This is a genomic window from Paenibacillus sp. BC26 (assembly GCF_900116125.1).
Lineage (GTDB): Bacteria > Bacillota > Bacilli > Paenibacillales > Paenibacillaceae > Paenibacillus_Z > Paenibacillus_Z lignilyticus.
Map to the genome: position 1 here is coordinate 1 of NZ_FPAD01000002.1, position 461,373 is coordinate 461,373.

Annotated in this window: 408 protein-coding genes, 7 tRNA genes, 1 rRNA gene, 1 other RNA gene, 3 riboswitches and 1 other annotated feature (1 of these 421 only partly in view); of the genes, 110 read left to right on the forward strand and 307 right to left on the reverse strand. The window is 50.7% G+C overall.

Translation table 11 applies throughout. The annotated features are described in order from the left end of the window. A 16S ribosomal RNA gene (locus tag BM412_RS16400) occupies positions 1-89 on the reverse strand; the annotation flags it as partial. A 509-nt stretch (positions 90-598) separates the two neighbouring features. On the opposite strand from BM412_RS16400, the gene BM412_RS16405 reads away from it, so the two are divergent. Both BM412_RS16405 and BM412_RS16410 read left to right on the forward strand, forming a co-directional pair. After that, positions 599-949, forward strand: coding sequence for a hypothetical protein (locus BM412_RS16405; RefSeq protein WP_091220600.1), 351 nt, complete (start codon positions 599-601; stop codon positions 947-949). Positions 950-1,327: 378 nt separating this feature from the next. After that, a complete protein-coding gene (locus BM412_RS16410; protein WP_091220601.1) occupies positions 1,328-1,870 on the forward strand; it encodes a GNAT family N-acetyltransferase in 543 nt (180 codons plus the stop codon). Between the two features lie 30 nt (positions 1,871-1,900). Here the strand turns inward: BM412_RS16410 and BM412_RS16415 are convergent, their stop codons facing one another. The 6 genes from BM412_RS16415 to BM412_RS16440 are packed head-to-tail and all read right to left on the reverse strand — an operon-like array spanning position 1,901 to position 6,718. Then, positions 1,901-2,767: an urease accessory protein UreD gene (locus BM412_RS16415; protein ID WP_256256384.1), complete on the reverse strand. Its 867-nt coding sequence runs from the start codon at positions 2,765-2,767 to the stop codon at positions 1,901-1,903. Further along, positions 2,736-3,485: an urease accessory protein UreG gene (ureG, locus tag BM412_RS16420; protein WP_091220617.1), complete on the reverse strand. Its 750-nt coding sequence runs from the start codon at positions 3,483-3,485 to the stop codon at positions 2,736-2,738. Before ureG ends, BM412_RS16415 begins: the two co-directional genes overlap by 32 nt. Before the next feature lie 51 nt (positions 3,486-3,536). Continuing rightward, positions 3,537-4,256: an urease accessory protein UreF gene (locus BM412_RS16425; RefSeq protein WP_256256385.1), complete on the reverse strand. Its 720-nt coding sequence runs from the start codon at positions 4,254-4,256 to the stop codon at positions 3,537-3,539. Between the two features lie 52 nt (positions 4,257-4,308). Next, positions 4,309-6,027 (reverse strand): urease subunit alpha, encoded by a 1,719-nt coding sequence (ureC, locus tag BM412_RS16430; protein ID WP_091220623.1) that lies wholly within the window; start codon positions 6,025-6,027, stop codon positions 4,309-4,311. Next, entirely contained in the window at positions 6,020-6,391 is a 372-nt protein-coding gene (ureB, locus tag BM412_RS16435) for an urease subunit beta (RefSeq protein ID WP_091220627.1), read from the reverse strand. The genes ureC and ureB overlap by 8 nt, the downstream gene beginning before the upstream one ends. A 24-nt stretch (positions 6,392-6,415) precedes the next feature. Further along, positions 6,416-6,718 carry an urease subunit gamma gene (locus tag BM412_RS16440; protein WP_091220630.1) on the reverse strand — a complete coding sequence of 101 codons (303 nt, stop codon included), beginning with the start codon at positions 6,716-6,718 and terminating at the stop codon, positions 6,416-6,418. Between the two features lie 281 nt (positions 6,719-6,999). Between BM412_RS16440 and ilvD the strand changes: the two genes are divergently transcribed. After that, positions 7,000-8,688 carry a dihydroxy-acid dehydratase gene (gene ilvD, locus BM412_RS16445; RefSeq protein ID WP_091220633.1) on the forward strand — a complete coding sequence of 563 codons (1,689 nt, stop codon included), beginning with the start codon at positions 7,000-7,002 and terminating at the stop codon, positions 8,686-8,688. A 106-nt stretch (positions 8,689-8,794) separates the two neighbouring features. Next, positions 8,795-9,409 (forward strand): PH domain-containing protein, encoded by a 615-nt coding sequence (locus BM412_RS16450; RefSeq protein ID WP_090981675.1) that lies wholly within the window; start codon positions 8,795-8,797, stop codon positions 9,407-9,409. 73 nt (positions 9,410-9,482) lie between these two features. On the opposite strand, the gene BM412_RS16455 is transcribed toward BM412_RS16450, so the two are convergent. After that, positions 9,483-10,943 (reverse strand): polysaccharide deacetylase family protein, encoded by a 1,461-nt coding sequence (locus tag BM412_RS16455; protein ID WP_256256386.1) that lies wholly within the window; start codon positions 10,941-10,943, stop codon positions 9,483-9,485. A 226-nt stretch (positions 10,944-11,169) separates the two neighbouring features. On the opposite strand from BM412_RS16455, the gene BM412_RS16460 reads away from it, so the two are divergent. After that, entirely contained in the window at positions 11,170-12,300 is a 1,131-nt protein-coding gene (locus BM412_RS16460) for an AI-2E family transporter (RefSeq protein WP_091220640.1), read from the forward strand. Positions 12,301-12,311: 11 nt separating this feature from the next. On the opposite strand, the gene BM412_RS16465 is transcribed toward BM412_RS16460, so the two are convergent. The 3 genes from BM412_RS16465 to BM412_RS16475 all read right to left on the reverse strand — a co-directional run bounded on the left by BM412_RS16465 (position 12,312) and on the right by BM412_RS16475 (position 15,801). Beyond that, complete coding sequence (locus BM412_RS16465) at positions 12,312-14,132, reverse strand: peptidoglycan D,D-transpeptidase FtsI family protein (protein ID WP_091220643.1); 1,821 nt, start codon at positions 14,130-14,132, stop codon at positions 12,312-12,314. 108 nt (positions 14,133-14,240) lie between these two features. Next, positions 14,241-15,146, reverse strand: coding sequence for a glutamate biosynthesis transcriptional regulator GltC (locus tag BM412_RS16470; RefSeq protein WP_091220645.1), 906 nt, complete (start codon positions 15,144-15,146; stop codon positions 14,241-14,243). A 34-nt stretch (positions 15,147-15,180) separates the two neighbouring features. Then, positions 15,181-15,801 (reverse strand): rhomboid family intramembrane serine protease, encoded by a 621-nt coding sequence (locus BM412_RS16475; RefSeq protein ID WP_091220648.1) that lies wholly within the window; start codon positions 15,799-15,801, stop codon positions 15,181-15,183. Between the two features lie 96 nt (positions 15,802-15,897). On the opposite strand from BM412_RS16475, the gene tpx reads away from it, so the two are divergent. Continuing rightward, the gene (gene tpx / locus BM412_RS16480) at positions 15,898-16,416 is read left to right on the forward strand and encodes a thiol peroxidase (RefSeq protein ID WP_091220650.1); all 519 of its coding nucleotides are present in this window, start codon (positions 15,898-15,900) and stop codon (positions 16,414-16,416) included. A 65-nt stretch (positions 16,417-16,481) separates the two neighbouring features. On the opposite strand, the gene BM412_RS16485 is transcribed toward tpx, so the two are convergent. The 3 genes from BM412_RS16485 to BM412_RS16495 form a co-directional block, all read right to left on the reverse strand. After that, positions 16,482-16,877 (reverse strand): DUF1499 domain-containing protein, encoded by a 396-nt coding sequence (locus BM412_RS16485; RefSeq protein ID WP_177245889.1) that lies wholly within the window; start codon positions 16,875-16,877, stop codon positions 16,482-16,484. Positions 16,878-16,973: 96 nt separating this feature from the next. Continuing rightward, a non-coding RNA gene (gene ssrS, locus BM412_RS16490) (6S RNA) lies at positions 16,974-17,155 on the reverse strand. A 48-nt stretch (positions 17,156-17,203) separates the two neighbouring features. Further along, a complete protein-coding gene (locus BM412_RS16495; RefSeq protein ID WP_091220655.1) occupies positions 17,204-17,998 on the reverse strand; it encodes a YesL family protein in 795 nt (264 codons plus the stop codon). Positions 17,999-18,177: 179 nt separating this feature from the next. On the opposite strand from BM412_RS16495, the gene BM412_RS16500 reads away from it, so the two are divergent. Further along, positions 18,178-18,270, forward strand: coding sequence for a YjcZ family sporulation protein (locus tag BM412_RS16500; protein ID WP_091220657.1), 93 nt, complete (start codon positions 18,178-18,180; stop codon positions 18,268-18,270). A 79-nt stretch (positions 18,271-18,349) separates the two neighbouring features. Here the strand turns inward: BM412_RS16500 and BM412_RS16505 are convergent, their stop codons facing one another. Beyond that, entirely contained in the window at positions 18,350-19,960 is a 1,611-nt protein-coding gene (locus BM412_RS16505; RefSeq protein WP_091220659.1) for a degradosome RNA helicase CshA, read from the reverse strand. A 181-nt stretch (positions 19,961-20,141) separates the two neighbouring features. Here BM412_RS16505 and BM412_RS16510 point away from each other — a divergent pair, with 181 nt between their 5' ends. The 3 genes from BM412_RS16510 to BM412_RS16520 all read left to right on the forward strand — a co-directional run bounded on the left by BM412_RS16510 (position 20,142) and on the right by BM412_RS16520 (position 22,727). After that, the gene (locus BM412_RS16510; RefSeq protein WP_371264841.1) at positions 20,142-20,969 is read left to right on the forward strand and encodes a YitT family protein; all 828 of its coding nucleotides are present in this window, start codon (positions 20,142-20,144) and stop codon (positions 20,967-20,969) included. A gap of 145 nt (positions 20,970-21,114) precedes the next feature. Further along, on the forward strand, positions 21,115-21,309 hold the full coding sequence (locus tag BM412_RS16515) for a hypothetical protein (protein WP_091220662.1): 195 nt from the start codon (positions 21,115-21,117) through the stop codon (positions 21,307-21,309). Between the two features lie 173 nt (positions 21,310-21,482). Next, positions 21,483-22,727, forward strand: coding sequence for a putative glycoside hydrolase (locus BM412_RS16520; protein ID WP_091220664.1), 1,245 nt, complete (start codon positions 21,483-21,485; stop codon positions 22,725-22,727). Between the two features lie 89 nt (positions 22,728-22,816). Here BM412_RS16520 and BM412_RS16525 read toward each other — a convergent pair whose 3' ends face one another. The 5 genes from BM412_RS16525 to BM412_RS16545 all read right to left on the reverse strand — a co-directional run bounded on the left by BM412_RS16525 (position 22,817) and on the right by BM412_RS16545 (position 26,170). Next, complete coding sequence (locus BM412_RS16525) at positions 22,817-23,347, reverse strand: NADPH-dependent FMN reductase (protein WP_091220665.1); 531 nt, start codon at positions 23,345-23,347, stop codon at positions 22,817-22,819. 71 nt (positions 23,348-23,418) lie between these two features. Then, complete coding sequence (locus BM412_RS16530) at positions 23,419-23,622, reverse strand: DUF3906 family protein (protein ID WP_091220668.1); 204 nt, start codon at positions 23,620-23,622, stop codon at positions 23,419-23,421. A gap of 99 nt (positions 23,623-23,721) precedes the next feature. Continuing rightward, complete coding sequence (pfkA, locus tag BM412_RS16535; protein WP_091220670.1) at positions 23,722-24,690, reverse strand: 6-phosphofructokinase; 969 nt, start codon at positions 24,688-24,690, stop codon at positions 23,722-23,724. A 50-nt stretch (positions 24,691-24,740) separates the two neighbouring features. Then, on the reverse strand, positions 24,741-25,823 hold the full coding sequence (locus BM412_RS16540) for a tetraprenyl-beta-curcumene synthase family protein (RefSeq protein WP_091220672.1): 1,083 nt from the start codon (positions 25,821-25,823) through the stop codon (positions 24,741-24,743). Positions 25,824-25,855: 32 nt separating this feature from the next. Then, positions 25,856-26,170 carry a hypothetical protein gene (locus BM412_RS16545; RefSeq protein WP_091220675.1) on the reverse strand — a complete coding sequence of 105 codons (315 nt, stop codon included), beginning with the start codon at positions 26,168-26,170 and terminating at the stop codon, positions 25,856-25,858. Between the two features lie 113 nt (positions 26,171-26,283). On the opposite strand from BM412_RS16545, the gene BM412_RS16550 reads away from it, so the two are divergent. Further along, positions 26,284-27,615: a multi antimicrobial extrusion protein MatE gene (locus BM412_RS16550; RefSeq protein ID WP_091220678.1), complete on the forward strand. Its 1,332-nt coding sequence runs from the start codon at positions 26,284-26,286 to the stop codon at positions 27,613-27,615. After that, the gene (locus BM412_RS16555; protein ID WP_256256388.1) at positions 27,572-28,837 is read left to right on the forward strand and encodes an MFS transporter; all 1,266 of its coding nucleotides are present in this window, start codon (positions 27,572-27,574) and stop codon (positions 28,835-28,837) included. Before BM412_RS16550 ends, BM412_RS16555 begins: the two co-directional genes overlap by 44 nt. A gap of 66 nt (positions 28,838-28,903) precedes the next feature. On the opposite strand, the gene BM412_RS16560 is transcribed toward BM412_RS16555, so the two are convergent. The 3 genes from BM412_RS16560 to BM412_RS16570 all read right to left on the reverse strand — a co-directional run bounded on the left by BM412_RS16560 (position 28,904) and on the right by BM412_RS16570 (position 31,065). Continuing rightward, positions 28,904-29,629, reverse strand: a complete 726-nt coding sequence (locus tag BM412_RS16560) for a YebC/PmpR family DNA-binding transcriptional regulator (RefSeq protein ID WP_240548505.1) — start codon at positions 29,627-29,629, stop codon at positions 28,904-28,906. A gap of 172 nt (positions 29,630-29,801) precedes the next feature. Next, positions 29,802-29,999, reverse strand: a complete 198-nt coding sequence (locus tag BM412_RS16565; protein WP_090981718.1) for a cold shock domain-containing protein — start codon at positions 29,997-29,999, stop codon at positions 29,802-29,804. A 127-nt stretch (positions 30,000-30,126) separates the two neighbouring features. Then, positions 30,127-31,065, reverse strand: coding sequence for a methylenetetrahydrofolate reductase (locus BM412_RS16570; protein WP_256256389.1), 939 nt, complete (start codon positions 31,063-31,065; stop codon positions 30,127-30,129). 201 nt (positions 31,066-31,266) lie between these two features. Here BM412_RS16570 and BM412_RS16575 point away from each other — a divergent pair, with 201 nt between their 5' ends. The 3 genes from BM412_RS16575 (at position 31,267) to pepF (ending at position 33,754) form a co-directional block, all read left to right on the forward strand. Further along, a complete protein-coding gene (locus BM412_RS16575) occupies positions 31,267-31,500 on the forward strand; it encodes a hypothetical protein (RefSeq protein WP_091220683.1) in 234 nt (77 codons plus the stop codon). Positions 31,501-31,596: 96 nt separating this feature from the next. Further along, positions 31,597-31,776 carry a hypothetical protein gene (locus BM412_RS16580; protein ID WP_091220685.1) on the forward strand — a complete coding sequence of 60 codons (180 nt, stop codon included), beginning with the start codon at positions 31,597-31,599 and terminating at the stop codon, positions 31,774-31,776. A 187-nt stretch (positions 31,777-31,963) separates the two neighbouring features. Then, complete coding sequence (gene pepF / locus BM412_RS16585) at positions 31,964-33,754, forward strand: oligoendopeptidase F (RefSeq protein WP_091220687.1); 1,791 nt, start codon at positions 31,964-31,966, stop codon at positions 33,752-33,754. Positions 33,755-33,822: 68 nt separating this feature from the next. On the opposite strand, the gene ssuE is transcribed toward pepF, so the two are convergent. The 6 genes from ssuE to BM412_RS16615 all read right to left on the reverse strand — a co-directional run bounded on the left by ssuE (position 33,823) and on the right by BM412_RS16615 (position 41,166). Beyond that, the gene (ssuE, locus tag BM412_RS16590) at positions 33,823-34,383 is read right to left on the reverse strand and encodes an NADPH-dependent FMN reductase (RefSeq protein ID WP_091220690.1); all 561 of its coding nucleotides are present in this window, start codon (positions 34,381-34,383) and stop codon (positions 33,823-33,825) included. A gap of 169 nt (positions 34,384-34,552) precedes the next feature. Beyond that, a complete protein-coding gene (locus tag BM412_RS16595; protein ID WP_090981728.1) occupies positions 34,553-35,437 on the reverse strand; it encodes an ABC transporter ATP-binding protein in 885 nt (294 codons plus the stop codon). A gap of 3 nt (positions 35,438-35,440) precedes the next feature. Further along, the gene (locus BM412_RS16600) at positions 35,441-38,302 is read right to left on the reverse strand and encodes an ABC transporter permease (RefSeq protein WP_256256390.1); all 2,862 of its coding nucleotides are present in this window, start codon (positions 38,300-38,302) and stop codon (positions 35,441-35,443) included. A 47-nt stretch (positions 38,303-38,349) separates the two neighbouring features. Further along, complete coding sequence (locus tag BM412_RS16605) at positions 38,350-39,396, reverse strand: efflux RND transporter periplasmic adaptor subunit (RefSeq protein WP_177245890.1); 1,047 nt, start codon at positions 39,394-39,396, stop codon at positions 38,350-38,352. After that, positions 39,374-40,096, reverse strand: a complete 723-nt coding sequence (locus BM412_RS16610) for an ABC transporter ATP-binding protein (RefSeq protein WP_177245891.1) — start codon at positions 40,094-40,096, stop codon at positions 39,374-39,376. The genes BM412_RS16605 and BM412_RS16610 overlap by 23 nt, the downstream gene beginning before the upstream one ends. 221 nt (positions 40,097-40,317) lie before the next feature. After that, positions 40,318-41,166 (reverse strand): DUF92 domain-containing protein, encoded by an 849-nt coding sequence (locus tag BM412_RS16615; protein WP_091220697.1) that lies wholly within the window; start codon positions 41,164-41,166, stop codon positions 40,318-40,320. 124 nt (positions 41,167-41,290) lie between these two features. Here BM412_RS16615 and BM412_RS16620 point away from each other — a divergent pair, with 124 nt between their 5' ends. Then, positions 41,291-42,448, forward strand: coding sequence for an HD-GYP domain-containing protein (locus tag BM412_RS16620; protein ID WP_091220700.1), 1,158 nt, complete (start codon positions 41,291-41,293; stop codon positions 42,446-42,448). A gap of 37 nt (positions 42,449-42,485) precedes the next feature. On the opposite strand, the gene BM412_RS32915 is transcribed toward BM412_RS16620, so the two are convergent. From BM412_RS32915 to BM412_RS16640, 5 genes are all read right to left on the reverse strand, one after another. Continuing rightward, positions 42,486-42,695 carry an IS3 family transposase gene (locus BM412_RS32915; protein WP_371264825.1) on the reverse strand — a complete coding sequence of 70 codons (210 nt, stop codon included), beginning with the start codon at positions 42,693-42,695 and terminating at the stop codon, positions 42,486-42,488. Between the two features lie 185 nt (positions 42,696-42,880). Then, on the reverse strand, positions 42,881-43,615 hold the full coding sequence (locus tag BM412_RS16625; RefSeq protein ID WP_091220703.1) for a glycerophosphodiester phosphodiesterase: 735 nt from the start codon (positions 43,613-43,615) through the stop codon (positions 42,881-42,883). Between the two features lie 5 nt (positions 43,616-43,620). Continuing rightward, positions 43,621-44,919 (reverse strand): CapA family protein, encoded by a 1,299-nt coding sequence (locus BM412_RS16630; protein WP_091220704.1) that lies wholly within the window; start codon positions 44,917-44,919, stop codon positions 43,621-43,623. Positions 44,920-44,994: 75 nt separating this feature from the next. Then, on the reverse strand, positions 44,995-46,008 hold the full coding sequence (locus BM412_RS16635) for an MBL fold metallo-hydrolase (RefSeq protein ID WP_256256391.1): 1,014 nt from the start codon (positions 46,006-46,008) through the stop codon (positions 44,995-44,997). Continuing rightward, positions 46,005-46,757, reverse strand: a complete 753-nt coding sequence (locus BM412_RS16640) for a class I SAM-dependent methyltransferase (protein ID WP_091220711.1) — start codon at positions 46,755-46,757, stop codon at positions 46,005-46,007. Before BM412_RS16640 ends, BM412_RS16635 begins: the two co-directional genes overlap by 4 nt. Positions 46,758-46,927: 170 nt before the next feature. Between BM412_RS16640 and BM412_RS16645 the strand changes: the two genes are divergently transcribed. From BM412_RS16645 to BM412_RS16655, 3 genes are read left to right on the forward strand one after another with little or no spacing between them, the layout of a single operon-like run. Further along, on the forward strand, positions 46,928-48,256 hold the full coding sequence (locus BM412_RS16645; RefSeq protein WP_091220713.1) for a spore germination protein: 1,329 nt from the start codon (positions 46,928-46,930) through the stop codon (positions 48,254-48,256). Then, positions 48,253-49,362: a GerAB/ArcD/ProY family transporter gene (locus tag BM412_RS16650; RefSeq protein WP_091220716.1), complete on the forward strand. Its 1,110-nt coding sequence runs from the start codon at positions 48,253-48,255 to the stop codon at positions 49,360-49,362. The genes BM412_RS16645 and BM412_RS16650 overlap by 4 nt, the downstream gene beginning before the upstream one ends. Then, the gene (locus tag BM412_RS16655) at positions 49,359-50,459 is read left to right on the forward strand and encodes a Ger(x)C family spore germination protein (protein ID WP_091220720.1); all 1,101 of its coding nucleotides are present in this window, start codon (positions 49,359-49,361) and stop codon (positions 50,457-50,459) included. Before BM412_RS16650 ends, BM412_RS16655 begins: the two co-directional genes overlap by 4 nt. Before the next feature lie 14 nt (positions 50,460-50,473). Here BM412_RS16655 and fni read toward each other — a convergent pair whose 3' ends face one another. Beyond that, entirely contained in the window at positions 50,474-51,538 is a 1,065-nt protein-coding gene (gene fni, locus BM412_RS16660; protein WP_091220722.1) for a type 2 isopentenyl-diphosphate Delta-isomerase, read from the reverse strand. Between the two features lie 195 nt (positions 51,539-51,733). Here fni and nagB point away from each other — a divergent pair, with 195 nt between their 5' ends. Both nagB and nagA read left to right on the forward strand, forming a co-directional pair. Continuing rightward, a complete protein-coding gene (gene nagB, locus BM412_RS16665) occupies positions 51,734-52,456 on the forward strand; it encodes a glucosamine-6-phosphate deaminase (RefSeq protein WP_091220725.1) in 723 nt (240 codons plus the stop codon). 3 nt (positions 52,457-52,459) lie between these two features. Continuing rightward, complete coding sequence (gene nagA / locus BM412_RS16670; protein WP_091220728.1) at positions 52,460-53,641, forward strand: N-acetylglucosamine-6-phosphate deacetylase; 1,182 nt, start codon at positions 52,460-52,462, stop codon at positions 53,639-53,641. Between the two features lie 96 nt (positions 53,642-53,737). Here nagA and BM412_RS16675 read toward each other — a convergent pair whose 3' ends face one another. The 8 genes from BM412_RS16675 to citZ all read right to left on the reverse strand — a co-directional run bounded on the left by BM412_RS16675 (position 53,738) and on the right by citZ (position 63,134). Further along, the gene (locus tag BM412_RS16675; RefSeq protein ID WP_091220730.1) at positions 53,738-54,670 is read right to left on the reverse strand and encodes an NHL repeat-containing protein; all 933 of its coding nucleotides are present in this window, start codon (positions 54,668-54,670) and stop codon (positions 53,738-53,740) included. 167 nt (positions 54,671-54,837) lie between these two features. After that, the gene (locus tag BM412_RS16680; RefSeq protein ID WP_091220733.1) at positions 54,838-55,641 is read right to left on the reverse strand and encodes a DeoR/GlpR family DNA-binding transcription regulator; all 804 of its coding nucleotides are present in this window, start codon (positions 55,639-55,641) and stop codon (positions 54,838-54,840) included. Further along, positions 55,642-56,598, reverse strand: a complete 957-nt coding sequence (locus tag BM412_RS16685; protein WP_091220736.1) for a sugar kinase — start codon at positions 56,596-56,598, stop codon at positions 55,642-55,644. It abuts the gene before it with no gap. A 21-nt stretch (positions 56,599-56,619) separates the two neighbouring features. Then, positions 56,620-57,051, reverse strand: coding sequence for a hypothetical protein (locus BM412_RS16690; RefSeq protein ID WP_091220738.1), 432 nt, complete (start codon positions 57,049-57,051; stop codon positions 56,620-56,622). Positions 57,052-57,127: 76 nt separating this feature from the next. After that, positions 57,128-59,362, reverse strand: coding sequence for a DNA helicase RecQ (gene recQ / locus BM412_RS16695; RefSeq protein ID WP_091220742.1), 2,235 nt, complete (start codon positions 59,360-59,362; stop codon positions 57,128-57,130). A 94-nt stretch (positions 59,363-59,456) separates the two neighbouring features. After that, the gene (gene mdh, locus BM412_RS16700) at positions 59,457-60,398 is read right to left on the reverse strand and encodes a malate dehydrogenase (RefSeq protein ID WP_091220745.1); all 942 of its coding nucleotides are present in this window, start codon (positions 60,396-60,398) and stop codon (positions 59,457-59,459) included. A 139-nt stretch (positions 60,399-60,537) separates the two neighbouring features. Further along, the gene (gene icd / locus BM412_RS16705) at positions 60,538-61,830 is read right to left on the reverse strand and encodes an NADP-dependent isocitrate dehydrogenase (protein ID WP_091220747.1); all 1,293 of its coding nucleotides are present in this window, start codon (positions 61,828-61,830) and stop codon (positions 60,538-60,540) included. Positions 61,831-62,021: 191 nt separating this feature from the next. Continuing rightward, positions 62,022-63,134: a citrate synthase gene (citZ, locus tag BM412_RS16710; protein WP_091220749.1), complete on the reverse strand. Its 1,113-nt coding sequence runs from the start codon at positions 63,132-63,134 to the stop codon at positions 62,022-62,024. Between the two features lie 300 nt (positions 63,135-63,434). Here citZ and BM412_RS16715 point away from each other — a divergent pair, with 300 nt between their 5' ends. Further along, positions 63,435-64,964 (forward strand): Ppx/GppA phosphatase family protein, encoded by a 1,530-nt coding sequence (locus BM412_RS16715; protein WP_091220752.1) that lies wholly within the window; start codon positions 63,435-63,437, stop codon positions 64,962-64,964. Here BM412_RS16715 and ppk1 read toward each other — a convergent pair. Continuing rightward, positions 64,955-67,021 carry a polyphosphate kinase 1 gene (gene ppk1, locus BM412_RS16720; RefSeq protein WP_091220755.1) on the reverse strand — a complete coding sequence of 689 codons (2,067 nt, stop codon included), beginning with the start codon at positions 67,019-67,021 and terminating at the stop codon, positions 64,955-64,957. The two genes, BM412_RS16715 and ppk1, sit on opposite strands and share 10 nt — an antisense overlap. Positions 67,022-67,224: 203 nt before the next feature. Here ppk1 and ytvI point away from each other — a divergent pair, with 203 nt between their 5' ends. Next, complete coding sequence (ytvI, locus tag BM412_RS16725) at positions 67,225-68,346, forward strand: sporulation integral membrane protein YtvI (RefSeq protein ID WP_091220758.1); 1,122 nt, start codon at positions 67,225-67,227, stop codon at positions 68,344-68,346. Between the two features lie 758 nt (positions 68,347-69,104). Here the strand turns inward: ytvI and BM412_RS16730 are convergent. From BM412_RS16730 to BM412_RS16765, 8 genes are all read right to left on the reverse strand, one after another. Beyond that, positions 69,105-69,497: an FxsA family protein gene (locus tag BM412_RS16730; RefSeq protein WP_091220762.1), complete on the reverse strand. Its 393-nt coding sequence runs from the start codon at positions 69,495-69,497 to the stop codon at positions 69,105-69,107. Position 69,498: 1 nt separating this feature from the next. Next, the gene (locus tag BM412_RS16735; RefSeq protein WP_091220764.1) at positions 69,499-70,023 is read right to left on the reverse strand and encodes an acyl-CoA thioesterase; all 525 of its coding nucleotides are present in this window, start codon (positions 70,021-70,023) and stop codon (positions 69,499-69,501) included. A 177-nt stretch (positions 70,024-70,200) separates the two neighbouring features. Beyond that, on the reverse strand, positions 70,201-71,955 hold the full coding sequence (gene pyk / locus BM412_RS16740) for a pyruvate kinase (protein ID WP_091220766.1): 1,755 nt from the start codon (positions 71,953-71,955) through the stop codon (positions 70,201-70,203). A 50-nt stretch (positions 71,956-72,005) separates the two neighbouring features. Continuing rightward, the gene (locus tag BM412_RS16745; protein WP_091220769.1) at positions 72,006-73,010 is read right to left on the reverse strand and encodes an acetyl-CoA carboxylase carboxyltransferase subunit alpha; all 1,005 of its coding nucleotides are present in this window, start codon (positions 73,008-73,010) and stop codon (positions 72,006-72,008) included. Beyond that, positions 73,000-73,872 carry an acetyl-CoA carboxylase, carboxyltransferase subunit beta gene (gene accD / locus BM412_RS16750; protein WP_091220772.1) on the reverse strand — a complete coding sequence of 291 codons (873 nt, stop codon included), beginning with the start codon at positions 73,870-73,872 and terminating at the stop codon, positions 73,000-73,002. Before accD ends, BM412_RS16745 begins: the two co-directional genes overlap by 11 nt. Before the next feature lie 213 nt (positions 73,873-74,085). Beyond that, on the reverse strand, positions 74,086-74,280 hold the full coding sequence (locus BM412_RS16755; protein ID WP_090981787.1) for a glutamate decarboxylase: 195 nt from the start codon (positions 74,278-74,280) through the stop codon (positions 74,086-74,088). 178 nt (positions 74,281-74,458) lie between these two features. Further along, positions 74,459-74,941, reverse strand: a complete 483-nt coding sequence (locus tag BM412_RS16760; protein ID WP_371264826.1) for a phosphatidylglycerophosphatase A family protein — start codon at positions 74,939-74,941, stop codon at positions 74,459-74,461. A gap of 257 nt (positions 74,942-75,198) precedes the next feature. After that, positions 75,199-78,960, reverse strand: a complete 3,762-nt coding sequence (locus tag BM412_RS16765; protein ID WP_091220777.1) for a DNA polymerase III subunit alpha — start codon at positions 78,958-78,960, stop codon at positions 75,199-75,201. Between the two features lie 133 nt (positions 78,961-79,093). Between BM412_RS16765 and BM412_RS16770 the strand changes: the two genes are divergently transcribed. The 3 genes from BM412_RS16770 to BM412_RS16780 all read left to right on the forward strand — a co-directional run bounded on the left by BM412_RS16770 (position 79,094) and on the right by BM412_RS16780 (position 80,332). Beyond that, positions 79,094-79,420 carry a YtrH family sporulation protein gene (locus BM412_RS16770; protein ID WP_090981793.1) on the forward strand — a complete coding sequence of 109 codons (327 nt, stop codon included), beginning with the start codon at positions 79,094-79,096 and terminating at the stop codon, positions 79,418-79,420. Between the two features lie 3 nt (positions 79,421-79,423). Next, the gene (locus BM412_RS16775; RefSeq protein ID WP_091220780.1) at positions 79,424-79,933 is read left to right on the forward strand and encodes a sporulation membrane protein YtrI; all 510 of its coding nucleotides are present in this window, start codon (positions 79,424-79,426) and stop codon (positions 79,931-79,933) included. A gap of 102 nt (positions 79,934-80,035) precedes the next feature. Continuing rightward, entirely contained in the window at positions 80,036-80,332 is a 297-nt protein-coding gene (locus BM412_RS16780; RefSeq protein ID WP_091220782.1) for a YtpI family protein, read from the forward strand. On the opposite strand, the gene BM412_RS16785 is transcribed toward BM412_RS16780, so the two are convergent. Continuing rightward, the gene (locus tag BM412_RS16785; RefSeq protein ID WP_256256484.1) at positions 80,329-81,672 is read right to left on the reverse strand and encodes a DRTGG domain-containing protein; all 1,344 of its coding nucleotides are present in this window, start codon (positions 81,670-81,672) and stop codon (positions 80,329-80,331) included. The genes BM412_RS16780 and BM412_RS16785 overlap by 4 nt on opposite strands. Positions 81,673-81,926: 254 nt before the next feature. On the opposite strand from BM412_RS16785, the gene BM412_RS16790 reads away from it, so the two are divergent. From BM412_RS16790 to BM412_RS16815, 6 genes are all read left to right on the forward strand, one after another. Next, positions 81,927-83,294 (forward strand): YheC/YheD family endospore coat-associated protein, encoded by a 1,368-nt coding sequence (locus BM412_RS16790; protein WP_091220786.1) that lies wholly within the window; start codon positions 81,927-81,929, stop codon positions 83,292-83,294. 19 nt (positions 83,295-83,313) lie between these two features. Next, entirely contained in the window at positions 83,314-84,504 is a 1,191-nt protein-coding gene (locus BM412_RS16795; RefSeq protein ID WP_177245892.1) for a YheC/YheD family endospore coat-associated protein, read from the forward strand. Further along, on the forward strand, positions 84,501-85,877 hold the full coding sequence (locus BM412_RS16800) for a YheC/YheD family endospore coat-associated protein (protein WP_091220791.1): 1,377 nt from the start codon (positions 84,501-84,503) through the stop codon (positions 85,875-85,877). Before BM412_RS16795 ends, BM412_RS16800 begins: the two co-directional genes overlap by 4 nt. Then, positions 85,877-87,028 carry a YheC/YheD family endospore coat-associated protein gene (locus BM412_RS16805; RefSeq protein ID WP_091220793.1) on the forward strand — a complete coding sequence of 384 codons (1,152 nt, stop codon included), beginning with the start codon at positions 85,877-85,879 and terminating at the stop codon, positions 87,026-87,028. The genes BM412_RS16800 and BM412_RS16805 overlap by 1 nt, the downstream gene beginning before the upstream one ends. 16 nt (positions 87,029-87,044) lie before the next feature. Beyond that, on the forward strand, positions 87,045-87,494 hold the full coding sequence (locus BM412_RS16810) for a GNAT family N-acetyltransferase (RefSeq protein ID WP_091220796.1): 450 nt from the start codon (positions 87,045-87,047) through the stop codon (positions 87,492-87,494). Positions 87,495-87,595: 101 nt separating this feature from the next. Further along, the gene (locus BM412_RS16815) at positions 87,596-88,753 is read left to right on the forward strand and encodes a YheC/YheD family endospore coat-associated protein (protein WP_091220799.1); all 1,158 of its coding nucleotides are present in this window, start codon (positions 87,596-87,598) and stop codon (positions 88,751-88,753) included. A 680-nt stretch (positions 88,754-89,433) separates the two neighbouring features. Here BM412_RS16815 and BM412_RS16820 read toward each other — a convergent pair. From BM412_RS16820 to moaA, 12 genes are all read right to left on the reverse strand, one after another. Then, a complete protein-coding gene (locus BM412_RS16820; protein ID WP_091220801.1) occupies positions 89,434-90,114 on the reverse strand; it encodes an HAD family hydrolase in 681 nt (226 codons plus the stop codon). Positions 90,115-90,183: 69 nt separating this feature from the next. Then, a complete protein-coding gene (locus tag BM412_RS16825; protein ID WP_091220804.1) occupies positions 90,184-91,263 on the reverse strand; it encodes a phosphodiester glycosidase family protein in 1,080 nt (359 codons plus the stop codon). Between the two features lie 304 nt (positions 91,264-91,567). Beyond that, positions 91,568-92,137, reverse strand: a complete 570-nt coding sequence (locus BM412_RS16830) for a manganese catalase family protein (protein WP_091220806.1) — start codon at positions 92,135-92,137, stop codon at positions 91,568-91,570. Between the two features lie 40 nt (positions 92,138-92,177). Next, positions 92,178-92,441 (reverse strand): spore coat protein CotJB, encoded by a 264-nt coding sequence (locus BM412_RS16835; protein WP_090981814.1) that lies wholly within the window; start codon positions 92,439-92,441, stop codon positions 92,178-92,180. Then, positions 92,434-92,667, reverse strand: coding sequence for a spore coat associated protein CotJA (locus BM412_RS16840; protein ID WP_256256393.1), 234 nt, complete (start codon positions 92,665-92,667; stop codon positions 92,434-92,436). Before BM412_RS16840 ends, BM412_RS16835 begins: the two co-directional genes overlap by 8 nt. A gap of 211 nt (positions 92,668-92,878) precedes the next feature. Then, on the reverse strand, positions 92,879-94,231 hold the full coding sequence (locus BM412_RS16845; protein WP_240547872.1) for a hemolysin family protein: 1,353 nt from the start codon (positions 94,229-94,231) through the stop codon (positions 92,879-92,881). A gap of 46 nt (positions 94,232-94,277) precedes the next feature. After that, positions 94,278-95,414: a radical SAM/CxCxxxxC motif protein YfkAB gene (yfkAB, locus tag BM412_RS16850; protein WP_091220811.1), complete on the reverse strand. Its 1,137-nt coding sequence runs from the start codon at positions 95,412-95,414 to the stop codon at positions 94,278-94,280. Between the two features lie 180 nt (positions 95,415-95,594). Then, on the reverse strand, positions 95,595-96,704 hold the full coding sequence (locus BM412_RS16855; RefSeq protein ID WP_091220814.1) for an HD-GYP domain-containing protein: 1,110 nt from the start codon (positions 96,702-96,704) through the stop codon (positions 95,595-95,597). A 236-nt stretch (positions 96,705-96,940) separates the two neighbouring features. Beyond that, on the reverse strand, positions 96,941-97,786 hold the full coding sequence (locus BM412_RS16860) for an undecaprenyl-diphosphate phosphatase (protein WP_091220817.1): 846 nt from the start codon (positions 97,784-97,786) through the stop codon (positions 96,941-96,943). Positions 97,787-97,818: 32 nt separating this feature from the next. After that, positions 97,819-99,261 (reverse strand): bifunctional metallophosphatase/5'-nucleotidase, encoded by a 1,443-nt coding sequence (locus tag BM412_RS16865; RefSeq protein ID WP_091220819.1) that lies wholly within the window; start codon positions 99,259-99,261, stop codon positions 97,819-97,821. Positions 99,262-99,283: 22 nt separating this feature from the next. Next, positions 99,284-99,766: a molybdopterin-binding protein gene (locus tag BM412_RS16870; protein WP_256256395.1), complete on the reverse strand. Its 483-nt coding sequence runs from the start codon at positions 99,764-99,766 to the stop codon at positions 99,284-99,286. A gap of 31 nt (positions 99,767-99,797) precedes the next feature. Further along, complete coding sequence (gene moaA / locus BM412_RS16875; protein ID WP_091220822.1) at positions 99,798-100,799, reverse strand: GTP 3',8-cyclase MoaA; 1,002 nt, start codon at positions 100,797-100,799, stop codon at positions 99,798-99,800. 111 nt (positions 100,800-100,910) lie between these two features. On the opposite strand from moaA, the gene BM412_RS32785 reads away from it, so the two are divergent. Together BM412_RS32785 and BM412_RS16885 are read left to right on the forward strand one after the other, a co-directional pair. Then, a complete protein-coding gene (locus tag BM412_RS32785) occupies positions 100,911-101,648 on the forward strand; it encodes a molybdenum cofactor biosynthesis protein (RefSeq protein WP_091220825.1) in 738 nt (245 codons plus the stop codon). 153 nt (positions 101,649-101,801) lie between these two features. Next, on the forward strand, positions 101,802-102,854 hold the full coding sequence (locus BM412_RS16885; RefSeq protein ID WP_091220828.1) for an HD-GYP domain-containing protein: 1,053 nt from the start codon (positions 101,802-101,804) through the stop codon (positions 102,852-102,854). A 92-nt stretch (positions 102,855-102,946) separates the two neighbouring features. Here the strand turns inward: BM412_RS16885 and sufB are convergent, their stop codons facing one another. From sufB to BM412_RS16915, 6 genes are all read right to left on the reverse strand, one after another. Continuing rightward, the gene (sufB, locus tag BM412_RS16890) at positions 102,947-104,344 is read right to left on the reverse strand and encodes a Fe-S cluster assembly protein SufB (RefSeq protein ID WP_090981833.1); all 1,398 of its coding nucleotides are present in this window, start codon (positions 104,342-104,344) and stop codon (positions 102,947-102,949) included. A 35-nt stretch (positions 104,345-104,379) separates the two neighbouring features. Continuing rightward, a complete protein-coding gene (sufU, locus tag BM412_RS16895; RefSeq protein WP_090981835.1) occupies positions 104,380-104,805 on the reverse strand; it encodes a Fe-S cluster assembly sulfur transfer protein SufU in 426 nt (141 codons plus the stop codon). Further along, positions 104,792-106,018, reverse strand: coding sequence for a cysteine desulfurase (locus BM412_RS16900; RefSeq protein WP_091220830.1), 1,227 nt, complete (start codon positions 106,016-106,018; stop codon positions 104,792-104,794). The genes sufU and BM412_RS16900 overlap by 14 nt, the downstream gene beginning before the upstream one ends. Next, positions 106,015-107,322 carry a Fe-S cluster assembly protein SufD gene (gene sufD / locus BM412_RS16905; protein ID WP_091220833.1) on the reverse strand — a complete coding sequence of 436 codons (1,308 nt, stop codon included), beginning with the start codon at positions 107,320-107,322 and terminating at the stop codon, positions 106,015-106,017. The genes BM412_RS16900 and sufD overlap by 4 nt, the downstream gene beginning before the upstream one ends. 20 nt (positions 107,323-107,342) lie before the next feature. Continuing rightward, positions 107,343-108,122, reverse strand: coding sequence for a Fe-S cluster assembly ATPase SufC (gene sufC, locus BM412_RS16910; RefSeq protein WP_091220835.1), 780 nt, complete (start codon positions 108,120-108,122; stop codon positions 107,343-107,345). A gap of 194 nt (positions 108,123-108,316) precedes the next feature. Then, positions 108,317-108,916, reverse strand: coding sequence for a DUF1802 family protein (locus BM412_RS16915; protein WP_091220838.1), 600 nt, complete (start codon positions 108,914-108,916; stop codon positions 108,317-108,319). A 156-nt stretch (positions 108,917-109,072) separates the two neighbouring features. Between BM412_RS16915 and mtnK the strand changes: the two genes are divergently transcribed. Beyond that, positions 109,073-110,293 carry an S-methyl-5-thioribose kinase gene (gene mtnK / locus BM412_RS16920; RefSeq protein WP_091220841.1) on the forward strand — a complete coding sequence of 407 codons (1,221 nt, stop codon included), beginning with the start codon at positions 109,073-109,075 and terminating at the stop codon, positions 110,291-110,293. A 21-nt stretch (positions 110,294-110,314) separates the two neighbouring features. Continuing rightward, positions 110,315-111,379 carry an S-methyl-5-thioribose-1-phosphate isomerase gene (mtnA, locus tag BM412_RS16925; RefSeq protein ID WP_091220844.1) on the forward strand — a complete coding sequence of 355 codons (1,065 nt, stop codon included), beginning with the start codon at positions 110,315-110,317 and terminating at the stop codon, positions 111,377-111,379. 84 nt (positions 111,380-111,463) lie between these two features. Here mtnA and BM412_RS16930 read toward each other — a convergent pair whose 3' ends face one another. Continuing rightward, positions 111,464-111,769, reverse strand: a complete 306-nt coding sequence (locus BM412_RS16930) for a YunC family protein (RefSeq protein WP_091220847.1) — start codon at positions 111,767-111,769, stop codon at positions 111,464-111,466. A gap of 208 nt (positions 111,770-111,977) precedes the next feature. Here BM412_RS16930 and BM412_RS16935 point away from each other — a divergent pair, with 208 nt between their 5' ends. Continuing rightward, entirely contained in the window at positions 111,978-112,484 is a 507-nt protein-coding gene (locus BM412_RS16935; protein ID WP_091220849.1) for a hypothetical protein, read from the forward strand. Between the two features lie 35 nt (positions 112,485-112,519). On the opposite strand, the gene BM412_RS16940 is transcribed toward BM412_RS16935, so the two are convergent. Further along, positions 112,520-114,424 carry a putative bifunctional diguanylate cyclase/phosphodiesterase gene (locus BM412_RS16940; RefSeq protein ID WP_256256396.1) on the reverse strand — a complete coding sequence of 635 codons (1,905 nt, stop codon included), beginning with the start codon at positions 114,422-114,424 and terminating at the stop codon, positions 112,520-112,522. A 244-nt stretch (positions 114,425-114,668) separates the two neighbouring features. Then, positions 114,669-115,049 carry a DUF423 domain-containing protein gene (locus tag BM412_RS16945; RefSeq protein ID WP_091220852.1) on the reverse strand — a complete coding sequence of 127 codons (381 nt, stop codon included), beginning with the start codon at positions 115,047-115,049 and terminating at the stop codon, positions 114,669-114,671. 80 nt (positions 115,050-115,129) lie between these two features. On the opposite strand from BM412_RS16945, the gene BM412_RS16950 reads away from it, so the two are divergent. After that, on the forward strand, positions 115,130-115,576 hold the full coding sequence (locus tag BM412_RS16950) for a hypothetical protein (RefSeq protein WP_091220854.1): 447 nt from the start codon (positions 115,130-115,132) through the stop codon (positions 115,574-115,576). 77 nt (positions 115,577-115,653) lie between these two features. Here BM412_RS16950 and BM412_RS16955 read toward each other — a convergent pair whose 3' ends face one another. The 6 genes from BM412_RS16955 to BM412_RS16980 all read right to left on the reverse strand — a co-directional run bounded on the left by BM412_RS16955 (position 115,654) and on the right by BM412_RS16980 (position 123,982). Further along, positions 115,654-116,442 carry a phytanoyl-CoA dioxygenase family protein gene (locus tag BM412_RS16955; protein WP_091220857.1) on the reverse strand — a complete coding sequence of 263 codons (789 nt, stop codon included), beginning with the start codon at positions 116,440-116,442 and terminating at the stop codon, positions 115,654-115,656. Positions 116,443-116,507: 65 nt separating this feature from the next. Further along, positions 116,508-119,273, reverse strand: coding sequence for a glycoside hydrolase family 38 N-terminal domain-containing protein (locus tag BM412_RS16960; protein ID WP_091220860.1), 2,766 nt, complete (start codon positions 119,271-119,273; stop codon positions 116,508-116,510). Positions 119,274-119,320: 47 nt separating this feature from the next. Continuing rightward, the gene (locus tag BM412_RS16965; RefSeq protein WP_091220864.1) at positions 119,321-120,211 is read right to left on the reverse strand and encodes a carbohydrate ABC transporter permease; all 891 of its coding nucleotides are present in this window, start codon (positions 120,209-120,211) and stop codon (positions 119,321-119,323) included. Between the two features lie 18 nt (positions 120,212-120,229). Continuing rightward, positions 120,230-121,171, reverse strand: coding sequence for a carbohydrate ABC transporter permease (locus BM412_RS16970; RefSeq protein WP_143111643.1), 942 nt, complete (start codon positions 121,169-121,171; stop codon positions 120,230-120,232). Between the two features lie 11 nt (positions 121,172-121,182). After that, positions 121,183-122,598 carry an ABC transporter substrate-binding protein gene (locus BM412_RS16975; RefSeq protein ID WP_091220869.1) on the reverse strand — a complete coding sequence of 472 codons (1,416 nt, stop codon included), beginning with the start codon at positions 122,596-122,598 and terminating at the stop codon, positions 121,183-121,185. A 208-nt stretch (positions 122,599-122,806) separates the two neighbouring features. Next, entirely contained in the window at positions 122,807-123,982 is a 1,176-nt protein-coding gene (locus BM412_RS16980) for a GntR family transcriptional regulator (RefSeq protein WP_091220871.1), read from the reverse strand. Positions 123,983-124,195: 213 nt separating this feature from the next. Here BM412_RS16980 and BM412_RS16985 point away from each other — a divergent pair, with 213 nt between their 5' ends. The 3 genes from BM412_RS16985 (at position 124,196) to yhbH (ending at position 127,223) form a co-directional block, all read left to right on the forward strand. Continuing rightward, complete coding sequence (locus BM412_RS16985; protein WP_091220875.1) at positions 124,196-125,431, forward strand: DUF2157 domain-containing protein; 1,236 nt, start codon at positions 124,196-124,198, stop codon at positions 125,429-125,431. Then, positions 125,424-125,957, forward strand: a complete 534-nt coding sequence (locus BM412_RS16990) for a GDYXXLXY domain-containing protein (RefSeq protein WP_177245894.1) — start codon at positions 125,424-125,426, stop codon at positions 125,955-125,957. The genes BM412_RS16985 and BM412_RS16990 overlap by 8 nt, the downstream gene beginning before the upstream one ends. A gap of 105 nt (positions 125,958-126,062) precedes the next feature. Further along, a complete protein-coding gene (yhbH, locus tag BM412_RS16995; protein WP_090981871.1) occupies positions 126,063-127,223 on the forward strand; it encodes a sporulation protein YhbH in 1,161 nt (386 codons plus the stop codon). A gap of 463 nt (positions 127,224-127,686) precedes the next feature. Here the strand turns inward: yhbH and BM412_RS17000 are convergent, their stop codons facing one another. Beyond that, complete coding sequence (locus tag BM412_RS17000) at positions 127,687-128,460, reverse strand: SDR family oxidoreductase (RefSeq protein ID WP_256256397.1); 774 nt, start codon at positions 128,458-128,460, stop codon at positions 127,687-127,689. A 412-nt stretch (positions 128,461-128,872) separates the two neighbouring features. Between BM412_RS17000 and BM412_RS17005 the strand changes: the two genes are divergently transcribed. The 5 genes from BM412_RS17005 to cyoD all read left to right on the forward strand — a co-directional run bounded on the left by BM412_RS17005 (position 128,873) and on the right by cyoD (position 133,402). After that, entirely contained in the window at positions 128,873-129,124 is a 252-nt protein-coding gene (locus BM412_RS17005) for a hypothetical protein (RefSeq protein ID WP_091220883.1), read from the forward strand. Positions 129,125-129,416: 292 nt separating this feature from the next. Then, entirely contained in the window at positions 129,417-130,451 is a 1,035-nt protein-coding gene (gene cyoA / locus BM412_RS17010; protein ID WP_091220886.1) for a ubiquinol oxidase subunit II, read from the forward strand. Positions 130,452-130,468: 17 nt separating this feature from the next. Continuing rightward, positions 130,469-132,439, forward strand: coding sequence for a cbb3-type cytochrome c oxidase subunit I (locus BM412_RS17015; RefSeq protein WP_091220888.1), 1,971 nt, complete (start codon positions 130,469-130,471; stop codon positions 132,437-132,439). Continuing rightward, positions 132,439-133,065 carry a cytochrome o ubiquinol oxidase subunit III gene (cyoC, locus tag BM412_RS17020; RefSeq protein WP_091220891.1) on the forward strand — a complete coding sequence of 209 codons (627 nt, stop codon included), beginning with the start codon at positions 132,439-132,441 and terminating at the stop codon, positions 133,063-133,065. The genes BM412_RS17015 and cyoC overlap by 1 nt, the downstream gene beginning before the upstream one ends. 1 nt (position 133,066) lies before the next feature. Continuing rightward, on the forward strand, positions 133,067-133,402 hold the full coding sequence (gene cyoD, locus BM412_RS17025) for a cytochrome o ubiquinol oxidase subunit IV (protein ID WP_091220894.1): 336 nt from the start codon (positions 133,067-133,069) through the stop codon (positions 133,400-133,402). Positions 133,403-133,867: 465 nt separating this feature from the next. Here the strand turns inward: cyoD and BM412_RS17030 are convergent, their stop codons facing one another. From BM412_RS17030 to BM412_RS17095, 14 genes are all read right to left on the reverse strand, one after another. Beyond that, the gene (locus tag BM412_RS17030) at positions 133,868-135,148 is read right to left on the reverse strand and encodes a copper amine oxidase N-terminal domain-containing protein (RefSeq protein WP_091220897.1); all 1,281 of its coding nucleotides are present in this window, start codon (positions 135,146-135,148) and stop codon (positions 133,868-133,870) included. 132 nt (positions 135,149-135,280) lie between these two features. Next, positions 135,281-136,339 (reverse strand): carbohydrate ABC transporter permease, encoded by a 1,059-nt coding sequence (locus tag BM412_RS17035; protein ID WP_256256398.1) that lies wholly within the window; start codon positions 136,337-136,339, stop codon positions 135,281-135,283. An 8-nt stretch (positions 136,340-136,347) separates the two neighbouring features. Then, positions 136,348-137,283, reverse strand: a complete 936-nt coding sequence (locus tag BM412_RS17040) for a carbohydrate ABC transporter permease (RefSeq protein ID WP_256256399.1) — start codon at positions 137,281-137,283, stop codon at positions 136,348-136,350. Next, a complete protein-coding gene (locus BM412_RS17045; RefSeq protein WP_091220900.1) occupies positions 137,280-139,583 on the reverse strand; it encodes a DUF5696 domain-containing protein in 2,304 nt (767 codons plus the stop codon). Before BM412_RS17045 ends, BM412_RS17040 begins: the two co-directional genes overlap by 4 nt. Next, a complete protein-coding gene (locus tag BM412_RS17050) occupies positions 139,573-141,669 on the reverse strand; it encodes a YIP1 family protein (RefSeq protein WP_091220903.1) in 2,097 nt (698 codons plus the stop codon). The genes BM412_RS17045 and BM412_RS17050 overlap by 11 nt, the downstream gene beginning before the upstream one ends. Positions 141,670-141,686: 17 nt before the next feature. Next, entirely contained in the window at positions 141,687-142,568 is an 882-nt protein-coding gene (locus tag BM412_RS17055) for a carbohydrate ABC transporter permease (protein ID WP_091220905.1), read from the reverse strand. Continuing rightward, positions 142,565-143,536, reverse strand: a complete 972-nt coding sequence (locus tag BM412_RS17060) for a carbohydrate ABC transporter permease (RefSeq protein ID WP_143111644.1) — start codon at positions 143,534-143,536, stop codon at positions 142,565-142,567. The genes BM412_RS17055 and BM412_RS17060 overlap by 4 nt, the downstream gene beginning before the upstream one ends. Beyond that, positions 143,533-146,541 (reverse strand): extracellular solute-binding protein, encoded by a 3,009-nt coding sequence (locus tag BM412_RS17065; RefSeq protein WP_091220908.1) that lies wholly within the window; start codon positions 146,539-146,541, stop codon positions 143,533-143,535. The genes BM412_RS17060 and BM412_RS17065 overlap by 4 nt, the downstream gene beginning before the upstream one ends. Continuing rightward, complete coding sequence (locus BM412_RS17070) at positions 146,535-147,653, reverse strand: ABC transporter ATP-binding protein (protein WP_091220911.1); 1,119 nt, start codon at positions 147,651-147,653, stop codon at positions 146,535-146,537. The genes BM412_RS17065 and BM412_RS17070 overlap by 7 nt, the downstream gene beginning before the upstream one ends. Before the next feature lie 109 nt (positions 147,654-147,762). Next, positions 147,763-149,217 carry an ABC transporter substrate-binding protein gene (locus tag BM412_RS17075; RefSeq protein ID WP_091220914.1) on the reverse strand — a complete coding sequence of 485 codons (1,455 nt, stop codon included), beginning with the start codon at positions 149,215-149,217 and terminating at the stop codon, positions 147,763-147,765. 210 nt (positions 149,218-149,427) lie between these two features. After that, complete coding sequence (locus BM412_RS17080) at positions 149,428-150,561, reverse strand: GntR family transcriptional regulator (RefSeq protein WP_256256400.1); 1,134 nt, start codon at positions 150,559-150,561, stop codon at positions 149,428-149,430. Positions 150,562-150,588: 27 nt separating this feature from the next. Beyond that, positions 150,589-152,943: a family 78 glycoside hydrolase catalytic domain gene (locus BM412_RS17085; RefSeq protein WP_091220920.1), complete on the reverse strand. Its 2,355-nt coding sequence runs from the start codon at positions 152,941-152,943 to the stop codon at positions 150,589-150,591. Between the two features lie 185 nt (positions 152,944-153,128). Next, positions 153,129-154,238 (reverse strand): mandelate racemase/muconate lactonizing enzyme family protein, encoded by a 1,110-nt coding sequence (locus BM412_RS17090; RefSeq protein WP_091220922.1) that lies wholly within the window; start codon positions 154,236-154,238, stop codon positions 153,129-153,131. Between the two features lie 544 nt (positions 154,239-154,782). After that, complete coding sequence (locus BM412_RS17095) at positions 154,783-156,021, reverse strand: MFS transporter (protein WP_091220925.1); 1,239 nt, start codon at positions 156,019-156,021, stop codon at positions 154,783-154,785. Between the two features lie 172 nt (positions 156,022-156,193). Here BM412_RS17095 and BM412_RS17100 point away from each other — a divergent pair, with 172 nt between their 5' ends. Beyond that, positions 156,194-158,053, forward strand: a complete 1,860-nt coding sequence (locus BM412_RS17100) for an LTA synthase family protein (RefSeq protein WP_091220927.1) — start codon at positions 156,194-156,196, stop codon at positions 158,051-158,053. Between the two features lie 97 nt (positions 158,054-158,150). Here BM412_RS17100 and BM412_RS17105 read toward each other — a convergent pair whose 3' ends face one another. From BM412_RS17105 to BM412_RS32165, 3 genes are all read right to left on the reverse strand, one after another. Further along, positions 158,151-159,278 carry an ATP-binding protein gene (locus tag BM412_RS17105; RefSeq protein WP_177245895.1) on the reverse strand — a complete coding sequence of 376 codons (1,128 nt, stop codon included), beginning with the start codon at positions 159,276-159,278 and terminating at the stop codon, positions 158,151-158,153. A gap of 249 nt (positions 159,279-159,527) precedes the next feature. Continuing rightward, positions 159,528-161,438, reverse strand: coding sequence for a ribosomal protection-like ABC-F family protein (gene abc-f, locus BM412_RS17110; protein WP_091220932.1), 1,911 nt, complete (start codon positions 161,436-161,438; stop codon positions 159,528-159,530). A 106-nt stretch (positions 161,439-161,544) separates the two neighbouring features. After that, entirely contained in the window at positions 161,545-161,688 is a 144-nt protein-coding gene (locus BM412_RS32165; RefSeq protein WP_177245896.1) for a hypothetical protein, read from the reverse strand. A gap of 171 nt (positions 161,689-161,859) precedes the next feature. Here BM412_RS32165 and BM412_RS17115 point away from each other — a divergent pair, with 171 nt between their 5' ends. Beyond that, complete coding sequence (locus BM412_RS17115; protein WP_091220935.1) at positions 161,860-163,305, forward strand: SpoVR family protein; 1,446 nt, start codon at positions 161,860-161,862, stop codon at positions 163,303-163,305. A 150-nt stretch (positions 163,306-163,455) separates the two neighbouring features. Here BM412_RS17115 and BM412_RS17120 read toward each other — a convergent pair whose 3' ends face one another. The 5 genes from BM412_RS17120 to BM412_RS17140 all read right to left on the reverse strand — a co-directional run bounded on the left by BM412_RS17120 (position 163,456) and on the right by BM412_RS17140 (position 169,476). Next, the gene (locus BM412_RS17120) at positions 163,456-164,340 is read right to left on the reverse strand and encodes a transglutaminase family protein (RefSeq protein ID WP_091220937.1); all 885 of its coding nucleotides are present in this window, start codon (positions 164,338-164,340) and stop codon (positions 163,456-163,458) included. Next, positions 164,337-165,338, reverse strand: coding sequence for an alpha-E domain-containing protein (locus tag BM412_RS17125; RefSeq protein WP_091220940.1), 1,002 nt, complete (start codon positions 165,336-165,338; stop codon positions 164,337-164,339). The genes BM412_RS17120 and BM412_RS17125 overlap by 4 nt, the downstream gene beginning before the upstream one ends. 27 nt (positions 165,339-165,365) lie before the next feature. Beyond that, a complete protein-coding gene (locus tag BM412_RS17130) occupies positions 165,366-166,823 on the reverse strand; it encodes a circularly permuted type 2 ATP-grasp protein (protein WP_091220943.1) in 1,458 nt (485 codons plus the stop codon). A 219-nt stretch (positions 166,824-167,042) separates the two neighbouring features. Next, the gene (locus BM412_RS17135) at positions 167,043-167,417 is read right to left on the reverse strand and encodes a hypothetical protein (RefSeq protein WP_091220945.1); all 375 of its coding nucleotides are present in this window, start codon (positions 167,415-167,417) and stop codon (positions 167,043-167,045) included. A 160-nt stretch (positions 167,418-167,577) separates the two neighbouring features. Then, positions 167,578-169,476 (reverse strand): PrkA family serine protein kinase, encoded by a 1,899-nt coding sequence (locus tag BM412_RS17140; RefSeq protein WP_091220948.1) that lies wholly within the window; start codon positions 169,474-169,476, stop codon positions 167,578-167,580. A gap of 442 nt (positions 169,477-169,918) precedes the next feature. Here BM412_RS17140 and BM412_RS17145 point away from each other — a divergent pair, with 442 nt between their 5' ends. Next, positions 169,919-170,746, forward strand: a complete 828-nt coding sequence (locus tag BM412_RS17145; protein ID WP_371264829.1) for a DUF2161 family putative PD-(D/E)XK-type phosphodiesterase — start codon at positions 169,919-169,921, stop codon at positions 170,744-170,746. Next, positions 170,746-171,066, forward strand: a complete 321-nt coding sequence (locus tag BM412_RS17150) for a Rieske (2Fe-2S) protein (protein ID WP_091220951.1) — start codon at positions 170,746-170,748, stop codon at positions 171,064-171,066. Before BM412_RS17145 ends, BM412_RS17150 begins: the two co-directional genes overlap by 1 nt. Positions 171,067-171,140: 74 nt before the next feature. Here the strand turns inward: BM412_RS17150 and BM412_RS17155 are convergent, their stop codons facing one another. The 3 genes from BM412_RS17155 to trmL form a co-directional block, all read right to left on the reverse strand. Beyond that, the gene (locus tag BM412_RS17155; protein ID WP_091220952.1) at positions 171,141-172,337 is read right to left on the reverse strand and encodes an aminotransferase-like domain-containing protein; all 1,197 of its coding nucleotides are present in this window, start codon (positions 172,335-172,337) and stop codon (positions 171,141-171,143) included. A 455-nt stretch (positions 172,338-172,792) separates the two neighbouring features. Continuing rightward, positions 172,793-173,044 carry an AbrB/MazE/SpoVT family DNA-binding domain-containing protein gene (locus BM412_RS17160; protein WP_090981926.1) on the reverse strand — a complete coding sequence of 84 codons (252 nt, stop codon included), beginning with the start codon at positions 173,042-173,044 and terminating at the stop codon, positions 172,793-172,795. Between the two features lie 138 nt (positions 173,045-173,182). Continuing rightward, positions 173,183-173,647: a tRNA (uridine(34)/cytosine(34)/5-carboxymethylaminomethyluridine(34)-2'-O)-methyltransferase TrmL gene (trmL, locus tag BM412_RS17165; RefSeq protein WP_091220954.1), complete on the reverse strand. Its 465-nt coding sequence runs from the start codon at positions 173,645-173,647 to the stop codon at positions 173,183-173,185. Positions 173,648-173,761: 114 nt separating this feature from the next. Here trmL and BM412_RS17170 point away from each other — a divergent pair, with 114 nt between their 5' ends. Next, complete coding sequence (locus BM412_RS17170) at positions 173,762-174,490, forward strand: response regulator transcription factor (RefSeq protein ID WP_091220956.1); 729 nt, start codon at positions 173,762-173,764, stop codon at positions 174,488-174,490. A gap of 105 nt (positions 174,491-174,595) precedes the next feature. On the opposite strand, the gene serC is transcribed toward BM412_RS17170, so the two are convergent. The 12 genes from serC to liaF all read right to left on the reverse strand — a co-directional run bounded on the left by serC (position 174,596) and on the right by liaF (position 188,150). Continuing rightward, positions 174,596-175,684 carry a 3-phosphoserine/phosphohydroxythreonine transaminase gene (gene serC / locus BM412_RS17175; RefSeq protein WP_091220960.1) on the reverse strand — a complete coding sequence of 363 codons (1,089 nt, stop codon included), beginning with the start codon at positions 175,682-175,684 and terminating at the stop codon, positions 174,596-174,598. Between the two features lie 191 nt (positions 175,685-175,875). After that, the gene (gene glnA, locus BM412_RS17180) at positions 175,876-177,300 is read right to left on the reverse strand and encodes a type I glutamate--ammonia ligase (RefSeq protein WP_091220963.1); all 1,425 of its coding nucleotides are present in this window, start codon (positions 177,298-177,300) and stop codon (positions 175,876-175,878) included. A gap of 271 nt (positions 177,301-177,571) precedes the next feature. Continuing rightward, on the reverse strand, positions 177,572-178,633 hold the full coding sequence (aroF, locus tag BM412_RS17185; protein WP_091220966.1) for a 3-deoxy-7-phosphoheptulonate synthase: 1,062 nt from the start codon (positions 178,631-178,633) through the stop codon (positions 177,572-177,574). A gap of 144 nt (positions 178,634-178,777) precedes the next feature. After that, positions 178,778-179,290, reverse strand: a complete 513-nt coding sequence (locus tag BM412_RS17190) for a DUF2062 domain-containing protein (RefSeq protein WP_091220969.1) — start codon at positions 179,288-179,290, stop codon at positions 178,778-178,780. A gap of 20 nt (positions 179,291-179,310) precedes the next feature. After that, positions 179,311-180,261: a 4-hydroxy-3-methylbut-2-enyl diphosphate reductase gene (locus tag BM412_RS17195; RefSeq protein WP_091220973.1), complete on the reverse strand. Its 951-nt coding sequence runs from the start codon at positions 180,259-180,261 to the stop codon at positions 179,311-179,313. Between the two features lie 70 nt (positions 180,262-180,331). Beyond that, a complete protein-coding gene (locus tag BM412_RS17200) occupies positions 180,332-181,816 on the reverse strand; it encodes a sensor histidine kinase (protein WP_091220977.1) in 1,485 nt (494 codons plus the stop codon). Positions 181,817-181,820: 4 nt separating this feature from the next. Beyond that, positions 181,821-182,513 carry a response regulator transcription factor gene (locus tag BM412_RS17205; RefSeq protein WP_091220979.1) on the reverse strand — a complete coding sequence of 231 codons (693 nt, stop codon included), beginning with the start codon at positions 182,511-182,513 and terminating at the stop codon, positions 181,821-181,823. A gap of 175 nt (positions 182,514-182,688) precedes the next feature. Then, on the reverse strand, positions 182,689-184,317 hold the full coding sequence (locus tag BM412_RS17210) for a S1C family serine protease (RefSeq protein WP_091220982.1): 1,629 nt from the start codon (positions 184,315-184,317) through the stop codon (positions 182,689-182,691). A gap of 222 nt (positions 184,318-184,539) precedes the next feature. Continuing rightward, on the reverse strand, positions 184,540-184,953 hold the full coding sequence (locus BM412_RS17215; protein WP_091220985.1) for a YugN family protein: 414 nt from the start codon (positions 184,951-184,953) through the stop codon (positions 184,540-184,542). Between the two features lie 60 nt (positions 184,954-185,013). Next, on the reverse strand, positions 185,014-185,679 hold the full coding sequence (locus BM412_RS17220) for a response regulator (protein WP_091220988.1): 666 nt from the start codon (positions 185,677-185,679) through the stop codon (positions 185,014-185,016). Further along, positions 185,666-186,706 carry a sensor histidine kinase gene (locus tag BM412_RS17225; protein WP_091220991.1) on the reverse strand — a complete coding sequence of 347 codons (1,041 nt, stop codon included), beginning with the start codon at positions 186,704-186,706 and terminating at the stop codon, positions 185,666-185,668. The genes BM412_RS17220 and BM412_RS17225 overlap by 14 nt, the downstream gene beginning before the upstream one ends. Before the next feature lie 7 nt (positions 186,707-186,713). Continuing rightward, on the reverse strand, positions 186,714-188,150 hold the full coding sequence (liaF, locus tag BM412_RS17230) for a cell wall-active antibiotics response protein LiaF (protein WP_371264830.1): 1,437 nt from the start codon (positions 188,148-188,150) through the stop codon (positions 186,714-186,716). On the opposite strand from liaF, the gene BM412_RS17235 reads away from it, so the two are divergent. Continuing rightward, entirely contained in the window at positions 188,077-189,372 is a 1,296-nt protein-coding gene (locus tag BM412_RS17235; protein WP_091220993.1) for an ammonium transporter, read from the forward strand. The two genes, liaF and BM412_RS17235, sit on opposite strands and share 74 nt — an antisense overlap. A gap of 105 nt (positions 189,373-189,477) precedes the next feature. Here the strand turns inward: BM412_RS17235 and BM412_RS17240 are convergent, their stop codons facing one another. From BM412_RS17240 to metA, 11 genes are all read right to left on the reverse strand, one after another. Further along, positions 189,478-189,858, reverse strand: coding sequence for a hypothetical protein (locus BM412_RS17240; RefSeq protein WP_177245897.1), 381 nt, complete (start codon positions 189,856-189,858; stop codon positions 189,478-189,480). A gap of 100 nt (positions 189,859-189,958) precedes the next feature. Further along, positions 189,959-191,347 (reverse strand): methyl-accepting chemotaxis protein, encoded by a 1,389-nt coding sequence (locus tag BM412_RS17245; RefSeq protein ID WP_091220996.1) that lies wholly within the window; start codon positions 191,345-191,347, stop codon positions 189,959-189,961. Between the two features lie 129 nt (positions 191,348-191,476). Then, on the reverse strand, positions 191,477-191,605 hold the full coding sequence (locus BM412_RS32545; RefSeq protein ID WP_256256401.1) for a hypothetical protein: 129 nt from the start codon (positions 191,603-191,605) through the stop codon (positions 191,477-191,479). 76 nt (positions 191,606-191,681) lie between these two features. Further along, positions 191,682-192,200 (reverse strand): RNA polymerase sigma factor, encoded by a 519-nt coding sequence (locus tag BM412_RS17250; RefSeq protein ID WP_091220999.1) that lies wholly within the window; start codon positions 192,198-192,200, stop codon positions 191,682-191,684. Between the two features lie 112 nt (positions 192,201-192,312). Beyond that, on the reverse strand, positions 192,313-192,894 hold the full coding sequence (locus BM412_RS17255; protein ID WP_091222860.1) for a 3D domain-containing protein: 582 nt from the start codon (positions 192,892-192,894) through the stop codon (positions 192,313-192,315). Positions 192,895-192,986: 92 nt separating this feature from the next. Further along, positions 192,987-194,924, reverse strand: a complete 1,938-nt coding sequence (gene thrS, locus BM412_RS17260) for a threonine--tRNA ligase (protein ID WP_091221001.1) — start codon at positions 194,922-194,924, stop codon at positions 192,987-192,989. A gap of 436 nt (positions 194,925-195,360) precedes the next feature. Further along, positions 195,361-196,359 carry a putative sporulation protein YtxC gene (locus BM412_RS17265; RefSeq protein ID WP_091221004.1) on the reverse strand — a complete coding sequence of 333 codons (999 nt, stop codon included), beginning with the start codon at positions 196,357-196,359 and terminating at the stop codon, positions 195,361-195,363. A 340-nt stretch (positions 196,360-196,699) separates the two neighbouring features. Next, positions 196,700-197,836: a cyclic dehypoxanthinyl futalosine synthase gene (gene mqnC, locus BM412_RS17270; RefSeq protein WP_090981967.1), complete on the reverse strand. Its 1,137-nt coding sequence runs from the start codon at positions 197,834-197,836 to the stop codon at positions 196,700-196,702. A 224-nt stretch (positions 197,837-198,060) separates the two neighbouring features. Continuing rightward, a complete protein-coding gene (locus BM412_RS17275) occupies positions 198,061-199,248 on the reverse strand; it encodes an aminotransferase class I/II-fold pyridoxal phosphate-dependent enzyme (protein WP_091221006.1) in 1,188 nt (395 codons plus the stop codon). Positions 199,249-199,254: 6 nt separating this feature from the next. Beyond that, the gene (locus BM412_RS17280) at positions 199,255-200,415 is read right to left on the reverse strand and encodes a PLP-dependent transferase (RefSeq protein ID WP_091221009.1); all 1,161 of its coding nucleotides are present in this window, start codon (positions 200,413-200,415) and stop codon (positions 199,255-199,257) included. Positions 200,416-200,454: 39 nt separating this feature from the next. Further along, on the reverse strand, positions 200,455-201,372 hold the full coding sequence (gene metA / locus BM412_RS17285) for a homoserine O-acetyltransferase MetA (RefSeq protein ID WP_091221010.1): 918 nt from the start codon (positions 201,370-201,372) through the stop codon (positions 200,455-200,457). A gap of 94 nt (positions 201,373-201,466) precedes the next feature. After that, a riboswitch (SAM riboswitch) is annotated at positions 201,467-201,573 on the reverse strand. A gap of 477 nt (positions 201,574-202,050) precedes the next feature. Between metA and corA the strand changes: the two genes are divergently transcribed. Next, on the forward strand, positions 202,051-202,986 hold the full coding sequence (corA, locus tag BM412_RS17290; protein WP_091221013.1) for a magnesium/cobalt transporter CorA: 936 nt from the start codon (positions 202,051-202,053) through the stop codon (positions 202,984-202,986). A gap of 63 nt (positions 202,987-203,049) precedes the next feature. Here corA and BM412_RS17295 read toward each other — a convergent pair whose 3' ends face one another. Beyond that, positions 203,050-203,697 carry a metal-dependent hydrolase gene (locus BM412_RS17295; protein ID WP_091221015.1) on the reverse strand — a complete coding sequence of 216 codons (648 nt, stop codon included), beginning with the start codon at positions 203,695-203,697 and terminating at the stop codon, positions 203,050-203,052. Between the two features lie 187 nt (positions 203,698-203,884). Further along, complete coding sequence (locus BM412_RS17300) at positions 203,885-205,159, reverse strand: MFS transporter (RefSeq protein WP_091221017.1); 1,275 nt, start codon at positions 205,157-205,159, stop codon at positions 203,885-203,887. 186 nt (positions 205,160-205,345) lie between these two features. On the opposite strand from BM412_RS17300, the gene BM412_RS17305 reads away from it, so the two are divergent. The 3 genes from BM412_RS17305 (at position 205,346) to BM412_RS17315 (ending at position 208,140) form a co-directional block, all read left to right on the forward strand. Further along, positions 205,346-206,248, forward strand: coding sequence for a LysR family transcriptional regulator (locus BM412_RS17305; RefSeq protein WP_091221019.1), 903 nt, complete (start codon positions 205,346-205,348; stop codon positions 206,246-206,248). A 13-nt stretch (positions 206,249-206,261) separates the two neighbouring features. Beyond that, a complete protein-coding gene (locus tag BM412_RS17310) occupies positions 206,262-207,071 on the forward strand; it encodes a histidinol-phosphatase (protein WP_091221022.1) in 810 nt (269 codons plus the stop codon). 154 nt (positions 207,072-207,225) lie between these two features. Next, positions 207,226-208,140: an EamA family transporter gene (locus tag BM412_RS17315; protein WP_091221025.1), complete on the forward strand. Its 915-nt coding sequence runs from the start codon at positions 207,226-207,228 to the stop codon at positions 208,138-208,140. Between the two features lie 9 nt (positions 208,141-208,149). Here BM412_RS17315 and BM412_RS17320 read toward each other — a convergent pair whose 3' ends face one another. Further along, the gene (locus BM412_RS17320) at positions 208,150-208,989 is read right to left on the reverse strand and encodes a DUF695 domain-containing protein (RefSeq protein WP_091221028.1); all 840 of its coding nucleotides are present in this window, start codon (positions 208,987-208,989) and stop codon (positions 208,150-208,152) included. A 225-nt stretch (positions 208,990-209,214) separates the two neighbouring features. Between BM412_RS17320 and BM412_RS17325 the strand changes: the two genes are divergently transcribed. Further along, on the forward strand, positions 209,215-209,523 hold the full coding sequence (locus BM412_RS17325; protein WP_091221031.1) for a winged helix-turn-helix transcriptional regulator: 309 nt from the start codon (positions 209,215-209,217) through the stop codon (positions 209,521-209,523). Between the two features lie 542 nt (positions 209,524-210,065). Here BM412_RS17325 and sdhB read toward each other — a convergent pair. Genes sdhB through BM412_RS17345 form a run of 3 tightly spaced genes read right to left on the reverse strand, consistent with a single transcriptional unit; the run spans position 210,066 to position 213,291 of the window. After that, positions 210,066-210,833, reverse strand: a complete 768-nt coding sequence (sdhB, locus tag BM412_RS17335) for a succinate dehydrogenase iron-sulfur subunit (RefSeq protein ID WP_091221036.1) — start codon at positions 210,831-210,833, stop codon at positions 210,066-210,068. Positions 210,834-210,847: 14 nt separating this feature from the next. Next, positions 210,848-212,593 carry a succinate dehydrogenase flavoprotein subunit gene (sdhA, locus tag BM412_RS17340; protein ID WP_091221039.1) on the reverse strand — a complete coding sequence of 582 codons (1,746 nt, stop codon included), beginning with the start codon at positions 212,591-212,593 and terminating at the stop codon, positions 210,848-210,850. 26 nt (positions 212,594-212,619) lie between these two features. Next, positions 212,620-213,291, reverse strand: a complete 672-nt coding sequence (locus BM412_RS17345) for a succinate dehydrogenase cytochrome b558 subunit (protein ID WP_091221042.1) — start codon at positions 213,289-213,291, stop codon at positions 212,620-212,622. Positions 213,292-213,520: 229 nt separating this feature from the next. On the opposite strand from BM412_RS17345, the gene BM412_RS17350 reads away from it, so the two are divergent. Next, on the forward strand, positions 213,521-214,414 hold the full coding sequence (locus BM412_RS17350) for a LysR family transcriptional regulator (protein WP_091221044.1): 894 nt from the start codon (positions 213,521-213,523) through the stop codon (positions 214,412-214,414). Positions 214,415-215,191: 777 nt separating this feature from the next. Here the strand turns inward: BM412_RS17350 and BM412_RS17355 are convergent. Further along, positions 215,192-215,854, reverse strand: coding sequence for a potassium channel family protein (locus tag BM412_RS17355; RefSeq protein ID WP_091221046.1), 663 nt, complete (start codon positions 215,852-215,854; stop codon positions 215,192-215,194). Between the two features lie 269 nt (positions 215,855-216,123). Between BM412_RS17355 and BM412_RS17360 the strand changes: the two genes are divergently transcribed. Together BM412_RS17360 and BM412_RS17365 are read left to right on the forward strand one after the other, a co-directional pair. After that, positions 216,124-217,737, forward strand: a complete 1,614-nt coding sequence (locus BM412_RS17360) for a CPBP family intramembrane glutamic endopeptidase (protein ID WP_091221049.1) — start codon at positions 216,124-216,126, stop codon at positions 217,735-217,737. Between the two features lie 176 nt (positions 217,738-217,913). Beyond that, the gene (locus BM412_RS17365; RefSeq protein ID WP_143111646.1) at positions 217,914-218,186 is read left to right on the forward strand and encodes a hypothetical protein; all 273 of its coding nucleotides are present in this window, start codon (positions 217,914-217,916) and stop codon (positions 218,184-218,186) included. A 39-nt stretch (positions 218,187-218,225) separates the two neighbouring features. On the opposite strand, the gene BM412_RS17370 is transcribed toward BM412_RS17365, so the two are convergent. The 4 genes from BM412_RS17370 to uvrC all read right to left on the reverse strand — a co-directional run bounded on the left by BM412_RS17370 (position 218,226) and on the right by uvrC (position 222,992). Then, positions 218,226-219,203 (reverse strand): ABC transporter permease, encoded by a 978-nt coding sequence (locus BM412_RS17370; RefSeq protein ID WP_091221055.1) that lies wholly within the window; start codon positions 219,201-219,203, stop codon positions 218,226-218,228. Next, positions 219,196-220,143, reverse strand: coding sequence for an ABC transporter ATP-binding protein (locus BM412_RS17375; RefSeq protein ID WP_256256488.1), 948 nt, complete (start codon positions 220,141-220,143; stop codon positions 219,196-219,198). Before BM412_RS17375 ends, BM412_RS17370 begins: the two co-directional genes overlap by 8 nt. After that, entirely contained in the window at positions 220,143-220,949 is an 807-nt protein-coding gene (locus BM412_RS17380) for a GDSL-type esterase/lipase family protein (protein WP_091221057.1), read from the reverse strand. Before BM412_RS17380 ends, BM412_RS17375 begins: the two co-directional genes overlap by 1 nt. Before the next feature lie 87 nt (positions 220,950-221,036). Continuing rightward, on the reverse strand, positions 221,037-222,992 hold the full coding sequence (gene uvrC / locus BM412_RS17385; RefSeq protein ID WP_091221060.1) for an excinuclease ABC subunit UvrC: 1,956 nt from the start codon (positions 222,990-222,992) through the stop codon (positions 221,037-221,039). A gap of 200 nt (positions 222,993-223,192) precedes the next feature. Between uvrC and BM412_RS17390 the strand changes: the two genes are divergently transcribed. From BM412_RS17390 to BM412_RS17405, 4 genes are all read left to right on the forward strand, one after another. Beyond that, positions 223,193-223,339 (forward strand): YqzM family protein, encoded by a 147-nt coding sequence (locus BM412_RS17390; protein WP_090982007.1) that lies wholly within the window; start codon positions 223,193-223,195, stop codon positions 223,337-223,339. Positions 223,340-223,752: 413 nt separating this feature from the next. After that, a complete protein-coding gene (gene rsgA / locus BM412_RS17395; protein ID WP_091222865.1) occupies positions 223,753-224,868 on the forward strand; it encodes a ribosome small subunit-dependent GTPase A in 1,116 nt (371 codons plus the stop codon). A gap of 91 nt (positions 224,869-224,959) precedes the next feature. Beyond that, positions 224,960-225,601, forward strand: a complete 642-nt coding sequence (locus BM412_RS17400) for a TetR/AcrR family transcriptional regulator (RefSeq protein WP_091221062.1) — start codon at positions 224,960-224,962, stop codon at positions 225,599-225,601. Positions 225,602-225,679: 78 nt separating this feature from the next. After that, positions 225,680-227,935 carry an MMPL family transporter gene (locus BM412_RS17405; protein ID WP_091221065.1) on the forward strand — a complete coding sequence of 752 codons (2,256 nt, stop codon included), beginning with the start codon at positions 225,680-225,682 and terminating at the stop codon, positions 227,933-227,935. 375 nt (positions 227,936-228,310) lie between these two features. On the opposite strand, the gene BM412_RS17410 is transcribed toward BM412_RS17405, so the two are convergent. Genes BM412_RS17410 through BM412_RS17430 form a run of 5 tightly spaced genes read right to left on the reverse strand, consistent with a single transcriptional unit; the run spans position 228,311 to position 232,547 of the window. Beyond that, positions 228,311-228,544 (reverse strand): YezD family protein, encoded by a 234-nt coding sequence (locus BM412_RS17410; protein WP_091221068.1) that lies wholly within the window; start codon positions 228,542-228,544, stop codon positions 228,311-228,313. Positions 228,545-228,565: 21 nt separating this feature from the next. Then, positions 228,566-229,630 carry an ABC transporter ATP-binding protein gene (locus tag BM412_RS17415; protein ID WP_091221070.1) on the reverse strand — a complete coding sequence of 355 codons (1,065 nt, stop codon included), beginning with the start codon at positions 229,628-229,630 and terminating at the stop codon, positions 228,566-228,568. Between the two features lie 3 nt (positions 229,631-229,633). Further along, the gene (gene cysW / locus BM412_RS17420) at positions 229,634-230,515 is read right to left on the reverse strand and encodes a sulfate ABC transporter permease subunit CysW (RefSeq protein WP_091221072.1); all 882 of its coding nucleotides are present in this window, start codon (positions 230,513-230,515) and stop codon (positions 229,634-229,636) included. Between the two features lie 13 nt (positions 230,516-230,528). Further along, on the reverse strand, positions 230,529-231,377 hold the full coding sequence (gene cysT / locus BM412_RS17425) for a sulfate ABC transporter permease subunit CysT (protein ID WP_091221075.1): 849 nt from the start codon (positions 231,375-231,377) through the stop codon (positions 230,529-230,531). A gap of 27 nt (positions 231,378-231,404) precedes the next feature. Beyond that, positions 231,405-232,547, reverse strand: a complete 1,143-nt coding sequence (locus BM412_RS17430) for a sulfate ABC transporter substrate-binding protein (RefSeq protein WP_256256402.1) — start codon at positions 232,545-232,547, stop codon at positions 231,405-231,407. Positions 232,548-232,933: 386 nt separating this feature from the next. On the opposite strand from BM412_RS17430, the gene BM412_RS17435 reads away from it, so the two are divergent. From BM412_RS17435 to BM412_RS17445, 3 genes are all read left to right on the forward strand, one after another. Then, on the forward strand, positions 232,934-233,953 hold the full coding sequence (locus BM412_RS17435; protein ID WP_091221078.1) for a sulfate ABC transporter substrate-binding protein: 1,020 nt from the start codon (positions 232,934-232,936) through the stop codon (positions 233,951-233,953). Between the two features lie 153 nt (positions 233,954-234,106). Beyond that, on the forward strand, positions 234,107-238,003 hold the full coding sequence (locus BM412_RS17440; protein ID WP_256256403.1) for a bifunctional 2',3'-cyclic-nucleotide 2'-phosphodiesterase/3'-nucleotidase: 3,897 nt from the start codon (positions 234,107-234,109) through the stop codon (positions 238,001-238,003). A gap of 90 nt (positions 238,004-238,093) precedes the next feature. Beyond that, positions 238,094-239,635, forward strand: coding sequence for an S-layer homology domain-containing protein (locus BM412_RS17445; RefSeq protein ID WP_177245898.1), 1,542 nt, complete (start codon positions 238,094-238,096; stop codon positions 239,633-239,635). Between the two features lie 54 nt (positions 239,636-239,689). Here the strand turns inward: BM412_RS17445 and dnaI are convergent, their stop codons facing one another. The 4 genes from dnaI to BM412_RS17465 form a co-directional block, all read right to left on the reverse strand. Next, positions 239,690-240,646: a primosomal protein DnaI gene (gene dnaI, locus BM412_RS17450; RefSeq protein WP_091222873.1), complete on the reverse strand. Its 957-nt coding sequence runs from the start codon at positions 240,644-240,646 to the stop codon at positions 239,690-239,692. A gap of 21 nt (positions 240,647-240,667) precedes the next feature. Then, positions 240,668-242,188: a replication initiation and membrane attachment family protein gene (locus tag BM412_RS17455; protein ID WP_091221084.1), complete on the reverse strand. Its 1,521-nt coding sequence runs from the start codon at positions 242,186-242,188 to the stop codon at positions 240,668-240,670. A gap of 112 nt (positions 242,189-242,300) precedes the next feature. Then, a complete protein-coding gene (locus tag BM412_RS17460) occupies positions 242,301-243,176 on the reverse strand; it encodes an alpha/beta fold hydrolase (RefSeq protein ID WP_091221086.1) in 876 nt (291 codons plus the stop codon). An 88-nt stretch (positions 243,177-243,264) separates the two neighbouring features. Next, the gene (locus BM412_RS17465) at positions 243,265-243,570 is read right to left on the reverse strand and encodes a YuiB family protein (protein ID WP_091221087.1); all 306 of its coding nucleotides are present in this window, start codon (positions 243,568-243,570) and stop codon (positions 243,265-243,267) included. A gap of 156 nt (positions 243,571-243,726) precedes the next feature. On the opposite strand from BM412_RS17465, the gene hemQ reads away from it, so the two are divergent. Next, positions 243,727-244,473, forward strand: coding sequence for a hydrogen peroxide-dependent heme synthase (hemQ, locus tag BM412_RS17470; protein ID WP_091221090.1), 747 nt, complete (start codon positions 243,727-243,729; stop codon positions 244,471-244,473). 52 nt (positions 244,474-244,525) lie between these two features. Here the strand turns inward: hemQ and BM412_RS17475 are convergent, their stop codons facing one another. Together BM412_RS17475 and BM412_RS17480 are read right to left on the reverse strand one after the other, a co-directional pair. After that, positions 244,526-244,780, reverse strand: a complete 255-nt coding sequence (locus BM412_RS17475) for a hypothetical protein (protein ID WP_091221092.1) — start codon at positions 244,778-244,780, stop codon at positions 244,526-244,528. After that, positions 244,780-245,973 (reverse strand): NAD(P)/FAD-dependent oxidoreductase, encoded by a 1,194-nt coding sequence (locus BM412_RS17480; RefSeq protein WP_091221094.1) that lies wholly within the window; start codon positions 245,971-245,973, stop codon positions 244,780-244,782. Before BM412_RS17480 ends, BM412_RS17475 begins: the two co-directional genes overlap by 1 nt. A gap of 395 nt (positions 245,974-246,368) precedes the next feature. Here BM412_RS17480 and BM412_RS17485 point away from each other — a divergent pair, with 395 nt between their 5' ends. After that, positions 246,369-247,307 carry an NAD(P)/FAD-dependent oxidoreductase gene (locus BM412_RS17485; protein ID WP_371264842.1) on the forward strand — a complete coding sequence of 313 codons (939 nt, stop codon included), beginning with the start codon at positions 246,369-246,371 and terminating at the stop codon, positions 247,305-247,307. A 362-nt stretch (positions 247,308-247,669) separates the two neighbouring features. On the opposite strand, the gene sda is transcribed toward BM412_RS17485, so the two are convergent. The 3 genes from sda to BM412_RS17500 form a co-directional block, all read right to left on the reverse strand. Then, positions 247,670-247,813 (reverse strand): sporulation histidine kinase inhibitor Sda, encoded by a 144-nt coding sequence (sda, locus tag BM412_RS17490; protein WP_091221098.1) that lies wholly within the window; start codon positions 247,811-247,813, stop codon positions 247,670-247,672. 256 nt (positions 247,814-248,069) lie between these two features. Then, a complete protein-coding gene (locus BM412_RS17495) occupies positions 248,070-248,744 on the reverse strand; it encodes a YheC/YheD family protein (protein WP_091221101.1) in 675 nt (224 codons plus the stop codon). A gap of 246 nt (positions 248,745-248,990) precedes the next feature. Then, on the reverse strand, positions 248,991-249,521 hold the full coding sequence (locus BM412_RS17500; protein WP_091221103.1) for an accessory gene regulator B family protein: 531 nt from the start codon (positions 249,519-249,521) through the stop codon (positions 248,991-248,993). A gap of 193 nt (positions 249,522-249,714) precedes the next feature. On the opposite strand from BM412_RS17500, the gene BM412_RS17505 reads away from it, so the two are divergent. Next, a complete protein-coding gene (locus BM412_RS17505) occupies positions 249,715-250,659 on the forward strand; it encodes an aldo/keto reductase (RefSeq protein ID WP_091221106.1) in 945 nt (314 codons plus the stop codon). 83 nt (positions 250,660-250,742) lie between these two features. Here BM412_RS17505 and erpA read toward each other — a convergent pair whose 3' ends face one another. Beyond that, positions 250,743-251,105 (reverse strand): iron-sulfur cluster insertion protein ErpA, encoded by a 363-nt coding sequence (gene erpA / locus BM412_RS17510; protein ID WP_091221109.1) that lies wholly within the window; start codon positions 251,103-251,105, stop codon positions 250,743-250,745. 136 nt (positions 251,106-251,241) lie between these two features. Beyond that, positions 251,242-251,886 carry a PAQR family membrane homeostasis protein TrhA gene (locus tag BM412_RS17515; RefSeq protein ID WP_091221112.1) on the reverse strand — a complete coding sequence of 215 codons (645 nt, stop codon included), beginning with the start codon at positions 251,884-251,886 and terminating at the stop codon, positions 251,242-251,244. Between the two features lie 286 nt (positions 251,887-252,172). On the opposite strand from BM412_RS17515, the gene mqnE reads away from it, so the two are divergent. Both mqnE and BM412_RS17525 read left to right on the forward strand, forming a co-directional pair. Beyond that, positions 252,173-253,276, forward strand: coding sequence for an aminofutalosine synthase MqnE (mqnE, locus tag BM412_RS17520; protein WP_091221114.1), 1,104 nt, complete (start codon positions 252,173-252,175; stop codon positions 253,274-253,276). Between the two features lie 160 nt (positions 253,277-253,436). Continuing rightward, positions 253,437-254,504 (forward strand): NAD(P)/FAD-dependent oxidoreductase, encoded by a 1,068-nt coding sequence (locus tag BM412_RS17525; protein ID WP_091222876.1) that lies wholly within the window; start codon positions 253,437-253,439, stop codon positions 254,502-254,504. 36 nt (positions 254,505-254,540) lie between these two features. Here BM412_RS17525 and BM412_RS17530 read toward each other — a convergent pair whose 3' ends face one another. After that, positions 254,541-254,801 (reverse strand): YuzB family protein, encoded by a 261-nt coding sequence (locus BM412_RS17530; protein ID WP_256256405.1) that lies wholly within the window; start codon positions 254,799-254,801, stop codon positions 254,541-254,543. Between the two features lie 101 nt (positions 254,802-254,902). Here BM412_RS17530 and BM412_RS17535 point away from each other — a divergent pair, with 101 nt between their 5' ends. Beyond that, positions 254,903-255,148, forward strand: coding sequence for a NifU family protein (locus BM412_RS17535; RefSeq protein ID WP_090578360.1), 246 nt, complete (start codon positions 254,903-254,905; stop codon positions 255,146-255,148). 85 nt (positions 255,149-255,233) lie between these two features. On the opposite strand, the gene BM412_RS17540 is transcribed toward BM412_RS17535, so the two are convergent. From BM412_RS17540 to BM412_RS17595, 12 genes are all read right to left on the reverse strand, one after another. Continuing rightward, positions 255,234-256,022, reverse strand: coding sequence for an SDR family oxidoreductase (locus tag BM412_RS17540; RefSeq protein ID WP_091222879.1), 789 nt, complete (start codon positions 256,020-256,022; stop codon positions 255,234-255,236). Between the two features lie 27 nt (positions 256,023-256,049). Beyond that, a complete protein-coding gene (locus tag BM412_RS17545; protein WP_256256489.1) occupies positions 256,050-256,745 on the reverse strand; it encodes a Cthe_2314 family HEPN domain-containing protein in 696 nt (231 codons plus the stop codon). 53 nt (positions 256,746-256,798) lie between these two features. After that, positions 256,799-257,725, reverse strand: a complete 927-nt coding sequence (locus tag BM412_RS17550) for a COX15/CtaA family protein (protein WP_371264832.1) — start codon at positions 257,723-257,725, stop codon at positions 256,799-256,801. Between the two features lie 160 nt (positions 257,726-257,885). Beyond that, positions 257,886-258,236: a thioredoxin family protein gene (locus BM412_RS17555; protein WP_091221119.1), complete on the reverse strand. Its 351-nt coding sequence runs from the start codon at positions 258,234-258,236 to the stop codon at positions 257,886-257,888. A 66-nt stretch (positions 258,237-258,302) separates the two neighbouring features. Then, positions 258,303-259,964, reverse strand: coding sequence for a copper amine oxidase N-terminal domain-containing protein (locus tag BM412_RS17560; protein ID WP_091221121.1), 1,662 nt, complete (start codon positions 259,962-259,964; stop codon positions 258,303-258,305). A gap of 83 nt (positions 259,965-260,047) precedes the next feature. Then, positions 260,048-261,691: a putative polysaccharide biosynthesis protein gene (locus BM412_RS17565; RefSeq protein WP_091221124.1), complete on the reverse strand. Its 1,644-nt coding sequence runs from the start codon at positions 261,689-261,691 to the stop codon at positions 260,048-260,050. Between the two features lie 21 nt (positions 261,692-261,712). After that, on the reverse strand, positions 261,713-262,435 hold the full coding sequence (locus BM412_RS17570; protein ID WP_091221128.1) for a ThuA domain-containing protein: 723 nt from the start codon (positions 262,433-262,435) through the stop codon (positions 261,713-261,715). 19 nt (positions 262,436-262,454) lie between these two features. After that, positions 262,455-262,931, reverse strand: a complete 477-nt coding sequence (locus tag BM412_RS17575; RefSeq protein ID WP_091221130.1) for a DUF456 domain-containing protein — start codon at positions 262,929-262,931, stop codon at positions 262,455-262,457. 7 nt (positions 262,932-262,938) lie between these two features. Further along, positions 262,939-263,691: a Cof-type HAD-IIB family hydrolase gene (locus tag BM412_RS17580; RefSeq protein WP_091221133.1), complete on the reverse strand. Its 753-nt coding sequence runs from the start codon at positions 263,689-263,691 to the stop codon at positions 262,939-262,941. Positions 263,692-264,123: 432 nt separating this feature from the next. Beyond that, positions 264,124-266,217: a peptidoglycan D,D-transpeptidase FtsI family protein gene (locus BM412_RS17585; protein ID WP_371264833.1), complete on the reverse strand. Its 2,094-nt coding sequence runs from the start codon at positions 266,215-266,217 to the stop codon at positions 264,124-264,126. A 22-nt stretch (positions 266,218-266,239) separates the two neighbouring features. Further along, positions 266,240-267,421: a transglutaminase domain-containing protein gene (locus BM412_RS17590; protein ID WP_091221136.1), complete on the reverse strand. Its 1,182-nt coding sequence runs from the start codon at positions 267,419-267,421 to the stop codon at positions 266,240-266,242. A 57-nt stretch (positions 267,422-267,478) separates the two neighbouring features. Beyond that, complete coding sequence (locus BM412_RS17595; RefSeq protein WP_091221140.1) at positions 267,479-267,934, reverse strand: hypothetical protein; 456 nt, start codon at positions 267,932-267,934, stop codon at positions 267,479-267,481. Positions 267,935-268,118: 184 nt separating this feature from the next. On the opposite strand from BM412_RS17595, the gene BM412_RS17600 reads away from it, so the two are divergent. Next, positions 268,119-269,324, forward strand: a complete 1,206-nt coding sequence (locus tag BM412_RS17600; protein ID WP_091221145.1) for an MFS transporter — start codon at positions 268,119-268,121, stop codon at positions 269,322-269,324. Positions 269,325-269,665: 341 nt separating this feature from the next. Beyond that, a complete protein-coding gene (locus tag BM412_RS17605) occupies positions 269,666-270,070 on the forward strand; it encodes a DNA primase (protein WP_256256407.1) in 405 nt (134 codons plus the stop codon). Between the two features lie 26 nt (positions 270,071-270,096). Here BM412_RS17605 and BM412_RS17610 read toward each other — a convergent pair whose 3' ends face one another. From BM412_RS17610 to cyoE, 3 genes are read right to left on the reverse strand one after another with little or no spacing between them, the layout of a single operon-like run. Then, entirely contained in the window at positions 270,097-271,023 is a 927-nt protein-coding gene (locus tag BM412_RS17610; protein ID WP_091221150.1) for an AEC family transporter, read from the reverse strand. A gap of 1 nt (position 271,024) precedes the next feature. Continuing rightward, entirely contained in the window at positions 271,025-271,645 is a 621-nt protein-coding gene (locus BM412_RS17615) for an SCO family protein (protein WP_091221152.1), read from the reverse strand. Positions 271,646-271,656: 11 nt separating this feature from the next. After that, positions 271,657-272,517, reverse strand: a complete 861-nt coding sequence (gene cyoE, locus BM412_RS17620) for a heme o synthase (RefSeq protein WP_091221155.1) — start codon at positions 272,515-272,517, stop codon at positions 271,657-271,659. A gap of 218 nt (positions 272,518-272,735) precedes the next feature. Between cyoE and BM412_RS17625 the strand changes: the two genes are divergently transcribed. After that, on the forward strand, positions 272,736-273,158 hold the full coding sequence (locus BM412_RS17625; RefSeq protein ID WP_091221158.1) for a cell wall hydrolase: 423 nt from the start codon (positions 272,736-272,738) through the stop codon (positions 273,156-273,158). Between the two features lie 45 nt (positions 273,159-273,203). Further along, positions 273,204-273,725: a spore coat protein GerQ gene (gene gerQ, locus BM412_RS17630; protein ID WP_091221161.1), complete on the forward strand. Its 522-nt coding sequence runs from the start codon at positions 273,204-273,206 to the stop codon at positions 273,723-273,725. Here gerQ and BM412_RS17635 read toward each other — a convergent pair. Next, on the reverse strand, positions 273,697-273,999 hold the full coding sequence (locus BM412_RS17635; RefSeq protein ID WP_091221164.1) for a hypothetical protein: 303 nt from the start codon (positions 273,997-273,999) through the stop codon (positions 273,697-273,699). The two genes, gerQ and BM412_RS17635, sit on opposite strands and share 29 nt — an antisense overlap. Before the next feature lie 283 nt (positions 274,000-274,282). On the opposite strand from BM412_RS17635, the gene BM412_RS17640 reads away from it, so the two are divergent. After that, entirely contained in the window at positions 274,283-275,269 is a 987-nt protein-coding gene (locus BM412_RS17640) for a metal-dependent hydrolase (protein ID WP_091221167.1), read from the forward strand. Between the two features lie 178 nt (positions 275,270-275,447). Here the strand turns inward: BM412_RS17640 and BM412_RS17645 are convergent, their stop codons facing one another. Beyond that, complete coding sequence (locus BM412_RS17645; RefSeq protein WP_091221170.1) at positions 275,448-275,678, reverse strand: alpha/beta-type small acid-soluble spore protein; 231 nt, start codon at positions 275,676-275,678, stop codon at positions 275,448-275,450. Positions 275,679-275,795: 117 nt separating this feature from the next. Here BM412_RS17645 and BM412_RS31885 point away from each other — a divergent pair, with 117 nt between their 5' ends. Continuing rightward, positions 275,796-275,972, forward strand: a complete 177-nt coding sequence (locus BM412_RS31885; RefSeq protein WP_143111647.1) for a DUF5325 family protein — start codon at positions 275,796-275,798, stop codon at positions 275,970-275,972. A 55-nt stretch (positions 275,973-276,027) separates the two neighbouring features. On the opposite strand, the gene trpS is transcribed toward BM412_RS31885, so the two are convergent. Further along, positions 276,028-277,017, reverse strand: coding sequence for a tryptophan--tRNA ligase (gene trpS, locus BM412_RS17650; RefSeq protein WP_091221173.1), 990 nt, complete (start codon positions 277,015-277,017; stop codon positions 276,028-276,030). Positions 277,018-277,099: 82 nt separating this feature from the next. After that, positions 277,100-277,359, reverse strand: a binding site (T-box leader). A 171-nt stretch (positions 277,360-277,530) separates the two neighbouring features. On the opposite strand from trpS, the gene BM412_RS17655 reads away from it, so the two are divergent. The 3 genes from BM412_RS17655 to BM412_RS17665 all read left to right on the forward strand — a co-directional run bounded on the left by BM412_RS17655 (position 277,531) and on the right by BM412_RS17665 (position 279,117). After that, a complete protein-coding gene (locus tag BM412_RS17655; protein WP_091221176.1) occupies positions 277,531-278,454 on the forward strand; it encodes a permease in 924 nt (307 codons plus the stop codon). A gap of 12 nt (positions 278,455-278,466) precedes the next feature. Then, complete coding sequence (locus BM412_RS17660; RefSeq protein WP_091221178.1) at positions 278,467-278,793, forward strand: DUF1980 domain-containing protein; 327 nt, start codon at positions 278,467-278,469, stop codon at positions 278,791-278,793. Positions 278,794-278,895: 102 nt separating this feature from the next. Then, on the forward strand, positions 278,896-279,117 hold the full coding sequence (locus BM412_RS17665) for an alpha/beta-type small acid-soluble spore protein (RefSeq protein ID WP_091221180.1): 222 nt from the start codon (positions 278,896-278,898) through the stop codon (positions 279,115-279,117). 64 nt (positions 279,118-279,181) lie between these two features. On the opposite strand, the gene BM412_RS17670 is transcribed toward BM412_RS17665, so the two are convergent. Next, the gene (locus tag BM412_RS17670) at positions 279,182-279,592 is read right to left on the reverse strand and encodes an O-methyltransferase (protein WP_091221183.1); all 411 of its coding nucleotides are present in this window, start codon (positions 279,590-279,592) and stop codon (positions 279,182-279,184) included. A gap of 248 nt (positions 279,593-279,840) precedes the next feature. On the opposite strand from BM412_RS17670, the gene BM412_RS17675 reads away from it, so the two are divergent. Next, entirely contained in the window at positions 279,841-281,100 is a 1,260-nt protein-coding gene (locus tag BM412_RS17675; protein ID WP_091221185.1) for a methyl-accepting chemotaxis protein, read from the forward strand. Between the two features lie 90 nt (positions 281,101-281,190). On the opposite strand, the gene BM412_RS17680 is transcribed toward BM412_RS17675, so the two are convergent. Further along, positions 281,191-281,853, reverse strand: coding sequence for an SGNH/GDSL hydrolase family protein (locus BM412_RS17680; RefSeq protein WP_091221187.1), 663 nt, complete (start codon positions 281,851-281,853; stop codon positions 281,191-281,193). 13 nt (positions 281,854-281,866) lie between these two features. Further along, positions 281,867-282,826, reverse strand: a complete 960-nt coding sequence (locus BM412_RS17685) for an alpha/beta fold hydrolase (RefSeq protein ID WP_091221189.1) — start codon at positions 282,824-282,826, stop codon at positions 281,867-281,869. A 77-nt stretch (positions 282,827-282,903) separates the two neighbouring features. Here BM412_RS17685 and BM412_RS17690 point away from each other — a divergent pair, with 77 nt between their 5' ends. Further along, complete coding sequence (locus BM412_RS17690; protein WP_256256409.1) at positions 282,904-283,926, forward strand: polysaccharide deacetylase family protein; 1,023 nt, start codon at positions 282,904-282,906, stop codon at positions 283,924-283,926. Between the two features lie 43 nt (positions 283,927-283,969). On the opposite strand, the gene BM412_RS17695 is transcribed toward BM412_RS17690, so the two are convergent. The 6 genes from BM412_RS17695 to BM412_RS17720 all read right to left on the reverse strand — a co-directional run bounded on the left by BM412_RS17695 (position 283,970) and on the right by BM412_RS17720 (position 289,824). Beyond that, positions 283,970-284,761: a 3D domain-containing protein gene (locus BM412_RS17695; RefSeq protein ID WP_091221192.1), complete on the reverse strand. Its 792-nt coding sequence runs from the start codon at positions 284,759-284,761 to the stop codon at positions 283,970-283,972. Positions 284,762-284,869: 108 nt separating this feature from the next. Continuing rightward, positions 284,870-285,074, reverse strand: a riboswitch (cyclic di-AMP (ydaO/yuaA leader). 66 nt (positions 285,075-285,140) lie between these two features. Continuing rightward, on the reverse strand, positions 285,141-286,289 hold the full coding sequence (locus BM412_RS17700; protein WP_091221194.1) for an ATP-binding protein: 1,149 nt from the start codon (positions 286,287-286,289) through the stop codon (positions 285,141-285,143). A gap of 79 nt (positions 286,290-286,368) precedes the next feature. Next, complete coding sequence (locus tag BM412_RS17705; protein WP_091221196.1) at positions 286,369-286,995, reverse strand: TetR/AcrR family transcriptional regulator; 627 nt, start codon at positions 286,993-286,995, stop codon at positions 286,369-286,371. A gap of 130 nt (positions 286,996-287,125) precedes the next feature. Continuing rightward, the gene (locus BM412_RS17710) at positions 287,126-287,827 is read right to left on the reverse strand and encodes a CAP domain-containing protein (RefSeq protein ID WP_091221199.1); all 702 of its coding nucleotides are present in this window, start codon (positions 287,825-287,827) and stop codon (positions 287,126-287,128) included. 116 nt (positions 287,828-287,943) lie between these two features. Then, complete coding sequence (locus BM412_RS17715; RefSeq protein ID WP_091221201.1) at positions 287,944-288,915, reverse strand: HNH endonuclease; 972 nt, start codon at positions 288,913-288,915, stop codon at positions 287,944-287,946. Between the two features lie 27 nt (positions 288,916-288,942). Then, positions 288,943-289,824, reverse strand: a complete 882-nt coding sequence (locus BM412_RS17720; protein WP_177245899.1) for an AraC family transcriptional regulator — start codon at positions 289,822-289,824, stop codon at positions 288,943-288,945. Positions 289,825-289,923: 99 nt separating this feature from the next. Here BM412_RS17720 and BM412_RS17725 point away from each other — a divergent pair, with 99 nt between their 5' ends. After that, positions 289,924-291,954: a beta-galactosidase gene (locus BM412_RS17725; protein ID WP_091221206.1), complete on the forward strand. Its 2,031-nt coding sequence runs from the start codon at positions 289,924-289,926 to the stop codon at positions 291,952-291,954. Between the two features lie 78 nt (positions 291,955-292,032). Then, positions 292,033-292,881: a CAP domain-containing protein gene (locus BM412_RS17730; protein ID WP_256256410.1), complete on the forward strand. Its 849-nt coding sequence runs from the start codon at positions 292,033-292,035 to the stop codon at positions 292,879-292,881. A 380-nt stretch (positions 292,882-293,261) separates the two neighbouring features. Here BM412_RS17730 and BM412_RS17735 read toward each other — a convergent pair whose 3' ends face one another. Continuing rightward, positions 293,262-294,140: an AraC family transcriptional regulator gene (locus BM412_RS17735; RefSeq protein ID WP_256256411.1), complete on the reverse strand. Its 879-nt coding sequence runs from the start codon at positions 294,138-294,140 to the stop codon at positions 293,262-293,264. A gap of 161 nt (positions 294,141-294,301) precedes the next feature. Between BM412_RS17735 and BM412_RS17740 the strand changes: the two genes are divergently transcribed. Beyond that, on the forward strand, positions 294,302-295,144 hold the full coding sequence (locus BM412_RS17740) for a phytanoyl-CoA dioxygenase family protein (RefSeq protein ID WP_091221209.1): 843 nt from the start codon (positions 294,302-294,304) through the stop codon (positions 295,142-295,144). 69 nt (positions 295,145-295,213) lie between these two features. On the opposite strand, the gene BM412_RS17745 is transcribed toward BM412_RS17740, so the two are convergent. The 3 genes from BM412_RS17745 to BM412_RS17755 form a co-directional block, all read right to left on the reverse strand. Then, the gene (locus BM412_RS17745; protein WP_091221212.1) at positions 295,214-298,051 is read right to left on the reverse strand and encodes an alpha-mannosidase; all 2,838 of its coding nucleotides are present in this window, start codon (positions 298,049-298,051) and stop codon (positions 295,214-295,216) included. Between the two features lie 215 nt (positions 298,052-298,266). Then, positions 298,267-299,286 carry a Gfo/Idh/MocA family protein gene (locus tag BM412_RS17750; protein ID WP_091221214.1) on the reverse strand — a complete coding sequence of 340 codons (1,020 nt, stop codon included), beginning with the start codon at positions 299,284-299,286 and terminating at the stop codon, positions 298,267-298,269. Positions 299,287-299,314: 28 nt separating this feature from the next. Continuing rightward, the gene (locus BM412_RS17755) at positions 299,315-300,100 is read right to left on the reverse strand and encodes a sugar phosphate isomerase/epimerase family protein (protein ID WP_091221217.1); all 786 of its coding nucleotides are present in this window, start codon (positions 300,098-300,100) and stop codon (positions 299,315-299,317) included. 155 nt (positions 300,101-300,255) lie between these two features. Between BM412_RS17755 and BM412_RS17760 the strand changes: the two genes are divergently transcribed. From BM412_RS17760 to sdaAA, 3 genes are all read left to right on the forward strand, one after another. Beyond that, a complete protein-coding gene (locus tag BM412_RS17760) occupies positions 300,256-301,041 on the forward strand; it encodes an AraC family transcriptional regulator (RefSeq protein WP_256256412.1) in 786 nt (261 codons plus the stop codon). A 123-nt stretch (positions 301,042-301,164) separates the two neighbouring features. Next, positions 301,165-301,863, forward strand: a complete 699-nt coding sequence (gene sdaAB / locus BM412_RS17765; RefSeq protein WP_091221223.1) for an L-serine ammonia-lyase, iron-sulfur-dependent subunit beta — start codon at positions 301,165-301,167, stop codon at positions 301,861-301,863. Further along, positions 301,860-302,753, forward strand: coding sequence for an L-serine ammonia-lyase, iron-sulfur-dependent, subunit alpha (gene sdaAA, locus BM412_RS17770; protein ID WP_091221226.1), 894 nt, complete (start codon positions 301,860-301,862; stop codon positions 302,751-302,753). The genes sdaAB and sdaAA overlap by 4 nt, the downstream gene beginning before the upstream one ends. An 824-nt stretch (positions 302,754-303,577) precedes the next feature. On the opposite strand, the gene BM412_RS17780 is transcribed toward sdaAA, so the two are convergent. The 5 genes from BM412_RS17780 to BM412_RS17800 all read right to left on the reverse strand — a co-directional run bounded on the left by BM412_RS17780 (position 303,578) and on the right by BM412_RS17800 (position 311,880). After that, positions 303,578-305,662, reverse strand: coding sequence for a right-handed parallel beta-helix repeat-containing protein (locus BM412_RS17780; RefSeq protein ID WP_091221231.1), 2,085 nt, complete (start codon positions 305,660-305,662; stop codon positions 303,578-303,580). Between the two features lie 98 nt (positions 305,663-305,760). Further along, positions 305,761-307,341, reverse strand: coding sequence for an ABC transporter substrate-binding protein (locus tag BM412_RS17785; protein ID WP_256256490.1), 1,581 nt, complete (start codon positions 307,339-307,341; stop codon positions 305,761-305,763). A 106-nt stretch (positions 307,342-307,447) separates the two neighbouring features. Next, positions 307,448-308,338, reverse strand: coding sequence for a carbohydrate ABC transporter permease (locus BM412_RS17790; RefSeq protein WP_091221237.1), 891 nt, complete (start codon positions 308,336-308,338; stop codon positions 307,448-307,450). A 14-nt stretch (positions 308,339-308,352) separates the two neighbouring features. Further along, complete coding sequence (locus BM412_RS17795) at positions 308,353-309,300, reverse strand: ABC transporter permease (RefSeq protein ID WP_177245901.1); 948 nt, start codon at positions 309,298-309,300, stop codon at positions 308,353-308,355. A gap of 198 nt (positions 309,301-309,498) precedes the next feature. After that, positions 309,499-311,880, reverse strand: coding sequence for an AraC family transcriptional regulator (locus BM412_RS17800; RefSeq protein ID WP_091221242.1), 2,382 nt, complete (start codon positions 311,878-311,880; stop codon positions 309,499-309,501). A 153-nt stretch (positions 311,881-312,033) separates the two neighbouring features. On the opposite strand from BM412_RS17800, the gene map reads away from it, so the two are divergent. Continuing rightward, complete coding sequence (map, locus tag BM412_RS17805; RefSeq protein WP_091221245.1) at positions 312,034-312,780, forward strand: type I methionyl aminopeptidase; 747 nt, start codon at positions 312,034-312,036, stop codon at positions 312,778-312,780. Positions 312,781-312,847: 67 nt separating this feature from the next. Here map and pyrB read toward each other — a convergent pair whose 3' ends face one another. From pyrB to BM412_RS17850, 9 genes are all read right to left on the reverse strand, one after another. After that, positions 312,848-313,768 (reverse strand): aspartate carbamoyltransferase, encoded by a 921-nt coding sequence (pyrB, locus tag BM412_RS17810; protein WP_091221248.1) that lies wholly within the window; start codon positions 313,766-313,768, stop codon positions 312,848-312,850. Positions 313,769-313,850: 82 nt separating this feature from the next. Continuing rightward, positions 313,851-315,203 (reverse strand): TrkH family potassium uptake protein, encoded by a 1,353-nt coding sequence (locus BM412_RS17815; protein ID WP_177245902.1) that lies wholly within the window; start codon positions 315,201-315,203, stop codon positions 313,851-313,853. Positions 315,204-315,362: 159 nt separating this feature from the next. Further along, positions 315,363-317,333 (reverse strand): glycoside hydrolase family 127 protein, encoded by a 1,971-nt coding sequence (locus BM412_RS17820; RefSeq protein WP_091221255.1) that lies wholly within the window; start codon positions 317,331-317,333, stop codon positions 315,363-315,365. A 151-nt stretch (positions 317,334-317,484) separates the two neighbouring features. Then, complete coding sequence (locus BM412_RS17825; protein WP_091221257.1) at positions 317,485-317,850, reverse strand: hypothetical protein; 366 nt, start codon at positions 317,848-317,850, stop codon at positions 317,485-317,487. Positions 317,851-318,026: 176 nt separating this feature from the next. After that, positions 318,027-321,401, reverse strand: coding sequence for a GH36-type glycosyl hydrolase domain-containing protein (locus BM412_RS17830; protein ID WP_091221259.1), 3,375 nt, complete (start codon positions 321,399-321,401; stop codon positions 318,027-318,029). 148 nt (positions 321,402-321,549) lie between these two features. Then, a complete protein-coding gene (locus tag BM412_RS17835; RefSeq protein WP_256256413.1) occupies positions 321,550-322,200 on the reverse strand; it encodes an HAD family hydrolase in 651 nt (216 codons plus the stop codon). A gap of 123 nt (positions 322,201-322,323) precedes the next feature. Further along, positions 322,324-322,405 (reverse strand) — tRNA-Leu (locus BM412_RS17840). Between the two features lie 39 nt (positions 322,406-322,444). Continuing rightward, a tRNA-Lys gene (locus tag BM412_RS17845) sits at positions 322,445-322,517 on the reverse strand. A 5-nt stretch (positions 322,518-322,522) separates the two neighbouring features. Further along, positions 322,523-322,597, reverse strand: a tRNA-Glu gene (locus tag BM412_RS17850). Positions 322,598-322,866: 269 nt separating this feature from the next. Here BM412_RS17850 and BM412_RS17855 point away from each other — a divergent pair. Further along, positions 322,867-323,913, forward strand: a complete 1,047-nt coding sequence (locus tag BM412_RS17855) for an LLM class flavin-dependent oxidoreductase (protein ID WP_091221262.1) — start codon at positions 322,867-322,869, stop codon at positions 323,911-323,913. 2 nt (positions 323,914-323,915) lie between these two features. On the opposite strand, the gene BM412_RS17860 is transcribed toward BM412_RS17855, so the two are convergent. The 8 genes from BM412_RS17860 to BM412_RS17895 all read right to left on the reverse strand — a co-directional run bounded on the left by BM412_RS17860 (position 323,916) and on the right by BM412_RS17895 (position 334,432). Beyond that, entirely contained in the window at positions 323,916-325,577 is a 1,662-nt protein-coding gene (locus tag BM412_RS17860) for a response regulator transcription factor (protein ID WP_177245903.1), read from the reverse strand. Next, positions 325,555-327,324: a histidine kinase gene (locus BM412_RS17865; RefSeq protein WP_218163158.1), complete on the reverse strand. Its 1,770-nt coding sequence runs from the start codon at positions 327,322-327,324 to the stop codon at positions 325,555-325,557. Before BM412_RS17865 ends, BM412_RS17860 begins: the two co-directional genes overlap by 23 nt. A 116-nt stretch (positions 327,325-327,440) precedes the next feature. Continuing rightward, positions 327,441-328,280, reverse strand: coding sequence for a carbohydrate ABC transporter permease (locus BM412_RS17870; RefSeq protein ID WP_091222897.1), 840 nt, complete (start codon positions 328,278-328,280; stop codon positions 327,441-327,443). Between the two features lie 61 nt (positions 328,281-328,341). Beyond that, the gene (locus BM412_RS17875) at positions 328,342-329,199 is read right to left on the reverse strand and encodes an ABC transporter permease (RefSeq protein ID WP_091222900.1); all 858 of its coding nucleotides are present in this window, start codon (positions 329,197-329,199) and stop codon (positions 328,342-328,344) included. Positions 329,200-329,321: 122 nt separating this feature from the next. Further along, positions 329,322-330,983 carry an extracellular solute-binding protein gene (locus BM412_RS17880; RefSeq protein WP_091221270.1) on the reverse strand — a complete coding sequence of 554 codons (1,662 nt, stop codon included), beginning with the start codon at positions 330,981-330,983 and terminating at the stop codon, positions 329,322-329,324. Positions 330,984-331,088: 105 nt separating this feature from the next. Next, positions 331,089-332,393: a Gfo/Idh/MocA family protein gene (locus BM412_RS17885; RefSeq protein ID WP_091221272.1), complete on the reverse strand. Its 1,305-nt coding sequence runs from the start codon at positions 332,391-332,393 to the stop codon at positions 331,089-331,091. A 21-nt stretch (positions 332,394-332,414) separates the two neighbouring features. Next, complete coding sequence (locus tag BM412_RS17890) at positions 332,415-333,404, reverse strand: Gfo/Idh/MocA family protein (RefSeq protein WP_091221275.1); 990 nt, start codon at positions 333,402-333,404, stop codon at positions 332,415-332,417. Beyond that, entirely contained in the window at positions 333,401-334,432 is a 1,032-nt protein-coding gene (locus tag BM412_RS17895; RefSeq protein WP_256256416.1) for a Gfo/Idh/MocA family protein, read from the reverse strand. Before BM412_RS17895 ends, BM412_RS17890 begins: the two co-directional genes overlap by 4 nt. 158 nt (positions 334,433-334,590) lie before the next feature. Here BM412_RS17895 and BM412_RS17900 point away from each other — a divergent pair, with 158 nt between their 5' ends. Next, on the forward strand, positions 334,591-335,427 hold the full coding sequence (locus BM412_RS17900; protein WP_256256417.1) for a helix-turn-helix domain-containing protein: 837 nt from the start codon (positions 334,591-334,593) through the stop codon (positions 335,425-335,427). Positions 335,428-335,613: 186 nt separating this feature from the next. Here BM412_RS17900 and BM412_RS17905 read toward each other — a convergent pair. From BM412_RS17905 to BM412_RS17925, 5 genes are all read right to left on the reverse strand, one after another. Further along, positions 335,614-335,695: transfer RNA gene (locus BM412_RS17905), tRNA-Leu, on the reverse strand. Between the two features lie 36 nt (positions 335,696-335,731). Then, a tRNA-Glu gene (locus tag BM412_RS17910) sits at positions 335,732-335,806 on the reverse strand. A gap of 81 nt (positions 335,807-335,887) precedes the next feature. Further along, positions 335,888-335,978 (reverse strand) — tRNA-Ser (locus BM412_RS17915). Positions 335,979-335,986: 8 nt separating this feature from the next. Next, positions 335,987-336,062 (reverse strand) — tRNA-Asn (locus BM412_RS17920). 28 nt (positions 336,063-336,090) lie between these two features. After that, positions 336,091-336,570 carry a SprT family protein gene (locus BM412_RS17925; RefSeq protein WP_091221283.1) on the reverse strand — a complete coding sequence of 160 codons (480 nt, stop codon included), beginning with the start codon at positions 336,568-336,570 and terminating at the stop codon, positions 336,091-336,093. 98 nt (positions 336,571-336,668) lie between these two features. Between BM412_RS17925 and BM412_RS17930 the strand changes: the two genes are divergently transcribed. Continuing rightward, positions 336,669-337,022 (forward strand): hydrolase/acyltransferase, encoded by a 354-nt coding sequence (locus BM412_RS17930; RefSeq protein WP_091221286.1) that lies wholly within the window; start codon positions 336,669-336,671, stop codon positions 337,020-337,022. A 124-nt stretch (positions 337,023-337,146) separates the two neighbouring features. Continuing rightward, on the forward strand, positions 337,147-337,281 hold the full coding sequence (cmpA, locus tag BM412_RS17935; protein WP_090984639.1) for a cortex morphogenetic protein CmpA: 135 nt from the start codon (positions 337,147-337,149) through the stop codon (positions 337,279-337,281). A gap of 86 nt (positions 337,282-337,367) precedes the next feature. Here cmpA and BM412_RS17940 read toward each other — a convergent pair whose 3' ends face one another. From BM412_RS17940 to BM412_RS17955, 4 genes are all read right to left on the reverse strand, one after another. After that, entirely contained in the window at positions 337,368-339,572 is a 2,205-nt protein-coding gene (locus BM412_RS17940) for a Tex family protein (protein WP_256256491.1), read from the reverse strand. 109 nt (positions 339,573-339,681) lie between these two features. Further along, positions 339,682-340,317: an MBL fold metallo-hydrolase gene (locus BM412_RS17945; RefSeq protein ID WP_091221292.1), complete on the reverse strand. Its 636-nt coding sequence runs from the start codon at positions 340,315-340,317 to the stop codon at positions 339,682-339,684. A gap of 5 nt (positions 340,318-340,322) precedes the next feature. Continuing rightward, positions 340,323-340,889, reverse strand: a complete 567-nt coding sequence (locus tag BM412_RS17950; RefSeq protein ID WP_091221295.1) for a thioredoxin family protein — start codon at positions 340,887-340,889, stop codon at positions 340,323-340,325. A 79-nt stretch (positions 340,890-340,968) separates the two neighbouring features. Next, entirely contained in the window at positions 340,969-341,595 is a 627-nt protein-coding gene (locus BM412_RS17955; protein ID WP_091221297.1) for an undecaprenyl phosphate transporter UptA, read from the reverse strand. A 155-nt stretch (positions 341,596-341,750) separates the two neighbouring features. Between BM412_RS17955 and BM412_RS17960 the strand changes: the two genes are divergently transcribed. Both BM412_RS17960 and BM412_RS17965 read left to right on the forward strand, forming a co-directional pair. Further along, the gene (locus BM412_RS17960; RefSeq protein ID WP_091221299.1) at positions 341,751-342,197 is read left to right on the forward strand and encodes a cupredoxin domain-containing protein; all 447 of its coding nucleotides are present in this window, start codon (positions 341,751-341,753) and stop codon (positions 342,195-342,197) included. 135 nt (positions 342,198-342,332) lie between these two features. Next, the gene (locus tag BM412_RS17965; protein WP_091221302.1) at positions 342,333-342,644 is read left to right on the forward strand and encodes a dehydrogenase; all 312 of its coding nucleotides are present in this window, start codon (positions 342,333-342,335) and stop codon (positions 342,642-342,644) included. A gap of 138 nt (positions 342,645-342,782) precedes the next feature. Here the strand turns inward: BM412_RS17965 and BM412_RS17970 are convergent, their stop codons facing one another. The 14 genes from BM412_RS17970 to BM412_RS18040 all read right to left on the reverse strand — a co-directional run bounded on the left by BM412_RS17970 (position 342,783) and on the right by BM412_RS18040 (position 357,322). Continuing rightward, a complete protein-coding gene (locus BM412_RS17970) occupies positions 342,783-343,145 on the reverse strand; it encodes a hypothetical protein (protein WP_091221305.1) in 363 nt (120 codons plus the stop codon). Between the two features lie 94 nt (positions 343,146-343,239). Next, complete coding sequence (locus tag BM412_RS17975; RefSeq protein ID WP_091221308.1) at positions 343,240-343,530, reverse strand: MazG nucleotide pyrophosphohydrolase domain-containing protein; 291 nt, start codon at positions 343,528-343,530, stop codon at positions 343,240-343,242. Between the two features lie 209 nt (positions 343,531-343,739). Next, on the reverse strand, positions 343,740-345,836 hold the full coding sequence (locus tag BM412_RS17980) for an O-antigen ligase family protein (protein WP_091221311.1): 2,097 nt from the start codon (positions 345,834-345,836) through the stop codon (positions 343,740-343,742). A 156-nt stretch (positions 345,837-345,992) separates the two neighbouring features. Next, entirely contained in the window at positions 345,993-346,658 is a 666-nt protein-coding gene (locus BM412_RS17985; RefSeq protein WP_177245904.1) for a PilZ domain-containing protein, read from the reverse strand. Positions 346,659-346,836: 178 nt separating this feature from the next. Beyond that, positions 346,837-346,938: riboswitch (cyclic di-GMP riboswitch) on the reverse strand. A gap of 31 nt (positions 346,939-346,969) precedes the next feature. Further along, complete coding sequence (locus tag BM412_RS17990; RefSeq protein WP_091221316.1) at positions 346,970-348,052, reverse strand: HD-GYP domain-containing protein; 1,083 nt, start codon at positions 348,050-348,052, stop codon at positions 346,970-346,972. Positions 348,053-348,088: 36 nt separating this feature from the next. Further along, on the reverse strand, positions 348,089-348,775 hold the full coding sequence (locus BM412_RS17995; RefSeq protein ID WP_091221319.1) for a GGDEF domain-containing protein: 687 nt from the start codon (positions 348,773-348,775) through the stop codon (positions 348,089-348,091). Positions 348,776-348,788: 13 nt separating this feature from the next. Further along, positions 348,789-350,483, reverse strand: coding sequence for a histidine kinase N-terminal 7TM domain-containing diguanylate cyclase (locus tag BM412_RS18000; RefSeq protein WP_143111648.1), 1,695 nt, complete (start codon positions 350,481-350,483; stop codon positions 348,789-348,791). A 114-nt stretch (positions 350,484-350,597) separates the two neighbouring features. After that, positions 350,598-351,791 (reverse strand): class I SAM-dependent methyltransferase, encoded by a 1,194-nt coding sequence (locus BM412_RS18005; RefSeq protein ID WP_091221325.1) that lies wholly within the window; start codon positions 351,789-351,791, stop codon positions 350,598-350,600. Between the two features lie 17 nt (positions 351,792-351,808). Continuing rightward, the gene (locus tag BM412_RS18010; RefSeq protein ID WP_256256421.1) at positions 351,809-352,474 is read right to left on the reverse strand and encodes a DUF6483 family protein; all 666 of its coding nucleotides are present in this window, start codon (positions 352,472-352,474) and stop codon (positions 351,809-351,811) included. 25 nt (positions 352,475-352,499) lie between these two features. Further along, positions 352,500-353,912 carry a spore protease YyaC gene (yyaC, locus tag BM412_RS32550; RefSeq protein ID WP_256256422.1) on the reverse strand — a complete coding sequence of 471 codons (1,413 nt, stop codon included), beginning with the start codon at positions 353,910-353,912 and terminating at the stop codon, positions 352,500-352,502. Between the two features lie 97 nt (positions 353,913-354,009). Continuing rightward, complete coding sequence (locus BM412_RS18025) at positions 354,010-354,594, reverse strand: GNAT family N-acetyltransferase (protein ID WP_091221329.1); 585 nt, start codon at positions 354,592-354,594, stop codon at positions 354,010-354,012. 18 nt (positions 354,595-354,612) lie between these two features. Next, positions 354,613-355,761: a Gfo/Idh/MocA family protein gene (locus tag BM412_RS18030; RefSeq protein WP_091221332.1), complete on the reverse strand. Its 1,149-nt coding sequence runs from the start codon at positions 355,759-355,761 to the stop codon at positions 354,613-354,615. A gap of 81 nt (positions 355,762-355,842) precedes the next feature. Continuing rightward, a complete protein-coding gene (locus BM412_RS18035) occupies positions 355,843-356,601 on the reverse strand; it encodes a sugar phosphate isomerase/epimerase family protein (protein ID WP_091221335.1) in 759 nt (252 codons plus the stop codon). Positions 356,602-356,692: 91 nt separating this feature from the next. After that, entirely contained in the window at positions 356,693-357,322 is a 630-nt protein-coding gene (locus BM412_RS18040; protein ID WP_091221338.1) for a hypothetical protein, read from the reverse strand. A gap of 105 nt (positions 357,323-357,427) precedes the next feature. Here BM412_RS18040 and BM412_RS18045 point away from each other — a divergent pair, with 105 nt between their 5' ends. After that, the gene (locus BM412_RS18045) at positions 357,428-357,655 is read left to right on the forward strand and encodes a DUF1128 domain-containing protein (RefSeq protein WP_091221340.1); all 228 of its coding nucleotides are present in this window, start codon (positions 357,428-357,430) and stop codon (positions 357,653-357,655) included. Between the two features lie 72 nt (positions 357,656-357,727). Here the strand turns inward: BM412_RS18045 and BM412_RS18050 are convergent, their stop codons facing one another. The 4 genes from BM412_RS18050 to BM412_RS18065 all read right to left on the reverse strand — a co-directional run bounded on the left by BM412_RS18050 (position 357,728) and on the right by BM412_RS18065 (position 362,212). After that, positions 357,728-358,186, reverse strand: a complete 459-nt coding sequence (locus BM412_RS18050) for a hypothetical protein (RefSeq protein ID WP_091221343.1) — start codon at positions 358,184-358,186, stop codon at positions 357,728-357,730. A gap of 186 nt (positions 358,187-358,372) precedes the next feature. Then, complete coding sequence (locus tag BM412_RS18055) at positions 358,373-359,965, reverse strand: UDP-glucose--hexose-1-phosphate uridylyltransferase (RefSeq protein WP_091221345.1); 1,593 nt, start codon at positions 359,963-359,965, stop codon at positions 358,373-358,375. 32 nt (positions 359,966-359,997) lie between these two features. Then, entirely contained in the window at positions 359,998-360,987 is a 990-nt protein-coding gene (galE, locus tag BM412_RS18060) for a UDP-glucose 4-epimerase GalE (protein WP_091221348.1), read from the reverse strand. Positions 360,988-361,039: 52 nt separating this feature from the next. Continuing rightward, positions 361,040-362,212 carry a galactokinase gene (locus tag BM412_RS18065; protein ID WP_091221351.1) on the reverse strand — a complete coding sequence of 391 codons (1,173 nt, stop codon included), beginning with the start codon at positions 362,210-362,212 and terminating at the stop codon, positions 361,040-361,042. Positions 362,213-362,401: 189 nt separating this feature from the next. Here BM412_RS18065 and BM412_RS18070 point away from each other — a divergent pair, with 189 nt between their 5' ends. Further along, the gene (locus BM412_RS18070; protein ID WP_091221353.1) at positions 362,402-363,259 is read left to right on the forward strand and encodes an AraC family transcriptional regulator; all 858 of its coding nucleotides are present in this window, start codon (positions 362,402-362,404) and stop codon (positions 363,257-363,259) included. 108 nt (positions 363,260-363,367) lie between these two features. On the opposite strand, the gene BM412_RS18075 is transcribed toward BM412_RS18070, so the two are convergent. Next, positions 363,368-363,529, reverse strand: coding sequence for a DUF1328 domain-containing protein (locus BM412_RS18075; protein WP_091221356.1), 162 nt, complete (start codon positions 363,527-363,529; stop codon positions 363,368-363,370). 922 nt (positions 363,530-364,451) lie between these two features. Continuing rightward, positions 364,452-365,663 carry an asparaginase gene (locus BM412_RS18080; RefSeq protein ID WP_177245905.1) on the reverse strand — a complete coding sequence of 404 codons (1,212 nt, stop codon included), beginning with the start codon at positions 365,661-365,663 and terminating at the stop codon, positions 364,452-364,454. A 392-nt stretch (positions 365,664-366,055) separates the two neighbouring features. On the opposite strand from BM412_RS18080, the gene BM412_RS18085 reads away from it, so the two are divergent. Both BM412_RS18085 and BM412_RS18090 read left to right on the forward strand, forming a co-directional pair. Beyond that, positions 366,056-366,235 (forward strand): hypothetical protein, encoded by a 180-nt coding sequence (locus BM412_RS18085; protein WP_091221361.1) that lies wholly within the window; start codon positions 366,056-366,058, stop codon positions 366,233-366,235. 97 nt (positions 366,236-366,332) lie between these two features. Then, positions 366,333-367,565 carry an NAD(P)/FAD-dependent oxidoreductase gene (locus BM412_RS18090; RefSeq protein WP_091221364.1) on the forward strand — a complete coding sequence of 411 codons (1,233 nt, stop codon included), beginning with the start codon at positions 366,333-366,335 and terminating at the stop codon, positions 367,563-367,565. 5 nt (positions 367,566-367,570) lie between these two features. Here the strand turns inward: BM412_RS18090 and cls are convergent, their stop codons facing one another. Then, positions 367,571-368,998 carry a cardiolipin synthase gene (gene cls / locus BM412_RS18095; RefSeq protein WP_091221367.1) on the reverse strand — a complete coding sequence of 476 codons (1,428 nt, stop codon included), beginning with the start codon at positions 368,996-368,998 and terminating at the stop codon, positions 367,571-367,573. A 144-nt stretch (positions 368,999-369,142) separates the two neighbouring features. Here cls and BM412_RS18100 point away from each other — a divergent pair, with 144 nt between their 5' ends. Beyond that, positions 369,143-369,613 (forward strand): bactofilin family protein, encoded by a 471-nt coding sequence (locus BM412_RS18100; protein WP_256256424.1) that lies wholly within the window; start codon positions 369,143-369,145, stop codon positions 369,611-369,613. Positions 369,614-369,732: 119 nt separating this feature from the next. On the opposite strand, the gene BM412_RS18105 is transcribed toward BM412_RS18100, so the two are convergent. The 29 genes from BM412_RS18105 to BM412_RS18245 form a co-directional block, all read right to left on the reverse strand. Beyond that, the gene (locus tag BM412_RS18105) at positions 369,733-370,542 is read right to left on the reverse strand and encodes an ABC transporter permease (RefSeq protein WP_256256426.1); all 810 of its coding nucleotides are present in this window, start codon (positions 370,540-370,542) and stop codon (positions 369,733-369,735) included. Beyond that, a complete protein-coding gene (locus BM412_RS18110; RefSeq protein WP_091221372.1) occupies positions 370,526-371,464 on the reverse strand; it encodes an ABC transporter ATP-binding protein in 939 nt (312 codons plus the stop codon). Before BM412_RS18110 ends, BM412_RS18105 begins: the two co-directional genes overlap by 17 nt. 112 nt (positions 371,465-371,576) lie before the next feature. Continuing rightward, entirely contained in the window at positions 371,577-371,834 is a 258-nt protein-coding gene (locus BM412_RS18115) for a hypothetical protein (RefSeq protein ID WP_143111650.1), read from the reverse strand. Positions 371,835-372,067: 233 nt separating this feature from the next. After that, positions 372,068-372,520, reverse strand: a complete 453-nt coding sequence (locus BM412_RS18120) for a PilZ domain-containing protein (protein ID WP_091221379.1) — start codon at positions 372,518-372,520, stop codon at positions 372,068-372,070. Positions 372,521-372,565: 45 nt separating this feature from the next. Further along, positions 372,566-373,081, reverse strand: a complete 516-nt coding sequence (locus tag BM412_RS18125; RefSeq protein WP_091221381.1) for a DUF1854 domain-containing protein — start codon at positions 373,079-373,081, stop codon at positions 372,566-372,568. Positions 373,082-373,227: 146 nt separating this feature from the next. Beyond that, on the reverse strand, positions 373,228-375,096 hold the full coding sequence (locus BM412_RS18130; RefSeq protein ID WP_091221384.1) for a stalk domain-containing protein: 1,869 nt from the start codon (positions 375,094-375,096) through the stop codon (positions 373,228-373,230). Positions 375,097-375,141: 45 nt separating this feature from the next. Further along, positions 375,142-375,402, reverse strand: a complete 261-nt coding sequence (locus tag BM412_RS18135; RefSeq protein ID WP_091221386.1) for a hypothetical protein — start codon at positions 375,400-375,402, stop codon at positions 375,142-375,144. Then, positions 375,403-375,909, reverse strand: coding sequence for a VanZ family protein (locus BM412_RS18140; RefSeq protein ID WP_091221389.1), 507 nt, complete (start codon positions 375,907-375,909; stop codon positions 375,403-375,405). Next, positions 375,899-376,852, reverse strand: coding sequence for an LCP family glycopolymer transferase (locus BM412_RS18145; RefSeq protein WP_371264843.1), 954 nt, complete (start codon positions 376,850-376,852; stop codon positions 375,899-375,901). The genes BM412_RS18140 and BM412_RS18145 overlap by 11 nt, the downstream gene beginning before the upstream one ends. 128 nt (positions 376,853-376,980) lie before the next feature. Continuing rightward, positions 376,981-378,354, reverse strand: a complete 1,374-nt coding sequence (locus tag BM412_RS18150) for a sugar phosphate nucleotidyltransferase (RefSeq protein ID WP_091221393.1) — start codon at positions 378,352-378,354, stop codon at positions 376,981-376,983. A gap of 89 nt (positions 378,355-378,443) precedes the next feature. After that, the gene (locus tag BM412_RS18155; protein WP_091221396.1) at positions 378,444-379,475 is read right to left on the reverse strand and encodes a GDP-mannose 4,6-dehydratase; all 1,032 of its coding nucleotides are present in this window, start codon (positions 379,473-379,475) and stop codon (positions 378,444-378,446) included. Then, the gene (locus BM412_RS18160; protein WP_091221398.1) at positions 379,453-380,826 is read right to left on the reverse strand and encodes a UDP-glucose dehydrogenase family protein; all 1,374 of its coding nucleotides are present in this window, start codon (positions 380,824-380,826) and stop codon (positions 379,453-379,455) included. Before BM412_RS18160 ends, BM412_RS18155 begins: the two co-directional genes overlap by 23 nt. Before the next feature lie 49 nt (positions 380,827-380,875). Further along, on the reverse strand, positions 380,876-381,994 hold the full coding sequence (locus BM412_RS18165; protein ID WP_091221401.1) for a CapA family protein: 1,119 nt from the start codon (positions 381,992-381,994) through the stop codon (positions 380,876-380,878). 41 nt (positions 381,995-382,035) lie between these two features. Further along, the gene (locus tag BM412_RS18170; RefSeq protein ID WP_091221402.1) at positions 382,036-383,529 is read right to left on the reverse strand and encodes a lipopolysaccharide biosynthesis protein; all 1,494 of its coding nucleotides are present in this window, start codon (positions 383,527-383,529) and stop codon (positions 382,036-382,038) included. A 41-nt stretch (positions 383,530-383,570) separates the two neighbouring features. Beyond that, a complete protein-coding gene (locus BM412_RS18175) occupies positions 383,571-384,089 on the reverse strand; it encodes an acyltransferase (RefSeq protein ID WP_177245906.1) in 519 nt (172 codons plus the stop codon). A 140-nt stretch (positions 384,090-384,229) separates the two neighbouring features. Beyond that, complete coding sequence (locus BM412_RS18180) at positions 384,230-385,135, reverse strand: ATP-grasp fold amidoligase family protein (protein ID WP_091221407.1); 906 nt, start codon at positions 385,133-385,135, stop codon at positions 384,230-384,232. A gap of 80 nt (positions 385,136-385,215) precedes the next feature. Further along, a complete protein-coding gene (locus BM412_RS18185; RefSeq protein WP_091221409.1) occupies positions 385,216-386,379 on the reverse strand; it encodes a glycosyltransferase family 4 protein in 1,164 nt (387 codons plus the stop codon). 39 nt (positions 386,380-386,418) lie between these two features. Next, positions 386,419-387,738, reverse strand: coding sequence for a hypothetical protein (locus BM412_RS18190; RefSeq protein ID WP_091221411.1), 1,320 nt, complete (start codon positions 387,736-387,738; stop codon positions 386,419-386,421). A gap of 1 nt (position 387,739) precedes the next feature. Then, on the reverse strand, positions 387,740-388,834 hold the full coding sequence (locus BM412_RS18195) for a glycosyltransferase (protein ID WP_091221414.1): 1,095 nt from the start codon (positions 388,832-388,834) through the stop codon (positions 387,740-387,742). Positions 388,835-388,876: 42 nt separating this feature from the next. Further along, positions 388,877-390,082, reverse strand: coding sequence for a glycosyltransferase (locus BM412_RS18200; RefSeq protein WP_091221415.1), 1,206 nt, complete (start codon positions 390,080-390,082; stop codon positions 388,877-388,879). 4 nt (positions 390,083-390,086) lie between these two features. Further along, a complete protein-coding gene (locus BM412_RS18205; protein WP_218163159.1) occupies positions 390,087-391,187 on the reverse strand; it encodes a glycosyltransferase family 4 protein in 1,101 nt (366 codons plus the stop codon). 56 nt (positions 391,188-391,243) lie between these two features. Beyond that, entirely contained in the window at positions 391,244-392,503 is a 1,260-nt protein-coding gene (locus BM412_RS18210) for a glycosyltransferase family 4 protein (RefSeq protein ID WP_091221417.1), read from the reverse strand. A gap of 13 nt (positions 392,504-392,516) precedes the next feature. Beyond that, positions 392,517-393,278 carry a WecB/TagA/CpsF family glycosyltransferase gene (locus BM412_RS18215; protein ID WP_218163160.1) on the reverse strand — a complete coding sequence of 254 codons (762 nt, stop codon included), beginning with the start codon at positions 393,276-393,278 and terminating at the stop codon, positions 392,517-392,519. A 79-nt stretch (positions 393,279-393,357) separates the two neighbouring features. Then, positions 393,358-394,353 carry a GDP-mannose 4,6-dehydratase gene (gene gmd, locus BM412_RS18220; protein ID WP_091221419.1) on the reverse strand — a complete coding sequence of 332 codons (996 nt, stop codon included), beginning with the start codon at positions 394,351-394,353 and terminating at the stop codon, positions 393,358-393,360. Positions 394,354-394,376: 23 nt separating this feature from the next. Continuing rightward, positions 394,377-395,315, reverse strand: coding sequence for a GDP-L-fucose synthase family protein (locus BM412_RS18225; protein ID WP_091222913.1), 939 nt, complete (start codon positions 395,313-395,315; stop codon positions 394,377-394,379). 19 nt (positions 395,316-395,334) lie between these two features. Beyond that, positions 395,335-396,033 (reverse strand): sugar transferase, encoded by a 699-nt coding sequence (locus BM412_RS18230; protein WP_091221421.1) that lies wholly within the window; start codon positions 396,031-396,033, stop codon positions 395,335-395,337. 15 nt (positions 396,034-396,048) lie between these two features. Next, complete coding sequence (gene galU / locus BM412_RS18235; RefSeq protein WP_091221424.1) at positions 396,049-396,939, reverse strand: UTP--glucose-1-phosphate uridylyltransferase GalU; 891 nt, start codon at positions 396,937-396,939, stop codon at positions 396,049-396,051. 266 nt (positions 396,940-397,205) lie between these two features. Further along, entirely contained in the window at positions 397,206-397,895 is a 690-nt protein-coding gene (locus tag BM412_RS18240; RefSeq protein ID WP_091221428.1) for a CpsD/CapB family tyrosine-protein kinase, read from the reverse strand. Continuing rightward, a complete protein-coding gene (locus BM412_RS18245) occupies positions 397,876-398,625 on the reverse strand; it encodes a YveK family protein (protein ID WP_091221430.1) in 750 nt (249 codons plus the stop codon). Before BM412_RS18245 ends, BM412_RS18240 begins: the two co-directional genes overlap by 20 nt. Positions 398,626-398,966: 341 nt before the next feature. Between BM412_RS18245 and BM412_RS18250 the strand changes: the two genes are divergently transcribed. Continuing rightward, entirely contained in the window at positions 398,967-399,335 is a 369-nt protein-coding gene (locus BM412_RS18250; RefSeq protein WP_091221433.1) for a helix-turn-helix domain-containing protein, read from the forward strand. Between the two features lie 545 nt (positions 399,336-399,880). On the opposite strand, the gene BM412_RS18255 is transcribed toward BM412_RS18250, so the two are convergent. Together BM412_RS18255 and gltB are read right to left on the reverse strand one after the other, a co-directional pair. After that, a complete protein-coding gene (locus BM412_RS18255; protein ID WP_091221435.1) occupies positions 399,881-402,712 on the reverse strand; it encodes a right-handed parallel beta-helix repeat-containing protein in 2,832 nt (943 codons plus the stop codon). 197 nt (positions 402,713-402,909) lie between these two features. Further along, entirely contained in the window at positions 402,910-407,514 is a 4,605-nt protein-coding gene (gene gltB / locus BM412_RS18260) for a glutamate synthase large subunit (protein WP_091221436.1), read from the reverse strand. A 342-nt stretch (positions 407,515-407,856) separates the two neighbouring features. Here gltB and BM412_RS18265 point away from each other — a divergent pair, with 342 nt between their 5' ends. Next, positions 407,857-409,173, forward strand: a complete 1,317-nt coding sequence (locus tag BM412_RS18265; RefSeq protein WP_177245907.1) for an SGNH/GDSL hydrolase family protein — start codon at positions 407,857-407,859, stop codon at positions 409,171-409,173. Positions 409,174-409,979: 806 nt separating this feature from the next. Here BM412_RS18265 and BM412_RS18270 read toward each other — a convergent pair. The 4 genes from BM412_RS18270 to kapB form a co-directional block, all read right to left on the reverse strand. Further along, positions 409,980-411,998, reverse strand: coding sequence for a YhgE/Pip domain-containing protein (locus tag BM412_RS18270; RefSeq protein WP_091221441.1), 2,019 nt, complete (start codon positions 411,996-411,998; stop codon positions 409,980-409,982). A 275-nt stretch (positions 411,999-412,273) separates the two neighbouring features. Next, positions 412,274-412,858 carry a TetR/AcrR family transcriptional regulator gene (locus tag BM412_RS18275; RefSeq protein WP_091221443.1) on the reverse strand — a complete coding sequence of 195 codons (585 nt, stop codon included), beginning with the start codon at positions 412,856-412,858 and terminating at the stop codon, positions 412,274-412,276. 112 nt (positions 412,859-412,970) lie between these two features. Next, positions 412,971-413,537 (reverse strand): orotate phosphoribosyltransferase, encoded by a 567-nt coding sequence (pyrE, locus tag BM412_RS18280; protein WP_091221447.1) that lies wholly within the window; start codon positions 413,535-413,537, stop codon positions 412,971-412,973. Between the two features lie 77 nt (positions 413,538-413,614). Then, positions 413,615-414,007: a sporulation phosphorelay system protein KapB gene (gene kapB, locus BM412_RS18285; protein ID WP_091221448.1), complete on the reverse strand. Its 393-nt coding sequence runs from the start codon at positions 414,005-414,007 to the stop codon at positions 413,615-413,617. A 185-nt stretch (positions 414,008-414,192) separates the two neighbouring features. On the opposite strand from kapB, the gene BM412_RS18290 reads away from it, so the two are divergent. Continuing rightward, on the forward strand, positions 414,193-415,308 hold the full coding sequence (locus tag BM412_RS18290) for an MGDG synthase family glycosyltransferase (protein ID WP_091221451.1): 1,116 nt from the start codon (positions 414,193-414,195) through the stop codon (positions 415,306-415,308). Between the two features lie 67 nt (positions 415,309-415,375). Here the strand turns inward: BM412_RS18290 and BM412_RS18295 are convergent, their stop codons facing one another. From BM412_RS18295 to BM412_RS18320, 6 genes are all read right to left on the reverse strand, one after another. Then, entirely contained in the window at positions 415,376-416,362 is a 987-nt protein-coding gene (locus BM412_RS18295) for a C40 family peptidase (protein ID WP_091221453.1), read from the reverse strand. A gap of 334 nt (positions 416,363-416,696) precedes the next feature. Beyond that, positions 416,697-416,933, reverse strand: coding sequence for a hypothetical protein (locus BM412_RS18300; protein WP_091221456.1), 237 nt, complete (start codon positions 416,931-416,933; stop codon positions 416,697-416,699). A gap of 105 nt (positions 416,934-417,038) precedes the next feature. After that, positions 417,039-417,617, reverse strand: coding sequence for a class I SAM-dependent methyltransferase (locus BM412_RS18305; protein ID WP_091221459.1), 579 nt, complete (start codon positions 417,615-417,617; stop codon positions 417,039-417,041). A gap of 144 nt (positions 417,618-417,761) precedes the next feature. Beyond that, the gene (locus tag BM412_RS18310; protein WP_091221462.1) at positions 417,762-418,244 is read right to left on the reverse strand and encodes a zinc ribbon domain-containing protein; all 483 of its coding nucleotides are present in this window, start codon (positions 418,242-418,244) and stop codon (positions 417,762-417,764) included. Between the two features lie 238 nt (positions 418,245-418,482). Continuing rightward, the gene (locus BM412_RS18315; RefSeq protein WP_091221465.1) at positions 418,483-420,105 is read right to left on the reverse strand and encodes an ABC-F family ATP-binding cassette domain-containing protein; all 1,623 of its coding nucleotides are present in this window, start codon (positions 420,103-420,105) and stop codon (positions 418,483-418,485) included. A gap of 72 nt (positions 420,106-420,177) precedes the next feature. After that, complete coding sequence (locus BM412_RS18320; protein WP_256256430.1) at positions 420,178-421,104, reverse strand: MBL fold metallo-hydrolase; 927 nt, start codon at positions 421,102-421,104, stop codon at positions 420,178-420,180. A 196-nt stretch (positions 421,105-421,300) separates the two neighbouring features. On the opposite strand from BM412_RS18320, the gene BM412_RS18325 reads away from it, so the two are divergent. After that, positions 421,301-422,482 (forward strand): conserved virulence factor C family protein, encoded by a 1,182-nt coding sequence (locus BM412_RS18325; protein WP_091221467.1) that lies wholly within the window; start codon positions 421,301-421,303, stop codon positions 422,480-422,482. A gap of 221 nt (positions 422,483-422,703) precedes the next feature. On the opposite strand, the gene BM412_RS18330 is transcribed toward BM412_RS18325, so the two are convergent. From BM412_RS18330 to BM412_RS18370, 8 genes are all read right to left on the reverse strand, one after another. Further along, positions 422,704-423,486, reverse strand: a complete 783-nt coding sequence (locus tag BM412_RS18330) for a transglutaminase domain-containing protein (protein WP_177245908.1) — start codon at positions 423,484-423,486, stop codon at positions 422,704-422,706. 99 nt (positions 423,487-423,585) lie between these two features. After that, positions 423,586-425,625, reverse strand: coding sequence for an alpha-galactosidase (locus tag BM412_RS18335; RefSeq protein WP_091221472.1), 2,040 nt, complete (start codon positions 425,623-425,625; stop codon positions 423,586-423,588). 86 nt (positions 425,626-425,711) lie between these two features. Beyond that, entirely contained in the window at positions 425,712-427,007 is a 1,296-nt protein-coding gene (locus BM412_RS18340; protein WP_091221475.1) for an ABC transporter substrate-binding protein, read from the reverse strand. Between the two features lie 36 nt (positions 427,008-427,043). Further along, a complete protein-coding gene (locus BM412_RS18345) occupies positions 427,044-427,928 on the reverse strand; it encodes a carbohydrate ABC transporter permease (protein WP_091221478.1) in 885 nt (294 codons plus the stop codon). Further along, entirely contained in the window at positions 427,925-428,842 is a 918-nt protein-coding gene (locus BM412_RS18350) for a carbohydrate ABC transporter permease (protein ID WP_091221479.1), read from the reverse strand. Before BM412_RS18350 ends, BM412_RS18345 begins: the two co-directional genes overlap by 4 nt. A gap of 122 nt (positions 428,843-428,964) precedes the next feature. Next, the gene (locus BM412_RS18355) at positions 428,965-429,981 is read right to left on the reverse strand and encodes a LacI family DNA-binding transcriptional regulator (RefSeq protein WP_091221482.1); all 1,017 of its coding nucleotides are present in this window, start codon (positions 429,979-429,981) and stop codon (positions 428,965-428,967) included. A 960-nt stretch (positions 429,982-430,941) separates the two neighbouring features. Continuing rightward, positions 430,942-431,946, reverse strand: coding sequence for a zinc-binding dehydrogenase (locus tag BM412_RS18365; RefSeq protein WP_177245909.1), 1,005 nt, complete (start codon positions 431,944-431,946; stop codon positions 430,942-430,944). A gap of 1 nt (position 431,947) precedes the next feature. Then, positions 431,948-432,898, reverse strand: coding sequence for a zinc-dependent alcohol dehydrogenase (locus BM412_RS18370; RefSeq protein WP_091221489.1), 951 nt, complete (start codon positions 432,896-432,898; stop codon positions 431,948-431,950). 194 nt (positions 432,899-433,092) lie between these two features. Between BM412_RS18370 and BM412_RS18375 the strand changes: the two genes are divergently transcribed. Beyond that, entirely contained in the window at positions 433,093-433,905 is an 813-nt protein-coding gene (locus tag BM412_RS18375; RefSeq protein ID WP_091221491.1) for a helix-turn-helix transcriptional regulator, read from the forward strand. Between the two features lie 344 nt (positions 433,906-434,249). Here BM412_RS18375 and BM412_RS18380 read toward each other — a convergent pair whose 3' ends face one another. Continuing rightward, positions 434,250-435,854, reverse strand: a complete 1,605-nt coding sequence (locus BM412_RS18380; RefSeq protein ID WP_177245910.1) for a glycoside hydrolase family 140 protein — start codon at positions 435,852-435,854, stop codon at positions 434,250-434,252. A gap of 55 nt (positions 435,855-435,909) precedes the next feature. After that, entirely contained in the window at positions 435,910-436,722 is an 813-nt protein-coding gene (locus BM412_RS18385; RefSeq protein ID WP_091221497.1) for a hypothetical protein, read from the reverse strand. 234 nt (positions 436,723-436,956) lie between these two features. Between BM412_RS18385 and BM412_RS18390 the strand changes: the two genes are divergently transcribed. Continuing rightward, entirely contained in the window at positions 436,957-437,829 is an 873-nt protein-coding gene (locus BM412_RS18390) for a helix-turn-helix domain-containing protein (protein WP_091221500.1), read from the forward strand. 63 nt (positions 437,830-437,892) lie between these two features. On the opposite strand, the gene BM412_RS18395 is transcribed toward BM412_RS18390, so the two are convergent. From BM412_RS18395 to BM412_RS18445, 11 genes are all read right to left on the reverse strand, one after another. Continuing rightward, complete coding sequence (locus BM412_RS18395) at positions 437,893-438,723, reverse strand: phytanoyl-CoA dioxygenase family protein (RefSeq protein ID WP_177245911.1); 831 nt, start codon at positions 438,721-438,723, stop codon at positions 437,893-437,895. 141 nt (positions 438,724-438,864) lie between these two features. Further along, a complete protein-coding gene (locus tag BM412_RS18400; RefSeq protein WP_091221505.1) occupies positions 438,865-441,372 on the reverse strand; it encodes a GH116 family glycosyl hydrolase in 2,508 nt (835 codons plus the stop codon). 237 nt (positions 441,373-441,609) lie between these two features. After that, positions 441,610-442,662, reverse strand: coding sequence for a Gfo/Idh/MocA family protein (locus BM412_RS18405; RefSeq protein WP_091221508.1), 1,053 nt, complete (start codon positions 442,660-442,662; stop codon positions 441,610-441,612). A 26-nt stretch (positions 442,663-442,688) separates the two neighbouring features. Beyond that, on the reverse strand, positions 442,689-443,417 hold the full coding sequence (locus tag BM412_RS18410; RefSeq protein WP_091221511.1) for a ThuA domain-containing protein: 729 nt from the start codon (positions 443,415-443,417) through the stop codon (positions 442,689-442,691). A gap of 105 nt (positions 443,418-443,522) precedes the next feature. Then, complete coding sequence (locus BM412_RS18415; RefSeq protein ID WP_091221513.1) at positions 443,523-445,151, reverse strand: ABC transporter substrate-binding protein; 1,629 nt, start codon at positions 445,149-445,151, stop codon at positions 443,523-443,525. 66 nt (positions 445,152-445,217) lie between these two features. After that, a complete protein-coding gene (locus BM412_RS18420; RefSeq protein ID WP_091221516.1) occupies positions 445,218-446,102 on the reverse strand; it encodes a carbohydrate ABC transporter permease in 885 nt (294 codons plus the stop codon). Positions 446,103-446,115: 13 nt separating this feature from the next. Next, positions 446,116-447,075, reverse strand: a complete 960-nt coding sequence (locus tag BM412_RS18425; RefSeq protein WP_091222918.1) for an ABC transporter permease — start codon at positions 447,073-447,075, stop codon at positions 446,116-446,118. A 728-nt stretch (positions 447,076-447,803) separates the two neighbouring features. After that, complete coding sequence (locus BM412_RS18430; protein ID WP_256256434.1) at positions 447,804-449,489, reverse strand: helix-turn-helix domain-containing protein; 1,686 nt, start codon at positions 449,487-449,489, stop codon at positions 447,804-447,806. A gap of 8 nt (positions 449,490-449,497) precedes the next feature. Next, entirely contained in the window at positions 449,498-451,240 is a 1,743-nt protein-coding gene (locus tag BM412_RS18435) for a sensor histidine kinase (RefSeq protein WP_091221518.1), read from the reverse strand. A gap of 134 nt (positions 451,241-451,374) precedes the next feature. Then, positions 451,375-451,686, reverse strand: a complete 312-nt coding sequence (locus tag BM412_RS31890) for a hypothetical protein (RefSeq protein ID WP_218163161.1) — start codon at positions 451,684-451,686, stop codon at positions 451,375-451,377. Further along, positions 451,620-453,401, reverse strand: a complete 1,782-nt coding sequence (locus tag BM412_RS18445) for a hypothetical protein (protein ID WP_091221524.1) — start codon at positions 453,399-453,401, stop codon at positions 451,620-451,622. The genes BM412_RS31890 and BM412_RS18445 overlap by 67 nt, the downstream gene beginning before the upstream one ends. A 200-nt stretch (positions 453,402-453,601) precedes the next feature. Here BM412_RS18445 and BM412_RS18450 point away from each other — a divergent pair, with 200 nt between their 5' ends. Together BM412_RS18450 and BM412_RS18455 are read left to right on the forward strand one after the other, a co-directional pair. Continuing rightward, on the forward strand, positions 453,602-454,072 hold the full coding sequence (locus BM412_RS18450; protein ID WP_091221527.1) for a heme-degrading domain-containing protein: 471 nt from the start codon (positions 453,602-453,604) through the stop codon (positions 454,070-454,072). A gap of 25 nt (positions 454,073-454,097) precedes the next feature. Beyond that, positions 454,098-454,658, forward strand: coding sequence for a GNAT family N-acetyltransferase (locus BM412_RS18455; protein ID WP_177245912.1), 561 nt, complete (start codon positions 454,098-454,100; stop codon positions 454,656-454,658). A gap of 432 nt (positions 454,659-455,090) precedes the next feature. Here BM412_RS18455 and BM412_RS18460 read toward each other — a convergent pair whose 3' ends face one another. The 5 genes from BM412_RS18460 to BM412_RS18480 form a co-directional block, all read right to left on the reverse strand. Then, positions 455,091-456,362 (reverse strand): Gfo/Idh/MocA family protein, encoded by a 1,272-nt coding sequence (locus BM412_RS18460; RefSeq protein ID WP_091221532.1) that lies wholly within the window; start codon positions 456,360-456,362, stop codon positions 455,091-455,093. A gap of 14 nt (positions 456,363-456,376) precedes the next feature. Then, positions 456,377-457,261 carry a carbohydrate ABC transporter permease gene (locus BM412_RS18465; RefSeq protein WP_091221534.1) on the reverse strand — a complete coding sequence of 295 codons (885 nt, stop codon included), beginning with the start codon at positions 457,259-457,261 and terminating at the stop codon, positions 456,377-456,379. Positions 457,262-457,279: 18 nt separating this feature from the next. Further along, on the reverse strand, positions 457,280-458,191 hold the full coding sequence (locus BM412_RS18470; RefSeq protein WP_256256435.1) for an ABC transporter permease: 912 nt from the start codon (positions 458,189-458,191) through the stop codon (positions 457,280-457,282). A gap of 84 nt (positions 458,192-458,275) precedes the next feature. Then, positions 458,276-459,994 carry an extracellular solute-binding protein gene (locus BM412_RS18475; protein WP_091221537.1) on the reverse strand — a complete coding sequence of 573 codons (1,719 nt, stop codon included), beginning with the start codon at positions 459,992-459,994 and terminating at the stop codon, positions 458,276-458,278. A gap of 92 nt (positions 459,995-460,086) precedes the next feature. Then, positions 460,087-461,373, reverse strand: partial view of a response regulator transcription factor gene (locus BM412_RS18480; protein WP_091221540.1) — the 3' portion only. The gene runs 402 nt beyond the window's last position; only the last 1,287 of its 1,689 coding nucleotides appear in the window; the start codon falls outside the window, past its right edge — the gene reads right to left on this strand; the stop codon is at positions 460,087-460,089.

The following is a 461,373-nucleotide window of genomic DNA, read 5'->3' on the forward strand; positions in this document are numbered from 1 at the left end:
CTATCCCCGAAGGAATAACTCCGCTCGACTTGCATGTATTAGGCACGCCGCCAGCGTTCGTCCTGAGCCAGGATCAAACTCTCCATAAAAGTGGTAAGCCCGAGGGCTTGGCCATTTTTAAGAATTCGCTTGGTAGCTCATTCAAAAAACTAGCTTTGCGAAACGTTATGTTTCGCGATTTATAACCATTTGACTGGTCGCTCATTGTTCAGTTTTCAAAGAACAAATACTTGGTTTATTTCCTTCCGGCTCATGACCGGAATTAGATCTTACCATGAATCGAAACATGATTGCAAGCTTTATTTTTCAGCTTATTTTCGTTTCGATCACCGCATCCAAGTTGATGTCTCGGAGGCAGAAATAGAATATACCATGGATGCATCAGCTATCGCAACAGGTATTATTATACAAATAGATTATCCCATATTAACACCTTTATTCATTGCATTATATTTTCGCTATATAATGAAGAGAAATGATTTCGACCCCACGTCCGCAAAAAAAACATGAAAAATTTGGTTTGCGCTGTTCACAAGCCCAAAGGTTTGTGTTAAAATGAAAGCGCTAACAAATTCATCTTATTGAGGGGGATCATTACATGATGAAGGTAGTAGCAGACGATGCTCGCAACATTTACGAAAACTTTGAGGTAGAGAAGGACATTTATTACTTCAAAGTCGGTAGGCTTGGTCTGGCCAGCTTTCACGGTAGAAACTACAACATAAAGAAGAGAATTACTACCGAGCAGTTGAACAGTTACATCACATCAGGTCGTTTCATTAAAGTAAGCGCTAATTGCTATGTCAATGCAGAGAAGGTACTCTCCCTAACGGACGGTACGATCTCTTTTGACCGCAGCACTTCCGAAGCCAAACAAGTCCATGTGTCGAAGTGGCGCGCACAAAGCATCAAGAATGTGCTGACATCACGGAATCCAATGGCTATGTAACAGTTCAAAGACCATGATTGGAATGAGACCTTCATTCGAGTCATGGTCTTTTTGATTATTCTTCCACTATGCTCATATTTGGGGACAATCCTACACACAATAGGCTACATCTTACCGGAAAGGAGTGTGACCCATGGCAAAGCAGCAAGGACAAGGACGCAAGAATACAACAACGAAGTCCTCTGATAAGAAAAGCAACAGCAATGCAGAGGATTAACGATAAGCTTTACTAGTCTAACACTGTATCGCACATGAAAGCTCTTGCTCCTCCCTCTCAACAGCGGGTAAGCAAGAGCTTTTATTATATGCCGAAACACGGATGACCTCGCCTTCACCCACTGCTATAATGGAGGAAAAGTCGCTGCGAGGTGAATCGGCATGAGTATTACCTTACAGACACCCAGATTGCAACTTCGCCCCTTTGAACAAAGGGATGCGTCCACCGTACAAAAGCTAGCCGGGCAATACGAGGTCGCACGTACAACGCTATCGCTTCCACATCCCTATCCCGATGGAGCAGCCGATGCATGGATCGCATTTCGCAAAGATGCAGCCCAGCACGGACACGGTTTTACATTCGCTATAATAGAAGATAAACAACAGCAACTAATGGGATGCATCAGTTTAAACGTGACAGCCGCACATCAACGAGCTGAAATCGGTTACTGGTTAGGACAGGAATTCTGGGGACAAGGTTACGCAACAGAAGCCGCCAAACGCATTGTCCGCTTCGGCTTCGAAGTACTGAACCTGAATCGCATCATCGGCGCCGCCATGACACGTAATCCGGCATCATCCGCAGTATTAACCAAAGCCGGCCTGAAACACGAAGGGACTTTTAAACAGCATATCCGCAAATGGGATCAATTCGAGGATCTCGAATACTTCGGGATCACCAGAACAGAATACTTCCCCAAGTAAAAAGGATGGCGAGAAATCGCCATCCTTTCACTAGCTTATCGCAAAAGGCGATAACCCCAGCAGTTCCTTCCTCATTACCGCCCACACCGCAGCAAGTGTTTCTTGGATGTGCCAAGCCGTAGTTCCGGCTGCCATGACCGCAAGACCGTGCTTATAGGTAAGCGATACGCCACATTGAATCTCTCTCTGTCCACGGCTCGGCAACGATTCTAACGCAGCCCGAATTGCCTCGGCATGTTTCGCTTGGATTCGATCTGCGAAAGCATAGAATACACCGGTATGAGTCAACTTCCCCAGACAACCGGGAGCCGACAATTGCTGCGATTCCGGTATGATATTTTGCTGCTGAGCGTAGATCAGTTCATCCTCATAATAAACGCGCACCTTGTTCTTCAGATGGATATAGTCGAACAGCTCGCCGCGCAGCGTTCTGCCCGGGCAGAGTACTTCAGCTCCCATCCACACCGCACCTTCGCTCAAGCGCACCAGCGTCTCGGAATCCAGGGCAGCGTCTCGATAAAGCATTACCGGCTCCGGCATGGACTCCAATACCGATTCCTTCCCGAGCTCGAAGCTTTGCCTGATTGAAGAACCGCCAAGCAGCACGCTTGAGGGATGCACCTTCGTAAACGATTGATTCGTGACGTAAGCATGCGCACCCGGCTTTATTTGCCAATCGAATTCGTATCGATCGCCGGCCAACAACCCCGGAGACACATCCATCACGATAACACCGAGCGGGCCGTCAAGCGGAAAAGCTTTTGCGATCTTAATAGGTGCAGTATGATATTTCGAGGTCAAAACCGTTCCGCGTTCCCGCTTCTCAAATACCGCCCGAAGCTGCGATACACGCTGCCCTTCCTGATTAGGAGTGGTGGGTGCGATGTGCTGCGGCATGCTCATGTCCACTCTCATGCTTATGTTCGTGCTCGTGGTGATGCTCATGTCCATGAGCGTGGGCGAGCTCATGCTCCAGCCAAGCGACAATTCGATCCACGTTCACGCCGCCGAAGAGGTTCGAGAATACATAAGGCCGCTCTCCGCGCATGCGTTTCGTATCGGATTCCATCACTTCAAGACTGGCACCGACATGAGGGGCCAGATCGATTTTGTTAATAATCAACAAATCCGAACGCATGATGCCCGGGCCGCCTTTACGCGGAATTTTCTCGCCTTGCGCCACGTCAATAATGTAGATAAACCGATCCACCAGCTCCGGACTAAAGGCTGCCGCCAAATTATCGCCGCCGCTTTCGATAAAGATCAAATCAAGATCGTCAAACCGGCTCGTCAGCTCATCCACCGCTTCAAAGTTCATCGACGCATCCTCACGAATTGCGGTATGCGGGCATCCGCCTGTCTCCACCCCGATAATACGTTCTTCCGGCAGCACACCGGTCGCAGCCAAAATCCGCGCATCTTCTTTGGTATAAATGTCATTCGTGATGACCGCCACACTATATTTATCCTTCAGCGCACCTGCAAGACGCTCTACCAATGCCGTCTTACCCGAACCTACAGGACCGCCTATTCCGATTCGAACCGGTCTTGAACCTGCGCGATCGATTGCTGGCTGCTCCCACTCATGATGATGATGACCTTGTCCTTGACACATTGTACATTCCTCCTAGCGGGATATGAAGTTTCCATTACCGACTTTCTACTCTCAAGACATGAATAGGCGAGAATACAGATTCTCGTGGCGCATCATCGCAATTTCACTCATTGGCATGAAACTATAGGCGTCCTCCGGTGTCATCTCAGACACCGTCTTCCATGCATCCAACGTCTTCGGCGTCAGCCTCGCGATGATGGTTTGCCCTTCGGTTTGGCCAATAGACATGAGTCGAAGCGCACCGTTGATACAGTTGACGATGCTCGCATACATATATCCCTGCGCTGCTTGTTCAAGCGAAATCCCCAGACGATAGCAAGCAAATCCGAACACGAGCGGATGAGTGCCTATGCAGCTTTTCGACTTAATCCCTTCCTGCAGGGGAGCCCAATCGTAATTGGGGTATAAGGAGCCCAACAGTTGCAAAAGCCTTCGCCCCATCTTCTCGATCCCATTTCGCGTTTCTATCGCTGTGCGCTGAACGTGAACGAGCCTCTCTACGTCCCCTATGGAACGATAATTGAATGACGGCATGTCTCGATATACGGATTTGATGACCATCACATCTGCCGTTGACCAGCTCTGCATAAGCATCGATACTGTGTATTCCTCAAGCTGCTTACTTGTTTGCAGCACCTCTTCTTGAACCAGCGTCTCCAAGCCGAAGGAATGGGAGAATCCGCCGATCGGCAAAGCCGAGTCGAGCAACTGCTGAAGAGCGAGCCAAGGCAATACTACAGGCTCAGCACCTTCTTCTGAATTGTTGGCCAAGCTCCCCTCACCTCCATCCCAAACCGGAAGCAGACACTCTACATGAACGCCGCTAGAACAAAAAGTATCGCTGCGCCATCGGCAATACATCTGCCGGTTCACAGGTCGCCACAACGCCATCTACTTTTACTTCGTAGGTTTCCGGATCAACGGTAATCACCGGTGTCGCATCATTGTGGATCATATCCTTCTTCGTCACCGTTCTGCAGCCTCGCACCGGTTCGATCCGTTTAGCTAATCCAAGCTCTTCCGCAATGCCGCGATCATATGCAGCCTGCGACACGAATGTAATCGAGCTGCTGTTCTTGGCTTTGCCGAATGCGGCAAACATCGGACGGCCGAATACCGGCTGCGGCGTCGGAATCGATGCATTGGGATCCCCCATTTGCGCATAAGCAATGCTCCCGCCTTTGAGCACCAGATCCGGCTTTACGCCAAAAAACATCGGACTCCACACGACCAAATCCGCAAACTTGCCGGGCTCTATAGAACCGACCAGATGCGAAATGCCATGTGTAATCGCGGGATTGATCGTGTATTTCGCAATGTACCGCTTGATGCGGAAATTATCAGCCTCAGCGCTGGTATCAGGTGCCAGGGGGCCACGCTGTTTCTTCATCTTGTCAGCGGTTTGCCAAGTACGAATGATAACCTCCCCCACACGCCCCATTGCCTGCGAATCGGAGCTGATCATGCTGAATACGCCCATATCATGCAAAATATCTTCAGCCGCAATCGTCTCCGGACGAATCCGAGAGTCCGCGAATGCAACATCTTCCGGAATGCTGCTGTCCAAATGGTGACAGACCATGAGCATATCCAAATGTTCTTCGATCGTGTTAATCGTAAACGGACGTGTCGGGTTCGTGGAGGAAGGCAGCACATTCAATTCGCCGGCTGCCCGGATAATATCGGGAGCATGCCCGCCTCCGGCCCCTTCCGTATGATACGTATGGATAGTCCGCCCTTTAAATGCCGCCAGCGTATCTTCCAGAAAACCCGCTTCGTTCAGCGTATCCGTATGAATCGCTACCTGAACATCGTACAAATCCGCGGCTGTAAGGCAAACGTCGATGGAAGCCGGCGTCGTCCCCCAGTCTTCATGCAGCTTCAGCCCGATGGCTCCCGCTTCAATTTGTTCGATGAGCGGGCCGGTAAAGGATGAATTGCCTTTGCCGGTAAAACCCAGGTTCATCGGAAACGCTTCGGCAGCTTCCAGCATCCTGCGCATATGCCATGCCCCGGGCGTGCAAGTCGTTGCATTCGTACCGGTTGCCGGCCCCGTACCTCCGCCGATCATCGTCGTTACGCCGGATGATAGCGCCGTTTCGATCTGCTGCGGGCAAATAAAATGAATATGGCTGTCGATTCCGCCGGCCGTTACGATTTTCCCTTCGCCCGCAATCACTTCCGTACTCGCGCCGACGACCATATTCGGCATTACGCCATCCATAATATCCGGGTTACCCGCTTTGCCAATCCCAACAATGACACCGTCCCGTATCCCGATGTCGGCTTTCACGATCCCCCAGTGGTCAATGACAATCGCATTGGTAATAAGCGTATCCAGAACCCCTTCACTACGCAGCGCCCCGCTCGATTGTCCCATGCCATCTCGAATGACTTTTCCACCGCCGAACTTACACTCATCTCCGTAGACGGTGTAGTCCTTCTCGATTTGAGCCCATAACTCCGTATCCGCCAATCGAACGGCATCTCCTGTTGTCGGACCGAACATGGCCGCATAGCTGCCGCGACTCATCTTACTCATGCTTGGTTCCCTCCCACGCAGAAAGCCTGGCGCGCACTTCATCGGACATATTGCCGCGAATCGCCGGACCATTAGTCAGTGCGTTCAGTCCGAAGGAGCGTTTGCTTCCGCCGAGCTCTACAAGCTGAACCGGCTTCTCCTCGCCCGGCTCAAACCTAACCGCGGTGCCGGCCGGAATATCCAGGCGCATGCCGAATGCCGCTTCGCGATCAAACGCAAGCGCCCGGTTTACTTCGAAAAAATGAAAATGCGAACCCACCTGCACAGGCCGATCCCCCGTATTGGCAACAAGAACTTCCACTGTCTCCCGACCGGCATTCAGTTCGATGTCTCCGGCCGCCGTACGGTATTCTCCCGGTATCATGGCGATCCCCCTCTCATAGTGACGTTAAAGTATGGGATGATGAATGGTCACGAGTTTCGTTCCATCCGGAAAAGTCGCTTCCACTTGTACTTCATGGATCATATCCGCCACGCCTAACATCACTTGATCTCGGCTTAGAATGGTTGTGCCGTGTTCCATCAATTGCGCTACCGTCAGCCCATCGCGGGCGCCTTCTAAGATTTCGGAAGTAATCAGCGCGATACTTTCGGGATAGTTCAATTTCACGCCTCGATTGAGTCGTCTACGTGCCAAATCGGCAGCAATCGTAATTAGAAGCTTTTCTTTTTCCCTTTCCGTTAACTGCATACAGGCACCTCTTCCAACGTTTTCTACTATTATAGCGGTTCCACGGAACCAAGTAAATCGTTTGTGTCATGTTTAATAACATACAGTGATAGATTAACTTTAAATATTGCTATATTTTGGATTTTGGTGTCAGGTTCTGTCGAAAACGAAGAGAAAACCCTTCATCTAATACGTGATTCCCTAAGTTTCCTTGCCACCTCTTCCATAGGCGAACGTGCTAGCCATTCAATGCCCGATGTGATAGACTAAAATTTATTGAACTTACTTTGGGAGGGACAGAAATGGCGGCAAAAAAGATGCGTTCAGACACAATCAAAAAAGGATTTGACCGCGCTCCGCACCGCAGCTTGCTGCGTGCTGCCGGGGTAAAAGAGGAAGACTTCGGTAAACCGTTTATCGCGGTTTGCAACTCGTACATTGATATCATTCCAGGCCACGTTCACCTGCAGGAATTCGGAAAGCTCGTTAAAGAAGCGATCTGGGAAGCAGGCGGCGTGCCTTTCGAATTCAATACGATTGGCGTCGACGATGGAATCGCAATGGGACATATCGGTATGCGTTATTCCCTTGCGAGCCGCGAAATTATTGCGGATTCCGTTGAGACCGTTGTAAATGCTCACTGGTTTGACGGCATGGTTTGTATTCCAAACTGCGACAAAATTACACCGGGCATGATTATGGGCGCGCTTCGCGTCAACATCCCGACAATGCTTGTCAGCGGCGGACCTATGAAAGCCGGCAAAACTTCCGATGGCCGCTCGATCTCGCTCTCCAGCGTATTCGAAGGTGTCGGTGCATTCCAAGCAGGTAAAATCGACGAAGCGAGTCTTACAGAGCTTGAGCAATTCGGTTGTCCGACTTGCGGATCTTGCTCCGGTATGTTCACGGCTAACTCCATGAACTGCTTGGCAGAAGGTCTTGGACTTGCCCTTCCGGGTAACGGAACGATCCTTGCCGTATCGCCTGAGCGTAAAGAGTTCGTTAAACAAGCTGCTCGTCAACTGATGAATTTGATCGAGATGGATCTGAAGCCACGCGATATCGTGACCAAAGAATCCATCGACAATGCATTTGCACTTGATATGGCAATGGGCGGTTCCACAAACACTGTCCTTCATACGCTTGCAATCGCTCATGAAGCAGGTATCGAATACCCAATCGAGCGCATCAATGAAATTGCAGCACGCGTTCCGCATCTTGCTAAGATTGCTCCGGCTTCCGATTACCACATCGAAGACGTGCACAATGCCGGCGGCGTAAGCGCGATTATCAACGAGCTGTTCAAGAAAGAAGGCGCGCTTCACGGTGACGTGCTTACTGTAACAGGTAAGACACTTCGCGAGAATGTAGCCGGACATGATATCAAGGATACGGATGTTCTTCACACGCTGGACAACCCGCACAGCGAGCGCGGCGGACTGGCTGTTCTATTCGGAAACCTTGCACCGCGCGGTGCAATCATTAAAGTCGGCGCTGTTGATAAATCAGTCGGCGGCTACCATAAAGGTCCTGCAATCTGCTTCGATTCGCAAGATGAGGCACTGCACGGCATCGCTAACGGTAAAGTTAAAGAAGGACATGTTGTCGTCATTCGTTACGAAGGCCCTAAAGGCGGACCTGGTATGCCAGAGATGCTTGCGCCAACGTCGCAAATCGTCGGTATGGGTCTTGGAGCTAAGGTTGGTCTCGTAACGGACGGCCGTTTCTCCGGCGCATCCCGCGGAATCAGTATCGGACACGTTTCTCCGGAGGCTGCAGAAGGCGGTCCTATCGCTTTCGTAAATGACGGCGACCTCATCGAGCTTGATTTGATCAACAACGAAATGAACCTTCTGATCAGCGATGAGGAGTTCGAAGCTCGTCGTGCGAATTGGAAAGGCTTTGAGCCGAAAATCAAAAAAGGTTATTTGGCTCGTTACTCCCACCTTGTAACAAATGCAAGCACAGGCGGCGTACTAAGATTTAATTAATTCCGCCCGAAACTGAAACATAATGGAATCGCCCTGCGTATGACTAGTTGGAAGTCAACTACTCATATGCAGGGCGATTTTTATTTTACATTATGGAGGGATTCTCATGTTCGGGAAAGTAGCTGCCGATTTGCTTGGTTTAAGTGATTTAGGTTCTGTCATCAAACCGGAAAATTATGATAAGGTCGATTCCGACGACTATGTCCTTCACGAGGATAACGAGAAAATTTATTTTCTGATCAAATCCAAGTCCGACGAGTACTGCTTCACGAATCAAGCGCTCATCCACCTCGACGGCACAAGTGCGGTCAGCAAGAAAAGAACGCTCCACCGCTATTCATACAGTGCACATAAGATTTCCAGCGTATACTTAGAAACGGCTGGCACCGTCGATTTGGATGTTGAAATCAAATTCAATCTTGGCGGAACGCCGTTCACCATAGACGTTCATAAGAAACATATCGAAGAAGTAAAGGATCTCTACAAAGCACTGATCAAAATCGCCGAGCTTACGCACGAGAATGAAATTTCACTCGGCTTTGCAAGACAGAGCCTGGATCTGGCTTCCTCCACCGTCAGCCAAATTTATAAAGCGGAAATCGATCTCTCGGAACAATTCAAATCGATCAACCAGCTCGCGTTCAATTGGCTTGCCGAAACGCAAAAGCAATACAAATCCAAAGATTTCGGTGCAGTATTCGAGCGTTATATTAACCACTAGTTTGGCGGCACACCAACAAGAAAGGCGCCCCGAGTTCCGAGGCGCCTTTCTTATAAACTTGTTCGTTAATTCGTTAAGGCGTGTACTCTCCGGCTCCTGCTGCATTCGCATTGTCATAAGCTGCAGGCGTTAACCCCGGACGCGTTCCTTGATGAAGCTTAGGCTCGTAAACTTGCGCCTTCTTCCAGGTGGGATTCACGTTCGCCTCAGCACCGTAGCGCCCCCAGAATTGGTCCATCGACATTGCAATAATTCGCGGATCAAGCCGCGAGCCTTGCTCAGTCAAACGTTTCTTACCTGAAGGATGAAGCACACGGAGCAGCAGCTTCAAATATAGCCGTGTTGAGTAATCAAACAGACCTTTCGGAATCGGCAGCACGCTGAATCCGAATTGCTCTGCGCCGCGATTAATCATACTGACGCCATATAACCCTTTTGCATGTTCGTACTCTTTGTTTCCTACAAGCTGCTGGGCAAGCTTTGGCATCCCCTTCTGCACTTCTCGAATGAGCATAATCGCAACTTGCATCATCGAGCGTGATTCAGTCATCATTTTCAGCAGCTTATGATTATCAAAGTGAAGCTCGATTACAGGATCCTTGTGCTCGATTCGTCTGCCGTCCGACAGCTCCAGCGTTTGTCCCGGATAAGGGACAAGCCGAATGTGAAAGATAGAGCCCTCTCCGCCTGACTTTACGCGGAACAGAACGTGGAACACCCGCTCCCAGCCCATCCAACACGCGATCAGTGCCCGTTTGAAGAGGCCGTGCGCCGCAGGCTTAGCTTCTTTCAACTTAGACTTGCTGCGATCTCCGTCCGTGAGAGCAATCATGTCCGTAATATGGACAAACTGATAACCGCGTTCACGACCCGCTTCCAAAAACGCCTCCAATGCAATAAGCATGTTAGCCGGCGCATCAAGATCCGCCCCGAAAGTTGCGCCACAATCATGAAGAAGCAGCACTTCTCCCGGCCGAAGCTTCTTCATCATACGAGCCTTTAGTCGTTCAGCCCCTACCCGTTTGCGCCAATCGCCGAACAGCGCAGACCAGAGAATAATTTGAAGATAGCCCAAATTAGAAAAATCAAACAGATTGACGATCCCCCACGGAGGTCTGTAGTACGCCGAACGAACGCCGGTTGCCCGGCGAATAATCTCTGATGTGCGATGAATTTGTTTCTTAACCGTTCTTGGACGCATAAGCCAATTGGACTTGTGTACGTAATTATGAATGCCGATGACATGCCCTTCAGCATGCATGCGCTGCAAAATCTCCGGGTTCCGTTCTGCATGGATGCCAACGACGAAGAATGTCGCCTTCGCATCATATTTCTTTAATAAATCAAGCAGCTGCGGTGTATAAACAGGATCTGGCCCATCATCGAACGTAAGGGCAATTTCCCGTTCTGCACGTCCCCGTTTAAATACGCGAAAACCAAATGTACGGCTTATAATTCCGGGTAAAAAAGCATAAAACGTTAAAAAATAAAATCCCCACAGCAGGAAGTTTTCCATAATACGTTTTCCCACCACCCTAGTTTCGATCCTTGTCCATTGGAAGAGGGAGTGCCATTGATGCCTGATACCTTCATTCATTGTAACATAGCACGCACAATAACGGCTACGGAAGTTACAGCGAAGAAATACAGCATAAATCGGAAAATTAGACTAACATAAAGTTAAGTTGGGAAACACTGTTATTTTATAGTACAATCATGATACAAAACCGCATAACAACTATTAAAAAAGGAGCCAATCAATGCTTTCCTTCTACCGTAAATATTGGCGTACCGCATTCGATATTGCCTTAATTGTTCTGACCGTGTATCTCATCATGCTTGTATTCAGTTATGTATACCGGATTGCCACTCCAATATTCCTGTCTTTCTTAATTTTCATGTTTATTGAGCCTCCTGCACGGTGGATGCAGCGGCTGGGGATGAAGAAATCCATCGCTTCAGGCATTTCCGTTCTTATCTTCACGCTCGTCATTGTCGCTGCATTTGTTGGTGCCGGTTTCGTCGTTACAACACAGGTTACCGGGCTTGCTTCAAACCTCGGCAAATATCAGGATTTACTCGTCGATCAGTTCCAGAAAAACGCCGCCATGCTCGAAGACAAAGTCAGCGCCCTTCCGCTCCCGGATAATGTTGTGGAGAAAGCCAATGAAATCTTCGGCTATATTACAAGATGGGGATCTAATCTCGCCGTATCCTTCCTGCTCTCGCTAGGCGGGTACTTGAAATCCTTCTCCACCTTTATCATTAACTTCACGATCGGAATCATACTCGCTTATTTCCTTAGTCTGGAAATTAAAGAGTGGAAGAAGCTGGCGCAGGAGAAGACGCCTAATACGTTCAAGAAGGCTTTCCTATTCTTGCGCGAGAATGTATTCTCCGGCATTGCCGGTTATTTGAAAGCCCAAGGCAAGCTGATCAGCATTACGTTCATCGTTATTTTCGTCGCTTTGCTGCTGCTCGGTGTGTCCAATGCCTTCTCCATCGCGCTACTATCCGCTTTCTTCGACATCCTGCCCTTACTCGGTGTCGGGACGGTATTTATTCCGTGGATTATTTACTTGTTCATTGTCGGTAATACGACGCTCGCCATTTGGCTCAGCTGTTTGTTCCTTGCCGTCGTATTGACCCGTCAATTTCTGGAGCCTAAGATTACCGGAGACACGCTCGGCGTTTCTGCCTTCACGATGCTCGCATTCATGATTATTTCACTTTCCATATTCGGGATTGCAGGCGTCATCCTGTCGCCTATTCTTATGATTTTGCTTAAGGCGCTGTATGATCAACGTTACTTCCACCGCTGGATTCATTCCCCTAAAGGGGAGTTCGATCATCAAACCAATCCGGCGGAGAATACGGAAATCGTGGACTAACGTTAATCCATTTAGTCCTTCCGCTGCATCGCAAGAATATCCATCACCCCGCGGAAAATAGCCATTGCTTGATTGGATGTTCCGGGTATTCGGTTCTCGGCCAGAACTGCCACTGCATAGCGTGGTTGTTCAACCGGTCCGTAGCCAACAAACCATTGATTCAATCTTTCCCGATCTCCTCTTCTAATTTGGGCGGTGCCGGATTTTCCGGCGACCGCCCAAATTCCGTTTCGGATCCCTTTCCCCGTTCCGTACCGGACTACTGCCTCCATGCTCCTAAGCAAAGTCCGAGCTGTACGCGCATGAATTTGCCCATATTGCGAGGGCGAAGTCTGTTTGGCAAGCTTAGCCAACACTTGTCCGTTCCCATACCGAATTTCTCTAACAAGCCTCGGTTCTTGGACACGACCTTCATGCAACAGCGTAACGATAAGGTTAGCCGCTTGAAGCGGTGAGAGCTTTACATCTCTTTGGCCTATGCCCGTTTGCGCCAACTGACCGCCATCTCTGGCCTCTTGGGGTACAGCGAACACATTTCCCGCTTCTTCCTCCTGGAACTGCCGCAGCGGTCTTCCAAGCGGCGCAAACGCCTCTTTGCTGCTCCATCCGACCTGCCGAGCAATACCGAGCTGATCTGCAGTCACCAGAAACTGCCGCGCACTAAGCCGCTCCGCAAGCTCTGCAAACACGACATTACATGAGCCTGCAAACGCATCTTGGAGCGTGACATGGCCATGCCCCCCGTCCTTCCAGCAATGAAGGCCATAGCGGCCATAATTCCCATTGCAATAGAACTGCTCGCCTTCGCCGGTAACGTTGGATTCCAGTGCAGCCGCTTCCGTCACGATTTTGAATATCGAACCCGGTGTTGCCGCCCTAATCGCATGATTGGCAGCAGCCAGACCCGCCGCGTTGATGGAGCTCATTGAGAGCTGCGGCTTTGAAATCATCGCAATAATATCTCCGTTAGCCGTATCGAGGACTACGACCGCTCCTTCTTTCAATCCTTTATGGTCCACATAGTTCTCCAGCCGATGCTGCAAAGAAAGATCCATCGTCGTCATTACTTTAACCGGATAGTTTGGATTATTCGGACTAATAAGTCTCAAGTTTAAGCCATGCATAGGCTTGTCCGTTCCATCTGTAAAATAAGACACTGCGGTCGGTCCCGTACCTTGCAGCAGCGGATCTAATGAACGCTCCAAGCCGGAGCCGCCGGTCTGGTCGCGCAGGGTCATCGTATGCTCCTTAAGCCGCTTGCCGTAATCGGCTTGAAGCAGCTCCGGATGCTGGCTGATGTAGCCGAGCGCATGTATGGCGCTGAAGGCAGACGGATAGCGGTTATGGTAGGGCAGCACGCGCACACCGTTAATATGCAGCGCTTCTATCGCGTTGAGTTGCTTGGCCGTTAAACGATGAGGCACCTCCTGCCCCTCCTGCTGCCAGAAGACGGGCTCCGTTAAACTGGCCATCCATTGTTTCAAGATAGAAGACTGTATGCCAAGTGCCTTGGCCAGTTCTTCGAATTCCTTGGAGTTGTCAGTGCGGGATTTCATTTGCAGCGGAAATACAGCCAGCGCTTCATAGGTCTCCCCCGTAAGCGGCCTGCCGAAACGGTCGTAGAAGTCTCCCCTGCCGGTATCCAGTACTAATGTTCGTTCTCGCTGCGCGACAGACTCCTCTTTCCAATCGGAGCTTGTGGCCGTTACGGGGGCGGATGGCATTAGCTGCAGCCACCCGATGCGCAAGACGACTACCACTACCATCGCGCTCAACATCATAAGGAGGATAAAAATTCGCTGTTGTCTGCTTCTTCGCCGTTCTCTGCTCATGACGTCTGTTCCTCCGCCGTTCAAAGGGATTTTTTACAAGTATCCCCTTAATAAAAAAGGCCAATCAGATTCGCTCTGATTGACCTCAATAGGATGACCGCACCGCGTCTATTGCTTCCGAAACCGATTGCATGCGAAGAACTCGAGCAGGAAGCTCTGAAATGATTTGGCAACTAACGGGAGCTTCTCATTGGATCGATATATAAGTCCGATTGTCCGTGTTACTTGCGGCGAGCGGACGCGTACCTTAGCCGGCTTAAGCGGCCCTGATGCATAGAGTGCCATTTCAGGCAGCAAGCTGACTCCCATACCTGCCGCAACCAGTCCGCGAATCGTATCCGTCTCTTCCCCCTCGAAGCCGATCTGCGGTGTAAATCCGGCCGCCAGACAAGCCTCCCATACAATTGGCCGCAGCGAGTAGCCTTCACTGAACAGCACGAACATCTCGTCCTTCAGCTGAACCAATTCAATGGACTCTTCGCTCGCAAGCGGGTGATTCGGCGGCAGTATCGCAAACAGCTCTTCCGTTAAGACAATTTGACCGTTCACGTGAGGATGTTTCTCGGGACAAGGCGATACGAAAGCAAGATCCACTTCGCCTTTCATCACGTCTTGGATCAGGGACGGGAACATCCCTTGTTTAAACCGAAACTTCACGTTAGGATTCAGCTTCCGGAACGCCGCCACTACCTCAGGTATAAGCGAGATCCCCAAGCTGTGCGGAAAACCAAGTCGAATTTCCCCTTTCTCCGGATCGAGAAACTCTTGAATCTCCACGACAGAGCGCTCCAAATCAGCCAATATGACTTCCGCCCGCTTCAGAAACAGAGCCCCCACAGGTGTAAGCTGCAGGTTGCGTCCCTTCTGCAGGAAGAGCTTGGCGCCAAGCTCCTCCTCCAGTTGATGAATTTGTCGGCTGACGGCTGATTGTGCCACATGCAGCTCCTCTGCTGCCTTCGTAACATGCTCTTTCTTAGCCACTTTTACGAAATAATACAATTGACGAAGCTCCACTAGCGTCCCCTCTTCTTCTCTATATCAGCTGCTATTATCGATTATATCGGCGATTCTTCTTCCCGATTAAATACCAGTCATATGCATAAGCAAGCACGAAACCGGCAAACAATCCGCCAAAATGTGCCCAAAGCCCGATCCCCGGCGCGAATATCGAATATAAAATACCGAAGATCAGTATCGTATACACCGTTTTGCGCGAATCCGGATCAAGCGAGCGTTTCATTAGCGCCAAGTAGAGGTAAGCACCATATACACCATAGATTGCTCCCGAAGCGCCTGCTCCCGCAGTAGACGAGTCTGCGATGGCACTGAATAGATTGCCGACGATGCCGCACAGCAGATAGAACAGCAGATACTTCACATGTCCTAGCATCCGTTCAAGCGGAGGCGCAAACACCAGCACGGCAAACATATTGAAGAAAATATGCGAAATACTCAGATGCAAGAATTGGGCCGTCACATAACGCCAAGGTTCCGCAAGCGAGAAATAATTGTCGTTGGGATCACTGTAAAAGAAACCGCGTTCCAGCAGCTGGCCATCCAATAGGTAGCGATCGCTAATATAGATGAGCAGATTCAGCGCGATAATAGCCGCTGTAACCGGATATAGCCGCAAATAACTGCGAAAACTTTCATAACGAAGAAATATCATCGTGTTCTCCTTTGCCCTCCTATTGGACAATGGCATTTCATTATAGTTATAATAATTTGGTATGAACCAATTCCATCCTAAGGAGGCTGTTTATTAATGGCACAAGAACGCACAGGCGTTGCTACTCTTAAAGGCAACCCGCTTACTCTGATTGGCCCAGAACTGAAAATCGGTGACCAAGCTCCTGATTTTCAATTGAACAAATCTCTTGTTGAGGTTGTTTCTTTGAAAGACTTCGCAGGCAAAGTGAAACTTGTCAGCGTAGTGCCTTCCATTGATACAGGCGTTTGCGATTCGCAAACTCGTCGTTTCAACGAAGAAGCAGCAACTCTTGGCGATAACGTAGCTGTCCTGACAGTCAGCGTTGACCTTCCATTCGCACAAGCTCGTTGGTGCGGTGCTGCAGGTGTCGATAAAGTTGTTCTGCTGTCGGATTACAAGAACAACAATTTCGGCGAAGCTTACGGCGTGTTGATCAAAGATCTTCACCTGGATATGCGTGCGATCTTCGTCATCGACGGCAATGACACGATTCAATACGTGGAAGTGCTTAACGAAATGACGGAGCACCCGAACTACGAGAATGCGATTAATGCAGTGAAAGCACTCGTATAAGCTACATAAAGATCAGCATATGACAAAAGCGAGGCAGGGACTCCCTTCCTCGCTTTTTCTCGTTATTATATGCCGGTCGTTTTATATTGAGCCAGCTTCTTATCGAGAGTCCGATAAATATCAATAATGATGCGGTAATTAGATCCAAGATCTCCGAACGAACCGCGCGACGCGGAATAAATGTCCACCGCTGCTGTAACAGGATTCACGTTGATAACGGATACGGTAATATCCATTGTACGGCCGGTTACCGTACGTTTCTCGAGTACGATCTCACCTACGGACTGCACTTCATGAAGCACCTTGTAGCCTTGCATCTTCTTTAGTGTAGAGACAACCTCTTCCCAAGCTCTCTCCCGTGACAACTTGTAATAATGGGATTTCAGTAACGGATCTTTCGCTTTATCGCCAGTCAATTCATGACTGCGCAGCAACCCGATAAGGGACCGCTTCAAAGACAAAGGTAATCTCCCCCTCCAACTTCTATGTACGCTAAGAGATATCATAACATAGTTTCTAACATAAAAAAAAGGGGTTGCCCCCTTTTCGCTTAAAGTAAGTAACCCGCCATGCCGTCCGACTTGCTTGTTTCTGAACCCGCTCTCGCAGGTGGGTGGCCGCAGAAACGTTTTTGAGATCCCTTTTCGAGGGCCTGTCAGCTGCGTTTCAATTGAGTCTCCCTTAAAACAGCCATTGGTTCAAAACAAGTGATAAGCCGTAACGTACATCGCAGGATGTATTGTTATTATAGACGTAACACGGGCAAAAGTAAACGTGACACCCGCCGCTATTTAATGGTGTTTTGACCTTCTTCTGTATGTGGCAGGAATGCTTCGTCTTCGAGACGTTTGCGCTCTTCCTCCGCCGCCGCCTCCGCTGCCTTCTCCGCTTGCAGCTGCAGCTTCATGTAGATCGCGTAGAAGTTCCAGAAAGCGATGATCGCCACTACACTGCCTGTGAAGAACGGAACAAGAAACATTAATTTCGGCGAGCTGAAGCTAATATAAATAACGAAGCCGCACATAATGACTGTCGAGAGCGACCGGAAAGGCCGTCCGATTGTAAGCAGCAATGCGTTCTTAAGCAGCTGCAGCGTCTTCATGTGATAGTGAACGACCATCGAGAAGAAATTGAACAGCGATACGGCCAGCAAAGCAACGAGTGCAACGAATAAATAAGAAACCAGCTGGAACGATTCCAATTTCACCAAGTATACGCGGAAGTCCACAATGAGAATCGTAAACAGAACCATATACAAGATTCCGCCTATCATGCTTTGCACGTAGCTGTCCTTATAGTTTCTAAAGTACGTGCGAAGGAGCGGCGCATCTACCTCGCCCATTACCCATTTGCGCGCAACCGCAAACATAGCCGCGGTAGCCGGAAACAAAGTGAACGGAGCAACGATGCCGGAAACGATGAAGTAACTCAGCATTTGATCGCTGTTCTGAGCAAATAACACAGGGAGCAGTAAAATAATAAACGGCAAGGAACAAATGATCCATAGCACGTTTGTTACCGATAAGCGCATAATCCATTCCGAGATTTTATAAAACCCGCCCATCATGCCTCTCATTTCCATAGTAGCCAAGTCCTCCTAGCAAGCGATTTCATTTTATACTACGTTAACTATAATATAGACAGCCCAAGAAGCCAACGCCCATTTTCGGGAATGTGGGCAGGCGTCTAAACGACATTCACCCATGTGCATACCATATAGTGTTATCGCACCCAAGACACAAGCCGGGGAGGACGTCGCTAATGGGTAATATGGGTCATGGCTCTCATACTAGTGCCGCATTGATTCTTGTGCTGTTCATTCTACTTATAATTGTCTCGAAAGGATTCTTCTGACAGTAGATAACAAGATAAAAAAAGGGGCTCTATTTATCCGATTGCTCGGCTAAACAGAAGCCCCGGTGTCTATCCTTGCTTATTCGTCAGAGGATGGACGGGAACGGCGAGCTTCGCCGCGGCCGTCTCCACGGCCTTTGTTGTCACGATCGCGATCACGGTTGTAGCTGCTGCTTGTGCTGCTGCTCGAGCTGCTGCTGCTGCTGCTGCGATTGCCGCTGTAGCCGCCACCGCTGCCGCCGTAACCGCCACGGCTGCCGCTGCTTTCGCCGCGTCCGCGAGGACCGCTGCCGGAACGATTGCCGCCGCCAAATGGTCCGCCGGAGAAACGACGTCCGCTTGTACGAACATCCGGTCTGCGTTTCTTAGCGCGAATCGGATCTTCCGGCGTAAGTTCGATATTAACATCTTTCTTCTCGCCGGTAATCAATTTAATTGCTGCTGCCAGCAAGTTAACGGAGTCGTATTGCTCAAGCAATTGAATGGCAATGGCTTTGAACTCATTAACCGCATCGCCTTCCAGAGCATCCAGAATGCGCTCAGCCGTTACGCGTTGTTTGCCTTCAATTGCTTCAGCGATGCTTGGCAATGGCTTCTTCGCGATTTTGTGACGAGTCACTTTCTCGATGAAATGCATGTGATCCAGCTCACGCGGCGTTACGAACGACCACGCAGTACCTTCTTTACCGGCACGGCCTGTACGGCCGATACGGTGTACATAGCTCTCCGGATCTTGCGGCAAGTCGAAGTTGATAACATGCGTTACGCCGGAAACGTCAAGACCGCGTGCCGCAACGTCTGTTGCTACAAGCACATCGATGCTGCCGTCACGGAATTTGCGCATTACGTTGTCGCGTTGATTCTGGGACAAGTCGCCATGCAAGCCGTCTGCAGAATAACCACGCTTCTGAAGGGCTTCGCTCAGCTCGTCAACACGGCGTTTCGTACGTCCAAAGATGATTGCAAGTTCTGGGGATTCCATATCAAGCAAGCGGCTCAATGCATCAAACTTCTGACGCTCATGAACTTCGATGTATGCTTGTTCAATCGTTGGAGCGCTGACTTGCGTTGGGATAACCGACACATGCTCAGGCGTTTGAAGGAACTGATCAGCCAGTTTACGAATGTTCGGAGGCATTGTTGCCGAGAACAGCATCGTGTGGCGATTAGCCGGTACCAAGGAAAGAATGGAAGTGATATCTTCCATAAAGCCCATGTCCAGCATTTCATCCGCTTCATCCAAGATAACGGTTTGGACATCATCAAGTCTAATTGTTTTGCGGTTGATATGATCGAGCAAACGACCAGGTGTACCGATGATGATTTGCGGGCGTTTCTTCAAAGCGCGGATTTGACGACCGATCTCTTGACCGCCGTAAATTGGCAATGAACGCAAACCTTTGTAACGTGTAAGCTTTCCGATTTCTTCCGAAACTTGAATCGCGAGCTCACGAGTTGGGGTCATAATTAACGCAACGATACGCTCTTCAGTAACCGGAATCTTGTTGACAAGCGGGATCCCGAAGGCGGCCGTTTTGCCCGTTCCTGTCTGAGCTTGCCCGATCAAGTCGGTGCCGGCAAGCGCAATTGGAATGGCTTTCGATTGGATTGGGGTAGATTCCTCAAATCCAAGCTCAGTAATAGCTTGAAGAACCTTAGGTTCCAAGCCGAATTCAGCAAATGTTTTCAAACTGTTTCAATCTCCTTCTATCTGCATCCTACAGAAAATATACAGTTTATTATAGCACAACTGTATTTCTGAATACCAGCAAGCACTAAATACATATACTAGCATCATTTATTACATTAGACAACTTCCAACTTTTTTTGTTAAACTGCTACCTGTTGATTATACTCCGCTGAGGTGAACAATTTTGAGAACATCACGAACTGCAGCAACGACTTTGATCAGTGCTTTGCTGATCGCTTTTGGCTTTAACCAGCTTCTGATTCCGCACAAAATGATCAGCGGCGGCGTATCCGGCATTACGATGATTGCCGGGTATGCGACCGGCCTAAACATTGGCTGGCTTTATTTTATTCTAAATGTGCCTATTTTAATCTGGGGATGGCGGGTACTGGGCTTGCGTTTTGTCGGCTGGAGCGCGTTCTCGGTTGCGGCTACGACGCTCTTCATGCAGCTTGTTCCGGTCAACCCCATGGTTGAGGATTTAACGCTTGGCGCGGTCTTCGGGGGCGTCGTCATCGGTTTCGGAAGCGGACTGGCTCTTCGTGTAGGCTCCTCCTCCGGCGGCTTCGATATAATAGCGGCCATTATTACGCGCAAACGCGACTTATCGGTCGGCATGCTGATCTTCGTCTTGAACGGGACCGTTATCGCCGCACTGGGAATGCTGACCAAAGACTGGGATATCGCGTTATTCTCCTTGCTGTCGATCTTTACGACAGGTAAAATCATCGACCTCATTCATATTAGTCATGTGAAGATAACCGTCTTTATCGTCACTACGAAGACCGAAGAAATGCGCACCGCCATGATTCCGCTGATCCGGGGCGTAACCGTCATTAAGACGCGCGGCGCCTACACGAATGCAGAGAATGACATGCTGATGACGGTGACAACTCGCTTCGAATTGAACCAGCTGCGCAAAATTATTGAAAGCACGGACCCGCGCGCATTCGTAAATATTGTAGAAACCGTCGGCGTAATGGGCGAATTCCGCAAGCCTTCCCTTTAATTCGCAAAACGGGCATCGGCTAATATGGAAATTGTTTGCTGAACACTAGGTTTTTGAATTCGCTGCTGTTATAATATAGCTATCCCGTTGAATTTGTTTCGTGCCATACGTTTTACCCTCCATTACGATGAAAGGGTGATGCTTCATGGATATGGAAACGGTCAGACTATTACAGATTGTGGAAAAGCTAGCACCGGAATTAGTGCCTTTCCTCACGGAGCGGGAATTGAATTTGAATATCGTGCTGCGGGATGGACTGGCATTGCTGGAACCTGAGGACGCGATGGAGATTGTGCAGCAAAGCATTTGCGAGCATCAAAGAGAAGTGCTTTTGCAATAGAGAACTACCCGGACGAGAAACGAGCAATCGGTTCTCGTTCTTTTTTTGCTTCAATAAAGCGGCTGCCTCCCCCTCCTCTTTAATTTCTAACAAATTCCTACAAAATACCTCTGTGCCTTCATCCGAAACTGAATTATAATTTTACTGACTTGGCAGACGGGGAGAGAACTGAAATGGATGTTATTGTTTCTACTTTGTTATTGTTGTTTCATGTCTTAACCGGATCCGATGCGCAAGCAGGTGCGCAATCCGCCTCTACCCACCAACTGCTCGCTACTATGTTAGCCGCTCCGAATTCGCAGCAGCCGAATGGTCCCGGGGGTACGACACAGCCAGGAACGAATTCGGGCACGGGTACCGCAGCTCCCGGAGGCACAGGCACGGGTTCGAATGCGGGAACCGAATTCGTCAAACATGATCCGCAGCCGGATGCGCCCGAAGTGAAAGGCATCTATGTAACGGCTCACAGTGCCGGCGGCGCTCGAATGGAATCATTGCTGAAGCTGCTCGATACTACGCCATTGAACAGCATGGTCATCGATTTGAAGGATGATAACGGCTACATTACCTATCCCACTACCAATCCAGAGCTGTTAAAGCTCGGCAAACCAAAGAAATTCATCGGCAATATCAGTCAAACGATGGAACGTCTGAAGAAACATGAGGTATACCCAATCGGACGGATCGTAGTATTTAAGGATACGGTGCTTGCCAGAAGTCATCCCGAGTTGTCCTTCGTGCGTAAGGACGGATCGATCTGGCAGAACGGCAAGGGCGACAGCTTCGTCAACCCCTATAAGAAAGAAGTATGGGATTACAACATTGCGATTGCAAAAGAAGCCGTGAAGCTCGGCTTTAAAGAAATTCAGTTCGACTATGTCCGCTTCCCGGAAGGCTTCGAGAAGAAAGCCGACTCCCTGAAATTCGAGAAAAATAAAGATACGCGAGTAGACACGATCGCGGCATTCGTGAAATATGCGAAGTCCCAGCTAGAGCCGCTCGGCGTGCGCGTATCGGTGGATATATTCGGCTACGCCGCTTCCGTGCCGGCCGCCGAAGGAATCGGGCAAGATTTTGTGAAAATATCGAAATATGTGGATGTCATCGCACCGATGATTTATCCAAGTCATTACAGCACAGGCTGGTTCAAAGTGAAGGATCCGGATAAGGACCCTTACGCGACCATCAAAGGTGCCATGGTAGACACGCACAAGAAACTGGATCCGATCGGATCTTATAAACCGATCATCCGACCTTGGATTCAAGACTTCACCGCAAGCTGGCTTGGCAAAGGGCATTATATTAAATACGGCAAAGCCGAAGTGGACGCGCAGATTAAAGCATTGCAGGATTCCGGCATTCATGAATATTTACTATGGAACGCGAACAATCGTTATACGGCGGACGCCAATTTCTAAATGGTACGCAAAACGCTCTGCTGGCCGTGCTCGGAATGAATTCCGACAGGGCTGCAGAGCGTTTTGCGTTTATAGCTTACGAAGCTAATTTACTTGCGCAGCTTCGCTGCCAATTGCAAGAAATACGGTACGGTACGGTGAACGCGGGTTACGACATCTATGGATGACGGGGTACCGTCGGCTTCGAATTGACGTGCCGCGCCACCGATGGAGATCCACTCCGGGCAGTTGATGCCGTGCATGTTCCGCACCATGGCTTGCAATTGGGTAAGCGAGCTTACCCCTACCGCACCGCCGGCAGAACAGATAGAAAGAACGGCTTTGCTGTCAAAATGGTCGCCGCCAAGGAAATCAAGGGCATTCTTCAACACGCCGGAGATGCTTCCGTGATATTCAGGCGTGCTGAGCACGACTGCATCGCTGTGAAATACCGATTCACGCAATGCTGCGAGGTTAGGATTCGTATCCTCGTGCGTGCCGTAGAACGGCAGCGGCTGCTTATACAGGTCGAATACGGTAACCTCATGGCCTTCCGACTCCATAAACTTCCCGATATATCTGGACAATTTGGTACTGGTCGATTCCGGGCGATTGCTTCCCGCGATAATCGTAATGCGCATAAATATTCCCCTTCCAATTTCTACTTTACATACATAATAGTATGTTTTGTATCATTGGTCAATAAAGGAATTTATGATTGGGGAATCAGGTAACCTGAACCGACTTCGGTCCGTTTCTTCTCCACGATGGCAACCGACTTCAGGACAGGCATTTTGATATAATGACGCGCAACATGGCTCTCTACGAACGAGAACGCTTTCTCATCCGTCTCCGCGAGCAGAATCAGATGCGCCGAAGTATCTTCCATTTCGATTTCGATCTTGTACAAGAACATCCTTCCAACCTCCTAATTAATAGAAAAGCCTTATACGGGCAGTCAATCGGGACCATACCATACTCCCCGGCAGACGCGCATATAAGGCTTTAAGTTCATTTATTGAGATAAACGAAGAGCCAGGTTGTAGAGATCCATGTTGAACGGTTTCTTCGTGTTTACTACTTTATCAATGTCTGTCACAACGAGCTCGCCGCGGATAATGCCGCAGCCTTTGCCGGAATCGCCTTCCATCAACTTCCGAACAGCGAAGTCGCCCAGTTGGCTGGCAAGGATCCGGTCATTGTGCGTCGGCGTTCCGCCGCGCTGAATGTGACCCAGAACGGTAACACGAGGCTCCATTCCGCAACGCTCCGTAATGCCTTTTCCGATATCTTCACCGCTTGCAGCGCCCTCAGCAACAACGATGATACTGTGGCGTTTGCCGGAGCTGAAGTTTTCTTTCATGCGGTTTGCAACTTGATCCAAATCAAACGGAACTTCCGGTACGATAATGGTTTCCGCACCGCTCGCCAAACCGGCATACAGCGCAATATCGCCGCAATGACGGCCCATAACCTCTACGACCGAAGAACGCTCGTGCGAAGTCATCGTATCGCGCAGCTTGTTGATCGCATCCACCACGATGCTAACCGAAGTATCAAATCCGATGGTGTAATCGGTGAACGGAATATCGTTGTCGATCGTTCCCGGCAATCCCATTGTTTTGATGCCCAGCTTGCAGAGCTTGTTGGCGCCTTGGTAGGAACCGTCTCCGCCGATGACGACAAGACCGTCGATGCCGCGCTCGCGGAGTACTTCTGCACCTTTCTGTTGGCCTTCCGGCGTCAGAAACTCTTTACAGCGAGCAGTTTGAAGAATGGTACCTCCGCGCTGAATGATATCCCCTACGCTGCGAAGATCCATTTGACGAAGATCATTATTAAGCAGGCCTTGATAGCCGCGTTGTACACCATACACTTCAAGTCCATGATATAAAGCACTGCGGACAACGGCGCGAACCGCTGCGTTCATCCCTTGAGAATCTCCACCACTTGTAAGAACGGCAATTGATTTTACTGCTGACATTGCAAATCCACTCCTCTTTCATCTTTATCTGTGATTTCATGATCCTACCTTTATTTAAATTGACGCAATCGAATAACAACGCTGTTTCCCCAGAAGAACAGCCGCGTGAGCGGGCTCTTCCGCATTAGGCGCTTCGAAACGAGCTGCACATCCTTCTGACCCCGGACTTTGGGATCGGACAGGTATAGGGCGAGCAGGCCTTCGATTACCATGCGGTGAAACTTCGGAGCAGGCAGCCCGCTCACATCCCGGCGCGCACCTTCGACGATGTCTCCGATTCGCGTCACCAATTCACTTTGATTGGAATAGTAATTGCAGAAATTCAAGTCTCCGCCTACCCGATCTTCTTCTTGGTCGATCAAATAATCCAACATAATATGAAGACCGCAAACATTCGGGAAATAGCCGTTACGCACTTGAAGCGCTTCTTCGCTGCCGCAGCCTTCATCCGAAGCGGCAAGAAACAGCATAAACATACCCAGTGTGGAGCCTGTTGCCGCCCCAAACTCGTTCCACTTAAAATTCGGCGCAAGGTGACGATGCTGCTCCCACCATGCAAGCAAAGCCGGCTCGCGTTTCTCTTTGACGATATGTTTGTGTACCTGCAAGTCACCATAAAGTCCGACAAGCTCCGTCACATAAGGCTGCACGGCCGAATACGATGGCAGTTTCCTTATACAGGCTTGACATGTGCGCACCAGCTCATGCAAATACCCCCCGTCGTCGCGTTCTGCCCGCAGTGCGTAATAATCACGCAGCGGCGCGTTCGGGTCTACGGCATCGAGCATCGATTGATGAAGCAATCGAAAATCATCCGCATCGAGCGAAGTGCTTCGGTCGCATAAGTTGTCCAAATAATCACTGATCGTCTGCAAAGCAACGATGAGCGGAACGAGCACATCCCTGAACTGCAAATTGGCGGCGGCGTAAATGCCTCCTCCTTCACAGTGAAACTGCTTACTCGTCATACTGGCTATCGCTTGCGTACGCAGCTCATCGTCGGGAATGTGCTCGGCAATGACACGCAGTCTTGCAAGTTCGGCCCTAACTTCCGGCAGTACATATTTGTATACCCGGTACATTAATCGAATAGGCGTTTGCGGCATTTGGCGGGCTAAAGCTGTTAGTTGCATCGGGATGCGCCCTCCTTCTTCCACTCCGCTTGTTAGGAATGGCGCTTATTTTCAATTTCTTGATTCATGCGGTACCAAATATGTAAATCATTAATCCGGCTTGCCAGCTCGGCAATATCGGAGTTAATGGTACATGAACGCTCAAAGTTCTCTTCTTCAAACAGTTGAATTTGCTTCACGTTAATTACCGCTTCCAATGCGATTACGCGGTCGGGAATCGTCCCGCGAATAATCTCCCATTCTGTCACAATGAACGTGCGATCCCTTTCATTGTACATGTCCCAATCCTGATGGAGGGACGGAAGCGGGATTCCAAGCCGGTCATTCCAACTAAAAAATTGGTTCACGTCTCAAAACCTCCAACAAATAATGTACCATTTCATAGAGTACAAATCCAGCGCGAAAACTTGTTCGCCATATGCTATACTGAGGTACATATCGCTTGCAAGGAGAACGAACTATGGGGAAACAGCCAGGCTCTGTGTCGATGAGACAGCTATGGCGTTTTTTTTTGCCGCTGGGACTTTCAGCCTCTCTCGTAACTATCTCACACGTCATAATCAATAGTACACTGGCACATGCAGCCAATCAGAAAGTCGTCATCGCGAGTTATGCCATTGCCATGAGTCTGCTTATTATAACGGAAAGGCCGGCCGTGTTGCTGCGCCAGACATGCTCGGCACTGGTGCGCGACAAGCAGTCTTTCCGCGCTATGCTGCGAGTCGGCCAAGTTGTGTTCGCAGCCATATTGGTACTCGGTATGGTCATCTGCTATTCACCGCTCGGCACTTGGATATTCGGAGGACTATTCGGCGCAGATGACGACCTCGTTCCGCATATTTTGGATGTCTATCAAATTCTCATGTTCGTCAGTATTTTCTCAGGCATCCGCTGTTTGTATCACGGCGTCATTATTTATCATTTACGCACCAAATGGTTGACGATCGGCATGGCGCTGCGGCTTGTCGGAATGTACGGCATTGCTGTGTATTTTATGAACAAAGGGGTAACAAGCGGAACGGTCGGCGCTGTTATTTTCCTAGCCGGGATGATGATCGAAGCATTGGTTAGTTATCTTGAAGGCTCCTCGCTGGTCAAGCAGATGCCGGAGAAAGTAGAACAGCATGCCATTCAGAACTTCAGGCAAGTATTCTCGTTCTATCGTCCATTGCTGCTGTCCACGCTGATCGCGGTTTGGATCGGGCCTTCCATCAATATACTGCTCGGCAAAACAAGCGATGCGGCGTTGTCCATTGCTTCCTTTGCGCTGGCAGCGAGTCTGGTACAGCTCACCTTAAGCTTCTTTACCTATTTCCATCAAATCGTACTGAATTTCTATAAAATCGATGCTAAAGCTGTCCGTAAATTCACGCTGCTGCTTGGCTTCATCCCAACGCTGCTCGTCGCTCTTCTGGCCTTCACGCCGGCAGGCGATTTCATCGTCGGCCATGTCATGGGCGTTGAAGGGAAACTGAAATCGGAAACCATCCGAGCCATGCAGCCATTCGTCCTGCTCGCCTTGGCGCTGCCGTGGCTGGATGTAGGCAACGGACTCATTATGGTGCGCGGCCAGACGCGCATCATCTTGGGCTCACAATCCGTGAATCTATTGTTCACGGTAGCAACCTCGGTTCTATGCATTATGCTGACACCGGGCTGGAATGGCGCAATCGGCGCATGGGCACAATCGATTGGGGTAGCCGCAGAATGTCTGTTCATCGCGATCGCGATCAGGCGAGTCGTCGGACATGCGGACAAAACAATGTCTAGGCAGGCAGCAGATTTGGAGTGAAATTATTGTGGGCTCTACACGATCAAACCTAAACAGCGCTTCCGCCGATAACGTGCAAGCCGCTTCCACAGCTGGGTCGAAGACGCGAGAAGTGTTCATGCTGCGATTCTTTATGTACGTTATTTATACTACGCAAGCACTTGTCGTCTCTTATTTCCCGTTGTACTTCATGGACCGCGGTTATACGGCGGGTCAGATTGGCATCATTTATTCAACCGGGCCGTTCATTTCGATTTTCGCGAACATCATCTTCGGAACAGCAAGCGACCGCTATCGTACCATTAAGAAAATAATGACGCTTCTCATGTTTGGACAACTGGCCATGGTCTCCCTGCTCTTTACGACGGATGCCTTCGTTATTGTCTGCTTCATTATGCTGGCTTTCTATTTCTTTCAGACGCCTGTCAATCCGCTTAGCGACAGCCTGATTCTGTTATCCAGTCAATTTACATCCAAGCCCTATGCGCTCATTCGAGTATTCGGATCACTGGGCTTTGCATTCTCGGCGTTTCTGGTCGGCCAGCTCATCAAAGTAACCGGTACTTCAGCGACTATCCCGCTGGCCGTCGGCTCGATCAGTCTTGCCTTGCTGCTTTCTTTTACACTTAAGGACTATCAAGGTACGAAGCGAAAAATCCGATTCGGCGGTTTCCTGAAGCTCATTCGCAAGCCAAGCATCCTCAGCTACTTCGCCATCGTTCTGGTTGTTTCCATCGCGCATCGGATGTATGAAGGCTTTCTGGCCGTCACGATGCGGGAAATGGGTGCGGACAACTCGCTTGTCGGCATTGCGTGGATGATCTCCGCCATCAGTGAAATCCCGATCCTGTACCTGCTCGGCAAGTACGGACATAAATTCAAGGAGCTTCCCCTGCTGGCTATCGCCAGCCTGATGTATGCCCTGCGCTTCTGGCTCATCAGCGAAATAACAGACCCGATCTGGATTATTCCGATCCAGGCCATGCACAGCATTACGTTCGGGATCTACATGGTTACGGCGCTGCGTTACTTGTCTTCCATCATTCCGGATGAGTTTCGCTCCTCCGGGCAGGCCGTTTACGCAATCGTCTGGAGCGGCTTTGCCGGCGCAATAAGCGGGACTGCCGGCGGCGCAGTCTTCCAGCAGTTCGGCAGAACAGCCTTCTTCCAACTGGCCATGACACTTGCCTTAGTCGCAGCTGTTGCTTTCCTTGCAAAACATTACATCGATCGCGATGCCTAGTCTGACATGCTCCTATCCACATAAAAAGCCCCCTCGCCATTTGGTCAAGGGGGCTTTTATCAAGATCTATTCTTCGTCCGACAGTTCGAAATTGACGTAAACGTCTTGGACATCCTCATTATCCTCGAAAGCATCCATCATCTTCTGCAGCTTCTCTGCATTTTCGCCTTCTGCGGAAACCGTGTTTTGCGGCAGCCATTGAACGCTCGCCGTTTCAAACTTATGCCCAAGCTTCTCAAGCTCCGTCTTCACGGCTTCGAACTCATGCGGATGCGTAATGACTTCAAAGCTTTCCTCATTGACGATAACATCCTCTGCTCCGCCTTCCAGCGCCTGCATCATCATCGTATCCTCATCGGTATCCAGCTCTTCACGGCTGATGACGAGCAGTCCCTTCTGATCGAACATATAGGAAACGCAGCCGCTCTCGCCCATATTCCCGCCGCGTTTATTGAAGATCGAACGAACATCCGCAGCCGTGCGGTTCCGGTTATCCGTCAAGCAGCGAACCATGATCGCGGTACCGCCAGGGCCGTAGCCTTCATACATGATTTCTTCATATTCCACATTATCATTGGCGCCTGCAGCCTTCTTGATCGCACGTTCAATGCTGTCTGTCGGCATTTGTTCGGCACGAGCCGCCGCAATCGTATTCTTCAAGGCAAAGTTCGACTCCGGATTCGGTCCGCCTTTACGCGCATGAACGTATAGCTCTCTTGCGAGCTTAACGAATTTATTATTTTTAGCCTGATCGGCCTTCCCTTTACGGTCTTTAAACAATTTGAATTTCATAAGCTCTAATTCGCTCCTTAGCAGAGGTAAAATAATTTCCATTCATCAGTTTATCATCTTGTCCATGTTGAGGTCAAAGGCCTCCAAACAAATAAAAAAAACCCGACATCGTCATGTCGGGCTTATCTATGGCGTTTACTTATGAGAAGCTTCCCGGTGGAAGCTGCATAGCTTACAGTTTGGTAACGTTTGCCGCCTGCGGCCCGCGATTGCCTTGTGTAATATCGAACTCTACGGATTGACCTTCATCCAGCGACTTGAAGCCTTCGCCTTGAATTGCGGAATAATGAACGAACACGTCCTCGCCATTCTCTACTTGAATGAAGCCATAGCCTTTTTCTGCGTTAAACCATTTAACTGTTCCTTTCAAATGAACAACCTCCTAAAAATGAGCGCGACCGTAAAACCGGGCGACTTGCTTTATTATACACTCGATGCCCATTATTGTGCAATTAAATGTTGACAAAAAGGACGAGTTGTGATAATAGAATCTTGGACTACTTGACCAGTTTCTTCGCAATCGTCGCTCTGATTTCATTCAGAAGGGCCACGGAAGCATCAATTTCAACTTTTCTCGTCGAAACGCTCTCTACGCTGCACCCGAGCGGAATCCCCTTCTCCAATCCGAAATCGAAAATTTCTTCGAACATGCGATGCGAAAGCGTAACGGATTTATCTAAAATATCATTGGAATGCTTCAAGTCATTTTCCAGCCATTTCGGAATGCTGATGCCAAGCCATTTCATAAATTCCAATGTCTTCGGCGAACCGCAAGGCGCAACATTGATCAAGATCGGTACCATGTCGATTTCCTGATCTCTGCAGGAATAGTAGTAGTCCGATAAGAAATTTTTGGTCGCTTCTATATTGTACGTAGCCTGCGAGATGAAGAATTGGCAGCCGCTGTTCATTTTCTGTATCACGCGAAGATGCTCATCGTTCTTCATCGTATGTCTTTCCGGTATGACAACACCGCCGAAGGTCAGGTTCGGATCCATGCGTTGACTTAGCTCATACGCCTCCGGGAGCCGCATGCTCGTCGCCTGCTTGCTTGAGGAAGCTCCAACATAGACGGAGAATCGGTCTTGATCCGATTCTGCCTGCAGCCATTCCGAGAACTGATTCGCTGAATAGTTGCCGACACAGCGGTAAATGATCTTGGGAACCGCTAATTGATTCAGATACTCATTGCTGTACGTCGTGGGATCGACTGTCCGCAGATACGGAAACGGCCGGTCTTGCTCGATGCGATCGCTCTCCTCCTGCACATCGTACAAGATTAAACCGTCTATTTGTAAACCTTCCAGTCGCTCCACTTGCTTCTGAGCGATTTCGGCGATTTTCTCGGCAGTATTCGACTCCTTAGGCGGTGTCATGCCATATGTAGTGATGCCCGGTTCTCTTCTGAGTATTTTCTCTCTTAGCAAGCTATCCACTTCTCCACTTCCTTCGATTAATTAATTCACTGGCTGTTATTCGACCTCATAAGTAATTCGCGAACCAAATCCGGTTATCCTTTTCTCCCCCGAAAGCCGCTTTAGTTGACGGCATAAGACCATGAAATATTTGATTTCTACCCTATTTTATGGCTATCATTGTATGAAGCATCAAGCTATTTACAGAGAGGGATGGTCCTTATGTTTAAAAAGGTTCAAATTTATAAAACAGATAAATACAATATGCTCAACGTTGAAGTACAAGGCAAAACACTGATTGTACGCGAGATCAACGATCAATGGGGCGAAGAATGCCATACATTCGTCAGCCGCCCGGAAATGCTGCACTGGGCTGAGAACCGCTTCCGCCCATCTGAATTTGCAGGCCGCGAAGAAGAACTCGCAGCTATCATGGAAGCCTTCAGATCGGTCTAAATTCGAGGCTTGCGCGCAGGAGGAAAATTCATCCTGTTTATCGAACATAACCATGTACCAACCTGCATAGGTTGTGCGGAGGGGAGCTACATATAAGTGGATAAGACATCTACGATTATATTCATCATTGCCGCTTTTTCACTTGGGGTCGTCATCATCATGCAGCGGAATAATATTCCGCCCAGCTTGCGCAGAGGACTTGCCATCGCAGCGATCGTATTTATTGCATTTGCCTTTTTCCTGATCGTGTACAGTTTGACAATAATGGGGACATAAGGAACCGCCTGCCGGGTCAAACTAGAGTCACCACCTTTCAGGGAGCGTGACTTCTAGCGTGAAATGGCTGCCGATCCTATTATCGCTCTCACTGCTGCAATCAAGTCAAGCTACCGGCTTGCAGCGTGAAGTACCCCATTCTGCTGATTCCGCCACATCTACCAACCATCATGCGAGGAGGGTTCCCATGAACCAAGTACCAAAACGCTCCGAAACCGCAGCTGAGCACCGCTGGCAGCTGGAGGATATTTTCGCGGATCAATCCGCATGGGACAAGGAATATGCGCAAGCGAAAGAGCAGATGAAGAAAGTAGAAGCTTATCAAGGCAAATTAGCAGACCCTGCACAGCTCAAAGCTTGCTTCGAGCTTGAGGACGAGCTTTCGCTCAAAGTAGAGCGACTCTATGTGTACGCGAACATGAAACATCACGAGGATACGGCTGAGCCGGGTTTCCAAGCCCTCTCCGACAAATCCAAGAAGCTGAGCGTCGAAACCGGCGAAGCGCTCTCCTTCATCACGCCTGAGGTGCTCAGTCTCTCCGACGAAGCGCTCCAAAGCATGATCAATAACGCGGATCTTGCTAAGTATCGCCACACCTTGGAAGAAATGAGCCGCCAGAAGGCGCATGTACTCTCCAAATCCGAAGAAGCGCTGCTTGCGCAGGTCGGTAACATCAGCCAAGCTCCGGGCACCATCTTCAGCATGCTGAACAACGCCGACTTGAAATTCCCGAAAGTGAAAGACGAGAACGGCGAAGAAGTTGAATTGTCCCATGGCCGTTACATACAGTTTCTGGAGAGCAAGAACCGTGAAGTGCGCGAAGGTGCTTTCAAAGCGATGTACGACACGTACGGCAAACTTAAGAACACACTTGCTTCCACGCTCAGCTCGAATGTAACGAAGAACTTGTTCTACTCCCGTGCTCGCAAATATCCTTCTACACTCGAAATGTCGCTCTATGGAGACAACATTCCGAAAGAAGTGTACGGTAACCTGATCAGCACCATTCATAAGTATCTTCCGCTCATGCATCGCTACATGGAGCTTCGCAAGAAGCTGCTGAAAGTTGATGAGCTCCATATGTACGACTTATTCGCACCGCTTGTAGATGAGTTCAAGATGGACATCACCTTCGAGGATGCGAAGAAAACCGTCAGCGAGAGCTTAAAGCCGCTGGGCAGCGATTATTTGACCGTGCTGCAGGATGGATTCGATAAAGGCTGGATCGACGTATACGAGAACGAAGGCAAACGCAGCGGCGCATATAGCTGGGGCGCTTACGGCACGCACCCTTACGTGCTGCTCAACCACAAGGACAACCTGAACAGCATGTTCACCTTGACGCACGAAATGGGCCATGCGCTTCACTCCTACTATTCCGACAACAATCAGGATTACCGTGACGCGCAATACACGATCTTCTTGGCCGAAGTGGCCTCGACGCTCAATGAAGCGCTGCTCATGGATTATATGCTGAAGAAGTCGACCGATCCGAAAGAAAAAATGTACCTGCTGACCTACTATGCCGACCAATTCCGCACAACGGTATTCCGTCAGACGATGTTCGCGGAATTCGAGAAGATCATTCACGAACGCGCTGAGGAAGGCGATTCCTTGACGCCGCAGGAATTCAGTAAAATCTACTACGACCTGAACAAGCTGTACTATGGCGAAGGCATGGTCATCGATAAAGACATCGAGATGGAATGGGCACGTATCCCGCATTTCTACACCAGCTTCTATGTGTACAAATATGCGACGGGCTTCTCCGCGGCTACCAGCTTCTCCAAGCAGATCCTGGAGGAAGGCGCCCCTGCGGTGGAGCGTTACCTCGGCTTCCTGAAGAGCGGCGGCAGCGACTATTCGATTAATATCTTGAAGAAAGCCGGCGTCGATATGTCGACCCCGGAACCGATCGAGCAAGCGATGAGCGTGTTCGAACAATTGATCGAGCAAATGGAGCAGCTGACTTCTTAAGCTGCTTCCACTTCCTAAGAACGAGAAAGAGCAGCCCAACCGGGCTGCTCTTTCTCGTTGCGCGGTTATTACGGCTGGGACGGTGTCCGCAGCGAAGCAAACAATTCCGTCGCTTCGGCGAAAGAAGACACGGCTCCATCCAGACGCTGAATCAGCTCCTCATCCAGCTGCAAGCCGCCGGCATCGGTCTTCTTGATTTGCGAATCTACGGCATAGACGCCGGCGGAGACATGACGCGCATATAGCGCCGAAAGCACCGGTTTCAGGGCATAATCAATCGTCAGCAAATGAGCAATCGTTCCGCCAATGAACAGCGGCAGCACAACTTTCCCTTCCAGGCCGGTCTGCGGCAGCAAATCCAGGTAAGTCTTAAGCACGCCGGTGAAGGATGCTTTGTACACCGGACTTGCTACGATGACAGCGTCCGCGTCTGCAATCTGCTTGTTCGCATCTTTAATCGCCGAGCTGTCCCAGCGAGCTAATACGAGATCCTCTGCCGGAAGCGAAGCTACATGCAGCGAGCTCACTTCCCACCCGAGCCCCAGAAGCTTAGCTTCCGCGTAATCGGTCAACCCGTTCAAACGTGAAATCGGATTCGGACTTCCTGAAATAATTACTACTTTCGGCATAGCTGCTCACACTCCCGGTTTTATCGCTATATTTTAGCTTGCACGTGCAATCCATCTTATGGGATTAGTATACTAACAGAATTCCGATATGTAAACTATGAATAGATGAAAAAGAATCCGGGAGACTCGCCTCTGCAGGTACTGGCCAGTCTTCCCGGATCTTTGCCTATTATTTCGCTTCCGGCGGATACAAAATAATTCTTCCCTCTTCCATCTCTACCCGCACTTTATTCTTCTCTTTGAATTCATCCGCTTGCAGATACGATGCCGGAATCTGCAGCCGACCCGCTTTGTCGATAACGGCATATTCCACATGGCTTTCTTCCGCTTCGAAGATGCTTCCGTTCGCAAGCGCAGCAAGTTCTTCCGCATAGGATTGCCGTCTGATAATCTCAGAAGAGGTTTTGCCGTCGCGGATCGCAACAACCCGGTCAACCTTACGCGCAAGCAACGGATCATGCGTAACGATAACGATCGTAATGCCCATCCTGCTGTTAAGCTCCCGGAACAAGTCCAGAATTTGATTGGACATGCGCGTATCGAGCGAGCCCGTCGGTTCATCGGCAAGCAGCAGCTTCGGCTCGTTCGCGAGCGCAATCGCGATGGCTACCCGCTGCTGCTCGCCACCGGAGAGCTCGCTCAGCCGATTCTTGATGCGGTGGCTTAACCCAACCGCCTCCAGCAGCTCGAGCGCCCGCAGCCGTTTGCCTCGGCCTTTCAGCAGAATCGGCAGCTCCACGTTCTCCAGCGCAGTCAAATACGGAATCAGGTTTCGCGCGTTGCTCTGCCATACGAACCCAACCGTCTCCCGTTTGTATTTGACCAGATCGCGTTCCGTAAATTTAAGCAAATCCTTGCCGTCTACAAGCAGCTTACCGGCGGATGGGCGATCAAGCCCTCCCAGCATGTTAAGCAGCGTGGATTTACCGCTGCCGCTGTTGCCGATAATCGCCATCAGCTCGCCGGCTTCAACATGAAGGTCAAGCCCTTGCAGAGCTACGACCTCCAAGTCGTCCGTCTTATAAATTTTGACAAGCCCATCGCAATGAATCATGTCTTATTCCTCCCCAAGCTTCAGCGCTTGCGTAATTTTCATACGCGAAACCCGAATGCCGAGCACGGCCAGCCCAATTGTCAGCATAATGCCTACGACGCTGTACAGCTGCACATAATCGCTTAGCTGACGGACAATTTCAAATGGCGGCACTTGATCCGAAGCGTTGAAGGACAGCTGGAACAGCGGAACGAACTGACTGCTCACCGCATTTCCGATCAGTACCCCAAATAGGATTGCAGCCGCAGACGTCAACAGCTGCTCGCTTAGCAGCATGCCGATAATCTGCATAAACGAGATTCCCATCGCCCGTAATATACCGAATTGCAGCGTCCTGCCCGATAACGTAAGCACCCAGAACAATAGGAATCCGAAGAAGCTGATCATCATCGAAATGACGAAGCCAAGCGTCATGACGCCGTTGATCGCCAGACGGAACGGATCGTTCTTCGAGCGAATCAGCAGCTGATTCGCATCCACAAGCTCCTCAACCGGGATTTCTTTCTTCTCCAAATCCTCATAGATCACCGAGCTTGTAGCGCCTTCTTTGAGCTTGATCCATACCTCGTAAGGTTCAAGCGCAAGATGGTTCTGAATGTAAGACAGATGGCCGACAATCAAATTCGGCATCCGCACATTCGGGTCGTCCTGGTTGCCCGACTGAGGCAGCGGATTCCATCCCGGCCAATAATCGATAATTCCGTAAACGATGAAATTCGCGCTGTCGAGCCCTGCCCATTTCGCCGAGATCGGGTCGCCCGGCTTCACATTCATTTTGTCGGCGATGGATCTGGAGATAAGCACTGCCTTCGGATTACTCGCAATCAGGTTCAAGTAGCTGTTGATCGGATACTCCAGCAGTCCGCCGCGCATCCATGCTACTTTACCGAATTCAAACGTATCGATCCCGTATAAGGACGTACCGCCATTCTGCCCATTAGCTGAGAAATTGGCATCATCCTTGCGGAACACGCGCGCTGCCGTATCCACGCCGGCAAGCTCTGTCATTGTAATGAACGAAGGCTCCGTATACGTGACAACCTTCGGCGCTTGAACCGCTCCCGCATCATCCGCATTGACCATGGCCGGCATGCCTGCCGGCGCCGGAGGCGGCTTGTCGTTATCCCAGTGAACGGACAGCTGAATATCCGAACCTGTCGTGTATTGAATCTTATCTTCCATGTTGCCATTGATCGTACGTGCCGCGTTGGCGCTGAACAGTCCCATTGCGACCGTCATGATCAAGAACACCTTGATGGTTAAATATTGCGATGACGAACGGCTGATCTGCAGGAGCGTGGAATACAGCGCAGGCGTCCACCATCTCCGGCCAATCCAGAAAACCAATTTAATCAACCACGGATAGATCCGAAGAATGAAGAGCCCCGTTCCCAAGCTGAAGAGTGCAGGCATGAAGAACAGCAGCGGATCGACTTGGATCGCATTCGGATCCAGTGCGAGCGCCTTCAGATCGGCCATCCGTTTGTTAAAGCCATATAACATGTAGATCGCCACACCCAGTAAAACGATGTCTATGCCTGTCTTGTGCCAGAAAGACATTTTGTTGGAGCGCGCCATCTGCTGTTTATGCCCTACAATCGATATCCGCGTAGCCAAGAATGCCGGAACCAGAATGAGAATGATGGAGCCGATTACGGCAGCGCCGGCAATTTTATAAGAGGTGCTGTTCAGCACGACATCCAGCGAGGAGCGCTGCACGAACTCCAGGAATCCGCTTGAAGCCCCTAAGATTTTGGTGAAATAGACGCCTATGAACGGGCCGACCGCAAGGGCCAACAGACCAAGCAGCAGGCTCTCCACCAGAAAGACGAGCATAATTTGCAGTCGGCTTGCACCGCGGCTGCGCAATACGGATATCTCCGTCTTCTGTCTGTCAATAATCAGATTAGCTGCCATGTACAAGTAGAACGCAAGCATGAACATGACCGGCGAATATAAGGACCAGAGCATGATGTCGAGCTTGTCTTTCTTCACCGTATACGTAGCAATCGGATTCTTAGCCGGCATATCCACCGACGAAATGCCAAGTCGCATGTTGAAATAATTGTTCATGGCTGTATATTGACCCAGATACGTGTCGATCCGGTCAATATTCATCTGCTCATAGTTAAGCGAGTACTGCCAGGACAGCACCGATATTTTCAACAGCCCTTGGGTCTCGATAAAATCATGGTTGAACTGCTTGAACGGAATATAGAAGGAAGTATTATACGATTCCACATTGAATTGATCGTACACGTTGTCCTGCTTCGACTCCACGATCCCTACCGGAATAATGCGGAGCTGCTGCCCCGTATCCTTATTCGTATAGACGAACTCATGGTCAAGATCACGCTTAAGATCAATAATGAACTTCTGCGTTACGAGTGCTTCATACACGCCGTCGCTGCGATTCGCATCCGGCATCCGGCCATCAATTAGATGCACCCGCTTGTCGATATCCGAGACGGTCCGAATGCTTCCCGTCACGCTCATTTCTTTCTTCTCGCGTTCGGAGGCATCGACAGGAAAAATCTTGAACGACTGCGTTGCCCTCGACATGATATACGACTGAGCATCCAAACCAAGGCGCTGCGGCGCGTTGTACATATAACGATCCGCTTTGCCGATCAAACTTCTGATTTCGTCGAAGTTTCTTGTACCGGAAACCGAAGTCGAAGCTCTTAATGAGCCAGGGTAGACGTTCTGATCCTTCTGAAGCTGTTGAAGCTCTTTAAATAACGTGCGCTGCAAAATCGCATGCGAGTATAGCGGCATGGAGCTGAACAGTGCTACGCAGATCGTAAGCCCAAACCATAAGTTAAGCTGCAGCCAACGATTCTTCGCCATTTTACGAAAAATCATCGTCCAGATTGCCATCGGTTCACCTCTTCTCTTCTCATGAGCTGAAATTAGTTATTCAGGATCACTTTCATACCCGGATCTAATCCCTTGACGATTTCAACTTCCGTGGATGTCATAATACCCGGCTGAACGTCGATTTCTTTGCGGCGGTCGCCATCCAGCGCTTGTACATAGGTACGTCCCAGGTAGGTACGCAAGCCGCTGCGAGGTATGACTACCACATCGTCACGTTTCTCAAGCACGATATGAATGTCGGCTGTTTTGCCCAGCTCGAACGTTTTGTCCGGTTTCGCGATGGCAATATAGAGCAGCCTCGTGTTGCGGTCGTCGATTTCCTTGTTTAGCGTAATCGGCGCATCCGAGGGAGATTGCAGCACTTTGCCATCAAATTTCTTATCGCCCATCTTGATCTGGACGGCCATGTCGCGTTGTACCCCGGCAATTTGTTTCGGATCCTCTGCCGTGTAGATCAGATAAAGCTGCGTCGGGTCCGCAACAGTCACCAGCGGCGTATACCCGTTCAACCCGTCACCCGGCGACTTCGTATCCAAATAAGATACGATGCCGCTGATCGTTGTCGTCAGCTTCGCGGACTCAAACTGATCATTCATCGAATCGAGCATCAGCTGTTCCCGCTCCAGATCGATTTCCTTCATGCGCAGATCATTGCCGGTAACACCGCTTTGCTTCACTCGGAAATATTCGATTTGAGCACGCTCGAGGCTTAGCTTCTGCAGCTTCACACGCAGGTCCAAATCCCCCATATCCAGCTCGGCCACCAGTTGTCCTGCCTTCACTGCATCCCCGAGCTTCACGTGGAGCTCCTTCAATCTTCCGCTTTCCTTATAGAAGAGCGGCACATTCTTGCTCGACGCGACTACAGCCGCACCCGAGAAGCTCCGCTCAATTGTCGCCTTCTTCACTTCGATGGCATCTACCTTCTCCGCGGCAGGCTGCACAAGCGGCGGCTGCAGGACAACTTGCTTCTGCGGCAGAAGCGAGCAGCCGGAAAGCAGCGAAGCCGCGACCATTACTGCGGCAGCTTCCTTGACGAACGATCTGCGGCGATGTTTACGCGTTAGGTTCTGAGACAATCTCTCCATCCTCCAATGCAATAACATGATCGACGATTTCCATAATACCGGGATCATGTGTCGTCATGACAACGGTCATTCCCAGGTTCTCAACGAGGTCACGGAACACTTTAATAACTTGCAGCCCCATCCGGCTGTCCAGCTCGGCTGTCGGCTCATCCGCCAGCAAAAGGACCGGCCGGTGCGCGATCGCTCTGGCGATCGCAACACGCTGCTGTTCTCCCCCTGATAGCTCAGGCGGGCGGTGCTTCATGCGGGATTTCATACCCACCCATTCCAGCGCTTGTTCGGCGCGTTCCTTGTGCAGCTTCGAATCGCTGCCTGCGATACGCAGCCCGAACTCCACGTTCTCGTACGCCGACATAAGAGGGATAAGACCGAAAGCCTGGAATACCAGCCCCAGATTCGTTCTGCGCCAGGTGCTGCGCTGTTTCTCGGGCAATCTGGAAATCACTTGGCCGTTAAAATAAACGTCACCTTCTGTCGGCTGATCCAAGGCTGCAAGTAAATTGAGCAGCGTCGTCTTGCCGGAGCCGGAACGGCCTTTAAGCGCGATCATCGAGCCTTTCTTAATCGACAAATTAATATTCTTGACAGCGGTTACAGAATTGTCACCGCGGCCGAATACGCGTTTCACATTATCCGCTTGGAGCAGCGGAAGGTTGCTGGCAATCGGCGATTCCGCCGTAAGAATCTTCACGTGCGGCCATTCTCCTTCCCGAATCTATGAATTCGTTTACATTTACATCTGTAAAAATTTTCTATTAGAGTTAGGATACTAGGCGAAATCTGGGCTGTCAACCCGAGAATCTATTAGATTTTTGCACAATTGCATCCAAAAACGTGAACATTAGGTTGATTATAACTCGTTCGAATGCCATAGGGATAGTCTTAATTCAACGAGTTGGCTGAAGGGAGATATTAGAAAAAGGCGCAGCCTATCAGCAGCGCCAGCAAGCCGGCCAGCGCCGAGGACGCGAAATTCACCGCGTCATTGCTCATCCCGGCGATGCCGCGAATTCGCTGCACGGCGTCGCTGCCGCCGCAGTGCTCGGCGCGCTCTGTTTCGCTGCCGCATACCCGGCAGCGGTACATCACTTGCACGGTCGCGCCGAGCAGCGAATCGGCGAAGGCGCCGGCCGTGCCGGCGCAAGCCGCGGCGGCGAGCAGCGCGCCCGGCGAGACGCCCGCGGGCGCCGGCGGCGCCGCGTGCAGCAGCGCTGCGGCAGCGCCGATGAAAGCGGCGCCGGCCAGCGCGGCGAAGCTGCCAAGCGGCGTGACCCCGCCGCTCGTGCCGGGCGCGACGCGCCGCCCGCTAAGCAGGGCACGCGGAGCGCGGCGGCTGAGCGCGCCGATCTCCGTGGCCCACGTATCTGCGTTCACGGCGGCCATGACGCCGACGAACGCGTACACCCATGCTGCCGCGGGCCAGATCGCATGCCCCGAGCACAGCAGCAGCCCCAGGCCGCCATTGGCCCATACCTGAGCGGCGTCTCGCCGGCCGCTCTTGGCGTACTTCGCCTCGGCGGCCTGCTTGGCGTGATGTCTTCGCTTCCACTTGGACCACAGCGAAGACGACAAGAAGAAAGCCAGCAGCGTGCCGAACCACAGCGGCCCGCCTAACGCCACATAGCCCGTCCCCATGACGGCAGCCGAAACAGCCCCGCTCCCGGATAACGAGCGAAGCCGATAGGCTGCCAATGCGATAGCGGCGCTTCCGATCATCCCGGCCGCCAGCCGCCCTATGGCCGAACTCCAAATCTCAATCATCCTGTCATTCACGCTCCATACTCCCATTTTTTACATATGCTTTAGCAGGATTCGTTAAAGTTATGTTGAATTGATTATGTCGAAGAATACACTTTTTTGTCATCTAAGGAGCGTTCGATTGCATATGTATGATCGTCATCTACGTCATGAAGAAATTCTCCCACACTCTGACGCCGCAAACGAACGGACGCCGGAAGAGCTGCTTCGTATTATATTTGATTATACCGCCAAAATCGGAGGAGAGCGAAACTTAAAGAGCGTCCTCCTGCTTATGGCCAATATGGGCCGCGAGATGATCATGGCAGACCGATGTACAGTGTGGCTCATCGACCATGCCCGCCAAGAACTGTTTACAACCATTGCCCATGGCGTCAATGAAATCCGCATTCCGCTCGGCACCGGCTTCGTCGGCCATTCGGTCGAGACAGGGGATTATTTATTAATCGACGACGCCTACAGCGACCATCGACATAATGACGAGAATGATCGCCGCACCGGCTACCGGACCAAATCGGTGATAACCGTCCCCTTCGTAGGCAATGACGGAACCATTATCGGGGCATATCAAGCCATTAACAAGCTGACGCCGCAAGCGGTCTTTACGCAACGCGACCTGGAGCATTTGAAGCTGGTGGCCTCCTACGCCGGCAAATCGCTGGAATCTGTTATTCTCCACGAGGAGATCGTCGCCACGCAGCGCGAAATCATTACCGTCATGGGCGAGATCGGCGAAAGCCGCTCCAAAGAAACCGGCAACCACGTCAAACGGGTAGCTGAATATTCCTACATCCTCGCAATGGGGTACGGGCTGCCGGCAGAAGAAGCCGAGCTGCTCAAGATGGTTTCGCCAATGCATGATATCGGCAAGGTGGCCATCCCCGACGCCGTCCTGCTCAAGCCCGGCAAGCTGACCGAGGAAGAGTTCGACCATATGAAGCTGCACACCGATATCGGCTATCATTTGCTCAAATCGTCAAGTCGCGAGCTGCTCAAAACCGCCGCGATCGTCGCCTATCAGCATCATGAGAAATGGAACGGCAAAGGCTACCCGAGAGGACTTAGCGGAGAGGATATCCATCTCTACGGACGGATTACGGCCATCGCAGACGTATTCGATGCGCTCGGCAGCGATCGCGTGTACAAGAAAGCTTGGGAGCTTGAGCGAATTCTGCAGTTATTCCAAGAGGAACGCGGCAACCATTTCGACCCGCAGCTGGTTGATATCCTGATGGAGCAGCTCCCCGCGATTCTGGATATTCGAGATCGGTTCCGTGACTTATAACATATACCCCCGTCAGGTAGACAATATTAAAAGACTTCTAAGCAGCGACCGCTTTTCGGTATTCTACCGGGGAGCGGTCGTTTGGTTTTTTCCGGTACCTGCGGTGGCTATACTCCGTGATGTAAGATGCCACAGCATGCTGAAGGCCCTTGAAATTAGAGGGTTTTTCAAGGTAAATACTGTCTGTTTTGAAACCGTCGACTTCTTGCGCCTGTGTTGCTCTGGGAGCGCTACTCCTTACGTTCACCGCCTAAGAACGGTAATAGGTACCTCTCTTTTGAGCAATTAGTCGGTTTTAGGCTAAAGAGCGGTAACAGCTACCTCTCTACTGTTCCTCACCTGGCGACACCTAGCGCATCAGCGATCCCAGCCAAAACACAAAAAACTGCCCCAAAAGTCATCTTGCACACTTTTGGGACAGTCCCTAATATGCTATACAAGCTCATTCTTCGCCTGCGCGAAGCGATCCGGATAATTCGTACAAATCATAAGCGCGCTGTCGAGCGCGGCGAGCCGCTTCATCATAGGCGCATCATTCACGGTCCACGCCATTACGTCAACCCGTGCAGCCCGCAAGGAAGCAAGCAGCTGTTCCGTTACTCGTGTATAGCCGACGGATAAGAAATTAGCGCCTAAGCGCTCCAAATCCGTTACCAGCGTCCAAGGCGACGCATCCAGGATAAGTCCCGTCCGGACCTCCTTGGACAGCTCACGCACCGTTCGCAGCGCTTCACGGTCAAAGGACGTGATGACGGCGTCATGCTGCAGTCCGTTCTTGTACAGCAGCTCAACGACCTTCTTCTCCATGCCGGGATAACGGCCTCCATAGGTTTTGAGCTCCACATTAAGCCGGCAGCGGCCGATTGTGGCGTCCGCCACTTGCTGCAGCGTCGGGATGCCTTCACCTGCAAAAGACTTATCGAACCAGCTGCCCGCATCCATCTTGCCGAGCTGCTCCGCCGTGAATTCATGAACGCGCCCCGCCACTCTGGCCGTTCGACGAAGCGAGTCATCGTGAATGACGACGGGGATCCCGTCCTTCGACATCTGAACGTCAAGCTCGATCCATTGCACGAACGGAAAACTAAGCGCCTCCCGAAAAGCGGCCATCGTGTTCTCCGGCGCAAGTCCTGAAGCTCCGCGGTGGGCAACACACGGATTCAACATCAGCTTCACTCCTTAGGTTGAATGTTCCCTGCTTCATCCACTGTTGCATGGAAGGAAATACTCGACATGCGCTTCAGCAGAGCGGCTCCCTCTTCTCCCGTCAAAGGTGCCGGCTGCGACTGTACCGCGCGCATCGGATTAAACTTCAACGCGCAATCGCCTTTCTCATTACAAGCGGCTTGGAGGACACCGGTATCCTTCGTTTTATCCGGCGTCATGCCGCTGAATATAAAATTGCCTAAGCTGTAGGCAATCCACTTTCCTTTATAAGACTCAAAGCCTTGAAGTACATGAGGATGGCTGCCGATAACTAAATCCGCCCCTGCATCAATATATTCATGAGCTAATCGTTTCTGATCGTTATTCGGTAAATCTTCGCGTTCGATGCCCCAGTGCACCATGACGACGACAATATCGGCTTGCTTCTTCGCCTGCTTAATCGCGGCAACAGCTCGGGTAGAGTCGTAGGTTTCCGCCAGTCCTGCATGATCCTTCGTTGCCTTCCAGGAGCCTACGGGGACAACTCTCGTTAATCCAAGGTACGCAACGCTGATTCCTTTGGCCTCCAGCAGTACGGGCTTGAACGCTTCCAGCTCATCGCGACCGGCCCCCATATTGGGAATGCCCGCTTCATCGAGGTGAGCAATCGTGTCCAGCAGACCCTCTTCGCCTTGGTCCAGCGTATGATTGTTGGCTAAATTGACAACGTCGATACCGGCTGCCTTCAAGGCGGGAAGTGCATCCGGCGATGATTTATAGACATATTGTTTATTCTCTGCCGGCGTGCCGCGCAAAGTTACGGGCGTCTCCAAATTGACCGCCATCAAGTCCGGCGTCTTCAGCTCATTCAATACTTTCGCATACGGGTAATCATAGCCGTTCTTTAGCATGAGCTTCTCTACGGAAGCCGCCAGCAGAACATCGCCTGTAAAAGACAGATTCACTTGACCGCCGGCATCCGGCGTAACCGTGCCGCCGGCCGCAGCTTCATTATCGGCCGAAGGTTCATCATCCGAGATAGGTTCATAGGTTGTATGTCCCTCTGATGTTGAATCATCCGCCACTGTTCCGGCCTCGTTCCCTGCATCCGCGGATTGGCCCGCATTTTCGCTGTCGGCAGGCGCATTTTGCTCATTAGCCGCGTTGTTCGGCTTCTCATTGCCAGCTTGCCGCTGCACGACATAAACGACCGCAAGCGCACCGATGATCAGCAGCAGGACAAGGTTGATCGCAAACAGGCGTTTCATTCTGCGGGCACGTTGTTGTTTCTGATGTTGACGAGATTCAGAGCGGGATACAGGCATAGTAGTTGGGCTCCTTTTCTTCAAACGATGACCCATTCATTATACACCATAGTCCGGGCGCTTTTGGAAGCTTTTTCATATGGATTCCGGCTTCGCCGAATAATAGAGCTGATCATTTTGCCGTGTTCCCGTAACAAGGCCTTGGCGCTCCAGATGGAATAAATGGGCCAGCGTCTCTGACATGGCAAACCTCAAATTATGCGTATTGCCGGCAATCCGTTCACCGAAGAGCCGCATACAAAGCATATAACCCGTCATCGGCTCCGCTTGAATCAGACCCTGAATTTGAAGCAATCTCCGTTCATGGTGGGCTGCCAGCTGATCAATCCGTTCGCTGAAGTTCGTGAAGGGGTCCCGATGCCCCGGAAAAGCAAGCTCAACCTCGTACCCCTTCAACTCCTCCAAGCTATCCAGAAACTGCTGCAGCTGATCATGGTTTTCTCCCGGCACTACGCTGATGTTCGGCGTAATATCCGGGAGCACTTGATCCCCGCAGATCATCCATTTCTTAAGCGGTTCATAGAAGCACAGCTGGCCCTTCGCATGCCCCGGGCTGTCGATCATCCGCCATTCCGAATCGCCGATTGTCATCATCCGGCCTGCTTCGAGGAAGGTGACCGCCGGCTGCGGCGAAACCTTCTCCGCGAAGCTGTCCAGATGCGGAGCGATTTCCTCAACAACCGACTGCGGCATACCTTGTTCGGCATACAGCTTCGTAAGCGAAAGGGCAAATTCCGCTCCCAGGTCCGCTCCCCATAAGCGCTGGGTGTAGGCATACGAAAGCTCGGAAATATAGACCGGCGCGCCGGTACGCTCTTGAAACCATCCCGCCAGACCGTAATGGTCAGGATGCTGATGCGTCAGAATGATGGTGTGAATCGAATCGAATGGGATCGATTGCTCGCGCAGCGCCTTGGACCAAGCCTGAACAGCGTCGTCGGTATGTAATCCCGGATCGATCAACGTATATCCGGCTGCGTCCGGGATCAAGTAGCTGTTCACCCATCTCAGCGAGAACGGCAGCGGAACTTTAACCTGAACAATGCCTCCGTGCCACAGCGTCACCATCGATTGTGCCCCTTCACTCACGATAACGCCCTGCCTTTCAGAATCATCCGCGGCGAACTCTTCTCTTCATAAGGTCGCCCTTCATAATCCCCGTAGCGGTGCTCCAGCTCGAGCCCCGCTTCCCGGAGTGCTTGTTCAAACCAAGGCAATGGAAACAAGCGAACCCGCTCCTCGTAATTGCGAGAAGCCTCAGTCCCTTCTTCCGAAGTAATATGAATTTGCTTCACCACCCAGCCATCTGCAATCGCCCGCTGTTCCCTGATATGCAGCCTTGTCAGCTCATCGGTACGCTCCGAGTGCGGCACCAGATTGGCAGCAACATAGGACGGATTCATAAAATCAATGAGGAAAGCCCCTCGCGGCTTCAGCACTCTGCGAATCTCTCGGATGACGCGGTGGTTGTCCGCTTCCATTTCGAAATAGCCGAAGGACGTGAACAAATTGACGGTCGCATCAAAGCTGCCGTCTTCGAAAGGCAGCTCCCTCATGTCGCCTTGGATGAGGGAATGAATATGTCCTTGCTCATTGCACTCGCGTGCTTTCTGAAGCAGTGATTCGGACAAGTCGATGCCCGTAACCTTGTAACCAAGCTGAGCCAGGGCGAGAGCATGCCGTCCCATTCCGCAGCCGATATCAAGTACGGAGGCACCAGGTGCAAGCTCCAGCCACCCTGCCATGGTTTCCACCTCACGCGCCGCTTGCTCCCAGTTGCGGTGCCGATACACGACCATATAATCAGAGCCGAAACTGCGCTCATACCAATTCGCCATACCTGGTTCCCCTCTCAAGTCCATCTCTTTTTTTATGACTCTTATTGTACTTCACCCTCCGCTATTCTGGCAAAAGACTCATGCAGCGGCATAATTTGCATCCTAAATATCCATACTATGCCATGTTGTTATCTTCACGGTCAAACATGTTCCGGAAAGGGGAGGCCGCTATGCTGAATCGAATTAATACCCTGTTTGCGGAGTCGCGGGATCTGACGATGAATCGCCTGCAAAACGATACGCTTTCGATCGAAATCGCTTATATTGCGACGCTCTGCGACGAAAGTAAAGTCAGCGACTTCATTCTTGTCCCGTTTACGAAGCAAGAGCATCCCTTTGAAGAGCTGGTTTTGACCAATCCCGTATTTAAGCGCCTTGATGATCCCGCCAAATGGGCGGATACGATTCTGCATGGCTTTGTACTGATGCAGATAAACGGAAAAATATATCAGCTTGATGCGGCGCGTATTATCCGAAACGAAAATCCGCAAACGATGGTCGAAACGGTCATTGCCGGCCCGCAAATCGCGTTAAGCGAAGATCTGATCGACTCCGTCAATATTATTCGCAGCCGCTATCCGAACCCGGAACTCGCTGTCGAGGAGCGCACGGTCGGCACGATGTCGAAGACCAGAGTTCTGCTGCTCTTTGATAAACGGCGTGTAGATCCGACCGTCCTTACCGGGGTTAGAGAGAAGCTCGACCGTGTATCGATACCGATGATTTCGGCGACCGGGGAACTAGCAAGAGCGCTTGGCGACCGGTATCGGCTCTTTCCGACCATGATGCTGACCGAGCGTCCCGACCGCGTATGTACGGGCATTCAAGACGGCAAAATCATTCTGCTCATTCAAGGTTCGATGTTTGCGCTTATTTTGCCTGCAACGTTCTTCAACTTTATGAATGCAGTGGATGACCACTACGATTCGTTCTGGATGACGCGCTGCCTGCTGGCACTCCGCTATATGGCCGTTATCCTTACGGTCGCATTGCCGGCGCTTTACGTGGCTATCGTCTCCTATAATCCGGAGCTCTTCCGAGTCCAATTAACCTTCTCGATTGCAGGCAGTAGATCTGCTGTGCCTTATCCTTCTTTCATCGAAGTGTTTATCATGCTGTTTATGATCGAAGCGCTCATTGAAGCCAGTGTCAGGCTGCCCAAATATATCGGTTCTACGGCGACAACCGTTGGCGGTCTCATTCTCGGACAAGCGGCACAGCAGGCAGGACTCGTCAGCAGCATCATGATTATAGTGACCTCCGTTGTGGCCATATCCAATTTTGTCATCCCCGTCAATAATATGTCGGGGTCGATCCGTTTTCTGAAATACCCGCTTATTATCCCGGCGATATTTTTCGGCATATCGGGGGTGACCATTGGGTTGTTCTGTTATTTGGTTTATTTGGCCGATATGCGGAGCTTCGGAAAACCGTACTTCCGCATCATTAGCAAATCAGCCTCGCAAAGCGGCGACATCGGGCAGGTGAATAATGAGTGATTCGTTACTATTATTACAATATCATTCTCGTCAGCATCCTGAATCTCATGCTGTTTGTTCCGTATTTGCTTCTTAATGACCGTTATACGGGCTCTGTGTCCTCCATGATTTGCGCGGCTTTCTTCGGCAGCTTCTTGGCGCTAATCTTTACCCATGTCATGAAGACCTTCCCGGGCAAAGGACTTCCGGAAATATTGGCGCTCTTCTTCCCCAAGTATATCAATGTCCCCATATTGATACTCTTATCTGTCATGTGGTATGCGGCTGCCGGGATCGCCATTATTGCGTATGCGGTGCTCATTAATCGCTTTTTCAACCCGGATACCAGCTCGATGCTCGTGCTGTTAATTCTTGTCGGGGCATGCATATACACGGCGACACGCTCTACTTTAACCGTTTCGCTGATTATGGAAATGACCTTGATCATCAATCTACCGATCGTGTTCTTCATTCTATTTAAAGCGTCGACCAATCCGTTTCTGGACTGGGATGCCATTCGAACCGTCGCTCAATATTGGCGAGTTCCGCCCAAGCTTGAACCTTTTGCAGCTGCGACCTTTGTATTTACGGGGTATACCAACTATGCCATATTCAATCGACTTAACCCGCCGAATTTCAGGTTTCGCTTCCGCTGGGCACTTCCAATCATCTGCACCTTGATTCTGTTTCTCTCTTTCTTCGTGCCAATCGGGTTTCACGGAACGGAAGCGGTCGGTTCGTATTTGTACGTTTGGACGGTAACCTCGGATTCCATGCTGCTTGGCTACGGCTTCATTGAACGGGTCATCTTCTTGTTTCTGTTATTGTATCTAAACCTCACGCTCCTTTATACGACGTCGGGCTGGCACATTGCCATGGAAATGATCAAGAGCTGTTTACCCAAAGCAAAGCCGCATATCGACCCAACGCGCACAGCTGCCTCTAATTATGTGATTGTATCGATTTTTGCAGCCTTAACGATGCTGTCGTTCTACACCTTTAATGAAAAACAGAGCTTATACATTACGAGAGGCTGGCTGATGATTCGGTTATTTTCCGAAACGGCGACCGTTCTGTTCCTTGTTATTCTAAGTTTGATCGCACGTCGAAAGAAGATGAAAACATGAACGTAAGACGTCTGGCAGTAAAACTAACCCTGATCGTGCTTATCACCGTACTGCTTGGGGGGTGCGGCTTCAAAGATATCGATAAACGGTTCTTCGTCCTTGCCATGGGGATTGATTCCGCCGACGAAGGAAAGAAAGGCTTCAAAATCACGCTTCGACTCGCCATTCCTTCACCGAAGGTGGAGCCCGGAGCAGCCCAAACACAAGTGGAAACCATTCAGGCTTCCACCATTGCCGAAGCTCTCCGATTACTGAAATCCCATGTGGATAAGGAGCTGGATTTCGGACATTGCAAGCTTTATCTGCTGGGCGAAGGGCTTGTGAAATCGGATTATACGCCTACCCTTCGGTGGATATCCCGGCGCCGCGATGTGTCGAACATTGCTTATATGGCTATCGGCAAGCCGGATGCGAAAACGATTCTGAATGTCAATCCGCCTGCCGAACGTTTTCCGGGGAATACGATCTTCCTGTTATACGGAAAAGACGGCACCCAGTCCTCCTACATCGTCAGTGTCTATATGTTTGACTTCATGCGGCGCGTCGATGAACGCGGCATGGATCCGATTATGCCGATCATGCGGCAAGAGAAGAATGGGTACGTGGTTTCCAAGCTGGGACTGCTTGATAAGAGCAAGCTCGTCTTGACGCTCAATCCTCGCGAAACAGAAATGTATAACCAAATCCGCAATCGCTATAAAAAATCGACGGTAACGGCAACGATAAAAGGGGATACGCTGGTCATCTCCGTTGAAAGCATCAACTCGAATTACCGAATCGTCAAAGAGCGGGATGGTTACGTGCTGAAGATGAAGCTGAAAATCGGCGGCATATTCGAGGAGGCGCCCGGCGGAATCTATGATCAGGATTGGAAGGAGCTTGAGAAGGCTTTCGATACCCAGGTCGCCGACGAAGCCAAGCGCCTGCTTGAGAAAGTACAGAAAGCAGGCGTGGATCCGTTCGGGTTTGGACTTCGGTATCGCGCAACACATGCCGGAACGCCGAAGACTTGGAAAGAGTGGGAGTCTATCTATCCCACGTTGAAATTTGAGGTTAAAGCGGATGTAATCATCGAAGGGTCTGGTTTAACTCGCTAATCTGCAGGGGCCGGTCACCTTTGAATTAAGCGATTCGTGCGTCGCAGCTCTTGCAGGGTAGCGGCACCAATGCCGAACATTGCAGTACGCAGCTCGAACTCGATGCGCTCCATTTGGCGTTGCAGCGTTTGGCTTCCGTCCGAGGATTGCGGCTCTGCCGCACCGGCCAACAGCGATCGGCCGTAACCCGCCAAATCTGCGCCAAGCGCGACCGCTTTAGCCGCATCCACGCCAGTGTGTAAGCCGCCGCTTGCAATTAGAGTAACATCCGGAAGCGCGGATCGTACATCGCGCACGCATGCTGCAGTAGGCGTCCCCCAGCCTGCGAAGGCAGACGCGGCTTCGGCGCGCAGCGGATCGCGGGCGCGGTATTTCTCCACCTGGCTCCAGGATGTTCCGCCGGCTCCGGCAACATCAATGAAGGCGACGCCCAGTTGCTGCAGCCGGAGTGCCGTCTCGGCATCAATGCCCCAGCCGACTTCCTTCACGCCGACCGGGACATGCAGCTTGCGGCATACCTCGGCGATACGCTGCAGCAGGCCGCGGAAATTCGTGTCTCCTTCCGGCTGAAACACCTCTTGCAAGCTGTTCAAATGCAAGACAAGTGCATCTGCTTCGGCAAGCTCCACGGCAAGCCTGCATTCATCGACGCCATAGCCGTAATTGAGCTGAACGGCACCTAGGTTAGCTATGATCGGAATGGTCGGCGCTTGCTTGCGCACATGGAATGTGGAAGCGAGTGATTCCTTCTCTATAGCAGCCCGCATAGAGCCGAGCGCCATCACCCAGCCCCTTGCCTGCGCGGCCTCAGCAAGTCTTTCATTAATAACAGCCGTCTCCGCTGTTCCTCCGGTCATCGAACTAATGAGCAGCGGTGCGGCAATCGGTTTGCCTAGAAACGATGAAGCGATGTCAACTTCCTCGAAGTCGATCTCAGGGAGTGCTTGATGGCGAAACCGGTAGTCTTCAAACCCCGGCTCCGTGCCCACGCTTTGCACCTCTTCTTGCAGACAGATTCGAATGTGCTCGCCTTTCCTCTTCGTCGTTTGGACATGCTCCTCAGCTTGCCTGTCCATCATGGTCAGAAATCCCCCTATCATCTACTTTGCTGCAATCATCATGGCATATGCGCGACCTCCATAGCAAGTTTGCGGAGAATCCCTGCAATTATGATTAATATTTTCTTAATAATGATTTTTTTAATCATTTTTCTTGTCGGTTTTGACAATCTCATTTATAATAAAACCATAACGAACCTTAGGGGGCACCTCATTATGGAATTGAAATGCTTCGACAACATTAGCGATCTTGACCGTTATGCTGCTCAGATTTTCGCAGATACGATTAAACATAATCCTCACGCTACGCTCGGGCTGGCAACCGGCTCGACACCTATCGGAATTTATGGAAAAATGATAGAGATGTACAATAACGGCGAGATCTCTTTCAAAGATACCACCACATTCAACCTGGACGAATATGTTGGACTATCGCCTGACCATGAGCAAAGCTATGCCCAATTCATGAAGCACCACTTGTTTGACCACATCGATTTGCCGAAGCAGCAAGCCCATTTGCCAAGCGGCATGGTAAGTGATTTGAAGGCGGAATGCCAGTCTTATGATCGCATGCTGGCTGAACAACCGATCGACGTGCAGCTGCTTGGCCTTGGCCATAACGGCCACATCGGCTTCAACGAGCCGGATCAAGAACTGCAAGGCGGTACGCATATCGTCGAGCTTGAGGATGCAACCCGAGCCGCAAATGCAAGATTTTTCGATACGCCGGATGAAGTGCCGACGAAAGCCATTACGATGGGCGTAGGCTCCATTCTGAAAGCGGACTCGATCGTCCTTGTCGTCAAGGGTGCCGATAAAGCCGGTATCGTCAAGCAAGCACTGCACGGTCCGATTACGACGGAAGTTCCGGCATCGCTGCTGCAAACGCATAAGAAAGTGATCGTGTTGGTCGATCGAGAGGCAGGGAGGTTGTTGTAAAGGATGAAAGCCGCGAATAACCACTGGTTCATCACGAATGTGAAAACAATCGTGCAGGATACGGTTGTGGAAGGCAGCATTATCGTAGAGAACGGAATTATAACAGCTATAGTTGAAGGTCAATTCCTTCCGGCTGAGAACGAGCAGCATCGCACCATCGACGGGAACGGCAGCTGGTTGCTGCCCGGTTTTATAGATATGCATGTACACGGCGGCTTCGGAGCCGACTTCATGGATGCAAATCGCGAAGCCTACGATACCATCACGCGTTATCATGCAGCCCAAGGCACTACTCGCATGCTGGCGACTACCGTTACGGCATCCAAGGAAGCTATCGAAGCGGTGCTGGCAGCTGCCAACGACTATGTTAGCGGTGAAATGGACTATGCCGCGCTTGGCGGCGTTCATCTGGAAGGTCCGTTCATCAGCGAGCTGTGGCCAGGCGCACAGAACCCGGCCTTTATTTCACCTCCGCGCGTCGACTGGGTGAAGTCGTGGAATGAGCAGTATCCCGGACTTATCAAGCAGCTCACCTTGGCTCCGGAGAAAGAACGGGCTTGCGAGCTGATCGCCTATCTCGCAGAGAGCAATATCGTTGCTGCCTGCGGACACACGGATGCGACCTACTCGCAGGTTGCTGCTGCGGCTGACGCCGGTTTAACGCAAGCGGTGCATACGTTCAATGCGATGCGAGGACTCCACCATCGTGAGCCGGGAACGGTTGGCGCTGTATTGACCGATCATCGCATCACCGGGGAGATCATCGCCGATGGCCATCACGTCCACCCCGCGGCAATTAGACTGCTCGTAGGCGCGAAGCCGGTCGATAAAGTCGTGCTGATCACGGACGCCATGTCTGCTGCCGGACTCGGCGATGGCGACTATGATCTCGGCGGACTTATCGTAGATGTGAAGCAAGGCGTAGCCCGTCTCCGCGAAGGCGGCAGCTTGGCAGGCAGCACGCTGACCATGATCGATGCGTTCCGTTACATGCTTACACATACGGATCTGAGCCCAGCTGAAGTAAGTCGTATGGCCAGCGGGAATCCGGCGCGTCAATTAGGACTTGCTGAAGTAACCGGCTCCATTGCGGTCGGTAAACAGGCCGATCTGGTGCTTACGGATGCGGCATTTACCGAAGTAAGCCATACTTGGGTGAATGGCCGCCTTGTTCACGGCAGTTAAGATGAACGCAAAAAAAAGGGTTATGCAGCTTAGGCCGCCGTCGTAATTGCGGCCGCTCGCTGCATAACCCTTGTTTATTTAGTAAGAGTGCGTTTGTTACTTCTGTCTGATGAGCTTCGTAATCCGACCGTCGAAGATCCATTCCGCTACATAGACATTGCCTTGCGAGTCTACGCATACGCCATGCGGTGAGCTGAATTTATCAGGACGGTAATAGGATTTAGGCAGATTCGGCCAACCTTGCTGTTTGTAAGCCTGTTGGTCTTCGCCGAGATGCGTGATCAGGCGATCATTCTTATCCAGCACTGTGATGCGGCTGTCCAGATCCGGCATGTAAACCTCATCGCCGAAGAAATAGAAGCTGCATGGCAGGTCAAGGTTATGATCGACGAAACGTTTATGCTCGCCCTCAAGCGTGAACACTTGGATGCGGCTGTTTCTGCGGTCGGCCACGTAAATTTCCGGCTCATCGCCGCGCAGGTTAATGGAAATCCCATGCGGTTCTTTCACTTTACCGGGCTCGGAGCCGCGGCCGCCCCAAGAGCGGATATAGCTGCCTTTGGCATCGTAGTGATGAATATAGAATTGACCGTAACCGTCGGAAACGTAAATGTCGCCGTTTGGCGCGACGCACACGTCAGTCGGAACGTAGCGGCGCTCCGCATCATACAGATCCGGACGATCAGGTCCGCCGATTTCAAGCAATACTTCGCCGGAGAGAGTCGTTTTGACCACAAGTGCACGGTTTGTATCCGCGAAATACAAATATTCGATGCCGTCAGCGTCGCGGTGCAGGTAGAAGCCGTGAGCGCCTCCCTCAAATTCCGCGCCCCACGAGGTTAGAAAGTTCCCCTCTTTGTCAAATACGACAACGGAATCTTTGCTGGTGTTATGTACGTAAACGTTATCATTTTCATCGACGACAATACCGTGTGTATAGCCGTAAGCAATCCCTTCAGGCAGCTTGCCCCAGCCTTGCGCAACTTCATAGGAGTGAGATTCGTTACCGATAATCAATTTTTCTGACACGTTCACATTCCCCTTTCAAGTTTTCGTACAATCCCAAGTATACCAAAATCGGGCAAAAGCAAAAGTAATATTTTAACAAAAAAGCAACACCTGCATGGATTCTCCTCCATTACGATGCTGCTTCCTTCTTGCTCTGTATGTAGCTGTGATAACTGGCTCACTTATGTTTAGATCGAAGCTTCTTGCTCCTCGCTTGCAATGACCGTTTGAATGCCGTGCGCATTGGCGATTGACGCCAGCTGTTGCGGGAGCGGCCGGTCCGTTATAAAGGCTTGCAGCTCGGTGAGCGGCGCAATGGAGAACAGCGAAGTACGGCCAATCTTCGTATGATCGAACATCGCATAGGTTGCTTGGGATCTGCGAATCATCGCTTTGGCGATCTGCGCTTCTTGCTCGGAATAGGTCGTGATGCCCCCGGTTGAGGAAACACCGTCGACGCCCAGAAACATTTTGCCGATATGCAGTTGACTGATCATGCCTTCGCCAAGCGGGCCGCATAATTCAAAGCTGTTATGCCGCATCATCCCGCCTGTCACAACGACGTTGATATCGCTGCCGGCCAGCTCCATCGCAACGTTGACCGTATTCGTCACAACGGTAATCCCTCTGCGCGTTTTGAGCAGCTTGGCTAAGTAATAGTTGGTCGTGCCGCCGGAGAGACCGACGACATCGCCTTCGAAGATCAGCCCTGCCGCCGCTGCCGCAATCCGTTCCTTCTCGAGGAAAGAAAGGCCTTCCTTCTCTGCGAAAGGGAGCTCTCTCACTGCATTCATGCCATCGTACATCGCTCCGCCAATCGTCCGAATGACCGGCTCTGACTTCTCCATCAGCTCCAAATCGCGGCGCGCCGTAGCTTCAGATATGCCAAATCGTTCTACGACCTCTTGGATCGAAACGCGTCCTTGCCGCTTCAGCACATTCATAATCTGCTCCCGCCGCCGCTGTCCTTTCGACGATTGCACATCCGCCATTTAGCGTTCCACCCAGCCTTTGTCCGATAATCTGCGCTCAACCGCCGTCCAGTCAGGAAGCGCTTCCCAGTCACCGCGCATCTGAACGACCAATGCGCCGCTGATGCTGCCCAGCCGAACAGACTCAAGGGCACTCATGCCTTTAAGCAGTCCCGCCAAGAAAGCGGAGCAGAACGCGTCGCCGGCCCCTACCGTATCGATTACACGATCAACCGGATAGAACGGCACTTCAACCGCTTCTCCATTCTCCAGAACGACTGTCGTATCCCCGACGCCCTTGATGATGCTAATTGCCGAAAGCTTCGACAGCTCCGCCTTCACCGCTTCGAAATCATCATTGTTATAGAGCAGCCGCAGCTCATCCCAGCCCGGCAAGAAATAATCCGCTTGCGCCGCAAGCGGCATAACCGCTTCACGCGCTTCCTCGATCGTCCACAGCTTCAGACGCAAATTCGGATCGAAGGAAATGCGAACGCCGGCTTCCTTTGCAGCAGCCACAACAGCGAAGATCGTATCCCGGCAGCTTTGGCTGAGCGCCGGCGTAATGCCGGAGATATGCAGGATTTTGCAGCCGCGGATGTAATCCAGATCAAGCTGATTCGGCTGCATCTGACTGGCAGCGGAGTGCTTGCGGAAATAGTGGACGGCAAGTTTCCCTGCCACCATTTCACGGAACATCATCCCTGTCGGCGCTCCTTCGACCAAGCTCGCACGCGATACGTCTACTCCCTCACCGCGAATGCGCTTCATAATCGCGCGGCCGAACGGATCATCGCCAAGCGCGCCGAACCAGCCGACCGATTCGCCTAAACGAGCAACGCCAATAGCCACATTGCTCTCCGCTCCTCCGAAGCTTACTTCAAGCGTAGGGGCATTCTCGATACTTTTATCTCCCTGCGGCATAAACAAAGCCATCGTTTCCCCGAAGGTTAATAAATCAGGCACTGCTTTCGTCAACGGTTATCCCTCCAATGTGACTTACATCGTTTTGATAATCGGATATTTCATGAAGTAAAGAATTACAACATAGATAACAAGAATGATTAGACTCAGTACGCGGGCTTTGCCAATATGAGCCGTTGCGCTTTGACCGCTCTGAATCTCAGCTGCAATTCGCTTCAGCGGTTTCGTCACAATCCCCCCCAGTGCGGCAATAGCTAAGAACAGCAATGTAACAATAATCATCCAAATTACTTTATAATCACTTTGCGACATCAAGTAACCGCCTGTCAGCAGCTGCAGGACGAGAAAATATTGGGCAATTCGGTTTGCCGAAACAAGACCTTCGGCAAGGCCTGCTTGTCCGGCACCGTCTAGCTTGGATGCGCGTCCGACCATCAGCGGCAATACGAGATAGAACCCCATCCCCGCTGCACCGAGCACGTGCAAAAACAACATAAAATCATACATCCGTTACGTCCTCCTAAATTGTATTATGATCTTTACAAGTATACTAAAATCGGCGCGGCAATTCAAAGAAACCCGTTTATTCAGCGGCAGGCGACAATCGGTGCTTCACCATAACCGCCTTGATTGCAAAATATTCGACATCATCCGGGAGCGCTTCCTTGATCGGCTTTAGTTTATCTGCCCCTACCTGCCGGATGGCTTCCACGATCTTAGCCTCATAGTGCTGAGGAATAAACGTATCCCAGTCCAGCTCCTCGCCCTCCTGCGCACATCGCAGCAAATGATTCTCGATCGTCACTCGGCCCATACCGCGTATCGAGGCGATGTCGGCGATCGAATGACCCAGGCCAAGCAGCGTTAATGACTGCATGTGGCTTGATAACCCCTCCAACTCGGCTTGGAGTGCACCTGTGAGCGCCTCAGAAGGCTTCTCACGCTCTTCGCGAGGCGCCTGCGAGTATGAATCAGCAAAGGACTGTGGAGGCTGTGAGAATGGCGTACCGCCTGCCTCTGCCGTTACATCTCCTTTAAACGCTCTTACGATCGCAATTACTTCGCTGCCGTATTTATTCGCCTTGGCCGCCCCGATGCCTTTCACGCCAAGCAGCTGCTCTGTGTTCACGGGCTGCCGATCTGCAATTTCTCTTAGTGCCGCGTCAAAAAACAGCATAAACGGCGGGACATGCTCCCTGGCCGCCGTAACTCGGCGCCACTCCCGCAGCGCTTCGAACAGCGGCGTATTCGCCGATGCGACAGACGTGCCTTCAGATGCTCTCCTTTTGGCTGCCGCGCTTTGTCTGCGATGGACCGTCACTTTCCCCTCCAGTACGGGCAGAGCTTCCGCCGTGAGCGAAACCGTCGGATATTCGCCCTCGCTGATTCGCAAATAACCCTCTGCCACAAGCCAGTACAGCAGGTCCGTAATTTCTTTCTCGGCCCAGCTCCTCATGAGTCCATGCGTGGACAGTCGGTCTAGCCCAAATTCAACGATCCGTTTCTCTCTAGAGCCTTTAAGTACCTTGGCTGCAAGTGATATTCCGAATCTGCCCTTGAGCCTTCCCACGCAGGATAACGCCTTCCTTGCATCCTCAGTCGTATCGATTAGCGCGCTTTGGTCCAAGCAGTTACTGCATTTTCCGCATTCCGGGACATCCGACTCGCCGAAATATTTCACGATATACTGCAGCAGACATTTCTCCGACCTGCTGTAATGCATCATCGTATAGAGCTTATTAAGCTGAACGGTCTTCCGCTCCGAATCGCCGGTGCTTCTGTCGATCAGAAACCGCTGCACCTGCACGTCCTGAGGTTCGAATAAGAGGACACAATCACTCTCTTCGCCATCACGGCCAGCACGTCCGGCTTCCTGATAATACGACTCGACATCGCCCGGCATCTGATAGTGCACGACATAGCGAACGTTCGGCTTGTCGATCCCCATGCCAAACGCATTCGTCGCAACCATAACCCGGTAGTCATCGAATCTGAACTTCTCCTGCGCATCCGCGCGTTCCTCATCGCCTAAGCCGCCGTGGTATTTGCCAACCGCGATGCCGAGCCGGCTCAAATCCTCACTCACTTCCTCCGCTTCCTTGCGCGTTGCCGTGTAGACAATGCCCGATTGATCGGGCCGCTGCGAAACGAAATCGCGAAGAAATTTCCGTTTATCCGTACCCGTCACAACGGAGAGCGTTAAGTTCGTCCGGGCAAAACCGGTTATGAAAATATTCGGCTTGCGGAGACCGAGCATCGACGCGATGTCATCTGCAACTTCCGGCGTCGCCGTTGCGGTGAACGCCGCAACCGGCGGTCGGTTCTCCAGCCTTCCGATCCAGCCTGCAAGCTGTCTGTAGCTCGGACGGAAATCATGTCCCCATTGCGACACGCAGTGCGCCTCATCAATTGCGATTAGCGGGATATGCATCTGGCTCGACAGAGAGTCGAACATATTGCTGTCCAGCCGCTCAGGCGCGACATAGAGCAGTTTGTACACGCCCTCAGCCGTCTGCCTCACAACATCGCGATATGCAGCTGCATCTAAGGAGCTGTTTAAATAGGCTGCAGGTACTCCCAGGCGGTTTAAAGTATCCACCTGGTCCTTCATGAGCGAAATGAGCGGTGAGACCACTATCGTCGTGCCAGGGAGCAGCATGGCCGGAAGCTGGTAACAAATGGACTTCCCGCCGCCTGTCGGCAGTATAGCAAGTGTATCTTTTCCTGCCAGTACCCCTTCAATGATATCGCTTTGTCCTTTGCGGAAGCTGTCGTAGCCGTAAACTTGCTTCAGCATTTGCTGTGCTTCAGTATGCATGGGCAGCCACCTCCTTCTTAAAATTAAAAACAGCAAAACCCTGACGGGAAATCTGTCAGGGTCTCATGTGCTTCATGAGCTGTGTCTTGCTCTATTAGCCGTTAACAACCGCGATTACGTTGCGAACGGAGTTAGCGGACTTCTCCAGTGCCGCTTTCTCATCTTCGGTAAGCTCCAGCTCGAATACTTTCTCGATGCCGTCACCGCCCAGAATAACCGGTACGCCCATGAATAGGTTGTTATAGCCGTACTCCCCTTCAAGCAGCGCGATTACCGGCAGGATGCGTTTCTTGTCCTTCAGAATCGCTTCTGTCATCTGAACGAGCGATGCGGCAGGAGCATAATAGGCGGAGCCGTTGCCCAGCAGATTTACGATTTCGCCGCCGCCAACACGCGCACGCTGCACAATCGCTTCAATCCGATCAGCCGGAATCAGCTTCTCTATCGGGATGCCGCCTACATTCGAGTAACGAACAAGCGGTACCATATCGTCGCCGTGTCCGCCAAGCACGAAGCCGCGAACATCTTCCGTCGATACATTCAGCTCTTGTGCGATAAAGGTGCAATACCGTGCTGTATCCAGGACGCCGGATTGGCCGATAACGCGGTTCTTAGGGAAACCAAGCGTGTTGTATGCTGCGTAAGTCATCGCATCGACCGGATTAGATAGGATGATTACATACGCATCCGGGCTGGTCGTCTTAATGTTTTCGCAAACCGACTTCACGATGCCGGCATTGGTGTTTACCAAGTCGTCACGGCTCATGCCCGGTTTACGAGCGATTCCGGCAGTAATGATTACCACAGATGAACCTGCTGTATCTGCATAGTCGGAAGTACCTGTAATTTTGGAGTCTACGCCGAGAACCGGCGTGGATTCCAACATATCAAGCGCCTTACCTTTAGTCGGGTTCTCCAGTTGGGGAATATCGACCAACACAACGTCGCCAAGCTCTTTCTGCGCAAGCATCAATGCTGTCGTAGCACCGGTGAAACCGGCACCTACAACTGTAATTTTATTACGTTTAATCGCCATTACAAACGGCCTCCCTTAAACAAATGTGATTACGCCTGTCTAAATCCGTCATCAGCCGGCTGGGATTCCAAAGGATAAGCCCTTGGGGTCCTCCTCATGACGAGAAGGACCCCAAGGGGACGTGCTTCGTATTCGTGAATTACAGGTGTTTGATGATTTCGTCAGCGAATGCGGAACATTTCACTTCTGTTGCGCCTTCCATCAGACGTGCGAAGTCATAAGTAACGGTTTTGTTGTTGATTGCCGTTTCCAGACCTTTGTAGATGGAATCAGCAGCTTCCTGCCAGCCAAGGTGCTCAAGAAGCATAACGCCGGAGAGGATAACCGAACCCGGGTTAACAACGTCAAGGTCAGCGTATTTAGGAGCTGTACCGTGAGTTGCTTCGAAGATTGCATGTCCAGTCAGGTAGTTGATGTTAGCGCCCGGAGCGATACCGATACCGCCGACTTGTGCAGCCAGTGCATCAGACAGGTAGTCACCGTTCAGGTTAAGCGTTGCAATTACGTCGAAGTCCGTAGGACGTGTCAGTACTTGTTGCAACGCGATGTCGGCAATTGCGTCTTTCACGATCAGCTTGCCAGCCGCTTCTGCATCTTTTTGTGCTTTGTTAGCTGCGTCAGTGCCTTCTGCTTCTTTGATGCGGTCGTATTGACCCCAAGTGAAGGTTTGGTCCGCGAACTCTTGCTCAGCCACTTCGTAGCCCCAGTTCTTGAACGCGCCTTCTGTGAATTTCATGATGTTGCCTTTATGAACAAGTGTCAACGATTTACGGCCGTGTTTCAGCGCGTATTCAATCGCAGCACGTGCAAGACGTTTGGAGCCTTCAGCGGAAACCGGTTTAATACCGATACCGGAAGTTTCAGGGAAACGGATTTTGTTAACGCCCATTTCGTTTTGCAAGAAGGAGATGACTTTCTTCACTTCTGCGGAGCCTTCTTGGTACTCGATACCCGCGTAGATATCCTCTGTGTTCTCACGGAAGATAACCATGTTTACAAGCTCAGGACGTTTAACCGGGGAAGGTACGCCGTCGAAGTAACGAACAGGACGCAGGCAAACATAAAGGTCAAGCTCTTGACGAAGCGCTACGTTCAGGGAACGGATACCGCCGCCGATAGGCGTAGTCAAAGGTCCTTTGATCGCTACGATGTATTCGCGGATTGCAGTCAGCGTGTCAGCCGGAAGCCATTCGCCGTAAGCGTTGAATGCTTTCTCGCCGGCAAATACTTCGTACCATGCGATTTTCTTCTCGCCGCCGTATGCTTTCTCAACAGCTGCATCAAGAACACGCTTGGACGCTTTCCAGATGTCGCGGCCTGTGCCGTCGCCTTCGATGAAAGGAATGATCGGGTTGTTAGGAACTTGAAGTACACCGTTATCGATCGTAATTTTGTCGCCTTCAGTTGGTAGTGCGAACTTTTCGAGTTGCATGAATGAATTCCTCCTAAGATTATGCGTTGCTCCACGAGTGCATGACTCGAAGCGCACGCTTGATTAATGAATGACGTCGGTAAACATAACATGACGGGAGCCGGCTGCACAACCTAGCGGTCGTGCGCCGGCACCCCGTCGCATGCAAGGCGCCATCAGGCGGTGCCTGCTGGCGCATAACAGCTTCAATCTTAACGCTGTGTAATTGGCGTTACTTTCTGGTCAATCGGTCCTGTGTACTCAGCACGAGGGCGGATCAGGCGGTTATTCTCGTATTGCTCAAGAATGTGCGCTGTCCATCCGGATGCACGGCTGATCGCAAAGATCGGCGTGAACAGGTCACGCGGAATTTCAAGCGTTGTGTAAACCGATGCGGAGTAGAAGTCAACATTCGGCTTCAGCCCCTTCTGACCGGTTACAAGCTCTTCAATCTTTACGGACATTTCGTAAAGTTCCATGTTGCCTGTCAGTTTGCCAAGCTCACGGGACATCTTCTGAAGATGCTTCGCGCGTGGATCGCCGCCTTTGTAAACACGGTGACCAAAGCCCATGATTTTCTCTTTGTTCGCAAGTTTCGCGTTAATGTAGGATTCTACATTCTCGAAAGATCCGATCTCTTCAAGCATAACCATAACGGCTTCGTTCGCTCCGCCGTGAAGAGGACCTTTCAAAGCGCCGATTGCCGATGTTACGCCGGAGTAGATATCCGACAGCGTAGCAACCGTAACGCGTGCTGCGAATGTGGAAGCGTTAAGCTCGTGGTCTGCATGCAATACAAGCGCTTGATCCAGTGCTTTAACAGCTACTTGATCCGGCTCTTGTCCTGTTAGCATGTAGAGGAAGTTGTAAGCAATGGAGACGCCGCTCTTCGGTGCTACCGGCTCTTGACCTTGGCGAATGCGGGAGAATGCCGCAACCAGCGTAGGGATTTGAGCTTGGATCTTGATGGCTTTCTTGATATTCGCCTCTTGGGACATATCATTGGCCGATTCGTCGAACAGCGCGAGACTTGAAACCGCTGTACGAAGAGCCGCCATCGAATTTGTATTTTTAGGGTAGAGCTTCAATTGTTCCAGCACCCCTGCCGGTACAGCCGCGTACTCGCTGAGTTGTCCAAGCAACTCGTCCAGTTCGGATTGGTTTGGCAGCTTGCCGTACCAGAGTAAGTAAGCCACTTCTTCAAAAGAAGCGTGCTCCGCAAGATCATCGATGTCGATTCCGCGATATGTCAGTACGCCATCAATGATCGAGCTGATCGAGGATGTCGTTGCGACAATGCCTTCTAGACCTTTGGTTGCTGTCATGTTTCTCTCTCCTTTGACCTCTTTTTATTTAAATAATGGAGTAACAATTAACAATAATTGGATTCGAGTTCCGTATCGTCGTCTTAATCATATCGGATTTTGACCGTGAAGTGAACAAAATCGGACATAAAATTGATTTATCGGCACCATAAAGGTTTTTTCTTCACCTTTCCTGCAATGATTTTTCCCAAATTTCTATGCTTTTACCCTCACAAATAAGCACTTTATTGCGCTGTCGTGGAAATGGTAAGATGTGATAATAGAATTAGGACTTGCAGCGACAGCGAAAGGGGCTTACTTATGACGGAACAGCGTATTGGCATCATCGACATCGGCTCCAACTCGATCCGGCTTGTTATCTATGAACGGACTTCCGGCGGCGCTCATCGCGTCATTGACGGAAGCAAACGTGCAGCCCGGCTAAGCGATCAATTGGATGAAGACGGTGCATTTCCTTCCCGCACAATCGACGAGCTTGTAGATATGATTAACCACTTTCGACTCATTTGTGCCCATCATCGGACAGGACTTATTCGGGCCGTCGCAACAGCGGCGATTCGCAACGCGGCGAACCGAACAGTCGTCTTGCACCAAATCGAAGCGAAAACAGGTCTTCCCATCGAATTGCTGTCGGGCGAGGAAGAAGCAGGCTACGGTTTTCTCGGCATGATCAATTCCATGGACATCCAAAACGGCTTCCTCATCGACATCGGCGGCGGGAGCACGGAAGTATCCCTTTTCAAAGACCGCACGCTGGTGCAAGCCGTTTCGTTCCCGTTTGGCTGCGTCAGCATGACCCGCCGCTTTGCCAAGGGCGGCCTGTTATCCGATCAGCAGCTTCGCGAGCTTGAGCAGCATGTAACCGAATATGTTGAACGGGAAGATTGGATGAAAACGACCCCGGGACTCCCGCTGATTGGGGTTGGTGGAACGGTTCGAGCGCTTGGCAAGGTACATCAAGCCCATATCAAATACCCATTCGAAAGCACCAATAACTACCCGATATTAGGTCAATCGACCGATGATTTATTCGAGCTGCTGCGCAAGGAACCGCTGGAAAAGCGCAGTAAGATGCCTGGCTTGTCGAAGGACAGGGTCGATATTATCGTCCCGGGTATCGCCATTCTGCGTACGATTTATCGGCTTATCGGCGCATCGCATTACATCGTTTGTGCGGCAGGTCTTCGTGACGGACTGTTCTATGCTACTCGTTTCCCGGAACGTCCGAGACTGGATGATGTCCTTACGTACAGCGTCAACAATTTGGCTGCCCTGCATCCCGAAGCGCCAATGCAGCATACCTCACAGGTCAATCGCATCGTGCTCAGCTTGATGGATACGTTGCAATCGCAGGTGCGAAATCCAGTCCAGGCCCGGCAGCTGATCGATGTTGCCTCGATTCTGCATCGAATCGGAGCCAGCATCGATTATTACGATTATCGCAAGCATACCTTCTACCTGATGATCAATTCCCATATTAACGGACTGTCTCACGTAGAGCTGCTTGTATGTGCAGCCATCGCTTCTTTCAAAGGAAAGAATCGCGTCAAGCAGATCGCCGCAGCCTATAAGCCGATGCTCAGCGAAGAAGATGTGAATGACGTTTGTAAGCTGGGCACCTTGCTGCAGTTGGCCATTGCACTCGATCGCAGTGAAACCCAAGCCATCGGCAAGCTCCATATCGAAATTGCCGGCGGGAAGCTTCATCTGCGCGCCATTCGCGCCGAAGGCATGCTCTCTGTTGAGCGGAAAGAAGTCGACGCGCTTGCAGGCGACTTCAAGAAGGTATGGGGACTAATTCCCGTCCTCCATTCGCCGGATCACCGATAAGTCTTCCATCTGCGTATATTTTTCGCTTGAAACTGACTCCGCAGAACCGGAAGATCGTTCTGAACAGGCTCGTAGATTCCACTTGATTGGAGCTCGCGAGCCTTTTTGTTGTCATCCAAATTAAGCCGCAGCACATTGAATAAATTTTTGCGCAGTCTCGCATCAAATACAGGGCACATCAATTCAATGCGGCGGGTTAAGTTACGCGTCATCCAGTCCGCACTGGATAAGTAGAGCTCCTCTTCGCCCCCGTTATGGAAGTAAATGATTCTCGAATGCTCCAAGAAGCGATCTACGATACTGATCACTCGAATATTGCTGCTTTGGTTAGTCACGCCTGGTCTAAGGCAGCATACGCCGCGAATAATCAGCTCGATTTTCACGCCTGCCTGCGATGCCTCATACAGCTTATCAATCATTTCTTGATGCGATAGGCTGTTCATTTTTGCAATGATATGGGCGGGTTTACCCGCTGCCGCGTGGGCGATCTCGCGATCGATCAAACCGAACAGCTTCTCCTTCAGGTCAGATGGAGCGACGCCGAATGCTTTCCATTCGTAAGGAGACGAATATCCCGTTACCTCGTTAAACAATGCCGAGGCATCGGCACCGATAATCGGATGCGATGTAAACAGACCAATGTCGGTGTACAGTTTGGCCGTATTGTCATTGTAGTTACCTGTCCCTACGTGCACGTAACGACGCAGCATGCCTTGTTCCCTGCGCACGACAAGCGTAATTTTAGCATGTGTCTTCAACCCTACAAGGCCGTACACCACATGACAGCCTGCTTTCTCAAGCTGTCTCGCCCACGCGATATTCCGCTCCTCATCAAACCGCGCTTTAAGCTCCACGACCACTGTAACCTGTTTTCCGGACTCCGCCGCCATGGCAAGTGCCTGAACAAGCGCGGATTGACCGCTGACCCGATATAACGTCATTTTGATCGCTAGTACGTCGGGATCTTCAGCAGCCTCCGCTACAAAATCGCTTACCGCCTCAAACGACTCATACGGATGGTACAGAAGCACATCCTCCTGCCGAATTACCGAGAAAATATCATCCGCATGTTCGAATTCTTGGGGATACACCGGCTCAATCCGTTCAAACAACAACGATTCATAACTGGGCGTCAACGAATTGGCAAAACGCATCAGAAAGCTTAGATCGAGCGGACCGTCGATTTCGAATACATTTTCCCCCTGCTCAAGCTCTTCCTTCAACATTTGAAGCGCATAAGGGTGTATACCCTTCCCGTACTCCAAACGAACCGGAAGTCCCCATCTGCGGCGTCGAAGCTCCTTCTCGATCTCCTCGAGCAGATCCTCGGCGCCTTCTTCGTTCAGCGTAAGATCCGCATTGCGCGTTAATCGAAACGGATCCACCGCTATCGTCGTATAACCGTTAAACAAGGTGTTGATATGCCGTTCGATCAGTTCTTCAAGGAGCACAAATTCATTCTTCTTGCTGTTCACCCGACCCGGAACGGATATAAATCGCTGCAGGATAGAAGGCACTTGAACGATCGCGAAGAAAGGCTCTTCTTCCTCCGGCATATTCTCTCGGCCCAATATTACGGACAAATAGAGCTCTTTCGTATGGAGCAGCGGGAACGGGCGGCTCTGATCCACTGCCATCGGCGTCAATACCGGAAACACGATATCGTGAAAATATTCATCTACAGCCTTAAGCTGCTGCGCATTCAATTCTTCAATCGGACGGAAGCAGATGCCTTCCTTGGCTAATCCGCGCAGTACTTCACGGTACGTTCTGTACTGGTCGGCCACCATCTGATTGGTACGTTTCATGAGTCGCTTCCACAAACCGGCCGGCGTATAGCCGGTGAAATCCCGTTTTGTATAGCCTGCTTTCATTTGATCTTGTATACCCGCAACGCGCACGCTCATAAATTCGTCCAAATTGCTTGAAACGATCGCAAGAAATTTGGCTCGTTCAAGCAGCGGATTATCGGGGTCTTGTGCCTCTTCGAGCACTCTTCGATTAAATTCGACCCAGCTTAAGTCACGGTTTACATACGGTGATAATGTTTTGTTCATTCCGGGATCCTCCTGCTTGTCGATTATCCCAATTATGTAGTTTGATTGTTTGTTCCTTATTAAACTATTGTTAATGGGATGTAAAGACGAGCCTTTATGACTAATTTTTTTTTGATAAACAACGAAATATCGCCTATGCTACAATTATACAATAAGTAGGGGAAAGTTTTTCCTGTTTCGAAATCTGAAGGAGTGATCGCTGTATGGACCGTGTCATATGGAAGCGAATCTGGCGCACATTGATGCTCATTGCCGGATTAGTAGCATTTGTGCTTGCCATCGTATATGTAACTCCGCTCGTGTATCCGTTTCTGCTGGGATGGCTGCTTGCCTACGCCATAAATCCCCTTGTTAACCTGCTGCAAAGGAAATTAAAGGTACCGCGCTGGATCGGCGTTACGTTTACGCTCTTGATTTTTGTTGCCGCAATGGTGACCATCGTTTCCGCCCTGGTGACACGCATCGTGGTGGAAATCATTCATTTGTCCAAATCGCTCAGCAGCTCCATTGACTGGTGGCGCGATCAGTTCGAAATCGTAGTCGCTTCGCCGGAAGTGCAGAACCTGATCGAGAAGCTCAACGCGTTCTATCAGGAAAACCCCAACTATCATGAAACGATCAATGCCAAAATTAACGACACCGCCAATTTATTGGCGCAAACGAGTACCAATATTATAACCTATTTCTTAAACGGGATCGTTAGCATCATTACTTCGCTGCCGAATGTGGCTACCATCATGGTCGTCGTTCTGCTTGCAGCCTTCTTTATTAGTAAGGACTGGAGTCAGCATGTCAGACGCATGACCCAATGGTTTCCCGCCGAACTTCGCAAATCCACCTCGATTGTTTGGGTCGATTTACAAAAAGCTTTGTTTGGCTACGTACGCGCTCAGTTCATCATGATTTCCATCACAGCCATAGTCGTAACCGTCGGACTGCTCATCATAGGCGTCGACTATGCGGTGACGATCGGTATGCTGATCGGGCTTGTCGACCTGCTCCCTTATCTCGGCGTCGGAGCCGTTATGGTGCCATGGATCGCGTATACGTTTATTTACGGAGACGTGTCGCTCGGAATCAGTTTATCGATTCTGTACGGCGTCATCCTCGTTGCAAGGCAAATGATTGAACCGAAAGTGCTTGCGACCAGCGTCGGCCTTGATCCGCTGCCGACACTTATCGCGATGTTCGTTGGCCTTAAGCTGTTCGGCGTGCTCGGACTGATTATCGGCCCGGTTTCACTTGTTATCTTAACGGCGATACATAGAGCGAATGTATTTAAGGATTTGTATTATTTTGTTGTTCGTGGGCCGAAGCCGAAGTAGGGTGAGCATCCCCCTAGGACCCCAACTTTAAGGACCCCTAAATCCCCCTAGAAGGGGGACCCCGAGGGCCCCGTCCCTCTGGACACCCGGAAGGTTGGCGGTGGAGCTGCTGAGCAGCTCCCTAGTTACATCGTGCCCAGTACTCGCTTTCGTCCCTCCGGGACACGCTTTTGGTTTTGGCGCTCCGATGGAAAAGAAGCTTGCCTCTGGTCAAGCTTCTCAAGCTGTCGAGACTCCCCGAAAGAGTCTCGTTTTTTAAACATGAACAAATGAGAAAGAAGCTTGGCCTTTGGCCAAGCTTCTTTCTGTGGTGCCCGAGAAGTCTTGGGCGGCCACTTTAATGTCTTTGCTTCATAAACAAAACTTTAACGGTTGTCAGCGTGTCTATTTGATGACAATATGCCTTTTTTGAAAGTCTAACGGTTGTGAGAGACGTTAATTGCAGCAAATTAGTCGATTTCCACTGAAGAACGTTAAAATAAGCTCTCCTGCAACCGTTAGAATATAAAAAGGGCAAATTGATGCCAAATAACCGCTGTCACAACCGTTAGAGTTGGAATACGACACATCATTCGCTCTCATCGCGGAAGCTTGTGCATACAAATAGTTTGCTCTCGTGCCCTGCCGCAGCTAAATAGCAAACCTAGATTTCTCGCCACATTAAGAAGCTTGGCCATTGGCCAAGCTTCTTTTTTAAGTGAAAAATCTATTTTTGCTCTTAGCTTTTCACTACCAACTAACACTTTCCGAGCTGAGTTTCACCTTCTGCGAATCGTTAACGATCCGTTCCGAAGCTTCTTTTCTAGCCAGCGAAGCATGAGTAACCGATAGAATGGGCGGGTGAACGGGAGCAGCAGGGTGACGCCTATTATGTCGGTGAAGAAGCCTGGCATGAGTAGGAGCAAGCCGCCTATGAGTACGCAGATCCCGTTTAGCATGGCGTGGCCCGGAGGTCTGCCGCTTTGGATTTGGGCTTGGACGTCCATGAATGCTTTACGTCCTTCGCTTCTTGCGAACTGTGCGCCGGCGAAGCCGGTTATTAGGATGAGGCCAAAGGTTGACCAGCCGCCGATGATGTGTCCCATCTTGATAATGCCCCACATCTCGATTGCGGGAACGATAATAATTGCGGCAATAATCCATTTCAGCATATTAACTGCCTCCCTCTTCCTTGTTCGGCACTGGCAAGTTCCCTTCCGATACCGCCTCCATCATGCTGTAAAGCTCAGGAAGCTGCTTATCCAGCCGCGAAGGCCGCCATTCCCGGTTTACCCACACATGCCGGGTGCCCCCTCGTACAAGCAGCTTTCCGGGCGGTTCGGCGCCTGGAAACCAACTCAGCGCTTGGTGTTCCATGTCATCGACGAGCCGAATTTCCGAACGAAACGATACTCGGATCGGCGAGAATTGTTCCAATCGCGTACAAATGATGACATTATTATCATACCGAGCCGGTGACACATAGGAACAGTCCAAATCGACGACAGGCAGCAATAAACCTTGCTTCTCAATCGTTTCATAGGTCATCCCCAAAGCCCGCACGAACTCCGTACGCCCAATTTCAAACCATGTCACATAGTTCCCATGAAACACTACGCCCATCTGATCCGTTTCCTGATAACGAACGCGAAGAGGATGCAAATACCAGAGAACGGACTCATTGTCTGCTTCCGTCATGTTTTGATCAATCCTTATCTTTGTAATCTATGGAGAGTAAAGTAACGCATTTATACTAATACGGCTAAGCTCAGCCTTAAGATGCAACATCCATACATTTCCTTCAACCATTCCAACACCGAATAGCCAAAAAGCGACGGTGCTTGCGCACCATCGCTTCATTTTAGTCAACAGACATTACATTACTTTAGCTTGACCGGAGTAGATAACGCCAACTTCAGCATATACCGTTACTTCGGATCCGTCTTGCAGAAGCTCAAGCGCGTTCTGAACGCCCAGTACAACAGGAATTCCAAGGTTCAGCGCAACAATTGCCGCATGGCTTGTGATGCCGCCTTGCTCGGTAATAACTGCGGCTGCCTTCTGAATTGCAGGCATGTATTCTCTGTCAGTGGAAACCGTTACGAGAATGGAGCCTTCAGTAGTCTTAGCAATCGCCTCTTGCGGAGTACGTGCTACAACCACTTTACCGGTTGCGCTTTGACTGCCGATCCCTTGACCTTTGGCAATCATCTCGCCGATTGTGTGGATCTTGATCAGGTTTGTCGAACCGGAGCGTCCAACCGGAACACCGGCTGTAATGATAACCGTGTCACCAAGTTTTACGATACCGGAGTTGATTCCGCCTTGTACCGCGATATCGAACATTTCATCCGTTGTTTCAGCAGGTGTGCCAAGAACCGGGATAATTCCCCAGATGAGTGCCAGACGGCGCATTACTTGCTCTTGTGGAGTTACAGCCACGATTGGCGATTTCGGACGGTATTTGGAAACCATACGCGCCGTATAGCCGCTCTCAGTGGAAGTGATGATCGCTTTGGCATCCAGATCAAGAGCCGAGTTAGCAACGGCTTGGCTGATTGCTTCCGTTACGGTCGTTTGTTGCGCTCTTGCTTGCTTCGTGAAGATCTCACGGTAATCAAGCGCCGACTCCGCACGCATAGCGATACGGGACATCGTTTGAACCGATTCTACCGGGTATTTACCGGCAGCAGTCTCACCGGAAAGCATGATTGCATCCGTACCGTCAAAAATCGCATTCGCTACGTCACTCGCTTCCGCACGAGTCGGACGCGGGTTGCGCTGCATGGAATCCAGCATTTGCGTAGCTGTGATTACCGGTTTACCTGCACGGTTACACTTCTGAATCATTTGCTTCTGAACCAGCGGTACTTCTTCAGCCGGAATTTCAACGCCAAGGTCGCCGCGGGCAACCATTAGGCCGTCGGATACTTCAAGAATTTCATCGAGGTTGTCCACGCCTTGCTGGTTCTCGATTTTGGAAATGATTTGGATGTGGCTCGCGCCGTGCTTCTCGAGCAATTCGCGAATTTCAAGAACGTCTGTCGCTTTACGAACGAAAGAAGCGGCGATGAAATCAATGCCTTGCTCGATACCGAACACGATATCGTTAGCGTCCTTCTCCGTAATACCAGGCAGGGAAATATGTACGCCCGGAACGTTAACGCCTTTCTTGCTCTTGATTGGACCGCTGTTTACGATACGGCAAAGAATTTCGGTGCCTTGCACTTCTTCAACCGTAAGACCGATCAAACCGTCATCGATTAGAATGGTGGAACCCACTTCAACATCTGCAGGCAGGTTCGCGTACGTGACCGGAATACGGTTCTTGTCACCAAGAATTTCTTCCGTTGTGAGTGTAATAGTTTCGCCTTGATTCAGTTCAATCGGCTCTTCTTTCAGTTTGCCGAGGCGAATTTCCGGGCCTTTCGTATCCAGCAGGATCGCAACGGTTTTGCCAAGCTCGGAACAAGCTTGACGAATGTTCTTGATCCGGTTGCCGTGCTCTTCGAAGTCGCCGTGCGAGAAGTTAAGACGAGCGACATTCATGCCGGCATTGATTAGTTTCTTCGTATTTTCCAGCGATTCGCTGGATGGGCCGATCGTACATACGATTTTCGTTTTACGCATAAGTAATTTCCATCCTCCGTCTGATACGTTCACATTTAACTTAACATTGATTAAACTTGCGCTGATTCGATCTCGTCCAAAATCAGCTCGGCTTCCGGCTCAGGAGCGCGAAATTGACCGATTTTACGGAATTTATTGTAACGATCCGCAACAAGCTCCTCAGAGGAAAGCTTGGACAGCTCACCAAGATGGCGCCAGATCGCTTCTTTTATCGTCTCGGCCTGCACAGCCAGGTCGCGATGCGCCCCGCCTTGCGGTTCCTTGATAATCTCTTCCACTATGCCAAACTCAAGCAGATCGCCAGCCGTAATTCTCATAACCGCAGCCGCTTCATCTGCACGGGAAGCATCTTTCCATAGGATGGATGCCGCACCGTTTGGCGAAATAACCGAGTAGATCGCATTCTCCAGCATAAGCACGCGATTGCCGACACCAAGTGCCAACGCACCGCCGCTGCCGCCTTCCCCGATGACCACGCAAATGATCGGCACGCCGAACATGGCCATTTCGCGGAGATTACGAGCGATCGCCTCGGACTGACCGCGCTCTTCCGCCGTATTCCCGGGATATGCGCCTTTCGTATCGATTAACGTTACAATGGGACGTCCGAACTTATTCGCCTGCTGCATGAGTCTCAGTGCTTTACGGAATCCTTCCGGATGCGGACTTCCGAAGAAACGGGCAATATTGTCCTTCGTATCTTTACCGCGCTGATGGCCGATTACCGTAACCGGTACGCCGTTCAGCTTAGCAAGTCCTCCCACAATAGCAAGATCATCTGCAAATAGACGATCACCGTGGAGCTCGATGAAATCGGTGAAAATCATCCCTATGTAATCCAGAGAGGTAGGACGGCCATGATGACGCGCCAAGTGCATTTTCTGCGCCGGCGTCAGCTCATCATATAGCTCTTCCTGCAACTGTTTACAACGGTCCTCCAGTCGGCTGATTTCATCGGTGAAATCAATGCCTGACTCTTGTCCGAATTTCTTCAGCTCTTCGATCTTCTTCTGCAGCTCGTTAAGCGGCTTCTCAAACGGCAGCTCACCCGCCATTGATAATTTCCCCCTTTACCGAATGCATATCAAGCAATTTAGCTAACGTTGCTTTCATTTCTTTACGGTGAACCACTTTATCAAGCTGTCCATGCTGTAAATTGAATTCCGCTGTTTGGAAATTGTCCGGGAGCTTCTGACGAATCGTCTGCTCGATAACCACTCGTCCGGCAAAACCGATTAGTGCACCCGGCTCGGCCAAGTTAAAGTCGCCAAGCATCGCAAAGCTTGCGGAGACGCCGCCTGTCGTAGGATCGGTTAAAACGGAAATATACAGACCGCCGTCGCCTTGGAACTTTGCAAGTGCTGCGCTTGTCTTCGCCATTTGCATCAAGCTGAGAATACTTTCTTGCATCCGCGCACCGCTGGAAGTAGAGAAAATAAGAAGCGGCAGCTTCTTCGCATGGGCTTGTTCAATTGCTCGCGTGATTTTCTCACCGACAACCGACCCCATACTGCCTGCAAAGAAATCAAAGCTCATGAAAGCGGCGACGACCGGCAATCCGCCGATCGTCCCCTCTCCTGTAACAACCGCATCTTTAAGACCGGAGCTCTTCTTCTGTGCCTCCAGCTTGTTTGCATAACCCGGGAAAGGAAGCGGATCAACCGACTCCAGCTCCGCATCATACTCAACCAAACGTCCTTCATCGAGCGTAATGGCGATTCGTTCCCAAGCGTTCAGCCGGAAATGATGGCCGCAACCCGGGCATACTTTTAAGTTTTTCTCGACTTCTTTGCTGAATTGAATATTGCCGCACTTCGGACATTTGGACATTAAGCCTTCCGGAATATCCGGCTTCGTTCTCGGCTGGCCCGAAGGAATTGTGGCATATTTCTTTTTATGAAATAAGTCCTTGAACACAAAAGACACCTCTTTGGGGGCGCAAAGTTTGGAATGTACTTCACTGCGCTGGTAGAACGCAGCAGTATAACATTTACTTCGTTGCGCTTATGAGTATGCAGTAGTTTAGAATGTACCTCTGTAAACGCAACAGTACTGAATTTACACGCTGCACGTTAGGTACGCAATAGTTTTTTTTACATCGCCCGCGCTTAGGTACTCCGTAATTGGAAATTAACGTTGCGAGTTGAGAATGTTATTTAACACTTCCTGCACTTCTTCCAGTTCGCCAGATGGGACCAATATTTCGTACTGTTGCTTGGAAACATTAATCGGTCTGATCTTTACGAGAAACCCTTCTTGGGTCAGCCGGTTTTTAATGCTCTCCGCAATTTTTGCCGTCGGCGCGATGTAGATAACCGTCCACATGAAGGAACCTCCTGAGCATTAATAAAAGATCATCTGCGCGCACATGTAAACGCATTGGCCGCAATATAAACACACGTTATCTGGGCATATGATGTCATAATGATACCATATGTTTAGTTTTCACCGCAACGCCACAAGGCTGGAAGCGAATTTGAGCCCCGAGAGAGGCTCTCCCCGTTTAAGGACGATCCTCGATTTCGTACCGGTTAGCCTTCGGATCCTGATGTGCAATACGTGCGGATGCCGCAGCAGCCAGCCCGGCTACCAAATCATCCAGAAAAACATGCACATGCTGGCCTTTCTCGTTCAATTTGCGAATGATGCCCGGCTTTACTTTGTCCAAATAGCCAAAGCTTGTGAGGCCGATCATCCCATATACGTTTGTAATGCCAAGAGCCAGCGTTTCGTCCACGCCGAAGAGGGACTCATCTGCCTCCATAATCGCCTGAAGCGGCTCCGGGAGCAGCTTGCGTTCCGCCAGCTCATCGAGGGCAATGCCTGTAAACAGCACATATTGCACCTCGCGTTTATTAAGTACCGTATGCACACTCTCTTCGCATTCTTGGTAAGTGAGATCCGGATTATAAGGACGCTGCAGCGAAAATACGATATCCGCAACATCACCAACTGAAACACCACGTCTGTTAAGCCATTTTTCCATGTCGGACGACACTGTTCATCCCCCCGCATCTGCTTGTACGAATCGGGCGGAGCGCCAGCGGCCAACAACCATCGTCAGCTGACAAACGTCAGTCCGCACAAGCGGCGAAATGCAGAGCCATCAAGCTCTGTGTCTCCTAAATGTATGCAGGCATGTTACAACTTGTGCCTGGCTTGACAAAACGATTATTCGTGCCGGATAGAGCGAGTTCAGCATCATTCGACCTTTGTTCTGACACTCGCTCAGGTTGTCCTTTATTATTTCACGACCGCCGAGCCTTTACCAAAAATCGACTCGATCTGCTGCAGCAGCTGCGGCGAGGGTTTGATTCGGAATGCATCGCTTAGCGCGACCGTTCGGCCTTCCCGCTCATAGAACAGCACGGTCTCATAAGTACCCGCGCTGCCTCCGAGCAGGGCCTTCAGCTTCTCAAGCGCAGCGGAATCCTCGCGTCCTGCAGCGATCTTGATATAGAGCCGCTGCGGACGTTTAGCCGACGCTGATGACTTAGCCGGCCCGGCTTGAGCCGCGGAAGAGACCATTGCCGGAGCACGATCTTCCGCGGCGTAGTTCTTCGCGGAAGCCGCCGGCTTCTCGGCTTTCTGCGCGGCAGCACCGGGCGGAGCCGCCGTAGGCTTCGCTTGCGCTTGAGGCGCAGCGGCCGCCGGCTTCGCAGGCTGCGCCGAACCCGACTGCGTACCGGCAGGCCCGCCTCCGCCTTTGCGATCCGCGGAGCCCGAAGCGCCGCCGGCAGTCCGCGCGGCCTTGCTGCGCGCTTGCCGCTGCAGGCGCTGCACCTGCGAGGCTGCGTCCTGACCGGGCACGCCTCCGCCGAGAAGAGCAACATCCTCGATCAACAGCTTATAATCTTCGTCCTGATGCTGCACGTTCGCGAGGACGAATACCAAGCTGCCGGGATCGAGCATGTTCGAGTGCCGCTGCCAAATCGTCGGAAAAGCGACAGCTTCCACACGCATAATGCGATCCTCGATTTCCAGAAAGGCCATCGCTTGTCCTTTGCGCGTCGTAAACGGCTTCACCGATACCACCATTGCGGCTACGACGGCGAAAGAGCCTTCAGGCGCTTCGGATAGATCAACAAGACGATCGAGCGGCAATTCTTCGAGCAATTCCTTATGGTCGTCAAGGGGATGGCCGGACAAATACATGCCGAGCAGCTCCCGTTCGAGCGCAAGCAGCTGTCCCGTCGTAAACGGCCGTACCTCCGGCATCTCGATATCCCAGTTCTGCACCTCATCGAAGCCGAACAGCTCAATCTGCAATTCCTCGCGTTCCTTGCGCCATTTAAGCGCGGCATCGACCGTTTCATCCAGCACCGCAATCAGCTGTGCGCGGTGACCTGCCAATGAATCGCAAGCGCCTGCTTGAATTAACGACTCCAGCACCCGTTTGTTCACGACGCGCAGGTCGACTCTTCGGCACAGGTCGAGCAAGCTGTCAAACGGACGTTCTGCCCGCTCCTTCAGCAGTGAATCGATCGCCTGCGTGCCGACGTTCTTGATTGACGCCAAGCCGAAGCGAACCGCTCCGTTCACCGGCGTGAACGTTACGCTGCTCTCATTCACATCCGGCGGGAGCACATCGATGCCCATCCGGCGGCATTCATCCACATACTCTGCCGTCTTGCGCTGGCTTCCCGTCACGGATGCCAGCATGGAAGCCATAAACGCAACGGGATGATTCGCTTTCAACCATGCCGTTTGGAAAGCCAATACGCCATAGGCGGCGGCATGTGCACGCGGGAAACCGTAATCGGCGAAACGGACAATCATATCGTAAACCGCATTGGCATCTGTTTTCTCGTACCCTTGTGCTAAGCTGCCCTCCACGAAGTGAGCGCGCTGTTCATCCAGCACCTCACGCTTCTTCTTGGATACGGCACGGCGGAGCAGGTCCGCTTCTCCCAGCGAGAAACCCGCCATCGACGAGGCAATCTGCATAATCTGCTCTTGATAAACGATGATGCCATACGTATCGGCCAGAATCGGTTTCAGCGAAGGATGCGGATATTCAACCTCCACATGCCCGTGCTTGCCTTGGATGAATTTCGGAATAAACTCCATCGGACCCGGCCGGTAAAGCGCTAGCACGGAGACGATATCTTCGAATTGCGTCGGCTTTAGCTCTTTGAGCACGCGGCGAACGCCGGCAGACTCCAATTGGAATATGCCCGTTGTTTCACCGCGCGTCAGCATCTCGTACGTGGCCGGATCCTGATCCGAAATGAAACGAAAATCGACCGTGATGCCCTGTTGTTCCTTCACCCAGTTGAGTGTTCGCTCAAGTATGGAAAGCGTACGCAGTCCGAGAAAGTCCATCTTGAGCAATCCCACGGATTCCAGATGTTCCATGGAATACTGCGTTAACGCCGTGCGCTCGCTGCCGGCTTGAAGCGGAACATAATGCGTCAGCGGCTCGCCGGAAATGACGACTCCGGCTGCATGCGTCGAAGCATGGCGCGGCATGCCCTCTACCTTCAAGGCCATTCGCAGCAAATCGCCCGTCTTCGGCTGGCGTTCGGTAGCCTCGCGAAGCTCCGCGCTCATCCGCAGCGCTTCTTCGAGCGAAATGCCCAGCTGATTCGGGATAAGCTTCGCAGCCCGATCCACTTCGGCGAAAGGCACGGCCATCGCGCGGCCGACGTCGCGCACGGCAGCTTTGGCCGCCATCGTTCCGAACGTAATGATCTGGGCCACATGCTCTTCGCCATATTTGGCGGAGACATAATTAATGACTTCGTCGCGCCGCTCATCATTAAAATCGATATCGATATCGGGCATGGAGATCCGTTCCGGATTAAGGAAACGCTCGAACAACAGCTTATATCTGATCGGGTCTACGTCTGTAATATTCAGTGTATAGGCAACCAAGCTGCCTGCAGAGGAGCCCCTTCCCGGACCTGTCCGAATGCCCTGCTCATGGGCAAAACGAATGAAATCCCACACGATGAGGAAATAGTCGCTGAAGCCCATTTTATCGATGACACCCAGCTCATACTCCAATCTCGTCACGGCTTGTACTTTTGCGCGAGAATCATCGGCCCAATCCGAATTCCCGGCATATCGGGCTTCCAATCCTTCATGGCATAAAGCGGCCAAATAAGCCGAAGACGACATTCCGGTTGGAATCGGGCTGAACGAAGGAAGCAGTGCTCGGCCAAACGTCAGCTCCAAGTTGCATTTCTCGGCAATTTCAACCGTGCACGCAACCGCATCCGGCGCCTGACGAAACAGCATCGTCATCTCATCCGCGCTCTTCAAATACATCTGATCCGTCAGCATTTGCAGCCGGTCGTCATCTTCGATGGTTTTGCCTGTGCCGATGCAGATCAGTACATCCTGCACAGCGGCATCCGTCGATTTCAAGTAATGCACGTCGTTCGTCGCAACGGTCTTGATGCCTGTTTCCTTCGCCAGCGCAAGCGTCGCCTGCAGCACTTTCTTCTGCTCCAGCATGCCGTGATCTTGCAGCTCCAAGTAGAAGTCGTCGCCGAAAATATCACGGTACCTGTTCGCTGAACGAAGCGCATGCTCCGTACGGTCATGCAGCAGATGCTGGGCAATCTCGCTCCCCAAACAGGAGCTGAGACAAATCAGCCCCTCCGCATGCTGCGAGAGCGATTCAAAGTCGATGCGCGGCTTGTAATGGAAGCCTTCCAGATGCCCGATCGAGCTCAGCTTCATCAAGTTTCGATAGCCGGTCTCATTCTTGGCAAGCAGGATGAGATGATAAATCGGGTTATCTTTGCGGGCGCCCTTCTCGAAGCGCGAGCCTGTCGTCAAATAAACCTCGCAGCCGATAATCGGCTTGATTCCTTGTGCCCTGCAGGCTTTATAGAACGGAACGGCGCCGTACATGACGCCATGGTCCGTAAGTGCCAGCGCCTTCATGCCAAGCGCGGCCGCTTGATCCACAAGATCCCGGATTCTTGCAGCCCCATCGAGCAGGCTGAATTCGCTATGAACGTGTAAATGTACAAAGTCTGGTCCGCCGCTCATCGCTATTCCTTCTTTCTTTCTATCGAAGCATCATTTTATACTAGTTTATCATATTGAACCCCTCCTCGCCCATAGAATGGACTAGGGGACGAGCATGACGTCCTCTTAATCTACGGGAAGGGTGAACGTATAAATGGACTCCTTCTTATCCAAAGCGACGATCGATTTCTTCATCGCCTTCGGCGTTGTATTCGGCGGCTCCATGCTGGCAGGCATCGGATCCGTATTCGTATTGGCAGCACCGGCGGCCATTATGCTGGAAACCGCGTCAAGGCTGAAAATATGGGCGCTGGTAGCGGCCGTTGGCGGAACGATCGACCCGATGCGCGTCATTGAAAGCAACATGATAGAAGGGCATCTCTCGCCGGTTGTGCTGCAAATCGCGTATATTCTGTGCGCTTTTCTCGGTGCGCATATGGGAACTGAGCTTGTCCGGTGGTTATGCAGAGGGGCGGTCTGACCGATGAGGGTACCGCCTTTCGAACGATTTACGAGGCTGATGCAAGCGGCTGCTTATGTCGTGCTGGGCTCCATCATTGGCGCGATGATCTATCACGCCATCTTCTTTATGAATTTCAATGCGCTCCGCGACAGCAACACGGCGCTGGAGGATAAGCTGATCGACTACGAGGATCGAATCAAGAAGCTGAATAAATTTAAAGACCAGCATACCGTTATTCAGAGCGTTCAGCCGATTTTGTTGGATAATAAAGGGAGTGACGGGGCTCCCATTGCAAATGAACAAGTCAAATTAGCTCTCAAAAACAAATTGAAAACAGACCTATCCGTCTTCGTAGGCACCAGTATCTACAAAATCAATTCAAATGCCGAGCTCTCCTGGGATCTGCTGGACCGCAAAATTTACGCCGTGGAAGGCAAGGAGTTCGTTGTGCAAATTCGCACGATGCTCGTTGTCGATAATGTGCTGCAAGTGTGGTTCAAAGCCACGCTCAATCAACGACAGATTAATTGATCCCGCATCGGCCCTCGCCGTTTCACTTGGAGCTGTCATTCATGGTACAATAAGGCACATATTGAAAGCTGCATAGGCTTAAAAGGAGATGCTTGTTTTACTATGGTCAATGCATTACATTGGGCGATCGTTATTATCATTTGCGGCACATCGCTGCTCTCGGTTTATTTCAGCTTCCAGGCACGCCGCTCTACCGACACGCGTGTGCGCGGGTTAAACGCAGCACGGATGAATATGAGTATGGGCATCATGCTAATCTTCATCGCTTTGTTTATGATGCTTGCCTACAGCGGCTCCACGGTAAAAGTGATCATCGGCGCTCTGTTTATCGTACTGGGTCTGTTCAACCTGTTCGCGGGACTGCGCAACGGCAGCGTCTATCGCTCGATGAAAGGTTAATACGGATCAATCAGCTGCGCCGTAAGCAGCGCTTTGGCAGCAAGGCCGCCGGGGTCTTTCAACTCAATTTCGAGCTTGGCGCTCTTGCGGCTCATCTCCAGTAAACTCGGCATAATGACTACTTCGCTTTCCAGCTGGACAGGTCTTACGAAGTATGTCGTCATGCTTTCAATGACATAATCCCGCTTCCCGAGCTCCCGAATCAATCCACGCGCCGCCTGATTCATGAGTGTAACCAATACGCCTTCCGAGATGGTTCCGAACGTTCCGGACATCTGCGGCGTAATTCTTCCCTCGTACAGCCAATCTCCGCCTTGCTCGCTTTCTTTCTTCTCAAATCCCGCTCCGATCAACTCATCGAAGGTTTCACCGGATTCTTTCTGTTTCCCGGCATACCGCATCGCTTCCAGTACTTCGCTTCGGCTGAGCGCCGCCAGCAGTTTGCGATTCTTATCGACGATCGGCAGCAGGTCGATGCCTTCGGCTGCCATCGTATGTGCCGCGGAAGCAATCGGAATGTTCGGCGCAGCCGTAATCGGGCTTCGCGTCATCAGCCGCTCTACCAGCTGCGAATCCTGCGCGCCTTCGGCATCCTTTGCCGTCATAATCCCGACGACCCTGCCCCGATCATCCAACACGGGGAACCGCGTCCCCCCGACACGGCTGGCCAGCGAAACATAATCCGCTTTCGTCTCGCCGAGTCTCATCGTTTCGACAGGACGGCTGTACGTGACGATGTCTTCGACCAGCATGATTTTCTGACGGATCAATCGGTCAAACATGGCGCGGTTAATCATCGAAGCGACGGTAAACGTATCATGTTTGGAGGAAATAATCGGCAACCCCTTCTCATCCGCCAGGCGTTTCATATCCTCGCTGGTGCCGAATCCCCCCGTAATTAACACGCCCGCCCCCTGCTCAAGCGCGCAGCCGTGTGCCCCTTGCCTGTTCCCGACAATCAGCAGACTTCCTGCGTCGATATAACGGACCATCGCATCGAGCTCCATCGCACCGATGACGAATTTATGCAGGGTCTTCACAAGCCCCGCCGCTCCCCCTATCAATTCACCTTGCACAATATCGAGCACTTCCCCGAACGTTAGCCGGTCTAGCGATTCCCGGTTCTTCCGCTGGATACGGACCGTGCCGATCCGCTCTTTGGTGCTGACAAGCCCGGTTGCTTCCGCTTCTTTGATCGCCTTATATGCAGTGCCTTCACTGACTTCCAGCTCCTCGGCCATCGTGCGTACAGAAAGTTTCGTACCAATTTCGAGCTGCTGGATATACTGCATGAGTCGCTCATGTTTCGTCTGCGATTCAAGTCCCTTTTCTCCTGTTATCACAGTGGCCCCCCTTACTTGTTTCAACCAATTCCTCGGCTTGTTCTAGTTCTATATTAGCAGATGCTCTTCCTGCCGGCACAGCTGCGGAGCGGTCAAGTATCTCGGAAAAAGGGCCTTTCCCCCGTGTTTTTCATGATGTCCGCTAATCACCAAGGGGTAGATGTCCTCATATGATGAAAGTAATTCGTGTGAAAATCCCATAGACCGCAAGCTGCACGTCGTCATCCTCCAGCTTGGAAGGAGATCCGTCGATGCTGAAATCGAAAGTCGCCGTTCAGGTGATCAGCCCAGGCATCTTGCCGGATGATGCCATTATGCTCGGTGATGCTTATTTGAGACAGTGGAAAATACCGCAAGGGCAGCCGATCATGCTGAAATTCGGTGCATTCCGCCACTATGTAAAAGTCGTCCCGGTCGAGCGGTTTGACGGTATGCGTATTGGGCAAAGCTTAGCCCGCAAAATGGGGCTGATCTCAAGCACCACACTACGAATCCGTTACCGGCAAGAGAACGCCACGCTCTCGGTTGGCCCACTAATCGGCGTGCTCATCAGCCGTGATGATCCGGAAGCCAGGGATCGGCCGTTTGGAACCATCACTATGTTCTGCAAGGAACTCGTAGACGCCTGCGAAGCGCAAGGCGCTCATGTTTATTTCTTCACACCGGATCATATTACAGACAATTTCAACACGCTCGAAGGCTGGGTCTATTCCGATGGCTGGCGGAAAGTACCTGTACCTGCACCGGATGTTGTCAACAATCGTCTGACCTCTCGCAAGCTCGAAAACCGACCAAATGTACAGCTCTTCATTAAAGAAACCAAGCATCGTCATAACAGTATCGTGTTCAATGAGAAGTTTCTCGATAAAGCCGAAGTGTTTGATGCCCTTGTGAAGGATCCCGCTCTCGTTCGCTATTTACCCGAATCCCATGTGCTTCGCGGTTTGCAGGTGTTGAAGTCGATGTGCTCCAAATATAATACCGTCTTCTTGAAGCCGGTACGCGGCAGCTTGGGCAAAGGCATCATCCGGATCTCCCGACTGGATACGGACTCCTATTCTGCTCAGTATGCTACGACTCTCGGCACGCGCAGGCAGCATTTTGGCGGCATCGATAAGCTCTATGCTTCCCTCGCAGGCAAAATGAAAACGGTGCGCTATCAAATTCAGCAAGGGCTGCATTTGATCGACATTATGGGAAGGCCCGTCGATTTCCGCGCGCTCGTGCAGAAGAACGAAACCGGCAAATGGGCGCTTACCTCCATTGTGGCGCGAACGGCCGGCAACCATCATTTCGTGTCCAACCTGGCACGCGGCGGTACGCTCAGCACCGTGAAAGAAGCAGTCGCGAAATCCAATTTGTCTGGGTCGAGTGCTCAAGATGCGCCAGGAAAGCTGCAGCGGGCAGCGCTTGAAATCGCCAAAGGGATCGATACGCACATTCCCGCCCATTTCGGCGAGCTCGGTATCGACTTAGCGCTGGATGCCAGCGGCCGGGTGTGGCTGCTCGAAGTGAATTCCAAGCCATCCAAGAACGACAATACACCGCTTCAAGATAAGAAAATCCGTCCTTCCGTTCGAAATATGGTGCGTTATGCAAGACATTTGGCCGAATTTTAACGAAAAGGGGGAAGCGGTAATGGCTGAGATTCCGTGCAGCAGCGTCCTCGGTATTATGATTAGCGAACCGTCTCCTATCCCCTCCTCAAGCGCCGGCGGAGACGATTCCCCTCCGGTGATGCCCGAGGATTTATTTTGCCGCCGTTTATCCCGGTTTGGGCAATCCATCGGTCTATTCGTCTATTTATTCTGCGCTTCCCAAGTCACTGGAGGCTCACCTCGATTGATTAACGGCTTCCGCCTAAAGCACGGCCGGTGGCAGCATGGAAGCTTCCCGCTTCCCGATGTGCTCTACGACCGTTCGCTTCCCAGGACGAATGCCCAATATAAGGAAGCAAGCTGCGCACTTGCGGAACTGAAACGACTGAAGCCGTATATACTGCTGAATGGTTCGCTTCCCGGCAAACTGGACGTTTACCGGGAGCTCGAACGCGATTCGCAGCTGTCGCCGTGGCTCCCTTCCACCTACAAGTACGAGGGAGCGTCTGATCTTACGCAGCTGATGAAGCACTATCCCGAAGGCTTATTTCTCAAACCTTCCGCAGGCAGCCACGGAAAAGGCGCATTGCGACTGCTTCGGAGGGATGACGGCTGGCACATTGACGGCCGTGACCGGAAGAACCGTCCCCTTGCGGTGATATACGACAATTGGCAGGACGTATGCCGATGGATCCATCGCTTCGTCGCTTCCCTAACGTATATCGTTCAGCCTTACTTGCCCCTCACCGGCAAGGATGGCCGCTCATATGATGTTCGGGTATTAATCCAGAAAGACGAATCGGGCAAATGGTCGTTCACAGGTGCGGCTGTCCGAACCGGGCAGCGGGGAAGCGTGACCGCCAACTTGCATGGCGGCGGATCTGCCCAAGGGGCTCTCGAAGCATTAACGGAACAGTTCGACAGCGAAACCGCCGGACGGCTGCTCGGACGAATGCGCTGGATCAGCGAACGGGCGGCGGCGGCGCTGGAGAATCATTTTGGCAGGCTCGCCGAGCTCGGCATCGACTACGGCATTGAACAGGGCGGCCGGATCTGGCTGCTTGAAGCCAATGCCAAACCCGGACGGAAGGCACTTGAAGGCGACGAGAGCGCTGCAAGGCTGGCCGTCGAACGACCGATCCGTTACTCCATGAAACTCGCCGCTCACAGACAGCCGGTTTATCAGTTTGGACGAAATCAAAGGAGATACATCCAGGAGGTTCATCCATGAGTTTGACATCTTGTCATGTACACTTCTCACCATCAAGCGACCGAATCGTTTACCTGTCGGGCTCACTCCTTAAATCGCTGAAGCTCTCCGGCAAAAAAACCATTCAGCTCAAGCTTGGTCATGAAAGCATAACTGCTGCCGTAAAGCCGATCGATCGGCAAGGCCATCACCTCTACCTCTCCGCAGGCGTTCGCCAATCCATCCGGGTTCCGAAGGCAGGCAGCATTTCTTATATCCAAGGCAGTGATAATGAGGTTCAAATCGGACCTCTCATCGGCGTGCTGACTGATGGCAGCCGATCCGCCGATTCTCCTTTTGGCGCAAGATCGGGGTACATCCGGCAGCTGCTTAAAACAGGGGAACGCAAAGCCTATTTCTTCGCTTTTACGCCGCGCGATGTTAACTGGAATCAAGGGACGATCAATGGGTATTTCCTGAACAGTACGGGAAGCTGGTACCGCAAAGTCGTTCCGCTCCCTGATGTCGTTTACAACCGTCTCCCAAGCCGCATCGCCGAGACTACAGCTTCGATTATGTCGCTGAGGGAGAAATTCATCCGTAAAGGTGTACCGTTCTTCAACTGGAGCTTCTTCAATAAATCCGATGTTTATAAGCTGCTCGATAAGGATGTCGAAGCGCTGGAGCATTTACCGGAATCGGTGAACAACCCGCGAGCCGACAAAATCAAAGAGATGCTGGAGAAACATCAATTTATTTATTACAAACCTTCTGCCGGCAGCCTCGGCATCGGGATTTATCGATTGACGTATCATCCGAAACGCGGCTACTTTGCCAGATACCGCAGAGGGGATACGAATGTGCTGCTTCGTTTCACGAGCTTCAGCAGCCTGATGCGCATGCTGGAAACGAGACATGGCAGCGGACTTGGCCGTTATGTCAGCCAGCAAGGCGTGCGATTGATCGAAATCGACGGATGTCCGATCGACTTCCGTTTTCATATGCACAAGAATGGCAGCAACATATGGGTGCCGGTGGGCATCGGCGCGAAGAAAGCCGGGCGCGGCAGCGTCACCACGCATATCAAGAACGGCGGCCAGCTGCTGACACCGGAACAGGCGCTCAGCCGGGCCTTCGGAGATCGCTCTGACGAAATCTTGACGAAAGCCAAGGATGTCTCGGTGAAGCTGTCGGAAGCGATTGAACGCAATTTCCCGCACACACTGGGTGAACTCGGGCTTGATATCGGCATAGACAAGGACGGTGAGGTTTGGATGTTTGAAGCCAACGCCAAGCCGGGCCGATCGATCTTCAGCCATCCTGCCCTGCGCGCGCAAGGACGTGATTCCGTAAGTCATATTCTGGATCATTGCATGTATCTAAGCAGGTTCACGGGGCAAGGAGGCGAAGCTTAATGGCACTCGTTATTCACGAGGATACGGCGGCGGTTGATGAAGCCGCCTCCATTCAGCGTAAGCAGCCGGTTCTCGCTATCTTAACGATAGAAGACGATATACAGCTATTTCGGGGCAATCGCGGAAACTTTGCAGACATCATTGCTATGGGCACCGAGTTTGGTTTTCTGGTTTACGTCCTGACTGTCAAGCAGCTGAAGCTTCAGCGCAAGCTGCTTGACGGCTTCACCTTCAACATGGCTACGGAGAGCTGGGAGCTGGGTAAATTCCCGCTGCCCGACCTCATCTATAACCGTATTCCGCTCCGCGAGGATGAGCTGCAGCCGGAAGTGAAACGTAAAATTGCGGCATGCGTCAAACATCCCCGCATCCAGCTCTTCAATCCTGCTTTCTTCAACAAATGGAGTCTGTTCAAATGGTTGAAGCAGTCGCGTACGACCCAGCCGTTCATTCCGGCAACGCGCCGCCTGCTTACGATCAGCGGACTCGGCAAAATGATGCTGAAGCATAAATTTTTATATCTCAAACCGGTCAGCGGCAAAGCCGGCAAAGGCATTATGACGATCCAGCTGCAGCAGGAAAAGCCGCTTCCCTATCGCTTGAAGATTCAAGGGGATCGCGGCAGTACGACCTACAATTGCGGCACGATCGGGAAGCTGTGGACCCGCATTATCAAAGAAAGCAGCGGGGAGCGCTACATTGCCCAGCAGGGCATCCAGCTCGCTGCCTTTAATGAACGCTCTTTCGATCTTCGCGCGCTAGTGCAGAAGAATCGTCGGGGACAATGGGACATCTCCGGCATCGGTGCACGCGTAGCCGGAACGTACAGCATCACGACCCATGTTCCTCGCGGCGGCAGCATCGAAGATCCGGAGAAGCTGCTTGTCAGCGTATTTGGTCAAGATGAGGCACGTAAACTGCTAGTAAAGGCCCGCAACGCTGCGTTAATAATCGCTCGTCAAATCGAGCGCGGCTCCGGCCGCCGATTGGCGGAAATGTCGATGGACCTTGGCGTGGACCAGTTTGGAGGTATCTGGTTCTTCGAAGCCAACGCGAAGCCGATGAAATTCGACGAGCCGGATATTCGCAAACGTTCGCTTGAGCGCATTTTTCACTACAGCCAGTATTTGCTCAAGTTGAAGGGTCTATAGCGAGGAGTGATTTGCCGTGCAGGTAAAGCTGCTAACACCAACCCAATGGGCATCTGCGAAGGAGAAGGTCACCCGCTTCTTATATCGGTATGGCGACGATCGTATTACGAATGCAGCCTTGGTTGAGCTGCGGGAGCTTCCCGCGGCGCAGCTGGCCTGCAGCCGTTCCGGCGAGTCACCTGCCGCAATTGCACTGGCGATCTCAAGCAGCGGCAAGCTGGCTGCGTGCGCATTTGCTGCCGAAGGCGGCGAACGCGCATGCTTCGTCGTCGTTGCCCCGGAGTTCCGCGGTCAAGGCGCCGGGAGTGCGCTGCTAAAGGCGCTCAGCCAGCGCATGGGCTCTCTCAGCTGCACTGTCGCCTCTGATAATCCCTCCAGCATGGCCATGTGTTTCCGTGCCGGCATGAAGGCCGTGAGCTTGCATACCGGCCCGACAGGCAAACCGACATTGCGTTTTGAGAGTTAATTTGAAGTAGATTTGACCTCCGCAACGCCTTAAGTGCCTTAAGTCTATGCTTCCGAAGTTCGTTTTTGCGGTCACTGCAAAACCTTTTAGGAGGAGTCCTTATGGTTCAGCCGGTTCTCGGCATCCTGACGCTCTATTTGAACGACAATGGATGGCTCGAGGAGAAACCGATCTATCAACGCATGACGTTGGCCGGCAAGAAGCTCGGTCTTGAAGTATTCGTGTTCACACCGGCGGACGTCAACTATTCAGATAACCGGATTCATGCCCATATCTATGACACCGCATCGCAAAGCTGGTCGCGCAAATGGCGCTCCTTCCCCCATATGATCTATGATCGTTGCCGCATTCAGCGCAGCCATCGCTTCGTTCAGCTCAGCCATTTCCGTAAGAAATATGGCCACTTGACCTTCTTAAACAGGGTGCTCCGCAACAAGTGGACGGTGTACCGCACGATGCGCAAGGAAGAAGACTTTGTCCCGCATCTTCCAATGACGCGGCTATACGAGAGTCCCAGCGATCTGACGGAAATGATCCGTAAGTATCCGCTAATCTACTTGAAGCCGATCAACGGAACCGGGGGCAGAGGCATACTGCGCATCGAGAAGCAGCAAGGCGGCGAGTATTTAATCCAGGGAAGAGATCAAGATCGGCGCATCGTTCGCCCCCAGCGTGCGTCACTCTCCGGCATTCAAGGCAGGCTGGCCTCCTGGGATTTGAAAGGGAACCGATACCTCGTGCAGCAAGGCATTCAGCTGAAACTGCCGAATGGCCGCGTGCATGATTACCGGATGCTCGTGCAGAAGAACAGCAAAGGGGAATGGGAAGTGACCGGCTGCGCGGGACGAATCGGCGCTTCCGGCAGCATTACCTCCAACCTGCACGGAGGCGGCCAAGCGATCAAGATGCAATCGCTGCTGAGCGACTGGATTCGGAACGAGGATACCGCTGCCGATATTCGGCAGAAAGCCGAGAATTTCGGCGTGAAAGTAGCTACCTATCTCGAGGAGTCTTATGGGCGCTTATGTGAGCTCGCGCTTGATCTGGCCATCGACCGGAGAGGACAGATCTGGCTGCTCGAGGTGAATCCGAAGCCGGCTCGCGAAGTATTCGCACAGGCCGGGGAGCGCGAGACTTATAAGCAAGCCATCATCCGGCCGCTGGAATACGCCGTCTGGCTTTACGATCAGAAGAAGCGGCGCAAAGAGAAGCTGGAGAAACAGGAAAAACAGGAGAAACAGGTGCCTTCGCTGGATTAGTCCAGCTGGCACGTGACGGAGCTGCCAGAGCAGAGCCGAGAGGTTCCACTGCGAGCAGATTCGTTTACTGAATACACATATTGGTCCGCAAAGAGAGGTACCATGTACCTCTCTTTGCGCTGCATCCACGCTTTCCCGCCAATGTGCGGTAACCATTACCTCTCTTCTCGTTTCATCCACGCTTTTCTGCTCATGCGCGGTAACCATTACCTCTCTTCTCGTTTCATCCACTCTTTTCCGCTCATGCGCGGTAACCATTACCTCTCTTCTCGTTGCACCCACGCTTTCCCACTCATGCGCGGTAACCATTACCTCTCTTCGTGTTCCACCCACGCTTCCCCGCTCATGTGCGGTAACCATTACCTCTCTTCGCGTTGCACCCACGCTTTCCCGCTCATATGCGGTAACCATTACCTCTCTTCGCGTTCATCCCCTCTCCTGCAGATGTCAGGAGCCACTGGGCGATTTTCACAAACAAAGTTCAACTAAAGAATTACAGCTAATCTGATTTTAGCTGTGTAGATCCCCCAAGCAACGACAGCTGCAAATGCAGCTCACAGAGAGATCTACTTGGGAGCCATTTGGGCGTTATCCGCTAATCCTCTGTACTCTCCCCCTCTCCAAACAAAAAAAGCCGCCTCAAAAGTCGCTTGCACACTTTTGAGACAGCCTATTCATTTCTACACTTGCGTCAACGCAAGCAGCTCGCGGAAATCAGAGATAAGCGCATCCGCTCCTTGCAGCTCTTCCTTACGCCCGTACACGGCATAGGCGCAGCCGACTACGCCAAGCCCGTTGCTCTTGCCGGCTTCCACGTCGGAGGAACGGTCACCGACCATCCAGGCAGTCTTGACTCCATGGTCCTCCATGAGCCGCGCTACGAGATGGATCTTCGACGCAGTTCCATACTCTCCCGCACTGTACAATCCATCGAACAACGGGGCGATCCCCTTGTAGCGGGCAACCTCTTTCACATAGCGCTCCAACCCGTTGCTGGCCACAAACAAGCGGAAACCTTGCTCCTTGAGTGACTGCAGCGTCTCCGCCACATGCGGATACAGCTCGCCCTCTCCGGCCTCCAAGCCCTCCAGCTCATACTGGAGCAGCAGCTCGTCAGCCCGTCTCTGAGCGGCCTCCGTACCGTCCGGCATTACCTTGCGCCAGATATCCTCCAGCAGCATGCCAAGGCAGCCCAGAAGCTTCTCTACCGGCGGCGTTGGCTTCATATACAACCCCTCAGCACGGAGCGTTTCGAAGATACGCTCATGCACGTGAATAAGCAGCGTATCCGTTTCAAACAATGTACCATCCATATCAAATATAATAGCCTCAGGCCGCGACAATGTAACGTTGCTTTGCAAGAAGAAATCCCCTTTTCGCATTATTGCCCTTTATCATACTGGAAAAGAAGACCGTCACGCAACCTGCATTTACCATTTGCCGGGATCGATATCTTTCGGTCCAAGTCCATCCCATACATTCGTAATGTTCGCTTGCTCCGGATGTTCAAACACGAGGAAGGCCGTCGGCAAATATCTGCCCTCGCTGCTCTTCGTCGAAGGTTTGTTGATGACGTGATCATCATTAACCAGCACAGTGGATGACCCTCCGTCTAAATTAGCCGCAATGACCGCCCCGCGTTCCAGCATGATTTGCTGTACATCGTATAGATTCGCTCCAATGCTATGACCGGGCTGTCTGCCGTCGATGACCACGAAGAGAATAGCGCCATCTTCCCTCTGTCCCATCGCCGTCCTGGGCGCAATTCCCCAGCCGTCCGCAGCATTCTTAATAAGCCCCTTGCCATTCACAATAATGCGGGGCTGGAACGTCACGGCTTCCTGTACCCCCATTTGCTCCAGCTCGGTGAGTGAATAGCGGCCCGCAACCATTTTGCCATCGCGATCCAGTCCTACGACTTGTGTGGTTTTCGATTTGCCCAAATCATCATAGAAGAGCTTACCTCCGGACATGACGATGCCAATCGGCTGAAATCCATTCCCCTGCCAATTCGGATCCGCAAAACCACCGCCATTCACGCCTGCTATCGCCCCGGTCCGCTCCACCATACTGCGAACGCGTTCACCGCGGCCTTGTTTCGCCGGAACCCCAATGCGGATTTTCGTTGGATCATTCACCGTCATGACATACCCGCTGTACCCTGTACCGGAAATCTCCTCGATTTCAACGAGCGGCTTTGCTTCCGGCTGCGTACTGACAGGTACGGCTGTCTGGTTCGGCTGCGGCTGAGGCTGCAGCTGTGGATGGATTTCATGTGTGTCTCGTTCTTCGCCCATAGCATTAAATCGCTGCTGATATTGCTGCACGCGCACGTCCAGCTCGTGCTGCCCGATTATGTACTTTGCCCAGTGCCTGTGCTGCGTTGTAATAAGCGTATCCGCCATCAGATAGCGAAAGTTGCTGCCGGAAGGTGTCAGCAGCAGCCACCCGATTCCGGTGATGCCAAGCATCAGCAGAATCATCCCGCTTATCGTCATGATGCGGACCATTCGTTTCCAGCGTTTTCTGAATCCATGGTTGGTCGTCGCTTGGTGCTGTAGTGGCGTGTCAGTACGATTTATAGTTGTTTCTCTCGGTGTCGATACATTCGATTGTATGTCCATCCTCCGCCCCGCTTTCCCAGACTTCAAACACATTGTACCTAGTAAACGCGAGGCGGAATATAAAAGTTTCAGTCGAAAGGGGCTTTTGACAAAACTAGTTATAATTCGCCAAAAATTGCTTATCCAAAACCAAAAAAGCCGGCTCCACGCAAGGGCCAGCTTCGTACTTATAGATCGATTGAACACGAGTTCAGAACACTTTCTTCGTGCTCTGATCGGCTTTTATCATCTCGACCGCTTCTTTGAAACGCATCGCATGGACGATCTCACGCTCACGCAGAAATTTAAGTCCATCCTGCAAATCCACGTCGTCGGTCATGTCGATAATCCATTGGTACGTCGCACGCGCCTTCTCCTCGGCTGCAATATCCTCATACAAATCAGCGAGCGGATCGCCTTTCGTCGCGATATAGGCTGCCGTCCACGGCACTCCGGATGCATTGCTATAAAACAGCCCGTTATCGTGATTCACATAACTCGGAGCGAGTCCCGCTTCTTCCAACTGCTTCGGCGTCGCATCTTTCGTAAGCTTGTAGATCATCGTAGCGATCATTTCCAAATGGGCAAACTCCTCCGTACCTATATCGGTAAGCAGGCCAATCACCTTGTTGGGAATCGAGTACCGCTGATTTAAATACCGCAGCGCCGCTGACAGCTCGCCGTCGGCCCCGCCGTACTGCTCGATCAGATAGCCGGCCACCTTAGGATCACATTTGCTGACCCGAACGGGGTACTGGAGCTTCTTCTCATAAATCCACATGGAATCTCCTCCTCTCCTTTCTACACCAGCATGTCAGCTCCTATACTTGCCAAGGCCATGGGCATTCGACCCACTGCCACGGGTATTTGGAGTAGCTGTGACCAAATTGCATGAGCGGACCGTATTGCATCTCGAACTGCAACGCACATTGCTGCCGCTGCTGCGCCAATTGATTGAATTGCTGAAGAGCCTGAAGGTCATTAGGATGCGTATCGAGATAAAGCGTCAACTCGACCAAAGCAAAGTCCAGCTGCTGCAGCTCAAGCAGCTTCTTATAATAATTTTCGTCCAGCTGCTTATTCATCCTCCTGCCTCCTCATCGAGCTTTTCGCCTCATAGGGACCGTATAATGCCGGCCAAAGCGTCCCTAATTTAAGTGCATCTGCCAGCGAGAACTGCGGTAAATTCATCGGCTGATAGGGTATAAATTCATTCGGCGGCACGTAATAGGATTTCACATATTTAGGCGGGCAAGGATCGAAGGGACCTATGAAGGGGTACCAATCTCGTGTCGGCTTTATCGCATTCACCTGCATTCTCCTCCTAATAATCGAATCTGACCGGAGCAGTAACAAAATTCCATTTCTAATCATATGACATTCGCCCAGTAAATGTTCCTATAGATTATGTAGATCGTTCATTTTGATTTCCCGGGGAATAGTGCTGGCCGACAAAGCAAAAAAAGCTGACACCAACAATCATCCATGATGATTGAAAGTGCCAGCCTCAGCTTCTAAATCGCTATTCCTTCTCTTCCTGTTCTTGCAGCTCGGATTGTTCCGTTTGCTTCTTCACGCGGTAGATAAACACACGCAATACGCGCAGACGTTCACTCTCCGCTACTTCAAAGGCGAAATCATCCACTACAATCTTTTTGCCCTTATCCGGGTTACCCTCCAGCTGCGTGAAGAGCCAGCCTCCGATCGTATCGACGTCCTCATCCTCGATATCCAAGTTAAACATATCGTTGATTTCTTCGATCAGCATCCGGCCGTCAACGGAGGTGACATCTCCTTTAACGACAATGTTAGGCTGCTGATTATCGAATTCGTCATGAATTTCGCCGACGATTTCCTCCAAGATGCTCTCCGTTGTGAGCATTCCCGCAGTTCCGCCGTACTCATCCACCACGATAGCCAGTTGTGAATGCTTGCGCTGCATCAGCTTCAAAACATGGCTGATCTCCATCGATTCCGGCACATTCAATATAGGACGAAGATATTTATGGATGGACTGCTCTTCATCGGGATCAGATGTGAGTAAATCCGTAATATGTACAAATCCGATAAGCTGATCCTTATCCTCCACACAAACCGGATAGCGGGTATGTTTGGTGGCGTAGACGATCTTCATGTTCTCTTCAAAAGAATGATCGGCATAGAGACAGTCCATATCGGTCCGTGGCAGCATGACCTCGCGAGCCAGCCTGTCGCTAAATTCGAATATATTATCGAACAAACGAAGTTCATCCTTGTCGATAATACCGCTCTTGGCGCTTTGATTCATCAGAATGCGTATTTCTTCCTCGGTATGTGCCGAATCATGCTCGCTGGCAGGCTGAACGCCAAACAATCGCAGCAAGCGATTTGCCGATCCGTTGAGCAGCCAAATGACAGGCAGAAACATTTTGTAGAAGAACAGCAGCGGCATTGAAAGCCACAGGGATGTTGCTTCCGATTTCTGGATCGCCAGCGATTTGGGAGCAAGCTCTCCAAGTACGATGTGCAAGAAGGTAATGACGAGAAATCCAATAATGATCGAAACCGTATGTACGAGCGTCTCATCGGTCAAACCGAATTTGAAAAACAACGGTTCAACGATCAGATCAGAAATGGCCGGCTCCCCTACCCAGCCAAGGCCAAGAGAAGCTAACGTAATCCCGAATTGCGTGGCCGACAAGTACGCATCCAGCTTTTTATTGACTGTCAATGCGTATTTCGCCCTCTTATGCCCTTCGTTGGACAACTGAGTCAGCCTTGATGAACGAACCTTCACCAAGGAGAACTCCGCCGCTACGAAAAAACCGTTCAACAATACAAGAATAAGGACTACACTTAAGTTTAACAGAATTCGGCCTGCTTCAAATTCATGCAAAGGCTTCGTCCGCTCCTCTCATCGGCATATCGCCGCTCTATCTATATTATAGGATGGCTTGACGAGTTCCAAAGTCGACATCCCGGTAATACATATCTTTCACGAGCAGGTTCGGTCCGCAGCAGGATGCAGCCGGGCAATGACAATCTACGCTGCGCGCCAGCGGGTGTGCAAGCCATCGGCCGAACAGTTCGTCTAACCGATCTGATCCAATGTTACCGAACGCCGGAACATCGGAGAAATCAGTGACGAACACATCGCCGGTAAATAAATTCACATTCAACCGATTGCGGCCATCGGGATCGTTACGCACGGTTACAAGCGGTGCCGTCGCCAATCTCGCAAGCAGCTCGCGATCTTCCTTCTGTTCATTACAGTGGTAGAACGGCAGCGTGCCGAAGAGCATCCAGACAGAAGGGTCTCGGCTGTCCAGCAAGGAAGCAATCGCATCTCGCATCTGCTGCTTCGAAATGACAGGCAAATCCGCCGCGAATGCACTCGGGTACATCGGATGAACTTCATGACGCTTACAGCCCATTTCAAGAATCAGCTTGTGGATCTCCGGCATTTTATTATAAGTCCTGAAATTAATCATCGACTCTGCCGATACGAATAATCCGCCGTCACTTAATCGTCTTGCATTTTCAATCATGCGGTCATACATACGTGTTGCTGTTTCCTTCGAAACAGGATGCCCGCTTTTGGCAAAGCCTATTTGGTGAAAATCCTCACTGCTCGTGTAATTGAATGAAATGTGCATCACATCCAGGTAAGGCGCGATCTCCTCATACCTGCCATAGTCCAATGTGACATTGGAATTAATTTGTGAAGCTATGCCTCTACTGCGCGCATACTTGAGCAGCGGAATCATATATTCGCGCACGGCTTTCGCAGAGAACGTCGGTTCTCCGCCGGTAATACTAATCGTCTTCAAATGCTCGACTTCGTCCAATCTGCGCAGCAGCGTATCGAGCGGCAGCTTCGCAGGCTCCGCCATTACCAATGTGTCGCCAACGGCACAATGCTCGCAGCGCATATTGCATAAATTGGAAAGTGTCATCTCTACACTTGTCAGCACATGCCGACCATGCTCGCGCAGGGAAAGAATGGGATCCCACGGATCGTTCGCGGGCGTGAATAACAGCTTTGAATCCGGTTGTACAAAAGGTATAGCATTCTGCATTTTGTTTCAGCACCTTACTTTGTCATGATAAACGCACGCTCTTAAATAACTTTCTTTTATTGTAATGTCCGAAGTCGCTCGTTGCAAACACAATGGCGCAAAAAAACGAAAAGGAGCCTGCTCGGCTCCCCGGACTTCCGTATTGAATTGGGTTGCTGGAGCAGTTGCAACTTCTCAGCTTCAGTAAGCCTCCGCAAAAGGTTGATCTTCGTTCACGCCTACGATCATTGTCGTCAACTGCTTCGACAAGTCGACTTCGTAAGGCACCTTCAGCTCTTCACCCTGCTCGTCGTTCAGAATTCGAACGACAGGCCTGTGCGGACAAGAAGCGTTAATATCTACGACGACGCCGGTCTCTCCGGAATGAAACTTCACCGTGATGCCAAGCGGGTAAATGGCGACTTTATCGCGGAACAGCTGAAGCATCCGCTGCTCGTATAATGTGCCCGTGCCTGCATATAGGGATTCTACCGCTTCGTGCGGAAGCAGCGGATTCCGATAAATGCGAGTTGTCGTCATCGCATCATAGGAATCAACAAGCCCAATCCATTTCGCATACTCGTGAATCTCGTTGCCTTTAATGCCGCGCGGATATCCGCTGCCATCCAGCCGTTCATGATGCTGATAAGCACAGTGGGCAGCCAGCAACGGAATATTCGGTTCATCCTTTAACAGATAGTAGCCGCGTTCCGCATGCCGTTTCATTTCCTCGTATTCATCTCTCGACAGCGAGCCTTGCTTCTTGAGAATGTTCATGCTAATCTGCGTCTTGCCGATGTCATGCAGCATGGCGCCAAGGCCAAGCGTCATCAGCTCGTCCCTCGAATAGCCGTTCGCGATCCCGAGCAAAGTCGTATAGACGGAAACGTTCAGCGAATGCTGGAACAAGTAATCATCCACGATGCCCATGTTCATGAGCATAATCATAGCATCCTTCTGATCCGTCAAATCATCGATAACCATCGTCATTATTTGTTTGAACGATTTCGCTATATATGGATAAGTTACGCCGCTCTTCCGATTAGGACGATCCATTAAATCTCGGAAATTCGTCCTAATCTCGCTAAGCGCCCTATGTCTGGTTTCTTCGCTTATAATGTCGGGAATGATCAGATCAGCTGTTCGCGGATCTTGAATGTAGACAAAATGTACGCCGCATTCATAAAGGCGAGTGATCAATTTTGCCGTTAATTCGACATTTTCCCCAAGTAGGACCAGTCCATCCTCGGAATATATCTTTTTAGCTAGTCTCATGCCCGGCCGGCACATCTGTGTGGGCAATAATCGCATCGTATCGACCCCTGCCTTGCATCTATTTTCCTAAATTTGTAGGCTAGGCAAGAAGAAATGCTAGGCCGTTCAGTGTCGGCGTGGTAAGTTTCTTCCCTGAAAATACCAACGAAGCACGGATTGAAAATCCAATACTTTCTAGTATTTATTAAAACCTCGTAATGTTACTGTAAGGGATTTGCGAAAAAAGAGCAATAACCGATTCGCCAAATATCGACATATTCGCGTTATTTTTATTAGCTCATCACAAACAGCCAGAACAAAGCCGCCAATACAAAACGGTAAATAGCGAAATGCGTCAATCTTACCTTCTGGATGAACCGCAGGAACAAGACGATGACAAGCCAAGCAACAACGAAGGAAACGAGGAACCCTACGATAAAGAACATCAAATTGTCGCCCTCAATAAACTTGTAGTTGTCGAGCATTTCATAGCCGGTAGCCGCCACCATGATTGGAATTGCCATTAGAAACGAGAAGTCAGCTGCAGCTTTATAGCTTGTCCCTGTCAGCATACCGCCGGCAATCGTAGAGCCCGAACGGGAGAAACCCGGCCATAGCGACAAACATTGCAGCAAGCCGATACCCAAAGCCTGCTTATACGATATATCATCCATCGTTTCAGATACGACCTTGATGCGACGAGACTTCTGAAGCCGCTCGGCAGCGATCATATAGATCCCGCCTACAACGAGCGAAATCAAAACCGGGGTCTGATTAAAACCTTCGCCTTTTATAATATCCTTGAGAAGAAAGGCAAGCAGCATGGCAGGCACAATTCCGAGCGCAACATGGATCAAATTCAATTTGCTTGTTTTGCGTCTTCCGGAAGAAAGCGTACCCAGTGATTGTTGTTTGCGCGATAAACCAAACAAATCGAGAATGCGATCCCAATACACGATGGCCATCGCTAATATAGCGCCGAGCTGAATGACAATTTCAAATGTAACGATCGCCTGATCGTCCGATGCTATTCCAAGCAGCTTATTCGTCAAAATCATATGGCCCGACGATGAAACGGGCAGAAACTCCGTTAACCCTTCTACTATACCTAAAATAATCGCGTGAATAATGTCTCCCATTTGATCCTCCTAAGGCGTTTTTGAAACTTGATTTAGTCTTCAATCCAGCGCTGCCGATAGCTATCGGCTATTGCCGCTTTATCGAGCAGCTCCTGCTCCAGCACATCGCGTATAAACTCAGGCAAATAATAGGTAACGTCCGTGCCGTATTTGATTTTCTCATAACCGACCCCAAAGGTAAACATATCGATCGTCCCAACTATGTAGACCCCGTCCTCCTGTAAAGGATGACCATTCACTGCAATGGAGGATATTCGGTTGTAGTTCGGTCGTTCCGGCGAATAGTGGATTTCGAGTCCGTCTACGGCAAGCGTGCCGAGGACCAGACCGCGGAAACCGAACCCGCGGATCGGTTTATCCACGTACTCGCGTTGGAGTGCTTCTTCAAGCGACAAGCGGATCTCAGTGCCGGTCAGTTTCATCCGGCAGGGATTTATCGGCGACGGGCAGAGGGCATGCAAATCGCCTGTCGTCACTTCTCCTGCGGCGAGGCCGCTGAGCAGCTGCCCCGTATTGACGATGCCAATCTCGGCATCGGCTTTGCGCCGCAGGCCTGCGGCGAGCAAATTGGCGAGCGATGTTTCGTGCTCGCTGCTTGCAGGCATAGGTTCGTCCAGCACGGTGATAACCCGGCTTAGACGTTGCCTGCTATCCGCTTTAAAGCCGCTGATCAGCGCTGTCGCCTGAGGCTGTTGACTCCGCGCCTCCATCGGTACGCATTTCGCACGGAAGATCGGCCGATTCGTTGTGCTCTCCATTCTAATCTCCACATGCCCGATATATTCGCCGAATTTTCCTGCTGCGCAGAGAGACGTCTCCCCGATCACTTCAGGCTCTTCGAATAAATGATGCGTGTGGCCGCCAAGGATAAGGTCGATACCCGCAATTTCAGCTGCCATCTTGCGATCCAGCGTAATGCCTACATGCGACATTATCACTACCACATCCACTTGAGATCGCAGTATGGCAACTTGCTCTGCCACGGCCTGCAGCGGATCTGTTGCATCCCAGCCAAGAAGTTTATAAAACTCTGCGAAAGCTGCCGTCACGCCTGTGAGGCCGATGCGCAGCTTCCCTTTATTAACAATCGTGTTAGGAAGCAGCCAGGATGGACGTTTGCCATCCTCCAGCTGATAGAAATTGGCGCATATCGTCTTGAAGGCTGCTCGTGTACCGTAAGCTTCCGTAAGCTGCTCCGATGTAAAAGTCAGCCCCTCATTGTTGCCGATCGTTACAACTTCATACCCAGCGGCATTCAGCATATCAATGTTTGCTAAGCCATCGCTTGCTTCCGTTTCTACGCGCATGCGGTCCATATGATCGCCGATATCCAGGGTTAGTACATGCTCAGCCCCGTATATACGTCGTGTCTCCTCGATGTATGCAGCCATCTTGGCCGCTTGCTCCAAACGACTGTGAATGTCATTGCTATGTAACAATACGACATCTGGCGCATCCGTTGCCTTATCTCTCATGCTTGCCTCCCGCTTGCAAGGACTACCGCTTTAATCGCATCTCTTCTGCTGAGAAGGTTTGCTTGAAGCCGTAGGATACTTCCCCGCGTTTCTCTTGGTCATGGATGAACTTGCATACGACAACGCTTTTTACATTTAAGCATTCGCTTGAACCATGGGGCACATACAGCCGTATAGGCCCGCCCTTAGGCAGGGGTGCTCCGTCGATGGCATACTGCACGGCAGCATCCTTCAATTGCTCCCAAGGAATAAGGGCCTCGAACGTATCGACGGCTTCTACTTTCAGATGGGTTGGAAGTGGTGCATCGGGAGCGATCCCTTGGCTGCCGCGCCATGCTTCAAACCATGCACCGAAATCGAACGCTTCCCCGGTACCAGCGGCGATTCGACTTGATAACGGAAAGCTGCTGCCTGCCAATTTCGCCATTTCCTCAGCTGTCAGGCTAACAGGGTCTTGATCTGTATATGCGATTGTAATCGAAGTATTCCCCGATTGAACGGTCATGCTAATCCCTCTCTTTTCCCCGATAATAATATTATCCGCCGATCTGAGACATCCGTCTTCCGGTAGGCTCATGGCTTTGCGCCTCATTCGAAAGCTTCGCCGCCATTTCATGATTAAGCGGTTTAATCGCCATCGCCTTGCTAAACAGCTCAAGCATCTTCTTCTCGTCCCCAAGGGCAGGCTTCACATTCAATTCATCTACCCAATACAAGCAAGGATGAATATGTCCGTCGGCGGTTAAGCGCAGTCGATTGCACCTAGTGCAAAACTGATCACTCACGGGATGGATAAGTCCGAAAGAGCCTTTGCCGCCTTCAATCCGGTAATCGTCGGAAGGACCATTCCCCTGCACATCATGAATCTGCTCAATATTCAAGCCATTCTCCTCAGCGATTTCAAGAACTCTCGTTAGAGGCAAATAATGATTGCGCCAATTGTCATCGGCATGGCCGATAGGCATATATTCGATAAATCGCACATGAAGCGGTTGATCGTGGGCCATACGCAGAAATGCAGCGATCTCATCCTCATTGACGCCTTTAAGCAGCACGCAATTGAGCTTAATCGGGGCAAACCCGACTTGGGCCGCGACCTCTATGCCTTTCAAAACACGCTTCAAATCACCGCGTCTGGCAATAAATTGAAAACGAGCAGGATCGAGCGTGTCCAAACTAATATTTACTCGGTTCACGCCGGCCTCTCGAAGTGCCTCGGCTTGATCAGCAAGAAGAACGCCATTCGTCGTCATGGAGATGTCCTTGATGCCCGGAATGGCTGCGAGCTGCCGGACCAAACCTGCCAGACCCGGGCGGACGAGCGGCTCTCCACCGGTAATTCTAAGCTTGGTAATTCCCAGACTCGCACCTGCGCGCACGACCTCTGTGATTTGATCATAACTAAGCAGATTCTCCGCGGGTTCAAACTGTACCCCTTCCTCAGGCATACAGTACAGGCAGCGTAAATTGCAACGATCCGTAACGGAAATACGCAAATAATCATGAACGCGTCCAAATCGATCTGTTAATGCGGTCATTTTCCGCTCACCTCCTCGGTTCCCCAGTCTCTGCCTCTAGCATAACATTTTTGGACACATTATGGTATGCTATGGAGACCATTAACATTACGATAGCGAGAGGTTAAACACATGTCTGTAAAATGGAATATCCACCTTTTTGCCGGTCTGTCCGAGCGTTTCGGAGGGGCTGTCATCACGCTTGAACTGGATCAAGCCGAGCTAACCGTGCACCAATTGAAGCAGGAGCTGATCGCTCGTTACCCTGCAGATTCCTCATTGATTACGATTTCGTTCATGGCCTGCAATCAAGCTTACGCCTCAGATGAGCAGCTTTTACTGGCAAGCGACGAGCTTGCCCTGCTCCCTCCTGTATCAGGCGGGGAAGAAGCGGAACAAGACGAAATCGAGCCCTCAGCAGCTCCTGCCAGCCGCTTTGTCGTGACTGAACAGCCGTTGTCGGTAGAAGCGATCACGGCTATGGTCATTGTGCCTGACAACGGCGCTGCCCTTACATTCACCGGCACGACCCGGGAATGGACGCATGGCGTGCGGACCGTACGTTTGGAGTATGAAGCATACGTCCCGATGGCCGTTAAGACGCTGCAGCAAATCGGCGACGAAATTGAAGCGCGCTGGCCCGGAGCCAAGGTTGCTATCGCACACCGGATCGGCGTCGTCGAAATTGCCGAAATCAGCGTCGTCATTGCCGTCTCTGCCCCTCATCGCGGCGATTGTTATGAGGCAAGCCGATACGCCATTGAACGATTGAAACAAATCGTTCCGATATGGAAAAGAGAAATTTGGGAAGACGGTTCCGAGTGGAAAGGACATCAGTTAGGTCCGTGGAACCCCGTTACTCCACTATAAAAGGTTCTCTGTTGCTTTTGTTCCAAATTTTAGGAGATATAAACAGGGTAAATAGTACTGTTTTTTTAGCGCTGTCATTGTCAACACTGCATTTTATTGCTACCATGGTCTTATCACTGCTTAGCCTAATTGATAAGTCATTCGAGGTGAATTATGCGGATTCATGTGACGGAACTTAGAGACGGAGATAAATTAAGTAACGATACATTCAACGGCTACGGACTACATGTACTTTCTAAAGGTACTGAACTATATGCCAGAGAAATTTCCAAGCTGTTTCAGCATCAGATCGAATATGTCGATATTATCTCAAGGAAACAAGTGGAATCGGCTCGAACAATAGAATCAGGAATCAACCCTAAATGGATACCTACCGTACAGCCCATCTACCAAGATACGGTAAACGGCTACGAGCAGTTGTTTCTTGAAGCGATGCAGAGCGGCAAAATTATCGAAGATGACGTCGTACATACGTTTCAGCCGCTGGTAGACAATTTCAGAATGGAACGCGATGTTGTTTCCATGCTGCTTCTGCTTAATACCAAGGATGATTACACCTATCAGCATTCCGTTCAGGTGGGAATGCTTTCGTACTACTTATCCTCTTGGCTTGGCTACTCCGAGAAGGAAGCGGTTAAGATCGGACAAGCCGGTTTCCTCCATGATATCGGCAAATGCCAGATCACGGACGGAATTCTTAATAAGCCCGGCAAACTCTCTGATGATGAGTTTGAAATGATCAAGAAGCACACGATCTACGGCCATCAAATTATTAAAGCTTCGTTCGGCGAGTCCCTCGCCGCAACGGTTGCCCTACAGCATCACGAACGCATTGACGGCACTGGATATCCTAACCGATTGAAAGGCGATGACCTTCATCCCGTTTCCAAAATCGTGGCGGTCGCCGATGTGTATAGCGCGATGATCTCCTCCCGCGTGTACCAGAAGAAACGCGATCTGCTCTTCGTTCTAAAGGAACTGTATCGGATGAGCTTCACCGAGCTGGACGCCTTTACAACGCATACCTTCATTAAACATATGATTCCTAATTTTATCGGCAAGCAGGTAGAGCTCGTATCCGGTGAAACGGGAACGATCATTATGACTCATCCCTCCGAATTTTTCCGTCCATTGGTTCGCATCGAGGATCGTTTCGTAGATCTTACCGTCCTGCGTAATCTTGAAGTTAAACAAGTCTTCATGTAATTCACATACCATCATCACAAAAAAACTCCGAACCTCTTGTAGAGGATTCGGAGTTTTTAATTTGGTGTTTAATCGTACAGTATCGAATCGGATTAACCGATCGAGCCTTCCATCTCAAACTTGATGAGACGGTTCATCTCAACCGCGTATTCCATCGGCAGCTCTTTCGTGAACGGCTCGATGAAGCCCATTACGATCATTTGTGTAGCTTCTGCTTCGGTAAGACCGCGGCTCATCAGGTAGAACAGCTGATCCTCGGAAACTTTGGAAACCGTCGCTTCATGCTCCAGCGTAATGTTGTCGTTCATGATTTCGTTGTACGGAATCGTATCCGACGTCGACTCATTATCCAAGATTAGCGTATCGCATTTAATGTTAGCCTTGGAGCCTTCGGAGTTACGGCCAAAGGAAGCCAAGCCGCGGTAGGTTACTTTACCGCCGTGTTTACTGATCGACTTGGAGACGATCGTCGATGTCGTATCCGGCGCCAGGTGAGTCATTTTTGCGCCTGCATCTTGATGCTGGCCTTTACCTGCTACTGCGATCGAAAGCACCATGCCTTTAGCGCCGCGGCCTTTCAGAACGACTGCAGGATATTTCATCGTCAGCTTGGAGCCGATATTACCGTCAACCCATTCCATTGTCGCGTTTTCTTCGGCAACGGCGCGTTTAGTAACAAGGTTGTAGATATTCGGAGCCCAGTTCTGAATCGTTGTATAACGGCAGCGCGCATTCTTGAGAACAAGAATTTCTACTACTGCGCTATGCAGCGAGTTCGTGCTGTAGATCGGTGCCGTACAGCCTTCAACGTAGTGCACGAAGCTGTCTTCGTCCGCTACGATCAGCGTACGCTCGAATTGACCCATGTTCTCGGAGTTGATACGGAAGTACGCTTGAAGCGGAATTTCGCATTTCACGCCTTTTGGCACATAGATAAAGCTGCCGCCGGACCATACCGCACTGTTCAGAGCCGCGAATTTGTTATCTGCCGGAGGAATGATCGTACCGAAATATTGTTTGAAGATCTCCGGATATTCGCGAAGAGCGGTATCGGTATCCGTGAAGATAACACCTTGCTTCTCCAGGTCTTCTTGCATGCTGTGGTAAACAACCTCGGACTCGTACTGAGCGGATACACCTGCAAGGAACTTCTGCTCTGCTTCAGGAATACCCAGCTTGTCGAAGGTTTCTTTAATTTCAGTAGGAACCTCTTCCCACGTTTTGCCTTGCTTCTCGGAAGGACGAACATAGTACTGGATATCGTCGAAATCCAGATCGTCCATGTTGCCGCCCCACTTAGGCATAGGCATTTTGTAAAACTGCTCCAGCGCCTTCAAACGGAATTCAAGCATCCATTCCGGCTCGTTCTTGATCTCCGAAATCGTGCGAACGATCTCAGGAGTCAGTCCTTTACCGGATTGGAAAATCGCTTTATGTTCATCGCGAAAGCCATATTTATAATCTTCTAAATCAGGCATTTCTTTAGCCATCGTAATAGCCTCCTACCATACGCGGTAACCGCGCTTTATTGTTTCTGATGTTCAATTCCCTTGCGCAGGGCATTCCACGAGAGTGTCGCGCATTTGATGCGAGCAGGGAATTTGCTGACGCCTGACAAAGCTTCGATATCTTCCAGCTCTTCAAACTCAGCCTCCCCGCCTTTGATAAAGGTCGAGAATCGTTCCGCAAGCTCAAGCGCTTCTTCCGTTGTTCGGCCTGTCACAGCTTCGGTCATCATCGATGCCGAGGACATGCTGATCGAGCAGCCTTCTCCGGTAAACTTCGCTTGCTTTACAATGCCGTCTTCCACTTGAAGCTGTAATGTTATGCGGTCGCCGCACGTTGGATTGTTCAAGTTAATCGTAAGCGAATCTTCGTCCAAGGTGCCGCGGTTACGCGGGTTTTTGTAATGATCCATAATGACACGGCGGTATAAATCATCCAATTCCATAACCGAAGAACTCCTTTGTCTGCTGGAGGCCGTCAACAAGCCTGTCAACGTCCTCTTCGGTATTGTATAGATAAAAGCTTGCTCTGGCTGTAGAAGAAACATTCAAATAACGCATCAACGGCTGGCAGCAGTGGTGGCCTGCACGAACCGCAATCCCCTTCGTGTCAAGCACGGTTGCTACGTCATGAGGATGGACATCATTCAAATTAAATGTGACCAGACCCGCACGATTATCGACAGGTCCGAATATCGATATGCCATCGATGGTGCTAAGACGCTCGTACGCGTAAGCAGCAAGCTTATGCTCGTGCTTCTCGATTTCATCCAGACCGATTTCGGTTAGGAAATCAATCGCTGCGCCAAGTCCGACTGCGCCGGCAATAATCGGTGTACCGCCTTCAAACTTCCAAGGCAGCTCCTTCCACGTGGAATCATGCAGATCCACATGATCGATCATTTCGCCGCCGAATTCGATCGGCTCCATCTCTTCAAGCAGCGCCTTCTTGCCATAGAGTGCACCAATACCTGTCGGCGCACACATCTTATGACCGGAGAACGCGTAGAAGTCGCAATCCAGATCTCGTACATCCACCTTCATATGAGGCGTGCTTTGCGCGCCGTCGACGACCATCTTAGCGCCATGACGATGGGCAATAGCGGTGATTTCTTTGATTGGATTAATGACGCCAAGCACGTTCGACACGTACATGATCGAGACGATTTTCGTCCGATCTGTAATCGTTGCTTCCGCATTCTCGAGCGTGATGGATCCGTCTTTCTCAAGCGGGATATATTTGAGCGTCGCGCCGGTTGCTTTCGCTACCTGCTGCCAAGGAATCAGATTGGAGTGATGCTCCATTTGCGTGATGACAATTTCGTCGCCTTCGCCGCAAACGGCTCTGGCATAGCTCGAAGCTACTAAATTAAGGGCCGTAGTCGTACCGCGGGTGAAAATAATTTCCTGCGTGCTTGCCGCATTCAGAAACGCCGCAACCTTCTCGCGTGCGCCTTCGTATGCGTCTGTCGCTCGGGAGCCGAGTGTATGAACGCCGCGGTGAACGTTGGCGTTGTCCATCTCATAATACCGGCTAACAGCATCAATGACAGAACGCGGCTTCTGTGAAGTCGCCGCGCTGTCCAAGTAAACGAGCGGATGGCCGTTTATTTGCTGATGAAGGATCGGAAATTGCTCTCTGATCGCTTTTACATTCATCCTTCCAGCTTCCTTTCCAGCAGACGCTGGAGCTGTTCTCTGACCGCATCAATCGGAATCTCCGAAACGACAGGGGCCAAGAAACCATGAATGATCAAACGCTCCGCATCTTTCTTCGAAATACCGCGGGACATCAAGTAGTACACCTGCTCCGGATTCACTTGTCCGACGCTCGCCGCATGTCCGGCTTTAACGTCGTCTTCGTCAATCAGCAGAATCGGGTTCGCATCGCCGCGCGCTTTCGGGCTTAGCATCAGTACTTTCTCTTGCTGCACGCCGTTAGACTTTGTTGCACCCTTCTCGATCTTCGTAATGCCGTTGATGATGGCTGTCGCTGAATCCTTCATCACGGCACGGGTAACCATGTTACTCTCCGTATTGCGTCCGAAATGAACCGCTCCGGTTGTCAGGCTCATCTGTTGCGAGTTTGTTCCAATGCTGATCACTTTAGCGTCGGAGTTCGAACCGTTGCCTTTAAGCAGCGATTGCGTGTCCGAAAGCGTGTGGCCGTCATGCAGATCACCGATGACCCATTCGATATTGCCGTCATTCTCAACAACGGCGCGGCGAATCGTCAAGTCGATTACATTCGCGGACATATGATGAACCGTAGCGTAACGAACATGCGCGCCGGGCTTCACGATAACTTCAATAATGGATTGTTTTGCAATAGATTCTGCACTTTCACCGTATGCGCTAACTACGTTATCTACATAAGTTACACGGCTATGGCTGTCAGCTACTACAAGAACACGCGGAGCAAAAGTAGCGCCCGCATCTTCACTGAAGAACAGTGCCTGCAAAGGAAGTTCAACTTCAACGTTCTTCGGAACGTACAGGAAAACGCCGCCGTTCCAAATCGCCGATTGAAGAGCTGTAAGCTTATTCTCATCCTGCGGTACAACGCTGTACAGATACTGCTGCACCAAGCTGCTATGTTCACGTGCTGCTGTTTCCAGATCCTTGAAAATAACGCCTTTAGCAGCAAGCTCTGCCGACAGCTGTTGAAGCACGCTTGTGCTGTTGCGCTGAACAACTAGACCCGCTTGTGCACCTGCGACCAATTCTCCGATGGAGCCCGGAAGCTCGCTTACGGAAGCGATGGCAGATTGCGATTTATGGTTACCGATCGCCGCCAGATTCCAACGGCTGATGCGGACTTTTTCGGGAGTGGGCCATTCCAGCGTTTCCGCCAATTCAGCACCTTTAATTCTTGATTCCTCAAGCCATGCCGGCTCGCCTTTGCTTTTCGATAAAGCAGAAACTGTCTGGCGGTTAACCGGAGTTGATAATTGTGTACTCATTTCACTTGCTCCTCCTCCGATTAAACCTGTCCGACGGTTTCGTCTACGATGCCAAGTTCTTCTTTAACCCAGTCATAGCCTTCGTTTTCCAGACGCTCAGCAAGCTCAGGACCACCGGATTTAACGATACGGCCTTGCATCATAACGTGAACGAAGTCAGGCGTAATGTAGTTGAGAAGACGTTGGTAGTGCGTGATGATCAAGAATCCGCGCTCTTCGGAACGCATGGTGTTCACGCCGTTAGCTACGATTTTGAGAGCATCGATATCGAGACCGGAATCGATTTCGTCAAGCACGACGATTTTCGGATCCAGCATCATCATTTGGAGAATTTCATTCCGTTTCTTCTCGCCGCCGGAGAAACCTTCGTTCAGGTAACGGTGCATAAATTCCGGATTCATTTCAAGCTCTTTCATCTTGCCTTCCATTTGGCGGATGAATTTGATCAGAGAGATTTCTTTACCCTCTTCGCGGCGTGCGTTAATCGCGCTGCGCAGGAAGTCGGAGTTCGTTACGCCGCTGATCTCGCTTGGGTATTGCATGGCAAGGAACAGACCTGCGCGTGCGCGCTCATCTACGCCCATCTCCAGAAGGTCTTCACCGTTCAATTCAACCGCGCCTTCTGTAACTTCATATTTTGGATGACCCATGAGAGCCGATGCCAGCGTACTTTTGCCTGTACCGTTCGGACCCATGATGGCATGAACTTCTCCACCTTTTATTTCAAGGTTGATGCCCTTTAAAATTTCTTTGCCTTCAATGGCTGCTTTAAGGCCATCGATTTTGAATTGTGTTGCCATGGTAAACTGCTCCCTCCAGATGGTTCGGACGTTTCTGTGCAAAACGAGTTTGCCTCCACAAGGACGGCGAACCGTTTATGCTTATTGAAACAATTCCTCTTTTAGAATTATTCTAAATTGATTCTCAGTGATTCTCAATTATATTTTAGTATAGTTTTCATCGTAAATCAATGTTACTGTGCCTACAACCTAGCCTAGCTTGTACCGGATAGACCGAGTGCGTCATGAATTTGACTTATTCTCTGATTAAATTCGTCATCCGATAATACCGGCTGTGCGCCAATGACGGCAAGATCGTCCGGAAGATTCACCCAAGATTTGCAACCTGAGTATTGATCCTGCATAGGCAGTGTAAGCGGATTCTCAAGCTTACTTACACGAAGCAGCAATAGATGAAGCGGCTTGCTTCGTTTCCACTTCAACCTATCTTCGGCAAATGTTTCGGTCCAAATATGGAAATCCTCTAATTTGTTCAACGTTTCCTGATCGAAGATTTCAATATCCTCGACTGCCTCAGCCACTGCATGGATCTCGATCGTGGTCGCACCGGGTTTCCATTCTCCCATAATTTGGCGAACGTCTTCCCGGAAAGGCTCCTTCAAAAGCTCCGGTCTTTGATGCTCGAACGCAGGCATGAAGTAAAAACGAGGCGCCTTCAGCTGAAAATCTCTCGTCTCCTCTGAAATTCCGCCTTTGCGAAGCACCATAATTTGTTTGCCTTCGGTCAATGCTTTTACCGCAACCGCCCATTCCTTGAGCGCGATCGGCTGCAATTGATCGGTCTTAATCACCATTTGTATCACCCTCGTTCCTTAACAATTACATGTATTATAGCAAAGCAAGGTATTCCAACGCGAAAAAAATTTCGCTATACTATATTTATTTGGGGTCAAACGTACGAACGAGAGGCCCATGGGAAATATCAACTACATTCCGGAGGTGGGCTATTGATGTCTACATATCATCCATTGAGTGAAGCAGAAGCTATTGAAATAGCGCGTACAATCGAAGGTGTTTTTGAACCGGGCGCGGAGCTGGTCAGCCGTGAAATCGGAGATGGCAATTTGAACTTAGTATTTCATATTTCGGATCCGGCTGCAGGTAGCAGCATCATTTTGAAGCAAGCACTGCCTTACGCCAAGGTTGTAGGTGAATCGTGGCCGCTTACGCTTGATCGCGCACGCATCGAGAGCGAAGCGCTCATTCTTGAAGGTCAGCTTGCTCCCGGCCTGGTACCGAATGTTTATCTGTATGACCAAGACCTCGCGCTTACGATTATGGAGGATCTGAGTGATCATGTCATTATGCGCCAAGGGCTCATGAACAGCGGTCGTTATCCGTTGTTCGCCGAACATATCTCCACGTTCCTTGCACAGACGTTATTCTTCACTTCCGATCTGGGGCACAATCAACAAGAGAAGAAGCTGCGTACAAGCGGCTTTATTAATCCGGAGCTGTGCAAAATAACGGAAGATCTTATTTTCGATCATCCTTATACGGATGCGGATACGAATAGCTTCGACCCGGCGATCCGCGATGAAGCTGAAGCACTGTGGAACGATGGCGCGCTGCATCTTGAAGTAGCGCTGCTTCGCGAGAAGTTCCTCACGCATTCGCAAGCGCTGCTGCATGGTGACTTGCATACGGGCAGCATCTTCATTACACCGGAATCAACGAAAGTCATCGATCCGGAATTCGCTTATTACGGACCTATGGGCTTCGATATCGGCGCTGTCATCGCGAACCTGTTCCTGAACTTCGCTTCGCGCGAAGGCTGGGATAAGACTGCTGCGGAGCGCGAGGAATACCAAGCTTACCTGCTGCAAACCGTGAAAGACGTGCTGGAGAAATTCGAAGCGAAATTCCTTGCCCTATGGAACGAGCAAGGGGTTGACCGTCTGGCAGGTTCTGCTCCGGGCTACAAGGAAAATTACATGCAGCGCTTGCTCCAAGACACGATTGGATTCGCCGGCTGCAAGATGGTCCGCCGCATCGTAGGTCTTGCCCATGTAGCGGATATCGACAAAATTCAAGATGCCGCAGTTCGGGAACGCGCGCAGCGCTTGGCGCTTCGCATCGGCAAAACGCTGATCACTTCGAACCGCAGCTTTACTTCTGTTAACCAGCTTATAGATGCCGTTCAAACAGCGAACGCAGCTGTTAAGGCATAACGAAAGGAAACGATCATAATTATGGAATCCACAACCAATCAAGCTCTGCAATCCGTCATCTGGGCAGGAACTCAGCTTGACCTGCTCGACCAACGGCTGTTGCCTGAAGAAATCGTCTATCTCCCGCTGGTTACGACGGAAGATGTCTGGGAAGCTATTCGTCATCTTAAAGTTCGCGGAGCTCCGGCAATCGGCATTGCAGCTGCATACGGTGTTGTCCTCGGCAGCCGCGATATTGGGGACGGAATCGCAGAGTGGCTGCAAGCCGTGAAATCCTCCGCGGCTCATCTTGCGACGTCCCGTCCGACGGCAGTGAACTTGTTCTGGGCGCTCGATCGCATGACGGCTCGCGCAGAAGTCCTTGCTTCAAGCGGCGCAGACCTGTCCTCCTGCAAGGAATCGCTGCTGCAAGAAGCGATCACGATTCAAAGCGAGGATGAAGAAACGAACCGCCTGATCGGCGAACACGCGTTAACACTGTTCCAAGACGGCATGGGCGTACTTACGCACTGTAATGCCGGCGGACTTGCCACGGCCAAATACGGTACTGCTCTGGCACCGTTCTACCTTGCTCTGGAGCAAGGCATTAAGCTTCGTGTATTTGCGGATGAGACACGCCCGGTTCTGCAAGGCGCTCGTCTTACCGCATTTGAGCTCCAGCAAGCAGGCGTGGATGTTACGCTTATCTGCGATAACATGGCCGGCATGGTGATGAGCAAGGGCTGGATCGATGCCGTCATCGTCGGTACGGATCGTGTTGCCGCGAACGGCGACGTCGCAAACAAGATTGGCACCTACAGCGTCGCTGTCCTTGCCAAAGCACACGGCATTCCGTTCTACGTGGCTTGCCCGCTGTCCACCATCGATTTGAATACGCCATCCGGCACTGAAATTCCAATCGAAGAACGCCATGAGAATGAGATTACCGAAGGCTTCGGTAAACGCACGGCTCCTGTCGGCGTGAAAGTCTACAATCCGGCATTCGATATTACGCCGAATGAATATGTAACGGCGATTATTACGGAGAAAGGCATCATTAAGCCTCCGTATAACGTCAACCTGAAGAAGCTGTTTCAAGCCGAATAATCTCACTTAACGACAAAAAGGGTTGCCTCAACGTTAGCGTAAGCACGCTGCCTGAGGCAACCTTTCCTTATGTCAACGAATCATCTATACCATCAAGAGAAGCGCGTCAGCGCCCTTCATGCCAACCGTAATCCCGAGCGACTCCGCGCCTTCCGTTATGGACTCCAGCGGCGCAGCCATCAATTCCTCCAAAGTCTTCACACCTACCGCACGGCCTGCAATGATGCCTCTGTCTTTTAACCGTTCGTTCAGAAGAGCAACATCCAGTGCACCGCACATGATATAACCCTTATCCGTCGTCACGGCAAGCAGCGTTGTCTTAGGAAGAAGCACCTCAACTCCGAGCGCCGTCACGCCTCCTTCGAGCGTTATGGGAACCATTCGCATCATCCGAACCACCTCCTTCCACCCTCGCAGATCGCAGACAACCTCAAGCACAAATTACTTCTTCACTATATGCTTTCAGTCGGTGTGAAGTGTTATGAGAATGCCTAATGGGCATTCTCCTTTTTCGGTCAAAAACGATCCGGCAAACACTACATTTATTAATATATTAATGTTATAGTTATAATACTTTATGACGACATGGAGTGGCATAATGAACCTATCAGATAAACTAACAGCGAAACAGTCCTCCCACCTGTTTAATGTCGACATTCTCGTAGAAGGCGAAACCAACGCAGTTGCTATGGAGAGGCTGCTTCATGCACTCAATCAATCCGGTTTTGCCGACTTCCGAATTAAATCCGGCATTGAATTGGGACGTCTCATCGAAGCATTGGAAGCCGGTTCCGCCGGCAAGCAGAAGGACAAGGAAACGAAAGCGCCAAGAAATACGGCCAAGCAAGATCCGGCAGCTTCCCCCGTGCCGCAGCCTGCTCCGCCGGCTGAACTCGACTTAACCTTCGTAACGGATCGTATTAAAGCATGCATCGCGGAGAATCGCCTGATCCGATTAATGGTGAATAAGGGCTTCGGCGTAAAGCTGAACATCCCCTGCCGTATTATTAATTTGGATGAATCGTCCCAGATGCTGACGGTTTATCATGTGGATGAGAAGCAGGTCTATTCGTTTAAACTTTACGAAATTGACGAGTTTATATAAGAAAAGGAGCCCTCCGCGGAGAGCTCCTTTTTCCTTTAAACGGCTTGTTTCAGAATATCCATGATCGCCGCGCCGCGAACCGGCGGACTCCATAAGAAGCCCTGCATTTCATCGCAGCTGTGCTCCTGCAGAAATTGCTTCTGTTCCTCGGTTTCTACCCCTTCGGCAATGACTTGCAAGTTCAAGTTATGCGCCATTGCGATAATAGCGGCCACGATTGCGGCATCACTCGGATCTTGCTGGATGTCCCTGACGAACGACCGATCAATCTTCAGCCTTCCGATCGGCAGGTTTTTGAGGTAATGGAAAGAGCTGTATCCCGTTCCGAAATCATCGATGCTGATCGTCACGCCAAGCTTCGTCAGCTCCAGCAGGCAGCCGGAGGCATGCGTGACATCCATCGTCATCGTTTCCGTGATTTCCAGATCGAGATAGCTGGCATCGAGTCCTGTCTCGTGCAAAATGTCCGCAACCTTCTGATGCAGATTTTGCTGCATGAATTGGCGAATCGATAAATTGACCGATACGGGAATTTGACGAAGTCCGGCATCCTGCCATGCTTTATTTTGCCGGCATGCCTCTCTCAGCACCCAATCTCCGATTTGTACGATCAAGCCGTTCTCCTCGGCAAGCGGAATAAATTGGCCCGGCGGTACAAGTCCGCGCTCGGGATGCTCCCAACGCACGAGTGCTTCTACCCCCACCATTTCGCCTGTGCCGAGATGGTACTGCGGCTGATAATGGAGCACGAACTGCTCCTTCTGGAGCGCGATCTTCAAATCATGCTCAAGCGCCAAACGCTCTCGCGAGCTGTCATCCCATTCCTCGGAATAACACAGGTAATCGTTCTTGCCGCTATCCTTCACCTTAGCCAATGCCAGATCGGCCTTCTTCACCAGGAGGCCGGCATCGTCCCCTATGGCATGATTAACGGCAATCCCGATGCTCGCCGTGATATGCAGCGGGAAACCTTGCAGCTCGAATGGCTCATCCAGCAGCCTCTTAAGCTCCTTCGCTTTGCAATCCAACTCCTGAACGTCGCCGGCATGGGCATATAGAATTGCGAATTCATCGCCTTCCATCCGTGCCGCCGCATCCATCTCGGTCAGTCCGCGGGTCAGCCGCTCGGCGACCTGAAGCAGCAGCATATCGCCAAACTCGCGGCCGAAGGAGGCATTGATCAGCTTGAAGCGATCAACATCCAGCTGGAAAATCGCCAGCTGTCCCACATCCCCCCGGACCCTCGCATCCGTCAGGCGGTCATCCAACAGTTTCATGAAGGAATGCCGGTTCGGCAACCCTGTCATATCATCGTAGTTCGCCATGTAGCGAATCCGTTCCTGGACGCGGTTGCGGTCGCTCACATCTTGACTGATAATTAACACGCCGATGCAGCTGCCATTGCGAATAACAGGTGCCGTATTAATATTTAATTTAAACGAGTAGCCGTAAGAATGCTTAATATCGATCGTCATATCCGTAAGATCGCCTTCGAGCATCTGCCCGAAAGCAGCTAAGATGCCTTCCTCGTTGGTCGAGTCAATCAGCGGGAAAAATGATTTGCCCAGCAGCTCATGCGCTTCGTAGCCTATTAGTCTGCTTGATGCAGCATTCATTTCCACAAAATTCCCCTGCAAGTCGATAACAGCTAACGGGATCGGACTATACGCCAGCAATGATTCTACAATTGGAGTATGGATCGATTCAGCTTGGACAACACGTTTATGCGTGAAGCTCATTTGCACTAAGCGGAATGCGATTATAAGCACGACCGCTGCTGCTGCAATTTGCAGCCAAATCGCCCAATCATCGCGCCACACGCCGCCGATCAGAATACCGACGAACGTGCATAGGCATGCCAGCCACAACGGGCTGCGAACGCTTTCAAGACGCCTTGATGGCTTGGGCCGAATCGGAGATGTCTCCGCCTGTACTGGCACACTTCATCTTCCTTCCATTCGGCATGATCCGTCACATTTGTTTATTATAAACGATTTTGGTCAAACCTGGATACTGTTTTCCCATCATTACGGCCTGATAGCGTGAAATTTGCAGGTCCAAAGGCCTGAATTTTGTTGAAATTTGACGAAAATAGGTGGAGAAATAAAAAAGGCGACCTCAAGCGTGGGATGCCGTTACTGCACCCTACTTGAAATCGCCTCGATTTGGATCCTATCAACTATTCTAGCTGCTCTTCGCTTTCCAGATGGAGTACGCCGCAACAGCCCAAGCTACGATAAATGCAAGTCCGCCGAAAGGCGTAATAATACCCAGCGGCTTAATATCCGACAGACTGAGCGCATATAAGCTTCCCGAGAACAGAAAAATACCGATATGCATCAAGCGAGCCGCCCATCGTATGCCCTTCCCCTGTCCGATTCGTTCCGCAGCCAGCGCGAGCAGGAATAGCCCAATGGCGTGGTACATATGATAACGGACGCCGGTTTCAAACACATTCAGCATGTCATCGGTAAGCCGGTCTTTCAAGGCATGAGCTCCGAATGCGCCAAGCACCACGGCTATCAACGCGTGGATCGCTCCGTAAGCGCCATATTTGTTAAACATCTCATTCTCCATCCTTTCCAATGGCTGTAAAATACGTTAAACTGTACGATAGCAAATGATCGATAAAGGAGATTCAGTCCATGAATGATAACGGCAGCGAGAATCAGTTCCCGCAAGACGGTTTTACTCCGATACCGGCAGCCTACGAGGAGCAGCCGCCCAAAACGCAATCCAAGCTTGGCATAGCTTCATTTATCATTGGTCTCATCAGCATTATCGGCTTTATCATCGCCATTATTCTTGCAACATCATTTATTATGAACCACAACTTTGCAGACAGCAACACTCTTCAGCAGGAAATTGAGGCGAATATGGCAGATCTCGAAACCTACGCGCCCATTATCGGAGCAGGCTTGCTGATCATCGGTGCGATGGGGGCCAGCATCGTAGGGCTGATTCTGGGTATCGTAGGAGTCTGCGCGAAGAACAAACGCAAAGCATTCTCAATTATTGGTATCGTCACTAACGGGTTGCTCCCGGTCGGGTTTATCGGTCTATTCCTGATCGGTCTTGCAATGGGCGGCTAACTGGTTGAACAGAGAAACCGGGAAAACAAAGAGGAAGAGCGCGTTCAAACGCGGCTCTTCCTCTTTGCTTTCTCCTATTACCCCTCGAACGGCGGAACCTCATACCCGCTTCCAAACGGCGCATCCGGGCGATGGAATTCACCCATCAGCGCACGGCGCAGCGGTGTGGTTTGCTCTAGGAACGCCTTTGAGTTTTGCAGCCTATCGGAGGCTCTCACCCATGGCGGACTATAGATATAGTGCATCGTATACCGATCATAGTCGCCGTCATGCGCATAGGTGCGATGCCATACCGCATTATGGAATACCAGGACGGAACCTGCAGGAGCACAAATCACATGGCCGATCGATACATCGCCCTTCTCCTTCCGCAGCGCTTCCGGCATCGCAACCTGGCTGCGATGACTGCCCGGAATCAGCTCCATATTCCCCATCCGCGGCTGCGTTTGATCGGTGAGCAGAAACGATGCGCGCAGCTGCACCAACGGGATTTGCGGGAAGCTCAGCTTCTTGAAATCATAAGCGCCCGACCCGTCTTGATGCCAGCCGCCCATACCGCCGAAGGCAGGCTGTTTCGTATTCCAGCCGGATTGCATGATGAATCGATCGCCATACAGCCCTCTGATCTTCGGAAGCACTGCAGGGTGATCCATCAATTGCTCGAGCGCCGGCTCTGTCTCATAACCCCGCCCTACTTGACCGAAACCTTCCGTGCCTGCCGCTTTATGCACACGCTCCGAAGCTTCGAGACATTGCTTTACCTCTTCAGCGCTTAACACATCCGGAATGACAAAATAGCCCCAAGATTCAAAAATAAAACGATCGGTTTCTGTTAATTCGCCTGCTGATACTACCGGATTCAACATTGAGCTATCGCTCCTTCTGTATATTTAGAAATGAAATGGAGTACTATCACAACTATATGCCAGTCCTATGAACCGAATGTCAGCCGGATCGTCTGAATGCGTTTCGCGCCAAGCACAATCGTGGCAGCCCCGTTCTTCACATGCAGCTCCGCGAAGTCTGCAAGCGGCTGCTCATCGAGCGAGACGGCTTCGGCGGACTCGATCGGACGATCAAATCGGACAACGGCCGTTTCCGCATTCTCCGAGGCATTAAACAATCGAATATTTATGCCATTCGCCTGCCGTTCCGCTTGCTGAAGCGCGCTTATCCGGACAGAGCCGTTGTCCACTTGGACATAAGAGTGGACTGCGGGCAAGTTGCGCTCCCGCTGCTGCAGCGATTCATAACGAATGTCGTCCCTTCGCACCGTTAAAGACTGCAAGCCGGCCGCAAACTGTTCACGTTCGGACCATAGAGCCGGAAGTGCCACCGCACGCACCTCGAACGGCCTGATGGCATATTCGAAGGTCATCTCGCGCAGGAGCTGCCCGCCATCCCCGCCGTCGCTCAAAACTTCCTTATCCGTGCTGCGATATAACGTAAGCGCGGCGGTTCGCGCTTCGTCTTCTTTCATCGCCATCTCATAGAGCCCTTTTGAATACAATGCCAATCCTGCAGCAGCATCTCGCAAGACAACGAGTCCGTTATACGGCGCATCCCCTCGGGCTGTCTCCAAGTGAGCCGCAGCATCGATCTGCTTAATCGAGCGCTTCACAAGATCAAATGGCGTGCTCGCATAGTAATGATCCGTTTGAAGCCCGGATGGGAATAACAGCTTCAACCGGTGATTGCGTGCCGTATTGTTCACGATCGTTTTGCAGCGAAGGACGGGATCATCCTTGCGCAGCTCCAAGTAGGTGCGAATCGCCAAGCCAGCCTTATCCTCTCGGCGGCTTGTATCGTCATGCGTGATGCCGGCAGGCACCATGAAGGCGATTTCCACGCATGCGATGCTGACCAGCGGCCCGTCCGTGACCGTAGAAATCACCGCGCGGCAGCCTGCCGAATGAAAGATCGCATTGTTGGCCGGCGCCACGTAATTCCAGCCCTCGCCAATGTCAGCCGCGTCTTCAAACAACAGCAGACCCTCGTGAACCTTGCCGCTGTGCACATCCGTCACTCGAATCGTGCCGTTCTCATTCACGCGCATTTCGATTCGACCGTTATTCCATGTCGTCTCGTTGACCTTCATCGTTCCCAGAAGACGGCGAGGCTGCACGAGCGATGTCATGCCGTACTCGCCTAATGCCGGCACGGGAATAACCACTTTTTCAATGGTAAATGCCGCATACCCGCAGGATGGAATGTTCCCTTTGAAAGCCAGCTTGAGGCGATCTACCGTCTCCCCGCTTGGAATATCGCGATATTTGCGGACACGTCTAACTTTATTGCGGGCGATCTCCACGACCTGGCAATCCAGCAATTGACCGTTCGCATCTCGCAGTTGAAGGAAGCTGCCGCCAAGCACGATCGATTTCAGTCCGCCGTTGCTGTCATGCAGAAGCTCCGCCTCTACGACAATGATGCCATCTTCGGCATCCTGAAGCGGATTGTACACGACGAGAATATCTGAACCGACAAGCCCGCTCGGACCGATATGATTGGCAAAATAGTGCAGCTGCTCATGGTTCATCTGCTGCGCAATAAGGCGGCTTTGATCGAACCGATACATCATGTCCTGATGAACCTGATCGATGGAACAGCCGCAGATGGAGTCATGCGGATGGTTTTGCAGCAGAAACTGCCAGGCTTTCTCCAGAAAGACGCGCGGATAGGCTCTTCCCTCCAGCATCGCAAAAACAGCCCAGGGCTCGGCCCATTTCTCAAGCAGAAGCTCGCACTGTTGATTCCGCTGCTTCAAATGGATCCGGGAGGACAGCACGTTCACCAGCACCCAGTTGTTGATGCCGTTATAACCATTCGTTCGCTGCTCCCCCTGATACAACTTCAAGTTGCTGACTTTGCCGCGCAGCGCCTCCAAGTATTGCTCCAGCGTGGCATGCATAAATTTGACCCCTTCAAGCGACTCCGCCTCATTCAGCGTTTGCAGCATCCAGGGCAGACGAGGCTCGATTTCGATATGATCCACGCCGTCCATGCCCATCATGATATCTGTCGTTGCCCGTTTATTCTTATAAGCAAGCATCGACTTGGCCCGTTCGATTAGCTCCGGTTCCTCGTAGCGGAACTCGCGGTCCACGAATGGCCAGCGGAGGAAGAAGTAGAAATCGCCGTAGGCGCGGTCTTCATCCAGCTTCAGTCCAAGCACGCGGCTCCCGTCTGCGCCTTCCCATTCCATCTCCGCCGGGTCGCTATCGCCATGGAAGCCGCGGAAAAGCACGGCATTATCGATGCCGAAACCGCGCAGCAGCTGCGGAAACTGGCTGTTATGGCCGAAAATATCCGTAACGTACCCCGATTTAACCGGTTCAGTACCAAGCTTGCGCGATTCGCGAAAGCCTGTCTGCAAATTACGAATGAGCGATTCTCCGCTTACCAGAAATTCATCCGGCATGACGTACCAAGGCCCTACTCCAATTCGCGACTCCCGTATATAGCGAGTCAGCTGCTCCCGGCGCTCCGGACGGATTTCCAAATAATCGTCGATGACAATCGTCTGGCCATCCATCAGAAAATAGCGGTAATCCGGATTGGCTTCCATCGTATCCAGCAGCTCGTCAATCATATAAACAAGTCTTGTGCGAAACCCTTGATAATCCTGATACCATTCCCGGTCCCAGTGCGTATGGGATACAACATAAACCGTTTTAACGGAAGATCGATTCGTCATGAGTTCCTCCTAAACAGACCAAATAGGCGTTATTCCGCAGAAAGCTCCTACCCTTTTATCCCTGCCATTGCATAGCCTTGAATGAAATTACGTTGGAGCAGCAAATACACCAGAATCGGAGGCAGCACCACTATGGCAGTCAGAGCAAAGAAATCGGGATATTCCGGCACTTGGCCGCTTTGCATCATCGTCGTAAGCAAGCTGGTCACGCCCGTATTGATGACCTGAATATTCGGATTGTTGATCGCTACAAGCGGCCACAAATAATCGTTCCAAATCGTAATGAACGTCGTAATGACGATAACCGCAAGGACAGCGCGAACCATCGGAAAATAAATGCCGAATATCGTCCAGAACACGCCTGCACCGTCAATTCGGGCTGCTTCCTCGTATTCGAACGGAATCGACTCCATCGTTTGCTTCACCAGAAAGATCGCCGCAATGTTCACAATCCCGCTCCCAAGGAGCAGCGCGCCCCATGTATCGATCATGCCGTGACCGCCTTGCCCCAGCCAGTCATTGCCGCCCAGAAACGGAAAACGAGCAAACAGCAGATACGTCGGGATAAGCGTCACTTGACCCGGAATCATCATCGAAGTGAGGAAGATGATAAACACCGTGTCGCGACCTTTGAACCGAAGCTTGGTAAACACATAAGAAGCGATGAGCGACACCAAACAAGTAACCGCAATGTAGTAGATGCTTCTAAGCGCTGTGTTGATGAAATAGCGGAAGATAAGATCGTTTTGAAACAAATTGACGTAACGTTCCAAATTAATTTCGGTCGGAATCGGGAGTAAGATCGAGTCATAATAATCCTTGTTCGAGCCGATGGAAGCCATCACCTGAAAGAGAAACGGATAGAACATGACGGCACTTCCCACGATGAGCAGCAAGTAGATGGCGAAACTTTCAAGCTTGCTTCGTTCATTAACCATGTCTTAGCGTTCCTCCCCTTAGGTTTGGTTTCGCTGCGAAATCCGGTATTGAATCATTGTCAACGTGAACGTGAACAGCAGCACCATGACGGAGGAGGCACTGGCCATCCCCATATTGAAGGACTGGAAGGCATCTTGATAGATGCGATGCAAAATAATATTGGTATGGCCCTGAGGGCCACCGCGAGTCAGGAGCTGCACCGGCTCGAAGATCTGAAAGCTGGCGATGATGCCCATAATGGCAATGTACATCGTAATGGGGCGAAGTGATGGCAGCGTAACGTAGAGCATGATTTTGAACCTCGAAGCCCCGTCAACCTTCGCCGCTTCATATAACGTCGTATCGATCCCTTGTAAGCCGGCCAAATAGATAATGACTGTACCGCCAATCCCCTTCCAAATGGAAATGAGGATGAGCCAGAACGTCATCCAGAAGACGCTTTGCTGAAAAATGATCGGCTCCATATCGAAGCGTTCCATCACCTTCCGCGCTAAGCCGGTAACCGGATCAAGCACCGCATTCGCGATCTGAGCGACGACAGCGAAGGAGACGAGGACAGGCAAATACCAGAGCGTGCGGTATAAGCCGACTCCCTTTACCTTCTGATTCAGCAGCAGCGCGATAAAGAAGCCGATCGACATGCAGCCAACCAGGATTAATAATCCATACAGGCCTGCATGCAGCAAGGTGACCAAATAATCGCCGGTCGTAAAGAAGCGGTGAAAATTATCAAGGGCCACCCACTTCGGCAGTCCCAGTACGCCATTCCATTCCGTAAAAGCCAAATAAATAACGAACAGTACCGGAAATAGAGAAAAAACCGCGAAAAAAACAAACATGGGCGCAAGTAAGGAATAACCGATCACACCGTCGCGGTGTCGATTATAGAAGGATCTCAGCCGCTGCAGGAAGGACGAGGAATTCTCCCCGGGCACCGCCCGGGGAGCTTCATTCTTCATCTGGACCGTTCTCACTTCAGCTGTTCCTCGGCTGTTTTCTGGGCATCCTTTAATGCGTCCTCGATCGGCTTATCCGTTGTCAGCGTAATATCCTGCGCTTTATACCACGCTTCCCAGATTTGCGGACCGTTCTTCGGATAGACCGGAAGCGGAGCGCTTTGTTCGTTCGCTACGATATCGTTAAACACTTGTAGCTCCGGATAAGCTTTGAGCAGATCCGTGTTTTTGCCTGCTTCCATGTTGGCCGGAAGTCGGCCCGTTGCATTTGCTTCAAGCTCTTGATATTCTTTGCTCGCCAGAATCGTCAAGAACTCAATCGCTGCCTCCGGATGTTTGGATTGCTTAAGCGCATAGAAGAGCGTGTTCCCTACGATGACGTTACCCGTATGACCTGCTTCAGGCACCGGCAGCGGCGCAAAGCCGCAGTTTGTGCAGCCCATTTGCTTGCCCCATGCAATATGCCAAGGCCCGTTAACGGCGAAAGCGACTTTCCCGCTGTTCAGCAGGTTGAAGAATTGGCCTTCATCTGTCATGGATGTAGAGCCCGGAGGTGCTGTTTTGGAAAGCTCACGAAGGAAAGTGAGCGCTTTGACGTTCTCCGGCGAATTGAAGGTCACCTGCGACCAATCCGCATTCGTAAAGTCTCCGCCTGCTTGGCGCATGAACGGCGCAAGACGGAACGCTCCGCCAAGGCCCATGTTCTGCACGATCGAGCCGTAGTATTCGCCTTTACCGGCAGCCGTCGCTTTCTTGGACATATCAAGCCATTCATCCCATGTTTTCGGCGGTGTATTCGGATCAAGACCGACCTTCGCCATGACATCTTTGTTATAAACAAGGCTGAATACGCCGGTCATCTGCGCAACCGCATACGGCTTGCCGTCATGCATAGCTGCTTTCATCGGACCCGGAGCAAGTTGTGCGGCTACATCCTGCGGCACCTCCAGAAGGGCGCCGATGCGCGCAAACTCCGGAATGAAGTCTTCTCCGTCTGCTACATCCGGCGGATTGCCGCCCATGACGGCGACCATGATGGCTTGACGGAGCGTATCCGCCCAACCTTTGTCGATGTATTTAATCGTAATGCCCGGGAATTTCTCTTCCATCTTCTTCTGAATAAAATCATAAATCTTCGTCGCAGTCGGATCATTGGCTTCCGGCATGGCATTGGCCACGTTATGGCTCCAAACCGTTAATTCAAACGGCTCGGCTGCCGGAGCAGCTGCAGTGTCATTGCTGCCGTCATCCTCCGACTCCGTTGACGTCGAAGCCGTATTGGAAGTGGTCGCGTTGTTCGTTGTGGCTGCCGCGTCATTTTTGTTACCGCTTTCATTTTTATTGCTTGAATTGTCGGAACAAGCTGATAAAACGAGTGTCAACACCACGAAGATGGACAAGATCGAAGAAACCCATTTGCTCCCCTTCATTGACCCAAACTCCTCTCGCCTCTAAATTGCTTGTGAGCCAAATCAATTTCAAATCATGATGTCAGCGGGCTTTAGCTGCACCTCCCTGTATATGTATTATATGATATGTCGATATATTACTCCCAAAGAAACTTTATTGTCAACGACTTCTTTTGTCGAAAAAGTCCACAAAAAAGAACCCTTCCGGACGAAGAGTTCTGAGGGCGATTTATGGTTTGCTGCGAACCGGACAGGCTGCCGTCGAAACGCTCGAAACGAGATGCGGTTCAATGAGCAGCTTCCGATATTTGTTTTCTTGCTGATTTATTTTACTCTTGTCATCCAGCAGCTCAAGCAGCTGCTCTGCCGCCAATCTTCCTACCTTCTCCTCGTGCTGATCGATGTAGGTAAAGAAGTCAAATTCACGGCTCGGCGATAAATTATCGAAAGTCACTATGGAAATATCCTGCGGCACCTGGAGCCCGAGATGACGGACGATGCGATACAGATGCAAGGCCATCGTACCGTTCAGCGTGATATAAGCCGTCGCGAGACCATTCTTGACGTAACGGAAGAGCGGATGCTGTTCATCGAGCTCCTCCCGCTCGTAATCGACATAGAAATCGGTCAGCATCATAGCCGGATTGATCATTTCTCCGAGTTCTTTGAGCGCCTTCATGTATCCGGACAGCCGCTGTTCGATTGTGGTCGTAGATAGCGGAACATCCGAACATATCGCGATATCTCGGTGGCCGAGCTCAAAGAGATGATTGACAGCCAGCCTGGATGCTTCGACCCCGTCAGAGCCGATGAAATGCGTCTCGATCCCGGTCAAATACCGGTCAATAATGACGAGCGGGAACCGTTCGAGCTTCAGCCTTAAGATCTCTTCGTTATAGGTTTCCGCATCGACCGGGAAAATAATTAATCCGGAAGCGCCCATATACAACAGTTCGCGGATGGCTGCGGCTTCGCGGTCTTTGGAATTCTCTGAGAGCATGAGCACGAAATTATAGCCGGATTGTTTCAACGCCTTGGAAATGCCTTTATTCATTCTCATGGAGAAGAAATCGCTTATATTTGGCAAAATAAGTCCAATCACGTTACGGCTGTCCCCTTGTTCTGCCGGTGCGGACATACTGCTGCCGGCAGCCGGCGGCGCCGGGTTGCGCAGCGACAACGCCATATCGTGGACATAACTGCCCTTGCCTTGAATCCGGCTCAGCCAGCCTTCTTTGGTTAGTCCCGTCAGCGCGTTGGATACCGTAATTCGGCTCACCTCAAACTTCTCCATGAGCTCTTTCTCCGTAAAGATTTTATCGCCGGGACTCCAAATGCCTGTCTGAATCTGGTTCTTGATAAAGTCTTGTATGACTTGATAGATCGGAATCCTTCCGTCTTGCATGTGAAAACCTCCAATCTGATCGGATAAAAACAACCCGGTAACTTGTATAGTTGTATTATAACCAATATGACATATTATGCAATAGGGTTTCAATCCATGACTTGGGCTCCTATCTCAACCAAGGCTTCTGGCCGGTACCAGGTAAAGTTAGTACTATGTTTTGAAATATTGTTGACTATACTGAAAGTAAGAAGAGAGAAAGAGGTGCGGCAGATGAGCAGAAAATGGCTGCAGCAAGAGGGTCCGTCCTGGACTCGGCAAGGTATCATCACCCCCGAACAATTACAACGCATTCTCGCCTGTTATCCGGAGAAGAAGCGTGCCATCGGGATTATCCCTATACTCGGAAGCATCTTGCTTGGCCTTGGTATTCTCAGCTTCGTGGCGGCGAACTGGGGACAAATTCCGCAGCTGATGCGGCTCATTATTATCGCGGTCATCATGGTTGGATTTTATGGAACCGGTGAGATGTTCCGCCGAAGAGACCATGACAAGCTCGGCGCGGCTCTCATTGGACTTGGCCTCCTTACCTTCGGAGCCGGTATCGTGCTCACGGGCCAAATGTTTCATTTGCAAGCCTATGATGTCACTTCATTTATTGTTTGGGGAACGGTCGGCGTGCTGCTCACTTATCTCATTAAGAGCCGCTACCTCTTCCTGCTGACCTTACTGATCTTCACCGGACTACAATGGTACAATTCGACAGAATTCAGTCATTTTAGCTATGTCGCGCTTGCAATTATGATGCTCGGTCTGGGCTATTACTGGTTGAAACGTCCCAATACGCTGCTGGCTTGGTGTCTCGCTGCCAGCTTTACGATTCAGAGCATCTTGCTTGTAACCGTGAACGACTGGGCTTTCTCATGGTTCTTCATACCGATTTGGCTGCTGTACAGCTTTATGGATTGGGCCAAAGAACGTAAATCCGTCTATCCGTTTCAAGCGATCCCGCTCGTGGCGGCGTTTATACACAATCTGTTTATCGTCCTGTTCTGGAACGACAGCAACGATTCATCCTTCCTGAAGGATCTTTCGGCACAGCCGCTATGGTTCGGGCTTGCGCTTGCAGCTTTGTTTGCACTTTCGATTGCGGCAAAATATCGGAATCACCGCCTTATGTCGAGCCCGGATTGGCTGCTGGCCCTCCCGTTCTTCTACTTGGCTCATGGCGCGGACGCTGCTTATTTGATCGTATTGTTCGCTTTCTCCCTGTACTTGCTGTGGAGAGGGTATGCGGAAGAATGGGCCGTCAAAATCAATCTTGGCACGCTGCTGTTTCTTACGAGTACGATGGCGGCTTACGGCAAACTCGCATGGGATTTTATGGACAAATCCATCTTCTTCATCCTTGGCGGGATTATCCTGCTTGCGCTCAGCTGGTTCTTGAATCGCCGCAAGAAACAATTTCTTGTCGAGCTCCATGAGGAGGAGGAGAAACCCCATGAATGATCAAACCATGATAAAACGCAGGCGCAATGTTTGGCTGATTCTTATCATTGCGGTTCAACTGCTCTTCCTTGGCGGGATCGCCTGCTTCCATTACTCCGCGCTATGGGTCGGCAAGGAAATCACGCTTCGCACCGTTCCGGTTGACCCTCGCGACCAGCTGTACGGCGATTATGTGCAGCTCAATTACGCGATTAACAACGCCTCTTGGTCGGATTGGAAGGAAACCGGCGACAAGGCTGAAGGCGGCGATACGGTTTATGTGCTGCTTGCTCTTCATGAAGACACTTCAACCTACGAAATTAAAGGCGTGTATGACCGTAAGCCGGCTCGCGATACAGGCGAGGTCGTGCTGAAAGGGCGCGTGCAGTATACCACCGATGACACGCTTAGAATCACCTATGGACTGGAGCAATACTATGTGGAAGAGAATACGGGCAAAGAGCTGGAGCAGCGCGCCGGCAAGCTTATCGTAGAAGTAAAAGTAGCCCCTTGGGGCAGCGCGATAATTGAAAGAATTCAGCCTTAGACTGCCAGATTGCTAGAATTGGGCCAATATTGCTTCACATAACCGTTCGAGACTTGAATAGAATGAATAACAACAAGCTCAATCGGTATGGGGAGGTGCCCAGGCATGGCAGAAAATGAAGGTACGCTTTACACTGTGTCGCGTGAAGACTGGTCACTGCATCGCAAAGGACATCAGGATCAAGCACGGCATCAGCAGAAAGTGCGCGAAGCCATCAAGCAAAATTTGCCCGACCTCGTCTCGGAAGAAAACATTGTCATGTCCGATGGGAAGCATGTCATCAAAGTTCCGATCCGCAGCCTTGATGAATATCGCTTCGTCTATAATTTCAACAAAAACAAGCATGTCGGCCAAGGCGACGGCGACAGCCAAGTCGGCGACGTGCTCGGCGTTGACCCTGCTTCCGCCCAGAAAGGCGGCAAAGGCGAGAATGCCGGCGATCAACCCGGAGATGACATCGTAGAGGCTGAAATCAGCCTCGCCGAGCTTGAAACGATGCTCTTCGAAGAGCTGGAGCTGCCGTTCCTGAAGCAGAAGGACCGCGATCAGCTGGAGACCAAAGAAATCCGCTTCAACGATATACGCAAGAAAGGGATCATGTCCAACATCGACAAGAAACGGACGATCCTCGAGAACCTGAAACGGAATGCGACGAGCGGCGTGCCCGGAATTCACGGCATCTCGCCGGATGACCTGCGCTACAAGACATGGGAAGAAATCATCAAGCCGCAGTCCAATGCCGTGATCCTGGCCATGATGGACACGAGCGGATCGATGGGTTCGTTCGAGAAATACGTCGCCCGCAGCTTCTTCTTCTGGATGACCCGCTTCCTGCGGCATCAGTATGAGAATGTAGAGATCGTGTTCATCGCGCATCACACGGAAGCTAAGGAGGTCACGGAAGAAGAATTCTTCACCCGCGGCGAGAGCGGCGGTACGATCTGCTCTTCCGCTTACATTAAAGCAATCGATATTATCGACAGCCGCTTCCCTCCGACGCTGTACAATATTTATCCGTTCCACTTCTCAGACGGCGACAACCTAACCAGCGATAACGAGCGCTGCGTGAAATTGATCGGCGAGCTGCTCAAGCGGGCGAACTTGTTCGGCTACGGTGAGGTTAACCAGTATAATCGCTCCAGTACGCTCATGTCAGCGTATAAGCACATCAATTTGCCGAACTTCATGCACTATGTTATCCGCGAGAAAGGCGAAGTGTATAACGCGTTGAAGTCGTTCTTCCGCAAGCGGGAATTAGTCGTATAAATGAAAGGCTGCCACCAAGCGCGTGTTTGTCGCTTCCGGTGGCAGCCTTTTCTGTTGGGGCGGCTACGAATATAAGACTCACGTACCCCGGGATCACTAAACGCATGGCTTTATTAAGCCACCAACTTCAATCCTGTAACGGTTGTGACAGCAGTTATTTGGTCGAAAGCCTGTTTTTATTTTCTTACGGTTGCCACAGCGCTTATTTGGACATTATTCGGTAGAAATCAACCATTATGCAGCAAATAACGACGCTCACAACCGTTAGATTTTATTAAGTCGTTCATTTCAAGAAATAGCCGCGCTGGCAACCGTTAGAGAAAGAGGCAATAACGGCATTGCGCCGAACAGCCGCTCATGAACACGGCTGTGCAGAACATGAAGAAGAGTACTCTCCGACAAACCTAAAAAGAAACCCGCCGTTCTTGTAAACGGCGGGTTTCACTACAATCTGACGATTGGTTTACTTTGATGTTCTCAGCATGTTGTCTACAGACTTGCTGAGCTGGCCGAAAATAAATTTCGGCGCGATCCGGCTCATGAGCTTCAAAGCGTTGCTTTGTCCGGGCCGAATTTCGAATTTCTCTTGCTCCATCCCTCGAATTGCAGCCCCAACCAATTGGGATACGCTCATGGCTTTCGATCCCGCCATATCTACCGAATCGAACGCGTCTAACAGCGGCGTTTCTGTGAGCGGAGGCGCCAGTTCGAACACTTTTACTTTCGTATTCTTGAGCTGTGCCCTTAACGATTGGGTATACGAATGGAGCCCTGCTTTTGCCGCGCAATACACAGGCGAGATCGGCAGCGGCACGAATGCCAAGCCCGAGGAGACATTCATAATCGCAGCCGACTCTTGCGATTTCAGATGAGACAGGAATTGTTTCACCATCCGGATCGGTCCGCTTAAATTCGTTGCGATCTCGCGGTTGAGATCGTCCAAATCGACTTCCGGGTCATGCAGATTAATTCTGCGCATGAGTCCGGCATTATTAATAAGAACATTTAGTTTGGGAAATTGCTTCACCACTATGCCAAACAGAGCGGCAATGGCTCGAGGATCCCCCGCGTCGCTTTGAATCGTATGTACATTCGGCAGCTTCTTCTTAGTATCATCCAGCCGAACCTGATCCCGCCCCGTAATGATGACGGTATTCCCTAACTTAAGCAGCTGAGCTGCAAATTCGAAACCAATACCTGATGTACCTCCTGTAATCAGAATTGTGTTTCCGCTCATTTTCATACGGTTTATCCTATCCTTTCATTAGGAAGTATCGTGCTTGCTGACAGCGTCTTATCCGTTCGTTGGCTGTTCTTACCTATTCATCATTTTAACGGAATAATCCTGCATGATCTATTCGTGACAATGCACCACGATCCTGCCCCTACTTTTCACTTCTCCATATCGACCTAACAACTAAGGCAATAAAAGCACCGATTCCTTTAAAAACAATTTCAATTATCTCCAGCATTCCATCAACTCCCTGCTAACGAATATATGCATGAATCCCTTGTCAGCCTGCTTTCAATAAAAGTGTCCGATTCTTGAAAAATAATTGAACAAAGTATGAACAAAAGGTGAAGATTGTGTTATAATTAGACATAATTAATTCGATCAGATCATTCTCACCGAGGAAGTGAATAATACAATGGCTAATTTGGCAGTTAAACAGCAGACAGAGCGGGACGGGAAATCATTGTTTTTCGTAATGAAGATCGCTGCATGGACAGCGCTTTGCGTTGGGCTGGTTCTGTGTTTGTTCAATATTAATGACTTTAGCGACAGCAATGCTACATTGATGTCCGGTGTTGGCTTCATGGTAGGCAGCGTGTTTATCTATATGATCGGTACGGCGATGAGCCTGGTGCACAAGCGCAGCTCGGAATCTCTATCGGAGTAACACGAAGAAGAAGAATAGCTGGTTGCCGGATGGAAGTATCGTTCAGCAACCCCAAATAAGAGGACTGTTTCCAGCTAACTGGGAGCAGTCCTCTTCTTATTTGTCCAATTAAGTCTAACCGTTGAACAGATTATTACAGAAATAAGTCGTTATCTTGACGCCTTTGTTAACAGCACACACACGGCGCGCAGAACGTGATACTATTTTTTTGAAAAGGTAGTGAATGAAATCACAAACTTATTCGGTAATGAGAATCTCGGTGAGCTTAAAGGTAAGTTAGGAGATGAGAGAAATGAAAATTGCAAAGATCATGCGAAGGTTTGCAGGACTCGCTACCATGGCGGGCATTGCCGTGATGACCTCGGGCTGTCAGTCGATCGCCGTTTTCGACCCTAAGGGCCCGATCGGAGCCCAGCAGCGGGACTTGATTTATTTCACCATGCTGCTTTGCCTGGTCGTGATGGTGCCTGTGCTGCTGCTGGCGGCATGGATCGTATGGCGCTACCGCGACAAGAAGGATAATAAGGCCTCCTACCAGCCAAAGTGGGAACACAGCACGAAGCTGGAAACCATTTGGTGGGGCATTCCGATTGTAGTCATTGCGGTGCTGGCAATTGTAACGGCACGCTATACCTACAATCTGGATCCGGCTAAGCCGCTTGAATCCGAGGTAAAGCCGATTACCATACAAGTAACCTCGCTCGACTGGAAATGGCTGTTCCAATATCCGGAGCAAGGCATTGCGACTGTTAATTATTTGGTCATCCCCGAAGACACGCCAATCAAGTTCGAGTTAACCTCTGACGGACCGATGAACTCCTTCTGGGTTCCTCAGCTCGGCGGGATGATCTACACCATGTCCGGCATGTCGACGACGCTGCACCTGCAGGCTGACGAACCGGGAGAATTTATGGGAAGCGGCGCCAACTTCTCGGGTCGCGAGTTTGCCAAGATGTCCTTTACGGTTAAATCCGTATCGCAGGATGAATTCGATCAATGGGAAAAGCAAGCGGCAGCAAGCGGCAACGCACTGACCGAGGATGGCTACCAGAAGCTCGCGAAGCCCGGTACATCCGGTCAAGTCACGTACGCCTCGATTCCCGAAGGTCTTTTCCACCGGATCGTGCACGATTATTCCATGAATCGCGGCGCACCGGCAGGTATGGGTCAGAAAGCAAGAACGTTAAGTGACGAGCATGCACTGGGTACCGACGGGGAACCGTCAACCGAGGAAAAGCCGTCAACCGATTCGAAATCTTCAACCGACGAGGCTCCCCAAAATAACCATTCCGACCACGACATGTCCGGGATGGACATGAACGAATAATGAAAGGAGGCAGTACTATGTTTGAAAAAATCAAATCTTTCTTTTCGTGGTTCTTCGTTACCGGCGACCCGCTGATCTATGGAGCGGACATCGCAATTACGCTAACTGCGCTTTCGATTATTTTCGTATTAACGTATTTCAAGAAGTGGACCTGGCTCTGGCGCGAATGGCTGACTACGGTCGATCATAAAAAAGTAGGCATTATGTATATCATTGCCTCGCTGCTCATGCTGTTCCGCGGCGGCGTCGATGCCTTAATGATGCGGACCCAGCTTGCTTTTCCGGAAATGAAGTTTCTGACGCCGGAACATTATAACGAGGTGTTCACGACACACGGCGTTATTATGGTGCTCTTCATGGCGATGCCGCTTATGTTCGGTTTATTCAACATCGCAGTCCCGTTGCAATTGGGTGCTCGCGACGTCGCGTTTCCATTCTTGAATTCCCTAAGCTTCTGGTTGTTCTTCATGGGCGCGATGCTGTTCAATATGTCATTTGTTATCGGCGGTTCTCCAAATGCGGGATGGTTGTCCTATCCACCTCTCTCGGAGATGACCGGCAGTCCCGGAGTTGGGCAAGACTTCTACATCTGGGGCATTCAGATTTCCGGTATCGGCTCGCTGATGACGGGGATCAACTTCATCGTAACGATTGTCAAAATGCGCGCTCCGGGTATGACCTGGTCGAAAGTGCCGATCTTCACCTGGTCCGTTCTTTCAAGCTGTATCACGATTATTCTTGCCTTCCCAGTATTGACTGTAACGCTAGCGCTGCTGTTCTTGGACCGCTACTTAGGCGCACATTTCTTCACGATGGACGGCGGAGGCAACGCCATGATGTACATTAACTTAATCTGGATGTGGGGACATCCGGAGGTTTATATCGTCATCCTGCCTGCGTTCGGGATATTCTCCGAAATCGTAGCGACGTTCTCCAAGAAAAGGTTATTCGGCTACGCCTCCATGGTCTTTGCCATGATGAGCATCAGCCTGATGTCATTCTTCACCTGGCTCCATCACTTCTTCACGATGGGCTCGGGGGCGAACGTAAATATCTTCTTTGCCATAACAACGATGATTATCGCCATCCCAACAGGCGTGAAAATCTTCAATTGGCTGTTTACGATGTTCCGCGGCCGAATCAGATTCAGCACGCCCATGCTGTGGACCATCGCGTTTATCCCCTGCTTCGTTGCAGGCGGAATGACCGGGGTCATGCTTTCGGTAGCCCCGGCAGATTTTCAGTTCCATAACAGCTACTTCCTGATTGCCCACTTCCACCAAGTCTTTATTGGCGGGGTTGCCTTCGGATACTTCGCCGGTCTTTACTACTGGTGGCCGAAGATGTTCGGCTTCAAGCTGAATGAGAAAATCGGAAAATGGGCGTTCTGGATTTGGAATATCGGCTTCTATGTCTGCTTTATGCCGCAGTACTTCCTGGGACTTGACGGTATGACCCGCCGAGTCAACAGCTACACGTGGGACAGCGGCTGGTGGCCGCTCAACTTCACGTCGACGATCGGCGGATTCTTGATGGGTCTGGGTTTCCTCTTCCAAGTGTGGCAAATCGCACACAGCATTAAGTTTATGGAAAAGGATACAACCGGCGATCCATGGCATGCCCGTACGCTGGAGTGGTCCATTCCTTCGCCGGCGCCGTTGTATAACTTTGCGATTACACCTACGGTTTCGGACAGAGATGAATGGTGGGAGGAAAAAGAGCGCATCGCTGCCGGTCAAACACCGAAAGCAACACCGCCGCTCGAGCCGATTCATATGCCGCGCAACTCGGCAATCCCGTTCATTCAATCCATCTTCTGGTTTATGATCGGCTTCGGTCTGGTCTTCCATTGGCTCTGGATCGCTATCCCAGGCTTCGTCGGCGTTGCTGCAACAATGTTCGCGCACTCGTTCAATTACAAGACGGATTATTATATCGAAGTGGATGAAATCAAACGCACGGAAGCTGCGGCAAGGGGGACTGTGTAATGTCGAATCATGCTAACCATCCGCATTCGCAGGCTCTTGCCCACGAGGCAGGTCATGATGGACATCATGATCTGGAGGAGCTTCGGAAATTCGGATTCTGGATTTTCCTTATTACCGACTGTATTCTGTTCTCTGTATTATTCGCTACTTATCTGGTCCTGCACCATAGCACGGCGGGCGGACCGGATGCGAAAGAGATTTTCGAAATGCCCGGCGTTATCGTCGAAACCTTTATTCTGTTAACGAGCAGCTTTACAAGCGGTCTGGCGGTTCTCGCTATGAATGCAGGCAATCGTAAAGGTTTGATTGGCTGGCTGATTGTTACCGTTCTGCTCGGCGCCTGCTTTATCGGGCTTGAAGTGAGCGAATTTGTGAAGCTCGTTCATGAAGGACATACCATTAGCACCAGCGCATTTTTGTCCGCTTTCTTCACGCTCGTCGGTACTCACGGATTGCATGTTACCGTAGGTATTTTCTGGATTACGGGCATCATCATTCAGCTTACTCGCCACGGAATTACGCCGGTCACCAAGCGTAAAGTCACGATTACGAGCCTGTACTGGCATTTTCTCGATGTGGTATGGATCTTCGTATTCACGATCGTCTACTTGATGGGGGTGATGTGAGATGGCGCAACACGGCAAAGAATTGCATGGTGAACACGGCGCTCAAACAGGCGGCCACGGCTCATTGAAGGAATATGTCACGGGTTTCGTTCTATCCATTATCCTGACGATCATTCCGCTGCTAATTGTGTTAAACCATTGGATGGAAGGTAAAGCTGCAGTCGCCGTGCTTCTTGGCACAGCCGTATTGCAATTTGTCCTCCAGCTTGTATTCTTCATGCACCTGCGTGATGAACATGGTCCCCGTTATAATCTGATGACGCTCCTGCTCGGCTTAGTTGTCGTCATTACGATCGTCATCGGCTCCATCTGGATCATGACGAACAATGGGATGTAATACGGTCTCGACAGCTCGGCAGCTTTCCCCGATTGCCAAGAACCCCAACGTTTATAACGTTGGGGTTCTTTATTTTCGTTTAGTCTGAGGGCACTCTTCTTCATGCTATCCATAGAAAAATTTTAACGGTTGTCAGCGTGACTATTTCATGAAATCAACGACTTATAAAATTCTAACGGTTGTGAGCATCGTTATTCGCTGCATAATGGTTGATTTCTAGCGGAAACTGTCCAAATAAGCCCGCTTACAACCTTTAGAAAATAAATAGAGGCATTATAAGTGAAATAACCGCTGTCACAACCGTTACAGGTTGGGTGATGATTCTTAAGCAGTTCGGACAACACAAACATCACATCCGCGATCTTCATGCCCATGAAACAAAATACACCTAGATATGTTATACAGGTAAATCCGACCACGCAATCGGTTTGCGCATGAAGTCGATACTTAGTGTCCCTGTCGAAATTAACTTGAGCTCTTCTGTGGAGCTGCCACCGATACATTGACGCTCCGCGTACCGGCATCCCATACGACCGGCAAGCCGAATGCGGCTGTTACCGCGCGAATCGGCACATATGCTCTGCCATTATGGATAATCGGCTGCAGGTCTGCTGCGGCCTTCATCCCATCGATCCACAGCTGCGCGCCGGCGGATTCGCTCACCGCCGCCTGCTTCGTGCGAATCAGAACGCTCTTAGTTGCCGCGTCCCACTCGACGTTCTCCTTCGATAACATCGCTATGGCGCGTACGGGCACGAGTGCATGACCGCCGGCGAGCAGCGGCATGAGCGACGGATCTGCTGCAGGGATGCCGTTGATCGAGAGAAATATTTTAGCAGCCGGAAGCAGTTTGATCCCGGACGTTGCCCCTCCGCTTATCGATCCACTCCCTACTGATGCCGAGACCGATATAACGCCATCCCCCGGAAGAAGCGGCTGTAGCGAACCATCGAACGCTTCTCCGTAAGCCGGCATCGTAAACGTAATGTCGTAACGGCCAAACTTGTGAGCTCCCGAATAGAGCAGCAAGGACGATTTCGACGGAAAGTGTACGCCTTTAGCCGATAGAACCGAGCTGCGGTTGTTCAGCGTGGTCGTCCAGAAAATTTGGATCTCGAACGATTCAAACGCAACGTTGTTGCCGGTGACATGCAGCGGTTCCCCGAAGTGTACCGATTGAGGTACACCGCCGGAATGATCCGGTAACACCTCCAGACGCATAAAATCAGCATACGCCTTGGCATCATTCAGAACTAGCCGCTCTTTTCCTTGATCGACGGCCAATTTTCCATTCCCAGCTTCATAGACAGTTAAATAGGCGCCGTCCGTAAAATAGATATCCATCTGATTCCGGAAATTACGTCCGCCCTCCGGTGCCGGCATCGCTTCCGCTTTCCCCTTAGTCGCTAGTTGCTGCAAAATGCTGCAGACAACGGATAAGGATTTCTGATCCTCTTCGCGAGCCCCGTACAAAGGGATATAGCTGTTATCTCCTAAGCTCGGATAAATTTGCTTTATCGTTTGCGGCTTGCAGTCCGCGGCCTTCGCCGCCAAGCTGTTGCTGTCCGGCTTCCCCGCTTGCGCGCTGGCTTCGGCATGCACAACGCCGTCTCCGGCCACAAGCGCGGGAAGCGCCAACAACCCTAACAGCGCAGCGCCAAGCATAGCGGCACGCCAGCCGGCAAACAGCCTCCCCGTTCTCCTCTGCTGCGTCTTACTTCGTATGATTTGCTCGAACTGTTTCATTTTCAGCCTCCCCGATTCCCTAACGCACAATGAATTCTATCCTCCTATGACGAGTTCAATGGAGAAAAGTTGCGCGATCCCCGAATAACGAAAAAAGCCGACCCCGCAAGGTCAGCTCCCCCAACACCTGATTTACTCCACAATCCCCGTTCGCTCGATACCTTCAACATAATAGCGCTGTGCAAAGGCGTATAGCAGCAGCGGCGGTAAGATGACGAGAAACGCCGCAGCCATCATCTGCGTTTCAATGAGATCGAACGGCACCAGCGCATTCCCCGCGATCGTCTGCAGGTTCGTCGGCATCTGCGACATCTGATTGCCCATCATGATCAAGTTGACATCCTTCAAGTACATCGACGGCTCAAAAGTATCGTTCCAATGCCACACGAAGGAGAACAAACCGACAACGAGCATAGCGGGACGCGAGAGCGGCAGCATAATGCGGTAGAAGGTTCGGAAAGCACCTGAACCGTCCATCCGCGCACTCTCTTCCAGCTCCTTCGGGAACGTCGCGAAGAACTGCCGGAAGATCATGACGAACAGCGCGCCTTTCAGCCCTTGGCCGAACAAAGCCGGAATCAAGAAAGGCAGCGGCGTGTTCAGCCAGCCGAGCTTTGCGTAAAGAACATAGATCGGGATAAACATCGTCTGAATCGGGATGAGGAATGTGAGCAGCACGATCGCAAACCAGAAGTTCTTAAACGGAATGTACAGCCTGGCAAACGCATAGCCGGTCAGCGCGCAGGATACGGTCTGGAAGAGCGCCGCCAGAATGGCGATTAACGCGGTTTGCCACAGCGCCTGCACATATTTGAGTCCCCGTATGGCGACCTCATAATTATCCCAATCGAGCACTCGCGGGAAGAAGTTCACTGTCGGGTCGAGCAGATCCGACTGTGTCTTGAGCGAGGTCGATATCATGTAGAAAACAGGTTGCAAATAAATGACCGCGACGCTCGTTAAGATGATGTACAGCAGGCTCTTGAATATAACCCCGTCGGTCAATTGTCTGCCGAGGATAAAGACGCGAAGCCTCTCCAGCTTGTGCTCGCGCTTCAAGTAACGCATCCCTCGTCCGGTCCACGGCGTGATCAGGTCCGAGAGCCGGCCTTGCAGCTTCTCCAGTCCGGCCGTGCTATTATTCGACTTCGCAGAACCTTCGGGGGTCGGTGCGCTATTCGGATTCGGCATCTTCGTCGTCACCTTCTTCCTTTATTCTGAAGTTTCGCAGCGAGCAGCACCAAGACAATCGGGATCAAGATAATGACGCTGTACAGCCAGCCCAGTGCACTCGCATACCCGAAGCCGGTTTCCGGGTCCGCCATATTCGTGGAAATAAACTTCAGAATCGGATTGAACGGACTTGCCGTCTGATCCACCAGCGTGTAGACCAGATTGAGAAACACGAACGGAACCGTGGAGGGGAAGGTGATTTTCCAGAACGATTCCCATGGTGTTACACCGTCAATGCGGGCCGCTTCATAGACCGAAGCCGGAATCGTCTGAAACGCCGCCAGAAACAATATGATTTGAATCCCCGAAAACCATAGAATGATAACGAATTTGCCGATCAGCTCCACCAACACCTCCGCAATATTAACCGGGAGCACCTCGTACAGCATATCCGCGATATGGTATTGATCGGCGAAGGGAAGCTTTGCCTGCCCTTGATCGAACAGCGCCGTGAGCACCTGCCCCGTTGCGAAGATGACCGGCAAGAAGAACAATGTGCGAAAGAACATCCGGCCTCGAAATTGCTGATTGAGCATGATCGCGATCAGAAGGGCGAAGATGACCGTAATGGGAACGGTCAGAATCATTTCCCGCACGAACAGAAACATATCGACCGGAAACTCATTGTCATAAATAAAGGCATACTTGAAGTTATCCCAGCCGATAAAATCATACTGCAGCCCGCTTCCGTCCGTCGCCACGCTCACCTTCGTAAAGCTCATATACAGGGAATTCCCCAGCGGATAAAGCATGAAGACTGCCGTGCCGATCAGCCACGGCAGCAGAAACAAGTACCCTTCGAGCGCAAGCTTCAGCTTCCGAATTCGGTTATGGCGGGCATGCTCCTTGCGATGGAGCGATTCGACCGGCAATACGGCTTCTCTTGAAACGTCACCGTTCACTTGCCCACCTCCCCTCTAATAACCGCATAATTGTTAGCCTCCACGTTTACCCCATCCACTGACGCGTACGCTTGCTCATTGTAATTCACGATGATTCGTGTCCCATTCTCATACGACGTCTCATAGACCCCATCCGCCAGCTTGCGATGGCCGTCCATATAAGAGTTCCATACATCCCCGCCGGTTGCGGCAAAAGCTTTATACTCCGAGACAATTTGTGACTTCACCAGCTGATATTGCCCGCTCACATAACCGGAATAAGTCGTGCGGCTGAGATCGCGAATGTCGCCTGCTGTGACGACGTAATAAGGCAGCGCGCCGTATTCCAGCTCGCGCAGAAACTCCGTGCCGGGATCCGTTCGCAGCGTCCCCGAGCCGGACGTATAGGCTACGAGACCGTGCAGCGCCATCGGATAGAAGGGCACACGCTCATCGATCGCCAGATCGTAGTTATAATCGAGCGGCAAGTTATAGAACATATCCGCGTGGCCGATCGAGAACGCAAACGGGTTCGAGGTGCCTGCCCATCCCAGCTTGCTTCGCAGCAGATCCAGCGTCTGATTCGTCAGCGCCGCCGTCTCCGAGCGATTCGAGGTGCGTCCGGGCATATAGTCGCTGAATAAGCCGTCGCCATATTCATCCATTAACGCAACGCCGCCAACCGATAGCCCCTGCCAATCCTTGATGATACCGGGCAAATAGTCCTCGAACACCTTCCAAGGATTAATCGTGTAATAATAAAGAGCCTGATTATAGAAATCGCCGTTCTGATAAAATTTCACGACCTTGCCCGTGATTTGCCGCACGCCGTCCTTCTTCGGCGAGAAGCCGCTGCCGAAGGAATCGATGCCGATCTTCAGATCGTCATTGAGCACAAGAGGAATGCCCTTCTCCTTCAAATGTTTCTGCAAAGCCAGGAAGCCTGACCGGCCACCCAGCTTGCCGTCAATCGGGAAGCGGTCCGGAATGGAGCCGGCAAAGCCGCCCTTCTGCCATCCCCGCAAGTTCACCCGCATGCTGTGAATGCCTTCCGCATACAGGTCATCGACGATCTTCTTAACCTCGTCGAATGTGCTCACGACAACGACGCTGGCCCCAAGCGGCGTCGGCTGCTCGCTTGCCGCCATGATGAAATCCAGCGTCAGCGGCGGAGCCCCTGCAGCGTTGCCGGCAGTCAACTTACGGGTATCCGCCAAGTAAGTGCGGTATCGCTTCGCCATCCCCACATAATCGGATGCATCCTTCTCCAAGAACAAATAACGCATCGTGAATGAGGACACATTGAGTGCTTTCTCGTACACGCTGTTTACGTTGTTCGGATCGAGCCCTTTTTGCAGAAAGTAATTGTTGCGGTACTTGAACTTCGCATAGACGTTGTTGAAGCTGGTTTTGAGCTGGGACGGCATGGCGACAATGTTGGCGTTTGCTTCCCCTTGCTCGATGACGGAGATAAACCCTTGATCGCCGCGTTTCATCCCGAATACCGGATAGTTGATACTCTCCCTGAAATAGGAATTGTCCACGGATGGAATCGACCAATCGCGGCCATAAACCGGGTAGTCATAAGGCAAGGTCAGTGCCGCCCTCTTCTTGCCGAACGTAATGAGGCCTCCCGGTCCATCCGGCACGAATAAGTAGCCCTCCCCGTTATCAAGCGCCGCGCCGAAGAACGGAAGGACGGACAAGCTGACCACCTGGAACTGCGCGCCTTCGGTGACTCCTTCCTGCGGCAAATGAACGACGAAGCCATCCTGTGCCATGACATATTCGAGATAGACCGAGATACCGAGCTGCTTCATCTCATAACGAACGCCGACGCCGTTCTCAATCGGCTTCCACGTGATAACAGCCTCGGAGTCGATCGTATTGGCGGTTTCCTCTGCTTTTGTGTCCAGATTGTAGTAATTGACCAGAATCGGCGAAGCCGCATTCTTCTTCCATTGCCCTTTGGTCGGATCCTGCTCCTGATCTTCCTTGGAAGGATTGCTCAGCCACATCTCGCCTGCCGCCGTCTTCACCGCAATTTGACCTGCAGCCGGATCGAGCCACAGACTGCCTGCACGCTGCTCGCTCATTTTGTACCATGCCGCTCCGCCATAGCTCATCTGCTCCGTTTCCGGCGCATCGCCGGACATCGACAGCTTTGTCATAAACGCCGCCGCATCTGCCCCGGAATAGTTAGAGATGGACGTGACCGCAGGTGCCTCGTGGCGATACATCCAGAGCAGCGCGAGCGCGATGACAGCCAGCACGATAAGACGATTTCTTAGTTTGCGAACCCAAGGTTTCTTAAGCCACACGTTCCATCAGCTCCTCTCCCAATGTCAGGAAGAAGTCGACCGACTGGTACACGAGACCGAACAGCACGAAGCCGAATATCCATAAACAGGCCATCGTGAAGAGCGAAACCGTCGCCATCTTTATCGCTTCCTTCAGGTTGTAGTTATGCACGCACATGGTGCCGATAAAGAGCAGAATGAACATCCACGCATACATGCCGTTCACGATTAAGTCGTAAATAACCGATTCCTGAAGCGTCAGCACACGGGAGATGAGCTGAGCCGGCAGATTGATGACCACGATCGGCATCAAGGCGAAGCTGTTGACGATAAACACGTTTCGGAATGTCCCCTGTCCTTTCAAGACAGAGCCGGTTAGATAACTCCCAATTACCCAGATAAACCACGGAAGAATGAAATGCTGCGCTTCCGTCCACAGATTCAGCTCCTGAAACCGCGTTTCGACGAATATAAAATTGGCGATCGCTTTCCCGATCAGCGTGAAGCCGAAGCTTAAGATGACGATGATAAACGCCACTGTCAGCTTTATACGCATCCCTTCGCCGATCTCCGTCATACCATTCACGGGATGACGCAGGATGCGGAACGCTTGCCGGGCGGACTCCCGCCAACCGTGCAAAGTCGTTCGGTCCACACGGGTCGCTTGCTTCCGTTTAGGCGTATACCAACCGAGCTTCACCGCCAGCCGTTTGCCGCCAAATACGACGATGAGCAGCCCCACCAGAATACTCATGCAGAGCGCAAAATATTTCATCAGCCAGTTCATCCGCACTTGCCAGAACGCTTCCGAATAGCCCTTCTGATCAAATGCCTTGGAGAAATAGTTCATCGCGCCTTCATAGTCATTGTCATAGAAGTCGGCCTTCGCGATGCCCTGGTAAGACCGCTCGTAATTGGCGTTGCGCAGCAGAATTTCCCGCCAGAGCGGCTCGCCTTTCCGATACTGGCCATCCGCGAATAACGTAACCGCTTCATGCACCTTCGTGCCGAATTCGGTTCGCTTGAACACCTGAATATCGCCAAGCTCACCGTCCGCGACGAGAATATTGCCATTGGACTGCAGCCCGACGGCAGTCGCTCGCTTGAACAAACCAAGCCTGGCTTCGCCTGTCGAAGCATTGCCGAACCGGAAGATCAGCCTGCCCTTGGAATCATATTGGTAGATGCGTCCGCGAGCCGCCTCAAGTACGGTAATAATGCCGTTCTTATCCACCGCAACGCTTGTAAAAGACAGCTTGTTCGGCGGCACCAGCCACGGCGCAAAGTTCAAGTTGCCCAGCAAATCGACGCCGCCGGAATTGAGCTGCCGCAGCTGTCCGTCTCGCATATCGCGGTTGACCGTATAAATGAATCCATTCGCGTCCACCGTCATATCGGTAATCGCGCCGGGCAGCAGCAGCTGTTCGCTCTTCAGCTGCTCGTCGGTATAGAACTTGCGTTTCAACGTCTGAATCCAGTCCATCGGCACTTTATTCGAGCCGAAGAAGCCTGCAAACTGACCGGTCGGCGTTAATTGCAGCAGTCCTTGATAGCCGCCTTTATTGGCTACATAGATATACCCCCGCCGATCCAGTACGAGTTTGGCCGGTATGAAGGAGTACGACTTGGACATCGCAGGGTCTTTCGGCTCGACGTATTCACGCAGAAACTTCGCATTGCGATCGAATACCGCAATTCGCCGGCTTCCCGTATCGGCAATATATACTTCGCCCTCCTTGCTGATAAACACGCCTTCAGGCTTGCGAAGCTGCTCCTTAGGATTCGTTACCTTCCCATCCTCCGACTTCGAGACATCGGGGAATGTCCGCACCATTTCACCGGTCGGCGACAACTCCACGATCCGGTCATTGCCGGTATCTGCTACGAAGATCGCATCATCCTCGGCAACAAACAGATCCTCGGGGTCTTTAAAGCCGGTCCAAGCTTGAACGGGAACAAACGCGTCGGGCGTCCAAATCCACCGTCCGTTCGCATCGCTCGACAGTGTCCAGTAAGGAAGCGCGGCATTTGCCACCCCGGGAAGCACAAGAAGGAAGAGACAGAACCCAAGAAGGAAGGCGTACATGGAACGTTTCCTGGCTTTCACACTCTAGTCCCCCTTTTCTATTTGATGCCCGAATGTGCCATCGTCGCCATCACGCGGCGCTGCGAGAGCATGAAGAAGATAATGTTCGGCACGAAAATAATTAAGCTTGCCGCAGCTGCGATCCCTTGCCCGACCACGTTATTCGCCGCGCCGTTCGTCAGTGTCGTGACATAATAAGGAAGCGTCTTCATCGACTCGATCGTCACGAACAAATTCGACGTTTCCGTCTGCGCCCAGGAAGCTTGAAACGCCAGAATCGCAACCGTAGCGGTAGCAGGCAGACACATCGGCATAATGATGCGGACGAAGATCGTATATTCCCGCCCGCCGTCAATTTTGGTCGCTTCGATCAGCTCGTTGGGAACCTGGTCGACGAACTGTTTGAGCAGGAATACCCCGACAGGCATCGCGACCAGGGGCAAAATATGAGCCAAATAAGTGTTCATAATGCCGATATGCGTAATAACCAAGTAGCGCGGAATCCCGACGGATTCAGGCGCGAACATGAGCGATACGATGATGAGCGCATTGAGCGCCTTGCTGCCCGGGAAAGAGATTTTGGAGAAGGCGTAGGCAGCCATCGTACTGATAAGGACGATCCCCGCCACCGTTGCGCCGGTTGTCAGGATGCTGTTGAACAAGTATCGCGTGAACGGGACGACAGCCGTGACAGACTGCTGGAACAGCTGCTGATAATTGAATAAGGTCGGATTGACGACATAAAATTTCGGCGGGTACGCGAACAGCTCCCCGATCGGTTTGAACGCTTGGCTGAAGACGAACACTACGGGCAGCAGCATGAACAAGCCAAGCAACGTCAGGAATATCGTCGTCATCGTCTGGAACAAATCCCATTTGAACGTACAGCGGATGAAGCGGCGAATACCATGCGTGTTCATCGTTCATCCTCCTTCGTGCCGAAGAGCAGGAACGAAAACTTCGAAGAGCCGTAAATCAGCAGCAGCAATATGACGGACAACGCCGACGCGTAGCCGAACTCGTACCGGACAAATGCGAAATCGTCGATATGGTTCGTCATGAGATGCCCCGAATAGCTTGGCGTAATCAATTGACCGGTTGCCGTAGCGAGCAGCGTTCCGATGGCTCCGGCCTTCAACGTGCCGACGACGGCCATAACGGCGCCGAAGAGCATTTGCGGGCGTATCGCCGGAATCGTAATGTAGATGATCTCCTGCAGCCGGTTGGAGATCCCGTCGATTTTGCCTGCTTCATACATCTCTTGATTGACAGTCTGCAGTCCCGCCAGCATCGCCAAGAAACCAACGCCCATACTGGCCCATAACGATATGGCAATCATAATCGGCATGAAATAAGCCGGCTTCTGCAGCCATAGAATCGGAACATCGGACAAGCCCCAATTGAGCATCAATTGGTTCAAGTAACCAACCCGGTCGCCGCTGAACACAACGGTCCAGACGACAGTCATGGCAACGCCTTGGAAGATGGAAGGCGTATAGATCGCAAGAGCGAGCAAGTCGCGAGCCGTCTTCGGCAGCTGATTAATGAGCCAAGCCAGCAGGAAACAGAGGAGATAACCGCCCGGACCCACGATGAGCGCAAACTGAATCGTATTCGGAATCGCATATTGGAAGAAGATGCGATCCTGCGTCAGAATGGCCAAGAAATTATGCCAGCCTACAAACTCCGGCCTGGAGAAGGCATCGAAGGTATAGAAGGAAAGCGCGATTGCAGCCAAGATCGGCACGACGATGAAGATAATGAACGTAATCATGAACGGCGCGACGAAGATATAGCCGGCAACCGTCTCCCTGCGCAGCCATCGGCTCGTTTTCTTCTCCGGGACCACAAGCGTTGTTTTGTTGGCTAACTCCACCTCGTAACTCATGGCTCCTCCCCTTTACCCGGGCTCGGCACATCCGGAATATCGATCGGATGAAGAACCTTCCCTACAGAATCCCGCATTTTGAACTCCACCTGCTTGCGCGCCATTTCCTGGTTGATGGCAATGATCGCTTTATCGAGCTCTTCCCTCGGTACCGCGTTCGCCGCCACTACATTCTGCCAAGCAAATACGAGCTGCCTTGCCGTAAAATATCCGCCCGGCACGTTCGGCGCTTCCTTGTACCATTTCCATTGTTCCAGAATGGCCGATAGCTGCGAGCGCGGCCAAGGCAGCTTCGCAAAAGCGTCCATGTTCGCGGAATTCCAGCGATATTCCGGACCATAGATCGCTTCGATGTCATTGCCGAATCGCACCTGCGTCTTCTCCGACGTCCACCACTGGAGGAATTTCCAGGCCAGCTCCTGTTTCTCCGACTTCTCATAGATAATGCCCGCCTGCAGCGGACCACCTGCCCAGCGAAGAACGGTCCCGCTCTTCTCGTCCATATTGCCCGGGATTGGCGCAATCTGCCATTTGCCCGCGATTTCCGGCGCAGCCACCTGCGTAAGCAAATACGTGTTAAAGTCGGTAATTCCGATCGGCATATCGCCCAGACGGAAATGGTTGAAGAAGCTCGGCACTTCCTTCGGCAGCTGGAATAGCGTGAACAGCTGCGTCCATTGCTTGAATCCTTTAAATGCCGCATCCGTATCGAGACCCGATACCAAGCCGTCCTTACTATAGAGCTCCGCTCCATTCTGATAGAGGAAGGATAAGTAGTCCGCCGGCGTATAGAAAAATTCATGTCCGCTCTGCTGCAACGTTGGCAGCATCGTGTACACGTCCTCCCAGGTTTGCGGCGGCTTCAGCCCCAGCTGCTCCAGGATGTCGGTGCGGTACATCATGATTTTGAAGTTTTGCGTTTCCGGCAGCGCGTAATTGCCCCCATCGTAGTGGAACACCCGCATCGCGCCCGGGTTAAACGCTTGGATGGCATCGTTGTAGCCCGGCATCTTCGTCAAGTCAGCCAGCGCACCCCGCATGGCGAAATCACCGACCACTCCGCCATCTACGCCAAGCGCGGCATCAGGCTGATCGCCGGCGAGATTGCCGAGAATAAGCATATTCGGGTCCGGCACGATATTCACGTTGACATGAATGCCGGTCTCCGGCGTGAAGGTTTCATCGGCGAGCTGTTGAATGAGCCGCACATAGTTCCGGCCTCTGTTCACCCACACATCGATGGCCTTCGGATCATCTCGCGTAAAGTTGTAGTCGATCACGAAGGAACGGTAGAAATTGACGGCCGTATTCCCCAGCTTCTGCCACATATTCGGCGCCACCTGCGGCAGCTCCGCTCCCGGCTGCGACACCCATAAGTAATCGAGCATAAGCGGCTGATCCAGCATCCGAAACGCCCAGCTGCTCAGCTTCTGCTGCGTCGTCGCAAACAGCTGCAACTCGCTTGGAATTTGCCGAATACGACTCTTCATATTGTTGAATTCGTACGCGGCAGCGCGGAACGAGGATTCAACATCCGATTCCCCGATGGTCAGCCCCGACAACCGATCGGCCAGTCCGGTCAAATCGGCTTCAATCTCCGTCAATCGTTCCTCGATATCCGGGATATATTTCTCCAGCTGCCAATCGCGGTTTAGATCGACGTTGCCGCCGCTCGTATAGGATCGCTCGTAATTGCCCGTCACCTTACGGATCCGCTGCTCCAGCGCCGAGATGCGATTCAGGTTGCGAAGAAGTCCCTCATAGATAGGCTTCATCGGCGCCGCTGTAGGACTGATGCGCACCGTGTGCTTGCCTTTTGTTAATTGGAACAGGAACGGCTTGCCTTGTTTATCGGCCAGTGATTTCCCTGCCCAGCCCCATGATTTGCTGTAGGCAAACTGCACATCCAGCATTTCCTTGAACGGTGTTTGGCCGTCAATCATGATCGACTCATTCGTGTAGGAATTGTTCAGAAACGCCTGTTTGAATTTGAAACCGAGCTCATACAAGCCCGTCTCCGGCACTTCAATTTCCCACTCTGCCCATTGGCCGGAGATCCGGAACTGCTCGCCGCCCATTGCATTGTAATGGATTAGCCCTTCCGGGTCCGGTGAGATGAGCGCATCGCTGACCGATTGGAGCTGGATCGACGTATTGGACTTGGCACTCATCTGCTCTGCCTCGACCAGCTGCACGAAATCCCCGTTCCGTGCCGTCGCCTGATAATCGCTTGCCACCTCGGCGTATGCGGGAATTTGCAGAGGCGAATCCGCGTAGAGCGACTTCAGCAGCATCGCACTCTGTTGATTCACAAGGCGCACCGTGTGCACGCCTTTCGATAAATACCATTTAAGCGGTGTTATATCGGCCGTATAATCCGCGAGCCGAACATCCTGCTGTTCCTTCACAATCGTCGATTGCGGCAAAATATCATTCCCAAACTCATCCCGTTTGAGCGGATAGCCTTGATACACGAACTTATGCTTCAAGCGAATGTTGTCCGCTTCCAGGAATGGCAGCTCGCCGTCGATGTACACGCCGCGTATAATGTCCGTCACCGCATCATCGGCCGACTCGTACACAACGCCAAGATTGTATAGCCCGTCCTCCGGAATCGTTAGCTGATAGTCGATCCAGCTCTCGCCGTCTTTCCACAGCAAGCCGTTATCGGTCTTCGTAAAATGGGTCTCTTCGGATACCGCCGCATAAGCTGACGCATCCACTGAAATGCGCGCCTGCAGCGCGGCGGCATCGCTGAACGACTTCCCTTTGGTCGCCTGCCACTCCAAATAAGTAGGCAGCTTGCCATTAATGTAATCCTTCTCCGTCAGCAACGGCGCGGGACCGGCAGGACCATCTGCCATGGTATAAGGCGGAACGCCGCCAAACAGCAGCAGTGAGGATAGGATCGTCAGACAAGCCAATCGTTTCCACAACAAACTGCGAGAGACAATCGTTTCGCGCTGGCTTGGGCTCGAAATCGGACTCGGACTTGGGATCAGCATAACGCCTCCTCCGTCTGCGGATCGAAGAAGTGAATCTGCTCCATATCGAATGCGACCGTCACCGTGTCTCCTTCCGAGAAACGTCTGCGCGGTTCCACTCGCACAACGAGCTTGTGATCTTCATTATTCAGATGTAAATAGGCGTCGGAGCCCAGTAATTCTCGGATTTCAATGGCAGCGCTCAAGGATCTGCCTTTATAAGACTCCATATCCGCTCCATCGCGCAGGACGGCCATCGTTTCGGCTCTTACGCCCATGACGATTTTTTTGTCCACATAATGCTCCGAGCGGATTTGCGCCGCCTTGTCTGCCGGAATTTCGAGCGAATACCGTTTCGTATCAAAATACGTTTTGGAATCCCACTTGCGGATATGGCCGTGAATGAAATTCATGGGAGGCGTCCCGATAAAGCTGGCAACGAACATATTGGCGGGATGGCTGTAGATGTCTTCAGGGGTAGCAACCTGTTGAATGAGGCCTTGCTTCATGACAACGATCCTGGTTCCCATCGTCATCGCTTCTATCTGATCATGCGTCACATAGATCGTCGTTTTCTTCAGTTGCCGGTGCAGCTTCGTCAATTCCTCCCGCATCTGAACGCGAAGCTTCGCATCCAAATTCGACAGCGGTTCATCCATTAAGAACACTTCGGGTTCGCGAACCATGGCACGGCCGAGCGCCACGCGTTGTCTCTGACCGCCTGACATTTGTCTGGGCTGTTTATGGAGATGAGCTTCGATTTCCAATACCTTGGCCGCTCTTGCTACCCGCTCCTCAATAACATGATGCGGGAGCTTGCGCAAACGCAGTCCGAAGGCGATGTTCTCGAACACCGTCATATGGGGATATAGCGCGTAGTTCTGGAATACCATTGCGATATCGCGATCCTTGGATGACACGTAATTGATCATCCGGTCGCCGATGTACATTTCGCCTTCGGTAATTTCTTCAAGACCCGCAAGCATACGCAGCAGCGTCGATTTTCCGCAGCCGGAAGGCCCTACGAGCACCAGAAACTCGCCATCGGCAACCTCCAGATGGAAGTCATCCACCGATTTGCGCCCCTCGCCCGGATAGCGTTTGGAGATATGGTTGAATAACACCTGTGCCATGCGCACTAGCCCCCTCTGATCACAACAGTTAGCCTGCAAACCATAATCGCCTAAGCCTCAGGCGAATGCCCTCGGCTTAGACGATCGATTTCGACTTGTACTCGCTTGCCTATTTCATTTTCGCCATCGCATCTGCAATCGCTTTGTTGGCTTTATCGGCTACAGTCGGGAAGTAGTCGTACGCGGACGTTTCTTTCTGGAAGGCATCCGTACCCCAAGCGCTGTTCGTTGCCGATACTTCAGCTCCGCCCGGAATAAAGATGGTCGGATCGACTTCACCGATTGAAGCCGCATACAGAAGCGCATCCACGTTCAGCCCTTTGTACGTTTCCATTTGCTTAAAGTGGTCGGTGATTTCCGGCACCGTGGAGTTCGGGAGCGAGCCGCCGATATCCATCAGAATCTTCTGGCCTTCTACCGTTGCAGCCCAGAATTTCATGAATTGGAACGCTTGATCCTTGTGTTTGCCTGCTTTAGTCAGGAACATGGGGTTATTGAAGGAAGTACCTACTTGCTTCGCCGTTCCTTTAGGCGTCGGCGCAATATCCCATTTGAATTTCCATTGCGATTTAAAGCCCGGAATCGTCGGCGATACGTGGTAGTAGAACGCTGCATGGCCCGTTGCGAAGATATCCCCTTCAAGGCCCGCATCCTTCACGCGTTTGTCATTGAGCATGATGCCGTCTTTGGAAACCCAGTCCATCATGAATTGATGATCGTCCATGACGTTCTGATCGTTGCCCACATAAGTAATCGTGTTCTGGAGATCACCGTTCAAATCCATGATGTGGTCGGAATGTCCGTTTGAGGCCGCAATGTTGGCGCCTGCAAAGATCGTGAGGATGACATCATTCGCGATGCCCCATACTTTGTCTTCCGGATGAGTAGCTTTCTTCGCCATGTCGACCAGATCCGTCCAGGACCAGTCATTCTTAGGAGCGTCAATGCCGTATTTATCGAGGAGGTCTTTATTGTAGAAGAAGATGAAGGTGTCATTACCGCGGGATAGACCGTATTGCTTGCCTTGGTATTGGAACGGCTCCAAGATGCCCTTGCTGAACTGATACTCCTTGTACTCCGGATCTTCTAAGTAAGGGGTCAAATCTTCAGCCAAGCCTTGCTGTACCACATCGACGAACGTTGGATTCCAGAAAATATCGATCGGTGTGCCGGCTGCGATGCTTTGCGTTACGGCTTTGATCGTGTTCGGGCCCGGATCGTTAAAGAGCCACTTGACCGTAATCCATGGATATTTCTTCGTGAAAGCGTCGGAGATTTTATGCCATTCGGGGCTGTCTGCCGGTACCCATGTGGAGATCGTAATCTCAACAGGTGTTTTATCTACTTCTTGGACGGGCTCAGCGGCTGCGTTGTCCGCTTCGTTGTTGGCTGCTGCGGTGTCGTTCGAGGTTGCTGCCGTGTTCGTGGTGTTTTCTTTCGTATTGGCAGCGGCGTTCTTAGCGTTGTTATTATTATTATTTCCGGAAGAACAGGCTGCGACAAGCATAACTAAGGTGAAAGCGATTACAAAAGAAATTGGCTTCAATGCGCTTCGTTTAAACAAAGGAATTCCCCCTTGATCGAAATAAAATCATGACCTTACCCTGCCATTCATCTTTCGAGAAGCCGCGCTATTCACTTTTCACGTGCTTATGTCAGCTTATTACTGCATCACCTCTTGTAAAAGTATACTTAACTTCAATCATCTTATACCCAATACTACAACATACTTTTCCATTATACAATATGTTATTTCAACAATTAAAGTATACTTTTATGTCGAATATTCAGGCGAAGCTGTCTTCGCTTCTCCCGTACTGCTCCGAATAATCAGTTGCGGCACGATTTCATCCCGCATCTGCTCGCTCTTCCGTTCGAACAGCAGAATTTGCGCCGCACGCTTGCCAAGCAGCAGCGTGTTCTGATTGATCGTCGTCAGGCTTGGGATCGTAAATTGACTGACCAGAATATCATCGTAGCCGATAATGCTGACATCGTCCGGTACGAGCAGCCCTCTTTTGCCAGCTGCCTTTATCGCCCCGATCGCCTTGCTGTCGCTTGTCGCAAATATAGCCGTTGGCCGCTGCTCCAGCGACATCAGCCTGTTCAGCCCTTCCGCCCCCATCTGCTCCGACTCGCGCTCACCGTCGAGCACGCAAACCAATTCCAAATCAAAGGCGACGCGGTGCTGCGTTAGCGCCAATTTGTAACCCTGAAGACGAAGCGCAAACTCCTGATTCATCTCAACCGGCGATTTCCCCGTCAAAATAATGCCGATGCGCTCATGGCCCAACGAAAGCAGATGCTCCGTAGCCAAATATCCGCCTACGAAGTTATCCACGATCACATACGGAATTTGCAAATGAGGGTAGTAGAAATGAACGGTAACAAGCCGTTTGCCCTCTTCCTTCCACTGTCGAAGAAGATCAAGCGGCATTTCGTTCCCATTCTTCAGGTGGGGATGCAGGATGATGCCAATATCATCGCCCTCAGGCATTTGAAATTCATCATCCATCCCCCAGATGTAGAAAGGAATGCCGTGCAGCTCGCACTCCTCCTTAATCCCGGTCAATAAATCCGAGAAGAAACGGTGGTGATAGGCGGAGGCAATTTCATTGTTATAGACAAAATAAATTTGACTAAGCTCCGCCCGCTGCTGCAAGCCGTTGTAAGCTGTGCGTTCCGTTTCCTGCTTCAGAAAGCTGCCTTTCCCGCGCGTTCGGCTAATAATTCCTTCGTTCGCCAGCTCTGCCAACGCTCTGCGCGATGTAATCTCGGAGGTGTTGTACATGCGCGCAAGCTCGATCTGGGTCGGCAGCGGCTCATTATGGCGAATTTTGCCTTCTGCAATCTGCCGCTTTAGATCCTCGATGATGTGCTGATAGACATGTTTTCTTTTCCCGCGCAAAAACATTCCTCCCTACCTGACCCACATTTATGCCATGGAGTGTTCGGTTTCCTCCTGCGGGATAATGCGAAGCGGATAATTGGCAGCAGCATCGATCCGATAGTTCGAAGGCACTTCGGCGGTACCTGTGACGCCATCCGGACCGGTTTTCCACTTAATCGTGATCGTTTGGCCGCCGGGCAGGGGCATAACCGCTTCTGCCGCATCTACTCCCTCGTAAGGGGAATTCAAATAAATGACCCCGCTCCCCAAGTCAGCTAAATCCACGCCAATCACGAGCTCATTGAGCAAGTACGCCGGCGACGCTCCCCAGCCATGACAAGCGCTGACCGGAATGCCTTCTTGCAGATAAGTCGGCGTATGTCCTTGATAGGTGCTCGGTATGGTGCAGGCAGGCATCTCCGCATCGAAGGTTTCCCACCAGGTCGTCGCTCCGCGGCTCAGCATCTCGCCCCAATAGCTGCGGATGAGCGAAAGCGCTTGTTCTCTGCGGCCAGCATTGCGCAGCACTTCAAGCACGATATGCTGGAAGAACGGACCTCTGACAGGCGGAAGCTGCTTGGTAAAATAGTAATTGTCCAAGAAACGGTTCGTATTCTCTTCCGCCATGATGCCGCACCAAGCTGCCATGAAGTTTGTTTGCAGCGAATAGTTGCCGGACAGCGACTCACCGTCCAAGCAATCTGCGAACAGCCCGTTCTCCTCTACCCACAGATGGGTACGAATGGCTTCCGCCAAGTTTAGTGCTTCGGCTTCGGCCAGCTCTGCCTTGCCATTCGTCGGATCAAGCTCGCGCATCATTTCGGAGTAAACTTTCAGCGCTTTGTAGCGCAGGAAGGAGATTGCGGCAACCTTGTCACGACGGTCGATATCGTCCGTCCAATCGATAAAGCACCAGTATCCGGGCCGATCAGCCCGCGCGAACAGTCCTGTAGCGTCGCTTTGCTGTCTGAACCAATCGATCAAGCGATCGGCAACCGGCTGCAGTTCCGCAAGCAGCGACGAATCGCCGGAGTACCGCCAATAATCATGTAAGCCGATCAGCCAATACGCACAAAAATCAGGCAGAAGCATCCCGTTATGCTCCGGTCCCGTGCCGGGAATCGAACCGTCCGCCAGCTGAATGCGAGCGCCTTGCAGCAAACATTTGCGCAGCAATGCCGTGTCCGCGAAGTTGGCATAGATGATTTTGCCCATAACCATGGAGTCCACCACCCACAGCGCCTTCTCGCGCCAAGGACAATCTTCCGTATGATCGTGCGAGTTCATTCGCGTCGTATACAAGCTCACTTCATGAATTCGGTTCAGCAGGTCATCCGAGCTGCCGAACTGCGTCTGCCTGGTGAATGGATAGCCGACTTTCTCGCAGATAAGCGAAGTAACTGTGACTTGAGCCGGAGTCGCCATGAAGGCGAGCTTCAAATAATGAAACACGCGCCGGCCAAAAGGGCGAAGACGCTGGAAGCCCCGTTTGAGCACGAAAGTGTCCACTTCCTGCAGCTCCAGCGATTCTCCGTAAGCGATTCGGATGACCCCGCCTTCCGGAGCGTTGACCTCGAGAATCGGTCTGCCGACAACAATGCGGCCGAAGTCATATACGACTGCAGGCATGGAGCCCGGTCTGGAAGCATCTGCTAGGAGGGCGGCGGCTGAGCCCGGTTCGGTTGCATCCGGCATGTCTGCTGAAGCAATTGCAAGAAGTGATTCCGGTTCCGTTACACTACCCAGGTTCAATTCAGTACGTATAATAGCGGTGGCTTGGCAAGCCTCGGATGCAAGGAATGGGATTTCACGTTCGATTAAGCGCGGCCATGGACTGTTCGGATCGGCGGCTTGTGCAAGCTCCTGCGAATCCGCCCATGCGGCATCGTCGTAGGGAGTCTGCTGCCATCCATCCTCTTGATGCGCCAGATAGATTTCTTTGAAGCCGCCCCATAAACTGATTCGTTCATTCGTTGTGCGAAAGCGGGGAGACTGACGGGATTTCCATGTATGGTCAGTAGCCGAGATAACGGTTGCCGCGGTTGTAGTCTCGATCATAAGCTGGGCGATGAAGCCCGCTTCGCCTTGCATTTGGTTCGTAATAATGTTGGACTCGCCGAATTGGTAGCAAAGCACCGAAATGACATTATCGCCTGCTTGCAAATAACGGCTGACTTCATACGAATCATAGTACTGATACTCCGGTGTACATGGCGAAGGCCCGCGTCCGACCCATTGTCCGTTGATCCAGAGGTTGTACTCCTGCCTCGCCGACAGATGAAGCACCGGCAGCTGCGCAAGCTCCGATGGTTCAAGGTGAAATACTTTTCGGAAATCAACGTATTGGTTTTTGCATTCTCCGCGCTGCTCCAGCCATATCCAGTTCGCATCCCATTTCATAGCCGATCTCCTCTATGTCCAATTTGCTTAAACAGACAACCTAAGATAAGTTAAGTATATTATGCGATTGTTATATTATCAATACGTATACATTATATTTTTAATGTATAAGAAAAGAGTCCTACCTATCATCAATGGATGATTTAGTACGACTCAATCTAATTCTATTTGGGATAAAAGATACCTTAACGTTCGCGGAGTGCCTCGATGGCTTCTTCATCGAACTCAATGCCAAGTCCCGGCGCTTTCGGAAGCATCACTTCGCCGTCTTTGAACGTAAATAAGCCCGGTGTCTTAAGGATGCGATCTATATTCGCAACCGTCTCTTCCGGAGTCAGCGGCGGGAAAATGAGCGCATATTCCAGCATCGAGCAAGATGCGATGGAGGCTCCGACCTGCATTGTCGTCGTCCAGTCCAGACCGCTCGTGCCATGGAGTATACATGGCACGCCGAAAGCTTCGGCGAGTATGCCGGCCTTGCGGCAAGGCCAGACTCCGCCGCTGATTGCCGCATCCGGCTGCAGGATATCGACGGCTTGATGAACCAAGTAGTCTCTGAATATTGGCAGCTCTTGCGCGAATTCCCCGCCCGTAATCGGAAGATCAACTTCTTCTGCCAGCCGCCGGTAAGATGCCAAATCATCGCGCGCGAATGGCTCCTCCAACCAATTCGCGTCGACCGCTTCCAAGCCGCGCGCAACCTGCAGCGCTTGCTCGTAGGTCCAGATCCAGCCCGGCAAATGAGCCGTGCGATCCAGCATCAGCTCCACTTTATCCCGGCCCCCGATCCGTTTGCGCACATGCTCCAGTACGCGCACATCATCCATTGGATCCGGCCGCCATGCGCGGATTTTGAACCGCTTATGCCCCATTTCATAATAACGGATGAGCTGCTCCGCCTGGTCCTCGATGGCAATATGCGATTGATCCGACTCGCCCGGCCAAACGCAGGTCAAATAATAAGGCATGGATTCTCTGGCACTGCCGAGCAGGGAGCGAACCGGGAGCCCTGCCGCTTTGCCGGCAATGTCCCACAAGGCATGCTCAACGGACGGGCAGCCTGCAAGCGCGCCGCTTTGCAGATGTGCTTCGATATCGAGCGGGCTCTTGCCGAGCAGGCGCGGTTTCACCTGCTGCTCCAGCTTGCTCGCATCCGTCAGCCGAAACCCGTAGCCGGTGATGCCTTGATCGGTTTGAATCCGGGTTAGTCCCACGCTTGTTACGCGAAGATCATCCGGCGAAGTCGGCGGCGGGGCTAATCGAACAGTAAACGTTTCGATATTCGTAATTCTCATCCTGGCTCACTCCAATTCATGATTATGAATGATAAGTATACTGTAGGTGGAATTATGTCAATTCAAAGTATACAGCGATAAATCGGTCTTGTAAATTAACAATCTAGACTGCTTGCAGCCGCTTTTCTTTATCTCATTAAGCTATTTTTGGACATGTGCGGTAACTATTACCTCTCTTTCGCAAAACGTCCATCCACCCTCAGGCTGTTGATTAACCGAATACGAGTAACTGCTTTGATCTAACGAAACGTAAAAGCTTTTTTATGCGAAAATAGCCGTTTCTTAACTCTTACGAACCGCGGAGGCGCGGCTCCATACGTTTCATTAGATTTTCAAACCCGGTCATTTCCCCTAAATAAGAACTCTGAGTTTCATTAGAATTTTTAGAAGTCGGTAGTCAGTGTTCAGCGTTCAGTGTTCAGCATTCTGCATTCTGCGCCAACGGTCTGGTAGGTCTTCTGTTTTCATTGCCACACTAACAAAAAACCTCTGCTTCCACTTTACAAGTGGCCGCAGAGGTTTCTCTCTTATCCATTATAACGCATTACTGATTGCCCAATTCCAGCTTCCGTCCGCCTGTGCTTCGATGGTAGAGAACGAACGCCGTCAGACCGATGAGGCCGAATAATCCTGCCGCATAGAGCAGCCAAGAAATCGGCATCGTCTCCGACAAGGATGTGCTGAGCAGCGGACCGATACTGCCGCGGATGCCGAACAGCATCAGATGGAGCCCGAACACAACGGCTTCGCGCCCCGGGGCGAGTCGGAACACGTAAGCCAGGAAGCCGATATCCCATATCGCGTCCCCTAAACCCTGAATGCCGCTGCCAATCAGAACAGCCGGCAAATTGCCGAAGATCGCGTACAATATGGGGACGATCGCGAACGCAGCCAAACCATACGCGATCGTTTGTTTAGCGGACAACTTATCGATCACACTGCCGACTACAAAGTATGAAACCAGCAGACAGGTAAAATAAGTCGCACGCGCATAGCCGATTTCCGTATTCGTGAGCTCCAGCCAGTTTACTTGAATAATCTGGTATAGCGGCTGCGCAATAATGTTACCGAAGCCCGTAAATGTGCAAGCAAGGAAGAAGACCGCCAGCTCGCGATTCTGTTTGATGAGCTGCAGCTGCTCTTTAAGCGATGCTCGCTTCGCGGTTTGCAGCTTGGACGGCGCTTCCTTACGCGCTTTCACTTTGGCGAAAACGAGAATGGAAATCACGCCGGTAATGGATGCAAACAACAGCGGCCCGGAAGGCCCGGCAACATCCGTCCACTTGCCGATCATGAATGCAGTGGGAATCATGATGATCCCCATCGCTACTCTTGTGTTGCCCATTAGCTTCCCGCGATGCTCAGGCGGATACATTCGGACCACCATGGAAGCATAAGCCGGTGCTTGCACCCCCATCAGCATATGGAAGAAAAGCGCAACGACGACATAAATCAAAGGGACGCCGAAAAATGCCGGCAGTATAATGAGAGCCCTGGCGATAAAGTTCGGAATGACGATAAACGGCTTCGGGTCTCCTGAGCGTTCAATCCAGCTTGCCCATATTGGAGACAGCAGCAATCCAATCGCCGGGGCCGCCGACAGCAGTCCAACCTGAATATTGGATGCTCCTTGCTGAATCGCCATGGGAATGTAAAACTGGTTGAACACGACGTTAAAGAAACTAAATAATACCGAAGCCGTGGCATCAAAGCAGAAATTATGCCATGCTCTTGGGCCGAGCTGCAGCCGCAGCGTCGAGACTAGCGATTTTATGGCATTCATATTCTATCGTTACCCTTCATATTCGATCATTTTTCAGAGTATAGTATAACACTCCTTGCGCCTTTTGGCGTCAATTTTCCATTTTGACAAACCATCTTGCATGGGGGCATAATGAACGTTAAGAGATCGTTAAGAGATTACAAGATCAAGCTTGTGTTAGGAGGATTTCAACATGCCGCTTTGGCGCCTTAAACGGCTGTTTCAGATGAGGCCGTTTATTTTTTTCACCCTTATATTAGTCATTAAATCAACGTTAGCGTGGCTCGTTATCTTTGACGGAGGTCCATCCTTGACGCTGCTCGTGACGGAGCTGCCATTCTTCTGGATCCTGTTCTGCTTAATTGAATGGTTCGCCACCAAACGCAAGCTGGCGCTCTATGTGACGGTCAATTTACTCGTTACCGCGATCTTGTTCGCCGTCATCATGTATTACAAATATTTCGGGATCATCGTGACCTATCATGCGCTGGAGCAGGTCAATCAAGTAACGGCCGTGAAGAGCAGCGTGTTTTCACTGTTGGATCCTTATTATTTATTCATTTTTCTCGATATTATCGTGTTTACTTTTCTGCTCGTCAGACGTTCGAAATTTCAAGGCTGGAAAACATTCAGTCAGATCCCGCTTAGCCGGTCCGTGATCTCGCTTGTCTTCATCATTTCGCTTGCGTTGTGCCTCTTCAATATATTGCCCAATCGCGCCAGCATGAATGAAATTGTGAAAGCCGAAGAGATGGGTATACTCAATTACGAAATCTACACGATTTTCGCGGATGACAATACGCCGAAAACACCGATGAAAGAGATTACCCGTGAGCTGATCGATGAAACGAAAGGCATTACCGAGCCCGCGGCTCCTAAATACGCGAACGTTGCGGCAGGTAAAAACCTTATCATTTTGCAAATGGAATCCCTTCAGAACTTCTTGATCGGACTCAAAATCGACGGACAAGAAATTACGCCGAATATGAACAAGCTGGCACGCGAACATATGTATTTCCCGAACTTCTATCAGCAGGTCGGCCAAGGCAATACCTCCGATGCCGAATTCGTCGTGAACACGTCGTTCTATATTCCGCCGCGGGGCGCGGCAACAATGGCTTACAGCGACAAAGAGCTGCCAAGCCTCCCTCGCCTTATGGATCAGAACGGCTACCAGAGCGCAACCTTCCATACGAATGTCGTGGAATTCTGGAACCGGATCGGACTTTATAAAGCGCTTGGTTTTGACAAATACTATGATCAATCCTTCTTCGGGAAAGAGGATATGGTATTCTTCGGTCCTTCCGACGAGGTGCTGTACAAGAAAACGGCTGAGCAGCTGGATCACATGCAACAATCCGGCAAACCGTTCTATGCGCAAATTATTTCGATGTCATCCCATCACCCCTTCACAATCCCTGAGGCTAAATACAAAATGAAGCTGCCGGAGCGTTATGAAGGTACATTCGTCGGTGATTATATACGAGCTCAGAATTACGCGGACTATGCGCTTGGGTTGTTCGTTGACGACCTTAAGGCACGCGGAATCTGGGATAACAGCGTCTTTGTAACGTACGGCGACCATCTTGGTCTGCCGGTCTACTCGTTAGACAACGACGACAAGAAGCTGATGCGCGAAATCTACGGTCATGAATACGGATTTACCGACATGATCAATATTCCGTTAATTATCTCTTCTCCGGGTATTTCAACACCTGCAAAGCTTCCGCAAATCGGCGGTCAATCGGATATTATGCCAACGATTGCGAATTTGCTCGGCATCTCCTTGGCCGATCACATTCACTTCGGGCAAGATTTGTTCAATCAAACGTCGAACATTTTGCCGGAACGGTATTACCTGCCTACCGGATCGATGATTAACGATCAAGAATTGTTTATTCCGGGTACAGCATACAATGACGGTACTCATTATCCGCTGAATGGCAGCGTTCAGAATGGTTCAACGGTATCCGAGGATCAATACAATCGGGCCTTGAAGCTCCTTCATTTATCCGACAGCTATGTAAGTCAGCTGCCGCCGGTGAAACCTTAACGACAATACACTCCTGTATGCAAAAAGCACTCTTCTCGCTAGTCGGTCATAAGGCCGCTAATGAGGAGAGTGCTTTATTTGTTGAACGTTGATCCTTCTATCCGTACAGCCCGTATTTGATTTCACAAACCGTGCCTCGACCCAACTTGCTCGTGAAAAAGATTTCCCCGCCCATTACCTTAACGAGGCTGACAACAACCATCAGACCAAGTCCCGTGCCTTTTTCTTTGGTCGTGAAGAACGGCAGACCGATGCGTCTTAGCTGCAGCTTACTCATCCCCACTCCGGTATCGGAAATTTGAATGCATACCTGCCTGTTCTCAATCCTTGTCGAAATCGTTAGCAGGCCGCCTGTCGGCATCGCTTCAATGGCATTTTTCATCAGGTTTAGCAGACATTGCTGGAACTTCTTAGGCTCCCCCATGATGTACAAGGCTCGCTCTTGCTGATGCTCAATTCGGATCTCGATGCTGGACATGACCGAAAGCGGCGATATCCAAGGCAGGAGCCCCTCAATTTCCTCAATGACATGGATCGGTCTCGCTTCTTCAATCGTCGGTTTGGCATAGTTCAAATAATCCGTTATGATCGCATTCGCTTGCTCGACTCCTTCAATCGCATGCAATCGGTAACGCTCTATGGATGCACTGCTGATACCGGGCTTCGCCATCATCTGCAGAAATCCCTGCGTGGTTGTAAGCGGATTGCGGATTTCATGGGAAATCGATGCAGCCAGCTCGCCGATCATATGGAACTTCTCGGCTTTGTAGAGCTCCTCCTGCAAATTCTCCTGACTCCTTACCTTATTGCAGGTGATGACGATAATAACAGAGGAGACCATCGTCCCAACAAATAAGACCAGCACTTCAGCAGCATTCAGTTTCAGTTGATCGCTTTGCGAATACACCGCGAGGAAAACAACAAAATGAATGAACATGAAGAAAAGTGAATAGCCCATTGTTCTTGATAGCGAACTCTTCCAGAACATCCGGTAATGAAACCAAGCCCCCAGCAGCGCCAATAGGAGATTGCTTGCCAGATTCGCCTCGATATCCGTACCTGTAAAGAAGACACCGCAAAACGTTACTGCAGCGCAAACGAGTATTCCGGGCCAGGCTCCCTCAAACACGGAAGCCATCATAATGCTGATCGGCATGAGATGCAGCGAGAAAACAAGCGGGTCGATGGGCTCGATGATTTGGTAGCAGGTAGACAACACTGCCATGATGACAGCGATCGCCTGTTTCCTTCGCCGAGCCGACAGCATGACCCTTGGGCTTATAAAAAGAAATGTGCAAGCCGCTAATATATAAAGCAAACCATGAAATTCATAAATGAGGATGGCGGACATGGCTGGAGAACACGACTCCCTTTAGTAGGTTCGACGATAGAGTAGGAATAAATAACTACTTAACCTATCTAACTATAACATAGAGTTATATGTTACATCTCCATTTTTGGGAATAATGTTCAATTACGGTGCCATCCATTTTGTGTAAAGCTCATTCAACTGCTCTTGCACATGCTCCCGTTCACGCCAGCGCTGAGCAAGCTCATCCACGCCGATCTGCTCTGACTTCTCGTTCAGTTCCGTATCCATCTCTGCCAGACGGGCTTCGAGCTGGCTGATTTGCTGCTCCAGCTTCTCCGTGTTAGGCTGCTTCGAGATGACAGCGGCATGAAGGTTCGCGGCCGCTTGATTTCGCTTAACCGGGGCTGCTTCCTTCACTATAGCGGGCTGCACGCTCTCATCCGTGCGAAGCTGCTTGCGTTTCTCGGCATATTCATCGTAATCGCCGAGGTACACCGTCAGCTTAGCTCGATCGAGCTCCCACACTTTATTCGCCAGTCGATTGATAAAATACCGGTCATGCGATATCGCAAGAATCGTACCAGGGAAGTCTTCCAGCGCATCTTCAAGCGCCTCTCTGGAGGCGATGTCCATATGATTGGTCGGTTCGTCCAGCAGCAGCAAATTCGGCTTCTTCAGGATGAGCAGCGCTAGCCGCAGCCGCGTCCACTCGCCGCCCGATAGCTGGCTGACGCTCTTGAACACCTCTCCTTGGGTAAACAGATACCTTGCTAAATGCGATCGAGCTTCACCTTCCTCCATCCCCGCCGCCTCGCGGAAATAAGCAAGTACATTCTTCTTATCATCCGCGGGATATTGCTGCTGGGCCAGGTATCCGATATCCACGCGCGCTCCGATATCGATCGTTCCGCTGTCTTGCCCTTCCGTTCCGAGAATCAGCTTGAACAGGGTCGTTTTGCCCGCTCCGTTTGGACCAAGCAGCATAATCTTCTCTCCGTAGAGAAGCATCCCATTAACCTCATGCAACAGTTTGCGGTTACCGTAGCTCTTGCTTATGCCTTGAAACTCAACGACCCGTTTCCCGGAACGATCCGCCAGCTGAAGCTGAAACTCTGCTCCTTTCGGATCAAGCACCGGGCGTTTCACCCGCTCCATCCGATCGAGCGCTTTCTGCATCGAAGCCGCCCTGCGGAAGAATTTCTCGTTACCGCCGACTCTTCCCCACTCCTGCAGCTGCTTGATGGTCTCTTTCATCTTCTTCATGACCTTCTGCTGCTCCTGGTACTCCGCAAACTGCTGCAGCAGCTGAGCTTCCTTCTCCTTCACATAGCCGCTGTAATTGCTATGGTAAGTGACGGCTTCACCGTCTTCGATATCGATTATTTTCGTAACGACATGGTCTAGGAACATCCGGTCATGCGAAACGATCAAGCAGGAACCGTCATATCCGTTCAAGAACGACTCCAGCCACTGCACGCCTTGCAAATCCAGATGGTTGGTCGGCTCATCCAGCAGCAGAAGCTCCGGCTTGCTGATGAGCTGTGCCGCCAGGCCGATCTTCGTCTTCTCCCCGCCGGATAAGGTGCCATACCGTCTTTCGTACATCTCTCGCGGAATCAGCAGCCCCGTCGTAACCGTATCAATCTTCGCATCCAGCTCGTAGCCGCCTTCATTCTGAAACCGCTCCTGCAGCACGGAGTATTCTCGTAGCAGCTGCTCCAGCCGCTTCTCCCCTGTTCCCGAATCGGACATCTCCTGCTCCAGCTTCGTCATTTGCGCTTTGCACGTCAGGAGCTCCGCATACCCCGATGCCAGCACATCGTAAACCGTTCCATCGTCCCACGCTGCCGGGATTTGCGCCAAATATCCGATCTTCGTATCCTTGCGAATCGTGAGCTGCCCTTCGTCCGGCTTAGACAGCTTTGCAATGAGCGAGATCAGCGTGGATTTACCGCTTCCGTTGCGGCCAACCAGCCCTACCCGCTCCCCTTCGTGAATTTCAAAGGTTACATCTTCAAGCACCAGCTTAGCGCCGTAATATTTCTTTATATGTTGACCATTTACCATTATCATCGTGGAATCCTCCCAGTTGTTTCGGAAGATCGCCCCCGTCTGAAACCAACAAAAAAAGAGCCGCAGGAAAATGCCCTGCGACTCTTCGGTATTTACCGATCGAGGTCTAAGGTAGGCGTCTTCGCTTGAGTGATGGTGCCGTATCGGCATATTTGGACAGACTTCTCCCGCTTTGTCCAAATGCATGCACGATGCCAGCCATTGCAATCGGCAGCTGGCTAATACGGTTGTTCACCATTTCTGAATTCATCCTACCTCACACCTCCTTTCGAATATTTATCTAACCATACCACAGAACGCAATCGCCCCGCAAGAAGTCCAAGAAGAAACGGGCTATCGTCGCAAAAAAAGCTCATATCGCTGTCCGCCCTCCCATACATATAGCTATGAAGCACACTCGCATTACAAGGGGGAAGCGAAATTGCACCAGGATGAGATCAAAGCATTAGAGCGAGCTATTGACGAGATCACTGAGATTGCCCAAGGATTTGGCCTCGATTTCTACCCGATGCGGTATGAAATATGCCCGGCCGATATCATTTATACATTCGGCGCCTACGGCATGCCTACCCGGTTCAGTCATTGGAGCTTTGGCAAAACGTTCAATAAAATGAAGATGCAGTATGATTTTGGCCTAAGTAAAATTTATGAACTTGTCATTAACTCCAACCCTTGCTATGCCTTTCTGCTGGATGGCAACTCACTCATACAGAATAAGCTGATCGTCGCGCATGTATTGGCACATTGCGACTTCTTCAAGAACAATGCGCGTTTCAGCGCCTCGAACCGAAATATGGTGGAAAGTATGTCCGCCACGGCCGAGCGTGTGAGTCAATACGAGATGGAGTATGGCACTGATGCCGTCGAGAAATTTATCGACGCGGTTCTGGCCATTCAGGAGCATGTCGATTCCACCATTATCCGGCCTTATAAGCTGGATAAAGCCCATTACATTGAGCTGCTCAACAAGGCAAATCAAGTAGACAAAGTGCCTCGCCAATCGCAATATGATGATTTGTGGTCGCTGGATTCCGAAGAGCAGGCTGCGCAGGCGAGTCTCAAAGCAGCCAATAATGAGCCGAAGCGTTTCCCGCCTCAGCCGGAGAAAGACCTCATCTGGTTCATTGAGGAATATTCGCCGAATTTGCAGGATTGGCAGCGCGACATCATGTCCATGCTGCGGGATGAGATGCTGTATTTCTGGCCGCAAATCGAGACGAAGATCATGAACGAAGGCTGGGCTTCTTACTGGCATCAGCGGATCCTTCGCGAGATGGACTTAACAAGCGCGGAAACGATCGAATTCGCCTCACTTAACTCCGCCGTCGTGCAGCCATCGAGGCATTCGCTTAATCCGTACTACTTGGGTCTTAAGATCTTCGAGGATATCGAGCGCCGCTGGGATAACCCGACCAAGGAGGAGCAGGATCGCTTCGGACGTAAGCCGGGGCTTGGGCGGGATAAAATCTTCGAAGTGCGGGAGTTCGACTCCGATATTTCATTCCTGCGAAATTATTTGACGAAGAAACTTGTTGGCGATCTGGATCTCTACGTCTTCGAGAAGAAAGGCGCGGAATGGAAAATCACCGACAAAGCATGGGAGTCCGTCCGCGATCAGCTTGTGACCTCTCGAGTCAACGGCGGCTTCCCGAGCCTCGTTGTAACCGACGGCGACTTTAACCGCGTCGGCGAGCTGTTCCTCTTCCATCAATACGAAGGGGTCGAGCTGGATTTGAAATACGTGGAGCGCACGCTCCCTCACGTCGTTCAGCTCTGGGGCAAGACCGTTCACCTCGAGACGATCGTCGAGGACAAACGAATCGTATTCAGCTGCGACGGCAAGAAAACGAGCCGGAAATTTATTTAAGCAAAGCCTGAAGCTAATCAACAAAAAGATCGCATTCCCGTACAGCCCGTTGCAGGCTGCAGGAATGCGATCTTTTTGTTCCGTTACTCTATGTATCCGTCGCTTCCGAACAGGCGGTTCACAATATCCCCCGCCTGCGGCCACCCCGAATTAGGCTTCGACCCTTCGCACATCCACCTTCACTTCCAAGTTCGCTTCGCTTGTTCCCCGGTAGACTCCTTTGACAGGGACTATATCTTTGTAATCCCGGCCATGGCCCAGTTTCACATAACGCTCGCCAACGAGCGCATCGTTGGTCGGATCGAACCCGCACCAGCCAAGGCCGGGCGCATACGCCTCCACCCATGCATGTGAAGCCTGCTCGAAATCCGCATTGCCTCCTCGTAAGTCGCCAACAAAGTGATAGCCGCTCACATAACGAGCCGGTACGCCTTTCGAACGACATGCCGCGATCATCAGATGGGCAAAGTCCTGACAGACGCCGCGACGTCTGCGCATCATATCCCCTGCAATCGTGTGCACATTGGTCGCTTCGGGATCGTATACAAACTCATTGCGAATCCGATTGGATACATACAGCAGCCAGCTGTACACGCCCAATTCTTTCTCGTTCGGATCGCTTTGCAGCGGTGTTTCCGCAAATGCCGCAACCTCCGGCGTAATGCCTGTATACTCGGTTGGCAGCAAATATTCCGCAAACCGGTTCATCGCACCATCCGTCGCCAGCCAATCCCAAGCTTGCTTAGGCGTCATGCCTTCTTGACCTTCAATCGGTATAACGGCTTCCTTCGTGACGACTGTCATTTGCGTGCGAATGACCAATTTGCGATGCTGATCATTGACTGAGAACGCGTGAACGCGATTGCCGAAATAATCGTCATAACTAAATAGAGGCGCATTCGGTTCCACCGAAATGGAATGCTGATAACACGATTGCTGCTCATTCGTAAATGGCGTCAGCCGAATTTCATTGACACTGTCCATAACCGGATTCATGTACGAATATTCGGTTGTGTGCGAGATGCAAAGCTTCATGCACTGACCTCCCCCATACGAAAAAAGGTATGCGCAAACGATACCCCCAGCTGTCCTGCAGCCTGGAGCAAATGTCCCGTGACCCGTCCTTCATCATCCCGCTGCAAATCCTCACGCTCCAAGCAAGCAAGTTCGGCCTTGAGCTTCACTACTTGCCGAATAATCCGATCATGAGCCGTGCGCAGCTGCTTCTCCTGCAGCTGAATACCGCGCAAATGCTCATCGAGCGCATGCAACGAGTAATGAACGGAGCGCGGGAACACTTCATTCAGGATCAGAAACTCCATAATCGCTTCCTGCGAGAAACCATCCGCGTAATACCGCCTGAACGTTTGGTAGCCGCTAACGGATCGCAGCACCGCCTGCAGGAAAGGATACACATCGTTGCTGCCGTCCGTATCCGAAGGGAGCATGGTTCGGGACGTAATCGCGGATTGCATGATCCGAAGCGTATTCTCCGTTCGCTCCAGATAGCGGCCGCATTCTATGAAATGAAATTCGTTCTCGCGCGGCATCACCGACTGCGTAATGCCTTGAAAGAGCGCCGTCCATTCTTTAATTTTGCCAAAAAACTGATGAGGGGACTCACGGGTCCAATCTCCCGCCTGCTTCTCGCGAAGCCACAGGTAGAAGCCGTTCGTCACATCCCATAGCTCGCTGGGCAGCTTCTCCCTAAGCGTCCTCACATTATCCCGAGCATGATTGACGCATGTAACGAGGGAGTTCGCATTATCCCGGTCGAGGGTGATATACAGCACTACGTCTTGCTCCGTATATGTGCCATACTGCGTCTCGTAAGCGGCTCTGCTGCCGAGTGCATCGACGATCCGCCCCCATTTGCACAGCGATTGGGCTTTCTCGCCCGGTTCGCCTTTCGGTATCGTATGCGAGTCATCTGACTGAAGGTGATAGTGAACATCGATTAGCCGAGCATGGTTCTCCGCCCGTTCCATGTACCGCCCGATCCAAAACAAAGCCTCCGCATTCCGGTTCAGCATCGTCAATCCCTCCGCTTCCTATAATCGTTAACGACTAAGCACCCACGTATCTTTTACGCCGCCGCCCTGCGAAGAGTTCACGACCAGAGAGCCTTCCTGAAGCGCAACACGAGTCAACCCGCCCGGAATCACATGGGTTTGTGCGCCCATGAGCACAAATACGCGCAAATCAATATGGCGCGGCTGCATAGCCCCTCCGAGCATCACCGGCGCCCGTGACAGCTTCATCGTCGTTTGAGCGATGTAGCGCCCCGGATCGCGGCGGATGGCATCGGCAAAGGCATTGATCTCCTTCTTGGAAGCAGCAGGGCCGATAAGCATCCCGTAGCCGCCGGAGAGCGAAGTTTCCTTGACTACGAGCTGATCCAGATTATCGAGCACATACTCCCGTTCTTCCTTGCGTGACAAAATGTAAGTAGGTACGTTATGCAGGATCGGTTCCTCGCCTAAGTAGTAACGGACCATATCCGGCACGTACGCGTAGATGGCTTTATCGTCTGCCACCCCCGTGCCCGGCGCATTGGCAATCGCAACGTTGCCGGCACGATAAGCATTCATGAGACCCGGGATTCCGAGCAGCGAATCCGCCTGAAATGCCAATGGATCCAAATACTCATCATCAAGCCTTCTGTAGATGACATCTACTTGACGCAAGCCGCGCAAATCACGCAAATAGATTTTGTGATCCTTGTAAACCAAGTCGCGGCCTTCCACCAGATGGATGCCCATTTGCTGAGCCAGAAAAGCATGCTCGAAGTAAGCGGAATTGTATGCTCCCGGCGTCAGCAGCACAATTAGCGGGTTTGATTTTCCCGAAGGCGCCAAGCTGCGCAGCGAGCTCAAGAATACGTTCAAGCTGCGCTCGATATCCGCCACCGCGCTATTCAAGTACAAATCGGAGAACAGCTCGCTCATTAAGCTTCTCCCTTTATACAAGTAGGAAAACCCTGATGGTGTACGGAGATTATCCTCCAGCACAAAGTAGCGGCCCTTCTCGTCCTTAATTAAATCTATGCCGGATGCGGTCATATAGACGTTCTGCGGTACTTGCAGCCCTGCCATCTCCGGTCGGAAATATTTATTTCCGATAATCATCTGTCTTGGGATGATGCCGTCGTTGACGATACGCTGCTCATGATAGACGTCATGGATAAAAGCATTCAAAGCCTTAACGCGCTGCTTCATTCCGCGTTCAATGCTCTCCCATTCAAGCTTCGGAATAATGCGCGGAATATAGTCAAAAGGAATGGTACGCTCCAGCGGCTCGTTCTGATTCTGGGTGTAGAGCGTAAACGTAATCCCTTCCTCCAGCATCCGCTGCTGAATGGTTGTGTGGCGCGCTGTCAGCTCAGGCGGTTTCATACGGGCGAACGTTCGATGAACACTTTCATAATGCGGACGTACGTTAAGATCATTATCGAACATTTCGTCGTAGAAAGATTGTGAATCGTAAGGATCGAATTGTGATTTCATCGCCATCGACATGTCAACCGCCTCCAAAGCCATCAGTGTCACTATCATGTCAGTTTTTGTACTTTCTTGTCTACATTATCGCATGTAAATTTGGATTATATTACCTAGATCATACCCAATGAGGACATTTGTGTCAACTTATATAACACATAAAAGACCCTGTAAAGGCGGCCTTTACAGTAAATTAAGGAATACCAGTTATCGGTCGCGCCTACGCGCCCCCTTACCACATTACGCGGCTGATGTGCAGTAGGTTACCTCTTCCTGTTCTCGAATCATGAGGTGCTTCACTTTGTCCACATTCGCTCCGGACACCGTGGCATATAAGCCGCCCCCGCTTCCGGCCGCATCATCGAAATAGACATTGCGTTCAACCGGGTTATAGCATACAGCTGCCGCCATATTAACAACAACGTTGCGATCCAGTCGCTCATAGCCGAATGGTCCGAAGACGAGCGCCACTTGCTCCATCGTTTGCGGATAGTGATAGCTTGCTCCGCTCTTCGTCACAAACTGGGGTCCTTTCGACGTGTGCGATACGAAGCAAATCTTATCCATCGGAACCCACTCCCTCTCCCCGTTCTTGTTCAGCAGCAACAACTGCATGTCCAACACTCCTTCTATACCAAAATAAGAACTTATGTTCCTATTTTAACAGATGATTGGTTTGCATGTACACCATCCCTATGCTTGTACCTCTCTTTAATCAAAGGAAGGCCGCAGTACGCATCTTGCGCGTACTGCGGCTCACTTACTCCGCTATCGCCTATCGGTTAAGCAGACTTCCTACATAACGCAGCAGCTCGTTGGCACAGACCGGGCAGTATCCGTGCTCGTCAATCAGCCGCTTTGTTACTTCATTAATACGCTTAAGCTGCTTCTCGTCCGGTGTTTTGGTCGAGGTCGTGATTTTGACGATATCCTTCAAATCCGTAAACAGCTTCTTCTCGATCGCTTCGCGCAGCCGTTCATGGCTGTAGTAATCGAATTTCTTGCCCTTGCGAGAGTACGAGGAAATCCGAATCAAGATCTCTTCTCGGAACGCTTTCTTCGCATTCTCGGATACGCCGATCTGCTCCTCGATCGAACGCATGAGCCGCTCATCCGGATCCATCTCTTCGCCTGTAAGCGGGTCTTTGATCTTCGCCCAGTTGCAGTACGATTCAATGTTATCGAGGTAATTCTCGAACAGCGTTCTGGCGGACTCTTCGAAGGAGTAAACGAACGCTTTCTGTATTTCTTTCTTGGCGAGTCCGTCATATTCTTTCCTGGCTGTGGAAATAAAATTTAAGTATCGCTCCCGCTCTTCCTTCGTGATCGAAGGATGCTGATCAAGTCCGTCTTTCAATGCGCGCAGCACGTCAAGGGCATTGATACATTGCAGGTCCTGCTTTATGAGCGCACTCGAAATTCGATTGATAACATACCGCGGGTCAATACCCGACATGCCCTCTTCGATGTATTCCGACTGCATTTCCTTCAGATCCGCTTCCTTGTAGCCTTCGATCTCCTCGCCGTCATACATGCGCATTTTCTTAACGAGGTCCATCCCTTGCTTCTTCGTCTCTTTCAGGCGAGTCAAGATGGAGAAGATAGCTGCGGAGCGCAGCGAGTGCGGCGCGATATGAATGTGTTTCATGTCGCTCTGGCCGATTAGCTTCTTGTAAATCTTCTCTTCCTCCGACACCTTCAGGTTGTAAGGGATCGGCATTACGATCATCCGGGACTGCAGCGCTTCATTTTTCTTATTGGCGATAAAAGACTTATACTCGGTTTCATTCGTATGCGCGATAATGAGCTCATCCGCCGAGATCAAGGCAAATCGACCGGCTTTGAAATTGCCCTCTTGGGTTAGGGACAGCAAATTCCATAGAAACTTCTCATCGCATTTGAGCATCTCTTGGAACTCCATCAGACCGCGGTTCGCCTTATTCAGCTCACCGTCGAACCGGTATGCACGCGGATCGGATTCCGAACCGAATTCCGTAATGGTTGAGAAATCGATGCTTCCGGTCAAATCGGCAATATCCTGGGACTTCGGATCGGATGGGCTAAATGTTCCGATCCCGATACGGTTCTCTTCGGAAATCAGCACGCGTTCGACTTGCACATTCTCAATATCGCCGCTGTATTCCGTTCTTACTCTCATTTGGCAGGAAGGACACAAATTACCTTCGATTCGGACACCAAGCTCCCGCTCGGCTTCAGGCCGCAGCTCATTCGGGATGAGATGCAGCGGATCCTCATGCATCGGGCAGCCTTTAATCGCGTATACAGCTCCTCGTTCTGTTCTGGAGAACTGTTCGAGGCCTCGCTTAAGCATCGTAACAATGGTGGATTTACCGCCGCTGACAGGTCCCATGAGCAGCAAAATCCGTTTCCTCACATCAAGCCGCCGGGCTGATGAATGGAAGTATTCCTCTACAAGCTTCTCAACGGCACGATCCAAGCCGAATATTTCTTGTTCGAAAAACTTGTATTTCTTCGATGTACCGCCATCATCCACAACCCCGAATGACTCAATCATTTCATAAACTCGAGCATGCGCAGTCATGGCCGGAGTAGGATCTCGCTTCAGCAGGTCGATGTAGTCCTTGAAAGATCCGTTCCAAGCAAGTTTTTCGCTTTCCGCTTTGTACGCCGAAATCCGTTTCAAAATATCCATGCCGTAACCTCCTATAAGTTTTGCGATTGCAAAACTCACTTCGTAAGCCTATACTCCGACCAGCCTGATGCCACTACCTAGAACGCCTCATGCATGCGGGTAATATTTATCCAGCCATCTAAAGCTGCCCGGCATTTTTTATTGAAGTATTACATTCCTATGCGCTTTCGCAAGGGAAGTTGCCCTATTTTTTAAACAAGATTCCGCCAAAATCCGCACTTCGCAGACACTAATTTTACAAAATGTTAATTCCGTTAAAACGAGCACCTGCCCGTCTCCATCGGGCGAAAAGCTATACGTATGAAGACTTGGCTCCTTCTTTTGCGCTTCCGCGAACCCATGTCGAATAGCGGCGATTGCGACAAATTTCCAGCATGACCGACACGAAAAAGTTGTGACACCAGATGTAACCTCTAATTTATGGCTTAAGGGGTTGTCCGGAATGTGCTATAATCGTGAACAGACTACCCTCCCATTGAATCGAGGCGATGATTTGGCTGTCAAACACGAAACCGAGCTGTATCCGCCAATCAAGTCTTATTTCGAGAAACAAGGCTTTGAGGTTAAGAGCGAGATCATGCATTGCGATCTCGTCGCCATTCATCCGGATACGAATGAAACCATATTGGTGGAAATGAAGAAGACCTTCAATCTCGCGCTGCTGCTCCAGGGCATCGAGAGGCTGCGTTTAAACGGACATGTCATCCTCGCCGTCGAGCGCAACCGCAAGAAGGTCGGTGCGCATAATCAGCGCTTCGGCGATCTAACCGAGCTGTGCCGGATGCTTGGCCTTGGCTTGATGACCGTAACCTTCTTCAAGACCAAATCGCCGGTGCTGGAGATGCTTTGTCAACCGGGCGATCCTCCGGTGCGCGGACAACGGCGTGTCCGTCAAGCGAGACTGCTCACCGAATTTCGCGAACGCAGCGGCGACTATAATACCGGCGGCAGCAATAACCGCAAACTTGTCACCGCGTATCGGGAGAAGGCGCTTCGCGTGGCATGGGCGCTTAACCAGCACGGCGAGCTTTCCCCTCGCGCTGCCTCGGAGCTGACCGGGATAGCGCGGGCGAACCATTTTCTCCAGAAGGATTACTACGGCTGGTTTGAACGTATAAGGCGAGGGCATTATAGCCTGAAACCGGACGGAGCAGCCGCACTAAAGCAGTACAACCATATTATTGAAGCTTGGCTGCAGCAGAAGCCTGCACAAGAGGTAAACACCGCAATCATGCCTGGAAACAACTTATCGAAGGAGACAAGATACTGATGAGCGAAACAAACAACTTTAAGATCATTGGCAATGTAGAGGATTTCCCGGAATTTCCGGCTCATGTGAAATTAAACAACCAGCCTTATTATATTGTTGAAGCACCGCGCAAAGCCGATGAAGAACAACGCTATAATCTGATCTCGGCGATCTGTCCGCATGCCGGCGGTATTGTCAGACCGCATCTGAATGAGCTTATTTGCCCGCTGCACTACTGGTGCTTCGATAAAGCGACAGGCGAATCCACCAACATCCCGGGAGAGCAGTTGGATTGCTCGCCGCTGGAGGTTCGTGACGGCCAGTTTCTGCTTCAAGCTTAAAACGAACAACAAGAAGCCCGGAATCCTCAAGCGAGGAATCCGGGCTTCTTGTCTTATGCTTATATCCTGATGAATTAGCGGCGCGCCAGAAATTCATTCAGCGCTTCGGCGAAGCGCGAAATACCCGTCGCCATCCGCTCGCCTTGTGTATACGTAAAGTTCAGACGAGCCGTGTTGCGCGCAGGCTCTGCCGCATAGAACGAGGAGCCGGGAACGAAGGCTACATTCTTCATCACAGCTGCGCGAAGCAGCGCTTCGGCATCCAGTCCTTCAGGCAGCTCCAGCCAGAGGAACATGCCGCCTTTCGGCTCGATCCATTTCACATCGCTCCAGCCCTGCTGCGACAGCAGCTTCTGCATTTGCTGCATACGATCGCCGTACGCCTGCCTAATGACTTGAATGTGATCGTCAAGCGAGAAATGCCGGAGCAGCTGATCCAGTGTTTGCTGGTCAAGCGAGCTGGAATGCAGATCGGCCGCTTGTTTCGCCTTTGCCATCATAGAGATCACGTTGCGGCTGCCGATTGCCCAGCCGGTACGAAGAGCAGGCGCTACTGTTTTGGAGAACGTACTTGTATAAAGGACATTGCCGCCATCCGCTTTGCCTTCAAGCGAGAACAAGGTTGGGTAGTCGGCATTAACATCAAATTTAATATCGCCATATGGATCATCCTCTAAGATGGGAACACCATAACGATGGCTGAGTTCAAGCAGCCCTTTGCGACGTTCCATGCTCCATACTCGACCCGTCGGATTGCCGAATGTAGGCACTACATAGATTAATCTTGGTTTATGCTGCTTGATGAGCCGCTCGGCTTCCGCAATAATCATGCCATCTTTATCGCTGGCAACCGGAACCACATCCAAGCCGCTTAGATTAAACACTTGCAAGCTGGCCAAATAGGTCGGGTTCTCCACCAGAACAATATCGCCCGGCTCCATAAGTACACGAGTAATCAGATCAATTGCTTGCTGCGAGCCTGTTGTCATGATCATTTCATCAGGTTGGACGTGCATGCCCTTCTGCGCCATTCGGACACAAAGCTGCTCACGCAGCGGCATGAACCCTTCCGTAAGACCGTATTGCAGCGTATTCTTACCGGAACGGAATACCCGATCTGCTGCCTCTCTTACTGCATCAATCGGAAACAGTTCTTCGGCCGGCAAACCGCCAGCGAACGAAATAATCTCTTTTCCTTGCGTTAGCTTCAAAATGTCGCGAACAGCAGACGATTGCAGCCGTTCGACATAATTCGAAAACCGGTATTCCACGTTCATTCCCTCCCCATTTCACTTATCACACATTTTACGCGCAATTGGTGATGGGAGCAACTAGAAGAACGCTTCAAAACGTACGGATATGTACGCTTTTTCGTCAATTGGTTACAGCGTTCACCAATGTGTTGTATTTTATGTTTGCCGCGGAATGGCCGTAACAACATGTTCACAACTTTGTTCGTTTTCTTTTTGCATATCGTTGGGTATAATGAAGGGGAGTATGTATGTACTGGCAGCTTAGGAGGGAATACGAATGACCATTAATTTTCTTATCGTCCTCACTGTCTCGGCCTTGTTCCTGATCGCCATGTGTACGGCGTCTTACAATGACGACAAGACTAAAGGCTTGTAATGCAATAGGACCAATATCAAAAAAAAGAAGCTTTCAGCGATTGTTGACAATCGTCGGAAGCTTCTTTTTTAATGCAAAAATGGTGTGATGCACCGAGTTAACCCCGGCGCAGTCCCGCCATCTCTGTCATACATCCCCCACACAGGTAACGCTCTTTAAACTCGCGTACACCATCAAGTGTGCCACAAAACACACAACGAGGACGATAACGTTCCAAAATGATATGGTCACCCTGGACAAGAATTTCCACGGGGTCTCCTTCATTCATTTGGTATCTTTTACGTAGCGATTTTGGCAATACGATACGCCCTAATTGATCCACTTTACGCACAACACCAGCCGGTTTCACAAATTCACATCTCCTGTAGTCGCATTTTGCAAGTTAACGTCATATGACAGTTTGCTCCCTACTAGGTTCGATAATGGCCGGGTAATTCCTGCAATTATTTCGATTTTCTTAGTATTCTGCAATAAAATTTAAAGAAAGTTAGTTCAACCCCACAAATCCGTTTTGTCGAAATGCCTCGAACACAACAATTGCCGCAGAATTCGATAAATTGAGCGATCTTACTTTGTCCGTCATCGGTACGCGAATACAGGTGTCGGGATGCGCATCAAGCACCTCTTGCGGAAGTCCCTTCGTTTCTTTCCCGAATACGAAGAAATCGCCGTCTTGATATTGATGCTCCGAATATACTTTCGAGCTTCTTGTGCTTGCGCAGAAGAAACGCCCCTCCGGATATTGATCCTTTAGCTCTTGGAACGAATCATGATAATGAACCTCAACCGCATACCAATAATCCAATCCGGCCCGTTTAAGCGTTTTGTCATCTGTGTTAAATCCCAATGGCCGAACCAGATGAAGAATTGTACCTGTTGCTGCACAAGTCCGAGCAATATTGCCGGTATTTGCCGGTATTTCCGGCTCTACGAGAACGATATGGAATGCCATTTGTTATCAAACACCCTTCACTTTTTACATAGCTTTTACGCTAGCTTAATCTATTGAGAAAACTTGGCTGTCATAATACAACTATAATGTTGCATGAAAGGGGAACATAAACGCTTGAAAAAGAAAATATTAATCGTCGATGATGAGCCATCTATCTCCACGTTGCTTGAGTTTAACTTAAAACTAGCCGGTTATGAAGTTCGTTGCGCTTCAGACGGAGAAGCTGTGTTCGATTTCTTAAAGCCGTTTCGTCCTGATCTCATCGTGCTCGATCTTATGCTCCCCAAGATGGACGGACTACAAGTATGCCGAGAGCTTCGCAAGCAAAATAACGTCGTTCCCATTATTATGTTAACTGCACTCCATGATGTAAGCGACAAGATCGCAGGACTTGATCACGGCGCTGACGACTATATGACGAAACCGTTCTCACCGCAAGAGCTTCTCTCCCGTATTCAAGCCATCTTGCGCAGAACGCAGGCGCTGCCTGGTTCAGGAGAATCAACAACGCATACAATCGGTCCACTTACGGTTCTGTCCGAGCAGCGTGAAGTCCAGCTCGAAGGCAAGTCTGTGGAATTGACACCTAAAGAATTTGAACTGCTGCTTTACTTGTGCCGTCACCGCGGGAAAGTCCTTAGCCGTCAGCAGCTGTTGCACGGTGTATGGGACTATCATTTCCTCGGCGACACCCGAATCGTCGATGTGCATATCAGCCATCTGCGTGACAAAATCGAGAAAAATGCGAGAACGCCTGAATATATCATGACGGTCCGTAACGTTGGTTATAAACTTTCCGGACCGGGAAGCAGCACGTCTAATGCTGATTCTTCACTAGCTTAACACATACCCGTCACTAACCACTCAAGAAGACCGCCGACCTTCCACGCATGGAAGAATCGGCGGTCTTTTTTCTTTTCTATATGCACGGCTGACGCTTCAATTAAGTTAGCCGTTGCGCTTCTGGAAGTCGCCCATGAAATCGGCAAGTGCTTTGCAGCTCTCAAGCGGAACGGCATTGTAAGTCGATGCTCGCAGTCCGCCAACGCTCCGGTGGCCTTTCAAGCCGACAAAACCTTGCTGCTCGGATTCCTTCACGAATTGTTTCTCCAGCTCTTCCGAGCCAAGGCGGAACGTGATGTTCATGAGCGAACGGCTGTTCACATCTGCGAAGCCGCGATAGAAGCCGCCGCTGTTATCGATGGTATCGTAGATCAGCTTTGTTTTGTCGCGATTGAATTGCTCCATCGCGGCAACGCCGCCTCTCTCCTTCACCCATTTCAACATTAGGCCAACCAGATAAATAGAGAAAGATGGCGGTGTATTGTAAAGGGAATTGTTCTTCACATGCGTATCGTAGCGAAGCATCGTCGCGATCGATTTCGGGCTCTCTGAAATCAAATCCTCACGCGCGATAACAATCGTTACGCCCGATGGTCCCAGGTTCTTCTGTGCCCCGGCATAGATCATGCCGAATTTGCCGACATCGACCGGACGGCTTAGAATATCGCTCGACATATCGCCGATTAGTGTCACATCACCAGTTTCCGGATAAGCCGCGTATTGCGTGCCTTCAATCGTTTCATTCGACGTAATATGCAGGTAGGCCGAATTTGTCGGAATTTGAAGGTTGCTAAGGTCCGGAATCCGATTAAACTTGTCTGCTTCCGAAGAAGCTACAACCGCTGTTTCACCAAACAGCTTCGCTTCCTTGATTGCTTTGTCCGCCCAGCTTCCCGTGTTGACGAATGCTGCCGTTTGGCCAGCGCCCAATAGGTTCATCGGAATCATAGCGAATTGCGTACTGGCTCCGCCTTGCAGGAATAGAACTTTATATTGACTTGGAATTCCGAACAATTCACGAAGCAGCGATTGCGCACCGTCATTGACCTCTTCAAAAATGCCGCTGCGATGGGACATTTCCATAATGGACATGCCTGCACCTGCATAATCAATAAATTCCTGTTGTGCCTGCTGTAATACTTCCAGCGGCAATGCCGCCGGTCCGGCATTAAAATTAAACGCTCGATTCGTCACTGTAGCTCACTCCACTCTTCAATTTGCTTATCAGTATGATAGCAAGTTTCACGCTTTGCATCAAGTGTAAAAAGTCGAACAAAAACCAACAGTTTTATTATGAATATTCGGATTTAGCTTTTTTGCGGATAATGAAAAGCGAGCTCTCCTTGAGAGAGCTCGCTGAAAGTAATTTGTAGAATAAGTTCGGATTAGCAGTCGAAGTATAGGCTGTACTCGTGCGGATGAACGCGGATTGCAACAGCTTTCGCTTCGGCACGCTTCAGTTGTACGAAGTTATCGATGAAGTCTTTGGAGAATACGCCGCCTTCAGTCAAGAACTCGGAATCAGCTTCCAAAGCGTCAAGCGCTTCATCAAGCGTTCCCGGAACCGAGCGAATTTCTTTCTTCTCTTCATCCGGAAGATCATAGATGTTTTTATCGAACGGACCATAACCAAGAGCAACTGGGTCCAGCTTGCGCTTGATACCGTCAAGACCTGCAAGCAGCATCGCTGCGAATGCGAGGTAAGGGTTAGCTGTGGAGTCCGGTGTACGGAACTCGATACGGCAGCCCTTCGGCGTAACTGCAGCAACCGGAATACGGATTGCAGCAGAACGGTTACCCTTCGAGAATACAAGGTTAACTGGCGCTTCGTAGCCTGGAACAAGACGCTTGAAGGAGTTCGTCGACGGGTTTGTAATTGCGATCAACGCTGGTGCGTGATGCAAAATTCCGCCGATGTAGTGCATAGCCAGAGGGCTCAGGTTTGCATAAGCACCTTTCTCATAGAACAACGGGGAATCGCCGTTGAAGATGGAAGAGTGAACATGCATACCGCTGCCGTTGTCGCCGAAAAGCGGTTTAGGCATAAATGTTGCAACTTTGCCCCATTGACGAGCAACGTTGTTGATGATGTATTTGTATTTCAGCAGGTTGTCTGCAGTTTTAGTCAATGTGTCGAAACGGAAGTTGATTTCAGCTTGACCAGCTGTTGCAACTTCGTGGTGATGACGCTCAACGCGAAGACCGGATTCTTGCATCAAACGAACCATTTCGCTGCGGATATCTTGTTGGGAATCAACAGGAGCAACCGGAACGTAGCCGCCTTTTACAGGAATTTTGTAGCCAAGGTTGCCGCCTTCTTCTTTACGAGCCGTGTTCCAGCCAGCTTCAGCGGAATCAACTTCGTAGAAAGAAGTGTTCATTTTGCTTTCGTAGCGAACTTCGTCGAAGATGAAGAACTCGGACTCAGGTGCGAAGTAAGCTGCTGTACCAACGCCGGATTTTTGCAGGTATTCTTCTGCTTTTTGAGCGATGCCGCGCGGATCGCGCTCATAACGCTCGCCATCTGGCGTATGAATGTTACACATAATATTCAATGTTGGGTGATCTGTAAACGGATCGATGAAGCTGGACTCTGTGTCCGGAATCATAACCATATCAGACTCTTCAATACCGCGGAAACCCGGGATCGAGGAACCGTCAAAAGCTACGCCGTTAACAAAAGTTTCGGCATCTACTTCCGTGGAAGGAAGTGTGATGTGGTGCGCGTGGCCGGAAAGATCCACGAAACGGAAATCTACAAACATGATGCTGTTCTCTTTGATTGTGCTCAATACGTTTTGAACTGACATTAGGTATTTCCTCCATTTCCGAACATTTGCGATGTGTAGGACATTAATTGTTCAACTTCTGATCTGAAACTATGATTGTTATTATAGGTTTTAGGTTTATTACAGTCAATAGTCATGTAAGGTATTTTTTAAAGCACTTGTTAGATAACTTCACATAATTGTCAGATTGTTCAAATTCCCAGTGTTGACGCCAAAAACAAGACGCTGCAGCCCCCTAATACGAAGGGCTGCAGCGTCCGAAATCCGATTAATTATACAAGAGCTTGAATTATTATTTGATCCACGTATTGAAATATTCAGCCGGCTCTTTAGGCGTATCAAAGCGTCTGCCGACTAATTTTCCCAGCTGTTCCAATTCTTTTAGAAGGTTCGCGAATTGGTCCGGGAACAAGGATTGTACACCGTCGCCCGTCATCGAATTATCAGGATCTGTATGCATTTCAATAATAAGACCGTTCGCGCCCGCAGCAACAGACGCTTTCGACATCGGCTCTACCAGCTCGCGGCGTCCCGTTCCATGGCTCGGATCCGAAATAACCGGCAGATGGCTGAGTGATTGCAGTACCGGAATTGCGGCCAAATCCAGCGTATTTCGTGTATAGGTCTCAAAGGTGCGAATTCCGCGCTCGCAAAGCATAACGTTCGGATTTCCGCCTGCAAGAATATATTCGGCTGCGTTCAGGAATTCATCATAGGTTGCGCTGAAACCCCGTTTAAGCAGAACAGGAGTCTTCACTGTGCCCAGCTTCCGAAGCAAATCGAAGTTCTGCATGTTACGCGTGCCGACTTGCAGAATATCAGCATACTCGCAGCAGATATCTACGTATTCCGGCGTCATGACCTCCGTAATCGTCAGCAGCCCATGCTTGCGGCCTGCTTCCGCCATCATCGCTAACCCTTCCACGCCAATGCCTTGGAAGCTGTAAGGTCCGGTACGCGGTTTAAATGCGCCACCGCGAAGGATTTGACCGCCGGCAGCTTTCACCAGTCTCGCAATCTCGTCGATCTGCTCCGGTGTTTCTACTGCGCAAGGTCCGCCCATAATGGCAAGATGCTCTCCGCCGATCTTCACGCCTTTTATTTCAATTACCGTGTCGTCCGGATGGAAGTCTCGGCTAGCGAGCTTGTAGGACTTCGAAATCTTGATGACGTTCTCGACGCCTTTCATTTGACGAAGATGCTCTGCCAGTGTCGGCTCCGCTTTCCCGATAATACCAATGACCGTCCGGTCTGTCCCGCGGGAAACATGCGCCTGTACCCCCGCTCTCTCGATATGTTGGACGATCTCGCCAATCCGCTCTTCCGTTACATTATTTTGAGTAATAACGATCATAAGTTCGACTCCCTCTCCTGTTACGCTTAGACGCGTGTTCGCTTCGACGCTTTTATGCTGTTAGGCTTTTATGCTTTTAATCACTAAAGCAAATATACATGAAAAAACCGGCCTCGTCAAGAGACCGGCTTGCTGCCATTTATATTATTCCGTGAGCGGCTTTACATCGACGACCGAGAGACGGCGAAGCTTTCTTTTCTCCTTGCGTTTGTTAGCTACGTATTGCAGCGTCAGCTTCACAGGGAAATAGAACAGCGCGCCAAGCACCATACCATCGATAATCCCGCCTACAATCAGCTTTAAATTAACGAGCAGCATATGGTCGAGCCACTCCGGCGCTAAGGGCACCGAAATTTTGATATGGTTCGGAAGCACCCAACCGCCAACCATACTATTGATGAAGGCGACCGGAATAAAGATTATTTTACCAAAAACAAAACCGATCAACGCGCCGGCTAAACTGGCATTCATCATGTAAATCAGTGGGAATATCAGGAAGAAGGCTAACCCGTAAGTCGGTAATGTAAACATCTCAACAAAAATACCGATTGCAAAACCGAGTGCTACAAACGATGGGCCGCCTGGTGCCCGCATAAGCTGCGTATATTTCAATTTGAGCCAACGTTTAATCGAGCGCGGTTTGCTTGAAGTCGTCATTTGAGTAGCGCTCCTTTCACTCACAGCGACGATTTCACTCGCACAGTAGGCAACAATTTGTTCATGTTGACTGTACGCCGTGCTTCCCAGGTAGAGGAATCCTCGTCGTTAAACTGCTCCAGGTAAGCGATGACTTCCTTTGTTAACGGTGTTGGTGTCGATGCCCCTGAAGTTACAGCTACCCGCTTCTTGCCTTTCAACCACTCCAACTCAATCTCCGACACATCCGATACGCGGTAAGCCGGAACGCCGGCGATCTCTTCCGAAACCTGCGCAAGCCGGTTGGAATTGTTGCTTCTGGGATCGCCTACCACGATACACAGTTCGGCTTCCTTCGCTTGTTCCGCAACCGCTTCTTGCCTCACCTGCGTCGCCAAGCAAATTTCATTATGAATTTCCGCGGTCGGGAATGTCTTCAGCAGCTTGCTGATCAAATGTTTGATGTCCCACTGAGACATCGTCGTCTGATTCGTAATAATGATTTGATCGCTCGTTAGCACAAGAGAATCAATCTCATTCTCACGCTCAATTAAATGAACGTGATCAGGTGCGATACCGATGGCGCCTTCCGGCTCCGGATGCCCCTTCTTGCCAATGTAGATGATCTCGTAGCCTTCCGCTACCTTCTCCCGGATCAAATCATGGGTTTTGGTTACGTCCGGACAAGTGGCATCCACGACCGTCAAACCTCTGTCCTTCGCGCGTCTGCGTACTTCCGGAGAAACACCGTGCGCGGTGAAAATGACCGTACCGCTCGAGATTTGTTCTAATATTTCCAAACGGTTCTCGCCGTCAAGCGTAATAATGCCTTCTTGCTTAAATGCTTCCGTTACATGACTATTATGAACGATCATGCCCAAAATATAGATCGGCCGCGGCAAGTCTAAATTCTTGGCGGTTTGCAATGCCAGAACCATGGCATCAACAACGCCGTAGCAATAACCACGCGGTGAAATCTTCACAATTTCCATACTGCTTGCACCTGCTTTCCTGCTAAACCAGTGTTCACGAACAGGCCTCTTTAAGACCCAACTCTAATTATTATACTTCATTCGACTTCTCGTGGAAAGCAATTGGAAGCCATACGATAAATGTCGTTCCCGCACCCTCGCGTGTCGAAACCTCGACCGATCCGCCATGCTCATCAATAATCCACTTGGCAATCGACAATCCCAGGCCGGTTCCGCTCGTTTCTCCGCGCGATTCATCTGCACGATAGAATCGTTCGAAGATGTATGGAACTTGGTCATGGTCCATGCCAATCCCCGTATCTTTGATCACAATGCCGGCTTGATCGCCGGATACGATGGCACGCAGCTCAACATGTCCGCTAGGCGTGTACTTGAATGCATTCTCGACGAAGATAAAAAAGAGCTGACGAAGAAAATCGGCATGCGCATATACTTCTACGTTTGCAATGGCATCCAGGTTCCCGATTTTCCATTCTGCTTTTCTTGGAAGCAGCTGGGCCTTGCGTGCCACGTCCTCAACCAGCGGCAGCAGCGGCTGTACGGACTTCTCCATTTGGTAGCCGGCATCCGCACGCGCTAGGGACAAGAGATCATTGACTAAGCTGGACATGCGTTTGGCTTCGCCTGCAATATCCAGCATGGATTCGCGCGTTAGCATCATCCGACTGCGCTCTTGTTCACTTAATTGCGGCAGACCTTCACCATCCGCATCGTCGGTTCCCTGCGATAACGTCGGCAGCCACATTCGCTCCAGCAGCTCGATATTCCCGCGAATCGTCGTAAGCGGCGTGCGAAGCTCATGTGAGGCATCGGATACAAATCGCCTTTGTGCTTTGTAGGCTTCATTCAACCCATTATAGGTTGTTTCAATTCGGCCTAACATGCCGTTTAACGTATCGACCAAGCGACCAAGCTCATCGTTAGGACCTTCTCTTGGAATGCGCACGCTAAGATCAGAACCGTTCTGGATTTGATCACTCGAACGAATGACATTCTCAATGGGTCGAAGCGCCTGACGCGCAAGAAATAAGCCAATCGTGAAGGCGATGAGCACCACGATAATGAGCGAGGAGATTAACGTCGTCCTCAGCTCGGTCAGAAACTTATCTTCCCGGCCTGAATAAGCCGCAACCTGCAGCAAACCGAATATTTCATTATTTTGCTTCAAAATATGCCGGTAAACGAGAAACGGATAAGGACCTGCCTTAACATGCTCAAACCCTTCAAAGCTGTCGTTGATTTCCTTTACCCCCGGCTTCGGCAGCAGCTGGTCGATCCTGCGCAGATTCGAAGTCGTCTTGACGACGCCGTTCTTATAATTATCTACCTGGATAAACATCTCGTCATCCCCGATGACGAAATTGGGGGTTTGATAATTACCGAACATATCCAGCGTGGACGTAATATTGATCGCGTTGACTTGCTGCTCGATTTTGGCTCTCATTTCCTTGTACGTGTTGTAGTTGACGAAGAAATAAATCGCGACCCCAAATGCAATAAGCGTGACCGCCAGAATCACCGAATACCATAATGTGAGCCTTAAGCGAATCGACATGGAATCAGCCTCCTTCGCCTCTAAGCACGTATCCGGTGCCCCGAACCGTCTGAATCAAGCGCGGGCTCTTTCCGTCTTCCGTCTTCTGGCGCAGCATGGCAATATAAACCTCCAGCACATTCGATTCGCCGCTGTAATCAAAGCCCCATATTTTGTCCATAATCGCATCGCGCGTCAGCACTCGGCGCGGATTCTGCATGAGCAGCTGAAGCAGATCGAATTCCTTGGCCGTTAGATCAATTCTTCGTCCGGCCCGAATCGCTTCGCGAGAATCCAGATCGAGCGTCAAGTCCTCGAACTGCAAGCTGCTCGAGTTCTCCTCCAGCTTGTCGGATTTACGTCTAAGAAGCGCGCGCACACGGGCTAACAGCTCCTCAAGCGCAAACGGCTTAACCAAATAATCATCGGCGCCCAGATCCAGGCCGCGCACACGATCCGTAATATCGTCCTTTGCCGTCAGCATCATAATCGGCACAGCGCTTCCGCCTTCGCGAACCCGGCGGCAAACTTCCCAGCCATCCAGCTGCGGCATCATGACGTCCAGAATGAGCAAATCCGGATCGTTTACGAGCATTTGCTTCAAGCCCTCATGGCCATTATTCGCCGTTGCGACCTCATAGCCCTCAAACGCCAAGCTTCGGCGAAGCAGAGATGTTATTTTATCATCGTCATCCACTACTAATATATGCGCTCTCATCCTAATCCCCCATCATCAAACAACTAGTTTTTCCTTCCAAAACCTGCCTACATAATTATAGCTCAACATACGATTCCCATGAAACAGCTTGTCCGGCTTCTTCCATAAAAGAAGCGCAGACAGTCTATGCGACTGTTTGCGCCCGGGTAACACTGTTCTGTTGCTGTTCCCAATCTTATTGCTGGCTTGCAAACTCATTCTTGTTGCCTACGGTTACTTTCAGATCCATCTTCTCACCATTGCGGATAATGTTGAGTGTCGCAGTGTCTCCAACCGCTTTCTTCTGGATTTGAGCGATCAGATCTTCGCGGTTGCCGTATTTAGTGCCGTCCAAGCCGGTGATCACGTCATATTGTCTCAGATCCGCCATATAAGCAGGCGATTTGTACAGTACGCTCGATACGATCGAACCTTCTTTGCTGGACAGCCCAAGCTCTTTGGCGATTTCATCTGTAATTTCAGCCAGGTTCGCGCCGATGAACGGAACCGGTTTCTTCGGAATTTCTTTATTGGCTTTCAGATTCTCCAGCACCTCTTGAATCGTGCTTGTCGGGATCGCGAATCCGATACCTTGAGCTTGCGAGCTTACAGCCGTATTAATACCGATTACTTCACCTTGCAGGTTAAGAAGCGGTCCGCCTGAGTTACCCGGGTTGATGGAAGCGTCAGTTTGCAGCAAATGCTCGTATTGGCGCGTGCCTTGGGAGTCCGGAATGCTGATCGGACGTTCCTTGGAGCTTAGCACACCGACGGTTACCGTGTGGTCAAAGCCGTATGGATTTCCGATCGCAACGACCCAATCCCCAATGTTGATCTTGTCGGAGCTGCCGATTGGGAGCGTCGGGAAGTCCGTTCCTTCAACTTTCAATACCGCCAAATCCAAGTTGTAATCAGAGCCGAGCTTCTTCGCGACTAACGGTTTGTTGTGACCCTGCACGGTTACTTGAATTTCATCGGCATCACCGATTACGTGCTGGTTCGTTAAGATGTAGCCTGTGGAATCGAAGAAGAACCCTGTGCCGATTCCTTCCGGCGTCAGTTCGCCGCTGCCTTGATCGGTGCTGCCTTGTCCGGAGCCATCGTCCTGCCCTTGGCCGCCTTGACCGCCCTGGTCGCCGAAGAATTGGCTGAAGAAATCATCCATTGAATTGCCTTGCGCGCCGCCTGCGCGCTGTTTCGTAAAGGTTTCGATCTTAACAACCGCCGGACTTGCTTTCTCGAACAGCTGAGCAATGTTGTTAGGTCTGACCACATCTGCCGCTGCCGATACTTTGCCGTCATCGCCCGCTTTGCCCACTGCGGAGCTCGCTTGCTCTGAGTTTTGCGAGAGCGCCTGATCAGCAGTGAACCAGTTCTGCTTATCCGATACGAACATGAGTGAACCCACAACGACTACGCCGGCGAGGAAGGATGCGAACATCGCCTTCAATGGACTGCGTCTGGATTCTTTCATTTGCCAGCCGCCGCGAGTTGCGGATTGCGATGGCGCAAAAGCACGAAGCTGTGTGGGCGGCGTAACTTCAACAGAGTTATGCGAAGCATCCGAGCTGCTTCCAAATCCGCCTTGTGCCGCATTAGCATTTGTATCGCCGCTAACCGGCCGTTGCGGTTCAGAATCGGCTGCACCGGATTTGAAGGGTCCGTATGAATAGTAGTAAGAGCTCTTGTCGGTTTCTTCATGCGGCTTACCTTCGTCTGCGTTGTGAGCTTGGTTTTTATCGCGATTATCCTCGTTATGGTTATCGTTATTCTCATTGGTGAAGAAATCGTCGTAACCGTTATTTTTTTTGTTTTGATCGTCCATTGCTTATTCCTCCTCAAATGTTTTCCCATGTTTGTAAAGTTCTCAATAAGTGCTTTATGTTCTTGCATCTGATTGGCTCCGCGAATCATTCAGCTTTCATAGTTCTATCATGCACAATCTACCTTAAATCAAACTTAAAATTGTTATAATGTAACATAAAAAAACCGGGCTCGGCTGAATAATCAGCCTTGCCCGGTTATCATCCAATCTGCGACTCTCTCATCATTGCAGCAAACGCTGCTCTACTTCGCCAAGCACTTCTTTTGCTTTCGTTACCCATTTGGACTCCACTTCGGCATCCGGATCAATCGGCTCCTGAAACTGATCGATTAAACTGCCGAGCGCCCGCGGCTGAGCGTGCTTATCCAGACCTTCGTTGTACAAATGCTTCAGCACGAACGGCTGCCCCATTCTGATTTTGGCATCAAGGTCCTGCGTATCACTGTCGATATTGCCGTTGATCACATCAAAAGGCATTCGCAGCCATACTTTATGCGCGTCATCCAGGTAGCGGTCAAAGTAGCCGTGTTCATAATCCCAATTCCCGCCAAGCGAGAACTCGTGCTCTTCCAGCATGCTTCGGACTTCCGTAAATTCTTTCTCACTTGATTCCAGCTTAAATTCAAGGGGGATCATCGCTCTATATTCTCCTCCTGGCCTAATGTTTACCGTTAGCTTGCCCGGAGCGAATGGCTGTTATCCCGTCTTTACCCAACCTTTGCGATGCGCGAATACGGCAAGCTGCGTTCTGTCTTCCAGCTCGCATTTCATTAGAAGGTTGCTGACGTGGGTTTTGACCGTCTTGATGCTAATATGAAGCTCTTCCGCGATTTCCTTGTTGGACATCCCCTCTGCGATGAGAAGAAGCACTTCTTTCTCCCGGTCCGTCAACCCTTCATCGGCCCCTTGCGTGCTCCGCTGACGCAGCCCTCTCGTAAGCGCCTGCGAGACATCATGCGTCATCACCGGCATTCCTTTAGCCGCTCCATTGAGCGCATAAATTAGCTCTTCTGCCGAAACGGTCTTCAGCACGTAACTAACCGCACCTGCTTCAACTGCCGCTACAACCTTCTCATCTTCGAGGAAGCTTGTGAGCATGACAATTTTCAGGTCAGGGAATTCCTTCATTATATGGCGAGTGGCTTCAACCCCGTCCATCACCGGCATCATGAGATCCATAAGTACCAGCTGCGGCGGTCCATCCGGAATGCCTGCCTGAAGCATATCCAGCGCTTCTTTACCGTTAGCCGCTTCCGCGATGACCTCAAATTTCGGGTCTAACATCAAATAGGTGCGCAATCCAGCCCGAACCATATCATGATCGTCGACAATCATTATTTTCCAACTGTTATTTGAACTCATCGCTAAGGTTCTCTCCCTTATTCAAATAATTGGGTAATGTCACTCTGACCCTTGTTCCGCTTCCCGGCTTACTAATGATGGAGGCATCGCCGCCGAGCTTGTTAGCCCGCTCCCGCATAGTGGACAAACCGTAAGAGCCCCGCTTCACTTGATCCGCTCGGAAACCGGCACCGTCATCCTGCAGCGTCATCACGATCTGCCGCTCCGTCTCGGCAACCGTTAACAGCGCCGTTTGCGCACCGGCATGCTTCACGATATTCGCCATCGCTTCCTGAACGATCAGGAATAACTGATGTTCCTTTGCTTCAGATAATTTCTCCCGCACCCGCCATTCAAGTACACCTTGCAGTCCGTTCTGGCGGCAGTAATCCGGGAACCATTTGTCGAGCGCTTCTTGAAGGGACCTGCCCTCCAGCTCCATGGGTCTAAGCTGAGCAATAAACCCGCGCATCTGCTTCTGCGCCATCGACGACATGGAGATCAACTGCTCCATCACATCGCTGGCCCGGCTCGGGTTCAGCTCAAGCAGCTTCGGAAGCGAAGATGCCGACATATGTATAGCGAACAGCTGCTGCGAAACCGTATCATGGAGATCGCGCGCAAGCCGTCTGCGCTCTTCGAGCACCGCCGCTTCATTCGAAGCGGCTTCCCTCATGACCTGCTCTTCCCCGGAGCGCTGAATCCAGTGCATCCGTTCATCGAGCGACTCCATCATATCGTTGAACTCGCGAAACGCCGGCGTGAACGCCCCTTCTTCCGGAAGCCTCGAGCTATAGTTTCCGTGCGCAGCCTGCTTCAAGCCAAGCACGATCAGATCCATTTGTCGTTGTATCCGCTGAGCTGCCCAATACCCGAATACGGCGCTGATCAATAAGAAGAGTACAGCGACGCCGATCCACAGCGACCTGCTGTACCCTTTTGCCGTCAATTCGGTCCCAAACTGCCAGAGGAATACCGAAATGGTCGATGAAGCCAGAAAAAGCAAAATCATATCCCACTTGCTATTGCGAAACAATCGAACCATCATGTGCGCATCAACCTACTTTCGTAACGCGCACATCGCCGATAAACGTACTGACGTGGAGCCTGATTTTTTTGTCATTCTCTTGAAAATAAGGGGTTTCGATATCCATGTTTTTAAATATGCCGCCCTCTTTATGTTCCAGCACCGCAACATCGCCGATAAAGGCGCTGGATACGACGTGCACGCCGATTTCATAATCGTCAGGCAGATACACTTTAACGTCGCCTATAAAGGAAGAGATATTAATGGTGGTTTCACCGGGCAATATTTGCGCCTTCGTGAGGTCAAGCACGGTGTCTCCGATAAAATGGGAGATATTCATCGGCTTGAGCTCCCAATAATCTTGGCCCAAATAGATGTCGCCGATAAAACCCGATCGCGTCTGCACATTAGGATCGTGATTCCACCACTCTACGCGACCGTTGCGGTGATGGTGCTTAGCAGCATTTCTTAAATGCCGCTCTCGATGGTCCTTGACTTGTTGCGCGTGCCTCTCGAAATGCCCTCTCGTTCTGGCTGCTTGCTCTTCCCATTTGTGCCTCTTCTGCTGCAGCTTCGTATACGCATCGTTAGGTCGAACAGGCGGTGTGACTTGATTGCCTTCCGCCTTGTCCGAAGGCGCATCACTCACGTCCTCCTGATCCGGCAAATCCGACGACGGCTTCGTCGGATCCGGATGGAGCGGCGGAGCCGGAGGAATGTCTACATTAACTTGACCGTAATTGTAGGCTTTCCAATCATCGCCCGGAATCTCTTCCGTCTTCTTCGACTTCGGTTTAAGAATCATCCGCAGACCGAATATTATAAGAATCAACGGACCAACGAATTGCATCACATCGCCGATCGACCAAGCGAACCAATCTAAATTACGCCCCAGAAACACAAAGCCGACGATGAGCATGATCGATGAACCGAAGAAAGAACCGTTTCCGTAAGCAGCTCGCTGCAGCATACCTTGGATACCAAGGAACAAAAGCAGCAACGGCCAATAGGTAGAAACCACCATTCCGATATCGAAATCGACTACGCCGCTTTGTCTTAACATTAAGCCTACGCCCATTACTATAATGAAGAGGCCCCACATAAACCGACTTATAAAATTCCCGTTCATTGCCGCCACCAGCTCCCAATCGCATCTGCAAAGGTTTGTACTCCAAGTATAACAGGTGCTGCAAGCGACATAAAAGGGTCTCACGGTTGACCCATTCCTACGTCTCGAGACGGAGCGAATAAGGGTCCTTTTACAATTGGACGAGTTGATGTTAGGTCTTGTCACTTCACTCGTTGACATCATTAACACAGCGCTTATATAATGGGGTTCGGATTGGATTGAGAGATAAAACCTAACATGACATACTTGAGGAGTTGAGAGCATGGATTTAGCCACTCTGTCCACCGGGCTGGATACGATTTGGGTCGTGCTGACAGCCGCAATGATTCTACTCATGGAAGGCGGCTTTGCGCTTCTTGAAGCAGGCTTTGTGAGGCAGAAAAATGCAGTTAGCATCATTATGAAGGTATTCGTGGATATTGCCTTCGGCGCACTGATCTTTTACTTTATCGGATTCGGCCTGATGTACGGAAAAGATGCAGGAGGATTGATCGGAACAACCGGCTTCTTGCTGGACGGAGACCTGTCTCATATTTCGCTTAATATCTCCCACGAGACTTACTGGCTGTTTCAGTGCGCTTTCGTCATCGCCGTTATTTCCATTGTTTCCGGCGCGGTTGCGGAACGCATTCACTTTAGAGCTTATATCTTGTACGCAATCGCGATGACCGGCTTGATCTATCCGGTTGCCGGACACTGGGTCTGGGCGGTTGGCGGCTGGCTTGGCAAGCTCGGCATGATCGACTTCGCCGGCTCCGCAGTTATCCACGCATTAGGCGGTTTCGCAGCACTCGCTGCAGCGATCTTCATCGGTCCGCGTATCGGGAAATTCACGCCGGAAGGCAAAAGCAACATCGTCCCCCCTTCCAACCTGCCGCTCGCATCGGTTGGCGCATTCATTCTTTGGTTCGGCTGGTTCGGCTTCAACTCCGGCAGTACGCTCAGCGCTACGAACGGCTCCATCGGCCATATCGCGGTTACAACCATGCTCTCTGCGGCGGCGGGCGGTGCGGTATGCATCCTCTTCACTATGATGCGTTACAAGAAAGCGGATCCGCCAATGGTTATCAACGGATCGCTGGCCGGCCTGGTCGGAATTACGGCAGGTTGCGCATTCGTTTCCGACGGCGCCGCCATCTTGATCGGTTCGGTATGCGGCATTGCAATGGTGCTTGCAACCGAGTTGCTCGAGAGCAAAGGCGTTGACGATCCCGTTGGCGCATTCGCCGTACACGGCATCAGCGGCAGTCTCGGCACACTGGCAGTCGGACTGTTCGCCATGCCCGAGATGACGAAAGGAATCGGACAAGAGTATTACGGCTTGTTCTACGGCGGCGGCTGGAACTTACTCGGTGTACAAGCACTCGGCCTCGTTATCGTCAGCTTCTGGGGCTTCGCGCTAACATGGGGCGTGCTTCTGATCATTAAGAAATTCATGCCTGTCCGCGTCTCGAAGGATGAAGAGCTAATCGGACTTGATGTCGGCATCCACGGCGTGCCGGCCTATAACCAAGATCATGATTTCCTCGATCTGGAGCAGCTAAAGTCACGCAAATAACAGAAACCGCAAAGACGCCGCCTTCTCACGGAGTATACACTCCGGAGAAGGCGGCGTCTTTCTTCATAGAAACAAAAAAACCGCCCACATACGGACGGTTATCATTTAATTCATCTCTTCATCCATCTCACTCGAGACTTCAATGGTATCAGTAGCAGGATTGTTATTATGTAGAATCGCACGAGCTTGCTCCACTTCCAGGCGGAGCGTACGCACTTTCTCCATAGGGCGTTTCACATAGTGAATGTATTCCACGGCAAGATGATGGTCCGGCTTCTTACCCGTAAGCATCCGGCGAAGTGTCGACATCGACTGATAGGAGCGTTCTTCGTGCAGACGGCGCTTCTCATAACGTTCGACCATCTGAACAATTTCCGCAATCTCTTGTTCTCTCTTGGCAATATATGTGTTGAGGAAAGGAATTACTTCAGCTGCTTTACGGTGCCTCAAACGAGAAGGTGGCGTGTAAGTAATTGGTTCTGTCATGACAACTCCCCTGCCTTCGCATGTTATCATTCATTACACTATTTATCTTACACGATCATTTCCCGTTTGGAAACACCTTTTTCACCAAAATAAATGGCAATTATTTGACGCGGATGTCAGCTCCTACGACACCGATCAATCGACCGTCGCCTGAACGAATCGGTACCGAAAGCGTTAAGCAAGGTTTCTTCGTTATTGCGGAGATGTATACCGGCGAAGTGAAGGCTCTCCCTTCCATCGCCCTCTTCCACCACTCCCGACCCTTGGCATTCAGCAGCCCCGCCTCAGGCTGCGAGAAGATAAACGAGCCGTCATCACGGTTCGACCAAATCGCCTCGATCTCCGGCAATTGCTGCAGCAATCGCGAGAGCTGCTCTTGATGCGCGGATTCGTCCAGGGTGAAGAGTCTTGAATCTACTGCCAGCTTGCTTAGCTTCTCCAACGTCCCGCTTACGTTAATTTCGCTTTCTTTCACTTCGTGCTTGATGCCAACCTGTCCGATTGCTTTCGTTAGCTCTGAGGATGACTTATGTAAATTAGTGCTGATTCGGTCCAGCTTCTTAATTTGTCTGCGCTGTTTATGTGTAAGCTCAAGTGTCTCGTCTACGCTTCCAAGTGTCTGGTTCACCGCATCGACAACATCCTTTAGCATGCCTGTCGTAGCGTTCATGCTCTGCGTCTGCTGCTTGCTTGCCGTGCTGCTCTTGCTGACCAATCGATCTACTTCATGAATACGCGTAAAAATCAAATCCATGCGGTTCTTTGTTTCCGCCATCTCAAGAATGCCCTGCTCTACTGCCGTTCTTTCCAAATCAACGGAGGCTACAACTTGCTTGACCCCGTTCTCAATCTCTTCAACCAAACCGCTTGAGCGTCTTACCGCTTCATGGCTTTGCTCCGCAAGTTTCTTGATTTGCTGGGCAACAATCGAGAAACCGCGGCCAAATTCACCTGCATGCGCAGCCTCAATCGAAGCATTCAGCGCAAGCAGCGAGGTTTGGGACACAATTTCTTGGATGAAGCCGTTGATTTCATTAATCCGCGAAGTTTGCTCAATCAGCTCACGGATATGGCGGTCCATCGTTCCGTTATGCCGCTGCAGATCATTCATCACTTGATCCGTGTTCGTCAGAGATCTGCAAACCTCAAGCACGACCTCTTTCGTTTCTTTACTTTCCGTGTCCAGCAGCTGCGCCGTGTCGCTGATTTGTTCAGCGGAGGCGGCTACCTCCTGCAGCGTCGAGAACGTCTCGCCTATGCGATCCATCGCTCGTTCGCTGCATAATCGAAGCTCTCCCTCGGTGACAGCAGATTGATCGGCAATGTCCGTCAGCTGCCCGATGGACTGGTTAACTTCCTCTACCGCAGCGGTCAATTGATCCGAAATAACTAACGACTCATTGATTAATTGCGTGAGCACCACATTCTGTTCTGCTTCTTCCTGCTTACTTGGCGTACCTTGCGTTCGGAAACGCTGCAATAGCGGCATGATATTATCCCCCTTTTTTCGACAATTGGTCAGAATTAACTAATAGTATAGTCCACAGCCTCCTAAATGAAAAGAGGGACCCTCTCGGGTCCCTCTTAACTGACTGCATCGTAAATACGGAAGCTATGTTTATTTTTCGGCTTTCTGTGAAGCGGCTTTTGTTGTAGCATTAGCTGAGTTTGCTGCGTTTTCTGACGCAAATTCTGCGTTGTATTTACTTTGGGCTGCATTAAATTTGTTGTTTTTATTTTTCGCCATTCCTGCTCACCTCCCCGTACAACCAATAGTATGGCAAGGGCGGGAACAGTTTATGTAAGCCGGAAATGAATTATTGTTAAATCATTTTGTCGCGCAGATACCGCTTCGTTCGGTGGATCCGGGCTTTGATGGTACCGACGGGAACCTGCATCACGGCTGCGATTTCGGCATCCTTAAAGCCATAATAGAATTTGTACAGCAGCATAACCCGAGACGCGGGATCGAGCATGTCGAGCAGCTCATTGATCTCAAGCATGACGGCCGCTTCATCTCGATAACCGCCTTCTTGCGACCTGCATAACGACTCCATTTCGCTTGAAGGGCGCATCCGTGCTGCTTTCTTATTCAAGTTCAATGCAATATTGGATGTAATCACTTTCGCCCATGAGAATAGCTTGCTGCGTTCCCGCAGTGTGCCTTGCTTCGTGAGCATCCGTACCCATGCTTCCTGAACGGCATCCTGGGCATCTGACTTATTATGCACCTTCCCATAGGCTACATGAATCATCTCCTTATAGAGCTCAAGCAGCTTGTCCTCATACGCCTCTAATTGAAATAATACATTCGGCTCTGTACGGGATGATTCAATGTTCATGGATATCCGCCCTCATATATAGGTGGTAGCGCTTTCAACGTGTATTCTAACATACCTTTTCCGCAAAAAAAAGAGAATATTCAGCAATCGCCGAACATTCTCTCTATGTCGATTAGGACTCAAGCAGCTCTCTTGGGATCGTCTTCTCCGCCGTGACCGCTTCATTCAGCTCATTCAGCCAAGCTTCCGTCAGCTTGCCGTTGCCGCGTCGCAGCACCCGAACGGTAACCTTGCGTTTTCCCCACTGCTTGAATACCTGTTTCCTTGTTTCAAAATACAGATCGATCTTCTTCCCTTTAATCGCAGAACCGGTGTCTGCTACGATTCCATATCCATAACCGGGTACGTACAGCAGCGTTCCAATCGGAAACACTTTGGGATCTGCGGCGATTGTCGACACAAATGCTCTTCGCACGCGAACGCCGGAATACGTAATTCCGTATTGCGGATGTCCCGGCCGCTTACCTGTCGATTCTACACCTGCAGTGTAACCTGTTGCAATCACTTGAATGGGCTTGAATGACTTAACTTTCGGCTGCTTAGCGATCGGGGGCTGCGTCTGAGTGAATTGGCGCTCAAGCTCTGCCCCTACACTGTAGGCTGCCGTACAGTCTGCAAACAACAGACCGATTATCATCATCATTCCTGCTGTACTGATGGTTAAAACACGTTGAAACGACAAAAAGCTTGTCATCATCTGGGTTGTTATCCTCCTTAGTTCGAAGGATACCCAAGTGCGACAAGCTTTATGCGGCAGCCGGCATCATGTACCAGCGCAGGAAATGATTAGATTTGTTTCTCGGCAATTTGCGTTTTCAGCAATGCGATCAGCTCTGATACCGGCATGGAGCCCAGGTCACCTTCGCCGCGTTTACGCACGGAGACGGATTCCGAGTTGGCCTCATTCTCACCGACAACGAGCATGTATGGCGCTTTCTCCAGCTGCGCTTCGCGGATCTTGTAGCCGAGCTTCTCATTGCGAAGATCGGATTCAACCCGGATACCTGCAAGCTGCAGCTTCGCTTCAAGCTCACGCGCATAAGCTTCGTAAGCAACCGAAACCGGAATGATTTTGGCTTGAATCGGAGACAGCCACAGCGGCAATGCACCGGCGAAGTTCTCCAGCAAGAATGCTGTCATACGCTCCATTGTGCTGATAATACCGCGGTGGATAACGACCGGACGATGTTTCTTGCCGTCGTCGCCAACGTATTCCAATTCGAAACGCTCCGGAAGCAGGAAGTCCAGCTGTGCAGTCGAGAGTGTTTCTTCTTTGCCAAGCGCTGTCTTGATTTGAACGTCGAGCTTCGGTCCGTAGAACGCCGCTTCGCCTTCTGCTTCGAAGAATGGCAGGCCAAGCTCTTCCACAACCTCGCGAAGCATGCGCTGCGACATTTCCCACATTTCATCGTTTTGGAAGTACTTCTCTGTATCCTGCGGATCACGGTAGGATAGACGGAAACGATAATCCTTGATGCCGAAATCCTCATAAACTTGACGAATTAGCGTAACAACGCGCGCGAATTCTTCTTTGATTTGATCCGGACGGCAGAAGATATGAGCGTCATTAAGTGTCATCGCACGTACGCGATGCAATCCTGTCAGAGCGCCGGACATTTCGTAACGGTGCATAGTGCCAAGCTCAGCAATACGAACCGGAAGATCACGATACGAACGCATATCGGACTTGAACACCATCATATGATGCGGGCAGTTCATTGGACGAAGAACGAGCTCCTCGTTATCCATGATCATTTTCGGGAACATATCCTCGCTGTAGTGCTCCCAGTGTCCGCTTGTTTTGTACAATTCAACGTTAGCCAGAACCGGCGTGTAGACATGTTGGTAGCCTAGGCTTTCTTCCAAATCTACGATATATCGCTCCATTGTTCTGCGCAGACGCGCGCCGTTTGGCAGCCATAGCGGAAGTCCTTGTCCGACTTCACGGGAGAATGTAAACATCTTCAGCTCACGGCCGAGTTTACGGTGATCGCGTTTCTTGGCTTCCTCCAGGAAATGAAGATGCTCGTCTAGCTGTGCTTTCTTAGGGAATGCCGTGCCGTAAATGCGCTGCAGCATTTTGTTCTTGGAATCTCCGCGCCAGTAAGCACCGGCTACGCTTAGCAGCTTGAAGGCTTTAATCTTGCCTGTGGAAGGCAAGTGCGGTCCACGACATAGATCAAAGAACTCGCCTTGATCATAGATCGTAATTTGCGAATCGGCAGGCAAGTCGCGAATAAGCTCTAATTTCAACGGATCGGCAATCTCTGTGAAGATCGCGATCGCTTCTTCGCGGCTTACGACACGGCGTCGAATCGGCAAATCCTCCTGCACGATACGTTCCATTTCTTTCTCGATTTTGACCAAATCCTCAGGCGTAAGGGACTGCTCCATATCGATATCATAATAGAAGCCGTCTTCGATAACAGGCCCGATACCAAGCTTCACATCGTTCTTGCCGAACAGACGCTTGATAGCTTGCGCCATCAAATGCGCAGTACTGTGACGATACACTTCAAGACCGTCAGCGGATTCAACAGTCACGATTTCAAGCGAACTATTACCTTCAAGAGGCGTGTAGACATCTACCACTTTACCGTCCACTTTACCCGCTATCGCATTCTTGCGCAGACCGTTGCTGATGGAACCTGCAACTTCTTCAATTGTTGTGCCTTGCTCGTATTCCCGGACAGCGCCGTCCGGCAGCTTAACTTGAATCGCCATACCCTTCGTTCCTCCTGGATGTGGTTCTTGCGGCCGCATCATCATGCATCGCAATACCGAAATTTAACAATCTATGCGGCATGCAGCCAACAAAAAAAGCACGCATCCCGCAAAGGGACGAGTGCTCTAACAGACCCGTGGTTCCACCCTAGTTCAATCAGCGCCTAACCGTACCGGAAGCTGATCCTTGTAGACGTTCTATAACGGGAACGGCCCGGTGCAGCTTACTACCAAACTTCATAATGAAGCGTGAGTTCAACTGTACAGCTACAAAGGGGTATATCGCCGCTGCTGCGCGAGGAAATTTCAGCCTAGGTTCCTCTCTCTGAATCGAGCATCGCTGGTGATACATGTCTTTGTCATTGCCTTTACATGTGAATTATTATAATCTGACACCAACTGACAGGTCAAGCCTATATTGCGGTGTAATTTCTTCTCATGGAATGACATTGCGTACCCGCTTCTCCGAAACGACGTCGGTTGTCTGCACAATGGGCAGTCCTTGCTCATCGAAGAAGTAGCTGCAATGACCGCATGTGCAGCATAACCGTACCCGATGCTCGAATATGGTTTCTAATGTGCGCATGACAGGCAGCTCCGGTTGCCGAGTGTGAATGACGATCTGCTGCGGCGACACCGTAATCAGCGTACTTACAATCATGTCCTCCATGTTCATTTCAGACTCCAGCATCTCCGCTACGATGCGGTCGGCCGGTACGGTTTCCAGCATTTGAAACTCTTGGTCGTAAAGGACGAAGTCACTGCCTCCCTTGTGCAGCACATGCACGATCGGAAGCTTCACTTCTTGCATCCTTACAAAATATTTGAGCAGCGAAATAAATTCCTGGTATTGCTTATCCATTACATATTCATCCACTGCATAAGCAACGACTTCCTTCAGTTCTTGCCAGTAAGCGGCAAGTCTAAACGTAACGAAGCCATCGAGATGCAAACGAGTGTTGCTGCTCAGAAACTGCTCGATCTCATCGGCCACTTTCCCCATCCGTCGCTCTCTGTCCGAACGAAGCAAAGCTGTATCGGTATCATCTTCTTGAACGGCCGGAACGGCAGCGCCGTAGAGAATATTTTGGCAATATCGCTCGAGCACTTCGATCTCTTTCACCACTTCATAATGAAACTGCTTGCGGATAATGGCCTTCAGCAGCATGGGCTCCAGTTCAGACATGATGTAGCGAGCAAAAGCGGCTGCGGATCTTCGATACATCTGCGGACCATCCGTAGCGAGCTTAAAGTCTGCAAGGTCAACGAGACATGATATTTCCATGGTTTCGTACTCGGGCCTTGTAAAGCTCACGAAGGGAACGGCGGTATCCTTATCGCTATGTAAATCGACAAATTCCTCGCTCAAACAATGGTGCAGTCGATCAATCGCTTCACGGGAAGCCGAAAGCAAAGAAACAGTGAACAGTTCCATAGGCTCACTCCTAAAAGTTTTTGCGAACGACAGCCGGCTACTCAGCAGGCTGGATATGGTGGCCGGATATTCGGCTAATTGGGCGTTAAACGTGCAGACGGGATGGTCTCGGTAGGGTCATTTCCATACGTATTCCAGAGGTCAAATCGGGCTTCCTTAACAGTATATGGTTCTGCAAAAGCATATATACGATGTAGCCATTGGCACAGCTGGTGTGGGAATGGAATGGAAGGGCAATCGTGGCATATTTCTCGGCATTCTTTGTTTCATAAAACAACAAAAGCTTCCCTTCAGGAACTGCAATTCCTGAAGGGAAGCTTATTATATCGTCGTCTGCTGATTAGTTCTGCATGATAAAGTCGTTCTGTGCCATTTCGGATTCGTTATACATCTTCAGAATCTCGTAACGCGTGTTGCGCTGTGCCGGGATTTTGCCTGTTTCACGAATTAAGCGAAGAATGGAATCAATGTTGACCTTATGCGTCGTTCCGGCTGCTGAAACCACGTTCTCTTCAATCATCGTGCTGCCGAAATCATTACAGCCGTAGGAAAGCGAAAGCTTGCCCACTTCCGGCCCCATGGTCACCCATGAAGATTGGAAATTATCGATATTGTCGAGCGTGATCCGGCTGATCGCCAATGTTTTCAAATACTCTTCAGGCGTCGCTTTCTCCCGCTTCATATTCGTGTTCTCCGGCTGGAATGTCCACGGAATGAACGCCAGGAACCCTTTGGAATTATAACCGTTCGCAATGCACTCATCCTGCGCGTCGCGCACGCGAAGCAAATGCAGCGCACGCTCTTCCATCTCTTCACCGAACCCGATAACCATCGTAGCTGTCGTGTTCATGCCGATACGGTGAGCGGTCTTCATTACGTCCATCCAATCCGTCCAGGAGCCCTTCAACCGGCTGATCTTGCGTCTTGTCCGGTCATCGAGAATTTCGCCGCCGCCGCCCGGAAGGGAATCAAGTCCTGCACGGTTCAGCTCACGCAGTACCTCTTCCAGCGATTGTCCGCCTGAAAGCAATACCATCTTATGAATCTCCGCCGGGGAGAAGGAATGCATCGTAATGCCGGGGTAATGCTGTTTGATCTTACGCAATAAATCCAAATAATACGAGAACGGCAGCTCCGGATTCACGCCGCCTTGCATCAGAATCTCGGTTCCGCCGACATCCATCGTTTCTTTGATCTTCTGCAAAATGACTTCATCCGGAAGCACGTAACCTTCCTTCGAGCCAGGCGCACGATAAAATGCGCAGAATCGGCAATACACATCGCATACGTTTGTATAGTTAATGTTCCGTCCGACAACGAATGTCGTTACCGGATCAGGATGATGCCGCAGCATAATCTGATTGGCCACATGGCCCATTTTCTCAATTTCATCGGATTCAAAAAGTGTCACGCACTCCTCAAGTCCAATCCGTTCTCCTTGCAGTGCTTTATCTAAAATGCGATCTACCTGTTGCACGTCGGAGACCTCCTTCTCTATCAACATATCCGTCACTTGCTACGTTTCAACTAATACTACCACAAACGCCAACCAGCGTCATTCACCGACATCGGCCGAAAATGCCAGCCTTAACGGCGAAAAACGCGGCTAGTCCGCCGGGACTGCCGCGTATCGCATTATTTGCGCCTTATAGGCGGATTGGCTTTCGTTCGAAGCCGGAGCATCGAACGGAGCATGCTGCCTTATTCCCCTTTAAGCGCCTGTTCCAGATCCGCAATCAGGTCATCGATATCCTCAAGACCGACGGAATAACGCAGCAAACCATCCGTAATCCCACGCTCATGACGAACCTCGCGCGGCATCGCCGCATGCGACATCATCGCCGGATAAGACAAAATACTTTCAACAGCGCCAAGACTTACCGCTACGAGCGGAAGCTTCACGCGGCTGAGAACGGCTTTGGCGCGTTCGCCGTCACCCACGTCGAAGGACACGACTGCGCCGTACCCCTTCGATTGTTTCTCATGCACGTCGCGGCGCGGATGGTTCGCAAGGCCCGGATAATACACGCGGGTTACATCCGGGTTGTTATCAAGCCATTCCGCAAGCTTGCGAGCGCTGCGCTCGCTGTGCTCCATACGCGCTTGCAGCGTTTTCATGCCGCGGATGAGCAGCCATGATTCTTGCGTACCCAGAACGGTGCCAAGACCGTTCTGCAGCTGCTTCAGCCTGCGGCCGAGGCTTTCTGTTGCCACAACGGCAAGGCCTGCAAGCACGTCGCTGTGCCCGCCCAAAAACTTCGTAGCACTGTGCAGGACGATATCAACCCCAAGCTCGATTGGGCGCTGATGGTACGGCGTCATAAATGTATTGTCCAACAGCGTAATCAGCTCATGCTCCTTCGCCCATGCCGCGACTTCACCGATATCGGTGATCTTAAGCGTCGGGTTAGAAGGTGTCTCCATGAAGACCACCTTCGTGTTCGGCTGGAGCGCCGCTTTCACGGCTTCGAAGTCCGTCATGTCCACGAAGGTGGACTCGATGCCAAGACGGTTCAGCACCGTTGTCAGCAGGCGGTAGGTACCGCCGTAAACGTCCTCGGTTACGATGATATGATCGCCCGTCGAGAACAGCAGGAACGCCGTCGAGATGGCAGCCATGCCGGATGCGAACGCAAAGCCGCGAACGCCGCCTTCAAGCAGCGTAATGTAATCTTCCAAAGCCTGACGCGTCGGATTGCCGGAGCGGCTGTAATCGTACGTAGGCGGATTGAAGATATCGTGATGATGGAAGGTGGAAGCTTGATAAATCGGCACGCTCGATGCGCCGGTTTGCCCGTCGATCTCAGCGCCGAAGTGAATCAATTTCGTTGCAAACTGCTTCTCGGTGGTGTCATTGCCCTTGCCCTTGTCCGGATTCTGCTCTGCCATGATGGTTTATGCCTCCCCAAGCTCGCGTTTTGCCGCTTCAAAGGCTTGCGCCAAATCTGCGATCAAATCATTCACATGCTCAATGCCGACTGAGAAACGAAGCAGACGGTCGTCTACGCCGATTTGCTGGCGAATTTCCAGCGGAATATCCGCATGGGTTTGAACAGCCGGATACGTCATCAGCGATTCCACGCCGCCAAGGCTTTCTGCGAAAGCAATCAGCTTAATATGACGAAGGATCGGCTCTACATAAGCCGCTTTCTTCAAGCGGAAGGAGAAAATGCCCGTGTTACCGGACGATTGACGGTTCTGTACCTCATGACCCGGGTGATGAGGCAGCGCCGGGTAGTACACATCTTCGATTATTTCATGCGTCAGCAGCCAGTTCGCGATCGCCGTTGCATTCGCTTGATGGCGTTCCATCCGCAGCGCCAGCGTCTTCATGCCGCGCATCAGCAGCCATGAATCCTGAGGTCCCAGTACAGCGCCGAGGGAGTTATGGAGGAATCCCATCTCAGCGGACAGCTCCTTGCCCTTCGTGACAATAAGGCCTGCCAGCACGTCATTGTGACCGCCAAGGTACTTCGTCGCGCTATGCACGATGACGTCGGCACCAAGCTCAATCGGACGTTGGAAGAACGGAGTGAGCAGCGTGTTATCTACAATGGACAGCAAGCCTTTGGACTTCGCCCATGAACAAACGCGCTCCAAATCCGTAATCATCATCAGCGGATTCGTCGGAGTCTCGATCAAGATCGCTTTCGTAGCCGGCGTAACCAGCTGGTTCATCGCATCAATATCATTCGTATCCACGTAAGAAGCCGACACGCCAAAGCGAGTCATAATCTTCTCCAGCAAGCGGTATGTACCGCCGTACAGATCCAAGGAAACGAGCAAATGATCGCCTTGGCCAAACAGCGAGAAGACAGTCGTCAGCGCAGCCATGCCGCTGCTGCACGCAAACGCTGCGTCGCCGGACTCCAGCTCTGCAGCTGCTTCTTCCAGCACGCTGCGAGTCGGACTCTTCGTGCGGGCATAGTCAAAGCCGGTGCTTTCGCCAAGTTTCGGATGGCGGAAAGCTGTTGCTTGGTACACCGGGAAACTAATCGCTCCGGTAACCGGCTCTTTAATGGATCCAATTTGTGCTAAGCGGCTTTCTATTTTCATCAGAAGTGACTCCCTCTCGTCGATTAATGACCTTCTTATTTAAATGCCTGCACCCAAATCATAAGGCGTTTGCTGATAAACGTAGTAGTTCAGCCAGTTCGAGAACAACAGATTGGCATGCGCCCTCCAGCTCGACAGCGGAATCTTCGACGGATCGTTGTTTGGATAGTAGTTCTTCGGTAAAGCAATATCCATTCCTTTTGCCACGTCACGATCGTATTCGGCTTTGAGGGACAACGGATCATATTCCGAGTGGCCGGTAACGAATACTTGTCTTCCGTCCTTGGAAGCGACCAGATACACGCCGGCATCCGGCGATTCAGACAAAATATCGAGATCCCCGATATTGGCGATATCATCGCGGCGAACTTCCGTATGACGCGATTGCGGAACAAGGAACAGCTCGTCAAAGCCCCGTACAAGAGGAACATTGCGCTTCTCGACCGTGTGCGGGAATACGCCGAACACCTTATCCGGCAGCTCGTATTTGGGAATGCCGTAGTGGTGATATAATCCGGCTTGTGCGCCCCAACAGATATGGAAGGTTGACGTTACGCGACGAGCCGACCAATCCATAATGTCCTTCAGCTCTTCCCAATAGTTGACCTCTTCGAATGGAAGCGTCTCTACAGGTGCGCCGGTAATCACCAAGCCATCATAATACTCGTGCTTGATATCTTCGAATGTTTTGTAAAACGACTCCAAATGCTCGGACGACGTATTCTTGGATGTATGGGTCCGAGGATGAAGCAGCACGACTTCCACCTGCAGCGGCGTGTTCCCGATTAAACGGAGCAGCTGCGTTTCGGTCGTTTCTTTGGTTGGCATTAAATTGAGAATAGCAATCCGCAGCGGGCGGATATCTTGATGATAGGCTACGCTCTCATCCATTAGAAAGATATTCTCGTCCGTTAGAACATCTTTCGCAGGCAATTGGTCCGGTACTTTAATTGGCATGATAATCTCTCCTGTCTGCTTGGATTGTCACTGAGGCGCGCAATGAAAACAGCCCCTCTCCTAAGAGAGGGGCACAAATGTATCGTTCATGCGCCTCTCATCTCTCAGAAACATACGTTTCCGCAAGAATTAGCACCGTACGTTTACACGCCGGTTGCCGGGCTTCATCGGGCTAGTCCCTCCGCCTGCTCTTGATAAGAAAGCTTGCTTATTTAATTAAAGAAACACCTTAGTTCTTACTTTAAATCATTCCTTTATTCCCGTCAAGGAGCAGCCCTGCTCCCATCGACAAAAAACGCGTAACCATGGGCTTTTCCCCGCATATGCTGTTACAGAACCATGGACGCTACTTTCTTCTTGAATGGAAAGACATTGTCGGAGTATACTAGACAAGAATTACGCTTTAAGCAGTGAATAATTGACCAATAAAGGGGTGTTTACGACTATGGAAGGCGACCCGAGGCCTGCGGGCAACCGCACTGATAACCGGTTTACACGGAAGATAACAGGAAGGCTGACGTCATCCAACCGTATTCGCAAACGCGCCGCTTCTAGATAGATGGACTAGAGCAAGCAGCACGCAACGCGCAATACGGTTTGCTTGATGTTGCTTGATTCTGTTCTCCTCCTCATAGCCGGCATCCGGGAATTACTGCAACAACGAGAGGAGGAACGCGGATGAAAATCCGTCACGTGAATCAAGGTGTTTTCGCACCGGTTGATGACATTCAAGCAGCCGTCGTGCCACCTGCCGAAGGTTTCTACTGGATCGATGCCGATGTAGATGACCTCGCTGTGCTCCAGCCGATATTCGCGCTGCACGAACTGGCAGTCGAAGACTGTTTGAGCGAAGAAGAGCAGCGGCCTAAGATTGAAATTCATGAAGGCCATTATTTTATTGTAATTAACAGCATCCGTTTTGATGATGAAGAAATTTTTCTACGCGCCTTGAACATTTTTCTGGGCCGCCATTATATTATTACCGTTACGAAACAGAAAATTAACGAGCTTCGCACGTTGAAGCCGATCCTGCTTGAAGAGCAAGTCAGCCGCCCCGACCGTTTCCTCTATCATTTGGTCGATATCGTCGTTGATAATTACTTCCTCGTCGGCGATCGGATTGAGGCGCGGATCGAGAGCTTGGAAGAAGATATTCTGGTCCACACCAAGAAATCGCATCTGAACGAAATTATCGGACTTCGAAGCGAGATTCTCTGGCTCAAGAAAGTGCTTGGACCTCAGAAGGAGCTAATCGCAACACTTAATAAGAAAGACTTGAAGCTAATCGACGATCAATTGCAGAAGTACTTTAGCGATATCTATGAGAATGCCGTCAAAATCGCCGAGACTTTCGAGACCTACCGCGATCTGATGGGCAACTTACGAGAGGCTTACCAGTCTTCGCTTGCGAACCGCGCGAATGAAATCATGCGCGTCTTTACCGCGCTGACCACGATCTTCATGCCACTTACCTTCATTACCGGGATTTACGGAATGAATTTCGACTTTATACCTGGGCTCCATCTGCACGGCGGCTCTTACTTGCTGCTCACGTTTATGCTCTTGCTCGGTTTCGGGATGTTTTTTATTTTCCGCAAGAAAGAGTGGCTATGAAAGGCTAACCAAAAAAAGCTCTCCAGGGACGCATGGCGACCGCGGGAGAGCTTTTTTATTTGCTTAACCGAACGGAAGCTTAAAGGTCTTCTTCGTCAGCGGGTACAGCCATTTGACGCCGCTTGGCGTTAATGTATCCGCTACAAGGTGGGACAGATAACCGCTTATTGCGGTATAGGCAATTCCCTCGATCTCGAGCTGCTGCTCCAGCCCCCAGCCGATCGCTCCCCAAGCAACCACTGCCCATACGGTATGCGTTAACCCCCGATGATTCAGCCACGGAACCCATGCCACATAAAGTCCGAGCCCCATCAGCCAATTATGGCCGATCGAATAACCTGCATAGAGAAGCGCTAATCCAATTGCGCTCACGAGCGCATCTCGAATCATGCCATTCCGTGATACCAGCCCCAGAAGAAACAAGGCTGCCGCGGCAATCGTGAGATAGGGATAAAATTGATCTTCAAACCAATACCAAAAGACCGCTGCTGCTCCTGCCGCAACTCCGCCCCATAGCATAAGTGCACGTATTATCCTCGCCGGCTTGCTAAGCTTGCTGCTCAGCATATTCGTACCATCCAAATCCGCGCTTAAAGCGGAAAATGCCGCAACGATGATAAATGCCGCGGCGTTTGTTAGCGTAACGGGATGTGTTGCGGCAGCAACCACCCCGATTGCGACGCCAATGGCCAGATGTGTCGTCCCTTTCATACCTGCCCCCCTCATTCTGACTGACTTATGTTGAATCGTTCATCGAACGTCAGTTCGCTTTTCGACTGATTATACCTTCTTTTCCCTCCGCATTCAATAGGAATTCCGACATGTAAAAAGGCATCGCTTGAAGTCCATTCAAACGATGCCTTGGTATGATGTTTGCGAGGAATTGGCAAGGAATTAGCTACATAAGTCCCTCTCCTGCCAGCGCTTCCTTACGGCCTTTGTCTAAATTCACATAATACAGCAGGATGATGCCAATGATGAAAAACGCCAGCAATGCTAATATGCCTAAACGGCTGGAACCGGTTATCGTGCCGACAACGGAGAAGACGGCTGGTCCGGCTACAGCGGCGAATTTGCTGGATAAGCTCAGGAAGCCGAAAAATTCTGCCGTTCGCGATGGCGGCACCAATGTGGCATACAGCGATCTCGCCGTCGCTTGGCTCCCTCCTTGCACGAATCCGACCATAATGGCCAGCGCATAGAAGTGGAGCGCGCTCGTCATGAAATAGCCAAGCAAAACAATCAGCACATACACAAGCAGCGAACAGTAAAGCGACTTCTTCATTCCGATGCGCGAGGCGAATCGGATGAAGAGCAGCGTGCTCGGATAGCCGACAAACTGCGTAATAAGCAGTGCGGCTATCAAGTCCATCGTTTCAATCCCGATGCCGCTGCCATAGATCGTCGCCATGACGATAACCGTGCTAATGCCATCGTTGAAGAACCAGAAGGACGCCATATATTTAAGCAGCTCCGGATAATGCTTCAACGTCTTCAACGTATTGCCGATGCGCTGCATCCCGCGCCGCATCATATCGCCGTAACCGGCTGAGGTCCCTCTTGCCGTTTCCTTCACGTTGCGAATAATCGGAAGTGAGAACAAGATCCACCATATCCCAACCGTAACAAAGACGGTCTGCGTAGCGACTGTTTTATTGGGAAACCCCACTAACGACCATTTCTCAATCATCACTAAATTCACCAGCAGCAGCAGCCCGCCGCCCAAGTAACCCATCGCGTATCCTTTATTACTCACCGAATTAAGCGTTTCGGGTGTCGATACCTCCGTAATTAATCCATCATAGAACGTATTGGAAGCGGCATAGCCGATCGTACCGATAATAACCAATATGGAAGCAAGCATCCAATCATTTGTCCCGACCATGGCCATGCAAACCGTTGCAATGGACCCGATGAACATGAACACCGATAAGAAACGCACTTTTGATCCTGAGTAGTCCGCAATCGCTCCCATAATCGGGCATAGAATGGCTACGAAAATCATCGCGATGGTTTGCGTGTACCCCCAGTAATTCTCAGCCGTATTGCCGCTTAAGTCTGCGCCTGCCACCGTTTTGTAGTAAATCGGCATGACCGCGGCCATAATCGTCGTGACAAAAGCAGAATTGGCCCAATCGTACATCATCCAGCTGCGTACTGCTTTCGGATTCATCCTCTTCGCTCCTTTGTAGGACATGAATTGTCACCTGTAACCAACATTCGACAGGATCCATATTGAATCCTGCTCTAACTCGCGAAGGCTTGCCCGCTGGTTGCTACCTTTTGCCGTCGAGCTGATTTTACATTATAATGATATATAGCTGTGATAAAAATCTTTAATCGCTAAAGGAGGGATTCCGTGAATATTAACCAACTCGAAACGTTGCTAACCATCTCACGCACCATGAGCTTTCGAAAAGCAGGAGAGCTGCTTAATCTTACGCAGCCGGCTGTTTCTGCTCAAATCAAAAGCTTAGAGGATGAGTTTAAAACGGTTCTAATTGATCGGAATCAACCCGTCACATTAACGGACCGCGGACAAGTGTTTCTTGATCACGCCGAGCGCATATTAGCCATCGTAGAAGAACTGAAGCAGAAGCTCTCTGACCTAAGCCAAACACCGCAGGGTCATATCGTGCTGGGAACAACCTCTTCGATCGCGATTCAAATTTTGCCTCGGGTGCTGTCTTATTTTCAAAACCAATTTCCGCTCATTAAAACAACGATTCACTCCATGCCTTCTTCGGGCGTAATGGCCAGCGTTGAGAATGGCACCGTAGATATCGGCATCACCTATCTGTCGGAACGCAATCCGAATGTGGAAACATCCATCCTGTACTATGACACCTACGAACTCGTCGTCGCTCCCGAGCATCCCATGAGCCATTTGAAGCATACTACCGTAGAATCGCTCAAGGACATTCCCATGATTATGCTCTCGCCGGACACATTAGGACGACGTTTTCTGGATCAAATTTTCCGCAAATATAATTTGCACCCGAACATCGTCATGGAGCTTTCGAGCAGCGAGGAAGTGAAGCGCATGGTCGAGATCAATTTAGGGGCAGCGGTGGTGTCTAAGCTCTCCATTGCCAAAGAGGTGCAGCTCGGAACACTGAAGCGGATTAAAGTCAATGAGCTCGATATGAGCCATCCGGTCGGTTTGGTCTATAAGTCGGGACGGTACATCAACTCGGCAATGCAGCAGTTTTTGAGCGATTTGAAGGGTATGCCCGAAGATCATTTCATCAGCAGCGAGTAGGAGGAGATTCAGTTTGAAATTCGACTTACATACGCACCACTTCCGGTGCGGGCATGCAGACGATAATATTGAGGATTATATCAAGGCAGGCATCAAGGCGGGTCTGGCCGTCATCGGAATTTCAGATCATTCTCCTTATTTTGCCAGCGACCAAGAACAACCGAACCCCGGCATTGCCATGGGAAAAAGCGAATTTGTTCGTTATGTAGAAGAAGTGCTGCGGCTCAAAGCCAAATATGAAGGCACCATCGATGTCCTGCTCGGCGTGGAGTCCGATTTCTTCCCTCAGCACGCTCAAGTTTATCGCGATGTCTATGCCGGTTATCCGTTTGATTACATTATCGGTTCCGTCCACCAGTCGCGCGGGGTCAGCATCTTCAACCGCAATCGTTGGAAGAACCTCTCTGAAGAGCAGCATATCGACGAAAAACGCCATTATTACGAGCTTATCGGCCAATCCGCCCGCAGTGGCATGTTCCAAATTCTCGGCCATATCGATGCGATGAAAGGCTATTACCCTGCATTCTCCGCCATCGCTGCGGATGAAGCGATTGACGATTGCCTTAAAGTCATTGGCGAAAGCAGCGTATCCATCGAAATCAACACCTCCGGCAAAACCAAAGATGCCGGCGGCTGGTATCCGTCCGATGCGATATTGGAGCGCGCCTTGCATTTTGGCGTAACGGTATCTTTCGGGTCTGATGCGCATAAGCCGAGCCGTGTCGGCGAAGATTGGGAGCTTGTTGCGAAGCGTCTGAAGGAAATCGGGTTTACGGAATGGTTTTATTACAAGAACAAAAAGCCGGTTCGTGTTGCCCTGTAGATAAAAAAGTGGACCTGCACGCGGCAGGTCCGAAGTCATATATAATCAAAAGGGGGTCTTGGTTACTATAATACCCCTCCAATATGAAGGAACCATAACAGAACCATTTCATTTGTGTAACATTTAATATTCATCCGGATTGGTGGAAATTGACATGTGGTTTGCAGCAGCCGTCGGCAGTGCGGTACTGTTCGGGTTGGCTGGCTGGTGGATGAAGGTGTCCCAGATGCAGAGCGGTTCCTCCGCGTACCTGCTTCTGGGTCTTTATATTTCCGGGACCTGCGGATTTGGCATTCACGCCGCATTGGAGCATACCCTGCTGCCGTCGCTGGCTGATCCGCGCGTTTGGCTTGCCGGCTTGCTTATCGGTGCAGGCTCCGCTCTAGGGAACGCGCTCTTCATGAAAGCGTTGGAATGGGGACCTGCCAGTCTGACATCGCCGCTTACGAACATGAACATTATTCTAGTTATTGCGCTTGGCACCTTCGGCTACAACGAACAACTTTCAAAAACCGAGCTTGGCGGCGTTCTGCTGCTGCTGTCAGCCGTCGTGCTTGTCTCCATGCGAGGCAAAGAAAAAGCCTTCCGTATAGCACCGCGTTGGTACTTCTACGTAGGCATCAGCATTCTGCTGTTCGCGATTCGCAATGGCGGGCTGAAGGTCACAGGTGATCTTGGACTGGGCAGCGCTCCGATCTTATTCGTCGCTTACAGCTTGTCTATTGTATGGTTTGCCGTTGCTGCGCGCCAAGAGCGAACCCGCAGATCTTCGCTCGGCAGTTTACGCGCAGGTCATGAAGTCGTTTCAGGTCTCATGCAGAAGTCGCTTCGCGCTGCTTCGATCGGAATGAAATGGGGGCTGATCGCCGGCCTGTTCTCCTATGGCGGACTGCAGCTTTACGCGATCGCGCTCGAAACGGGACGTGCCAACATAGCCGGTCCCATCTTCGCCGCCAACAGCTTGGTTGTGGCCGCAGGCTCCATCATCTTATATCGCGAGCGCTTGAACGGCTATCAGTGGACGGCTTTCGTGCTGACCATTGCCGGACTTGTCCTAATACGGCTCTAGATACTAGTTTTATTCGGAGTTGCGTCTCAGAAAAAGTTTGCGCAGCGTTGTTTCAAAGGTACTCAGGTTCCGGCGTATGAATCGGCGGAACCGCCCTGCTGCGGACAGCTTCATCACCGAACCCCATCCATCGTAACGCCCTCCGCTGCCTGCCAGCAGCGAATGAAGCTCACGTACGCGTTCATTGACCGTATCAAGCCGAACGTCCTCGAAACGGCTGATCACGAGCGGATAAGGGTAGCCCTGCTCGGGATTTCCTTCCTTCTCCTTCTCGATGACATAACCAAGTCCCTTGAGCATCGACTCAATCTCGCGCCTGTCATCGTCCTCACGAAATAACAGCCAATGATACACGTTCCGGGGCTGTCCGATATTATCCCCTTTATGAATCAGCGCATAGATCATCTGTGCATTGTGCACGAACAGCTCCTCCAGCGCATCCGGCAGCATGAACCTATAAAATTCCCACTGCGGATCTGCTTTGCGATAGACCTGTGCTCGGAAGGGCCAGTTCTGATCCAGCCAAGCATGAATCGCCGGGAGGTCAGGGCTCTCCCCCTTCGTATAATAATAAAACTCCAGCCGCGTCGCGGCATTGATGCGCCCAATATAAATGGCCTCTTCAGTACTTTTAAGCCACTGTTCAAGCTTGGACTCCAACTGCTCCAATTGTTTGACAAAATCCCGATTCGAACGATTGTGCGCACGAACCGGATATAAGTTAATCGTAATCGAAAGCAGATCCGTGTACGGCGTGAGTGGTGCGGAATTGCGAAATCCGACATTAATCAACACGCGCAGCTGCTCCGATTCCGTCCGACGTTCATAAAATCCCCAGTTGTCCGACATCCGGCACCTCAATATCGTGGTATGATAATATTCTATAGCATCTTAGAATTATTTCGGCTATACTTGCGAAGTTCATAAGTTTTTTGGAAAAATACCCCATCCGTTTCCAACTAACTTAAGTATAGTATATAATGAATGAAAAGCATTTGTCTTCTCTTGGCGAATTGCCCTCCCTTTTGAAAACGTCATGTGCTACAATAGAATCATTGAAAGTGGGGTGATAACGTGGATTATTCCAAAATGTGCCCAAAGTATGAATGCGCAACAGAGCTGCTCGGGAAGAAATGGACTGGCATGATCGTTCGCGTTCTGCTCGGCGGGCCGAAACGGTTTAAAGAAATGAAAGAGCAAATCCCGGAGATGAGCGATAAGATGCTCACCGACCGGATGAAAGAGCTTGAACAATTCGATATTATTAAACGTAACGTCTATCCGGAAATGCCGGTTCGAATTGAATATGAATTAACTGCTAAAGGGCGGGGACTAGAACCCGTTATCCAATCGATTCAAGATTGGGGCGAGAATTGGTGTTAGAAGCTGCCGTCGATTACGGCAGCTTTTTTACTTACGGGAAAACATCCGATAATGTTGCACCTTTCGCTAAAATAGCGCATTTCTTAACCAAATAATGTCGTCACTCAAAAAGGCGTATCCAATAGAAATTGGATACGCCTTTTTCATGTGCGACTGTTTCAAGCGACTCGGGAGCCGGTCTTTGGTCCTTGGTCTTTGGTCTTTGGTCTTTGGTAATTGGTAATTGGTCTTTGGTCTTTGGTGCGACTCTGGAGCAGCGGTGGGAACGGACGCCGCAGGCGGTACGATTTGGAGCGACTTTGGTGCGAAGCACCACGGGAGCAACGAAGCGTACCGCCTGCACGCAGTATCCCTCGCTAAGCAGAGGAGCTGCCACGAAAAGCATTTTCCCCTGCCCCAAGCAGGGGTAAAATGGAGCGACTTTGGTGCGGAAACGCAGCAACAGCTATTCCGAATTTGAGCGACTTTGGTGCGGAGCACCACGGGAGCGCAAATCGGAATAGCTGTGCGAAGTGCCCCACCACGGGAGCCCTATCTTTACCCTACATCCCCAACCATTTTTTAAACAAATGCTTAGTCGTATCTTTATTAATCGCCGCGATCGAAGTCGTCAACGGAATGCCTTTCGGACAAGAGCGCACGCAGTTCTGCGAGTTACCGCAGCCCTCGATGCCGCCATCTTCCATCAGCGTCTCCAGACGTTCTTCTTGGTTCATCTCGCCCGTAGGATGAGCGTTGAACAGTCGAACTTGCGAGATTGCCGCAGGGCCGATGAAGCTGTTGCGGTCGTTGACGTTCGGGCAGGATTCCAAGCAGACCCCGCAGGTCATACATTTGGACAATTCATACGCCCATTGACGTTTCGTTTCCGCCATACGTGGTCCGGGACCCAGATCGTAAGTACCATCGATCGGAATCCATGCTTTAACCCGTTTAAGCGCGTTGAACATCCGCTCACGGTTGATAACCAAGTCACGCACAACCGGGAACGTGCTCATCGGCTGCAGACGAATCGGCTGTTCCAGTTTATCGATCAGCGCGCTGCACGCCTGGCGAGGCTTGCCGTTGATAACCATGGAGCAGGCTCCGCAAACTTCCTCGAGGCAGTTGGATTCCCAACATACCGGAGCCGTTCCTTGACCGTCTTGTTTCTTGGGATTACGCTGGATTTCCATCAAGGCGCCGATTACGTTCATATTCGGGCGATAAGGAATTTCAAACTCTTCGGTATACGATCCAGAGTTCGGAGCGTCTTGACGCGTAATGACCAGCTTTACTGTTTTTGATTTCACTGTCGTCGCTTCCGCCATCGTTATTCTCCTTTCTATTTTTCCTTGGAGTAGTCACGTTTACGTGGTTTGATTAGAGAAACATCGACTTCTTCGTACGAAATTTGCGGGCCTTCCGGCGTCCACGCCGCTTTCGTCGTTTTCAAGAAGTCTTCATCGTTACGATCCGGGAATTCCGGCTTGTAGTGCGCGCCGCGGCTTTCGTTACGCATTAGTGCGCCAAGCGTCATCGCTTCGGAAAGCTCCATCATGTTCCACAGCTGGCGTGTGAACGCTACGCTGGCGTTATTCCAACGCGCGGAATCGTTGATATTGATATTCCGATAACGCTGCTTTAGCTCTTTGATCTTCGCGATCGTCTCTTCGAGTTTCTTGTTGAAACGTACAACGGTCATGTTGTTCGTCATCCACTCGCCGAGTTCTTTGTGCAGTACGTACGCGTTCTCTGTACCGTTCATGTTCAAGATGCTCTCGTATTTGTCGGTTTGTTCTTTCTTCGCACGGTCGTAAACGGAGGAAGAAATATCTTCAGCCGATTTCTTAAGGCCTTTGATGTATTCGACCGCTTTAGGTCCCGTAATCATGCCGCCATAGATGGCGGAGAGCAGCGAGTTCGCGCCAAGACGGTTCGCGCCGTGATATTGATATTCACATTCGCCGCAAGCGAACAAGCCGGGAATGTTCGTCATTTGATTGTAGTCAACCCACATGCCGCCCATGGAATAATGAACCGCAGGGAAGATTTTCATCGGTATTTTACGAGGGTCATCTCCCATGAACTTCTCATAAATCTCAATGATGCCGCCGAGCTTCACATCGAGCACCTTCGGGTCTTTATGGGACAGGTCAAGGTAAACCATGTTCTCGCCGTTGATACCGAGCTTCTGCTCGACGCAAACATCGAAGATTTCACGAGTCGCGATATCACGCGGAACAAGGTTTCCGTATGCCGGGTATTTCTCCTCAAGGAAGTACCAAGGCTTGCCGTCTTTGTACGTCCAGATCCGTCCGCCTTCACCGCGCGCCGATTCCGACATCAGACGAAGCTTGTCGTCGCCCGGAATAGCCGTCGGGTGAATTTGAATGAATTCGCCGTTCGCATAGTGAACGCCTTGTTGGTAAACCGCGCTCGCGGCGGTACCTGTGTTAATGACGGAGTTCGTCGTTTTGCCGAAAATAATACCAGGGCCGCCAGTCGCCAAAATAACGACATCCGCAGCGAAGGTATGTACTTCCATGGAGCGAAGATCTTGAGCGGATACGCCGCGGCAAGCGCCCTCGTCATCCAGAATAGAGCCGAGGAATTCCCAGTGCTCGTACTTCGTTACAAGTCCGGCTGTTTCCCAGCGGCGAACCTGCTCATCCAGTGCGTACAGCAATTGTTGGCCTGTTGTAGCGCCCGCGAACGCAGTACGGTGATACTGAGTGCCGCCGAAACGGCGGAAATCAAGCAAACCTTCAGGCGTACGGTTGAACATAACGCCCATCCGGTCCATCAAGTGAATGATGCCCGGCGCTGCGTCGCACATTGCTTTTACCGGTGGTTGGTTCGCAAGAAAGTCCCCGCCATAAACGGTATCATCGAAATGCTCCCAAGTGGAGTCGCCTTCACCCTTCGTATTCACCGCGCCGTTAATGCCGCCCTGCGCACATACCGAGTGCGAACGTTTAACGGGTACAACGGAGAACAGATCGACATGAACGCCCGCTTCTGCCGCTTTTATAGTAGCCATTAGGCCGGCCAAACCGCCGCCAACGACAATAATTTTGTTTTTAGCCATTACATTAATCGCTCCTTGTCTCAAACTTAAACGAGATTCGTCAATTGCAGAGCAGCAGAGGCCGCCTCTTTAAATTCATCGCCGCGGAAAGCGCCAAGCGACAACAGGAACATCACCGCTACAATGACGAATACACCCATCCAAAGGAATGAGGAGATGCGTTGTGCACGCGGTCCGACTGTAATGCCCCAGCTAACGAGGAATGCCCACATCCCGTTGCTGAAGTGGAACGTTGCTGCAAGAACACCGATCACATAAAGCACGAAGTATAAACCGTTGCTTGTGATGTCGTGCATTAAGTTGCCAAGTTCCTCATGCTTCACTTCACCGAGCATAACTTGCAAACGGGTTTGGTAAAGATGCCAGAAGATAAAAATAAACGTAATTACACCGGTTATACGCTGAACAGCGAAAGCCCAGTTACGTCCATATTTGAACTGACCGGTATTCAGGTTCGACTGATAAGCAACATATAATCCATACACGCCGTGGAACAACAGCGGCAGCCAAATGCCGAACAATTCCAGGAAGAAAACGAGCGGAAGATCATTCAAGAACTTGATGCTATCCGAAAACCCCTGTGCTCCACCCTCATAGGCCGAATAGTTTGTAATCATGTGCTCAATGATGAACAAACCGAGCGGAATTACTCCGAGTAAGGAGTGGATCTTACGCGATAAATACGAATTTCCTTTCATAACTTGTACGTTCTCCTTTCCAAACTGTGGGGTAGCATTCGCCATAATTCGCCAAAACCATTCTCCATTGTAACGCTAGCCCCAGAGGGCGTCAATAAATAATAGATTTACACATTATGGTGGCACAGTACACATGATACTCCTTTTATGCTTATAATGGAATTGCTTATTATTCATTAAACGTTATACCTTTTTTGCATATAGACTCAAAATTGCGAGGTGAACGCTGTTGTTAGATGAGTTACATGTCTTTGCCGTTGTCGTGGAGCAATCCAGCATGAACAAGGCTTCCGCCGCGCTGAATTTGTCCCAACCGGCCCTCTCCCGCAAAATTGCCAAACTGGAGCAGGATCTTGGCGCTTTGCTCTTCCGCCGAATCGGCAAACGGCTTGAGCTGACTCGAATCGGACAGCTTACGTACGAGTATGCCATCGAGGCCAGGCAGCAGCATCTGCGCTATCTCAGCTTAGTCGCCGATTATAAAAGCGTTGGCCGCTCTACATTAACCATCGGCGCAAGTCTCACGACGCTGCAAACGACTTTGCCTGATCTCATTCAAGCCTTGACCCTCCGCAGCCCCGAGCTCGACATCAAGGCTATCACCGGCAAGACGCATGAGATCGTAACGCTTGTCCGAGAGCGCAAAGCCGATCTGGGCATTGTCGCTTCGCGCATCGATGACCCGCAGCTCAAATGCGTGCCTCTCTTCGACGATCATCTTGTGCTGGTGCTGCCGCGCAATCACTTCGTCATGGATAAAGGCTTGCCTGTTATTAGCGATTTAAACGCGCTGCCGATGATATTGTTCTCCAAAGGCACATGGTACCGCATCCTGACCGATGAACTGTTCGAAAAATACCGCTTGCTCCCCGATGTGCGAATGGAAATCGACTCCTTCGAGGCGATTCTGCGGCTGCTTCATACTTGCCGCGCCGCAACGCTGCTGCCCAAATCCTATTTGCGGCCGGAGATGCTTCAGGATAACGATCTCCTCGTTATTCCGATCCGCGAATTGGTCGAATCCAAGCGAACGACTTCGCTTATTCATGCGCAGTCGGAGAGCTTGAGTCCGGAGGTACGGCTGTGGATCGACGAGATCGCTACGCATTATAAGCGGGTGTAGCGAGATCGGAGGACTGCTTTTGCGGTAGGTTGGGATGAAGAGGTGGAGGTGCTTAGGTCCAAGGGAACTGTTTTCGTCGCTGTTGAACCCGGGAATATTGAACAATACACCTAGCGGTGTATTCCCGGTTTCAAAGGCGATCGCTAACGCTCTACAGCTAGCTCCCTTTCCCCACGCCTCTCCATCTTCATCTTCTCCGCCGCTGCGCTTCCAAGAGCAACTAGCTCTGCATTATCTGCTCCGCTGGGCGGCCGAGCGGAGCCGCAATCGCCCCGGCAGCTCTGCGGCTCATTAATCTTAGAAGTGTACAACACGCCACAATTGAGATTGCGGCTAGCTTGTGCTCAATGCGCCGGTCATGCGGCGCATTGGGTGTCAATTGAACCACGCAAAATTGCGGTTCAAATAATCCAACCGAACCGCGCCGGGTATGCAGCGTGGTTGGAGTCGCTCCCTCCCGCAACAATAAAGGACGGGGCACCGCTTCGGGTGCCGTCCTTTATTGTTGCTTCAGGGAAGAGGCGACTGGAGAGGAGCGTAACAGCCTGAAGAGTTTACGTCCTGCCTTTAAAACCGTGATCAAACCTCAGCTTAATAAGTTCATAAATGATCACGGGTTTAACGGCAGGCGGAAGGCTGTTACAACTCATCGTAAGGAGCCCTCCTCTTCCCCCGCGGAAGCGGCGCGACAAACAACAAAGGACAGAAGCCGAATCCGGCCCTGTCCTTTATTGTTTGCCATTTTCCGTATCCAATACCAAGACGAATGCTTTCTTACTAATGAATGACCGAATCTTCAAATTCCTCAATCTGCTGATTCGTGCCGATGATCACCATAACATCCTTTTCCGTGAGCACATCGTTTCCGGTAGGCGCGATGATGATGCCTTTCGGCTTATTAATCGCCACGATGCTGCAGCCAAACCGCGCACGCGCGTTTAGATCCTGCAGCGAGACGCCGCTCAAGCATTTCGGCACTGCCAGCTCGGCAATCGTGTAATCCTTAGACAGCTCGATGTAGTCGAGCAAATTCGGCGAAACCAGCTGATGCGCCACCCGAATGCCCATATCCCGCTCCGGATAGACGACGCGGTCAACCCCGATTTTCTCAAGCACACGTCCATGAAGCTCGGTCATCGCTTTGGCAACTACTTTCTTCACGCCCAGATCCTTCAACAGAATAGCAGTGAGAATGCTTGCTTGAATGTCATCCCCGATGGCCACGACACCGCAGTCAAAGTTGCGCACGCCCAATGAACGAAGCACTTCCTCATCGGTCGATTCCGCCGTGACCGCGTGCGTGAGCACCTGGCTCAAATCCTGTACGACTTCTTCATCTTTATCGATCCCCAGAACGTCATAGCCAAGTTCAATCAGCTCACGAGCCAAGCTCGAGCCAAACCGGCCAAGTCCGATAATTACAAATTGATTGATCTTCATGGTTATAAAAATCCCCTATCCACATCATGATTTCTTCTGCTTTCGACTATATAGATAATAAATCTCATATAAATGAAGTACGTAACCGTCAGGGACAAGACATCTATATAAAGAGCCGCGCCTGTCAATGTTTCACATTATAAACCGTACCTGCCCCCGATTCCAAGTAGGACGGCCTCCGTTCCATGGATAATATTGTTTCATTTATGTTAAGGTAATGAATATGGCAAACCAGTCGTCGTTCTATACTCCGAGACAGAGGTGTTCAAATGAATACAACGCAGCTCCAGCCCCACTGGAAATTATTTTCGTGGCTAGCCGGCATAGGTATCCTCATTTATTTACTCATTCAAATCGTTCCTTCCACGGCTGAGACTTTCTTCGATTCGGGCACCGAGTCAGTCATTGCGAAGAGCAAAGCGGAAGCCGCTGCCTCATCCTTTATACAGAAGCAGTTCCACGCTCACCCGGCAAGTGTGCATGCCGTACATCAATCTGACAGCCTCTTCTACGGTTACTTGGAGAAGAATAAGCTGACGAAAACCTACAATAAGAAATATGATACGAATTACCCCACGGACACGTTTCAAGTAACGGCGGAAATGCCGGATAAAAGCGAGATTTTCGTCTATGTGCATATGCAAAAAGGGACGGTAGTCGCTTGGAATCGCTTGAACGAATCGGATACCACGCCTGCGGAAGGCAAAGAGCTGACTGATGCTGCGCTTGCTTTTGCAGCCTCCAAAGGTTTTGCCAAATCATCGCTTTCCCTACATAAGACGGATGAAGCCAAAGGCCAAATTTGGTACAAAGCAGCTGACACTTCCATTGGCGGAGCACCGCTCCTTCTTCGCATTCGAGGAGAGAAGCTTGCAAACGGCAGCTTCCTGATTGCCTCCTACAAGCCGCAATTCCAAGTCCCTTCTGACTACGCGAGCTATGTGAACGAACAGAAGCGTATCGCGAATTACTTATCGACGATCGGAAGCTTGTTCTTGTCGTTTGTCTTGTTTATTCTCGCCATCATTTATGCGTCCCTATATCGGAAACACACGTCGTTCTTGCGCGGAATCGTGCTAACCGTTCTTTTCTTGGCTATGTATTTGGCGAATGATTTCAACATGACAGACGGCATTGTGGCCGGCTACGGCGAAGTCCTGAATGCGGATACCATTGCATACGTTGCAGTTATCGTAACTTGTTTGATCACCGTTATTATGGCACTCGCCGTCTACTTCTCCCTGGTAGGCGGGGACGGTCTATGGAAGGGAATGGGCCGGAATTTATGGCCTCGATTCGGCCAACCCGGGTATGGGGAGCATGTGTGGCGGAGCATGTGGCTGGGTTATTTGTGCGCGTTTATGCTGCTTGGTTTACAAACGATTATTTTTATCGTCCTGATGCAAGTAAACGGTTCATGGTCCACGACCGACGTCACCCAATCTCCATATAACCTGGCGGCACCTCTGATTTTCCCTGTACTTGCTTGGTGTGCGGCGATCTCGGAGGAAGCCGTGTTCCGGCTCTTTGGCATCGGCCTGATGAAACGCTGGTTCAAAAATTCATTCGTGGCTTCTCTCATTCCGACTGTCATTTGGGCGCTAGGTCATGTTACTTATCCGATCTTCCCATCTACCACGCGTCTTCTGGAGCTAACGATCATCGGACTAATCTTCAGCTTCTTGTTCCTGCGATACGGATTTATTACGGTATTGTTCGCTCATGCGATCTTCGACAGTGTAATGATGGCCATCTCCTTGATGTTTATGGGCTCTGCCAGTAATATCCTGGTCGGCATCGTCTATATTCTCCTCCCCATTCCGATTGCATGGCTCATGCGATTTGCGGATGCCAAGAAGAGACCGAAAACATATACCGCTTAGTTCCCTCCGCGATATCAGGTCAGCCAGCGAAATCTGGTTGGCCTTTTTTTATGCTTTCAAACGTCTCCAATTGCCTGTCCAACTATTTACCTTGCATATTGGCCTGTTCAAAAGCGCAAATTGGATAAGGCATGAACTTGCTTTGCTTGTAGATTAAATACAAAGGAGCAAATGACGTGAGAAGGATTGTAATGCTGCTGTTCGGCTTGTGCTTGTCTATTGCTTTGCTCACTGCTTGCGGGAATAACGACAATGACGGAAGACCTGAAATGAAGATGAAGTATAAGCAAGATATTCCTTTAAGGAACGATCCCGAATACAATGATCGCGACAATCGCGTGTTTGATTCCGATCGCGATGACCGTTTTATTGATGACGAGGACATCAGACTCACGCCTCGAGGAATGCCGAGAGGCAATCAGAATATGGCGCCAAATTACAATCGGTAAACAAAAGGCTCTCCCGGCAGGGAGAGCCTTTTCTATTGGCTAATAGACGTCCCTCCGCGTGAAAGAGACGAACGATACGATTAAAGCACCGATGCCCCAGAAGAGCAGCACCAGCAGCGAGAAGCCAAGCGACATGCCCGCGATAGGCGGTTCGGCATCCTGCAAGTAATCGATCAGCTCCAGATTGACCATGAACAAGTACTTCGCCGTTTCCCAGGAACCGACCATCGACCGCAAGATCGTGCCCGCAATGAGACAAGCCAGCATGATACCCATGACCGCTGCGGTTGTGCGAACCAGAACGGATAACATGAAGGTGATGGTCGCCACTGCAACAGAAACAAACCAGGCGAGTCCCATCTCCATCAGAATGAACTGCCACTGAGGTATGATGCGAACAGCGGATGTATCCAGCTCCCCGCCTGTTACCGTAAAGCCGGTCAGAACCGGCGCATCCCAGCCTTGAAAGCCAAACACGAGGCCCGAAATAATAGCTGACAGCAGGCCAAACAACGTTATGATAATCGAGACCGATAGCATGAGTGCTAAATACTTGCTGAGCAATATTCGCCAACGTTTCACCGAGCGGGTCAGCAGCACCTTTATCGTACCTGAGCTGTGCTCGGAGGATACCAGGTCAGCAGCGACAATCATCATCATCAGCGGCAGCAGAAGCGAAATGCCGTTCTCGACGAAGCCGCGAACGAATGTTGGCGCCCCCGGCTCTGAAGGGTTGACGTCCTGATCCAGGTAGTACTGCTGCTGGGCAATGCGCAAGGCCAGCTCGCCCTCATCGCCGCGTCCGCCGCCATTAGCTAGCCGGGCTTCCCAGCCGGCGATGCGCTGCTCAAGCGCGGTACGCCAATCGACATCGCCGAAGCGCTTCAGGTTCTCTGCCGCCTGCTGATACTGGGCGTAAGTAAACAATGATATGAGAATCGCGATGATGAGCGCGACAACGAACAGCCTTCGTTTGCCGGTGATCTTAATCATTTCGTTATAGACGAGGTTAACCAATGCTTTCCCCTCCCGTCAGCTCAAGGAACAGATCCTCAAGCGAAGGAAGCTTGCGGCTCATCTCGGTTACGGTCACGCCGGACTCGACCAGCACCTTATTCCACCGTCCGATTTCTTCCTCGTTGTATGGCGTCAGCACCGACTCTCCCTGTACCTCGGCTGAGCCCGCCAGCTCCCGGAGCAGCGTCTCTCCCTTGCTCATCGGCTTAAGCCGCCAGCTGATCCTTTCTTGCTGGGCCAGCAAGTTGTCCACCGTATCGACTCGGATGACGCGGCCCTTCGATATGATGGCTACGCGATCGCACATCAATTGAATTTCACTTAGCAAATGGCTCGATACGAGCACTGAAAGTCCTTCATGTTCAGCCAAATAACGGATAAACTCCCTCATCTCCCGAATCCCCGACGGATCCAGCCCGTTCGTCGGCTCGTCGAGGATGAGCAGCTTCGGCTTCCCGAGCAGCGCCTGCGCAATCCCAAGCCGTTGCCGCATGCCCAGCGAATAGGTCTTCACTTTATCGTGAATCCGTGCTGTCAGCCCGACAAGCTGTACAACCTCGTCGATCCTTGCTTCGTCGATGCCGGGCATCATGCGGGCGAAGTATTGAAGATTCCCCCAGCCGCTCAAGAAACTGTACAGCTCGGGATTCTCCACGATGCAGCCCATGTTTCCGGTCGCCTCCGGAAACTGTCGATGCAGATCGTAACCGCAAATCCGAATCGTTCCTGCTGTCGGCTTGATCAGACCGACGAGCATGCGGATTGTCGTCGTCTTGCCCGCTCCGTTGGGCCCAAGAAACCCGAATACTTCGCCTCGCTTCAGCTCGAAGTCGAGCCCGTGTATAATTTCCCGCTTGCCGATTACCTTACGGAGTCCCCGGACAGCTAAAGTAATCTCTTCATTGCCGCTAGCAGCAGTCATCCCCGTCGCCTTGCCCATCATTTGCGCTCCCCCTCCCATGTAATGAGTGACGCAACCCGCTCACCGATGAGCTTGTAGCCCTCCGCATTCGGATGAAACTGATCCCGAGCCAGATAACGCTGCACGTTCAACTGAAACAGATCCAAGGTCGGCACGAGCACCGTGTCCGGATACTCCGCGGCAGTTTCTGCCGTTTGATAATTCCAGTCCCGCACAATCTTGGTCGTTGTCTGCGTTTCCGTTAACGCGATGAACGGATTGTATAGCCCGATCAGAAACAGCTTCGAGGCAGGATTGACAGCTCGTATGTCCTTCAGCACATGATTCAATTGCTCCGCATAAGTTTCTTGAATCCCGGCAATGTTGGACGGATCCAAGTTGCCAAGCGTCTCGCCGCCTTGGAACAGATCGTTGCCGCCGGTACTGACTACGATGACATCCGCTGCCTTAAGTTCGCTGCGTACGCCAGGCTTGTCCAGCGATGCGGTCAATTCGGGAGTACGCATCCCATTGACGCCGTAGTTCTTGACGAGAATTTCTTGTCCAGCCGCTTTCGACTTCAACACGTCCACCATATATCCGACATACCCTTTGCCATCCGGATCGCCGGCTCCGCGAGTAAGGGAGTCGCCCAGTGCCACGACGCGGAACTTCCCGTCATCCACAATCGGAGTCGGCAGTTCTTCTACAGTCGAAACCGGTTCAGCTTGCTTGCCGGAATCCCCGGTAAAATAATCCTGCAATGTCCATGCCAGTCCGCCCAACCAGATAAATCCGGATATCGCGGAAACGACCATGAGACCTTGAATCCATTTCCCTTTCATCCCGTATTCCTCCGCCCATTAAGGTAACTGTTTTAAAAAACGCCAGCTCATCATAGAGCTGGCGTCCCTTTCCCGAAGGTGTTGTTCCTACTGTTCTTCCTTCAGCGCTTCAATAATTTGATTGGCGAGCTTCTCGCCGATCGACAAAGGCCGGAAATCTTCAATGCTGGCTTCTTTAATCTTCTTAATGGAGCCAAAATGCTTCAGCAGCGCCTTCCGGCGTTTCTCTCCGATGCCCGGAATCGAATCAAGCTTGGACGCCACCATCGATTTGCCCCGCTGCTCGCGGTGGAACGTAATCGCAAAGCGGTGAACCTCGTCCTGAATCCGCTGGAGCAAGTAGAATTCCTGGCTGTCCCGCGGCAGCGGCACTACTTCAGGCGGATCGCCTGTCATGAGCTGGGCTGTTTTATGTTTCGTGTCTTTCACCAGGCCGCACACCGGTACCATCAAGCCAAGCTCATTTTCAAGGATATCGAGCGCTGCGGAGATTTGACCTCGCCCGCCATCGACTATGATCAGGTCCGGCAGCGGAAGCTCTTCCTTCAGCACGCGCTCGTAGCGGCGGCGGATAACCTCGCGCATCGTTCCGTAATCGTCCGGCCCTACGACCGTCTTCACCTTGTACTTGCGGTATTCCTTCTTATCCGGCTTGCCGTCCATGAAGACCACCATCGCCGAGACGGGATCCGTCCCTTGAATGTTCGAGTTATCGAATGCCTCGATACGGCGAACCTGCGGCAGACCCAGCGCTTCCGCCAGACCTTCCGATGCACGGAAGGTGCGCTCCTCATCCCGCTCGATCAGCTTGAATTTCTCATCCAGCGTAACCTTCGCATTGTTCACTGCCATCGTAACCACATCGCGTTTGCGTCCGCGCAGCGGCATGAACACTTTCACCTTCAACCATTTCTGCAACGAATTTCGCAGCTCGGCTTCCACTGTGCCTGCTTCCGGCTCACCTTGCTCATCGCCTACAGCATGCTGCTCTGCCGGCACGGCCTCCACCTTGTACGCTACGCCTGCCTCCTGCACGCTCGCAGCCGTTTCCAGCTCCGCTTCCTGCGGCGGTGAAGGCAAGAAAATTTCCTTAGGCAGCGCCGGATTTTCCGAATAATACTGAGTCACGAACGTCATGAAATCATCATAGGCCGCGCCGTAATAAGGGAACGTCGTCGCTCTTCGCTCAATCAGCTTCCCTTGCCGCATGTACATAATTTGTACGCACATCCAGCCTTTCTCGATCGCATAACCGAAGACATCGCGGTCCATCGCATCGTTAAGCGTAATTTTCTGCTTCTCCATGACAGCATCGATGGCGAAGAGCTGATCGCGGTATTCCTTCGCACGCTCGAATTCCATCAGCTCCGCAGCTGATTCCATCTTAGCCTGCAGCGTCTTCTTCACTTCATCGTGGCCGCCATTTAAGAAACGGGTGATCTCCTGCACCATGTTCTCGTACGTACCCGGCGCAATATCGAACTCGCAAGGCGCCACACATTGCCCGATATGATAGTACAAACATACCTTGTCCGGCAGCGTACCGCACTTGCGCAGCGGATATAACCGATCCAGCAGCTTCTTCGTCTGCGTAGCCGCGAATGCATTCGGATACGGTCCGAAATATTTGCCTTTATCTTTGACGATCCGGCGCGTAACCTCAAGCTTCGGATGCGCTTCATTCGTGATTTTGATATACGGGAAGGTCTTGTCATCCTTTAAAAGGACGTTATAACGGGGATGATACTGCTTAATCAGGTTGCATTCCAATATCAACGCTTCCATATTGCTCGAAGTTACAATGTATTCGAAATCGCGGATCAAGGAAACAAGCCGCAATGTCTTTCCGTTATGACTGCCGTTAAAATACGAACGTACCCGGTTCTTCAGCACCTTTGCTTTGCCGACATAAATGATGGTGCCTTCGGCGTCTTTCATCAAATAACAGCCTGACTGATCCGGCAGCAAAGCCAGCTTACTGCGGATTCGCTCCTCGGCAAGGCGCTTGTCAGCGGCCGATTCCGTTCTCGGTTGATCCTCCATTGTCGTCCTCCTCCCGGCACATGGCTACCGTTTATTGTACCACAATGAGCCTTATTTTGCGGCAGAACTCGGCTTGCTTGGAAGCCGCTTTCGGCACAAATTTGCCTCACAATTGTCACGACCTGCGACTTTACAATTATTCTGGAAGTTGGGTATACTAGGGGGAGCAATCGTTGTTGTCTAAGGAGGAAGTTGAAACGATGGAAAATGTAAGAGACCCACGTGAGCATTTGAACGAGGAACCGCGCGACGATCTATTCGACGTTGCACTTGGCTTTGGCGGATTCTTTGGACTGCTGTTCGTTATTTTCGCCGCTGCGGTGATTATCAAATTCATCATTTCGTAATAATGTGGCCTTGCCTCGGAATCCGGGAGCAAGGCCATTTTAATGGCATGAGTTGACAAGTCGCTTCGAAGCGCATAGAATGACAACTAACGATAACTAAGGAGGCTGATGTCAAATGGTAGCTAATGTCATGAACGTTCAAGTAGCAGTAGTTGCAGTCGCATCGGTCTCAGACGGATCAAGTACGGGAATTGCTTCGTAAGCTAAGGATACAGCCCTAGCTTATTTGTAATCGCCCAAGCCGCCGCAAGAGACCGTAATCCGGTTTCTTGCGGTTTTTTTGTGTCCGTTTCGGTACGTACAACGTACCAAAAGCGAAGACCGCAGGAGTTTATTTCCTGCGGTCTTTTTTGTTATCCATCCACCAAACTAACCAATAAAGGGGTACACCAACTTTGAACATGAACCAACCCATGCAAGTAAGCAAGAGCACTAACCACCTGCAAGACTATGGCTGGAATGCGCACTGGGAGCATACGTTTGACGGTGCGTCCGCCAACAGCAGCGTCGGCGCAAGCGTAAGCCTTGAGCCGGCACGCGTCATTGCCCAATTTACAAATCGGTACCGCATCATGACCTCCGCCGGCGAATGCGCCGCCGAGGTTAGCGGCAAATTCCAGTTCCAGGCTGCATCGCGCAGCGAGTTCCCTGCCGTCGGCGACTGGGTCGCGGTACAATCCCTGCCGGGCGAACAGCGTGCCATCATTCACGGCATCCTGCCCCGCCGCTCGGCGATGATCCGCAGAGCGGCCGGCAGCGTGCCGGAAGAACAGGTCATTGGCACGAACATCGACACGCTCTTCATCGTTAATGCCCTCAATGGCGACTACAATGTCCGCAAAATCGAACGTTACCTCATCGCAGCTTGGGAAAGCGGCGCAACGCCTGTCGTCTTGCTGACGAAAGCCGATCTCTGCACCGATACGGAACGCAGGGTCGCCGAAGTTGAAGCGGCAGCGCCTGGGGTTCCGGTCCATGCGGTCAGCGCTCTGGAGAACGAAGGCCGCGATTCGCTCTCGCCTTATATGCTCCAAGGCCGCACCATTGCCGTAACCGGCTCATCCGGTGTCGGCAAATCAACGCTGCTGAACTGGCTGGCCGGCGGCGACCTTCAGCGCGTGCAGGGCATCCGCGAGGACGACGCGCGAGGACGCCATACCACTACGCACCGCGAGCTGTTCCCGCTTCCGGGCGGCGTCATCATGATGGATACGCCGGGCATGCGCGAGCTGCAGCTGTGGGAAGCCGATGACGGCTGGCAGGAAGCGTTCTCCGATATCGAAGCGATTGCCGAGACCTGCCGTTTCCGCGATTGCCGCCATCAGGCAGAACAGGGCTGCGCCGTGAAGGAAGCACTGCGCAGCGGCGCGCTTGATGAGCGCCGCTACGAAAGCTACAAGAAAACCGGTCGCGAGCTGGCGCATCAAGCGCGCAAAGAGCAATCGGTCAGCAAACGGCAGAAGAAAAGCGCGGATAAACGGATCGAAGCACGCACAAGTTACTCCAAGCACAAGCTGGACATCGATTAATTTGACTGGCAGGTTCCCAGAGAGGTATGATCTTATCAAGTGATAAGCTGAAACGATTAGCTGATTTAGCAGGAAAGGAATCTTCTCCGCAATGGCAGCCAACAAATCGAATCAAACGCAAGAGACTCGCGCCATGATTATCAGAACGGCGAAGGAGCTGTTTATGGAGCTAGGTTACCGCGCCGTATCCACCAGACAAATCGCCGATGCCTGCGGCTTAACGCAGCCTGCGCTATACCACCACTTCAAGGATAAGCAGGCGCTTTACGTAGACGTGATGCGCTCGGTGTGCGATGGCACCCGAAGCTCGCTCGATCGTATCATTCAAAGGGAAACAGATGTAAGGCATCGCCTCTGCCATGTCACTGCCTATATGCTTGCGAATCACCCCGAGGATCTCAGCCGGATGTTTCACGATATCCGGCATGAGCTTGCCCCGGAGTCCCAGCGAATCATCTATGAGCTGTGGCGCAGCGCCTATCTTGCGCCGCTGCTCGCCATATTCGAAGCAGGTCAGCGGGATGGACAGCTGCGCAGCTCCGCGCAATTCGGGATGGATGCCGAGAAATCGGCCCGGCTATTGATGGGGCTCATCAACCAGACACTGGCCTCGGCCTCCACTTTCTCTGCCGCCGGCGCAGCAGGCACGAAGAAAAATTGGGATGAACAAGCGCAATTGCTCATCAACGTGTTGTTATACGGACTATCGGCCACCCCACCTCCTTCGGTGTAGGGCGGCCTAATAGCCCTTTTTTTCTACTCATCGCTTATCACTTGATAAGCAAAATCAAAAGGAGATGAACGCATCCACATGGTAGTTAGATGGCTCGAAACATTCACACAAGCAGTCGGTGGCAAACGCGGCCGATGGCTGACGCTTGCCGCTTGGATCCTTATCGTCGCTCTGCTCAATATGACGCTGCCCAGTTCCTCGAAACTCAAGGACGATACGCTGGCTAACTTCGATGCGAGCAAACCATCCGTACAAGCCGAGAAGCTGATCGCCGAGCAGTTCCCATCCGAAACCGGCATTCCCGCACTCTTAACCTGGTACCGCGCGAGTGGACTTACGGATGAGGATTTGGCCGGCATTCAGCAGCTGGCGAAGCAGCTGGCAGCCGATCCTGTTCCTAATCAAGAAAGTGTCGTGCCGCTTGATAAGCTGCCGCTTCCGGCTTTAAAGCAGCAAGTTTCGGAGGACGGCACAACGTTGGTTCAGCCTGTCCTGTTTGATAAGACGGCGGGCAGCGACGGACTCAAAGAAGGTCTGACTCAGATCGAGCAAGCAACAGCCCTGATTTTCAAGGATGCAGCAAATCCGTTCCAAACCAAACTTAACGACGAGTCCGGCAGCGGCCTTGCCGTTCGAGCATCCGGACCTGTCGGTATCGCAGTTGACGCGACAGGCTTGTTCAAGAGCGCTGACGTTTCCCTGCTGCTGGCAACTGTATTTCTGGTCCTGCTCTTCCTGCTTCTCATCTACCGTTCACCGGTGCTCGCGCTCATTCCGCTCATTGCGGTCGGATTCGCATACGGTGCTATTACACCGCTGTTAGGCTGGATGGCGGATCAGGGCTGGATTGCTTACGATTCCCAGAGCTTGTCGATCATGACCGTGCTGCTGTTCGGGGCCGGAACCGACTACTGCCTCTTCCTTATTGCCCGATTCCGCAGCGAATTGAAGGAAGAAGGCCATACGTTCACAGCATTAAAGCGTGCTTTCAGCGGCTCTTCGGGAGCAATTGCCATGAGCGGACTCACCGTTGTCCTCTCCTTGCTTGTGCTCCTGCTGGCTGAATTCGGCAGCATTCAGCGCTTCGCGATTCCGTTCAGCTTAGCCATTCTGATCATGATGATCGCTAGCTTGACACTTGTACCGGCGTTCCTCGGTCTATTGGGCCGAGCATCCTTCTACCCGTTCATTCCTAGAACGCAAGAAATGGCTGCCGCAAGGGCGAAGAAAAAAGGAAAACCGGCGCCGGTACCGCAAACACGCCCGACCCTTGGCGACCGGCTTGGAGAAGTCGTTGTCCGTAAGCCGAAACGGATCGCGGTTATTACGACGATTATCCTGGTCATTTGCGTGATATTCGCCACCCAAATCAAATACACATTCGACACGCTCTCTTCATTCCCGGCAGATTCTCCTTCACGAGAGGGCTTCACTCTCATCGCGGATCATTTCAATGCCGGCGAGCTTGCACCGGTACAAGTGATTGCGCAGACCCAATCCGCCGAACAAGGCGAAGCCATCAAAGCCGCATTAGCTGCTCTTCCTTTCGTGAAGAAAGTCACGGATCCGGTTCCGGGCGCTGCGAATCCGGATCTGCTGCGCTATGAAGTCGAGCTAGCCGTAAATCCATATTCGATCGAAGCGATCGCTCACATCCCAGAGCTGCGGCAGGCGGCGGAAGAAGCACTCTCTGCATCTGGCACCGGCACCAGCACCGCGGACGGCATATGGATTGGCGGCCAAACCGCAGAACAGTACGACACCAAGCAAACCACCGGCGATGACGCGAAGCTTATCATTCCGGTCATTCTGATTCTCATCGCGATTCTATTGCTTGCCTACCTGCGCTCTTTCGTCGCGATGCTTTATTTGATTGCAACTGTCTTGTTATCCTACTACAGCGCTCTGGGCCTCGGCTGGGTCGTGCTTCATTACTTGTTCGGCACGGACGCGATTCAAGGACTCATTCCGCTCTATTCCTTCGTCTTTATCGTAGCGCTCGGCGAGGATTACAACATCTTCATGATTTCGAGCATTTGGAAGAAAGCACGTCGCATGCCGCTGCGCCAAGCGGTGAAAGGAGGCGTCTCCCAGACCGGCTCCGTCATCACCTCGGCAGGTCTGATTCTCGCAGGTACCTTCGCCGTGCTCGCAACCTTGCCGATTCAAGTGCTTGTGCAATTCGGCACCATAACGGCAATCGGCGTGCTGCTGGATACGTTTATCGTGAGGCCCTTCCTGGTTCCCGCGATAACGGTGCTTTGCGGTCGCTTGGCTTTCTGGCCCGCTTCCGCTTCGAAAGCCAAGCAGACCCTCTCTAGATCAGTTGATTAAACCCGAAACGGGTTACGCTAATAAGGAGGACGCACGCCGTGTGAATGCTGCTCATAAAGCAGCATTTGCTAGTAGTTTGACCGTTGAACGTTGGAAGTGCTGCGCATTTTACAACATTTCAACGTGAAACGGCCCCAGCATGCTCTTCCTCTCAGCAATTGTTGATTTTTGCGCAACAATGGCTGAGATACATCATTAAACCTGCTGAAATGTTGCCTGTAGTTCAACATTTTTGCTCACAATTGGTCCTCAGCTGCTCGTCCTTGAAGATGCCTCAGGCAGCTGCACGACTCGCTCCCTCCTTAATCAGCAGAAAAAGCGCCGGGTCACTCGTTATCAACGAGCAGTCCGGCGCTTCTCTTTTACTTCCCTCTTCTATCCGTTAACAGCCTTCAATTTATCCGTGCTGTTGTTTGCAGGTTCTTGTCGTTGTTGCCCATTTTGCCCGGTTTTGGCAGTCGCCGCATCGAACCTCTTGCGCTCTGTACGGTCGATTTGGACGACTCTGCCGTCATGAACCGTAATGAGAACCGAACCATATTCAAGCCCATTTACCTGAGTTGCTATGCGCTCTAACCATTCTTGATCCAGCACGATTGGCTTTGCCATAATAAATCCCTCCCGGACGAATTAAATGTGAACTGGCAGCGGATCGATCTTAAGCGGATTCTCCACGATCGTCGCCGACTTATCGGTAATAACGTATAAACGGTGAATAAGGACGGATACTTCATCACCCGGCTGAAGCGGCTCTTGATCCAGTGAACGGTGTGCCGACAGCCTGTTGCTGCCTACTTCAACATCAAGCTCCAAATGAGCGCCACGGAAGAAGATATGCCGGACCTTGCCTTTCTCGGCAGCGGATGGGAACGGAATTTCCCGCTCGCGCCCTACCTCGACAAACTCCGGGCGGATGAGCGCTTTAGCGCCTTCTGCAAGCGAAGAGCCGCTGAAGCCGCGAAGGTCTCTAGGCTGCTCCACAACGCTGGAATGCCCGATAAATCCTGCCACAAATGCGGTTTGCGGATCGGTGTAAATATGAACCGGCGACCCTTGCTGCTCCAGCTTCCCTTGCTGGACGATCAGCATTTCGTCCGCTACCTCGACTGCCTCGTCTTGGTCATGCGTGACGAAGATGGAGGTGATGCCCAGCGTGCCGATCAGCTGCTTCAGCCAGGTGCGAAGCTCCTTGCGCACCTTCGCATCAATGGCGGCGAAAGGCTCGTCGAGCAGCAGCAGATCCGGCTTTGGCGCAAGCGCTCTGGCGAATGCCACTCTCTGCCGCTGACCGCCGGAGAGCTGATGCGGATAGCGATGCTCGAAGCCTCGCAGCCCCGTCAAGTCGAGCAATTCCCCGACGCGCTCCTTGATCTCCGCTTTACTGTTCTTGCGAATCGTCAGTCCAAAAGCGATATTATCGAATACGGTCATATGTTTAAACAACGCGTAGTTCTGAAATACGAATCCGATTCCTCTGAGCTGCGGCTGAACATCGTTGACCCGCTTCCCGTTAATGAAGATATCGCCGGAATCCGGAGTCTCGAGTCCCGCTAATATCCGAAGCAGCGTCGATTTGCCGCCGCCGCTCGGTCCGAGCAGACCGATCAGCTTGCCGCGTTCGATCGAGAAGCTGACATCGTTTACGGCTTGGTGGCCTTGAAAGGATTTATTGATGTTTCGAACCTCGATATGCATCCTTTAGCCCTCCTCTTTCGGGGTTTTCTGAGCGGTTTTCCATTCGATGAAGCTCTTTACGACCAGCGTCACCAGTGCCAGCATGACCAGCAAGGAAGCCACTGCAAACGAAGCGGAGAATTGATATTCGTTATACAGGATTTCGATGTGCAGCGGCAGTGTATTCGTCTCTCCGCGAATGTGGCCGGATACGACCGATACAGCGCCGAACTCCCCCATCGCCCTCGCATTACAAAGAATGATGCCGTAGAGCAATCCCCATTTGATGTTAGGCAGTGTGACGCGCCAGAAGATTTGCCAGCCCTTGGCACCGAGGCTTGCGGCGGCTTCCTCTTCTTGTACGCCTTGCGCCTGCATCAGCGGGATCAGTTCGCGAGCAACGAACGGGAACGTTACGAACGTTGTCGCCAGCACGATACCGGGCAACGCGAAGATAATTTGGATATTATGATCCGACAACCACGGTCCGAGGAAGCCTTGCGCGCCGAACAATAACACGAAGACCAGACCCGAGATGACCGGCGATACGGCAAAAGGTAAATCGATCAGCGTAATAAGTACGTTTTTGCCCCGAAACCGGAACTTACTGATCGCCCAAGCGGCGGCAATGCCGAATACCGTATTAAGCGGAACTGCAATGACGGCTGTCAGCAAGGTCAGCCGCAGTGCCGACCAAGCATCGGGATCCTTCAGCGCAGCTACGTAAACCTCTGTTCCCCGTTTGAAAGCTTCAATAAAAACCGACATCAGCGGCAGCAGCACCACAAGTACCAGGAACAGCAGCGCGATAGAGATGAGTACTATTCGAATGCCGGCAGACTCGTTAATATGTTTCGGACGCTGCGCGGACTTCTCGGATAAATGAACCGTAACTGCACCAGCCATAGTTTACACGCTCCTATTCCGCAATAACGCGGCGATTGCTCCGCCACTGCAAGTAGTTGATTAACAGAAGAAGCAGGAAGGATGCAACAAGCATGACAAGCGCGATGGCCGTCGCTCCCTTGTAGTCGTACTGCTCAAGCTTCGTCATAATGAGCAGCGGCGCGATTTCGGTTTTCATCGGCATGTTGCCGGAGATGAAGACGACCGAACCGTACTCTCCAATCCCTCTGGCAAAAGCAAGGGCAAATCCCGTAAGCAGCGGCGGGATCAGCTCCGGCAGAATGACTCTGCGGAACGTCCGCCAGCGGAATGCGCCGAGCATGACGGCCGCTTCTTCGACCTCTTTATCCAGCTCCTGCAGAACGGGCTGCACCGTCCTTACCACGAAGGGCAAACCGATAAAAATCAGGGCTAACGTGATGCCGAGCGGCGTGAAAGCCACTTTGATACCGAGCGGTTCAAGCAAAGAACCAATCCAGCCGTTTGGTGCGTAGATTGCGGTCAATGCAATGCCGGCAACAGCGGTTGGCAGTGCAAAGGGCAAATCGATCAGGCTGTCGACCAGCTTTTTCCCCGGAAATTTGTAGCGTACCAGCACCCAGGCGACAATGAGTCCGAATACTAGATTGATTAGTGCGGCATAGAAGGATGTGAAGAAACTGATTTTGTAGGATGCGAGCACCCGCGCATTAGCCACCGTGTGCCAGAACTGCGCCGGCGTTAAACCGGATGTTTTCACGAAGATACCGGCTAACGGGATGATGACCAGTACGCTTAAGTAGAAAATGGTGAATCCAAGGGAAAGTCCGAAACCGGGCAATATGCTGCGCGGCTTCGCTTTGCTTGAAGTGGAACTTTTCATAAGAAGAGTCAGCTCCTGTCGATTCGCTTATGAGCCGGGTGCGTAGATTTGATCAAATACGCCGCCGTCTGCAAAATGCTTCTTCTGTGCAACGGCCCAGCCGCCGAAATCATCGTTGATCGTCAGCAAGGTCATTTCCGGGAATTGCTCCGCGTACTGCTCCGCTACCGATGCCAGCTGCGGGCGGTAGAAATTCTCCGCGACAAGCTTCTGCGCTTCTTCGGTGTACAGGTAATCCAGGTAAGCTTCCGCAACGGTGCGCGAGCCTTTCTTATCGACGTTCTTATCGACGACGGCTACCGGCGGTTCTGCAAGAATACTGATCGAAGGATAGACAATATCGAATTTATCCGGGCCCAGCTCTTTCACGGAAAGAAGCGCTTCATTCTCCCAAGCGAGCAGCACATCGCCGATGCCCTTCTCTACGAAGGTTGTCGTGGAGCCGCGTGCTCCGGAATCGAGTACAGGTACGTTCTTGAACAATGCGGAAACAAATTCTTGTGCTTTCGCTTCGTCGTCATTGTTCTGTTTAAGCGCATAGCCCCAAGCTGCGAGGTAGTTCCAACGTGCGCCGCCGCTTGTTTTCGGGTTTGGCGTGATGACTTCCACGCCCGGTTTCACCAAGTCGTTCCAATCTTTGATCTGTTTCGGGTTGCCTTTGCGGACCAGGAACACGATCGTCGATGTATAAGGCGCGCTGTTGTTCTCAAACTGCTGCTGCCAATCCGGATCGATCAGCCCTTTCTCGGAGATTGCATCGATATCATAGCCAAGAGCAAGTGTGACAACATCGGCTTTGAGTCCGTCAATGACCGCCCGCGATTGAGCGCCGGAGCCTGCATGGGATTGTTTGATCGTTACTTTCTGTCCATGCTCTTTCTCCCAATAATCTGCAAACAGTTTATTGTAAGATTCATATAATTCACGCGTCGGGTCGTAAGAAACATTCAGCAGCTCAATCGGTTCGGCAGATTCCGTGTTTGCCGCATTATCGGCCGCTGGCTCCGTACCGTCTGCATTGGTATTATTGGAAGCACCTGTATTGGTTTGGTTCGTATTCGCCGGGGAATTGGAATCCCATCCGCAGCCTGTCAGCGCAAGGGCGAATACAATAAAGATCAACAACGTGTGGAGCGTTAACTTGGAATTCTTCTTTTTCATGTTTGTCATGTAAAAGCACCTCTCATCATCTTATTTCAGATAACTAACGCTTTCCCACTCCGTGTTGACCGGTAGTTGAAATAGAATTAATCCTACCTGTTTAGTTGGTTATGGGATGATGATAGCAATGGATAAGCTGTCCTGTCAATCCTTTTTTTTAACATATTTATGAAATGGATCAGTTTTGCTTATTTAAAGTTTTGTTAAATTCATAGTTGACAGGTAGGAATTGTCAGCTTATGATAAATCCATCGAGCCCACCGGTCCACCGGAGGCCCCGGCAAAGTAACAGCAGCCTGAAGTTTCTCTTCATGGGTGCATTCTGCCTGGGCCTCCTTTTTTTGTCCAATCAGTCAGATCGGGATGGAGCACTATAATAAAGGGAGAGTTGAAAAATGAAGAAAAAACTGCTACTCACGATCACCGTACTGGCATTAATCCTATCCTTATCCTCCACCAGCTTTGCAGCCGTAACCAAACCGGCAAAACCGGATATCGAGCTGCTGAACGTCTCGTACGATCCGACGCGTGAGCTATACGTGCAGTACAATAAAGCCTTCGCTTCTTATTGGAAGGCTAAGACCGGACAGAAAGTTACGATTAAGCAATCTCATGGCGGCTCCGGAGCCCAAGCGCGCTCTGTTATCGATGGACTGCAAGCCGATGTCGTTACACTGGCACTTGCTTATGATATTGACGCAATCCAAAAAGCCGGACTGATTAATGACGGCTGGGAATCACGTTTTGCTAAGAACAGTTCGCCATACACATCCACAATCGTCTTCCTAGTGCGTAAAGGGAACCCGAAGAAAATCAAGGATTGGAACGATCTCGTGAAGGATAAAGTGTCCGTCATTACGCCGAATCCGAAAACAAGCGGCGGCGCACGCTGGAACTTCCTTGCTGCATGGGGTTATGCGTTGAAACACAACAACAACAGTGAAGCGAAAGCAACGGATTTCGTAACGAAGCTCTTCAAGAACGTGCCTGTACTGGATTCCGGTGCCCGCGGTTCGACGACAACCTTCGTTGAACGCGGAATCGGCGACGTGCTGCTAGCTTGGGAGAACGAAGCGTACCTTGCGCTTAAAGAACATGGCAAGGATTTCGAAATCGTAACGCCATCCTATAGCATTCTTGCCGAGCCTCCTGTAGCTGTCGTTACGAAGAACGCGGAGAAACACGGCACACGCGAAGTAGCTAAAGCTTATCTCGACTACCTCTACACGAATGCCGGTCAACGTATCGTGGCTCAAAACTTCTACCGTCCGACAAATACGAAAATCGCTGCAGAATTCACGAAGAAGTTCAAAAACGTCGAGCTTTCGAACATCCGCGACTTCGGCGGCTGGAACAAAGCACAAACGAAATTCTTTAACGATGGCGGCGTGTTCGACGATATTTACAAACCATAACATGGCGCATCAAAAACCGTACATCCTAATGGATGTACGGTTTTTTTCTATACATATCCTGATTTACAAGAATCGAATAATATCTTTAGCCCAATTTAATACCTTAGTTGTTACACTTTTCTTATACCAATTGAAAGGTGGAGTTACTAGAAAATGGTTCAAATTCGCAAGAGAATGTCGCGTGCTGCGATTGCCGCCTCCCTTCTCGCAGGCTTTCTGACATCATCTTATCTCCCTACCCCTGCACATGCGCTAGCCGTCATTGAAGCCTCAGTGAATGAGAAGATCGTCGTTGCCGATGAACGGCCTTTTACAATTACAAACGCAGCCATGGATACAGCAGGCGGTGTTCGGGCCAGTGCGGTGGTAACGCCGTCAGCTGTAGGACATGCCGGCGAAGAAACGGTTATTTTTGAACTGTTCGATGGCGCCGTGCCGATCGGAATTGCAGCTTTGACGAAGGATATTGTGGGCAGCGAGAAAATGACGGCCCATTTCAATAAGACGGGAAGCAGCCTGTCAGTCAAAGTATTTGTCGTTGACTCCTATAGCGGATCGCTCACGGAGGTGGGCAATAGCCTCGCTGATCCGGTTACGATGGGTTCGACCTTGAAGCTGCGCATCATGGAAACGACGGATGTCCACACCAATTTCATGAACTACGATTATTACAAGGATGCTCCGGCAGAGAACGTCGGACTCGTTAAAACCGCCACTCTGGTAAAGCAAGCACGCGCAGAAGTGAAGAATGCGCTGCTTGTCGATAACGGCGATTTGCTTCAAGGCACGCCTCTTGGCACCTATATGGCTAAAGTAGCGCCGCTTAAGGACGGCGAAGTACATCCGGCCTATAAAGCGATGAACCTGATGGGCTACGATATTGCCACATTCGGAAATCATGAGTTCAATTACGGTCTTGATTATTTGAACGAAGCTACCGATGACGCTGCTTTCCCTTATGTCAATGCGAACGTCTATGTGGACGATCACGATGCCGACCCAAGCAACGACGTGAATAAGTACACGCCGTACGTCATTATGGACAAAACCTTCAAAGATGAGAACGGTCAAACCCAGACGGTCAAAGTAGGCTTCATCGGATTCGTGACGCCGCAAATTATGGATTGGGATAAAGGAAATCTCGACGGTAAAGTCATTACGAAAGATATCGTAGCGACAGCAGAGACATTCGTTCCGCAAATGCGCGCGGCAGGCGCAGAAGTCGTAGTCGCCCTTACACACTCGGGCTTTAACGGAAATGCAGTGGCAGGCGCTGGTGCGGAGGATGCGGTATACCCGCTGAGTAAGGTTGCAGGCATCGATGCCATTACGTTCTCGCACACCCATAAGGTTTTCCCGGCAGCCAGCATCAGCGCACTTGATCCGCTCTTTAAGGATGCGAGCGGCAACCCGCTTCCGGGCGTCGATAATGCGAAAGGCACAATCAATGGCGTTGCTGCCGTACAAGCCGGTTTCGGCGGCGGCAATCTGGGTATCATCGACCTTACGCTGAACAAAACCAATGGCAAATGGAAGGTTACTGCTTCGCAATCCTCCAACAAGTATATCTATGACAGCGTGAAGAAGCTTCCGCTTGTTGACGCGGATTCTGCGGTCGTCAATGCAATTAAAGCCGAACATGCAGCGACAATCGCCTATGCAAACCAAGCGATCGGTCAAACTTCGGCTCCGATTTACAGCTACTTTGCACTCGTACAGGACGACCCTTCCGTGCAAATCGTTACGCAAGCGCAGAAGTGGTTCGTACAGCAAGAATTGAATACGAAGAACTCGCCGGACAAGGATCTCCCGATTCTATCCGTAGGCGCCCCGTTCAAAGCCGGCCGCAATGGTCCGAGTGAATATACGGATATCAAAGCAGGCGATCTTGCCATTAAGAGCGCCAGCGACTTGTATCTCTACGACAATACGCTGAAGGCCATTAAAGTGAAAGGCTCCGTCGTGAAGGAATGGCTCGAAATGTCTGCGGGTATGTTCAATCAAATTGATCCAAACAAGACGGACGAGCAGTCGCTGCTTAACCCGTCCTTCCCGGTATTCAACTTCGATGTCATCGATGGCGTCACTTATCAAGTAGATGTCACGAAACCGGCTAAGTACACCAAAGACGGGATTATTAACGACGCTGCCTCCAGCCGGATTGTTAACCTTGCCTATAACGGTCAGCCGGTTGATCCTGATCAGGACTTCATTGTAATCAGCAATAACTACCGCGTTAACGGCGGAGGCAACTTCCCGGGCGTGAAAGGTTCTCCGCTCGTCCTGGATTCGGCCAGCGAGAATCGTCAAGTGCTTATGGATTACATCACGGAGCAGGGTACGATTGATCCGGCTGCCGACAACAACTGGTCGATTGCACCTATTGATGCTGATGTTAACGTTACCTTTACAACTTCACCGGTTGCGAAAACATACTTGAGCGCTAATCCAAAGATCGCTTCGCTTGACCGTACCGACGAGAAAGGATTCGGCATCTACAAGCTTGATCTTCACGGAGATGCGACAGAGCCAGGCGAGAATGTGAAGGTTCAACTGCTTGGTATCAATGACTTCCACGGTCAGCTCGACTATTCCACCACTGTCGGCGGCAACGTTCTGGGCGGGGCTGCCTACCTGGCAACTTACCTGAAGCAATACAAATCAACCAATGCAGCAAACACCTTGCTTGTCCATAATGGCGATGCAGTAGGTGCAAGTTCGCCGGTTTCATCGCTTGAGCGCGATAAGCCTACGCTTGATTTCATGGAGCTGCTCGGATTCAAAGTCGGTTCGCTTGGCAATCACGAGTTTGATCAAGGTGTACCTGCACTCATGGCTCAGTTAAATGGCGGTCAGGATCCAATTAATACGAGCATCACGCATTCCAAGACCAAAATCGATTATGTAAACGCCAATGTACTCGACAAAGTGACAGGTGAGCTTATCCTTGCACCGTATGTCATTGAAGAAGTCGGCGGCGAAAAAATCGGCTTTATCGGTGTCGTTACCATGCTGACGCCAAGCAAAGTTTCTCCTGCCGCCTTGGCACCGGTAAATATCGTGGATCAAGCTCCGGTAGTCAATGCTGCAGTCGATGCCTTGACCGCACAAGGCGTCAAAGCCATCGTGGTACTTGCTCATGATCCTGCGTCACAGAGCGGTACAACGATTACAGGCGAGGCCGCTGATCTCGCTAACGCCGTAAGCGATGAGGTTGACGTTATTTTCGCCGGCGACAACCATGCGAAAGTAAACGGAATGGTGGACAACAAGCTCATTTTCCAAGCCTACTCCTACGGTACGGCATTTGCCGACGTGGATCTTGAGATCGACCCGTTAACGCATGATATCGTGAAGAAGGAAGCGAACATCGTTGACGTCAATCAAGCCGGCATTACACCGGATGCTGAAGTGACTGCTCTGGTACAGGCTGCCCTTGCGAGACATCCCGAGCTTGCTTTGCCGGTCGGTTCCACGGAGACGGCTTATAAGAAAGAGAATGCGTATACGCAGGAAATCGCGCTTGGCAGCTTGATCGCCGATGCCATGAAGGATGCCATGCAATCCGACTTTGCGTTCATGAACCCGGGCGGCATCCGCGCTGATTTGCCGCTCGGCAATGTTCTCTACTCCGATTTGTTCCGCATTCAACCGTTCGGCAACCAGCTGGTTAAGATGACGCTGACCGGCGCACAAATTAAGACGCTGCTTCAACAGCAATGGGGAGAAACGGCAGCCAGTACGAAAACACTGCAAATCTCCGGACTTCGTTATACGGCTGATTTCAGCAAGCCCATTGCGGAGCGTGTCGTTGCGTTAACGAAAGAGGACGGTACCGAAATAACCGACTCGGCAGAATACACAGCTGTCGTAAATAATTTCATGGCAGCCGGCGGCGACAACTATACAGTCCTGACACAAGGTAAAAATCCGACAGCCGGTCCCACCGATATCGATGCATTCTACTACTATGTGCTGAACACGTTCAATCACGGTACGATTACAGCGGCTGTGAAAGGCCGCATCACGAATATCAATACGACTCCATAAAAATCAGGTTACATGGCGGTGAACCCGGACTCAGCGGACTCCGTTGAATTAGCTGCCCCGTCCGGGTCACCTTTAGAAAGGAGCATCAAGTTGAAGAGAAAAGCAATCCTCTTAACGGCACTATCCTTGTCCTTGACGTTAGCTGTGCCTGTAGCAGCACCGTTGGCTGCGTATGCGGAGAGTTCCATTCCACAGGCTGCCGGCACAACAATTGACGCAATAACCACTGTCTTTGCCGGTAGTTCCGTATCGATCAGCGGCACAACCAATGCGGCTGAGGTCATCATAAAGGTCATCAGTCCGGACAGCACTATCCTCTTCTTTGATATCGTGAAATCGGCCGATGGCCGATATTCCGCTTCATTTCAGCTGTCCGGCAATGCGGCAGCGGGCAGCAGCTATCAAATCATTGCCGGACAAGGCACTGACGTCTCGACCAAGACATTTACCGTTGCTTCGAACGGAAACGGAATTCCTGCTGCACCTCCCACTAATACCGATGAGCCGCCGGCTCCGGGTGGTATGACAACCGTTCATTTCGAGCTGTCCGATGTTTCCGCTGCCGCTAACGGTGTTGCCACATTGGATGCCAGCGAGGTCGCTTCCGCCAAATCGGACATCCGGATTCCCGCAACCGTCATGCAAACCATTGAAGATAACAGCTTCCGCATTCTGCTGCCGAATGGAACCGTCACGCTGCCGAAGGAAGTGCTGAATGCGCTCTCCGTGCTGGCCGGTTCCGATAAGGATGCGAGTCTCTCGCTTCAATTCAGCAGGCTGACGAGCAGCGAAGCCGCTTCTGCCGTTGCCAAGCTCGGAGATGCCGGTACAGGCCTTACACCGCAAGGGCAAGTCATTGAACTGACCCTTGGCATTGCATTCAAGGACGGCTCCTTGAAGAAGCTGAGCAGCTTCACAAAGCCGGTCACGCTCCAGCTTCAGCTGGCTGCCAGCGCGGATGCCCGTCTGACCGGCATTTATTATCTCTCCGATCTCGGCGGAGTCGAGTATATCGGCGGCACTCTTAAAGGAAACACGCTGACCGCCCAAATTGGCCATTTTTCTCAATACGGCGTGTTCTCGTACATGAAGAAGTTTGCCGACGTGCCAACGACTCATTGGGCAGCTGATGTGATCGAGGAACTGACTGCGAAGCATATCGTCCAAGGCATCTCCACAGACAGCTTCGGTCCGAAAGCCAAAGTGACACGTGCCGAGTTTGTTACGATGCTCGTTCGTGCTCTTGGTCTGAAGGCGACAGGTACCGCACCTTTCACTGACGTCAAAGCGGGCAGCTGGTACGCTGATGCGGCTGCCGCAGCCTACGAGAACGACATCGCATCCGGCACAAGCGCCGGGAAATTCGAACCAAATAAGCCGATTACCCGCGAAGAAATGGCGCTCATGATTACTCGCGTCTATGAGAAACAGCACGGCCAAGCCAGTGGCAGCGCTACTGATATCGATGCATTCCAAGACAAGAATACAATCAGCAGCTGGGCGAAAGATGCGGTTCAAGCCGCCGTGCATGCCGGGCTTATGGTTGGCAGTGATCACCTCTTCTCCCCACGAAGTAATACAACACGAGCAGAATCCGCACAAGTGCTCTACAACTTACTGTTCCGCGATTAATACAAAGAGCCTGCCGTCTATGACGGCAGGCTCTTCTTTCTGTGTATATGGCGATCAACGAAGACCGCGTTTATTGTGGCCTGTCACATGAACAGGCTGGACGTACGGACGAATCCGATCCATCAGCCGCTGCCCTTTGTGCAGCTCATCGCCGTCTTTGTTCGTAAAGCTGAAATGCTGTTCGATCGCATCAAGCCCATAATTGGACGTGTAGAACGTCGGCTTACGATTCATCCGGTAATTCAGAATGGCGCCAAGGACATGATCCCGCACCCATGGATTCAAGTTCTCCGCTCCGATATCATCGAAGATCAGAAGATCCGTCTCCTTCATGAGGTCGACCGTTTCCTTGAGCTTCCCCTGCTCCAGCATCAGGGACTTCAAGTCCTCCACAAACTCCGGCATGTACACGATTGCGCCAGTGAAACCGGCCTTGGCCAGCTCATGGAGCATATAACACATGAGGAACGTTTTCCCCGTACCGAATGACCCGGTTAAATAGAGCCCTTCCTTCTGGAGTCCGTTTTCTTTGGTAACGTTAATGTACTTGATAATCTGACCGACCGCTTTCATTCGTTCCAGATCCTTCGATACGATCTCATCCGCGGAGTAACCTTCCAATAAAGCCCGGTCATCCACGTAGAAGCTGCGTATGCGGCTGCGGATCTTGTTCTCGCTTTGTCTGGCGATCAGCTTCTTACAGGTCACTTTGCGGTCGTTCAATTGAACGCGGCCGCCAACCGATTCGCAGCTAAGCTCCGTATAGTGGCCCTCGAAATCATTCGGACATTGATCGAGCCCCGGGCAGTTGCTGCAAATCCGGAATTCCTTGGTGCATTGATAAATTTTATTTAAATTCAACCGGATCGTCTCGTTATCCAGCTCCGGATATTTGGAACGAAGTTTGCCGACGAGTGGATCGGCAAGCAGCTCTTCCATTAATTTATCCGCTTGCCTTAATGCGCTTCCGCCTCCCGGCATTTGCTTCAGCAAATCGCCCAGCGATTCCATCGCCATAAACCTTCACCTCAATTACGTCGTTTTCCCATCCAGCTTGCGAGCCATTCGCCGGATTTCCTCCATCTCCTCTGCCGAGAGCGGCGCTCCGCTCGGCGCTTCGGGCATGATCGGAATCGCCGGTTTGCGGCGTCCGCGCGGCGCACCTGAGCCGCCTCCCGTGTTCCCTCGCGGAGTCTGCTGGACATTGTCGCGGCGGCGATCTTTTTCACTTTCAATTTTCACCTGTTCACGCACATAGCCGACTGCTTTCTCGAATGAGTCAATTCCTTTGACAAGCATATTGGATGCTACGGCATCGATATACGTTTTAGTCACGCGCTGGGCATCGTTAAGACCAAGTACATAATGAATGAGTACGTTAATAACAGACCCTTGAAGCCGATAATTAAGATCAATCTTTTCGAATTCCCGAATCAACCACTCCGGGACAGCTCCCGGGAAAAATCGGGAAATAAAGCGCGTATGCGGCTCGTTCCGCATCAGCATGTTGTACTGATGAATATCGCAGCGTCCGGCCAGCTGAGTCGGAACCTCCATGTAATGCTCCGCCTGTACGGCTACTTCATCCGGCGGCTCTTCGCCGTCCTCCGCACTGTTATCCGCTTTAGCTGCAGCAACTCGTCCATACAGACGCTGCCGCTCGTCGGTGCGCTTCCGATCCTGACGGTACATCTGATTCGCCCGCAGCTGAAGCTCATCAATGAGCAATTCGCCTTTGCTTGAGAATACATGGTCTTCATCGAGCAGCCGGACCAGATCAACAACGGTTAAATTGTATTTATAAGCTACATAATTCAACTGGGCAACAGCCTCATGATCGCCGCGAAGCCGTTCGACATGATGCCTGTTCGCTGCATTACGAGGGAAACGCATGATGATATCGCCGTACCCGATACCTGCTGTTTCCAGCTGCGGCTTCGGTGCGGGCTGTCTTGCCGGCGCAACTTCGGTCAGCGCCTGTTCGAGCTCCAAATCAATGCCTTGCGTATTCAATCGGAACAGCTCATAGAAAGGTACAGTTATATTATCTCGCTGCAGATCCACGCTGGCAAGCTCATCCGATTCCTTGGCATAGAAGGATTCCCTGAGGGCGATAACGGCATGTTTGCCGACCTTATCGCGAAGGAGCAATGTCAAATGCGGACTTCCGAAAAATTCATCCGGCGATAAAGGCTTTACCAACTCGTATTCATAAACAACATCGTCATTGTCCGGTACGCCAAGCCTCGACACTTGCAGGAGACCCACCGCTTCCAGCTTAGATGCTTGATTAATGAGATCCTGCCTGCCGCGCTCGTTCATTTCCAGGCCAAGCCCGAGCAGCAGTTTGCGCTGCGCTTCAAGCGGCGAATAACCGACCCGGTCGTCCGGCACTTGCTGATATAGAAACTGATAGAACCCTGCCGCGAACGCTCCAATCATAGATTGATAGATCAATCCGACCATTTTGCGATCAACGGCGCTTAGCGAAAAATCGCGAAAGATGTAGCATCGATGATGCTCTGTAAAGTGGTGCAAATTGCCGATCCGCATCTCATTTGACTCCATCCGCCTTTTATTCTTCCTACTAGTTTACCATAAAAGCGGCCCGCATTTGAGGCACAGAAAAAAGAAAATTCCCCCGCTTGAGGGAACTTTCGCATACCTAATGGTGTGAGGCCGGATTACCTGCCCCTTCTTGAACACCTTTACTAATCAGCTCATCAAGCAGCGCTTCCTGCTCCTGGAAGGTATCCGCGATTTCAGGATGCTCCTGTTTCGCCAGCCACTGGGTCATGACGAAAGCTGTCGTCACCGGCTCCTTCGTTAGAAGCTGCCGACCCGCTCCAATGATGCCGTACAGTTCGCTGTTTGGCAGCCGCCGTTTCAGTTCTGCCGCATAATTCTGCCCCGTCTTATCCGCAGTTCCATACAAAATAAGCACGGGCTGCTTCAGCTGAGGGAGCCGTTTCTGTACGGAACTATCCAAGCAAGCCGCCGTATACTCCCGCCACTTATTCGAATCGCCAAGCTTTGCTTCCGTATGCAGCTCTTCGAAGGATGACTTGCTGCCAGCCTCCGACCAAGCCGCCTTGAAGGCAATAGGTCCCTTCGGGCTGAGAATGCTCGAGATGAATGCCGCCTGCAGCTTCGAACGCGTAACAATATCCGTATAAGCGGACGCTCCGGAAACCATGATGCCGCCGACGAATCGCTCGGGATAAGCGAGCATGGCCGCCAGAGCCGGAAACGAGCCTGCCCCATAGGAGCACACATACGCTTGCTTCACGCCAAGTCCATCGAGCAGCCTTCTCATATCTTCTGCAATTAACGCCAGTGACAGCTTTCCGCCGCCTGCCTCGCTGTATCCGTGACCGCGAATATCGAAGCGGATTAAACCGGAACTCGCCGTCCATTTCTCCTGTACAGCCGTAAACAGACGGCTGGTCAAACAAGGTGGATGCACAAATAGGATTGGCGGTTGCCCGGAACCATCTTGATGATAATGCAGTGCGGTATCGCCAATATTCAAAAACGGCATAGCGCAACACCTCGGCTTTCGTTGTCAGCGTCTATAGATGCTGATTGCGAATTTTCCTTAGTATGGCCATGCCGTTTGATGTTTCATGTTAGAACATTTTGTATCCGCCTTTGCGCAGCGCCCGAATGGTAGCACCACTTACATAAGCGCCGATCAATGCACCGATCGCCGGCAAAATATCAACAAAGGTAAAGGATGTGAAATTGCCCGATACGCTCTTCGCATCGTCCCAGGTTTGCCAAATAAAGAGTGGGACGAGTACAAGAATAAATAAGTAAATGGGGAAAAATGTTGTTTTCAGCAGCATATTCAGAATAAATCCGATTCCAAACATCATGACAAAAAACAAAACTGTTGCAATGACAAGCTGTAAAATATTAACGTCACCGTTCATCCCGAGTCGTCTACCCCTTTCGCTACGAATAGTGTAGTAGATGGCACATCCGAAGTCAATTCATTCGGGCGTGTTGTCACAAGTCCGTCATTTGCTCTCCTTTGCCGCGTTACGTTACAATGTAATCGACAAAGATACGGATAGGGAGAGATAACTATGAGTGAAGCAGCACAAACGCTCGAAGGCTGGTATGCCTTGCACGATTTTCGCTCGATCGATTGGACAGCTTGGAAGCTTGCGGATGAAGGCGAACGCGCCATTGCAATGGATGAGCTTCAATCCTTCCTAAGCGAATGGCAGACGATTGAAGATAACAAACAAGGCAGCACGGCGTTCTATTCCATCATTGGCCAGAAAGCGGATTTCGTCATGATGCATCTGCGCGAAACGCTGGAAGAGCTCAATGCCATTGAGAATGCATTCAACAAAACGACTTTTGCCCAATTCACAGTTCCGGCTCATTCTTATGTAAGTGTCGTGGAATTGAGCAACTATATGGCAGCACCGGGCACCGACCCTATGCAAAATCCGGAAATTCTCGCTCGACTGAAGCCGATTCTGCCAAAATGGAACCATATCTGCTTCTACCCGATGAACAAACGCCGCGAAGGCAACGACAACTGGTACATGCTCAGCATGGACGAGCGCCGCACGATGATGCGAAGCCACGGGATGATCGGACGTACCTATGCAGGCAAAGTTAAACAAATCATTACCGGTTCCGTCGGATTCGACAACTGGGAGTGGGGCGTTACTCTGTTTGCGGATGATGCGCTGCAGTTCAAGAAACTCGTGTATGAAATGCGCTTCGATGAAGTCAGTGCGCGCTTCGGTGATTTCGGCGACTTCTATGTCGGCAACCGGATGACCGATGAGAAGCTGCAAGCGCTACTCGCCATTTAAATTGAAAAAAAGCGGATGAAACGTCTCAGGACGCCTCATCCGCTTTATTTGTTTAATCTTCATCGTCCTCTTCGAGGAGACGTTTCGCTTCGAGATACGCTTCCGTCTGACGGTCGCGCTCCCTTCCCTTCTCCTTAAGCCGTTCAATGCCCGGCAAAATGAGAATATCGACTTCCTTCTGCACCGTATATGCCAAGTCGTAACGGTTCTGCGACTCCAAGAAGGAGCCTACTTCCATCAGCGCGTTGTACCGATCCAGTTCATCGCGCGTCAGCAAACCACGAACCTGCACGCTGCAGTGTCGCATTACAGGAATTTACCTTTGCGAAGTACCAGTGGAATACCACCGATGATGTACAGGTAACGAACGTCAATTGCTTTCTTCAGCAATGCAGCTACGCCGCCTTTGTATTTCTTGCCGAATGCAAGACCAACTGCTTCGCCTTTACCAAGGGATGCAACTGTACCTTTGTTCTTGAATTCGAATTTCTTAAGCGGTTGGTTACGAATCGATGCCACCAGGTTGTGCGCGCAAGTTACGCCTTGTTGCATAGCGATTTGTGCGGTTGGCGGGAACGGACGGCCTTCCGGATTGAACATCAGGGAGTTGTCACCTACAACGTAGATGTTCTCGTGGCCCGGTACGCGAAGCGACTCATCCACTTTAACGCGTCCGCGCATCGTTTCGATGCCTGCTTCTTCGATCAAGCGGTTGCCGCGTACGCCGGCTGCCCAAATGACGGTTGCTGCTTTGATTTCTTCGTTGTCGCCAACGATTACGCCCTCAGGAGTACATTCTTTGATCGCTGTTCCGATGCGGAATGTAACGCCTTTCTTCGTCAATACTTGCATAGCGTACTCAACGAGCTCCGGATCGAAACCTGGAAGCGCAGTTGGAGCGGCTTCGATGTTATATAGTTTAACAAGCGAAGGATCCACGTCGTTTTGCTTGCAAAGCTCAGGAAGACGGTCAGCAAGCTCGCCCACAAACTCGATACCTGTGAAGCCGGCGCCGCCGACAACAAAAGTAAGGTAATCTGTGCGGTGTGGTTCGCGTTTGTAACGTGCAAATTGGTACTCAATGTGTTCGCGGATTAGACGAACGGAGTTGATGCTGCGAATATTCATTGCATGCTCAAGCATACCTGGAATTCCGAAAGTTTCCGGCTCGCCGCCAAGGCCGATTACAAGGTAATCGTAGGAGAGCGTTCCGTCTTCAAGAATAACCTTCTTGTCTTGGGTGCGGATTTGAACAACAGTCGATTTAACGAAATCGATTTTGAATTCGTCAATCAGCTTGGAGATGCTCACGCGCGCGTTTTCGGTTTTGTCTGTACCTGCTGCCGGCATGTGCAGGTGAGTCGTGAAGTAGTGGTAATCATGCTTGTTTACAAGCGTAACATCAGCTTCATTGTAGTTCAGTTCTTTTTGAAGACGCAGTGCTGTCAAGATACCGCCGTAACCGGCACCAAGAATAACAATTTTCGGTATGTTGCTCATCGCAGAATCCCATCCATTCGTAATTTCTTTTTCTTTACAGACTTTGTGAAAAATTACACAAACACAGACAATGAATAATGTTAGTGTGTGACCCTTAGCCTACTTTTATGAATAGTCCATGTCTATTTTCGACAAATCGAATACTAATACCTCACATATTACAAACTTTTTCAGTAAAGTTCAAGGGTAATTTATACGAAAATATTTAGAATAACATCCAATTTTCTTATTTCCTCATAGCTTGTCGAACAGATATAATGTACAAGAAGATTCATCCAAGTGTAAGGCAGCATGTGCTCGTTCATTTTGTTACCTTTTTGGAGGTGTCAACTGTGTCCAACTCTGCTAATCCCACGCATGTCGATATTGCGATTATCGGCGGCGGTCCTGCCGGTATGTTTGCTTCCTTCTATGGCGGTATGCGCCAAGCATCAGTCAAGATCATTGAAAGTATGCCTCAACTGGGGGGCCAATTAGCCGCGCTATACCCGGAGAAGTATATATATGATGTGGCTGGATTTCCGAAAGTAACCGCAGGTGAGCTTGTCGAGCAATTGAAGAAGCAAATGGAATTATTCCAACCGGACATCCACCTGGAGGAGAAAGTCGTCAACGTCATTAAGCACGATGAACGCTCTTTCGAGATTGTGACGGACAAAACCTCGCATTTTGCCAAAGCCGTTATTATTACGGCCGGGGTCGGTGCTTTCGAGCCTCGTCGATTGGAGTTAGAGCAAGCGGCCAAATACGAGAAGAAGAATCTGCATTATTTCATTAGCGATTTGAATCAGTTCCAAGGCAAGCATGTCGTAGTCACCGGCGGCGGCGATTCGGCCGTAGACTGGTCATTGATGCTCGAGCCAATCGCTGCAAGCGTGACGCTTGTGCACCGCAGAGATAAATTCCGAGCTCATGAGCATAGCGTTGAGAATTTATTGAATTCCACTGTCCGCATACTAACACCATATGAAATTACTTCCCTGCACGGTACACACCATATAGAACGCATTACCTTGCAGCATGGCAAAACAGCTGATTTCACTGAGCTTCCGGTTGTCGATGCCCTCATCGTCAATTACGGTTTCGTCTCCTCCCTTGGTCCGATAGCCGAGTGGGGACTCGAGATCGATAATGGCTCCATCGTTGTTGACTCTCGCATGGAAACGAGCATTCCCGGAATATTCGCCGCAGGCGATGTCACCACGTATCCCGGGAAGCTGAAGCTTATTGCGGTTGGTTTCGGCGAAGCGCCGACAGCCATCAACAATGCCAAGGTTTATGTAGATCCATCCGCTAAACTCTCCCCCGGACACAGCAGCAATATGAAGCTGTAGCCACCGAATTTCAGCACGTATTACAAATCAAAAAAGGGTATCCTAATCTTTAGCCTGACATGCTGATTAACGTCGCAATGGCAAAGGAGGGTACCCTTATCTATGTTATGTCCCATCTGCAATGGCTTGGAGCAGCTTACGGCTATCTGTCCGCTTTGCTCCCTACAAACTGATGATTACGGACGGCTCGAAGACTTTGCCGGTCCTTATGCACCTTATCAGCCTGACACGTATACAAATAACGAGACGATTCCTTCATTGTCACAATCGGAACAGAGCTGTGGACATATCGTATATTGCTCAAACTGTGCGAAGACGTTTGAAGTAATTGTTTCTAAGTGGCAATGAAACGGGGACGAGTTCTAGGCGGTATTGCGATAATTTTCCGGTTTAAGTTGTCTGCGTTTCAGCTCCGCGCTAAGCAATAGAATAAATTCCGGATCCAATTCGAACTTATGTGCCGCGTCATAGGCATCGAGCAAAAGGTCGTCTGACAGCTGATCCATATTCTCCACTCCTTCCCTCTTTATTCCAAATTCATCTTAGCATGTCCAAATAGGAAGGAACAAGCGTTCCGATTATCCACACAACCATGTGGACAGCATGTTGGTAAGATGTGGGTAATCGTCGAATAATGAGGAAATACCGATGAGGATATTGTGGATACGGTTATACACAGCCCGACAAAAACCCACTTTTGATAAAAAACTTTAATGGCACTCTATCAACCTATTAATCTATTATATTAAATCCGGTTAATTACTATTGAGGCCTCGTATTCACTTCGAAAATCCAAATTTTCCCGTTCCGATCAATGCCGTAATCAAAGCCCAACTGTCCGATCCCCGGAAACCGCCCCTCAAGCACTTCGGTGGAAAGCTGAGTAAGCAGCCGCATTTCACGCTTCTTGGAACCAACCGCACCGCTCGAGAATGATCTTCGAATCCCCTCAGAACCGCTGAGCAGCGTACCGCCTCGGCAAATATTCGTTACGAATAAGCCCGGTTTAGCCAAGCGCCCTACAATCGCCGTAATCGCCCATTGTCCGGTTGCCTGCTTCACGTATTTCACACGGTAATCAATAGGTCTGCCGCCGATTGTAGCCAAACGGATTCCTTTCTGAATCAAATAGCGACGGGAGCTCTTCTTCGACAGCAAAGACTGATACATACCGTCAAACGTGCTAAAGCTGCTTGTTTTGGAATAGTAGGTATACTTGTAGGTTCCGGCATCTTTGGACACTTTAATGACGCCGTTGCCGCCGGCTCCGCGTACCGGCTTAATAACGACCATTCCATGTGACTGCAGCATGCTGTTTAAATTCACTTTCGAGAACATACGCGTTGGAGGAATGTGCGGCGCAATACGACTATGCGACAATAATGCCTCCGTTTTCGCCCATTTGCTTGCCAACTGTCTGCCTTGTTCCGTTCCCATTCCGTAATCCCATCCTTTCTTTATAACTGTTCTATAGTTGACAGCATATGCCTCGCAGACATCTATCTCTTGGATGATTGTTAGGGTCAACTCGCCTTATTTAATAGGCTGATAGAGCAGAAATCGCGCCCGGTATTGCCCGGGCAATGAATGGGGAGACATTTGCCGCATGAAAAACACCCGGTACGGACGCTTTATGCACGTCTTACCGGGTGTTTGGCTGGGTACGATCAGGATTGAACGGGTTTAGGACTCTTCTTCTAGCTGCTTGCTTTTAAAAGGTAGGAAACAGGACTGAACAGCAAATGCGAGAGCCAGCATCTCTGAGCCGAACCAGAAATTAGATGCCACAATCAGACAAGCGATCACCTTCATGAGCGGATAATATTTAGGCGATATTGTCGCATATTTGTCGTAGTTTGCAGGGGCGAGCACGGCCATCATCACAAGCGAAGCCGCCGTAAGTCCGTACATCCAAAGCTCCGGAATTACGACATGCGGCAGCACCGACAATACAACCGTGGAAGCTACGATGCAGCTGACATTCGTAGGCAGATGATAGCCGCCGGATATAAAGCGGATCACCGCAAAGACGACTAGCAGCCCGGCAGTCTTAAGCGGCTCGCCGCTCACGAGTCCAATAATAAGTACCAATGATGCAATCGAGATCGTATTCAACATAATTTCCAGCGCATACTTGATGACAGGGACGGAGGGCGCAATCGCCCCGCTCTCGGTCATTTTGGCATGCAGTGTCGCAGCTGTTTTCTGAAGCATCTTCACGTTCCTCTCGGGCAGGTTTACATGTGATGTAGTTCTGGTTAGTCTCTTATCCTAATTTCTACTAGTATAGCAGAGATATTTGTTCCGCAAAATCACTACCGATCCTTATTCACGCCCGGTTTTCTTTCTTCTTGCTTTCCGGTTGATTATAATGGGAATGCAACCCAAATGAAGGAGTGAATCCACGATGAAGTATCGTAAGTTAGGCAAGAATGGTCCTGAGATCTCTGTAATCGGCTTCGGCTCATGGGCAATCGGAGGCGCCGGCTGGGCGAGTGCTTGGGGCAATCAAGATGATGCTCAATCGGTGGACAGCATCCGCGCAGCACTTGACGCAGGCATTAATTTCTATGATACGGCAGCGGTTTACGGGCTTGGACACTCGGAGGTCGTACTCGGAGAAGCACTTCGCGGCGATCGCGATAAGGTCGTGATCGCGACAAAATGCGGTTTGGTTTGGGATGAGGCCGGATCGATCACGAAAAGCGGCGCATACGACTCCGTTATCCGAGAAGCGGAAGCCTCGCTAAAGCGGCTCGGCACGGACTATATTGATTTGTATCAAATGCATTGGCCGGATAGTGAAGTAGCTGCCGAAGAAACGATGCGCGCGATGGACAAGCTTGTTCAAGACGGCAAAGTCAGATTCGTCGGCGTCAGCAACTACAACGTCGAGCAGTTGGAGCGCTCGCTCACGGTCAGACATGTCGATTCGCTGCAGCCTCCCTATTCAATCTTGCGGCCGGCAGCAGAGCAAGAGCTGCTTCCATTCTGCTTAGCCAACGGCATCGGCGTCGTGGCCTACAGTCCGCTGACTTCCGGTTTGCTGTCCGGCAATTATACGTACGACACCAAATTCGGGGAAGACGATTGGCGTTCACGCAACAAAGCACATACCGGCGAAGGCCTTCGCAGCAATGTGGACCGCGCCGAGAAGCTTAAGGTAATCGCGGCACGTTATGATATCACACTGCCGCAGCTTGCCGTCGCTTATGATCTTGCGCACCCTGCGCTCACGAGCGCTCTGGTCGGCGTACGCAAGCCGAGCCATATTCTTAGCGTTCTTCCGGCGATTGATGTGGTGCTTGATGAAGCGGTCTTGGCGGAAATTCGGGCCATTGCGGCTGGCTAGCTGCAGCTGGACATTCAGTCTGAAAACACAAAGAAACCTCCCGGAGATCCCATCTCCGGGAGGTTTCTGCATTTCTTATTCGATTAGCATTCGCCGGCTTCAGCGGGCTTACCCGCATCCGTTGCAGTACGGAACGACGAACCGCAGCCGCAAGTTGCGGATGCGTTCGGGTTGTTGATGGTAAAGCCGCCGCCCATTGCGGATTCTTTATAGTCGATTTCGAGGCCGTTCAAATATTTCATGCTGTCCGCGTCCACGACAACCTTCAATCCGCCGAACTCCATCGTTTTGTCTGTATCGTTAAGCTCATCATCGAAACCCATGCCGTATGAGAATCCGCTGCAGCCGCCTTCCTTTACGCCAATGCGCAGGAACAACTCCGGTGACTCTTCAGCCTCCAGCATTTCCTTGATTTTCTCGTTTGCAGTCTCGCTTATATTAATCATGGTATCCCTCCTGTAATTGGGAGTTTGACGGAGTCAAACTCTCTCTGATTTCGTTATTCAAATAACTCACTATATATTTTATAGTATACTCCACATTGCAGAAGGACTCAATACACGTACAACCCTATTGTAATGGTTACGCAGGCAGCACATACAGCAGAATCGCGAAGAAATGCAGCACCGAGCCGCCAAGTACAAACAAATGCCATACGGCATGATGATACTTAAAGCTCCGCCAAACATAAAACAATGTGCCAACCGTATACAGCACGCCGCCGATAATCAAGAGCTGCAGACCACCCGGCGCCAAATGCGCTTTCAGCGGTCCCCAGGCAAACACGATGATCCAACCCATTCCGATATAGAGCAGCGTGGATGTGAAGAGAAACTTAGAAGCGTAGAAGGCCTTGAACACAACGCCGCACAATGCGAGTCCCCATACGATGCCGAACAGCGTCCATCCTGCCGCGCCTTGCACAATATGCAGCACGATCGGAGTGTAAGTTCCGGCGATGAACAAATAAATGCAGGAATGATCCATAATTTCAAACACATTCTTTGCTTTTCCTTCCGGAAAGCTGTGAACGAGCGTAGACGAAATATACAGCATCAGCATCATGGAGCCGTAAATCGTAAAGCTGACCACATGCGAAGCATTTCCTTTAATTGCGGCAAACACGATTAGCAGCACCAACGCAGCAACACTTAATACAGCACCCAAGCCATGCGTGATCGCATTGGCTACTTCTTCCTTGCGAGAATACGTATATGTATTCGCCATGAAGTCCACCTCATTCTTATTAACTGTTTCGCCTCTGCTCCTTATTGTAACCCAAATTGCACGGCATCGAAAGGAAGCCGCCTCCTGCTCCTTCCATCGTTTAGGTCCTCTGGCATGACTTAATAGTTGCCGCTCTTCATGATGAGGTTTATAATAAGGGAAGTTATTTGTGTGGGGTTTTTGGAGTGAGGGTAAGTAATTTTTTTCACAATGTTGTTTTTTTTCAATTTATACATTATACACCGGACCTGTAAATGAGTGCCCGGCGGACTGGGAGGATACTCTTATGAATGTCGTAATACCTACAGATGCTACACGAATGCAAGCCATTGTCGAGAAAGTTCGTGCTGGCGAACGTCTCACTCGGGAAGATGGAGAATTTCTATATCGTTCCGACGATTTGCTCACCATCGGCCAGATGGCGAACGAAGTCAACCTCAAGAAGAACGGACGGAAAGTATATTTTATCGAAAATATGAGCTTATACTTCACAAATGTTTGTGAAGCTCATTGTGCGTTCTGCAACTTCCGCAAGGATGAAGGTCAAGAAGGTGCTTACACGCTTACCGGCGCGCAAATGATCGAATATGTGGAGAAGCATATTCATCCTGATGTACGTGAATTCCATATCGTCGGCGGCCATAATCCGCATGTGCCTTTCCAATACTACGTGGATTCGCTTCAAGCGTTGCATGATCGTTTCCCTAATGTTGCGCTCAAAGCGTACACAGCGGCTGAAATCGACTTCTTCTCGCGGATTAGCGGCTTGAGCTACAAAGAAGTGATTCAAGAACTCATGAAAGCCGGCCTGCAAAGCTTAACCGGCGGCGGCGCCGAGATTCTGTCCGACGAATACCGCAAGAAGATGCGCGTTGACAAAGCCGATGTTTCGCAATACCTGGAGGTCCATCGCACGGCGCATAATCTTGGTCTTCGCACGCACACAACCATGCTCTACGGATCTGTAGAGAAAACCGAAGATCGCGTTAACCATATGCTTCAAATTCGCGAGCTGCAAGATGAAACGAACGGCTTCCAAGTGTTTATCCCGCTCTCCATGCAGCCTATCAGTCCGAAAGCAAGCATTCGCCGCCGCAACTCCGCCTTTGACGATTTGAAGGCTATTGCGATCAGCCGCTTGCTGCTTGATAATTTCCAGCATATTAAAGCTTATTTCATTAATATCGGTACTCAGCTTACGCAAGTTGCGCTTACAATGGGCGCTTCGGACGTACACGGTACGATGGTGAAAGAACGCATCAGCCATGCAGCAGGCGCACTGACGCCGGAAGGCATCACACGCGAGGATCTGATCTGGCTCATTAAAGGCGCCGGTCGTATTCCGGTTGAACGCGATACGTTCTACAACGAAGTGAAGGTTTTCGAATAAGCAGGTTTTGCCATAGTTTTGGGTAGTACAAGCACTGATGGCTAAGGTCGCAGAGGCGTATACTACGGGTAAGAGCAAACAGCGGACGCCGGCTTCCGGCGCCGCATCACTAAACGAAATGCAGAAGATTTTTATGCACACAGAGAAAGTTGGGATTTTGATGAAGCGTTTTGTCATTCTTGGCGGCGGTTATGGAGGTCTTACAGTCGCCCATGCATTGCTCGAGGGTGAACTGCCAGACGACACAATCGTCGTTCTAATTGACCGTATGCCGTTTCAAGGGTTAAAAACGGAGTATTATTCTTTGGTAGCGGGAACTGCCGCGGATATCGATCTGCGCGTAGCTTTCCCTTCGGATCCGCGTCTGATCGTAACTTACGGCGAAGTAACCGACATCGACCTGGATGCGAAGCATATTCAACTTGCCGGCCAAGATCCGCTTGAATACGAGTGGCTCGTAGTCGCACTTGGCTGTACGGACAAATATCATGGTATTGATGGCGCGGAGCTGTACTCCAACAGCATTCAGACGTTCTCCGCATCGCGTAAAACGTATTTGGCGCTAAACGACGTGAAGCCATACGGGCAAGTAACGATCGTTGGCGGTGGTTTGAGCGGTGTTGAGGTAGCATCCGAGCTGCGTGAAGGCCGTCCTGACCTCAATATCCGGATTATCGATCGCGGGCCGAGCATTCTGTCTGCATTCCCGGGTAAGCTGCAGGAATATGTTTCTTCGTGGTTTATCGAGCATGAAGTGGAAATGCGGGGACATGTTTCGCTGCATAAGCTTGAAGAAGGCAGCTTGTATGATTTGAACAATCCGAGTCCAATTCTGTCTGACGTAACGGTATGGACAGCAGGTATTCAACCTGTAGCGCTGGTTCAACGCATGAACCTGCCTAAGGACGCCCAGGGCCGTCTCATCATTAATGAGCACCACCAACTGCCGGATTATAACGACGTGTTCATCGTCGGCGACTGCGCCTCCCTGCCATTCTCGCCAAGCGCGCAGGCTGCGGAAGGACAAGGCAAGCAAGTTGCGGAAGTCATGCAAGCAATTTGGAGCGGCAAAACACCCAAACTTGGCAAAATCAAGCTTAAAGGCGTTCTCGGCTCGCTCGGAAAAAAAGCCGGCTTCGGCCTCATGGGCCGCACGCCTCTTATGGGCCGCGTACCTCGCGTTCTCAAAAGCGGTGTCTTATGGATGTCGAAGCATCATTTCGGCTAAACTAGTAAGATATGGAACCTGTCCTGGTAGGAACAGTTACATATCATCGATAAGGCGATCCAATGCTTCACGATCAGCTTGTTGCTTTACAATGGCCTTCATCATAAGTTCTTCCAGCTCTTCAATGGTTTCGCCGGCGATAATTTCGCCATTCACGAGACCGAACGGAGCCAAATAACATTCGCCGCAATTGCCCAGGCAGCCGTATTCGATTACATCATAATCCGGATTTTCCTCTAGCTTTTTCATGAGACGGTCGGTGCCATGGTGCATATTGCTCGCACAAAATTCTATCATCGTTTTTAACATTTTATTCGTTCACCTAGCCTTGAGTGATTGATATCCATTTTCAATTGCTCTGCTTTGTACTATAATAGGGGAGAAAGGAGTGGATTGCAATGAGTGAAAATGCACAAAGCACAATGTACGATGAAGTTTTGGATGTTCTTGACAAGCTGCGCCCGTTCTTGCAGCGCGACGGCGGCGACGTTGAACTCGTAGACGTAGAGGACGGCATCGTGAAACTTCGTTTGGTGGGTGCTTGCGGCAGCTGCCCAAGCTCGACAATTACACTTAAAGCAGGGATTGAACGCGCTCTGCTTGAAGAAGTCGAAGGCGTACAAGAGGTTATGCAAGTATTCTAATCTCTTAACCTCTTCACCCATTATTTACAATAAAGAGTCTTGCCATTATCCGGCCTCTAAGGCGGATACGGCAAGACTCTTTTGTTTAATTGGATGATGTTTTGATGGAGGTCTTGATCGGATCGAAACCTCCGGTTACATCCACGATGTTTCCTGTCAAATAATCCGATTGCGGCAAGCATAAGAACGTTATGACCCTTGCGACATCCTCGCCGCTTCCGGGACGACCTCTGGGCGATTCGTCATCTAGCTCACCGGAAACCTCTGCGATTGTCCGCTCCTTGTTCACGCCGCGAATATCGCCCGGACAGACCATGTGAACCGTAATGCCGTTGCCTGCCTCTTCGACGGCAAGCGTCTTCGTGAAGGATACCAGACCCGTCTTAGCGGAAGCATAAACGGCTCTGTGAGGCCACGCACGGCCTTCTCCGGCATGACCGAAGCCAAAGTGGATGATACGTCCCCACTGCCTCTTACGCATCCCTGCGAGCAAATGGTGATCGAGCAGCATAACGCCAAGCAAATTGCCGTTTACTAAACCGATCACTTCTTCCGCGGAATAATCCTCGAATAACCGTCGCTCGCGAATGAATGGGCCGGCGTTATTGATCAGAATATCAATACTGCCGGTTTGCGACCATGCCTGCGCTTCGGCTGCAAGCCGTGCAACATCGCCTTGAACGGCGATGTCAGCCCCGATTGCGGTTGCACGAACGCCGAATTGCTGCGTAATGTCCGCTGCGAGCAAGAGCGCCTCCTGCTCGCTTGATTTATAGTTCAGCACGATGTCGCAGCCCATCTGAGCCAGCGACATCGCTGTCATTTTGCCTAAACCTTTCGCACTTCCCGTTATTAAAGCCGTTCGTCCTTTCAGCTCCATGGGCACCCTCCCAAGTTCAGATCATTTTCTCATCTGGCGATAAGCATGGTGAAAGGTCAGCTTAAGTGTATCCAGCACCATCTCCATCATTTCATCCAGATCGCGCATCTGCTGAGTAATATTCTCCAATTGGTGCTGCTCTGAATATGATTCATGGCTTTGTCTGAGATCATCCTGCATTTCCGAATTCATGAAGTGGATCTCCGTGTTCCGCCGTTTTCGGATTCGGTTCATCGTAGGCTTGATAAGCTCTTTGAGCTCGTATAGAGGCAGCGCCAGCTCGGAATAGGCATTCCGCTGCACCATCGTGCGCAGCACGGTGAAATACGAGAAATGCGGTTTGACCCGCTCCGTTTGTAAGCTGAGATAGTCGTTCATCAGCGTCCCCAGCTTATCAAGCAGCGAGAACAGCCGAATGAAGGCATTTTTGTCAAAGTACACGTAACGGTGATAGTTCATCTGCTCCTCGGGCTTCATGGCCGTATAGGAAGCGGACGTAATCATGGCGCTGAACTTGCGAGCTGCATATTGGCTTTGTTCAAGCTCATCCAGTGAGGAAATAAGACCAAGCGTGTAAATCTCGTATTTGCGAAGCTTGTGATTCTCATCATGACTCTGCTCGATCAGCTTATGAAGCGCAGCGGCGTACTGCTCCATCGCTTGCACGGTTTCCAGCAGTTTGCCCTCCGAGACACGCGGCGGTTCACCAAACAGCATTCTAAGCACTAGGCAGTCCTCCTGAAGTTACAACTTGTCTTCTTAGATATGCATTACCTTCGTCCTTCGCGCCACTTCCATGCCCGAATCATAAAGTCGCACAGAATCCCGAACAAGATAGAGATGATGATATTGTGCAGGATGCTTGTGAAAACAAACCAATCCTCATTGCCGATCGTCTTCGTAAGCAGCGCGCCGCTCAATACTTGGCTGATGACCAGCACGAACACGAGAAAAATCGAATTGCGAAGCGCTTGGTTGCCGCTTGCGACCCGCTTCACGTGCATCATTAACCAGGTAATCAGAATGAACAGCACTGCAGCAGCGACACGGTGAATGAAGACATAACGCGTGGCGCCTTCCATATCAGGAATGAGGTCGCCGTTGCATAGCGGCCAGCCGATGCATCCGCCTGCTGAATCGGTATGCCGGATAAAGGCACCTAAGTAAATCACGAAATAGCTGTAAATCAGAATGGCTAACGACAAGTAAAACACGGATTGCGGTACGCGAGCGGCAGGCTTGTCCGCCAGCTCACCCCGCTTCATCCTGCCAGTCCATAAGAGGAGCAGCAGCGTGAACATGAATGCCATAATCGAGAACCCAAAGTGCAGAGCCAGTACGGCAGGAGTCGTCGGCCATACGACCGCAGCAGCGCCGAGCAAAGCTTGCAAAAGGGTGAAAAAACCTGAGCCTGACGCGTAAATAATCGGCTCTTTGTAATCGCGGTACCACTTCAGCGTTGCAATGAAGGTCGCAAGCACCAATAAGCCAATGCCGCCGCTAATCAATCGATGGGAGTATTCGATTAGCGATTCCAGCGTATACGCCGGTATAAATTTGCCGTTACATAGCGGCCAATCTGTTCCACAGCCGCGGCCGGAGTCCGTATTCGTCACAAGCGCGCCGGCAATCAACACCAAAAACATCCCTATGCACGTTACAATAGCAAGCGCACGATATCGGTTAGAATTCAACATGTCCACCTAACTTCCGGAAAGAATCACCTCAATTATAACGAACTATGTTGGCAAATACCATGTTCAAACTGTGAACACAGGCAGCCCTCATCTCGAGACAGAAAAGCCCGCTCTGCGCCAATTTCGGACACATTGCGGGCTTCCCTGACCCGGGTTTTCGTTATGAGCTTGGAAGTGCTTCCGCCACTTGGACGGCCCGATCCAGAAACTGCTCAATTTCCTCCCGTGACTTGCGCAGCTTGCTGACGAAACGAACGAGCTCCTGTCCTTTCTTGAACGCGATAAAGCTTGGAATGCCAAGGATGTTCAGCTCGCTGCACAGGTCCGGCAAATCATCGCGGTCAATTTGCAGGAACTGAATGCGATCCCCATAGCTGCCCTCGATATCCGGCATGAATGGCTCGATATAATGGCAATCCTTGCACCAGGTAGTCTTGAAAACCGCTACCGTGACGTTATCTTCGCGGTTAACCGCGTCTCGAAATGCTTGTTCCGTTGTAATGATCTGCATGGCAATGTCGTACTCCTTTCAATGTGGAAGCCTGATTCGGCCAAGATGTGATGTGCAAACTATCGTTTAGGGCTCGCGGGAAATGACCAGATAGTCATCCTCATAATCGTCGGTATTCCATTGCAGCGTTCCGCCCAGCGCTTTCACGAAATCACGTGCCGGCACATAAGTGACACCATTAATGACCGTTGGCGGGAAGCTCCAAGTCACGGTCTTTCCGTTTAGTGTAACATTGTTGCTGCCTGTTCTCATCCCCAGCGTTGAACCTGTCGCATCATCGTATACGACTAGTGTGCCTGCTTCCTTCCGAATAGTTGCATGGAATCCGTTAACCGTTCGACGAAGCGGAATCAAGGTTATGCCGTCAGGCGTAATAATCGGCGGATTAGCACTGTATGCGGCATACATCGTGATCACTTGTTTACTGATATGCCCTTGTTCCCGAAGCAGGCCGTATAGGACGGAATCCGGCTCTAGGTTACGCAGCACTTCGTAGCCTTCCATCTCCATCAATTGCTCTCCGTCGATCGAAAGTCGAGGTGCAACCGGCTGCTCCGGCGTAACATGGCCGTTCACATTCCACCGATCGGACGTCACTTTAAGCCATAAGCCTTCAATCGGCGCGGACTCTTCCAGCTCCCCTATATTAACCGCAGTAAGCATTTCTTCACCATCGGCTGCCACAGCTCCTTGAGCTGCAGCCTCCTTATCTGCCAGAGCGTCCAGCGCTGCCAGATTCGGTTTGATTGAGGCCTCGATCACCGACTTGCGAATATCAAGCTTGCTGTCGATAAACAGATCGCCTTTTACATACGTGTCCTTGGTAAAGATCTGGTTAAGCTCTTCTTGGTCATTCAGCTCCGTCTTGGCGATCCCGTCCTTCAGCTCTGTGAGCATTTCCACCACGCTGTCGGTCGCTTCTTGAACGCTCTCCTCATCGATTTCTTCTTCAGGCAGCGAACCGAATATACTCTCTGCACCGGAAGATTTCAGGGCATCGCTTTGACTTTGAACCAGCTCAAGCAATTGGGTGAGCATTTCTTTCAGCCCATCCTTATCGCTAAGAAGCGCTTCTACATAGGATTTCGCCCAATCCCACAGCTCTATGCCTGTCAGCTCCGCGTGAATGTTCATCCCGCTAACGGTTTCGCCGGCTACTTGCTCTTGCCCGACATTGACAGACAAATGCTTCGGATTCGGCAAATGATGAATCGCATAGTCGCCTGCGACATCCATCATCTGCTTGGCGGTTTCCGTCAGCTTAGCCTCTGTTGCATCATGAAGTCCGAGCCCGTCATCTACCTGCGGACCGGCCAAGTCAGCCATATGTATCACGATCGGGCGTTTTGCCCCTTCAAGATCAACCACGGTCAGCTTGTCATCCAGCTGAGCGCTAAACGCTATGGACTTCTCGCCAAGTGATAGTTTGCCCTTAACGGACATGGCACCGTCTTGCGCGACCATCACATGATCTAGCTGCAGCTTGACCGAGGATACCAAATCGAGCACTGCTTTCTCTTCGTCTGTAACATCAGCAAGCGCATTGTCCTTCAGAAGCAGCTTGAATTCCACCAACTGGCTGCCTTCATATGAGGTAACCTTCAGCGATTGCTTCAGCATGGCATTGAAATCTACGCCGCCTAATGCCTGACAGCCGGCCATAATGAATACGAGAAGCGATAATAGCAGTAAGCATGAATTTCTCCACAACCGAGGCCAATTTTTCAACAAAAAAACTCCTCTCCAACGGTAAAAAGACTAAGGTCCATTTTACCATGAAGAGGAAGTTGTGGGAATAACAATCCAGTTCATTAAGAACGCGACGCAACCCGCATCAACGGGTTTAACAGCTTGCGCAGCGGACCCGGGAACTGCCGGACGTCTTCGGCCTTCACGACTCGAAGCAGCACTAACAGCGCGACATAGAGTCCGAACGAAATGCCTCCCGCAGCGATGCAGGATATCAGAAAGGTCAGCTTAGCCGGGATACCGCCGATATAGTGTCTGCATACATAATCGATGAGCCAGCCTGCGCCGGATGCCGCCATGATCGTAATCGCATAACCGGCCCAACGCCGCCCGAGGATGGAAAGTGAAATTTCCTTGCGAATCGCTCGGAAGTTAAGCGCTGCGATCGTCATAAAGCAGATCGTAGAGGACAGGATCAAACCGTATACGCCCATGAAAGGCGCAAGAGCCAGGCTCGTCACAACCTTCACGACAATACCGATCAATGCATGCCGCATCGGCATATGCGGTTTGTTCATGCTGGTCAGAACGGTATTGCTTGTCATCATCGTGATTTGGAAAATCGTGCCCGCCGTCAATGCGGCAATAGCCAAACTACCGCCCGTATTCGCGAAGAGCAAACCATTTATAGACGTAGCAGCAATAGTCATGATGAGAGCCACCGGCACGCCTGTAAAGACTACAATGCGCATGACAAGCGATGCTTGACGCTCTACCTCTGGCATATTGCGCACGGAATAGGCGGCGGATATGACCGGAATCATGGATTGACTGAGCGCGATCGCCAGAATCGGCGGAATGCCCGCCAGCGCCTGCGCCTTCAAGCCCAGCCAGTCCAGCGTTTGACGTGCATCGACCGCATTGTAATACCCGTGCGTCAGCTTCATGAACAACGAAGTGTCAAAGAAATAAATAAATTGAACGGTCATCGAAGTAATGACGATCGGCACGGATATTCGGAACATTTCCTTATAAATCGTCTTAAACGACAGTGGTGCCCGCGCCGCCCGAGATGTCGATTTCGTCTCCGCCGCAGGAGCAGCGGCTTTCTCAAGCGCATCATGTCTCCGCAGCTTCCTTGCGTAGAATAACATCACGCAGAAAGCGCCCACACTGCCGAATACACTGCCGAATGTCGCCGCTGCGGCAATCCAGCTCTGTCCCCATCCCCATGCCAGGACGATATAAGCAAGTCCTACCGCTGTAATAACGCGGAGAATTTGCTCAATGATTTGGGAGATTCCTCCGGCTGCCATAAGCTGACGGCCTTGGAAGTATCCTCTCATCATCGCGATGATCGGGAAGAACAGCAGCGCAGGTGCAATGGCCCGAACCGCCAAATCAGCACCGGGGTTCTCCGCGATATGCGTCGCGTAGAACGGAGCAAATACAAGCAGCAGCACCGTAATCACCACACCTGTGATGGAACCGAATAAGAGCGCCGCTTTGTAAATCCGTTTCGCATCGTCGGGACGACCCTGGGCATAACGCTCAGAGACCATTTTGCTGATCGCGCTCGGGATGCCTCCGGTTGCTACAATAAGAAGCATTAAATAAATATTATTAGCGACGGTAAAATAACCGCCGCCGCTGCTGTCTGTCATATAATCCAGCGGGATGCGCTGGAAGATCCCGAGGAACCGGGCCACCAGCGCTGCCGCTGCGAGAATGATCGTTCCTTTGATTAAAGAATCCTTTTTAACCATTTGTTCTCCTGACCACAATCATTATTTCGCTTTGATGACCTCAAGCGGTTGGTGGTGACCGCGAACAGGCGCTGCCGCATTGGATGGAGCTGCCCAGCGGATACCGTTCTTGATCACTTGAAGTACATTTTCGTTATAGTAAGTTGGGTACGTCTCGTGACCGGGACGGAAGTAGAACACTTTGCCTTGGCCGCGGTGCCAAGTGCAGCCGCTGCGGAATACTTCGCCGCCTTCGAACCAGCTGACGAATACGAGATCATCCGGCTGCGGAATATCGAAGTGTTCGCCATACATTTCTTCGCGTTCCATTTCGAAATATTCCGGAAGGCCTGCAGCGATCGGGTGAGCCGGGTTAACCGTCCAGATCCGCTCTTTCTCATCGGCTTCGCGCCATTTCAAGTCGCAGCCCGTGCCCATAAGCTTCTTGAAGATTTTGGAGAAGTGGCCGGAATGAAGCACGATCAGACCCATGCCGTTCATAACGCGTTTATGTACACGCTCAACGATCTCATCTTCCACTTTATCGTGAGCCATGTGGCCCCACCAAATCAGAACGTCCGTATTCGCAAGCACTTCTTCCGTCAAGCCGTGCTCCGGCTGTTCCAGCGTAGCAGTTGCTACTTCGAAACCATCCGTGCCGATACCTGCTTTAATGGCTTGGTGAATCCCATCCGGATAAACCTTAATAACGGCCTCATTCGTTTTCTCATGCATAAACTCGTTCCATACTGTAACTTTAATCAACTTCGTCTGCCTCCTCAAATTAGATCCAAATGATAAAAATAATAATCATAGCCGCTTGCATCATGAATTTGGCGACCATGCTGGAAAACAATCCAACTACCGCACCAAGCCCCGCTTTGAGGGCCTTGTCCAATCTCGCGCCGGTAAACAGTTCACCGATCACGGCCCCGAGCAAAGGTCCAAGAATGATACCAAAGGCCGGGATAACGAATGGACCTACGATAAGTCCGATCGTACTGCCGATCACCGAGGCCCTGGAGCCTCCATACTTCTTGACGCCCCAAGCGCTGACGGCATAATCCGCAATGAACAGCGCAATGACAATTAACGACTGGATCGTCCAGAACCAGAAACCAAACGGAGAGAACGAGATAAAAAAGCCATACACGAAGAATGCCGCGTAGATCGCAAGCGCCCCCGGCAGAATCGGATAAATGGCTCCGGCCATACCAATCACAAACAAAATAATGACTAAGATCCAACCGGCTATCTCCATGCTGTACTCATCCCTTCAGCACATAGTCCCGGATCACACGCGCAACCGCATCCTCATTATGATTCACCGTTACGACATCTGCCACGGCCTTCACTTCTTCCTGCGCGTTGCCCATCGCAACGCCTAACCCAACCTCGCGGATCATCGCGATATCGTTTAAGCTGTCGCCCATGGCGGCAACTTGCGACATGTCGATGCCAAGCAGCGAGCACAGCTCGCGAATGGCGGAAGCCTTCGATACGCCTTCCGGATTCATCTCCAAATTCCACGGTGAGGAATTCGTAATCTCCAGCCCGCCCCAGCTCGAGGTCTCTCTCAGAATCGCTTCGCGCGTTGCCGCGTCCTCCGTGTGATAACCGAATTTGAGCCAATGATGATGCTCATAATCGTCGGCAGGCTCGATCCACTGTTCCTTGTTGTAAATGTCCATCGTGGAATAGGCCCAGTACCAGCATTCCGGATACTTCAATGCTTCTTGGTGAAGCCGCTTCAATGTGGATGCCGACATCAGCGTGCGCTTATGAAGCACATGCGGACGCTTCCAAATTTCTCCACCGTTCACCGTAATCATCGGCGTGTCCAGTTTTAGCTGCTCCGCATAAGGCAGCGCGCTCGGAAAACCTCGTCCGGTCGCAAAACAAACGGTAACGCCGGCATCCAGCGCTCGGTGAATCCACTTTGCATTCTCACTGCTGATCTCTTGTCGATCGTTCAGCAATGTTCCATCCATATCGAGTGCGATTAGCTTGATTGTTCCCATGGAGCCCTCCCTATAGAGCAAACTGCAGCTGCTGCAAGCGATCAATGTACCAATTCTAGCACATTCTGAACAGAATCCAAACCTGCCCGAACGCCAGCGGTAATCGCGCTTGGATACTTTTCTAATTATAGTGAGTCCTGCACGGAAACGCGTTATTCAATCTTGTGCTTTTTGTGTTCCATCTTGCTGTTATACCCCCAAAAGGGTACCGGTAAGAAATAAAATAGCATACAGCAGGCGACGAATGGCGGCGTGCTTCTTGGAACGGCGCATATGGATCCCTCCTTGCGGTATTGGATGGCATCCTTTCATGTTTTATCTTATGCAAAAATGTTTCTCGCGTGCAACTTCCGGCCCATATAAAAAAGGCTGCCCCGATAGCCAATTTTGACTTCGGGACAACCCTCTTGTATCGCGGTGATAGGCTCATCATTATTGCGTCGTATCCGTCTTGCCGTTCTCCGTGGTCGTGCCTGCAGGAGTGCCTGCCGGAGTGCCTGTAGTCCCCGTCCCCGTCGTCGGCGGATTCACCGGCGTTTTCGGCTTCTTCGGCACGCCGTTCATCCCGATGGCATCATCGTACGCATCGAGTATCTTACGCGCGACAGGAGCCGCTCCATACGCGCCGAAGCCGCCTTCCGGAATAACAACGGCTACCGCAATGACAGGATCCTCCGCAGGAGCAGACGCGATAAACACGGAATTCTCGACAGTAGCTCCGCTTACTTGCTGCTGGGAGGTTCCTGTTTTCCGAAGTACCTTGTAAGGCGCGTTGTTAAACTCGGTTACGCTAACATTCAACATCCCCGTCTCGATTTCATCCCAGTATTTCTCCGGGAAATTGATCGTATTCAGCACTTCCGGCTGGAAGCTCTGCACGACTTTGCCGTCCGCATCACGGATTTCCTTCACGAACTGCGGCTTCATCCGTTTCCCATGACTGGCGAGCGTTGCCGCATACTGAGCAAGCTGAAGCGTTGTGTAACGCCCCATCTGGCCGAAGGAAGCCAGAATTAGCGCTGACTGCGCACTCGCTGCTTCTTCCTCGTGGAAATAGCCGATAACCCCTTTGCTCTCATTCAACAGGCCGCTTTCGGTATCTGCCCCAAGACCAAACTGCTTCACGTAGCTGTCCCAGATCGCCACGCCTTTATCCGAGTCTTTCCGGTATAGGGCATCTCCGACCATCTTAGCCATGAAGGGGTTAGAAGATTTCGCAATCGCCTTGGCCGGATCCAGCACCCCGTACACATGCCCCTTGGCATTACCGATTCTGCGGCGTGTCGAGCCTTCCCGGCCATAATAGAACGAACCGGTGTCCGTATACGTTTGATTCGTCGTGAACAGCTTCTCATTTAACCCAATCAGAATAGACAATGGCTTCTGCGTGGATCCAAGGAAAACAACGGAAGATGGATGCTTTCGCTGCTCCTTCGGGTCCTTGTAAGGACCGATAACCGGGCTGATTGTGCCGTTCTGCAGCACATTGCTGATCATATCGTAATCCTCGGTGCTTATCTTTCCGCCTTCCCAGATGTTCGGATTATAATCCGGCATACTGGCCATCGCAATGATCTTGCCGGTCTTAACCTCTATCGCCACCGCATAACCGGTCTTGGCATTATCCTCATGCCGATCGCGATCCGGCGTAGTCTGCAGAAAATGAAGCTGATCCATGATCGCTTGTTCCGTCACTTCCTGAACGTGGCGGTTGATCGTGAGATAGATGTTGTCGCCTTTCTCGGGCTTCGTAATGACCGGCGGACCGATAACCCGGCTTGCCGCGTTTACCGGATACGTCTTCAATCCGTTCTTGCCCCTCAGCACATCCTGGAACATATACTCAAGCCCGTCGTAACCAACGTCTTCTTGCTGCAAATACTTCAAACGCGGATCATCCGTTTTGGCGCGGTCTTTGTACAAATTGTTCTCGGCGCCGCCGCCGAATTTCTTCAAGTAGCCGACCAATTGGACGGCAAACTTGCTCGTATCGTAATGACGAATGCTTTCCTCTACAATATCGATCCCCTGATACAAGTCGCGGTTCTCCATGAAGTAGGCGATCTCATCCTGCGTCAGCCCGCTTTTGATGCGCCTAGGGACGGTTACCGTATTTTTCTTGTAATCCAGATCCATGTTTTTGATAATTTGTTCTAATGTCACCGCGGTCTTCGGATTGCCGTACTTCTGAAAAACTTCAAACAGCTTTTGGGCCATTGCGATAGAATCCGCCTTCTTCGTTCCCGGCTCTATGCTGTAATGGAGTGATTGTGTCGAGGTCGAATACGCAATCGGCGAACCGCCCGAGTCATAAATATTGCCGCGAATCGGCGGGATAAGGACATCCTTCGAGCCCCGCTTCTCTTCTTCCTCGCGCAGAGAGGGCCCTTCAACAAACTGCAAAATAGCCAACCGAACAATCAGAACGCTGAACACAAAAAACGTAGCAAAAAAGAATAAGTTCAACCGGAACGAAAAATTTCGCCGGTTCACAATCTCCCGCTTCTGCGGATCATCCTGCACCACTGTAAATCTCCTTTCTACACGGTCAAGTTTCCCTTATATGCGTGCTCGAGAACCCAGCCGGGTTAAACCAATCGCCTGAGGAGGCCCATGTCGCGTCAAGCGGAATCCAAGCACCGCTGCTTGCCAAACGCACCTCGTTCCAAGCATGGGGTCCATAGCTGCCGTTGCCTGTTGCGCCGAGTCCCGTAACGACCCGCACGTCAAGCCCGACGGAACGCGCCATCACCGCATACAATCTGGCCACATCTATACAGACGCCTTTTCGGGTATCAAAAGTTTCAGTTGGCGTTTGTTCTTTCCAAACACCGTGCTCTACATAATTATTGGCTTTATCCCAGTCATATGCAATACGCGTGCCAATCCAATCATAGAGTGCCCGCGCCTTTGCTTCGTCATTATCCGCGTGTTTCGTTACTTCTGCCGCCGCAGCCTCGATGTTGGCAGGCACTGCGGCATCGATGACCTCATATTTGCGCTGCAGCACGCGGCGAAACTCCGCCTGAACCGCATCGGTAATGACCGGACCGCGCTTCAGCACATCGCCGGCTACCGGGTCAAGCAGCTCTGCGGCCGTCTTCGCGTATATCGCGGACGACCTAATGGCGTCCGCTCCAAGCGCATGAGGAGCAAGCGTGACATACACAAACAGCACGGCAATGACAAGGAAAGCACGTCCGCCGCCCAGCAGCGCGCCGATCAACGCCCCGGTCGTCCTGCTCGCTGTTCCGGAGAGCCTGCCGTATGCGGATGGCCGGCCCCTGCGCATTACCTGATCCGCGTTCTTCGAAGGCTGCATCAGCGCATCATAGAGCATGTAGCATAACGGCTCAAGCAATCGAAGCAAGTAGCGGACGAGCGAGTACAGCACCAGAAACAGCGCGCCGAAGCGAAGCAGCTCAAAGTCACGCAGGCTGGTCACAACCGTATACCATAGTTCTTTCGCTGCACTGAGCTCTTCCTGCGGCACGACGATGTTTCTGGCTTCCAGCCAATCGCGGATTACCGGCGATAGCCGCGAAGCGCCTCTACCGGCAAGCACAAGCGCAATCACGACCGAAACCGCTTGCCAAATAAAAAAGAAAAGGTGCTTCGCGGATCCCGACGCACCTCTTCTCATGCCTTGAATGAATGAGCCAAGCAGGATAATCAGCACCATGAGCGCAACCGGTTCCGGTTTCAATAAGGGAGCGACCCAAGCATTCATGATGAAGCCTCCTTCCATCACCTAAACAGTTTAGGCTTGTCTTCAAACAGCCTTTGTCTAGACGTTCTTCTTTGCTTGATCAATTAAGGATTGAATTGCCGCATCGATCTTCCAAGTGCCAAGCGGCGTACCGCGGAAGTTCACTTTCACTTCTTTCTCGCCCGGTGTGCCGTCAAGCTGGAGGTTCTTCGTCTTCACCGTGAAGGTTCCGTCGCTGTTCGTTGTGAATGTAGCCTCCTGCGCTTCGCCGGCCATCGCCGAGATTGCCTCTTGCTTCACGCTGTCCGCTACCTTCGTGCCTAGCTCGGATCCGAGATTCTTCAATTCTTCCAGCGAATGTCCGCTATAGAATACGACGCCTGCAAGAATAGCCACAACGATCAGCCATTTCACGACCGTCTTTACAATACGAACAACGATGAACAGCACAATAAGCGCTATTACCAGGAACAGCCATTTGTCCTTGAAGAATTGTACGTACGTGTCCAAATCATAGTTAAAATCCAAGCCCATCGATTGGTCTCCTCCATTATACCGCCAAAAAGTCTACATACAAAACATTATAACCCATGACCCTACCACCGTAAACCAACTCAGCGCCGAGAGACATATCACAGCCCGGCCAAGCGTACAAGTAGTAACATACTGTCCACACCGATATCGCTGCGCGTTTATGCAAATCCGAAGGAGGTTTCCCGTGAAAACTGCGATTTGGCTCTATTTGTTTCTGTTTGTCGCGTTCTTTGATTTACATGCCCAGTATCCCATCTTGACTCCATTCGCCATCTCGATCGGCGCGGCTCCGTCCTTTATCGGACTGATGATGGGACTGTACTCCATTACCCATCTGCCGGGCAATCTCATAGCCGGTTATGGGGTCGACCGTTATGGCAGCCGGCTATTCATCGTGTTCAGCCTCGCCGCGGCAGGCGGCATCCTGCTTCTGCAAGCCATGGTGACGAATCCGTGGCAGCTGCTTGTCCTCCGTTCGATCAGCGGCTTCGTGCTCGCCTTTCTGTCCCCGGCCTGCATGTCGCTGCTCGCACGCATCGCTACAAGCCAAATCCGGCAGCGCAAGCTCATGGCCGGCAATGGCCTTGTGCATACCGTCGCATCGGTCATCTCGCCTGCGGTCGGCGCTTATCTCGTTGCCCAAATCGGCTTCACGACGGCATTCACCGTGCTCGGCTGGATACTGATTGCGACCGCTGCTTGCGCAATGTTCTTTATCCGCGAATTAGTGCCTCAGAAGGCGACTGCGCCGGCGTCCAAAGCACTGGCCACGCAAGCGAGCGCAGAAGCGCTCGGCATGCGGGGAGGCACGGCAGGGCCGCAGCCTCCGGTCCCCTGGCTGATCTTCGCCCTGCCGATTGCCATGAGCTGCGCGCAGGGCATCCTTTCCTTCGAGCTGCCGCTTATGTCGACCACGAAGGAAGGCATGATGACGACCGGACTGCTGTTCTCCATCGTCAGCCTCGGCGCACTGTTCACGCTTAGCATGTTGTTTCTTAACAAGCTCTCGCCGTTTCTTCGCTCGCTATGGGGAGCCTTCTTGCTGGCACTTACCTATTTCGCCATCGCGGCCGGTGTCCCGCTTCCCTTCATGGTCCTCCTGTTATTCATCGGCATGGCCAAAGGCGTCATCTTCCCGGCACTCTCCTCGCTCCTCATCGAGCGGAGCGGCGGGACCCGATACGGCCGGATGTTCTCGATCTTATCAATCGCTTTCTCGATCGGCGCCTTCATGGGGCCGATGTTAGCCGGACAGCTGCGCGAAGTCATATCGCCCTACTATATTGCTTTCTTAAGCCTCATGATCGCCGTTTGCGTGCTTCCCTTCTATGCTTCGCCTACAAAGGCAGGTGGATCAAGCTCCAGCGCCCATTTTTCCGGAACTGGGTAATTGCACAGGGCTGTTATCACTCAGGGGCATACATTACAGTGTGGCAAGAGGCTGGAATGCTTTACTAAGTGAAGCAGAGCCCCAAACGCCCTGTTAGACATCATGCGAAAGAGGGGTGACATTCACAATGTCTCAATTCGTAGATGCTGAACGCGGAGGACATGGCCATCATGGCGCATTTACCTCAGCTGGTTCCATCCTGGTGCTTTTCATCCTCCTGGTCATTGTAATTTGCGGCTGTGGCGGCTGGTACTAATCCACGCCCCAAAGATACGGACATAAACGGTTTGCCAATCGGCAAGCCGTTTTTCGTTTTTCAAGTTTGCGCAGAATAGGATAAGATGGTGGAAATGAAAGAGGTGGGGACTGCGATGGATGATATCGCCATCATTGTGGAAGGCAAGAACGACAGAAGCCGGCTGCGCCGCGTGCTTGCGGAGGAAACGCCGATTTTCTGCACGATGGGCACGCCGGGAGTCAATCAAATCGAGAAGCTGCGCCGTCAGGTCGGCGACCGTCATGCGTACATCTTCACCGATAACGATGCTTCCGGCAGACGGATCAGAGGCATGCTGCGGGATGCGTTCCCGGATGCCGACCATATCCATACGCGGCGAGGGTTTCCGGGCGTGGAGAAAACGCCCGAGGAATACTTAATCGAGCAGTTAGAAAAAGCGGGCCTCGAGGAATACATCGTGTATCCTGCTCAAGGCACCGCCATATGGAGTAAAGAAGATGGGTTCTAAGGATTCAATCGTATAATAGCAGCAAACTAAACGTTCAGTACGAAAATTACGAGCGTAACCGTTACGATACTTAGCACAGTTGAAGCCAGCACAGCCTGTGAAGCAAACTCCTGCTCGTTGTCGAACTCCACTGCGAGCAGAACGCTGGAGAGCGATGTCGGAACGCTGGAGGAGACGATGAGCGCTTGCGCCATCAGCCCTTCTAGTCCAAGCATCCACACGACGGCAAATGCCAGGAGCGGTCCGAGCAAGAGGCGCATCGTGCAGGAGATCAGCACTTCCTTCACCATGAAGCCGTGAACGGAAAACTTCATGCTCCCCAGCTGTACGCCAAGCGTGACAAGCGCCGTGCCGATAAAAGCATTAGCCGAATAATCAAGCGGTACGGATAAAGCATGCGGGATCGGGATATGAAAACCTCGCATCAGAAACCCGAGCGGGATTGCATAGATGACCGGCTGCTTAAGGATCGTCCGGATAATCTCCCTGCCGCTGATTCGATGCGCATTGACGCTGTAGATGCCGTAGGTGTTCGGCAGCAGCGCCTGCAGCATCATGATCAGCACTTGAATCGACAGCGTGAATGGATTCGAAGCGAATACAAGCTCGTTGAGCGGAATGCCGTAGTTCGCGCTGTTATAGAACAGCACGCTGTTTCGCATGGCCCCGCGCCTTCCCCCGGCAATTCCCCGCAGCCGAATGACCGCTTCCACGCAAGCGTACATCAGAACCATGAATACGACGAAGAACAGCAGAACGGTCATCGCCGATTTCAGCGTCACTTCCGTCGTATACAATAATTTAAAAATAATAGCCGGCGAAAACAAGTAAAAGTTCAGTTTGGATAAGGTCTTGATGTCCAAAGAAAAAACCCGATGCAGTGTGATGCCGATAGCAATCATGACTGACAACGGGATGATGTTGTTCCATAATATCGATAAGAATATGGCCATGCTACTCTTCAACCAATGCGTCTATGACGTTAACGATCTTCTCCGGACTTTGCGTTTCGTCGATCGAGCCCGTTAAATATTTGCGAACGACGCCTTTCCGGTCAACGAACGTAATGGTGTCCGTATGCGTGAATAGGTTCGTTGCGTCATCCTTGATAAGTCCCAGCCCGAAGTCCTTCATCAGCTGCTTCGTCTGTTCCTCGCTGTCTTCCCGGAGGAACTTCCAGCCGCTCATGTCGATGTCAAACTTCCCGGCGAATTTCCGCATCGCCTCTGCCGTATCGCGCTTCGGATCGAAGGTGATCGACATGAATTCCACGTCTTTGCCGAAGGTTCCGCTTGCCTTCAGCTTGTCCTGCACCTGGGTCATCAGATAAGTCGTAGGCGGGCAGACGTCCGGACAATTGGCATAGAAGAAATAGATCACGCGTACTTTACCTTCCGAATCGCCAAGCGTTACTTGCTTGCCATCCAAATCCGTCAGCTGAAAGCTCGGCGCCTTCAAATTCTGATCCAAATTCGGTTTCGCTTCCTTCGAGGAAGAGAGATATAAGTAAACCGCCATGACCAAACATAACGCCAGCACTGCAATTACAAATCCATATTTGCGTAAAATAGGCATGAATCGCCCTCCTAACCGATGCCGTTCGTATCGACGATCATGACCAGAAATACAATCATCAAATAGTTAATGGAAATAATAAAATTCGTTTTCGCCCATTTGTTGTTATCCTGCGCCTTGAGCCCCATCAATGTATGAACCAGCCAGAGCACGCCGCCAAGTAGCGAAATGATGAGGAACGCATAACCGACGTAGCCGTATGTGAAGAACAGAATGCCGGTTGGAATCAACAGCAGGATATACGGGTTCATTTGCAGCTTCGTGCGATGAACGCCTTTGATGACCGGCAGCAATGGAAAGCCTGCCGCGCGGTATTCTTCCACCCGTCTGATTGCGAGCGACCAGAAATGAGCCGGCTGCCACAGGAACAGCAGTGCAAACAACAGCCATGCGCCTTCATCCACAACGCCGGTTACCGCGCAGTAGCCGATTACCGGAGGCATTGCGCCCGAAACGCCGCCAATGGACGTGCTCCAAGTCGAAGTGCGCTTCAGCCACATGGTGTAAATGACGACATACACGAAAAACCCAAGCAATCCAAGCCAGCCGCTAATCGGGTTCACCAAGGTGAACAGCACGGTAACGCCCGCAATCCCAAGTACGATACCGTACACCAAAACGTTGGTCGGACTCAGTCGATTGGTCGGAAGCGCGCGATTCTTCGTGCGTTCCATCTTCTTGTCCAGCTCGCGGTCCCAATAATTATTAATGACACATGCCGATGCCATCGTAAGTACCGATCCGATCAGCATGTAGAGCAGCAGCAACCAATCAATATCCCATTTGGAAGCGACCCAAAACCCGCCAAACCCCGCGAAAGCATTCAATCGTACCAGGTTCGGTTTTGTCAGGGCCACATATTCTTTAAACACAGCCAGTCTCCCCGCTTCCAATGCCTATGAGTGAAAATAAACCCATCTTGTTTGTTTTAAAATCGTTCTTTATCATACCGAAAAAACAAGCTGTTGACAATGTTCGCGGTTCTTGTTCATGAATTTGACACCTTATGGAACCATTTTGCCCATATCTCAATACACTATCAATGTGGTCAATGGCCCATTTGATCGAAAGGAAGTGGAACCCGAGCGAAATGGCAGCTATTAAATCCAACTCCGAAGAAGTCAAACTGCTTGCAAGGCTCCTCCGTGCGGAAGCTGAAGGCGAAGGCAACCAGGGCATGTTGATGGTAGGCAATGTCGGTGTCAACCGTGTGCTGGGAAACTGCATCGATTTCAAGAACATTCGCACCATTCAACAGATGGTATACCAGAGCCCCGGAGGATTCGAAGCAACTCAGAAAGGCTATTTCTATCAAGCTGCCAGAGACAATGAGATCGCGCTGGCCAAACGCGTCATTAACGGTGAACGCATATGGCCGTCAACGAACTCCTTATGGTACTTCCGTCCTGCCGGCAGCTGCCCCCCAACATGGTGGGATCAGAGGCTCGTCGGTAAATTCAAGGCACACTGCTTCTATTCTCCGAAGCAAAGCGAGTGCCCGGCAGTTTATTGAAGATCCCTTTAAAGTTGATAATGCGAAAGTGAGGAATTAATTCTTATGTCAAACGGTTATGGGTACAATACAGCGGTTAGTCCAGCAAGTACGGGAGGATTTCCCGGAGGATATGGTTACGGCTACTATCAGCATCCGACAGCGACACCGATGCCGACGCCGGTGCCAACACCTTTCGTAGCCGGTGCTTCCATGGCTCCGCCAATGGTACCAAGCGGTTCTTTCGTTACGCCGTCCGGCGGTAATGTCGTTACCATTCCGGCTACCGAAGAATCTTATGTAGAGAATATCCTGCGGATGAACCGCGGAAAAATGGCTACCTTTTATATGACGTACGAGAACAACCGGGAATGGAACGCCAAAGTATTCCGCGGTATCATCGAAGCCGCAGGACGCGATCATATCATTATCAGCGATCCGTCGACAGGAATGCGTTACTTACTGCTTACGCTTAATCTCGATTACGTTACGTTCGATGGCCCGATTAACTACGAATATACGTTTAACGGCCAAACGGTTACGAATACGACGCCGGTATCTACTCCGGTACCGACGACCGGCCGTTAATCGGCTTAAAGGTCCACGCATGGACTTTAGGGCTCCCGCCAGGCACCCACTGTGACATCGCATGCCATGAAGAACGCTCCCCGCAGCGTTCTTTTTTGATGTCCACCGCTTCCTGCTCGCTCGCCGCTTCCCATACTTCCACGAAGAGCAGGGGCTGATCGGTGCCCTCATACAGCTTGAACGCCTCGCCATTGCCGGGCTTCTCCGCAATCCAGCTACGATACAGGGCTTCACTCTCGGGTGCAATATGATACTCCACAAAACAAATATACATGTGCCGCACATCCTTTCGATAACCAAGTTAGTTCGCGTCGCGGCGGCCTAATTAGGCGTTAACAAATATTTAGTTATAATCGCCCACGATTCGGAAAATACTTAAGCGTACAAATAGAAGTATCGAGGTGAAACGGCTATCGCCTTCCCCCTTGGCGGCGCAGCGCGTTTCATTCCGGTGGAATATAGGGTTAGTATAAGGTGTACCGCTTATACTTTCTTATATTTACACAAAATGAGCATTTCCACACCAAGGCATATGCTAACACGAGGAGGTTCCCTGTATGGATAGCGGAACGCATTTGGTCATGGGACTGGGACTCGCGGGGCTCGCCTCCGTCGATCCGGCCGTCGCCTCCGACCAAACGCTCTATGCCGCCGTTCTGATCGGAACGGTGCTTGGATCGCAAGCACCCGATCTTGACGGATTGCTGCGCTTCAAGAGCAATGCGGCTTACATTCGAAACCATCGCGGCGCATCACATTCCCTGCCGGCCATTGGCATCTGGACCGCGCTAATCACCTTGCTGCTCCAAACGATATTTCGCTTTCAGCTTCCATGGCTCCATCTTGGGGGCTGGGTACTGCTCGCTGTCGTCGTCCATGTATTCGTCGACTTGTTTAATACGTACGGCACGCAGGCGATGCGGCCGTTCAATCAGAAATGGATTTCCTGGAACATTATCCATATCTTCGACCCGGTTATCTTCTTGGCCCATCTCATTGCGATTGTCATGTGGGGACTTAAGATCGGTAATCCGCAAATTGTATTTCCGCTGCTCTACGCCTTCTTGATTGTTTATTATTGCTGGCGAACGGCAGCCCATTACGCCCTACAGAAGCAGCTCGTTCGCATCGATACCGTACACGAGGCAGGCGACCGCTATATCCTGATCCCAACCATATCGCTCTATGATTGGAATGTCGTGAAACGCCGCTCTGACGACTCCTTCCTCATCGGTGACTATCGGCATGGCAAGCTGCGCTGGATGGACCGGGCCAAATGCTCCGACCACCCTGCCGTTGAGAAGTCCAAGAACGATCATTCCATTCGTGCCTTTCTCTACTTCACTTCCTTTGCTTGTGCCGAAGTGCAGGAGCATCCTTGGGGGTATGAAGTTCGCTGGTCCGATGTGCGCTATCGTCATCGCAAGCAATATCCTTTTGTCGGCGTGCTGCTGATGGATACAGAGTTTAAAACGTTAGGCTCTTACGTCGGGTGGTTAAGCGAGGATCGGCTGCAGAAGCGGCTTAGAATGAATACGTATTGACTTACGGAAGCCTCTTCTTGCACAATAGAAGAGGCTTTTCGCTTGTTTCGTTTAGGAACCGGGTTCGAAAGAAACAATAAGTACGTTTGATTCTATAACCATAACAAAGCAGAAGCTCAAGGCTGCCCTTGAGCTTCTGCTGTTACTCTTCGGTATTTATTGTTCCTTTAGCAGCGCTCTAACGGAAGTTGGATGATCCCGATAGTTGCTGTTCGGCGATTTGGACGAGTTTACGAGTGATGTATCCGCCCAATGATCCTGCGTCTCGAGTCGAGACGTTGCCATAGTAGCCATCTGAAGGAATTTGAATACCCAACTCTTGCGCCGCCTCATACTTCATTTGTTGAAGAGCTGCGGTTGCTTGCGGTACGACCAGCGTATTGCTGCTACGAGATTGTTGTCCTGCCATGTGGAAATTCTCCTTTCATCTCTTACGATGGTGTGTTGCAAACTTATTATGATTCGTTTGCGAGAAGAATATGCTAAAGTTTAAAAACAATTTTATAAGGTTAAGGAGAGTGCCTGAATGTCTAAGCCAATGGCCTTGTTTTTCGCGATTTTTTCGGTTTTGCTCATGAGTGCCACAGCTATTTCCATTAGCTATAATGGGTGGGTTGCCGTGCTGATGTTCATATTAACCATCTGCAGTATCGGAGCAGGGTTTGTCGTGAATGCCAAAATGAAACGCCGCAAACAAGGATAAAGTCTCCCTTGCTTGCGGCGTTAAGCTTTCTTATAAGTTAATCAACGTTAAGAACTTAAGAACGAGGCAGAAGGAAGCCCATTCTCTCTTTCGCGTCGCGAAGCGTCTTATCGGCAATGACCGACACGCGCTCTGCGCCTTGCTTCAGAATCTCATGAATTTCGCCGGAGCTGCGGATTTCCGCGTAACGCTGCTGCAGCGGCTCCAGCTTGGCAACGACATGCTCCGCTAAGTCCTTCTTGAACGCGCCGTAACCTTGCCCTTCATAACGCGCTTCGATTTCATCAAGCGTAACGCCCGCACAATGCGAGTAGATACTCATCAGGTTGCTGACTTCCGGCTTCTCGGCGGGATTGAACTTCACCTCGCGGCCGGAATCGGTCGTTGCGCGGCTGATTTTCTTGCGAATCACATCGGGCGGGTCAAGCAGCGCAATGTAGCTGCCCGGATTCGGATTGCTCTTGCTCATCTTCTTCGTGCCGTCATCGAGCGACATGATGCGCGCGCCGACTTTCTGGATATACGGCTCCGGAATGGTGAACATATCGCCGTAGCGCTGATTAAAGCGCTGCGCCAGGTCGCGCGTAAGCTCCAGATGCTGCTTCTGGTCGTCGCCAACCGGTACAAGGTCTGCATTGTACATGAGAATGTCTGCAGCCATCAAAGTCGGATAAACGAACAGTCCGGCACCGACAGAGTCTTTGCCTGTTGATTTGTCTTTGAACTGAGTCATCCGCTCAAGCTCGCCCATATAGGCAAGCGTTGTAAACAACCAGCCCAGCTCGGCGTGCGCTGATACATGGGATTGCACGAAGACGCTCGCTTTAGCGGGATCAATTCCCGCCGCGATGAATAAAGCCGCAACCGATTCCGATTGCTCCCTTAGCGCTGCCGGCTCCTGCGGCACCGTAATCGCATGCAAGTCGACGACCATGAAATAGCATTCATGGGTTTCCTGCAGTTTAACAAAGTTTTGAATCGCACCGATGTAGTTGCCGAGTGTCAATTGACCGCTTGGCTGAATGCCGGATAATACGCGTGGCATAGTCGGTTCCTCCCTTATGGTTGATTGGTTGTAAGCTTGAAGTTGTAACAGCCAAAATTGAACGCAAAAAAAGCCCGCCGCCGCAAGGGACGAGGACCGTGGTGCCACCCTAATTTGTTTACGTGCAGCGGATGACTGAACGCGCATCTGCTCTGCTTCGTAAACCTCAAGCTTCCTAACGAGAAGCGAAACGAAGACGCATACGGCAGGTCTCTTCGGACCGCTTTCCTCATCTCTGCTCAAGGATCCATTCGGCAGTCGGACGCATGCACCGGTTCGCACCACCCACCGGCTCTCTGAAGCAGCAATTCCCCGCTTACTTATTCCCATCATTGCATTTACGTGAATTATACTCTCTCCGGATGAAATGTCAAGAGCGCTCTGCGCCTATTTTCACACCGTCAAAATTGTCTCCGGGCGGCTGTCCTGCTTGGCCCACTTCGCGCATACCTTGTATCGTAGGGAATAGCCTGGCCTTTCCCTCGCCTCGCCGAAAGGAGACCTCGAATAGCCATGCATGATTTCCAGCATATATTCATCAGCATTATTATAGAAGCCTTCCCGTTTATCCTGCTGGGCGTCTTCTTCTCCGCCCTTCTGCAGGTATTCGTCTCAGACGCGATGATCGCGCGCATTACGCCAAGCCATCCGGTCGCCGGCGTCCTATTCGGCTGCTTGCTCGGGCTGCTGCTCCCCCTGTGCGAATGCGGCATGATTCCGGTCGTGAGACGTCTCATTCGCAAAGGAATGCCTCCATACATCGGAATGGTGTTTATATTCGCCGGTCCAATTATCAATCCCATTGTTTTCGCTTCAACGTTCAGCGCTTTCCGCTCCCAGCCCTCCATGGCTTACTCTCGAATCGGACTTGCATTCGTTGTTTGTATGCTGCTTGGACTGCTTATGGTTCGTTTCATGAAACGCAATCCCCTCAAGCTCGGCATGCATTCGTTTACCGGAGGACGCTCCGGCGAGTCGGCTTACGGCCATAACTACAATTATGGCAGCTTGAACAGCGGCTTTCGCGAACGTATCCACGCCACCTTCAACCATGCCTCCGATGAGTTTTTTGATATCGGCAAATATTTGATCATCGGCGCCTTCCTGACGGCCATCGTGCAATCCGCAGTTGATCCGACCGTACTCCTGTCGCTTAGCGAGCATCCGGCCGCCGCGAATATCTTTATGATGGGCGCCGCGTTCGCCTTATCGCTATGCTCCACCTCGGACGCTTTTATCGCCTCGTCGTTTCAAGGAATCTTAGGCCCGGGGGCGCTGCTCGGGTTTCTGGTGTTCGGCCCGATGGTAGATGTGAAGAGCCTGCTGATGCTCTTCTCCGCTTTCCGCAGCAAAGTTATTATCGCCATCAGCTTGTATCTGGCAGCTGCCGTATGGCTGTTGTCCATCGTGACAGAGAAACTGATATTCCGACAATAAGGAGGCGTGGATATGATCTCTACCGCCCAGCGCCGAGCCATCGTCCACCATCTGATCAGAAGCTGCATCCTCGCTTGCTTCGGTGTGTTCATTATCTATTTGGTCCGGACAGGAAGCCTGCTTCAATACGTGGAGCCTGCCCTAAGCCTCTATGTTAAGCTCTCTGCAATGGGTCTCTTCGCAACGGCCATCTACCAGCTTCATTCTGCCTGGGACAACTGGCGCGGCGTTGATGCAGCCGCATGCGACTGCAACCACGACCCTTCCTCCTCCACGATTGCAAATGTCTTCTACTATGGCTTATTCTTGCTTCCGCTCGCACTTGGCTTCCTGTTGTGATCGGAGAAAATTGGAAAAAATTACATTGAAAATAATGCCAACGGCATCGTATAAAAGCTTCCAGTGAATCCATACTAAGGGTACACAAAGGAGGTGATTACGATGGCTTCCAACCGCAGCAGTGGTTCGTTGGTCGTACCCGGGGCTAGCGCAGCGCTTGATCAAATGAAATACGAAGTTGCAAGAAGTCTTGGCATTTCTTTCGCACAAGACGGATACTATGGCGACATGTTAACTCGTGATGCTGGTTATATCGGCGGTAACATTACTCGCAGATTAGTTGAAATTGCAGAAACGCAACTTGCAGGAAGAGCTTCGCGTTAATCCGCCGCATTTAGGCAAATAAAAAGCTGCCCCAGAGTGCCGAGGCAGCTTTTTGCTGTGTCTATTAAGGAGCATCCCGGAAAGAATGCTGCGCGAATTTAGGTGTATAACGGAACATGCTGCTTGCCATATTGTAGTTGCTCTCGAACAGTATGCTTGCCGACCAGGCGCCTGTGCCGGTACGAACCGAGAAATCGTACATGATTTCTCCGTGCGTCCAATTCCGTTTCAGCTTGATGGAATCGATCGCCATCTGTCTGAACGCCTGTATCTGCTCTTGCGTCATTCCTTGCTCGGACTGCCCGATTTGACCGTTTCTGCTTTCAATCGGATGATGACGAATGCCATATTTGCCGACTGCATTATTTCGAATTTGAATGATTACAGTTCCGGCTTGAGCGTTAAGAAGCTCATCAGTCAATTGCTTGAAGACGAAGTCCACTTGTCGAGTTAAAGGCATTGCGTCCAAATTCATAGGTTTCCGCCTCCGAGATCCTGTATTTAGATGAATTTTCCAAGTCATCCAATAGGCCCATTATAAGACAAGAATTTCGATCGCACAATAATAATTATACAAAAACATTACAAACTTTTAGTTCTTTCGACATCTACCTTACAAGCGTTTCTCCTTCTTTCGACATAATCACCCCGATGTAGACGAATATAGACAAAAAGTACTGTGGTGCTATAATATAACTATTCCATATAAAGGAGAGCTTCCCGATGCAATGGTTCCATTCTTTATCTATCCGAAATAAGCTCCTTGTCGGCTGCTACACGATTGTAGCTACATTTTCCATCGCGCTGTTGCTTGGCCTTGCACTTACTGGCGGAAGTCTCATACTGGGATTAGTCATCATTGTACTTGCCGCAGCTGCCACATTCCCACTTGTCAGGGTTATTGAGACAGCGCTTACATCATCGATCGATGAAATGACCTCCATCGCATTCGGTATCGCGAAGGGCGATTTCACGCAGAAGGTGGATGTATCCTCGTCCGCTTCGCTCGGCGAACTTGGCCATTCCTTCAACAGCATGGTAGACAAGCTTCGCGACATTCTGAAAGAAACCTCGACCATTTCTAGAATCGTCAATGATACAAGCCGCAGCATTTTTGATAAGAATATCGATTTGAAGAAAGTGATGGAGCAAGTAGCCGCATCTGCCGGCGAGCTTGCCACCGGAGCGAATCAAATTTCCGAGGATGTCGGCGATATGGCGGACTCCATCCGCGAAATCGAGGACAAAGTATCCTCTTACGCGCACTCCACGAAAGTAATGAACGAACGCTCCGAACAGACGCTAAGTTTGGTTGAGCGCGGACGGCAAGCGGTTGAGAGCCAATCGACAGGGATGTCCCGCAACGTTGAAGCAACCTCTCAGGTATCCGAAGCTATTGAAGAGCTGGCGCGCAAAGCAGCCGGCATCTCCGCTATTACCCGCACCATCTCGGACCTGGCTGAGCAAACGAACCTGCTGTCGCTGAATGCTTCCATCGAGGCGGCGCGCGCCGGTGAGCATGGCCGCGGATTCGCAGTCGTTGCACAGGAAGTGCGCAAGCTTGCAGAGGAATCCACTTCCTCGACGAAGGAAGTATTCAACCTTGTTCGCAGCATCGACACCGGCGTAAAACAAGCCATCCAGAACATTAAAGTCAACGAAGAGGTTGTTCAGCTCCAAATGAAAATGCTTCAGGACTCTGAAGTGATCTTCTCAGAACTGGTTACAAGCGTTGAGTTTATTACCGAGCAGATTGCTCAGTTCTCCGGCGAAAGCGATCAAATGATGGAGAGCGCCCGTAAAATTTCAAGCGCCATCCAAAGCATCTCTGCCATTACGCAGCAATCCGCGGCAGGCACTGAGGAAGTATCGGCTTCGATGAACGATCAAATCGGCTCCGTGCAGGCCGTAGTTACGGAAACCGAGAAAATGCAGCAGACGGTTATGCAGCTGCAGCGTACGATGTCGATCTTCAAAATCTAATTCACTACATATGAAACCTAAAGAAGACCTCCCGCTCCAGCCATCTCTGGTTGAATCGGGAGGTCTTCTGTCGTAGCGGCAGATGATAATTTAGGATAGCCCTTGCGAGTAATCAAATCCGACCGCTTGCAGGAAAGCTCTTGCGAGCACCGCATGACCGGCTTGACTCGGATGAACGCGATCCCATGCAATCGTTGCCGGGTAGATATGCTCCATGACCCGGTTGAATGCAGCCTGCGTATCCACAAACAACGCATCATGCTTAGCTGCTATTTCTCGAACGATCGCGCCGTAACGATCCATCTGAGCTCTCATGGCATCGTTTGGATTCGGTTCAAGGTAGAACGGCGTCATCAATACGAGCCCTTTGAGCTTCGGTCTTGTTTGTATTACGAGTTCTTCTAAAGTCGCCGCATACTCTTCCGGGTACACATGCGACTCTATAATCAGAGGGGTATCGAATTGACGCCACACGTCATTGGTACCGATCATAATCGACAGCCAATCCGGCTTCTGGTCGAGCACATCCGTCTGCCAGCGCGCCTTCAAATCAAGCACTGTATTTCCGCTCGTCCCAACGTTGACAACGCGAATGCCGCGTTCCGGATAGGCTGCAGTCAGCAACGCATCCACTAGGCCTGCATACCCTTTGCCGATTGCATCGAACAGCCCTTCTCCTACAGGCCGCGCTCGGCCGCAATCTGTGATGGAATCCCCAATCATGACAAGCTTATCCTTCACCTCTAACAACATGAACGTACCCTCCCTATTCCGCTAAGAAAAACTGCATAATTTTATCATTCAAGCCCGGCAATCCTTCATGGCCGAAATCCGGAAAAATTTCAAGCCGCTTCTTCGAGCCGATCTTGTTATAGGCCGCAAACTGTGTGGATGGCGGGCAGATCGTATCCATTAAACCTACGCCCATCAATACTTCACCTTGAATTCGGTCAGCCAAATGCTGAATGTCTATGTAACCCAGCTTCGTGAAAATCTCATCCTCACGCTCATGCTGCGGATCGAAATGGCGGAAGTACGTACGCAGCTCATGGTAGGCGTCCTTGGCCAGGTCCATTTCCCATACGCGTCTGTAGTCGCTGAGGAATGGGAATACAGGCGCAAGCTTCGCTATTCTCGGCTCAAGCGCCGCACAGGCAATCGTCAAGGCGCCGCCTTGCGAGCCGCCCATGGCGTAGACTCGGCTCGGATCAACTTCCGGCATATGCAGCGCAATGCCTGCCAGCTGAGCCGTGTCGAGGAAGATATGGCGGAACAACAGCTGATCCGGCTCGTCATCAAGACCGCGGATGATGTGACCGTGATGGGTATTGCCTTTAACGCTGCCGGTGTCTTCGGACTTGCCGCCTTGACCGCGGCAATCCATTGCGAACACGGAATAGCCGAGGGATACATAAGCGAGACGCTCCGTCCAATCGCCGGAATGTCCGGTATAACCGTGAAATTGAACAACCGCGGGATGTGGCGCTGCCGCGTTCCGAGGACGCGCATATTGTGCATGAACACGCGCACCTTTGACGCCGGTGAAATAGAGATCGAAGCATTCCGCCTGCGGCGTTTGGAAAGCACTGGGAATAAGCTCGACTGCAGCATCTGTCTGGCGCATTTCCGTTAATGCGCGATCCCAGTATGCATCGAAATCAGCAGGTTTCGGATTGATTCCTGTATACGTTTTCAATTCATGAAGCGGCATATCAATGGCTGGCATGTTCTATCCCCTTTTCAACTTATTCCCTTACATGTTACGTGTTTGAGACTAACCGTGTAAAGAGGGATCTTTCATGCATGATCAAAGGATGGCAGGGCAAAATGAGATCGACCGAGTACGGCATGCTGCACAAGTACATTATCGCACGGAGCGGAGGGACTGGGAACATGTTCGGGATGCCTGTAACAAAGCGGGTGTTAGTGCTGCTGCTTGCCTGGACCGCATTATTAAGCTCCTCGTCGCATGCTGACGATGCCGGCTCCTCGCCTGCCGACTTGCCGCGAGTCGGCAGCGTCAGCGAAAGCGAGCCACAGCAAACAGCTGAACATCATGGAAACGCGATCGGGATCGGCGCCGGTGGTGTCGGTACCAAACACGCCGAACCTTCTTTCAACAGCGAACAGAAACGCAAGAAGAAACGCAGTGCCATGTCATGGGTAAAGCTGCAGCAGCAGTTTCCCGGTTCGTTCGTCGTCTGGGGCCCGCGAGGGTCGCGCAGAGTGGCGCTGACCTTCGATGATGTGCCTGATCCGCGCTATACGCCTCAGGTGCTGGAGATTCTTGCTCGCTATAAAGTAAGAGCCACTTTCTTCGTCGTCGGCAACCGTGCAGCCAAGCACCCCGCTCTTGTACGGCGCATGCGTAAGGAAGGCCATATTATCGGCAATCATTCGTATGATCATGCGGTGTTCTCGCGCATTTCCCGCTATGCTTTCGAGCAGCAAATTTGGCAAACCGATTGGATTCTGCGTCCTCTTGCCGGATACAGTCCGAAATTTATTCGACCACCCTACGGCGAGATTACCCCTCAGCAAGTGGATTGGCTGCGGCGCAGAGGTTACATCGTGGTTAATTGGGATGTAGATTCCGTCGACTGGAAGAGTCTCGACAGCAACAGCATTCTCATCAATATCAAAAGAACGCTGCAGCCCGGATCGATTATTTTGCAGCATGCCGGCGGCGGCGAAGGACAGGATTTATCAGGGACGGTCGCTGCGCTGCCAAGGCTTATCCGGATGCTCCACAGCAAAGGGTATCAGATCGTCACGCTGCCCGAGCTGCTAAATAAACCAGAAGCTCGCGGTACGCGGACGAGGTAAAAAAACGGCAGCCCCACTGGGCTGCCGTTTGCATCGCAATATGCTATTCCAGAACAAATACTTTCACGTATTGGAAGCCAAACATCTTGGCTTGCTCTTGCGATTGCGGTACGAAAATATCGATACGGTCGCCTTTGATGGCACCGCCCATGTCTGCTGCTATGGCCATCATGCCGCCAACCGGTAGTCCGCCATGGTCATAACCCGTTACATAGACCTTGCTGCCCAGCGGGATGACGTTCGGGTCAACTGCAATTGTTCCCAGCTTAAGCGGGTTACCGAAGTAGTCCACTGCGCCCCACGAGCCATTCTCCGAAGCAGCGGCTGTATAAGCACTTGCTTTAGCTTGAACAACTTCCGAATAGTTATAATTGCTGTTGCCGATTGTGATGATTTCTTCTTTCTTGTCCAAGGAGGTCATTTTCATCGACTTCCCTACTGCTGCTTTAGACGCAGCTTTTACAGCTTTCGGTGCCGCTTTCGCTTTCATTTTTGCTTTTGAAGCTGCCTTAGGTGCTGCCTTTGCTTTTGGTGCTGCTTTAGGTGCAGCTTTCGCTTTCGCGGCCTTCTCTTTCGGCGCCGCCTTAGCGGTTTCCGCCGTCTTCACAACTTTCGAAGCAGGAATCACGATGGTAAGCCCTGCATAAATGTTGTTCGGATCAATCATCGGATTAGCTTTCAGCATTTGCTGAAGGGAAATGCCAAACTGCTTGGAAAGCTCCCAGAACGTGTCGCCGTCTTTCGCGCTGTAGGTCGATGCTGCGCTTGCCGAGTGTGTAAGAACAGCAAAGCTCAGCGCCGCAATAATCGCGCTTTTCTTCCATACCTGTTTCATCAAGTTGTATTGCCTCCTTTTGATTTACGGATGTCATCCACGTCCAACAGGTGTGGATTTATTCCGTCATCGCGATGAAGGACACACAGCTTAACAGCGTGTCATAATCTTCCTTATCGCATGCGGCCTGCGAGGTTAGTTGTCGGATTCGGATTGAGGAGTTCAACCCTACGCTTCGTGAAATAAGCGATTCACCCCAGCGCCAATTGCGCGTTCAGCACTGCATTCCGATCAAGCGGAATGTCAGGCCGGAGGGCAGTTATGCCACTCCCTAAAAGATCCCCCGTACGTTACGTTTCGGCTCGCGTAATAGAATACCATATCCGGATTAGTGAATCCTACCGGTAAATACAGGAACAGCACTCGGAATTACCATGATTTATACATTTCGCGGAAGAAAGATGCTGACCGTGGTCCCTTTCCGAGGGGTGCTCGTAATATCCATTCGTCCATGGTGGCCTTCGATAATTCGATAGCAAATCATAAGACCAAGCCCCGTTCCGCTGTCTTTCGTAGTAAAGAACGGACCGCCCAGCTTAGGCAGCTGGTCATGCGGGATGCCGATCCCTTGGTCGATGATTTCGACGATCAGCTCGCTCTGCTGATGCAGCTTCATGTCAATCGTAATGACGCCTCCACTCGGCATGGCCTCGATCGCATTCTTAAGCACATTGACGAATACCTGCTTCAGCTGGTTCTCGTCGCAGAGCAGCTCCGCTGAAGTGGCATCCGCACGCGAGACGATCTGTACGTCGCGGAGAATCGCCTGCGTCTCAAGCAGCGTCAGTACGCTTTGAATGATTTTGACCAAGTCATGCTTACGGAACTGATTGGCCTGCGGCTTGGCAAGCGCCATAAATTCCTGCACGATCGAATTGATGCGGTCCAGTTCGACGAGCATAATATCGAAATATTCATGATACTGGTCGATCTTCGTCTTCAGAAACTTCGAGAAGCCGATCAGCGACGTAAGCGGATTGCGGATTTCGTGTGCGATGCCTGCGGCCATTTGACCGGCGACAGACAGCTTCTCCGACTGAATCAGCGCTTCCTCTTCCTTCTTCCGCTCACGCATATCACGGAATACGCTTTGCACGACCGTGCCTTTATTCAAGTAATTGCGAATGCGTGTACTGGATACCTCGACGTCGATGATTTCCCCGCCTTCCGCAATCAGCTTGCATTCCAGAAACTCGTTGGGCTCATCCGTCTGCATAATTGCCTTCACACGATCTGCGGATCGCTCCCTGTAATCGGGGTGTATGTAACGGAAGCTCATATGACCCGTGGAGAAGTCGCTTTCCGAAATATTCAACAGTTTAAGACCTGCCTGATTGGCGAACAGAATATCGTTCCCGTCATGTACAAAAATCGGCTCCGGCAAATATTTGATCAATCGTTGGTAATTGTGCATATCAGACCTGGCATCGACATCGTCCATTCCGTCCACACCATGATTCCCTTTACCCAGCTTCCTCTTCACATTCAAAGCAAGCGACTTGTTATAATATACGGCTTTCCGCCTCATGTCTCATACCCTCCGGGTGATGAAGTGTTCATAAGGATTTCGCCTCTAATTCTGACAAACCCTGCACAGTGAGAAAGTTTTAATGTTCCTTCATCCCGCGAATCAGCGTTTGAATGCCTTGCTTGAAAATCGGCATTGTGCGCTTAAGCAGCCCCTCTGTCGGCTCTGAATGGTTGCTGTAAGTGCCGATAAAGCCTTGCAGGTAATAAAACAAGATTCGGCCGTTGTTTAAGGCTGCCTCTTGTGTCAGTCCCTCTGACCCCTCAGTGACCGCACTATGTAACACCTTCATAATGTGGGCGAACAGTCTGTTGCGGATGACGTTGACTTCAAGCTCCGGCTGAGGATCATCGACGCGTACCGAAGCGGACATAAACAGGACTGTCTGCAGACTGCCGCTCGTCAGGCTGAAGAGAACATATTCGCTGCATACGGCGAGCAATTTATCCAAGGCGGCCGTGTCCGGTTTCGTAATTTCGTCCAGCAGCTTCTGTTCGAGCGTGAGCAGCGACGGAATCGCAATCTGCTGAAGCAGCTCTTCTTTATTTTTGAAATATAAATAAATGGCGGTATGCGAGCAGCCTGCTGCTTTGGCAATTTCGCGCATCGTTACTGCAGAATACCCCTTCTCCGCAAACAAAGCTGCTGCTGCCGCACGAATCGCGGCTTTCATCTCTTCCGTTAATTGCTGCCTTCTTGTGGTCATAGGAGGGACACCTCATGTTTGTTTAGTTTGGTAACCGTTGGTCACAGAATAACCGATGGTTATTGCAACGTCAACGTTAACGCAAAAAAGAGCGGCCGATGGTCGGCCGCTCTTAGCTATTCATATTGGATTAGGACGTAAATTCTTGTACCCACTCGCCGTTGTAATAAGCAACGCCGATTTTGTTAAAGTTCTTGCTGAGGATGTTCGCTTTATGACCCGGGCTGTTCATCCATGCCTGCATTACTTCTGCCGGCGTACGCTGACCCTTCGCGATGTTCTCACCTGCATACGAGTAAGAAACGCCATAAGCACGCATCATATCAAACGGCGAACCGTAAGTTGGCGAATTATGATCAAAGTAATTGTTCGTATACATATCCTTTGCCTTGTCCAAAGCGACTTTCGTCAAGAGCGTATCGGATTTCAACGTGCCCAGACCTGCATTGGCGCGTTCTTTGTTAACGAGTGTAACGACTTGAGCGGCAAACGTGCTCTTATCTGTCGTGCTAGTACCTGTGTTGGTGTTTGACGATCCGCTGTTCGACGATCCGCCGTTCGAGGAACCTGTCGTAACCGGAACCTTGATTGTCATGCCCGCCCAAATGATATTCGGGTTCGCAATGTTTGGATTCGCTGCAATCAGCTTGCTGAGGCTGATCCCGTATTTCGTTGCGATTTTGTACATCGTGTCGCTGTTCGTAACCTTATACGAGACGGAACTGTTCACTGTGGCTGCTTCTGCCTTCTGCAGGGCTGCTCCTCCTCCAGCCACGATCAAACCGGCTGCGAGTACGCTAGCTACACCTATACGAAATGGTTGCATCTTCATGAATATTTCCTCCTTGTTATGGTTATCGTGTGTGCCGACCTTTCGACGCCACCCATGTTAACACGGGGAAATAACAAAATACACCTCATAAAATATGGAAACCAATCGTTTCGGTGTTAAAAATCATCGAAAACAAAGTCCAATTTATCCGCCTTTTTCAGGTTGCAGGCCGCACATGCGCAGACGCAGTTTGCCGGAGAAGAAAGGCCTCCCTTCGACTTCGGCAGCACATGGTCAATCGTGTCCCCGTAACGGCCGCAGTACTTGCAAATATAGTCGTCGCGCTGCAGCACCAGCAGCCGGAAATCCGTCTTCGTATAGAGCTTGTGAATCAAGCCCGGATTGATAATGCCGGCGGCACCTTCCTCCACCATCCGCACGGCCATCTCCGTCGGAATATCGGTTGACCAGCGCTTGCCTGTTTCACGGTGACCACGCAGCCGAATATGTCCGCGGCCACGATCATTAAGGAGCGACGTCTTGTATGTAAAAGCACCCTTAATCGGCATGATATTCCGATTCGGCGGACGCACCGCAACCTGTTCAACCCCGCTGATTTCCGCTTTTAAGCTTTTGATCTTCGCTGCTTTGGATCGTTTGTGACGGCGTTTGCGCTTGCGCTTTGTTGCAGGTGCCGGGACAGCTTCGGCGGCCGAAACGGCAGGGGCCGTTTGCGTTTGGGCACCTGTCGAGTCATCGTTCGCTCGGTCACGGTCAGCGTCGGTTGTTGCCGGCGATACAGAGGCTGCCTGTCCATCTTGGACTGCAGCAGTCTGCTTGGACACCGCATGGCGCTTCTTGCGGCGGCGTTTCCGCTTCCTTGCCGGCTTGGCAGGAGCATCCTCCTCGGCATTTGCATATCGCTCTGCCGCTTCATCCTCATCGACATGCTCATCCTCACGTTCGATTTCCGGAAACTGTAACGCCTCGTCCATATTTTCAAACGCTGCTTCTCCCGGTGCAGCCTGCCGGTTCCTCTTGCGCAGACAAGTTCGGCAAATCCCGCGTCTGCCGCTGCTTCCCGCGCGCTTGGTGAACGCTGTAAGCGGCTTCTCAATTTTGCATGCCGTGCATGGCTTCATATCCATTGCAATCACTTCCGCTCCGTTTCCTTGTCAGGTCGTCGTCAAGCCGTGCAGCTTACGAAACTGCTCCGGTGTAATCCCTTCCGCTTTGCCGAATGCGGCAATGAAATGGCTGGGATCGCGATAGCCGGATAATTGCGCAATCTCTTTAATCGACCTTTTGTCGCCGAGGCTCATCATTTCCTTGGACTTAATCATTCGCAGTCGAATTAAATAGGCATAGGCCGTAATGCCGAACGCCTGCCGGAATAGTGAATTTAAATAGCGGGAACTGATTCCGAGCTGCTCCGCCATATCGGTAAGGCTAATATCGGGATCCCCGTAATGATAATCAAGCCAGTGCAAGAGCGGGTCCAGCTTCTCCAAATGTTGAAATACGGAGGAACGTCCGCCCTTCTGCCCATAGATCTTGATCATCGTGAGAAATCGGTACAGCTGCGCAGACGCATTCAGCCCTGTCCTGTCCTCATCATGCTGCGCTTGTTCAATCATGCTCTCCAGCTGCGAAGTGATCGGCGCGTCTTCATTCCAATTCAGCCACTCCGTTTGGCGGATGCCCAAGGAGGCCAGCATCGATGCCGCCAGCACGCCGCCGAACGTCACATACATGGTCGACCACTTCTTGCCCGGCTTCGCCGCATAGAAATGAGGAACGTCCGGGAATAAGAGGGAGCCGTTGCCGGGCGGAAGCGAATACTTGATTCCGTTCAGCTCGAACTCGCCTTCGCCCTCTATCGTTTGCAGCCAGTGGAAGCACGGATAACCCTTCGTCCGGTCCACGGCTTCTTGGTCCGGATTGATTCCAATACTATCTACATAAAGCGGCAGCTCGTACTCACCCAGCGTGAACATGTATCGGCTGCGCTGCTGACCGTCAATGAACCCTTTATTCCGCTCGATGATTTGTTCCATATTATCATATCCTGCCTGTTCTTTTTTATATATCTCTAATCCGCATCTTACCATAAAATAAAGCTGTTATCATTCACTTCACTGGAGGAATTTGCGAATATGGATACTTCGAAACTGCCCAAAATGTTATATGGCGGCGATTATAATCCCGAACAGTGGGATTCCAGCATCTGGCCGGAGGATATGCGCATGCTGGAGCTTGCCGGCATGAACATCGCTACCGTAAATGTTTTCTCATGGGCGATGCTCCAGCCAAGCGAAGATACGTATGATTTTGACACCCTTGACCGTATTATGGACATGCTCCAAGCGAACGGCATTTATGCCTGTTTGGCTACGAGCACCGGTGCACATCCCGCTTGGATGGCAAAGCGTTATCCCGAAATTCTGCGCACCGATTTCGAAGGACGGAAACATAAATTCGGCGGCCGCCACAACTCCTGCCCGAGCAGTGAGGTTTACCGGACCTACTCCACTCGGCTGGCCGCGAAGCTTGCCGAACGTTATCAGCATCATCCTGCCGTGCTGCTCTGGCATGTGTCCAATGAATATGGCGGCGAATGTTACTGCGATCAATGCGAAATCGCATTTCGCGGCTGGCTGCAGAAGAAATACGTTACGTTGGACAAACTAAACGAACAATGGAATACCCGTTTCTGGGGACATACTTTCTATGAGTGGGACGAAATCGTGCTGCCAAGCGCGCTTACGGAGCAATGGTCGTATGACAAAACCTGTTTCCAAGGCATCTCGCTCGACTTTAGCCGTTTCAATTCGGATAGCATGCTTGAGTGCTACAAGCTGGAATATGACGCGATTAAGGCATACACACCTCATATTCCCGTTACAACGAACTTAATGGGAACCTATAAACAAATCGATTATTTCAAATGGGCCAAACATATGGACATCATTGCCTGGGATAACTACCCGTCCATGAATACCCCGTCCAGCTACGTTGCGATGACGCATGATCTGATGCGCGGGCTGAAAGGCGGAGCACCGTTTCTGCTGATGGAGCAAACGCCGAGCCAGCAGAACTGGCAAGCGTATAACACTTTGAAGCGTCCCGGAATCATGCGTCTATGGAGCTATCAAGCCGTCGCGCACGGATCCGACAGCGTGATGTTCTTCCAGCTGCGCCGCTCTGTCGGTGCTTGCGAGAAATATCACGGCGCACTGATTGAGCATGTCGGCCATGAGCATACCCGCGTATTCCGCGAATGCGCGCAGCTTGGAGCCGAGCTGTCCGCTATGGGCACGAAGCTGCTCGGATCCAGACTGCCGAGCCGCATCGCCATTATGTTTGACTGGGAGAATCGCTGGGCCATTGAATATTCGAGCGGCCCGACCGTTGATTTGAAATACGTGGATGAAATTCATAAATACTACCGTGCTTTCTATGAAGGCGGGTATCAAGTGGACATCGTGTCCTTCGAGGACGATCTATCCGCTTACGACATCGTTGTCGCTCCGGTTATGTATATGGTCAAGCCGGGCATGGCTGCTCGAATCGAAGCTTTTGTCGGCAGCGGCGGGACGTTCGTGACGACATTCTTCAGCGGCATCGTCAATGAGAACGATATGGTAACGTTGGGCGGCTATCCGGGAGAACTTCGCCAGCTTCTTGGCATTTGGGCTGAAGAAATCGATGCTTTGCTTCCAAGCAGCACCAACTCCATGATCTTGAAAGATACACTCGGTTCGCTGCAGGGCACGTACCGCTGCAATTTGCTTTGCGATCTCATCCACAGCGAAGGCGCGGATGTAATCGCCGAATATGGCGAAGATTTCTATGCCGGGATGCCTGTGCTTACCCGGAATAAGGTCGGCAGCGGAGAAGCTTGGTATGTCGCGTCCAGTCCGGATGAACCATTCCTGCAAGGTTTCGCTGATGTATTATGTAAGCAGCATGGAATTGCCCCATTGCCGGGCAAGCAGCCCGGCGTCGAAGTAACACGCAGAGTGATCGATAATCGGGCTTATTTATTCGTCTTGAACCATAATGCGGATGCCGTCACAGTCGAGCTTGGATCGGAGTCAGGCACCGACCTCATTACCGGAAACACATACGCTGGGCAAGCTGTCATAAATGGCCGCGATGTCCTCATCCTTGAGCAATTTGCTTGATATTGCCTAGCTCTCCGCTCGAATAGCTCCTTTCCCCGCTGAACATATTAGTTGGTGTGAAAGGAGCTGGTTACTCAAATGAAAAGATTTTTCGGTACATTATTCGGAATTGTATTAGCTTTCGGTCTTGGCGCTCTTATCTACAATGGGGTATCGGATCGCAACGTTACGCCAAACAACACCTACCACTCCGCAAGCAGAACGGACCTCAATCATCAGCGACTGAGCATCAAATCCAATGATGATCTTCTGCCGCTGAACACAGGTCATCGAATGCTGCGGACGAATCAGCCGGGCACGTTGAGAGCTCAGAACCTTGATTTGGGCAAGATTCCATGGTATCAGCTATATTATGGCGGTACTTGGAATCCAGGCGGCGGCGGGGCAGCAAATCCGGGCACAGGGTATCCGAATGTTACCTACCCGGGCGGCAATAAGGGATCTGGCGGTAACACCGGTAATACTGGTAACACCGGTAATACCGGAAACGCAGGGAATACCGGCAACGCGGGTAATGCCGGCGGTTCTAACTCAGCGGACAGCTCCTCCATCTCGCAGCAAATCCTGCAGCTGGTCAATGCAGAACGGTCGAAAGCCGGCCTGCAGCCGCTGTCGCTGAATGCATCCTTGTCCAAGGTCGCACAAGCCAAATCCAACGATATGCGCGACAAAGGGTATTTTGACCACAACTCGCCAACCTATGGCAGTCCGTTCGATATGATGAAACAATTCGGCATCAACTACTCTTATGCCGGCGAGAACATTGCAGCAGGTCAGCAAGGTGTTCAAGCTGTAATGACCGCTTGGATGAACAGCCCGGGTCACCGCGCTAACATCCTCAGTGCTAACTTCACCCAACTGGGCGTCGGTTATGCTCCCGGCGGCAGCATGAGTCCGTATTGGACGCAGCAGTTTATCAAACCTTGATCACTTGTTAACAGAAAGCTGTCCCAAAGTCCGTCACACGACACTTTGAGACAGCTTTTCTTTTATTGAAGGAGAATGAAGTCGTTTGGCACGAGGCACGATGTCACGAATCGAAACGTAGTTAGTTTGAAGTTGAAATTCTAACGAATCCTACAGGTCTTATTTCTGTCAATTTAGTCGATTTGAAATTCTAACGAATCCTACAGGTCTTATTAGGCACCGAAATGCCCCTTTCTGCTTCATTTTCTATAAATAAGACCCTCACGATTCGTTAGACTAAAATCCAGGCGATTTTCGAGCAAATAAGGCTCCTAGGATTCGTTAGAATAAAATCTCGACGAGAATCGGCTGGGGCGAGAAGTACCGTGCGGAAGGGCTCTCTATGAGTTCCGCTTGCTGCGATAATGCCCCGGCGCATCCCCGACTTCTTTCTTGAAGGCTTTCGTAAAATGATGCACATCGGCAAAACCGCAGTAAGCGGCAATCTCTTCTATTGAATTGTCCGATCCGGTCAACAGCTCTTGCGCGTGGTGAATGCGCAGCTGCAGCAAGTACCGATGCGGCGAAACGCCAAGCTGCTCCTTGAACTTTGCGCTGAAACGCGAAGGCGACAGACTCGCTCTCGCTGCCATTTCGCTGACCGTGAGCGGCTCCGCCAAATTCAAGGATAGGAAGGATGTTATCCAATTCATCCGCTGCGGCGCTGCTTTCTCCGTTTGCTTCAGATCCGTATGATCCTCCAAAATGGTAAGGATCACTTCCGTCCCTAAGGATTGTGCCCGAAGCTGCATCAGCGGATCGCGATGCTGCCAGCATTCCACCATGGCGAGAAACTTGTCCCGCAGCGCGATCGGATGTTTCGGCCGCAGTCTAACCGGGATCGTAACGCCATGAAAGTCGTTCAGCCTCGGCTGAATGAGATGGCTGTACGGCTCCAAATCGATTTGACCGCTGCGCGTCGGAAATCGCTCTTCCCTAAATGAATCGTAGAAGAAGTCCATATGGGCAAATGGCGTAATCGTATTCGTTTTCCCTTCCAGCACATTCAAGCTCTTCGGTTGGATCAGACAAAAATCGCCTCGTCGAAACTCATAGGGGATTCCGTCTACTTGAAACACGCACTCCCCTTCTTGAAAATAAACGAGCAAATAATCAAGCAATCTCCGTTCCGCGGATAACCACGGCTTTCGAACGGCATAATCGCTCTCTCGGATATAGGGAACGATTGGCTGTTTCTCCATCATTTCAGATAGATACATTTATACAAGCTCCTTAGCCGCAAGCGGGTATGATTTGCTTTAATTATATACGAGCCGCAGTTGTTTTTGACAAAATAATTGAGAGATCGAAACAAAGTCAGAGGCAGGAACCTTGCTTTATAATAGAAGCATCTTAGCAGTACTAAGGAGATTAGATGATCATGAGCACAACAAATCCATCCAACCTCGCTGAGCTTCCGCAGCTTGACAGCGATTATACGTTGACAGCAGAACAAACCGCTTCGTATCAGAAGAACGGCCATATCCTTCTGAAGGGCATTGTGACCCCGGATGAAATGAGCTTCTACGAGCCGCTTATCGAACAAACAGTGCGTCAGCACAATAACCATACGAAACCGGTTGAAGAGCGTGACACGTATGGCAAAGCATTCATTCAAATTGGAAACCTATGGAAGATGAATGAAGGGATTGAACGTTTCGTTCTGGCACGCCGTTTCGCCAAAATCGCAGCCGAGCTTATGGGCGTGGACGGCGTTCGAATCTATCACGATCAAGCGTTGTTCAAAGAACCGGGCGGCGGTCATACGCCATGGCATCAAGACCAAGTTTATTGGCCGCTTGAAACGCCACACACGATTACGCTCTGGATGCCGCTTGTCCCGATTTCCGAGGAAGTCGGCTCGATGACCTTCGTGGATGGATCGCATACTTCCGGCTATATGAGCCGCCAATTCATCTCCGATGAATCGCATAAGACGCTCGGTTCTTACATTGAAGGCAAAGGCCTTTCGAAAACAAACTACGGCGCGATGTCCGCAGGCGATGCGACCTTCCATGCCGGCTGGACGCTGCATTCCGCACCGGGCAATCCAACGGGTACGATGCGCGAAGTGATGACAATCATCTATGTCGCAGACGGCGTTAATACGATGGCGAATCCGGACAGCAGCGCACGCGAATCCGATTTGAAGTCGTGGTTCCCGGGCGTCAAAGCAGGCGAGCCTGCCGTATCCCCCCTCAATCCTCTCGTGTATAAGAAGTAAATGAAAAGGCTAGCCCTCCTGCATCGTTGCGATGCCGGGGCTAGCCTTTTATGATGAGTATGAGTTCGTTTAGAAATCGATGCGTACGGCCGTAAGCGAATAAGGCGCTACTTCCACGTTCAGCCGATCGCTTGCAAGCTCAACGGAATGATCATCCGGAATCAGGTTCTCGTTCACATCAACCGCGTAAGCCCTTACTGCGCCTTGGAAGAGCTTAAATGAAGCCGTCGCACGCTTACCATCCGCTTCGTACAACCGAATAATCCAGCTCGCCCCGCTATTTCCTTCCGGGACTTTAATCGCCGATACGGCAACCGCATCATCCAACTGCTCGATATACCCCGCATCAGCAGGCTTTGACCCTGACCGCTTCGTGCCTGACAGCACATTCATCGGGTGATTAAGCCGGTAAGCCTGTTCAATGACGTCGCGGCTCGACGCCGTTGCTTCCGCCAAACAAACGGACAGCTTGATCCGATGATGATTGCCAAGCTCCGGATAAGGATCCGGTTCATACGAACCGCGAATGAGCGAGACGGACATCGAATTATCCGTTCCCCGGAAACCGTACTTGTTGCCGGTGACGATGAACAAGGTTGGCTTATTGTCATGATCAGCGCGCAATGCCTGCACAAAGCTGTTGCCCGGTAATTCGATATCCCTGTCTTCCCGAACAATCGTCCCGAACGGAACATCATATTTATAGGCTTCGCTCGTATAGCCAACCGGAAAATAAAACTGCAGCTGCGGAATGCCAACCTCTCTGCTTCCCGCTTCCTGCCAGTCGCATTCTACATGGTAATCAAGGCTTCTGCTCCCTGCATCCAATGATACCGTGACATGAAGCGATGAAGATGTCTTGAACTTCATCTTATAGCTGATTGTTTGCCGCAAATCACCGGATACCGTCTTTTTCAAGATGACCCGCTCATGAAGGCTGTCGATTTGCATAAATCGCCCGACCCACCAGGCCGCCATCCCTTTGCTCGGATCCTCCTGAATAAGTCGGAATAACCCTGCCGGTCTGGACGGATCAACCAGTTGCGCACCGGATCGCTTATCGGTCAAGGAGATGACAGACGCATCTCTCGGATCAAAAACAGCCCGCACAAATTCATTTTCGAGCGAATAATCCTCATCCCGGTCAACCCGCGGATCCCCAATGACGATTTGCGAGGAGTATCCATCTCCTTCGGCAACAATCAGGGTACCGTAGCCGCAAGCCGGCACCTTCACGCGCGCAAGTAATCGCAAGTAATCATGCGACCAATAGGCATTTCGACCGCTATCCAGCACCTGGCTCGGCACGGTCTCGCCCGCAGCCGTCTTCACGACAATCGACTTCACCGGGCTCTTCCAATCCCAGAGCAGAATCTCGACCGTTTCCTCCCTCGCTTGGAGGGAAGAATTAAAGATATGGACGATGCGATTGCTTCCGGCTCCGCGTTCTACCTGCGTAATCTTGAAATCGCGTGTCCCAAAGCCGACACCCGCACCTTGCGCCGTATTTGCAGCTGTATGGCCGATTTCAATCTCCGATGTATCGATATCGGCCGCGATGCGTTCAAGCGCGAGCTTTCGGTTCGTTCCGGCAATCGCCATCGTATTCTGAAACAACCCCAGCGCATGCTCGCGTGTTTCAATAACGCCGGAGCCCGGCAGAATATCATGGAACTGATTAAACAGGACACCGCGCCATGCTTCCTCGTAAGAGGCTCCCGGATAAACGGCTCCATGTGCTGCTGCGGCTACCGAACTGAACAATTCTGCTTCGTTAAGCGTTGCTTCCGAGACTCGATTCGCGTTTTTAATGCGCGTCTGGGACGTGTAACAGCCTGTGAAGACGACATTCATCTCGCCTTTCACTACCGGCAGCTGATCCTTGATCCGCTCTGCTTCTTTGAAATAATCCGCATAACCGCCGAAGCGTATCGTTGGGCAAATCGGCCATTCCTGCATCGCCCGCAGACGGTTCAAGTCACGTCTCGTCGGCCCGCCGCCATGATCTCCTACTCCATATACATACAGATAAGTGTTCAAGCCGGTTTTCCGGCAGATGTCCGGTACATAAGACGTGAAAACAGGGCGGACAAAATCGTTGTACCAGGTCAGCTCGCGGTAGACGATGACCGATTTACCTGACGGCCCTTCCCAGCGGGTAAGCGGATCTCCTTCAGCGCCCCGGCAATGGTAGTAATAGTTCACACCGCCATTCGTTAAGATTTCCGGCACCTGCAAGCTATGTCCGAACGTGTCCGGCTCGAAATCCAAATTCAAGCTGTCAGGCTCAATATCAAACAATTTGCTGAGATAGCGTTTCGTGTAAAGAATATGCCTTGCCAGGCTCTCGCCGCTTGGCATGTTCTTGTCCGCTTCCACCCAGTGCGAGGCTGTAATTTCCCAGCGTCCTTCCTTCACTCGCTGTTTAATCTCCTCCAGCATTGCAGGTGCATACTGCTCAATAATGCGATAAATCGATGCCTGCGATTGGGAGAACGTAAACTCCGGATACTCCTCCATCAGATTGAGCATCGTACGGAACGTATCGATCGTGACGGAAACCGTCTCGTCCCAGCCCCACATCCAGTTCATATCGATATGCGCATGGGACACTGCAATAACGTCGTAACTCTTCGCATCCGCAGCCAGGCTTTCGAGCATGCGCTCCGCCTCAAGCGCTGCTTGCTTTACGATGGCTCCATCCTCCGCGATGCGCTGTTCTATGTAATCAAGCGTAGCTGCAATCACCGCATCATACTTTAGTCCATTCACCTTCGACAGTTCCTGAGCGAATACCAGCTGCGAGAGAATGCGATCATTCCATTCATTGCGTCCGCTAAATTCGAGATCATCCCAATATGATTGGGGTTCCGGTCCGATAAGTCGTCTAATTCTCGTTTCGTTCATATTCAATTCCTTTCCTCTCTGAATCGGATTTGAAGAAAATCAGCACAAACGGCACAAGCTTAGCATAGCGTTCCAAGTCCACGCCCACAATAAGGAATTTTAAAATTATGATGAGGTGATCTTAGCGTGTTAGGACGAAAAAATGACCCGCAAGCAGTCACTTTGAATGTTCAAGTGTGCTGCCTGCGGGTCATCGTAGTTGTGTAAGAAACGGATTAGAGGGAAATCACGCGGCCTGTCGCTTGCGATTCGAATGCAGCCAGGATGACGGCAAGCGATTTGCGACCTTCTTCGCCGGAGATGCTCGGTTTGGTGTTTGTCAGAAGCGATTCGATGAACGCATCGACAACGCCGCTTGTTTCTTGTTTATCGTTTGTGCTGATGGCACCTACATTGTAACGTTCAACTGTGCCGTTACGAAGCTCAACGATGATTTGATCCTTCGGATCCGTGCCGATCTTCATAACGCCGTTCTCGCACCAGAATACAGTGGAGTTGTCTTCGCCTTTGTAGTACGTCCAGCTCGCCACAAGCGTGCCGATTGCGCCGCTCTTCATACGAAGCAAGCAAGTCGCGTTATCGTCAACATCCGTGCCTTCTTTATCAAGCGTACCGATATAGCCCGTAACTTGCGCAACTTCATCGTCAAGCAGGTAACGGATCAAGTCGGATTTGTGTACGCCCAGGTCGCCCATAGCGCCCATGATTGCTTCTTCTTTACGGAAGAACCAGCTGCCTTTGCCGTCAACGCTCCAGCCTTCAGGACCTGGATGGCCGAAGGATGTGCGGAACGTCAATACACGGCCAAGCGCGCCGCTTTGTAGAAGCTGCTTTGCTTTCACGTGAGGAGGCATCAAGCGTTGGTTGTGACCAACCATCAGGTAAACGCCATTCTTGCTAGCTGCTTCGATCATTGCAGCCGCTTCTTCGTCCGTGGAAGCCATTGGCTTCTCCACAAGGACGTGTGCGCCTGCATTAGCAGCTGCAATTGTAACCGGAGCATGCAGGTAGTTTGGCGTACAAACGCTGACGGCCTCCGGTTTAATCACGCTGAGCATTTCTTCATAGCTTGCGAACGCTTTCGCATTGTATTTCTCTGCAAATTCCTCTGCGCGTTCGATGACAGGATCTACGAATGCAACGAACTCTACGTTCGGATTAGCTGCATATTCCGGAATATGACGGCGCTGCGCGATCGCACCGCAGCCTACAACGGCTACTTTAATTTTCTTCATGTTCGGTAACTCTCCCTTTGATCAATAATTATGCTTTATGGCCGTTTGCTTTCAGCCATTCCATGCTTGTTTGTACGGATTCAAGCGGCGGGTTAGCGCAGCTGTCCTGCTCCACAACCAACCATTCAACGCCTGCTTTGTTAGCCGCGTCGATAATATCGTTCAGCGCAAGATCACCTTTGCCAAGCTCGACGGTGTCGATATGGTTAACGGATGTTTCTTTGCGGAAATCTTTCAAGTGAAGCAAAGGCAGACGGCCGGCATATTTTGCAATATAAGCTAGCGGATCTTGATTGGAATATTGCACCCAGCCGATGTCCATTTCCACTTTAAGCAGATCAGCATCCACTTTCGTGTACATCGCATCGAAAATGTATTCGCCATCGATTTCAGCGGCAAATTCGAAGTCGTGGTTATGGTAGCAGAATTGCAAACCTTCTTCACGCAAACGAGCGCCGAAGGTTGCGAATTTCGCGATCAGCTCGCGCCAGAACGCTTCTCCGCCGGCCAATTGCTCGGGGGACAACCATGGGCAGATCACATAACGTGCGCCAACTGTTTTGAGATATTGGATTTGCTCTTCCATGTTCTCTTCAAGCTGCTGCAAGCCAACATGGCTTCCGAATGCTTCAAGGCCAAGCTCTTGCAGAAGGTCGCGCATTTCTTCAGCCGGAATATCGCCGTAGCCTGCAAATTCAACGCCTTCATACCCCATTGCCGCTACTTGGCGAAGCGTGCCTCTGAAATCTTTAGCTGTATCGTCACGCAGTGTAAACAATTGTAATCCGATTTTCACTAGTGATCTTCCTTTCATGATGACGGATGAACGCCTGGTCGGCGTCAAGCCCGGTTAGTTGACCAATCTGACAATCATTATAGTGGATATCAAGGCGTTCGTAGATGTATTATATAACAGTGACATGTACAATTTTGCTGCAAAATGGAGAGAGACATTTGATTACCGAAATTATGAGCTGTAATTACTCCTATCATTCACAGCCCTTTCAGATCATCAATCGGGACGGATTACGAGCCTATGTGTTTCGATTGCAAATGGATGGCAGCTGCGAAGCGCTCGTCGATGGCCGGATGCAGCGGATTGAAGCCGGTGATCTGCTGCTTTTTAAGCCCGGTGACTACTATCAGCTGAACATTGCGCCAAGCCACTCTCAAGAAGAAGAGGAGCCGCAAACCGAGATTTCAAGCGGCGATTACTACGTCATCTGCCGAGGGAGCTGGCTCGACGAGTGGTGGAGCCGCAAGGATCGCCCCCAGCGGGTAAAGGTTGTGCCGGATGAGCGGTGGCTATCGGTTTGGCAGGCGCTTATCTTGGAGAAACGGCGCTTTGAAGCAGAGGATCAAGAGCTGTCCGATTATTTGCTGCGCTCGCTCTGCCTCTGCATTGACCGTGCGATTACGACGCAGTCGGTGTTTCAAGGGAAATCCTTTGTCGCCACACGCATGAAAAACTTCATCGACGAGAACGCCGCGCGCTCATTTACGATTGCCGAGGTTGCCGAGTGTGCACGCCTCAGTGTATCGCGCACCGTCCATCTGTTCAAGGAATGCTATGGCATGACCATCATTCAGTATACCCAAAATGTCCGATTATCCATGGCCATCGATCGGATCAAATACAGCACCATGACCTTGGAGCAGATCGCGGTTACATGCGGTTTCGGCAGTTATTCTTATTTTTATCGGGTGTTCCGTCAGAAGTACGGCGTGTCCCCCGCAGCCTATCGGCTGAGCTAAAAAACGAACGTGAATACCCGGTAATGAATAGGAGTTCACATCGCTATACTTGGAAACAATAGCTTAAGTCCTAATAGCCTGATTGCGTTGCCATTTTATCTTACACGGGAGGCGGCTGCCCGCATGCGATTCAAAGACGTATTCTCCATCATCGGCCCTTCCATGGTGGGGCCATCCAGCTCTCATACCGCCGGCGCAGTCCGTATCGGACTTGTGGCCAGCCAGCTTCTTGGCGGCGTACCGGATCAGGCCGAAATTATTTTCTTCGGCTCCTTCGCTGCTACCTATCAAGGACACGGAACGGATATTGCGATCGTTAGCGGGCTGCTTGGGTTCGCCACGGACGATTATCGCATTCCGCAGGCGCTCGCTATCGCAAGTGATCGAGGCGTAGCGATTTCCTTCGAACAGGGCAAAGGACTCTTCTCCCATCCTAATACCGTAAAACTCGTCCTATCCGTGAATCAGCCTGTCCCGCAGCAATTATCCTTGATCGGCACCTCCATTGGAGGCGGCAATATCGAAATCGTCGAATTAAATGAGTTTGCCGTTAAGCTTACCGGGAACTATCCGACGCTTGTTATCCGGCACGCTGACCGGCCTGGTGTTATTGCCGATCTGACTTCCTTGCTGAAGTCGGAAAGCGTCAACATCGGCCATATGTCCGTCGATCGTAAAGGTCGCAGCGGCGATGCGCTGACGGTGCTAGAGCTGGATGCCGCACTGTCCGCTCCGCTGCTCGACACCATTAGAGAAATCAATCACGTACAGACCATTTATACTGTTGATCTTAGTCAAACAGAGGGGACGGGGACATCATGAATTTTCGGACGTTATCTGAGCTTGGCGAGCTGTGCGCGCAGCGCGGTCTTTCCATTGGCAGACTGATGCTGGAGGAGCAAAGTGCAGAGTCCGGCAAGTCGCCTGAGGACGAGTTCGCCAAGATGACCGCCTATTACGGCGTCATGAAAGAAGCGGTCCGCCGCGGCCTGCACGAGAATACAACCTCGCGCAGCGGGCTAACCGGCCTTGATGCGCAGCGTGTGCTCGCGAAGAGACAAGAGCTTGAGCCGAGCCTCGGCGGATCGGCCAGCGATGCGATGGCGTATGCGCTCGCGGTGTCCGAGGTGAACGCCTCCATGGGCCGCATCATCGCAACGCCAACGGCGGGCTCCTGCGGCATCATCCCCGGCGTCTTCGTCAGCACCCAGGAGCGGTTTGGCTTGGCTGACGAAGAATTGGTCTATGCTTTATTCGCCGCCGGCGCCATTGGCTATGTCATCGCCAACAATTCTTTCGTCTCCGGCGCCGAAGGCGGCTGCCAGGCCGAGGTCGGCTCGGCCATCGGCATGGCGGCCGGCGCGCTCGTGGAGCTAAGAGGCGGCACTCCCGCGCAAGCGATCCATGCCGTCGGCCTCGCGCTGAAGAATACGCTCGGATTAATTTGCGATCCCGTCGGCGGTCTCGTTGAAATTCCGTGCATCGTGCGCAACGGCTTCGGCGCCGTTACCGCACTGGCTGCCGCGGATATGGCGCTCGCCGGCGTACGCAGCGTAATTCCCTCCGACGAAGTCATTCAGGTTATGCTCGAAGTTGGCTCAGCCATGCCGGAGATCCACCGCGAAACGGCCGGCGGCGGCTTAGCCCAAACGCCGACAGGCCGCAAAATTATGAGCGAGCTGAAGAATAAGAAGAAACCTCAACCGCAATAATTTGCTTGGTGCAAATGTCTAGCGTTTGGTGGTCGCCTGGTGCTTGTAGTTGGCAATTAGTTGGTTGGTGGTCAGTTGGTGCTGGTAGTTGGCAATTAATCGGTTGTCGATGGCAGTTTGGTAGCACAAAGTTTAATTTCACCCGCGCTAACGAATCGTAGAAGCCTTATTTGAGCTAAAAACACCGCTTTGAAATTCTAACGAATCCTACAGGTCTTATTCGCTCGAAACTCGTGCATTTCTGCCTGTTTCGGTCCAAATAAGACCTCTGTGATTCGTTAGCATTATTGAAGTGCCAATTTCTCCAAAATAAGACCTCTACGATTCGTTAGCGTGGTGAGGCCGGGCATAAGGTTAGCGTAAGTGCGGTGAGCCTTGATCAAGAGTTCGTGTTAGTGCAGTATGGCTGGGGCAAGCGCTTTTGCCAGCGTTAGTGCAGTGTAGCTTGAGCGAGTTCGTGTTACCTATGATGCAGTCTAGCTTGAGCGAGAGTTCGTGTTACCGTTAATGCGGTTTGGCTTGGGTGAGCATTAGTGTTACGTTACTGCGGTTTGGCTGGAGCGAGCGTTCGTGTCAGTGTTAGTGCAGTATGGCTGGGGCGAGCGTTCGTGCTAGCCATACTGCGGTGTGGCTTGGGCAAGAGTTGCGTAATCTAGGTGATCGCCCTCTTGCTCTTGCTCTTGCTCTTGCTCTTGCTCTTGCTCTCTCTCTCTCTCTCTCTCTCTCTCTCTCTCTCTCTCTCGCTCTTTCTTTCTCGCTCTCGCCCCGCCCCCCGCATCCCGCCGCCTCATGGCTTAGCAGTCCCCGTAACCTTCACTCCCGCTTCACCCCTGCGGAAACGGAAAGCTCTCCTTCAAACCCATGCCGCGCATATCAATCGTTTCCCAGCCAAGTCCATAGGCAGGAGACGCCGGATCCAGCGAGAATTGCACGCTGCCGCCTTCCCCTTCCGTGATCAGCATCGGATCGCAGTTCAAGGTGTGGGCGTCAAATTTGCCGTCCATCATATTGCGCCATGCTTCCCACGGGATCGGTACCAGTCCTCTTTTGTCATCCCCGTAGATTCCGCTCACCGTCAGCTCCTTCGCTCCGTTCGCATAGAGATTGAAGTCCGCCTCCTGCAGTCGATCATCCTTCCAATTGATGAAATGATACAGCTGGTCACCGGAGTTCACGGCAACGTTACGCAGTATCGTTATATCGCGATTCGCCTCGCCGGCCATCTCTTGTGTACCGAAGGCTGCTCGTGCGTCGTTGCGCACAAGCAGATTGTTCTCGATGCGGTTGCCGATGCCTTTGGAGAAAATAACGAACCACAATACTCCGCTGCCGGCGCTGTACAAATCATGGATCACATTATGCGAGACCTGATAGTAATCCGATGCATCGTCCAAGTAAATACAGAAGCCGAAGGAGAAATAGATGCCGCTGTGATGGAACCGATTGGCGATAATTCGGTTGCCGGTTCCCGCTCCCCAAGACTCCAGCATCCCGCCATCTTGGCTGTCCTTCATCACATCCCAGATGTTATTGCGAGTAATCAGGTTGTTCCTCGTATGAGTAAAGTCCCAATGATTCTCCCACGTAACTTCCGTCCCGTAATAGGACGGCTCCATCGCCCCTTGCCTTAAACCTTTCAGCGAAATGCCATACCTCGGCATGCCGTGAATTTCGTTATGGGACACCTCATTGCTGCCACTCTGATAGAGCTGAATGCCGGAACTATGGCCCACCAGTTCACCGCCGAAACGGATCAAATTATTCGAAATGAGATTCCCTTTGCTCACATCGGCCTGCTCCGCGCTCAGATATTCGCCTTCTCCCGGGGCGATGCCGATGACATAGATTCCATTGTAGCCGGTATGCTCGATCAGATTACCCGAGATTTCATTGCCCTGACAATACCCATTCAGTACAATGCCGCTAAAGCCGCTGTTTCGAAAGTGGCAGCCCCTCACTGAATTTCCGCAAGCATTTTCTAGATAGAGCAGTCCGTGTCTGCTCTCCGCGCGCTCGCAGTTGCTCTCCGGCATTCGATATTCCTGAGCATAATCGGAGCACTCCACCGTCAAGCCTTCAAGCACAATGCCCTTCACCGGGTTGTCAGGCGAACTGCCTGCCAGCTCGATCACCCGTTTCATAGTTGGAGCCACAATGACCTGATCTTCGATTGGCAGCTGCCTTGGATAATAATAGAGCTCGCCGCCGGCGGCATCGAAGTAAAATTCCCCCGGCTCCGTTAAGAGAGACAGCACGCCTTGAATGCGATACCGCGAGCCCTGGTCGATCCCCCATGGCGCAGGTTCCTTGAACGAGATCAGCCCTTCCTCCCAGCGAATGCGATCGATCGTTTTCGTCTCCGTAAACCAATTCCACTCGCCTTCCCCGGGCCATATATGAACCTGCGCACCGCCGGCAAGATGTTCGAACGTCGGGATGTCATCCTTAAGGAATCGAAAACCGCTTCTCGAATCCCCGTCACCTTTACCGGCAACCACGTGATAACCTTGCTTAGGACTCCTCGCGACCAATGCGCGCTCACCGTTCTCATAGAGCGTATGAATCGCACTTCCAGCGTCCAGACGGACGCGAAAGATATTGCCATCGTAAGGTTCCCAGCCCGTAATCGCGGTGCCACCGCTAATCGTAACGCCGCTCTCATCCCCCGACACACGGCTGCGATAAGTCACCGAGTATCCATCAGGAGCGGAATCCCTCTCATCGATACGCAGCGGTACCGACAATTCATACCGCCCACCGCTAATCCATACGGTAATATCCTGATTAACGCCTTCCGCCAGCTTCATCCGCACCAGCTCTTTAGCCCGCTCGAGTGTCCGAACAGCCGCCTCGCCGGTCGCCCCCGTGTTGGCATCATCGCCATCCTTAATCGAAACAAACAACTCCATCTGAATAACCCTCCCATTCCATATAAAAAGAGACAGAGGTACCGTGCTGCTCCCCCTGCCTCTTTGGCTTTGTTACCCGTTTCTACGAATCCGTATTCTTATTTCAAGCCTTGCTTCACGAGGAACTCATCCCATTGCTTCTGAATCTCCTGATCGATCTTCTCTTGACCTGCCGCTTTCAGCTTCTCGATATATTTCGGCATAATTTCGGCAGGATCCACGGCACCGGTTTCCAGTGCCGTTGCAAATTCATTGTTAACCGCATTTGTATTCGCAAGCTCCGATTTGATCGGATCTTGATTTACGGAGAAGCCATACGATGCCGCAACCATGGCACTGTTGTTCAGATCGATTGTTTTTTGCCATACATCTGCGGTTTGAGGCGCTTTCAGGAAGGCATTGAACTGGTTACCGAATACCCAGTCTACATTCGGCGCATAACCGGAATCTTTGATCGGCTCGATGTAGTCGCCGTCTTTCTTCGTATAGTGCTTGCCTTCAATACCGTAGCAGATCAAGTTGTACAGGTATTTATCTGAGTTTAACAGGTTGATGAACATCAAAGCGCGCTCAGGGTTTTTGCTTGTTTTGCTGATGACTTGCATAGCGCTGGCAACCCCTGTGAAGTAGCTGTCGGAAATCGGAGCATAGATGACTTCATTGCCGCCGTTATTGTTCATTTCATCAATCTCGCCGCCCGGCTTTGTTGTAAACTCGATACCGACCGCGACATTGCCTTTCTTCTCCAGGTCTCCGAAGTTTTTGAGAATTGGAGCATCCTCATTGATGTAACCTGCTTTATACCACCTGTGCATCGTTTCGTAGTATTCTTTCTTCGTATTGATTTGCTCTTCGCCTGTCAGAATGGAATAGTTCGCGTCGTCTTTCTTGTACGATACGGCCAATCCATCCGTGCCAACCCAGTCAGGACTTGTATAGATGCCCCATGAGTTCATGCCCATACCGAACGGAATAACATCCGGTTCGCCATCTTTAATCTGTTTCAGGAATGGTTCAATGTCTTTGTACGTATGAATGGTGCTAACGTCGAGGTTGTATTTGTCGGCAAAACGTTTCTGGATGACCAAGCTCTTCGTTTTAGCTGCAACCTGGTAAACCGGGAAACCATACACTTTACCGTCATTGGCTTTCATATCCGGCCAGAATTTATCCGGAATATTGGCGCGTGCTTCAGGTGCATACTTGCTGATCATGTCGTCGGTAAGCTCAAGCAGTGCGCCTTTATCAATATTCGCTTGATAGCTGAGCAGCCAGTACTTGGAGCCCCACGCGACATCGAATTCTTCGCCGGCAGCCATGATTGTATTCAGCTTCGGATCGTATTCGTCAAAAGAAAGCGGCTTCAAATCAACCGTTGCGTTAATTTTCTCTTTCAAATATTTATTGATTTCATCATTGACGGCTTGTTGATCCGGACCTGGCGGGTTACTCGGATAGTAGAACGTCAATTTCACTTCCGGCAGCTCTTCTTTGGCCGGCTCTTCTGCCGTATTGTTCGCAGCCGGTTCTGTAGTTGTATTGGTTGTATCCGTTGCAGCCGTATTCTCGGTCGCATTCGTGTTCTTGTTATTCCCGTTGTTATTGCTGGAGCAAGCGGCAATGATGCTGAAGCATAGAAGTAGTAAACACCATTTAAGCACAGTAGACGATGATTTCATTTTCACTCGAAAGACACCTCCGTTTTTAGTTAACCCCATACCTTGTATTTAAGCAATAACAAACTTCTCCGTCCCTTTCCCGCTCACCCCCTTTCATGAAATGCCGTTACCCTTTCAAGGATCCTACTGTGATGCCCTTCACAAAAAACTTCTGGAAGAATGGGAAGATCACGAGCATCGGTCCACCTGCCAGAATCGCCATCGCCATTCGAACTGACAGCGTAGGGAAATTGGAAAATTGCAGCTTACTGGCCGCTTCAGCCAGCGGTGAGTTGGCGAGAAACTCGATCTGCGACAAAATCCGAACGAGCAGCAGCTGCAATGGCACAAACTTATCGTTATCAATAAAGAGCAAGGAGGTGAACCAATCATTCCAATAGGCGAAAGAAATGAACAGTCCGAGCGTTGCAAGTGCGGGCGTCGATAAGGGAAGAATGATTTGGATAAATATCCGTGTTTCGCTGGAGCCGTCGACTTTGGCAGATTCAATGATCTCAAGCGAGATCTTGTCCAAGAAGCCCTTCATAATGAGAATATTGTAGGGACTGAGCAGCAGCGGAACGATGAGTGCGCCGAGCGTGTTCTTCAGATGCAAGTACTGGGTCATCAAAATATAGAACGGTATCAATCCACCACTGAACAACATGGTAAAGAACACATAGAACGTGAGCGGGCGGTTATAACGAAAATCTCTCCGCGAAATCGGATAAGCGGTCAGCGCGGTAAGCAGCAGCGCAATCACCGTGCCGATCACCGTAATGGCAATCGTGACGCCATAGCCGCGGAGCATAATGGTCGGTTCCTTCAGCACGATCCGGAATGCCTCCAAACTAAACTCGCTCGGAATGAAGCGGTATCCGTTCTGAACGAGACTGTTCTCGGAGGTAATCGATACTGCGATGACGAGCAGGAACGGAAGCACAATGAGCGCGCTGACAATAAGGAAAAATGCATTGATGAACCAATTGGATTGCTGCATGGATTTCGCATTCGACATAATCACAATTCCTCCTAGAATAAAGCGCTGTCCTTATCGACTCTACGCACCAAATAATTCGCCGATACAATGGTCACCAAGCCGACCACAGACTGCAGGAATCCGACAGCTGCGCCTGAGTTAATGTCACCCAGCTTCGTAAGTGCACGATAAACGTAAGTATCGATAATGTCTGTCGTCGCGAAGTTAAGTCCCACGTTATTAGGTACAAAGTAGTGCAAACCGAAATCCCCGCGGAAAATATTGCCTAAACCGAGAATGAACAAAATAATAATAAGCGGCTTCAGCAGCGGCAGCGTGATTCGCGTCATCATTTGTACTCTGGAAGCACCGTCGAGCCTGGCGGCTTCGTAATATTCGCTGTTAATGCCCATAATGCCGGCGTAGTAGACGAGTGTGGAGAAGCCGACACCCTTCCATACCGATACCAAAGGCAGGATAAAGATCCATGGCGTTGTCTCAAAATACCATTTATGCGGCTCCATCCCCATGTTCTGCAGAATATTGTTCAAATAACCGCTCTTATGCTCCAGAAAGGCGTAGGCTATATAGCCGACAAGGACGAGCGATATAAAGTAAGGAAGAAACATCGCAGTCTGGTAAATCTTCACCATTCGCCCCGATACTTCATTAAGCAGCAGTGCGAAGAGCAGCGCGGTTACCGTGCCAAGCACGATATACACGCAGTTATACAACAAGGTGTTCCGAATGATACGCAGTGCATCCTGCGATTTAAAGAGAAACTTAAAGTTATCGAAGCCTACCCACCTGCTGCCGAAGATGCCTTGATCATACCGAAAGAACTTAAATGCAAGAATCAAACCGACCATCGGGAAATAATTGATTACTAATTTGTAAAGAATGCCCGGCACGGCGAGCAGCAGCAGCTCTCTGTTCTTGCGCAAGTGCCGCCATTCACGACCCAGCCAGTTTCCTTTGCTGCTTTGTCCCGAATTCCTCATGACTTGTGACCTCCTCCTTCTGACCTTCATGTTGCCATGCCGGGGCAATGAAATATAGAATACGATTTTCGAAAAGCTGTATCCGGCACGTGTAAAATGTTCGAATTTATGCAGTTTACAGGCCTAGAGACATAATAAAACCGCCGTTCCCACTGCCTTGAGAGGCGAATTGGGAACGGCGGTCCATAGACTTGTCCGTTATGAGATCGATTTCTTCATCCGATATTCCTTCGGCGTGCTTCCGAACTTTCCTTTGAACAATCGGAAGAAATAGCTCGGATTCGAATACCCGCATTTCTCCATAATTTCGATGACGGTATAATCATCCGTTTCAAGCAGCTGCTGTGCATGCTTCAAGCGTACCTCATTCATATATTCCGTAATGGACATCGAGGTGCTGTCTTTAAACATTTTGCCGATATATGCCGAAGACAGCTTCACGGTAGCCGCGATGGACTGTTGACTTAAATTGATATCGGCATATTTCTGTTCAACCAATTCCTTGATCGTCTCCAGAATCATATCGTTGCGTTCCATCGTAGCCGGGCGCTGGCCTTCGCAGATTCTCGCGCAAAGCGACAGCAGCGCAATGTACATTTCCTCCAGCGTTTCTTTCTCCTGCGTAATTTGAGTCGCATACTCCAAATCGACATCAAATTTGATCACTCGGTTATTCGCGATTTCGGCCGCCGTATTCTTCACCACCCAAGCCAAGTTGGAGACGGCCCTCAGCATATCGTCATATCCGAATGTTGCGAGCAGAGTAAATGCCTTCTCAAGCTCGCTGCCCGCCTCGGACATTTGTCCTTTCTTCAGCGCTTCCGATAGTTTGCGCTCCGTGACATCCGGGGTGGCGGATTGCTTATTCAGCAAATTCTCTCTGATCTGTTCGGGGATGATCGTGGCCATATGGCCGTAAATAATTTTGTAGCTGCATAATTGCAGTGCTTGATTATAAGCCGACGAAATATACGGAAATTGCGGAATCGGATCACTTACGCCGCATGAGAGTGAGATCCCATAGAAATGGAGAATCGTTTGTTGAATCTCTTTGATGATCGGCACGACCTGCTCGGTAAGCGTTGCTGCCGGTTCCGATGCCCGATCTGCATGACCGCCTTCTCCGGCGTCGGCAGACTGATTCGACACGATCAGCACCACATGGTCGCCTCGCACCTCGACCACTTCGCAGAGATGCTGCTTCGCCATGATTTCATGGGCGATGTTAACAATCGCAAAGCTGTAGAGCTTCTTCGCAGCTCCTGTCGTATTGCGATCAAAGGCCTGAAATTCATCGATCCGCAGGACGCAGACCAGCAGCTCATCCTTAACCGAGATGCCAAGCCCATGCTTCTCGATCACCTCGAGCATATCATGGTGCGTAAACAGACTGCTGTCCGTGAGCAGCTTGCGCAAATAATATTTGCTCACGATTTGCTCCGAGCTGATTTCCTGCAGCTTGTCGGAAAGCCTCATATAATTGTCGCTCATCAGATGGAACTCGTCGCCATCGAAGGTGCTTAAATTCTGCTCGTCCCGCGGCGCTTGCAGGCGAATGCGGCGCAGCATCCGTTCAATCGGCGTATACAGTTTATAAGATAACCAGACCGACAAGCCGATCGACAGCACCAGGAATATGCCCGTAATGGCAAATGATTTCGTCCGCGTCGCCCGGACATCCTTCATCAGCAAATCGTAAGATTGCACGTAGATGATCGTCCAATTTCGAACCCCGTCATCCATATACGATACGAGCTGCTTATTACCGTCGATATCCCCGACGACAAAGCCGGAAAGCTGATTGTTCGACCCCTTATCACGCTGCACCAGCTGTTTGATTTGGTCTCGCTTGGCCTTTTCCTTGTCGGTTACGGCATCGTCGGAAGAATACAGATGGCCGTCTTGATCGGCAATGTAAATTTCATTGCCCTCTTTGTCATTGCTGACCGCATCCATCCTCTTCAAGCTTTCGAACACCCAATCGGATTTGATGTACAGAATGATCGCCGATTCCGCCCTGGAGAACGGTTTAAGCGAGTTCGTAACGAGAAAAGCAAAAGCATCGATCCCTCCGTCTGCCTTCTCTAGGCTGACAGGAATAAGTCTTGACGTTGGATGGGGCTTTGAAGGATTAAAGAGCCACTCGCGGATGCTTGACTTTGTTTTGCCGCCGTCCAGCAGGAAGGCGCTTGTCGTGCCGTAAATTTCATTTTGCGTGTGATTATAAATTGCAATGGAATGCAGAAAGGAAGCGCTCTCCATAATGCTCGACATCCGCTGATAGCCGCGTATAAAATCCATCTTAGGCAGCTTCATGTCGAACAGGAGCGTCGCAAGCTGATTGTCTTTATTTACGTAGTTGGACAAATGAGTAATAATTTCGTTCATGTAAGAGAGGTTATATTGAATTTGCGATAGTACCTTGAGGTTAGACTGCTCTTGGTTGCGCCTGACGGAGTCCTCCAGCACGTACGTATTCGCTACGGCCAGTGCCATGAGCACGACAACCATGGAAAGCATGATGGAGATTAAAACACGCTGCAGATATTTCTTCGACTTATAGATACCGAAGCCTTTCACAGTTGCTCCCCCTTTAGCGTGGTAACTTCGTTTACCTATTATTATGTCAAATGTTGATTCAGACCGCTAGATGAATTTCACACCGTGCCGCAAACCCGGTTTCTTTACGAAGGGCGTTTTTTTCATTATAATAAGCCATTAAAGAGGTGTAACATGATCATAATTAAAACCAAAGATGAAATCGAGCATATGCGCAAAGCGGGCGAAATTCTCGCAGCCTGCCACCGCGAAATCGCGAACATGATTAAACCCGGCATCACAACCAATGAAATTGATCAATTTGCCGAGAAATTTATGGAGCAGCACGGCGCGAAGCCTGAGCAGAAAGGTTATAAGGGCTACGCCTACGCTACCTGCGCTTCCGTCAACGACGTTATCTGCCACGGCTTCCCTTCGGCTACGCCGCTGAAGGAAGGCGATATCGTCACGATCGACATGGTCGTCAACTTGAATGGCTGGCTGGCGGATTCCGCTTGGTCCTACGCGGTAGGCAAAGTATCCGCGCAAGCGAAGAAGCTGCTGAAGGTCACCGAAGAAGCGATGTACAAAGGGATCGAGCAAGCCGTTGTGGGAAACCGCATGGGCGATGTATCGAACGCGATCCAGAAGCATGCCGAAGCAGAAGGCTTCTCCGTTGTACGTGAATTTATCGGCCACGGCATCGGGCAGGATATGCATGAAGAACCGCAGGTGCCGCATTATGGCCCATCCGGACGCGGAATTAGGCTGAAAGCCGGAATGGTCATGACCATCGAGCCGATGCTGAACACCGGCGTATGGCAAAGCAAGATCGATTCCGATGGATGGACGGCACGCACGATGGACGGCGGACTCTCCGCTCAATACGAGCATACCATCGCCATTACGGATGAAGGTCCAATCATTCTTACCAAACAATAGCAACGTAAAAAAGGCTGTATCCGGAAAGCGCCCTGTAGCGCATTGCCGGATACAGCCTTTTCGATTACTAAGAAAAACATTTCTCCACGAGCGCCATCCGGATATACAATCCGTTCTGCGCTTGTCTGAAGTAAGCCGCCCGCGGGTCGCTGTCTACCTCAGGATGAATCTCGCCGGCACGCGGCAGCGGATGAAGAATCATCGCGCTCGCCTTCATCTCATCCAGCAGCTTGCGGTCGATAATATATTTGCCTTCCGCCTTGCTGTACTCCTCCGGCGAAGGGAACCGCTCCTTCTGAATCCGAGTCTGGTAGAACACGTCGGCCGTCTTCGCAATGCCCGCAAGATCGACCGTCTCCTCATAAGATACGCCTTTCTCATCCAAGTACTGCTTCACATAGGAAGGAATGCGCACATTATCCGGTGAGATAAAGGTCAGATGCACATCCTTATAATTCGCCAGCAGGTAGCTTAAGGAATGTACGGTTCGGCCATAAGTCAGGTCGCCGATCATGGCGATATGCAAGCCATCGATGCGGCCGAATTCCTTCTGAATCGTATACAAATCAAGGAGTGCCTGAGTAGGATGCTCGCCGGAGCCGTCCCCCGCATTAATGACCGGCACATTAGATACCGCTGCCGCGCGTTTCGCAGCTCCGATATCCGTATGGCGCATGACGATGAGATCGCTGTACCCCGAAATGATGCGGATCGTATCCTCCAGCGTTTCTCCTTTAATCGTGGACGAGAATTGGCTCGCATTCTCGGTACCGATGACGCGGCCGCCCAGTCGGTGCATGGCCGATTCGAAGGAGAAGCGGGTACGCGTGCTCGCTTCGAAGAAGAGCGTGCTCATTATTTTATTCGGGAACCGCTGATTGCCGCCTTCTCGCGCTACCTGTTCCATCCCTTTCGCCGATTCGAACAGCTCATCCAATTCAGTCCGATCGAATTGCTTCGCTCCAAGTACATGATACAATCCACTCATTCTTCGTCATCCCCTTTAGCACGTTGTCCATACGATTATAAGCCAGTCCCGCAAGCACATTCAAATGGTTTAAAGCCTTACATTATCCGATAATCAGCTTCTCTTCGGGATACTTGATATCCGGCTTCTTCTTGCCGGAAGTGAACAAGGAGAAGTACAAGAACATCCCGATTCGTCCAATGAACATCAGCAGAATAAGCGTGATTTTGCCCGAAATATGCAGCTGCCCCGTAATGCCCGTAGACAGCCCGCACGTACCGAACGCGGACGTGACCTCGAACAGTACGGCCGAGAGATCGTATCGATGCCCTTCCGCCATAAGCACGGCGAATATACCCACAATGACGAGCAGCACGGACATAGCAAAAAACACGAAGCTCTTATAAACGTCATCCTTGCTAATGGAGCGGTTAAACAGCCGAACCTCTTTCTCGCCTTTTGCAAAATTGATCATCACAACCACTATAACGGCGATCGTCGTCGTACGGATACCTCCGCCAACGCTGGATGGGCTTGCCCCGATAAACATCAATACCGAGATGAGAAGCTGCGACGCCTGATGCAGCGACGACATATCGATGATGGTAAGGCCGGCGCTGCGTGACGTAATGGAAGTGAACAACGCATTCATCAGCTGTTGATGGAGCGGCATGTTCGCGAACGAATGGCCCGCTTCCGTCAGCCAAATGACTAAGAAGCCGAGCACGATAAGCACGGCATGCGTGACCATCGTAACCTTCGTAAATAAGGAAAAGCGGAACCGTTTGTTCTTCTTCCTCGCCCATTCCGTCACTTCGGCAAGAACGGGGAATCCGACGGCACCAAGCACAATTAGCGCCATCGATACGGTCTGAACGAAATAATCGTCGGAATATCGAATGAGCGAATCCCCGAACAAGTCGAAGCCCGCATTCGTAAACGCGGAAACCGCGTGGAATAAGCCATTGAAAATAGCACTCCATATCGTATCCGACTCTCCGGTCGTATAGAAATAAACGCTGAATAGGATCGTTCCAAGCAGCTCGATCGCAAGCGTAAGCAGCAATACAAGCCTCATCAGCTGAACGAGTCCGGCCAGTTGGTTCCGGTTCTGATCGATCATAATGAGCTTGCGCTCCAGCAGACCGATATTCTCCCCCAGTAAGAACCAATAGAAGCTGCCGAGCGTCATGATGCCGATCCCGCCGAATTGGAAAGCAAAGATAAGAACAGCCGCGCCGAAGACGCTGAAGGTATCCCCTGTGCTGACCGTCGTGAGCCCCGTAACGCTCACGGCGCTGGCAGCCGTGAATAAAGCGTCAATAAAGGACAGACGCACGCCGGGCTTCCAGCTGACCGGCAGCATGAGCAGCAGCGTGATGAAGAGAATCCCCAGTACATAAACAGATACGATCAGCCTCGCGGGCGACATTTTACGAATTAATCTCCTGAGCATAAGTAAGAACATGACTCCTTATGTAGACCAGATATATATGCGAACTCTTCTAGTGTAATCGACATTGTTTTTGGATACAACTTCCTATCGACACAAGCTTCCACACGATCGTAAAAAGGCCGCCCGCGAAGGGCAGCCATTAAATACGGTATGGATCGATTATCCGGATAAGTTAGATTCTTTCTGCAGCCAAACCGCCATTTCGCCCGGTTCACGATTGGCCCACGCAAAATAAGGGACCGCCGTAAACGATACGTGCGTATATTTGGAGCCGCTCGGACGATACAGCGTTTGATTCCAGTCGTCTCTGATGCGTACTGCCGCATTCCCATGAAGCATGACCATCGGCACGCCGTTAATGTCACGAGTAGAATGGCTGTACTCCGGCTGGCTCAGAATCGTCATATCGAAGATATGGAACGGATTGTCCACGGCTTCCAGACAGTACACAACAGGTCCGCGCATGAGCGCGACTTTACCGGCGCTCTCCATGACGAGCGGATTCGCTTCAATTTCAACAACCGGCATAGGGAAGCTGAGCGAAACGGTACCGTTCGTCATCAAGCTTGCAGGGACATGCAGATACCCATTTTTCAATACGAGACCGTCAGCGATTGTGTTGTTGCTATACACCACTGTGCCGTCGATCGAAACCGTTGGGTTCGTGCACCAGCCCGGCATGCGGAATGCAAGCGCTGCGCTTTCGACAGCCTCGCCGCCAACTTGTACCTGCACGGTTTCTGTCCATGGATAATTCGTCGTTTGTTCAACTTGCATCGTTCCGGAAGCCAGCTTAATATTCGCTTTGCTCTGCACATACTGGCTGATATATAAGGTATCTTCCTGCGTGGCATAGACGTATTCGCCAATCGCAGCAATGAACCTCAGAATGTTCGGCGGGCAGCACGAGCATTCGAATACACGCTCACGCCGATAGTTGGGGAACAAATTCCGTGTATCATGAACCCCTTTCAAGAAATCATTGTGCGCAGGCACGGATTGCAGCGCATTATCGTAGAAGAACCCCGTCCCATCCAGCGAGAGGCCGGCCAGAGCGCCGTTATACATCTGACGCTCGATGATATCCGCATAACGCGCGTCCGGCTCAATGGAGAACATCCGTTGCGCGAAGAATGCCATGGCGATCGAAGCGCAAGTCTCCGCATAAGAGCTCTGATTAGGCAGCATATAAGCCGCGCCGATAGCTTCGCCGAATCGTTCCGCGCTCACCCCGCCGGTTACGTACATCTTACGCAGCGTTGCATCATCCCATAGACGCAAACAAGCCTCGTACAGCTCCTTATCGTCATACTCCCGGGAGATGTCCGCCATCGACGAATAGAAATACATCGCTCTCACCGCATGGCCTGCAGCCGCAGGAAGCTCACGCGCCGGGGCATCATCTTGCGCATACGTATCGTTATATAATAATTGGCTGTTAAGCGGCGGGCTCGCCGGCCAAGTGCCATTCCTTACGGAGAAAATCCGATCATGCGCTTGCGTGCCGCGGATATCGATAAAATGCTTCGAGAGCGCCAAGTAACGATCTTCTCCCGTAGCCTGCCACAACCGAACAAGTGCCAATTCAATCTCTTGGTGACCCGGTGCCGAATATTTAGCTGTTCCTTCAAGCTTGAACGCTTTTTCAATGAAATCGGCAAATCGTGTCATGATGTTCAGAAAGCGCTTACTGCCCGTTGAATAAAAGTGGGCAACAGCGGCTTCCATCATATGGCCTGCCGTATACAGTTCATGTGCGGTGCGGTCGTTGAAACGATTCACCGGTTCACATGTCAAAAAATACGAATTGAAATAACCATCCTCGTCTTGTCCCTGCTCGATATAGTCAATGACCGTTTCCAGTTTCTTGCTAATCTCTTCATCCGGATGGTAATACAAAATATAAGCGGCGCCTTCCATCCACTTCGCTACATCGGAATCCCAGAAAATATGCGGCTTATTGTCCATTCCTTCTTCCCATGAGAGGCGCATGGCATCGATTCGGCCTGTTTCATGGAAGCGGTCGTAAATTGCGTTTACCGTAGCGCGAGCATTGGTGTGCTGCCATTTTCCCCAGAAACCTTCGCCCAGTGATACTTCTTTCCAATTCACTTGCGTTAATTTGCTCATTATAGACTCCAATCTCCTCTGACTCGATGTGTCGTTTATAGTCGAACCTCCCCTGCTTCTTCGACATGGAATAGATTAACACCTTCTCCAAAGTAAATTTTTTTTGAGCAAAAAGAAGACAGCCTTCGAAACGATTCGACGGCTGCCCTCGCTAAACGGGATCAAAATAATACAAGTTTCCTTCACTAGCCAGGTACTCCGCTACAAGCTGATCCTTCATCTGCTCGATGAAATAAATCGGATCTGCAATGTAAACCGTGCCGGATGCCGCTGTTTCGTTGATCTTGCACTGAATCTGCTCCATCACCTGCTCAGGGATATAATACGTGCCATCCGAGCACACCTTAGCTCTAATCCAACAGGTGCTGCAAGCTTGGGACTTACGCTCCTGCAGCTTCGCTATCGCTTGAAAATTGCGGGTATCCAGATAATAATCAATTAGTGCTTCATTTATGACTGTTGATGCAGCATCCTGCTGAATAAAGATCTTGCTGCCGCTGCGCGAATGCTCCTTCATTACGGATCCCTCGCATCATAACTATTATGGTAGGTCTTCCACACTATTCCATTAGAACTACCTCACTATCATATATATCACAATTTTTAGGATAATTCTACTATATTCATACAATAAAATGTCCCGATATGGCATAAAAAAAAGCGAATCGATAGCATATCGATTCGCTTTGTGTATTACATATAAATTTCAATTACATTCTGTTCGGAACGCAATCCGGCTAGAAGCGTTTCGCGGTTAACCCGGACGCCGCCCTGACGGTAACGATTCGCAGTCGGTTGCAGCGAAACCTCTGCTCCGTTAAGCGTTACCCGGCGTTCAGCGCCACCACCATCCAGGTGATAGACGAACCGGATCGGCTGATCCATCAAGCGGAATTCGAACCGCAGTCCGTTCAGATGGTTCGGAAGCACAGGGTCGATGACGAGATCTCCGCCCTCTTGGCGAATGCCCAGACAGTTCGAGATGAGCTGGTTCATGTAGATTCCCGGGCCGCTGGAATATACTCTCCATCCACCCTTCACTTGAACTTTACCTTGTCTTAACTCCTCGAACCGCTCCTGCGCCTCGTAACGGTCATTAAATTTGCCGTCGGAGCTGCTGAAGTAGGCGTTGCTTTGACGAATTTCCGCATTTGGCACTACGTCACGCAGACCAACCGGATTGATCACCTGCAGTCCTTTCCAGGCTTCATCCCGGAATCCAAGCTTCGCCATGGCTTCTACAAACCGGATATGCGCATGAACATATTGCAATCCGATTTCCCGTCCGAAGTTAGATGCTTGCTCCGCACGCTTGAAGCGGGTACTTACGCCGCCGTTATAGGCAGCAGGTTTGTTCATAAGCCGGACGCCATCCGGGAAATACAGCTTTTCTTTAATAATATCGTAATGGGCATAGGCTTGTTCTTTGGTGAGCAGCTCGCCGATCATGCTTCTGGTCATCGGCAGCAGCCGGTACTGGATGCCCGTCTCGCTCTCATCCGGGTGAATCATCAGCTTCACCTGTTCCGGATTCTCCATATATAAGAAGCCGGGAATCGTGCCGGTTGGCAGCATATATTGGTTGAAGTCGGCTTGTATGCCTGCAGCCAGTAAGCTGAGCTCGTCTGACAGCTCCTTATTGTAATCGGCAAGCGCCGCAGCTAACTGCTTCATCACCTGATAAGTCAGCGATACGGTCCAGCTGCTGACCAGATACTTCTTCAGCTGTGCATTAGCGGGCTGCAGGGTGTCATCCCAATCGCCGTCGCCATAGGAAGACAAGCTCGTGCCATGCAGGAAGTGCCCTTTAATATATTCGATTTCTTTGAGCACATGCCCAAGCAGCGAATCCGTCTGCTCCGTAAAGGCAAAGGTATGCCGGTTCGTATACGGAAGCTGCTCTTCAAGAATGCTGTAATCTTTGGTCACGTTCAAATAATCGCCGATGACCTTCAGCGGCCAAACAATAATGTCGCCATGGCTCTCTTCCGATTGCACTTTGCTGTACTTGTCGTACATAAACCACTGCGGCCAGTTACCGGTATCCTCGTATTGATGGGAGAACACCGTCTGAAGAACCGTCCGAACGACGTCATACTTCTGCGTGGCCATGAAATATTCAACCGGCCCCTGACATACGTCGCGCGAGCCCCAAGCAGCTCCGCCATATTGCTCAAGACCATGCGGTGTTGAGAAATGAACGAGCATGTTGTGCGTATACCACCAAGCGAGCGTGTTCACCTTCTCCAGCTCGTCCGATACGGTTCCATCTACTAAGGAAAGGTCAAAGCCATTCATGACCTTATCGTAGAAGTCACGGTAACGAGCGGCTTCTTCTTCCGCATTGCGAGTAACAAACGGCTGCTCTTCCCCGTTCAGAAGTCCTTGAATCGTTAAGCTCCAATTCGCGGCTGCATCAACACGCAAAACAACCAATGAAGCATCGCCGGGCTGAACATGCTCAGCCAATAGCCGCTCGTCACCGATGTTCATGGAGGCACCCGCGAGCTTCATCCGGTAGCATAAATCCGGATAAACGGAGCGGCTGTAGGAACGATCATCCGCACGGAATGTAAGGACTTCGCCTTCCTGCTCCAGCTGGAACGGCACTTCGTATTCGTTATTATCCATCGTTACCTGATTCGTCACCAAATACCGATACGACTTGCCGTTCTCGGAAACGACCTGCAGCTGAACCTCAGGCGTATCGAGCGTCGTGAAGCTCGTCACAACGATTTGATCGTGCGGCAATTTATAGACCCACTTGGCATAGTTGAAGCCGATTTCGAAGACGGATGGCAATGTCAGCAGGCGATAGCTTCCTTCGAGCTCGACATAGATGCGTTGACCGGATGTCTTCATCATATTAAGCGCGTTGCGGGCATTGGACATCATTTTGTTAAACGACGTATTGCCGACTACGATATGCGAATTGAAGATCCCGTACATGAATGAGGTTGTTGCCAGAACCTGCTCGTTCATCCGATCGTTATTGCCGGTCATCATAATATGGCCATGCGGGCGCTCTACGCGAAGCTCCTTTTCCTTAAGGACAACATGCTCATGCGTAGGCGTAAAGAAGGACAGCAATGTCTCTCCATCCCATTCTTCCTGTTGGCGCGATGGGTAACGCTCCTCAATCTCGGCTTCGGTCAGCGATGCCGACATGAGCGGCTGTCCAATCGTCGAATGAAGCGAAACCTTCTCCGCCGCTTGAACAGCTTCCAACGGCGACTTTGAATCCGCCCATGCCCAAGCTTCCGCAATCTCGTCACCATATTCAAGCGCAGCAACCGCATCGGCATGATTGTCCTTATACAAGCCATAGAACACGGCGCGAGCTGAACCTTTCAATTGGATCCGTTCCGTTTGCAGCGCTGCATAAGCAAACTCGTATTGGTACACTTCATTCGCTAATGATGGCTGCTTTAGACCTGCCGCTTCGTTGGTTTCTTTGTACGACAATCCGAACAGCTGGAATCCATCCGTGGCGTAACCAATCGCACCTGTCAGCGCCCCTTGCTGTATATACGGGAATTTCCCTTGCTGCGGTTGGTTCTGTCTGGAGCAAATGACATAACCTTTGCTCGAATCCTCGAACACGGAATGACCGATATATTGCGACACGTAAGATTCATTGGAACGAACAGCGCCGCGATTGGCTATGCCGATATCTTGTCCATACACAAGATCCGCCTGAACACCGTCACCGGTTAAGGCAATATCCCAGAACCAGATGCCGCGATCCGATAACCGGAAAACAACCTTGTAGGAAACGCCTTTCGCCGAGCCCTCCCAGACGGCAGCATGCTCTGAATATGCAAAGCGGCTTTGGGATCGAATGCCCAGCAGTGGAACAACGTCCGTAATCGTCCCGTCTTCGGCGAATAATCGTAGAAACACATTGTTAAACGATCCATCGATGGCATTCGAGAGAACTTGATTGATAAGTACATCTCCGTGTGAAGCCTGGTACAGGTCACCGCTGTTCAAAAAGGTAAACTGCAGGCCACCACCACTTAATGAGATTTTGGAAAGAGATTTGCTCGTTTCGACTGAGTTATTCACGTTTGTCCACTCTCATTTCACTTTTATTCGGTTGGTGAAACGTATCACCAACTATATAATACCATAATCGGCAGCATTCTCGCATGCCGGAATTTACAAAAAAAGGAGAAGCGACCTCTACCCGCGTCACTTCTCCCTATGCCCTGAATTACTGTTTTGTCTCAAGAAGCTCATAAAATTCAGCCACACGGTTAAAGACGCCATCCGGTATGCGATCATATACGGAACTCTGATAAGTGGATAACCAACGGACTCCGTATGTTCGAAGCCCCGCGGCTTTCCCCGCGAGGATGTCAGCATTACTATCTCCAACAAATATGGCACTCGCATTATCTATACCCAATTGCTGCAGCGCTTTATGAATACCCTCGGGATCCGGTTTCGGTTTGTCGACGTCGTCGCCCGTTATCGTGACATCAAAGAACCGTCGTAATTGTAAAGCCTCGGAAGAGATCACAAACGCCCGTCTGCTTTTTCCGGTAATCACTCCGATCTTCACGCCTTGCTCCTTCAAGTGTTGAAGTAAATCTATCAGCTCCTGCTCATCGGGAAAATTATTATAATGCCCTTTCTCATACAACGCGTAATAATCCTCAATAGCTTGTAGAACGGAGGCTTGGGCTGTAAAGTTCTCCGCAATAATGCCTTCTTCCGTGGGACCAAACATGGATATCAGCTCATCGTTGGTAACCTCTCTATGATCATGCTGTTTAAACACGGCTTTAAAGGCACTGAACGATAAGGGCAATGTGTCTGCAAGTGTACCGTCAAAATCAAATAAGACAGCTTTAATGGACATAACGAGAACTCCTCCTTGTTAAATAAAGGGAATCATATCCATCATATCAGAATCGGATGAAGCAGAAACGGCAAAAAACCTGAAATCCCTTATGAATCAAGGAATTTCAGGCTTCTCTTAGGATGCGGTCGGAGGGATTTGAACCCTCACGCCTTGTGAGCGCCACCCCCTCAAGATGGTGTGTCTGCCGTTCCACCACGACCGCGAAGTGATATGTGATTGTCCATATCGAATGAGGTAAAAGTGAGCCATGTAGGACTCGAACCTACGACACCCTGATTAAAAGTCAGGTGCTCTACCAACTGAGCTAATGGCTCTTAAATGGTGACCCGTAGGGGACTCGAACCCCTGTTACCTCCGTGAAAGGGAGGTGTCTTAACCACTTGACCAACGGGCCTAATTATCGTCGTTTTTCGACATGCTTTTCAAACGACAAGTGTTATTATATCTAAACCATACGGCAATAGCAAGTATTATTTTGCGATTTATTTTAGTTCATATATTTTACAATTATACCCAAATAATCTTGCTTCCTGCGCACCGATACCTTCCCCCAAAATCCTACTAACTATTCCATATTAGCTTGTTTTTCTTTCGCACATCTGAGTACACTAGTACTAATAAAGGAGGAGAAACAAATTGACCACCACTACTACCACAGCGAATATGGAAATCGGAATCAGTACGTTCTTAGAAGCAACCAATGATCTTACGACCGGTAAAGCCGTTAACCACGCGGAGCGATTGCGGCACGCGGTTGAAGAAATCGTTCTCGCCGATCAGGTTGGGCTTGATGTCTATGGGGTCGGAGAGCATCATCGCGCGGATTATGCCGGCTCTGCGCCTGCCATCGTGCTCGCTGCCGCAGCAGCTATGACGAAGCACATCCGACTCACAAGCGCGGTGACCGTTCTGTCCTCGGATGACCCTGTACGTGTCTATCAAGCCTTCTCAACGCTGGACGGCATTTCGAACGGGCGTGCTGAAATCATGGCCGGCCGTGGTTCGTTTATCGAATCGTTCCCGTTATTCGGTTATGATCTGCATGACTATGATGAATTATTTGAAGAGAAGCTGGAGCTGCTGTTAGCGATTCGCGCCTCCGAGAAAGTAAGCTGGCGCGGCGGCCATCGACCGGCTTTCCAAAATCTCGGCGTCTATCCTCGCTCCGTTCAAGATCCGCTTCCGGTTTGGATCGCGAGCGGCGGCAATCCGGAATCCGCAGTAAGAGCCGGGATGCTTGGACTGCCCATTGCGTTTGCGATTATCGGCGGCATGCCGGAGAGCTTCGCACCATTAGTTAATCTCTATAAGGAAGCGGCAGTTCGAGCAGGCCATGATCCAGCCAAGCTGCAAATCGCGACACATTCTCACGGCTTCGTCAGCGATACAACGGAACAAGCCGCTGATGCCTTCTTCCTCCCGACTCAAGCCCAAATGAACGTTATAGGGCGTGAACGCGGCTGGACTCAGCCTTACAGTCGTGCCACTTTCGATGCAGCTCGCAGTCTGCGAGGCGCTCTCTACGTAGGCGACCCCGAATATGTCGCGGAGAAGATCCTTCTCCTGCGCAAGAACTTAGGCGTGACGCGTTTCTTCCTTCATGTGAACGTCGGCACGATGCCTCATAAAGAAACACTCCGCGCCATCGAGCTGCTTGGCACGAAAGTCGCACCTATCGTGCGCAAGGAGCTTGCTCGATTGGAAGCCTAAAACTATTTATTGTTCGCGTCAGAAACAAAAATGGCAGATGACATCTTTCTTCTAAACTCCTGAGGTGTCATCCCATTTTGCTTTTTGAAAAACCGAATAAACGCCATACTCGATTGATAGCCGGCTTTCATGGCGACATCTTGAATTTTAATTTTGTTGCACTTCAACAATTCCTTCGCCGTTGCATTACGAATATCCGCGATGTAATCAGATAGCGAAATCCCCGTCTTCTGCTTATAGAATCGGGAAAAATAAGAAGGATTAAAGTTCACCTGCGAGGCCAGCATAGGAAGTGTCAGATCATCAGCCAAATTTGCCTCGATATACGCATGCACCTTATCGATCCACTCCGGCGAATTCTCGCTTGCCATGGTTCGCTTATACTCGAAAATGGAAGATGCAATTTGCCTATATTGCTGCAGCTCTTCCCAAGATCCGTCACCGCTAAGGTGAATCCTTTTATTTATCTCGAATGCCATCTCCAGCTCATCCGTCATTTGGCAAGCCATGATGTTCGATACAAGAATGGCATGAAGCGCATGAAGGCATTCCAACTTGTGCAGCCGAAACGTCGAATCCTCTAATAGAAAAGCCTTCAACTCATGAAACAATTTCGTAAAATCAACTTCGTTTCCACTCGCTAAATAATTGTCTAGCAACCGGACTTTATACAACTGAAAATAGTTCGTACCGCTCTCATCTTTGTCCGATTGTACGGTAGTTTCACTAAGTGCTCCCGTTTCAATCATTCCCAATGAACTATCTGTTCCACGGACGATATCCTTCTTCAAATTCTCAAAAACATGACGAAACCCACTCCAACCTGCCGGTAAATCGTGCAGAACAAAAGCGATCTGGATATCGAGTAATTTTCGGCATGTTTGGCGAATCGGTTCCAACTTGTTGCGAATAAAGGAAACGGGTTCAGCCCCGTCATAACCTTCGCCATGCTCTTGAATGAGGAGCAGAAACTGAGAATCATCGCTGCTACTCATAAATAAACGGGCACAGTCCCCCGTATATTGCTCAATAATAGTTTGAACGGTGGCGAGCAGCCCAGCCTTATCTTGATCCTTCACACAGTCCCACTCTTTAAAGTTCCCCATCACCATCTGCACAGGCAAATCAGCTCGAAGAGAGGGGTTCATCCCCACGAATGCGTTAATTAGGTCGGTCTCATTCGTTTTCTCTTCGCTTAGCAACTCCCATGCATAGGCTTCCTGTGGAGCTGTATCGGCCAAAGTCGTATGCCTGTCAGCAGCGTGAATTAACGTTCTAGCGACGTTTTCTTCGTTCAGACTAATGATGGCTTTTTCAACGGTCCGGACGATTTTGTCGTCCCCTTCAATTTTCAAAATATATTCAAAGCCACCGAGCGAAATCGCGCTGCGCACATAAGCAAAGTCATCGTAAGCCGTTAGAAAGATCACTTTGCAGTTTGGCCAGCTCACCTTAATCTCTTTTAGCAGATCAATGCCTTGCATACCGGGCATTTTGATGTCACTCAGCACGATATCGATCTTTTCAGTTCTCAGAATGTCGAGTGCCTTCGTTCCCGAATATGCCTTATACAATTTCAAGTTTAAATGCGTCAAGCCTTGCAGCAGCTCTATCAAGCCATCTGCTACGATGGGCATATCGTCAACGACGAGCGATCGATACATCTGATTCCCCTCCCTGCCATGTCTTAAGCTTAATCTGCACGTGCAGTCCGCCAAGACGAGATCTTGCAAAAGTAAGACCGCAGTCCTCTCCGTAACGTAACTGAATGCGTCTGTGAACGTTAACGATGCCAATCGAGCTATCGATTTCATCCATCTCAGTGGTGATTTTCCCGTTCAATCGTTCGATCATGGAATCACCCAAACCATTGCCGTTGTCTTCCACATGCATGAAAATCTCATCGCCGTTCTTTTCAAAATGAATCCATAGATTCCCATCGCCTTCTTGATGCTCAAAAACATGCTTGTACACGTTCTCGATGATTGGCTGAAGGACAAAGCGAATGACGGTCCCTTCGTTTACGATCCATTCAGGTATCTGAAACTCGACTTTTATTCGATCACCCAGACAAACAGCCTGGATATCCACATAGGTCCGAGCATGATTGATTTCTAGTTCCAACGGAATTTCATCCGTCTTGTCACGCGTTACGATTTGGAAATAGTTACCCATATACATACAGAATTTATAGGCTTGTTCCGTATCTACTCTCTTGATCAACCGAGACATGACGAAGAAGCAATTAAATAAAAAATGCGGGTTGATTTGTGACTGCAGTCGCTTCAATTCTGAGCGTTGACTTCTGATTTCTTGCTCATAAACCTCCTGGATCAAGCATCTTAACCGCTCTACCATTTTGTTAAATCCCCGGTATAGATTACCGAACTCATCCTTTCGATTGTCCGGCAAGATCGGATACGTGTGAATGTCCCACGTTCGATTGAAGGCGTAAATAAGCTTCCTCATCGGACGCAGGATCACTTTATTAATGGAGTAGGAAAAAAATAGGATGATGATGACGGAAACGCTGGACATCACCCAAAACCAGTTTTTGAGCGTTGTCAACGGACCGAGCATATAGGCTTCCGGCGTAAACGTCACGAGATAAGAATTGATCGCGGGTGAGAATCGATAAGATACGATGGTTCGCTTCTTATTAAGGCTCATGGTCGTCAAGCCGCTCTGAACATCCTTGTCCTGCTGACTCTGTAAAAACGACTTAATTTCCTCGACCTCGATTTTGTTCCTCTGATCGCCAATCTCCCAATGCTGCTTCAAATTAATAAGTACCGCATTCCCTTGACCGGGTCTTGCTACGGTGTAAAGCATGTCCTGTATCTGCTTAGTCGACAGTTCGATGCCGAGCACGAACAATGGGCTTCGTTTCACATTCGCCGGATACGCCAGACTCAGAAACAATCGATCGTTCCAGTAAATGATTGGGCCGCCGCTATTCTGCTTCCTCAAGGCTTGGAATTCCGGCTCATTGATACCTTCATCGAAATCAGCCTGCGTGACCGTCCTTCCGATCAAGGGAATGTAAGCTTTGGCTGCGGATATATACAGGCTGGAATACTTCATTAAGTACAGCCGTCTTTGCAGCGCGTTTACAAGTACTATTCGTTCGTACTGACTAATTTCATCACCAATGGAACTTAGTTTCTGAAGATCCTGATCGACGACATATTCCGGAAGCGAATCCGATATCCGACCAATCTCACTCTCCAGCATATTCATAAAATAATCGGTTCTGGCCATCGTAGACTCCGACATTTCGTACCGGATTCCGTCCGATCCCTTCACGTTAATTCGCAAGGTAATGAGATAAAGAGGCGTAATAACCAGGAAGAACGTAAGAAACAGCTTTATAAAAATAGAAGGCGTTTTCAACGATGCCAACTTATTCATGAAGTTCATAATATCCACACCTGCTCAACTCATACTCGGAAGTACAATTTCCTCGCTAATTATGTCATGAGCGCATTAGCTTAAGCAATTGTGAATGGCTGCCATCCTGAGCTCACTTATTCCTTCACGCTTCCCATTACAATTCCTTTTGTAAAAAAACGCTGCAAGAATGGGTATATGATCAGAATAGGTACGGCTGCAACAAAAATTTGTGCGGCTGTACTCGTTCGATCCGATAGTCTCAACATATCGAGATCATCCGCGGAGATGAATCTGAAATCTTTCTTAATAATGACTGTCTGCAAGAAAGTTTGCAGCGGGTAATTTTCGGGGCGGTTCATCAGCACGAGCCCGTCAAACCAACTGTTCCAATGTCCTACTATCGTAAACAAGCCAATCGTCGCCAGCGCAGGGGCAGATAGCGGCAAATATATTTTAAACAAGGTAACAAAATGGTTAGCTCCGTCTATTTTAGCCGACTCTTCCAATTCTTTAGGTAAACCGCGGTAAAAGTTAAGCAACAGAATGACATTAAATACCGGTACGGCTCCGGGCAAAATAAGCGCCCAAATCGAATCCAAAAGTCCCGTGGCTTTAATCGTCATATACCACGGAATCAAGCCGCCGCTAAACAATATCGTAATGACAAAGAACCAGGCATAGCCGGTTCGAAAGAGAAAATGACCGGACTCCTTGGATAAGGGGTACGCCGCCAGCACAGTTAACAGCATACTGATGGACGTGCCTAGCAGCACTCTTTTCATCGTAACGATGAACGCAGTAAAATACTGCGGTTTGTTAAAAATATTTTGATAAGCTTCAGTCGTAAATTCAACGGGCCATAGAGACACTGACCCTGCCGAAGCAGCTGAGCCCGAGCTAAAGGATAAAGCAAGGATATGAATCATTGGTAGAATACATAGCAAGGAGAGTGCGCCAAGAAAGATGTAATTCATGATTAAGAACAGAGATCTGCTCCGCGTTAGTTGGTGTATCACAATGCTGCCTCCGTCCTCATTAGAAAATTCTGTAATTGGCTAACCGATAAGCGAGGAAATACGAAAGCGATATGAAAACCAGGGATACGAGCGATTTTATCAGACCGATCGCCGTCGATACGCCATATTGGAACTGTTCCATGCCAAGTCGATAGACGAGTGTATCGATAATGTCTCCGCTCTCGTACACTTGAGGGCTATACAAATTAAAAATTTGGTCAAAGCCTGCATTCAGTACATTGCCTAAGCTTAATGTCGCTAATAAGATAATGACGGGCAGCATCCCCGGCAGTGTGATGTGCCATGTTTGCTTCCATCTTCCTGCACCATCCATCGAAGCGGCCTCATATAAAGAAGGATTAATTGACGTAAGCGCTGCCAAATAAACAATTGTACTAAAGCCAAACTCTTTCCAAACGTCAGAAATGACGATGACAAAAGGAAACCATCGATTGTCCCCCAGAAAGTAAATCGGCTCGATTCCCAGCATGCCCAGCGCCTTCGCCACAATCCCCGTCGAAGGTGAAAGAATATCGATCAAAATACCTCCGAGCAGTACCCATGACAAAAAGTGCGGCAAATAAACGAGTGTTTGAAATACCCTCTTGAACAGCACCTTACGAATCTCGTTCAATAAGAGAGATACGATCAGCGGTACAATCAAACCAGCCGCCATTTTCATTAAGGCGATGCTAATCGTATTGAACAATACGCGTTGAAGATCGGGATATTCTAAGAAAAATTGGAAATTCTTCCATCCTACCTTAGGTGAATGCAAGATCCCTTTCGAGGGAATAAACTTTTCGAATGCGATCGTAATCCCAAACATGGGGATGTAGCTGTAAATAAATAGGAAGATGACGCTTGGAAAAATCATCAGATGCAGCGGCCACTCCCGGATCAATCTTTTACCCAACACTCGTTGCACCCCATTTATGATCAATAGTAAAAATGAAGATAGGAGGGTTCCCACTCCTATAAGGTTATAACTAGCTTTGCTTATTGTTGCTTCGCATACCAATCGTTGACTTCCTTCGTCATCTCTTCGCCGCCAAGCTTGTTCCATTCGGTTACGAACTTGTCGAATTCATCAATGGAAGCATGGTTCATAATGATTTTGGTGAATACTTCCCTCTCTTTTGCAACCAGTATTCCCTTTTTATCCTGCATCGTTTGTGTAGGCGCTCCAAAGAATTGATCCTGCTCGAATCGATTTTCTTTCGAATATTGCGTCATGATCGAGAAGGAACCGCCTGGTTTGGCGATCATCCAATGGAACCAGCCGCTAATGTCGCCATTCAAGTATTTCTGTGCCGCATCGTAACGATTGATCAAGTCCGGATCGTTATTCAAACCGCTAGGGTCCTTCGACTCAATCGCTTTAGGAAGCGTAATGCCTGCTTGAATATAACCATCCTGCGCTAACACGCGGATCGGATTGGCTTTAAAATAGAGCTTGCCTTTATCTTCAAGTTCTTTCCCGTTATAGTACACTTTCTCTTGATCCGACATTTTGAGCTGTACTTTGACCCACTGGTTTATCAGTTGAATGACTGCTTCCGGATTTTTGCAGTCTTTCGAAACGACAACATACCCGTTAACGCCTAAACCGATCTGTGTTTTGGCAGGAGTCTCATCAATCGATGGCAGTCCATAGACTTGCCAATCCTGAACCAATTTGTTGTCTTTGATCGCTGCGCTTGCTATTGGCCATGCGCTTAAATAGAAACCGCCGTAAGCCATCCCAATTTTATTGGCTGCAACCAGTTCATTTTCTTTATCCGGATCCTTCGTACCGAATTCCGGATCGATTTGACCTGCTTTATACATATCCTGCAGTTGTTTCAAAGCAACTTTTGTCTGAGGTTGAATACTGCCATAAACGAGCTTACCGTCCGCATCCTTCTGCCAAATGCCCGGATAAGCATGGTACCCGTTAAAAAATCCGCTCAGTCCATAATCGTCCATCAGTTCTTTGTGCAACGCCAGACCGTACGATTTACCTGTCCCCCCTGGGTCCTTATTCGTAAATTCCTCGGCAATTTTCAATACGTCTTGCATCGTTTTCGGCTCGGGCAGATTCAGCTTGGTCAACCAATCCTTACGAATCCATAAATAATTCGACGAGTTATACGGGCTGTCCGAAAGCGGTATGGCAAGCAGCTTGCCATCTACTTGTGCAGATTTCATCTGAACTCCGCCATCTTTCGTAAAATGCTTCTTCGTTTCTTCGCTGGCATATTTATCGAATACTTCAGTCAAATCCATAATCATATCGGCGTCAATCAATTGCTGCAGTTGAACCTGGCCATTAACAGAGAAGAAGTCGGGAATGTCATTGGATGCAATCATCATGTTAAGCTTTTGTTCAGCCTGTTTCGAATCTGCAACCCACACATTTTTAATACGAATACCCAAATCATTCTCGTAGGCGTCGTAAACGGCGTTTTTGTCCATCGACTCGCCCGGGTCCCATTTAATATCGGATGGATTACTGCGAACTGTCGTCAACTCGACTACTTTTTTATCTGAACTGGCAGTTGACGTTGAGTTAGACGCGCTTTTTGTTGTTTCTTCCGTGTTACCGGAACTGCAAGCATTTGAAAGCACAAGCGCACATGCGACAAAACCAAAAGCCGTTGTTCTTTTCCACATCTTCATTGTGTGTGTCCCCCTAAATGATTCTCTACATTAATCCGACTTCATTAATTATGATAGAGCTAAGGGCAATGAAATTCTATCTACCCGTTTTTACTTTGTATACGATTATTTACTTGTTTCCCTATAACCAATGGATATATCCTTACGAACGGAAGACGCAGCCATAATTTGTTTGCCGAATTCAGCAATCTCGATGGATCTCCCTTTGTTTAAGCGTGATTCCTCGGCCGCAAACGCCATCAAGTGACTGCGTACCGAAGCCGCTGCGGAGGTCAAGCTTTCCCCGCCTGTATACGTGCGGACTTCGCTAATGAAGCTGCTCATAACCCCTGCATCCCCGCCGCCGTGGCCGCTGCTTGGCACATGAATCGAAATTTCATTCTTCTCTTTCGTTACGAAATCGTGCACGACGATTTTATCGTCATGGCCGCTGATTTGACCCTTCGTGCCCATGATTTGTATGATCCGTTCCTGCTCCATTGTGAATCCACACATGCTGAAGGTAGCCGTGGCACCGTTCGCGAACTCCATATTTACAACCTGATGGTCCACCACATTATTATCAGCTTTATACACGCACCGCCCGTATGGGGATGTTTGCAGCCCTTTTACGATCGCTTCTCTGCTGGCATCCTGCGTGAAATGCCAAGCCCAGCCCTTGCCATCGCCTAGATAGAATCTCGGCGCCGAATAAGGGCACTGCGCTTCCACTGCGCATCCGTCTAAACAACGATCCGCAGAGCCTTCCGGCGCGTTGCCGGAATGAAAATGCATCAACGAGCCAAACGAGCTGACGCGAACGCATGGCTGGTCCATCAGCCAGGATAATATGTCCATGTCATGGCAGGATTTCGATAGAATCATCGGACTTGACGTATCGGAGTTGTTCCAGTTGCCGCGAACGAAACTGTGTGCAATATGCCAATAGCCGACATTTTCGTTCAGCTGAATGGATACCACCTCGCCAATTCGTCCTTCGTCAATAATCCGTTTAACCGTTGACCAGAAGGGAGTATAACGCAGCACGTGACATATCGTCAGCAAACGGTTATTTTCCTTTGCAGCCTGCTCCATTTCGATGCATTCTCGCGGGTCCGGCGACATCGGTTTCTCGAGCAGAACATGATAGCCCTTATTGAGAGACTGAATCGTCGGCTCGTGGTGCATACGATCCTGTGTACAAATCATCATAATATCCGCTAGTTGCGGCTGCTCGAGCACTTCTTCCCAAGAAGCAAAGCATTGTTCTGCGGGTATATGATGTTCTTGCGCAAACTTCTCGCGTCTTTCTTTATCCGGCTCGGCTACTGCGACAAACTTCAATTCATGCGGGTAATCGAGCGCATAAGGCGCATAGCTTCGAGCACCCCGGGATCCTGCTCCAAGAAGTACAGCTGTCAATGGTTTCATGATCTTTCCTTCTCTCTACGTTTACTCTAAAGATACCGGTTGCCCATTCGCTGCTGATTTGTACCCAGTTAAGGCAACTATCGTTGAACGCAAGCCATCTTCGCCTGTAATGGGCACCTGTTCGCCATTCAGCAAGGCATGGACAAAGGATTCTACTAAGAGATCATCCATGGAGTCTCCCCAATAGGTCCATTCACCTTTGCCGGTTTCTTCCCTATACAGATCATTTTTTTGCGCAAAACCATCGATCGAAAGCGTCCCCTTTGTCCCAATGACCGTCATGGTGACATCTCCCCACGTAGGGAAGGCGGAGTTCCGTGACCAGCTTGTATCCAAGACGCCTACAGCCCCATTTGCGAATTTGACATGGATCATTCCGGCATCGTCAATATCGATCTTTTCGTGAAATAACGTGGCAGCATAGGCGTATACTTCTTTCACTTCAGACTGGGTAAACCAATTCATTAAGTCCATGACGTGAACGGTATGATCTAATAAAGCTCCGCCGCCGGCAAGCTCTTTTTGAAGGAACCAGCCTGAAGGAAGTGAACCGCGATTAGTTCCCTTAATGGCTAAGATTTCGCCAATCTGGCCATGATCAATGGCTTCCTTTGCTTTAATAACAGCTGCCAAGTAGCGGCAGGGAAACGCCGTCATAAGCTGGACTCCGTTTTCTTTACACGCAGCAATCATAGCTTCCATCTCTGTAACGGAGAGGCCAAGAGGCTTTTCACAAAGCACATGCTTACCGGATCTCGCTGCTGCTATGGTGATCTCTGCATGGCGGCTGTTTTCCGCACAGATCACAACCGCATCCACATCTGCGGCCAGCAAATCCTGATACTCCTCAAAATAAGGCAGTTCGTATTTGCCGATAACGTTCTCAACGCGGCTATAAAGCTCGTCCGCGATGCCAACGACTTCGACATTGGCCATTGCCCTAAGTGCATTCAAATACGAATGAGCATGGCCATGAGCAAAACTAATCATTCCGATTTTTAATCTCTTCATGGTGTTACCTCCCCTGGCGCCATGCTCCGTTGCAGATGGACACATTTGCCTGTTCGTACAGATTCCAGTGCAGCTTGGGTAATTTCTAACGCTTTATAGGCATCGTTCTCAGTTACGATTGGTTCCGTGCCTTCTCGTATGCATTGGATAAAATGGGCTAATTCCAAGTTATAAGGGCTAGTGAATCCAGGACTTTGAGGTACTTCCGCGAAACGTCGGTCTTCCGAGTCGGAAGGCGCTTTGCAAATTTGCAAGGAGCTGTTTTTCTGACTGTCGCTGCGAATAATGCCTTTGCTTCCGGCGATTTCTACAGCTGTTTGGAAAGGACCCTGATAGCCCCAGAAAGCTTCCAGATTCGCAACGGCTCCGCTTTCAAACAGCAGCGTAACCAATGCGTAATCAATGTCATCCGCACGTTGGTTTAATCCATAGACAGACTTGACTTCGCCCATCGCAGAGCGGAAGAAATCAATATCGTGAATCATGAGATCGGTAATAACGCCGCCACTTTTATCATCATCAAAGAACCAACGTCCGGGGTGAGAGCCAATGCGTTTGGCATGGACTACACCAATACGCCCTAGTTTCCCATCATCGATCACTTGCTTCATTTGAACGTATTCAGGGAAAAATCGCACAACATGTCCGACAAATAGCCGAACGCCATGTTGTTCACAACTGCGGATCATCTCTGCCGCATCTTCTAGATGTAACGCAAGCGGTTTTTCACAGATCACATGCTTGCCGGCAGCGGCTGCTTTCAATGTAAATTCTTTATGTAGATAGCTAGGTAATGTCACACTGAGAATATCGAATTCTATTTCTCGCAGCATGACGTCAAATGAGGCAAAAGCCGTTGCTCCCGTCTTATTGGATAGTTCTTGCGCTAAACTGAAATCGATATCGCAGACGCCTACCAGCTTTACATCCGGGATATTCATGTAACCGCGGGCGTGCACATTTCCGAGCCCCCCGCAACCGACAATGGCTGCTTTCATCCTGCTCCACTCCTTAATTTCATCTTTCATAACGACTAACTACGCTATATGATATACATATTGTCGCTTAGCCGAAATGCGGGCATTTATGCTTTTTATATCCAAATTCGTGCTTACTGAAAGTGTGGTGTCGAGGTATCATGCGTATTTTCAAAGAACCGATCCCTTATCAAAACCCTTCACTCTGCATGAAAGTGTGGAGATTTACGGACTCAAGTAAAGAGCCGACGCGCTCAAATACCTGGCATTATCACAATGAGGTTGAGTTCATATTAGTCGAGAAGGGAACCCACGAAATTCAAACACCGAATCATACCTACACGCTTAATGCCGGAGATGTGATGGTGATTGGATCTTCTCAACTGCACACGGGAAGAAAGCTCAGTGACAACGATCTCAGTTACATTGTGCTTCACATTGACTTCCGGCCCTTTTTCGATCCGGCCATGATGATGTACTATCGGCATTTCCTGGAGATCCTTCATCCCCTAGAGAAACTGAATTACATTTTCCAGGAAAACGAAAGTGTGCGAAAAGACATTGCGAGGATGATCTCTGAAACACATGCAGAGGTTATGGATAAAAAGAAGGGCTACGAAATCGCGGTTAGTATGCATATCAAGTATTTGTTGTTGATGCTGCTTCGCTATGATACGCGTGAGCTGTTAACGTCACACTCGCATGTGGATGCGGATGTAGACGTGATTCGATCACTCGTCACCTATGTGGATGAACATTTGACAGAGAAAATAGACATGGGAGCGGCAAGTCAACTTGCTGGCATGAGCTACTCCTATTTTTCGAAGTATTTTAAAAAGAAGATGGGATCGTCCTTTACGGATTATGTGAATCAAAAACGAATTTCTAAAGCGGAACGACTGCTCGTTACCGAAAACCGCAGTGTAAACGAAATTGCCGAGTCCGTAGGGATCGAAAATATGGCTCATTTCTATGAGCTGTTCAAGCGATTTAATGGATGTACGCCGAAGCAATATGTAAGCAAGATGAATGGGAGGATAAACTAGAGCTCTGCTAGCTGTTCACTAAACAGGCATACCGATCTATCTATAGCTACAACCTACAACAGCCCACACCATGAAAGCATGGTGTGGGCTGTTTGACGCTTAATGAAAGGTTTCCATCATTATTCCATCTGTTATAAAACAAAAAAACCCTTGAATATCAAGGGTTTCATGCTTATAAAACTGGGATGCGGTCGGAGGGATTTGAACCCTCACGCCTTGTGAGCGCCACCCCCTCAAGATGGTGTGTCTGCCGTTCCACCACGACCGCGAAGTGATATGTGATTGTCCATATCGAAATTAAAAATGGTGACCCGTAGGGGACTCGAACCCCTGTTACCTCCGTGAAAGGGAGGTGTCTTAACCACTTGACCAACGGGCCTCTTGTTGCTAACTCCTTCTCGCTGCTAACGAGATTGGAGAATTGAATGTCCACTAATAAGTGCGTTCCATTCAAAAGAAATGGCGGAGAGAGAGGGATTCGAACCCTCGCACCACTTACGCAGTCTAACCCCTTAGCAGAGGGTCCCCTTGAGCCACTTGGGTATCTCTCCAAAAGTAATGGCTCCCCGAACAGGACTCGAACCTGTGACAACTCGATTAACAGTCGAGTGCTCTACCAACTGAGCTATCAGGGAATAGTAATGAGTGACAAGAAATAATGTATCATGTCTTAGAATTGAAGTCAAGCTTATAAAGCAACAAAATTCCACGGCATTTTCCGCATGCATAGCGGCGCGGATCGGTCTTTCTTTTGCGCAAATACTCGGTCCCGCAGCTGCGACAAACGAGCTTAAATCGATAGGGTTCCTGCTTGCGTTTTACCCCTTCCGGCAGAGATTTGCAGAATCGCGTTCCGCCTACTTTCGCCAGCAGCTGCTTGAAATCCGCATCTCGATGCTGGTATCCGCGCTTCAATATATGCAAATGATAATGGCATAGCTCGTGCTTGATGATCTTCTCGGTTTCCTCTTCACCGTAATTGGTCAATTGATGAGGGCTGATCTCGATATTGTGCGACTTCGTAAAATAGCGTCCTCCCGTAGACTTCAATCTACCGTTAAAGGTCGCTTGGTGCCGAAACGGAATCCCGAAATACTGCAAGGAAACCCGTTCCACCCATTCCTGTAGCTGATTATCCTGCATCTGATGCGCTCCCTTGAATTTGTAACTCATAATACTTGAATTTTAAAGGACGAATACGCTACACTGTCAAGTAGTAAAGATTGAGGGGAGAAGCTGTCATGCCAGAAATGCGTTATATCATAATGAAAAACGGACAAGACATCTCGTTCGTGGAAATGCCTGCCTCGCATGCGTATCAATTAAGCGCGCTTAATTTGCGCCTGCATAAAGAAATCGACAAGCTCACCGCTTCCGAAGTGCCGGTACTGCCTTACGCGATTGCTGAATGTGCGGATGCAGAGCTTCATGACAAGTCCATTGTCATCCACTCCGGCCTTGACTACATGAATCAGCTGGAGAAGGATTTCTCATCCGTTCAAGAGAAATCGTATCCGCTTATCTCGCTGCTCACTGAAATTCGCGCTTTGCAGGCACAATTAGAGCAGTGGTACGAGGAAGAACTCGACATCTAAGCTTCGACTTCGCGTGTTTTTTGCAAAAACTTGAACATTCGCGCCAGTTGGACCTGCACGGACATTCGCCCACTTCCATACACTTATTAGTACAACAAGTGATGGCTGGAAGGAGGGCGAAGCTATGCCGCAATGGCTGTGCAATCAACTGATGCGCGCTTTTCTGAAGAAAGACCACAGGCAAATTCGTCTATTGAACGATTGCTGGTATTTCTACCGTACGAGTCAACGGCCTGATGAGGATTCCGCAAGCTTGTAAGCGATTTTGTAGAAAAAGGGTGCTATCTCTTTGCAGTGACGCTAATGTCGTGACTGCTCGAAGATAACACCCTTTTTGCCGTGCCGTTAATCCGGCTTGCGCATCGTCAGACTGACTCTGCCTTTCTTAAGGTCGACGCTAAGCACCCAAACCGTAACGGTGTCCCCGACGGATACGACATCCATCGGATGTTTCACGAATTTGTTGCTCAGCTGCGAAATATGGACGAGCCCGTCATTCTTAATGCCGATATCGACGAAAGCGCCAAAGTCGATCACGTTGCGGACCGTGCCGTGCAGTTCCATACCCGCCGTCAAATCCTCGATGCTAAGTACGTCCGTGTGGAATATCGGTGCCGGCAGCTCTTCACGCGGATCTCTGCCCGGGCGCAGCAGGCTGTCCACGATATCTCTCAGCGTCGGAATGCCAACCCCTAGCGTCTGCGCGACCTCTTCGGTATGAATAGCGGAAATGGCCGCTTTGAACGCGTCTGTTCCCAATTGATCCAGCTTCAAGCCAATCGCCTTGCAGAGCTTATCTACGACGGCATAAGATTCCGGATGAATCGGCGTACGATCGAGCGGATTGCTGCTCTCCGGTATTCGGATAAAGCCGATGCACTGCTCGTAGGTTTTGGCACCGAGTCTTGGCACGCTCTGCAATGTTTTGCGATCGCTGAACTTGCCCTTCTCCTCGCGATACTTGACGATGTTCTTCGCCGTTGTTGCATTGATCCCCGCTACGTAAGACAGCAGCGATGGAGACGCAGTATTCACATCGACTCCGACATGGTTAACCGCAGATTCCACGACGCCGCCAAGCGTCTCTTCCAAACGTTTCTGGCTGACATCATGCTGATACTGGCCAACGCCGATCGCTTTGGGCTCAATCTTCACGAGCTCAGCAAGCGGATCCTGCAAACGGCGCGCAATCGAAACCGCGCTTCGCTCGGCGACATCCAGCTTCGGGAATTCCTCCGCAGCAAGCTTGGACGCCGAGTAAACGCTCGCCCCTGCTTCATTAACGATTATATACTTGAGTGCATCCGCTCCAGGGAGTTTCGCTTTCTTGCGTTTACCGATTAACTCCGCGATGAATTGCTCCGTTTCGCGTGAAGCTGTACCGTTTCCGATGACGATCAGCTCGACTTTGTATTGGTCGATCTGGCCGCCAATCAGCTTCTCAGCCTCGGCCACTTTATTGTGCGGCGCCGTCGGGTAGGAAACGGCTACTTCAAGCAGCTTGCCCGTTTCATCGATGACAGCCAGCTTACAGCCTGTCCGGAAGGCCGGGTCTACGCCAAGCACGACATTGCCGCGAACCGGCGGTTGAAGCAGCAAATTGCGCAGGTTAGTCGAGAAGATGCTGATCGCATGCTCTTCCGCTTTGTCCGTCAATTCGCCGCGCACTTCGCGTTCGATCGATGGAGCGATTAATCTTTTGTAAGCATCCTCAATCGTTTGCAGCAAGATGGTGCGGATAGCCGGCGCTGTCTGCGGTCGAATCAATTGGCGGTCGATATAGTCATGGACTTTATCCGCCTGCAGCTCCAAGGTAACCCGAAGCACTTCTTCACGCTCCGCGCGGTTGATGGCAAGCGTACGATGCGGCGGCAGCTTCTTCAGCGGCTCTTGATACGCATAATACATCTCGTACACCGTCTCTTGCTTGGCATCCTTAGCTTCGGTCCGCATAATGCCTTGATCGAACGTATAACGACGCACCCAAGCGCGAATCTTGGCATCGTCGGCAAGCTGCTCGGCAATGATGTCCATTGCGCCTTGAAGCGCGTCTTCGGCTGTCGGAACGCCTTTTGCTTCGTCTATGTAACGTGCAGCCTCGCGTGCCGGATCTGCTTGACGCGGCTGCGACAGCAGCCATTGCGCCAGCGGCTCCAAACCGCGCTCCTTCGCTACGCTGGCACGGGTTTTTCTCTTCTGGCGGTAGGGACGGTACAGATCTTCGATCTCCTGCAGCTTCACGGAGGCGATAATGGAGCCGCGCAGCTCTTCCGTCAGCTTCCCCTGCTCGTCGATCAGTCGAATAACTTCGCGCTTGCGGCTCTCCAGGTTACGCATGTATTGCAGCTTCTCTTCGATGCCGCGAAGCTCATTCTCATCCAGTTCACCTGTCATTTCCTTCCGATATCTCGCGATAAAAGGAATCGTATTGCCTTCATCAAGCAGCGATACCGCCGATTTCACTTTGCCAAGGGGCAAGTTCAGCTCCGCGGACACCCGTTTAACGATACGCTCCTGTTCCGCTGCTTTCTCTTCAGGCGACAGCTCGATCTTGCCGGACCCGCTTCCCTCAAGCTCTTCATCCTTCAACTTCTGTTTCGTTTCAGCCACGCTTCAATTCCTCCATCAATTAACGGAATAGAACCCTTAAGGCCAGCTGTTAGGCCGGCACAAAAGGGTTGTTTGCCATTTCATAACCAATAGTCGTCTGCGGACCGTGTCCGGGATAAACCCGAACCGCAGGATCCAGCTTGTATAGCTTCAAACGGATGGAATCGTACAAATCGCGTTCCTTCCCACCGGGCAAGTCACTGCGGCCGACGGATTGCTTGAAGAGAACATCGCCGCTGATCAAATGCTCGCCGCACAGCAAACTGACGCTGCCCGGCGAATGTCCCGGCGTATGCAGAATGCTGAACGTATGTCCAATCAGCTCCAGCTTCTGCCCTTCGGACAGCCCGAATTCGGCAGGCTCCGTCGTCAGCGGCTCCGTTACATCCGCCCAGCGGGCAGAGCCGTTCTTGCGTGCATCCGTCAGCCAGTCCGCTTCGTCATCATGCAGATAAACCGGACAGCCGAAGGCACGGCGCAGCTCGTCAACGCCTGCCATATGGTCGAAATGCGCATGCGTCAAAACAATTGCTTCAATAATAAGTCCGCGCTCGCGGATCCGCTCAATGAGCCGCTTCGGCCCCATGCCGGGATCAATGACGAATGCGCGTTTACCGGTTTCCTCGGTGAGAAGGTAACAGTTCGTTTGCAGAGGACCCAGCGTAAATGTCTCAATCTTGAACATAATGATTAGACCGATGCCAACAGCGTGCGCAGCTCTTTAATGATGTCTTGCTGATACGCCGTACCTTCACCGTATCGGCGGCCCATTTCTTGACGCGCGATGGCGATCTTCTCTTGGTAATCGGCAGCTTCGCGGTCCGGATTCGCCAGTTTGAACGCTGTCATCGGCTCCTGCACGTACGCGGAACGCGGACCCCATTGGCCAAGCACATGACCGCCTGTGTCCGCAATGATCACGATCGGAATTGCCCGTCCGCCCATTGTCAGAAACTCATCCATCGTTTCCATATGCTCTTCAATAATAAGGACGTCAATAGGCATGCCTGTCAGTTCCATCGCTTTGAAAATAACCGGTACATTGCGAACGACATCGCCGCACCACTCCGCCATTAGAATCAAACAGCGCAGATCGTCGCGGTTGTTGATCGATTCGAAAAACTCGCGATCATCCTCGCTAGCCCATTCAAAGCGGTTTCCCCAATCTTGAAACGCTTCTTTATTTTTTTGCATGGAATCCAGAAATTGCCGAGGACTAATGCCTTTGTTCAACTTGCTTGCTACATTCTTGGCCATTAGAAATTGCCTCCTTTGGAATCGTATTCCTAAACTACATTGTATCAAATGTTTCTGCCTGCGCACAAACCTTCCGGTACTAAATGGACTTCCCTTTGCGTTTCATCACTTTAAACAGTACGTACACGATCAGCAGCGCAAGCGCGATAAGAATAGCCGGCTGTACGTAAGGAGCCGCTTTATCGTCGATATTATGCCAGTTCGCGCCTAGCGAGCGGCCCAAGTAAACGAACAGAATCGACCATGGAATGGAGGCCAGCGCAGTAAGCACGGTAAATCGCATGAAGGACATCCGCGCCATCCCGGCAGGAATGGAAATAACCTGACGCATGACCGGAACAAAACGTGCCGTAAATACAATGCCTGACCCGTAACGTAGAAACCAACGTTCGGCGATATCGAGATGCTTCGGTTTGATTTTGATAAATTTGCCGTACTTCTCAAAGAATGGTCTGCCTGCATAGCGTCCGATAGCATAGAGGATCCATTGCTGCGCCACTGCACCAACAGTACCGAATATGACTGCGCCTAGGAAAGAAATCTTGCCTTCATGCACCAAGTAACCGGCATAGCCCAGAACAATTTCACTCGGAATAACTTCGATCATGAGGCCGATGACAATCCCAAAATACCCTAAGCCCTCTATCCATTGCAGCAATGAATCAACGATTTCATGAAACCAGGCCACTCCGTCAACTCCTATCATTTCCTATATTGAGACTTATCGATTTCCAGCCGGAAACGAAGCCTCTCTTACGATATTCTAGCATACTTCCCTACCTCGCCTCCACCGCAGGCATTCATGGCCAAGCCCACGCATAGACTAGCTGTAACTTTTGTAGGAAAGCTGGGTGAGCTTACATGTCGAATATTTTTGTCGTCAGCAGAAAACAGCTCTGGTTATTCACCCTATTGGTTCTCATCATCATCCTTGCGGCCGCAAGTTTAAGGTGGAACCATGTCAGAACGGCAAACGCCTTGCAGCAGGAGTCGCGCGTCTATCAGCTTGTAACCGGAGAATTCAAAACCAAAACCGATGACGGTAAGGAGCTGGAGGTATACCGCTTCGATCCCGGCACCCTCGTCGTGAATAAAGGCGAGCATGTCGAGCTGCGCATTACGGGCATTAACGGGAAATCGCATCCTTTTGTCATCCAGGAGCTTGGCATTAAAGGAGAAGTGAATAAGGGCAAAACGACGGTGGTGCGCTTCACCGCCGACCAACGCGGAACCTATCCGATTGTATGTTTGACCCACACGTCGCTGACGAGCGGCGGGCCGATGATAGGGTATATTGTGGTGCAGTAGGCTGTGGAGTGTGCATGGCTGAAAGGTGCTGAGGAGCGATGAGAGGCGCTAGTCGCGGGACGAAACGGACTTTTGCGGACTGTGACCAGTATGTGCATTTGTGCATATATAGGGGGTAGAGAGGAGTCGGTTACGATGAAACCTTCCACCCAGAAGCACACCTCGGAGTACCCTTCCGCACGCAAAATCAGACGCGCTTGCGAGAATGAGCTTTACCGCACCGTGAAACGGCTTGGCGTGTACATTCCCAAGGACAAAATGGAGCTCGCCGAGAAGCTCTATGTACAAAAGGTTTATCTCAATCTGCAGTGGATTCATGAGCATGCCAGCAACCGGAAGCTGCTGTCCGACTGGTTCGACGAGAACGTCAGCGCCGATATCGCCGCGTTATGGGAAGTGGAGCAGCCTAAGCTGTGTACGGCATTCCGCGATGCCTTCGGAGGATGATGAACGCCTCTCCCACCCCTGTTTATCGCGCCGCAGCAGCACGTCCTGAAACATAAACAGCAGCACAGCTCTCTCTGAGGAGCCGTGCTGCTGTTGTCGTTAATGAGAGTTTTGCGTAGGGGTGGGCTGACATCTGACTTATCCAATGATTGCATAGGTTTGGACACCGGAAGGGATGGTACGCGTACGAAACAGCACACCGTTTGAATTAAAGGTGCGGATCGTGTAAGTCACATTCGTCAATGTGCCGATGTTGTTAAAGCGAACGACGCCAAAAGAGTCGAACGAAGCTGTGGCGACGACCTGGTTGTTCCGGAACAAGCGAGCAAAGAAGCCGGTTGTCAGGAACGGCACGCCGTTTTGAGCTACCCAAACAACCGTTAGACGACTGAAAGTCGGACCTGTGGTTGTGGTTTCATTTAATGTTTTGGGTACGGTTGTCCGGATGACTTTACCGGAGCTTGGCAAATAATATTTCGGTCTGACGCGTGATAATGCCATAAGCATCACTCCTTTCGGGGGTTGCTTACAGCTTATGCCGAGCCTGACGAGGAAGAGTGGACAATCCTCACGGGCGATGAGCCTGTTTTATATACTAAACCCATGTCCGCGTGCTATTAATCTCCATCTTATCCTTGAAGGCTTGCTCCAGATCGATATTAAGCATGTTTGCCAAATCGAAGATATTCCACACCACATCATACATCTCGTGCCCTAGGTTTTCTTTACGTTCCGCATCCGGATGAAACGAGACGGACAGCACCTCTTTGGCCAGCTCGCCGACTTCTGTCATTAAGTACAACATCCTCTGCTCGATGGAGCTCTGGTCGAACCCTTTGAGCGCGCTCCATTCTTTTACATACTGCTGAAATTCGGCTGTATTCATAGGTGAAATTATCCTTTCTATAGGTGGAATTGTGCAATAGGTAAGTTGTGAAATGTGAAGCTTGAGAAATGTGAAGCATGGGAAATGTGAAACTTGAGAAATGTGAAACGTGAAAAATGTGAAACGTGAAAAATGTGAAGCATACGAATGTGAAGCATGAGAAATGCGCAATATGCAAAAAGTGAAAAAGCGTGCCTATTAAAGAATGCTTAGCCCGCCGCCGGTCCGAGCTGCTTGAGCAGCAGGCGGCTTTGATCCGCCGCTGCCTGGGACTCTGCCGTGACGGCAAACTTGCGGCCGTTCACGCCGGGGTTGTTCTTCTGAGCCTCATACGCTTCGAAGAAGGTGACGGCCGTCTGCGCGGCCAGCCTTGCATCCGCGAGGCGCGAAGCAGCTCGCATGCCATCGGCGAGCTGCGCCATCGTGACGACCGCGTCCGTCTGCTTGTCGCGGTCGTAACGATCATAGTGCAAGGCGAGGCGCCAATACGCCGCCGCGCCGTGCACATCGCTCTGCTCGGCCGCAGCCTCGCCGAGCGCCCACAAGAGCGGCACGGACTGCGGCTCATAGCGCAGTCCGGCCGCCAGCAGCACCGCCCGTTCCGGCGGCGGTGCCAGTGCGGCAAGCTCGAGTCGAATCCGCGTCCAATACGGATTCAACTCGAGCGCCGCGCGAAGCGCGGCTGTTTGCGCAGCAGCACTGCGAGCGGCTGACACAGCCGCCTCGCGGTACTGCACGGCGCGGTCGAACCGCACGCTGAACACAGCGGCGGCGGTGAGACTTGCTGCGGCTGCGACAAGCAGCGCAGTGCGCAGCTGTCGCAGCGGCAGAGCTGCTAGAATGGCGTGCTTGATCGACCCCGTAGGTTCGCCCGAATAGTAGACCACCCAGCTGAGCAGCAAGAGCCAATAATACCCGAAGGACATATCGAAGTCCACCGCCGCATGCAGCAGCAGCACGCTAATCGGCAGAAGCCCGATCGGATTCGACCGCCATACGCCGCGCAGCAAGACAAAGAAGACCACGGCAGCAACCAACAGCCCGACAAGACCCAGATCAAGCGCAATTTCAATGTAACCGCTATGTACTTCATTCCCAACGTAAGGCGCGGTTTGCACTTGGGTAAACAACATCCGCCATGTGTCGCCGCCACGGCCGAAGAACAGCGCTTCCTTCATGAGCAGCCATGCATCCTTATAAAATAACCCGCGCGCGCCGGCCGTCTGAAACCCGCCGCTTAAACGTCCTTGAATAACCGATGGAAGGAGCATGACCATGCCAAATAATCCTGCAAGCCAGCAGCCCCATGCTATTCGGCTGAGCAGCTGTTCTCGTCCTCGTGCCTGCATCCATCTCAAAGCAGTAAATCCGGCAAGTGCAGCCACACCTATCAGAATCAGCAATACGGTCTCCTGCGAAGTTGCCCCATCCTGTACAAACTTGCTAGTACCATCACCGGCATCCCCACTGCGTAATCCTGCATGAACGACAGCTCGATATGCAGCCCCGCCGCTTATCAATGCCCAGCCGCTAAAGATAAGCCAAGTGACGCGTTCCTTACTGCGCAGCAGCAGAAGGCCGCCAACCCATGCCAGGGCGGTCACGAGCCAAGCTCCTCTGGATTCGGTTAGCAGCAGTACCAAGACAGCAGGCAGCACCCCGGCTGCAGCCCCGATAAACGACGATACCGAAGCCTTTTCCCTGATTAGCAAGAGCAAATAGAATAAGAGATAGGCACCGGCTACGGCACCTAAGAAATTCGGATATTGCATGAACCCCGACAAACGCGCTCCAACAGCGGACAGTCTTGCATCGCCGGTAGTCATGATGATTTCGGGAAAAGCAACCCACCCCATCCATCCCGCGATCGCTCCCGTGATAACGAAAGCGCCTGAGCCCTGAATGGCCGCAGAAAGCCACTTTAGGCGGTGTCGCCGCACAGTCGTATCGGAGCTTGAACAGAACCAGCTGTACAAGGTGACGGCAAAAGCCGTATATGCCGTCCATCGCAAGGCCTCATCGAAGCTGCCTAACACGGAAGCAGGACGATGGATCAGCGCCACTGCATATAGCAGTGCAATCGCAAGCAGTCCATAAAACGCCGCCGGAACGCCCTTCCTAAGCCGCGTATCCGCTTTCCGAGAGTGAGCCGCTATATCTGCTCCTACTATGAACACGCAGACGACGATAAGGATGGATTCCCACCGATAAAAGATTGTATCAAAGAACATTCCGTAATGATAAGCCGAACCAGCCAGCACGATCGCCACGGCCAGCGCAGCTAGTCCCGTCAGCCCACTTCGCATAACCACTTCCCCTTTTGCTCAAACCCCGCCGCATTCTTTTCGTTATTTTTCCAATTGTACCATAATTGACGAGCTGACTTATAAAAAAAGAAGACGCTGCCGGATCACCATCATCCGTTCAAACGTCTTCTTATGCCAGCAACGCCGAAATCACGTTTATCTGCTCTTCTTAGCCGATGCCTTCTCCTTCTTAAGCTTGAAATAGGCTTCAATCTGCACACGCAGCAAGTACGCCCGAAGCGCCCTCTGCTGCTGCTCGTCTAACCCTTGAAAGCGAGCTCCGTAAAACTTCCACTCACTTCCATCGTCCTTGCGGATTATTTCAATTTCGCACTCCAACTTAAAGCCCAGTGATAGGCTCGTCGTGAGGATATCCCCATTCGCGAGCGTTGGAGGGCTCATTAAGGAAAAACCTATGCCGGTGTCGCTTATATTTCTTAGCTCTATATCGAAGCTGTCTGTAGCTTCTATCGTCAATTTCTCCCCTTTGGAGTTTTCTATCTCTTGCGAGTATGTTCGCGAAATCGTACCTCTTGCCTCGATATCGATACGCGGCGATTCCCGCTTCTCATCCAGTCCCGCCAATGAACGGATCGGAAAAATAACCGCGATGGAACCTTCCGCCTTTGCAATAATCGTCGATTGCAGACGGTGAATACCGACAGGTGAATACACGGTTAAGCTAACCGGATCTCCGAGCTCGAAGTTCTTGAACTCCGTAAGCTCGATTTCCATCATTTCGCCTTCTGCATGGGCAAGTACGCCTGTAGCAACATACCCTTCTTTCTCAACCATAGTACGGCTGTGCAGCAATGCCTTCATAGCAAAGGTAGGTTTATTATTGAAACCAATTCTTTCATTCATGCCTGTCACATCCATTCCCCCTTTACATATGAAGAACACTCCGGCAACCGCAATACTTTGCATAAAAACAGAAAAAGCGCTTCCTCATACAAGAACGGAGCCGCTTCAGTACCCCGAGACAGACTCGGGTGTTCATTTCGGCAGTCAGGCTGTCATTCGTTCGCTACTTCATTATTAGCGGACATTAGACCCTTTAACTTTGCGTCCTTATCTTTCGATAAGTTTGCCAGTATCGATGATATGCAGTTGTCAGCAGTATGCTAACCTACCTACAGTTCTTTCACGATCATTAACTTATGTTGGTCTTTGAGGTCGATCTGATAGGCTGAAGCAGGTGCAGTTCCATCAGACTCACGGATAATCCGAACCGTTGGACGATGAACCGCGAGCGGATCGTTCATAGCTACGACAGCAACTTGCCCTGAACTGAGCAGTACCGTTGTGGAGACCGGATAAATCGAAATATGCTTACAAAAAATTTTGATCAATTCTAAATCAAAATAGGTATTTCCTGCAGCAAACAAAAACTCGATCGCTTCCGATGGGGTATATCGTTTCCGATGCGGCCTTGGAGAGGTAAGCGCATCGTATACATCTGCGATGGCGACGATTTGAGCGTATTCATGAATGGCCTCCCGCTTAAGCTTGCGCGGATAGCCTGTGCCGTCGTAGCGCTCGTGATGCTGAAGCGCGCAGTGAGCCGAGAGTAAACTAATATCATGCTGCGCTCTAATAATGTTGAAGCCATCCTCGGTATGCTTCTCCATGAGCATCCGCTCGCTTGGCGTTAATGCGGACGTCTTGGTCAAAATCTCTTTGGGCAGCCGCGTCATGCCGATATCGAATAACATCGCGCCCATGCCAAGCTCTTCGAGCTGCGTACGGTTATATCCTCTGGCCAACCCCATGATGCCTGCCAGTATCGTGACATTCAAGGAATGGTGGAACAAGTAGCTGTCCGCCACGTGAATGTTGGTCAAGCTGACCATAACATCTTCACGCCGAATGAGATCCTGCATAATATCGCCGAATACTTTACGGAAAGTGCGGCCAAGCTCGGGGGCGATCGTTCGCCCTTTGGTCACCTGTTGGTCCATTAGCGAATTCATCGTCTTGTAAATCGTATCCGATGCCGCTTTGTGCGTGCTGTCTTGAATAGCCGTTGTCGGCTCTAAGCCCTCTGTCAGGGGATCATCAATGAAAAGCATGTCGATGCCTAAACCAGCCAATCTGTCGATAAATCGTTGATTTAACTCCACACCGGCGCCTAGCAATATGTTCCCATTCTCCTGCAAAATAGGGCGAGCTAACTTTTCTCCCGGCTTAACGGAGTTGATGTGAACTTTTCTCATCGGTGTTTAATCCCGCCTTTACCGCTTGCTCACGGATTAAGCTTGCAACGCTGCCGGTTCGGTCAACTGCGCCTTACGGACATATTTCTCTGCGTACATCCGTTTGTCAGCAGCTTGCAGCAGCTGGCCAATCTCCATGCCATGCTCCGGAAATGAAGCATGACCGACCGAAATTGACAGCCGTAATCCGGTCCGCAATGAAATGCTAAAGAGCTGTTCGTGAATTAGCTTTACGATTCGGTCGATTCCTTTGTCATCTGCATAGGGACAAATAATGATGAATTCATCGCCGCCCCAGCGGCCGATAATTTCGCCGAAGGTTGCGCATGCCTTAAGTGCTCCTGCGATCAGCGCCAGAGCTTGGTCGCCTTGGCTGTGGCCCAAACGGTCGTTTACCTCTTTGAAATCATTGACATCCAGCATCATGACCGTCATTTTCTTCCGTTTACGATTCGCCTTAGCCGCCAGCTTCTTGAAATTCGTCTCGATGAATCTCCGATTATACAGTCCGGTTAAACTGTCCAGTATAGAAGCTTCCTTCATACGGTCATATTTGAGTCCTAAGAGAAAGCCGATAGGCAAGGCTGCCGCTGCGAAAGCGGCGGTACCGATTAGAACAGCGAGCGGCGTAGGTGTCTTACTTGCAAGCAGGCATAAACTCGCTGTAGCCAGTGTAGCTCCACATGATGCCGCACAAGCTGTAAGACGTCCGTTACGCGCCATTCGCAGTCCCCCCTTATAAATTAACGACCCGATTGCGACCGTTGTCTTTGGCTCTGTACAATGCGGAATCCACCTTCGAGAACAAATCTCTTATGTATCCTTTGACATCTTCAATCTGAAGATCAGACTGCTCTTCCACCACAAGCATTCCCATGCTAATAGTTACGGATACCGGAGAACGCCCTCTTCCAATGGCGATCTCATTGTTCTGAACAACCTCACGTATACGCTGAGCAAGCATGTCTGCCTGCTCTCTGTTTGTATGAGGCAAATAGACCGTAAACTCTTCGCCGCCGTAACGTGCCAATATATCTGTTCTGCGGAGTGCTCCGCGAACGGCATCGGCCGTTCTTCGGATGACTTCGTCTCCGATCACATGACCGTACGTATCGTTGACGAGCTTGAACAAATCAATATCAAACAATAACAGCGCAAACGGAATCTTGTAACGGACATTCGTCAGCACCTCATGCTCCAGCTGCTGCATCAGAAATCTACGGTTAAAGCAGCCTGTCAGGCTGTCCGTAATCGCCAGCTGCTCCAGCTTGCGATTCGCTTGAAACAGCTCGTCCTGCATAAAGATGAGCGCACGATTGCGCTCTTGCATGGAGGCATACTGCTCCTGCGATTTGAAGATCAGAGACTTAAGCTCGGAAATCTCTTGAAACGTGATGACTTTGCCGATTCGGCCTTCATTCACAATAATCGGCCCGACATGCAGAGAGAAGTACTGCTTGTGCGAGTCGTCCTGTTCAATCATGATTTCGGTTTGGATACGCTTATAAGGATCCGTTCTGTACGAGTACAGAAACTCATCTTCATTCGCTTTATCGATATTAAACCAAGAAAGCAGCTCCTCCATATTAAGCGTATCGCCTATAAAAACTTGAAGATGCGGGCTGACGATCCGGTTCATTTCAATAACATTGTCATGCTCATCCAGCACGATAATGCCTACGGACAACGTATCCATTACATCTTGCTGCGCAATCTTCACCAAGTCGAACGAACGATGCTTCTTCAAGGAGAATACGAAGTACAGATCAGACAGCACGATGCCAAGCGACGTAAGACCGGGAATAACAGGCAGCCACGGATCAAGAATGACGTTCAATACCAAATCCAGCAATGGAAACGCCATCATAATAAATATGCCTGTGAGCGCATTGGCGATTCGCACTCGATCCTGCGGCAGCTTACGCAAACGATAAGCTTTCAGTAAGATGCGAACCGTATAGATGTAATACGAAATTAACAAGCCTACCATCATCCAGAAAATAGGACCATAGACCCTCTCGCCGTAAGTACTATCCACCGAAGAAACAAAACTATCCCACGGATTCCATAACACGCCGATCGATATGAGCACGGATGGCAGCAGCATATAAATGAGGGTCTTGCGACTCGGCCTGTAACTGACGTTCACCAGGAATTTCGTAAACAGGAGCCACCCAAAGCCAAGCATCGATAAACCAACAAAGGAAATATTAATGTATATGATCTGGAGGTGTGGTTGATCCGTTGTGTGGACGCCGACTTGACCGAGCGGCCAAATCATCATGAAGAAGTGAAATAGCAAATAGACCTTATGCTGTGTTGTGATTACATTAAATGCAAATACATAGATGAAAATGGTGAATAAAAAAAGAAATAGGCTCAAATCCAGCCCTGTCATTAGTCCCATTCGCTTCACCCAAATCACAATCATATTATTAAACGTATAGAAGAACTGGGACAATCTACTTACAAGTAACTATATTCTATCATACTGTTTAATTAATCGACAATAAACTTGTTATCTTTATTGACATGGAGAAAAAAATTATTTACTCGCCTGCTTTAACCGTTCGCCAAGCGCTTGCTCCAAGTAAGGTTTCACCTGCAGCATATCGCGGAAGACGACATATTCCTGCCATTTGCGCGCCGAATCAGCTGCTCCTCCCGCTGTACGGACTGCACGGATCAGCATGTTTTTCGGTGTATGCTCCGGATCGATAAACTCCAGCAGCTGCGTGCGATAGCCGAGCACTTCCAAGAGCTGCGTGCGGATGGCATCCGTCGCAAGCGCAGAGAAGCGTTCCTTGAGCAAACCATGCGACAGAAGAGGTGACATCGCCTCGTTCTGAATTTGCCGAAACAGCTCATGCTGGCAGCATGGTACGCTAAGTATGACGGAAGCCCCCCATTCTACCGCTTTTACCAGAGCCGCATCCGTAGCCGTATCGCAAGCATGCAGCGTGACGACCATATCCACTTTGGATTGATCCTTGTACTGCGCAATATCGCCGACTTGGAATTTCAATTTATCGTAACCGAGCTTCTGTGCAAGCTCGGAACAGAATGCGATGACATCGGCCTTCAGATCAAGCCCGACCACCGAGATGCTTCGCTGCTGCTTCACAGCCAGCAAATGATAGAGGGCAAACGTCAAATAGGACTTGCCGCAGCCGAAGTCCACAATCGTAATTTCGCGATCAGCCGGCAGATGCGGAAGCACATCCGTAACCATCTCCAAGAATCGGTTGATCTGGCGAAACTTATCCTGTTTCTTCGCGATCACTTGACCGTCCTTGGTCATAATGCCCAGCTCGACCATGAACGGCGCAGCTTCGCCCTCTTGCACGACGCGCTGCTTCTGCCTGTTATGCGATAGCGATTCCGACTCTGATTTGGCCGTAGCCGGTTTCGTGACAATCGCTGCTTTACCTTTCTTCGAGAACAGCACCTGCACATCTGCGTCATTCGTCTTGAACAACGCTTGCCGGTAATGCTGCTCCAGCCAAGCTGCGATCCGCTCCGCGGCATCCGCTTGCGGCACATTCTCATGAGTCACTTTATTGTCGATATAATATTGAAATTGATAGTGCAGCGTTCCCTTGAGCTCAATCGGACGAATGACCGTCTTAGCCGGCACTTGACCGTCCTTGCGGCGCAGCTGGCTGAAGGTTGCCTGCCGCAGCTGCCCGCTGCCCACCCACTGCTCAATATCCGATTGCCATTGTTCCTTGCTTTCCATCTGTGTCCATTCAGCTCCTAAGCTTGCGTCGATTGTTGCCTCATCCGTTCTAACCCTTCATTCACCTCATCGCGAGGTAAGCCGCCTTGCAGAAGCGACTCGTCCGGCAGCAGCAGAAGTCGGCGATAGAATTCTACCGCTTCTTCTGCCTCGATTGCCCCATCCTCTGCAAGCTCATGCAGCACATTCTCGGCCTCGTCGTAGCGCCCGTCGCTTTCATGCCACTCCCACATGAGCAGCTTCGTTTCTCTTGGCAGCTCATAGATACCAAGCTTCGTTTCGAGCTCTGCCGCTTCTTCCGAAGGCGCGCGCAGAAGCGCCGGCGCATCCAGAATAGCTAACCGCATGAAGAGATGGAAAGCTTTCAGCTGCAGCGGATACCCCTGCTCCTGCCTGCCGAGCTCGGTAAGAATATCGGCTTCTTCCTTAATTAACAGCGCAACTGCATGCAGATTGGCGGTTTCTACGATTCCGTTCGTCGTCATCATGCGAACCAGATCGGCATCCGACAGCTGACGAATCAGCTTCCCGTTCATCCGAAACTGCCGATCGAGCAGCTCGTCAATGACAAGGAGGGCCTCCTCTTGCTTGCGCTGCTGTCTCAGCCCCATGACTTGGCCGACTACTTCGCTCATCTGCTCAATCATCCGCATAAAATAATCCCTTTGAAACAACGGTCGCATCCCCTCTCCACTTCATGCTTGCCGCTTAAAGCGACTTCAAAAACGCGATCATCTCATGAACCAGCTGCTCCGGTGCTTCAATCATGCTCATATGACCGGAACCTTCGAGGAGTGCCTGCGTGACATGCGGCCCATCTACCGTAAACGTGTTTGCGGGAGCGATGACGCCATCCTCAGATCCTGCAACTAGCAGTCGCGGTACATCCAGTCCCTCCAGCACGCCGGTCCGGTCAGGGCGGGCCTTCATTCCGAGCGCTGTCGCCGCGGCTCCGGCTGCAGACGTCCCTCGTCCAATCTCGATCATATCCGATATGGCCGCAGCCATCGTTTCTTTATGAGCCGGCGCAAACAGCTTCGGTACCAGTCCCTCTACAAAAGGGTCGATACCATCGGCAAGCAGCGCTTTCGCCGCTTTATCCCGGTTTCCTTTGGCTTCCTCGCTGTCCGGCTTGGCGGTAGAGTGCACGAGTGCAAACGACTTCAGCAGCTCCGGATACCGTTCCGCGAAAGCGAGCGACACGTAGCCGCCGAGCGAATGTCCGAATAAACAGATGCGCTCGATGCCAAGCTCGCGCACAAGCAGTAAGAGATCCTCTGCGAACTGCTCCATTTCGTAGGGAGACTGGTTCGGAGCCGCGCTCCCGCCATGACCGCGAAGATCCGGCGCAATTACACGCCCATGGGTCGATAGCGCGGACACTACCTCTACCCAATAGGCAGAGCTTCCGCAGAATCCATGCAAAAGTACAATAGCCGTATCGGCCGACGATTCGCCGGCTTGCGGTGTAGAATCATAATAAGCAATCGTTTGGCCATTCGGTAATTGAAAGGCGTTATTCGCCAGAGAAAGCGGCTTCTTCGTCATGCGGCTTCTTCCCTTCTCATTTAACTCTTGCAGCGTCCATACCTCATTTATTGTATCCGCGAGCATGCGGGCCATTCCCATCACTTCGAATAAAGAAGCATGCTGCAGCACCCAATAGGGTTTAACACTATGCGGCGCTACGATTCCGGCAATGCTGTAATCGCCGATAGGCGGCAGCCGTTTGCCGACCGCCTGCGCCGGGAACAGCGGACCTCTGCCTATCATATAACTCGGCGTTTCATTCTTCTTACCCAAACAGGCATCTATGGCAACCACCGTCATAAAAGGCGGAATTTCGGCAATAAGCCTTTCATAGTGATCCGCATCGCAAGGATGCTCCAATGTTCCGATCACATGCGGCCAGCCGGCCTCCTTCAGCATCGTGCCCACCCAAGGACCAAACGAATCGCCCGTAGAGCAATCCGTTCCGATACATACGAAGAGAACCTTCGATCGGTCAGGCTGGAGCATTGCCGCTTCGCGCAGCAGTGCTTCCGTGCCGTCGATGCCTGCGCGCTCCCGGATAACCGGGTCTTCATTTCGGTGTCTGCGCGCTTTCGCCCGACTTCCCATGATGAACGACTCCTTCAAACCTAGCTGACTTCATTGTAACGAAATGCAGCTCCCGCTTCAAATCTACTCTAGCGGCGCAACGAAGCGCTGATATCGATTAACAGTTAGGTTCCAGTACGAGTGGCGTACCATCCGTCTGAATGGCCTCGATACGGCAATTCAGTTTGTTCGCCAGAGCCTGCCAACGCTCATGATGGCCGCCGTCTGTAAAGACGGGTACGAATCCGAGATTCAAGTATGTTTTGACGGCAGGGATACGGAAATCATCGGTGTTCAGCACCGCTCGGGTGAACCCTTCTTGCACCATATGGAGCAGCGCAGCCAAGCTGACATACAGCCCAAGCTTCTTGCCTCCTTGCGATTGCAGAAGACCTACCATATGCAAGTAGCCCGTCGATTCCTTGTATTGGGGACGGTACCATGCCGATGCTGTAGCGATCGGCACATTCCGTTCATCCGTGATGAACCATACCCGCTCCGGTTTATACGGCTCGTCCGAAGCCATTTCCTTCTCGAACGGATGCTCTCCGCCGAACGAATCATTAATGATGCGCTCCCATTCTTTCTGGTCACCCGGCTGCAGGCTGCGTACAGCATATCCGGAAGGAAGTGAAAGTGCCGGCAATGTGGAAAGATCCTCTCGCACCATAAACAATTGGGATGGATGCTGTTGTTCGCTCATAGGTTGATTGCTCCTTTTTTATAGTTTAATGATCTGATCCTTGAAAGAAGAGCTGGTCTTGAAATTCGGCATGTCGATCGTCCGGCCGCCGTTCATGATCGATAGTTCCGATAGAAGCGCAACCGCTGTCCATTCACAGGCATCATAAACATCGATGGCAGGCTTGCGATTCCCTTTTACCGCTTCTACGAAGTCTTCCACGATAAAATAATCGCCTCCCCAGTGGCCCGAAGCCTTCTGCTCTTCGGTCACGTTTTTATAACGCTCGGGCAAATAATCGTTGTAGTCGCTTAGCGGTCGCCAAGCCGCATGATCCTCCGGATCGCCCATGCTCTCCAGCCAAATTTTATGGGTATCGCCTAAGCCGCGCGGCGCCTCGAAGCTGCCTTTTGTCCCTTGGAGGGTGTAATAGCTCATATTGTGCGGACGCTTCGATATGCAGTCGATTCGCAGCTTAATCAGCTTACCGCTCTCCATCTGGCACATCGTGATGGAAGTATCCTCTTGGCGGAAACGTTTATCCGTATGCCAGCCTGTTCCGAAACAGGACACGGATTGAATCCGGTCGCCTTGAAACCACTGCATGACCGGTCCAAGGCTGTGGGTTGGATAGAAGGCACCGCGTTTGCCAAGCTGCCAGTAGCTGCGCCAAGTCGGTTTCGAGCCTGCTGCCGTGCCTTCGCGGTTAAACCGCGCAGCCAAACTGCGAACATCATGCAAGTACTCGCCTTCGCCGAAATAAACATCACCGAACAACCCTTGCTTGACCATATTCAAAATTTGTTGATTTTGCGGGATATAGCAGTAGTTCTCTGCCATCATGTACACCTTATCCGATGACTCGGCCGTTTCCTTCAGCCACCACAATTCGTCCATCGTGACACCTGCCGTCACTTCGCTCAACACATGTTTGCCGGCTTGTATGGCAGCAATCGTTTGCGGGACATGGTGCTGCATTGGCGTTGAAACGACAACGGCGTCAATATCCGATTCCAGCATATCTTCGAAAACGCGGTAGGTGCGGGGAATTCCATGCTTCGCTGCCGCTTCCTTCACGTAATCGCCATCCAGATCGCAAAGCGCCACTACCTCCGTATCCTCGATGCAGCGAAATCCTTGCAATGTACTCAGTCCTCTTGCGCCAACGATACCTACTTTAATCGTCATCTGCCTTCCGCCTCCGCATGTTAGATTCTCATAAGAAAACGATTGCCTCAGTTCCCCGAAACAATCGTTCTGTTTGCCATATTAGATCAAGCCTGCTTCTTTCAAATTCAAGTAGCTCGCAGTGATGGTTTCCATCGGGGTAAGATTGCGCAGATTATCCTGCTCCACCACCATCCAGTCTACGCCGATCTCGCGCGCCGCACGAATGGAATCGCTAATGTTGACAACGCCTGTCCCGACCGCGGTCCAGAGGCCTTTCTCACTTGTGCTGAACACATCCTTGATGTGAATCGAAGGTACGCGTCCGGCCATCCTGCGCAGCACTTGGACAGGATCCGCCTTCCCCATCGTGATCCAGGCAATGTCCATTTCGAAAAATACCGATTTCGGATCGGTGTACTCCACGAGGATATCCATCGCAGACACGCCATTAAAGGATGTCAGAAATTCATGCTCATGATTGTGGTAGCACAGCTTAATGCCTTCTTCAGCCAGCCTCGCGCCGGCTGCGTTGTAGAGCTCGGCATCCTGAAGCAGCTCTTCTTTGGAGTTGCACGGCCCCCACCAAACCGATACATGGGAGGTCTGTACCGCTTTCGCATTCGCAATAATCGTGTCCAGCTCGCCGCGCAGCGTTTCACGGCTGGCGCTTAGCGTGATGGCATGCAGTCCGAGATCTTGGAACCGACGCACATTCTCCGCCGTATCGCCCGGAAGCAGCAGCTCAGCGCCTTCAATTCCTTTATAGCCGACGTCCGCGATCCCGCGAAGCGTCCCCCATAAATCCGCTTTCATTTCTTCGTGCATAATGCCGATTAAACCTAATTTAGGTGAAGTCATAATTATGTTAACCTCCGTTTGGTAAACCTTCGTGGTTTGAACCTGCTCTAATTATAAAACAGCGGCATTGCTGTTTATTTACTTCTTCTTCTCAAAATTCAGCAGAATACGCGCGCACGAGCGGCTGCCATTCGATGGATCGAATACGTACATGGCGGATTTGGATGAAGCTTGCATATGCTTCGAAGCCAACCTTCGTATGCAGCCGAGAATCGATCGGATCGTAATCGGTCAGCTCGAGCAGCAGCTTGCCGTCCACGCAAACAAAGCAATGGCCGTCAATGCTGCCGGCCTGAATGCGATAACTGCGGCCAGGTTCAAAATCGAACAAAGGCGTAGCGGCGTTAAGCACATAGTCAGGGGACTTCTCAAGACCGATTTTGCCTTCCCACCAGCCTTGGAGTCCGGCTACGTAAGCGGCGCCACGCATGTTCTTCTCCTCATCCCAGCTGGTATTCCACATCAAGTTAATGTCGTGCGTGCTCGGCAGAACGGTCCGGGCTTCAAATTCCACAAGCACATTGCCGGGAAAATCCTGCTTGCTCAGCAGCACGCCAGGCGCATTCAGCGGATTCCTGCCATGCAGCCAACCGTTCTCGATCCACCACTCCCCGCTGCAAATCCGCCAATTGTCCAGCTCCTGTTCCTGTTCGAAGCTTGTTTCGTATAATAGCGGGCATTGCTCCGTATCGACTTGTTTATGAAGCAAACGAATCTTCATCCATTATCCTCCACTCTTTAACAACAGCTTATTTGGCGTAGCATGTGCCATGTGAGGCATGTTACAATACGAGCACAGACAAGTATGGAGAGGAGCTATCAACCAATGAACAACCTATCGGAAGCAACCCAAGACAACGTCGCGTTTATGATTGATACGATAAAGAATAAGCTGCGCATGGCTTCAGGCGCTGCCATGCAAGCGAATAATTTCAGCTTAGAGCGATACGAGGATCTGAAGGACATCTACGATATCGTCGCAAGCAAAGATAAATTCAGCATCAGCGAAGTGGAAGCCATCGTATCCGAGCTTGGCCAGCTTCGCGAGAAGTAGGAGTAAAATACAAAAACCGAGACGGGACGCGCTCGGTTTTTTTTATTGTTCCGCTATGAATGATGGAAGAGGCTAGATGTCTGCGCTTTCATCATCGGCAGCTTGAGCGGCCTTGGATGCGGAGATCGAGAGCTTGATGGAAACCGGCTTGTGTTCGCCTTTCAGAAAATGGGCCAGCCGCTCCAGCTTATCTGCAAGCTCCGGGCCGCTCAGCGTTACATTCAGCTCATAGCCGAATTGATCAGCCGGAACGGAACGTTCGCTGTACGTGTAAACACCTGCTGTATATGCCTCCGGGCCGGTTCTGGATGTTAAAATCTGCTCCGGCGAGAATTTGTCTGACTTGTTCACGACGCGCTCGTAGATCCGCAGCTTCTTCAGCAGCATGTAATACTGAGCTGAATGCTTGAACCCCCACGCTTCGCGAATATCCTTGAGCGTATAGTCCATTTTCCACTGCTTCAGCTTCTCGACTTGATCATCTGTCGACAGCGCCAGAAATTCATCAATAGGAATAATTGGAAGCGGCATTAAACATCCCCCCGACTTTGAAATACGTTTTCTATATGTTTTTCGCCATTACAACCGATATCCCTCTTCATTTTCTATAATTTTTACAAAATATATGATATTTTTTGTTCGAATATAATTATTTTCTCTCACCTGTGCATAGAAAAAGCCCATCTCCTCTTGTCAGAAGGGATGGGCTTTTGTCGTTTAGACCCGGGTTAAACCGAGCGAGAGAAGGAATCGCGCAAAAGCTTCCGCACCTTGGGCAGTACGTTTGTAGACGCCTGCATCCATAAGCACTTCAAGGAACTTGCGTCCGACTTCATCACGAAGCAGCGCCTCGGCTTGCTCCGATGTATGCGACGATCCGTGGATCTCTACGATAGAACCAATCCAATCTGCATGTTTCTCAAGCGGGCCGCCCGCGAGGGAAGCTCTGTCAAACGCTTGCTCACCGGTGAGGATTAAGGCGATTTGTTCCATCTCGGCTTTGAGACGGCCCGGAAGAACCGCAAGTCCCATGACCTCGATGAGGCCGATATTCTCTTTCTTAATATGATGCAAATGCTCATGAGGGTGGAAAATGCCATCCGGATGCTCATCGCTTGTGCGGTTATTACGAAGCACGAGATCGAGCTCGTATTCGCCGGTATCACGCAGTCTTGCGATTGGCGTAATCGTATTATGCGGTACCTGCTCGCCATTCTTCTCAGAGAATGCGATAATCTCCGCTTCTTCGTCGCTATATGCACGCCATGCATCGAGCATGCTGCTTGCGGCACGGAGCACAGCCGCTTTGTCCGTGCCGTTCAAACGCACGACCGACATTGGCCACGCTACGATGCTGTAAGTAACGCCATCCTCTTGCGGATGCGCAAACACTTGCTCGGCTGCGGCTGTCTCCATCGGGAAGACATGGCGTCCGGCTTGGAAATGATCATGGTTAAGGATAGAGCCGCCTACAATCGGCAGATCCGCGTTGGAGCCGATAAAGTAAAGCGGAACGGCTTCAACGAAATCGAGCAGCCGCGCAAACGTAAGCGCCGAAATCCGCATCGGGACATGCTTGCCGTGGAACACGATACTGTGCTCGTTGTAATACACGTACGGCGAGTACTGGAAGTACCAGGTTTCCCCCTGCAGCTCAAGCGGTACAATTCGCAGATTCTGACGAGCGGGGTGATCCGCTCGGCCGGCATAACCTACATTGTCGGCGCAGAGCAGACATTTGGGATAGTTGCTCTTAGTAGGCGCAAGCGACTTCAACAAGGCAATCTCCCTCGGGTCTTTCTCCGGCTTGGAGAGATTGATGGTAATCTCCAGATTGCCATAGGCCGTCGGCTGTTCCCAGTACTGATTCTTCGCGATTCGATCCATCCGAATATAGTTGGAATCGATGCTCAAGCGATAGAACTCATCGGTTGCCTTGCTCACGCCTTCCGTCTCTGAAGTGCGGCGAAACCTCGCGGCAGCTTCCGAAGGACGCGGCATCAACAGTCCCATAATACGCGCATCCAGCAAATCGCGGAAGGTTGTTGTATTATCGGCGATCAATCCGATTGAAGCGCCGTAATCCAGCAACGGTTCCAGCAGAGGAACTGCGCTCTCGAGCCGTTCCTCCGGAACGACGCCTTCATACGCTTCATTAAATCCGAATAATTCAAGCAGCGCATTCCTAGATGCGTATACATCCAGCGGAGGCTCGATCATACCGCGCTGCACCGCAAATTGAACAAGCCGTTCTATGTGAAGGAGTACGGTTTCCGTACTCGTGTTGGATCGATGTTGAAGGTCAGTCATCGCACTTGCTCCTCTCGCGGCACTCGTACATACTAGTCTTTGTTGTAGCCGCGTGGATTGGCTTGATGCCAAGCCCATGCGCTTCCAATGATGTCTTCCAGCTTGTTGCGGGAAGGATTCCAGCCAAGCTCTTGGCGCGCCCGGTCCGAAGAAGCCACGAGTACAGCCGGGTCGCCGGCACGGCGTGTTTCCATGACAGCCGGAATCTCCCGTCCTGTCACTTGTCGTGCGATATCAATGACCTGCTTCACGGAGAAGCCTGTTCCGTTGCCCAGGTTGTAGATCGCGCTGTCGCCGCCTTTGCGCAGCCGTTCCACGGCAAGTACATGCGCGTCCGCCAGATCGCTCACGTGAATATAGTCGCGTACGCAAGTACCGTCTTCCGTCGCATAGTCGTCCCCGAAAATCGAGATATGGCTGCGTTGGCCAAGTGCCGTTTGGAGTACGAGCGGAACTAAGTGCGTTTCCGGATTGTGGTCTTCACCGATTCGGCCGCTTGCATGTGCGCCCGCTGCGTTGAAATAACGAAGCGACACATATTTCAAGTCGTATGCCGTGTCGTACCATTTCATCATTTTCTCCATCGAAAGCTTCGTTTCGCCATACGTATTGGTCGGCAATGTACGATCTTCCTCGTGAATCGGAATGTTCTCCGGTTCGCCGTAGGTAGCTGCGGTTGACGAGAAAACGATTCTTTTGACGCCGTATTGGTTCATTTTCTCAAGCAAGCAGAGCGTGCCGTACACATTGTTATGGTAGTACTTGCCGGGATCCTTCATGCTCTCGCCAACGAGCGAGTTTGCGGCAAAATGGATAACCGCATCGATCGAATTTTCTCCGAATACCGTGTCTAAGAAATCTCCGTCACGCAAATCGCCTACATAAAGCTTACCGCCAAGCACCGCTTCCTTATGCCCCTGCTGCAAATTATCAATGATTACAATGTCCTCGCCTCGTTCGTGCAATGCCGCAACCGCGTGCGACCCGATGTAGCCTGCGCCTCCTGTTACTAGAACTGCCATAGTTCTCTCCTCCTCTATATCTGTGTAATGATGGTGTTAATGACCGAAATGATTATAGTTGTTCGACCCCGTTGCCGATGGTGCACACGTAGAAGTCAGGTGTTAGTCCGGTTGCTTCTGTATAAATGCGTCCAACCTCCGCTTTGAACGTCTCTACGCTGTCTTTATGAACCAGGGATACCGTGCAGCCGCCAAAGCCTGCGCCAGTCATGCGGGAGCCGAGAACACCGTCAACGGTGCGTGCCGCAGCTACCATTGTATCCAGCTCGTCTCCTGTTACTTCGTACAGGTCGCGTAGCGAATCGTGAGAAGCGTTCATTAATTGGCCGAATGCTTGAAGATCATTTTCTTTAAGCACTTTCATCGATTGGAGCACGCGGTCGATCTCTTCCACAACATGCTTCGCACGCTTCAGTACGATTTCATCTTGAATGAGGTGCTGATTGGCTTGGAATTGCTCCAAGGAAAGCTGACCGAGCAATGTGAGCTCAGGGAATGCTGCCTTCAAATCCTGAACCGCTTGATCGCACTGGCTGCGGCGCTCATTGTACTTGGAGTCCACCAGGCCGCGACGTTTGTTCGTGTTGCCGATGACGATTTGATAATCGCCGGAATTAAACGGAATCAGCTCATATTCGAGCGTGTCGCACATCAGCAGAATCGCATGATCCTTCTTGCCGTTCGCAACTGCGAATTGATCCATGATGCCGCATTGGACGCCATTGAATTCATTCTCGGACTTCTGTGCGAGACGCGCGATTTGGACGGTGTCCGTTGCATGGCCCGACATGGTTAGAAGTGCATAAGCCGTAACCACTTCGATGGATGCCGAGGATGATAAACCAGCTCCGTTCGGAATTTCGCCGTGGAACAAGAGGTCGAAGCCTTGGCTGAATGTGATGCCGCGCTGTTCCAGTTCGTTCACGATGCCTTTCGGATAGTTCATCCAGTCATCTGCTTCGTCATGGACGATCGGCGCAATCGGAATATGTTTATGAAGATCGAAGTTTGTGGAAGCAAGTCCAAGCTGTTGATCCCCGCGTTTACGTATAAGCAGTGTAGTTCCGAAGGTCAGTGCAGCCGGGAAAACATAGCCGCCATTGTAGTCCGTATGCTCGCCAATCAAATTGACGCGGCCCGGTGCGTGGAATACCGCTAGTTGCTCTGTCGACTCCCTGCCGTATGTGTTTAGAAACCGCTCAGTCAATTCATGGATGTTCGCCATTGTGCTACACCGCTTTCTTGGATTTTAGTTGTTTGTTTTATAGGTTTAGTATAGCGGAACAGAAAGCGGAACAAAATGGCTTGATGTGAACTTCACATGGAATTTTGTGACCTGTTAACGATATTAAAGAGCTGGCTGTGTTACAATACCTGTAAGCTCTTCATACCAAAATGGAGGTGTTTCAGCGCGATGTCGCTGCAGCCTACCTATACCGTACTCTCGAATCCGGTTCCTTACGAACATGGTGATTTATATGTATTGTTCTCGGGGGAAAGCCAGACAAAGCCCGATCATCTGATCGGGCCTAAAGTCTATGATTTTTATTTGATGCATCATATCCTGTCCGGCTCCGGCACTTTCGCCTATGCCGGCGGACAGTATCAGCTGCGGGCCGGGCAGACCTTTCTTATCCCGCCCGGGCAGCTGATCAGTTACGCCTCGAGCGAAGCTGATCCGTGGCGGTACCGCTGGATCGCATTCGAAGGCCGGCATGCCGAGCAGCTGGTGGCAGGTGCCGGCCTTGATTCGGCGATGCCGATCGTCGATACGGGAACCAATCCGCGCGTCGCCGTGTTGTTCCGCAGCATACAGCGCACCTTCCGCCTTGGGGGCGGAGCGGCTCATCTGCGCGCAGTCGGTTATTTGTACCTGCTGTTCGCGGAGTTCGGCGCAGCCGGTCCCGACATGGATTCCGGCTCGGCGCAGCGCGGGCAAGACAGCGAGGCGCTTACCGGCGACGTCATCCGGTATCTGTCGACGCAGTACGCCGAGCCGATCTCGATTGAGCACATGGCCGATGCGCTCGGCTACAACCGCGCTTATTTGTCGCGCATCTTCAAACAGCAGACGGGCATCACGCCTGTCACGTTTCTGCTGAAGCTGCGCATCGACAAAGCGCATCTGCTGCTGCGCGAGCGCCTCGAGCTGACGATCGAGCAGATCGCGGCGTCCGTCGGCTTCCAAGACGCGCTGTACTTCTCGAAGCAGTTCCGCCGCTTCTATGGGCAGTCGCCGACCGCCTATCGCGAAGCGATGCGGCGGCTGTAGCGATGCGCAAGCTTGCTTGCGGCGCTGTGAGTTGCGCTCTGGTCGCGGCTGTGGATTGATGTGTTAGGCTAGTCGCGATTGTGGTCGCGGGGTGCTAAGTCCGCAGCGCTAAACGCGTCTGCGGCCAAAAATAAACGATATCACAAACAGTACCAGGAACACGACGAACAAGATTTTCGCTATGCCTGCTGCCGCTGACGCCAGTGTGAAAAACCCTAGAACACCTGCAATAATAGCGATGATAAAAAACATAAGTGCATATCCCAACATAATTTCTCACCCTTTCGGTTTGATTGTTTTGTATGGTGTAGCACCTTGCCTTACTCTGCTTTAAACAACCTGTACGTACTTGAAACGCAAAATAGGGTTACCCCTTCATCCACGATTCCGGATGAAACGAAGTAACCCTTTGCTGTTCCTTGGCGTAGAAGCTGCTCAAACTAAAGAGGTATCCGATACCGCTCATGAGTGTAATTCAGGCGATTACTCCGAAAGAGAGGTAATGCGTTCCCCCTCTTCGAGCTAATTAGCTTTGTTATGCTGCAAATGCGGTACCTGTTACCTCTAATACTTCCAAATTCACTCTATCCGCGGCACTTCAACTAACATTGCAGTACCTGTCACATCGGCGGTTCACCTGCGGATGGGTTGATTAGCGTTGGTTTCCATGTAGATCTCTAGGTGTGCTTCTTACTCGAGATTCGCTGCTAAAGCCTCCATGTAGATTCCTGGGTGAGCTTCTTGTGTTGCTCTCAGTACTACTCTTCTGCCCAATTCGAAGGTTTCTCACCATTGTGTTGCTCCTAGAGCTACTCTTCTGCTCAATTCGTCGGTTCCCCACCATTGTGTTGCTCCTAGAGCCACTCTTCTACTCAATTCGTCGGTTTCGCACCATTGTGTTGCTCCTAGAGCTACTCTTTTGCCGAAACCAACGGTTGCGCACCATATGTTACTCCCTAGAGCCACTCTTCTGCTTAATTCGTCGGTTTCGCACCATAGTGTTGCTCCTAGTGCCACTCTTATGCTCAATCCAGTGGTTGCCCACCCATTGTGTTGCTCCTAGAGCTACTCTTCTGCCCAAAGCGACGATTTCTCACAATTGTGTTGCTCCTAGAGCCACTCTTCTGCCGAAACCAACGGTTCCGCGACAATGTGTTGCTTCTAGTGCCACTCTGTCTGCGGAAGTCAGCGGTTAGGCGTTTAGCGTCAGCGTCAAACAGGATTCGCGGTGCCCGACGAGTTGGCCGGCGTCGTTGCGAATCTCGGGTGAGATCTGGCTGCGGATGCGCGTGATGAGTGCCTTGCCGAGATTCAGCTGCTCAAGGATGGCGCAAACTGCTTCAGGCCAAGGGGACTCCCCGCCATCGGCCAGCTTAATGACGACGGCGAGCCGCTCTTGGCGCAGACCGAAGACGAAGACGCCTTGCGCGCCGCTCTTGGCAACGACATTCCCATCACCCAGCATAACGCTGGCCAGCCGGTCCGGTCCCTCCACGAGTGTCGGATGGCTGATCATCGCTGCGGAGATTCGCTTCGCAGCCGCCGCAATGGCTTCCAACACAGGCGCTCCTGCGCCGCTTTCAAAGCCAGCCTCGCGTGTCCCTGCTAATCCCGCTTCCGCCACTTTCACTTCGGCTCCACCAACATCTCCGCCGCCAGCCGTTGCAATTCCGGCTGAAACGCCGACTACTCCGGCCGCCGCAGCGCCGCTCTCTCCTGATAACGGCGCTGCCGCTTCGCTGCCCCAAGCGGCAAAACGCGCATAAACAAGCGCGAGCCGCCACATCGGCATCGCGAACACCGGCAGGCCGCAGCCGTCGATGGCGCTGCCAATCTCCTCCGGTGCAAGCTCCGCAATCATCGCGACTGTACGCAGCAGCTCCTGCTGAAGGGGATGCTCCGGCTGCGTATACGTCTCAAGCGGCCAGCCGCGCAGCTTGCATAGCGCAAGCATGCCGATGTGCTTGCCGGCGCATACGTGATACAGCTTGCGCGGCTTACCGCCCTGACGAAGCAGCTCATCGCGAGCTTCCTGGCTGGCCGGAAGCATCGGACCAAATACAAGCTGCTCCTCCCGAACGCCGGTTTGCTCCAGCATTTGTTCCAACACGGCAATATGTGCCGGCGTACCTTGATGCGATGCGCACATCAGCGCAATTGCCTCATCCTTCAATCCGTAAGTATCAACGACGCCGCCAAGCACGGATGGCAAAGCTTGAATGGGTTTTGCGGTAGAGCGCATAAACGTCCATATGGACGCATCCCCAACCTGCGCGATTAGTTCACCATCCCATGTCACGACTGCCGCGTGACCGCTGTGAACATTTTCTACCCACTCGCCTCTTGTCGTCTGAACGAGCGGAACTCCCAGTACGCTCGCTGCTGTTGTTGTTGTCTGTATCATCGTGCTCACCCCTGGCATTTTTCCCAATCCTACTCCCCAATTATGTTTTCCCAAACTATCCATCCGCTCATCCTATATCCTGTTGTTCCACTCTCGATGTCTTTCATCCTCGCCGAACCGCGGCCTTTGTTGTCTTTCAGCCCTTGAGCCCTCCGGCTTTCCTGCCTTCCAGCCCTTCAAGCCCTTCAGCCCTCAGCATTCCTGCCCTCGGCCCTTCCCCATCCAACTCCTGCCCTATAGCCTATTCGAAAGCCCAAACTTCGGTTTCACGTTTCAACTTTTAATGTCTGTGGGTATATAGAAGTCAAGTATACACCTTATTGCCATATAAGGTTAAAGCGAGCGCACCTGGTGCCACCGCTTAATCCAGTATACCAAAGGAGTCATCAATCATGGAAAATCCAATCTGCGGGCAAGCCGGAAGCAAGTCGAAGCCAGTCTCGAACGCCAAGAACGGTTCAATGGTTCAGGACTACCAGGACATGAAACGGCTCGGCTATGACATGAAACATATGAAGACAAACAGCGAGCTTCAGGATGAAGGTCTCATACCCGATCCGATTCAAGAATAGCATGTTTGTCCAGCCAAAATAAGTGGAGGGATCGTGAACGATCCCTCTTTTTTCTCGTCCAAAAATGGGCATAGTAGCTACTGGAGGTATGATACTGATGAAAGTACTACATAAGGGCCATCTCTATTGGCCGGAGACGCTGAAAAACCAAGCAACCTACCCTGTGTTAAGCGGCACTACGGAAACTGAAGTTGTGATTATCGGAGGCGGGATGTCGGGCTCGATTTGCGCGTACAAGCTGGCCCAGCAAGGCATCCAAGCCGTACTCCTCGAACGAGGCGATGTCGCGGGCGGCAGCACGACGGCCAACACAGGCTTGCTGCAATTTTGCAATGACATTATGCTGTGCGATTTGATCGACCAAATTGGCGAGAAGGATGCGGTTCTCTTCTATAAAGGCTGCGCCGAAGCGATCGTGCAGCTGGGAGAAGTCGCCGTCGAGCTCCAAGCGGATGTCGGATTTGGTCCGAAAAGCAGCTTATACGTGGCAAGCACCGAGCAGGATTTACCCAAGCTGAAGCGCGAATACGAGACACTGAAGCGCCATGGCTTCGACGTGAGCTACTGGGAGCCGGAGCAAATTGCAGCGGCATTCCCATTCAGCAAGCCCGGTGCTATCCTGACTCGCGGGGATGCGCAGGTGAATCCGTTTCGATTCGTGCATGCCGTAATCGAGGCGGCGGTGAACCGCTACAAGCTTGCCGTTCACGAGCATACCGATGTGGTCAGCCATGAAACGGAAGCAGACGGAACGCATGTGCTTCGCACCGCGGCGCAGGCTGTCATTCAGGCCAAACATGTCATCTATGCGATTGGCTACGAGCCGGAGGAGCTGCACGGACGGCTTATCAAGTCCAATCTGGATCGCACCTATGTCATCGTAACTGAGCCGCAAGCTCATCTACAGCCACAGTACAAGGACTATTTTATATGGGAAACCGCCCGTCCTTATTTCTATATGCGCATTACCGATGATGGCCGGGTAATTGCCGGTGGCTATGATGAAGAATCCCCCGTGCCGATGGAAGAGAAAAAAGCGAGAAGCAAACATGCGAACCTGCTGCTCACTCGCGTGCAAGCTTTTTACCCTTCCTTCGATGCACCGATTGCCCATGAATGGAATGCTACCTTCGGCCTCTCGTGTGACAACCTGCCCTTCATCGGAGAGGATCCGAACTGGAGCAGTGTCTATTATTGTCTCGGTTACGGCGGGAACGGAACCGTCTACAGCATGATGGGCGCCAACCTGCTCTATGCCCAGATTACACAGACCGCACACCGGCTAACGCCGATCGTGGCACTGAACCGACCATCCTTGCAAAACGTGTAACAGCCCTATAACAGCGGCGAGAGCATACGCGCGACAGCCTCTCCGGCTTTCTGCCGAAGCGGTCGCTTCATAAACGCCTCGCGCGTGACCTCGCCGCTATCCTCCATATCCTTCATGAAATCCGCCTCTAAGCGCTCGATCGCCTTCACATCGAACAGCAGTGCATTGATTTCGAAATTGCTGAAGAAGCTCCGCATATCCATATTTGCCGTCCCAACCGATGCCAGCAAATGATCGATAATGAGTACTTTCGCATGCATGAAACCTTTTCGATACCGATAAATCCGCACGCCTGCCGCAAGCATTTCCTCTACATAAGATAGAGTGGCTGACAGCACCAGCTTCGTGTCCGGCACATACGGAATGATAATTCGCACATCGACACCGCTCAGCGCTGCCGTACGAAGCCCCATTAACAAGCTGGGATCCGGAATGAAATAAGGGGTTTCGATATAAATACGCGATTTCGCAACCGACACCGCCGCAAACACACATTCCAGTATGGCTTCGTCTCTGCTGTTCGGTCCACTGGCTACGATCTGTACTTGTTCGCTGCCGGTGCATGAATGCGGAGGCATATAGATCGGATCCGCCAGCTGCTGCTTCGAGGTATACCACCAATCCTGCAGAAATACTTCCTGCAGAAAATACACCGCATCTCCTTGAAGCTGCAGATGCGTATCCCGCCAAAAGCCGAGCTTCGGATTACCGCCGAGGTATTCGTCACCGATGTTAATGCCGCCGAGATATCCGACCCGCCCATCTACAACGACGATTTTGCGATGATTTCGAAAGTTCATCCGTTTATCAAAAAAGGCCATTCTCGGCGGCAAGAAGCATCGCACATCTACACCTGCCTGCTCAAGCTCTTTCACGTAACTGCGGCTTAAACTTACACTGCCGATGCCATCATAGATGACCCGCACCTCAATGCCTGCCCTCGCTTGGCGAATAAGAAGCTCCTTGAGCCGCTGTCCGACGCGATCGTCTCGGATCGTATAAAATTCGATGTGGATATGATGCCCGGCTTCCTCTATTGCCCCAAAAATAGCACTATACGCGGCCTCTGCATCTGTCAGCACAGCAGATTCATTGCGGCTTGTAATCGGCGACAAGGTAAGCCGCTGCAGCATGTGATAGAGTCTCTCCTGTTCGGCGAATTCCTCGCCGTGCATGTCGCTCGGCCGGTGCACCTGCTCGCACCGGGACAACGCCAGCCGCCTCGAATCCTCGGTCGAACGGCTGTTTATACGAAATTCGCGCTGACGCTTGAACGCTTGCGCGAGAAAATAATACATCACAAAGCCGATTACCGGCAGCACGAACAAGATTAGCAGCCAAGCGACGGTTTTGGCCGGACGACGGTATTCGAGTGCAAGAATTGTAGCGATTTGAAAGATAAATATGAGCAGTGCGGCGAGTATCCACCCCAAGTCCAGCCCCCCTTTTTATGCAGTAACAGCCATTCGTTCTTAGACTAGCTTTCACCCCCCTTCTAGCGGGTATACATGTGTTATTGGCATGTTTTAAAGCTTCCAAGAATAAATAGCTATATGACCTACCGTAAGAGAGGGAGGATGATCGCAGCGATGTTCAAAGAGTCCAAACGGTCCGGTTCGGCCGAAACTCTGATCGGACTAGGCACGCATGTAGAAGGGAAGTTAGTTAGTGAAAGCAGCATTCGAATCGAAGGCGAATACCGGGGGGATATCGATTGTAAAGGCGATGTCATTATCGGGGAATGCGGCGTGGCGAGATCGGGTATTATCGCGCGCGACCTCACGATTGCAGGCAAGGTTTTCGGAGATATTGTGGCAAAAGGAAGACTGACCATCACCGCCTCCGGTCAATTGTTCGGCAATGTCCTTGCCCATACGATGCTGATTCAAGACGGTGGCATCTATAACGGCAATTGCCGCATGGAGCGCGCTGTCGAGCAGCGGACACGGCATCTGCAGGACGGTGCCGAACCTGCGCTCCAGCAGCAGCAACAACCGCAGCAGGTGAAGGAAACACAAGCGAAGGAGAAATCCCGGCAGGCCGGTTAGCGCAGGTTCGGCGTTTCATACTTCCACCTCGCTGTAATGCCGATTTTCCCGCCGTAGTGCAACAATAAAGGAGCCGCTGCAAGGTCCCGTCATGGCGACCTTGCAGCGGCTCCCTTCATTTATGTGGCAACATCGCGTTTATTGAAGATTAGCCAAGTGATGCCCACGAATACAATATAGTAAACCGCCAGCACCGCCAGTGAGAAGCCCATGGTCAATTCATGGATATTGTGCTTGATGACCGAGGTTTGCAGGTATTGCTTCAAATCCAGGTGAAGAAACAGCAAATATTCAACCCAGTCATACTTGAGATTGAAGAGCAAACCGCTTGCAATCAGCCCGAAGAAATAGATGAACATCGATAACCCGATTGCCAGGCCGCCGCTGCGGAAGATCGTCGAGAGCATGAACGCGAATGTCACAATCATGATCAGCCCGATGTAATCAAGGAGATACACTTGAATCATGTAGGACAGCGGATGGGAATTGTTTAGCACGCCAAGCGCCTCATTCGCCGTTGCACTGTCGTTATAGCCGAACAAGATCAAATTGAGCAAATAGGATGACACCAGCATGACTACGGAAAGTGTCAGTGCAAACAACAGCAGCGCGATGTATTTGGAAAGCAAGATCTTCGAGCGGCTCCACGGACGAATCAGCAGCAGCTTGATCGTGCCTGCCGAGAACTCGCCGGCCACACACTCTGCCGAGACCACGACCGTGAAGATGGTAATGAGGTAATAGGTAAACTGTTCGATACCGTTCATTATCGTCCACATCGTATCATGTTCAGAGAACAATTTCGACAGCGTGCTGACGACGATAACGATCAGCAGGATAATGCCGAGCATGATCCAGGTGCCGATACGGCGGTAGATTTTCATATTCTCATTGCGTACGAGCTGCAGGAAATCAAACAACCTGCTCACCTCCCGTCATCTCTAGAAATTGATCTTCCAGCGACTTGTTCAGGACGCGAATGCCGTACACTTTAATACCCGCTTCGACAAGCTCGGCATTGAGCCGCGCGATCGTTTCCCGATCTGCCCTTACAAGCGCCGCATCCGCTTCGCGAGATGCGCCGTGCTCTGCCAGCAGCTGCACTGCGGCGTCCGGCTGATCTACTTCGAAGAGCACTTGATTCGCCTCGTCCGCAAGCGATGTACCGGGACGAATGCCGCGAACATCGATGAGCTTGCCTGCTTGGATGATCGCAACGCGGTCGCACATCAGCTCCATCTCGCTGAGCAAATGACTTGAGACGAAGACGGTGATGCCTTCATCCTTAGCCAGCTTCCTCAAGTAATCGCGCAGCTCGCGAATTCCGGCCGGGTCAAGCCCATTCGTAGGCTCGTCCAATATGAGCAGCGATGGTTTATGCATAATAGCCTGTGCAACGCCAAGCCGTTGGCGCATGCCGAGCGAGTAGGTTTTCACCTTATCGTGAATCCGGCTCTTCAGCCCGACAAGCTCGACGACCTCGTCTATGCGCTGCTTCGTAATCCCCGGCACCATCCGCGAGTAATGCAGCAGATTTTGAAAGCCGGTCAAATATTTGTACATTTCAGGGTTCTCTACGATAGCTCCGACATGACGAATGGCATTCTCGTAATCCGTCCGGATGCTGTGCCCTTCAATAAGAACGTCACCTTTGGTCAGCTTCATTAGACCTACCATCATCCGGATCGTTGTCGTTTTCCCGGCTCCGTTAGGTCCGAGAAATCCGAATACCTCTGAACGCGGCAAATCCAACGTAAGATCCTCGATGATGGTGCGCCTTCCGATGACTTTCGTTACCTGCTGAAGACGAACGATCGGCTGCTGCTCATCTTGCTCGGTCCGATAATCCACATCTATCCCCTCCTGCTTTAGGGAAGCTGAATGGTACGCATTCAAACTTCACATCTCCACCAGTATAACGAAGTAAGGAAGAGATTGGAAGTTTTACGTAAATCACAACTACTTAGGTATGCGTAACTAGCAGTTGATCCGGGGTATAGGAACGGTTAAATTCAAAGTCATCAAGTGCAGTCAAATTTGGCGCAGCTGCGCTCGGTGAATTTCTTTGCTGCTCGCTTTCCTGAAAAGGAATGAAGCAGGATTTACATAAACCAAGCGGATGAATGACCCGGTAAAAGCCGGTTAAAAACACCAACTCCGCCTCCATGCTAGTTAACGTCCCTCCGCAGCCTACACAATGAAACTGTTCTTTATTCGTCATGTCAATCGCCCCTTATTAATCGGATTCCGAATACTATATGTAGCAATTATGATAATAATGTTACGAAATGTATCGTAGATAGAATACGACAATTATCGCTACATGTCAATAAGGAGAACGTGAATAAAGAAAGAATTTTGTCGTGTATGCGCTTTCAATAAGGAATCAAAAAAAACCTGGGCAATGAGGGATCTCAATCAGCTTACCGCCGACCTCTCCCCATCGCCCATTGCTTAACCTCTGACATCCAGTCGCGCGTAATTTGATTCTTTTCTATAGTTCATGCGCTTGTACAATTCATGAATGCGCTGCTGTTTCGGACTCATGGCCTGCAGCTTGGCAAGCAATGCACAAAGCAGCCCTTTGCGGATTCCCTCATCCGGAAGTAAAGCGCAGCCGTAAATGTAGTGATTGCCTTCCGGCCGCCGCCAAACCATATGTGCCAGCAGACTGAACTGCCACTCTCCGAGCGTGACGTTCACTTGGAGCATATAGCTGCGGTTGACAGGCAATCGGAGATGGCACAGAACCTGCAAGCCCGATGGGCTCATATTTTGCAGAAGGATCGGCGTTGGCTTGCTCGCATTCCCTTCTTGTCCTTCTATGTGACAAATAGACATTTCAGCCCGTACGCCGCCTAACAGCTTCATTCGGACATGCTCCCGCGGCTTCATCTCCGTCTCCATTTTCGCTACGCCTCGTTTCGATAATTGTTACAAAACGTATCTGCGTTAGTAAAAAAAAGGGTCCCTGCTATTAATCCACCAACGCTGGCTCTCCGCATCCATGTCCTCTACTTTCGAGAGCATATAACGGCGGCCATCCATGTCCGTAATAATCCAGCGACCGGCATTTATTGCATGGACGTGATCGAGCAGGTTATCCATCGTAATGGTTAGCTGGCCGAAGTCCGTGTCCACCTGCCAGTTCCACTCCGTATTATGTTTCCGAATCGAAGTAATTCGCTTGATAGCGGGCACCATGTTCTGCCTCTGCAGCTCTTCCCTTGCCGTTCTTTGGCTGCGATCATCCAAGAGCCCAATTTCATGCAGCAGAATGATTTCCTCGTTTAGTTCACTTCGAATGGAAATGAAGCGATCCGGAAACGAATGAGGAAGCTCGCGTACCAGCTTCACGCGCTGGTACTGCCGTCCCTCCTTATCCTCTGCCATCAAAGTGCCATCCTCAGTGCGATAAAGTAGAATCGGACCTACTTTCTTCGGTTTCATGTAGACAAGATTGCTCATGAATCAGATCACCTCCGGCACGTCTCTTCAATAGATAGAAAAATAGGATCAGGAAATAGAGCAGGCCTGGGCCTGCCCTTCTCCAAAAACGAATGTGATCATAATCGTCTCTCTTAATCTATGATACAATTTGTATCGTGTCAAGCTTAATCTGCGGTTTCAATCGTGGCGACTTTATTATCGTTGTCCCAGTTCACTTTGGCACCGGCCGCTTCACTTACAAATCGCAGATTCACATAAAACATGCTTTCCGGCGTAACAAACGGAGCCGGGGTCAACTGGAATTCCTTATTATTCACGCTTGCTTTATTACTGTCGGCCGTCATCTTTATGGTTAAATTCCCTTTGGACGCAAGTACAGATTTGGTCGCGTTGTTCCATTCCACCATCATGCCCAAAGCCTCAAAAATTTGACGGAAAGGAACCATCGTGACCCCTTTAATTATCTTTGGTTTGGCTTCAAAACTAAGCGCGCGGTCATTTACGATAATCGTGCTGAATCGACTGCCGACAGCTCCGGTATACGCACTGCTCCCCAGGCTGTAACCAAGTGTCGTATCCGACTTCAAGCTTGCGAACGATCCGAGGTTTTGATCGGTAGGGTTTCTGCCGACACCAACCTTGCCGATCGGTGTCCTGCCGCCGATGTAATAGTTCGTATTCGCGAAGCGGACGCTAGGGTTCCAGCCCGCCGGATCCAGTATGGACAGCGCCAGCGTGTAGGTTCCGCTCGGCACTGACTTCGGAATCGTAAACATGCCATTAACCGTATTCGTAACAGGAGCTTCATTGTATGCCCGTGTCGTGCTGTTCCAATCCGTGCCGGGCAGCCAATTTCGAATATCAGCTTGGAACAGTCCCTTCCAGGCAACCGATCCGTCGCTCTTCAGCAGGCTCGCCTCAACCGGCCAATTATAGTAGAACGGTGACGACCCTTTGTTGGTCACTTGGAACAACACGTTCATCGTTCCGCCCGGCGTTACATTCCCGGTAAACGTGACCTCATTCAATACGTAACGATAACCGAGCACTTTTTGCATCGCCTTAGCCCCTGCATCGACAGCGGAATTTCTTGTTGAATAATCCGAGATCCATCCCAAGCTCGAGGTATGGGTATTCATGATCCAGTCAATGACATAATTCGTATTTGCCATATTGCTGAGCGTTCCATCCGGACTGCCGCCCAGTTTAGTCTGATCGCCCCAATTGTAGGCTACTTCACCGCTGTTGATTTGCGTCCGCCAAGTATCGCGCCTAATCTCTCCATTCCCGCCTGAAGCATCGTCCGGCAGCGCGAAGGAATCCCATTGAATGCCGAAATCGTAATCCTTGAACGTACCCGGATAGCGCACGAGTACTTTCTTGTTATGGAAGGCGGCCTCATACGCATCGCCGAGCGCAATTTGGAAACTGAGCGGAATTTGATTGGAACGGTCCTTAAACCTCAACGGATAAACATGGTGCTCTCCCCAATTTCCGTATAGCCCCATTTCCACGAAAGCTACTCGCGGGTCATCATCCCATGCTTGTCCAAGCTTTGCGATAAACGCCACAAGTCGCGATTTCAATTCGTCTGACAGCCATTGATTGACTGCATCGCCATGAGGAACCCCTTTTGGCCAATACTCCCCGGCGCCCGGATAAACAATGACGACTCGCGGAACGACCTTAATATTTCGCTTCTCAATGCCCGCCCAAGCCTTATTACTCCAATCAATGATCTTCTGTACGGAGTCCGTTGCATCATACTCCAGATCCGTGTACTTGATATAATGTTTATATATATCTGCGTATTCTCGATTCCTGAAAGATGTTTCGTTGACCCCGCGCGACGGCCTGAAACCCATGATCGGGTTTTTGAAAGCTTCCGATGTTTCGGTCAAGTTGACCGTTATAGGCCCGACTGCCCCATCTGCATGCTCGTAAAAGCTCGTTCCCCTTCCGCTCCAAATCCAGATCAACGTGAGCAACGCTGCCGTACAAAGGAGCAGTCTTAAGAAGCTTCGTTTCTTCACCTTGTCCCTCCTAGAATAATAGACTCAGCTGCCGTTTCTACATGGTTACTGATCCGCTTTAATAATTCGAACGACTCTATGTTCCTCATTTTGAAGAAAAATAGCATATACTTTATCACCTATGTATAACGGTGTCTCTTGCTGAATATTAGATTCGCTGAACAAACAATGCGATTCCAATCCATCGGTTGCCTCATAACAATGCTCATGAGGGCATTCAACAATGGTATAAACGGAAACTTCAGTAGGCGTGTTGTTCATCAATCCGATTAGCAAAGCTAATATTTTAATAGAAGATGGTATCATTTACAGACGCGCTCCTCTCTTCACGAACCTTCCAAAATAACTACCCGCCATATAAACAAACAAGCCGATGCAGCCTCCTGTAATATCAACAAGGACGTCCTGCGAATTGGAGGTTCGCCCCGGAGATAATCGCTGGTTTAATTCATCAAGCGAAGCGATCATAAGGACAATAAGGAGAGGAAACGGCCATCTTCCGGCGAGATGATCCTTCAATTTCGTAACGATGGCTGCACCAATGGCAAGAACACCATACATGAACAGATGAGCGCCTTTACGGATAATAAATTCAAGGAATACATAAGGATCTCTATGAGAGGAATAGCTTCTGTGGTGATAATTGAAAGTTATATCCGGCAGCACCTCTTTAATTGTATCCTCCGTCACGATCCGGTGCAGGGCAGGTTTAATGTTCTGCTCCTGATAGGATTGAGATGATAGGATGAAGATGACGGCAATCCAGCCCAAGACGATCAAACTAACCCAGTAGTTCCGGCCTTTATTGCGCATTGGAAGGCACCTGCTGCTGAAGTTGATCTTTAATTATATTATGAATGCGATCTCGCTCGCTGTCGTCCACCAAGTAATACCAAACCTTGTTTATAGTTTTCCCATATCCTTTTATCTCAACTGTATCGATCTTATTTATTTTAGGCCGATAATCGGTAACGAATTTCTTCATCTCGTCAAAGGTAACATTCGTCTTCACGCTGTTTCCGAGTTCCCCCAGAAGCGAATGCAGGCGAGTGACGTTTGAGATATTCATCGCATTGTTCATGACTTGCTGCAGAATTTCACGCTGCCTGGAGTTGCGGCCGAAATCTCCGCGCGGATCATCATAACGCATGCGAGAGTACTTCAAGGCATCCGACCCATTTAACATCAAGTGGCCCTCCTCGAACAAACGACCCTCGTAGTCAAAAGCAAACGGATTATCCACTTCGACGCCGCCTATTAAATCGATCAATCGCGCGAAACCTTCCATATTCACTTTGGCATAATAATCGATCGGATAATCCAGAAAGTGCTCTACCGTTTGGATCGACATCTCCAAGCCGCCAAACGCGTAGGCATGATTGATCTTGTCAACCGTACCGTGACCGATGATATCGGTGCGTGTATCGCGAGGAATGTTGAACATTAATATAGACTGTTTCGCTGGATTAACAGTAAGCACAATCATCGTATCAGAACGCCCCCGATCATTCTCGCGCTCATCCACGCCTAGGACAAGAACGGAGAAGGGGGCTAGTTTTTTCATTTGGACCGGCTCAGGGGGAGCCTTTTTCAATTCGACATCTTTACTGACATAGACCGTTTTCGTCGGCTTAACATCTTCATACATCTTCGCCGCAGCCTGTTCAACAGAATGGTATAAATACCACACTACTCCGCCTGCAATCACAAGAATTACCGCGGCACCAGCACTCGCCCAAACCAGAAATCGCTTCAGCTTCATGTTCAAGACTCCTTATTGATCGCATAGTTTACACCGTAGTGTTGAGGAATGCTGGTTGTGAACCGGCGGACGCAACAAAGGCTTGCCTACCGTATCGGTAAGCAAGGCCTTTGTTCCGAACATTACACTTTGATGCAGCTTTCCGTAATTTCTTTCCAGGTGGTATATAATTCGACGATTCGATTGACTTCCTGACTTTGACCGCTTTGAACCACAATCATCTCAATCTCTTTGACCGCTCTTAATGTATGGAGCGTTTTCATGGGAATATGAAGGATGTTGCCTGCCTTTACATGCATGTAATTGCCGTTCTGCAGAAACTCCCCTTCACCGTTCACTATGGTCCAGACTTCTTCTCGGTACGTATGCATGCGGTAGCTAAGGTTTTCTCCCGCACGGATTCCGACTCGCTTGGTAGCCACGCATCGACCATCCTCATAGATCTGGTCGTCCAGAATTCTTACCCAGCCCCATTTGCGTTCTTCATATTTCGGCTTTTGATTATATTTGATATAATCCTTAATTCTCGTGCTTGCGCTCTTACTCGAAACCAGTATTCCGTCCGGACTGGCTGCAACCACGATATTCGATAAGCCCACAATGGAAACGGGGATATCGATTTCATTAATCAGATGCGTGTTCTTGCAATCCTCGCTGATCGTTCCTTTGCCAATCTGGTTATTTTTCATTTCTTCGGTCAGCGTATTCCAGGTACCGAGGTCCTTCCAGCCCCCTTCATAGGGAACCACCACGATACTTCTTGCTTTCTCCACAACCTGATAATCAAAACTAATCTTAGGAAGGACTTGATACTGCTTTCGCAGTTCATCATATTGAATCGGCAAATTCAACTGCTCCAATAGGGATATCAGGTAGCCGAGCTTAAAGGAAAACACGCCGCAGTTCCACAGCGCCTGCTGTTCCAGCAGCTCCACGGCTTGCGCTTCCGTCGGCTTCTCGCGGAAATTACGGACGCGCTTATACCCACTTTCGTAGGTTTCATCTGCCGCATCCGGAATAATGTATCCATACTTGGAAGATGGATAAGTCGGCTTTACGCCAATCAAGGCCAAATCCGCTTTAGATTCGGTTAACACCTCTTCCAATTCCTTAATGGTCTCGAAGAAACCATTTTCAACCAACGGGTCCACGGGCACGATGGTGATCGTCTCGCTCAAACGAACCTCTTTAACCGAGTAGAGATATACGGCAGCCAATGCGATCGCAGGAAACGTATCTCTGCGTTCCGGTTCAATAATTAGCGGGACGTCTGTGCCGATTTGACTTTGCATCATTTCAACCTGGCTTTGACTGGTGGCAATATAACTATGCTCGCTTAGATTGCTTGCCTCGAGCTGTCCCCATAACTGCTGTACCATCGAAATCAATTGCTGCTCATCGTTTTCGAGCACTTTCAGAAACTGCTTCGATCTTGCATCGTTGGATAACGGCCAGAGCCTTGTTCCGGAACCGCCGGACAGTAAGATGAGTTTCATCATTCACTCCTCCATTCTCTCTATGAAACGAATTTTCCATGAAACAGAAAATTGGGAGCAGCTTATGAAAGCCACTCCCAATCTATGGATTAATTCAAGCGGTAATATTCGCAATACCAGTCCGTGAAGTTCTGCAATCCTGCTTCAATCGACGTCTTCGGCTTAAACGCAACGACCTTCTCCAACAATTCCGTTGATGCGTAAGTAGCAGGCACATCGCCGGGTTTAATCGGTTCAAATACTTTTTCGAATAACACTTCCCTGCCTAATGAATGGCTCAGGCATTTCTCTAACGTCCCGATGAATGTCATTAATTTCTCCGGGCTGTTATTGCCGATATTATAGACTTGATGAGGAGCATTCTCTTCCGCTACAGGAGGGTTGCCGAGCAAGCGCTCGATCCCTTCCACAATGTCATCTACATAGGTAAAATCTCGGTATAAGTCATTTTCATAATCACCGTTGTTAAAAATCTTAATTGGCTTACCCGAAAAATAGTGCTGCGTAAATCCAAAATACGCCATGTCCGGCCGGCCTAACGGGCCATACACCGTAAAGAAACGCAATCCCGTAGTGGGGATTCTATACAGATGACTGTATGTATGAGCCATTAACTCATTAGACTTCTTAGTCGCGGCATAGAGGGATACAGGGTGATCCACGCGATCGGATTCCTCGAATGGGACCTTCTGATTGGCACCGTAGACGGAGCTTGAGGATGCGTAAAGGAGATGCTCTACCGGATATTGTCTGCATGCCTCAAGTATCGTGTAGAAGCCAATGATGTTGCTTTGCATATAGACATCGGGGTTCTCTATGGAGTACCTTACACCGGCTTGAGCGGCTAAATTCACCACAACATGAGGCTTATATTCTTCAAACATATTCATAATGAGCGCTTTATCGGAGATATCGCCTTTAATGAAGGTAAACTTCTTGTATGGCTGCAGCAGTTCTAAGCGCGTATATTTCAGGTTGACGTCGTAATAATCATTGATATTATCTATCCCGATTACTCGACAGCCCTGTTCCAAGAGGTTTCTGGCCAGATAATAACCAATGAACCCTGCCGTCCCGGTAATCAGATACGTCTTACTCTTATCGAGAGTATTGTAATTCAATGTTCTTCGACTCCTTCAACCTATCTATTCTTGCCGGCCTTCTTCCAATGGAGTGATACTCTACCCCTGCCGCTTGCATCTGGGTAACGCTGTATATATTTCTTCCATCGTAGACTAGAGGAGTTCTCATCAAGTTTTTATAGATCTCCGGAGATACTGCTTTTATCTCTCCCCATTCCGTAAAAATAAAACAGACATTTGCTCCCTCTAAAGCCTGCTCGATCGTAGCGGCATACGTCATGCTGCCGCTTCCCTTCTTACCTGTCGGATGTACTTTAGCAAAGTTATCCGCGCCGACCGGATCAAACGCCCATACATCTGCGCCTTGCTCCAGCAATAAAGGAACATTCTCGAGCGATGCCGCTTCCCTCAAATCATCCGTTCCGGGCTTGAAGGTCAAGCCCAGGACGGCTACCTTCAGCCCATTGAAGGTAATGAGCCGCTTACTGGCTTTCCTATATAAGAGCGTCTTCTGCTCTTTGTTTACATCAATTGCGGCCTTGACCGTCTTCAATTCATAACCTTGCTGCTTTGCAATGTACGCCAATGCTTTGGTATCCTTCGGAAAACATGAACCGCCGTAACCGATTCCGGCATTTAAGAACTTGCTTCCAATCCGCTCATCGTAGCTCATTCCTCTTGCAACATCCTCGATGTCCGCACCGACGAGTTCACAAAGATTGGCAATATCGTTCATGTAGGATATCTTAAGCGCCAAGAAATCATTGGAGGCGTATTTGATCATCTCTGCCGATCTTCTGTTTACAGCTACGATAGGCAAATGAAAAGGCTGATAGATCTGCATAAGCAGCTCTTCAGCCCATTTACTTTCCGTTCCTATAATAATTCGCTCGGCGTGCAAGGTGTCATGAACGGCCGAGCCTTGCGCCAGAAATTCCGGATTTGATGCTACTTCCACATTCACGTTATGGACTAAGAAATCGCGTATGAATTGCTCAACCTTATCATTCGTGCCTACGGGAACGGTTGATTTCACGACCACCAAGCAATCCTTCTCCACCGATTCCGCAATCTGCCTGGCAACTGTTGCTATGTAGGTAAGATTAGCAGATCCATCCGGCTGCTCCGGTGTTCCTACACCGATAAAGATGGCATCGGCATCTCTGTAGGATGCTTTGTAATCTGTCGTATAACTAATTCTCCCCGCTTCATAATTTCGCTGCATTAAAGCTTGCAATCCCTCTTCATAAATCGGGGAAATGCCGGATTGCATAACCTTTACTTTATTCTCATCTATATCCACGCAAGTCACTTGATGTCCGACTTCCGCAAAGCATGCTCCTGCAACTAATCCGACATATCCGGTTCCCGCTACTGCGATCTTAAACATATTAAGCCCCCTCTACCATTAGTAATCCAAGGTTATAGTGGCATTCCTATTATTTCGTTTTCAAACCCGCTAACAACAACTCACGATGGGCTTCACACTCTATAAAATTTTGCATCGCTAACAAGTTAGGTTTGGAGTACCTTTTCCTTAATAACCGGCCTTTCAGCAGCTTTCGATCAATTCTGGACATCCATTTGCCTAATCCGGAGAAAGCCTTTAAATAGGCTTCTGTATTTGTATCGGCAAACTCCTGATAACGCCGCTCCACGAAACCTTCTTGGCTTATTTCCTTGGATCGGCTGTAAAAGCCATTCAGAATGTCATCCGCTTCGCTGCCTTGAGCTGCTCGGATCACATGCTTCTGTTTGACTAGGGGTACATAATCCACTTCCAATCGTTCATTAATATGTATCTTAATCAAAAGACTGGATTGCCAATATTCATTATCCATATAGTCAAATATGAAATTGCCTTGTCCATAGATGATTGTAGAATCCAGGTAGCTTTCAAATGCTCCAATACAATGACTATGTTGGCAGATCACCAGATCTGCGCCTTTCTGCACCATTTTTCTGCACACTTTCTGAACATTAGGCGATGGATAACGATACTGCTCCTTCCCGCCGTGGTACAGAACGATTACGTAGTCGCACTGTTGTTTAAGCTCTCGGATATGATCAGGGCTTTCTAAAGGATCAAATGGGTTCGCGCCTGCAGCTGTAGCCGTGGCTATCGTAAATTCGTTCTCCGCGCAAGCATAGATGCCAACGGAAATGCCATCGATATGTAGGATATGAGGTTTGGCAGCTTCAACCACGTTACTGGCAGCACCTACATAGGGAATGTTGTATTGGTCCAGTAAACTCTTTGTACTAAGAAACCCTTGCGTTCCTTGGTCTAAGATGTGGTTATTAGCTAAAGTCACTAGTGTAGGGTCCAATTTCTTTATGCCTTTTATCGTACTTGTCTTAGCCACAAGATTCGGACCGGACTTTGCAATCGGTGTTTCTTGATCCGTAAGCGGAACCTCCAGATTAAACACTCTCATATCCGCAGACATCCAAATCTTGAACAAATCTTCTCCAAGCAATTCGCGAATATCTCCGTTGTTGAACAATTCTTCATTCGTATGAGTTGGGACCAGATCGCTTGCAATCAGTAGTTCCATGTAAGTTCACCCTTTTACTGTTAGATGAAACGACTTATTCTTTACCACTTCTTAATCACAATTCCTTGGGTCGAGGTTAACGCAGTGCTTCTTCTCCGCAGCTTAGTCGATAACATATTCAATAAATAGACATAACTATCTATTTTAAATAAATGGGAAGCCACTACGTAGATGATTGCGCCGCATCCAATTTGTAGTAACAAAATGGCGATTGTCGGAAGAGATAACCACGAGATCGTGTAGATGCTCCCTCCCATGACTAGCGATAGCAATAAGGAAGGTGCTAAATCACGGAATTGTTCCGGCATGGAGTAATTCATCAATTTTTTATTTGGCATCATATTGATTAGCATTGAGATACCTGCAAAAGCAGCATTAGACATCGCTATTGCATAGACGCTTATGTTCATGCTAATCAGCAGTAAAGATACGCCAATAATTTTCTTGTATATTTCCAGCTTCATGATCATGTCACTTCTTCCTAAGGCCTTGATGGCTTGCCAGTTTGCCGTTTGTACAGGTTGAAATAACCAAAATACGCAGCAAATTTGCAGGAACGGCACTGCTTCCATCCACTTTCGAGTCAATAATAGCTCTATTAGAGAAGGAGCAATGCTCATGAGGCCAATCATAAGCGGGAAGATAATATAGGCCGTAACTTTCATGGATCGCCTGGTTACATTTTTCAAGTGAGCGGTATCGTTATTTACTTCCGCCATCGCCGGAAATAGCACTTTCCCAACCGCGGTATCAATACTGGTAATGAGCAGATTCGGAAACTGATTCCCACGATTGTAAAAAGCCAACGCAGCCGGCGTATACAGTTTACCGATCATTAGACTTCTTAACTCGGCATAGAAAACGTTAATAAAATTAGCAACCACCAATTTCCATCCAAATCCGACCAGCTGCTTAACCGAGTATATTGAGAACTTTAATTTCGGTCTCCATTGTGCAATAAAGAAAAGCACAATAGTATTCACTACTGCATTGATTAAGTATTGGGCAACCAGTGACCAGACACCATAGCCATAATACGCCATCACTATGCCGATCAAACCGGAAGCTAACGTGCCTCCGATTGTCGAGAAAAACATCTTTTTAAACATCATTTTTTTCGATACATAGGCTTGCTGGATGGTAATAATCGATGAGAGAGGAATAATCAGGGCAATTACTCGCAATACCGATTCTAATTCGGAATGATCATAGAAGACGGCGATATACGGAGCCAAAAAAAATAATATCGTATACAAGCCGACCGATACCGTTAGGCTGAAGTAGAAAAGTGAGGAAAAGTCAGTTTCATCCGCATCTTTCTTTTGAATTAGGGTCTCCCCAATTCCATTAGAAACAAATACGTTAGCCAAATTCGTGAATACAAGAACGAGAGCGATGATTCCATACTCACTGGGCATGAGCAGCCGAGCTAAGATGATCGATAAAACAAATGATACGCCTTGCGAAATAATGCGCTCGCTGAAAGCCCAAAATACCCCAGACATCACTTTATTCTTTAGCGTTTTCTCTCCCATGCTATCCTCACTACATCCTATAAGACATATTTTTGTATAAGTTAAATCGCTTCATCGTTTTTTCGAATGAATTTAGCTGGATTGCCCGCCCAAATCTCATTCGGCGGGATTTTCCCTGCCACTACAGAACCGGCACCAATAATGCTGTTTTTACCAATGTGACTTCCTTTTAATATAAAGCTGCCTCCACCTATGAAAGCACCATCCTCAATAACAACCGACCGATTTCTGGTTTTGTTATTATCCTTGTTAGAACCATAACGGTATCTGGCCTCTAATGGGTGGAAATCCGTATCAAATATTTTACATCCGGCACCGATCAAAACATGATTACCGATTTGCACTTCATTCTCGCTTGTGATGGCTGTATTGGAGATGCCTGTATAATTTCCAATAGATAATGTCCCGCCCCGCATGATTTGCAGATACATTCTGTCTCCCAACCCTATCGGGTTCGCCCAACCAGCAGAATTCATCGTAACATGACTGCCTATTTTGATTTTGCCGTCATTTTTAATGTAGATATTCCCTCTGGTAACGAAATGCTCACCAATTTCCACCTGGTATAGCTTACACTTTATACGATTCATACGAGAGTAGAACCTTGTAACAAGGGGGATCCACAACCGGTTGATCACTTTTTGAAAAAGCATTTTCCACCTTCCCTTCGAGTATTCTACTCTCTCAAAATTATCAGCACTTACTGGATAGGTAATACAAGTTTATTCCCCATCAGTTTGTTGTTCTCTTCGGGATAGAAAGTTCCAATGCCGTTATTCGGGTAGAAAGTCATTTCACCAAAATATATTTTCCCATCAAAATTATAAAAATCGACCCGTACAAAAGGAAATCCAATTGCCAGTCTTGTAGCAAAACAAATCATTTCATCCAGATTATCCGGCTTCGGCACTTCATAGGAAGAGTTATCTACAATAAACCGTAAATCCATTTGGGACCAGTCTACGTTGTAATAGTTCCTCCGATGGTCGCCAAAACGATCCAGGTCTAATTGAATGATTTCCGGCTTTCCATGAAAACATAAGATCTTAAAGTCAGCGGGCGGACGGCCATGATCATCCAAATACTCTTCAATGATAATTAATGGCTTTATATCTTTGTATGCCCATTCCCTGCCGTAAGAGTAATGATTGGATTTCATGTATCTTTTAATTTTTGAAAATGCATGATTAAAATCCATATGATCCTTATTTTTGCAAATAATATTTTGACCGCTTCCGTGATTGACCTTGATAACAAAGGAGTTCGGCAGCATGGCTAGATCTATGTCCTCTACCTTTTGGTATACGCCATATAATTTATTCAAAACCCCGTTACCGATCCTTTCTTCAACGTAGCTCCGAACCGCATATTTATCCGCGCACTTTGTCATCAAAGGGTTATGACAGTGAAGCTTTAACCATTGTATTTTTTCATTAAATGTCTCTGGATTGCTGAGATCGATTTTCTTACCCATTTGTTTTTTGTATTGCATTTTGATATAGGGTTCGTCCGGGACCAGGTTTGAGATTTTTTTCCGCGATTCCCATGCTGCCGATAATGCCGTATATAAGATTGGGCTGCTCTTAATTATGTCTTTAACGTTCATTTATTTGACCTCCCAAGTGTGTTAGAAACCCAGCAAAAAACCATCATGCATGGATGATGGTTTCATTAATAAATGAGCTGTTACATATTTACAAGTGCATGATGAATTTTCCCAACCCAATTCCGGTAATCAAATTTATTTTCTACACATTCCCTTGCTTTTGCTGATAATTCCAATATTTCATCTTGTGTCATGGATAGAGCTTTACATATTTGTTCGAAACACAAATCGATCTCGCATCCATCAAAGATAAGAGCATTCACATTGTCCTCCAGATAATACTTCGTATAATCTCCAACGCGTGAAACAATTGGAATTACGCCATAACACATCACTTCCGGCACTTTACTTGGGAAGTTAGCTAACGTCATTTGGTTTTCTTCTCTTGCCAGCACTAAGAAGTGCATTGCCTGATATAATGCAATCAGTTCCTTGTACTGCATCCATTTGTGTATGACTAGAATCTCTTTCAGGTTTTCGTATTCTTGTGACGTCAGCAAACTTTCAATTTGCTCCTCTTTGACGCCACATAAGTGTAATTCCACTCGCTTTTTATCGTTGGGAGCCAGCTTGCAAAAGCTCTTTAGGATAACTTCAATTGCATCTTTCATGAGCCCGTTGCCCGGAAAAATGAATTTTATTTTATCAAACGACTTCGTTCCAATCGGATGTTCGTGTACATCGGCCATAATCGGCAAGCGCATCGTATTACAGTTTTTCTCGATCAAATGGTTTTGTATATAACTTGAGATGGGAAAAAGCAAGTCATGGCGGGGGAGAAACTGATCGAAATAAGTATGATATGCCTTCCCTTCACGCCTTGACTTAAATGCGCTGGTAGGGAACCACTCTGTAGCAACACAGGCAGTCTTAAAGCCAACTTGCTCCTTATACTTCAAAACCTCTCGATGCACATACAAATCCGGCGAATAGAGCAATACAATATCTTCACTCGTTAGATTATGTTTCTTCAAAATATTAACTAAGATACGTCCTTTCCCATATTCAAATTCTAATCGGCGTAGAATTCTTCTTTTAGAAATATGAAACGGAATAATCTTAATCGCATTATAGGACATAAATCCTTCTTGCTCTTGAAGCTTAAACTCTTCATTGATGTTTGTAATCAAGTAAACATCATATTGCGCCTCCTTCAAGGCATTACTTAAATACTGCGTATAATTTGCAGCTGCCGATCCTCGCGGGTAGTTTAAAAATCCAAAAAGAAAGATTCGCTTATTCATTACAGTCCTCCACTTTTTATCCTGTTTCTCTCTCTCTGATTAGGAATTATTTTCAATCATTTTCAATCGTGATCCATCATACACTGCACCTTTAATCACCGAACTCCTTGGTCGCAGCTCAGTATCTCGCTTACGCTCCCTTGCTTCGCTCATCATCGCAACTCCGCGTCCAATAAAAACAAGCACGAATAACGTTCCAAGATTCCAGCCGAATTTAAAGTATACGGACAACCCGCCTAGAGCTGTCAGGAAAAAAAAGCTCATTAGCCGACATCCGACAATATAAGCTTGTTCCTCTATCGTAAAACGATCCTTATTTATCTTTCTAAATAAGCCGGCGATAACACCCAACAAACAAAGCACCGGAACAATGCCATAATGAAACATGATATAGATAAATTGATTATCAAAGTATCGATAGTTTGTAATCCCAAGAAAGCTATAGCCCGCATTACGTCCCTGCCCCCATAACAAACTGGTTGCGTCTACTTGCGAGAAGAACGTATCATACTGCCCGGATCTCGTATCTTGCCCAATACGGTCGAATAGAGCGCCTGTAACATTAGGCAATAGAAGGATAATTAAGAGGAAAACGAGCACTACGGTAAAAGCGGCTACTATCTTCCGAAGTAAAGCATTCTTGCCGGCGCTAAAAGCTAACATAGCATACAGCAGTAGGATACACTGTATAATCCAGCTTCTGGATCGAATAAGAAAAGCACAGATTAATAAGCAAATGCCCAGAATATACTTAAATGATCGATGATACTTCTTACTTTCAGACATGCCGAGTGAATAACACCAATATGCGCTAATCGCGACTGCAAACATTTCTTTACTTGGTGATGTTCTTGTTTCCGTTGAGAGCCCATATTGGAATACAAAAGAAAGGCTGCTCCAGAAAATCAATCCAACCATGAGTACAACGATAAACGGAATTAATCTTTTGGCGCTCTCAAATATCGCCTTCTCATACCCAAGTATGTAAAACAAAGGGATGAGGATGAGGTTAATCGAAACATCATCAAGAAGAACTTCTTGGAGGTTCGCTTCGTAAAACGCAAATAATCCCCAAACGATAAAAACAAGCGAGCATAAATATACAATGAGCAGGGTCTTCCCCTTTTTCTGATTACTCCATATGCAAACAATCAACAAGATATAAAGTAAATAGATCGACATCGATGAGCTTAGAGATGTAAGTTTTGAATAATGAGGTGCATATGTAAAGGCCGTTGAATTCGCCTCTCTGACCCATGACCCCGTTATCCCCGGAATCACTAAGCTAATTAGCATTAGCACAATAATGCCAGTAAATAGAATTCCTTTTAAATCCACTTTCATCTCATTTGGCTTCATCTTATGAGCACCCTTTTATCCCGTTTATTTCTCTAATAAACTTATCGATTATGATATCTACCTGATACTCTTCTTTCATTTTTCTCTTGGCTGCTTTCCCAGCTTCATAGCAAAAAACGGGATTCGTCACACAGTAGTTAATTGCTGCTGCCAGCTCACTGACGTTATTCCGTTCAACCAAAATACCATCTGACATGTTGTTAATTAAGTCCTTAGGACCTGTCGGACAATCGGTCGAGATACAAGGTAATCCGACGGCCATCGCTTCCATTAATGCATTCGGCATGCCTTCGTAATTCGACGATAAAACAAACAAATCGGTAGATACCAGCGCCTCAGCAACGTTCGATATTCTCCCTCTAAACGTTACGACATCCTCGATGCTCCGCTTATTCACCAGATCCTTTAATCTTTCAGATTCTTCTCCCGCACCATACAGGCTCAACCTTAAAGAAGGATTGGTTTTATAAGCCATTGCAAAAGCCTCGATTAACAGCTCCTGATTCTTCTGGCTATTTAATCTCCCGAATGTTGCAATTTCTCGAATGGAATCCCGTTTCGGATAATGGCAATCGATTAACTCATTACTAACCGGATTCGGAACAACGAGCGTTTTACGCTTTGCAAATTCCGGAAAAAACCCGGCTTGTTCTTCCGTTTGAAGCAATATCCCGGATGATAACAACGCAACGATCTTCCCAACGGTTCTCTTACTTTTCGAATCCGGATATTGATATGGGTTGTTTCTGACTGTAGCAACGAAAGGAATATTCATAAATCGCGATGCGATAAAGAAGTGGTTCACTTGATCAGGTAAGAAGGGAATAATGACATTGGGGTCGACTTCACGTATCGTACGCCTCATCGCTGCGAGTTTATTAGCAAAATATTTGATACGGCTATCACCTTTATTTTTGGGAAGAAGATGAATTTTCACTTTGTCAGAGATCGGATATTCATTCTTCACTCTCTCATAAAGGATTAGATGAACGTCATATCCCCTCTCAGCGATACCGCTTGCCAATATGGAAACAACTCTTTCTGCGCCGCCGCTTGAAAGGGAACTCGTTACAAATAGATACTTTTTAACAGCCATATCTATATCTCCTTAAAACAAGATTCAAATGCCATCGATAGCTTAGCCGATATGCCTATAATACATGTCAATTAATTCTTCATTCCCATACTCATGTTGAATTAAATACTCGCTGAGCTGCATGCTCTTTAGGGGATTATTCATTAAGTCTATAATGGCTTCCGCGATTTGCTGAGGCTCCAGAGGGACAATGATCCCTTCCGCATCCTCGATAATCTGATCTTTCACGGTGTCATAATTAGATACAATGATCGGCTTCGCCAGAATTTTCGCTTCATCCAATGCAACTGATTTCCCTTCGTATCGAGACGGTTGCACGAAAATATTACAATGGGAGTAGTAGGGATATGGATTCTCCCTAATTCCCAATAAGATGAATTGCTGCTCTACATTTGCTTCTATAATCTGCTTCTGCAGCTTCTCTCTCAGTTCACCCTGGCCGATAATATACCAGATAAAATTGATGTTTTGATCCTGCATTAGTTTTGCCGCTTGAATGGCCACATCAAATCCTTTTTGAGTGACGAGCCTGCCAATCGACAGGAGAATCACCTTACCAGGATCACTTCCTCTGGCCTCCACATATTCAACAGGTTGAAACTCACGCGCCATCTGTTTAATTAATGATGAGGATGTGAGATTCGGGATATGAACCGTTCTGGCGGCTGCGTCAGGAAAATTATCGCAAAATATTTTGACACACTCTTCAGATATGGAAACAATTTTATCGAATTGCGCAACATAAGGCCGGTCTAATGCTTTATCAAAGCCTTCTGCATTGTAATCATTGTGTATCCATATCATTTTCTTCCTTGCTTTAACCTTGTCCGCCACGTAATACATGGCTTCACCGTGCATATATGAGATCGCTACATCATACTCGCCGGGTAAATCTTTAATCGCTTGTCGGTATAGCTTGATCCACCGAATTTGAAACCCCTTATTTTGATTACTTTTATATTTAATCCTCGTGTAAAACACACCTAGGTATCTTCTAAGGTTGGCATTTAGCGAGGAAATTTGTTTAATGCCATCCGTATCAAGCGATTTAAAAGCATATTTCAGCGTGTTCGGTATGCTTAAAATATGGACTTCTTTCGGTACCTGTTTAATAAATACGCCTTCGTGTTTAAATAACAGCAACTCCACTTTATACTTGGTGTAATCAAACAGATTCAGCAGGTTGACTAAGCTCTTCTCTGCCCCGCCGGTTGTCAAGGTTGGGATGACAAACAGAACTTTTTTCATTCACTCAAACCCCTACTTGTTTATTAGTGTTTCCGGGCATTAGGCTGATATATAAGCTGGTTAGTCTGTTTATGTGCGACTCAAACGAATAGCCTTGTTTAACGATGCTCACACTTGAATCGCCATATTGTTTGCAAATATCTTCATTTAAGAGCAGCTTCATTAATGCATCGCTTAGCCTCTCTACATCCCCGGGTTCACAAACGTATCCGTTTTCCCCATTACGAACGATTTTGGGTACGCCACCTACATTCGTACTAACAATGGGCATTCCATAACCCATTGCATCCAGAATGGACATCGGCATTCCCTCGTTGTACGAAGGCAGAAAGAAGATATCGCTCTCGCGAAGCAATCGATCCTTTTCTTTGCCTCTTACCCAGCCGGGAAAAACGACATGTTGCTCCACGCCCTTTTCCCTTAATGCGTTTCGTACCGATTCCATATCTCCCGAACCGCCCAGAACAAATTTCACTTTCGGAAACTTGTGGGCAACTCTCTCCACAACAGCGGGGATGTCATAGCACCCTTTTCTTTGGCCAATCTCTCCTAAGAACAGAATCTGCATATTGCTGTTTCGGCTCGTTCTTTCATGAATGGCATCGCCATCAATGCTGCTGTAATTCTCAATGATCTCAATCTTTTCTTCTTGCACAATCATGCTTAGCCGTTCTTTCCACTCATTAGAAAGTGCAAGCATAACCGTACATTTGTTATAAGCGTTTTGAATCAGCTTTTTTCTCTTATGACTGGCATTTACATAGAACGTTTCGAAATCCGCCCCATGGCAATGATTGATTATGGGAACATTAAACCAGCTGGCCATATAGATGAACGGCAGCTTGCGATAGAAACTCGGCCCAAATGAAGAATGTATATGTACAAGTTCCGGTTTCTCCAGTAACAGGACTCTAAGAAAATCAAAATACCCCGTAATGGCTTTAAAGAGTTTTTTGATTTTCCCACCGTCCGTATAAGATTCAACATATCGAATTTGGAATTCATGCTCGAGAACGGAGCCACGATACCCATTCACAACAGCAGAAATGCCGCCTTTTACCATGGGATGTTGTACGATCATGCAGATTCTTTTATTTTTTCTCATGGACAACAACCACCGTAAACGTATTTTTGAAGAATCCTATCGATTGCACAAAAATATTACATAGCATCTACACTAGGCAGCGTATAATATTCTAAGAGTTCCTGTATCTTTCTTTCATTTCCGAAAGCAGTTTTTGAATGTAAATAAGCTGCTTTGGCCAACGAAGTTCTCAGTTCCTCGTCATTTACCAATTGATGAATGGCTTGTTCTAACTGATCAACAAGCTGTAAATACGGTGCCGGTGCAATTTTTAATGCACATGAAGAATTCGTATTGACTCGGGGACCACCGGTATCCACACAAATAACAGGTAAACCACGACTCATTCCTTCAATAACGACAAGGCATCCGGAATCGCGCAAACTACAATTTAGTAAAATATCGAATTGATCATAAAATGATTTCATTTGATCATACTCAACTCGTCTTACAAATTTTATTTCTCGATCAAGATACTTACCTGACATTGTTCGAAGCTTATTGATATGCTCTTCGTTTCCATCCCCTAATACGGTAAGCTCAATTCTTGCCTCGTGATCTAATGCTTGAATCGCAGCTTGCACAGCCAATTCGAACCCTTTCCAATAAAGCATCCTGCCCGCACACAAAATTTTGCACACCGGATTCTGTTTGGCCGGCGGTTCGGGTTCAAAGAATTCACTCTTAAGACCAATCGCTTGAACAACCTTCACTTTACTTCTATATTCGCTTGGAATTAATGCTTTCGTTTCTTCTGTAACGGCAATAATCAGTTTCGCATGCTTAAAAGCGTTTTGAACACTTGGCGCAACTACCGGAATTAATTGCGTAAGGGATCTGACGGTTTCTATTAGTTTGCTTTTCATACTCATTGGATACTGAATGATTTTCGGTATATTTTCCCCTCCTGAAATCGGGCCATAGATGAAGGGAATGCCGAGTTTATACATAAAGCTCGGTAAAATGCATGAAACATATGTAACGTGTTGGACAAAGTCGAAGTTTATTTCCTGTGTTAATTTTCTAGCTGCATGCAGCGCCTTTTTTTGCCATAGATAGTAATACATTCTTTCAAATCTCTTCCATTCTTTGTACCAAAATGCCCTATTTACTCGCACGTAAATAAACGTTACATTCTTTAATGCCTCGGGATGATTGGCTTTGTAGCTCTCGATGTCTCTTTGATTGGTATAGTTGGTAAGGACCCATAGATCATGATACTTACTCAACTCCTCTACCCAATTCCAACCAACAGCTGGTTCTGATCCCATATTCGGACGGCATGCATAGGCGGACAGTAATAAATTCATTCCAAGCACCTCAATGCTATATTTCATAAAATAAGTGCAATCATTTCCCTCTCGCTACAAGCCATATAAACCTCGTGTTCGTATGAAAATACCTCTTAAACAACCGTTTGGGATCCTGGATCAGCCGATACAGCCATTCCAAATTATTGTTCTGCATCCATTCCGGAGCTCTGGCGATATTAGCTGCATAATAATCAAATCCGGCACCAATGCCGATCATCAAGCCGTTCACCTTGCCCTGATGAGCTGCCATCCACTTCTCCTGCTTCGGTGCTCCCAGCCCGACCCAGATAAAATCAGGTTTACTGGCATTGATCATCTCTACTATGGCTTTATCCTCTTCATCCGACATCGGTCGGAAGGGAGGACTGTATAGCCCGGCAATTTCAATGCCTGCATGGCTTTCATTCAGCTTGGTGTAGAGCTTCTTTAACGTTTCTTCCGTAGAACCATAAAAGAAGTGGCGGTAACCTCTCTCCAGCGAAACTTTAAAAACTTCTTCCATCAGACTGGGACCGGTCGTCCTGGCCATGTTCTCATAGCCGCGTTTTCTGCCAATGGTGGACAGCGGGCCGCCATCAGGAATGGCTAATATCCCGCCATTTTGAACAGCTCGATACTCCGGCTCTTCATAGCTGATCACCGTAGTATGAACATTGGAAACACAAATGTAGTCACCGGCTAAGTTCTCGATGTTTTCCTTCAAATAATGCAGCAGCCACTCCATATTTATTGCGGCTATATTCACCCCTAGAATGTTACATGTAGGGATCTTCGACTTATCAACGGTTCGGATTATCACGAGATACCTCCTCGCACCAAAAAAGGGCATCTTAGGGATGCCCTTCATTACTCCTATATTTGTATGGCTATGTAGAAATTTAGTGCGTTAGCATGAGCTGATTGTAACGATCCTCAGCTCTGACTCGCTTCAAATCCTCATCTACCATCATATGGACCAGCTGCTGAAAGCCAACATTTAATTCCCAGCCCAGTTTCGCCTTCGCCTTCGTGCAATCTCCGAGCAATAAATCCACTTCGGCAGGGCGCACGAATTCTTGATCAATGACAACATAATCCTCATAGTTTAATCCTACATAGGAAAATGCCACTTCAAGCAGCTCTTTAACGGAGTGCATTTCACCCGTTGAAATCACGTAATCCTCCGGTTCATCCTGCTGGAGCATCAGCCACATGGCTTTCACGTAATCCCCCGCAAATCCCCAATCGCGCAAAGAATCGAGATTCCCCATCCGAAGCTCCTTTTGCAGACCCAGCTTAATTCTCGCAACCGCATCCGTTACTTTGCGCGTAACAAACTCATGACCGCGGCGAGGCGATTCATGATTAAATAAGATGCCTGAGCAAGCAAACATATTAAAGCTTTCGCGATAGTTAACCGTGATCCAGTGCCCATATACCTTCGATACGCCGTATGGACTGCGAGGATAGAAAGGCGTTGTTTCCTTCTGCGGCGTTTCCACCACTTTTCCATACATTTCACTGCTCGATGCCTGGTAGAATCTCGCATTAGGCTTCATAATTCTTACGGCCTCCAACATATTCGTGACAGACAATGCCGTGATTTGGCCTGTCAATAAGGGCTGCGGCCACGAAGCCGCTACAAAGGACTGTGCGGCAAGGTTATACACTTCGTCCGGATCAGATGCTTTGACCGCCTCAATGAGGGAAGCCAGATCTGTCAGGTCTCCTGAAATCCATTTGATTCTATCTTTAATATGGCTGACATTCTCGTAATTTGGGGTACTGGTCCTTCTTCTGAGCCCATAGACCTCGTAGCCTTTATCAAGCAAGAGTTCTGCCAAATAGGATCCGTCTTGGCCGGTAATCCCCGTAATCAGTGCGCGCTTTTGCATGTATTTTCCTCCACATGATCTTTTTATTTGTTAACTAAATAGTCATTTTGGAAAGCCATGTATGCCGATCTAACGCCATCCTCCAAGGAAATTGCAGCCTTCCAGCCTAATCTGTTGATCTTTGAGACATCAACCAGTTTCCTTGGCGTTCCATCCGGCAACGAGGTATTGAAACGAATCTCTCCCGGATAACCAACGATGCTTTTGATCAATTCCGCCAATTCCCGAATGGAAATATCATCGCCTACGCCCACATTCACGATTTCACTATCCTCGTAACGGTCCATTAGGAATATGCAGGCTTCTGCGAGGTCATCCGAATGCAGAAATTCGCGTCTTGGCTGTCCCGTTCCCCATACCTCAACTTGCTCTGCATGAGTAACTTTAGCTTCATGAAACTTCCGGATAAGTGCCGGCAGCACATGTGAAGTTTTCAAATCGAAGTTATCGTTAGGCCCATACATATTGGTAGGCATGACGGAGATAAACTTCGTTCCATATTGACGATTATAGGACTGACACATGCTGATCCCGGCAATTTTGGCAACCGCATAAGGTTGATTCGTCGGCTCAAGCTCGCCGGTTAGCAGATATTCTTCCTTGAGCGGCTGCGGCGCAAATTTAGGATAAATGCATGTGGAGCCCAGAAACATCAGTTTCTTCACGTTGGCACGATAAGCGGAATCGATCACATTCGTCTGAATAAGTAAATTATCTCGAATGAAGTCTGCCGGAAAATCATTGTTGGCCACGATACCGCCTACTTTAGCTGCAGCCAGAAACACATAATCAATGCGATGGTTGTCGAAGAAGTCCTGAACCTGATCCCTTTCCCTTAAATCCAGCTCTTTACTGGAACGGTAAAGGAGATTCTCGTACCCTCTTCTCTCTAATTCCCTTAGAATTGCAGAGCCTACCAGACCTCTATGGCCGGCAACATATATAGTCGAGCTTTTATCCATATTTGCACCTCGAATCATGTTAAAAAGCGTCTTTCCTGCCAACGATTACTTTAACGGTCTTACACATAATCTTGATATCAAAGAAGATGCTTCTTTGCTCGATGTAGGCCAGATCTAACTCCACCATCTCGCCGAAGCTTAATCCGTTTCTGCCGCTGATCTGCCATAAGCCGGTGCAGCCGGGCATTGCTTTAAGCCGCAATTTGTCATATGTCGTATATTCCGCTACTTCTCTGGGTAACGGTGGCCTGGGGCCCACAATGGACATATCGCCCTTAATGACATTCCATAGCTGTGGCAGTTCATCAATGCTGGTTTTACGGATGAACTTCCCAACTCTGGTAACCCGCGGGTCTTCTTTCATCTTGAACATGGCGCCGTCAATTTCGTTTTGACTTAACAGCCCATCAAGCAATACTTCTGCATTGGATACCATCGACCGGAACTTATACATGCGAAACGGTTTTTCATTCTTGCCGACCCGAACCTGGTGAAAAAAAATAGGACCGCGCGGGTCCTCTACTTTTATCATAATGGCCACGATCATGAACAAAGGAATTAAGCAAAGCAGTCCTATAGCTGCACATACAATATCCATGGCCCGTTTCACCATCAAGTACTGAACAAGTCCTCTTGCTCTCTCCATCGATTGGATTGAAGTCGAAAGTTTGGTTTTGAGCACGACATCCCCATCATTGCGTTGTGTGGATAAACTCATTCTTTCCCACCTGTCCTACAATTTATATTTCTTTAAACGTTCATTTTCAAGGATCTCCTCAAGCGCCGTTAACAGCGGAAGGCGTAACTCGTTATTGTGCAGCGCAAAATCCAAAATGGTTGTAATAAAACCTAACTTCTCGCCAACGTCATAACGTTTGCCCTCGAAGTCGTAGGCATAGACGCCTTGAAACTCGTTTAACTTCTGAATCGCATCCGTCAGTTGAATTTCTCCGCCTGCACCGGCTTCTTGATGCTCCAGGAAATCAAAGATTTCAGGTGTCAGAATGTATCTGCCCATAATGGCTAAATTGGAAGGGGCTGTACCTAATTTAGGTTTCTCTACAAAACGATTGACGGAATAGAGCTTCCCAATCGCTTCCAGAGGGTCAACTACTCCATAACGTTCCATCAGTTCAATGGAAATGGCTTGGACCCCAATCACGGATCGCTGTACTTGCTCGTATTGCGTAATCAGCTGTTTGGTACATGGCACATCGGCAACGACGATATCGTCCCCTAAGAGGACGGCAAAGGGCTCGTTCCCGATAAACTTACGAGCACACCATACCGCATGTCCCAAGCCTTTGGGTTCTTTTTGCCGAATATAATGAATATCTACACTGGATGATTTGCGCACTTCTCCGAGCAGCTCCATCTTCCCTTTCTCCATCAAGCTGGATTCCAGCTCGAAAGCAATGTCGAAGTGGTCCTCGATTGCGCGCTTTCCTTTCCCCGTAACGATTATGATATCTTCGATCCCGGAGGCTATAGCTTCTTCCACGATGTATTGAATGGTAGGTTTGTCCACAATTGGAAGCATCTCTTTGGGCATAGCCTTCGTTGCTGGTAAGAATCGCGTCCCTAAACCTGCAGCTGGAATGATCGCTTTTCTAACCTGTTTCATCATCATTCACCCCTATTATTCTAATTTCTTAAGGAAGTAGCTGCTGTTAAAAAAACCAGCTATACCTTTATTAGCATTAAAAACATAGCTCGTTTTTTTAGCCGTTTATGGCCGCAGTATTTGAGGGCATTAAACCCTGCCTCACATCACACCCTTGACGATGAACGTCTAAGGCTGGCAAGCCAGCCCACAGCATGATCGAGTGCCTACGTGTGATACAGGTTCAGTAGACATCACCCAAGGAATGTTCACTTGCTTGCTATCTATTATTTTCTGCCGTAATAGTAGTAATATTGCCCATCATGCTTAGAGCGCTCATTATTATTGAGAACGACACCTAATATGCGGGATTTTGCATGCTCCAAGCTGGTTTTCGCTTTTTTTAGAAGCTCTTTCTTCACTTTGCCGGCGTGAATGACAAGGATGATTCCGTCGCAATAGGATGTGACAATAAGGCTGTCAGCCACCGGAAGGACAGGCGGCGTATCGAAGAGAATGACATCGTACAGGCCCTTCAGTTCTTCAACGAGCAGCTGCATCCGTTGTGAGCCCAAAATTTCGGAAGGATTTGGCGGTATTGGACCGGCCGTGAGGACGAAGAGATTTTCTACACTCGTCTCCCGGATAACATCCGCAAGCACCTGCTGATTGAGAATCGCGCTGGTTAGTCCCGACCGATTCGTGAGTTGAAATACATGATGTAACGTAGGCCTGCGAAGATCCGTATCGATGAGAAGCACTTTCTTCCCTTCTTGCGCATAGGTCACGGCAAGATTCGTAACTGTGGTGGTCTTGCCCTCTCCTTCACTTGCAGAGGCAACCATCAGCACTTTCATGGGCTGATCAATCGCCGAGAATTGAATATTCGTACGCAAGGTACGATACGCTTCTGAGATTGGAGACATGGGATTAATAGCCGAAATGAGATGACGCTGTTTATTGTCTTGCTGTGACATATGTACCTTCACCTACTTTTTTTTCAGATACCCTCGTCTTACGGGGGTTCAAATCCGATTTGTTGATTTTCGTAATATGCGACAGTACCGGCAGCTCAAGCGACTGCAGCACATCTTCTTCGCTCTTGATCGTGTCATCGAAGTAATCGAGTAAGAAAACAAAGCCGATTGCCAACATCAGAGATACGATAAAGCTCAATGCAATAAAGAAAATGGGGCTTTTATTGATCGGTGCAGCATCTGCGCTTGGAGTGGCTTCAGACAGGATCGTAACGTTATCGACCTTCATAATGGACGGGATTTCATTCTTGAAGACGGTAGCTACGGCATTTACGATATGAGCCGCTCGTTCATAGGAAATATCCGTGGCGTTAATATTCATAACCTGTGAATCGCTCGCTGCGCTAATTTGCAACACGGAGCTTAGTTCACCGGGCGAAGCTTTTAAATCCGGATAATTACTTACCACTTTGTTCAAGATGGCTGACGAATTGATAATTTCTTTATAGGAGCTTATAAGCCTGATATTAGATTGAATGACGTCCCAGTCTATTGTTCTGGTTCCGCCAACTTCAAAGGATTGACTGACAATCAGTTTCGCAGTCGCTTGATATACCTGGTCGGTATAAAGATAAGTCTTAACCCCCGTTAACCCGCATGCCACCATTACAATTGCCGAGATAAGAAGAAGTCTCTTGCGAATGATCTTCATGTAATCCTTAAGTTCCACTTAAATACCTCCAGTTAATTGGTATTAGATATTACCAGCGCATCGGATGCAGCTGTATCGGGTCCGGGCGTCTTGCGCATAGCGCTGATCTCTCACCTTTTAGCGAAAAAATTGGAGTATTGTGAATGTCGGCAGGTATAACAGGTGCTTCTATGGGTAATGAATATTAACAATTGATTGATACAATTTGTATCTCTTTTCAAGACTTACTTTACGATACGGAACGTAGCATGTCAATAGTTTTTTCATGCTTTCAGATACGATGTGACATTTCGTAGCAATGAATGCAATTGTAAGCGTTTCGTATTAATATGGAGTTATAGCCTGTTAGGAGGAGAAATATGAATATTGGTGACCGTATTGCCAAACTGAGGGACGATCGGGGTTGGACACAAGAACAGACAGCGGGATTACTGGGAATCTCACGCGCAGCTTTATCCCATTATGAGAAAAACCGCCGCGAACCGGATACGGAAACACTATCTAAGTTTGCCGATTTATTCAAAGTCTCTGTCGACTACCTTGTCGGAAGAACGAACGTGCCTCATATCACGTTGGACGAGCCTGTTCGTGAATTTGTTGACCAACTTGAGCTCTCCGAAGAAGACTTGCTTAGCAGACTTGCGCTTGCCATTGACGGTAAGAAATTATCGTTGGAAGAAACAAGACGTTTCGTTGCTTTCGTTCGCGCAGAGAGAAATATGAAATAACGCTTCCATAACATAGTAAAACCATAGTCCTCATCGACTATGGTTTTTATTGTTTATCTTATTTATTACTTTGAAGCGGCGGTAAGTCTGAGGGCCATTTAGAAAGGTCAATTCCAAGTTGTTCCATTATGGTGCGTACATCCAACTGTAGAATCTCCTTTGTTGTCTGTGCTTCATTGTTCTGATCCTCAAATTTTCTCATCATACCTCAGCTCCGACTCCCTCTATTTATAATGAATCTAACATGTTCTGTCCGGACTAAGCTGCCACTCTGATTACTCCAATTACCTGAACCTCACCCGTATTATGTATCTCTCTACAACTTGTTCTACTTGTCTTCACTAATTATATCCAACCTCATCCAAAAATGATGTCGAAGGCTGTGGGACTTCTCTCACAATTAAAATCTTTTTTTGTCGATTAACGGTATATTTTTCCTATCGGAGATGGATTTTTTAACATTCGTTTACAAACAAAAAATAGACCGCTCTATAAGAATAGCGGTCTAAATTGAAATGTTAATTTTTCCTCTTTATTCCAGAAATCTAATAAAATCCAACCCGAATGTTCCGTACGGATGCGACAATATCAGAGGCTGCTAATGTTGTAGTTTGATTGCAACTAATATTGACTTCCAGATTGACGACGAAGCCGGCCTCTCTTGAATAGCTTAAAGGCTTATACGCTGCGATCGGCATCCATTGCGAGTTTTTATTCACATTGATAATGCGGACTTGGCCTGTAGTAATAGGCGTTGGATGTGCTGTGCTGGATTCGGAGATGTTGATATACACACTAAGCCCCCCGGGAAGCGTTTCGAGTACCTTTGAATCATAGGCGATGAAAACCCTGCTTTTGCCAGCCGGACTGTTTGCCCCTGTAAATCCTGCCATATTGAGCGCTACTCTGTTGAAATAATATTCTCCATTGGCTGCTAATGTCTTGCTTGCGGTTTGAGTAAAGCTAAGCTGCGTACCGCCATTCAGGGACGAAGCCGCGATGACAAAATTTGCGCTGCTGCCTTGATTCGCCCCCGTTCCGATTGTGGCATTGCTTCCAATAACGGCAGATGTCGAAGGGAAGTTGAAATAATCCGTATTATTTACTTTAAAAACGGACGAAATGTCGTTAACTGTCGCCGTGAATGGAGCCGTTACATGATTTGCTTTATTTGAGTAAACGAGCTCGTACGGGTAGTAATTAATGTCGAATTTGTTGTAGCAGCATTTGTCATCTTGCACAATCCCATTCAGTCCCGGCGTATTGTATGGTACGGTATCATTTTTAAAGCGACCGTCGACCATCGTACAGTCAATCTTATTAAATGAAGAGTTAATCAACCTCACTTGCGCATAAGGACCGGTTAAACCAAATTGATTATTGCTGTCGATTACGGTTCCTGTAATGCTCGATCCGTAAACGTTTGTAAATAATACGCCGTCATAAACATTCTGCTGAATCTCACAACCCGATAAATTCACATTCAGCGTATTGCTTGCTTCTAGCCCTGCATATCCCGGCGCGGTTTTACCATTCATGCAGATTTTCGTACCAACAATTCGGAAATTTCCACCGTCAAAAGACACGCCTGATTTACCGCATGTGCCAAAATGACAATTTGTCATTAAGCTATCCGATAAATTCCGCCCATAAAACCCATACCCGCCGATGACGTCAGTCATAATTCGGTCAACAATATAATCCAGTCCGCGACCGGTTAAATGGAAAGCATCCCCACCTATATTATAAATAACGAGGTCGTTAAAATGACACCGCGAAAACCAAGCGGTCCGCGCTCCGTCAAAGTCGGCAAAGGCATGAATATTAACTCCGCCGCCATGAATATAAAACTTCTCGAAGAGAACGTAATCACCCTTGAGGGAAAATATGGAACCCGTAGCACCTGTATAAGGCTGGATAACGGAACTGAATCCTTCACCGCGAACGGTTGCCCCTCTGTTTACATAAACCGTTTTTATCTTATAAGTGCCAGTCGGAATATAAGCGAAGTTGTTCGCATCCAAGCACGCTTGAAAAGCAGCGGTATCATCAGTAAAGCCGTCACCTTTGGCACCGTAGTTTAGTACATTCCCGCGCAAGCCGCCATCCGATGATGAATTGGACCAAGCCGCTTTCTCCGCATCGGTAACAAACCGGTGCGTGGCATCTTCTGTTATCATCGTCGCTGGATGTGTAGCCGGATGCGTATAGTTATTTGCTCCGGCCGCTACTCCGTCTAATTTCGCTTTATCCGCTGGGGGCATTAGCCCCTTCGAATTTGGCGTAACGGTAGGTATAGCCGCATTGATCGTGACATTGGTTGAGCCGTCAAAGGTTGTTGTACCTGTTACATCTCCGTTAATGGCGATCGTCCGCGAAGTTTGCAGCTTCTCTGCTTGATCGACGACGCCGTCATTATCCGTATCATAAACGGAGCGCATCATATCGCCCTTGACGCTGTTCCAAGCTGCTTTCTCCGTATCGCTGACAAACCGGTGCGCGGCATCTTCTGTTATCATGGTCGCCGGATGTGTGGCCGGATGCGTATAGTTATTTGCTCCGGCCGCAACACCGTCTAATTTCGCTTTATCCGCTGCGGGCATTAGCCCTTTCGAATTTGGCGTAACGGTAGGTATAGCCGCATTGATCGTGACATTGGTTGAACCGTCAAAAGTAGTCGTACCTGTTACATCTCCGTTAATGGCGATCGCCCGTGCCGTTTGCAGCTTCTCTGCTTGATCGACGACGCCGTCATTATCCGCATCATAAACGGTGCGCATCATATCGCCTTTAACACTGTTCCAATCTGCTTTCTCCGCATCCGTAACGAAGCGATGTCCCGCATCTTCGGTAATCATCGTAGCAGGATGCGTTGCAGGATGGGTGTAATTGTTTGCCCCCGCAGCTATTCCATCCAGCTTTGTTTTGTCTGCTGCACTTAACAGTCCCTTGGCGTTTGATGTTGCGGTTGGGATCGTCGAAGAGATGGATGTGTTCGCGGATCCGTCAAAAGCCGCACTTCCTGTCACATCACCCGTTAACGATATCGTTCTGGCAACCTGCAGTTTAGCGGCTTGGTCAACAATACCGTCCTTATTCACATCATAAACCGATTTAAGCATATCTCCGTCCTCACTTGGCGGAGCAACATTGTTTGAAAGTCGTAAATAAGCGGCATTCTCGGGTGTTCCAGGCGTTCCTGCAGCTACATAGACATCGGAGAATTGTTCCATTGCAACCATCAACAAATCTACGTCCTTATTCGTTGCCAGAAGCGATTGCAGATAGGTTGGTATAATCCCATCCATAAAAACATCAAATTGCTGCAATCCTTCTTCCGGAAGTGTAGGGCCCGCATAGATTTGAGTTACTCCCATATTATCTACCTCCTCTATTAGTTGAGAATCAAACTATCAACGTATCATATGCGACAATACAAGCATCTGTACTGAGCGCTTGACGGGACTTGTGTCCAACTTGTACTACGGATATGCACTTCTTCATCGAGGCGAAGTCCAAACGCAAAAAAAGACCGATAACGGATTTCCCGTTATCGGTCTTTGGCTTAGAAGTATTAGTTACCGCCTACGCGAGCAAGCTCTTTCATGTTAGCTTCAAATGCGGCAAGAAGGGCATCATCGCCGGCAAGGCCGGTTTGTTCCATCTTCTCAATTTGCTCCAGCATCCGCTTGTAATCTTTCGGGATGATTTTGACAAATTTAGCTTTCGACGACTCCCAATCGGAGAGCAGTCGATCGCCGATCGCACTGCCTGTGTTCGCCACATGGCGCTGGATCATGCCTTGCAGCTCTTCGGAATCACGCGGATCCTCTACGCGCTCCAGAAGAACCATTTCGATGTTGCAGTGTTTGTAGAAATCGCCTGCTTCATCGAGGACATACGCTACACCGCCGGACATACCGGCTGCGAAGTTACGGCCAGTGCCTCCGAGAATAACGACGCGGCCGCCTGTCATGTACTCACAGCCGTGGTCGCCAACACCTTCAACGACAACCTTCACGCCGGAGTTACGAACTGCGAAGCGCTCGCCCGCGATACCGCGGATGTAAGCTTCGCCGCTTGTCGCGCCGTAGAAAGCCGTGTTGCCGATAATGACATTCTCTTCTGCCTTAAACGTTGCTTTCTTGGATGGAGCTACAATGACTTTACCGCCGGAAAGTCCTTTACCGACATAGTCATTGGAGTCGCCTTCCAAGGAAAGCGTGATCCCTTTCGGTACGAATGCGCCGAAGCTTTGACCAGCGGAGCCGACAAAGTGGAACGAAATCGTATCTTCAGGCAATCCTTTCGCGCCGTAACGACGAGTTACTTCACTGCCTACAATCGTACCGACTACGCGGTTGATGTTCGTGATCGGCAGTGTTGCGCGGACTTGTTCACCGGTTTCGATCGCAGGCAATGCGAGCGGCAGCAATTGCTGCATATCCAGTGATTCATGGAGTTTATGATCCTGCTCCTGCGTGCAGTAGCGTGCCGCATCCTGCGGAACTTCCATCTGGTGCAGAAGTGGTCTAAGGTCGATGCCTTTGAGCTTGTAGTGCTCGATAAGATCCTTCGTTTGCAAACGATCTACACGGCCGACCATTTCTTGAATCGTACGGAAGCCAAGCTCTGCCATGATTTCGCGCAGCTCTTGCGCAACGAACAGCATGTAGTTCGCTACGTGGCTAGGATCGCCCATGAACTTCGCGCGAAGCTCAGGGTTTTGCGTAGCTACGCCGACCGGACAAGTATCCAATTGGCAGACACGCATCATGATGCAGCCAAGGACTACAAGCGGTGCAGTCGAGAAGCCGTATTCTTCGGCGCCGAGAAGAGCTGCGATCGCAAGGTCGCGGCCGTTCATGATTTTGCCGTCTGTCTCAACAACTACGCGGTCACGCAGGTTGTTGATCATCAGCGTTTGATGCGTTTCGGCAAGTCCAAGCTCCCACGGCATACCAGCGTGACGGATCGATGCAAGCGGCGAAGCGCCTGTTCCGCCATCGTAGCCGCTGACGAGGATAACATCTGCGCGGCCTTTGGCAACGCCGGCAGCAATCGTACCAACGCCTGCTTCGGATACGAGCTTCACGTTAATACGTGCACGAGGGTTGGCGTTCTTCAAATCATGGATAAGCTCAGCCAAGTCCTCAATGGAATAGATATCGTGATGCGGAGGCGGGGAGATTAGTCCTACGCCCGGTGTTGAACCGCGAACTTCGGCAACCCAAGGATAAACCTTGCGTCCCGGAAGCTGGCCGCCTTCACCCGGCTTCGCGCCTTGCGCCATCTTAATTTGAATTTCGTCGGCATTAATCAAGTAGTTGCTCGTTACGCCAAAACGTCCGGAAGCAACCTGCTTGATCGCACTGCGGCGGGAATCGCCGTTAGCATCCGGAATGTAACGCGCCGGATCTTCGCCGCCCTCGCCTGTATTGGATCTGCCGCCGATGCGGTTCATCGCAATAGCTAGTGCTTCATGCGCTTCTTTACTGATCGAGCCGTATGACATCGCACCGGTCTTGAAGCGTTTCACGATGGATTCAACGGATTCGACTTCATCAATCGAAACAGGCGCTGCATCGTAGTTGAAATCAAGCAACGAACGCAGTGTCAGATGTTTCTTGTCTTCGCCTTGAACAAGCGCGGAGAACTTCTTGTACAGCTTATAGTCATTCGAACGGGAAGCCATTTGCAGCGTATGGATCGTCTGCGGGCTGAACAAGTGGTCTTCGCCGTCTTTGCGCCATTGATATTCGCCGCCGGAATCAAGCTCTTTCACGCGGCCTTCTTGCTCTGCGAAAGCACGGTTATGATGCTTCAGCGTTTCGTCTGCGATAACGTCGAGACCGATACCGCCGATACGTGTAGTCGTCCAAGTGAAGTACTCATCGACGAGCTCTTCCTTCAAGCCTACAGCTTCAAAAATTTGTGCGCCGCGGTACGATTGGATCGTTGAAATACCCATTTTGGATAGAATCTTAACGACGCCTTTCGTAGCTGCTTTAATGAAGTTCTTGACCGCTTTCTCATGCGTTACGCCTCTGAGCAGCCCTTGGCGGATCATATCGTCGAGCGTTTCGAATGCAAGGTAAGGATTCACGGCACTTACACCATAACCGAGTAGCAATGCAAAGTGATGCACTTCGCGCGGTTCGCCGGATTCCAGCAAAATGCTGACACGCGTACGCGTACCTTCGCGGATCAAATGGTGATGCAGGGACGAAACAGCGAGCAGCGACGGAATCGCCGCATTCTCACGGTCTACGCCGCGGTCAGACAGAATAAGAATATTATGGCCTTTGCCGATTACGCGGTCAGCCGCTTCGCACATTTGCTTAATCGCAAAACGCAAGCCTGCTTCGCCTTCAGCTGCATTAAACAGCGTAGGGAGCGTAATGGATTTGAACCCCGGACGGCGCACATGGCGCAGCTTCGCGAACTCTTCGTTCGACAATACCGGTGAAGCTAATTTAATATGACGGCAGCTTTCAGGCTCGGCATTGAGCAGATTGCGTTCAGGACCCAGCGTTGTGCCTGTAGCTGTAATAATTTCTTCGCGAATCGCGTCGATTGGCGGATTCGTAACTTGCGCGAACATTTGTTTAAAGTAGTTGAACAAACGCTGCGGACGCTCGGACAGAATCGCAAGCGGTGCATCGTAACCCATGGAAGCGATCGGCTCTACGCCGCTGCCTGCCATTGGCTCAAGTACTTTACGCAGATCTTCGAACGTGTAGCCGAATGCTTGCTGACGTTTCTCAACGGTTTCATGATCCGGTTCCGGAAGCTCAGGAGCATCAGGAAGCTCATCAAGACCGATAAGATGCTCATCAAGCCACTCGCGGTACGGGTTCTCCGCTGCGATTTGAGCTTTAACCTCTTCATCCGATACGATGCGGCCTTCTTTGGTATCGACAAGCAGCATGCGACCTGGGCGAAGACGATCTTTGTAAAGGATATTCTCAGGATCGATCGGAACCGTTCCGGCTTCAGAACCAAGAATGATGACGTCATCCTTCGTTACATAATAACGGGCAGGACGAAGACCGTTACGGTCAAGAATAGCTCCGATTTGCGTGCCATCCGTAAATGCCATCGCTGCCGGGCCGTCCCACGGCTCCATCAAACAGCTGTGGTATTCGTAGAATGCTTTCTTCTCGTCGCTCATGCCTTCGTGGTTAGACCAAGGCTCCGGCACCATCATCATTGCCGCGTGCGGCAGCGAACGGCCCGATAGGTAAAGGAATTCAAGCGTGTTATCAAACATCGCCGTATCCGATCCGTCCGGATTGATAATCGGTTTGATTTTGTCCAGATCGTCGCCGAACAGCTCCGAAGCAACCATCGTTTGACGGGCATGCATCCAGTTCACGTTACCGCGAAGCGTGTTGATCTCGCCGTTATGAATAAGATAACGGTATGGATGCGCGCGTTCCCAGCTCGGGAACGTGTTCGTGGAGAAACGGGAGTGAACAAGCGCGATAGCTGTTTCCATCGCTTCGTCGTTAAGCTCAACATAGAACGAACGAACCTGCTCTGTTGTGAGCATCCCTTTGTACACGATTTTCTTGCTGGACATGCTGGAGAAGTAGAAGCTGTCTGCGCCTTCAGCGCCGGAGTAGCGAATCGCAATTTCCGCGCGTTTGCGAATGACATAGATTTTGCGTTCGAAAGCAAGCTCATCTTGAAGCTCGGCACTACGGCCGATGAACACTTGACGAACATACGGTTTAACCGATTTCGCCGAGTGACCCAGCTTCTCATCATTTGTAGGAACGGTACGCCAGCCAAGCAGCGTCTGGCCTTCCTCGCGGATGATGGCTTCGAGCTCGCGCTCATGCTTCACGCGAATGTTCTCGTCTTGCGACAGGAACAGCATACCTACGGCATATTCGCCGTTTGCAGGCAATTCGACACCGAGCTCTCTGAGTTCACGTGAGAAGAAGCCATGCGGGATTTGCAAAAGAATCCCTGCTCCGTCTCCTGTGTTAGGCTCGCTGCCTTGACCGCCGCGATGCTCCATGTTCTCGAGCACCGTCAGCGCCTGCTGAATAATTGTGTGTGATTTAATTCCCTTGATGTTAGCCACAAAGCCCATTCCGCAGGCGTCTTTCTCAAATTGCGGATCGTATAGACCTTGCTTCGGCGGCAATCCTAAACGGTTCTCTTTCACTTGGATGCAACCTTTCTATGAGAAATTTTTAAATAAACGGATGGAATGGATTCTTATTCATGGAATCCGGCTTCATTTCGAAAGCGATATCGCTTAAAATGAAGGTGTACACGCAGTTTAATAAAAAGGTTGCGTTCCAATAATTCATCCCTTGAAAAAAGTTATTATATTATTTTAACACCAGTGCATTACGATATCAATTTAATATTTTTATTATTGTGATAAGCGTTCTTTACCACGTCACAGCATCAATTCAAAAAAATATCTGAAAATTGATACCACCAAATAAAACGCATAATTATGCAAAAGGATGCGGTGAATATGTATAGTAAATTCAGGAAATTGCCAAAATGGACAATCGCGTTCACGGCCGCTGCTATGTTGGTTGGTGCAGCCGGTAACGGCGGTGCTTGGGCTTCCGCAGGAGCTTCGTTTTCAACGCCTATTATGGCAGTTTCGGCAATCGCCGCTCCGAAGGCAGAGGCTAACCAGCCGCTGCGTATTGTTGCGGTTGGCGATTCCTTGACGCTTGGTTATGAGTACGGCATGTCGGAAAGCTCCGTTCCTTACGGCTACGCAGACCGTGTGTACGAGCAGGCGCTTTATCAGGGCCGTGCCGAGCTGCAAAATTACGGGATCCTTGGTTTGAAATCGCCCGGATTGCAAAAACTACTGGAAGCCGCCGCTTCCGGAACACGTATAACGGCAGATCAACTTCAGCCGAATTTATCGACTTACCCGCTCGCAGAAGCAACCGTCTCGAAGAGCGAGCAGCTGGGCGAGGATCTGAAGAAAGCGAATTTGATCGTGCTCACGATTGGCGGGAATGATTTTACGCCGATTTTCAACGACATCTTACAGGATGATATCAGTGCTTCGACACTGCAAACTCGGTTAGATGCCTTATTGGCTGGTTATTATCCTTCATTAGAAGCGTCGCTTCGCACCATACTTAAATTGAACCCGAAAGCTACGGTTGTTTTTGCCGATCAATACCTGCCTGCGCCGAAGCCTTCCACGATTAATCAAACCATTACACAAGAACAATATGCGGTATTAACCAACGGTGTGGATAAATTGAAAAAGCAAACCGAAGCGATTGCCGCGAAGCTGACGCAAGAAGGCTTCGATGTGCGAACTGTCGATGTGTCGACACCGTTCCGCGGCAAAGAGCTCACCTACACTTCGATCATCAAAGGCGACATTCATCCGAAGCAATCCGGTTACGACGTGATGGGAAGAGCTTTTGCCAAAGGAATCTGGGGCGACTATCGCGACCCTGAAGTGCTGGCAGCCGGATCGCCGCTTCGCGTTATCGTAAACGGCAAGTCACTCAAAGGCGGCAATAAGCCGGTTCTGAAAAACAACACGACATTCTTGCCGATGCGCGACGTCACGGCAGCATTGAATGCAACACTCGTTTGGGACGGTCCGACACGTACCGCTACCATTAAATCCGGAGACAGGGTCGTTGCCTTCACCATTGGCGCAGATACGATGAAAGTGAACGGTCAGACGGTACCGCTTGAGACGCCTGCTTACTTGCAGCAATTCGGCGGCAGCTCCGTGACCTACCTGCCGCTCGCGGCCTTGTCCAAAGGGCTTGGTTATCAGGTCGTTTATCGCAAGCCGATTGGGACTGTGTTTATCCAGTCTTAGGGGTTGAAAAAGCACGAATTCACCGAGGTGGTGAATTCGTGCTTTTTTTGTTGGTGTGCGGCTGGACCGCTGATTGCGGTGCGGCGTGGCGTGAGGGGCTAGGGCAAATGCTCGTTGTGGATCTCCTGGTGTGCTACTTTTGAGGTTATGCTGGGGGATTGCTCGTTGTGAATCTCCTGATGTACACATGGCAAACCCTGTAGAGTAACCAGTACCGCTCTTTTGTCATTTTGGACGTTTACATGCTAATGTGCGTTAACTGGTACCTCTCTTGGACTAAAATGGTAAGTGTTAAACGATTGTACGGTAACGGATACCTCTCTTCAACTGCTCGCATTAACATATTGTGATTTCATTAACTGCACATTATCACTTGAGAGTACTCTTGGGATAATCTCGACGGTTGGTCCTTCATAATTGCACTGGAAGCTATTGCTTTGGGAGCTACTTTTGAGCTAATTTCGCTTGATTTCAGCTAATTTGTTGCTCTGAGAGCTACTCATTGGTTGAATGCCGCGGTTATTTAATGAGGTGTTGCTTTAGAAGCTACCTTGAGCTTAATCCACCTTTATATTATGAAGCGTTATTCTGGTGGTTACATTTTGTATTTAGCTGAATCCAGCATGCTGTGATGATGTGTTACTTTGGGAGCCAATCTTGAGCTTATCTTTGGTTAGATGAAGAAGAAAGAGTAGCCCTATGGGCTACTCTTTCGTTAATTTCGCGTGAATTCGGGTAATGTGTTGCTCCCAGAGCTACACATTGCTAAAATTCCTCGGTTATTTGATGATGTGTGGCTCTGAGAGCTACACCGTTGCCGCGAGTTCTATTGTGTCGCGTTTTGTTTTGCGATGCAGTATGAGGAAGACGATTAGTGAAAGTGCTGCGAATATGACTGCAAAGCTTGCTGTGTACATCGCTTTGCTGCCTACAGTCAACAGCTCGTTTCCTGTCACGATTTCGCGGAAAGCGCTGATTGTGTACGTCATCGGCAGCCATGCGCTGATATGCTGCAGCCAGGATGGGATGAGCTCAGATGGATATGTCCCGGCACTGCCGGTCAGCTGCAGGATGAGCAGCATAACGGCAACAAAGCGCCCCGGCTGATCGAGCAATGTAACAAGGAACTGCACGATCATCATGAAAGCGACGCTTGCCAGCATCGACATGCCGATGAATGCGCCTAAGTGGTTGACCTTAAGGCCGATTCCGTAGAGCAGAATCGCGTCTGCAATTAAAGCTTGCACAACGCCAACTACGATAAAGAGCAATACTTTGCTGACGAACCAGCTCCAGCCGGAGCGTGGCTTCAGCCCTGTTTCGCGCATCGGAATGACCATTGTGGAGAGCAATGCGCCTACGAACAGGCCAAGTGACAAGAAGTACGGTGTGAAGCCCGTACCGTAGTTCGGCACTTCGGTCAACTTCTGTTCATCGACATGTACCGGATTCGCGAACATGTCGTACAGGGCATCGGTTCCGGTGATGCCCCCGGTTTGCTTCGCGGCATCGCCGAGCTTGCCCGACAGCTCGGCCGTGCCGCCTGCGAGCTGCTCCGCGCCGCTCGCAAGCGCGGCGGAGCCGCTGGCCAGCTTGCCGGAGCCCCCGGCAAGCTCTGCCGCACCGCGGCCAGCGGCGGCTGCGCCATCCGCCAGCTTCGCGGCACCGGCCGCTGCGCTCTCGGCGCCTGCGGCGAGCTTGGCGCCGCCTTGCTGCGCGGCTGCGAGCTGCGCGTGCAGCGCCGCAAGCCCTTGCTGCAGCTGCAGCTGGCCCTGCTGCAGCTGCGCGCCGCCGGCGGCAAGCTTCGCGCTGCCGCCGGAGAGCTCGGCTGCGCCCGCGGATACCGCGCGGGCTGCGCCGAGCAGCTCCTGCAGCGCGGGATCCTGCGCTGCATCCGGCGAAGCTGCGGCGGCATACGCCTCAAGCGCCGCCGACAGCTTCGCGGCTGCGCCGGCGAGCTGCACGCCGCCTTGCTCCGCCGAGGCAAGCCCGTCGGCCAGCTTCGCACCGGCCTCGGCGGCTTGCTTAGCGCCGCCGCCGAGCTGTGCGCCGGCAGCTTCGAGCTTGCCAAGCCCGGCTGCGAGCGCCGCCGAGCCGTCCCGAACGGCGGCCGTTCCGGCCGCTAATTGACCGGCGCCGCTGCCGAGCGCCTTAACGCCTCCGGCGAGCTGCTCCGTGCCGGAAGCCAGCTTCGCTACGTTATCGCGCAGCAGCTTGGCGCCTTTCTCCGCATCCGAGGCGCCGTCGTTCAGCTTGCCTGCGCCTTCGCTCGCTTGGACAATGCCGTCAGATGCCTCGCCGATACTGTCGAAGACCGCCTCCGCATAGGCTTTTGTCACTTGCTGCGAAATTTCAGTTTGCAGCTTCTCGATCGCAGCTTGCCCGATTTTGGCCGCTAAGTAGTTGCCGCTATCATTGGACACATATCGGATTGCCGCAGGCTGCGGCTTTTCGTCCAGCAGCGTGGTCGCTTGCTTCGAGAAGGACTCGGGAATTTCGATCACATAATAGTAATCCCCGTCCCGGACGCCTTTCTCCGCTTCAGCCCGGCTCACGAAAACCCAATCAAATTCCTTATTAACCTTCAATTCATCGACCAAATCCTGTCCGACAGCCAGCGGTTTCCCCTCAAACTGCGCGCCGGCATCCTCATTCACGACCGCCACCGGCAGTTCGCTCAGCTTCCCGTAAGGATCCCAAAACGACCCAATCAACATCCCGCTGTACATAATCGGTATGAACAACACACCTACAATCGGGATAAGAAGCTTTGGACTGCGGACAATCCGGCTAAATTCCTTGCCAAACAATGATAAACCTCGCATTGCGTTTCCCCTCCAAAACAGAATAAATGACCAATTTAGTTTTTCGGTCAATTCACTTCAAAAAAAATGGACTAGTCCGCCTTCCCAACTAGCCATTGTCCACGAATTAAACTTATTCGACGCTATAGCTTGTTTAACCACCTACTCTGCATCAACACCTTACGAAGCAGTCTCAGCGAGCCATTCCCCTCGAACCATACCTTTTCTAAGCAACTACCCATGCAGCCACAACCTTCGGACACTAACCTTCACGCAGCCGCTTCATGACAAAGCTCTTACTTCACTCCGACACCCTCGCGCAGCAAGCTCGTAAAATAAGCAGCAAGGTCTTCGCGAGACAGCTGATGGCTTCTGATCCACTCGACGCCGATGGCTACATACAGCTTCAAGATCACAAAAGCAGTCAGCGCCGGATCAACTCCGCGCAGCTCGTTCTTCGCAATGGCAAGCTCAATCTCATGCTGGATAAAAGCTTGAATGGCTTGTTCAAGCCGTGCCGCTCCATCCCTTGCCATTGGCGTGCCCAGATCACGAATCTCCTGAGACAATTTCACGATGAGTTCATGCTTCTCGCGAAACAGCAACAGCTCGTGCAGGACTGCCGCTAAATTATCGAAGAAATTCCGCTCTCGATCAATCGTGCGCTCCGCCAAGCTCCGAAGCTCGGCAGCCAGCTGCCCGATGATTTCATTAAACAAGTCTTCCTTCGTTGCAAAAAACGTATAGATCGTACCTTTGCCGACTGCAGCGATTTTGGAAACCAGCTCCATCGTCGTCGCTTTATACCCAAACATGGCAAACGATTTCCCAGCGGCCTCCACAATTTGCATTCTGCGATCGACCGGTTTCTTCTGTTCCATTGCGCTGCAGCCTCCTTCTTCAACATGATATAGGTCATAATAGCACCGAATGACCAAAAACGCAATCCGGTCATCCAGTCAGTATTTCGCAACAACTATTCAATTCACTCACTTAATCGCTCCAACCCTCACCCGAAAGCGCAACATCCTCCACATTTCCCGCAGCCTCAAGCTCCTCGATTGTAAACAGAGCATGCAGCTTCAGTCCTGCTTCCTCCAATTTCTTGCGGCCATCCGGGTGCCGTTCGATGACACATACAACGTCCTCGACAATCGCCCCGGCTGCTCGCAGTTCTGCAACGCTGAGCAGGATCTGTCCACCGGTTGTGACGACATCTTCCACAATACACACATTCTGACCGCGCACTTCCGCGCCTTCGGCGAGTTTGCATGTCCCATAGCTCTTCGCTTGCTTTCGTACGAAAGCGGCAGGGATATTCGTTTCCAGCGACAGTGCCGTCGCAACCGGAATACCGCCCATCTCGAGTCCTGCAAGCACATCGATGCCAATCGGAATACATAAGGCCAGTTCGCAGGCTATTGCGCCAAGCAAACGAGGGTTCGCTTCAAATAAATACTTGTCAAAATACGTTTCCGAAACTTGACCGGAACGCAGCGTAAAAGTTCCCGACAAATGCGAGCTGTTATAAATCCCCTTCGCCAATTCGTTCCTATTCATACCGCATCCCCCTCCGGCTGCCTAAGCTGCTCTCGTCATTACTCTTCTCCCTGCTGCCAAGCTGCACTCGCCTTATCTTACTTATACTCTTTCTCCAACTGCCTCAACTGCTCCAGTCCCCGCTCCGCCCAGCGCTTCAGACGGTCGATCGCTTCGATCTCCGCGGCCACTGCCCGTGTTAACGATTCTTTGTACGATGGCACTTCTCCCGGATAAAGTCCGCTGATATCGCTGTAAGGTACATTCGTTTTCTCCGTGTAGCTCAGCGCTCTGCGTTCGTGGAACATGGGTACATCGGGATTGTAGGGATTATGCAAATCTCCCTGCTCGGGGTGCTTTAATACCGCCAGCACTTTAATCAATGCGCGCGGTCCGCTTGTTTCCATAACTTCCCCTGCATAATCACCGGATTTATAGGTAAACGTTACGATAGAGCCTTGTTCCGGAATAAACCTTTGTTTTTGCTGCATTCTACAACCACTCCATTCTGGTCCGTGTTCGCTGCTACCGCGAACCGCCTAATTTTTAGCATAAAATAAGGATGCAATCATACGCAAGTCTTAATTCCAATCTTGTGCTTCAAAGGGAAAACAGCGTAATATGAGAAGGAGAGTTCTTAGGGATTCCTGAACCGGTAGAAGAAGCAGGTGAGAATGTGCGAAAAAAAAGAGTATTGCTCCTTTCCGAAGGGTTCGGTTCCGGGCATACCCAGGCGGCTTACGCGCTTGCGGTAGGTCTTCGTTCACTTGATTCTACAATTCAGACTCGCGTCATTGAACTGGGCAATTTTCTTAACCCGGTCATCGGCCCGCTGATTGTATCCGCTTATCGCAAAACAGTGACTAAACAGCCGAAACTGCTCGGAAAGCTATACCGCAGACAATATAAAAAATCACTTAACCGATTCGCTCAGTTGGCGCTGCATCGTATTTTTTACACGCATACATCGCAGGTCATCGCCCAATTGAAGCCGGATCTGATCGTATGCACGCACCCTGTACCTAACGCAGTCGTTTCACGGCTGAAGAGGCTTGGGCTGCAAGTCCCGCTCTATACGCTCATTACCGATTATGATGCGCATGGCACATGGACAAGCTCCGAGGTGAACAAATATCTGGTCTCCACCAATGAGGTAAAGACCAAGTTGACCGACCGCGGTATCTCGCCGGGTCGAATCGAGGTTACCGGCATTCCGGTCCATCCGAACTTCTGGCAAACGCATGACAAATCGGAGCTGCAAGCCCAGTTTGATTTGAAGCCATTGCCAACCGTCCTTATTATGGGCGGTGGCTGGGGGATTATGTACAGCGATGATTTGCTCAGCTACATGACCCGTTGGCGCGATAAAATTCAGCTGATCTATTGTGTAGGCAACAATGAGAAGGCTCGTGAGCGAATGCTCGCTGACCCTAATTTTCAACATACGAACATTAAGGTGCTTGGATTTACCAAAGAAATCAACAAGCTGATGGACGTATCCGACCTGCTGATTACGAAGCCCGGCGGCATGACATGTACGGAAGGCTTGAGCAAAAGCATCCCGATGCTGTTCTACGAACCGATCCCGGGACAAGAAGAAGTCAATTGCGAATACTTCGTTGCGAGCGGTTTTGGCGAGATGCTGATCTCCTCGGAAACGATCGATAAATGGTTCGCCCTTATTCAAGAGCCTTATACCTCCGGACAGCACCGGCTTGATCTTATAAACAAACGCAACCAACAATACAACCCCATGGAATGCTCCCGCGCCGTCCTGCAGTTTCTGCAGTGACGGTTTTTTCTATGCGGTCAAAAAAAAAACCGGAAAGGCTTCAAGCCCTTCCGGTTTTTCAATTCAATTACAATACGCTTCCGCCAAACAAGAAGCGGTTTTCCCATTGTCCGCCTGCGATGTCGTTTGTGCGAACGCCGCCGGATGCCGTGGAATAGGTATGCAGGATTTGGCCATTGCCAAGATAGATGCCTACATGCGTAATCGTTTCAGTCGCTTTGTTGACGCCTGCATAGTTAGATGCTTTCGAACCTTTGTACTCCATGAAGAACATCAGGTCGCCGCGTTTCAATGAACGCCAATCGGATTTCGTTGCGCCTTTCGCTTTTACGTAGTCGCCTTGCTTACGCGAATCGGCAGGAAGCGTTAGGTTAGCGCCTTCGCGGAATGCCGTGCGTACGAAGTCGGAACAATCGAATGTTTTAGTGTTATCGCGATCGGATCCGAACTCATAAGGCGTTCCCCAATATTTCATACCGGCTGCAATCGCGTTCTCAATGAGCTGCGGCGCGTTCGGCGTCGTGCCGCCGCCTGAGCCTGAGCCGGGCTTCGTGCCGCTAGGCAGGGAGAAGCTTGCGCCAATCGATATGTATTGCTCACTGGAGCTGACATAACCTTTAACGCCATGCGAATCGGTTACGGCATACCATGCGCTGTTCGGCTGGCCTGTAATAAGGACCGATTCGCCTTTGCTCAAGTAGCGTAGACGCGTGCCTTCTGTGGAAGCGGATTTACGGAACGAAACGGATGAAACGATCGATGCGTTATAGATGATTTCAATATATTTATCGGAAGAAGAGACATAAGCGACCGTGCCGAATACGTCTTGTACTTTGTACCAGCTCGCGTTCGTTTTCTCCAAGATGACAACGTTATCGCCCGCCTTCAAGTATTTATAGACGGTTGAAGATGTAGACGGTGCGCTGCGGAAACTGACACTGGATTGAATTTCTCCGACGACAGGCGCTGGAGCCGGTGAGGCGCCCATCACTGCTGGCATGACAAGCAAAGCAGTTAGAATCAGGACAAGTAACGATGCTGTAAACTTTTTCATGTTGATTGATATCCTCCTCTTGTGATGGTCGTGCTGTAGGTGTTTTGACCCTAGTGTCAATTGTACGTGCGCGCGTAAGATGCATATATCGTCCACATGTCTCATTTGTCATCCTGCATACTAGTCGAATAGCACTAGCATTCGAACTTGATCACGCAAAAAAGACATCTCCTTCTCGGAGATGTCTTCCTGCAGACCCACACACTTCCTAAGTGAACGCTTCCTTTCACCCCGAAGTGGTTCGGTCCTATATGAAAGTCTAAAGTACTAATTTCTCCTGCGTCTTCCGCAATCATGTAAATTATTCCAATGCGGCTTTCGTATGAGCTTATTGCTAATTCCCTTCCATTTCCGGAAGAAATGCATGGAGCTCCGATTCACTTTGGCTTTTCTTGGTAATCAGCATAAGGGTGTCGTAACGGTTTGGAGAATCGATGACGGACTGATAATCAAGCTTGCCGATCGACGAGAAAATAGCCACATCCCCTGTATGGTAGTACAGATATAAAGATGCCTCGTCCTCATTATACGAACAGAATGCGATTTGTTTGGATTCCACGGGTACGAGCATAACCAACGCCTCCCAAGTGTAGGATATCGCAAGGACATTACTATATATATCCAAATAGTAACCATAACAGCACTAGCGTGAATCGATCTCATTACAAAATATTATTTATCCCAAATACTTTATGGCCAGCAGCGCATCAATCGGCGTATGTTCCAATCCAAATGCGTGAACAAATGCCGGATTTCGCTGATCATGCATGCCTTTCAGAATTGTAACTTCATAACCCAGCTGCTCCAGTTCCGCCGGCTCCCAGCCGCTGCGATGCGTTTGGAACTTCTCGCCATTCAATCCAAAGTGATCCACATACTGCTGCGGGAAGAAGCCTCGTGGCGTATAAATGATGACATGGTGCTTGGCAATCATCTCCGCCTTCTGCAGCAGCAAATGGGCATCATGTTTGGTGAAATGCTCGATGGAATCGATGAATGACACCGCTGAGAACGACTTTGGCACAAACAGCTTATGGATCTCCCTGGCATCCGCATTTAAAGGGATGATATGACTGGCATGCGTAGCCCGGTTAATCAAATAGGGCCGATGAATCTCAAGCGCGACAATATATGAATAAGGAAAAGTGTCCAGCAGGACGCAAGGCCCACTTCCGATATCAAGTAAGCTCTCCCTATTCGTAAGCTTCTTATGAAGCATAGCATTGAAATCTCGGTCCGTTGTTTCGTATGCCACTTTCTATTACCTCCTTCGCCTGACAGCTCTTCTGTTAGTTTATGAGCATGTCCTTGCAACGTAACGGCACTTGTACATTTAAAAAAAGCAGTCCCCGTACACCGATAGGCGCATTGGGACTGCTCTTACTACATCAGTATGGTGCTAGTATCCGGAACCGGAGGCGGATAAGCCGGAGCCGCAGGACACGCAGAATTTGGCGTTCAGTTCATTCTCGGTTTTGCATGTGTTGCAGATGACGACAATTTCGCCGACAGTCGTTTCATTCTTCGGTTCATCCCCCAGTGCAGATCCGCAATCCGGGCAGAACTTCGTATCCAGCGCGACCACTTTGCCGCAGCTGCACGTTTTCTCGAAACGAATCATCTTGATACGCTCTTCAAGCTGACCGATTTCTACTTGCAGCTCATCTACCTGTGAGCAGCAGTTTGTCACTTCATGCTCGGCAGAAGCCAAGTCATGTGCTTGATGCGCACGGTAAACCGCCGCACCGATGGTTGCATACACTTTATCGATTTCTCTTTCTTTACCGGAGATCTGTGCTTTCAATTTCGTAATTTCAACGGTTTGCTGTGCTTTCTTCGCCGCTTCCGATGCGCCTTGTTTAACTTTATCGAAAAAGGACATAAACGATCGACTCCTTCAACTATTCATCTACTATTGTCATTTTAACATAAACCGCCCTGAGAGGTCATGCACATCCAAAGACCTAATATACGACAGAACCTTACACGGGCTATTACTTTAGTTTATGTATCGGACATTCGCGGAAGAACAACAAATCACGTTTCACGCAGCAAAAAAGCGGGCTTTGCCGAACGTAATGTTCGAAAAAGCCCGCTAATGGGATTGAATAGATTGCAGCTTATTCCGCTGGGTACATACGCTCGCGAATCGCTTTAATCTCAGCGCTCTCGAGGTACTCATCATAAGACATCATACGATCGATTACACCGTTAGGCGTAATTTCGATGATGCGGTTCGCAATCGTTTGAACGAACTGATGGTCGTGCGATGTGAAGATCAGCGTGCCGTCGAAATCGATCAAGCCGTTGTTAAGCGCGGTAATGGACTCGAGATCCAAATGGTTCGTCGGTTCGTCCATAAGCAGAACGTTCGAACTGGACAGCATCATTTTGGAGAGCATGCAGCGGACCTTCTCGCCCCCGGACAGTACGCTGGCTTTCTTAAGCGCCTCGTCACCGGAGAAGAGCATACGGCCAAGGAAGCCGCGGATGAAGCTCTCATCCTGATCCTTCGAATATTGGCGAAGCCAGTCGACAAGGTTCATCTCTACGCCATCGAAATACTGCGAGTTGTCTTTAGGGAAATACGCTTGCGTCGTTGTAATTCCCCATTGGAATGAACCTGCATCCGGTTCAATCTCTCCCACAAGCAATTGGAACAAAATTGATTTCGGCAATGTGTTCGGTCCGACAAGTGCGATTTTGTCGCCTTTGTTAACCGTGATCGTCAGGTTGTCGATCAGATTCACGCCGTCAACAGTCTTCGTCAAGCCTTCAGTCAGCAGCAGTTGCTTGCCTGCTTCACGCTCTGGCTTGAAGTTGATGAACGGATATTTACGGCTTGATGGACGAATATCATCCAGGGAAATCTTATCAAGAAGCTTCTTACGGGAAGTCGCTTGCTTGGATTTGGATTTGTTCGCGCTGAAACGTTGAATGAACGCTTGCAGCTCCTTGATTTTGTCTTCCTTCTTCTTGTTGTTATCGCGCATGAGCGTCAGCGCCAATTGGCTGGACTCATACCAGAAGTCGTAGTTACCGACATACATTTGGATCTTACCGAAATCGATATCCGCAATATGCGTACACACTTGGTTCAAGAAGTGACGGTCATGGGATACGACAACGACAGTGCCTTCATAGCGGGAGAGGAAATCCTCAAGCCAGCCGATGGATTGCATGTCGAGATGGTTGGTAGGCTCATCGAGCAGCAGAATGTTCGGGGAACCGAACAATGCTTGCGCCAAGAGCACGCGGACTTTCTCGTTACCGGAAAGCTCAGCCATCCGCTTATCGTGAAGATCCGGCGTAATACCGAGGCCGTTCAGCATGCCTGCTGCTTCGGACTCCGCTTCCCAGCCGTTCATGTCCGCGAATTCCGCTTCCAATTCGCCTGCACGCATGCCGTCTTCATCGGTGAATTCCGCTTTCGCATAGATCGCATCTTTCTCTTTCATTACTTCATAAAGCTTCTTGTGACCCATAATAACCGTTTCGAGTACGAGGAAATCATCGTACTCATAATGGTTCTGCTTCAGGACCGCATAGCGTTCGCCTGGTGTAATATGAACCTCGCCGCTCGTTTGTTCCACTTCGCCGGAAAGAATCTTCAGAAACGTCGATTTGCCTGCGCCGTTTGCACCGATCAAGCCGTAGCAGTTGCCAGGCGTAAATTTAATATTTACATCTTCAAATAGCGCACGCTTACCGAAACGTAGCGTTATGCCGCTTGTACTAATCATTTTGCACAATCCCGTCCTTCACTAAAAGTTCTACTCATCACACCATTATAGCATAAAATCGCATATGATTGCCTACTTGTTATCATTTAATCGAACGGTTTCCCCGTGAGGGAGTATCATTACGGTTCCTCGCGCCAGCGAGAGCCGCTTGCTCTCCGCCTCCAGCCGATCCAAGGCTTCGCGCGGTGTGTCGTCCGCCAGTTTGTACGAGCCGTAATGCATCGGTATGAACCGCTTCGCACCTACATCGAGGAACGCTTGGAGCGCCTCCTCCGGCGTCACATGCTGCTGTCGCATGAACCATTCCGGTTCATACGCGCCGATCGGCATCAGCGCAACATCGATGTCGAAGCGGCTGCCAATCTCCTTAAATCCGTCGAAATACCCGCTGTCCCCGGCAAAATATACCGTTGGAGCCAGCTCTGATTCTATGATAAATCCGCCCCAGTGCGACGTGTTCGTGTCCGTCAAGGTGCGGCGCGTCCAATGCTGTGCCGGTACAAAAGTAAACGTAATGCCGCTAATTGTGGCCGACTGCCACCACTCCAGCTCGATAATGGAGGAGAAGCCTTTGCGTCGTAACTTAGCAGCCAAGCCGACGGGTACGATCATCATTTTACTGCCTTTGAGCTGTTCGAGTGATTTCATATGAAGATGATCATAATGAGAATGAGAAATTAAGACGACATCGATAGGCGGCACATCTTGAATCGCGAGACCCGGAGGAGACAGACGGCGTTGTAACGCGAGCTTCTCGGCCCAGATCGGATCGGTAATGATGTTGAGTCCGGAATGCTGAATAAGAAATGTCGAGTGACCGATCCAAGTAAGCGATGGCTCAGCCGAATTGGAATGCAAATAAATCAAGTCCGGATCTGCGGTCGGAACGGCATAGGAATAGTCTTTCAGCTTCATTTTGCCCGCACGTTCCCGCCGCCATTGTCTGACTTCCTTGAACGTCTTGGGTGTCGCTTCCCGATTTAAGTTTTCAAAGCGCATGGCTTGCTCACGTCTCCCGTCGTGTTGTCTGTTCCTGTCTCTATCGGCTGCATGATACAACCATTCTTTATTTCAAAGATACCAAGCTTAAATCGATTAAGCAAACAGCGTTCAACAGTTTGAATCTCAATTGTGGATCCCTTGCCAAATGGTTTACAATATAGTCTAAGTATGAACGGAAATGGGGGAAAACCGCATGAAATTACTTGGTATTGAACCGACGCCAAGTCCAAATACAATGAAATTGAATGTGAATGAAAAGCTTCCCGCCGGGCAGCGCTTCAGCCTCGCGCTGAGCGATGCCGACGGCGCGGTTGAACCGCTGCGCAGCTTGCTTCGCATTGAAGGCGTGCGCGGCTTGTTCCGCACGACGGATTTTATCGCGCTCGACCGGAAGCCGGGGGCGGACTGGGAGCGGATTCTGGCCGAGGCGCGGCGCATCCTGCAGAGCGGCGATGAGGCCGGGTCTGCCGAAGGCTCCGGCGAGGGCACGGGCGCAGCTGGGCCCGGCGCGGAGAGCTTCGGCGAGGCGCACGCGTTCGTGCAGCTGTATCGGGGCATCCCGATGCAAGTGCGCGTGCGCACGCCGGGTGGCGAAGCGCGTGCGGCGCTGCCCGCGCAGTTCACGGAGGCGGTGACGCGGGCTGCCGCCTCCTCGATGATTCGCGAGCGAGTGCTGGAGGAGCTCGGGGTCCGCTACGGCGAGCCCGATGAGATTGCAGCGGAGCTCGTGAGGGAGCTTGAAGCCGCTTATCCGCAGGAGCGGCTGGAGGAACTTATCGCGGCAGCGATCGCCCTCGGCGCCGCGCAGGGCGATTCGCCTGCGGCACCGGCTGCGCGGCCGGCGCCGCTGACGGCAGAGCAGCTCGCCGAGCGGCTCGCATCGCCGGAGTGGAGCGTGCGCTACGAGGCGCTCTCGCGCACGGCGCCGGAGCCGGCGATGCTCCCGCTGCTCGCCAAAGCCATAACCGACGACAACGTCTCCATCCGGAGACTGGCCGTCGTCTATCTCGGCGAGCTGCGCCTGCCGGAGGCGATGCCGCTCCTGATCGCGGCACTGCGCGACGCATCCGCGTCCGTGCGGCGCACCGCCGGCGACACGCTCTCGGATCTTGGCGACCCCGCCGCGATCCCGGCCATGATTGAAGCGCTCCGCGACCGCAACAAGCTCGTCCGCTGGCGGGCCGCCCGTTTCCTCTACGAGGTCGGCGACGACTCCGCGGCAGAGGCGCTGCAAGCAGCTGCGGCTGACCCGGAATTCGAGGTCAGCCTGCAAGCGCGCATCGCCTTGGAACGCATCGAGCGTGGCGAGGAAGCTGCCGGATCCGTCTGGCAGCAGATGACGGCGCAGCGAAACAACAAACCCAGCAGCGACTAAACGCTTCCGCCAACCCGACATGCCCGCTCTGCCGAGAATGCTGCATATAAATAACGAGCAGCATTTCGACCAATCGAATGCCGAAACGCCGTAAATGCTGCATGTTTTGCAACATTTCACGCCACACCATGAGGCCGCGGTGGTCGCTACAACAAAAGGAGCAAAGCGCTATAAGACGCTTTGCTCCTTTTCTTTGCTTTCCCTTTATCGCACTAAACCCGCTATCGCGTCATCGGATACGCCTTTTCCCAGCTGTGATCCTGCCTCATGAAGCGATCGTTTACCAAGAAATACGTATGGCTGACTTTACCCGGACGATCCGGAAGCGGATCATCCCAAGTCACATCCATGTGATGCCAGCCGTTATTCAGGCGTACCAAATTCCACACATGACTGCCGGAATCGACCTTGCCTTCCACGATTCTCGACTCAACGCCTGCATGCGACAGCATCCGGTAGGCCAGCAGCGAGTACCCCTGACAGACTGCCGAACCGGTTTCAAGCGCATCCATCGCCGTATATCGCTGCAGGGTAGTATCGTAAGCCACATGCTCCACAATCCAATCGTGAATGTAGGTCACCTTCTCGAGCGGATCCATTTTATCCACAACAATTGAAGGCAGCACTTGATTAATGAGTTGGTCCACGTGCCTGGTTTGCTCCGCTGTTTCACGGTATGTAATGGTCAGCTTGATCTTGGCAGACGTCCCCCAAGTACGAATCGTATAGAGATATGAATCCACAATATAAGCAATATAATCGTTCGCCGCGAAGGTATCGCGTATAAGCGCCGGAAATTGCTTCGACAGCTCTGCGCGATCCCCATCGTAGGAAAGGGAGATTTCCGGCTTTTGCTCGAGCAGCTGCTCCAATATTTCTGATCGAAGCTCCGGAAGTGTCGTGCTAATCGAAGCCACCTGGGCGTTGCTCTCCGGATAATCCGAACCAAGCCCAATGAATAGAATCAAAGAGACGAAGGCCAATCGTATGATGAATCGGTACATGTCCATTTGACTCCCTTCTATCTGCCTCTTGGCTTTACATAGATCCATTATAGCAAAGTGGAATGGATGGAATAAAGCAAAGGAGGAAAATATGGGAAATTAGTTGTAAACCGATTCCAACGCCGTGAGTCTATTGATGGTCAGCAAAGCCGATTCTTCGATCTCGAGCCCGCTGAATAGAATACCCTCCGTCATCAACTGCTCCCCTGTGCGTACAATCGACTCCTCCTGACTATCGCCGGATAGGTACGTCAATTGATAGGCAGCAGCCGCATCCAGTCCCTGCATGCGAATGGCACGAGTCGCTTCGGCGCCGGGCAGACGGAATACGAACAGCAAATGCTCCCCGCCGCCTTGCTGGCTGTATTGAAAAGCAGACCAGCAATCGCCGAGGCCGCCCCTCACCGGCTGGCCGGTCAACCGATACAAATCAGCCGAGCGGACAAAAGGCTTCACCCTCCGTTGATAAAAGTCGATGTGAAACGCAAGCCGTTCGCGCATCCACTCCGGCATCTGCGGAAGCTTCTGCGAGATGCCGAAGCCGCGGAGCATGGCAACTCGGGTGTAGTAGTCGAATTGGTAGGGCTTTAAATCCGGTGAATGGGGATGAAATTGCTGTTTCTCATAGTTCCACAGAAACTCGGAATAACTCCAATGCAAGCAGACCTCCGCCGCAAGCATCGTGGTCGCTCCCCAGAATACTTGGAGGCTGTGCTCCGGCCAGTCCGGATCGCTTAGAAAGGTTGTATGCGTATGACGCATCATCCCAAGATCGATGCGTAGTCCGCCGGAAGAGCAGTTTTCCAAAATCACTTCCGGATGTTTCGCACGAACGCGGTCGAGCATGCGATAGTACCCTTTGTAATGCTCGAACAGTCCGTCTCCGGCACCGTGTCCGTGGTCGGTGCAGCTGCAGCCCGCCTGCGGATCCAAGTTAAAGTCCAGTTTGATCCATTGGCAGTTGTAGCCGACAATTAGCTCATCCAACGTACGGAAAGCCCACTCCTGCACTTCCGGATTGCCAAAACAAAGATAACCGAGCTGCTCCCCATCCCTGCGTGCAGGGTAAGAGGGATGGCGCTGCGACAGATTAGCGGCTTTGCCCAGCGCTTCAATCTCGCACCATAGTCCAAACTTCATGCCGAGGCTGTGCACGTAATCCGACAGTGCACGAATGCCGCTCGGAAAACGTGTCGTATTCACCATTTCCCAATCGCCGCGATGCTCGAACCATTCCGAAGCCGCTTCAGAAGGACCGAACCAACCGGCATCAAGCGTACAAATTTCAATCCCGAGCTTCGCCGCTTCCGCCGCATTGGCACGGAATACATCCTCGTTGATCGTCTTGTCCTCGTAGCTCCACCAATGATTCCATTCTGCCGGCAGCGAACGGGAGAACGCATTGCTTACATACCAGTGCTTGCGTCCCACGCGAGCAAATGGGATGGAGGTGCTGTTAAGCTCACCGCCGCTTCCCGCTGCGATAGCGACATGGATGCCCTCCATGGTTTCCCCGGGTTGCAGCACTTTGGCGAATTCCCAATCATTTAATCCGCCGCTTACTTCGAAGAGGCTGGAGCCTTCATCGCTTACGCTTCCTGCTCCCTCATCGCTAACTCCGATTCGTTCACAGCGCAATATCCAGTTGCCTGACCACATTGGCGATACCGTTAACAGATCGCCCCCGCTGCCGATGAGGCTCATCCAAGGATGCATGTCCTTCGACGAACGTCCTTGCCTGGTTTGCAGAATAACATCCTCATTAGCCAGCTCCATGCGCACCGGCTCAAATTCGGCTCCCCACTCGCTCTTATAATGCATAAGCGTCCACGAATCCTCGGGAAGCGCCAGCCGGAAGGAATCCACACGTTCAATCGTCACGGAATCTGATCCGACATTAAGCACCGACACCCATCGTTCTACCAGCGGGGTTTCCTCGTAAGCTATGATATGACTCTCTATATGTACATCAAACGAATTGCTGTAACGATAGACGGAGACGTTATGCAGCGCTCCCTCTGCCGCGGCTCTCTTATCTACGCCTACTAATTGAAGACCTTCCGTCTGCTCATCTATCCTCAGTCCGTTTACATAAACCGCAAAATCCGTCCCGCTAATGGCATGCTCTATTCGGTTCAATTCTCCACACGCTCCTATTCGAGTCTGCAGGCAAAAGGCCGCGCCTTAAAGTAGAAGTTCTACTTCAAGGCACAGCCTCCTCTTCCCTACTTCTTCGATATAATTTCGTTCACTTGCTCATCCATTTTCTTCAGCGCTTCGTCGACTGTGATTTTGTTTGCAAAAATTTGATCGACCAGCGGAGTGATCGCTTTATCCTGCGCTTCACGCCATCTGAGGTGATAGATATCGCCGATGTTGCCGTATTTCATCCAGTCGAAGCGAGCCGTCTGGTAGCCTTCCGGCGCCCATGCCGGTGTTTCCACCTTCGAGAGAGCCGTTTTGTTGATCGGAATCCACGATTGCTGTTTCGCCAGCGTTTCTTGGTTCTCGGTCATCGTCCACTTGATGAATTCCCATGCTTGATCCGGGTGCTTCGACTTCTCAGTCATGGCATAGCCGCCCATCCAGTAAGGAACGACGCGTTTGTCATCCCACTTCGGCATTGGCGCCATATCCCAGTGCAGGTCCTTCTTCTCTTTGAGATTGCCCAGATCCCAGTCACCGCCGACATACATGGCGATTTTGCCTGTCAAGAAGTCGCCGCCAAGCGCGCTCGATTGTGCCGCATCCGGCGCAACATGATGCTTGTAGATCAGATCCTGCAAGTATTGCAGCGCATTCTTCGTCTCCGGCGTATTAAACGACAGCTTCTCCGGATCGTGAATGTTCGGTGCCAGCGCCCCGCCTTGCTCTTGGCTAAGCGCCATCCATCCCCACCATGCGCCTAGGGACATGCTTGTGCCGAACTGCACCGTTTTGTCGCCTTCTTTGATGGTCAGCTTCTGGGCCGCTGCGAGGTAATCGTCCCAGTTCCAGTTCTCGTTCGGGTACGCGACATTCGCTTTGTCGAACAGGTCTTTGTTATAGTACATGACGAGCGTTTGATAGTTTTCCGGTGCAACATACATGTTGCTGCCATCGAATTTAAACGGCTCGAGCAGCTTCTCGTCGTAGTCGGCCATGTTCAGATCGCGATCGAAGTAAGGCTGAAGATTTTTCATAAGTCCTTTTTTGTACCATGCATAGGCGGGCACATCCCAGTAGAACAAGTCTACAGGCGAGTTCGAAGCAAGGGACAGCTCGATTTTCTTGAACGTTTCGTCCCAAGGCAGCAGCGTCATTTTCACTTGAATGTTCGGGTGCGTATCGTTAAAGCGTTTCACTTTATCTTTCTCTTCTTCGTCTAAAGCGGGGCCGTTCGACCAACGGATGAAATTCAGTTCTACCTTCTCATCCTTGCTGCCCGTGTTGCCGTTGTCATTCCCGCCGCAGCCATACAAGACCGTCGACAGTGCCATGACGAGCGTCATAACTAAAGCCAGCTTACGTTTGCGAAACATACAGATCCCTCTTTTCTCTGTTTTACGTTATGGTTGTCAACCTTTAACGCCGGTAAATACCATGCCTTTGACGAAAATCTTCTGGCATAGGAAGTACAGAATGACGCATGGAGCGATCGCGTAGAGCGATGCGGCCATCAGGAGATGAAGATCAGGAGCGCTTCTGGCAGAACCTTGGAAGTAGGACAGTCCGAGCGCCAATGTGCGCTTATTCTCATCCGTCAAATAAATGAGCGGTCCCATAAAATCGTTCCAAGTCCCCATGAACGTAAACACGCCAACCGTAACCAGCACCGGCTTGCTGAGCGGAACCATGATTCGCGCCCATATGCCATAGGTGTTGCAACCGTCTATTCGCGCCGAATCCTCGAGCTCGAACGGGATGCCCATGAAGAACTGGCGCATCATGAAGATGAAGAAGGCGCTTCCAAACCAAGCCGGAATGATGAGCGGCAGGAAAGTATCTACCCAGCCAAGCTTGTTGAAGAACAGATAAATCGGCACCATCGTGACAGCGCTCGGCAGCATCATTGTGGCCAGCAGCACGAGGAAGATGAAATTGCGTCCCGGCGCATTCAGCCTTGAGAAGCCATAGGCGGCGAAGGAGCAAGAGAGCAGCGTTCCAATCATCACGAATACGACAATAATGACCGAGTTCTGTGTATATAATCCAAACGGAAAAGTCGTAAAAGCTTCCACGAAGTTATGCCATTGCATCGGCTGCGGGATCCACTGCGGCGGGAAGATGTAGACATCCGCTTTGAGCTTCAATGAAGTAGACAGCATCCACGCGAAAGGAATCAGAATGATAATCGAGCCGAGGCAGAGCAGCAGATAGCTGAATAGTTTGGACACAAGCTCGGATTGACTGCGAGTCAGCTTTCTACGGACAGGCACATCGTTTGGTGTGATCGTGTTCATGATTTTCCCGACCTCCTGTTCCCTTCGTAGAAGACCCACATCGGCGATGATTTGAAGATGATTAATGTGAACGCCAGAATGATCAGGAAGAGCACCCAAGCCAGCGCAGACGCATAACCCATTTGCAGGTAGTCAAAAGCATTGCGGTATAAGTACAGCACGCTGAACAGCGTCGCGTTGTTCGGCCCGCCTGCCGTCATGATGAAGCCTTCCGTAAATACTTGAAGCGCTCCGATAATGCCGGTAATCAGATTGAAGAAAATAACCGGCGACAGCATCGGAAGCGTAATATGCCGGAATTGCTTGCGTTTGTTCGCTCCGTCAATCTCGGCAGCCTCGTACAGATCCGTTGGAATGCCTTGCAGTCCGGCCAGGTATACCAGCATGCTGCCGCCAACACCCCATAACCCCATGATTATGATCGGCGGCAGTGCCCATTGCTCATCGATAAACCATTTCGGCCCCTCGAAACCGATTAAACTGATCGCCCAGTTGATTAACCCGAAATCCGGATTGAATATCCACTTCCACAGCAGCGCAACCGCTACACCCGACATAACCGCAGGCAAGTAGAAGATCGTTCGGAAGAAAAAGATCCCCTTAATGTTCTTGTTGAGCAGCAGCGCCAGTGCCAGGGAGACGACCAGCCCGAGCGGCACACTTACGACGGAGTAGATCATCGTTACCTTAAGCGATTGCCAGAACAGAGAGTCTTGGAACAATTCGATATAATTGTCCAAGCCTACCCATTTAGGCGTGCTCAGAATATCGTAGTCCGTAAAGCTGAAATAGGCAGATGCCGCGATCGGGCCCAGCATGAAGAATAACAGGCCGAGTATCGCGGGACTCATAAATACATACCCGTCCAGCGCTTCGCGCCTGGACCTGGTCCACCATTTCTTCTTTGTGTTCATACTCGTCGTTCACCTCCAAGATAGTTGGATTTAAACTGATTCTTTATTTTCCGAAACGTTTCGGATACCCTTCTGAAAAAGAGCGCTGCTGCTCTCCTCAATTCGCTCACTACCACTAGCTTCTAAGGTATCGCTCTCGTGCTCTCGCGGATAATTAATTCATTTTGCAACACTATTTTGCGGTCAATCTGGCGGTTCTCCATCATATCTATGACGAGCTGTGCAGCCTGATAACCCATCTCGTATTTATCTTGACGGATTGTCGTCAGCTTCGGCGAGCAATAGGCGGCTACCGGGATGTCGTCATAGCCGACGATGGACAGCGTTTGCGGAACTTGTCGCTTCAGCTTCTCCATTGCGCGAAGCGCGCCGAGCACCATCAGGTCACTTGCCGAGAACACCGCCGTGACATCCGGATGATTGAGCAGGATGCGATACATCGCCTCGCAGCCGCCGTCTTCGGAGAAGTTGCCGTCGAAGACGAGGTCCGGATCGTAGGGGATGCCGGCTTTCTCCAGTGCTTGCTTGTAGCCCTGCAGCCTTCTGATGCTGACTGCCGCTTCATTATGCCCGTTGATCATCGCGATCTTACGGTGCCCAAGCTCCAGTAGATGATTGACCGCCAGCGTTGCCCCGTATACATTATCTGTTGTGACATGGCCTGTATTCTTGCTTTCGACCGGTATGTCGATCAGCACGCAAGGAAAATCGGCTTTGCGCACAATCTCCTCCAGATACGGATCATTCACCCTTAGGCCGAACACGATCGCGCCGTCTACGCCCCGCTCCTTGCACAGATCCGAATAGGATTTCTTCAGCTGTTTCTTGGAGCTCGTGCTGAACAGCAAAATATCATAATCGAGCATCGTCGAGCGGTCATTGATGCCGCACAGGATTTCGTAAGCGAGCGCATCCTTGACGCCTTCCCGGTTAATATCGGAGATGATGACGCCGATCGTTCTTGATTTCTTCATCACCAGACTTCTGGCAGCAGCGCTGGGCCGATAGTTCAATTCCTCGGCAGCCTGCTTAATTTTCTTGCGAGTCTCCTCATTGACGTCGCTGTATCCGTTAAGCGCTCTTGATACAGTCGTAACCGACAATCCCGTTGCTTTAGCCAGGTCTTTAATGGTGGTCACAACTTGCACATCCTCTATCGAAACGTTTCGGGTTGATTATGGACTCAGTATAGGTCAAAATGACAGCGTTTGCAATAGCTAAATTAGTGGACAAATACTAGGGATCGACAGGCGATTGTCCGCTGATTTGCGTGCTGATGAGTTGCTCTGGGAGCTACTCTTGCGCTTATTCCTTCAATTTGCTGCTGATCTGTTGCTCTGGGGGCTACTCTTTCGCTTATTCCGCCAACTTGCTGCTAATGTGTTGCTCTGGGAGCTACTCTTTCGCTTATTCCGCCAACTTGCTGCTGATCAGTTGCTCTGGGAGCTACTCTTTCGCTTATTCCTTCAACTTGCTGCTGATCTGTTGCTCTGGGGGCTACTCTTTCGCTTATGTGCGGTAACTAGTTCCTCTCTTGATGCTACTTCCCCGCTTTCCCACCAATGTGCGGTAACTAGTTCCTCTCTTGATGCTACTTTCCCCACTTTCCCACAATGTGCGGTAACTAGTTCCTCTCTTGATGCTACTTCCCCCACTTTCCCACAATGTGCGGTAACTAGTTCCTCTCTTGATGCGACTTCCCCGCTTTCCCACCAATGTGCGGTAACTAGTTCCTCTCTTGATGCTACTTCCCCGCTTTCCCACCAATGTGCGGTAACTAGTTCCTCTCTTGATGCGACTTCCCCGCTTTCCCACCAATGTGCGGTAACTAGTTCCTCTCTTGATGCGACTTCCCCCACTTTCCCACAATAAGCGGTAACTTGTTCCTCTCTTGCTGCTACTTCCCCGCTTTCCCACCAATGTGCGGTAACTAGTTCCTCTCTTGATGCTACTTTGCCAGTTTCCCGCCAATGAGCGGTAACGGATTCTGCTCTGCTAAATGCCGGCGCCAGCTGCAATCCCTCACCCTAATGGAGTATACAAAAGAGCCATCCCAAAAGTTGCCCTGCACACTTTTGAGATGGCTCTTGAAAGATAATTTACACCTGCCGCCAGTCCAAAATGACGCCTAAGCATGGACTCTTCGGAGCGGTAATTAGCTCCCATGCTTCAGCGGCATCGGTGGCAGGAAACCGGTGGGTGATAAGCTGCTCCGTCGTCAGCCAACCTTCTTCAATGGCCGCAATTGTAGCTGCCATTCGTTCTGCCGACCAGCCGGATGGGGTATGAAGCGTGATCTCCTGCTCCCGCAGCTTCTGGATATCGATTAGGCCCGCTTCGCCTAAGTAGCCTGCCGAAACAAGGTGGCTGTCGTGTTTCATCAGCGGCTGCAGCTTGCGGAACGTTTCGAGGCTGCCCACCGTGTCGATCACAATGGCGAGCTGTTTGTTCTCGCTCTCGAGCACTTGAACGGGATCGCTGTTATGGCCATTGAGCGGAATAGCATAACCCCCTGCAAGAGCAAGCTTCAACCGCTCCTCCCGATGCCCGAGCAGATACACCTGCGCGCCGCGATGAGCCAGTGTCTGTGCTGCCCATTGGCCAACGAGCCCGTCGCCGATTACAACAGCGATGTCGCCTGCAGTGACCGGCGGCCGCATACCGCAGTTATAGCCGACTTGCGTCAGCACCGTACCGGAATAGGCTAGCGGCTCCGGCCCATCCTCCGATAACTTCCACACTTGGGAGCCATCTGTAACGGACGGATTAATGTGCCCGCCAAAATCAAAGTACATGCCGTCAACTTTGCTGACGGAAGCGAATACGCGGTCACCGGCTTTTACATGGGTAACCTCTGCACCCGCCGAGATGACTCTCCCTACCTTTTGATAACCCGGTACATGCGGGAAAGGCCACGGTCCCCCTTCCGTGTACGGAACCTCTCCTGAAATACGCTCCCCGCGGAAGAAGGACGATTCGGTCCCGATGCTGATCCAGGAATATTCGAGCTCAATGACAACATCACGATCAGTTGGTTCAGGCACTTCTACGGTTCGAACGCTCACCACTTCTTTTGTTTCGAATACGACTGCCAATGCTTTCATATTAGAAATCCTCCTGTACATTAAAGCAAATCTTGATCGCTTTCTGCGCCTTTAGAAGCTCAACACCGCGCTTGTACTCCTTAAAAGAGAGCACCTCGGTCTGCAAACATTCCGTGTTGAAGACCGGATTGCTTAAAGCATCCAGCAGCAGATGGCGATCCCGCTTCGTAACAGGATGATAACGATAGGATTCCAATCGTGTCCCCTTGTACCAGTACGATTCCGGGTAGGTAATATCGCCCTTAAGCACGCCGAAGATGATGACATGCTCGTCGGTACGGTCAAGCACGTTCTGCACGGATGCCGAATAGCCTACGCAATCATAACCCAGATCGAATCTGCGGTCTCCGAGATCATCCGCATGTACTGCCTCGCCTTGCAGGGATAGCCCTTTTATGAATTCAACGCGCTCTCTGTTCACATCAATTGCCGTCACTTTCGCTCCCCATAGGGAGGCAAGCTGCATCGCCAGAATACCCGCAGGGCCGAGGCCTGCAACCAGCATCGTCTTACCTTGCAGATCATCGAATTGATCAAGCCCGTACATGACGCATTTCAGCAGCTCTAAAGAGACGGCTCGCTTATCCGAAATGTGATCAGGCAGCTTCAACAGATCGTTCTCGCGGTAAGCCATGAACTGTGCGTACGCACCAAAACCTGGCGAAACATGCTCCAGAGCCACTACGCGATCGCCGGGAGCGAAGCCTTGTACGCTTGAGCCGACCGCCTCCACTACCCCTACCGCTTCATGACCGGGGAAACCCGGGGGCAGTGGATAATCCGGCTGGCGATTTTGGATGAACATATCCTTACCGCCCATCATGTGCAGATCCCAGCGGGGGCAGGTCGCTACGAGATGGATGCGGACGAGCACTTGATCATCCTTGATTTCGGGTACAGGCACTTCAATCGATTCATACTGGTTCACACCTGTAATTTGGATCGCTTTCATGAGCGTTCATCTCCTTATGGCCAAGCCCTGTTTTTGGCTGGTCCTGTTACTACTTAGGATAAGCGCTTACAAGCAGGATGTCTTTGCACTCTATAGTGATGGTGAGCGTAAAGCGATGCTTTTAACCGTTTACGGGCATTGTGGCGCATGATATGATTTGCACATCATTGACATGTTGAAAGCGGGGGCATCGGATGAGGATTCGAAAACATGGCTTGGCTGAGGTTGAAGGCGGTGTCGGCAGCCGCGCCGGAGGCGTTCATCCGTATGGTGAGCTGCTCTGCATTACGGACGGCGAGGCCGATCTGGAATGGGCGGGCATGACGTACCATGCGAACGGAACTGCTTTGTTTGTTATTCTGCCGAATACGCCTCATCAGCTTGTCCAGCGGTCTCATCGACTTTGTTATTGGTTCGTCGAATTTCATGAAGAGGATGCCGCTGCGCTGCCGAGTGTGGATCTGATTTATCGCTGGAACAGCATGCAATCGGACATTAGTTGGAGCAGTGCGCCTTATCCGGCGCTGCGCGCTGCTTTTGAGGCAGTCCGCATGCTGATGCTGGCGGAAACCTCGTTTGCCCCTGCTATTTTTCAAGAAGCGCTGCTATCCGATTTACATAAACTGCTTGTGTTCATCCCGAATATCACGGCATTAACTCCGCAGGCTCCCAGCTACTCCTCGGGTGAGATGCTCGTCACGGAGGTGCTGCGTTTCTTGGAATCGGTCTTCCCACAATCGATTTCGCTGCAGACGATCGCGGATTACACCCACTACAATCCTTCCTATCTCGTGCGCCTGTTCCGGCAGCATACCGGCAAAACACCTTTCAGCTACTTAAACGAGCTTCGACTTGCTGCTGCTTCCCAGTATCTGCTGCATTCCGATATGACCGTGCAGCATGTCTCACAAGCATGCGGTTTTCAGAGCATTCACTATTTCAGCCGCACCTTCAAAAAACAATTCGGCATGTCGCCCAGCGAATGGCGAAAGCCGTCGCGGACTTAAATTGGGTAGATAGGTGAAAGTCTGAGAGTCGGTTAACCCGATTCTCGGCCATGTGAGCTACTTGTCTATCAAGCATCTGCGCCGTTTGTTTGCTCCTCCGAGTTTAGCCCCTATGAGATCCCCAAACAAGCGATTCAACAACCCATGAGCGGTAACCAGTACCTCTCATCCGCTCAAACCAACCCTTGCACGCTCATGAGCGGTATCCACTACCGCTTCTTCACACGAATCTACCGTTTCACGCCAAAGAGCGGTAACTCGTAGCGCTCATTGCCCCACGATAACAAAGACTGCCCCCGGTCATCATACGATGACCAAAGGAGCAGCCCCTCCACAAGCACAAGCTATACCCGCTCCAAGACCAGCACCCAGTCCTGGAAGATTTTAAATGCACCGGTGCTCCATCTGCCGTCCGCATCCGGGATAATCTGCCCGAAATCATGCTCATCGCCTGTGGCCGGATCGAACATGAACGCGCGATAGGATACATCCTGCTCGATGCCCAGTACTTCTACGCCGCCGAATGCGAGCAGGAATGGCGCGTAGATGACGCGCACCTGCCCCGGAATCCCCGCCGCAAAAGGCCTCGCCGTCACAGGCACATCCTCCGCGACCGGATTCAGCCACTGCGGCTGCGGCTCGAAGGACCACCACGCGTACCGCTCCAGCAGCTTTTTGCCAAGTCCGACTTGCCGCGAGCCGGGCAGCTGCGCCGCTTCTCTCCAGAACAAATGCCCCCATGCCACCCCATGCGGGGATGCGCCGTAAGGTTTATCCTCCGAATTGACCTGCCAAATCCCATTCGCGCCATAGGTGTGACCACATGCTCCGTTTAACATACAGGTCCAGAACGCGATACGCTGAATATCTTGATAGCTTGTTCCGCCGATGCCTTCGTAGCACACCTCGGAGTTGATCACAGGCGTGCGCGGCTCCCTTGCGACCGACTCCCGCACCATACGTACCGTTGGCTCAAGCGAGATATAAGCGCCGTGCCCGGTTTGCAGCATATCAAGATCAAGAACAGCAGCGTCCTCCACCATGTTGTGCCCATATTGGGTAGGGTGGATCGTGAGCAATCTGCCGAACGGGTCGGTCTCTTTCACATAAGCCGCCATCTCCGTCCATTCTTTGCGCATGCGCTCCACGTAGAGCGGCTTCTGATTCGGATCTTTAAAAGCATCCCACTGATAATACGGCATATCGGCTTCACCGCAGAGGCACCAAGCAACCGGATAAGCACCATACCTGGCGATTAAATACTCCCACTGCTTCTTAATGACATCTCGTCCGGCAAAATCAAAATAATACCCCCAGCATGCCACAATACACGGAAGCAGCCCGGATTCCACCATCCATTCGATCTTCGGATCCGCCGCATCGAAGAACGCCGGATTGATCCGTGTAAACCCTTCCTCCCATGCCTGACCGCCTTCGTTGCTGCCACGCGGATCGAACGGCCCCATGTCGGGGTAGAGTCCGGCAACGACTTGAATCACGGTATAGCCTTTTTCGACTCGATCCTGAGCCAGCCACTTCACATCCTCCGGCCACTTCAGTCGATCCGTCAAAGACATCCACCATGTATCGCCGAGCCAGAAGAACGGCTTGCCATCGGCATGTGCCAAATAGCTGCGGCTTGCGGCAGCCTTCGGACTGCCGTGCAGATACAGCTCATTTTCGCCTGTATAGGCCTCCACCTCAATCGTGCCTTCTTGCCCATGCAGACTGGCATTAGCGCCGTCCGAGCAAATCGTTCGATACCGATGTACGCCTACCTGATCAGAGGAGTAACGGAACTTCCACGTCTGATCTCCGCCCCAGAAGCCCGGCACCGTCCGTTCTCTACCATCCGGTGAGGTAATGACAACTTGCATGCCGATATCGTGAAAAGGATCCGGATACGCCGTAACGGAGCGGTACTCCCATTCCGCAACTTGATTTTGCATGATGCTGTTGCTTGCCATTACTCCGTTCAATCCCTTCTTTAATTGAATTCCCGCTCTACTCCAGCGGTTCCTTGTTGATCCGAATCGTCAGATCATGCTGAAAATCCGGCAGCCGGATAATCATCCCTGCTCCACCGCTAATGCGCATCGCCGGCGAATATAAACCTGTTGCCGGATCGAAGCAGCGAATTCGATAGCAGCCATCCGGTAAATCAACGAGCAGCTCCTCCGATACAATAGGCGAGCCTGCGCCTTCATCCGTCAGCTCTCTCTCGTCTGCCACGTAGATGTTATACTCTTCGCCCGGAATTCCCAATGTGCAAGTCACCGTGTGTTTCGGCTCCTCAAGTACAACGTCCGGCAGCGGTCGTGCCTCTGCCAGATTGATAGAGTGGACATACGCAGACAAATCCTTCATCCAACTCCGAATATGCCGCTGCGAAGCCGGCGTTCCGGCTTCAACGTAATTAATAATCGAAAAATCGATATAGTCATAGTGGCAGCCGCTCATGAGCGTTACCCAAGCACGCTTGCGGTGAATGGTCCAGCCATCCGGATCCTTGTATTGACTGGCTACGTTATCTTCATCGAGATTAAGCGGCTTGCTTTCGTTCAAAGTAGCCAAGCAATAATCCCGCACCGCACGCAACCGAAGCTGTTTCGACATGAACTCGCCCATATGGTGGCCGCGTCCCCCGTAGGTCGTGTTCGGCAGCGGGTGCATGTTGACGATATCGATGCCGAATTCACCAAACGACAAGTCCGACGATTGCTCCCAAGGTTCATAGGTGAATGCTTCCTGCCCTGCAATCATATGCTTGTTTGGCAAATGCGCTTCCGTTTCTCGGATCACCTCGGCAATCGCCATCTGCCAGGCATTGACCTCCTGCGGTGTAGGGTGCTCGCTGCTTCCGGGGAATCCCCCGCCGGGTTCAAGCTCTCCGCCAATCCTACTCCTCCTTACTTTCTCGGGAATTCTCGATTGCTGCGTGGCTTTCTGTGTGTATAATCTAATTGTAGCGCTTTCAACACCGCTGTCAGCGACGATTCTTTACCTATTATCTACGCTATTTGACTTTAGAGAAGGAAGGGGAGCTGGGGCATGCGGACGTCGTATTATTTTGACAATATTGAGGAGCCAGTCATCCTTCCCTTCACGCCGCTCGCTGTCTCGCGCAAGCTGCCCTATCAGTTGTGTACGGTTGGGCATGTTCATTTCGCAGAGAAGTTCTACACCGAGCGCGAGAAGCAGAAAAATTACCAAATCATCTTCACCGATGAAGGAAGCGGCATTCTCACCTATGAAGGAAAGAAGGTCGTGCTCGACCGCGGCAAAGTCGCCTTGATCAACTGTTTCGGCCATCATCATTATCGGACCGGCGATTCGGGAGTGTGGAAATATCGGTTTCTGCATATCAAGGGGAGCGGCGTGCCTGCCTTCTACGATACGATCAACCCGAGCGGCTTGGCTCCGGTTACGCTGCAGCATTTCTCGGAGTTTAACAGCTGTTTTGACAAAATCATGCGGTACGTCGAAGAAGGCGATCATCAGAGCGATCTTGCGATTCCGGTGCTCATTATGCGCATTCTGACGGAGCTAACGCTCAATCGCAACCGCGGCGAAGGAGCCCGCAAGACGGAATATCACCAGCAGGTGATTGAGTCGGCGATCCGTTTCATGGAGGCGCAGCTGAACCGCGGCGATTTCAGCGTAGCCGAGGTCGCGCGGCATGCAGGCTTCAACGAGAGCTATTTCTCGCGACTCTTCAAACGGATGACCGGTACCTCCACGCAGGAGTATCTGATGCGTCTGCGAATTGACCGTTCGAAGCATCTGCTGAAGAAATCGATGTCTTCTGTCTCCGAGGTCGCTTACGAGGTAGGCTTCGAGAACGTGAACGTCTATATCCGTGATTTCAAGAAGCTGACGGGGGTAACGCCGCTGAAATATCGTTTGTTCGCGGATGGCGTATAGGCGACGAAACGCAGAAAGCACCTGACCATATGGTCAGGTGCTTTCTGCTGCGCAAATTCGCTATTAATAAGGCTTGATGACTTCTGCGCCGATCTTCTGCTTGCGAACCAGCTGCTTCGCGCGATCCGAGAATTGATCGTACGTCTCTTGCGGGATTTGCAGGCCGCCTTGGTAAGGAGCCGTTGATGTAGACGAGTAGATCAACGCGATGTTCGGTCTTGGCTTGTCGGAGCGATTCGGCGTGCCGCGGTGCCACATGCGGTCGTCACGAATCATGATGGAGCCGGCAGGCATATGGGCTTTGAAAGAAAGCATATGCGGAGCAAGCTCAGGCTTGTTCACCACTTTGGAGCTGTACCAGCTGTCCGGATGCAGGTGCGTACCGCCCGGCCATACCTCCATCGGACCGTTCTCGTCATTGACGTCTACGAGCGGGTAGTTCACGACCAGGTTCGTAATGGGCACGTTCACGCCAAAACGGCTTCCGAATCGAGCGCCCATGTCGGCGTGGACGTCTTGCGACTTGGTGCCTTTAGGCATCGACGTGTTTGATGCAAAATAAGTAAGCTCGCAATCGGAGCCCAGAATTTGATCCACAATATCCATCACGAACGGATGCGCAATGAGCGATTCATCGCAGAACGGCTGCTCAAACGGCAAATACATGCCGATGTGATTCGTGCCATCATGGAAGCCTTCTTCGAGGCTGAATTCGTTCTTCGCCATGAAGCCTTCGAGAAAATCGCCGATTCTGTTGTTCAATTGATCGATTTGCGTCCGTGGCAGCACTTCTTCAATCAACACATAACCATTTACTTGAATTAACTGCACAGCCAGCTCAATTGTCGCGGGCGACAATTTACCGGATGCTAACTCTTCTGCACTAACTTTCACTTTATCCCATCCAATCTGTTTAGCTTTGGTAAGAACGCGCTTGCTAAGCTATAAAATAACAAATTCATTCCTACTTGGAAAGCTTTAATTGGTGAAACGGCGTTCACCAAACTGCAGATGAGACATGGAATCGCAGCTGCCCTAAGATGCCGCTATTCTTTCAACCAAGTAAATCTCATCTACTTCTATCGTGCCATCCTTTACTTCAACAAATACTTCGCCGCCCCGGATTCCGGCAATTCCGTACCCGGAAGCCGTGCACAAGAAGCTGCTGTAGTCCCCCGATACCTTCGGTGAAACATAGAGCGCGCGCTCCACCGCATCATACCGAATGCCGCTCCAGCCTTGAATGATGCCATAGGATGCCATTGCCCTGGCATACCAATGACCGCATTCGTACTCATCGAACGGATTTCTAATGCTTCCGTCATAACGGTCTCGGCACACGCGGACGATGTCGAGCCCCTCCTCCACGCAGCCAACCGACATTAAGTGCGAGGCGACTTGGTATTCGATGCCGGTCCAAACTTCGTTGCTGTATACGAACGGGAGCGACAGCTGACCGCCTCTTGGCCACGTACACAGAAGAAGTCCGCCATCTTGGCCGAGTGCAAAGCCGGAACGCTGCGGGTTGGCATGCTCGGATAAGTCGCGTTTGAGATTATACCTATAGATGCTTAGAAGGTGGGACTTGACCTTATCGCGATCCAAAATATCTCCCAGCCCGCACATTTCCGCGATCCACGCTCCGATGACCCCATCAGACAAGCAGCCTTTTCCATATTGATACTTAGGTCCTTCCTGCTGCAGTAGCTCCTGGGCTTCCTTGGAGTAGTTAACATTCCAGGCTTCAGGTCCTTCCAATGTCTCCGCCGCCTTGTAGCTATCATTCCCTTGGGGAACTAATTTGGCCGGATCCGGCGCGCGGAGCCCTTCCCAAATAATCTTCTGTTCAAAATATTCGCCATTGAACAGCTCTTGCTCCAAGTAATTCCTGCCTTTGCGGTATAGCTCTTCGTATTCGTTTGCAGGTTCTCCCAGCGCTTCGCTCATGAGCGAAGCTGCTTTCAGCGCGCCAATGTAAATGGACGAGCACATGCCATCCGGTCCCCAGAATTCGATGTCGTACGTATTGTGATGCGGCTCGATTAAAACCCCGATACCGTCAGGATCCCAAAGCTCTTTGCAATATGTCAGGCTTTGTTTGATTTGCGGCCAATACTTCCGGAGCCACTCGGTGTCCCCGCTGATTCTCCATTCACGGTATGCCTTCATGATGCCGCCAAGCTGGCCGTCCGAAGCCGCGTGATACTTGTGGCTTGCCGGCTGAATGGGAAGCGGAACCCGGAAATTCTGATGTCCCCGTTCATCCTGCCCTTCCGTAAACTCCGTAACCCGCAAGCTGCGCTCCAAATCCGGGAACAGATGCGACACCGCTTGCGCATAGTTCCACACATGCGTGCAAGAACCGCTGCAGCTGCCCTCTTTAAGCTGCTGACCTTCCCAGCCCCACATCCGTCCGTCGGTCTGGCGCAAGACGGTAGGCGATTTGAGAATCGTCAAGTTAGCGGTTATTGCATCCTTGGCTTCCGCAGGTAGCGAAGTGCCGTAGAAGGTGTTGCTAAACTTCAGACTTCTTTCGCGAAGCGAATCGTAATGGCGGAACCAGTACTCGGAAACTTCCGAAATGGTCGCAAATTTGCCGGCGTACCAAGGCTTATGGTATTCTCCGGCCCAATTCGGATCTTTAGCTGCTTCTACGCCTTCAATCAGCTTTGTCTCCGGCACATACCAGGACAGCATGATTCGAATGACCTCGCGGTCATGAGGGGCAAGCGTAAGCGGAACGAACAGGCTTCCTCCCGGACTTGGTTTCCCTTCCGTTACTTCAGGTTTCTCCGCGCTTTGGCCTTCCTTAATCGCGTTCCAAACCATCGTTAACGAATCGAACCATCCACCGCGGAACCATGCACAGTCGACTTTGGCGTTCGGATGATCCGTGAAGGCACTGAACGATCCTTCTTCCCATGGCTTTCCTTCCGCCGGCGATTGCTCCAGCACAAAACCTTTGCCAGACTTCGCGCTGTAAACCCGTTGTTTCGTTGACTTATTAAACGCCATGAAGTTGGCCGCATGAAGGGAATACACGAGCTCGACAGGGCGATCGGTTGTGTTGATTAACGTAATTTCGAGCGCCGCTGCCGGCAAACTCGAATCATCTGCATCCAAGGGAATAAACGGGCTCCAACCCGTAATCGACGCCTCGACAGGGAGCCGATTATCATTCAGTTCAACCGTACCGAACGGAAACCTTGCGTGAAACGAGCTGCTCTCAAAGCGAGGCAGGCCGAAGTGTTTAGCAAACAGCCCGCTGCCTGGATTCATCGATTCCGCTTTATTGCCGTAGATCTTCCAAGAAGGAATCGGGCCTTCCATGACTCTCGCCATATTGCCATGCTCCCCTTTCACGCACAAGCCCGAAAAAATGATAGGTTCATGCGTAATATCGGGTGCATGACGCAAGGAGAAATGGGACATCGCTCCCGTTCCCTCCAGACAGAACATTCCCGCTCCGATTCCGCCAAGCGGATAAGCGATATGAGAATTACGATTCCCCGAATACGATTGACTATAAGATTGCTGGCTCACACTGTTTCCCCCTTAAATGAGTCTCCATCCATCATAAGCGCTCTCTTATCCTATGAATACGAGTTTCTTGAAACCGAATACAAATCTCACCCTAATTGCATAAAACTTTCTCCCAGAGAGGGTCGCTGTCCGTACGATTCGTTAGAATAAAAAAAAGGCCAACCGGAATATCCCGGTTGACCTACTATGAAGAGCCGCGGCATTTGCGGCTCTTGTCTATTATCCAAAGAGTTGTGTTTACAACCGCACAACCGTCTTCGTCTCACTTGCACGAATGATCGCATCCAGTACCTGTTGATTGCGGTAACCGTCCATGAAGCCCGGCAGACCGTTCGGTTCCTTGCCTTCCAGCATCGCAAGGAAATCGGAATATTGGGAGACCTTGTACGAGCTCGGCACATCGAGTGTCGACCTGGACAGCTGGCCCGGCTCCTCCTCGCGGATCCAGATCAGCTTATCCGGATTTTCCGTGGAAGCGTGAATCGTTCCGAAGTCGCCATAGATGGATACTTCGTGTTGGTTGCCCGAGCCGATCGCATTACGGGACGTTTGGAAGACGCCCATCACGTCACCTGTCATCCGCGCTTGGAAGCTGGCAAAGTCATCGACTTCAATCGGAACCATCTGCCCCGTTGCCGAATCGGGACGTTCTGTAATAATCGTCTTCAGCTGTGCCGACAGCTCCTCGAACTCGCCGAACAGGAACCGCGCCAAGTCGATCATATGCGAACCGAGATCGCCAAGCGTTCCGGTACCGGTAATGTTCTTATCGAACCTCCACACATAAGGAACCTTATACTGCGCCGCCCCCCAGCCCTGCAAATATTGCACGGAGAAGCTGCGAATCGTCCCCAGCTTGCCCTGCAGCACAAGCTCACGAGCATATCGGAAAGCAGGCGTATAGCGGTACGTAAACCCGATCATTGCCGCTACCGGCTGCTGCTTATACAGCTCAAGCAGCGGCCCCGCTTCCTCGAACACGCGCGTGAACGGCTTCTCCGCCAAGAACGGCTTGCCCGCCTTCAAACACGCTTCGATTATGGCCGCGTGCACATGATTCGGCGTTGCCGATACGACCGCATCTACATCGGAATCCTCAATCAACGCTTTGAAATCAGCATACCTTTTGCTCTCATCAAGGCCGAGCTGGCTGCCAACTCGCGCCAATGCCTCCGTGCTGACGTCACTCACGGCTACGACCTCGAAACGCTCGCTTTCGTCAGCCATCCAGCGGATATGCGCGTTAGCCATACCGCCAAGCCCGATCAAACCGATACGAAACTTACTCATTGCTGCTCCCCCTCTTAACGTACAAATTACGCTTTAACCGAAATTGGCTCCAGCGGTGCCGAATGACCATATACAGGAGCAGTTGTCCCGCTCGGAGCCGCCCAGTGCACGCCATTCGTGATGACGCGAAGAATTTCTTCGTTGTAGTAGGTAGGATAGGTTTCGTGACCCGGCCGGAAGTAGAAGATTTTGCCCTGTCCGCGACTGTAGGTTACGCCGCTTCGGAACACCTCTCCCCCTTCAAACCAAGAGACGAATACAAGCTGATCCGGTGCCGGAATATGGAAATGCTCGCCGTACATTTCTTCCTTCTCCAGCTCGATATATTCTCCGATGCCCGCCGCAATCGGATGTGCGGGATCGATGACCCAGATACGCTCTTTGTCATCGGCTTCGCGCCACTTCAATTGCCCTGTCGGGGTGCCAAGGAGCTTGCTGAAGATCTTGGAAGCATGGCCGGAATGCAATACAAGGAGCCCCATTCCACTCAATACCCGGTTGTATACCCGCTCCACAATCGCATCATCCACTTGATCGTGAGCCAGATGTCCCCACCAAATAAGAACGTCGGTATTCGCCAGCGTTTCCTCGGACAAGCCGTGCTCCGGCTCGGCGAGTGTCGCCGTCTTCACTGTGATCTGCTCGCTGGATAAGCCTTCGACGAGCGCGCCGTGAATCCCTTTCGGATAAATAGCCGCTACGGCAGGGTTGTTGATTTCATGCAAATATTCATTCCAAACGGTTACTTTGATCATCGTTGAACACCATCCTGTTAGTTGTACCGGCCATAAGATCGAATACTGCCGGTTTGATAAATGAAGGGGTATAATCGCTTGGATTATACCCCTTGGCTGTAACCCTTACTTTCCGTTTGCCGCACGCCATTCGTCCAGCTGTTTTTGCGCTTCGGCAATGATTTTGTCAATGCCTGCACCTTGAAGCTTCTGAATCAGCTTCGGAATTTCTACCTCCGGATCAAGCTGGCCGGATTGCAGCCCCGGATCGAAGGTGCTTTGTACTTTGCTAACGGCAATCAGCTCGTTCTTCACAGGCTCGGAGTTAAATACGAAGCCTAAGATTGGCGAAGGATTGCTCGATACTTTCGCGTTAAACTCTTCATAGTTTTTATACTTATTCGGATCTTCGCCTACACGGGTGTAGTTCAGCATTTGATTCCCGATTTGCCACATGTTGTCGTGATAGAAACCGACTGTATCCTGAGTCTTGCCATCCGGCAGCGCAACTTGACCGTCTTTCAGCACGTAGTGGGTGCCTTCGACGCCGAAGTTGAACAAGCTCAGCAGCTTCTGATCTTTGTAGAACAGGTTAAGCAGCATCATCGCACGGGCAGGGTCCTTCGAGGTTTGCGAAATCCCTTGCATCGTAGCAGCCAGCTTCGTCGTTTGGAGTCTGTCGATATTAAGCGGCACTTGAATGATGTCGCTGCCTACGCTGCTTGTTTTGCTCGGCATCAGCTGCGGCAAACCGATTTCGGTGCCTGCCAGGATATCCAAGTCGCTGCCGATGGACGCGAATGCCGTCTTGGCTTGGAACTTCTTCCAGATATCGACGCCTGGCGTTGTTGCATCCTTATTGATGTAACCCGCTTTGAACCATTCACGCGTCAGCTTGGCAAGCTCCATATAACGAGGTGTCGCATAGGTATTCACGACTTTGTACGTGTTGTTCGGATCTGTATCTCTCAGATCAAGCCCAATCGGGCCAACGATATTCGCTGTGCTGCCAGAACCATAGTAAGCGCCGAGCGGGAACGAAGGTCCAACGGCAGGCGTTACGCCGGGCTCATTTTCCTTGATCGTTTTCAAGATGGGGCCAAGGTCTTTGAACTCGCCGGATTTTAGCGCGCTCAGATCCAGGTTGTACTTGTCTACGAGTGCTTTGCTGATCGCTACGCCTTGCGGATTGCCCAGCTCTTGATGCACGTGAACGCCGTAGATTTTGCCATTACGCAATGCGCCATCATGGAACTTGCCTTCGATTGCCTCAATATCCGGCGCATTCTGAGCGAGTAACTCGTCTAGCGGAAGCAATCCGCCTTTGTTCACCTGTGCATCGAAATTCATCCAGTTTGCCGTCCAGATCAAGTCGAACTTCTGCCCGGAAGACATCATCAGGTTCGTCTTGTCGGCATAGGCGCTCCAGTCGATCGGGTTCAGTTTCACCGTCATATTCATATCCGGATAGGTTTGTTTCAAGTAATCGTTCATCGCGGTTTGCACGACGCCAAGGTCATTTTGCTTGCCATCGGGATAAACCATGACAACCTCGTACGGCTCCAGCGCTTTCGGAGCTTCGGTCGTATTAGCGGTGCCCGTGTTGGTGTTCGTGCTGCTCTCTTGAGCCTGATTCGCCGGCTTCTCGTTGTTAGCTGCATTGTTGTTGTTGCCGCTGGAGCAGCCTGCCGCTACGAGTGAGAGTGAAAGGAGCAGCGATGACAGAACGAAGGAACCTTTTGATACCTGTTTCATTTTCTGTAACCTCCCATAATGAATGCTCTGTATGATGTCTATATACTAAATCGGCTGTTGCCGAATTCAGCCTTTCACAGCGCCTACCGTTAGGCCTTTCACAAAATATTTCTGCAAGAACGGGAACACCATCGCAACCGGAAGCACCGCGATAATGGCCATCGCCATCTGCAGCTCTTCGAGCGGAAGAATTTGCGTGGACGACGCGTCAATATGCGCTTTGCTCGCAATGGCCTGCAGATATTGGGCATTCATGAGCGTGTTGTAGAGGAAATATTGCAGGTTGTACAGCCTGTCATTGTTGATAAACACCAAGCTCGTGAACCAGTCATTCCAGTACGTCACGATGACGAACAGTCCAATCGTCGCAAGCACCGGAAGCGACAGCGGCAAAATAATGCTGAAGTACGTCCGATATTCGCTCGCCCCGTCAATTTGTGCCGAATCCACTAAGGACGGGGGGATGCTGGTCGTGAAATACGTCCTCATAATGAACACGTTGAATCCGCCCAGTAAGCCGGGGATAATGAGAGCCGGAAGCGTGTCTTGCAAGTGCAAAAACTTCGTGTACACAAGGTACCATGGGAGCAAGCCCCCGCCGAATAGCATCGTGAACAGTACGTAGAAGCTGAGCAGGTTACGGAACGGAAAATCATTCCGCGACAAGGTGTATGCTAACGCCGATGTTACAAACAAACTCACGACCGTACCGACCACGGTGACGAATATCGAAACGCCGTATGCGCGAAGGATCGGTTCCGCATCATGCATGAGGAAGCGGTAAGCGGCCAGATCGAAATCTTGTGGCCAGAAGCTGTATCCGTATTTAACCAGTGCATTTTGACCCGTAAGCGACACCATGAGGATGAGCCAGAACGGAAGCAAGCTCGCCAGACTGACGATGATAAAGAATACAATGATGATCGGGTTCATCCGATTGCTGTTGTTCATGCTCTCCCACCTTTTAAAATAAAGCTTTATCGCTGCTGACTCGTTTCACAACCATGTTGACCGATACGACCAAAATAAATCCGATAACCGACTGAAGCAGCCCGGCCGATGAGGCCAAATCGGTATCTCCGGAGACAAGCAGCGCGTTGTACACGTAGGTATCGATGACTTCCGTGACTTCCTTCAGCATGCCCGAATTCATTGTTACCTGATAGAACAAGCCGAAGTCCGCATTGAAGATTTTGCCGATCGACAGCAGCGTGAGGATGATCATGATCGGGATCAGGAACGGAACGGTTATCTTCGTCATTTGTTTCCACTTCCCGGCTCCGTCAATCATCGCCGCCTCGTAATATTCCTTATCGATGCCGACGATCGTCGCCAAGTAGATAATCGAACCGAAGCCGACCGACTTCCAGCTGTTCACGATGATCAGAATATATGGCCAGTACGTCGGTGACATGTACCATGAGACTGCCTCGTGCCCTGATGGCTCCAGAATCGCTTTGTTGATGAACCCCAGATCCGGGTTGAGGAAACCGAACACGAGATAGGCCACCACCACCATCGATATAAAATGCGGCAGGAGCATCGAGCTTTGGAAAAACTTCGACAGCACCTTGCTTCTCACCTCATTGAGTAGCAGTGCGAGCAGCACGGAGAGTGCCGTATTAATGACGATAAAAGCGATATTGTACAGCACCGTGTTCGCGATGATGCGCCAAATATCATTGGTGGCGAACAGAAACTTGAAGTTATCGAAGCCAACCCAGTCGCTGCCCCATATGCCCTTGGAGAAGTTCAAGCTCTTGAATGCGAGGAATATGCCGAACATCGGCATGTAATTATTAATCAGCAGCAGCAAAATGCCGGGTAAAGCCAATAGCCAAAGCGCGTGATATTTCAGCAGCGCCCGCAGCGGATTGCCCGCTCTGCCTTTCCCTTTCTCTCTTGCCGTCGCCGCCGTTGTCATCGGCCGATCTGCGCCCATGCTGTTCACCATCCTGTTGCTTGTTGATGTGATCATCATACCGAGAATCGGACCGCGCCCCTACCGTTTTTGTCACCCTCGCCTAGTCGATTTGTGACATCTTCACGTGGACATGCGAAAAAACCGGCTAATGCCGTTTGGCTTACTCGGAAGTTACTGTTCTAGCTACCATGTAGATCTCTGGATGCGCTTCTTGCTCGAAAATTGCTGTTTATGCTACTAAGTAGATCTCTGGGTGTGCTTTTTTGTGCTGGATTTGCAGCTTTGGCCAACCATGTAGATCTCCTAGTGTGCTTCTTGCTCGAAAATTGCTGCTATAGCTACCATGTGGATCTCTAGGTGTGCATCAATGTGTTGCTCTGGGAGCCACTCTTGCGCTAATTTCCCCGGTATCCCACCAATGTGTTGCTCTGGGAGCTACTCTTGCGCTAATTTCCCCGGTATCCCATCAATGTGTTGCCATTGGAGCTACTCTTGCGCTAATTTCCCCGGTATCCCACCAATGTGTTGCTCTGGGAGCTACTCTTGCGCTAATTTCCCCGGTATCCCACCAATGTGTTGCTCTGGGAGCTACTCTCGCGCGTAACCATCTGAGTAAATTCTGATTTCATCGCTGCATTGCCGATGCAAACAGCGGCAGCTGACTGCAGCGCAAAAAAACATGGCCGCCATCGGCCATGTCCCTTTCACTCCTTATTGCATCCGCTCATCTACGACTGCTTCCGGTATTCCTGCGGGTTTACGCCGGTAAGCTTCTTGAACGTCCTCGTAAAATGCGAGAAGTTCGAATAGCCAACCTGCTGGGCGATTGCACTGACGGTCATGTCCGTTGTATCGAGCAGATGCTTCGCGCGGTTTACCTTCGTTTCGATGAGATAATCGATCAAGTTCCGATCCGTCTCCTTCTTGAAGAGTCGTGAGAGATAGGCCGGATTAAGATTCACGTAAGCAGCCACATCCTCGCGGGAGATATCCTCCTCAACGTTCTCGCGCATGAAGTAAATCGCTTTTTGCACGAAACCATCCGCTTCTTTATCGCGAAACACGGTATCCATCACCGCCGATACCAAATGGACGGCCCAGTACCTGAACTGGGCGAGCGTGCGGATCTGCGCCGTCGACCACATCGTGAAATTCGGGATCTGGCTGACGGCAATGCCGCGGCCGTATAGGAAATGATAAATAACCTGCAGAAACTCGTGCAAATACGCCTCAAGCTGCTTAGGCGTACTATTCGGATTTTGCTCCAGCTTCGCCACATGCTGCCCGATTAATGCGATTACTTTATCGCGGTTGCCGCTCGAGATCGCACTCATCCACTCGGAAATATTAATGCTAACCGGCTCATTCGAAGGAGCTGACGCAGCCACCACTCCCGCAACAGCAGCCTTATTAAAGAGCAGCACCGAATGCGGCTTTGTCACATTATTTCGCTCCATGTCCTTCAGACCATCGCACAATCCCGGCAGTTCCTGAAGCGGCGCACGATATCCGATGTAGCAGGAGATCTGACAGTAGAAGTAGGACAGACATGCCGCTTTAAACCGCTCCGCTGCTTGGACCCACCAATCCGAGCTATCGCCTTCGCGTTCACCATTGCTGGTACCAACCCTATTACCATCACCAGCGCCAGTGCCATTGCTTTCACTTTCACCTTCGCCACCGTACACCAACACGAACAGGAATCCGTTCCTGTCCATAACCGCGTGCCCGCGCCGACCTGCCAGCAGCATTTCCTCCGCCGCTTTCTTCACCGCGTACTCCAGAATTTCCTGATCCCGCTCCGGCAGCACCTTCGTCCACTCTTCCGGACTGATCAGAATGGGCAGCACATAATCGCCGGAGGACAGCGCTACTTGAGCGTCCTGCAGCGCCCGATCCAGGAAATCCCCGAAAGACAAAATCCGGCGAGACAACATGTCCTGCCAGAAATGCTCGACCAGCAGCGGCTGCTGTTTGTTATATAACGCGTAATATTTCTGATACTTCTCGTTATAATCCGACTGCTCTCTTCGTTCGCGGATAGATTCGATCATACGCCCGACAACCTGCGCCAGTTCCTCGCTATCCACCGGTTTCAGCAAATAGTCGAAGCTCCCAAGATGCACCGCCTGCTTCGCATACGTAAATTCGCTATGGCAGGTCAGAAACACAAATTCCGTCAGCGGGTACTGCTCCTTCACCCAGCGGACCAGCGAAAGTCCATCCTCATCAGGCATCTCGATATCGCAGATTAGAATATCGATCGGATTCTCCAGCATAACCGCTCTAGCCTCATCAGCGCTGCCGGCCGCATAAACCGCCTCAATGCCAAGCGCTTCCCAATCCTTGCAATTCATAATGCCTTCAATGGCGAACTTCTCATCATCGACAATCAGCATCGTACACCGTTTCACCGCAAACCTCACTCCTCCGCGTAGTCAATCGGCAGCAGGAGACGAATCCTTACGCCATTTCGTTCATTCGGATAAAATCCCAACTCGGCCTTGCTTCCATATTGCATCGTTAATCGCTTCTTCACGTTCCATATTCCGATATGATTGTCTTCCGAATCCGGGGCGTATCCGTCATCGTTCAGTTCGGCTAACTTCTCGGCCGTCATGCCTTTGCCGTTATCTTCAATTGCAATCTCCATCATCTCTTGCTCGCCTTGTACGCGCCTTGCCGACAACTGCAGGATGAACGGCGCGTTCTTCACGCTCATGCCGTGAATCATCGCATTCTCTACGAACGGCTGCACGATCAGGGAAGGCAGTTTAGCGCGCAATAAGTCATCCGGCACATGAATCTCGAAGTTAAAGGAATCCTGGAATCGCATTTTCTGAATCTCCAAGTAGTTGCGAATATGCTCCAGCTCCTGTTCGAGCATGATCGCATCCCGCTTCGTTCGCAAGCTAAACCGGAAATACTGAACCATGTGACGAACGGTTTTCTTCACCAGCTCATTCCGCTTCAAATCGGCCAATTGGAAAATAATATTCATCGTGTTCAGGAAGAAATGCGGATTAATCTGCGTCTGCAAATGCTTCAGTTCGGCTTGCTGCGCGCGCAGATTTTCCTCGTACACGTCGATTTTCAAATGGGTGATCTCTTCGACCATGTTGTTGAACGTATGGTTAATGATCGCAAACTCCGCAATTTGCGAATTCGGCAGCCGCGTGCTCATATCGCCTTCTTTGATTCTCCGAATGGCGCCAAGCAGATGACGAATGGGATTGAACAGAATGTTCCGGAAAATAAATAAGTAGAGCACCAATATCGCGAATACGAGCAGCGGCAGAAAGTTAATGACGGCTTGAAACCTGCTCAGACCGCTGAGCAGCTCCGAGTTTGGAACCACGACTGCATAGCTGATGCCTGCAGTCCCCGAATGCTTGTTCACCGCGAGCAGCTTGGACGCTCCATCCTCCACGGTGAAAGAACCGGTCGCCTTGATATTGTCCGGAGGCAGCTTCGTAATCGTAGAAAGCGGTGCGGAAGGGTTCGATAGTACGCTGCCGTCATCGCCTACGATTAAGACGCCTGCGCCGCCTTTTACATCCAAGTTGCCCAGCGGCGTCTTCAAGCTGTTGATGTTGATAATGGCGCCGATGTAGGCATTGTTCGTTAAGTCATCGCTGACCAGCCGATACAAGAAATATTGGTCTTTAATTCGAATAACCGACCACTTGTACAAATACTGCTTGAGCATATCCGGACGCTGGAACGAGCTGTCGATCCATGCCCTGACCGGTTCATAATAGCCCGAAGCCGCGCCGACCAGGTTCGTGGAATAAAGAGCGGCATTCGGCATCGAATAAACGAAGAACATATCGACCGTATGGTAGTACGATTGATAGGTCGTATTGCGGTGAATCAATTCCATCTGCGCAAAATAATAATCCGAATCGGTTAATCCCGGCTGGCCGAATCGCTGGAACTCATCGCTGTTATTCACGATATCCACCATATTCGTCGTGATATCCTCCAAGCTTCTGTCGATCATATTCAAGTTGGAGTTCACCAGATTCTGATAGGAATTCGCCACCTGGGTGAGCACGACGCTCTTCGCGTAGCTCCCTACGAGGAACAAGATGATTAACAGCGGAATCGTAATCGCACAGAATAACAAAATAAATCGGGAACCGAGCGTGTTCCATTTATTCATTCCGATGAGTCCTCCTATCCGCAATCACTAGGCAGTCTTCCCTTAATTACTCTAGGAATGATCATAGCGGCATGCTCCGAATCACGCAAGACAAATAGAAGCCCACAGTTCAGAGCGCAACTGTGGGCTTCATCTTAACCTTCCGTTATCGCCAGCAAGTTGACCGCGATCGCATCCGGCATAATCGCCATCCCCCCATACAAGCCGGTGACCGAATTATGCGTATCCGCGAAGCAATCATCGAGCAAGCCGTGATCATAATACACCTTCGTATGCTGCAAATTATGCGGCATCCACGTGGCATCCCGGTGATCGATCATCCAGCGCATCGCCGCATTCGTGATCCCCTCCCGATAACGCGTCCAGTCGATGGCCGGATCTATGACGGCCCAATCGATGCCGAGTCTATAGGATTCCGCGAACGTTTCCAGCACTTCCCACTGCACATGATCGCGCACCCAATTGGCAAAATACCAATCGCTTGAGCAGAAACACGGCTTCGTGTTGTACAGCATGGGTTTATCCGCGGGCTGCCATAGGTGGGTGAAAGGGAGCACCGACCGAATCCAGTACACCGCCTTATCCTATAGACTTGTTCGCCTGTTGCCAGATGAGCGAGCCAATTCGCGATAGCAGCATGGCCTGCCGCGAACAGGTTCGGACTATGCAGCGGCGTCTCCCAGAAGTCGCCGCCCTCCGGCCTTGTCATCGGCAAGCAATAGTCGATGGCGCGCAAGGCGCCTTCCTTCAAGCGCTCATCGCCGGTTGCCTGCCACAGCCGGAGCAGTTCGATCGCCGGCACGACGCATAGATCAAGCGCCGTATCCCCGGCAAGACCCATCGGTTCAAGGAAAGCTCTCGCCACGACAAAGTCATCCTTCATGTAATGCCGCCCATCCGGATCAAACGGGAATGCACCGTCCTCCCTTTGATGCGATAGCAGCTCCAATCCCTTTTGCAGTAAGCGATCCTCGGCAGTGGATTCGCCTATCCCTGTATCACTCGCCGCACTCATCGCATTGCATTGCTCGACTTTCTCCTGCAGCGATGCAGCTATCGCCGTCCCTTTGCGGCGTTCTATGTAGGCTTCTGCGAAACGCGGCACGCGGTGCGAATACCCTTTCTCAAACTGCGGTGTCCCGAAGCCTTGTCCCTGCTGCCAATATCGCTCATCGTAAGCTTGTGCGATGCGATCAAGCGTGTCCTCATAAGACCACCTTGGTGTTGCCGGCACGGGAAGCCCTGCGGAGCGGGTGATCCAATCCGTTACCGCATCCAGCGATCGACCCGGAATGACAACCAGCTCAGCGTTCCAAGCAACAACCTGCTTCGGATGGAGTTCCAATGGTTCTGCCGCATAGATTTGATTCTCGGCATGCTCGATTTGCGCATCCGGTACCATCAGTCCGAGCAGATGATGATTCCTTCTGTCTATAAAGTTCGGAGAAGCGAATACAGGCTGCTGCACATGAACGCGATAGTTGAACCAACGAGTTGCATGCAGCGCCGGGTCCCAAGACAAGCCGACCGCCGTACCTTCATGACTGACCGCCATCACCGGGAAAGCTACCTTATTCGGATGAGGCGCGACTCTAAGTGCCCACGGGTCCTTGAACCAATTCGTCCCGCTCGACCACTCCTCGCCTTCCAGCCATTCCACGCCGGGGAAGATGGCATCCGTCTTCTTCGCCCCGAACGAATCGGCACCGACTTTGACCCACGGCCCTCTGACATAACGCACAAACAGGTTATAATGCGAGACAAACGAATAGGCCAGCTTCAATACAGGCTGATCGCGCACTAACGTCAGCTTTACTTCGCCATCCATCAAGGCCGCATCGAAAGGATACTGAATCCATGTATCGAACGAAGTGCCTTTCAGCTTCTGCTGCACGACCAATGCCTTCACTTTGAACGTCAGCGATTCTCCTTCATCCGACTGCGTCCGCTCGTACGACTCCGATTCCATTCGAATCGGAATCTCCTGATCTCGCAGGAGCACCTCGCCGAAATGCTCCAGCACCCCCATAAACCGCTCATCTGCCGAAAAAACTTCCGCCCATCCCCATCCGGTCAATCTCTTATGCACGTCAATCCGCATATGCTCGTTAGCTAATCGTATCGATTCTCCGCCGTAGCTGCCCTGGGTAAATTCCGGCACTTCCGATCACTCCTTCAATGTGAGGAAATCAGGTCGTCCTCTATTCCATCCTATTCGTGCGCCGGAATTGCATTCCTGCCTAAGCTATTGTCCGAATAGACCAACCCTTAGCGGTTACAAACAATAGCCCCGGTTTGACGAAGCCTAGGTTAAAGCATAGTATAAGAGGTGAAAAAATCACCCGATAGGAAGTGCTATATATGAGTGAGTATCAAGCTTTGCTAGAGCAACTGCAGCAACAGGAGAACGAGCTTCAATTCTCCGCGTTTACGAACGAAACCGCTTTTCAAATCGGTACGAAGCTAATTGAGAGAGCACAACAAGAGGACAAAGCGATCGCGGTCACGATTGTCAGAAACGGCGAGCTATTATTCCATAGCAAAATGAACGGAACAAATGCAAACAACGATCAGTGGATTCAGCGTAAGCGCAATGTTGTTCACCATTTCGGTCACAGCTCCTACTTCATGCATGTCGAGTTCAAAGCAAACGGCAACTCCATTGAAGCGTCTCACCTTGATCCGAAAGATTATGCGGCAGAAGGCGGATCCTTCCCGCTTATCATCAAGAATGTCGGCGTAGTAGGGACGATTACAGCCTCCGGACTGCCCGGCGAGCTGGATCATCAGATTATCGTGGATGTATTGGGAGAGTTTCTCCTGGGAAAATAATCGCGTCACAAGGAGTGTTATCGCAGTGATTACGCGTATTGCAGCAAGAGACGACGCCCCGGAGGTCATTCCTCTTCTACTGGAAGCGATCGGATCGATTGCTTATCTGCTTACGGGAGCATCGGATGAAATCGAAGCAGCAGAACTGCTGACTACCTTCTACAAGCAGCCGGGCAATCGGGTCAGCTTCGACAATGTGATCGTCGCCGAACAGGAAGGCCGGATTGCCGGCATGGTCGTAGCCTATTCCGGTAATGATGCAGGGCAGCTGGACGAGCCTTTCCTCGCCAAGCTTCATGGCAGACCCGGCAAAGAAAACAGCGTTATTGTCCGTGAGGCAAGAGATGGCGAGTTCTATCTGGACGCGTTGGCCGTGGATGAGCACTATCGCGGACAAGGCATCGCCAAGCTGCTGATGGCGGCCGCCGAGCAGCGCGCGGCACAGCTCGGTTTCGAGCGTGCGGCATTAATCGTCGAAACGTATAACGAGCGGGCTTACCGGCTTTATCTCGCAAGCGGCTACGAGGAAGACGACATGCTGCGCATCGGCGACAGCGACTACCGCCGCATGGTCAAGCGAGTTTAAGTAAAAGGACGGTCTCAAAAGTGTGCATGGCCACTTTTGAGACCGTCCTTTTTGCGGGACAAGAAGGATAACGTCGATCAATGCCACTGTTGCCGGGTAGGTTCGCACCAAATGGCCAGGTAATTGCTGAAATGTTGCACAAATTGCAGCAAAACGGCCAACTATGCGCCTTACTCCGCCGAATGTTGCCTAGGAAGCAGCATTTGCATAGGAATGAGCCTCATAAATCCACTTATTGGCTGAAATGTTGCATAATCAGCAACACTTCAACCTCCTACTTGGCGAAATTCCGTTAATGCTGCCTGTTAGGCAACATTTCCTCCGATGATGAGTCCTCCCCAGATGCCCAACGAACATTAGATTAGTCTGCTGCGAAAGACTAATTAACGAAAAGGCTGCCGAGTCATTCACTCGGCAGCCCACAATCCCAACTCAAACCCGCAAATACTCATTACTAAATGCATCCAGCCCAATCACGCGTTTCTCTAAGCGCGAAGCCTCCGCCGCAAAGGCCATCATATGGCTTTGCACCGATTTGGCCGCAGAAGTGAGACTATCGCCTGCAGCGGCGCCTGACTTCACCAGTCCGATAAAGTCGCTCATTAACCCATAATCTCCACCGCCATGCCCTGAATAGCCCCCAGGCATTTCGAGAGAAATCTTCTCCGGCTCATAGCTGTCTCCGAAACGAATCAATTCGATTTCGTTCTTCTCCATGGAAGCGCGAATTTCGCCTTTCGTGCCCATCAGCTTGAGCGTTCGGCTGCATTCCTGCGTGAATGCGCTCATGGTGAAGACCGCCGTCACTTCATTGGCAAACTCCATATTCACCACTTGATGATCCACTACATTGTTATCGCACTGGTACACACAGCGTCCATATGGCCCTTCCTGCAAAGCCTTAAGCCTTGCTTCAGGACTGGGATCATCGCTAATGGCCGCAGCCATCCAGCTTTCCGCATCCCCGAGGTAGACGTTTGGCGCGTAATATAAACATTCATCAGCCGCCGGGCAACCGTCCGTGCATCGCTTCGGTGCTCCCTCCGGAGCATTGGAAGCCTTGAAATACGAGAGCGAGCCGAAGGAGGATAAACGCGTACAATCCGCTCCCGCCAGCCACAATAAAATGTCCATATCATGGCAAGACTTTGCCAGAATCATCGGACTCGATTCCTCGGCATTGCGCCAATTGCCGCGAACGAAGCTATGTGCCTGGTGCCAATACCCCACATTCTCATTGTGCTGGATCGACATCAATTGTCCGATCCGGCCTTCCGTTAGCAACCGTTTCACAGAACGGAAGAAATTCGTATATCGCAGCACATGACAGATCGAGAAGATGAGCCCTGACTGCTCCGCTTTCGCCCCCATCTCTAGGCACTCGAGCGGTTCCGGTGACATCGGTTTCTCAAGCAGAACATGATAACCCGCATCCAGCGCCGTCATCGTCGGCTCGTAATGCATCTTATCCTGCGTGCAGATCAGCACGGCATCGGCGAGCTTCGGCTGCGCCAGCAATTCGCGCCAATCGTCATAGCACTTGCGCTCATCTACCCCGTGAAGCTGCTTCAAGCGATCCCGCCGATCAAGATTAGGATCCGCTATTGCTACCAGTTCCATCTCATCCGGATGTGCCAGCGCATAATCGACGTAATTTTGCCCGCGCAGTCCCGCTCCGATCAAGGCAATCCTCACTTTGCTCATCAGATGCTCATCTCCTACTCTTTTACACTGCCAACCGTAATGCCTTTAATGAAGTAACGCTGCAGGAACGGGTAAACCAGCATAATCGGCAAAGCACCTAAGAAAATTTGCGCCGTTCGCAATGTTTTCTCGCTGACTTCCTCGAGCCGCTTTAAGTCGTCGATGGATATCGCTGCTTTATTAATAGCCGTCACCAGTGTCGATAAGTACGTCTGAAGCGGATATTTCTCCGGTGAATTCATGTACAAGATGCCGTCAAACCAGGAGTTCCAATGGCCGACGATGGTGAACAACAGGATGGTCGCAAGCGACGGCAAGGACACCGGCAGATAGACGCGGATCAGAATCGCCCATTGACCTGCCCCATCGATGGTCGCCGCTTCCTCCATATCCTTCGGAATATTGCGGAAGAAATTGAGCAGCATCACCATGTTCCACACATTCAGCGCTCCCGGAACGATCAGCGCCCAGATGCTGTTAATCAGCCCGGTTTCTTTGACAACAATATAGGTCGGTATCAAGCCGCCGCCGAAAAACATCGTAACCGCGAAGAACCACACGTACAGCGTTCGGAAATCAAACTGTTCTCTGCTCTTCGATAAGGGGTATGCGGTAATGATGGTCAAAAACATGCTGATTGCCGTGCCGAGAATAACGCGCTCCAGGGATACTTTCAAGGAGCGAATAAACTCTACCTTTTGCGCCAGATATTGATAGGCATCCAATGTAAAGCCGACCGGCCATAACTTAACCTGTGCAGCCACTGCGGCAATGTTGGAGCTTAAACTGACTGAAAGCAGATGAATGAACGGTAATATGCCCAGCAAAGTCACTCCTACCAGCACGATCGTATTCACGATCATGAACAGCACTCTGCTCCACGATGCTCGATAAACCATGTCATCTCCTCCAGTCTCTTAGAAGATTCTATACTTGGTGAACCGATAGGCTAAGTAATAGGACAAGCCTACCAATCCTAAGGAAATCGCGGACTTAAACAATCCGACGGCAGCAGCGGGCGCATATTGCTGGTTGAATATCCCGAGCCGGTAGACGAACGTATCGAGAATATCCGCGCTCTCATAGACGACCGGATTATACAGGATCAGAATTTGATCGAATCCGGCATTCAGAATATTGCCTAAGCTAAGCGTAGCGAGCAATATAATAATCGGCGCCATGCCCGGCAGCGTGATATGGACGACCTGCTTCCATTTTCCCGCTCCGTCTACCTCGGCCGCTTCATACAAATTTGAATTGATCCCCGCAATGGCTGCCAGGAAAATAATCATATTGTAGCCCATGCCCTTCCAAACCTCCGAGCCTACTATGATGGCCCGAAACCAATCGCCTTGGCCCATAAACATAATCGGTTCAATCCCCGTGCCGGCAAGCAAATCATTGATCGGCCCTTTCAAGGAAAACAGCTCCAGAATAACACCGCCAAGCACCGTCCACGAGAGGAAGAACGGCAGGAAGATACTCGTTTGAATCACTCGCTTAAACCAGTCTCTGCTTATCTCGTTGAGCAATAAGGCAAGAATAAGCGGTACCGCCAGCCCAAAGGCGATCTTCAGCACGGATATAACCACTGTATTCCAGATGACTTGATTCATGTCCGGCAGGTGAAACATGTAGCGGAAGTTTTTCCAGCCGACGAATTTGGATTTCCAGAAGCTGAGCACGGGATCGAATTTCTGAAAAGCCATGACGATGCCGAACATCGGGCCATAGGCATAAATAAGCGTAACGATAATTCCGGGTATGAGCATGATATGGAATGGCAATTGCCGGACGAACCGGCTTCTTCGCATTGTCTGCTGTTTCATCAAGGTTCCGCCTCCAGCTCCGGTAAGAAGCGGCGGAGAAGAGCTTACTTGCGTAAGCGTCTTCCGCCGTTTCTGCCACTCTCCTTATTTCGATGCGCTGCTGTGCCACTCGTTCACTTCTGCCGTTACATCGTCGCCGCCGAGCGCCTTCCAGCTGCTGACGAATTTATCGAAGCTGTCGATCGATTCGCCCATGATGATTTTCGTGAACGTTTCGTTCATCAGCTTATCCAGCTGCGCGCCGTTCTCGACCTGCGATTCCGTTGCAGACCCGTAGAACTCGTTATACACGAATTGATTGCTGTCGCGAATTTGACTCGTGAGGCCCCAGCCTCCGTCCTTCGAAACACGGCTGGAGTAAAGTCCCCATCCGGTTTTGTCGCCTGCAAGGAATTTCTGCGTAGCTTCGAGCGGCTTCTGGATGTTGACGTAATAAGGAATGTCCTCGCTCACCGAATTCACCTTGTTCGCAATCGCATTGTTGACTTCATCATGAATCGTTTGAATTTCGACCGGGTTGTAAATGCGCGGCACGAACCAGTTATAAACATAGCCATTCTCCGGTTTGTTCGTGTCGTAATGGGCTTTCGTGTTCATCTCGATGTAGAAGTTGATCATCTTAATGGCCGCTTCCGGGTTGCTGAACTTGCTGTTTACGACAACGATATGTCCCATGCGCACTTTCGGAACCAGCGATTTACCCGGTGAACCGTCAAGGGATGGAATTTGTACGCAAATCCATTCTGCATTCGGATCCGCATCTTTGTTCAGATTAAGCGGCCAGTTCGGGAGCCACCATTCGCCGTACAGCATGCCGACTTTGCTGCCGACAATGTCTTCGACGACTTTGTTCTCGTCTTTGAGCGCGAATTCCTTATCGAGAATGCCGTTCTTATACCAGCTTTGCAGCTTGCTGAGCGCCGGTTTCATCTCCGGCTGAATCTCGCCCGGCACCAGCTTGCCGTCGCTGCCCTTGATCCATCCGCTCGGATACGCATTAAAGCCGAAGAACAGGCCGCGTGTATCGAATCCCCAGTTTACAATGTTCTTCTGAAGCGCAAGGCCGTACGTATCTTTCTTGCCGTTCTTGTCCGGATCGTTATTGACGAAAGCCGTTGCGATTTGCTCTAAATCATCGATCGACTTTGGAGCCTCCAGGTTCACGTTCTTCAGCCAGTCGGCGCGAATCCATAGAATCTGCGTCGATAAGAACGGCTCTTCGAAACCCGGGATCCCGTACAGCTTGCCGTCCGAAGTCAGCGACTTCATCGCCTGCCCGCCATCGGATTCCATAAACTTTCTCAGCGTCGGCGAAGCGTATTTATCGTAGGCGTCGGTTAAATCGGCCAGCACGCCTTGATTCTTGAATTTCTCGAAGTTGCGAATATCGACATCCATAATATCGGGCAAATCGCCGGACGCAATGGAAAGCGAGAACTTCTGCTCGTACTGGTCGGTCGGCACCGTCCATTTGTATTTCAAATCGATGTTCAGCTGTTCCTTTAGATCCTTCAAGTACGCATTCTGGTCCGGCGTTAAGCCTGCCGGTGTCTTCGGATCCTCTGGCGGACCGTACCCGAGTACTTCGGTAACCGTTAACGTCTCCGGATATTTACCCAGCGGGTCGACGTTCTCCGTTGCTGCATCGTCTGTCTGTTCCGTAGTTGTCGCTGCATTGTTGGTTGCGACAGCGTTGTCCGTCTCGCTCGCTTGATCGTTTGCAGCGTTGCCGTTATTGCTTGAGCATGCGGTCATGGTGGCGATTAATGAGATAATCAGAAAAGAACTTGCCCATCTGTTCATTTTGTTTCCCCCCATTAAAGTTGTTGTCACTGCGTTTGACCTTGCTATTTCATCATAAATTGAGCGGCAGGGGGCTCGCTCTATAAACATCTTTACATGCTTCTGTTTTCTTTACGATCTCTTCGCAATAGGACCGATTCCCGAAATTCTTGCGGCGTGCTGCCCGTCATTTTCCGGAAAAAGGCGGTGAAATAAGAGGGCGATTCGAACCCGAGCCGCAGCGCGATTTCATTCACTTTCATCTGCGTTTCCTCCAGCATGTGCTGCGCGGCATCCGCTCTTGTCGCATTCATATAGTCGGACAGCGTCCTTCCCGTCAGCTGTTTATAGAACCTGGAGAGATACGAGGGGTTAAAATAAACCGCCTCCGCGATCCTCGCGAGCGACAGGTCGCGGCCCAAATGCTCCGCGATAAACCGATGAATGCGCTCGATAATGAGATGCTCGCTCTTGTTCTGCTGCTCCTTCTTCTGCGCACACAGCTTATGGACAAGCTCTAACAGCTGCTCCTTGGAAGCATTAAGATCAAGCGTCCAAGCTTCTTCAGCCTCCTGTACGTCCGATGGGCGAACCTGCGTCATTTGCGTAATAATAACAAGCACGAATTGATAATAACGTTCCATGCCGATGAGCGAATTAGAAGATACATTCATCTCAACATGGGCATACAGCTCCGAGGTCAGCTTCGCAGCAGCCGGCTCATCGCCCGCCTCCAAGCTCCGCTGCAACGCGTCGAGCTGCTTGTTGAACATACCCGTGGACAACTCCGCAGCGGGATGCGGCCGCTCTGCCTTAAGGACATCATCCATATCGCCCAGATGAATAATGGACATCGGCTGACCGAAGAGCGAGCATTTCTTCATCGACGACTTCAACCGTTCGAATTCGGCTGCCGCACCGTCCCATTCCACCGCAGAGCGGCTGATCGCAAACGATACATCCGCATTAAGAGCATGCCGACATTGATCTTGTACCGGCTCCAGCATCCCTTTGAGGTATTCCGATATATCCTCCCATTGCGTGATGCCTTCACCATTCTTCAACATGCCGGCATCCTCTGCCGGCTGAATAAACCATACGAGTAGGGAGCCATCATGTACGGCGGCTTCCTCATAAAAGTGCGGTGGTAATTGCTGCCGCAGTACATCTTGAATGGACAAGTGCAATTTCAATTTATCCATATAAGTCGTCGGTACATGGTCATAGCGATCCATCCTTCCGACGATCATCATCACTTGGTCGGTGCTGCTCAGTTTCATTGCAAGTCCTGCAAAATAAGGCGCTTGCCATAGATCCAGTGCCTTCTCCCCAAGCAGCAGCGCTTCAAAAAACTGCTTCTTCAGATGCGGCTCCGCGACCGTAAGCTGCTGTTTAGCCTG

Excerpts from the sequence above, each read along its gene's own strand:
- BM412_RS16775 (WP_091220780.1), top strand. The coding sequence starts at position 79,424 with ATGAGGGTACCGCCTTTCGAACGATTTACGAGGCTGATGCAAGCGGCT.
- BM412_RS17410 (WP_091221068.1), bottom strand. The coding sequence starts at position 228,544 with ATGGCAAAGCCAATCGTGCTGGATCAAGAATGGTTAGAGCGCATAGCA.
- BM412_RS16975 (WP_091220869.1), bottom strand. The coding sequence starts at position 122,598 with ATGAAGGGGAGCAAATGGGTTTCTTCGATCTTGTCCATCTTCGTGGTG.
- BM412_RS18380 (WP_177245910.1), bottom strand. The coding sequence starts at position 435,854 with ATGCAAAATCAAGTTGCGGAATGGGAGTACCGCTCCGTTACGGCGTAT.
- BM412_RS18465 (WP_091221534.1), bottom strand. The coding sequence starts at position 457,261 with ATGGTTTATCGAGCATCGTGGAGCAGAGTGCTGTTCATGATCGTGAAT.
- BM412_RS17130 (WP_091220943.1), bottom strand. The coding sequence starts at position 166,823 with ATGTCGATGGCGATGAAATCACAATTCGATCCTTACGATTCACAATCT.
- BM412_RS17200 (WP_091220977.1), bottom strand. The coding sequence starts at position 181,816 with ATGTCGATTCGCTTAAGGCTCACATTATGGTATTCGGTGATTCTGGCG.
- BM412_RS16520 (WP_091220664.1), top strand. The coding sequence starts at position 21,483 with ATGGATGTTATTGTTTCTACTTTGTTATTGTTGTTTCATGTCTTAACC.
- BM412_RS17785 (WP_256256490.1), bottom strand. The coding sequence starts at position 307,341 with ATGAAATCATCGTCTACTGTGCTTAAATGGTGTTTACTACTTCTATGC.
- pepF (WP_091220687.1), top strand. The coding sequence starts at position 31,964 with ATGAACCAAGTACCAAAACGCTCCGAAACCGCAGCTGAGCACCGCTGG.
- BM412_RS17990 (WP_091221316.1), bottom strand. The coding sequence starts at position 348,052 with ATGAGAAAAGTTCACATCAACTCCGTTAAGCCGGGAGAAAAGTTAGCT.
- BM412_RS17195 (WP_091220973.1), bottom strand. The coding sequence starts at position 180,261 with ATGGAAATTGTGAAGATTTCACCGCGTGGTTATTGCTACGGCGTTGTT.
- BM412_RS17240 (WP_177245897.1), bottom strand. The coding sequence starts at position 189,858 with ATGACAGAACCAATTACTTACACGCCACCTTCTCGTTTGAGGCACCGT.
- BM412_RS17635 (WP_091221164.1), bottom strand. The coding sequence starts at position 273,999 with ATGTATATTTGTTTTGTGGAGTATCATATTGCACCCGAGAGTGAAGCC.
- BM412_RS17930 (WP_091221286.1), top strand. The coding sequence starts at position 336,669 with ATGCCAGAAATGCGTTATATCATAATGAAAAACGGACAAGACATCTCG.
- BM412_RS17480 (WP_091221094.1), bottom strand. The coding sequence starts at position 245,973 with ATGAGCAACATACCGAAAATTGTTATTCTTGGTGCCGGTTACGGCGGT.
- BM412_RS17440 (WP_256256403.1), top strand. The coding sequence starts at position 234,107 with ATGGTTCAAATTCGCAAGAGAATGTCGCGTGCTGCGATTGCCGCCTCC.
- BM412_RS17795 (WP_177245901.1), bottom strand. The coding sequence starts at position 309,300 with ATGAGGAATTCGGGACAAAGCAGCAAAGGAAACTGGCTGGGTCGTGAA.
- BM412_RS18055 (WP_091221345.1), bottom strand. The coding sequence starts at position 359,965 with ATGACTGACCTTCAACATCGATCCAACACGAGTACGGAAACCGTACTC.
- BM412_RS16645 (WP_091220713.1), top strand. The coding sequence starts at position 46,928 with ATGCTGAATCGAATTAATACCCTGTTTGCGGAGTCGCGGGATCTGACG.
- BM412_RS16985 (WP_091220875.1), top strand. The coding sequence starts at position 124,196 with ATGAGCAGAAAATGGCTGCAGCAAGAGGGTCCGTCCTGGACTCGGCAA.
- BM412_RS16805 (WP_091220793.1), top strand. The coding sequence starts at position 85,877 with ATGGCACTCGTTATTCACGAGGATACGGCGGCGGTTGATGAAGCCGCC.
- BM412_RS17950 (WP_091221295.1), bottom strand. The coding sequence starts at position 340,889 with ATGGCCAAGAATGTAGCAAGCAAGTTGAACAAAGGCATTAGTCCTCGG.
- BM412_RS16575 (WP_091220683.1), top strand. The coding sequence starts at position 31,267 with ATGTTTAAAAAGGTTCAAATTTATAAAACAGATAAATACAATATGCTC.
- BM412_RS17980 (WP_091221311.1), bottom strand. The coding sequence starts at position 345,836 with ATGCGAAGTGGGCTGACGGGACTAGCTGCGCTGGCCGTGGCGATCGTG.
- BM412_RS16550 (WP_091220678.1), top strand. The coding sequence starts at position 26,284 with ATGGGGAAACAGCCAGGCTCTGTGTCGATGAGACAGCTATGGCGTTTT.
- metA (WP_091221010.1), bottom strand. The coding sequence starts at position 201,372 with ATGCCAATTAAAGTACCGGACCAATTGCCTGCGAAAGATGTTCTAACG.
- BM412_RS18325 (WP_091221467.1), top strand. The coding sequence starts at position 421,301 with ATGAAATTACTTGGTATTGAACCGACGCCAAGTCCAAATACAATGAAA.
- BM412_RS17640 (WP_091221167.1), top strand. The coding sequence starts at position 274,283 with ATGGATAGCGGAACGCATTTGGTCATGGGACTGGGACTCGCGGGGCTC.
- BM412_RS17855 (WP_091221262.1), top strand. The coding sequence starts at position 322,867 with ATGGAAATCGGAATCAGTACGTTCTTAGAAGCAACCAATGATCTTACG.
- BM412_RS17295 (WP_091221015.1), bottom strand. The coding sequence starts at position 203,697 with ATGAAAGGGACGACACATCTGGCCATTGGCGTCGCAATCGGGGTGGTT.
- BM412_RS16885 (WP_091220828.1), top strand. The coding sequence starts at position 101,802 with ATGCGGATTCATGTGACGGAACTTAGAGACGGAGATAAATTAAGTAAC.
- BM412_RS31885 (WP_143111647.1), top strand. The coding sequence starts at position 275,796 with ATGTCTAAGCCAATGGCCTTGTTTTTCGCGATTTTTTCGGTTTTGCTC.
- BM412_RS17535 (WP_090578360.1), top strand. The coding sequence starts at position 254,903 with ATGAGTGAAAATGCACAAAGCACAATGTACGATGAAGTTTTGGATGTT.
- BM412_RS18350 (WP_091221479.1), bottom strand. The coding sequence starts at position 428,842 with ATGAACACAAAGAAGAAATGGTGGACCAGGTCCAGGCGCGAAGCGCTG.
- thrS (WP_091221001.1), bottom strand. The coding sequence starts at position 194,924 with ATGGCGATTCAAGTTAAGCTGCCGGACGGCGCTGTCCGGGAATACGAG.
- BM412_RS17690 (WP_256256409.1), top strand. The coding sequence starts at position 282,904 with ATGATCAAAGGATGGCAGGGCAAAATGAGATCGACCGAGTACGGCATG.
- BM412_RS18150 (WP_091221393.1), bottom strand. The coding sequence starts at position 378,354 with ATGAAACTCATCTTACTGTCCGGCGGTTCCGGAACAAGGCTCTGGCCG.
- BM412_RS16765 (WP_091220777.1), bottom strand. The coding sequence starts at position 78,960 with ATGAGCGGCGGACCAGACTTTGTACATTTACACGTTCATAGCGAATTC.
- BM412_RS16525 (WP_091220665.1), bottom strand. The coding sequence starts at position 23,347 with ATGCGCATTACGATTATCGCGGGAAGCAATCGCCCGGAATCGACCAGT.
- BM412_RS18250 (WP_091221433.1), top strand. The coding sequence starts at position 398,967 with ATGAATATTGGTGACCGTATTGCCAAACTGAGGGACGATCGGGGTTGG.
- BM412_RS17505 (WP_091221106.1), top strand. The coding sequence starts at position 249,715 with ATGAAGTATCGTAAGTTAGGCAAGAATGGTCCTGAGATCTCTGTAATC.
- BM412_RS16405 (WP_091220600.1), top strand. The coding sequence starts at position 599 with ATGATGAAGGTAGTAGCAGACGATGCTCGCAACATTTACGAAAACTTT.
- BM412_RS17255 (WP_091222860.1), bottom strand. The coding sequence starts at position 192,894 with ATGACAAGCTTTTTGTCGTTTCAACGTGTTTTAACCATCAGTACAGCA.
- BM412_RS16620 (WP_091220700.1), top strand. The coding sequence starts at position 41,291 with ATGTATGATCGTCATCTACGTCATGAAGAAATTCTCCCACACTCTGAC.
- BM412_RS17275 (WP_091221006.1), bottom strand. The coding sequence starts at position 199,248 with ATGGCAGAGCAGAATCCGGACAAGGGCAAGGGCAATGACACCACCGAG.
- BM412_RS18065 (WP_091221351.1), bottom strand. The coding sequence starts at position 362,212 with ATGGCGAACATCCATGAATTGACTGAGCGGTTTCTAAACACATACGGC.
- BM412_RS17465 (WP_091221087.1), bottom strand. The coding sequence starts at position 243,570 with ATGAACGGTGACGTTAATATTTTACAGCTTGTCATTGCAACAGTTTTG.
- BM412_RS16630 (WP_091220704.1), bottom strand. The coding sequence starts at position 44,919 with ATGCCTGTATCCCGCTCTGAATCTCGTCAACATCAGAAACAACAACGT.
- galE (WP_091221348.1), bottom strand. The coding sequence starts at position 360,987 with ATGGCAGTTCTAGTAACAGGAGGCGCAGGCTACATCGGGTCGCACGCG.
- BM412_RS18230 (WP_091221421.1), bottom strand. The coding sequence starts at position 396,033 with ATGAGTTTATCCACACAACGCAATGATGGGGATGTCGTGCTCAAAACC.
- BM412_RS17595 (WP_091221140.1), bottom strand. The coding sequence starts at position 267,934 with ATGGGCTTGGATTTTAACTATGATTTGGACACGTACGTACAATTCTTC.
- hemQ (WP_091221090.1), top strand. The coding sequence starts at position 243,727 with ATGAGTGAAGCAGCACAAACGCTCGAAGGCTGGTATGCCTTGCACGAT.
- BM412_RS17140 (WP_091220948.1), bottom strand. The coding sequence starts at position 169,476 with ATGGATATTTTGAAACGGATTTCGGCGTACAAAGCGGAAAGCGAAAAA.
- BM412_RS16760 (WP_371264826.1), bottom strand. The coding sequence starts at position 74,941 with ATGGAAAAATGGCTTAACAGACGTGGTGTTTCAGTTGGTGATGTTGCG.
- BM412_RS17970 (WP_091221305.1), bottom strand. The coding sequence starts at position 343,145 with ATGGCATTATCACGCGTCAGACCGAAATATTATTTGCCAAGCTCCGGT.
- BM412_RS17125 (WP_091220940.1), bottom strand. The coding sequence starts at position 165,338 with ATGCTGAACCGGAATGCGGAGGCTTTGTTTTGGATCGGGCGGTACATG.
- BM412_RS17215 (WP_091220985.1), bottom strand. The coding sequence starts at position 184,953 with ATGATCCCCCTTGAATTTAAGCTGGAATCAAGTGAGAAAGAATTTACG.
- cyoD (WP_091220894.1), top strand. The coding sequence starts at position 133,067 with ATGGCGCAACACGGCAAAGAATTGCATGGTGAACACGGCGCTCAAACA.
- BM412_RS17315 (WP_091221025.1), top strand. The coding sequence starts at position 207,226 with ATGTGGTTTGCAGCAGCCGTCGGCAGTGCGGTACTGTTCGGGTTGGCT.
- BM412_RS18310 (WP_091221462.1), bottom strand. The coding sequence starts at position 418,244 with ATGTCCTTTTTCGATAAAGTTAAACAAGGCGCATCGGAAGCGGCGAAG.
- BM412_RS16780 (WP_091220782.1), top strand. The coding sequence starts at position 80,036 with ATGGTCAATGCATTACATTGGGCGATCGTTATTATCATTTGCGGCACA.
- BM412_RS17820 (WP_091221255.1), bottom strand. The coding sequence starts at position 317,333 with ATGAGCAAATTAACGCAAGTGAATTGGAAAGAAGTATCACTGGGCGAA.
- BM412_RS16870 (WP_256256395.1), bottom strand. The coding sequence starts at position 99,766 with ATGACCGTTCAATCGGGGAATACTTCGATTACAATCGCATATACAGAT.
- BM412_RS17590 (WP_091221136.1), bottom strand. The coding sequence starts at position 267,421 with ATGAATGCTTGGGTCGCTCCCTTATTGAAACCGGAACCGGTTGCGCTC.
- BM412_RS18030 (WP_091221332.1), bottom strand. The coding sequence starts at position 355,761 with ATGACGATTAAAGTAGGTATCGTTGGCGCAAGAGGACTGAGTACATTG.
- BM412_RS17460 (WP_091221086.1), bottom strand. The coding sequence starts at position 243,176 with ATGCCGTTTTTGAATATTGGCGATACCGCACTGCATTATCATCAAGAT.
- pyrB (WP_091221248.1), bottom strand. The coding sequence starts at position 313,768 with ATGAGTGGATTGTATCATGTACTTGGAGCGAAGCAATTCGATCGGACT.
- BM412_RS17625 (WP_091221158.1), top strand. The coding sequence starts at position 272,736 with ATGGCAGCTATTAAATCCAACTCCGAAGAAGTCAAACTGCTTGCAAGG.
- BM412_RS18370 (WP_091221489.1), bottom strand. The coding sequence starts at position 432,898 with ATGAAAGCGATCCAAATTACAGGTGTGAACCAGTATGAATCGATTGAA.
- BM412_RS18070 (WP_091221353.1), top strand. The coding sequence starts at position 362,402 with ATGTCGCTGCAGCCTACCTATACCGTACTCTCGAATCCGGTTCCTTAC.
- BM412_RS16960 (WP_091220860.1), bottom strand. The coding sequence starts at position 119,273 with ATGACGAATCGATCTTCCGTTAAAACGGTTTATGTTGTATCCCATACG.
- BM412_RS18035 (WP_091221335.1), bottom strand. The coding sequence starts at position 356,601 with ATGACTTCACCTAAATTAGGTTTAATCGGCATTATGCACGAAGAAATG.
- BM412_RS17035 (WP_256256398.1), bottom strand. The coding sequence starts at position 136,339 with ATGCCGAATCCGAATAGCGCACCGACCCCCGAAGGTTCTGCGAAGTCG.
- BM412_RS17245 (WP_091220996.1), bottom strand. The coding sequence starts at position 191,347 with ATGCCGCTATTGCAGCGTTTCCGAACGCAAGGTACGCCAAGTAAGCAG.
- ytvI (WP_091220758.1), top strand. The coding sequence starts at position 67,225 with ATGGACCGTGTCATATGGAAGCGAATCTGGCGCACATTGATGCTCATT.
- BM412_RS16900 (WP_091220830.1), bottom strand. The coding sequence starts at position 106,018 with ATGAATGTAAAAGCGATCAGAGAGCAATTTCCGATCCTTCATCAGCAA.
- BM412_RS17705 (WP_091221196.1), bottom strand. The coding sequence starts at position 286,995 with ATGACCACAAGAAGGCAGCAATTAACGGAAGAGATGAAAGCCGCGATT.
- BM412_RS16730 (WP_091220762.1), bottom strand. The coding sequence starts at position 69,497 with ATGCTGAAATGGATTATTGCCGCAATTATTATCGTTCCCGCAATCGAG.
- BM412_RS16770 (WP_090981793.1), top strand. The coding sequence starts at position 79,094 with ATGGACTCCTTCTTATCCAAAGCGACGATCGATTTCTTCATCGCCTTC.
- BM412_RS18090 (WP_091221364.1), top strand. The coding sequence starts at position 366,333 with ATGAAAGTACTACATAAGGGCCATCTCTATTGGCCGGAGACGCTGAAA.
- BM412_RS16970 (WP_143111643.1), bottom strand. The coding sequence starts at position 121,171 with ATGAAGAATGAAGCTCCCCGGGCGGTGCCCGGGGAGAATTCCTCGTCC.
- BM412_RS18190 (WP_091221411.1), bottom strand. The coding sequence starts at position 387,738 with ATGAAGCCAAATGAGATGAAAGTGGATTTAAAAGGAATTCTATTTACT.
- trpS (WP_091221173.1), bottom strand. The coding sequence starts at position 277,017 with ATGCCACGCGTATTATCCGGCATTCAGCCAAGCGGTCAATTGACACTC.
- BM412_RS17060 (WP_143111644.1), bottom strand. The coding sequence starts at position 143,536 with ATGAGTTACGAGGTGGAGTTAGCCAACAAAACAACGCTTGTGGTCCCG.
- pfkA (WP_091220670.1), bottom strand. The coding sequence starts at position 24,690 with ATGTCAGCAGTAAAATCAATTGCCGTTCTTACAAGTGGTGGAGATTCT.
- BM412_RS17005 (WP_091220883.1), top strand. The coding sequence starts at position 128,873 with ATGGCTAATTTGGCAGTTAAACAGCAGACAGAGCGGGACGGGAAATCA.
- BM412_RS16680 (WP_091220733.1), bottom strand. The coding sequence starts at position 55,641 with ATGGCGGATGTGCAATCGTCGAAAGGACAGCGGCGGCGGGAGCAGATT.
- BM412_RS18205 (WP_218163159.1), bottom strand. The coding sequence starts at position 391,187 with ATGAGAAAAAATAAAAGAATCTGCATGATCGTACAACATCCCATGGTA.
- BM412_RS18365 (WP_177245909.1), bottom strand. The coding sequence starts at position 431,946 with ATGAAAGCATTGGCAGTCGTATTCGAAACAAAAGAAGTGGTGAGCGTT.
- BM412_RS17680 (WP_091221187.1), bottom strand. The coding sequence starts at position 281,853 with ATGTTGTTAGAGGTGAAGGATAAGCTTGTCATGATTGGGGATTCCATC.
- BM412_RS17380 (WP_091221057.1), bottom strand. The coding sequence starts at position 220,949 with ATGAAAGGGAAATGGATTCAAGGTCTCATGGTCGTTTCCGCGATATCC.
- BM412_RS17580 (WP_091221133.1), bottom strand. The coding sequence starts at position 263,691 with ATGGGAACAATCAAGCTAATCGCACTCGATATGGATGGAACATTGCTG.
- BM412_RS18125 (WP_091221381.1), bottom strand. The coding sequence starts at position 373,081 with ATGAGCAATCTTGTCTACATGAAACCGAAGAAAGTAGGTCCGATTCTA.
- BM412_RS18270 (WP_091221441.1), bottom strand. The coding sequence starts at position 411,998 with ATGCGAGGTTTATCATTGTTTGGCAAGGAATTTAGCCGGATTGTCCGC.
- BM412_RS16595 (WP_090981728.1), bottom strand. The coding sequence starts at position 35,437 with ATGATTCATTGCGATGGGCTTGTCAAAATTTATAAGACGGACGACTTG.
- BM412_RS17685 (WP_091221189.1), bottom strand. The coding sequence starts at position 282,826 with ATGCCAGCCATTGATATGCCGCTTCATGAATTGAAAACGTATACAGGA.
- BM412_RS17745 (WP_091221212.1), bottom strand. The coding sequence starts at position 298,051 with ATGAACGAAACGAGAATTAGACGACTTATCGGACCGGAACCCCAATCA.
- BM412_RS17205 (WP_091220979.1), bottom strand. The coding sequence starts at position 182,513 with ATGAGAGCGCATATATTAGTAGTGGATGACGATGATAAAATAACATCT.
- BM412_RS16835 (WP_090981814.1), bottom strand. The coding sequence starts at position 92,441 with ATGAATAAGCAGCTGGACGAAAATTATTATAAGAAGCTGCTTGAGCTG.
- dnaI (WP_091222873.1), bottom strand. The coding sequence starts at position 240,646 with ATGGAATCGCTGGGCGATTTGCTGAAGCAAATGCCGGGAGGCGGAAGC.
- BM412_RS17280 (WP_091221009.1), bottom strand. The coding sequence starts at position 200,415 with ATGAAAATAGAAAGCCGCTTAGCACAAATTGGATCCATTAAAGAGCCG.
- BM412_RS16415 (WP_256256384.1), bottom strand. The coding sequence starts at position 2,767 with ATGCCGCAGCACATCGCACCCACCACTCCTAATCAGGAAGGGCAGCGT.
- BM412_RS16540 (WP_091220672.1), bottom strand. The coding sequence starts at position 25,823 with ATGCAACTAACAGCTTTAGCCCGCCAAATGCCGCAAACGCCTATTCGA.
- BM412_RS18180 (WP_091221407.1), bottom strand. The coding sequence starts at position 385,135 with ATGAACGTTAAAGACATAATTAAGAGCAGCCCAATCTTATATACGGCA.
- trmL (WP_091220954.1), bottom strand. The coding sequence starts at position 173,647 with ATGGCATTCCATATCGTTCTCGTAGAGCCGGAAATACCGGCAAATACC.
- BM412_RS17735 (WP_256256411.1), bottom strand. The coding sequence starts at position 294,140 with ATGTATCTATCTGAAATGATGGAGAAACAGCCAATCGTTCCCTATATC.
- BM412_RS16655 (WP_091220720.1), top strand. The coding sequence starts at position 49,359 with ATGAACGTAAGACGTCTGGCAGTAAAACTAACCCTGATCGTGCTTATC.
- BM412_RS16860 (WP_091220817.1), bottom strand. The coding sequence starts at position 97,786 with ATGGGAGACATTATTCACGCGATTATTTTAGGTATAGTAGAAGGGTTA.
- BM412_RS17865 (WP_218163158.1), bottom strand. The coding sequence starts at position 327,324 with ATGAATAAGTTGGCATCGTTGAAAACGCCTTCTATTTTTATAAAGCTG.
- BM412_RS16735 (WP_091220764.1), bottom strand. The coding sequence starts at position 70,023 with ATGACGGAAGCAGACAATGAGTCCGTTCTCTGGTATTTGCATCCTCTT.
- BM412_RS16955 (WP_091220857.1), bottom strand. The coding sequence starts at position 116,442 with ATGTTGAATCCGGTAGTATCAGCAGGCGAATTAACAGAAACCGATCGT.
- BM412_RS17815 (WP_177245902.1), bottom strand. The coding sequence starts at position 315,203 with ATGCTCAGGAGATTAATTCGTAAAATGTCGCCCGCGAGGCTGATCGTA.
- BM412_RS17955 (WP_091221297.1), bottom strand. The coding sequence starts at position 341,595 with ATGATAGGAGTTGACGGAGTGGCCTGGTTTCATGAAATCGTTGATTCA.
- BM412_RS17945 (WP_091221292.1), bottom strand. The coding sequence starts at position 340,317 with ATGTTCAAGATTGAGACATTTACGCTGGGTCCTCTGCAAACGAACTGT.
- fni (WP_091220722.1), bottom strand. The coding sequence starts at position 51,538 with ATGATGGACAGGCAAGCTGAGGAGCATGTCCAAACGACGAAGAGGAAA.
- BM412_RS17495 (WP_091221101.1), bottom strand. The coding sequence starts at position 248,744 with ATGGGAACGGAACAAGGCAGACAGTTGGCAAGCAAATGGGCGAAAACG.
- BM412_RS18295 (WP_091221453.1), bottom strand. The coding sequence starts at position 416,362 with ATGAAAAAGTTTACAGCATCGTTACTTGTCCTGATTCTAACTGCTTTG.
- BM412_RS17355 (WP_091221046.1), bottom strand. The coding sequence starts at position 215,854 with ATGAAGATCAATCAATTTGTAATTATCGGACTTGGCCGGTTTGGCTCG.
- BM412_RS17415 (WP_091221070.1), bottom strand. The coding sequence starts at position 229,630 with ATGCATATCGAGGTTCGAAACATCAATAAATCCTTTCAAGGCCACCAA.
- BM412_RS17965 (WP_091221302.1), top strand. The coding sequence starts at position 342,333 with ATGAAACCTTCCACCCAGAAGCACACCTCGGAGTACCCTTCCGCACGC.
- BM412_RS17870 (WP_091222897.1), bottom strand. The coding sequence starts at position 328,280 with ATGAATTACATCTTTCTTGGCGCACTCTCCTTGCTATGTATTCTACCA.
- BM412_RS16555 (WP_256256388.1), top strand. The coding sequence starts at position 27,572 with ATGCGGACAAAACAATGTCTAGGCAGGCAGCAGATTTGGAGTGAAATT.
- BM412_RS16475 (WP_091220648.1), bottom strand. The coding sequence starts at position 15,801 with ATGATATTTCTTCGTTATGAAAGTTTTCGCAGTTATTTGCGGCTATAT.
- uvrC (WP_091221060.1), bottom strand. The coding sequence starts at position 222,992 with ATGGAGGATCAACCGAGAACGGAATCGGCCGCTGACAAGCGCCTTGCC.
- BM412_RS16945 (WP_091220852.1), bottom strand. The coding sequence starts at position 115,049 with ATGTTTAACAAATATGGCGCTTACGGAGCGATCCACGCGTTGATAGCC.
- BM412_RS17575 (WP_091221130.1), bottom strand. The coding sequence starts at position 262,931 with ATGGAGATAGCCGGTTGGATCTTAGTCATTATTTTGTTTGTGATTGGT.
- BM412_RS32545 (WP_256256401.1), bottom strand. The coding sequence starts at position 191,605 with ATGGCGAAAAATAAAAACAACAAATTTAATGCAGCCCAAAGTAAATAC.
- BM412_RS18315 (WP_091221465.1), bottom strand. The coding sequence starts at position 420,105 with ATGATTAGTACAAGCGGCATAACGCTACGTTTCGGTAAGCGTGCGCTA.
- BM412_RS17900 (WP_256256417.1), top strand. The coding sequence starts at position 334,591 with ATGAAAGTGTGGAGATTTACGGACTCAAGTAAAGAGCCGACGCGCTCA.
- mdh (WP_091220745.1), bottom strand. The coding sequence starts at position 60,398 with ATGGCGATTAAACGTAATAAAATTACAGTTGTAGGTGCCGGTTTCACC.
- glnA (WP_091220963.1), bottom strand. The coding sequence starts at position 177,300 with ATGTCAGTTCAAAACGTATTGAGCACAATCAAAGAGAACAGCATCATG.
- BM412_RS17405 (WP_091221065.1), top strand. The coding sequence starts at position 225,680 with ATGGTAGTTAGATGGCTCGAAACATTCACACAAGCAGTCGGTGGCAAA.
- BM412_RS16980 (WP_091220871.1), bottom strand. The coding sequence starts at position 123,982 with ATGCAAGACGGAAGGATTCCGATCTATCAAGTCATACAAGACTTTATC.
- ureG (WP_091220617.1), bottom strand. The coding sequence starts at position 3,485 with ATGTGTCAAGGACAAGGTCATCATCATCATGAGTGGGAGCAGCCAGCA.
- ureB (WP_091220627.1), bottom strand. The coding sequence starts at position 6,391 with ATGATACCGGGAGAATACCGTACGGCGGCCGGAGACATCGAACTGAAT.
- BM412_RS16615 (WP_091220697.1), bottom strand. The coding sequence starts at position 41,166 with ATGATTGAGATTTGGAGTTCGGCCATAGGGCGGCTGGCGGCCGGGATG.
- BM412_RS18475 (WP_091221537.1), bottom strand. The coding sequence starts at position 459,994 with ATGAACAGATGGGCAAGTTCTTTTCTGATTATCTCATTAATCGCCACC.
- BM412_RS17135 (WP_091220945.1), bottom strand. The coding sequence starts at position 167,417 with ATGCAGTTGTTGCTGCTGAACAAGAACGGGGAGAGGGAGTGGGTTCCG.
- rsgA (WP_091222865.1), top strand. The coding sequence starts at position 223,753 with ATGCAAGTAAGCAAGAGCACTAACCACCTGCAAGACTATGGCTGGAAT.
- BM412_RS17000 (WP_256256397.1), bottom strand. The coding sequence starts at position 128,460 with ATGAGCGGAAACACAATTCTGATTACAGGAGGTACATCAGGTATTGGT.
- pyrE (WP_091221447.1), bottom strand. The coding sequence starts at position 413,537 with ATGAATAGGAACGAATTGGCGAAGGGGATTTATAACAGCTCGCATTTG.
- corA (WP_091221013.1), top strand. The coding sequence starts at position 202,051 with ATGAAAATCCGTCACGTGAATCAAGGTGTTTTCGCACCGGTTGATGAC.
- BM412_RS16625 (WP_091220703.1), bottom strand. The coding sequence starts at position 43,615 with ATGTTGAATCCGTGTGTTGCCCACCGCGGAGCTTCAGGACTTGCGCCG.
- BM412_RS17430 (WP_256256402.1), bottom strand. The coding sequence starts at position 232,547 with ATGACAAACATGAAAAAGAAGAATTCCAAGTTAACGCTCCACACGTTG.
- BM412_RS17835 (WP_256256413.1), bottom strand. The coding sequence starts at position 322,200 with ATGTCCATTAAAGCTGTCTTATTTGATTTTGACGGTACACTTGCAGAC.
- sda (WP_091221098.1), bottom strand. The coding sequence starts at position 247,813 with ATGGATCAGCTGTCAGACGACCTTTTGCTCGATGCCTATGACGCGGCA.
- mqnE (WP_091221114.1), top strand. The coding sequence starts at position 252,173 with ATGAATGTCGTAATACCTACAGATGCTACACGAATGCAAGCCATTGTC.
- yhbH (WP_090981871.1), top strand. The coding sequence starts at position 126,063 with ATGGCAGAAAATGAAGGTACGCTTTACACTGTGTCGCGTGAAGACTGG.
- BM412_RS17145 (WP_371264829.1), top strand. The coding sequence starts at position 169,919 with ATGTGCTATAATCGTGAACAGACTACCCTCCCATTGAATCGAGGCGAT.
- yfkAB (WP_091220811.1), bottom strand. The coding sequence starts at position 95,414 with ATGCAGAATGCTATACCTTTTGTACAACCGGATTCAAAGCTGTTATTC.
- BM412_RS18450 (WP_091221527.1), top strand. The coding sequence starts at position 453,602 with ATGAGTGAGTATCAAGCTTTGCTAGAGCAACTGCAGCAACAGGAGAAC.
- BM412_RS17710 (WP_091221199.1), bottom strand. The coding sequence starts at position 287,827 with ATGAAGATGCAACCATTTCGTATAGGTGTAGCTAGCGTACTCGCAGCC.
- gerQ (WP_091221161.1), top strand. The coding sequence starts at position 273,204 with ATGTCAAACGGTTATGGGTACAATACAGCGGTTAGTCCAGCAAGTACG.
- BM412_RS18120 (WP_091221379.1), bottom strand. The coding sequence starts at position 372,520 with ATGGAGACGGAGATGAAGCCGCGGGAGCATGTCCGAATGAAGCTGTTA.
- sdhA (WP_091221039.1), bottom strand. The coding sequence starts at position 212,593 with ATGGCTAAAAACAAAATTATTGTCGTTGGCGGCGGTTTGGCCGGCCTA.
- BM412_RS17390 (WP_090982007.1), top strand. The coding sequence starts at position 223,193 with ATGGAAAATGTAAGAGACCCACGTGAGCATTTGAACGAGGAACCGCGC.
- BM412_RS16800 (WP_091220791.1), top strand. The coding sequence starts at position 84,501 with ATGAGTTTGACATCTTGTCATGTACACTTCTCACCATCAAGCGACCGA.
- nagA (WP_091220728.1), top strand. The coding sequence starts at position 52,460 with ATGAAAGCCGCGAATAACCACTGGTTCATCACGAATGTGAAAACAATC.
- BM412_RS16965 (WP_091220864.1), bottom strand. The coding sequence starts at position 120,211 with ATGGTTAATGAACGAAGCAAGCTTGAAAGTTTCGCCATCTACTTGCTG.
- BM412_RS16855 (WP_091220814.1), bottom strand. The coding sequence starts at position 96,704 with ATGCGATTATTGCCCACACAGATGTGCCGGCCGGGCATGAGACTAGCT.
- BM412_RS17715 (WP_091221201.1), bottom strand. The coding sequence starts at position 288,915 with ATGGATATGAAGCCATGCACGGCATGCAAAATTGAGAAGCCGCTTACA.
- BM412_RS18005 (WP_091221325.1), bottom strand. The coding sequence starts at position 351,791 with ATGGAAAGCAAGGAACAATGGCAATCGGATATTGAGCAGTGGGTGGGC.
- BM412_RS17605 (WP_256256407.1), top strand. The coding sequence starts at position 269,666 with ATGGTGGAAATGAAAGAGGTGGGGACTGCGATGGATGATATCGCCATC.
- BM412_RS18330 (WP_177245908.1), bottom strand. The coding sequence starts at position 423,486 with ATGTACCGATTCATCATACGATTGGCCTTCGTCTCTTTGATTCTATTC.
- BM412_RS17645 (WP_091221170.1), bottom strand. The coding sequence starts at position 275,678 with ATGGCAGGACAACAATCTCGTAGCAGCAATACGCTGGTCGTACCGCAA.
- BM412_RS17550 (WP_371264832.1), bottom strand. The coding sequence starts at position 257,725 with ATGTTGAATTCTAACCGATATCGTGCGCTTGCTATTGTAACGTGCATA.
- BM412_RS17055 (WP_091220905.1), bottom strand. The coding sequence starts at position 142,568 with ATGAACACGCATGGTATTCGCCGCTTCATCCGCTGTACGTTCAAATGG.
- BM412_RS17095 (WP_091220925.1), bottom strand. The coding sequence starts at position 156,021 with ATGAATGCCATAAAATCGCTAGTCTCGACGCTGCGGCTGCAGCTCGGC.
- gmd (WP_091221419.1), bottom strand. The coding sequence starts at position 394,353 with ATGCAAAAGCGCGCACTGATTACGGGGATTACCGGCCAAGACGGATCC.
- BM412_RS17890 (WP_091221275.1), bottom strand. The coding sequence starts at position 333,404 with ATGAAGAGATTAAAAATCGGAATGATTAGTTTTGCTCATGGCCATGCT.
- BM412_RS17030 (WP_091220897.1), bottom strand. The coding sequence starts at position 135,148 with ATGAAACAGTTCGAGCAAATCATACGAAGTAAGACGCAGCAGAGGAGA.
- BM412_RS18460 (WP_091221532.1), bottom strand. The coding sequence starts at position 456,362 with ATGAGCAAAGTGAGGATTGCCTTGATCGGAGCGGGACTGCGCGGGCAA.
- BM412_RS18170 (WP_091221402.1), bottom strand. The coding sequence starts at position 383,529 with ATGGGAGAGAAAACGCTAAAGAATAAAGTGATGTCTGGGGTATTTTGG.
- BM412_RS17985 (WP_177245904.1), bottom strand. The coding sequence starts at position 346,658 with ATGAAGGCATTGCTGCACAGCCGTACTATGGTTGAGAAAGAAGGGTAT.
- BM412_RS16450 (WP_090981675.1), top strand. The coding sequence starts at position 8,795 with ATGTTCGGGAAAGTAGCTGCCGATTTGCTTGGTTTAAGTGATTTAGGT.
- sufD (WP_091220833.1), bottom strand. The coding sequence starts at position 107,322 with ATGAGTACACAATTATCAACTCCGGTTAACCGCCAGACAGTTTCTGCT.
- BM412_RS18000 (WP_143111648.1), bottom strand. The coding sequence starts at position 350,483 with ATGATTGTGATTTGGGTGAAGCGAATGGGACTAATGACAGGGCTGGAT.
- BM412_RS16465 (WP_091220643.1), bottom strand. The coding sequence starts at position 14,132 with ATGAGCAGAGAACGGCGAAGAAGCAGACAACAGCGAATTTTTATCCTC.
- BM412_RS16830 (WP_091220806.1), bottom strand. The coding sequence starts at position 92,137 with ATGTGGATTTATGAGAAGAAGCTCCAGTACCCCGTTCGGGTCAGCAAA.
- BM412_RS17015 (WP_091220888.1), top strand. The coding sequence starts at position 130,469 with ATGTTTGAAAAAATCAAATCTTTCTTTTCGTGGTTCTTCGTTACCGGC.
- BM412_RS18390 (WP_091221500.1), top strand. The coding sequence starts at position 436,957 with ATGCGGACGTCGTATTATTTTGACAATATTGAGGAGCCAGTCATCCTT.
- BM412_RS17210 (WP_091220982.1), bottom strand. The coding sequence starts at position 184,317 with ATGGACGATCAAAACAAAAAAAATAACGGTTACGACGATTTCTTCACC.
- BM412_RS17895 (WP_256256416.1), bottom strand. The coding sequence starts at position 334,432 with ATGAAAGATGAAATTAAGGAGTGGAGCAGGATGAAAGCAGCCATTGTC.
- BM412_RS16990 (WP_177245894.1), top strand. The coding sequence starts at position 125,424 with ATGAATGATCAAACCATGATAAAACGCAGGCGCAATGTTTGGCTGATT.
- citZ (WP_091220749.1), bottom strand. The coding sequence starts at position 63,134 with ATGACAGCAACCAAAGGTCTAGAAGGCATTGTCGCAACGACATCCTCG.
- BM412_RS18320 (WP_256256430.1), bottom strand. The coding sequence starts at position 421,104 with ATGCGCTTTGAAAACTTAAATCGGGAAGCGACACCCAAGACGTTCAAG.
- BM412_RS17925 (WP_091221283.1), bottom strand. The coding sequence starts at position 336,570 with ATGCAGGATAATCAGCTACAGGAATGGGTGGAACGGGTTTCCTTGCAG.
- BM412_RS16715 (WP_091220752.1), top strand. The coding sequence starts at position 63,435 with ATGACGGAACAGCGTATTGGCATCATCGACATCGGCTCCAACTCGATC.
- BM412_RS18425 (WP_091222918.1), bottom strand. The coding sequence starts at position 447,075 with ATGACAACGGCGGCGACGGCAAGAGAGAAAGGGAAAGGCAGAGCGGGC.
- BM412_RS16600 (WP_256256390.1), bottom strand. The coding sequence starts at position 38,302 with ATGATTTTTCGTAAAATGGCGAAGAATCGTTGGCTGCAGCTTAACTTA.
- aroF (WP_091220966.1), bottom strand. The coding sequence starts at position 178,633 with ATGATCGTTATTACTCAAAATAATGTAACGGAAGAGCGGATTGGCGAG.
- BM412_RS18210 (WP_091221417.1), bottom strand. The coding sequence starts at position 392,503 with ATGAAATATAGCATTGAGGTGCTTGGAATGAATTTATTACTGTCCGCC.
- BM412_RS16865 (WP_091220819.1), bottom strand. The coding sequence starts at position 99,261 with ATGAGAGATAAGGCAACGGATGCGCCAGATGTCGTATTGTTACATAGC.
- BM412_RS17720 (WP_177245899.1), bottom strand. The coding sequence starts at position 289,824 with ATGGAACAAATCATCGAGCGGAATAAAGGGTTCATTGACGGTCAGCAG.
- ilvD (WP_091220633.1), top strand. The coding sequence starts at position 7,000 with ATGGCGGCAAAAAAGATGCGTTCAGACACAATCAAAAAAGGATTTGAC.
- BM412_RS17730 (WP_256256410.1), top strand. The coding sequence starts at position 292,033 with ATGAAAAGATTTTTCGGTACATTATTCGGAATTGTATTAGCTTTCGGT.
- BM412_RS17880 (WP_091221270.1), bottom strand. The coding sequence starts at position 330,983 with ATGAAGATGTGGAAAAGAACAACGGCTTTTGGTTTTGTCGCATGTGCG.
- BM412_RS32165 (WP_177245896.1), bottom strand. The coding sequence starts at position 161,688 with ATGAATTCAGAAATGGTGAACAACCGTATTAGCCAGCTGCCGATTGCA.
- BM412_RS17150 (WP_091220951.1), top strand. The coding sequence starts at position 170,746 with ATGAGCGAAACAAACAACTTTAAGATCATTGGCAATGTAGAGGATTTC.
- BM412_RS17235 (WP_091220993.1), top strand. The coding sequence starts at position 188,077 with ATGGATTTAGCCACTCTGTCCACCGGGCTGGATACGATTTGGGTCGTG.
- BM412_RS17105 (WP_177245895.1), bottom strand. The coding sequence starts at position 159,278 with ATGGCAGTGTTGTCTACCTGCTACCAAATCATCGAGCCCATCGACCCG.
- BM412_RS18100 (WP_256256424.1), top strand. The coding sequence starts at position 369,143 with ATGATCGCAGCGATGTTCAAAGAGTCCAAACGGTCCGGTTCGGCCGAA.
- BM412_RS17975 (WP_091221308.1), bottom strand. The coding sequence starts at position 343,530 with ATGAATACAGCCGAATTTCAGCAGTATGTAAAAGAATGGAGCGCGCTC.
- BM412_RS17675 (WP_091221185.1), top strand. The coding sequence starts at position 279,841 with ATGCAATGGTTCCATTCTTTATCTATCCGAAATAAGCTCCTTGTCGGC.
- icd (WP_091220747.1), bottom strand. The coding sequence starts at position 61,830 with ATGCAACTCGAAAAGTTCGCACTACCAACTGAAGGCGACAAAATTACG.
- mtnA (WP_091220844.1), top strand. The coding sequence starts at position 110,315 with ATGGAATCCACAACCAATCAAGCTCTGCAATCCGTCATCTGGGCAGGA.
- BM412_RS16755 (WP_090981787.1), bottom strand. The coding sequence starts at position 74,280 with ATGTGGACGGTTATCTACATCGCGCCGACGGCAAAAATTGCGGAGAGC.
- moaA (WP_091220822.1), bottom strand. The coding sequence starts at position 100,799 with ATGACCGCATTAACAGATCGATTTGGACGCGTTCATGATTATTTGCGT.
- BM412_RS18025 (WP_091221329.1), bottom strand. The coding sequence starts at position 354,594 with ATGAGCGAACAACAGCATCCATCCCAATTGTTTATGGTGCGAGAGGAT.
- BM412_RS18075 (WP_091221356.1), bottom strand. The coding sequence starts at position 363,529 with ATGTTGGGATATGCACTTATGTTTTTTATCATCGCTATTATTGCAGGT.
- BM412_RS16690 (WP_091220738.1), bottom strand. The coding sequence starts at position 57,051 with ATGTATGATTTTATGTTGTTTTTGCACGTGCTCGGTGCAGCGGGGATG.
- BM412_RS18240 (WP_091221428.1), bottom strand. The coding sequence starts at position 397,895 with ATGTCACAGCAAGACAATAAACAGCGTCATCTCATTTCGGCTATTAAT.
- BM412_RS17885 (WP_091221272.1), bottom strand. The coding sequence starts at position 332,393 with ATGAAACCATTGACAGCTGTACTTCTTGGAGCAGGATCCCGGGGTGCT.
- ssuE (WP_091220690.1), bottom strand. The coding sequence starts at position 34,383 with ATGCCGAAAGTAGTAATTATTTCAGGAAGTCCGAATCCGATTTCACGT.
- BM412_RS17760 (WP_256256412.1), top strand. The coding sequence starts at position 300,256 with ATGAGCTGTAATTACTCCTATCATTCACAGCCCTTTCAGATCATCAAT.
- BM412_RS16500 (WP_091220657.1), top strand. The coding sequence starts at position 18,178 with ATGGGTAATATGGGTCATGGCTCTCATACTAGTGCCGCATTGATTCTT.
- BM412_RS18195 (WP_091221414.1), bottom strand. The coding sequence starts at position 388,834 with ATGGCTGTTAAAAAGTATCTATTTGTAACGAGTTCCCTTTCAAGCGGC.
- nagB (WP_091220725.1), top strand. The coding sequence starts at position 51,734 with ATGGAATTGAAATGCTTCGACAACATTAGCGATCTTGACCGTTATGCT.
- BM412_RS16460 (WP_091220640.1), top strand. The coding sequence starts at position 11,170 with ATGCTTTCCTTCTACCGTAAATATTGGCGTACCGCATTCGATATTGCC.
- BM412_RS18135 (WP_091221386.1), bottom strand. The coding sequence starts at position 375,402 with ATGATACCATCTTCTATTAAAATATTAGCTTTGCTAATCGGATTGATG.
- sufU (WP_090981835.1), bottom strand. The coding sequence starts at position 104,805 with ATGGAATTGGATGATTTATACCGCCGTGTCATTATGGATCATTACAAA.
- liaF (WP_371264830.1), bottom strand. The coding sequence starts at position 188,150 with ATGAGTAGAATCATTGCGGCTGTCAGCACGACCCAAATCGTATCCAGC.
- BM412_RS18340 (WP_091221475.1), bottom strand. The coding sequence starts at position 427,007 with ATGTTTCGCAAACGTAAGCTGGCTTTAGTTATGACGCTCGTCATGGCA.
- mtnK (WP_091220841.1), top strand. The coding sequence starts at position 109,073 with ATGTCTACATATCATCCATTGAGTGAAGCAGAAGCTATTGAAATAGCG.
- BM412_RS18185 (WP_091221409.1), bottom strand. The coding sequence starts at position 386,379 with ATGAATAAGCGAATCTTTCTTTTTGGATTTTTAAACTACCCGCGAGGA.
- BM412_RS17740 (WP_091221209.1), top strand. The coding sequence starts at position 294,302 with ATGAGCACAACAAATCCATCCAACCTCGCTGAGCTTCCGCAGCTTGAC.
- ppk1 (WP_091220755.1), bottom strand. The coding sequence starts at position 67,021 with ATGAACAAAACATTATCACCGTATGTAAACCGTGACTTAAGCTGGGTC.
- BM412_RS17755 (WP_091221217.1), bottom strand. The coding sequence starts at position 300,100 with ATGAAAGGAAGATCACTAGTGAAAATCGGATTACAATTGTTTACACTG.
- BM412_RS17360 (WP_091221049.1), top strand. The coding sequence starts at position 216,124 with ATGAATACAACGCAGCTCCAGCCCCACTGGAAATTATTTTCGTGGCTA.
- BM412_RS16745 (WP_091220769.1), bottom strand. The coding sequence starts at position 73,010 with ATGGCGGGTGAGCTGCCGTTTGAGAAGCCGCTTAACGAGCTGCAGAAG.
- BM412_RS16815 (WP_091220799.1), top strand. The coding sequence starts at position 87,596 with ATGGTTCAGCCGGTTCTCGGCATCCTGACGCTCTATTTGAACGACAAT.
- BM412_RS17615 (WP_091221152.1), bottom strand. The coding sequence starts at position 271,645 with ATGCCTATTTTACGCAAATATGGATTTGTAATTGCAGTGCTGGCGTTA.
- BM412_RS17660 (WP_091221178.1), top strand. The coding sequence starts at position 278,467 with ATGATCTCTACCGCCCAGCGCCGAGCCATCGTCCACCATCTGATCAGA.
- BM412_RS17265 (WP_091221004.1), bottom strand. The coding sequence starts at position 196,359 with ATGGAACTGTTCACTGTTTCTTTGCTTTCGGCTTCCCGTGAAGCGATT.
- BM412_RS17655 (WP_091221176.1), top strand. The coding sequence starts at position 277,531 with ATGCATGATTTCCAGCATATATTCATCAGCATTATTATAGAAGCCTTC.
- BM412_RS17100 (WP_091220927.1), top strand. The coding sequence starts at position 156,194 with ATGCCGCTTTGGCGCCTTAAACGGCTGTTTCAGATGAGGCCGTTTATT.
- BM412_RS18385 (WP_091221497.1), bottom strand. The coding sequence starts at position 436,722 with ATGGCGATTGCCGAGGTGATCCGAGAAACGGAAGCGCATTTGCCAAAC.
- BM412_RS17860 (WP_177245903.1), bottom strand. The coding sequence starts at position 325,577 with ATGTATCGATCGCTCGTCGTTGACGATATGCCCATCGTAGCAGATGGC.
- BM412_RS17455 (WP_091221084.1), bottom strand. The coding sequence starts at position 242,188 with ATGCGGATCGGCAATTTGCACCACTTTACAGAGCATCATCGATGCTAC.
- BM412_RS16935 (WP_091220849.1), top strand. The coding sequence starts at position 111,978 with ATGAACCTATCAGATAAACTAACAGCGAAACAGTCCTCCCACCTGTTT.
- ureC (WP_091220623.1), bottom strand. The coding sequence starts at position 6,027 with ATGAGTAAGATGAGTCGCGGCAGCTATGCGGCCATGTTCGGTCCGACA.
- BM412_RS18080 (WP_177245905.1), bottom strand. The coding sequence starts at position 365,663 with ATGATACAGACAACAACAACAGCAGCGAGCGTACTGGGAGTTCCGCTC.
- BM412_RS17725 (WP_091221206.1), top strand. The coding sequence starts at position 289,924 with ATGGATACTTCGAAACTGCCCAAAATGTTATATGGCGGCGATTATAAT.
- BM412_RS17070 (WP_091220911.1), bottom strand. The coding sequence starts at position 147,653 with ATGGCACAGGTGTTATTCAACCATATCTCCAAACGCTATCCGGGCGAG.
- BM412_RS17825 (WP_091221257.1), bottom strand. The coding sequence starts at position 317,850 with ATGAAGGAGCATTCGCGCAGCGGCAGCAAGATCTTTATTCAGCAGGAT.
- BM412_RS16440 (WP_091220630.1), bottom strand. The coding sequence starts at position 6,718 with ATGCAGTTAACGGAAAGGGAAAAAGAAAAGCTTCTAATTACGATTGCT.
- BM412_RS16930 (WP_091220847.1), bottom strand. The coding sequence starts at position 111,769 with ATGATGCGAATGGTTCCCATAACGCTCGAAGGAGGCGTGACGGCGCTC.
- BM412_RS18345 (WP_091221478.1), bottom strand. The coding sequence starts at position 427,928 with ATGAACACGATCACACCAAACGATGTGCCTGTCCGTAGAAAGCTGACT.
- BM412_RS17670 (WP_091221183.1), bottom strand. The coding sequence starts at position 279,592 with ATGAATTTGGACGCAATGCCTTTAACTCGACAAGTGGACTTCGTCTTC.
- BM412_RS18410 (WP_091221511.1), bottom strand. The coding sequence starts at position 443,417 with ATGATCAAAGTAACCGTTTGGAATGAATATTTGCATGAAATCAACAAC.
- pyk (WP_091220766.1), bottom strand. The coding sequence starts at position 71,955 with ATGCGTAAAACGAAAATCGTATGTACGATCGGCCCATCCAGCGAATCG.
- BM412_RS17780 (WP_091221231.1), bottom strand. The coding sequence starts at position 305,662 with ATGGAGTTGTTTGTTTCGATTAAGGATGGCGATGATGCCAACACGGGG.
- cyoC (WP_091220891.1), top strand. The coding sequence starts at position 132,439 with ATGTCGAATCATGCTAACCATCCGCATTCGCAGGCTCTTGCCCACGAG.
- recQ (WP_091220742.1), bottom strand. The coding sequence starts at position 59,362 with ATGCATACTGAAGCACAGCAAATGCTGAAGCAAGTTTACGGCTACGAC.
- BM412_RS17525 (WP_091222876.1), top strand. The coding sequence starts at position 253,437 with ATGAAGCGTTTTGTCATTCTTGGCGGCGGTTATGGAGGTCTTACAGTC.
- BM412_RS18225 (WP_091222913.1), bottom strand. The coding sequence starts at position 395,315 with ATGGATAAAAGCTCGACTATATATGTTGCCGGCCATAGAGGTCTGGTA.
- tpx (WP_091220650.1), top strand. The coding sequence starts at position 15,898 with ATGGCACAAGAACGCACAGGCGTTGCTACTCTTAAAGGCAACCCGCTT.
- BM412_RS17545 (WP_256256489.1), bottom strand. The coding sequence starts at position 256,745 with ATGCTGTTTGGTGAACCGCCGCGTGTCTCGGAGGGCAAACTGCTGGAA.
- BM412_RS16950 (WP_091220854.1), top strand. The coding sequence starts at position 115,130 with ATGAATGATAACGGCAGCGAGAATCAGTTCCCGCAAGACGGTTTTACT.
- BM412_RS17875 (WP_091222900.1), bottom strand. The coding sequence starts at position 329,199 with ATGATTTTTCCAAGCGTCATCTTCCTATTTATTTACAGCTACATCCCC.
- BM412_RS18010 (WP_256256421.1), bottom strand. The coding sequence starts at position 352,474 with ATGCGACCGTTGTTTCAAAGGGATTATTTTATGCGGATGATTGAGCAG.
- BM412_RS16825 (WP_091220804.1), bottom strand. The coding sequence starts at position 91,263 with ATGGTCCGCATCATGACGATAAGCGGGATGATTCTGCTGATGCTTGGC.
- BM412_RS17320 (WP_091221028.1), bottom strand. The coding sequence starts at position 208,989 with ATGTCGGACAACTGGGGATTTTATGAACGTCGGACGGAATCGGAGCAG.
- cysT (WP_091221075.1), bottom strand. The coding sequence starts at position 231,377 with ATGAAAAGTTCCACTTCAAGCAAAGCGAAGCCGCGCAGCATATTGCCC.
- BM412_RS18255 (WP_091221435.1), bottom strand. The coding sequence starts at position 402,712 with ATGGGAGTAACTCAAATCTATGCGGGCCCTACACTTCCGGAAGAAGGA.
- BM412_RS17960 (WP_091221299.1), top strand. The coding sequence starts at position 341,751 with ATGTCGAATATTTTTGTCGTCAGCAGAAAACAGCTCTGGTTATTCACC.
- BM412_RS17375 (WP_256256488.1), bottom strand. The coding sequence starts at position 220,143 with ATGGGCAAGGCGACGGGGATGACTGCTGCTAGCGGCAATGAAGAGATT.
- BM412_RS17700 (WP_091221194.1), bottom strand. The coding sequence starts at position 286,289 with ATGAGGCGGAAAGCCGTATATTATAACAAGTCGCTTGCTTTGAATGTG.
- BM412_RS18050 (WP_091221343.1), bottom strand. The coding sequence starts at position 358,186 with ATGCCGCTTCCAATTATTCCTATTGATGAATTTCTGGCGCTGTCGACA.
- BM412_RS18200 (WP_091221415.1), bottom strand. The coding sequence starts at position 390,082 with ATGAAAAAAGTTCTGTTTGTCATCCCAACCTTGACAACCGGCGGGGCA.
- yyaC (WP_256256422.1), bottom strand. The coding sequence starts at position 353,912 with ATGGGAAGTCGGGCGAAAGCGCGCAGACACCGAAATGAAGACCCGGTT.
- BM412_RS18435 (WP_091221518.1), bottom strand. The coding sequence starts at position 451,240 with ATGAATAAATGGAACACGCTCGGTTCCCGATTTATTTTGTTATTCTGT.
- BM412_RS16790 (WP_091220786.1), top strand. The coding sequence starts at position 81,927 with ATGCTGAAATCGAAAGTCGCCGTTCAGGTGATCAGCCCAGGCATCTTG.
- BM412_RS16640 (WP_091220711.1), bottom strand. The coding sequence starts at position 46,757 with ATGGCGAATTGGTATGAGCGCAGTTTCGGCTCTGATTATATGGTCGTG.
- BM412_RS16795 (WP_177245892.1), top strand. The coding sequence starts at position 83,314 with ATGGCTGAGATTCCGTGCAGCAGCGTCCTCGGTATTATGATTAGCGAA.
- BM412_RS18040 (WP_091221338.1), bottom strand. The coding sequence starts at position 357,322 with ATGAAGATTCGTTTGCTTCATAAACAAGTCGATACGGAGCAATGCCCG.
- BM412_RS17530 (WP_256256405.1), bottom strand. The coding sequence starts at position 254,801 with ATGATAGAATTTTGTGCGAGCAATATGCACCATGGCACCGACCGTCTC.
- BM412_RS17750 (WP_091221214.1), bottom strand. The coding sequence starts at position 299,286 with ATGAAGAAAATTAAAGTAGCCGTTGTAGGCTGCGGTGCGATCGCGCAG.
- BM412_RS16515 (WP_091220662.1), top strand. The coding sequence starts at position 21,115 with ATGGATATGGAAACGGTCAGACTATTACAGATTGTGGAAAAGCTAGCA.
- abc-f (WP_091220932.1), bottom strand. The coding sequence starts at position 161,438 with ATGATAATGGTAAATGGTCAACATATAAAGAAATATTACGGCGCTAAG.
- sdaAB (WP_091221223.1), top strand. The coding sequence starts at position 301,165 with ATGCGATTCAAAGACGTATTCTCCATCATCGGCCCTTCCATGGTGGGG.
- BM412_RS17790 (WP_091221237.1), bottom strand. The coding sequence starts at position 308,338 with ATGTCGAATGCGAAATCCATGCAGCAATCCAATTGGTTCATCAATGCA.
- BM412_RS18085 (WP_091221361.1), top strand. The coding sequence starts at position 366,056 with ATGGAAAATCCAATCTGCGGGCAAGCCGGAAGCAAGTCGAAGCCAGTC.
- BM412_RS17400 (WP_091221062.1), top strand. The coding sequence starts at position 224,960 with ATGGCAGCCAACAAATCGAATCAAACGCAAGAGACTCGCGCCATGATT.
- cmpA (WP_090984639.1), top strand. The coding sequence starts at position 337,147 with ATGCCGCAATGGCTGTGCAATCAACTGATGCGCGCTTTTCTGAAGAAA.
- BM412_RS17435 (WP_091221078.1), top strand. The coding sequence starts at position 232,934 with ATGAAGAAAAAACTGCTACTCACGATCACCGTACTGGCATTAATCCTA.
- BM412_RS17065 (WP_091220908.1), bottom strand. The coding sequence starts at position 146,541 with ATGCTGATCCCAAGTCCGAGTCCGATTTCGAGCCCAAGCCAGCGCGAA.
- BM412_RS17565 (WP_091221124.1), bottom strand. The coding sequence starts at position 261,691 with ATGGTTAAAAAGGATTCTTTAATCAAAGGAACGATCATTCTCGCAGCG.
- BM412_RS17995 (WP_091221319.1), bottom strand. The coding sequence starts at position 348,775 with ATGGCGCGTAACGGACGTCTTACAGCTTGTGCGGCATCATGTGGAGCT.
- BM412_RS17500 (WP_091221103.1), bottom strand. The coding sequence starts at position 249,521 with ATGCTTCAGAAAACAGCTGCGACACTGCATGCCAAAATGACCGAGAGC.
- sdaAA (WP_091221226.1), top strand. The coding sequence starts at position 301,860 with ATGAATTTTCGGACGTTATCTGAGCTTGGCGAGCTGTGCGCGCAGCGC.
- BM412_RS17225 (WP_091220991.1), bottom strand. The coding sequence starts at position 186,706 with ATGATGGTTCGATTGTTTCGCAATAGCAAGTGGGATATGATTTTGCTT.
- BM412_RS18115 (WP_143111650.1), bottom strand. The coding sequence starts at position 371,834 with ATGACGAATAAAGAACAGTTTCATTGTGTAGGCTGCGGAGGGACGTTA.
- BM412_RS17345 (WP_091221042.1), bottom strand. The coding sequence starts at position 213,291 with ATGAAAGGAAATTCGTATTTATCGCGTAAGATCCACTCCTTACTCGGA.
- BM412_RS17250 (WP_091220999.1), bottom strand. The coding sequence starts at position 192,200 with ATGAACATTGAATCATCCCGTACAGAGCCGAATGTATTATTTCAATTA.
- BM412_RS17610 (WP_091221150.1), bottom strand. The coding sequence starts at position 271,023 with ATGGCCATATTCTTATCGATATTATGGAACAACATCATCCCGTTGTCA.
- sufB (WP_090981833.1), bottom strand. The coding sequence starts at position 104,344 with ATGGCTAAAGAAATGCCTGATTTAGAAGATTATAAATATGGCTTTCGC.
- BM412_RS18140 (WP_091221389.1), bottom strand. The coding sequence starts at position 375,909 with ATGCGCAATAAAGGCCGGAACTACTGGGTTAGTTTGATCGTCTTGGGC.
- BM412_RS18165 (WP_091221401.1), bottom strand. The coding sequence starts at position 381,994 with ATGGAACTACTGATTGCAAGCGATCTGGTCCCAACTCATACGAATGAA.
- BM412_RS17665 (WP_091221180.1), top strand. The coding sequence starts at position 278,896 with ATGGCTTCCAACCGCAGCAGTGGTTCGTTGGTCGTACCCGGGGCTAGC.
- erpA (WP_091221109.1), bottom strand. The coding sequence starts at position 251,105 with ATGATTAATATAAGCGAGACTGCAAACGAGAAAATCAAGGAAATGCTG.
- BM412_RS18405 (WP_091221508.1), bottom strand. The coding sequence starts at position 442,662 with ATGAGTAAGTTTCGTATCGGTTTGATCGGGCTTGGCGGTATGGCTAAC.
- BM412_RS17555 (WP_091221119.1), bottom strand. The coding sequence starts at position 258,236 with ATGCAGATCATTACAACGGAACAAGCATTTCGAGACGCGGTTAACCGC.
- sufC (WP_091220835.1), bottom strand. The coding sequence starts at position 108,122 with ATGGCAACACAATTCAAAATCGATGGCCTTAAAGCAGCCATTGAAGGC.
- BM412_RS17695 (WP_091221192.1), bottom strand. The coding sequence starts at position 284,761 with ATGAAACAGGTATGGAAGAAAAGCGCGATTATTGCGGCGCTGAGCTTT.
- BM412_RS16915 (WP_091220838.1), bottom strand. The coding sequence starts at position 108,916 with ATGGTGATTAAGACCGATCAATTGCAGCCGATCGCGCTCAAGGAATGG.
- BM412_RS17120 (WP_091220937.1), bottom strand. The coding sequence starts at position 164,340 with ATGAAGCTTTGCATCTCGCACACAACCGAATATTCGTACATGAATCCG.
- BM412_RS16530 (WP_091220668.1), bottom strand. The coding sequence starts at position 23,622 with ATGTTCTTGTACAAGATCGAAATCGAAATGGAAGATACTTCGGCGCAT.
- BM412_RS18420 (WP_091221516.1), bottom strand. The coding sequence starts at position 446,102 with ATGAACAACAGCAATCGGATGAACCCGATCATCATTGTATTCTTTATC.
- BM412_RS16495 (WP_091220655.1), bottom strand. The coding sequence starts at position 17,998 with ATGGAAATGAGAGGCATGATGGGCGGGTTTTATAAAATCTCGGAATGG.
- galU (WP_091221424.1), bottom strand. The coding sequence starts at position 396,939 with ATGAAACAGGTTAGAAAAGCGATCATTCCAGCTGCAGGTTTAGGGACG.
- BM412_RS18160 (WP_091221398.1), bottom strand. The coding sequence starts at position 380,826 with ATGTTTAAGATCGCAGTAGCGGGAACCGGATATGTCGGATTAGTTGCA.
- BM412_RS17220 (WP_091220988.1), bottom strand. The coding sequence starts at position 185,679 with ATGAGTTCAAATAACAGTTGGAAAATAATGATTGTCGACGATCATGAT.
- BM412_RS16410 (WP_091220601.1), top strand. The coding sequence starts at position 1,328 with ATGAGTATTACCTTACAGACACCCAGATTGCAACTTCGCCCCTTTGAA.
- BM412_RS17085 (WP_091220920.1), bottom strand. The coding sequence starts at position 152,943 with ATGAAATGGGATGCGAACTGGATATGGCTGGAGCAGCGCGGAGAATGC.
- BM412_RS17190 (WP_091220969.1), bottom strand. The coding sequence starts at position 179,290 with ATGACGACTTCAAGCAAACCGCGCTCGATTAAACGTTGGCTCAAATTG.
- BM412_RS17485 (WP_371264842.1), top strand. The coding sequence starts at position 246,369 with ATGTTTGCTTCCTTCTATGGCGGTATGCGCCAAGCATCAGTCAAGATC.
- BM412_RS18415 (WP_091221513.1), bottom strand. The coding sequence starts at position 445,151 with ATGAAACAGGTATCAAAAGGTTCCTTCGTTCTGTCATCGCTGCTCCTT.
- map (WP_091221245.1), top strand. The coding sequence starts at position 312,034 with ATGATCATAATTAAAACCAAAGATGAAATCGAGCATATGCGCAAAGCG.
- BM412_RS18300 (WP_091221456.1), bottom strand. The coding sequence starts at position 416,933 with ATGCTCGTACCCGTGGAATCCAAACAAATCGCATTCTGTTCGTATAAT.
- cysW (WP_091221072.1), bottom strand. The coding sequence starts at position 230,515 with ATGGCTGGTGCAGTTACGGTTCATTTATCCGAGAAGTCCGCGCAGCGT.
- kapB (WP_091221448.1), bottom strand. The coding sequence starts at position 414,007 with ATGCAGCAAAAACAAAGGTTTATTCCGGAACAAGGCTCTATCGTAACG.
- BM412_RS18375 (WP_091221491.1), top strand. The coding sequence starts at position 433,093 with ATGAGGATTCGAAAACATGGCTTGGCTGAGGTTGAAGGCGGTGTCGGC.
- BM412_RS17515 (WP_091221112.1), bottom strand. The coding sequence starts at position 251,886 with ATGGCGAATACATATACGTATTCTCGCAAGGAAGAAGTAGCCAATGCG.
- BM412_RS18045 (WP_091221340.1), top strand. The coding sequence starts at position 357,428 with ATGAACAACCTATCGGAAGCAACCCAAGACAACGTCGCGTTTATGATT.
- BM412_RS16560 (WP_240548505.1), bottom strand. The coding sequence starts at position 29,629 with ATGAAATTCAAATTGTTTAAAGACCGTAAAGGGAAGGCCGATCAGGCT.
- BM412_RS17475 (WP_091221092.1), bottom strand. The coding sequence starts at position 244,780 with ATGCGACACTGCAGCGTGCAGGTTCGTGGTTTGCTGACGCGCGATGAA.
- BM412_RS17300 (WP_091221017.1), bottom strand. The coding sequence starts at position 205,159 with ATGAATCCGAAAGCAGTACGCAGCTGGATGATGTACGATTGGGCCAAT.
- BM412_RS32785 (WP_091220825.1), top strand. The coding sequence starts at position 100,911 with ATGTCTGTAAAATGGAATATCCACCTTTTTGCCGGTCTGTCCGAGCGT.
- BM412_RS18470 (WP_256256435.1), bottom strand. The coding sequence starts at position 458,191 with ATGAAACAGCAGACAATGCGAAGAAGCCGGTTCGTCCGGCAATTGCCA.
- sdhB (WP_091221036.1), bottom strand. The coding sequence starts at position 210,833 with ATGGCGGAAGCGACGACAGTGAAATCAAAAACAGTAAAGCTGGTCATT.
- BM412_RS17090 (WP_091220922.1), bottom strand. The coding sequence starts at position 154,238 with ATGAGAATTACGAATATCGAAACGTTTACTGTTCGATTAGCCCCGCCG.
- BM412_RS18275 (WP_091221443.1), bottom strand. The coding sequence starts at position 412,858 with ATGGAACAGAAGAAACCGGTCGATCGCAGAATGCAAATTGTGGAGGCC.
- cyoA (WP_091220886.1), top strand. The coding sequence starts at position 129,417 with ATGAAAATTGCAAAGATCATGCGAAGGTTTGCAGGACTCGCTACCATG.